The sequence below is a fragment of the Formosa sp. L2A11 genome, from assembly GCF_009796865.1.
Lineage (GTDB): Bacteria > Bacteroidota > Bacteroidia > Flavobacteriales > Flavobacteriaceae > Formosa.
In genome coordinates, this window is record NZ_CP047028.1 from 1,903,159 (window position 1) to 2,364,531 (window position 461,373).

A 461,373-nucleotide genomic window follows, 5' to 3' on the forward strand; every position below is an offset into this window, starting at 1 on the left:
ATCTGTAGTGTAGGAGTGTACGGTAGTGATATAAGCTTGTTCAATACCAAATTGCTCATTTATAACAGACATCATTGGTGCAGCATTGTTGGTGGTGCATGATGCGTTTGAAATGATTTTTTCAGTACCATCAATTAAATGATCATTTACACCTAAAACAATAGTTTTAATATCGTCTTCTGGTGCAGGAACACTTAATATAACGCGATTAGCACCATTGTCTATATGGTGCTGTAAAATATCTTTAGTTTTAAATTTCCCTGTAGATTCTATAACAAAATCTACGTGGTAAGGTTCCCAGTTTATATGCTTTGGGTGTGTTTCATTTAATAAAGGAATATGAACATTGTTTACTACAATATCATTGCCCTTATATGTTACGGTTTTATTTAAAACTCCATGAATACTATCGTATTTTAGTAAATGGCTTAGTGTATAAGCATCTGCTAAATCGTTTATAGCAACAACGTTAATAGTTGGATGATCTTGAAGGAGTCTGAAAACACGACGTCCAATGCGACCAAAACCGTTTATAGCAACATTAATCATTAGTTAATGTGTTTCTGAGCTTTATAAGAAGAACGTACCAAAGAGCTACTTTCTACATGTCTAAACCCTAATTCTAAACCAATTTTTTCATATTCAGCAAATTGATCTGGAGTAACAAATTTTTGTACTGGTAAATGTTTTTTACTAGGTTGTAAATATTGACCAATAGTAACTATATCTACATCGTTAGCTCTTAAATCGTGAAGTGTTTCTATAACTTCTTCGCGTTTTTCGCCAAGACCTAACATAATTCCAGATTTTGTTCTGCGTTGTCCTTGAGATTTTAAATATTTTAAAACTCCTAGACTACGATCGTATTTTGCCTGAATTCGTACATCACGTGTTAAACGTCTAACCGTTTCTATATTATGAGAGACTACTTCTGGAGCAACCTCAATAATGCGATCTATATGTTGTTCTACCCCCTGAAAATCTGGGATAAGTGTTTCTAAAGTTGTGTTAGGATTCATGCGGCGAACAGCTTTTACTGTTTCTGCCCACATAATACTTCCCATATCTTTTAAATCGTCGCGATCTACACTAGTAAGTACAGCGTGATTTATTTTCATTAATTTTATAGAACGTGCTACTTTTTCCGGCTCGTCCCAATCTACAGTTTCTGGTCTTCCGGTTTTTACACCACAAAATCCACAAGAACGTGTACAAACATTTCCTAAAATCATAAATGTTGCAGTACCTTCTCCCCAACATTCACCCATATTTGGGCAACTACCAGAGGTGCAAATGGTATTTAAACTATATTTATCTACAAGACTTCTTAGTTCTGTATACTTTTTTCCTGTTGGTAATTTTACACGTAACCATTTTGGTTTAGGAAGACGTTCTGGTAAAATGTTTGAAGCAGTTTCTGTATTCATGAATTTTCTCTTTTCGATAAGCAAATATACAAAGTAAAATTTTAAAAATATGTTATAAATACGTTGAATGATAAAGTCTGAAATTGACTTTAAAAAGGAAGGTCTTTGAAAATGATTTAGAACTAATTTTTTTAACGTTATTCGTTCTGAATAATTTCTGAAAGCAGTTTTTTTGCACGGAGTAATTTAACTTTTACATTATTTATAGGCTCCTTAAGTTCGTTAGAAATTTCTTTGTAAGTTAACTCTTGAAAATAGCGAAGATTGATGACTTCTTGGTAATGAGGCTTCAGTTTTTTGATATCTCTAAGAAGTTTTGCTAAATTTTGATCGGTGATAATTTTATCTTCAGCGGAAGGTGATTCGTCTAAAACTTGATTAATAGTGTTTGCGTCTTCATTGGAAATCTGCCTGGAAATAGAACTTTTTTCTTTCCGAAGTAAATCGATATGAAGGTTTTTAGAAATAGTTATTAGCCATGTTTTAAAAACAAATTCATCATTATACGTTTGTATTTTGTCAAATGCCTTTGAAAAAGTTTGAATTGTAATGTCTTCGGCATCATTCTCATTTCCAATACGTTTTAGCTGAAACCCATAGACATCGTCCCAATACGTGTGAAGCAAAAAATTGAATGCTTTTTGATCGTTTTCTTTTGCTTTATGTATGGCGTTTTCTATTTCCAAGTACGGGGTTTTGAGATCTTATTAGATATAAATATAGCCAATTGAGTAAGAATAACGAAAATTTCTAAGATTGGGATTAAAAAGACTAAATCCGATTCGTTTAATTTTTTAGCTGTTTTACCAATAATAATCCATTGTACAAGAATACGCAATGCAAATAAGCCTGTTACAATTTCCCAATTAAATAAATAAGAAAGTAAAAAGATACCTGTACTCCAAAATAAAAGTTGTGAGATATAATATAATCCTAATAAAAACTGATGACTCTTTTTATAATAATTAGCGGTAGATATGTGTCTGCGTTTTTGCTTTAACCAAGCCTTTACAGTTGTTTTAGGAACAGATTCTGTAAAGCTTTCAGGAGAAAAACATAGGGCTGTGTTTTCGCTTGTAGCCATTTGGTTTACAAATAAATCGTCGTCTCCAGAACGTACATTTATATGATTAATAAATCCGTTAGCTTCAAAAAACAAGGTTCTTGTATATGCTAAATTACGACCAACACCCATGTATGGAATGCCCATATTGGCATAAGAAAAATATTGAGAAGCCGTTAAAACAGTTTCAAATCTAATTAATTTATTCAGGAAGGAATTCTTAATTTTGGTATAAGCTCCGTAACCTAAAATTATAGATTTTTTATCTCCAAAAGCAGCAGTCATTTCAGAAATCCAAGTATTAGAAACAGGCTTACAATCTGCATCTATAAATAATAAATGGTCGTATTTTGCCGCTTTTATTCCAAGCGTTAGTGCGTATTTTTTATTTGCCCAAAAAGCTTCTGTATTCTTTACATTAACAACCTTAATCGTATTAAAGCGTTCTGCAAAGTCTTCAATAACACTTAGGGTTTCGTCGCTAGAAGCATCGTTAATTAAAACAATTTGAAAGTTCGGATAATCCTGTTCTAAAATTGAAGGTATAAATTGTTTTAAATTTTCTTCTTCATTTTTAGCACATACAATAACAGAAATAGGAACAGCTGTCTTTGTCGTTTGCCTAGGTTTTAGAAACGCAAATGATCTAAGAAAAATTAAATAATAAAATAACTGTATAAAGACAATTGCTACAAATATGTAGAAAATAATGTCAAGTGCAACCATGAATAAACTTAAGAGTGTTGAGGTTCGCTACAATCTTTATATTGTTCTGGAGTTTTTCCGCAAAATCCACAAGCTTCTCCAGATTGGTTTAAAGCAGGGTTTTGGCTAGCACAAGTTCCAGCAAACTTACCGTCTTTTTTTGCCCATAATTTTATGGCAATTCCGGCAACTCCAACTCCTAATAAAACTAATGTTATAAGAAATAATTTCATAACTGTATATTTAATTAAGTAGTTACACCTTAAAAGTAATTTTAGGGTAACATATATTTGCCAAAGGTACTATAATTTGATAAAACAGAGAAAAAAGAAAGCCTCACTTTATCTATAAAAGTAAGGCTTGTTTAGTATGTGTTTCGTTGCGTTTAATCTCTGCTTTTTAAGGCGATTTCTGCAACAGAGTTTTCTAAAGAGGCATTGGCATTACCGCCTTTAGGTTCTATAGTTATATTTAAACCTAATGCGTTTTCTGTGTAGGGTATAGATTGTAACTGTTTATCTGTTTCGTCTAAAATACCTAAATTAACCATCTTACCATTTAATTCTGCCCAAATTTGGTAGCATTGTTCTTTTGGTAATTCTGGTAGAGAGACCACATCTATCATAGATGTTTTTTCTTTTGGGTTTATGTAAGCTACGGTTTTTAAATTCTTAGCTCTGTTATTTCCCTTTATAATGTATCGCTCGGTTTCAGTATTATTTAATTGTTTAAACTGAGACATAATATCGTCTAGCCTTGCATTGTTTTGTTGTATATCGCTTCTTAAATCGAATATTTCATCTACAACAACTTGGTTTTCTCGCTTTAAATCTAAATTTTTAGTAAAGAAAAAAGCAGATGCACATGCAAATAAAGCGGCAACGATACTCGCTGCAACAGAAAATCTGTATGACGGTTTTACAATGTGTTGTTCTGGCTGTAATTTAATTACAGGAGTTTCTTTACCATCAATACTTTGTAAAACGTTATTTAAAATAGACGTTGGTGCTTCTACAGCATGATACTTTGATACAATCTCTAAATTATGTTGTAATTTATTGTAAGCGTATTCTACTTCCGGAAATTTAGAGATGTAATTTTCAACTAATTCTGTTTCTTTAGAAGAGGTTTCTCCTATTAAGTATTTTTCTAAAAGATCAGAATTTAAAAATGTAGTTATTTTATCATTCATGATTGTTATTTATTCGGGGTCGTAAATTTTTTTCAATTCACGAAGTCCTATTTTTAATCTTGATTTTATGGTGCCTAACGGAATATTTAATTCGTCGCTAGCTTCCTGCTGTGTCATGCCTTCAAAGAAAAGGGCATTAAGTACACTGCTGTACTTTGGATCTATAGACTTTAGGTGTTTTTGAATGTCCATGACATCCTGATTTAGTCCTTCAGTCGATATTTTATATACGTTAGAATCTTCAATTTGGACTTCTTTATTTTCTTTATTCGATTGCGATCTTACTTTATCTATTGCTGTATTATATGCAATCCGGTATAGCCAAGTAAATAATTTGGCTTTACTTGGGTCGTACGACTTCGCTTTTTTCCATACTTTAATAAAGCTCTCTTGTAGTACATCTTGAGCTAAATCTGAGTCTGTTATCACTTTAGAAATTACTCCTAGAAGTGTGTCGGCATAATGCTGATATAGTAAAGTAAGAGCTCTTTTATCTCCATGCTTTAGTAGTCCAACAATTTCCTGTTCAATAGGTGTAATCAAGTTAATACGGTTTAGTTAGTTTAATTACAATAGGCTGTAATTAATCAAAGTTAGATAAATTATTGCTAATTATAAGATATTAACCTCTGATTCGATAGTAATATTAAATATTCTTTGAATTGTTTGTTGAATTACAGAGGAAAGCTTTAAGATTTCGCAACCTGTAGCTCCGCCGTAATTAACTAAAACCAAAGCTTGGTTTTGGTGTACACCATAATTTCCTAAACGTTTTCCTTTAAAGCCGGCTTTTTCAATAAGCCAACCCGCAGGGATTTTAACTTCTGTTTCCGAAACAGGATAACTAGGAAGATCTGGGAATTGTTTTAAGACTTGAAGATAAACAGATTTATCTACAACGGGGTTTTTAAAGAAACTACCACTATTTCCAATTTTCTTTGGATCTGGTAATTTACTTTGTCTTATAGCAATAACGGCGTTAGAAACTTCCTGAATTGTAGGATTTGTAATTCCCTTTGCATCTAATTCTGCAGTAATAGCACCGTAATTTGTGTGTAGTATATGATTTTTTGTAGTTAGCTTAAATGTAACAGATGTAATTATATACTTACCTTTTTCATGTTGTTTAAAAATAGAGTTTCTATAGCCAAATTCACATTCTTCTTTATTGAATGTTGTTAAGGTTTTAGTTTCTATGTTTATTGCTTCGCAAGATTCAAAATGGTCTTTTAATTCTATACCGTAAGCTCCAATATTTTGAATAGGAGAGGTGCCTACATTTCCGGGAATTAAAGACATGTTTTCAAGGCCACCAAAATCGTGACTTAACGTCCATAGTACAAACTCATGCCAGTTTTCGCCAGCATTAGCTTTTACCAAGACGGTATCATCTGTTTTAGATGTAATTGAAATTCCTTTTAATCGAGAAAGTATAACCAAAGCATTTACATCTTTAGTTAATAAAATATTACTTCCGCCACCTAAAATTAGTTTTTCAGGATAGTCTTTAAGTTCTAAAACCGCTTTTAAATCTTCTAGAGTAGATATTGTTACAAAATGCTTTGCAACAACATCTATTCCAAAAGTATTGTATGGTTTTAAAGATACATTATGTTGTATATTCACTAGTCTTTATAAACTTTTAAAGCTTCTTTTAATAAATGAACAGCTTTAATTAAACTTTCTTTATTTAAAACGTAAGCAATTCTAATCTGATTTAAACCTACGCCAGGAGTAGAGTAAAAACCAGCAGCAGGAGCTACCATTACGGTTTCTTTATCAATGTCAAAATCTTCTAATAACCATTGCGCAAATTTGTCACTATTCTTAACAGGTAATTCTACGATACAGTAAAATGCACCTTTTGGAACACCTATTTTAACACCATCTATTTTTTCTAATTCAGAAATTAAAGTATTTCTACGTCCTAAATATTCCGTTTTAACTTCGTCAAAATAACTTTGTGGCGTGTCTAAAGCAGCTTCACTAGCAATTTGTGCATAGGTTGGCGGACTTAATCTTGCTTGAGCAAATTTTAATGCTGTTTTAATAACGTTTTTGTTTCTAGAAACAAGACATCCAATTCTTGCGCCACACATGCTGTAACGTTTAGAAACAGAATCAATCATAATAGCATAGTCTTCTAAACCGTCTATAGACATGATTGAGTGATGTTCTACACCATCATACGTGAATTCTCTATACACTTCATCAGCAATTAAGAACAAGTCGTGTTTTTTTACTAATTCAGCCAATTGAAGAATTTCTTCTTTAGAGTATAAATAACCTGTTGGATTTCCTGGGTTACAAATTAAAATAGCCTTTGTTTTAGGTGTAATTAGTTTTTCGAATTCAGAAATTGGAGGTAACGCAAAGTTATCATCAATTTTAGAAATTACAGGCACTACATTTACACCAGAAGCAGTAGAGAATCCGTTATAATTTGCATAGAAAGGTTCTGGGATAATTATTTCATCATCTGTGTCCATTATACTTCCAAAAGCAAAAAGTAAAGCTTCACTTCCTCCTGTGGTAACAATAATATCGTCGTGTTTTACTTCAATATTATTTTTATGGTAGTAATTCGCAATCTTAGATCTGTACTGTTCAGAACCTTCAGAACGAGAATATTCTAATGTTGTTAAGGTGTTATTTTTAACAGCATCTAAAGCGACTTGTGGCGTTTTAATATCGGGTTGTCCAATATTTAAATGATACACTTTTTTTCCGGCTTTGTAAGCTTTCTCAGAGTAAGGAACCAATTTACGAATTGGAGATTCGGGCATGTTTTGGCCTTTGTTAGATATTCTTGGCATAGTATAAAATTTGTTAAGGCAAAGTTGAGGAATTTTCTTTAAAAAGGTCTAAAAATGATGTTATAAAATAAAAGGTGTAAATTGAAATGGATGAATTTTGTGAATACATGAAAAAAACAACCCTTTTTTTGATATTTCTTTGCTGCGGAGTCTGTTTTGGGTTCTCGCAAACCGGATTTATACTTCAAAATAATAAGAAATCCGATAAGATTCGTTTTAAGCTTATTAATAATTTAATAGTTATTCCTGTAGAAGTAAATGGAGTGCCATTATCTTTTATTTTAGATTCTGGAGTTTCTAAGCCTATTGTATTTAGTTTTTTAAACAAAAGAGATACACTTCAAATAAATAATACTGAAGCCTTTTTTTTACGCGGACTTGGCGATGGGAAATCTTTTGAAGCTTTAAAATCGAAGCACAACATGCTTAAAATAGGCGATGCCGTTAGTCTAAATCAGGACATGTATGCCATTCATGATGCAAGTTTAAATTTTACACCTCAGTTAGGCGTTCCAATACACGGTATAATTGGTTTCGATTTGTTTAAAGATTTTATAGTTGAAATTAATTACGCTTCCAGATATATTGTACTACATAATATTGAGTCTTATCGTTATAAAAAATGTAAAAAGTGTGAAACAGTAAATCTTGAATTCTACAATAATAAACCGTATTTAAATGCAGAGGTTAAACTAAATGATACTAAAATTCCTGTAAAATTATTAATTGATTCAGGAGGAAGTGATGCTTTGTGGCTGTTTGAAGATAACGCTTTAAAATTATATGAAGACAAGTCTTATTTCAAGGATTTTTTAGGAAGAGGATTAAGCGGTAGCGTGTATGGCAAACGCGCAAAAATACAGGAACTTAATATAAAATCGTTTTCATTACAGTCTGTAAATGTTGCTTATCCAGATGCTGAAGCCATACAATTAGCTAAACGTGTAGAAGAAAGAAATGGGAGTATTTCTGGTAATGTATTAAAACGATTTAATGTTATTGTAGATTATAGAAAAGCAAAATTAACCTTAAAGAAAAATAAGTTTTATAAAGATGCTTTTACCTATAATAAAAGTGGAATAGAGTTAGAATATCATGGAGATATTGTTGTAAAAGAAGACACTTATACTGTAGATGATTATTCAAGCAATAACTCTAATCCTGATTCTGGAACTTTAAATGTGGGATTAACACCAAATTATCACTATGTTATGAAACCCGCGTTTGTAATTGTAGAGTTAAGAGCAGATTCTCCTGCGGCTAAAGCCGGTTTATTGGTTGGAGATATTATTCTGAATATTAATAATAAAGATACACATAAATATGAATTACAAGAGATTGTGCATTTGTTTTATGGTAGAGAAGGTGAAGTAATAAAACTTATTGTAGATAGAAAAAGTTTTGTTACTGAATTTAAATTTAAACTACATTCACCTTTAAAATAAAAAGTTCCAACTAAGCCTATTTAAGACTCAATTGGAACTGATTTGTACAAATTCATTTTAGAAGTTTTTATAATGACTTCCTAAACAAATGAAATATTATAATTTTACTCGTTTACAGGGAAACCGCGATCACGCATTAAAGCCTCAATCTTAGCATCACGTCCTCTAAACTTTCTATAAGCATCTGCTGGATCCATAGCGTTACGCGGTGCAAATAAATACTTAACCAATTTGTTGGCTACATCTTTATCGTAAAAACCACCTTCAGCTTCTCTAAATGCTTCAGAAGCATCACTTGTTAAAACATCTGCCCACATATAACCGTAATACGCCGTAGCATAACCTTCGCCAGAAAACACATGACCAAATTGTGGTGTTCTGTGTCGCATTGGTAACTCTTTTGGCATACCTAATTCGGTTAAAGTTTCACGTTCAAAAGTATCAACATCTATGTTTTCAGGATCTGCTAAATGAATTTTCATATCTATTAATGCAGAAGCTAAATATTCTGTAGTACTAAAACCTTGATTAAATGTAGCTGCTTTTTTTATTTTTTCGACTAAAGATGCAGGAATAGGTTCTCCAGTTTTATAGTGTACCAAATACGTATTGATTACTTTGTCTGTAGATAACCAACGTTCTAATAATTGCGATTGAAATTCTGTGTAATCTCTAACGCCTCCGTTTAAAGTTGGGTATTTTACATCTGCAGAAAAGAAGTGTAGTGCATGTCCGAATTCATGGAAAAAAGTAGTTGCATCTGCCCAAGATACTAAAACTGCTTCTCCAGGTGCTGGTTTAACAAAATTAGAATTATTAGAGGCTAATACATTGGTTTTGCCTTCAAAAGAAGACGAACTTCTGTATGTTGTAGCCCAAGCTCCAGAACGTTTACCTTGGCGAGCATAAGGATCTAAATACCATAATCCAATGTGTTTGCCTGAATCTTTATCGGTAACTTCCCAAACCTTTACATCTTCATGAAATACAGGAACAGAACCTTCTGGAACAGGTGTGAATTTGTAATTAAACAATTCGCCAGCAACAAAAAACATGGCTTCTCTTAATTTGTCTAATTGTAAGTATTGTTTGACCTCGTCACTATCTAGATCGTATTTCTTTTTACGAACTTTTTCAGCATAATATCTGTAATCCCAAGGAGCTATAGTAATATGGTCTCCAAATTCATCTGCTACAGTTTGCATGTCTGTAACTTCTTCTTTTACTCTTGCTATGGCTGCTGGCCAAACAGCCAACATTAAATTCATTGCATTCTCAGGTGTTTTTGCCATACGATCTTGTAAACGCCATTCTGCATAATTATCGTACCCCATTAAGCCTACACGTTCTTTACGTAGTTTTAAAATTTTTGCAATGATGGCGTTGTTATCGTATTCATCACCATTATCACCTCTAGAGTAATAATTCTCCCAAACTTGTTTACGTAATTCACGATTTGTAGAGTAGGTAAGAAACGGATCCATAGACGATCGCGTATTGGTAATGGCATATTTACCAGTTTCACCTTTATCTGTAGCAATTTTAGCAGCAGATTTAATAAAGCCATCAGCTAATCCTCCTAATTGATCTTCGTTTAAATAAGTAATATAGTTTTCTTCGTCATGTAAAATATGATTCCCAAAGTCGTTGTAAAGTGAAGATAGCTCTTTGTTTATTTCTGCATAACGCTTTTTCTTTTCAGTATCTAGATTTGCACCATTTATTTCAAATCGCTTATATATCAATTCAACAGTACGTTGTTCTTGAGGTTCTAAAGGTGTTTTAATAGAGGCCTCGTATACTGCTTTTATACGTTGAAATAGTTTTTCGTTCTGTGAAATTTCAGATCTAAAATCAGAAAGTTTTGGCGCTAACTCGTTTTGTATCTCTCTAAATTCGGGAGAAGATATATTGCTACTCATAATGCCATAGTATTTAGAAACGCGGTCAAGTGGTTTTCCTGCGCTTTCCATGGCTACAATAGTATTTTTAAAAGTAGGAGCTTCTGTGTTATTTGCGATGTCTTCAATATCTTTAAGGTTTAGAGCCATCGCTTCTTCCATTGCTGGTTTTACAGCGTCTAAAGACATTTTGTCGAATGCAGGGACACCTTGGTAAGGACCATTCCATTCTTGTAAGAGTATGTTGTCGCTCATAGCTTTTTTCGTTATTTTCTCGTTGTGTTCTTTACAGCCAACCAGTAAAACTATACTGAATAACATAATGGCTTTTAATGGGGTATGTGTCATGAATAAATAGTTGATATCGTGTTAAAATTTTATCAAGATTACAAGATACTTAAATTACCGTAAATGCCACTATTTATAGTTTTGAGATGTTATTAAAAATAAAAACCCCTTGAGTGTTAACTCAAGGGGTTTTCTAATATGATTAAATGAGAACGTTGTGCTTAGTCCTTATTTTGTTTTACTTGAATCAATTACTTCTCCTTTTATTTTTAAAGCTACTGTTGGAGTTTCTGCGTTAGACATAACAGTAATTGTTTTTCTAATTGGCATAACACGGTTAGTATCATATTTTACTGAAATTTCTCCAGTTTCACCAGGCATAATTGGTGCATCTGGTTTTTTAGGAACAGTACAGCCACAACTAGATGTTACTTTAGAAACAATAAGTGGGGCATCTCCTGTATTTGTGAATTCAAATACACGAACACCATCTGCGCCTTTTTCAATAGTACCGTAATCAATAGTATCAGATTTAAACTCAATTTTAGCAACCTTATCTTGTGCTTGAATAGAGAAACTTATTAATCCAATAAATAAAATAGTTATAAGTTGTTTCATAATATTGTATTTTAATATTTAGTGTAAACGTAAATACTTTTTAGTCATTATGCAAAAATATTAGATGTATTGACGTGCATTAACATTATATTAAGAATTAGCCAATCTATAAACAGACAATATAATTTCACATGAAAAGAAATATAAGTACTTTTGCATCTTATGTTCAAAAACTATTCCAAAGTGATAAATTAAACATAAAACAGTAGTTTTAATCGACTATAAATTAGGTTACAATTTTTTCATTTTAAGCAATACAAAGATTCAAAATTATGCCGATGGATATTCCTTCAAAATATGATGCAAATTCAGTAGAAAGTAAATGGTACGATTACTGGATGAAAAATAATTATTTTCATTCTACACCAGACGAAAGAGAACCGTATACAATTGTAATTCCGCCGCCTAACGTAACGGGAGTACTGCATATGGGACACATGTTAAACAATACCATTCAAGATGTCTTGGTACGTCGTGCGCGTTTATTGGGTAAAAATGCATGTTGGGTTCCAGGAACAGATCACGCATCTATCGCTACAGAAGCTAAAGTTGTTGCCAAGTTAAAAGAACAAGGCATTGATAAAAACGATTTAACTCGCGATGAATTTCTTGCTCATGCTTGGGAATGGACCGAAGAATATGGTGGTGTAATTTTAGAGCAACTTAAAAAATTAGGATGTTCTTGCGACTGGGATAGAACCAAATTTACAATGGACGACGACATGTCTGCTGCTGTAATTAAAGTGTTTGTAGATTTACATAACAAAGGCTTAATTTACCGTGGTTACCGTATGGTAAACTGGGATCCAGAAGCGCAAACAACCTTGTCTGATGAAGAAGTAATTCACGAAGAACATCAAGGAAATTTATACTACATTAAATATAAAATTGAAGGTAGCGACGATACCTTAACAATAGCAACTACACGTCCTGAAACCATTTTTGGAGATTCAGCGATTTGTATTAATCCGAATGATGAACGTTTTACGCATTTAAGAGGAAAGAAAGCAATTGTGCCAATCTGTAATCGTATAGTGCCAATTATTGAAGATGAATATGTCGATTTAGAATTCGGTACAGGGTGTTTAAAAGTAACACCTGCTCACGATGAAAACGATAAGAATTTAGGAGATAAACACAATTTAGAAGTGATTGATATCTTTAATGCAGATGCTACTTTAAATAGTTTTGGATTGCAGTTTGAAGGTCAAGATCGTTTCGAAGCACGAAAAACTGTAGCTAAAGAACTTGAAGCTTTAGGTGTTTTAGAGAAAACAGAAGTACATCTTAATAAAGTAGGAACGTCTGAGCGTACCAAAGCAGTTATCGAACCACGATTAAGCGACCAATGGTTCTTAAAAATGGAAGATTTAGTAAAGCCTGCTATCGAAGCTGTTTTAGGAGAAAATGCTGAAATTAAATTATTTCCAAAGAAATTTGAAAATACTTATCGTCACTGGTTAGAGAATATTCGCGATTGGAATATCTCGCGTCAGTTATTATGGGGACAACAAATTCCTGCATATTTCTATGGCGATGGAAAAGAAGATTTTGTAGTTGCAGAATCTATTGAAAAAGCAGTAGCATTAGCACAAGAAAAAACAGGAAAAGCAGATTTAAAAGCAGAAGATTTAAAGCAAGATACAGATGCTTTAGATACTTGGTTCTCGTCTTGGTTATGGCCAATGAGTGTATTTGACGGGATTAGTAATCCTGAAAATGAAGAAATTAAGTATTATTATCCAACTAACGATTTAGTAACTGGTCCAGATATTTTGTTTTTCTGGGTAGCTAGAATGATTATTGCTGGATACGAGTACAAAGGAGAAAAACCATTTAATAATGTATACTTAACCGGATTAGTTCGCGATAAGCAACGTCGTAAAATGAGTAAATCTTTAGGGAACTCACCAGACGCTTTAAAATTAATTAAAGATTATAGCGCAGATGGTGTTCGTGTTGGACTATTATTAAGTAGTGCTGCAGGTAACGATTTAATGTTCGACGAAACACTTTGCCAACAAGGAAAAGGTTTTGGTAACAAAGTATGGAACGCGTTTAACTTAACTAATTTATGGGAAGTTAGTGAAAGCATAGAGCAACCACAATCTAGTAAAATAGCCTTAGAATGGTACGAAGCGAAGTTTCAAGATGCACTTGTAGAAATTGAAGATCATTTTAGTAAATACCGTTTAAGTGATGCTTTAATGAGTATTTATAAATTAATTTATGATGATTTCTGCGGATGGTTATTAGAAATTGTAAAACCAGCGTATCAGCAACCAATCGATGCTAAAACGTATAATAATGTGATGGCTTGTTTTGAAGATAATTTAAAAATTCTTCATCCGTTTATGCCGTTCTTAACTGAAGATATTTGGCAATATATTGCTGAACGTACGCCAGAAGAAGCATTAATTGTTGCAAAATGGCCTGAAGCTAAACCTATAAATAAAGATTTAATTTCTCAATTTGAATTTGCTTCTGAAGTGATTTCAGGAATTAGAACGGTTCGAAAAGACAAGAATATTGCTTTTAAAGATGCCATTGGTTTTTCTGTAATTAATCATGAAAATGCCAATACAGCGTTTGATGCAGTAATTGCTAAATTAGGAAATCTTGAGGCGATAGAATATGTGTCTGAACCTATAGAAGGCGCAATGACGTTTAGAGTAAAATCTAACGAGTATTTTATTCCTATGGAAGGTGCAATAGATGTTGAAGCAGAAATTAAAAAACTTTCAGAAGAATTAAAATATACTGAAGGCTTCTTAAAATCGGTTCAAAAGAAATTATCTAACGAGCGTTTCGTGTCTGGAGCTCCAGAACAAGTTATTGCTAACGAACGTAAAAAAGAAGCAGATGCTTTAGCTAAAATTGAAACATTACAATCTAGTTTAGCTAATTTAAAATAATTATATCACTCTGAATTTGTTTCAGAGTTTTATAAATAAAGTCGAAACACCTCAGCAATTTTGTTGAGGTGTTTTTTTATGTTCTGAGTTGTCGTCAATCTGAACTTGTTTCAGATTCTCATTATAGAAAAATTTCTTAGCTTGTTGTGTGATGCTGAAACAAGTTCAGCATGACGTTCTTGTTTGGTTGTCTAGTTTAATTTTTGTTCAAGTTTAGTCACTCTGAATTTATTTCAGAGTCTTGTTCTTTATGGAAATGTTAGCTTTTTGTGTGATACTGAAACGAGTTCAGCTTGACGTTCTTGTTTGGTTCTTTAGTTTAATTCTTGTTCAAGCCTCGTCACTCTGAATTTATTTCAGAGTCTCGTTATTTATGAAGATGTTAGCTTGTTGTGTGATGCTGAAACGAGTTCAGCATGACGTTCTAGTTCTTGATTTTAATTCGTGTTCAAGTTTCGTCACTCTGAATTTATTTCAGAGTCTCGTTATTTATGAAGATGTTAGCTTGTTGTGTGATACTGAAACAAGTTCAGCATGACGTTCGAGTTCTTGATTTTAATTCGTGTTCAAGTTTCGTCACTCTGAATTTATTTCAGAGTCTTGTTATTATGGCGATGTTAGCTTGTTGTGTGATGCTGAAACGAGTTCAGCATGACGTTCTTGTTTGGTTGTTTAGTTTCATTCTTGTTCAAGCCTCGTCACTCTGAATTTATTTCAGAGTCTCGTTATTATGGAGATGTTAGCTTTTTGTGTGATACTGAAACGAGTTCAGCATGACGTTCGAGTTCTTGATTTTAATTCGTGTTCAAGTTTCGTCACTCTGAATTTATTTCAGAGTCTTGTTATTATGGCGATGTTAGCTTGTTGTGTGATGCTGAAACGAGTTCAGCATGACGTTCGAGTTCTTGATTTTAATTCGTGTTCAAGTTTCGTCACTCTGAATTTATTTCAGAGTCTTGTTATTATGGCGATGTTAGCTTGTTGTGTGATGCTGAAACGAGTTCAGCATGACGTTCTTGTTTGGTTGTTTAGTTTCATTCTTGTTCAAGCCTCGTCACTCTGAATTTATTTCAGAGTCTCGTTATTATGGAGATGTTAGCTTTTTGTGTGATACTGAAACGAGTTCAGCATGACGTTCGAGTTCTTGATTTTAATTCGTGTTCAAGTTTCGTCACTCTGAATTTATTTCAGAGTCTTGTTATTATGGCGATTAGTTGTGTTGTGATGCTGAAACGAGTTCAGCATGACGTTCGAGTTCTTGATTTTAATTCGTGTTCAAGTTTCGTCACTCTGAATTTATTTCAGAGTCTTGTTATTATGGCGATGTTAGCTTTTTGTGTGATACTGAAACGATTTCAGCATGACGCTTTAGTGTTCTTGAATTTATTTCAGGTTCTCATAAAGAGGAGTTCTTAGCTTTTTGTGTGATACTGAAATGAATTCAGCATGACGTTTAGAGTCTTATTAGTTTAAGAAACCTTTAATTGTTTGGGTAACTAAAGCCCAAACTTCTTCAGCATACCATTCCAACGTAATTTTCTAATAAATTTACCTTGCTCAGGAGAAACTAAAAGTTCAATGTTTTCGTTTTTAGCTTTAAAATACCCAGACATATAATCGTTGAAAAGAGAGAGGTTCTTTTTCTTCATTGCTAATTTCAATGCAGAAATTGCTGTAATAGAAAAACCATAGCGCATTTTGTACATGGCTTCTCCTTGCATGTATTTTGAAGCTTTATTGTAACTCGCTCCTGTAGGTTTTAGGTGTTTTACACGAAGTGATTCATCGGTAAGGAGTTCCCAATGATTAAAATTTGCCAATAATTCATCAATAGTGTCCCAGCCCATTGCAGGCTTCAGTTTTCCGATATCTAAAAAGCATTGTTTTCTATACGCTTTCAAAGCGCCACGAATATGATCTTTATTTGTCAAATCTTCTAAAATCCATTTTCCATCTTTTTCAATATCGCAAAAACCAGCAGCCATACCTAATTTTGGGTTGGCATTAAAATGTTTAGCAATGGTTTTTAAATAGTTTTCGGGAAAGATTAAATCGGCATCAAATTTACACATGATGTCGTAATTATCGTCTAGTGTTTCTAATCCTTTATAAAAAGCATTTATAATTTTCGACCCCGGTAAATGTTTGTCTGAAGATTGTACGTTTACAATAGAAATCCAAGCGTGTTTTTGTATAAAAGATTCTACAATTTTTTGAGTATCATCTGAAGAATGATCATTAACCACAACAAGTTGTTTTGGTAACAATGTTTGCTTTGTTAAAGATTCTAGAGTACGACCAATAGAATCATCTTCGTTGTGTGCGGGAATAATGATGTAAAAATTCATACTGTAAACTTCAATATTAAAATTTTAAATCCCAACATTAATAAGGGAGTGTTTAATAAAGTAGAGGTTGTTTTACTTTGTAATACGTTCTGCGTAAACAATATAGTAACGCGGTGTGAAACGTCTAAGAATAGGGCGAATTCCAATTTTATTAGTTGGATTAGTCCATTTATGGCGTGCTTTAATTTGCCAACCTGCTTTTTCTAGTAACCAATCAAATTGCCAATCTTCGAACTCGTGGTAATGTCTGTCTCGCATATCGGTTTTACTTCTATATGCTTCAGCAAACCATAATTTAAGAGGAACACTCGCTACTAACTTATCTGCTTTAATATCTTTTAAAACGGTAAAAGGAGATAATAAATGTTCAAAGATTTCAAAAGCTGTAACAACATCTGCAGTAGAATTTGTTAAAGCAGAAGTATCGATATCTAAATCTTCACCAGAAGTATTTTTAACTTTAAAACCGTGTTCTTCCATTACTTTTGTAAATGGATTAACAACACCTAAATCTAAAAGATTAGCATCTTTTTGTATGTGTTGCTCTAAAAACTCGATGGTATTTTTATAACGCTTATGCGGAAAATGACTTTCGTACATGGTATTTTATTTCCGCATAAGCGGTACTTTTAATATTTGTATACTATGGCATTAATGTGCATTCCTGCACCAACGCTTGCAAATATAATAACATCGCCTTTGTTAAGACTATGATTTTCTAATTTATTATGTCTAACTACGTCTAGTAGGGTAGGTACTGTAGCTACAGAACTATTTCCTAGATTTCCAATAGTCATAGGCATAATGTTCTCTGGTGTTTTCATTTTAAAAAGTCGGTAAAAACGTTTTAATATTGCATCGTCCATTTTTTCGTTGGCTTGATGAATAAACACTTTTTTTACATCGTTTATATCTACACCGCTTTCGTCTAAACAGGCTTTCATTGCTGCTGGAACATGAGTTAAAGCGAATTCGTAAATTTTACGACCGTCCATTTTTATATATTTGGTTTCTTCATCCAGATCTTTGTTGAATGATTTTCCATAATATAAATAAAATGCATCATCGTAAGTGTAACTTTCTGTAATGTGAGATAGTATACCGCCCTCTTCTTCTGTCTCTTCTAGAATAGATGCTCCTGCACCATCTGAAAAGATCATGGCATCACGATCGTGTTTATCGACTACTCGAGATAGTGTTTCAGAACCAATGACCAAACAACGTTTAGCGATTCCTGCTTTTATAAAAGCCTGAGCTTGAATAACACCTTCTATCCATCCTGGACATCCAAATAATATATCGTAGGCAACACATCTTGGGTTTTTAATCCTAAGTTTATTTTTTACGCGAACGGCCAATCCCGGCAACATATCGCTTTGTGTGCTTCCAAATTTGATATCCCCAAAATTATGGGCAAAAATAATATAATCTAATGTCTCTGGATCGATATTGGCATTCTCGATTGCTTTTTGGGCAGCTAAGAAACCGATGTCGGATGAGGTGAATTCTTCCTTCACATAACGACGTTCAGAAATACCAGTTATGGATTTAAATTTATCAATTATGACAACATTGTCATTTTCGAAGGGAGTTCCATCATTATTGAGGAAAGAATGATTAAGAAAACTATCGTTTTTTTGAACAACGGAAGGTATGTAACTTCCTGTTCCTGTGATTTTTATGTTCATTAAAAAGAAATTGCCTTTATAGCATGTTTTGTACCATGAAGATACAGACATTTACTATAAAGGCAATGGGTATTTAAAGGTAATTTACGACGTCCAAAAACGTCAATATATTACATGTAGCTTTCTATTGGTGCACACGTACACATTAAATTTCTGTCTCCAAAAGCATCATCTACACGACGTACTGTTGGCCAAAATTTATTGTCACGTACATAGTCTAATGGGAAAGCTGCTGTTTCTCTAGAGTAAGGGAAATCCCAAGTGCTAGAAGTAAGCATTTCCATAGTATGTGGTGCATTTTTTAATACATTATTTGTTTCGTCTTTAGAAGAGGCGTCTATTTCCTTTTTAATTGAAATAAGGGCATCGCAAAAACGATCCATTTCTTGTTTACTTTCACTTTCTGTAGGTTCAATCATTAAGGTTCCTGCAACAGGGAAAGATACTGTTGGCGCATGGAATCCGTAATCCATTAAACGTTTTGCAATATCTGTAACTTCAATACCGTGTTCTTTAAAAGGTCTGCAGTCTACAATCATTTCGTGTGCTGCTCGTCCGCATTCTCCAGAATATAAGGTTTCAAAATTTCCTTGTAAACGACTCTTAATATAATTTGCATTTAATATAGCAACCTTAGTAGAATCTGTTAAACCTTGTGTTCCTAACATTTTAATGTAACCGTAAGAGATTAAACATACTAATGACGATCCGAAAGGTGCAGCAGAAACAGCTTTTATGGCTTTGTCTCCTCCTGTTTTAATTATTGGGTTTCCTGGTAAAAACGGAACTAATTGTTTTGCAACGCAAATTGGTCCAACTCCTGGTCCACCACCTCCATGAGGAATAGCAAATGTTTTATGTAAGTTTAAGTGACAAACGTCTGCGCCAATGTTTCCTGGATTTGTTAATCCAACTTGAGCATTCATGTTTGCACCGTCCATATATACTTGTCCGCCGTTATCGTGAATAATTTCAATAATTTCTTTAATAGCAGACTCGTAAACACCGTGTGTAGATGGGTAGGTTACCATTAAACACGCTAGGTTGTCTTTGTGTAATTCTGCTTTTTCACGTAAATCATCAACATCTATATTTCCTTCTGCTGTAGATTTTGTTACCACGACTTTCATTCCTGCCATAGCTGCACTCGCGGGGTTTGTTCCATGAGCAGAAGACGGGATTAAACAAATGTTTCTATGTTGGTCGTTACGAGATTCGTGATATGCTTTTATAACCATTAAACCTGTATACTCACCTTGAGCACCAGAATTTGGTTGTAAAGACGTTGCAGAAAAACCAGTAATTTCTGTTAATTGATCATCTAAAGATTTTAAAACCGTTTGGTAACCTTGTACTTGATCTATAGGTGCAAATGGGTGAATGCTCCCCCAGTTAGGAGAACTTAAAGGCAACATTTCTGAAGCAGCATTTAATTTCATTGTACAAGAACCTAAGGAAATCATAGAGTGATTTAATGATAAATCTTTACGTTCAAGCATTTTTATATAACGCATTAATTCGGTTTCCGAATGGTGCGTATTAAATACATCTAATGTTAAGAACGGCGATGTACGTTGTAAATTTGTATTAATGTTATTCGATTCAGGGACTGTTTCAATAACAATTGGTTCTGCTTTTATTACTTCAGCAAAAACAGAAATAATGTCATTTAAATCTGAAATAGATGTTGTTTCATTTATAGAAATTGTAACAGTATCTGCATTTGGATAGAAAAAGTTAATCTCTTTTGCTTCTGCAATAGCTTTTATCTTTTCTGCATCTGCTTCAATATTTAATGTATCGAAAAAAGTGTTGTTGTTTTGTTTATATCCAATGGTTTTTAAAGTTTCAGACAATGCAGACGCTTTGTCGTGTACTGCATTTGCTATAAAACTTAAACCTTTTGGTCCGTGATATACAGCATACATTCCGGCCATAACAGCTAATAGTACTTGAGCTGTACAAATGTTAGAGGTTGCTTTGTCACGTTTAATGTGTTGTTCACGTGTTTGTAATGCCATACGTAAAGCACGATTTCCATCTATGTCTTTGGTAACACCAATAATACGACCAGGAAGATCACGCTTGTAAGCTTCTTTAGTTGCAAAATACGCAGCATGAGGTCCGCCATATCCCATAGGAATTCCAAAACGTTGTGTAGTTCCTACAACAACATCTGCCCCAAATTTTCCTGGAGCTTCAAGTTTTACTAAACTTAAAAGATCTGCAGCAACAGCAACTTTTATATTTGCAGCATTTGCTTTTTCAATAAATGTTTTAACATCACTAATTAATCCGTCTTTTCCTGGATATTGTAAAATAGCACCAAAGAAATCTGAAGAAAAATCGAAAGTTGTTTCGTCTCCAATTACCAATTCAATGCCTACAGGATTAGAACGGTTTTGTAATAAAGCTAAGGTTTGAGGAAGCACAGTTTCTGAAACGAAAAATTTATTTACTCCGCTTTTTTTCTGAGCACGATCGCGTACAGAAAATAGAAGACTCATAGCTTCTGCAGCAGCAGTACTTTCGTCTAGTAAAGATGCATTAGCAATTTCCATTCCAGTAAGATCTGTAATCATGGTTTGGAAATTTAATAAGGCTTCTAATCGTCCTTGAGCAATTTCTGCTTGGTAAGGCGTATATGCCGTGTACCAACCTGGATTTTCTAAAATGTTACGTTGAATAACTGCAGGTAAAATAGTTGGGTGATAGCCTAAACCAATGTAAGATTTAAATATTTTATTTTTTGTAGATAACTCATGAATGTGGGTTAAATACTCATACTCTGTCATTGGAGCATCTAAATTAAGAGGTGTTTTTAAACGGATACCGTCAGGTAGTGTCTCGTAAATAAGTTGATCTAAACTGTCTACGCCAATTGTATTTAACATTTGACTTTGGTCCGCTTCTCTAGGACCAATATGACGCAATGAGAAAGCATTTGTATTCATAAATTATAATTGTATTTTGCGAGGTAAAAATACATAATTTACTAAGTTCTGTTGGTACAATTTTTTAAAGTTTTTTGATAAAGCAGGTTGTTAATTCTAGTTTATATATTTTTGCGGAATGACAATGTTGAAAAAACTCTTTAAATTTTATCTCAATGCCAGTATTCATGTCTCGCTATCTGTGTTTTCTTTAGCATGGATTACATTGATGAAATATGGATTACCTTTCGATGAGAATGTTTTGTGTTTCATTCTTTTTGCATCTATTATAGGTTATAACTTTGTGAAATACTTTGGTTTAGCCAAGTTGCACCGTAGGTCTATGGCGAGTTGGTTAAGAGCGATTGCACTCTTTTCTATATTGTGTTTTATGATTATGTGCTATTTTGTATTTAAGTTAGAATTAAATACCATTTTAATTATATCTGGATTTGGCGCAGTAACATTTATGTATGCTATTCCGTTTTTGCCAAAGCGATTTTTTGTAGACAAGCATCATAATTTAAGAAGTATAAGCGGACTAAAAGTATATTTAATAGGATTAGTTTGGGCAGGAGTAACCGTATTATTGCCTTTAATTAACGAGAATTATGCGTTTGATGAAGATGTAATTCTAACGTTTATACAGCGTTTTATTTTTATAATTGCTTTGATGTTGCCTTTTGAGCTCCGCGATTTAAAATACGATAGTTTAAAGTTGGGGACCATTCCGCAGAAAATAGGAGTAAATCGTACTAAGATCTTAGGTGTTTTGTTAGCGTTAGTTTTTTTCTTCTTAGAGTTTCTTAAAACGCATTTAATTGGACACTATGTTTTAATACAGCTTGCCATAACATTTATACTTATACTGTTTACAGTATTTTCTAAACAAGATCAGAGCGATACGTATACGGCATTTTGGGTAGAGGGAATTCCTCTAGTGTGGTTAGCTTTAGAGCTTATTTTTAATGATTAGCATCTTGGCTTTTCATTTCTTTTTCTAAACATTTCTTCATTTCAGATTTAGATTTACTATCTAAACATACAATTTTAGACTTGTTCATAGTCTCTGTAAGTTTACTATTGGTGATAGAGTGTTGTTTACATAAATTACAGAATAGAATATGTACTCTAAATTTTAAACGTTCCCAAAATGTAGACTCGTTGTATTGTGCCTTATCACAAACGTGTGATGCTTCGTCGCAGGACAAAAATAATTTACTCATAATTAATACCAATTTTTTTCTAAACAGCCTGATAGAGATGTACGCGCTCTATGTATAATGACCCATAAATTAGACGCAGTAATATTTAATTCATTACAAATTATTTCGGTATCGAAATTTTCTATGGTTTTCATTTTGAAAACTCGAGCTTGTTTTTCTGGCAATTTTTCTAAACAATCATAAATTGCTACACTAAGTTCTGTGTTTTCTAAAACGTCTTCTGCATTTTTGTAAGATTGGTCTTCTACACGTTCTTCTAGCCATTCTCCTTCGTCGTCACTGTCGCTTGAGTAGGACATACGGACTTCTGCTTTTCCTTTTTTAGAGTTTATTTTTCGGTAATAATCAATTATTTTTCGTTTTAAGATAGAAATTAACCATGTACGTTCACTGGCTTCTCCCTTAAAATTTTTCATTGACTTTAAACCTGCAAAAAATGTGTCTTGAACTAAATCTTTAGCAATTTCAGAATCGCTAACTCTAGAAATGGTATAGTTGTATAGATAGTCGGAATACGAATCTATCCATTTAGTAGCATCGATTTTATGATCAGGCATATAATAAATTGTAGGTTATTTTTCAAAAATAAGAAAACTATTTCAAAAAAGAGTGTATCTTTTTATTTGCTTTAACATTTTAAAAAAGGTTGTAATCATTAAAATTACAACCTTTATATATTTATTTAATTAAACCTGCTCGTCTTAGTAATGCTTCAGGCTGAGGTTCTTGTCCTCTAAATTGTTTGTATAATGTCATAGGATCTACTGTTCCTCCTTGCGATAATACATTGTCTTTAAATTTTGTTGCAACTTCAGAATTGAAAATTCCTGCTGCTTTAAAATATTCAAAAGCATCTGCATCTAAAACTTCAGCCCATTTGTAACTGTAGTATCCTGAAGAATATCCGCCCTGAAAAATATGAGAAAATGATGTACTCATACAATTTTCTGTAACATCTGGATATAATTTGGTGTTTTCCAACGCTTTTAACTCTTGTGCTTTAACATTGATAAAATTTGTAGGGTCTTGTCCGTGCCAACTCATATCTAATAATCCAAAACTAATTTGACGTAGCGTTTGCATACCTTCGTTAAATGTAGAAGACTCTTTTATTTTTGCAACGAGTTCCATAGGTATTACTTCTCCTGTTTCGTAATGTGTAGCGAATAACTCTAAAGCTTCTTTTTCGTAACACCAGTTTTCCATAACCTGACTTGGTAATTCTACAAAATCCCAATACACGCTTGTTCCTGATAAACCAGGGTAAGTTGTGTTGGCTAACATACCGTGTAAAGCATGGCCAAATTCGTGGAATAAGGTTGTAACTTCATTAAAGGTTAATAAAGAGGGTTTGCTTTTTGTTGGTTTTGTAAAGTTGCAAACTATTGAAACATGCGGACGATTGTTTTCTCCGTTTTTAATAGATTGTGATTTATAAGAAGTCATCCAAGCGCCATTTCGTTTTCCTGCTCTAGGAAAGAAATCTGCATAAAATATAGATACTAAGTCTCCAGAATTATTGGTTACTTTATATGTTAATACATCTTGGTGATATTTGTCTATATTGTCAATCTCTTCAAAATGTAAACCGTATAATTTCCCGGCAATTTTAAAAGCACCTTGTGTTACATTTTCTAGTTTAAAATAAGGTTTTAGTTTTTCGTCGTCTAAGTCAAATAACTTTTGTTTTAGTTTTTCTGAGTAATATCCAGAATCCCATTTTTCTAGTCTATCTATACCATCTAACGCTTTAGCAAAGTCTTCTAGTTTTTTAAATTCTTCTTTAGCTGCAGGTTTTGCTTTTTCTAGTAATTCGTTTAGAAAATTTATAACGGTTTCAGGCGTTTTTGCCATACGTTCTTCTAAAACAAAATTTGCATGTGTTTTGTAGCCTAATAAATTTGCACGCTCAAAACGTTTTTTAACAATGTTTAAAATAATGTCTTGGTTATCGAATTCGTTATTATGAAATCCTTTTTTACCAAAGGCAATCGCTAATTTTTTTCTTAATTCACGATTGTCTGCATACGTCATGAACGGAATATAGCTAGGATAATCTAAAGTGATTAACCAACCGGCTTTGTCTTTAGATTCTGCTAATTGTTTAGCAGCTTCTTTAGCGCCTTCTGGTAAACCGCTTAAATCTTCTTCGTTAGTAATATGCATTTCGAAAGCATTGGTTTCTGCCAATACATGTTCTCCAAAACTTAAACTCGATTTACTTAAATCTTTATCTATAGCACGAAGTGTTTCTTTTTTGTCTTCAGCTAAATTTGCTCCATTTCTAGAAAAGCTTTTGTAAGATTTATCTAAAAGCATGATTTGCTCTCCGTTTAAACTTAAGTTACTTTTATTATCGTAAACCGTTTTAACGCGTTTAAATAAGGCTTCGTTTAACGTAATGTCGTTACCAAATTCTGAAAGTAAAGGAGAAACTTCTTGTGCTATTTTCTGAATCTCGTCGTTTGTTTCTGCAGAATTTAAATTGAAGAAAATGTTTGTTACCCGATCTAATTGTTCTCCCGTAAATTCTAAGGCTTCAATAGTATTTTCAAATGTTGGAGTTTCTGGATTAGAGGTTATATTATCAATTTCAGCTTTCGTATCTTCTATTAAAGATGTTATTGCAGGAAGAAAATCTTTATTTTTAATTTGCGAAAAAGGAGCTGTATTGTATGCGTTTTTAAATGATTTGAGTAGAATATTCATTTTTTTATTGATTTTTATCTAAATAAATGTTAAAAAATGTAGTTTAAGCCTATGAAAGATAAGAATTGTTATATCTTCGCGAAGATTTTTTTCATAAAAGAGCTGGTTACTCTGAAAAAATTTATTGATTAATAGCGAAGAAAAGCCTCGATTTATCGAGGCTTTTTTGTGTTTATAATTGTTTAGCAGTTTCTATAACAGCTTGTTTTAATCCGTCTTTGTAAAGTAATATTTTATCGAGTACTTCACTGTCTGAGCTTCCTATAATTTGAGCCGCTAATATTCCTGCATTTTTTGCTCCGTTAAGAGCAACTGTAGCTACGGGAACACCTCCAGGCATTTGTAGGATAGATAATATAGAATCCCATCCATCTATAGAATTACTGCTTTTTACAGGAACTCCAATAATTGGAAGCGGAGATAAGGATGCAATCATTCCAGGAAGATGCGCAGCACCACCAGCACCTGCTATAATAACTTGTATGCCGCGTGTGTGTGCATTTTTACCATAATCGAATAATTTTTCTGGAGTACGGTGTGCAGAAACAATATCTACTTCAACTTCTATGTCAAATCCTTTTAATATGTCTATTGCATCTTGCATAACAGGAAGGTCACTTTTACTTCCCATAATAACGCCTACTTTACTCATAATTTGTGTGTTTTTCTTAATGCTTTATTTATTCTGTAATTACTTGAATACTGTTTTTTACACGTTCAGCAATTTTACGTGCTTCAGTGATATTTTCGTTAACAATAGTTACATGTCCCATTTTTCTAAACGGTCTGGTTTGCTTTTTACCATATATGTGTGGCGTAACACCATCCATAGCCATAATGTTTTCTATGTTTTTATAGATAACGTCTCCTGTGTATCCTTCAGCTCCAACTAAATTTACCATAATACCATTTAATTTATTCGCTGTATTTCCTAATGGTAAATCTAAAACAGCTCTTATGTGTTGCTCGAATTGAGAGGTGAAACTTGCCTCGATGGTTTGGTGACCAGAATTGTGAGGTCTTGGTGCAACTTCATTTATAATAATATTATCGTCTTCTGTCTGAAACATTTCAACAGCCAATAATCCTACATGATTAAATGCTTTAGATGCTTTTAGTGCTATATCTGTCGCTTTTTTAGCAACGGTTTCACTAATACGTGCCGGACAAATAACATACTCTACTTGGTTGGCTTCAGGATGAAACTCCATTTCTACCACAGGATAGGTTTTAACTTCTCCAGATGCATTTCTTGCTATAATTACAGCCAATTCGTTTTTAAACGGAATTAGTTCTTCGGTAATACATTCTACATTTGGCAAGTGTTCTAAATCTTTTAATTCGCGAACAATTTTTACTCCAGTACCATCGTAACCAAATTGCGCACTTTTCCATACAAACGGAAAATCTAAACTGCCGTTAGCAATAGTGTCTTGAATTTCTATAGTATATGCAAAACGAGAAAAAGGTGCTGTAGGTAAATCATGGTCTACATAAAATAATTTCTGGGTTGCCTTATTCTGGATTGTACGTAAGGTTTTAGATGAAGGATAAACTTTTACACCTGCTTTTTCTAAATCTTCAAGAGCATAAATGTTTACATTTTCAATTTCAAAGGTTAAAACATCAACGTGTTTTCCAAAATTAAAAACGGCATCGTAATCCATTAAATCCCCAATAAAAAATTCATTGCTTCCTACTTTACAAGGCGCTTCTTCACTTGGGTCTAAGACACAGGTATAGATATCGAATTTACGGGTTTCGGTTAGTAGCATTTTTCCTAATTGGCCGCCACCTAATATTCCTAATTTAAAATTTGAAGAAAAATAATTCATTATATAACTGTTTTGCTCGTGTTTTAGACGTTGCAAAAATACATTTTAATATGAAATTAATTCTAAATTTAGGGAATCAATGCCATGAAACCTTTTTCTAAATTAGATTATAGGTGGCAATTGATTATCTTTGCCAAGAATTAACAAAAAATAGGTTATTTTATGATTAAACTTCACGACAAATATTTTAAGCCGTTCATCTCAGCTAAACAAATAGATGATGCAATAACTAGAATGGCAGAACAAATAGCAGTGGATTTTGCAGATGAAGTTCCTGTTTTTATTGGTGTTTTAAACGGTTCGTTTATGATTGTAAGCGATTTTGTTAAAAAATATCCGAACCCATGCGAAGTGACGTTTATTAAATTAGCGTCTTATGAAGGTGTGAAATCTACAGACGATATCCAACGTTTAATCGGGTTAACTCAAGATTTATCAGGCCGTTCTGTTATTATTTTAGAAGATATTATTGATACAGGACGTACGTTAGCCGAAATTCATCGTATTTTTAAAAATGAAAACGTTAAATCGTTGACTATTGCAACCTTGTTTTATAAACCAACCGCATATAAGAAAGATTTTAAACTTCATTATGTTGGTATAGAAATTCCAGATAAATTTATTGTGGGTTATGGTTTAGATTACGACGGATTAGGTCGAGATTTACCAGAAGTATATCAAATTAAAACAACTCAACATATGACAAATTTAGTTCTATTCGGACCTCCAGGAGCAGGAAAAGGGACGCAAGCAAATTTTTTAAAAGAAAAATATAATCTAGTACATATCTCTACAGGAGATGTATTTCGTTATAACATTAAAAATGAAACCGCTTTAGGAATGTTAGCCAAATCTTATATGGATAAAGGTGGATTGGTTCCCGATAATGTTACTATTGAAATGTTGAGTGCTGAGGTTGAAAAAAATGCAGGAGCTAACGGGTTTATTTTCGATGGTTTTCCGCGTACAAGTGCACAAGCAGCAGCTTTAGACGAATTAATGAAAAGTAAAGATTCTGAAATTAATGCTATGATTGCATTAGAAGTAGAAGATAGTGTATTAATAAAACGTTTACTAGAACGTGGAAAAACTAGTGGTCGTTCAGACGATGCAGATGAGTCTATTATCGCAAATCGTATTAAAGAATATTATTCTAAAACGGCAATATTAAAAGATTACTATTCTGAACAAAATAAGTATTTTGGTGTAGACGGTGTAGGTTCTGTAGAAGAGATTACAGTACGTTTAAGCAAAGTAATTGATTCATTGTAATAGTACAATTACAATTTTAACATTTTAAAACCTTTCATTAAAAGGTTCAATTAATTATGACTGAAGGAAATTTTGTAGACTACGTAAAAATCCAATTAACATCCGGGAACGGAGGTAAAGGATCTACGCATTTACATCGTGAGAAGTATATCACAAAAGGAGGTCCCGACGGGGGAGATGGTGGTCGAGGAGGTCATGTTATTTTAAGAGGTAACGATAATCTATGGACTCTTTTTCATTTAAAATTTAAGCGTCATTTACGTGCAGGACATGGTGAACACGGAAGTAGTGGCCGTAGTTCTGGTGGTGATGGAGAAGACGTGTATTTAGATGTGCCATTAGGTACTGTTGTACGCGATACAGAGACAGATGAAATTCTTTTCGAGATTACGTATACTGGTGAAGAACGTATTGTTTGTGAAGGTGGAATGGGTGGACGTGGAAACTGGCACTTTAAAAGTTCTACAAATCAAACACCGCGTTACGCACAACCAGGTATGCCTTTGGTAGAGAAGTATGTGACTTTAGAGTTGAAATTACTAGCCGATGTTGGTTTAGTAGGATTCCCAAATGCAGGGAAATCGACCTTATTGTCTGTAATTACTTCTGCAAAACCAAAAATTGCGGATTATGAGTTTACGACTTTAAAACCGAATTTAGGTATTGTAGAATATCGCGATTTCCAAACGTTTGTAATGGCAGATATTCCTGGTATTATTGAAGGTGCGGCAGAAGGAAAAGGATTAGGATATTATTTCTTAAGACACATAGAACGTAACTCGACGTTATTGTTTTTAATTCCTGCTGACGCTGAAGATATCACCAAGCAATATGAAATTTTGCTAGATGAATTGAGACGTTATAATCCTGAAATGTTAGATAAAGATCGTCTTGTGGCTATCTCTAAATGTGATATGTTAGATGATGAGTTGCAAGCAGAATTAAAAACTGAACTTGATGAGAATTTAGGTGTAGAGTATATTTTTATCTCAGCCGTGGCTCAACAAGGGATTACAGAATTGAAAGATAAACTTTGGAAAATGTTGAACGTTTAAGTTATTAAATTAATTTATCACGTTGGTCACCTTGAATGCGTTTCAAGGTCGCATTTGAGTGTTTAGTTTAGCTATATTTGTGATGTTGAAATAAATTCAACATGACTAGCATGATGTTAACAAAGCAGCATAAGAGTATAAAAAAGGAGCCAATTGGCTCCTTTTTTTGTTTGTAAAGTTTTATCTGAGTTAGATGTGAGATACTGAAACGAGTTCAGCATGACGCTAGTTTGTAATTTAAGTTCTAATTTTAATTAATGTTGTTCATCACCCTGAATTTATTTCAGGGTCTCATTCGAGTAATCACATTGGAATTAATTATGAGATATTGAGACCCGTTCAGTATGACGTGAGCATAAACTTGTCGTTACCCTGAATTCATTTCAGAGTCCCATTAGAGTAAGTGTATTTTGAATTTTACCGTAAACCTTGAAAATAATCTTAAAACAAGTCTTTATTCTTGGTTCTTTCAGCGCAGCGGTCCTTGTTCTTTTACCTATTTCTCAATCTATTCTATTGTAATCGAAGCACCTTCACTATGGCTACTAAATTCTGGTGCATACATACTCTGTATGGTTGTGATCCCATTACTCATGTGTCCTGCATTGTTTACTCGTAAATCATATTCAAATACGTAAACCCCTTTTTTAACATTATCGAAAAAGAAATGTGTTGCTGCATCCTTAGTGCTTTGATAGTAGCCTAAACCATCTTGCCATTTGTATTTAGAGATCACATCTACAGGTTCTAAACCAGAAGCTCTCATGTCTTTCATATGTAGAAACTCCATGTCACGGTCTGTTTTTAAAGTGATACGTACGCGTATTAAATCGCCAACTTTTAAAGTAAATTCAGGTTTTACTTCTGTTAAGACTTCACCGGTGTCTGTATTCGATTTTATAAATAACTTTTTGGTTAATTGTAGAGGTGTTTCTGCTGACGTAATTTTGTCTAAATCTTCAAAATATTGCCAATATAAACTTCCCCAAGCCATGCCTTTGTCTTTTTTAGTTAAGGTCACTTCTGCCAGTTCTTGAGTAATTTCATCTGAATTCCAAGTGGTTTTAAAATAACCTGTGCCTGCTTCAACTTTGGTGTCTTTTAATTTGTCTTCAGGAATGGGTTGTCCGCCAACAGTAATGTCTAAAGATTCTGTAACCGATAACCAATCGCTTCCTTTTAATAAAATAGCATAAACAGCATCTGTAGTCGATTTTGTGGTAGACCAACGATTCGTTTGTTTATTCTTCAATAACCATTTTGTTAAATTGTCTATGGTTTTGGTATCGTTTTCAATTTCAGAAAAAGCTTCAATTAATAGTGATTGTGTTTCAATAGGCGATTCGTACCAATACCAAGATGCTGTGTTGGCTTTCCAATACATGCCTAATTGGTCACTTGTAATGCTATTCTCTTTTAAAGATTTTATAATGGCAGTTGCTGTTTTTTCATCTCCAGAACGGTGCGCAATTAAAGCCATCAATCCTTTGTTGTAAAGCGAACCTTTTGTCCAATAGGTTTTAATCTGAGATCCATAATAATTAATAATATTTTGAAGTTCTTTAGATGGTTTCTTGTCAGCATAAAAACTTCTCATATACAAATAATGTAATTGTATATTATTTAAATGATAGGCATCATAATCTGGTTTTGCATTGTATTTAGAAATGTTTCTATAGGTTTCTATAAATTCGGAATCTGTGAATTTAATTGCTCTAGATAACATGTTTTCTGAATCTCTAGTATCTACGCCTAAATGTTGTAAATGTCCGAAACCTGTAACGATATGCTGAGTGATATATCTGTTTTCTCTTCCGCCAGCAAACCAAGGCCAAGCACCAGAATTTAATTGGTTACTTTCTAGCTTTTGTTTAGTGGTTTGTAATTTATCACTCATGGTATTCATATCGAATAACAAGCCTATACGTTTTTTTTGTTCCGTTTCACTTTGTGCATCACGTAACCAAGGCGTTTCTTCAATAAGAATAGATTTTAAGTCTTCGTTTTTTTCTAAGTTACTAATCAGTGCATCTTTAGATTTCCAAAGATTGAAGACCTCTTGAATTCGCGGATTAGAAGTTACAATATGGCTCGCTAAGCTATTTCCGTAAAAGCGAGAAAAGATCTGCTCGTTACAGTCAAACGGATACTCAATAATATACGGCAACGCCTGAATCGCATACCAAGCCGGATTAGACGTAATCTCTAATGTCAGTTTATGATGTTTTAATGTGTTAGAGGTATTGTTTATTAATTTATCAAGTTGGAATGTACGCGATTCGTTTCCGTTTACCCACATTGGTAAACTTTCTGTCACCAACATGCGATTAGATAATACAGGTAACACGTTTTGTTCGCCATCGCTAAAAGTTCCAGATTTAGCTATAATTTTATACAAGACAGCATCTACAGTTTTTGGAATTTTAAGTTGCCACGATACTTGTGTGTTGTTATTTGCATCTACCGAAAATGATTTTACAGCATTAATGTTATCTAAATTAATATCGATTGATGCATTTGTAATGGCATTAAAAATTTGTAAAACGGCATCTCCTTTTAATTGTTTATCAGATAGATTTATAATTTTACTACTAATAGTAATTTCATCGCCATGACGTAAAAAGCGAGGTGTATTTGGCTGAACCATTAATTCTTTTTGCGTTACCGTTGTAAACGTGCTTTGTGCACTTTGCATAGTTTTAGTATGTGCTAAAAGTTGCAATTTCCATTGTGTTAATGCTTCAGGAGAAGTAAAACTAAAATTAACATCTCCATCGCTATTGGTTTGTAATTGCGGAAAGAAGAAAGCGGTCTCTTTTAGGTTAGTTCTTACTTTAACAGTATTAAAACTAGAACCATTTTTGGTTGTAATAATAATAACACCGTTAGCGCCTTTACTTCCATATAATGCGGTTGCTTCATTTGGTTTTAAGACTTCAATTTTTGAAATATCTTCTTTATTAATATTGTTCGTTTTTGAAACTACACCATCTATAATATAAAGCGGTTGATTTTCTGCTGAAACAGAATCTGTGCCACGAATAACCGAAAAAGGTACTTCCGTACTTTCTATTACAGTTTCTTCTACTTCTGCTTCATCTTCAGCTATTTCAATAATTTCTGCTGCTGGAGGCGGAGACATTGCAGATCGTTTTTTCTTTAAATATTGTCTATTTGTCCAGCTATTTCCGTTAAAATTAAAGCCAAACCAATCTAAAGAATCAAAATGTTGAGGTGTTATATTTAAGCGAGCTGTAATGAAATTTAGATTGAAATAATTTGTTCCAAACGCAGTATTTCCTCTCCAATAATTGTATGAAGAATACATAGATTTATAAGTTGCATACATACTCCAACTATGTCCTCTAAATTCGTCTAAAGACGCATCATACATACTAGCGAGTACTTCTGCAGTTACTTTTTCGCCTTGAGGTCCTGAAATATTAAAACTCCAGGTTTCTTGAGCTCCAGGTTGTATCTTGTTTCGGAATGTGTTGGTTTCAATCTGCAAGTCTGTTTTAGGATACGGTACGTTTATAATCATAGACCCAGATTTAAAACTATTAAATGCAGCGTAACTATAATGAATTACAAATCCGCCTAAATCTGCTTGTGATACAGGGATTTTAATGGTTTTCTTATTCTGATTTAAAGAAACAATATGTCTAGCATACACCTTGTGATCTTTCTCTATTTCTAAGGTGACAACCAAATCCTCTGCAGCAGAAGCTAACGTTAATTCCACTACATCTTCAGGGTTATAAGTAGACTTATTTGTGTTGATTTGAAATAAACCATGATCTGAAACGGTTTCATCGTCTACGCTGAATAACTCAAAAGTAGCTTCATCTTGTATGGTTTGATTATGTTCATCTTTACTTTCAAAAACAGCGATGTATTTACCAGATTCCCAACGTTTCGTTTTATTTAAAGCTATAGATTTTGTGTCTGCAGTATTTATTGTTTTTTCTAAAACGCGTGTTCCTTTTTTCCAATTATTAGCGTCGTCTTCATTGGTGTACGCATCGTGAGGAAAAAGTGTTTTAAAAGTTGTTTCATCTATAACTTGATAATCTGGAGCAGACCAAGGACGTTCCCGTAAGGCGTGATTAGGTGCTTGTAATTTATAAATTTTTAGAGTTCCTATAACAGGAGTGAATTGGCCATTTAAATTAGATGTATTTATATTAATTTGATTGGTTTTAGATGTTTTATCTAGTTTACCTTCAATTTGTAACTTAGCAATTGTAGTATGATAACCTACCGAAATACTAGTTGTTGCAGAACGTGTTTCTCCATTAATATCTGTAATATCTGCTGTGACTTCATATTGAAAAACAGGTAAGATTTTTTTGTCGAAACGCAGATCTGGAATGGCTTTAAAATTGATTTTGAAATTTCCAGAATCGTCTGTTTGTGTTTCTCCGTGTGTTATTTCTTGAGATGCGTTGTGAAAATACGGTTGCGTTCTGTAATACGAGTATGGTAAATTTACCATGCGTTTTACGCGGTATACCACATTCGCATTTGTAATTTTACTTCCTGTAAAGGCTAAAGCTTCTCCGTTAACTGTTATAGAATCATTTACAGTACATGTTTCTGTAATAGGAGTGAAATTGGCTTCAAAAGTTGGTCGCTTATAATCTTCAATATTAAAATATGTTCTAGAAAGCATATTTATGTAGCTATCTTCTGCTTTTATTTCTATATTAAACTGACCGTTTAAACCTGTATTTGGTAATATGAATTCCCCGTGAATAGATCCAAATTCATTCGTTTTTAAATTTATTTTTTTTACTTCCTCATAATTAGAATTGTATAGCGTAGCAGTTAATGTTTTATTTATTAAAACAAAACTTTCTCCACTTTTGTTTTTCATTCCAATAGCTTTGAAATATACAGTTTGACCTGGACGATATATACTACGATCTGTGAATACAAAGGATTTATAGGTAGTTTTGTCTGTATTGTTATTTTGTTCATAATACCTGTTCAGATAAAAATTATAAAAATAGGCTGTATCATCACTTGTATTAAAAACTAAGTTAAAACGGGCATATTCGCTTTTTACGGTTTTAGGAATTGTTACGTTTCCATAAGTATCTGTGCGCTTTGTCTCTGTTCTTTTTTTGTTATTATTATTATTATTATTATTATAGGTGTAATGTATAGTGACTTCTGCATTTGCAAAAGGTTTACCTGTGTTTCTATCAATAGCTTGAAAAATCATGTCTTTTTCATCTTCTTTTTGTCCTATAGCAATATTAGAAACTTGTAGTGTTGTATGTTCTGTTGTTTTAGAAATAGGATCTGTTACAGATATTAAATAAATACCGTTATCAAATTCTGGAGTAATAATTTCTGTAGTGTGTTCTTGGTAGTCGTTTTCGTTTTTTAAATTACTAGTCCAAGTTTTATCAGATTTTAATGTGTTAGCAAAGCTGTCTTTGTCTTTTTGATTATAAAAATCTACAAAAATTTTAAATTCATTATGACTCATTTTTGCAACCTTAAAATCTAATTGATTACTGTTTTTATAGGAAATTAAAAACCGAGATTTAGTGCAGGTTGGTAGTATCAATTCGTTTTTAATACTAACACTTGGTTGTAATATTTCAGATTTTAAATATTCAGATTGTTCAGCAATTTTGCTCTCAGGAAATTTAGAAATTATTGTGTTGCATAATGCTATGGCGTCTTTTAATTTCCACCTTTCTGTTGTGTTAGATTTTGCATCAAATTTATCTCCTTGTATCTTCCATATTTTGGCAATTTCAAGATCGTAATATGCACTGGCTAATGTGTTGTTCTGTTTTTTGCTAGCTTCTTGGAAGGCTTGTATTAGTAATGCTTCTTTATTCTTAAAAACAGCTTTGTCTTTTATAAATAATAACCGTTCTATATCTACAGTCACTAATGCTTCTGGATTTTTATCTTTTAAATGAAACGCAATTAAATTTTGATAGATTTTTAAAGCTTGAAATTCTAAAGAGGTTGAGTCTTTGGTTTGTAAATCTAGTTTAGAAAAGTCAGTTGCAGAGTTTAATAAAGTAGCATCATCAATCTCAAACTTATAAGCAGGTTTGGTAATGCTGCGTTCTGTACTTTTGTAGAATTCTAAGGCATTATGATTTAGTAAATCGTAAAGTGTGGGTCTATAAATTTCAGAATCTTTTTGTTTTAATACAATATCTGTATAGGCTTCAATAGGTGTGTTTTTTAAAAGCGTTTCGTTGGTTAAGCTATTTTGAAAATGTAACTGAATGTCTTTAAGAATGGTTTCTAAATCCCAAGTTCTAAAATCGGTTTCATCAACTTTTTCTACGGTTTTTGTACGCTTATAAAACTGATAGCGATGTTGTTTAAAATAGCTCCAATACATATTCGCTAACATACTTTCTAATATGTTTTTAGTTGGTGCTTTGCTTTTGGCTATCTCAGCTTTAAAATTATTTATAATGCTTAATTGCGCATCTTCCTCTAGCACTAAAGCAAATTTGCTTTTGTACAGCATCGCTTTTATATGCTGAGGCTGATTGTTGTTTTTAAGTGCAAGCTTATCAATATGTATGACTTTCTCTAAAGCCGATTTTGGTAAACCTTTAACCTCTAAATCTTCTACTTCAGACCATAAACTCTCAAAATTTGGTTGTTGTGCAAGTGCTGGTTGAGTAAATAGCACACTGAATATTAAACATTTTATAAAATTCATAGTCGTTGGTTGATTAAAGCGTTTGTGTTTTAAAATCAAATTGAAATCAAAAACAGTTCCACGTTTTGCTGTAACTTATAAAGTTGCCTTTTTTTTTGCTTTTAATATGTTTAAACAGATTATTTTTACAGAATGAAATGTTTTGTTATTTGTATTATAAGTGCCGTTTTTGTTTTTCCAAACGTTATGTTTTCGCAACAGACTTTGGTTAATGCACAAGCGTATTTTAACGCAGAAAATTATAATAAAACCATTTCTATCTTAAAACCGTTTGTAACAACTACTAAAACTAATTTTGAAGCCATAGAGTTGTTGGGCGATGCGTATAGCCATTTAAAAGACTGGGATTCTGCAATTATTCAATATAAAAGTTTAGTTGAAAGCCATTCTGAAAATGCAAATTATCATTACAAGTATGGAGGTGCATTAGCTATGAAAGTCTTAAGTGTAGATAAAATGTCTGCTATTCCGTTAGTTTTAGATGCTAAAACAGCGTTTTTAGAAGCATCCGAATTAGATAAAAACCATATAGAAACGCGTTGGGCATTAGTGAAATTATATATGGAATTACCTTGGGTTTTAGGCGGAAGTACTTCTAAAGCCATTCAGTTTGCTAATGAATTAGAATCGCTTTCTAAAGTAGATGGGTATTTGGCTAAAGGCTATTTATATGAGAAGGCAGAAGATTATGATTTGGCAGCACAGTACTTAAAAAAAGCAGTGCAAATTGGTCAATCTAAAGTGTGTTATGCATCGCTTGCTCAGTTTTATATAAACCGGAATCAAACAGATCAAGCACTTGCCGTTTTAAAATCAGGATATAGTCTGTTAAAAGACGAAGAACTTCAACAAAAAATAGCAGAGATTACCGAATAAACGTTCCCGAAAACGTACTAAAACGTGTATCTTTACGATCTTCAAAATAAGTTTATGAATGTACATTTTATAGCCATTGGTGGGAGTGCAATGCACAATTTAGCTATGGCGTTGCATAACAAAGGATATCAGGTAACGGGAAGCGACGATGAGATTTTCGAACCTTCAAAATCAAGACTACAATCTAAAGGATTATTACCAGAAGCATTTGGATGGTTTCCAGAGAAAATCACATCGCAATTAGATGCTGTGGTTTTAGGAATGCATGCCAAAGCCGATAATCCTGAGTTGTTAAAGGCTCAAGAATTAGGACTTAAAATTTTTAGTTATCCCGAGTTTTTATACGAACAGTCTAAAAATAAAACACGTGTAGTTATTGGTGGAAGTCATGGTAAAACCACAATTACATCTATGATTTTACATGTTATGCATTATCATGATCGCGATGTAGATTATATGGTTGGTGCACAATTAGACGGTTTTGATGTGATGGTGAAACTTACCGAAGACAATGATTTTATTGTTTTAGAAGGCGATGAGTATTTAAGTTCGCCAATAGATAGACGTCCAAAATTTCATTTATACAAACCTAATATTGCACTTTTAAGCGGTATTGCTTGGGATCATATTAACGTGTTTCCTACGTATGAAAACTATGAAGAGCAATTTAAAATATTTGTAGATAGTATTGTAAATGGTGGAAGCATCACTTACAATGAAGAAGATGAAGCTGTAAAACGTGTTGTTGAAGCCTCTGTAAATCCGATTAGAAAATTACCTTATCATACGCCAGAATATACAATTGAAGATGGAGAAACCTTATTAGAAACTCCAGAAGGGCCATTACCTATTGAAGTATTTGGTAAACATAATCTTAATAATTTAGCGGGTGCAAAGTGGATTTGTCAACACATGGGAATTGATGAAGACGATTTCTACGAAGCAATTTCTACCTTTAAAGGCGCAAGTAAACGTCTTGAAAAAATAGCTGAAGGACAAAACAGTGTAGCTTATAAAGATTTTGCGCATTCGCCAAGTAAAGTGCAAGCCACTACAAATGCGGTAAAAGCACAATTTGAAGATAGAACATTAGTCGCGTGTTTAGAGTTGCATACGTATAGTAGTTTAAATGCTGAGTTTTTAAAAGAATATAAAGGCGCTTTAGATGCTGCAGATGTTGCTGTAGTATTTTATTCTCCGCATGCTTTAGAAATTAAAAAATTAGAAGCTGTAACAGAAGCGCAAATTGCTTCAGCCTTCGAGCGTGACGATTTAATTATTTATACCAATCCAGACGATTTTAAACACTTTTTATTCTCTCAGAATTTTGAAAATAAATCGTTGTTATTAATGAGTTCTGGAAATTACGGTGGATTAGATTTTGATGATGTTAAGTCATTAGTGAAATAGGATAAAGAAACATGACCGCTTTGCTGTGTTAGAATCAAGAGTCAAGACTTTGTTTAAGTAATGCGTCATTCTGAACTTGTTTCAGAATCACATAAGAACTTAGTAAATTGAGTAGATTTATGAGACTCTAAAGCGAGATAATGGTGACTAGAATAATTAAAGCGAAGACAAAAAAATAAAATAAAAAAGCGAGATTTTGAATATTCAAAATCTCGCTTTTTTTATGCTTGAAAATAATAACTTATTTAGTGTCTTCACTTGTAGAAGCATCATCAAAATCTACATCTGTTTTAACAGGTTCGATTAATGGTTTTTCTAAGTTTTTATCCATTGGGTTATTAGGTGTTGGAATGTTAAAATTTTCTTGAGCAGATGACGTATTCATGTTCTCAGGAATATTTCTAACATTAAGATCGCGTTGCGGGAACGGAATCTCAATACCTTCTTCTTTAAATTTATTGTAAATGCTTATAGAAATATCACTCTTCGCTTGTAAACCAATTTCATAATGTACCCAAAACAGTAATCTGAAATTTAGAGAGCTGTCACCAAAATCATTAAATAGTGCTTTTGGCGGCGGATCATTAAGCGTGTAAGGATTATCAGTAGCAATCTCTGTTAGAATTTCTAACACCCTATTCGGATCGGAATCATAAGAGGTGCCTATTAAAACTTCAATACGTTTAGTGTTATTAGATAGTGTCCAGTTTATTAAATCGTTAGATATTAAATTATTATTAGGTACAACAACTTCGGCGCCATCAAAAGTGCTAATACTAGAAGAGCGTACGCCAATTCTGTTTACGGTTCCTAATAAATTATTAACTTCAACAGTATCTCCTGTTAAGATAGGGCGTTCAAAAACTAATATTAATCCAGAGACAAAGTTAGAAATTACGGTTTGTAGTCCGAAACCAATACCTAAACCTAAAGCACCAGCCATTAAATTAAATTTACTTAAATCTATGCCTAGTGCACCAAGTGCTAAGACAATTCCGAAAGCCATTATAAAGTATCTTATCACTAAAGACACTGCTGCAGGTATTCCTTTAGGAAGGTTTAATAAGCGTAAAACACCATCGCCATCATTTATTAAAAAAGTGATTACTTTAGTTAGGACGTAAGTTATTGTTAGCGTTAAGATAAAACTTAAAACACCTTCCATTGTAAAAGATAAAGTTCCTATTTGGTAAGGTTCAGTAATGGCATCGTTTATAATTTCTTTTATTGGTCTTAAAACATCTAATATATTTAGAAAGTAAAAGGCCCAAATTAGTGCAATTAGATTTCTAGAGACTTTTAAAGTTAGTTTTTCAACCCGCCATCTGTCTGATGCTTTAAAGGTTTGCTTTACTCCATAATGACGGTTTATTATACCTAAAGTAATGCCATTAAATACCATTAATAAGCTATAGAAAAAGGTAGTTATTATTCCGCTTTGCGTGCTTATTTTTAAAGCCATATCTGTTAAATTCGTATATCCAAAAATATTTGAAATAATAGATATAGCACATAAAGCATACACAACAGGTATGAGTCTTATTAATACTTTCCCAAAACTATCTGTAGTTATTTTACGCGTTTCTAAATACGGATTTGTAAACTTATACAACATATAGATAACTAAAAAAGCTTCTAATAAGATGTATATTCTATATAATCCAGAAGAAAACCAGACATAAGATTTAATGGCATTTATTAAAAAGAAGAAGATTACAAAGAATATAATATTCTTAAACTTCGCATGCATATACGGTCTAATAAGTGGTATAGCACACAGTAATATTAATAGGGTAGAAATGTCTATAAATAACCTAGGTGTGTTTGAAAACAGAGGTTTAGATAATAAAAATGATAAGAATAGTATACAAATAATGCTTCTGTGAACTATTATGTTTTTAGCTTTTCTATGTGTTTTAGATTTTTCTTTAAATGAAAATTTAAGAAAGCCTTCTTTTAATCGTTTAATAAATAAAGCTATGATACTAATAAGTATTAAGTATAAAAGAATAACTCCAGTCTTGTCTTTTAGGTAATTGTAGGTGTTTGAAATATTATTTTTAATAGATTCAACATCATTATTATCGCTTGGTTTTTTAGAAACTTCAGAGAAAGACGTTTGCCATAACGGATGATGCCTTTGGTAGAATAGATCATAAATATCAGAATTTTTTAATTCTAATAAATCATCCATAACTTGTTCAGTAATACTAATTTGTTCATTGATTTTTGTTTCAAGAACAAGATAATAGTTACTGTTTTTAAGAATAGTTTCTTTTGTCTCTTTTGTTTTCTCCCAAACACTGTTAATGGCATTTAAAACCTCTTCGGGTGATTTGTTGTCTATAGCTTGCTGATAACTTAATCCCCAGATCTTTTCTTTATTTACAATATCTGTGATAAATCTTGAATTACGGACTTGCTGATTATTTACTGTAGATTGCCATCCGGTTAACATGGTTTTGTAACCGTACCATTTGGTAATAAGATTATTTATTTTTTGAAGATTCGGATTGGCTTTTATAAATGTCTCGACCGTATTAGACTCTTGTACCAAAAACTTGTAATGTATTAGGTGTATCGAGTCAATATTTTTAATCTTAGAAGGAATGCTGATTTTTTTCTGAGTCAGTTTTAGCTGACTATTAGCATTGTCAATTTCTTGTACAATACTTGTTGTCGGAATTGCTTTAGGCTTAGACACGATGGTGTCTGATAAAGTTGTGGTCTCTACTTCAGAAAGCAAGTCGGTTTGTGCCTTTGTAACATAAAATGAAAACAAAAACAGGATGCAAATAAAATATTTAAAGCTGTTAAGACGCATAGGTGTTTGACGTTATGATTCTAAAATAGGGTTTAAAATTTAAAATACCTTGTCTAAAAATGGTTTTATAGATGTTTTATTAAAAGAAATTAATTGCTGTTTTGCCAGGTCTTGTTTTTCAGCAGATTTGTTTTGCGACAATTTAAATTTGCCTTCCCATTGTAAAATGTCAATTTCGAAGCCCATAACATAATTCACAAACTGATCCATTTTCGGATTGTGATAATCTAAAACATAAGCGTGTTCTGGTTCTTCTAAAAAGGCAGTCATATCTACCATAGATTGCTTAACTGCATTTTCGTTTTCAATTTCAGAAGCCGTGCCTTGTATGTGTACTTTTATGTAATTCCAAGTGGGTAATTCTTTAGCTCCCATTATGTTAGGTGAGATGTAACAATCTGGGCCAGAAAAAATAACAGTTACCGCATTGTCTTTACATAGTAATTGCGCATGTGGATTATTTTTATCTATGTGGCCAATTAACTTTCCTGAGTTATAAATTAAAGGTAAATGTGTTATAAAAGGGACGTTGTCTTTTATAGAAATTAGTGTAGCCAACGGGTAATGATTCATCACTTTTATCATGTGATGCTTATCGGAGTCTTGATGTATGTTAGGTGGATAACTCAATGGTTAAATAATTTGGTTAGACATTAAATTGGGTTAAATGATGATCTAGATGTTTGTATTGCATTTTTTCCCATTGTTCGGGTGTAAAGTAACCAAAAAGCGGATGATTTGGCCATGTTTCAATTTCGGTTTTTTTAGAAAATTCTTCAATTAATTCTACGATGTTTTTTTTCTCTGTTGAAAAATCTTGTGGCGATGTAATTATAAATTCTTTTGCTGTAGGTAAATTTTGCATCCAAGGCTTGTCGTTATAGAGTGACGTTTTGAAAAATGAAAGCATTGTTTTTTTTATAAAGCCTATTTTAGAATTTAATTTTCGTGACCTAAAGCAAATATTTAATGGTCTTTGGCAATGTTTTAGCATTTGTCCTACATTCATTTTTCCCCATTTAGCAAGGTTTTCTTCTGTTAGTGTGTTTAATCGCCTTATAATTGATTTTGTAGCGTTATCTTCAAATAAAGTGTTCATTTTCAGTAGTTTTAATTGTTTTGGTAATTTACAATATTTATATTTAGGGATGTCAGATAAAAAGATCCCGTTTTCCATTAAGAATTGGTCGCAAGACGATCGGCCTCGAGAGAAGTTACTCTATAAAGGGCAAGCTACCTTAAGCGATGCAGAGTTGGTTGCTATTTTAATAGGAAGTGGAAACAGAACAGAAAGTGCCGTTGCTTTAACGAAACGTATTTTAGCTAGTGTAGATAATAATTTAACAGCATTGGGCAAACTTTCTATAAAGCAATTAATGACTTTTAATGGTATTGGTGAAGCTAAAGCTGTAACCATTGCAGCTGCTATGGAATTAGGAAGAAGACGGCGAAGCGAAGAGGCTGTAAAGCAAAATAAAATAACATCGTCTGCTTCTGTATTCGAAATTATGCAACCGCTTCTTGGCGAATTGCCCCATGAAGAATTCTGGATTATCTATTTGAATAATTCAAATACCATCATACAAAAACAACAATTAAGTAAAGGCGGAATTACAGGAACATTAGTAGATGTACGATTGACTTTAAAAATGGCTTTAGAGCTTGGTGCAACTGCTCTTATTTTAGTTCATAATCATCCGTCTGGAACTTTAAAACCAAGTGTAGCCGATAAGCAAATCACTCAAAAATTAAAAACTGCTGCCTCTAGTTTAGATATTAAAGTTTTAGATCATGTTATAATAACCGAGCACTCTTATTTTAGTTTTGCAGACGAAAATGAAATGTAGCGCGTATTAACTATACTATTAGGTATTCTTAATTGTAAAATCATTACTTTTATTACTTTAAAATCAATGTGTGCTTTTAGTATATACTCATAAAATAACGCCGCGTATAAAATTTGCGTTTAAACATCTCTGTACCAGAATTCTTGGTATTCCAGTATCGTTTACAACAACTATCGAAACATTTATTGCTCATGATAGTTTAAAAATGTCGTACACGAAACAGCCTTTAGGAAAAGAGATTTTTATTCGTAGTCACGATTTGTTGTTTGAACAAGGTCTTTCAGATCCGGATTTAAATATTATGAATTGGGAGGATACTAAATGTTTCTTTTTTAATGGAGATAAAAGCGCTATTCCGTTCGATATTTTTGCAGCTTCATTTTATTTATTAAGTCGGTATGAGGAATATTTACCACATGTAAAAGATGAGTTTGGTAGATATGAGGCAAAGGAAAGTTTAGCGTATAAATACAAGTTCTTAGATCAGCCAGTGGTCGATATTTGGGCCTATAAATTTAAAGCAGCTTTACAAGCCCATTATCCAGATCATCAATTTAAAGACCGATCTTATTGTATAAAACCTATTATAGATGTGCCTTCTCCTTACGATTTTAGATTAAAAGGGTTAATTCGCAATTTAGGAGGAACTTTTAAAGATTTGTTTGCGCTTAGATTTAAAAAGTTCTATTACCGCTATATGGTGTTGTTTGGACTTAAACGCGATCCGCATGATACCTTTAAATACATTTTAAATAAACAAAAGCAAACAAAATATAAATTCCATTTTTTCTTTTTAATAGGCGATTACTCCACTTACGATAAAGGTATTAGCGTGCACCGAAAAGATTTTGTGTCTTTAATTAAATCGGTAGCAGATTACTGTAAAGTAGGGTTAAAAGTGTCTTATTTTGCTATTGAGGATAAAGCTGTATTAAAGGAAGAACAACAACGTATGGAAAGTATTCTAAATACGTCTTTGGTAGAATCTCGAAATTCTTTTTCTAAATTAAACTTGCCTGATTTATATCGCAATTTAGTCGAATTAGAAGTGCAAGAAGATTATACTATGGGGTATGTAAATGAACTTGGTTTTAGAGCAGGAACGTGCACGCCATTTTTCTTTTACGATTTAGACTACGAAGTGCAAACGCCATTACGTATAAACCCTTATCACGTTATAGATTCTGCTTTATTAAAATACACGTCTTTATTAGATAAGAAGGAATCGCTACAAAATATAATTAATCAAGTGAAACAAGTAAATGGAGAATTTGTTCCTGTATTTCACAATTATACATTTAGTGGTCATGGCCGGTGGAAAGGTTTTAAAGCATTATTCAATTTTATTTTAGACTCTACAGAACATGACAAATAACATAAAAGATGTGTTTTTCGATTTAGATCACACACTTTGGGATTTCGAAAAAAATTCAGCATTAACATTTCAAAAAATATTTGAAGTCAATCAATTACAAGTTGATTTAGACGTGTTTTTAAATGCATATATTCCTATAAATGAAGATTATTGGAAACGTTTTAGAACCGGAGAAGTCGATAAAGAAGCGCTGCGCTTTGGACGATTGAATGATACTTTTGAATATTTAAAAACTCCAGTAAAAGCAGATTTAATTTATAAATTGTCTGATGATTATCTGGCTTATTTATCATCATTTAATCATTTGTTTCCAGATACTACTTTGGTGTTAGGCTATTTGCAAACTAAGTATAATCTGCATATTATTACAAATGGATTCGATGAGGTTCAGTATTCAAAATTAACAGGCTCTAATATAAATCAATATTTTAAAACGGTTACAAATTCAGAAGAAGCAGGAGTAAAAAAACCGCATCCAGATATTTTTAAATATGCTTTGCAAAAAGCAAATGCAGAGGTAAATACAAGTGTAATGATTGGAGATAATTTAGAGGCAGACATTCTTGGTGCTATAAATGTTGGTTTTAAAGCAATTTATTTTAATGAAACGCCGTTAACAACGTATCCAGAAATTACTCAAATTGACAAATTAATTGAATTAAAAAACTTTTTATAAAACTTAATTACCTTTACACAAATTATTATACTCATGAGAAAATTATTTTTATTATTATTTATAAGTGTTTCCTTTAGCTCTATAGCACAAACAAGTTTAAATACTTATAAATATGTGATTGTTCCAGAAACTTTCGATTTTTTAAAGAAACCAGACCTTTACCAAATGAATGCTTTAACTCAGTTTCTTTTAAATAAAGAAGGGTTTGTTGCCATTATGGAGTCTGATACTATGCCAGAAGATTTGAACTCTAATGGATGTTTGGCTTTACGTGCAGATGTTATTAACGAATCTAGTTTGTTTACTACTAAAATAAAGTTATTATTAAAAGATTGTAAAAATGCTGTTGTTTTTGAAACAGCCTTAGGTACAACAAAAGAGAAAGATTACAAAAAAGCATATCAAGCTGCATTAAGAGAAGCTTTCAAATCTTTTGATACTGTAAATTATGAATACCAGCCTAATACTCCTGCATTATTGCCTGTTTCTGCACCTGTAACAGAAACTGTTGCAACAACTACAGCGGTAACATCTAACACTGTTTCAGAAACCGTAGCTCCTGTGTCAGATATGTTATATGCGCAACCAATTACTAACGGTTACCAATTAGTAGATAGTACACCTAAAGTGGTTTATACTTTGAAACAAACAAAAATGGAGGATGTATTTTTTGTTGTAGGTAAACAAGCAACTGTTCGTAAAACAGGCGACAAATGGGTTATCGAATTTTATGAAGGAGATACTTTAAAAGAAGAAACACTTAACGTGAAATTTTAATCGCGCAACTTACTTAATAACCATATTTAGCTTTCCAACGTTGCTTTAAAAAGTTTCTGTCAGATTGCTCTCTAGCATTAGCACCAGGCTCATACAGCTTGGTGTTTTCTATTTCGGCCGGTAAGAATTCTTGTTCGGCAAAATTGTTTGCATAGTTATGCGAATATTTATAATCTTCCCCATAACCTAACTCTTTCATAAGTTTAGTTGGTGCATTTCTTATCCCTAACGGAACAGATAAATCTCCTGTAGCTTTAACTAATTGTTGTGCCTTATTTATCGCTTCGTAAGCAGAATTGCTTTTTGCAGAACATGCCAAATACGTTGTGCATTGGCTTAATGTAATTCTGGATTCCGGATATCCAATTGCAGATACAGCTTGGAATGTATTGTTAGCGATAACTAAAGCGGTTGGGTTTGCGTTACCAATATCTTCACTGGCTAAAATTAAAAGTCGGCGGGCAATAAATTTTACATCTTCACCGCCTTCAATCATTCGTGCTAAATAATACACCGCTGCATTAGGGTCACTTCCTCTAATAGATTTTATAAAAGCAGAAATAATATCGTAATGCTGTTCTCCTGTTTTATCGTAACGCACCGTATTGTTCTGTACTTTTTTAAGCACAATCTCATCTGTAATTACAATGTTTTCTTCTTCAAAGGTATTTACAATAAGTTCAAAAATATTCAGTAATTTTCTTCCATCACCTCCAGAAAGACGCAATAAAGCAGCTGTTTCTTTAAGTTTTATGTTCTTTTCGGCTAAGAAGCTGTCTTTTTTAATTGCACGATGTAAAAGCTGCTCTAAATCATTTTTATCAAAAGCATTTAAAACATAAACTTGACAACGTGAGAGTAGGGCAGGAATGACTTCGAAACTCGGATTCTCTGTAGTTGCACCAATTAACGTAACCCAACCTTTTTCTACAGCTTGTAATAAAGAATCTTGTTGCGATTTACTAAACCGGTGAATCTCGTCTATAAATAAAATAGGATTTTTAGTTGTAAATAAACCTCCGCTTTGTTTAGCCTTATCTATTACTTCTCGAATATCCTTTACGCCAGAATTTATCGCACTTAACGTGTAAAAAGGTCTGCCGGATTGTGTGGCAACAATATTTGCTAAAGTGGTTTTTCCTGTTCCTGGAGGTCCCCAAAATATCATAGATGAAATTAAGCCTTGTTTTAATTGTATGCGTAATGGGCCGTGTGGTCCAACAAGGTGAGTTTGGCTAATATAGTCGTCTAAAGTTTCAGGACGTAAACGTTCTGCTAAAGGTTCGTTCATGTTGTAAAATTACTTATTTTTTAATGTTTTGAAATATTTAGCGACTGACATTTTATCATTAGTAGTGAAAACGGTTTACAATTTGATTATTTTTAATGAAATACAGTTTATGAAACAATACGACCATTTTAAATTCTCTAACGGCGTTCTTGCATATCCGCTTGCATTCGTGTTAATACTTTGGTATGTGTATTGGTTTGAAATTGAAACAAATATTTTTTTTAACACCCATGGTATTTACCCGCGTACATTGTCAGGTTTACAAGGTGTGGTTTTTAGTCCGTTTATTCATTCTGGAATTTCGCATTTATACCATAATTCCATTCCGTTATTTGTTTTAAGTGTAGCTCTCTTTTATTTCTATAGACCTATTGCTTGGAAAGTTTTAGGTTATGGAATACTTGTGTCTGGGTTTTTAACGTGGTGTATTGGCCGGCCGTCTTACCATATAGGAGCAAGTGGTTTAATTTATGTTTTAGTTAGTTTTATTTTTTTTAAAGGCGTTTTTGCAAAACATTATAGACTGATTGCTTTATCGCTTTTAGTTGTGTTTTTATACGGAAGTATGATTTGGTATGTGTTACCAGTACAAGAAGGTGTGTCTTGGGAAGGCCATTTGTCGGGGTTGATTACAGGTTTGCTTTTTGCTTTAGTTTTTAAGAAACAAATAGCAAAACCAAAACAGTTTGCTTGGGAAAAAGAAGATTATAATGAAGACGAAGATCCCTTTTTAAAACAATTTGATTCTGATGGGAATTTTATAGAGTTTAAACCAGAAGAGGAGAACGATACTTTAGATGATCCTTCTACAGTCTATATTTATACCTTTAAAGAAAATAAGGACAGTGATATGTTAGATTAAGTATAATCTGTTATTATTATTATTATAAAAAACAAGACTGCTTAAAATTAAGCAGTCTTGAAAATGACTAATTACAGAAGTAATTAAATAAATAAGTTGTTACAAAATATGGTGGAAATTAATAATTTTAATATCCATCATTTTGTGTCAAATTAGAATTTGTATCTATATCGTTTTGTGGAATTGGATAAGCAAGACGAAAATCTCCATAGCTTATTGTTGATGTAAAGTTTTGTTGTAGAGATGTTTTTTCTATGTCTTGTCCAGTACGCATTAAATCATCAAATCTAAAACCTTCAAACATTAATTCTTTACGACGTTCATCTAAAATAGCATCTTTGGTTATAGTTGTTAAGCCAGCTAAACCTCTGTTAGTTCTAAGTGAGTTTAATTCGCTTAAACCTCCTCCTGTAGATTCGTATAACGCTTCTGCATAATTTAAAATAATCTCTTCGTAACGAATAACTGGGATGTTATCTGAGCCATTGATGTCTGGATATTTGTATAAGTTACGTAACATTGTTCCTTCGTAACCTAAAATATCTGCTCTCACATCATTTGGTTCAAAAATATTTATAACGTCATCTAGTACTTGTACGTCACCATAACTACCACTATCTCCAAGTCTGTAAATAAAACCTATACTATCGCTACTTAAGTTATCTGAACTTGTATATGCAAGTTCAAAAATTGAATTTTGTTGGCTTCCTGCAGACCAAGAACTAACATAATTCTCTGCAGAGACCATGCTATATAAACCAGAATTAATTACGGCTTCAGAAGCAGCGATTGCGTCGTCCCACATTTCGAAATAAATAGCCACTCTAGATTCAATTGCTTTGGCAGTGTATTTAGACATTGTAATTTTAGTCGTATCGTAATAATCATCACTCATCATATCAAAAGCAGTTTGTAGGTCTGCCATGATAGCGGTAACGTTTTCAGAATAAGTCGATCTACTTGGGTATAAATCTTCTCCTTTATATTCTGTTACGTAAGGTATTCCTAAAGTTCCTCCAGTATTCATTTGTCCGTATTGTTTTAATAAATCAAAATGTACTAGAGCTCTCAAAGCATAAGCTTCTCCCTGAATATGGTATCCTTCTTCTAATTCACTAGTGTCTGTAGCTAATGTAGTTACGTCTTGTGCAATAATTACGTTTGCAATTGCAATAGCTTCATAAGCTTCGTCGTAAAAATAACCTGTATTAGAGTTATAGGCAAATGAAGCTTGAGTAGTAAAACGTCCTGAATTACCATTAGAGAAACAGTTGTCTGTTCTAACTTCATTATTTATAATATAATCTCTACCGTAATATCCGCTTTCTGTTAAGTATTCGTAGGCACCTAACATTAATCCCGAAATATTATTTATTGAGTTTATACCATCTTCAACCGATTTGTTTTGTTCTAGAGAAGGGTCTAAATCTTCGGTAGTACATGAGCCTATAGTAAGCACTAAGGTTGCTGCCACTAGAATTCTATATATGTGTTTTATGTTTTTCATAGTCAATTAAAAATTTACGTTAACACCAAAGATTAATGATTTTGTAGGAGGTGTTTCTAAACCTGTAAAACCATCAGCATTTACTTCTGGATCATATTTTAAATAATCACTTTTAACCCAAGTATACGGATTTGTAGCTCTAACAAAAATTCTTGCAGATTGTAAACCTACAATAGAATTTACGCTATCTGGAAGGTTGTATCCAAACGTAATATCTTTAATTCTGAAGTAATCTCCATCATATAAAAATTTACTGTTTTGTTGCCATGGCGTAGTTGAGTACGTCATTTTTCCAAAACGTGTTTCGTCTCCTGGTTGTTGCCATCTGTCTAAGATCGCATCAACACCTTGGTAATATAATGTTGTAAATAAGTCCGTACCATTGGTATATCTAGCCCAATCTTCGTAAACTTTGTGACCTCCAGCATAGTAAGAAGATACATTCAAGAAGAAGTTATATGCTTCTATGTTTAAATTTAGACCTGCTGTAAAAGTTGGTAGAGCACTACCGCCTTGCCAAGATTGGTTAGCTTCAGTATAAATATTTGTAGTTTCACCATCTTTTCCATCAATATAATATAAGTCTTCACCTGTTTGAGTGTCTACGCCAGCCGAAGAAACCATATACCAACCATAGGCAGCATGTCCAGATTCAACTCTTTGAGTCGTACCGCTTATTACAGTTTCTTCTCCCGAGTTGTCTTCATACATTTTAAGAACTTCATTTTTATTTGTAGCAAAATTACCACCTATAGATACAAATACGTTTTCAGAACGTACGATATCAGCATTAAACTCAAACTCAAATCCTTTGTTTTCCATTTCTCCAACATTAGCAATTTGAGAAGAGAATCCAGAAGTAAAAGGTAAGTTTACATTAAGTAACATGTCTTCAGTTCTTCTGTTGTAGTAAGTAAGTGTAGTTGTAAATCTATTATTGAAAAATCCTAGATCTAAACCAACATCTACAGCTTTAGATGTTTCCCATGATAAACCATCTGCTCCGAATGTATCTAAGTAAATAGCAGAAGTTCCGTTATAATCACCATCATATCCAAGTAGTGATTGGTATTGGTTTATAGAAATATCTGCATTACCTGTTAAACCATATGATCCTCTTAATTTTAATGTGCTTAACCAAGAAGAGTCTGCTAGAAAAGCTTCCTTGTGTACGTTCCAAGCTGTACCTACAGACCAGAAAGTTCCCCATCTGTTATCTGCATCAAATCTTGAACTTCCTTCTCTACGAATGGTTGCATCGAAAACATATTTTCCTTGGTAACCACTATAGTGCATTAATCCGGTGTAAGATGCAATTGCCCAATCTGTAAAATATGAATTAGCACTTGTTGGTGTACCTGCAGAGTTGAGGTTTGTTAAACCATCGTCTGCAAAGTTTTCTGCTTCTCCTTCAAGATAATTATATCTGTTTTTTTGATATTCTTGTAATACTTTAAAATTTAAACTATGGTCTTCGTTTATAGCGAGTAGATAATCTAAATTATTTTGGAATACATAATTTGTTCTTGTGCTATTCGCTTGCCAACCGTAACCATTTGTAGACGCACCATCTCCATCAATTCTGTTTCGGTATCTTTTATAGTTATATAATTGCAAATCTATAGCAACCGTAGTGTTAAAAGTTAAGTTTGAAATTGGTAACTCCCACTTAAGTGTATTGTTAGAACTTATTCTAGTAAATTTAGAGTCGTCTATATCTTCTTGTGCAATTAAAAGCGGGTTAGGAAGTGATGTCTCTAAATTTATATTTCCTTCGTCGTCATATGGTTGGTCTGTTGCAGGCATAAAGAATTTAACAGCTCTAGGTGAAGAAAAATAGGCGCTTGTTTCTAGTAAACCATCTTGGTAAGAGTACGATCCTGAGTTTCTTGTAGAAAACGTAATTTTATCTGAAAAATCTTTAGTTAAATTTACTTGTCCAGTAAATCTTTGAAAATCTGACCCGATAACAGTTGCTTCTTGATCGTAATATCCAACCGAAGTAAAGAATGAGTATGTTTCGTCTCCACCACTCGCAGATAAGTTATATTCCATTAATGGTGCATCTTTATTGGTAATAACATCACCCCAATTTCCTTCTGGTCTGCCTGCAGCATTCCATGTAGCATATACACCTCCGTCTAAATTGTTATCCTCACTAAATGCTTGGGCTCCATCAAGATCAAAACCATAATCTGCTCCATATGTGTTGTAAACAGATTCGTAATATAACATTTCTCTTTCTGCACCAGTTAATACTTGTGGTCCATCCACAGCATCGTTAGAAAACCCGTAAGAAGAATTAAAGTTGAATTGTGTTTTTCCAGATTTACCACTTTTAGTTGTGATAACAATTACACCATTAGCTCCTCTAGCTCCGTATGCAGCAGTAGCAGAAGCGTCTTTTAATACGGTAATACTTTCAACATTATTTGAGTTTATAGATGCTAATGGAGAAAAAGAAGAGCCTGAAGTTGTGCTATTTGCAGCCGCACTAGATACAGGAACACCATCTATAACATATAAAGGCTCGTTACCTGCTGTAAGTGAACTTCTACCTCTAATTCTAACATCTGAAGTGGATCCAGGTGTTCCGGAGTCAACATTAAAAGTTAAACCTGCAACTTTACCTTGAAGTACTTGGTCTATTGTAGAAACAGGTACTTGTTCGAATGCTGCACTTTCTAATTGGACTGTAGAACCCGTAAGTTCTGTTCGGCTAGTTTTAGTATATCCCATTAATACGATTTCATCTAATGCAGACGCATCTTCTTCTAAGGTAATATTAATTGTGGTTGATGTTCCAACCGTTTTTTCTTGAGATTTATATCCCACAAAACTAAATGTTATTGTTTCTCCAGATGATGCCGAAATAGAATATTTACCATCAAAATCTGATGAAGTTCCTGCTTTAGACCCTTTTACCATTATAGTTGTTCCGGGTAGAGGTAACCCATCCGGTCCTGTTATAGAACCTGTAATTGTTTTTTGTTGTGCATAAGTAAAATGAACAAACAGTAGTAGGAGTGTTAAAACTCCATAAACTTTTCTTTTCATATGATTTTAGGTTGAATTAGTTTTTGCTAAAATCTTAATTATATGTTAATAAATCTACAAAAGTTAACTAAAATTTATGAACGTGTTAATTTTTTGCGAAATATATAGATATTTGTGAAATATCAATGAAAAATTATCTGATTGATGCCTTTTTTTAAATAGTTTTCAATGATTTCCCTTCCTTTTACAACTCTATTTGCATTTTTTTAACTCTCTAATTGGTTAAAATTGACATAATTGTCAGTTTTAATTCTAATTAGAACTTCTAATGGTGTTTTTTTTGTAATTGTTTAAGGGTGTGTTTAATAGTATTACATATTCATTTTAAAGTTTTATTAATGTTTTGTGATTAATCTAGGCTTGTTTTTTTTGTAAAAGGCATAAAAAAAAGGAGATTGATTTAAAATCAATCTCCTTTTAGGATAAGTTTTATTATTTAATTAATCGAAAACTTGAAATGAAGTTGAGGTTGAATCTCCAAAATCTCCTCCACCTGAAGCATATTCTGTATCATTTAAAGTTAAAGTAAATGCTCCAGGAGAAACTAAGCCATCTCCATAAGCATCGTATACTACTAAACTATAACATCTTCCGTCGCATAGTGTAACTGGAGCACTGAAAGAAGCTGTTCCGTCTGCAAATGCTTCACTTGGACCAGAGGTAACAACGTTTCCTTCAACGTCAAGAATTTCATAAGATATTTCACTAGCGTAACTATCAAAAGTAAAATCAATAGTACCACTTACTTCTAATTCACAAGTGTCACTTGGTTTTTGATAAAATGTTAGAGTAGAAGAGTTTCCTGGATTTACGCCTTCATAAGGCATTAATTTTAATCCTAAATCATTAAAGCAATCTAAATTAACATCTGCTAAATTAACGGTGAAAACACCTGCATTACTGTTTGCTGGTATTGTAACAGTTGTAGGAACTTCATAAGAGTCAGCGTCTGCTGTTGTTAGGTCTAAATCTACCACGATATCAAATACACGATCGGTACTAGATATTGTTGTGCTATAAACTGTAATTTCTTTAGTTGCTGTACTTCCCGGATCTACAGAAGATTGATAAGTAGCATCACTAAAGGTTACATAATCAAGAGACGATTCAAATTGATCATCATCACAATTAAGTAATAGAGTTGATGAGAGTATTATTAAAAATATATTTGCTATTTTTTTCATGAGTTTTTATATTTTTTGAATTTAAGTCTAATGCTTAGTTTTGATCAGCATCAGTCATATAAGGGTTTGCATCAATTTCTTGTTGTGGAATTTTAAAAATCCACTCATCGTTTACAGAAGGTTTCGCTTGTATGAAACCATCTCCATAAAGTGTTAATGAAGCACCAGAATTAGTTTGGTCTAAACCTTCATCCCATCTTAAGTTGTCATGGTAGCTAAATCCTTCTCCCCATAATTCAACTCTTCTTTGCCATTTAATTTCATCCATTAAAGATGCTTGATCTGTAAAAGCTGTTTTGTCAAAAGCACTATCCCTAGCAGAACCTAAAACATCTAATGCAGCTTGAGCACCTGCAACATCGTTTAACATTGCTTTTGCTTCAGCTTCAATAAGTACCATTTCAGAAGCTCTCATGTAGATAACATCATCTGGATCAATAGAACCTGGGTTCTTTTGTTGAAACTTAACATTCATGTAAGGATGCGTATTGTGAGCAGTTGTTGCACCATATTTTTCAATGATTTCATTAAAAGCAGCATCGAAATCTGCTTTATTATCATAATTAGGATCTGTTTCATAACTTCCTCCTTGGTCGTTAGACGCTGCAGAGTTAGTGTTAGGTGCTAAAGGTAACCATGCTTGGTTTCTGTAATCTGTAGCAGGAATCCTGTCGTATAATTCTTTACTGATAAGTTTTGGATTACTTCTGTTTAAACTTCCGTTAAATGCGAATGCGATAAAGTAGAAGTAAGATTGGAAAAAGTTTGTTTCAGTATCGATAACTTTACCACCCCAAATAACTTCAGATAAATCGTAAGAGTTAAAACCTGATAACCATTCAGTTTGACTTAATAAAGGGTAACCATCTCTTGCAAGTGCAGCACTTGTTGCAGCAGTAGCCCAGTCTCCTTTAGATAATGCAATACGCGCTTTAATACCGTAAGCGGCATTTAAAGATATGTTAGATTTATTATCTGCAGCACTACCGTTTTGTAAGTAAGTTATAGCTGCATTAATATCGCTTTCCATTTGTACATATACTGCTTCAACAGTTCCACGAGGACCACCTTCATAAGGTGCACCTGCTTCTGTTAATACAGGAACTCCAGGATCTGATGATGGTGTACCGTAAATATATCCTTTAGAGAAACTAGTTACTAATCTTAAATAAGCCCAAGCACGGTATGCGTGAGATTGTCCCAAAATTTTGTTTAAATCTTCTGTTTCTGTAAAATCACTTTCAGCAATTTTATTGATTATAGTGTTTGCTGTTTCAACAAAGTGGTAACGTTGGAACCAAAGGTTGAAATTTGTAGTAGAACTTGCATTCGTATGACTTGTCCATTTTAAATCTGATGTCATCCAACCATTACCTGGTGAAGAGTGAATTGCATTTCCTCCAATAGCATCAAAAGAAGGAATAAAGTAGCTCTCTCCAGATCTACTAGATTCTCCTCCTGTTAAAACATTTTGACCATACATCATTCTATGAAGACCATTTAAAATTAGGTCCATATTTTCTGTACTTGAAAGTGCTGCCTCTTCTGATATTGAATCTGTAGGTACAGTGTCAAGGTAATCTTCACTACAACCTACGATTACTACCATTGAGATGGCAAGTAGTAATAATATTTTTTTTCGTATCATTTTGTGTATTTTTTAATTTAGAATTATATAATTTAAAAAGCGACGTTTAAACCAATAGAGATAACTCTGTTTGGGTTGTAGTCATTTCCAGAAGGTGTTCCTGAAAGATTATATTGAGGATTTAATCCTTCTCTCTGAGCAAACATAAATAAGTTTTCTCCTGTTACGAATAATCTTAATTTATCTAATCCTATTTTGTCTATAGTGTCGTTATCTAAACTGTATGCAATGTTTACGTTTCTAATAGATAAGTAAGATGCATCTGTTAACCATCTAGATGATAAACTTGGAGATAAATCTGTATTTGAGTTTTCTAAACGAGGTACATTTGTAATGTCTCCTGGATTTTTCCATGCTTTAAGTGCATCTGGGTGTAATGAGGCACCGTAAGTTCCTGAATGCATCATATCTGCATAACCATAATCTAAAATGTCACCTCCAATTTGGTAAGATAATAATACGTTAAGTTCGAAATTTTTGTAGCTAAAGTTGTTAGATATAGAACCAATTAAGTCTGGTATAGCTGTAGCTCCTACATATCCTTTACCAGCATCTGCCCAATCGTTAGTTGTTGCATGAGTTCCGTTTTCATTAAGAACAGCAACACCTACTTCATCACCTACTTCTTCATACATGTAAAATAAGGCATCCCCATTACTAGGGTCTACCCCTGCATAATCGTATAAGAAAAAGTCGTATCTAGATCTTCCTTCTTCCCATCGTTTAGAACCATCCACAAATGAATCTGGAAGGAACGTAATTTCATTTTTTAATGTAGACGCTTGTAAACCTAAATTCCAAGAGAATTTATCTGTTTGTACAATAGCAGCATTTAAGCTAACTTCAAAACCTTCGTTATATAAATCACCAATGTTATCCGGAGCTTCAATTTGTCCTTCTGAACCAGGGATTGGTACGTTGTATAATAAATCTGAAGTTGTTTTCTTATAGTATTCAAATGAACCTGATAAACGGTTGTTAAATAAACCATATTCTAAAGCAACATCCCAGCTATCTAAAGATTCCCATTGTAAATCTTCGTTACCAGTTGTGTTCCAATATATACCTGGATCACCTGCATTTGAATATATAGCATATAATGGTTGAGAAATATAATAATTAAGTGAACCATCTGAAAGTAATTTATCATTACCTACTTCTCCATAAGATGCTCTTAGTTTTAAGCTGTTTATGAAAGATACATTATCCATAAAGTTTTCTTGATCAATTCTCCAAGAACCACCTACAGAATAAAAAGTACCCCATTTATTGTTTGTAAATACAGAAGATCCATCTCTTCTTACAGAAGCACTTAAGTAATATTTATTGTCGAAATTATAATTTAATCGTCCTAAATAACCTTCTAGTTTGTAGTCTGTACTACTTCCTGAAGCATCTAGCACTACAGAGAAGTTGTCTAACTCATAAATTCCTGTTGCAGTTTGTGTACTTTTAAAAGCGCTGTTTTCAGAAAAGTTTCTGCTGAAGCTTTCATGTCCAACCATAACATCAAAATTATGCTCACCAAAAGATTTATTGTATGATATTATTTGATTAAAGTTTTCTGTTGTTCTCTGATATCTAGTATCTTGAAATCTAGCTGTTGGAGCACCATCACCAACTTCAGCATTTTCATAACTTTGGTTTACACCATCTTGGTAATCTTGACCGTATATAAAACTAACTTTTAATCCGTCTAATGGTTTAATATCTGCATTAAATCTATATCCAAAATTGTCTGTAGTATTAAGTTCATTATTTAAGATAGCTTCTTCAAGCGCATTACGCCCTACATTTGTTGGTCTAGATTGAATTCCTAAAGAAGATATACCTTCACCACGATCCCAAATAACATCTCCAGACTCATCTCTTAAGACAGAACCAGTAGTTGGGTCTAATAGATATGGAGAGTAAATAGATCCCATGTTTTTAGCAAATCCAAAAACGTTTGCTACAGACGCATCTCTTGATGGAGGACCATGAGATTTTTCGTTAGAGATGTTTACATTACCACCTAAAGATAACCAGTCTGTAGCATCAAAAGTACCACTTAAACGGCTAGTTACTCTTTTGTAATCACTTTCTATAACATATCCTTTTTCATCTAAATTAGATGCAGATAAGAATATAGAGTGTTTTTCACCACCACCAGAAACGTTAATAGAGTTACTAGATCTAGATCCAGTTCTTTCTAAAGCATCATACCAGTCTAAGTCTTCTGCGATTACTTCTGCGTCTGGATTTATGTTACCATTAACATCTACGATATTATCGTTAGCAACGTTAAAAGGATTACGTCCTAAACGATTAAAAATAGATGCAGAAGCTTCTGTTGCAGCTGCAGCATCACCTCCTAAAGCATTCTTGTAAGATTGCCACATTAGTTCGTAATATTGTCCTGGGTTAACCGCTTGGTATTCATTAATACCTTTAGTGATTACACCATATTGGCTAGTTATATTAACAGTAACACCACTTCCTTTTTTACCTTTTTTAGTAGTTATAATAACTACACCATTTGCAGCACGTGAACCGTAAAGGGAAGTCGATGCAGCATCTTTAAGAACCGTCATAGATTCAATGTCATCTTGGTTTAATGTTCCTAAACCACCTTCAAAAGCAATACCATCAACAATAAATAATGGATTTGTACTACCATTTAAAGTACCAACACCTCTAATAACAATTTCTGGAGAAGATCCTGGTTGTCCTGAAGCAGAAAGGAATTGTACACCTGTAACTTTACCTTCAATTGCTCCAATTGGAGAGCTTAAAGGACGTAAGTCTAAATCGGCAGTGCTTACAACTCCTGCAGACCCCGTAAAGGCCTCTTTTGTAGTTGTACCATATGCAACAACCACAACTTCTTCAAGCGATGTAGCATCTTCTACTAATATTATGTCTATTGTGCTAGACATGCTAATTGTTACTTCTTTAGTGACAAAGCCCATAAAGCTAAATCTTAATTTGTTTCCAGTACTAGCTTTTAAACTGTAGTTACCATCGAAATCTGTAGAAGTTCCCGTTTTTGTACCTACTACCGAAACTGTTGTTCCTGGTAGCGGTAAACCGTCTTCGCCTGTAACAGTACCTGAAACTGTTTTTTGTTGTGCAAAAGTAAATTGCACGACAAACGCTAGAAATAGCGTTAAAACACCATGTAATTTTGTTTTCATATTTAATTTGAATTTGTATTAGTCGGCTACTAAAATCTTAATAATTTGTTAATAAGCCTATTTTTATTAACTAAATTTTAAGATAATGTTATGTTTTTGAATAATATGTAATTATTTACCGCATTCGTGTTAATAATTACCTGATTTCGACCTTCTTTTATGTAGTTAATATCTCTTTTGATTCCTTACTATTCTTGAAATTATGTTGTTTTAAGTTAAAACAGAATAAAATTTGACGTAATTGTCAGTTTTTGTTTGCGTATTCTCTGTTTTTCGACTTTTTTATGATTGCATTATGTTAAAATGAAGGCTGTTTTGATTTTGTTTTCTTACTAAATTTTTATTTTATACTGAATTTAGACTTAGAATTTAATATTAAAAGAATGGTGAGAATAAAATTTTTAGAGTAAAAATTTGAGTTTTAAATTGTATGAAAAAGTGATTTTAAGGTTTACAATTGTGTAGAAATTTTAGTTGTGTAAAACCTTATAATAAGAGATAATTCTAAATTAATATTTTAGAAATAATGAGGGGTTTTGAGTTTTAATGTCTCAAATTTATGGTGTGTTTTTGCTTTTTTTGCAGAAAATATGTCAAGATATTATTCTTGTATTTTAATAAAGTGGGTAGGGGGAGTTTGTAATTCTTACCTCTAATTTTAGGTAAATGATGTTGTGTTTAATAATACTATAAGTTAAAATACTGTAATAGTAAATTAACTTATAGCTAATATTTATTATGTAATTCATTGTTTAGGTTAGTGTAAATTAACAATGAAATTAATTTTAAGATTAACGACGTTGTCTTAATGCTTCATATAAAAAAGCACCACAAGCAACAGATACATTTAGAGATCCTATTTCACCAAGTAAAGGTAATTTTGCTTTTGCATCTACTAATTTTAGTACCGAAGGATTTATTCCTTTTCCTTCAGATCCCATAATAATGGCACATGGTTCTTTAAAAGAAACATCGTACATTAAATCTTCTGTTTTTTCTGTAGCAGCAATGACTTTAATGCCTGAAGCTTGCATAAAAAACATGGCATCTTTAATATGATCTACTTTGCAAATAGGCATTTTAAACACTGCTCCGGCACTTGTTTTAATGGTGTCTCCATTTACAGGAGCTCCTCCTTTTTTCTGAATAATAATTCCATCTACACCTGTACATTCTGCAGTACGGATTATAGCTCCAAAGTTTCTAACATCGCTTAATTGATCTAATAATAGGAATAGGGGAGTCTTACCAGATTCGGTAACTTTAGTTACTAATTCTTCTATGTCCCAAAATGTTATTGGAGCAATTTGTGCAACAACACCCTGATGGTTTTTAGAGGTTAGTTTATTTAGTTTTTCAATAGGAACATAAGAGACGTTAATGCGTTGTTTACGTAAAACACCTTCCAATTCGTGAGATAATTCACCTTTAAGCCCTTTTTGAACAAATACCTTGTCAATATTTTCTCCAGCTTGTAAAGCTTCTATAACAGCACGTATTCCAAAAATTTGAGTCTCTTTTTCCATGAGGCAAAAGTACAATATTTTATGTATTGGTAATTAAAAATTTTACGCATAAAAAAACCACTTGTGTAAAAGTGGCTTTTAGTGCTAAAAAAAGCAGCCGACTAATTCAAGAACTAGTCGACCGCTTTCAAAAAATATAACTTATAGAATGTTTTACTTATTAGTTAACATCCCAGAATAATTTAGTGGTTTGGCTATCTCCTCCTATTGCAGCAGATGCAGCAGACCAATTTGTTTCATTTAAGTTTTGTTCGTTTACAGGGTAAGTGTAACGTGTTGGAACAGGGTTACCTGAGAATTCAGGTAAGTTAAATTCTGGAGCATCGTAAGTTCTCCAAGCTGTCCAGCTTTCAAAACCTCTGTTGTACATTGCTAACCACATTTGAGTACCAATAGATGTTCTCCAGTTTGATGCATCGTATGCTACATCTGGATTAGCTAAATAAGCTTCTACACCATCTACTCCCCAATCATTAAAATTAGCAGTAATTGCAGTATCGTAAAAGTTTTCAGCAGTATCGCCAACAGCAAATCCTCTTTGAGCAGCATCAGCTAAAAAGAAAGATATTTCAGAGTAGTCTAATAATACTCCTCTAAATGTTGGGTCGAACATATCGTCTCCAATATGAGAGTTAGTTGCATAACCATTCGAAGCACCATAGGTTCCTCCTTTGTATACTCCTTCACCTAAGTTGTCATCGAAAAACACAGAACGTCTTGGGTCATCTAAGTCATTCATTATATCGACTATTGTATTAGCAGGAACAAAATCTGAACGGTTTGATTCTACTAAATCTTCCCATAATGGGTTAGTGTTTGGGCTTGTAGCTGTATAAGCAATAGTTGCATTGTCTGCATTAGATGTAAATACACCAGCAGTTACTGCAGATTCTATTGCAGTTTGAGCAGTTGCAGCCATTCCTGGAGCATCAACAATACGAGATCCAATTCTTAATTTTAAAGAGTTACCAAATTTAGACCAAGCAGATACATTTCCGTTGTAAATATTGTCTAAACTAAAACCTGTTCCTGTTAAATTAGGTAAAGCTGAGTTAAGACGAGTTAATAAGTCTCCGTAAATAGTTGAAGCATCATCGTATACAGGTAGTGGGTAACCACTAGCATCTAAAGCTTGAGTATAAGGAATATCTCCAAATGTATCAACTAATTGTTGCCATGTGTAAACTTCTAATATTTCAATTTGAGCAACTTGAGTAGCTCTGTCTGCTTCAGATAAATCTATGTCAGCTTCAGTGTATTCTTTAGCTGTTTTTAAATCTAATAAGACATCTCTAAACAGTTCAGACCAATGATATTGAGGAATTGTTCTTCCTGTTAAATCATAGTTTACTTCATCTATATATGTAGTTTCGGTCCAGTTTTGAGCAAGTAATCTGAAAACATTCACGTTTACACTCGTACTTTGCATTTGATCAAATAAACTAACAGTAGCAGAATTGAAAAGAAAAGACGCTTCTACTTGTGTCGGGTTTTTAGGATCTTCGTTATAACCTTCGTATTTCTCATCAGACATACAAGATGCAAGAAGAACAAAAGATATTGCTGTAATAAATATTTTTTTCATAATTTTTTCTTGTTTTAGAACTGTAATTTAACACTTGCACCAATTTCTCTAATAGAAGGGTATGCTCCAGATTGGTATCCTTGAACATTACCTGAACTTAATCCTGCTTCAGGATCTGAGTAAGGTACACTTTTGTCAATAATCCACAAGTTTCTACCAATAACAGAGAATGTTACACCTGTAAAAGGTAATCTATCTAAGTCTTTTAAGCTATAGCTTAAACTTGCTTCTCTAAGTTTTATATAACCAGCATCGTAAACGTGTTGTGAATTTGATGCTCTAGCGTAACCCCAAGGGTTTGCATAGTTGCTAGCATCTGCTCTTACTGTGTTTACTGAACCGTCTGCTTGAACACCAGGTAAGATAACTCCACCACCATCAGCTATAGAATTTCTTACAGGGTTTCCTAAGTCGTTATCTGCGGCAGTAAAATCGTATAGTCCTGTTGCGTAACCATACCAAGTATCTAAAGAAAATACATCCCCTCCTTTTTGCATGTCAATTAAGAAGCTTAAGTTGAAGTTTTTATAGTTAAAAGAGTTATATAAACCAGCTTTCCAGTCAGCATTAATATCTCCAATTACATTATTACTTGTATCTGTTGTAATATAGTATCCGTTAGTTCCTACAATTGGATCTCCGTTTTCGTTGTATGTTAAGTCTGTACCTCTAATTGTACCGTAAGCTTCACCTGGAGTTGCATTAATACTAACACCACCTTGTAAAGAAGCTAATTCTAAGTTGTCAATACCATCTGTTAATTTTTCTACTAAACTTGTGTTTTTAGACCAGTTAACATTCATATCCCAAGTAAAGTTTTCTGTACGAATAGGAGTAACGTTTAAAGTAACTTCCCATCCTTTGTTAGAAATAGTACCTGCATTTAATAATGCTGATGTATAACCTGTAGAGTTAGATAATGGTACACTTGTAATTTGGTTTTCGTTAAGTGCATCGTAATACGTTACATCGAAACCAAAACGTTTTTGGAAAAATTGCATTTCTAAACCAAGTTCCCAGTTTGTTTGCTCTTCTGGTTTTAAATTTGGATTATTTTTAGCACTAGGGTTTGTTGCAATACCACCATTAAAAGGGGTTCCAATACCGTATGTGTTAAATACATTGTAAGGATCTGTATCGTTACCTACTTTACCGTAGTTACCTCTTACTTTTCCAAAACTTAACCAATCTGCTTGTATTAATTGAGAGAATACTAAAGATCCTGTTGCAGACCAGTAATCGTATCTGTTTTCTGCTAATGGTAAAGATGAAGAACGATCTGTTCTATATGTTCCTTCTACAAAAGCAAAATTGTCATAACCTAAGCTAGCTTGAACATATTCTCCGTCTACTACTTTAGTGGCATCATATTCAGAAGGTGCTTCTATAGAGTTTACACTATTAGATAATGCATAAAGTCCTGCAAGGTTTAAACCTCCATTTGTTACAGCATAAATACTGTTCTGATTATTTTGTCTTAAGTTAAAACCAGCAATACCAGAAAGATTAATTTTTTCTGATAAATCTTTATTGAAAGATAACATTAAATCGTAGTTGTATTCTGATACATTGTTGTTGTAACGAGAGTATTCAGATACGTCTACAGAACCTACAGCGATTCTTTCTTCTTGTAATTCAGAATACGTATCAAACGTAAAACGACCTACAGCACTTAACCAATCTGTAATTTCATAATTTAAAACTACATTACCCCAATATCTGTTACGCGTATCCGTTTCGTAGTTTTCATAACGTGTCCAATAAAAGTTATCCGAGAATATTGGAGAAGTGTCTGAAACACTATTAGAGTTCCAAGTTATGTTTTGACCTGTTTGAAAATACGCGTCTTTTTGTTCTTTTAAATCTACGTTAGTTTGGAACCATTGTCTAAATTGTTGCATTGGGTTTTTAGAATCGTATCCTGTACCATAACGCCCTTTACCATCTGTTTTAGTAAAGTTAAAGCTTGTAGAGGCTGTAAGTTTTTCTGTTAAGTTGTAAGAACCATTAAATGAAATGCTATTTCTTTTTATAGATGAATTTGGTAAGTTACCTTCTTGCATCATATTACTGTAACCTAAACGGAAAGTTCCTTTTTCGTCACCACCAGTTAAATCTACAGAGTTAATTAAAGTTGAAGATGTTTGCCAAACTGAGTTAGGATCATTTTTCGCAGCAACCCATGGAGTCGCTTGTTGGTATGTATCTAATTCTGGGTAGATAGAATTCCATTGGTAAACTAATCTGTCTGGATCGTAAGCAGCTCCATAAGAAGCATCTTCTGTAAACGGTACCGTTTCATCTAAAACTCCATCACCATTTACATCTTCTAAGTTAAAATATGCATCTTCGTTAGGTCCGTAAAAACTACCGTAACCAGCACCATATTTTTTCTGGTAAGTAGGTAATGTTTCTTTATCTGGAGTTCCTACAGTAACACTAGAGTTAATTGTAATACCAATACCTTTTTGTTTTTTACCTTTTTTGGTTGTAATCATGATTACACCATTCGATGCTCTAGAACCGTATAATGCAGATGCTGCTGCACCTTTTAATACGTTAATAGATTCGATATCGTCTGGGTTAATGTCAGATGCTGCGTTACCATAATCGTAACCACCTTGACCTGCTTTTTGAGCTGAAGAGTTAGAGTTTCCATTATCAATTGGAATACCATCTACAACAAATAACGCTTGGTTGTTACCAGCAACAGAACTGTTACCACGTATAACTACGTTTGTAGAACCACCAATTGTTCCTGAAGGTTTAATATTTAAACCTGCTACTTTACCAGATAAAGAGTTTACGAAGTTTTGAGCTTTTACATTCGAAACAGCTTCTCCGTCTACTTCTTGACTGGCATATCCTAAAGATTTTTTCTCTCTAGAAATACCCAATGCAGTTACAACAACTTCATCAAGTTGTGCTAAATCTTCTTCTAGAGTAGCATTTATAGTAGCAGAAGCTCCAACTGTATAGGTTTTTGTTTTATACCCCATAAAAGAAAAGGATAAAATTTCTCCTGTTGAACTTTGAATAGAATAGTTTCCATCAAAATCTGTTTGAGTACCACTTGTTGTACCCTTTACTATAATGTTAACTCCTGGAAGAGGTAAACCGTTTGGATCTGAAACGGTCCCTGAAATTGTCTTCTCTTGTGCAAACGTAATTTGCACGACAAACGCTAGGAATAGCGTAAGAATTCCACTAAACTTTGTTTTCATTTTATTTTATTTGAATTAGTCAATGACCAAATTCATAATTAATAGTTAATAAAACAATAATAATTACTTAAAGTTTGTGTTTCTCTCTGTTTTTTGTAGAATATGGAATATATCGGTTATAAATAATCAATAATTAGGTATTTTGTCTATGATTTTTAAAAATCGACATGATTATATGCAACAAAAATGTCTTAATTATCTGTCTTTTTTGATGAATTATGACGTTTTTGACACATTTGTCACTTTTTTTTGGGAGAATTTACCTTCAAAAAGACTAATTGTTCCCGTTTGCTCTTGTTTTATTAACCATATATTAACATTATAAGGTGCTTTTTTTTACCCTGATTTACCCTAAATAAGTCGATTTACAAAGTGTGTGAAATTGTAGCATTTTTAATGCTACTTTTTTTAATAGTAAATAGATTCTTTATTTATAAATAAAGAGTCCTTCTTTTTTGTTAATAATAGATTAATATAAAGCTTTAGTTTTTATGTTCTTCTCTATGTTAAGTATTGGTTTTTTATATGATTTTCCTTTTTAGTTTATAATAATGCTGTTCTTTTATAATTAATGCTTTTTTTTAAATGACTCAAATCTTTATAAAAAGCCACTTCATGCGAAGTGGCTTTAAGTAATTTGTGATTTTTTATAAATTAAAAACCTTCTACAGAGTAGATGTAACCATCTTGTACTGTTATTGAAGCTATAGCGTATGTTCCAGATGTAGAATCTGTAGTGTATGCGTCTAATGTTACAGAACCTGTTACGTCGTCAAAATAATCTTGACTCCAAGAAAATGTTACGGGAACAGATACTCCTCCTCCATAAATACTTAGCGGGTTGTCGTATAAATCTACTACTACATAATAGAATCCATCTTCTAAACCAGATATTGTACCTGATTCAGGACAAGAACTTGTAGCTGCATCGTAAAAGCCGATGTCATTAAGGTCTGAATCGTATATGTAGAAATCGAAATCCATAGTACAATAGTCTAAAACTAAGTCTGCACCGTCTCCGACTGCTACTGTATAGGTTCCTGCCCAAGATAATTCAAGATTTAATTGATCATTTATGTAATCTTCATTAATAGTAATGTCGATAACATAATTGTTAATGGTAACATTTGCTCTAGAATTAGCCGTTAACTCTAATGTTTCGGTTCCTTCTATATAAGCGTTACTATGTATAGTAATGTAACCTGTTCCAGTTGTGTTTCCTGGTGTTACTGTTATAACAGAAGTTTCGTAATCTTCAGAGTCTGCTTCACCACCTGTTTGAATTAATTCAACAATTGCTGTTGCGGTTACTGCTTCGTTTAATGTTACAGTATAAGGTATGATGTAATCTGCACCCGAAGCCTGAATGTCTGACTCGCTTATAGTAATTGTTTGGTTTGGTGTAGATACTGTTGCACCTATTTTAGTGTAATCTATAAGAGAGTCTCCTGTATTGTCATCACTATCATCACAAGATGTAAAAACAAAACTAGATAAAGCTAGTAGACAAAACGTTTTATATATGTTTTTCATAATTTTATGTTTAAGTTTTAATTCTGTTATGAATTATTGTCTTACGTATTTAGATGTGTATTCACCAACACCAAAGAAAGCATCATTATGTGTCATTTCTAATATTCCTGCTTCTTGATCCCAAAGACCACCAGTAATACAACCAATTCCATAATCTCCTCCTTCGCAGTAATCAGGTCCTCCGGCGGTTCCTGAAGTATCTACTATACCACCACAAGACACGGCGAAGCTACCAAAGTTTTGTAAAGAGGTATTTGTAGTACAGAATTGTAATAATCCACCATCTGCTGTAGATGCAAACCATGTACCGTCTGAGTTTTGAGTAATCTCAACATCTACTTCACTTGCACAAACTGTATTAGTCATTGTGTAAGTTCCTGTTAAATCGTAAGAACAGTTAATTGCTATTGCAAAGTTTCCTATGCTTGGACTGTATGTGTATACTGTGCCATCTTTTTTAACAACTTTTACAGAAAAAGTAAATACATCTCCAATTCTTAAGTCTGAAGATTCTTTTCCTGTTCCTTCCATAAAGGCTTCAATATTACTATAAGATAATGAATATGGTAATTCTGTTGTTTCTCCAATTTTAATTCCATCTTCTCCGTTTAAAGATTTGTAAACTTCAAGGTGGTCTATTGCTCCGCTTTCAAAACCTCCAGAAACTTCAGTAATTACTAAATCTAAATAATCGTCTGAGAATATTATGGATGCTTGATCTAAATCTACTCCGGATTCTGGAGATCCTAAAAGTGCTCCAGAGGAATTGTTAGAAACATTAATAATAAGTCCTGCGGTTCCTTCTACTTCTGTAACTACGTCTACATTTGCATCGCTATTACAGGCTGTAAAGCTTAAAATAGTAAGTAATACTAAAGAGGTATATAATATATTTTTCATTTTTTAGTCTTGTTTTTAAATTAGTTTATATCCCACCATATTTTAGTTGTCATTGCATCTTCACCTTGTTGTGCTACTGCAGTATCTACGTTAGAAGAATTTAAAGAAACCTCGTCGTTTGTATACGTAAATCGTGTAGGGATACTGTTTACTCCGGGTTGCGGATCTATGGCTAATGGTAAATCTGAAGGGATATCAGACCTTCTCCATTCAGACCATGTTTCGTAACCTTGCATAAAAGTAGAAACCCATAATTGTTCTGCAATTGAAGTGTATCCATTATAAGAAGGAGAAAAACTACCTGATGATAAACCGTTCTGAACTAGAGAAGCATTAATTCCTGTTGTGAAGTAATCTTCTGCAGATCCGCTGATGTAAGATTTTGAAGCTGCTTCAGCTAATAATAAATTTATTTGAGAAGCAGATACTAAGAATAATGGTGCGTCTGCAGCCATGTAAGCATCTCCTATTTCTGATATTGCACCAGCACCATATCCTGATGTTCCTGGGTTAATGTATCCTGCGGGTTTACCAACATATTCTCCATTGTCATTCGGGTTTGCATAGACTGTAATTCTAGGGTCACCACTTGCTAGCATAAAATCTACTAATTCTTTACCTACAGACCATTCATCTTGTCTACTATTATTTATAATGTCATAGAAAGGATTGGTGTTAGGTGTTGCAATTGTAGTAAACGCTATAAAAGCATTATCTGAATTTGAAGTAATTAAATCGCCAGTATTAACTAATGCTTGTAATTCTGAAGCACTAAATAGAGATGTGTCTGAAATACGCATCATAGCTCTAAATTTAATTGTAGTTGCAAATTTAATCCATTTAGAAGCGTCTCCACCGTAAATTAAATCTTGACTAGCATCTATAGTTCCTGTTCCTGATTCTAAAAGCGTAATCGCTTGATCTAATAATGTAAATATTTGTGTGTAAACTTGTTCTTGCGTATCGTAAGCAGGATTAAATGTTCCTTCTGTACCATTAATAGCGTCAGACATTGGTATGTTACCAAATGCATCTGTTAAGTATTGGTAAGAAATAGCTTGTAATGTTAATGCAATTCCTTGAATAGTTTTATTATTCTCTTCTACTGCCAAGCTGTTCATTTCGTCTGCATCTGCAATTACAGCAGAGTACATGGTGTTCCAAAATGTATTTATTGATCCTAAACGCGGATAATATCTATCTGCATCATTATATACAGGTTTTGAAAGGTGTTGTGGCCAAGTTGAAGCACATTCTCCTGCAACAGCATAATTATGAACTTGGTTAATTAATGTTCTTTCTATGTATCCCAGCTGTAAATCTGCAGAAATATCTGTGGGGTTGTTAGGGTCTATATTGGTTTCTTCAAAATCACTGTCACAGGCCGTGGTAAAAACCATCATACCAGTTAAAGCTGCAAGAGACCATGATTTAAGTATATTTTTCATTTTCATTTTCGATTAAAATTTTACATTAAGATTTACACCTATTGTACGTGTAGAAGGTGTTTGAGCGTATTCTAAACCTTGTTGACCTATACTAGTACCAAAAGCTGTTTCTGGATCGATATGCGGTGCATTTCTAGATAGTATAGCTAAATTTCTAATATTCACTCCTAAATTAATAGCGTCTAAACCAGTGTTGGCAATTAATTTGTTAGGGATAGAATAACTTATGGAAAGCTCTCTCCATTTAACAAAAGAAGCATCGAATACAGAAGATTCTGCTACGTTTTGGTTATAAGCACTAGAGTAGTAGTTCTGAGCATCTACAACTATATCGTTAGGAATGTAGCCTCCGTTACCGTCAGACATTTCTCCAACTCCTACAACACCAGTTTCTCTACCTTCAAGAGTTTCTTCAAGTACACCAGATAAGTTACCCCATGTATTTGTTTGAGAATATACATCTCCTCCTTGTTTAATATCGAATAATGTTCTGAAAGTAAATCCTTTCCAAGATGCGTTTATTGCTACACCTCCAACCCAGTCAGCTTGAGAGTTTCCTAATACTTTTGAGTCACCAATTACAGGTAAACCATTTTCATATAAAATAGCACCACTATCTGTGCGTTCAAATGCTGGTCCCCATATTGTTCCAATGGCTTCACCATTTCTAGCTTGTGTGTTTACGTTCCATAAACTTCCGTATTCTAAGTTAATAACACCTTCACCTTCAATATTTGAAACTTCGTTTGTGTTTTTTGCAAAATTAAGATCTAAGCCTAAGTTAAATCCGTCTCCTCCATTTCTTATTACGTCTAGTCCAAGAATTACTTCAACACCTTTATTTGTTATTGTTGCTGCATTTTTCCAAACATTTGTAAATCCAGAAGATCCAGAGACTTGTAGTGGCATAATTACATCTTCGTTTTTCTTATCGTAATACGTAAAATCTAGACGTACTCTGTTCGAAAAGAAACGTGCGTCAATACCATATTCTTCAGCTGTTTCTGTCTGAGCTGTAATGTCTGAATTCCATAATGTGTCTGGGTATATTGCGGTAGGAGTACTTCCGTTAAGTGGGTAACTAGATAAAGAATATGTTGGAGTTACACTATAAGGAGCTAAAGGTCCTGCACTTCCTGTTTCTGCCCAAGATGCTCTTAGTTTTAAGAAACTTACAGCATTAGATTGAATGTTTAAGATATCGCTTACAACTGCACTTAAAGATGCAGATGGGTAAAATATACTGTTGTTGTTTATTGGTAATACACTTGCCCAGTCGTTACGTCCTGTAAAATCAAGGAATAAATAATCATTATAACTTATTTGTCCTGTAGCGAATAAACTGTTAATCTTATATTCAGAACTATCGTCTGTTAGTAAAGGAGCTCCTGAAGAGTTAGATAAGTTGAATAAACCATCTAGTACTAAGTTTTCTGCTACACCTTGAAAAGCTGTGTATTTGTTAACCATTGATTGTCCACCAGCACTTAGTGATAATCCAAATTGTTCGTTAGATCCAAATTTCTTGTTGTAACTTAAAATGGCTTGTGTATTAACTTCGTAACGATTTCTTTTTGTTAGTGAATAGTATCCGTTTGTATACCCGTTTGTACCTGCACTTCTCATTGTTTCTCTAGAGTCGTCAAAATAATCAATACCTGTAGACATGTTTAATGATAAAGCATCTGAAATTTGGTATCCAATATTTGCAGTTCCAATTAATCTGTTACGAGACCAAGGGTGTAGGTTTTTGTCTAATGCCCAAAATGGGTTATTGTTATAAGCTAAATTCCAGTTTAAAGGCGTTGTTACTCCATCACCTAAATCTACTAAAGGTAAATTTTTCCAATCTTTTAGTTGAGACCAATCTACTTGTCTTGCACTCCAAACTAATTGTCCTACTTGGTTATCTATATCTCCATAACCAACAGCATTTCTTTGATCTGATGAAGAGTTAATGTATCTGGCAGTAAATCCAACAGTCCATTTATCTCCTAATTCATAATTTGCAGATCCTGAAATATTATATTTTTTAAGATCTGTATTGTACACAATACCTTTAGAGTCTAAATAGCCTAAAGATAAACGATAGCTAGAAGTATCTGTTCCTCCGGAAAATGAAATGGTATTATCTGTTGTAATTCCAGTTTGGTAAAAGTCGTCACGCACACTATTAGGATGAGATATCCAAGGTTGAGCTTGAGGATTGTTAGGGTCGTTTATAAATGAAGAATATTGAATAAATTCATAACCTGCATCTAAAGGTGCTCCCCAACTTTCGTCTACACCACCATCTCCACCAAAGGCTCCTTTGTCGTAACCAGTACCATCAACAAATTCGAAATAGCTTTGGCTATGTCCTTGTCCGTAAGAGTTTTGGTAGTCAGGAAAAATATAAGCATTAGAAAAGCTTACAGAAGAATTAATTTCTATTCCTAAAGTTTTACTTTGTTTTCCTGATTTAGTTGTAATTACAATTACACCGTTAGTACCCCTCATTCCGTAAAGTGCTGTTGCTGCACCACCTTTTAAAACGTTTATAGTTTCAATATCTTGTGGGTTAATATCTGCTAAACCATTTGGAACATCCGTACCAGAACTAGATCCTGTATATGTATTATTGTCAATTACTGCTCCGTCAATGACTATTAATGGTTGTGAATTTCCATAAATAGAAGATACGCCACGAATAGTTATACGGGAAGATGCTCCGATATCTCCAGAAGATTGTGTGATATTTACACCTGCAATTTTACCAGATAAAGAGTTTACAACGTTAGTTGTAGGTACATCTGAAATGGCTTCCGATTTTAGTTGTTGTGAAGCATAACCAATAGCTTTTTCATCTTTTTTAATACCCAATGCTGTTACAACAACTTCGTCAAGTTCTGATAAATCTTGAGATAATACTAAATTGACTGTTTTTGATGCGCCAATAGTAATTGTTTTTGTTTTATACCCCATGAATGAAAATGATAACTCATCTCCGCTTGTCGCAGAAAGTGTGTAATTACCATCGAAATCAGATTGTGTACCCTGAGAAGTTCCTTTAATAATAATGTTAACCCCTGGAAGAGGCAGGCCGGCTTCGTCTGAAACAGTCCCTGAAATTATTTTTTCTTGTGCAAAAGTAACTTGCACAACCAACGCTAGAAACAGCGTTAGAATTCCACTAAACTTTGTCTTCATTTTTATTTGATTTGAATTAGTCTGGAACTAAAATCATAATAAAAAGTTAATAAAACAATAAAAATTCCTTAAAATGTTAATTTTTACATTTTTTTATCATAAAAAGCATTAATAATTATGATATTCTTTATTTATTTTGCAAAACAGATGTATTTTTGTCAAATTTGTAACGTTTTTTTTAGTCTAAAAACTTGGTTTTTAGCTTTATTTGTTAATAAAATATTAAATATGACATTAGTGTCTGTTTTTATAGCGGTTAGACATCGGTTAAATAGGTATTTAATTAGGGTGTTTGATATAGAGTGTGTTAGGTTGTTTTTTGTAATTTTAAGTAATAAAAAAAGCCTTGTGTAACTAGTTACACAAGGCTTTTTTAAGTAATAAAGTAATTATTAAAAATCTAAAATGTTTAGATTAGTTAATATATGGGTTATTTTGAATTTCTGTTTGTGGTATATCTAAAGTTAACCTATCGTCGTCAGATGTTATTGTCTGACTAGGGTAGGTAAGGTGATTACTCCCTAAAGTAATAGTAGAGTTATTACGTTTCATTAATAAGTAACTTTTTCCTTCTCCCCAGAATTCGATACGTGTTTGTAATATGATTTCAGCTAATAAAGCATTTCCACTTAATTGATCTACATAAGATGTGTCGTCTAAACGTTCGTCTAATAATGCTTTTAAAGACGCTTTTGCTGTAGTTTCGTCTCCTGCTTTAGCTGCGGTTTCAGCATTTAATAAATACATTTCACCAATACGCATATATAGGTAATCTGTTTCAATATTACGTTGTCCACCTACAACTCTGTCTGGAGCGTAGAATTTATTAATTGGGTATAATTGACCATCTCCGTAAGCATTAACAAACTGTCCTTTTCTAACATCATTATCAGGAATAGCTTCATATAGCTCTTCATTAATAATTTTAGGATCTCCAGCCCAAGCATAACTATAAGTAAATAAATCTACCTGACCCCACCATGATACTAAGTCTAGGTCTGAGGCTATAGTAATATCTGTTCCCCAAATCCAAGCACTAGTGGTTACATCGTTAAAGCCTCCAACTGCTTCGTCTTCGCTAACTACACTAACTCCAGAGCTTAAAATAGCATCTGTACTTGCTTGTTGCGCCAATGCATTTTCTCCCATTGCTGCATAAGCGTAAGCTAATAGGCCTTGTGCAACAGTTTGGTTAATATAAGATTTAGAATCTCTATCAAAACCATCTAATCCATCTACAGCATAAGTTAAGTCTTCAATAATAAGTGCATAGACGTCTGCAGTTGTACTTAATGGTTGGTTGTCTTGACTTAAAGATGTGTATATAGGTAGGATCTCTTCAGTAGCATTGTAAGATGTAGAGAATAAGTTTGCTAAGTAAAAATAAGCATAAGCGCGCATTGCACGTGCCTGAGAATATGAATACATTTCATCTGATCCAGCTTCTAAATCAGAATCTACGTAACGATCAATAACAGCGTTTGCTCCATTTACTATTTTGTAATAGTATGTCCATGGTTTTTCGTTATCTGTGTCTGTAAAATCTATAGTAGATTGCATTTCTGAAATACCAGAATACCAACCGTAGTTTAGGCCTCCTAATACCATATCTCCAGATAGCATGTCGCTATATATGTCGTAACTTTTCTGACCGAAATCATCGTGATCTAAATCTGTACCACCAGAACCTGTAACGTACATGTTTTCGTAGTTACCTCTTAATATTGCTTCAGATAATTCTGGATAATCTGGTGAAATCTCTGCAATTTCTTCGTCAGACATATATTCTGATGGATCTTTTTCTAGAAAATCATCACTACAGCTTACTGCAGTAGTTAATGTAATTCCTAATATTAAATAAACTATTGTTTTCATTTTTTTATTTTTTAGAATCGAACATTAAGTCCTAATGTAACTGTTGTTAAAGGAGAGTAGCTATATGTATCTGAAACTCCTGTTTCTGAAGCAGAAGGGTTAAATCCATCTCTTTCGCTCCATAATGCTAAATTGTCTCCAGTTATTGCAAGAGTGAAGTTAGACATTCCCATTTTTTTAACAAATGTATCTGGGATAGAGTAAGCTAATCTTATGTTGTTTAAGCTTAAGTAATCTGCTTTAGTAATAAAACGTGTAGATGTTGCGTTAACGTTCTGGTCTAAGTTGCTAGATAGTCTAGGGACATCTGTAATATCACCAGCTTGTTGCCATCTGTTTCTAATGTCTGTATGCCAGTTATTACCACCAACTTGTGTGTTACTCATTAATCCAGCGTAAGCAGAATCGTATGCATAACCTCCTATAGAGTATAAGAATTGTACGTTAAGTTGAAATCCTTTATATCCAGTAGATAAGTTAAAGGCACCTCTTACATCTGGCATTATAGATTTGTTTACAAATTTTTGTGTTGCATCTGAGTATGTTGTGGTGGTTGTTTTAGATATTTCTCTATCAGGATGTAAGTCTTTGTATTCTGTTAAAGAAGAAATACCTTCATCTGTATCTACTACACCATTACTGTTACCATCATAAAAATATTGATTCCATTGTGCTTCACCAGTTTGAGAATCTACACCAGCCCATTCACGTACGTAGAAGTCGTAAATAGAATGTCCTTCAGCTCTACCATATCTTCCACTAATGTCTAATAGTTTTTCTTCTCCTGTAGCAGGATCTATAGGCATACGTGTTAATTCGTTAGTTGCAATTTCTCCGTTAACACCAAGGTCAAGATAGAAATCTTTAGATTTTACAAGGTGAGCAGTAACATCAAATTCTAAACCAGATTCTCTTAAAGCACCATCATTTACTTTTATAACAGAGTAACCAATAGAAGGTCCTACTTTTCTATCGAATATTAAGTTGTCTGTGTTTTTAATATAGTAATCTACACTTGCGTCTAAATATTTTCCTAAAGAAAATTCTGCACCGGCTTGGAATTGATCTGAAACTTCCCATTCTAAATCAGGATTTCCTTTAGTGTCAAAAATTAATGTTGATTCATCATCTAAATTACCAACAGTATATAAATCATTACCAGAGTAATAATCTACACCACCTTGATCACCAACTCTACCGTAACTTGCTTTTAGTTTAAAGAAACTAAAAATGTTTTGTTTAGACATAAAGTCTTCGTTAGACATTACCCAAGATGCACCTACAGAGCCAAATGTTCCCCATCTGTTTCCTTCTTCAAATCTTGAAGATCCATCGCGTCTTAATGTTCCAGAAATAAAGTACGTGTCGTTATAGTTGTAGTTTACTTGTCCGAAGAAACTTTCTAAAGAATAACTTTGTGTGTAAGAAGACATGTTAGATTGTACAACGGCATCATTAAAGTCTGTACTATTAGGGTCTGTTAAGTTAGATTTACTACCAAATAAGTATTCTCTTTCCCAGTCGTTTGCTTCATGTGCAATAAGTGCATCGAAAGCATGACCGTTAAATTTTTTCTTATAGGTTAACATATTTAACAAGTTATAAGAAAAAACATCTGTTCTTAACTTGTATATAGATCCATTTTGAGATGCGCTTGGTCCGTAATATGGTCCGTCTTGGCTGTTGTAATTACTGTTCTTGTAATTCCATCCAATTTTGTTTGTAAGTTTTAAATCGTCACTGAAAGAAATATCTATACTTGCATTACCGTTTAATTCATTTACAACATCATTAGATATTGAGTTTTGAGCATCACTAATAGCATTAGTTAAACCTCCAAATCCACGGCTTTCTCCGTAATCGTAAACATAACCACCATAATATGGGTCGTCTATTTTGTTTCCATTTTCATCTCTTAAGAATAGAGGGTATATAGAAGGTATGTTATCTACAAACCAGAATACAGATCCTGAATCGTCAGATTGTCCTGCATTATTAGTTTCAGATTTTGTGTAACCAATATTAAGGTTTCCTGATAGCCAATCTTTAGCTTGGTGGTCTATATTTGCTCTTACAGAGTAACGTTCGAAATCTGAATTGATAGAGTAACCAACATCATTAAGATAACCAAAAGAAGTAAAGTATCTTGTTTTGTCTGAACCACCACTAATTTTTACGTTAGCTTCTGTTCTGTTAGATTCTTGAAAGGCGTAGTCTTCCCAGTTTTCTGGATTGTATTTACGTGTAACACCATCTCTTACTTTTCCAGTAGTAGGATCTATTAAATCTGCACCACTATCTACATTCCACATATTGTAGTCAGATGAAATTCCTGAACTTCCAAAAATATTAGAATCGGCATAATCTGTACCGTCGTAACCTAAAATGTTACCTCTGTTTTTAAGTGCTTCGTAACTTGTTTCAATATATTCTTCAGGAGAAGATATTGTAGAGTAACGAGGTAATGCACTAAAGTTTTGTCCTGTTTTTATGTCTATTTCTATTTCTGCTTCATTTCTAGATCCTTTTTTAGTGTTAATTACAATTACACCATTAGAACCTCTAGAACCATAGATCGCTGTTGCAGCTGCATCTTTAAGAATAGTTGTAGATTCTATATCGTTAGGATTTATAGAACTTATTGAACCTGTGTAAGGCACACCGTCTAATACATATAAAGGATCTCTGTTTCCGTTAAGAGAACCAAAACCTCTAATACGTACAGTTGCATCTTCACCAGGTTGTCCGCTTGTGTTAATTACGCGTACACCGGCAGCTTCTCCAGCTAAAGCTTGAGAAACGTTAGATACAGATTTACGTCCTAAAGCTTCAGCATCAATTTGCGTTGCTGTACCTGTAAATGAGCGTAATGTAGATGTTCCGTACCCTACAATAAGTACTTCGTCTAGTTCTGATAAGTCTTCAGCTAATATAATATTGATTGTGTTTGCAGTGCTAATTTTTTGCTCTACAGTTTTATAGCCCATAAAAGAAAAGGCTAATGTGCTACCTGATTCTCCAGAAATTGAATAATTTCCATCAAAATCGGTTTGTGTACCATGTGTGGTTCCTTTAATAATAATATTTACTCCAGGGAGTGGTAAGCCACTTTCGTCGGTAACATTTCCCGAAACAATTTTTTCTTGTGCAAAAGTAAACTGCACAACAAACGCTAGAAACAGCGTTAAAATCCCACTTAAATGTGATCTCATTTTTTAATTTATTTTGAATTAGTCGGTGGCAATATTCTTAATAAATAGTTAACTAAACAATAATATTATATTAAATTTTAAAGGTAGATTTAATTGCAAACGTTGTAGTTTTTTTATTTGTTAAAAAGAAGTCGTTATACTTAGGTGTATTTTTGCATTATTCACACTGAAAGGTTGTTTTTCTGTTTTTCCGTTAGCATAAATGAGTTTTAGTAGGCCTCCTTTTGTTAATAATGCAATTCCTACGCCTATGGAAAACAGTTTTTCTTTTTGTAAGGTAATTTGGTTGTTTAAGTAGGAAAAATCTGTAATACTGTTTATGTAAATTGTAGGATTTAGTTGGTATCTATATTCTAAATTTAAAACTCCAAATAGATTTGCTGTTAAACTATTTTCTTCAAACCCTCTAATGGAATTAATCCCACCAAAACGCAGTAATTCATTTTCTAAATAACTGTCCGACTCTAAGGCTGATGCTGTTATCCTTGTATAAATGCTATTACTTTTGTTTAGGTAAAAACTGTGATATATTTCAGCATTAAATAGTATTTGATTTTCTTTTGTGTTAGTGTATGTTCTAGAGCCAAAACCAAGCTCTAAATCTGCATAAGATTTTGTAGGAAATAAGGTGTTGTATTCTGTAGTATTTATGAAATTATATTGTGTTTTGTAAAATGTAGATTTGTAATCATCTATAGTGCTAATTGTAGTGTTTTCTAAAAGATTATTAGACTGTGTTGAAGATACTCCAATATATACCTTGTTAGAGGTGTTAATTTGATAATAGAGTTTTAGTGATTGATCGACGGTAGAATAGGATGAATCTTTCTTAAATATGTTTAATTCTACATTGGTTCCTACAGGTGTTTTAAAGATATAAGGAGCGTCTACATTTATGTTAAATGTTTTTTGTTCGTTTTCATCACTTTTGTATAAAAAAGATATTGTTTCACCATAATTAAAATTATTACGGAGTAACATGTCTAAGTAACCACTAAATTCAAGTTTGTTGGTGTCTTCATTTGTTACAAATCCCAAATACCCATCAAAATTATTGCTTTTTTGTTTTTCAATGTATAGATATATGGTTGTAGAGTCTTTTGTAAAAAGTACTTCTGGGTCTCGAATTAAATTAGCAAAACTAAGTTTATTAATTCTATTGGTTTTTTCTATAATATTATCCATGTTAAAAACATTTCCTTTTTTTAACTGAGCATAATATTTAATATATTTTTTAGGGAATTTCTCGTAGCCCTTAATTATAATTTTATCTATATGTCTAATCTCTTTTTGTGAAGATGTTTTTAACTCTGCTTTTACACTGTTGTTTTCAATTTTAATGTTTTCTAATTTTAAAGTAGAAAAGGGGAGTCCATCTTTTGCAAGTTTAGTGTTTAGCTTATGTAGTGTGTTCTCTATTTTATTAAAACTAATTATTAAAGTGTTGCCTGTTGTTGTAATGTTGTTTGATTGTAGTATTTCTGTGTTTAAACTAGAGTTGTCATATTTTACATAGATAGAATCATATTTTTTATTTAGAGCTATAAATGTCTCAATAGTCGAATCGTTAATTTTTTCAGTCTTTTTAATAGTGTGTTCTATGTATCCTGTTTTATTTAACTTAATACTTAGCGTGTCTAAGCTATTTAATACGGATTTGTAATCTGTATGTCTTTTTTGGTAGGTAATAGAATCTAATAATTCCGTTTCGTGATTAGTTGCTCCATGAATTTTTAATATTAAATTCTGAGACAGGACTTTACTGCTAGCCAATAAAAAGAATGTTATGAATAAAATTTTTAGATGCACTATTTTTTAAACTTTAGAATGGTAAAACTAACGGAAAAAGTAGCAGAATAATATATAACAAAGTATAAAAGTTAAATTCTGTTGAAAATTAATCATTTAGGGTTTGAAAAGTAAAAATAAATTCTTACATTTGCAGCCCTCTAAGAAGAGGATATTTTATAAATTTTATAGAAAATATGCCAACAATTTCACAATTAGTACGAAAAGGAAGAGCCAAAATAACCAAGAAGAGTAAATCGGCTGCTTTAGATTCGTGTCCTCAAAGACGAGGGGTTTGTACGCGTGTTTACACTACTACACCTAAGAAACCTAACTCTGCAATGCGTAAAGTAGCAAGGGTTAGATTAACTAACGGTAATGAAGTAAATGCATACATCCCTGGTGAAGGTCACAATTTACAGGAGCACTCGATAGTATTGGTTAGAGGTGGAAGGGTAAAAGATTTGCCAGGAGTTAGATATCACATCGTTCGTGGTGCCTTAGACACAGCAGGTGTTGCAGGTAGAACACAACGTAGATCTAAGTACGGTGCAAAACGCCCTAAGAAGTAATTAAAATCTTTTAAAGAAAAGACATGAGAAAAAGAGCAGCAAAAAAGAGACCGCTTTTACCAGATCCACGTTTTAACGATCAGTTAGTAACTAGATTCGTTAACATGATGATGTGGGACGGAAAAAAATCGGTAGCTTTTAAGGTATTCTATGATGCAATTGACATCGTAGACTCAAAAAAAACAGACGAAGAAAAAACAGCTTTAGAGTTGTGGAAAGATGCATTATCTAATGTTATGCCTCACGTAGAAGTGCGTAGTCGTAGAGTAGGTGGAGCAACATTCCAAATTCCAATGCAAATTCGTCCAGACAGAAAAGTTTCTACAGCAATGAAGTGGTTAATTAGCTACTCACGTAAAAGAAATGAAAAATCTATGGCACAACGTTTAGCATCAGAAGTTTTAGCAGCAGCTAAAGAAGAAGGAGCCGCTGTTAAGAAAAGAGTTGATACTCATAAAATGGCAGAAGCTAACAAAGCATTCTCACACTTTAGATTCTAGATAAAATGGCAAGAGATTTAAGATTAACAAGAAATATTGGGATTGCTGCGCATATTGATGCTGGTAAAACTACGACAACAGAACGTGTTCTTTATTATACAGGTGTTTCACATAAGATAGGTGAAGTACATGATGGTGCTGCAACAATGGACTGGATGGAGCAAGAGCAAGAAAGAGGTATTACAATTACTTCTGCTGCAACAACTTGCGAGTGGGTTTTTCCAAAAGAAAATGCAAAACCAACTCCTGAAGCACAGAGTTACCATTTTAACATTATTGACACACCGGGCCACGTAGATTTTACTGTTGAAGTAAATCGTTCATTACGTGTACTTGATGGTTTAGTTTTCTTATTTAGTGCAGTTGATGGTGTTGAGCCTCAATCTGAAACTAACTGGAGACTTGCTGATAATTATAAAGTTCCTCGTATTGGTTTCGTTAACAAAATGGACCGTCAAGGATCTGACTTCTTAAGTGTTTGTCAACAAGTAAAAGATATGTTAAAATCTAACGCGGTGCCAATCGTTTTAAACATTGGTGACGAAGAAGATTTTAAAGGTATTATAGATTTAGTAAAGAACAGAGCTATTGTTTGGCATGACGAAACTCAAGGGTCTACCTTTGATGTTATTGATATTCCAGAAGAGCTTAAATCTGAAGCTAGAAAATATAGAGCATTACTTATTGAAGAAGTAGCTGGCTACGATGAGAACTTACTAGAGAAGTTCATGGAAGATGAAGATTCAATTACAGAAGATGAAGTGCATGCTGCACTTAGAGCTGCTGTAATGGATATGGCAATCATTCCTATGATTTGTGGTTCTGCTTTTAAAAATAAAGGTGTTCAATTCTTATTAGACGCTGTATGTCGTTACTTACCTTCTCCAATGGATAAGGAAGGTATTAAAGGAATGAATCCTGATACTGAAAAAGAAGAAATTCGTAAACCTAGTGTAGACGAACCTTTTGCAGCATTAGCATTTAAAATTGCTACAGATCCTTTCGTAGGACGTTTAGCATTCTTTAGAGCATATTCAGGACGTTTAGACGCAGGTTCTTATGTATTGAATAATCGTTCAGGTAAGAAAGAACGTATTTCTCGTATCTACCAAATGCACGCTAATAAGCAAAATGCTATCGATTATATCGAAGCAGGAGATATTGGAGCTGCTGTTGGATTTAAATCTATCAAAACAGGAGATACACTTACAGATGAAAAACATCCTATTGTTTTAGAATCTATGGACTTTCCAGATCCCGTAATTGGTATCGCGATTGAGCCTAAAACTAAAGCAGATGTTGATAAATTAGGTATTGGTTTAGCTAAATTAGCTGAAGAAGATCCTACATTTACTGTACGTTCAGACGAATCTTCAGGACAAACTATCATCTCTGGAATGGGAGAATTACACTTAGATGTAATTGTAGACCGTTTAAAAAGAGAATTTAAGGTAGAGGTTAACCAAGGTCAACCACAAGTTGAGTACAAAGAAGCTATTACAAGAGCTGCAGATCATAGAGAAGTTTACAAAAAGCAATCTGGTGGTCGTGGTAAATTTGCTGATATCGTATTTACGGTTGAACCAGCAGATGAAGGTGTAGTAGGTTTACAATTTATATCTACAATTAAAGGTGGTAACGTTCCTAAAGAATTTATCCCTTCTATTGAAAAAGGATTTAAAATGGCTATGGTTAATGGACCATTAGCAGGTTACGAAGTAGATTCTATGAAAGTGACATTGAAAGATGGATCTTATCATGATGTGGATTCGGATCAATTATCATTCGAATTAGCAGCGAAATTAGGATTTAAAAATTCAGCAAAAGCAGCAAAAGCTGTAATTATGGAACCAATCATGAAACTTGAGGTAATTACTCCTGAAGAAAACATGGGAGACATTGTTGGAGATTTAAACAGAAGAAGAGGTCAAGTTAGTGACATGGGAGATAGAGCAGGTGCAAAAACTGTAAAAGCTACTGTGCCATTATCAGAAATGTTTGGTTATGTTACTACATTAAGAACATTATCTTCAGGTCGTGCAACATCTACTATGGAATTTTCACACTATGCTGAAACTCCTTCAAATATATCTGAAGAAGTGATTAAAGCAGCTAAAGGTACAGACGCTTAAAACTAAGAAAATGAGTCAAAAAATTAGAATCAAATTAAAATCTTACGATCATAGCTTAGTGGACAAGTCTGCTGATAAGATTGTAAAAACTGTAAAAAGTACAGGTGCAGTTGTAACAGGACCAATTCCGTTACCAACTCACAAGAAAATTTTCACTGTATTACGTTCTCCTCACGTTAACAAGAAGTCTAGAGAACAATTTCAATTAAGCTCTTACAAGAGATTACTTGACATTTATAGCTCTTCTTCTAAAACAATTGATGCTTTAATGAAACTTGAATTGCCAAGTGGAGTAGAAGTAGAAATTAAAGTATAAGTAGAACACTTACTAAAAAAAGTAAGATTTACAGAAACGAAAGTTTCAATACACATGTCCTAAGCTGTGAGCGAAGGAAAAACGGTAAAAATACATTCAGGGTTGAACGTGTTTTGACCCTGAATTTTTTTATAAATAATACTAATAAATAAATTAATAATTATGTCTGGGTTAATTGGAAAAAAAATCGGTATGACCAGCATTTTCGATGAAAATGGAAAAAACATTCCATGTACAGTAATCGAAGCTGGACCATGTATCGTTACCCAAGTCAGAACTGAAGAAGTTGATGGTTATAAAGCCCTTCAACTTGGTTTCGATGACGCGACAGAAAAAAGTGCTACTAAAGCTGACTTAGGTCACGCTAAAAAAGCAGGAACTTCTGTAAAACGCAAGATCGTTGAATTTAAAGGTTTTGATGCGGAGTACAAATTAGGTGATGCAATCACTGTTGAGCACTTTATAGAAGGTGAATTCGTAGATATTGCTGGAGTTTCTAAAGGTAAAGGTTTTCAAGGGGTTGTTAAACGTCACGGTTTTGGTGGTGTAGGTCAAGCAACTCACGGTCAACACAACCGATTAAGAGCACCAGGTTCTATTGGAGCAGCTTCTTATCCTGCAAGAGTATTTAAGGGAATGAGAATGGCTGGTAGAATGGGTACCGATAGAGTTAAAGTTGAAAATTTAAGAGTTTTAAAAGTAGTTGCTGAAAAGAATCTACTTGTGGTTAAAGGATGTGTTCCTGGTCATAAAAACGCTTATGTAATCATTGAGAAGTAATGAAAGTAGCAGTTTTAGATATTAATGGAAAAGAAACTGGAAGAAAGGTAGACCTTTCTGATTCAGTTTTTGCTATAGAGCCAAACAATCATGCTGTGTATTTGGATGTTAAACAATATTTAGCAAACCAAAGACAAGGAACTCACAAAGCTAAAGAGCGTGCTGAGATTTCTGGATCTACACGTAAGATTAAAAAGCAAAAGGGAACTGGTACAGCTAGAGCAGGTAGTATTAAGTCTGGTGTCTTTAAAGGTGGTGGACGTATGTTCGGACCAAGACCTAGAAGCTATAGTTTTAAACTTAACAAAAACCTTAAGCGTTTAGCACGTAAATCAGCACTAACAATTAAAGCTTCAGAACAATCAATAGTTGTGATAGAAGATTTAAGTTTTGATTCAGTTAAGACTAAAAATTTCACTAGTGTATTGAAAGCTTTAGACTTACAAGATAAAAAATCGTTATTTGTGTTGGGTGCGTCAAATAATAATGTATATTTGTCATCACGAAATTTAAAGGGCTCTGAGGTCTTATTAAACTCAGAATTAAGCACTTACAAGATTTTAAACGCAAATAAAGTAGTCCTTTTAGAGAGTTCTTTAGAGGGAATTGAATCGAATTTAAGTAAATAAAGAAGCGATGAGTATCTTAATTAAACCTATAATAACAGAAAAAGCAACTGCAAACAGTGAATTAAACAACTGTTTTAGCTTTATGGTTAATACAAAGGCGAACAAGGTAGAAATTAAAAAAGCAGTGGAAGCTGCTTATGGCGTTTCTGTTGAAAAAGTTCGTACAATAAATGTCCGTCCAGATAGAAGTACTAAGTTTACAAAAACAGGTATTCAACATGGTAAAACAAATGCTGTTAAAAAAGCACTTGTACAACTGGCGGAAGGTGAAGTGATTGATTTATACAGTAACATGTAATTAGACGAAAATGTCAGTAAGAAAATTAAAACCGATCACACCAGGTCAGCGATTTAGAGTAGTTAATGGATTTGACGCCATTTCTACTGATAAGCCGGAGAAAAGTTTATTAGCTCCGAACAAAAGATCAGGTGGTAGAAACAGTCAAGGAAAAATGACCATGCGCTATATTGGTGGTGGGCATAAAAAAAGGTATCGTATCATTGATTTTAAAAGAACTAAAGCGGGAATTCCTGCTGAAGTAAAATCAATTCAATACGATCCAAACAGAACAGCTTTTATTGCATTATTAAATTACCAAGATGGTGAGAAAACTTATATAATTGCTCAAAACGGATTACAAGTTGGTCAAACAGTTGTATCTGGGCAAGAAGATATCGCTCCAGAAATTGGTAATGCAATGCCTTTAAGTCAAATTCCATTAGGAACAATTATTTCTTGTGTAGAGTTACGTCCAGGACAAGGAGCTGTTATGGCTCGTAGTGCTGGTGCTTTTGCTCAGTTAATGGCAAGAGATGGTAAATTTGCAACAGTAAAACTTCCATCAGGAGAAACTAGATTAATTCTAGTTAACTGTATGGCTACAATAGGTGTTGTGTCTAACTCAGATCATCAATTACTAGTATCAGGTAAAGCTGGTAGAAGTAGATGGTTAGGAAGAAGACCTCGTACGAGACCAGTAGTGATGAACCCGGTTGATCACCCAATGGGAGGTGGTGAAGGTAAATCTTCTGGAGGTCACCCTCGTTCTAGAAACGGTATACCTGCTAAAGGTTTCAGAACCCGTTCTAAAACAAAAGCGAGTAATAAGTATATTGTAGAACGTAGAAAGAAATAAGACATGGCAAGATCATTAAAAAAAGGACCTTACGTTCATTATAAACTTGATAAGAGAGTCCAAGAAAATGTTGACGGCGGAAAGAAAACAGTAATCAAAACGTGGTCTAGAGCCTCTATGATTACTCCAGATTTCGTTGGACAAACTATCGCAGTGCATAACGGAAGACAATTTGTACCTGTATATGTAACTGAAAACATGGTAGGACATAAATTAGGAGAATTTTCACCAACAAGATCTTTTAGAGGTCATGCAGGTGCTAAAAACAAAGGTAAAAAGTAGTAAGCTATGGGAAGTCGTAAAAAACAAATGGCAGACGCTATTAAGGAAGATAAAAAGCAAGTTGCTTTTGCAAAACTTAATAACTGTCCTACGTCACCGAGAAAAATGCGCTTAGTAGCCGATTTAGTAAGAGGTGAAAAGGTAGAAAAAGCACTTAATATCTTGAGATTCAGTTCTAAAGAAGCTTCTAATCGTTTAGAGAAATTGTTATTGTCTGCAATTGCAAACTGGCAATCTAAAAACGAAGATGCAAGTATCGAAGATGCTGAATTAATAGTTAAAGAGATTAGAGTAGATGGCGGATCTATGTTAAAAAGATTACGTCCAGCTCCTCAAGGTCGTGCGCACAGAATTAGAAAACGTTCAAACCACGTAACAATCGTAGTTGGAGCCAACAATAACATACAAGCTTAAATAGATATGGGACAAAAAACAAATCCAATCGGAAATCGCTTAGGAATTATCAGAGGATGGGAGTCTAACTGGTACGGAGGAAACGATTATGGCGACAAATTAGCCGAAGACGATAAGATAAGAAAGTACGTTCACGCACGTCTATCTAAAGCTAGTATTTCAAGAGTAATTATCGAGAGAACTCTTAAACTTGTAACCGTTACTATCACTACTGCTAGACCTGGTATTATTATTGGGAAAGGTGGTCAAGAGGTAGACAAGTTAAAAGAAGAACTTAAGAAAATTACTGGTAAAGAAGTTCAAATAAATATATTTGAAATCAAAAGACCAGAACTTGATGCATTTTTAGTAGGGTCAAGTATTGCTCGTCAAATTGAGAACAGAATCTCTTACAGACGTGCAATCAAAATGGCAATTGCTGCTACAATGCGTATGAATGCTGAAGGAATTAAGATCCAAATTAGTGGTCGTCTAAACGGTGCAGAAATGGCACGTTCTGAACACTACAAAGATGGACGTATTCCATTATCAACATTCAGAGCCGATATTGATTATGCTTTAGTTGAGGCACATACTACTTATGGTAGATTAGGTGTTAAAGTATGGATCATGAAAGGTGAAGTATATGGAAAAAGAGAGCTTTCTCCGCTTGTTGGATTGTCTAAGAAGCAAGGAAAAGGTGGAACACGAGGAGGTAATAACAAACCACGTCGTAGAAAGTAATTTTTTAAAGTAAAGAAAAAATGTTACAGCCTAAAAGAACAAAATTTCGTAAAGCACAAAAAGGACGTATGAAGGGTAACTCTGGTAGAGGACACCAATTATCAAACGGAACTTTTGGGATAAAATCACTTGATTCGAATTTTTTAACATCGCGTCAAATAGAAGCAGCACGTATCGCCGCTACACGTCACATGAAGAGAGAAGGACAACTTTGGATAAAAATATTTCCAGATAAGCCTATCACAAAAAAGCCTCTTGAAGTACGTATGGGTAAAGGTAAAGGTGCCGTTGAATATTGGGCAGCTGTTGTAAAACCAGGTAGACTACTTTTTGAAGTAGGAGGAGTACCTTTAGACGTTGCTAAAGAAGCATTACGTTTAGCAGCTCAAAAATTACCGGTTAAAACAAAGTTTGTTATCGCTAGAGATTACGAAGCATAATTTATTTGATGTTATGAAACAATCAGAAATTAAAGAATTATCTACTGCTGAGTTACAAGAGAAACTTGGCGAGACAAAAAAGAGTTATTCAGACCTGAAAATGGCACATGCAATATCTCCTTTAGAAAATCCAATTCAATTACGTAACGTAAGACGTGACGTAGCTAAAATTGCGACAGAAATAACTAAAAGAGAATTACAATAATTCTGCTGAAAGATGGAAAAAAGAAATTTAAGAAAAGAACGTGTAGGAGTTGTTACTAGTAACAAGATGCAAAAATCTATTGTTGTTGCTGAAGTTAAAAAAGTAAAACACCCTATGTATGGTAAGTTCGTGTTAAAAACGAAAAAATACGTTGCACACGACGAGACTAACGATTGTAATATTGGAGATACTGTAAAGATCATGGAAACAAGACCTATGAGTAAATCTAAATGTTGGAGATTAGTTGAAATAATTGAAAGAGCGAAGTAATTATGTTACAACAAGAATCAAGATTAAAAGTAGCAGATAACACTGGAGCAAAGGAAGTTTTAACTATCCGTGTTCTAGGTGGTACTAAAAGAAGATACGCTTCTGTAGGAGACAAAATAGTTGTTTCAGTTAAAGATGCAACACCTAATGGAAACATTAAAAAAGGTGCTGTTTCTACTGCAGTTGTTGTACGTACTGTAAAAGAAGTAAGACGTCCTGACGGATCTTATATCAGATTCGACGACAATGCTTGTGTATTATTAAACCCAACGGGTGAGATGAGAGGTACACGTGTATTTGGACCTGTTGCTAGAGAACTTCGTGATAAACATTTCATGAAAATTGTATCATTGGCACCTGAAGTGCTTTAATGAATTATAAGATGACAAAGCTTAAAATAAAATCAGGAGATACTGTAAAAGTAATTACTGGAGACCATAAAGGATCTGAAGGAAAAGTACTTAAAGTATTAACCGATAAGAATAAAGCGATTGTTGAGGGTGTTAACTTGGTGAAGAAACATACTAAGCCAAGTGCACAAAGCCCTCAAGGAGGAATCGTAGAAAAAGAAGCTCCAATTCAAATCTCTAATTTATCATTATTAACTGCATCAGGTGAAACAACTCGAGTAGGTTATAAGGTAGAAGGAGATAAGAAAGTGAGATTTTCTAAAAAATCTAATGAAGTAATATAGTTATGGCATATTCACCGAGACTTAAAGAAGAGTATAAAAGCAAAGTAATTGCTGCTCTTACAGAAGAATTTGGATATAAGAATGTTATGCAAGTTCCAAAATTATCTAAGATAGTAATATCTAAAGGTGTTGGAGCTGCTGTTGCAGATAAGAAGTTAGTTGACTACGCAGTAGAAGAATTAACAACTATTTCTGGACAAAAAGCTATAGCAACTATATCTAAAAAAGATGTTGCATCTTTCAAATTACGTAAAGGAATGCCTATTGGTGCGAAAGTTACGTTAAGAGGAGAAAGAATGTATGAATTTTTAGACCGTTTAGTTACTTCAGCCTTACCTCGTGTAAGAGATTTTGGCGGAATTAAAGCAACAGGATTTGACGGAAGAGGTAATTATAACCTTGGAGTTACAGAACAAATTATCTTTCCAGAAATTGATATTGATAAAGTCAATAAAATTTCAGGTATGGATATTACCTTTGTAACATCTGCCGAAACTGATAAAGAAGCAAAATCATTATTAACTGAACTAGGTTTACCTTTTCAAAAGAACTAAGATATGGCTAAAGAATCAATGAAAGCCCGTGAGGTTAAAAGAGCAAATACAGTAGCAAAATATGCTGAAAAACGTAAAGCTTTAAAAGAAGCTGGCGATTATGAAGCATTACAAAAGTTACCTAAAAATGCTTCTCCTGTACGTATGCACAACAGATGTAAACTAACAGGTAGACCAAAAGGTTATATGCGTACATTTGGTATTTCTCGTGTAACATTCAGAGAAATGGCAAATAACGGTCTTATACCAGGTGTAAGAAAAGCAAGCTGGTAAAAATAATTATAAATTGGTTTCAGGTTTAATTTAAATATTAAAAACCAAAACCGCAAATTAATACATATGTATACAGATCCAATAGCGGATTATCTAACAAGAATTAGAAATGCTGTGCGTGCTAACCACAGAGTGGTAGAGATACCAGCTTCTAACTTGAAAAAAGAAATCACAAAAATATTATTCGACCAAGGATATATTTTAAGTTACAAATTCGATGATTCTTCAGTACAAGGAACTATTAAAATAGCTCTTAAATACAACAAGGAAAATAAAGAGCCTGTAATTAAGAAGATTCAAAGAATCAGTAAACCAGGTTTACGTAAATATGCTAGTTCAACAGAACTTCCTAGAATTTTAAATGGTCTTGGTATTGCCATCGTTTCTACTTCTCACGGAGTAATGACAGGTAAACAAGCTCAAAAAGAAAATGTAGGTGGTGAAGTTTTATGCTACGTTTACTAATTTAAAGACTATAAGAAATGTCAAGAATAGGTAATAACCCAGTCGCAATTCCAGAAGGAATTACAGTTGATATTAACGACAATATTGTAACAGTAAAAGGAAAATTAGGAGAATTGTCTCAAGAATTTTCTGATGTTACTATGAAAGTTGAAGATGCAAAAGTTATAGTTGAGCGTTCTTCTGATAAAAAAGAAGAAAAATCTAAACACGGTCTTTACAGAGCCTTAGTTCATAACATGATCGAAGGTGTAACTAAAGGATGGTCTAAAGAGCTAGAATTAGTTGGTGTTGGATATAGAGCTTCAAATCAAGGTCAAAAACTTGATTTAGCATTAGGTTTTTCTCACAATATTATATTAGATATTGCTCCAGAAGTAAAAGTTGAAACAGTATCTGAGAAAGGTAAGAATCCTATAATTAAACTAACGTCTCATGACAAGCAACTTGTTGGACAAGTAGCAGCTAAAATTAGAGACTTTAGAAGACCTGAACCATATAAAGGAAAAGGTATTAAATTTGTAGGAGAAATATTAAGAAGAAAAGCAGGTAAATCAGCTTAATAATTTATAAGTTATGGCGTTAACAAAAAACGAAAGACGATTAAGAATTAAAAGCAGAGTCCGTAAAATAGTTTCTGGTACAGAAGCTAGACCAAGATTATCTGTTTTTAGAAGTAATAAAGAAATTTATGCTCAAGTAGTAGATGATGTAACTGGTAAAACTATCAGTTCAGCATCTTCTAGAGATAAAGATATTAGTGCTGCAAAAGGATCTAAAGCAGAAATTGCTACTCTAGTAGGAAAATCTGTAGCTGAAAAAGCTTTAAAAGCAGGTGTAGACACTATCTCTTTTGATAGAGGTGGATATTTATACCATGGTAGAGTAAAATCATTAGCTGAAGGAGCTAGAGAAGCAGGACTTAAATTCTAAGAAATTATGTATCAAAAATACAAAAGCGCAGAGCTAGTAAAACCAAGTGGATTAGATCTTAAAGATCGTTTAGTTGGTGTACAGAGAGTTACAAAAGTAACTAAAGGTGGTAGAGCATTTGGTTTTTCAGCAATCGTTGTGGTTGGTGATGAATCAGGTGTAGTAGGTCACGGTTTAGGAAAATCTAAAGATGTTGCAAGTGCTATTGCTAAGGCAGTAGAAGATGCAAAGAAAAATTTAGTTCGTATTCCAATCGTAAAGCGTACATTGCCACATGAACAAAAAGGTAAATTTGGTGGAGCAAGAGTAAACATCATTCCTGCAGCTCCTGGTACAGGGGTAATTGCTGGTGGAGCTGTGAGAACAGTTTTAGAAGCAGTAGGAATACATGATGTATTATCTAAATCTCAAGGATCATCAAACCCTCACAACGTTGTTAAAGCAACTTTCGATGCATTACTTCAATTAAGAAGTGCTAAAAAAATTGCTAAAGATAGAGGCGTTTCATTAGAAAAAGTTTTTAAAGGTTAATAGCGATAGAAATGGGAAAGATTAAAGTAACGAAAGTTAAAAGCGCAATTAAACGTACACAAAGACAAAAGAGAACATTAGAAGCTCTTGGTCTTAAACGTATTGGGCAAGTCGTAGAGCATGAAAACACACCAAATATTCTTGGTATGGTTGCTAAAGTTGAACACTTAGTTTCTGTTGAAGAAGCTTTATAATAAAACTGAGAAATGGATTTAAGTAAATTAAAACCTGCAGAAGGTTCAGTTAAAAATCAAGGAAAAAGAATAGGTCGTGGACAAGGTTCTGGTAAAGGTGGTACCGCTACTCGTGGTCACAAAGGTGCTAAATCTCGTTCTGGTTATTCTAGGAAACTTGGATTTGAAGGAGGGCAAATGCCACTTCAAAGACGTGTACCTAAATTTGGTTTTACTAACATTAACCGTGTAGAATATCAAGGTGTAAACTTAGATGTGTTACAACAATTGGTTGATGATAAGAAAATTAACGATACAGTAAATTTAGACTCATTAATGTCTGTAGGTGTAACTGGAAAGAATGATCTAGTTAAAATCTTAGGTAGAGGTGAACTAAAAGCAAAATTAAAAGTAACTGCTCATAAATTTACTGCTTCAGCAAAAGCTGCTATTGAAGCGGCAGGAGGAGAAGCTGTAACTTTATAATCACGTAATAGAGCATGAAATTTATAGAAACGTTAAAGAATGTTTGGAAAATTGAGGAACTAAGAAATAGAATCATCTTAACAGTTGGTCTATTATTAGTTTATCGTTTTGGTGCACAAGTTGTTTTACCAGGTATTGATGCTGCACAATTAGAAACCTTACAAAGTAATACAGATTCTGGATTATTAGGTTTGTTAAATGCATTTACTGGTGGAGCATTCGCTAATGCATCAATATTTGCCTTAGGTATTATGCCTTACATTTCTGCTTCTATTGTAGTGCAATTAATGGGTATAGCTATTCCTTACTTGCAAAAGTTACAAAAAGAAGGAGCAAGTGGGCAAAAGAAAATTAATCAAATCACTCGTTGGTTAACTATCGCTATCTGTTTGGTGCAAGCACCAGGTTATTTAGCTAGTTTATCAAGTTTAGGTATACCTCAAAGTGCCTTTTTATTAGGGCAAGGTGGTTTATTTTATTTTTCTTCTATAGTGATTTTAGTTACTGGTTGTATTTTTGCAATGTGGTTAGGAGAAAAGATTACAGATAAAGGTATTGGAAATGGTATTTCACTTTTAATTATGGTGGGTATTATTGCACGTTTACCTTTAGCATTTTTCCAAAACGCAGCATCTCGTTTAGAAGGAAATAACGTTATGTTAATCCTTATTGAATTAGTGTTGTGGTTTGTAATTATTTTTGCATCAATTATGCTTATTATGGCAGTTAGAAAAATTGCTGTTCAATATGCTAGACGTACTGCATCCGGAGGTTACGAAAAAAACATTATGGGATCTAGACAATATATTCCATTAAAACTTAACGCTTCAGGTGTAATGCCAATTATTTTTGCTCAAGCAATTATGTTTGTACCTGGTTTAATTGGAGGTACTTCTTTTATGAAGGACTCTGGTGCTGGACAATGGTTACAATCACAATTTTCTGATATATTCGGATTCTGGTATAACTTATTATTCGCATTCTTAATTATTGTATTCACGTATTTTTACACAGCTATCACTGTTCCTACGAACAAAATGGCTGATGATTTAAAACGTAGTGGTGGTTTTATTCCAGGGATTCGTCCAGGAACTGAAACTTCTGAATATTTAGATAAGATTATGTCTCAAATAACATTACCAGGTTCTATTTTCTTAGCACTTATCGCTGTGTTCCCTGCTATAATTGTCAAGTTAATGAATGTTCAATCTGGATGGGCCTTATTTTTTGGTGGTACATCACTATTAATTTTGGTAGGAGTTGCAATTGACACGATGCAACAAGTAAATTCATACTTGTTGAATAGACACTATGATGGCTTGATGAAAACTGGTAAAAATAGAAAAGCAGTAGCTTAATATATTATACAATGGCAAAACAAGCAGCAATAGAACAAGACGGAACAATTATAGAAGCATTATCTAATGCTATGTTTCGTGTGGAGTTAGAGAATGGTCACATTGTGACTGCTCATATATCTGGTAAAATGCGTATGCATTACATTAAATTGTTACCAGGTGATAAAGTAAAATTAGAAATGAGTCCTTACGATTTAACTAAGGCTAGAATAACTTATAGATACTAATACGATGAAAGTAAGAGCATCAGTTAAAAAAAGAAGTGCAGATTGTAAAATCGTGCGTAGAAAAGGTAGACTTTACGTAATTAACAAAAAGAATCCTAGATTCAAACAAAGACAAGGGTAATTATGGCTAGAATTGCAGGTGTAGACATACCAAAACAGAAAAGAGGAATAATCTCTTTAACTTATATCTATGGAATAGGTAGAAGTAGAGCAAAAGAAATTTTAGACGCAGCTAAGGTTGACGAAAACACAAAAGTTCAAGATTGGACAGATGATCAAATAGGTTCTATTCGTGATGCTGTTTCTTCTTTCACTATTGAAGGTGAATTACGTTCTGAAACACAATTAAGCATTAAGCGATTAATGGATATTGGATGTTACAGAGGTATTCGTCATAGAGCAGGTCTTCCTTTAAGAGGACAACGTACTAAAAACAACTCTAGAACTAGAAAAGGTAGAAGAAAAACTGTTGCTAACAAAAAGAAAGCAACTAAATAATTAAAAGTCATTAGTATTTAGAAGTTAGATGAATCTGTTTGAAATTGAAAAGTTTAGGATTCTATCACTAACAACTAACAACTAGAAACTAAAATCATATGGCAAAGTCAAATACAAAAAGCGTTAAAAAACGTAAAGTTGTAGTAGATTCAGTTGGGGAAGCTCACGTTACAGCATCTTTCAACAACATCATTATTTCATTAACCAACAAAAAAGGAGACGTTATTTCTTGGTCTTCAGCTGGTAAAATGGGATTTAGAGGATCTAAGAAAAACACTCCTTATGCTGCTCAATTAGCTGCTGAAGATGCTGCAGGTGTAGCAACAGAAGCAGGTTTAAAGAAAGTTAAGGTTTACGTAAAAGGACCAGGAAACGGTAGAGAATCTGCTATTCGTTCTCTTCATAATGCAGGAATTGAAGTAACAGAAATTATTGATGTTACTCCATTACCACATAATGGATGTCGTCCTCCAAAACGTAGAAGAGTATAATTTACTTCAAAATAAACTATAAAAAATTAATATCAGCTTAATATACAGTTGGTATTAATTTTTTTATGTGTAAATTTGCATTCGTAAAAAAATAATTTAACAAGTATAACCAAGAGATTAACGATTATCGAAGGATAAGATTAAGACCTTAATTCATAATCACTCTTATAACAAATTTAATATGGCAAGATATACTGGTCCTAAAACTAAAATAGCTCGTAAGTTTGGTGAAGCTATTTTTGGAGATGACAAATCTTTCGAAAAAAGAAATTATCCTCCAGGTCAACACGGAGCTAACAAGCGTCGTGGAAAAAAATCTGAATATGCTATCCAATTAATGGAAAAGCAAAAAGCAAAATATACTTATGGTATATTAGAACGTCAATTCAGAGGTTTATTTAAAAAAGCAACTGCTTCTCAGGGTATTACTGGTGAAGTATTATTACAATTATGTGAGTCTAGATTAGACAACGTAGTTTATAGAATGGGACTTTCTCCTTCTAGAAGTGGTGCTAGACAATTAGTTTCTCACAGACACATTACTGTAAATGGTGAGTTGGTAAACATACCTTCTTATAATTTAAAAGCAGGAGATGTTGTAGCTGTAAGAGAAAAATCTAAATCACTTGAATCTATTGATAGATCTTTATCAAATTCAAGTCAAGTTTTCGAATGGATTACTTGGAACTCTGAAACTAAGCAAGGAACTTATGTTTCTGTACCAGCTAGAATTCAAATTCCAGAAAACATCAACGAGCAGTTCATCGTAGAACTTTACTCTAAATAATAAGTATAATTTATTGAGATTTAGCCAAAGGGTTTATTCGTGTTTCTTCAAACTTATAAACCGCGCAACTAAATAACAATTAAAAAGAAGAATAATATGGCAGTATTTAATTTTCAGAAGCCTGATAAAGTAATCATGATTGATTCTACCGATTTTCACGGTAAATTCGAATTTAGACCTTTAGAACCTGGTTATGGATTAACAGTTGGGAATGCTTTAAGAAGAGTTTTATTATCTTCTTTAGAAGGATTTGCAATTACATCAGTTAGAATTGAAGGTGTAGAACATGAATTTTCAACTATCCCTGGTGTTGTTGAAGACATGACAGAAATTATTTTAAATTTAAAACAAGTTCGTTTTAAAAGACAAATAGAAGACGTAGATAACGAGTCTGTTTCTATGACTATTTCTGGTCAAGATCAAATTACCGCAGGAGATTTTCAAAAATTTATTTCTGGTTTTCAAGTTTTAAATTCAGATTTAGTTATCTGTAATTTAGATCCTAAAGTAACTGTTAATATTGAAATTTCTATAGAAAAAGGTAGAGGTTATGTGCCTGCAGAAGAAAATAAGAAAGCTACTGCACCAATAGGTACAATCTTTACAGATTCTATTTATACACCAATTAAAAATGTTAAATATAGCATTGAGAATTACCGTGTAGAACAAAAGACAGATTACGAAAAATTAGTTTTCGAAATCGAATCTGATGGTTCTATTACGCCTCAAGATGCTTTAACAGAAGCAGCAAAAACGTTAATTCACCACTTCATGTTATTCTCTGATGAGCGTATCACTTTAGAAGCTGATGAAATAGCTCAAACTGAAACTTATGATGAAGAATCTCTTCACATGCGTCAGTTGCTTAAAACAAAATTAGTAGACATGGATCTATCTGTTCGTGCTCTTAATTGTTTAAAAGCTGCAGAAGTTGATACTTTAGGAGACTTAGTATCATTTAATAAAAATGATTTAATGAAGTTCCGTAACTTCGGTAAAAAATCTTTAACAGAGCTTGAAGAGCTTGTAAATGTAAAAGGTTTAAATTTCGGAATGGACTTATCAAAATACAAATTAGATAAAGATTAATTAATCATATTTTGCTCCTCGATCGATGTCGAGTTTGGTAGCAAGATGATAACACAAATGTCATGAGACACGGAAAAAAAGTAAATCACTTAGGTAGACAAACAGCACATAGAAAAGCTATGCTTGCTAATATGGCTTGTTCTTTAATAGAACATAAACGTATTAACACTACCGTTGCTAAAGCTAAAGCTTTAAAACAATTTATAGAGCCTTTAGTAACTAAGTCTAAAGCAGATACTACACATAACAGACGTATTGTGTTTAGTAAGTTAAGACAAAAAGAAGCAGTTACTGAATTATTCAGAGATGTTGCTGCTAAAATAGGTGATAGACCAGGAGGTTATACTCGTATCATTAAACTTGGTAATCGTTTAGGAGATAATGCTGATATGGCAATGATAGAATTAGTTGATTACAACGAAATCTATAATGCTGGAAAAGTTGAAAAGAAAACTACACGTAGAAGTAGAAGAGGTGGTTCTAAACCAGCTGCTGCACCTGCTGTAGATACTAAAGCTTCTAATGAAGAAGAATAAATGTTACATAACATTATAAATAAAAAAGGCTACCCTATTTAAGGGTGGCCTTTTTTTTTATATTTGTAGCAATATTATTATATATGAAATATATTTTATCCTTTATTTTTATATTATCTAGTTTTTTTTTGTCTGCTCAGGCAGAGAAAATAAGTAACGTAGATTCGTTTATTGCATTACAAAATAGTGGATCTCCGATTCAGGCAGGTTCGACTATTTCTTCTTATAGTTTAAAAACACCTTCTAAAATTAAAGGATCAATTTATCTGTTTGATAATTGGTTAAACAGTTCTAAAATATATTTTCTAAATAATGAGTCTGCCTATAATTTATCTACGTTAAATTATAATATTCAATCTGAACGTTTTGAATTTAAATATTCAGAAGATTCTTTATTTGTTATTAATTCTTCAAATGTAGATCGCATAATTATCAAGAATAAAAAATTCAAAACCTATATTGATCCTGATTCAAATGTGAGTTCTTTTTTTGAAGAAATTTTTATATCGGATGAATTAAGTTTACTTAAAAAATATAAACTTGGTATAAATGAAGGAGCTGTTAACCAGATGACAGGAAAAAAGCTTAACCCTGATTCTTATAGTAAAATAGAGAAGTATTATGTCTTAAAATCTTCAGATAACGATGTTTTGACAGAAGTAAGGCTCAATAAAAAAATATTAAATACTATTATAGAAAAAGATAATTTAAATAAAGTAAAGGCTTTTTCTAAAGAAAACAGTTTGTCTTATAAAGATGAATCTGATTTAAAAATTATTCTAAATTATTCTAAATCATTATAAAATTATCAGTTTTGTAACGCGTTTTTAAATATGAAATATCAAAAAAGAAATAAAGCAGTTGTATTATTAGCCGATGGCACAATCTTTCATGGTAAAGTTGTTGGTAATAGAGAAGGTACTGCATTTGGAGAAGTTTGTTTTAATACCGGTATGACTGGTTATCAAGAAATTTTTACCGACCCGTCGTATTTTGGTCAATTAATGGTTACCACTAATGCACATATTGGTAATTACGGTGTAGAGAAATCTGAAATTGAATCTGAAAGTATTAAAATATCTGGATTAATTTGTAAAAATTTTAGTTACGATTTTTCTCGACCTTCAGCAGATTCTAGCTTAGAAGATTTTTTAAATAATAACAATTTATTAGCGGTGTCTGATATAGACACAAGAGCTCTTGTAAGTTACATTAGAGATAATGGTGCTATGAATGCCGTAATTTCTACAGATGTAGATAATATAGAAGGTCTTAAAGCAGAATTAAATAAGATTCCGGATATGAAGGGCCTTGAGTTGGCTTCTAAAGTATCTACTACTGAACCTTATTATATTGGAGAGGAATCTTCTAGTATTAAGATAGCTGCCTTAGACTTAGGTATAAAAAAGAATATACTTAGAAACTTAGCTAATTGTGGTGCATATATAAAGGTTTTCCCTTATAATGCTTCTTTTGAAGATTTAAATGCTTGGAACCCGAATGGTTATTTCTTATCTAATGGACCTGGAGATCCAGAACCTTTAGTTTCTGCTCAAAACGTAGCAAAGGAAATTATAAAACGAGATTTACCTCTTTTTGGTATTTGTTTAGGACACCAAGTTATTGCTCTAGCAAATGGAGTGTCTACTTATAAAATGCATAATGGCCATCGTGGTATAAACCATCCTGTAAAAAATATGATTACAGGTAAAGGTGAAATTACATCTCAAAATCATGGTTTTGCTGTAAGTAGGGAAGACGTAGAAGCGCATCCCGATTTAGAAATAACACATTTTCATTTAAACGATGATACGGTTGCTGGTTTAAGAATGAAAAATAAAAATTGTTTTTCTGTTCAATATCATCCAGAAGCAAGTCCTGGACCACATGATGCTGATTATTTATTCGATCAATTCATCGAAAATATTAAGAAATAGATACTAAAAACCTCAAAAAAAGCTTGCTTTATTTGAGGTTTTTTTGTTACGAAAACAATGTAGTAATTTTATATTATAAATATAACAATTTTTGCTAAAATTTAGACTCACAATTTCGTAAATTAGTATTTTAAAACAATAAAATTAACCTTTTAAATAATATTAAGATGAGCATAATTATTAACATTCATGCAAGACAAATTTTAGATTCACGTGGTAATCCAACAGTTGAAGTAGATGTAGTTACAGAAAATGGCGCTTTTGGTAGAGCAGCAGTTCCATCTGGAGCTTCTACAGGAGAGCATGAAGCCGTTGAATTACGTGATGGTGGTACATCATATATGGGTAAAGGAGTTTCTAAGGCTGTAGATAATGTAAATACTGTTATCGCTCAAGAATTATTAGGTATGTCTGTTTTCGAACAAAATCAAATTGATCAAATGATGATTGATTTAGATGGTACACCAAATAAATCTAAATTAGGAGCTAACGCAATCTTAGGTGTGTCTTTAGCTGTTGCTAAAGCTGCTGCTTTTGAATTGGGTGTGCCATTATACCGTTACGTAGGTGGTGTTTCTGCAAATACATTACCTGTACCAATGATGAATATTATTAATGGTGGTTCTCACAGTGATGCGCCTATCGCATTCCAAGAATTCATGATTATGCCTGTTAAAGCCAAAAACTTTACACATGCAATGCAAATGGGAACTGAAATTTTCCATAACCTTAAAAAAGTATTACACGATAGAGGTTTAAGTACTGCTGTAGGTGATGAAGGAGGATTTGCTCCAACTTTAGAAGGCGGAACTGAAGATGCTTTAGATTGTATTAAATTAGCTGTTGAAAAAGCGGGTTATACTTTTGGTGATGAAGTAATGGTTGCTTTAGACTGTGCTTCTGCAGAATTTTTTATAGACGGTAAATACGACTATACTAAATTTGAAGGACCAACAGGAAAAATTAGAACTAGTGCAGAACAAGCAGAATACTTAGCAGAATTATCAGCTAAATATCCAATTATCTCTATTGAAGATGGTATGGATGAAAATGACTGGGAAGGTTTTAAATTACTTACTGAAAAAATTGGACATAGAGTACAATTAGTTGGTGATGATTTATTTGTAACTAACGTAGAACGTTTATCTCGTGGTATCGAAGAAGGTATTGCAAATTCTATTCTTGTTAAAGTTAACCAAATTGGTTCTTTAACAGAAACAATTGCTGCTGTAAACATGGCTAAAAATGCTGGTTATACAACTGTAATGTCTCACCGTTCTGGAGAAACAGAAGATAACACTATTGCAGATTTAGCAGTAGCATTAAATTGTGGTCAAATAAAAACAGGTTCAGCTTCAAGAAGTGATCGTATGGCTAAATACAATCAATTATTACGTATTGAAGAAGAATTAGGAGATGTTGCTTACTATCCTCAAGGAAAAGCTTTTAAATTCTAGTTTTAAACCCTTTAAATATTTAAAAACGATTGTCTTTTTGAGATAATCGTTTTTTTTTGTCTAAAAATTTGAGTAAAAATTAACGAAATGCTTTTTTTTTTATATATAATAATTGTGATAGATTTTGTATTTTAGCCAATAGCAAAAAAAAAAACGGAAAAATACAAGTAAATTATATGTCAAAACAAGCCACAATTGAAATAGAAGGGAAAAAGTACGAATTTCCTTTAGTTACAGGAACTGAAAATGAAGTAGCAATCGATATATCTACTTTAAGGAATGCTACTGGTGGAGTAATTACTTTAGATTCTGGGTTTAAAAACACAGGGTCTTGTGAAAGTGCAATTACTTTTTTAGATGGAGAAAAAGGAATTTTAAGATATCGTGGTTATTCAATAGAAGAACTTGCAGAAAAAGTTGACTTCTTAGAAGTTACTTATCTTTTAATTTTTGGTGAGTTACCAACAAAAGCTCAAAATGATAAATTTCATAATGATATTAAAGCGCAGTCTAATGTCGATGAAGATATCAAGAAAATTTTAGAAGCATTCCCTAAGTCTGCACACCCAATGGGAGTTATTTCTTCTTTAACAAGTGCTCTAACAGCTTTTAACCCTTCGTCTGTAAATGTAAATTCAGAAGAAGACATGTATAAAGCTATCGTTAAAATTTTAGGTAAAATGCCAGTTTTAGTAGCATGGACTATGCGTAAGAAAGAAGGTTTACCTCTTGATTATGGAGATGATTCTTTAGGTTATGTAGAGAATATTCTTAAAATGATGTTTGCTAAGCCTAATTGTAAATATGTTCAAAACAAAATATTAGTAGATGCTTTAGATAAATTATTAATCTTACATGCAGATCATGAACAAAACTGTTCTACATCTACAGTAAGAATAGTAGGTTCTGCTCATGCAGGTTTATTCGCTTCAATTTCTGCTGGTATTTCAGCATTATGGGGACCTCTTCATGGTGGTGCAAATCAAGCTGTACTTGAAATGCTTCAAGCTATCGAAGCAGATGGAGGAGATACTAAGAAATATATGGCTAAAGCCAAGGATAAAAATGATCCTTTTAGATTAATGGGATTCGGACACCGTGTTTATAAAAATTTCGATCCAAGAGCAAAAATCATTAAAAAAGCAGCAGATGATGTTTTAGAAGCTTTAGGTATTGATGATCCAATCTTGGCAATCGCTAAAGGTTTAGAAAAAGAAGCTTTAGAAGATCCTTACTTTGTTGAAAGAAAACTTTACCCTAATGTAGATTTCTACTCTGGTATAATTTATAGAGCAATGAATATTCCTCAAGAAATGTTTACAGTTATGTTTGCTGTAGGTCGTTTACCAGGATGGATTGCACAATGGAGAGAAATGCGTTTAAATAAAGAACCAATAGGTCGTCCACGTCAATTATACGTAGGAGAAACATTAAGACCTTTTGTTGATGTAGATAATCGTTAGAAAATCAAAAATTAATAATCTAATGTCATTTTGAATAATTGTAAAGCATGTTTTATGTTTTATAGATGTTCAAAATGACATTTTTATTTAATAATTTATGTTGTCATTAAAAGTTACAAATGAAACGTCTCGTTTAAGAGTCGTTGTATTAGGTACAGCCGTAAGTAATGGTCCATCACCTTCTATTGAAGAAGCATACGACCCTAAATCTATCGAACATATAAAAGCTGGTACATACCCTTTAGAAGCAGATATGATTGAAGAAATTGAAGCTGTAAACACTATTTTTAGTAAATATGATATTAAAGTTTTTCGTCCGAAAATAATAGAAAACTACAATCAAATTTTTGCTAGAGATATTGCTTTTGTAATCGATAATAAGTTTATTAAAGCTAATATTCTTCCAGATCGCGAACAAGAATTAGACGCACTCCAAGACGTTATTAATAATATTAATCCGAACGATATTATAAAACCACCAGAAGAAGTCCATATAGAAGGTGGAGACGTTATGTTATGGAACGATTATATTTTTGTCGGAACATATAAAGGAGATGATTATCCAGACCATATTACAGCAAGGACTAATATTCATGGTGTTAATTTTATTAAATCTCTTTTTCCTAATAAGATTGTGAAGGAATTTGATTTAAAAAAATCTAAAACAGAAGCCAGAGATAATGCATTACACCTAGATTGTTGTTTTCAGCCAATAGGAAAAGATAAAGCTATTATTTATGAAGGCGGTTTTAGAGTAAAATCTGATTACAAATACTTGCTAGATTTATTCGGAGAAGATAACCTATTTCATATTACAAGGGACGAGATGTATAATATGAATAGTAATGTGTTCTCTATAGATGAAAACGTTGTTATATCTGAACAAAAATTTACCAGACTAAATAATTGGTTGCGTTCTAAAGGTTTTGTTGTAGAAGAAGTGCCTTATGCAGAAATATCTAAGCAAGAAGGATTATTACGTTGTTCTACACTGCCCTTAATACGGGATTAAAAAATAAAAGCTTAAAGTTATAATAATGTTGAAATTTATTCGGTTTCAATTACATTTGCTGTACAATGCAGAATCCCCTTCAAAGCTATATACCTGAACATTCAATTCCTAAAGTAGAGGAGTTATTAGCACATGAAAAATTAGATTTCATTGTTAAAAAAGAACGAAAAACTCGGCATGGCGATTATAGAAAACTACCCAACGGTAGACATTTAATTACGGTTAATGCTAATCTAAATTCGTATAGGTTTTTAATAACATTAATTCATGAAATTGCACATTTCGAGGCTTTTCAAAAATATGGAAGACTGATAAAACCTCATGGAAAAGAGTGGAAGCATACCTTTCAGCATTTAATGTTACCATTTTTAAATCCAGATGTTTTTCCTAAAGAACTTTTACCGTTATTAGCTAAACATTTTATAAATCCTAAAGCAACAAGCGACACAGATCATGTTTTGGCATTTGCTTTAAAACAATTTGATGAAGATTCAGATAAAACCTATATTTTTGAAATACCTATAGGAAGTGTCTTCAAGATTTATAATGGAAGGCAATTCAAAAAAATAAAAAAACGTGTAAAGCGTTTTGAATGTATTGAGATTAAAACCGGAAAAATGTATTTATTTAATCCGAACGTAGAAATAGAAGTTATTTAATATAAATAGAATGAACAAAAATAATTATGCCATAATCATGGCAGGAGGAGTAGGTTCAAGATTTTGGCCCGTAAGCATGAATAGTTTTCCTAAACAATTTCACGATATGTTAGGAACAGGTGAAACGTTAATTCAGAAAACGTTTCAACGTTTATCAAGGTTCATTCCAAAACAAAATATTTACATTTTAACAAATGCTAATTATAACGACTTAGTTTTAGAACAATTACCAGAAGTTACTCAAGATCAAGTTGTTTTAGAGCCTGCAATGCGTAATACAGCACCTTGTATTTTATATGCAGCTTTAAAAATTCAGAAAGAAAATCCAGATGCTTTAATGTTAGTGGCTCCAAGTGATCACTGGATTGAAGATGAAGACGCTTTTTCTAAAAATGTATTAACAGCTTTCGATTTTTGTGAGCAAAATGATGCATTAATGACTTTAGGTATTCAACCAACATTTCCAAATACAGGTTATGGGTATATTGAATACGATATAGCTACCGAAAATGTTGTAAAACCAGTTAAACAATTTAGAGAAAAGCCAGATTATGAAACTGCCAAATCTTTTATTAAACAAGGTAATTTTGTTTGGAATGCAGGAATCTTTATGTGGAGTGTTTCTAGTGTTTTAAAGGCCTTTAAATCTAATCAGCCAGAATTATTTCAATTATTTGAAAAAGGAATTCCTTCATATAATACTGCCGATGAAGCTAAATTTATTGCAGAAAATTATGAAAAATCAGAAGATATTTCTGTCGATTATGCAATTATGGAAAGTTCTAAAAATGTATATGTTTTAGCTGCTGAATTTGATTGGAACGATTTAGGAACTTGGGGAAGTCTTTACGATAAGTTAGATAAAGATGCAGATAATAACGCCGTTGTTAATGCTAGAACTTTGGTTGAAGATGCCTCAGGAAATATGATTAGAACCAAAGCAGATAAAATTGTAGTTGTTGATGGGTTAAATGACTATATTATAATCGATAAGGATGATGTGCTTCTTATTTATCCAAAAGCAAAAGAACAAGATATTAAAAACATAAGAAATAAAGTTAGAGACGTTTTTGGTAAAAAATATTGTTAATATATGAGCGAAAATAAGTTTAATTTCTCGGAAGACGAAGCTGATAAAGTTAAAGATGCTGCTCAAGATGCAGCAGTAAAAGAGTCTAAAAAAGCCATTAAAGAGGATGCTCAAGGCTTACTAGAAAGTATTAGAGGTTTTTTATCTGAGTTATTAGACTTTAGACAAGATACAGATCAGCAAGCAACTATAGATGCCATAAAAGGCGATATTCCTTTTAAAGGCGCTACAGCTTGGATTTTAATCTGTTCTATTTTTGTCGCTTCCATCGGATTAAATGCAAATTCTACTGCAGTTGTTATCGGTGCCATGTTAATTTCACCATTAATGGGACCTATTTTAGGAATAGGTTTATCTGTCGCTATTAATGATATTGATACACTTAGAAAATCTCTAATTAATTTTGGAGTAATGATTTTCTTAAGTGTATTAACAGCTTTTCTTTTTTATAAATTTTTCCCATTACAAGAAGAATCTTTAGAGTTATTAGCACGAACAAAACCAGATATTCGAGATGTGTTAATTGCATTCTTTGGTGGTGCTGCCTTAATTATTGCTAGAACTAAAAAAGGTACAATTGCCTCTGTTATATTTGGTGTTGCAATTGCTACAGCATTAATGCCTCCTTTGTGTACTGTAGGTTATGGTTTAGCGGTTTCTTTCGACGATTTTTCTAAAGGAATTGGTTATGCATCAGGTGCATTTTACTTATTTATCATTAATACCATTTTTATTGCTTTAGCGACGTTCATCGCTTTAAAGATTTTACGTTTTCCAATGATTAAATACGTAAATTCTAAGAAAAGAAAACGTATTTCTCAAATTGCATCTTTATTAGCTATTGTTGCTATGATTCCTGCTATTTGGACATTTGTAGATGTAATAAAAGAGAGTAATTTTAAAAGAGAAGCACAATTATATTTAGATAAAGAACTAAAAGGTTTACCGCAATACGAATATATTAAACGAAATGTAGTTTATGAATATTCTAACGGGAAAGAAGGGTCTAGCTTTATCTTTAATACACATGGTATTGGATCTATTCCAGATGAAACCATTGAACTTTTAAAAGCTAAAATAGCAGATTATCCATCTTTAAAACATGCTCATTTTGAGTTTAACCAAAGTAGACAAAATGTAGATAATGTTAAGTATATGGAGCAATTGCGTGAGCGAGATTCCTTAGATTTACTTTCTCAGACTCAAAAAATAGTTTACTTAGAAAAAAGAGTTGGTCAATTACAATACTTAGAAGAAAAAACGATTCCGTTTGTAGACATTATGAAGGAGGTTCATATTAACTATGAAAACCTTGACTTGTTTACTTATTCAACCGTGATTTCTTCAAATTTTGAAAAGATAGATACAATTCCTGTATTTGGTATTCGTTGGAAAGCAGATAAAAACCTTAAAGAAGAATATATAAATACAGAAGAAGATAAATTAGAACGTTGGTTGAAATTTAAATTAAAATTAGATACTTTAGTTGTAGAACGCGTAAAGCATTAAGCGTTCTCTTCTAGGTACATTTTTCTTACTTTCTTAAATAATTCTGAAGAATATACAAAGTCTGTAACAACTTCGTTATTGGTTTTAAATATTGTTTCATTAGAACCTTCCCAAGCTTTTTAATCCGTCTTTAAGAAATACTATTTTTTTACCAATTTCCATTACAGAATTCATGTCGTGAGTGTTTATAACAGTTGTTATGTTGTATTCTTCAGTAATTTCTTTAATAAGATTATCTATAACTATTGCCGTTTTTAGGGTCTAGTCCAGAGTTGGGTTCGTCACAAAATAAATATTTAGGTTTATTTACAATCGCTCTTGCTATTGCCACACGTTTCTGCATACCTCCAGAGGCTTCAGAAGGCAGTTTGTTGTGTGCGTTTTCTAGATTAACACGTTTTAAAACAAAGTTAACACGTTCGTCCATATCGCTTTCACTTAGTTTTGTAAACATGCGTAATGGAAATTTCACATTTTCTGCAATAGTCATAGAGTCAAACAAGGCACTTCCTTGAAAAACCATTCCTATTTCTGCTCTTAGATTACGTTTATCTTTAGCCGATAGTTTTGAAAATATTTTCCCTTCATAAGAAATACTACCTTCCTCATAATCGAATAAACCGAGTAGACATTTTAAAAACACGGTCTTTCCCGAACCACTTTGTCCAATAATAAGATTAGTCTTTCCTTTTTCAAATGTGGTACTAATTCCTTTTAATATATGTACGTCTCCAAACGACTTTTGTAAATCTTTAACTTCAATCATTAGCTTAATAGGATTTGAGTTAGTATAAAGTTTAAAGTAATTATGGCCACACTAGTCCAAACAAAAGATACGGTACTTGCTTTACCAACATCTAAAGCTCCTCCTTTCATGTAATAACCGTGAAAAGAGGGAATTGTTGCTAAGAAGAAAGCAAAACCTATTGTTTTTATAAACGCATAGATAATATGGTAAGGAATAAAATCGTCTTGTAATCCCACGACATAATCATTAACTGTTGCAAAATGGCCAAAGGCACATGCAGCTAATCCTCCTATAATTCCTAAAAACATAGAAATTGAAATAACAAAAGGATAAAGCATTAATGAAACAAGTTTAGGGAATACTAAATAATTAAGTGAATTTATACCCATAACTTCTAAGGCATCTATTTGTTCTGTAACCCGCATGGTTCCTATACTAGAAGTAATAAAAGATCCTACTTTACCAGCCATAATAATAGAAATAAATGTAGGTGCAAACTCTAAGATAACAGATTGTCTTGTCGCAAAACCAATTAAGGATTTCGGAATCAAAGGGTTATCCATGTTTAGAGCGGTTTGTATAGTAACAACACCTCCAACAAAGAAAGATATAAAAGCAACGATACCTAACGAACCGATAATTAAATCATCGATGTCTTTAATAATGAGTTTTTTCATTACCGACCACTTGGTTGGTTTCTTAAAAAGCTCAATTATCATTAGTACGTAAGCGCCAATACTGTGTAGATAACTCATAGAATATTTTGTAAGTGCTAAAGTAAAAAAATACTATTACTTATTTAATGATTATTTAAATTAAGAAAGATTATAAAAGCCTTATTTTTGTTTTTAAAATTACAATTATCATTTTATGAAAAATTCAATATTACTTTTTCTAGCTTGTTTGCTTTATGCATCAGGCTTCGCTCAACAGGCTCAAGAAAACGAGTCTTCTGAAATATATGTAAAACCCAAATTAGTTGTTGGTATTGTAGTAGACCAAATGCGTTATGATTATTTGACTCGGTTTTATGATAAATACGGTGAAGATGGTTTTAAACGTATGATGAATGAAGGTTTTAACTGTAAAAACAATCATTTTAATTATATACCTACTTATACTGCTCCAGGGCATACATCTATATACACAGGTACTTCTCCAATGAATCATGGTATTATTGGTAACAACTGGTACGATAAAGAACTTAAAACATCTGTTTACTGTGCAGAAGATGCTTCTGTTGCTTCTGTAGGAACAGAGAACAAGGCTGGGCAAATGTCTCCCCACCGAATGCTAACGACTACATTTGCAGATGAGAATAGATTATTTACTCAAATGGAAGGTAAAACAATTGGTATTTCTATTAAAGATAGAGGAGCAATTTTACCTGCAGGTCATACTGCAAATGCAGCGTATTGGTTTTTTGGTGAAGACCAAGGAGACTTTATTACAAGTACATATTACGAAGAGGAATTACCAAAATGGGTAAAGAATTTTAATTCGTCTAAAAAAGCTAAATCATATCTTAAAGAGTGGGATACCTATTATAATATTAAAAAGTATACAGAAAGTGGTGATGATTTAAATGATTTTGAAGGTGGTTTTAAAGGTAAAGAAACAGCGACATTTCCTTATGATTTAAAAAAATTAAGTAAAGAAAATAACGGATTTGATATTATAAAAAGTACACCTTATGGAAATAGTATTGTAGCAGATTTTGCAATTGAAGCTATAAAAGGTGAAGATTTAGGTAAAGATGATGTTACAGATGTTTTAACAGTAAGTTTTTCTTCTACAGATTACGTTGGGCATAATTTTGGTGTAAACTCTAAAGAAATTGAAGATACTTATATCCGTTTGGATAAAGATTTAGGTCGTCTTTTTAAAATGTTAGATAGTTATGTAGGTAAAGGTGAATACACTGTGTTTTTAACAGCAGATCATGGAGGAGTAGATGTTCCTTCTTATTTACACTCTCAGCATGTTCCTGCTGGATACTTTGATAAAAAAGAGTTTAAAGATAAGTTAGATAGCTTTATGACAAAGAAATATGGTGCTTCAGATTTAATAGAAAACATTAGTAACAATCAAATATTTTTAAATCGTAAAAAAATTAGTTTGTTAAACTTAAACCTAGAAAGCATGGAACAAGAGATTGCTAATGAATTAATTTCTTATGAAGGTATTCATTACGTTAATCCTGCTTTTTCTCTTTCTAGTGGAGGAAATGATATTGAAGCTTTATTAAAAAACGGATATAACCAAAAACGTTCTGGAGATGTGCTTTTCCAATTAAAACCAGCTGTTATTTCTTATAGTAAAACAGGATCTACTCACGGTACAGGTTTAAATTACGACACACATGTACCTTTAATGTTTTTTGGAAAAGGAATTAAACACGGTAGTACTTTACAAAAAACAGAAGTTATAGATATTGCACCAACTATTTCTGGATTATTAGGAATTAGTTTCCCTAATGGAGCAACAGGTAAACCTTTAGAGTTTCTTTTAGATTAATTAATCTAAAAGAAAAATATTAAAATTTTAAAGCCCTCTATTTATAAAATAGAGGGCTTTTTTTATTTTTAAATGCATTTAAAATAGTCTTTGTAAACTGGGAACGTAAATTTTATAGCAATAGGATTTTCTAATGAAAAGGAGACCATAAAATTTAATTCATTTTTTGTAACTAATATTTAATGAATATTTTAGTCTGTATTATTTGCTGTTATATCTAAAATAAAACAGATACAAATAATGTATTTGATTATAGAAATAAGGTTTACTTTCTATATAAGGAGTAATTGTTTACAAGATCTATGTAAATGCGTTTAGCTTCATCTTGAGTAATATTCTTTACTTGGAATAAAGCATTTGTTTTAAATGCATTTATAATAGCTTTATTACTGTTTGGTCTATTATAATCGTTTGTAGCTTTTTTGTAATACGCGTATAGGCGTAATAGAAAATCTGCAGGAAAAGGCCCTGGAAGATTATTGATGCGCTTAACGGCATCTTTAAAGTCAATATCTAATTCTTCAGAAGTCATTATAATTCAGCTATAATACTTTCTCCACCTTTAACTTTATCGTTAAGGCTGACATTAATATTAGTTCCCAAAGGTAAAAATAAATCTACTCTTGAACCAAACTTTATAAAACCAGAATCACTTGCTTGAATAGCTTCATCTCCAACCTTAGCATAATTTACAATACGTTTAGCTAAAGCTCCTGCAATTTGGCGATGTAGTACTTTTCCAAATGTTTTATTTTCAACAACTACGGTTGTACGTTCGTTTTCTTCACTAGCTTTAGGATGCCAAGCTACTAAGAATTTTCCAGGATGGTATTTGCTAAATATAACTTTTCCTCCAATAGGATATCTAGTAACATGTACATTAATAGGAGACATAAAGACACTTACTTGTAAGCGTTTTTCTTTAAAATATTCTTTTTCAAATACTTCTTCAATCACTACAACTTTACCATCTACGGGAGATAGCACTTGATTGTCATTAAGAACACCATTACGTTTAGGGTTTCTAAAAAACTGTAAAATGATTATTAAGAATGCGAAAAACACAAAAAATAATAGATTTCGTAACCATGATATAGACACAAAATTGTCTACAGCCAAGAATGCTGCAATCACTAATATAAAAGTGATTATAATAATTTTAAAACCTTCTTTATGAAACATAATCTATAATTCTTAAAAACAAATAAATAAATGGTGAGGCAAAAATAATACTATCTAACCTATCTAATAATCCGCCATGTCCAGGCATGATTACTCCACTATCTTTTACATTAACTTGACGTTTGAATTTAGACTCTACTAAGTCTCCTAACGTTCCAAAAACACTTACTATAATAGATAGAATAAGCCATTGGTTAAAGTTTAATGTGTTGGTAAAGGTAGCAATAAAATAGCTAGCAACACACGAAAAAAAGAGTCCGCCAATAAAGCCTTCAACTGTTTTTTTAGGAGAAATTTTTTCAAATAGCTTTTGCTTACCAAAATTCTTACCCACAAAAAAGGCAAATGTATCGTTTACCCATACAAGAATAAACGATCCTAAAAGGATGCTTGGGTGGTATTCTTTGCCAAATCTGGCAGTTAAAAGAAAAAATATAAATGAACTAGAAAGGTAAAAAGTAGTTAAAAGAAATCGTTTAAACTTAAACAAAGGAATACCTCGCTTTGAAAATAAATCTTTTATTAGAAATAAATTAACAAAAATTGAAAGTACAAGAAGTATTTGTGTTGCTTCGTTAAAGCCTTTTAGTTCTGGTAATACCATATTCCAGTATCCAAAAACAAGATACATGATGGTAAATATTATATATGGTATGTATGTACGAAGCCCTATGAGTTTTTTAAATTCGGCAATAGAAATTATTCCGAAGAGAAAAAATAGGATAGTTAATGTATGCTCATTGTAAAGAGATCCAATTAATAAAGCAACGTATATAAAACCAAAGATAGCTCTGGTAAAAATTTCTTTCATATTAGAGGTCTTCTAAAAGCAGCAAATATAGATTTTTTGAATTACTACCATAGGTCATGAAGTTTTTTTCTTCCTCCAATTTAAAATGTTTTATTGTAGTAATATTTGTTGGTATTTTTTGCGTGTTTTTAGATTTAATAGCTCTTAAGCCTTCACTTATACTACCTACAATTTGACTTGTAGTAGAAAATACAATAAAATTACTAGGCAAATCTGCAAGTTTTTTCTCTGCAATTTGTTTAGAAGAGATTAAAAGCGAACCGTCGTCTGCGATTAGACTTTCGCAACTTGTTAAAAAATAAGTCGCGTCAGTATCATTAGGTAATGCCATATGTAAACTAGAGGAAGCAAATCGTTTTTTTAATTCGTTCTCTAGTATCAGGATTTTTTTGTCCTCCCAACTATTTTCTTCAATTATATAATCTAAGGTTTGAAATATTTCATCTAAATTTTCGCAATACAAAAACTTACCACCATTTTCTTTAAAGTTTATAGTAAACTTTTCATCTATAGGTAGTGTTATTTCAGGCATGTATCTGCCTCTGTCTCCAGATTGAATTTCCTCTTCTGAATTATTTGATTTGGAACCAAAAAGTTTTTTAAATAGACTCATTAAGACATCTGCGATTAATCTGTGTTAAATAGGGTTTATTCAAAGATAAAAAATCTTAAATTAACCAATGGTCAATTTAAGATTTTTCCTGCTATTAAGCTTAAATACTTAATAAATTATTTATCTAAAAGCGGTTTTAATTCAGGATCAAAAGGGCGTTTACCAAATATTTTTTCAAGATTGTCTTTAAAGATCACCTCTTTTTCTAAAAGTACCTCTGCTAACTCAGTAAGTTTTTCTTTGTTATCTTCTAGAAGTTTTATTGCTCTTTCGTATTCTGCTTCAATAATGTCAGATATTTCTTTATCAATAAGTTCTGCAGTTTTTTCACTATATGGTTTAGTAAAACCATATTCGTTTTGTCCTGAAGAATCATAATACGTTAAATTACCAACTTTATCACTTAAACCATAGACAGTAACCATTGCTCTGGCTTGTTTTGTTACTTTTTCAAGATCACTTAAAGCTCCAGTAGATATTTTATTAAAAATAACTTTTTCTGCAGCACGACCTCCTAAAGCAGCACACATTTCGTCTAGCATTTGTTCTGGTCTAACAATTAAGCGTTCTTCTGGTAAATACCAAGCAGCCCCTAAAGATCGTCCACGTGGCACGATAGTTACTTTTACTAATGGTGCAGCATGTTCTAGCATCCAGCTTACTGTTGCGTGTCCAGCTTCGTGAAAAGCAATAGCTTTCTTTTCGCTAGGTGTAATTATTTTATTTTTCTTTTCTAAACCTCCAACAATACGGTCTACAGCATCAAGGAAATCTTGCTTATCTACAGCTTTTTTACCTTGTCTAGCAGCTATTAAAGCAGCTTCGTTACAAACATTTGCAATATCTGCTCCAGAGAAACCTGGTGTTTGTTTTGCTAAGAAATCTGTATCTAGGTTTTCAGATTTTTTGATTGGTTTTAAGTGAACTTCAAAGATTTCTTGACGTTCTCTAATGTCTGGAAGATCTACAAAAATTTGTCTATCAAAACGTCCAGCACGCATTAATGCGCTATCTAAAACATCTGCTCTGTTTGTTGCAGCTAATACAATTACATTTGTATTTGTTCCAAAACCATCCATTTCTGTTAGTAATTGGTTTAACGTGTTTTCTCTTTCATCGTTAGACCCAGACATGTTATTTTTTCCTCTAGCACGTCCAATAGCATCAATCTCATCAATAAAAATAATTGCAGGAGATTTCTCTTTTGCTTGCTTAAATAAATCTCTTACACGAGAAGCACCTACACCAACAAACATTTCAACAAAATCAGATCCAGATAAAGAAAAGAAAGGCACTTTAGCTTCACCTGCAACAGCTTTTGCTAATAATGTTTTTCCTGTTCCTGGAGGGCCTACAAGTAATGCTCCTTTTGGAATTTTACCACCAAGAGATGTGTATTTTTCTGGATTTTTAAGGAAGTCTACAATTTCTTGTATTTCTTCTTTAGCACCTTCTAAACCTGCTACATCTTTAAATGATGTTTTAACATCTGTATTTTGGTCGAATAATTTAGCTTTAGATTTTCCGATATTGAAGATTTGACCTCCAGCACCGCCTCCGCCACCAGAAGACATTCTACGCATTATAAATATCCAAACTCCAATTAATAATACAAAAGGAAGAATACCAATAAGGAAATCTCCCCACAGGTTTTGTTCTGTTTTGTAATTAACAGCTGTTTTTAAATTTTGCTCTTTAATAGTAGAGTTTAAATCATTTTCAAAATTTTGCAAATCTCCAAATTCAAAACTATAATTAGGTAGTTTTGATGCTGTAGGAAGCAATGTAGATGGTTTTGATTCTTTGTGCTCTTCTTTTTGTAATGCTTCGTCTGTTAAAAAGACTTCTGCTTTTCTTTTATTTACAATTTCAACAGTTTTTACATCTCCATTCCTCAGATATGTCATAAACTCTGAAGGAGTTGTAGTCGTAGCGTCTTGTAGACTATTACTATTAAAAAGTTGCATTGCAATAAAAATCGCAATAATTGCTCCGTAAATCCAGTACGGATTTAATTTGGGTTTCTTATTTGGAGTTTTCTTTTCGTTTGCCATTAAATTTAATAATTTGTTTCAATTATAGTTGTTTTTGCATCGCCCCATAGGCTTTCAATGTCGTAGTATTCACGTATTTGTTTCTGAAAAACATGTACTACCACATTAACGTAGTCCATTAATACCCATTCTGCATTATCTTGTCCTTCTATATGCCAAGGTTTGTCCTTAAGTTCTTTACTAACTTTTTTCTGAACAGCATTAACAATAGCATTTACTTGAGTATTTGAGGTTCCTTCACATACTATAAAATAGTCGCAAACAGTATTTTCAATTTCACGTAAGTCTAAAATATTTATATCTTTTCCTTTAACATCTTCAATTCCACTTAATATGGTAGAAATTAACAAGTCTGCATTTATATTTTCTTTCGCCATTAAATTTATTTAATTTGTGCAAAGTTATTATTTTTTAGTTCTTTATACTTTAAAATTTGCAGAAGTTTTCATCCTGCCCATATAAATACTATAAATGCATATTATCAAACTTGATGCCATCGATTCAACTAATACTTTTTTAAAGCAATTAAGTACTTGTGAATTGTTGGCAGATTATACAGTCGTAGTCGCTAAACAGCAGACTATGGGACGCGGCCAAATGGGAACTGTTTGGGAGTCTGAAACAGCTAAAAATCTTATGTTTAGTGTGTTTAAAGATGTTTCTTTTGTGCCTATAGAAAAGCAATTTTATATAAGTATGGCAACTGCTATTGCCATTTATAAAGCTTTAAATAAATTAATGTTACCAAGAGTTAGAATAAAATGGCCTAACGACATATTGTCAGAAGACAAGAAAATTTGCGGTGTACTTATAGAAAACATAGTAACACCAAGTGGTTTAAGAGATAGTGTGCTTGGAATTGGTGTTAATGTAAATCAAACAAATTTTAAAAAATTACCAAAAGCATCTTCTATTGTAAATAAAACTGGAAAAATTTACCATACAGACGAAGTCCTAGATTATATACTAGTAGAGTTAAAAGAATGTTTTGCTTGGCTAGAGAATGGGCAATTAGAAAGAATTAAACAGGAATACGAAAGTGCTTTGTTTAAAAAAAATAAGCCCTCAACATTTTTAAATGCTGAAGGCAATATGTTTGCTGGGTTTATTCTAGGTGTCTCAGAACTTGGTCATTTAAGAGTTTTGTTAGAAGACGAAATTATAAAAGAATATAATTTAAAAGAATTAACCTTATTGTATTAAATAGATTCTGGCATTTTAGTAACTAAAGTTTCTATAAACTTTGTTATTGGTCCTTTTACCATCATAGCCATCATTGGGTTAAAGTCGCCTTCAAATAGAAGTTTTACATCGCTTTTACCTTCACTAATTTCATTAATGTGTCCTACAAGAGAAAAATCTAATTTTCCGCCTGCGGCACATAATACTATTTTATTTGGAGGAATAACTTCCTTCTTTTTTAAAATAATTTCGGGCATACCTTTTAATGCGAATAGAAATTTGTCTTCGTCTAAAATTTCAAACTTACTAATATTGTCAGGCATTAGTTTTTCAAAATTTTTAATATCCGAAAGAAAATCAAATACGTCTTGAGGTGATTTGTCTAATGTTACTTTTGGAGATTCTAAATTCATGATTTTTTATTTCTTTATTTTAATCAAATAGCGTTCCATTCACTCGGATTGGCATTCCAATCTGTCAAAGTTTTTACTTCAGATTGCGACACGTAATTAGTTTCTACAGCTTGCATGATTAAATTTTCGTAGTTACTTAATGTTTGAAGTAGTACATTTTCTTTTTTAAAATTCTCTTCAGCAATATTAAAACCGTAAGTAAAAATGGCAATCATTCCTTTTACATTTAGGTTTGCTTCTCTAAGAGCACGTACAGCATTTAGGCTGCTTTTTCCTGTACTAATTAAATCTTCAACAACAACAACATTTTGTCCTTTCTGGATAAATCCTTCAATTTGGTTTTGTCTTCCATGACTTTTAGCTTCTGGTCTTACATAAATAAAGGGAACACCTAAATATTCTGCAACAAGCATACCTATACCAATGGCGCCTGTAGCTACACCTGCAATAACGTCTGGTTTGCCATATTGTTCTTCAATATGTTTTGCCATAGTTTCACGTATGTAATTTCTAATAAGCGGAAATGATAGTATAATCCTGTTGTCGCAATAAATTGGCGATTTCCATCCAGAGGCCCATGTAAAAGGAGCACTAGGGCTTAGTTTTATCGCATTTACCTGCAATAAAACTTCAGCAGTTTTTCGAGCTGTTTGTTTGTTTAAAATCATAGGTGCAAAATTACACATTAATTAAAATAATACTTCTTGTCTATTAAAATTATTTTTTTTAAAGTTAATATGTTTGCTATAAAAATTGATACTTTTACCATAAATAATACAGTATATTTTTTAACATGTATAAAATATTTGTCAACGACAAGCCAATCATTTTAACCACGAAGGTTGAAAAAGAGACACATTTTAAAAATTACTTATTAGACACCGTTCAAATAGGTAAGGTTATAAAAGAGTTAAATACAACTTCTTTAAAAGAAGTGAGACTGATTCATAAAAAAGAAGATAAGTTACTTAAAAAGTTTCTAAAACTTTTACCAAATGTAGTTGCTGGTGGAGGAAAAGTCTTCAATAAGAACGGAGATATTTTATTTATCTATAGAAATGATAAGTGGGATTTACCTAAAGGAAAGGCAGAACCTGGTGAAACTATAGAGGAAACGTCTTTACGTGAAGTCGAGGAAGAAACAGGAGTAACTGGTTTAAAAATTACTAAACCTTTACATACGACTTATCATATATTTAAACGTAACGGAAAGTTTAAAATTAAGGTTACACATTGGTTTGAAATGTCTACAGATTTTAAAGGTAATTTGTGGCCACAAATTAACGAAGGTATTACTAAGGTAGAATGGTTAAATGAGGTTGAAGCCATACAGGCTTTAGAAAACTCGTATGCTAATATTAGACCTCTTATTTAGAAAAACTAGATTTTATAGCGCTGTAAATTTGATGTTTTAAATGTGAAGGCATCGCGTTTTTTGAAGCGAATTTCTGATTAATTTCTATTTCAATCCCTAAATAGTTTTCAGGAAACTGTTTACGTAAATAGGTTGTAAAACCATCTGCAGTTCCTAAATAAGGATAATTAAAACGCGTTTTTATATTTGGGTTTTCAATAGTTAAATTAGATTTTAACGTTTTACAAAACTCAGATTCTTCGGTTTTAGAGGGATCATATAACAGACCAATATCGCAAGTTCGTTTTACTTTATTTAGAATAGGAGTGAAGCTATGTATAGAAAGATGGAGTATTGTATCTCCTTTTTGTATAGAATTTAAGATGTAATTTTCAACAGCATTTCTATACACTATATAATAAGAATCTATTACATATTGTTTTTCAGAATTTGTAAATAATTTTGAATACTTAGAAAACACATTTTTATGATGTAACGATCTGTTTAATTCAATTAATAATCTACTTGTTTCACTATAATTTGAATATTCTGAAAGCGGTTTTAAATAATTAAAAACATCTAAAGCACCAATGTCAAAGCCACGATGCGATTGCAGCGTGGTTTTTGTATTTATAAAATAAGGTAAAAACTGTTTAGGTATCTGGTTTCCGCCATGTTCGCAGGTTAGAAGCAGTTTCATTCTAAAAATAAGATGTTATTTTCAAGAGCATTAGCAAGCGATTTATAGACTCTTAAAATGTTAGTTTCAGACGTGTTTTTACCTAATGCATGTTCAATTCTAGTTGCTAGAGTGCCTTCTTTTAAAATAGTTTCAATAGTATTGTAATGCGATGTGTCAATATTTGGTTTTGCTAAAGCATACAAATGTTTCCATACGTTTTTTATTGAGGTTGCATTTTCAATATTAAAGACCTTTAAATAGTCTAAATTTTTTATTACAGCAGTTTCACCATGTTTAATAGCATTGTTAAGAATACAAAATAAATCTTCTTCTGTCCAACGTTTTTGTTCTGCTAAGGTTGATAGTTTATTACTGACTAATATTTTTAAAGTTTCTATAATTAATGCACAAATAGCAATATCTGCTTTCGGGCATTCTTGAATATCTACCAAACGAATTTCAATCGCATTTCTATCAAATCTAGCAATAGCTCCGCGAGAATTTAAAAAATGATGATCTAAAATATTATGAGTGTCAAACGGTTTTATAGCCTTTTTAATAGGTTCGAAAATGGTAGTATAATATTCTTGTTTAGTAAAAACGCGTTCTGGAATAACACAACCTGTCATTTCAGGGATTTCTTTTTGGTTGGTTTTGTAATACTCTAAACGTGTGTCTTTAAAACTTGTTTTTTTACCTTCTAAAATAGGAGAACTTGCGCTTAAACCTGGAATTAAAGGTAAAATAATACGAATAGCAGCGTGTAGTACTTCAAACTCTTTGTCGTCAAAAAAAGGCAGATTTATATGTACACTTTGCACATTGCTCCAACCGTGATTTTTACAATTAAAAATACGGTTATACAATTCGTAAACCTCACTATAACTATGTTTCCAGAGTTGAGTCTCTGTTTTTGGATTCATAAAAGGGTGCGCTGCCGATGGCAATAATTCTGCTTGTAAAGGTTTTAAAAGCGCATTAATTTCTATAATATTTTTATGAAATAATGTAGCTAAACCATTTAAGTCTTTTGTTGGACCATTAGTTTTTAACTCTATAACATGAGCAACCAATTCGTTACTCCAAGCAATTTTACCATTAGAAATGTCTGATGTTAATTTGCCATGCTTTTTAGTTAAAAGGGCATCAACAATCGGAACAATTTTTAAATCAGATTGATTTACTAGCATATATTCTAGTTCAATCCCGTAAACATCAAAAAGATGATATTTTTTATTCATTTGAATCTAAACGTTTTTTTAATGCAGATAAAATTTCAGTGTAAACTAAATCGCCATAATAGGCGTCTTCTACACCAAAATCGATGTTTGGGTTATCGTTAATTTCAATAACCATGGGTATTTTATTTATAACTTTTATATCGACACCATAAAGGCCTTTACCTATTAATTTTGCCGATTTTATAGCCATATTCAATACTTTTTTAGGTACAGATTCTATAGGCAAACAATCTGCATCTCCGTCTTGGTCGTCTTTTTTCTTAGCATTCCAATTGTATATTTGCCAATGCCCTTTTGCCATGTAATATTTACAGGCAAAAAGAGGCTTATCGTCTAATATTCCAATACGCCAATCGTAATCTGATGGACAAAATTCTTGTGCAATAATTAAATCAGATTCCTTAAGCATGTCGTTAACCAGAGTGTTGTATTCTGCTTCTGTTTTTGCTTTTTTTACGCCAAAAGAAAATGTAGAATCTGGTGCTTTTAAAACGCAAGGCAGTCCCACTTTTTCTAAAACCATTTGCTTATTGTTTTTGTGTACAATTATGGTTTTTGGTGTGTTTATATTGGCGTTTTCTAGAGCTTCTGCCATATACACCTTATTGCAACATTTTAAAATAGCATCTGGATAATCTATAATGGCAAGGCCTTCTCGTTGTGCCTTTCTAGCAAAAGCATAGGTTTCGTTGTTTACTTCTGTACTCTGGCGAATAAATAAAGCATCAAAAGAAGATAAGCGCGATAAATCTTTAGGATCTATAATTTCAGCATAAATGTTCATTTTTTCAGCTAAATCAATAAACTTTTTTAAAGCTTTGGCGTTACTTGGTGGTGCTGGATCTTTAGGGTTTACTAAAATGGCTAAATCAAAATCGCTTCTATTTAACTTCGGAATATCATACCTTTTTTTAGAGAAATATTGATTTGCAAACTCCTGAACACTGTCTTTATGTTCTCTAGGTATTTCAGATTCTGAAATTGCTTTTATACTTTTAATGTTCCACTTTGTAGTATGGTTAAATTGTACACGTAAAAAAGGTACCTGAAAATGCTTGTAAAACAATAGACTTAATTCCTTGTATTTATGTGCCACATTCTGTCCAAAATAAATACTTAGTGTAAAGTCTTGAGATTTTATATTCTTTAAACTTTGCTGAATAGTATTGTCAAACTCGTCCGATACAATTTTAACAAGCGTTAAAGCCTTTAAGTCTACAATATTTTTAATTGTTGGTAAAGGTAAATGTCCTCTGGCTTCTGCTAAAAGCGATACGTAATATCCTTTAGATTGGTATGAATAATCTTTACATAAATTGAAAATTCTAGCTTTTTTAAGCAATGAAAATTCTGGGTTGGTAAGATAGTCTTGCGAAGAAATTACCTTTATATTTTCAATCGAAAAATTCCATTTTTCAGGTTGATTGACAACAATATACTTATTCATTAATACGCGTCATGGCGATGTAAATTTTAATCAAATGTATATTATTTTTAAATATGTTTTACATTTATAATATGTTTTTAAAAATTATTTTAAAGCCTTAATCTTGATGCTTTTGTGAGGTGATAAAAGGAAGTTTTGGTGCTAGGAAATATCCTGTTAAACTTGCAAATAGAATAGGGATTAAATGTCCAAATCCGGTAAGCGTTGTTAATAGAATAGTGGTACTCATTGGTGTTCTTGTTACGCATGCATTTATGGCTGCCATACAGCTTACAATAGTTAGTGTTAAACTAACCGATGGTATAAATTGATGAATAATTAAACCTAAAGTTGTACCAACAAAAAACAAAGGAATAATAAAACCACCTCGCCAGCCTGATGTTACTGTAATGGCAATCGCAATGATTTTAAAAATTAAGATGATAAATAATAGTTTTAAAGGGAAACGTTCACTAATCATTTGGTTAATTTCATGATGACCAAAATAGCGTGTTATTGGCAAATAGTAGGCGATAACTCCTAAAAGTATCCCGCCAATAAGTGTTTTTATATAAATAGGAATCGGTCGTTTTTCAAACACTAATTTAAAGAATTTTACACAGTAAATAAAAGACCAGCCTACAGCCGTAGCTATAATAGCAAAGAATACAGCGTATCCAAAATCGAAAATTCCAGAAAATTCGTATGCAGATAGATTCCAAGTAGGACCAAAGCCTAAGTGAACGATTAATGCAAAGACAATATAACTAAAACTACTCGCCACAAGTGCAGGAATAATAGCTCTATAATATTCAACAGCATGTTTGTAATGAAGAATTTCTAAAGCAAATAAACTTCCGCCTAAAGGTGCGCCAAAAAGCGCAGTAAAACCTGAAGCTAATCCTGCAATACTTAACGAGCGTAAAGCTTCACCTTTAAGTCTAAAAACTTGACCTAACCAGGTTCCAATAGAACCGGTAACTTGAACTAGTGGTGCTTCTGGTCCTAAACTTCCACCACTAGCAATACATAGAAATGAAGACAAAATCATAGATGGGTTATTCTTAGGATTTAGCTTGCCTTTATTAAAACGGATATTGTTTACTATAAGTTGAATTTCTCCTGGATCGCCAATAAAATGAATAATTAAGCCTGCCAAAAGGCCGGAAATAGACATGACAGGAATAACCTGCCATCCCTCAAAAAATGCAATTTTATGTGTCAAGAATTCTAAAATAATCCAATATAATCCAGCTGTAATACCTCCAATAAGGCCTAAAAGGGCCCAGAGTAAAAATGACCAACTAAAAACAAAAGGATTGAATTTCATGGGTTGATCTAATATATCTAGATATTTAATTATCTTTTTCTTTCGATGAAGTTTCATGCACATGTATATTTAAAATTAAGACTTATTTTTAATTTACTCTAAAAATAGGGTAACGCATATGTGCTTTTTCATAATGATCGCTTTGTTTATGTATCCAATCTAATTGAGCATACCAATTCTTAGAAAACGCTTCGTCTGATTGCTTTTTAGCTTCAAATTTATGTTTTAATTGGGCATCGTTATTTAAAAGTTCTAAAGCCAAATCTTCCCAAACGTAAGGCGAAAATCCTTCTTTTTGCTGAAGTATAGTGTCGAAGAAATTCCAATTAAAAAAAGAATCCACCGCTTGTGGTTCTAAAGTTTCTAGAAGATAACGCATTGCAGGTTGTCGTGTTTCTATATAATAATCTCCTGCTCTAAATTGAATATCTTCAGTATTTGAAACAACAGATGTATTGGTATGTAAATAATGACCTTCGTAAGGTGCTTCTTTGGTGTCAAACTTTGCAATATGGTAAGTTTCTACAGTAAAAGTTTTGTCAGATTCTAATCTAGACATTTTTACTTGGTTTAGTTTTAATAACTCAATAATAGAATGCCAGCCTTGTGGAATAATGTATGCTTTTGGAATAGTAATTTCTATAGTTGGTTTAAAATAATTCTGATATTTTACAGGTTTTGTAAATGGTTTAGATCTATCGTATTTTAGACGCTTTAATCCGGTAACGTCACTTGTTATGTATGCTCCTTCAAAACCTTTAAATTGTAATACCGAAAATTTGGTGGTGTCTACCGTCCAGCCTAAATCGTAAGTTTTAGCTTTTAGAAATGTTTCATTCGCTTTCTCTCTTAACGTTTTTATGGTTTTGTAATCTTTTTCTATAATAGAAATCATACTTATCATAAGTTGGTAAGTCCCTTCAACTCTAGGTTTGTATGGTTTTAACATATGTGTTTCTACCATCATTCCTAATGTGTTAAATAAGGTTGTGTAACCCGTAGAATATCTTGGGTGATCTATAAACTGGCTAAATCCAATTTCAGGAACTTCATTAAACACATTAACATAAGGTGTAATATCCCAGTTTTTAGATGCTAAATTTTGTTCTAATTCAGGCATCATTTTAGTGTGTAAATAGTTGCCTAAATCTCCGCCAAGCTTATCGTGTTGTGTAAATAAATGAGTAAGTGTATATTGGTAATCTGCACCGTTACTTACGTGATTATCGATAAAGACATCCGGTTGCACAGTGTGGAAGATTTCTGCAAAGGTTTTGGCGTTTTTAGTATCACTTTTTATAAAGTCACGATTTAAATCGTAATTCCTAGCATTTCCTCTAAAACCATAAGATTTTGGTCCGTTTTGGTTGGTTCGTGTTGTAGAATTTCTGTTTAAACTACCGCCAACATTATACACCGGAATAGTAACTAAAACTGTATGTTTAGGCATTTCTACTTTGCCTTGAACAATATCTCTATACAACATCATGGTGGCATCTATACCGTCACTTTCTCCAGGATGAATACCGTTATTAATTAATAAAACACGTTTGTTCTGTCTAATTTTAGTAAAATCGAAAGTTTTATCTGGGTTTAATGTAACAATGTGTAATGGTTCTCCTGAATCTGTTTCTCCTATAGTTTGTATGTCTATTTGCGGATATTTTTTTGCTAAATCTTTATAAAACTGAATCACTTCAGTGTAAGTTGCCGTTTCTAAGCCGTTACTTTTTTCAAAATGCGTAATAAAATCATTATGATTTTGGGCTTGTAAGGTGTTCGAAAATAGTAATATAATGAAAGCAGAGATAAATAATTTCATTCTTAGTGTTTTTAGCAAACTTAATGAAATTATTACATTGAGAACTTGTGAGTCGCCATTTTAACTGTATTTTTGCCCCTCTTAAAAAAGAAAATATGACAAATTTTATAAGGAAAATAACACCAAATGCAAAGGATGATGTATTGGCAGGTGTTACCGTATCGTTAGCTATGATTCCAGAGGTTGTTGCCTTTGCCTTCGTTGCGCAAATTAGCCCTATAGTAGCACTTTTCGGAGCCTTTATAATTGGTATTGTTTCTGCTCTTTTTGGAGGAAGACCCGGTTTAATCTCTGGAGCTGCAGGAGCCGTTGCTGTTATTTTTGTACACATGATTCAGGAAGGACATGCTAAAGGTTTGTTATTTGATACGCCTGTAGAAAATATGGGGTATTTTTATTTACTGGCAGCCGTTGTGTTAATGGGCGTTATACAAATACTAGCAGGTATTTTTAAGCTTGGTAAATTTGTGCGTTTAATTCCGCATCCCGTAATGTTAGGGTTTGTTAACGGACTGGCTATTGTTATTTTTTATGGCGCAATTGGGAATGTTTACCGAAAATAAAAAAGATATTTTTGGACAAAACATGCGTAAAACCGAATCTAAAGAATTGGTTTATAATGTAAGTGATAATAATGTAACAGATTTAATTTCGGGTAGTAAGCTGTTTTCAATAAACGGTAAATCTATAACCAATATAAATACAGGAGAAGAGGTTTTTATTTTATCGGACAATCAGGTTTTCGATGTGAATACTAAAAAAGTAGTGTTTAATGTGCAAGACAACGGATTCTATTCTGTAAAAGATAGTGGTGTTGTAAAATCTATGATGGAAGGAAATAAGCTTTATATCATGATAGGTTTAGTATTGTTAACCATGTTTATTATTTGGGGATTACCTAAATTAACTAAAAAAATGCCAGCGGCATTAACAGCTATTTTAATAGTGACTTTAGTTTCAATTTTTGGAGGTCTTAATTCTATTAATGTAGGCGATTTTATTAGAGATGGAGGAGGAGCCGGTCTTAATGGTTTTGATGAACTTTCTAGTAAACTAAATCTTCCTGAACTTTGGAGCCACTTACCATTTAACTTAGATACATTAAAATTTATTGCGCCTTATGCCTTTTTAGCAGCTTCTGTAGGGCTAATAGAAACTTTAATGACTATGAATCTTGTAGATGAATTAACAGATACTCGTGGAGACGGAAACAGAGAATGTGTTGCTCAAGGTGCTGGAAATATGTTAAGCGGAATCTTTGGTGGTACAGGAGGTTGTGGTATGATTGGACAAACAGTAATTAATATTAATGCAGGAGGACGCGGACGTTTATCTGGTGTTATGATGGCTGTTACATTACTTACTTTTATACTATTTGCAGACAAATATATAGAGCAAGTGCCTATCGCAGCTTTAGTAGGTGTAATGTTTATGATGGTTATTGAAACCTTTGCATGGTCTAGTTTAAGAATCATGAAAAAAATACCAGTATCAGACGCTGTTGTACTTGTTATTGTATCTGTTGTAACCGTGTTTTTCGATTTAGCAATTGCTGTATTTGTAGGTGTTATAATCTCTGCATTATCTTTTGCTTGGGAAAATGCTAAAAAGATTAGAGCAAGAAAACGTTATTCTGAAGATAAAAAAATTAAGACTTACGAAATCTGGGGACCATTATTCTTTGGCTCAATTACGGCTTTCAATGAGAAATTTGATATTAAAAGCGATCCGGACGAAATATATATAGATTTTGTTGAATCTCGTGTAAGCGATCATTCGGCTGTAGAAGCCATTACAAATATTGTAAATAAGTATGAAGCAGAAGGGAAATCTATTAAGCTAAAACATTTAAGTGAAGATTGTAAAATACTTATGTATAAAGCCAATCCTAAATTTAAAGACGTTATTATTGAAGATGTTCACGATCCGAGATATCATTTAGCGGCAAATCCGGAAGAGTTTTCTAGACCGCTTTCTGAATATAAATTTTAATAAAGCACAAGTGCTATAGGTTATCCTTTTGGGATTTTTATAAAACCAAAACCATACTTTTATAGTTTAACTTTTAAGATTATTAGTTTTAAAAATGAATAAAAAAAAGCACCTTATTAAGGTGCTTTTTTTACTCTTACAGTATCTGGAACGAGCAGCGTATAATCTCCGTCGTTTCTTATTACGTCTCTAACAATACTAGAACTTATAAAAGACGTTTTAGATGAGGTTAGCAAAAACACAGTTTCAATTTCCGAAAGTTTACGGTTTGTTTGTGCAATGGCTTTTTCAAATTCAAAATCGGCTGGATTTCGCAGTCCACGTAAAATAAAATCGACATCCATTTTTTTACAAAAATCGACCGTTAGTCCTGTGTAGGTTGTTACTTTTACTCTCGGTTCATGTTTAAACGTGTCTATAATAAATTGAAGACGTTCTTCTAAACTAAACATATATTTTTTGTCAGAATTAATTCCGATGGCTATAATAATTTCATCAAATACCTTTACGCCACGTGTAATTATGTCGTAATGCCCTAATGTTAACGGGTCGAAAGACCCTGGAAATATGGCGCGTTTCATTGTTTGGTTGTTAGTGTTAGTTGCGTGAATTTACAATTTAATTCTTAAAGCTTCTTCAATAGCACTTTCAAATAAATCTGATAAAGAAATTCCTGCTACAGCAGCCTGTTGTGGTAAGATACTTTCTTTTGTCATTCCAGGAACTGTATTAATTTCTAATAAGTGTGGTTCTCCATCTTTAAAGATAAATTCACTTCTAGAAAACCCTTTCATTTTTAAAACTTCATAGACCTTTTTAGCAAGTATATTAACATTCTCTTCTTGATCTGGAGTTAAATCTTGCAGGTGTAATTTCTTTAGATTGGCCTAAGTATTTCGCTTTATAATCGAAAAAATCATTTTCACTTACTATTTCTGTAATTGGTAAGACTTTAGTTTCTCCTTTGTATGTAATCACACCAACAGAGACTTCTACGCCGTCTAAAAACGATTCAATAATAATTTCATCATCTTCTTTAAAAGCCACTTCAATAGATGCTTTTAAAATCTTCTTTTTTATAAGCTTTTGTAACACCAAAACTACTTCCGGCTTTGTTTGCTTTTACAAAACAAGGCAAACCAACTTTTTCTATAATGGCATCTTCATTAACAACGTCTCCTAAATTTAAATAATAAGATTCTGCAGTTTTTATACCATAAGGTTTTAAAATACTTAAACAATCGCGCTTATTATAAGTTACTGCAGCTTGGTACATATTGCAACTTGTTTGTGGTAAATTTAAGAGATTAAAATAGCCTTGTAGTTGGCCATCTTCTCCTGGAGAACCATGAATTGCATTAAAAACACAGTCAAAGGTTGTCTTTTTTCCTTCAATAAGCACTGAAAAGTCATTTTTATCGATAGGAAATTCTTCTTCATTTGCATTCACATAAACCCATTTGTTTTTAAAAATATGGATCTTGTAAGTGTTGAATTTTGAAGTGTCAAGTGATTGATAAACAAGGTTTCCGCTGTTTAAGGAGATTTTATATTCGCTAGAATAACCTCCCATGATTATGGCAATATTTTTTTTCATAATAGTAACAAATGATGGAAATAATCGTTTAGCTAAAATATCATTTATTAATCAAAAGTAAAAACAGAACGGTTTTTATATATTTGCCAATCAAATTCTATAACATGAGCTTTATCAAATTCCTTACTAGTAAAACCTTTTTTCTGAATTTACTCTTAGCTGTAGTCGCTATTTTTGTGTTAAGTTATTTAACTTTAAGATGGTTAGATAGCACGACAAACCATGGCCAGTTTGAAACCGTTCCGGATTTAACAGGAGCATCTATATCTGTAGCTAAATCAGAATTAGAAAAGAATACATTAGTGATGGAAATTCAGGATTCTGCAAATTATAATCCAGATTATCCTAAGTTTTCTGTTATAGAACAAAATCCTAAACCAGGATTTAAAGTGAAAGAAAATAGAAAAATATACATTACACTTAATCCGTCAGGATATAGAAAAGTGTTAGTACCCGAATTAACAAATCGTACTTATAGACAAGCAAAACCAACTTTAGAAGCTTTAGGCTTTAAGGTCGGGACCATTAAATATGTAGCAAATATTGCTCGAGATATGGTTTTAGAAGCTTCTCATGATGGGGAAAAAATAAAAGAAGGCGATATGTTACCTAAAACATCTAAAATCGATTTAGTATTAGGAAACGGTAATAGACCAGAGTAAATTATGAGTGATTACACACCACAAAAAGAAGAGACTGAAGACGAGCTTTACGAGCATTATGCTTTTACAGCAGAGAAAGGGCAATCACCACTTCGAATAGATAAATATTTAATGAATTTTGTAGAGAATGCTACCCGAAGTAAAATTCAGGCTGCAGCAAAATCAGGAAACATTTATGTAAACGGTACTCCTGTTAAATCTAATTATAAAGTTAAAGGTAACGATGTTATCAAAGTACTTTTTGCACACCCGCCATACGAGAATTTACTTGTTGGTGAAAATATTCCTATAGATATTGTTTACGAAGACGACGATTTGTTGGTTGTAAATAAACCCGCAGGAATGGTTGTGCATCCAGGTCACGGAAATTATTCTGGGACTTTAATTAATGCCTTGATTTATCATTTCGATAATCTTCCAGAAAATTCTTCTGGACGTCCAGGTTTAGTTCATAGAATAGATAAAGATACTAGCGGATTGTTAGTTGTAGCCAAGACAGAAGAAGCCATGGCACATTTATCGTTTCAGTTTGCCGAAAAAACATCAGAGCGTGAATACGTTGCTATTGTTTGGGGAAATGTAGAAGAAGAAGAAGGTACGGTAGAAGGTAATATAGGGCGTCATCCTAAAAACAGACTTCAAAACACTGTGTTTTATGGAGACGATGCAGATAAAGGAAAAGCAGCCGTTACGCATTACAAAGTTATAGAACGTTTAGGATATGTAACTCTGGTATCATGTAAATTAGAAACCGGACGTACACACCAAATTCGTGTGCACATGAAACATATTGGTCATACCTTGTTTAATGACGAACGTTACGGTGGTGAAAAAATATTAAAAGGAACAACGTTTACAAAATACAAACAGTTTGTAGATAATTGTTTTAAAATATTACCAAGACAAGCGCTACATGCTAAAACTTTAGGCTTTGAACATCCTAGAACTAAGGAATTTATGCGTTTTAATACAGAAATTCCTGAAGATATGCAGCAATGTATAGATAAATGGAAGCAATATGTGAAACATCAGGAGATTGATGAATAATAGGTATTAGTTATTTAAATATAAGAAATAACAGTATTTATCTATATGTTTTCAGTCGTTATGATTGTAAATTTGTATGATTTTAAAATTGAAATCAGTTATAAGTTGAATTGATATAATCCTACGTATATGAAATTAGTAATATCTCCAGCGAAATCTTTAGATTTTGACTGTAAATTGCCAACCGAAGTTTCTACAGAAGCGATCTTTTTAAAAGAAGCATCGCGTTTAAATAAAGTAGTTAAGAAGAAATCTGCAAAGGAATTATCTGAACTTATGAAAATTTCAGATGCACTTGGTCAGTTAAATTACGAGAGAAACCAAGAGTGGACTTTGCCTTTTACAAAAGAAAATGCAAGACAGGCCATTTATGCTTTTAACGGAGATGTATATCGTGGTTTTGATGCCTATTCTATAGCTGAAGAAAAATTAGGAGCGCTTCAAAATACGGTTAGAATATTGTCAGGTTTATACGGTGTTCTAAAACCATTAGATTTAATGCAAGCGTACCGTTTAGAAATGGGAACTAAGTTGCCAGTAGGGACTAATAAAAATTTATACGAGTTTTGGAAAAAAACTATTACTAACGCTTTAAATGAAGAATTAGAAGCCGATGAGGTTTTCTTGAACTTAGCGAGTAACGAGTATTTTAAAGCTGTAGATGTAAAGTCTTTAAAAGTTCCTGTAACAACTGCTGTTTTTAAAAATTTTAAAAACGGAGAATATAAAATGATAGCAACCTACGCTAAGTTAGCAAGAGGTTTAATGGCACGTTACGTTATAGATACCGATGCCAAAACAATAGAAGATCTAAAAGGATTTAATTACGAAAATTATAGATACGATGAGCAATTCTCAACAAAAAACGAGTTGGTCTTTACAAGATAATAAACGCTCTGAGACAGAACGCGAGGCTTTCAAACCAACAGGAAAGTCTCCAAAAAAGTTGTCTAAAATGTACATTAGTATAGCAATATTAATTACATACTTAACTAGTTTAACACTAACTGTAGGTTCTAAGAAAAAGTTAGAAATGTGTCTGACTTCAGATTTTTGTTTTAACTCTAAAGACAATGTATTTCTTTATTCTTTTTATGTGTTTAGTACTATTGTTATTATTGTGCTAGCCATTCTTATTGCTTATAAATTTGGTAAACGCTTTGGAAATGCTGTAAAACAATAATTAATGTTTTACAGTTGGATCTTTATCAATATCAAATTTTAATTCTGGACGTACTTTTTTCTTAATACGCGGACGTCTAATTCCAAAAGATCCTCTACTTATTTTTCCGCGTTTTGTTTTTTTATCTCCTCTTCCCATTGTTTTTCTTTTAAAATACTATTTTTAAGGTAAAACACAAAATAATGTTTAAACATAGGCACCCTTATGCGCCATTTATTCCTGAGTTAACAACCAAATTAATAGTTGGAACCTTGCCACCGCCACGATTTTCTACAGGACATTTAAAGACTGGAGATGTAAATTTTTGTTACGGAAGTATAGATGGACAATTATGGCCTATTTTAAATACAATTTTCGATTTAAGTTTAAAGTTTGAAACTACAGAAAACGCAATACTTCAGCGTAAAAACTTTTTAATATCTAGAGGTATTGGAGTTTGTGATATTGTAAAAAGTGCTGAACGCGAAAAAATAGATGCTTCAGATTTAGGAATGAAAAATGTAGAATTACGAGATGTGTTAATGTATTTAAAAAAGCACCCTAAAGTAACTACGTTATTATTTACTGGAGGAAATAGTAAAAATGGGCCAGAGTATTTTTTTAGAAAACATTTAAAAACGTATGGACTGTCTCTAAAAGTAGCATGTAGCGAAGTGCCTAGAATTCATAGTTTCGAATTTGAAGAACGGGTTATAAAAACGGTCTCTTTAACTGCGCCTTCTGGTGCCGCAAACAGAGCTGTTGGCAGTATGCCATTGTATAAGCAAATGAAACAATCAAATCCAAAATTCAATACTTTCGATTTTCGTGTGATGCAATACCGAGAATTTTTTTAAAATTTATTCTTCGATAATACATGATTTTTGTCTTTTCTTATGAAGAACTGAGGCCTAGCCTATAAAAACCGTGTTATTTTATATTTTTTGGTAACAAATCTGTATTTGTTTTTTTATTAGTCAATTCTTCATTAATACACATCAAATCATTAAATTTGCGTTTCTTAAAATTTGATGAAAGTTTATGTTTAATAATTTAAGTGAGAAATTAGATAAAGCGTTACACGTTCTTAAGGGACATGGAAGTATAACGGAAGTTAATGTTGCAGAAACCTTAAAGGAAGTACGTCGTGCTTTATTAGATGCCGATGTTAACTTTAAAATTGCTAAAGATTTTACTAATAGAGTAAAAGAAAAAGCACTTGGCCAAGATGTATTAACAGCGTTGCAGCCGGGACAATTAATGGTTAAAATCGTTAAAGACGAATTAACCGAGTTAATGGGAGGTGATGCCGCAGGTATTAATTTGTCAGGAACGCCTAGCATTATTTTAATGTCAGGGTTACAAGGTTCTGGTAAAACTACGTTCTCAGGAAAGTTAGCAAACTTTCTTAAAACTAAGAAAACAAAGAAACCTTTATTGGTAGCTTGTGATGTGTATCGTCCAGCAGCAATAGATCAATTACATGTTGTAGGTGGTCAGATAAATGTAGATGTTTTTAGCGATAAAGGGAATGATAATCCTGTTGCTATTGCCCAAGCAGGTATTGCTTATGCAAAAGAAAACGGACACAATGTGGTTATTATTGATACCGCAGGGCGTTTAGCTGTAGATGAGGTGATGATGGCAGAAATTTCTGAAATTCATAAAGCTATTCAACCACAAGAAACTTTATTTGTTGTAGATTCTATGACAGGCCAAGATGCTGTAAATACAGCAAAAGCATTTAACGATGTTTTAAATTTTGATGGTGTTATCCTTACTAAATTAGATGGTGATACACGTGGTGGTGCTGCAATCTCTATTAAATCTGTAGTAGATAAACCAATTAAGTTTATTGGTACAGGTGAGAAGATGGAAGCGATAGATATATTCTATCCATCTCGTATGGCAGATCGTATTCTTGGAATGGGAGATGTTGTGTCTCTTGTAGAACGTGCTCAAGAGCAGTTTGATGAAGAAGAAGCTAGAAAATTACAAAAGAAAATAGCAAAGAATCAATTTGGATTCGACGATTTCTTAAGTCAGATTCAGCAAATCAAGAAAATGGGGAACATGAAAGACCTTATTGGAATGATTCCTGGTGCTGGAAAAATGATGAAAGATATCGATATCGATGATGATGCTTTTAAACATATCGAAGCGATTATTCACTCTATGACGGTTCAAGAGCGTACAAATCCATCTGTAATTAATGCGAGTAGAAAAAAACGTATTGGTAAAGGATCTGGTACATCTGTACAACAAGTGAATCAGTTATTGAAGCAATTCGACCAGATGAGTAAAATGATGAAGATGATGCAAGGTGGCGGCGGAAAACGCATGATGCAAGCCATGAAAAACATGAAATAATATATTTTTAATTAATGGTTTTGTGTGAACAGTTTCAATACTAAAGCAAAAAATCATTTAATTTTAATATAAAGCGTATATCACGAAAGCTAATTGGTTTTTGTAATTGGCAATCATTATAAATTTGGAGTTAAATAATATATGTGTATAACTAAAAAAAGTACACTGAAGACTAGATAAAACATGACAATTTTAGACGGAAAAAAAGTTAGTAACGATATTAAAGACGAAATCACCGAGCAAGTAACAAAAATGAAAGCTAGAGGAGAAAGAGTTCCTCATTTAGCAGCCATTATTGTTGGTAATGACGGGGCTAGTTTAACTTATGTAGGTAGTAAAGTTCGTGCTTGCGAGCGTGTAGGTTTCGAATCTACTTTAGTTAAAATGTCTAGTACTACAAGCGAGGTAGAATTGTTAGATAAAATTAAAGAGCTAAATAATAATTCTCAAATAGATGGTTATATTGTTCAGTTACCTTTACCTGATCAAATAGATACTCAAAAAGTATTATTGGCTGTAAACCCAGATAAAGATGTAGATGGTTTCCATCCTACTAACTTTGGGAAAATGGCTTTAGATATGACTACTTTTATACCAGCAACACCATTTGGTATTTTAGAATTGTTAGATCGTTACGGTGTAGAAACTAGCGGAAAACATACTGTTGTTATTGGGCGTTCTCATATTGTTGGTCGTCCTATGAGTATTTTAATGGGAAGAAAAGGATTTCCAGGAAACTCTACAGTAACACTTACACATAGTCACACAAAAAACATTACACAAATAACATCTCAAGCAGATATTATAATTTCAGCTTTAGGAGTCCCTAATTTCTTAAAAGCAGAAATGGTAAAAGATGATGTTGTAATTATAGATGTTGGAATTACACGTGTTGCAGATGATACTAAAGAAAAAGGATATAGAATTACAGGAGATGTAGATTTTGTAAACGTTAGTAAAAAAGCAAGTTATATTACTCCAGTTCCAGGAGGTGTTGGACCAATGACTATTGCAATGTTGTTAAAAAACACATTGTTGGCTTGCGAAAGACACAGAAAGAAATAAGAATATAAACTTATAAATACATTAAGAAGCATAATTACAACTACGTAGTTATGCTTTTTTGCTTTTAAATAAATAAAAAGTAAAGCCGTAATAGTGTACTTAGTCTTTCTGTTTTAGGTTAATAGGATATATAAAAGAATACTCCTAATAACCCTCAAGATAATAAATATAGAATTTGTTTTTTATTGAGTGTTAGTCTCTTTTTCTTGGAGCAGCAGGATGTACAGGAGAATAAGATTTTGTAGAATCACCAATTAAAGTCTGTAATTCTTTCATTTCTTCTTTTGTAATGTCTCGATATTCACCAACGGGCATATCACATTTTATGTTCATAATACGAACACGTTTTAAGGTCTCCACTTCGTAAGTTAAATACTCACACATTCTACGAATTTGTCTGTTTAAGCCTTGAGTTAATATAATTTTAAACTCGTAAGTCCCTAGTTTTTCAACTTTACATTTCTTAGTCACACGATCTAAAATTGGTACACCATTAGACATGCGCTCAATAAAGGTTTGAGAAATCGGTTTGTCTACAGTAACAATGTATTCTTTTTCGTGATTATTGCTTGCACGTAGAATTTTGTTTACAATATCTCCGTCGTCTGTAAGCAGAATTAAACCTTCACTAGGTTTATCTAGACGACCAATTGGAAAAATACGTTTTGGGTAATTTATATAATCAATAATATTGTCTTTTTCTACACGAGTATCGGTAGTACAAACAATCCCTACAGGTTTGTTAAATGCTAAATAAACAAATTCTTTTTTTGTGTAAATAACAGGTTCACCATCTACAGCAACAACATCGTTACTGCTTACTTTTGTTCCCATTTCAGGAACTTCACCATTTATGGTTACGCGTCCAGCTTCAATAAGTTTATCTGCAGCACGACGTGAGCAATAGCCTACTTCGCTTAAATATTTGTTTATACGTTTTAATTCCATTTCCATGTGGTAAAGATACGATAAGTTTATACTTCTAGGAAGTTGTAAATGTGTTCTCTTACAGAAGTGTTATTTAGAGAATGCCCAAAGCCTTCTGTAGAAATTAGAGTGCTATTTTTATAATGATCATTTAAAAGCAATGCATCGTTATAAGGAATAATAGAGTCTTCCTTATCGTGAATAATTAAGCCTTCTATGTTTACGTTATTTAAAAATTTAGCTGAAGAAAATTGATCTGGAACTACTCCAAATCGTTTAATAATTGTTTTGTCTAATTGATTCGTTATACGATGGTTGTAACCTAACATGTCAATGTATCTGCCAATAATATCTTTAAATTCTGAAGGAGCACCTAGCAGAATTAATTTTTCTAAACTAGGAATTTGATACTTGTTTAAAAATGCAGTTGTAGCCATTCCGCCAACAGAGTGTGCAATAATAGCGGTAGGTTTAAAGCGTTTTGCTACAACGTTTATATATTCGGCATAAAGAATTGCACTAAACTCTTTACTTCCAGAACGGCCATGTGCAGGTGCATCTAGAGCGACAACACTATACCCTTTTTTGTTTAATTCTGTAATGTAAGATCTCCATCTAAAAGAATTACTTTCCCAACCGTGAACGAGTAAAATAGTCTCTTTGCTACCTAGCCAACGATAAGTCATTATAGGCTCGTCTTTGTAAATAAGTTCTTCGTTAAAAGCAGTGTCTAAAAAATCGAGTTGATGATTTAGTACGCGTCCTTTTCTAGGTTTTGTAAATAAATTTAAAGCTTTGTTAGCGGCATAGGGTTTAGAAATATAACTTAATAAGTTAATATAACTCCCCACAGATTTTACTAAGAGATTTTTCATGCCTCTTCTCTGTTTACTTGATCTAGAGAAAATGCAGGTGTGCAAATGGCAATATATTCACAAGAGTCTTCAAATGGATTTGAATATTGAACACGTGTATTTTTTTCTATTTTAATTGATTGACCAGCTTCTAAAATAACAACTTCATCTTCAATAATAAACTGTTTTTTCCCTTTTATAATAAATGTGAATTCATCAAATTCTGGAGTTTGGAACGGTTCTTTCCATCCTGGAGGAGCAATCATATGTGCAATACTAAGTTGAGAATCACCAGTAGTTGCGTTTCCAAAATGTTCTTGTATCACTTTCCCATCTGTTGTGGGAAAGATAAACGGATTTGTAATAAGCGTGTACTTCTTCATGTGTTTCTATTTTAAAGGTTTTCTTTTAATCATGCCGCCTTTTAAATCTTTTACAAGCCCCATGATAATAAAAGCGTTTTTGTCAATTTTGTCAATTTCGGTTTCAAATTTAGCCAATTCTAAACGTGTTACAACCGTATAAATAATGTCTTTTTCTTGTGCGCCACCTTCTTGGTTGTAACCGCCTTTTCCAGTGTAAATAGTGCAAGCACGTCTTAGTTTTTCTGTTACCATAATTCTAATTTCTTCATGTTTTTCAGAAACTATGGTTACACCTATATATTCTTCAACACCGTCTATAACAAAGTCTACTGTTTTTGCTGCAGACATGTAAGTAAGTATGGCATAAAGTGCTGTTTCTATAGAAAGAATGTAGGCGCCAAAAGAGAATATTATAATGTTTATTAAAAGTAAAACATCTCCAATAGTCATAGATAATTTTCGACCAATAAATAAGGCTAAAACTTCTGTGCCGTCTATAACGCTACCACCTCTCATGGCCATTCCAATTCCTAATCCTAAGAAAAAACCACCAAAAACAGAGATTAATAATTTATCGTCTGTAATCGTTGGGTAGTCTACATAATGTACCACAAATGCTAAAAACGTTATGGCAAGAATACTTTTTAATGCAAATTTTAAGTTGAATGTTTTCGCTCCTAAAATTAAAAAAGGCAAGTTCACTATTATTAATAGGTAACTTAAAGGGATATGTGTTAAGTTTTGAAGTAATAAAGAAATCCCGGTTGCACCGCCATCTATAAAGCGATTTGGTAGTAAAAATCCTTTTAATCCAAATCCAGCAGAAATGACACCAATGGCTATAAATAGAAATTCTTTTACGGCATGTTTAAGTTCTACCTGAAGTGTCCTTACAATTGGGACTACTTTTTTTAAACTTGCGGGTGCTATCGTCTCATTTGTCTCGAGTTTTTTTCGAGCAATTAATACAAGGAGTTTAGAGACAAGTGCCTTCATGAATTTTTAACGTTTACCAGTTTAAGAAAAAGTATTTGATTTTTGCTGTATCAGGAATTTGAGACGCTTCAATGTGTAAAGTCATATCGAATCTTAAATTTGAAGGTAGTTCTTTTTTATCTATAGTGAATGATGCACCTAACTCGTCTACAGAAACAACAATAGAATTAATTAAATTATCGATACCTGATATTTTATAATGTCCCTGAATATCTTTGAAAGTACTTAGTGTAGAAAGGCCTTTATCTGTTTTAAAACGCGGATCGAAAACCTGAACCGTTTGTATTATAGATGTAGAATCTGTAATAGTTTCTGGAGTAAGTGTTAATAATTTTATTCCACCTTTTTCAAAGATTTCTATTTCGTTAATACTGGCTGTAAATTCTCCGCCAGGAACAAATTTTACAATAGAATCGTTTTTAAATACAGTTTCTAAATCTTTAACTTGGGTTGTAGAAGTTAAGTCTCCAATACTGTTTTTTGCAATTGAAAAGTTATCGTTTTTTGTAGAACAACTAAAGCATATAATGGCAACTATAGCTAAGCTAAATATGGATTTTTTCATTTTAAGATAATCTTATTTTATTAGTTTTTTTGAATCCGTGAAAGTAGTTATTTTTTCATCACTTTGTTTAAAATTCCGAAGACACTTCTAATAAAAGTAGCACTTGTTAATACTTTTATTATAGGATTCATTGCGGTACTTTTTCTACGTGTTGTGGTTTTTTTAGAGACCTGTCTTTTTTCTTCAACTTCTGCTTCAGCCTCAGCGTGTTTTATTTTCTCGTTTAATATTTCGTAAGCACTTTCTCTATCTATGGTTTTATTATACTTTTTAACCATTTTAGATCCTGAAATTAATTCAGACAATTCGGTATCTGTTAACACGTCCATTCTACTCATAGGTGCACGCATCATGGTTGCTGCCAATGGTGTTGGTCTTCCTTTCTCATCTAGTGCAGAAACTAATGCTTCTCCTGTTCCTAAATTAGTAAGTACGGTTTCTGTGTCGTAATATTCTGAATCTGGATAATTTTGGGCTGTAAGTTTTATTGCTTTTCTGTCTTTTGCAGTAAAGGCACGTAACGCATGCTGTATTTTTAATCCTAATTGTCCTAAAACAGCTTCTGGTACATCTGTTGGGTTTTGTGTTACAAAATATAAACCAACACCTTTACTACGAATAAGTTTTACAATACTTTCTATCTGATTTAATAATGCTTTAGAAGCTTCATTAAAAATAAGGTGAGCTTCATCTATAAAAATTATTAATTCTGGTCTTCCGCTATCACCTTGTTCCGGAAACGTGGTGTAAATTTCTGCGAGTAAACTCAGCATAAAAGTTGAAAATAATTTTGGACGATCTTGTATGTCTGTAAGGCGAAGAATATTAATAAAACCGCGACCTTCATCGTCCATACGTAATAAATCCTGAACATCGAAAGAGGTTTCCCCGAAGAATAAATCTGCACCTTGTTGTTCAAGTTCTACGACCTTTCTTAAAATAGCTCCTGTAGAAGCTGTCGAAATTCTTCCGTAAGCTTCCTGAAACTCTGCTTTTCCTTCTTGAGTTGCGTATTGTAATATTTTTTTGAAATCTTTTAAATCTAGAAGAGGTAATTTATTATCGTCGCAATATTTAAAAATAACAGAAACAATACCTGATTGTGTATCTGTTAAATCTAAAATACGTGATAATAATATAGGTCCAAATTCACTAACGGTTGCACGAAGTCTTACACCGTCTTGATTAGATAATGTAAGCACATCTACAGGAAAGCCTTTGGGATTATAAGGAAGGCCAATTTTTTCGTGGCGTTTTTCAATAAAACTATTGTTAACTCCAGGTTGGGCTAATCCGCTTAAATCTCCTTTTATATCCATAAGTAATACTGGAATTCCTTTTTCAGAAAGGTTTTCTGCCATTACTTGTAGTGTTTTTGTTTTCCCAGTTCCTGTTGCTCCAGCAATTAAACCATGCCTGTTTAATGTTTTTAGAGGAATATTTACATAGGCGTTTTTTATAGGTTGCTCGTTTAATATAGCAGAACCCATAGTAATGTATTCGCCTTTAAAGGTATTTCCTTCTGTTATTTCTTTAAAAAAAGCATCGTTATTAGTCATGAATCTTAAATTTTTATAAAAATAGTAATATTGAAGGAATACACTTTAAAACTTTTCAAGATTTTATATGCAAACATAAATCAGTAAACTATCTTTGCATGTTATGAAGAAAGATATTCAAGAGTTGGTTAATAAAGGCGAGATGTTGCCTTTAATGGAGGAGTTTTACACAATACAGGGTGAGGGGTTCTACAAAGGAACAGCTGCTTATTTTATTAGAGTGGGAGGTTGCGATGTAGGTTGCCATTGGTGTGATGTAAAAGAAAGTTGGGATGCAGAATTACATCCGCCAACCGAAACTTCTAAAATTGTTGAAAAAGCGGCACTTCATAGTAAAACAATTGTTGTTACCGGAGGAGAGCCATTAACTTGGGATATGACTGCTTTAACAACACAGTTAAAAGCTAAAGGTTTACATGTGCATATAGAGACTTCAGGTGCATATCCGTTAACTGGAATTTGGGATTGGATTTGTTTGTCTCCAAAAAAACTAAAATTACCAACGGCAGAAGTGTCTGAAAAAGCGAACGAGTTAAAAGTTATTATTTTTAATAGAGACGATTTTAAGTTTGCTGAAGAACAAGCTGCTTTAGTAAGCGAGGATTGTATTTTATATATGCAGCCAGAGTGGAGTAAGCGAGATAAAATGATTCCTGAAATAGTAGAGTATGTTATGGCTAATCCAAGATGGAAAGTGTCGTTGCAAACACATAAATACTTAAATATTCCTTAGTAAAAAGATATTTATATTACAGCATAGCACATAAAAAAGCCGCTTTCAATTAAGAAAGCGGCTTTTTTGATTTTGTGGTTGAAAAATTATTCAACTCTAAAAGGCATAGAAACACGAGTTGTGTCCCAAGCTAAAACCATAGTTCCTTGTGCATCAAAACCAATAGAAAAAGCTTCAATAGATTCAGCATCAATAGAAACTAAAGCGGTATAACGCGCAACATCATTGTCTGCATTATAAGAATAAGCTCCCCATGCGTTTAAATCTTTGTTTAAGATTAAAGTCCATGTTTTTTCTCCAGGAATAGCAAATAAAGAATATGTTCCAGCTTTTACAGGCGTATCTCCAAAATGAAAGTCTTTGTAAAATGTAATTTCTGTAGATTCATTTGCTCCAGTTCTCCATACTTTTCCTAGTGGTGCTAAGTCAGATAAAGCACGACCGTTTAATTGAGGTCTGCTGTAAATAACTTTCATAGTTTTATTAGTGTCTTTACTGCTAGTTGGGAAAGCAACAGCATCCATAGGGCTCTTGTCTAATTTACTAAATTTTTGTGCATACATTTCTGTGTTAGCGCTAAATGCTACTAATAAACAAAATACAGTTGCTTTAAGTAATTTCATAATGTTTTTTAATTTATTGAATATTAAGTCTTAGGTAAAGGTCGATAATTTTTACTAAAGTTTACAAAATTAAATTTTTGAAAGGAAGATTTTAATGTTTGGTTTCATATTTAATAAAAAAATAATTTTTTTGTTTCAAATTGTAATCAATAATAGGTTTGTTGTTTTATAATGCGAATGATATTTTAATATTTGCTTAAGAATTAAAATAAAAAGAATTTAAAATATATAGATTATGTGTGGAATTGTATGTGCATTTGACTTGAAACAAAAGGCGGATGATTTAAGACCTCAAATTTTAGAAATGTCAAAAACAATCCGTCACCGTGGACCAGACTGGAGTGGGATTTTTAGTAACGACAAAGCTATTATGTCACACGAACGTTTGGCTATTGTAGATCCAGCTTCTGGAAAACAACCCTTATTTAGTGACGATGGTAAATTGGTGTTAGCAGCAAATGGAGAAATATATAATCACCGTGAACTACGTAAGCAATTTGAAGGAACTTACGATTTTCAAACAGAATCTGATTGCGAAGTTATTCTTGCTTTATATAAAGAAAAGGGAGTTGATTTTGTAGATGAAATGAACGGAATCTTTGGTTTTGCAATTTATGATGTAGAAAAAGACGAGTATTTTGTTGCTCGTGATCATATGGGAATTATTCCTTTATATATAGGATGGGATCAAAACGGAACATTTTATGTGGCTTCAGAATTAAAAGCTTTAGAAGGTCACTGTACTAAAATTGAATTATTTCCTCCAGGACATTATATGTCAAGTAAAGATGGGAAATTTGTAAAATGGTACAAAAGAGACTGGAGAGCATACGATGCTGTAAAAGATAACGAAACAAGTATTGCTGAAGTAAAGGAAGCATTAGAATCTGCAGTGCATAGACAATTAATGAGTGATGTGCCTTATGGTGTATTATTATCTGGAGGTTTAGATTCTTCAGTAGTATCTGCAATTGCAAAAAAATATTCTCAGAAACGTATTGAAAGCGATGATGAGTCTGATGCTTGGTATCCGCAATTACATTCTTTTGCTGTAGGGTTAGAAGGTTCGCCAGATTTAGCTGCAGCTAAGAAAGTAGCCGATCATATTGGAACGGTTCATCATGAAATTAAATTCACTATTCAAGAAGGATTAGATGCTATTAAAGATGTAATTTATAACATAGAAACTTACGATATTACGACGATTCGTTCGTCTACACCAATGTATTTAATGGCAAGAGTTATTAAATCTATGGGAATAAAAATGGTGTTATCTGGAGAAGGAGCAGATGAGTTATTTGGTGGGTATTTATACTTTCATAAAGCACCGGATGCAAAAGAGTTCCATGAAGAAACAGTGCGTAAACTAGATAAATTACACATGTACGATTGTTTAAGAGCTAACAAAAGTTTAGCAGCTTGGGGAATTGAAGGTCGTGTGCCATTTTTAGATAAAGAATTTATGGATGTTGCCATGAGAATCAATCCTCAAGATAAAATGATTAACGGAGAACGCATGGAAAAATGGGTAGTACGTAAAGCATTTGAAGATATGATTCCAGAAAGTGTAGCTTGGAGACAAAAAGAGCAATTTAGTGATGGTGTTGGATACAGCTGGATTGATACTTTAAAGGAACTAGTTGATAAGGAAATTACAGCCGAGCAAATAGAAAATGCTAAATTCCGTTTTCCAATTAATACTCCTTTAAACAAAGAAGAATATTATTACAGAACTATTTTTGAAGGACATTTTCCTAGTGATGCCGCTGCGTTAAGTGTGCCACAAGAAGCAAGTGTTGCTTGTAGTACAGCAACAGCTTTAGAATGGGATGAAGCCTTTAAAAACATGAATGATCCTTCTGGTAGAGCAGTAGCTAAAGTACATGATAAAGCATATAGTAAAGCTTAAAATAGACGTTTTTTTATTCTAATTTAGTGTTTTAAAAACCTCAAAATCTTCAATATTAGAGATTTTGAGGTTTTTGTTATTTTAACATGGTGTTAAAAAACATTGAAATTTAATTTAAGGGCTATTTAAGCTGTTTTTAGCGCGTTTCTCGTAATTAATAAATGTTGATAAAATTAAGACTAATGCCGTTAAATACTTTTTATAGCGCTTATATATTAGTATATTTGTTAGTATTCAAAAAAATGATACATGTGTGTCATTTTTTTTATGCCATAAATAGAATTAAAACGTATTCAAAATAATGAGCGAGAAAAGAGAAGAATTTAATAAGGATAATTATTCCGCAGATAGTATTCAGGCCCTTGAGGGGATGGAGCATGTGCGTATGCGTCCTTCTATGTACATTGGAGATGTTGGTACACGTGGTTTACACCATTTAGTTTATGAGGTTGTAGATAACTCTATAGATGAAGCTTTAGCTGGTCACTGTAACAATATTAGTGTTACTATAAATGAAGATAACTCGATTACTACTGAAGATGACGGTCGTGGTATTCCTGTAGACTTACATAAAAAAGAAGGTGTCTCTGCATTAGAAGTTGTAATGACTAAAATTGGTGCAGGTGGTAAATTCGATAAAGATTCTTACAAAGTTTCTGGAGGACTTCACGGTGTTGGTGTAAGTTGTGTTAACGCACTGTCTGAGCACTTAAAAGCAACCGTTTTTAGAAAAGGCGAAATCTGGGAACAAGAATACGAAAGAGGTAAAGCTATTTATCCTGTAAAGAAAGTTGGTGATACAGATAAAAGAGGTACAGTTGTAACTTTTAAACCAGATCCAACAATTTTTAAACAAACGTTAGAGTATAGTTACGATACTTTAGCAAGTAGATTACGTGAATTAGCCTATTTAAATAAAGGTATTACAATTCATTTAATCGATAAGCGTTTCAAAAAAGAAGATGGTGAATTTGAGGGTGAAACATTTCATTCTGAAGAAGGTTTAAAAGAATTTGTTAAGTTTCTAGATGGAACGCGTGAGTCTATTATTACCGAAGTTATTGCTTTTGAAGGTGAAAAGAATGATATTCCTGTTGAGGTTGCGATGATTTATAATACATCGTATACAGAAAATTTACATTCGTATGTAAACAACATTAATACGCATGAAGGTGGTACGCACCTTTCTGGGTTTAGACGTGGTTTAACGCATACCTTAAAAAAATATGCAGATAGTTCTGGGTTAACAGATAAATTGAAGTTCGAAATTTCTGGAGATGATTTCCGTGAAGGTTTAACAGCAATTATTTCTGTAAAAGTTCAAGAACCTCAATTCGAAGGACAAACAAAAACAAAATTAGGTAACAGAGAAGTTTCAGCATCAGTAAGTCAAGCGGTTTCAGAAATGTTAACCGATTATTTAGAAGAGCATCCAGACGATGCTAAGGTCATTGTTCAAAAAGTGATTTTAGCAGCGCAAGCACGTCACGCAGCACAAAAAGCACGTGAAATGGTTCAGCGTAAAACCGTAATGAGTATTGGTGGTTTACCTGGGAAATTAAGTGACTGTTCTGAGCAAGATCCTACAAAATGTGAAGTATTCCTTGTCGAGGGAGATTCGGCGGGTGGAACGGCTAAACAAGGTCGTGACCGTGCATTTCAAGCGATTTTGCCATTACGTGGTAAAATACTTAACGTAGAGAAAGCTATGAAACATAAGGTTTTCGAAAACGAAGAGATTAAAAATATATTTACCGCTTTAGGAGTTACTATAGGTACAGAAGAAGATAGTCAGGCGCTTAACTTATCTAAATTACGCTACCATAAAGTTGTAATTATGTGTGATGCCGATATTGATGGTAGCCACATTGCAACCTTAATTTTAACGTTCTTTTTTAGATATATGAAAGAGCTAATTGAAAACGGACATATTTATATTGCAACGCCTCCTTTATATTTAGTTAAAAAAGGAGCGAAAAAAGAATATGCTTGGAGTGATGAAGAACGAGATGGTTTAACAGAAAAATTTGGAGGTGCAGCTATTCAGCGTTATAAAGGTCTTGGAGAGATGAATGCTGAGCAACTTTGGGATACTACAATGAATCCTGATTTTAGAACATTAAGACAAGTGAAAATAGATAACGGAGGAGAAGCCGATCGTATTTTCTCTATGTTAATGGGAGATGAAGTGCCACCTCGTCGTGAGTTTATTGAGAAAAATGCAGTGTATGCAAATATTGATGCCTAATAATGCATCTTAATTGTGCTATTCGTCAATAATATAATGAAAGTTCTCTCATATAATATGAGTTTCATTTTGCATTAAAATGAAAATGAGGTCTTTAAATTATAATATTATTATAATTTCAAACGTCATAGAAGTTGAATTGTATTAAAAGTGGTAAATTAGCAATAAGAAAATAATTTTGAATCTTAAAATAAAATAAAATGAAAGTAACAGTAGTTGGAGCAGGAGCAGTAGGTGCAAGTTGTGCAGAATATATTGCTATTAAAAACTTTGCTTCAGAAGTTGTGTTGTTAGACATTAAAGAAGGTTTTGCAGAAGGTAAAGCTATGGATTTAATGCAAACAGCATCTTTAAACGGATTCGACACAAAAATTACAGGTGTAACTGGCGATTATAGCCAAACTGCAGGTAGTGATGTTTGTGTTATTACAAGTGGTATTCCTAGAAAACCAGGAATGACAAGAGAAGAACTTATCGGTATTAATGCTGGTATTGTTAAAAATGTGTCTACAAGTTTACTTGAGCATTCTCCAAATATGATTCTTATCGTAGTGAGTAATCCTATGGATACGATGACATATTTAGCGCACAAAGCTACAGGTTTACCAAAAAGCAAAATTATTGGAATGGGTGGAGCTTTAGATTCTGCACGTTTTAAATATAGATTAGCTGAAGCTTTAGGAGCTCCTATTAGTGATGTAGACGGTATGGTTATCGGTGGACATAGTGACACAGGTATGTTCCCATTAACTCGTTTAGCAACTAGAAATAGTGTGCCAGTTTCAGAATTTTTATCTGAAGAACGTTTAAATCAAGTTAAAGAAGATACTAAAGTTGGTGGAGCAACATTAACTAAATTATTAGGAACTTCTGCTTGGTATGCTCCAGGTGCAGCAGTATCAGGAATGGTACAAGCTATTGCTTGTGATTCTAAAAAAATATTCCCTTGTTCAACATTATTAGATGGTGAATATGGTTTAACAGATATTTGTTTAGGTGTGCCAGTTGTTTTAGGTAAAGATGGTATTGAAAAAATAGTAGAGATTACTCTTAACGACGAAGAAAAAGCACATTTAACTGCAAGTGCAGAAGGTGTTAAAAAAACAAATGGATTATTAGAATTCTAATTCATTTAAATGTTTTATAAAAAAAGACTGTCTGCAAAGATGGTCTTTTTTATGCCTATATTTTAGTTTACTTTGTGTAGTTACTTGAATTGCAAGTCGCTATGTTTAATAAAAATTAGAACTCTTTATTGTTGCGCAAAAATGATAAATTCAATAACTTAGTAGTAGGATAATCTACTTCATTATGGGACCAATAATAGTTGCAACAAATTTTTCTAAATTATCAGATAATGCTGAATTATATGCTGCAGCATTAGCTAAACACTTCAATGTTAAGCTTGTACTTTTTAATGCTTTTCAGATACCTCTTCATGCTTCAAATACTTTATTATCTGCAGATTCAATAAATAATTTAATGCAGAATAATAAAGATCGGTTAGTAGAAAACGCTAAATTTTTAAAAGCAGAATTTGATATTGAAGTTGACTATCAATGTGTGTACGCGCAATTAGAATTTAAAATAGATTACCTCATGGATCAGAACGATTCATCGCTTTTAGTTATTGGGATGTCTCCTAAATCTTTAGAACAAAATTTAATAGGAAACCCTACAACAACTTTAATTAGTATGAAAAAGTTTCCTGTGTTAGCAATTCCTATACATGCAAAATTTAATGGTATGAAAAAGATTCTTTTCGCTTGCGATTTAATGCAAGATGTGCCTTTAAAAACATTAGCAAAATTACGTCAGATATCTACAAAGCTAAAATCTGAAGTGACCGTGTTTTATGTAGATAAAATGATTGATGAATTAAAATTCAATAAATCTGCACTTGGTAACATAGACAAGCAACTTGAAAAAGTAGACTATTTATATAAAAACGTAAAATCGGATACTGTAATTGATGAGATTGAAAAAGAAATAAAAACATTCCATTCAGACTTATTGGTTATGATACCTAGAGAATATGGTTTCTGGGAATCTTTAGTACATAAAAGTAAAACTAGAGTTATGGCTTCCGGTTTAAATATTCCGCTTTTGTCTATTCCTGTAAAGTAATTTTATATATTCTTATTATTGTTTTAGTCTATTTTAAGTGTTTAAAACACTGTTAATAATAAACCAATAACGATATAAAGTAATCTTAAAATTTTCATATATTTGGCGCATGAATTTGAAATGGTACATTAGTACTTTAACAGTAATTGTTGCCTTGTTTTTTGGTGTTGCTAGTCAACAACAAAATACTATGCCTAATCAGGAAATTGTACTGCAGTTTTCTGGCGATGTTGTTGTGCAGGATAAAGCTGAATATGCCATTTCTATTGTTAAGCAACAATTACAGCGTATTGGTGCAGAGAACATTCAGGTTAATGAAAATGAAGCTGGTGTTTTAAAAATTACTTACTATTCCGATTCAGATGTAGAGCAAATTAAAAAAATACTATCTAACGATGATATTTTAGAATTTGATGATTCTCCTCAAGAAAACAACCAATTTCCTTCTCCAGAACACGCTCTAACTTATAATTTTGATGTTTTCGAAATTCATAACGGATCTGATTTTGCTTTTAATCATGCAGGAAAGGTTGCTTTAGAGTTAAAGGCAAGTAGTAATCATTTTAATAATGCAAATACATATCCTGTTTTAGGGTATACTGCAGTTTTAGTTGTGGTGCCTTCAATTAAAACAGCATACAAGTTTTATAAAGATATTGCGCTAGCAATAGATAATAATTCCAAGAAAATACCCGAAGTTAGGGCAGGACCTTTAGTTTAAGAAGGTCTTAATTGTATCCCTATTTCAGAATAATTACATATTATTCTACGTCCTTCTAAAACATAATATAGTAGTGATTGTTTTACATTCATTACTCTAGACAACAAGGCAAATACGGTCTTTAAGTTGTTCTTCAAGAAAAAACTACACATAAAATTTATATGTGAGTAATCTATGTATTGCTCGCATTTCAAAAAATTGATTAATAAATAATTAAATAATGCAGAATAAAGGATTAGTAAAGTTGTTTGCAATCTTGTTCGGTTTGGTAAGTATTTACCAATTATCGTTCACGTTTAAGGCAAATAGCATCGAAGACGGTGCAAAAGAGTATGCAAAAGGAGACTCTGTAAAAGAGGCTCAGTATTTGGATTCATTATCAACAGAAAAAGTATTTAACTTAGGTGTTACAGATTATACGTACAACGAGGTGAAAGACAAGGCAATGAATCTTGGACTTGACCTTAAAGGAGGTATAAATGTTATTCTTCAAGTATCTGTAAAAGATATCTTAAAAGGTTTAGCTAATCATACTAGCGAACCAGCTTTTAATAAAGCTTTAGATGATGCTTCAGAACTTCAGAAAAATAGTCAAAACACATATTTAGAAGATTTCTATATCGCGTTCGATAAAATTAAAGGAGATACAAAATTAGCTTCTCCAGATATTTTTGCAAACAGATCATTAAGTGATGAAATTACTTTTGATATGACAGACGACCAAGTGAAGCCAATTATCAGTAAGAAAATTGACGAATCTATTACATCTGCATTCGAAGTATTACGTAAGCGTATTGATGAATTTGGGGTAACATCTCCAAATATTCAACGTTTAGGAGAGTCTGGACGTATCTTAGTTGAATTGCCAGGTGTAAAAGATGTAGAACGTGCTAAGAAATTATTACAAAGTACGGCTCAATTAGAATTTTGGGATGCTTATAAAGGAGAAACATTAGTCCCTTTTATTATTCAAGCTAACAATGTACTTAAAGAAGAAGTAGCTGCTAAAACAGAAACTACTAAAAATGCAGTTGCAGATGCTGATGAAGCTTCAGAAAGTGATTCTCAAATTGATGATTTATTAGGTGAAGCGGTTACAGATTCTACTAAGGTGGCTGTAAACCCTTTATTAGATTTAATTATTGGACAAGGTTACCAAGGTGGACCAATTGTTGCACAATTTGATGTTAAAGACAAACAAACTGTTTTAGATTATTTAAACAGACCAGATATTAGAGCATTATTACCTGTAGAGCAACGTTACGTTAAGTTTGCTTTTGGTATGCCAGAAAAAGACAGCGATGCTGTAGGTTTATATGCATTAGTAGGGAACAGAGAAAATGTACCACCTATGAGTGGAGCAGTTGTAACTAACGCAACACAACAATACGACCAATTAGGTAAGCCTGCTGTATCTATGCAAATGAATGCAAAAGGAGCTAAGGTTTGGGAAGAAATGACAGGGAAAGCATATTCTCAACAAAGTCAAATTGCTATTGTTTTAGATAATGTAGTATACTCTGCGCCAGGTGTAACAACTGGACCAATTGCAGGAGGTAATTCAGAAATTTCTGGACAATTTACATTAAACGAAGCTGTCGATTTAGCAAACGTTTTACGTGCTGGTAAATTACCTGCTTCTGCAGATATTATTCAAAGTGAAGTTGTAGGACCATCTTTAGGTCAAGAAGCTATTGATAGTGGTGAAATTTCTTTCGTAATTGCATTAGTATTAGTGTTATTATGGATGTTATTCTATTACGGTAAAGCTGGTGGTTTTGCAGATATTGCAATGGCATTAAACATTTTATTAATGTTCGGTGTATTATCTGGATTAGGTGCGGTATTAACATTACCTGGTATTGCTGGTATTGTATTAACTATAGGTATGTCTGTAGATGCGAACGTGTTAATTTATGAGCGTATTCGAGAAGAAATAGCAAATGGTAAAAGTCAAAGAGAAGCTATTCAAGACGGATTTAGTAATGCCTTATCTTCAATTTTAGATGCAAACATTACAACAGGTTTAACAGCTTTAATTTTATTTATATTTGGTACAGGTCCAATTAAAGGATTTGCAACTACTTTATTAATTGGTATTGTAACATCTTTATTTACTGCAATTTTTATTACTAGATTATTAATAGACTGGTATGTTAATCGTGGTGGAAATTTAGATTTCTCTACAGCAATTACTAAAAAATTATTCAGAAACATTAATATCGAATTCCTTCAAAAACGTAAAATTGCTTATATCGTTTCAGGAACTTTAATCGTAGTTAGTTTAGGATCTTTATTTACTAACGGATTAGATCAAGGTGTAGATTTCGTAGGAGGTAGAAATTACCAAGTACGTTTTAACGAAGCAATTACGCCTTCAGAATTAATGCCAGCTTTAGAAGGTGCTTTTGGTAGTGCAGATGCTAAAACTTTTGGTAGTGCAGAGCAAGTTAAAATTTCTACAAAATATAAAGTAAACGAAACAAGTGCTGAGGTTGATGAAGAAATTAGAAAAGAATTATTTTCTGCTTTAAAACCACATTTAGAAGGTCTTTCTTACGAAGACTTTATTAGTGATAATCAACACAAAACTGTTGGTTTAATGAAATCTTACAAAGTAAGTCCAACTATTGCAGATGATATTAAGAAAGAATCATTCTGGGCTGTATTAGGATCTTTAATTGTAGTATTCTTATATATCTTATTGCGTTTCAAAAAATGGCAATATTCATTAGGAGCAGTAACTGCTGTATTCCACGATGTTATTATTGTATTAGGTGTATTCTCGTTAACTTACAAATTTATGCCTTTTAACTTGGAGATTGACCAAGCGTTTATTGCGGCTATCTTAACCGTAATTGGTTACTCGCTGAATGATACCGTGGTTGTATTTGATAGAATTCGTGAGTATTTCCATGAACATACTGGATGGAGCTTAAATAAAGTAGTAAATGTATCTTTAAGTAGTACGCTTAGTAGAACCTTAAATACATCGTTAACTACATTAGTAGTATTATTAGCAATCTTTGCTTTTGGTGGAGATTCAATACGTGGATTCATGTTTGCATTAATAGTTGGGGTTGTCGTTGGTACATACTCTTCATTATTTATCGCAACACCAATCATGTACGATACTTTAGCTGCTTCTGAAAAGAAGAGAAAATTAAAAGAAGCAAATGAAGTTGCTGCATAAGTAACTTGTTTTAATATATTTAAAAGCCTTCTAAGCGTAAGTTTAGAAGGCTTTTTTGTGTTTATATGGTAGCTCTTATACTTGAGTTTAATGTTTAAATATTGTAGTGTAGCTAAAATAAATTGCCAGATGTTTTTATGTGTATTATTTCTTTTATGATTATAAATAGTCTGAAATTGTGACGATTATAGATGTACTGTTCTGAAAAAAGCGTAACGTAATTTCATTTTTGACAATTTTATAGCCCTTTGTTCTGTTTTTTGATAATTATACGTATTAAATCAATGTTTTGCAGCTTTTCATTCATAAAATTAAGTATTAATACTTACTTTTGAAATAAGTAATCGAATAATAACTACGTATATGAAAAAAGTAATAGTTGTAGGAAACGGAATGGTTGGATATAAATTTTGTGAAAAATTTGTAGCTAAGGAAGGAAGTGAAACATATAAAATAACTGTTTTTGGAGAAGAGCCAAGACCTGCATACGATCGTGTTCATTTAAGCGAGTTTTTTGAGAGTCAAGATGCAAAAGCCTTAGAAATGGCACCGAGATCTTGGTACGAAGAAAATAACATAGATTTAGTTACAGATGTTCGTATTACAGATATTCATAGAAGCAAAAAAACAGTAACCAGCGCTAATGAAAAAGAATATGAATATGATTACTTAGTTTTAGCAACTGGGTCTTCTGCTTTTGTACCGCCAATTAAAGGCGTAGAAAAGGAAGGTGTTTTTGTGTACAGAACTATTGAAGATTTAGAAGGTATGCTTGCATACGCAGTTAAAGTAAAAGCAGAAAATCCTAATGCAAGAGCTGCCGTACTTGGTGGTGGTTTATTAGGTTTAGAAGCAGGTAAAGCTGCAATGGATATGGGGTTGGAACCACATATTGTAGAGTTCGCTCCTAAATTAATGCCAAGACAATTAGATTCTAGAAGTAGCCAAGTTCTGCAATTAAAGTTAGAATCTATTGGATTAAATATTCATTTAAGTAAAGCAACCAATCAAATTTTAGGAGACGATGGTTTTATTACAGGAATGGAATTTGGAGAAGACGATAAGTTAGATGTAGAGATGTTAATTATTTCTGCCGGGATTCGCCCTCGAGATGAGCTAGGGAAAACGTGTGATTTGGAAATGGGAGTTCGTGGCGGAATTGTAGTTAATAATAAAATGCAAACGTCAGATTCAAACATTTTTGCTATTGGTGAAGTTGCTTTATATAATCAGATGATTTATGGGTTAGTCGCTCCTGGTTACGATATGGCAGAAATTGCAGCAAGTCAAATTATGGGGAATGAAGAGGCTTTAATGCCTGCAGAAATAGACATGTCTACTAAATTAAAGTTAATAGGTGTAGATGTGGCTAGTTTTGGAGAACCTTTTATGCCTGCTTCAAAAGGGCATTCTGTTATTTTTGAAAATAAGACACAACATTTATATAAACGAATTAATGTAAGTTTAGATGGTAAATCTCTATTAGGAGGTATACTTGTTGGAGATGCATCAGATTATAATATGTTGCATCAAGTCTTTTTAAACGGTATGGCAATCCCGGAAGATCCTGCGCAGTTAATTTTACCGGCAACAGAAGGTGGTGCTTTTGGTAGTGCGTTAGACTTGCCAGACGAAGCTCAAATTTGTTCATGTGAAAATGTAAGTAAAGGTCAGATTTGTGGTGCAATTAAAGATGGTTCTTGCGAAGATTTAGCAGGTGTTGTGGCTGCTACAAAAGCAAGTACAAGCTGTGGAGGTTGTAAACCTATGGTTACAGATTTAGTTACCGAAACTTTAAAATCTTTAGGTAAGACTGTTAAAAATGTGATTTGTGAGCATTTTGAATATAGCCGACAAGAACTTTATGGTATTGTAAAAGCTAAAAAACTAACATCTTTTAATGAAGTTTTAGATGCTTGTGGTACAGGACAAGGTTGCGAAACGTGTAAACCAGTAGTGTCTTCAATATTTGCAAGTTTGTATAACGATACGCCTAATAAGGAAGATGTTACTCAAGATACCAATGATAAGTTTTTAGCAAACATACAACGTAACGGAACATATTCTGTGGTACCAAGAATAGCTGGAGGAGAAATTACTCCGGAAAACTTAATTGTTTTAGGACGAATAGGAAAGAAATATAATTTATATACAAAAATTACTGGTGGTGCACGTATCGATTTCTTCGGTGCAGAGTTAAACGATTTACCTGCCATTTGGAAAGAATTAATAGATGCAGGTTTTGAAAGCGGACATGCCTACGGGAAATCTTTGCGTACTGTAAAAAGTTGTGTGGGTTCTACATGGTGTCGTTACGGATTAGCAGAAAGTATTTCTTTCGCCATAGAATTAGAAAATAGATATAAAGGATTGCGTTCTCCTCATAAAATAAAAGGAGGTGTATCTGGTTGTATTCGCGAGTGTGCAGAAGCAAGAGGTAAAGATTTTGGTATCATTGCTGTAGAAGGTGGATGGAATTTATATGTTGGTGGAAATGGAGGTGCAACGCCAAGACACGCTCAGTTATTAGCCGAAAAAATAGATAATGAAACTGTTATAAAATACTTAGATCGTTACTTGGTGTATTACATTCAAACTGCTGCGCCGTTAATGCGTACTGCTGCTTGGTTAGATAAATTAGAAGGCGGTATTGAGCAACTTAAAAAAGTAGTGATTGAAGACAGTTTAAATATTGTTGAAGACTTAGAAAAAGAAATGCAATTTTTAGTTGATGCTTACGAGTGTGAATGGAAACAAGCGATTGAGAATGAAGATGCCAAAAAACGTTTTAATCATTTTGTGAATTCAGAAGATCGTGATGATAATTTAGTATTTGTGCCTTTAAGAGATCAGAAAATGCCAAAGCTTTGGGAGAAAGATGTTAAAGGAGCAACCCTATAAGTATATACAATTATTGTTTTAAAATAGACAGTTATGGAAGAATTACTATCAAAATACAAAACGGTTAAAACAGACGACGTTAAGGTGTGGTTTAAGGCTGCTTCAGTAGAAGCTTTCCCAATAGACGGAGGTGCATGTGTAAAATACAAAGATTTGCAGATCGCAGTGTTTAACTTCTCACGATTAAATATGTGGTATGCGTGCCAGAATTTATCGCCAGAAAAACAAGAAATGGTCTTGTCTCGTGGTATGTTAGGCGATCAAAAAGGAACGCCCAAAATTGCTTGTCCGTTACATAAAAAGACATTTTCATTAGAAACTGGCGAAAATTTAAATGGAGATTTAGATCCTATTGCAATTTATCCTGTAAAAATAGAAAACAACTTTGTGTATATCGGATTTTCTGAATAGATTTGATAGATATCCAAAATTATAACATTGTGAGTACAAAATTTGAACAGGCCGTAGCATTAATCGACGAAAAGAATGCTCAAGACTTAAATCGTGAAATTGATAACGGAAAATCTATGCCTAAAGAATTGTTGTATTCTCAACGTATGTCTGGATGTCTTATAGATTATATGCCAACAGCCTCAGAAGCGCTACAAATTGCAGTTCGTGCACAACATATTTGCCGTTGGGAAATTCCTAGAAAGGATTATCCTATGACAAAACCTGGATATATGAATTGGCGTAACGATCTTAAAAAAATGCACGCAAATTTAACTGCAGAGATTTTAGAGTCTGTAGGTTATGATGCCGAGTTTATAGACCGTGTTAAATTTATAATCAGTAAAAAATCATTTAAAAAAGATCCAGATTCGCAGACTCTAGAAGATGTGGTGTGTTTGGTCTTTCTTCAGTTTTATTTTGAGGATTTCGCTAAAAAACACGAAACCGATAGATTAATAGATATTGTTCAAAAAACATGGCATAAAATGTCTGATGCAGCTCATGAAAAAGCCATGACATTACCTTTCTCTGAATCTAGTTTTAATCTTATAAAACAAGCTTTGGCTTAAACCTGTTTTTTATATGACCGACTTGAGTAGTACGTTAGATAATAGTACGTTTGATAGACTCCGTCGTTTATATATTATTGCATTAGGAGCTATTGCGTGTTCTGTTTTTATTAGTCAAATTATTGTACGCAATTTTTTGAAAGATCAGCAGGACGATTCTACTGTTATAAACGTTGCGGGAAGGCAGCGTATGCTTAGCCAGAAACTTAGTAAAGAAGTCCTTTTAATTGCAAATACAACCAATGTGTCTAAGCGTTTGGTGTATAAAGACACGTTAAAAGCGACCATTAATAGATGGCAAACCTCTCACATTGCATTACAGGAAGGAAGTGATAGTTTAAAAATTTCAGGAACAAACAGTACTAAAGTTGTAGAGATGTTCTCGCGTCTTCAAGTGCCATTTTCTGAAATGTACGATGCGTCTCAGAACATTATTTCAAAAATAGAACAAGACCCCAAAATAAATTATACCCAATTACAATCTTACGAAGCACAAGTTACAGCAAACGAGTATCTCTTTTTAACTATTATGGATACTATTGTAAATCAGTACGATGTAGAAGCGAATGAAAAAGTAAACTTGCTGCGTAATTGGGAACTGTTTTTAATGGTTTTTACACTCTTATTATTATTTCTAGAATTCCTATTTATATTTAAACCTACAGCAAAAATGGTAAAAGATACCATTAATAAACTGTTGCGTTCAGAACATAAAGCTATAAAAACAGCTTATGAGGCAGATGTGTTGCGCGAAGAAAACGAAAAATCTGTAAAGGAACTCCGTGTGTTAAATCAGGCTATGAATAAAACCTTGTTATTTGCCAGAGTAACATCAGAAGGTTCTATTTTATATATTGGAGAAAAGTTTTCAAAACTCTTTCAAGAAACAAAGGTTACTATTAATTTAAATTTTTCTGAATTAATTTCTGTAGAAAAAAATGATCAAGAATATCTAGAGCATATATTAAAAACGTATCATAAATCTGGATGGCAAGGGGAAATAAAAGCCTCAAAAAGTACAGGCGAGTTATTGTGGCTAGAAATGTATTTAATACCCATTCATGCTTCAGTAGAAAAATCTGAAATTCTTATTATTGCTTCAGACATTACAGAAAAAAAAGAAGCACAACTAGAAGTCGAGTCGTTAACGAGATTGAGTTACGAGGAGAAAATGAATCAGCAGAAAATAATTTCTAGTAAAATTATAGAAAACCAAGAGCAAGAACAAAACCGTATTGCAAAAGATATTCACGATGGTATAGGGCAAATGTTAACCGGTTTAAAATATAATTTAGAAAGTGTAAATTTAAACGATTTAGAAAAAGCAGCATCTAAAATAGAAAACCTAAAAAGTTTAACTGCCGATATTATTAAAGGGGTGCGTGCAGCAACTTTCAATTTAACACCTCCAGAATTAAGCGATTATGGTATTGTGCCTGCTCTCTCCAAACTTACACAAGAGTTGTCTAAACTTACCGGTAAAACCATAGAACTCTACAATCGTAAAAACTTCAATCAGCGATTAGATTCTTTAGTCGAAATTAATATTTATCGTATCACTCAAGAAGCCATTAATAATGCCATTAAATATGCCGATTCTACGTATATTTTAGTCTCTATCTCTCATAGTGAACACATGCTAAGTATTAATATTGATGATGACGGGAAAGGCTTTGATGTAAATCTTCCTAGAAACATTAAGACAGGCGATGGTGGTATGGGAATGACGTTTATGAACGAGCGTATTAATTATATTAATGGTCGTTTGTTTTTAAATTCTTCTGAAGAAACAGGAACGAGAATCACTCTAAATATCCCGATTTAATTAGGTGTTATTACTTAATTTTTGATTATTTTGCTACGTATTAAATAGAATATATAAGTATATGATAAATGTAGTGTTAGCAGACGATCATATTTTAGTTCGCGACGGCATAAAATCTTTATTAGAAGATCAAGAAGGTGTACACGTTATAGCAGAAGCCTCTAATGGAAAAGAAGCTTTAGAAGTTGTAGAACGTGCTCTTCCAGATGTTCTTATTGTAGATATTCGTATGCCCGAAATGAATGGTATTGAGGTTGTTGCTGAATTAAAAAAAACGAATAAAACCATAAAAACCCTAGTGCTTTCTATGCACGACTCCGAAGAATATGTGTTAAACGCTATAAGTGCAGGTGCAGACGGGTACCTTTTAAAGGGATCGAGTAAAGAAGAATTTATGAAAGCTTTACATATGATTGCTGAAGGAGGTAAGTATTTTACTGGAGATATTTCGTCTATTATTATTAACAGTATGATTAATAATGGTGGAAAACAATTAGAAGAAAAGGAAGCTCCTGAAGCAACTTTTAAACTAACTAAGCGTGAAAAACAAATTTTAGGTTTAGTGTTAGACGGAAAAAGTAATAAAGAAATCGCCGAAGATTTAGATGTTAGTAAGCGTACAGCCGAAGTACATAGATTCAATTTAATGAAAAAATTAGACGTAAAGAACTTAATAGAGCTTACAAAAGTTGCTTCTAAGTATCGTTTAGTTTAATGTACTTAGATGTATATCATTATATTATAGCTTTTTAGATGTTATTATTAAGAGATTAATAATTAAAGCTTGAAATTTTACTATCTACGTAATAATTTAAAAATTACGTAGATAATTACGTATAAATTAAGTATTATTACTTAGTTTTATCATGTAAACGTAAAATTCCAATGTTATGAATTCAACTAAAGCCACAAAATTAGACCTTTTAAATATAAAGAGTCTTCCTATCCGAACGTTTTGGATCACTTCAATTGCCTTTTTTTTATGCTTCTTTGCTTGGTTTGGTATTGTACCTTTTATGCCAGATGTTGTTAAGGATTTAGGGTTAACACCTTCGCAAAAATGGAACTCTATTATATTAGCGGTTTCTGGAACTGTATTTGCCCGTTTGTTAATTGGTAAATTGTGTGATAAATACGGACCACGTTTATGTTATTCTTGGTTATTAGTTTTAGGATCTATTCCTGTAATTTTATTAGGTTTTGTACAAACACCTCTTCAGTTTTTAGTTTGCCGATTCTTTATTGGGTTTATTGGAGCCTCGTTTGTAATTACTCAATTTCATACGTCTATCATGTTTGCTCCAAATATTGTAGGAACTGCTAATGCAACTTCTGCGGGTTGGGGAAATTTAGGAGGTGGAGCTAACCGTTTAGGGATGCCTATTATAGCTGCTGCTGTGATTGCTTTTGGAGCAGCAGAGTCTGAAGCTTGGCGTTATTCTATGATTGTTGCTGGTGTGGTTTGTTTCTTAATGGGACTTGTGTATTACAACTTTACTCAAGATACGTTACAAGGGAATTATAAAGATTTAAAAGCGACAGGAGATATGCCTGTAGCTAAAAAAGACGATGTTAGCTTTCTTGAAGCAATAAATGATTATCGTGTATGGATTTTGTTTTTAGTTTATGCAGCATGTTTCGGAATTGAATTAACAGTGTACGGAACGATGGATGATTATCTTCAAAATACCTTTCAGCTAGAGCGTGTTACAGCCGGTAATATTGTATTGTCATTTGCTTTAATGAATATTTTTGCAAGAACATTAGGAGGTTTCTTCGGTGATAAATTTGGAAAATTAAAAGGATTACGCGGACGTGTATTATTCTTAGCAGTTATTTTAGCTACTGAGGGAATCATGTTGGCTCTCTTCTCTACTGCAACAGGAATTGTTGTTGGAATAGCTTTATTAATATTGTTTAGTTTAACAGTGCAAATGGCAGAAGGCGCAACGTTTTCAGTCGTGCCCTTTGTAAATCCAAAAGCGATTGGTTCTATATCTGGAATTGTTGGGGCAGGAGGAAATGTAGGTGCATTTTTAGCAGCCATCTTATTAAAATCTAAATCTGCAGTAGCAGAGAAAGCAGCAATTACAGCAACCGAAGGTTTGGGGTCAGATGTTATTGAAGCAGCACAATCTGCAGCATCATCGGATGCCGTATCAAGTGGATTTTTATTAATAGGGATTACAGTGATTTTTGTAGCCTTGGGTGTGTTAGCTATTAAGTTTTCAGCAGTTGCAGATAATGTTATTGAGAAAGAAATAGAAGATGATATTGAAGCAGAAATGGCAGCTCAATCTGTTTAAAATTAAAACATTAGAAATACAGTTCAATAATATATAGTTTCATTACTTTTAAAAGAATAGACAACATATAACTCTTTAATATGCTTCAAAAAGAAATTAAAACAACGTGTTCATACTGTGGCGTAGGCTGTGGTATAATTGTAAAGAAGGATGAACATAATAAAGTTTATGTAGAAGGAGATAAAGATCATCCTGTAAACAGAGGTATGTTGTGTTCTAAAGGAATGAATTTGCATTATGTTGCTAACGATGTTTCAGATAGACTTTTGTATCCTGAAATGCGATGGAGTAAATCTCATCCGTTAGAGCGTGTAAGTTGGGATACGGCTTTAGATCGCGCTGCTAAAGTGTTTAAATCTATTATACAAAAATATGGTCCAGATAGCGTAGGGTTTTATGTGTCTGGACAGTGCTTAACCGAAGAATACTACATTGCAAACAAACTAACTAAAGGATTTTTAGGAACAAATAACATAGATACAAATTCTAGGTTATGTATGAGTTCCGCAGTTGTCGGTTATAAAAAAACATTTGGTGAAGATTCTGTGCCTATCTCTTATGAAGACATAGAGTTAGCTGATTGTTTTTTAATAACCGGTGCAAATCCGGCATGGTGTCACCCAATATTGTTTAGACGTATTGAGCAACACAAGGAGAAGAATCCGGATGTGAAAATTTTGGTAGTAGATCCTAGAAAAACCGACTCTGCAAATTTCGCAGATGTACATCTTCAAATATTACCAGGAACAGATGTTGTTTTATATAATGCAATAGGAAGACGTTTAATAGAACGTCGTATGATTGATCGTAGTTTTATAAAAGAACATACAGAGAATTTCGAAAAATATAAAAAACAAGTCCTTGCTACGTCATTAAAAGAAGCTGCAAAAATATGTGGAATTACTGTAGATGAAATTAAAAAGGCAGCTCAAATCATTGGAAATTCTAAAGCCTTCATAAGTATGTGGGCTATGGGATTAAACCAAAGTGCAATTGGAACATATAAAAATTATGCCCTTTTAAATTTATCTTTAATAACCGGACAAGTGGGGAAACCTGGTTCTGGTCCGTTTTCATTAACAGGGCAACCTAACGCAATGGGTGGTCGTGAAGTAGGAGGAATGGCTAATTTATTGGCCGTTCATAAAGATTTATTTAATGATAAACACCGTCAAGAAGTTGCTGATTTTTGGAAGGTTGATAAAATTTCTGATAAAGCAGGATATACTGCTACAGAAATGTTTGATGCTTTAGAGTCTGGTAAGATGAAAGCCGTTTGGGTAGTCTGTACAAACCCAATGGTAAGTATGCCAAATGCTCACAAGGTTGAAAAAGCCTTGAAGCATGCTAAATTTGTTGTGGTTCAAGATATTTCGAACCGAGCAGATACTTTAGAACATGCCGATTTGGTTTTACCTGCAGCAGCTTGGTTAGAGAAAGAAGGAACGATGACAAATTCTGAGCGTCGTATTTCGTATTTACCAAAAGGCATTGATGCTCCAGGAGAAGCAAAAGCTGATGTAGAAATCTTATGTGAGTTTGCTAAGAAGATGGGATTTGAAGGTTTTGATTATGCGTCTACAGCCGAAATTTATCAAGAATATTGCGAGATGACAAAAGGCTCGAATATCGATGTTTCAGCATTAAGTTACGACCGATTAAAGGGTGAAGGTACATTTCAATGGCCGGTTTCAGAAAGCCAAAAAGGAGGAACACCAAGACTATTCGAAGATAAAAAATTCTATACACCGTCGCAAAAAGCGATGTTTAATGTCCCAGATTTTATAAATAACACATCAGATTTACCAAACGAAACCTTTCCTTTAATTTTAACTACAGGGCGTGTTCGAGACCAATGGCACACCATGACCAAGACCGGGAAAGTGTCGCGTTTAAAAACACATTATTCTACGCCAGTTTTAGAAATTAGTCAGGTAGATGCTTTTATAAATAAAATTAAAGATGGCGATGTTGTAGAGGTTACAAGTGCAAGAGGCGTGGTTAGGGTGCGTGCTAAAGTCACAGATACGGTTAAAAATGGTGTTGTGTTTTTGCCTATGCATTGGGGAAAACAGTTACAGAGCGACTTGAATCGTACTAACAATTTAACGCATACAATTGTAGATCCCATTTCTAAAGAACCGGATTTTAAGTACACGCGTGTTTCAGTGTCGAAATATAAAAAAGAAACAGAAAAAATAATTGTAGTTGGTGCAGGTGCTGCTGCTTTTAGGTTTATTCAGAATTATAGAGAGCATAGCGAAACAGATAAAATTGTGGTGTTTTCAAAAGAAAGTAATCCGTTTTATAATCGGGTTTTACTTCCTGAATATGTGACTGAAGAATTAACTTGGGAACAGCTTCAAAAAATAAAAGAAAAAGAACTGAAGAAACTTCAAATCGAGTTGTATTCAGGAACCTATATTGTAGACATAGATCGTGAGAATAAATTGGCAACAGATAATCATGGAAATCATTACGCCTATGATAAATTAATTTTAGCAACGGGAAGCCGTTCTTTTGTGCCAAACGATGTACAGTTAAATTTACCTGGTCGTTTTACGTTACGTTCTAAAGATGATGCAGATCGTTTTAAAACGTATTTAGATGGTACAAATCTAAAAGCCGAAGATCAGCATGTTACTATTGTTGGTGGTGGACTTTTAGGTTTAGAGCTCGCAGCGGCTTTAAAACACCGGAATGTAAACACAACAATTATTCAGCGTGCATCTAATTTAATGGAGCGCCAATTAGATTCTATTTCTTGTAAATTGTTAGCCAAACATGTTCAGGAATTGGGTATTCAGATTTACTTTTCTAATGAAGTGAGTACTGTTTTTGATGACGATGACACTAAAAACGCATTAAATATCACCTTAAAAAGTGGAAAAACATTTAAATCTAATGCCATTGTGTACGCTATTGGTACGCGTCCAAATATAGAAATTGCAAAGTCTAGCGGTGTAGCTTGTGGTCGTGGTATAAAAGTGAATCAGCATTTACAATCGTCAGATCCAAATATTTTTGCGATTGGTGAAATTGCCGAATTCAATAATAATATTTTAGGTATTACTTCTGCAGCAGAAGAACAAGCAGCCATTCTTGCTAATTATTTAGCAGGAGATATTAGTAGTGTCTATAAAGGATCTGTTTCAATGAATATTTTAAAATTCAGCGATTTAGATTTATGTAGTTTAGGAAATTTATCTGTTCCGGAAAATGATAACAGTTACGAAGAAATCATTTTTATGGACATGTCTAAACGCTACTATAAAAAATGTATTGTAAAAGACGATTTGTTAGTTGGCGCAGTACTTATGGGAGATAAGAACGAATTTGCAGAATTTAAAACACTTATTGAAAGTAAAGTAGAACTGTCTGATAAACGAGATAAATTGTTGCGAGGCGCATCTAACGATAAACCCATGGTTGGTAAATTAGTGTGTTCTTGCAGTCAGGTTGGAGAAGGAAATATTACAGAAGCTATTAATAATGGCTGTACAAATTTCACCGAATTATGTAACCAAACGGGAGCAGGATTAGGATGTGGAAGTTGTAAAACTGAAGTGAAAGAGATATTAAATAATCATAAAGTTTTAGCATGATGAAAGAGTTATCTAGGTTAATTGTAAAAGGAGGCGTATTATCTCCAGGGGAGTTAAAATCGATTTGTTTAACGGCAGAACGTTTAGGGTTAGATACCATTTCTTTTGGGTCTAGACAGGATATTTTAATTTCAGAAAATATAACATCTAAAGCATTAGAATCTATAGATAATCTTCAGGTTGTACCAGCCCATGGCGAAGGTTCTGTAAACATTGTATCGTCTTATGTTAGTGCAGGAATTTTTTCAAACACCTCTTGGTTAACAGGAGAAAAATATTTGTATGTCTTAGAACAATTCAGAACAAATCCTCAGTTAAAAGTTAACATAACCGATCCAAGACAGCGTTTAGTTCCTCTATTTACGGGACATTTAAATTTTATTGCCTCAGAGCATGAAGATTATTGGTATCTGTATGTGCGTCTGCCAGAATGGGAAGCAGCAGAAGTGTATCCAGCTTTAATATACAGTTGGGATATGGCTAAAATTCAAACGACTATTGAAGGACTTTTACAAGAAGAACCAGAAACGGTCGAGATGATTTTCGATTTGGTTAATGATGCTATAGATACTAATAACAGAACCATTGATAAGCCCTTAAAAGTGCCGTTTTATCCGTTTCCGTATTACGAAGGGATGAATAGAATTGGAAACGATAAATATTGGTTGGGATTATATTGGAGAAATAATAATTACGATTTAGATTTTCTAAAAGCGATGTGCGATTTATGTTCAGATTGTAAAATTGGAAAAATTTCCATTACACCTTGGAAGTCGTTTATAGTGAAAGATATTCCGAATGAATCTAAACTAATCTGGGAAAAATTCTTAGGAAAACACGGAATTAATGTCCGTCATTCTATGTTAGAATTAAATTGGCATTTACCAGTTGCTAATGAAGACGCTTTAAAGCTGAAGAAATATTTAGTAACTAATTTCGACCAAAACGATATTAGTACTTACGGTTTAACGTTCGCAATTACAGAATATACTAAGAAAGCGTATTATTTTACATCTATAGTTATAGAGAAGAACGAGCAGCCAGAAGGTTTATCTGATTTTAAAATTAGAGATACTTATAATTTATTATATGCTAAGAATTTCGATCCGAACTCGAGAGAATATATTACGCATGTACAGGATATAGATCAGGTAGAATTGCCAGGTTTACTTATGGAATTAAGTCAGTTGTATTTTGAGCAATTGGGAACGGAACGCGACGAAGAAAAACAAATTAAAGCGGAAGCAGAACGTAAAGAAGCAGAGGTGTACCAATGTCAGGACTGTTTAACAATTTACAATGAAGCGTACGGAGACGAAACGCAATACATTGTGCCGAATACACCGTTTTCTGCATTGCCAGACACTTATGAATGTTCACTTTGCGAGGCTCCAAAATCAAGATTTAAGAAGACTACACATAAGCAACATGTGAGTCAGGCTTAACCGCCAATAGTAATCATACTTCTATTATTGGTGTGGTTTTCGGGATTATTTAGTGTTTCAAAATCTGTCATTCCAGCACGAACTGCATATTTCTTTTGGATTAGATTAGAGATAAGCGGTTCAATATTTTGGCCTTGTCTGTAGGCTTCTAAAAGATTCGTTTCTTGGTTAGAGAATAAACAGTTTTTAATATTTCCATTTGCTGTTAATCGAATACGGTTACAACTATCGCAAAACGGATTACTTACCGAACTTATAATACCAAAAGTCCCTTTATACCCTTTTATTTGATAATTTCTTGAGGTGAAATTGGCTTCGTTTTTAAGTGAAATAACATCTTGTGTTCCAAAATGCGCATGCGTGTGTTCTAAAATTTCAGCTTGGGTTACAAGCTTGTCTTTATTCCAATTATTTCCATCAAAAGGCATAAATTCTATGAAACGGATTGAAATAGGAAGATGTTTTGTGAATTGAATAAAATCAATGATTTCATCTTCATTAAATCCTTTTATTAAGACCACATTCATTTTTACATTGAAACCTTGTTCTAGTAACAGAATAATATTATCGTAAGCCGCTTTAAACTGATTTCTTCTGGTAATAAACGTGAATTTATCAGCTTTTAAACTGTCTAAACTCACATTGATGTCTTGTAATCCTGAGGCCTTAAAATCGTCTATAAACCGATCTACAATAACTGCATTTGTGGTAATAGAAAGTGTAGTATTTAAGGTTGCAAGGCGTTCCAGAATTTCAGAAAAGTCTTTTCTTACTAGAGGTTCACCTCCTGTTAACCTAATTTTAGTAACACCATGTTTCACGAATATAGATGTGATTTTAAAAATCTCATCTGCTGTCATAATATTGGATTTAGGTGTTAACGGTACGCCATTTTCGGGCATACAATAGGTGCAACGTAAATTACATTTTTCTGTTAATGAAATACGTAAATACGAATGCTTCCGATTAAATTTATCTGTTAATATGTTGGTTTCATTTATCATTCTAATGCTGCTGTCCTCTTAATATTTTAAAAATATGAAGTACGTGAGGAAACACGGCATCCATAGATTCTTTGGCGCCATTTGTAGAGCCTGGTAAAGCTAGAATAAGGCAATTTCCTAGTGTTCCTGCTACACTTCTAGATAACATGGCGTAAGGCATACGGTCTTGACCATAACTTCTAATTGCTTCTTCAATACCCGGAATTCTACGTTCTAAAATAGGCTCTAAAGCTTCTGGTGTAACATCGCGATACGATAAACCGGTGCCTCCTGTAAAAATGATGAGGTTGTTGGTTTCAGACAATGCAATTGCTTTAGATCTAATCAATTCAATTTCATCAGGAATAATGTCGTAATTCTGAATAGCAACATCATTGGCTTCTAATTTTTCAATAATAGCTTTTCCTGCAAAATCTTCTTTTTTACCACCAGAAATCGAATCTGAACACACAATAACACTTGCGTTTAATGTTGAAATTTGCTTGTTCTTGAAACTGCTTTTTCCGCCTTTCTTTTCAACTAATTTAATAGTATTTATTTCAATATGCTTATCAATAGGTTTTAACATATCGTACATTGTCAGTGCAACTACAGATGCGCCGTGCATCGCTTCAACTTCAACACCTGTTTTGTAAATGGTCTTTACATTGAAAATAATATGAATGTCTAAACCTTCAATAGTATATGCAACCGATGTGAATTCGATAGGTAAGGGGTGACAATCTGGAATTACGGTATGCGTGTTTTTTACAGCAAATAATCCGGCTGTTTTTGCCATTTCGAATACATTTCCTTTTGGAACTAAATTCTTCTGAAGCGCTTCAATCGTTTCGGGTTTACTCACTTTTACAATAGCAGTTGCTGTTGCGGTGCGTAATGTTTTTATTTTGTGGGTAATGTCTACCATGTTATTTGATATTGGTTTTCCATTGGTGGGTGTCGTCTTCAAAGATTTCTTTTCCAAAAATGGGTACGTTCTTTTTTATAGTATTTACAAGGTATTCTGTAGCAGCATACACTTCTTTACTGTGTTTAGACGATACAAATACGAAGAAACAAATCTCTCCAGCCTTAATTTTTCCAAGACTGTGGTAAATGTGCATGCAGGTTAAATCGTAGGTTTCAAATGCTTTTTCACGAATCTCTGCAATTTGTTCTAGAGCCATATCTTCGTAAGCGGTAAAATCTATAGCGGCAACTGTTTTAGCATCAATAACGTCTGCACGAACTTGACCTAAAAAAATATTATGTCCGCCAATAGTGTGTTTGCTTTGGTGCTTTGCAATCGATTCTGAAATGAAATTGGGTGAAATCGCTCCTTCAATAAATACAGTTTTCTTTTTCATGTGTTTTGCTTTTTCTGATTAGTCAGTATTAAAAAAGTTAATCAAACGTCGTACTGAAGGTGTTTCAGTATCTCATTATTAGTGAGTAATAAAGGGTTTTATATGAGACCCTGAAACGTGTTCAGGGTGACGAATGCTACCCCATCTAATATGGGTAATCTAATTTTATCCGCCAGCAAATGGTGGTAAAAGCGCAATTTCGTCTTGTAGCTGAAGCGTAATATCTTCACAATCTTGAACCAATTTATGATTTAAAGCCACATGAAATGATGCTGGATTTAATTGATATTTTACTTTTAAATCTTGAACCAATTCAGAAAGCGTTAACGGTTTAAATTCGAGCTGTTCTTCGCTACATTGAGTGTGTTCGGCAAGCATGCCAAAATATTTTATAGTTATCATCAGCTTATTTTTTTTTAGAGACTAATCCTTCTGTGACTTTATTCATTTCATCTACTTTAGCTTGAAAATCGCCAGTCAATGTTTTTCTGTAAACGTTTAAGTTAGAAACCAATTCTGTAATATTTTCTGGAATGACATCTTCTAATAACTGACGTAAACGTTTTGCCGTTGTTGGCGATTTTCCATTCGTTGAAATGGCTATTTTTACATGACCTTTAGTCACAATGCCTCCTAAATAGAAATCGCATTGATCTGGTGTGTCTGCAATATTTACAAGTAAATGTTTTGCTTTTGCTTCTTGATTAATTTGGAGATTAACATCTAAATTATCTGTGCAGCCAATTACAAAATGACGTTTTTCTAAATCTGAAATATCATAAGCTTTCTGAATTAAATTCACATTTGGATGCTTATCGGCTAATGCTTTAAGTTCTTCAAGAAAGTCTAAAGAAATCACGTCTACATTTGCATTTGGACTCGATTTTAATAAAAAGCTTAATTTTTCTAAACCAACATTTCCACCACCAACAATTAGGACGTCTAGCTGATTTACTTTTAAAAACATTGGGTATAATTCGTTACGTTCCATGTTATTGTGTTATAGGTTCTATGTCTAAATTTTGATATATAAAATCGTCTTCCATAAATTGTTCATTAAAATAAGTCAGTAAACTTTTATGTCCGTTTACCACTTCTCCGATAATAATAATTGCGGGAGACGAGAGTTGTTTTTCTTTTACTAAATGGACTATAGTTGCAATGGTTCCAACCGCTTGTTTTGCTTCTTCTTTCGTTCCATTTTGTATGATAGCAATAGGCATATCTGCGCGATTATTTGCTTTATAAATCTCTGCAATTTCAGAGAGTTTAGACATGCCCATTAAAATAATAACCGTTGCTGTAGATTGTGCTGCTAATTTAACATCGTTAGATAACGCACGACTAGAAGTTGTGCCTGTAATTACCCAAAAACTTTCAGAAACTCGGCGTTGTGTTACAGGAATTCCAACCGAAGCAGGAACAGCAATGGCTGAGGTAATACCCGGAATAATTGCTGTTTTAATGCCAAAATGTTCTAGGTAATCTGTTTCTTCTTTTCCGCGACCAAATACAAACGGGTCTCCACCTTTCAATCTTACAATTTTGCCGTATTTTTTCGCATAACTTACAAGTAAATCATTAATTTCATCTTGTGTGTAGCTGTGGTTCCCTTTACGTTTTCCGATGTATAATTTTACCGCATCTGGAGCGTGTTCTAAAATGTCTTCATTCACTAACGCATCATACAATACAGCTTTTGCTTTTTTTAATGCTTTTACAGCTTTTAAAGTCAGTAAATCCGGGTCTCCTGGACCTGCGCCAACAAGAGTCACTTTTGGTTGAACATCTGCTTCTTTCATAATTTACGCTGTATTAAAGTTTGTAATTCGTCTTGGGTATTTATGTTGTAAAGCGCACCAAAATCTCTAGATGCTACTTGTATGCGATGATAGGTTGATGATTGAATTAAATGCATCAATTTTAAATGATTTTGCTGAATAGCAGCTTCAAATTTTTCAAGATTGTTAGTGCTATACATGCCAATTAAAGGATAATCTCTTGTGCTGTCTGAAACAAAAGCAATGTTTGAATTAATTACTTTTGAATTGATTAAATACCGATTTATAATATGAGTCGATATCATTGGGATATCGCAACTTAATATTAAATTTTGGGGCGTATTTGTATGTGTTAATGCCGTATGAATACCTCCAACTGGACCTTTGTCTTTATGTATATCTGGAATTAACGGATAATTATAAATACTATAATCTGTGTTTTCTGTAATGAGATAAATCTGATTAGAAATGGGTTTCACAGCGTCTAAAATCCATTCTATAAAGGGTTTATTATTAAACATAACCAAGCCTTTCTCTGTCTGCATGCGGGAACTTTTTCCGCCACAAAGAATATAAACTGATATGTGTTTTTGTGTTTGCATTAAAACAGAAATAATTTAATTGATGCTAATAGTAATACGAATGAGAGCATATAAGTAAGCTTCACGTTAGAAAACCGCTGGCTCCCATATATTGCGCCTAATGTTCCGCCAATTAACGCAAACGGAATTAAGTAAAACGACTCTGTAGGGAAACTGTCGTTTTTTAAAAGAAAACCTACAATTCCTGAAACCGAATTCACAAAAATGAATAGTGCAGATACTGCTGCAGATTCTTTTGTAGTTCCCCAAGCTAAAAGTAAAATTATCGGACTTAAAATAATACCGCCACCAATACCAATCATGCCAGAAAAGAGTCCGATGCCACATCCTACTAATAAAGCCAATGATAGGTTTACCGGTTTTTGTGCTGTTTGTTCTTTTCCGAAAACACCTAAAATCCGTAAGACTGCTATAATTAAAAATACGCCTAAAATTTGCTTGTATAATGTGGTGTTTATAGTCAGGTAACCACCAATAAAAGCAGCAGGGATTGATGTTATGGCAAACGGATAAAAAAGGTTCCATTTAAAATGTTTATTCTTTTTGAAATACCAAAATGAAATCCCACTCACAAAAATATTTAATAGTAAAGCTGTTGGTTTTATAATTAAAATGGGAAATGAAAATAAAGCCATTAACGCCAAATAACCGCTCGCTCCACCATGCCCGACCGATGCATACAAAAATGAAATGCATACCAGAATAACAGCAAATACTATAAATAAGTTGGTGCTAAGAAATTCCATTTGTAACAGGCTTAAATTCGTTGTTTAAAAAGGTTTCACATTTTTCGTTTAGGTGTTCAAATTCAGTAATTAATTGTTTTCCGTAATCTGTTAATGTCGAGCTACCTCCAGATTTCCCTCCAATAGATTTTACTAACAAGGGTTGGTCTGCCAACTGTTCCATGTCGTTTAATAAATTCCATGCTTTTTTATAAGACATCTTTAAAGCTTTAGCGGCTGCCGTAATAGAGTTTTCACTGTCTACTTTTTTTAGTAGTTCAATTTTTCCGTAACCTAAAAAGGGCTTGCCATCTTTTTCTATCCAAATCCTACTTTTAATTTCCATAGCCGTCTAAACTTATACAGGTTACTTTATCTTGAGATTCTAAATTTTCTATAGCTTCAGGAATGGTGACTAAAACATTACTTGTGGCAAAAGTGTTTAACATAGACGATTGCTGACTTGGTAAAATACTAACGTCGCCATCTTTACAATAGGCTTTAAGGAATAATGTTTTTCCGGAAGTATTTTTAAATGCTGAATTTATATTCGCTTCAATTCGTGGTAAATGATAATCGCTAAATCCAGAATATTTTTTTAATATTGGTAATACATAGACGTAGAAACAGGTTAGGGCAGAAGCCGGATTTCCTGGAAGTGCAAACACAAACTGCTGATCTTTCTTTCCAAACCAAAGTGGTTTTCCTGGTTTCTGATTGATTTTATAAAACAATTCATCTACATTATTAATGTCTAACGCTTCTTTTACAAAATCGTAATCACCTACAGAAATACCTCCAGATATTAATAAGATGTCTCCATAATCTAGCGCTTTTTTAATGGTTTTTTTAGTTGCTTTTAAAGTGTCTTTGGCTTTAAATGTTTTAATTTTTTTTATACCAAATCGGTGTAGTGCCATTTCTAACATTACAGAATTGCTTTCGTAAATCGCACCTTCTTTTAATGGTTTTCCGTGTTGTTGTAATTCATTTCCTGTAACCAAAACAGACACTTTTGGTGTTTTATACACTGCAATTTTTGTAATTCCTAATCCTGCTAAGAATCCAATTGCAGCTTCATTTAGGCGTGTGCCTTTTTTTAATACAACCTCTCCAGCGTTTACTTGTTCGCCTATTGGTCTAACATTAGCGCCTTGTTTTGGCATTTTTGTGATGCTAATTGTATTCTCTTTTTTTGTGACGTGTTCCTGCATAATTACAGTATCTGCATCATCGGGGACTTTTGCTCCTGTAAAAATACGTACAGCTTCTAAAGGGTGTAACGTAATTTGTTTTGCATCTCCAGCCTTAGATTCTTCAGTAACTTTGTAATCTGTTTTATCGCTCCAAATAATAGCATAACCATCCATTGCAGATTGCCTAAACGACGGCATGTTAATAGGTGCCGAAATGTCTTCTGCCAATATAAAACCTAGACTTTTCGAGATTTTTACTTTTTTGATATGCTGCGATATCATGGTCGAATCTATAATATGTAATGCTTGCTGAACTGAAATCATATATTTAAGCGTTATGTCCTGCCGAATATAACGAATAAAAGCATTCGAAAAACATAAACTAAGTATTTTTACGTAGTTTTTATGTTTCGGTCTGTTTTTTGATAATAATCTAAAGAACTTCAGGTATTTATAATAAAACGTGTTTTCGAATTACGATGAGATTCAAATGAGTTAACTTATCAGAACATTACATTGTAATTTTAATCTTTTAAATATTGGATTTATGAAATCGTATCCGTTACCTATAATTATATTGCTTTGTTTGGCTATTTTATTGGTAGATGCAGTAACTTTTTATTGGTTACAATCTGTTTTAAAATGGATAGAAGGCGATGTTTACAAATATGTTATCAATGGGTTATTTGTGTTTTTTTCAATCGGATTGATAACTGCAATTTTGGTTTTAAAAATACGCCTAGATTATATCGATGTTAAACGTAAACAGCTTCTTATTTCGTCGTTATACGGTTTAACGGTTTCGTCTTTTGTACCCAAAATTATTTTTGTGGTATTTGTTAGTGTTTTAAGTGTTGCAAATCATATGGTTGCCGCTATAGAACCTTTGTGGTTAATTCCTGTTTTGGGAGTTGTTGCTGGTTTTTTGCCTTTCGTGGCAATTGTATATGCAATCTTTAAAGCGGTATATCATTTTAAAACCTATCACATAACGGTTCAGCACACCGATTTACCTAAAGCATTTGAAGGATTACGAATTGTACATATTTCAGATTTGCATTTAGGAAGTCTTAATTATCGTTATAAAGTGTTGGATAGAGCAGTGAAGATTATAAATGATTTGAAACCCGATATACTTTGTTTTACTGGCGATTTGGTTAATAATTATGCTTGGGAGCTTAACGGATGGGAAGATTGTTTCCAGAAATTATCTCCAGATATTAAAAAGTATGCCATTTTAGGAAATCATGATTATGGTGATTATAGTTCATGGAAATCAGACGTAGAAAAACAAGCTAATTTAGATGCTTTGAAAGCGTTTTACCGTAAAATTCAGTTTAAATTATTACTAAATGTTTCTGACATTATTTCTAGAGATCAGGAAAAAATTTATATGGTTGGTGTCGAAAATTGGGGCATGCCACCTTTTAAGCAATATGGAGATTTAAATAAAAGTATGACAGGTTTAAAGCCTACAGATTTTAAAATTTTAATGTCTCACGATCCCACACATTGGAGTCAGGAAGTTTTAAAAAACACCAATGTAGCATTAACATTAGCCGGACACACACATGGTATGCAAGCTGGACTTCAGCTTAAAAATAAAGCTTGGAGCCCGATAAAATATAAGTATAAACATTGGGCAGGTTTGTATAAAGAACAGAATCAATATTTATATGTAACAAGAGGATTAGGTTGGTTAGGATTTCCTGGTCGTTTAGGTATGCGTCCTGAAATTACAGTTTTGACATTAAAATCTTAAGAATAGAATTAATCATTTAAAAAAAACAAATTATGGATATTATGGGAATTATAGCAGAAGATAAAAATCAGATGACTTTAATTTATAATTCGGAAACGTCTGTAGGTAAACAGACTTTAGCATACGCAAATGCAGCAGATAAGACGTTAGCTGCTATAGATATTTCGAAAACTAAAGTTACAGGAACACAATGGGCAGATTTAGCCACTAAATTAGATCTTAAAATAGCCGATTTAGTAGATCAAGAACATACAGATTTTGTTAAGAATTTTGGAGATCAAGCAGCACTTTTAAGCTCTGAGGATTGGATTAAAGTCTTGCAAAATCAGCCAGAAGTTTTAAAAGGTTGTATTATAATTAACAGAAAAGAAAGTATAGTTATTACAAATCCTTCAGATCTTGTTAAGTATTTAGAAACAAATAGAGAAGCGATTAAATAATTGTTTTTTTAAGTCTTTACTTGTGCCGTGTCTAAAAATGAATTCAACTTTGCAAGATCGTCTTCATTAATCATTTCGGTATTTATAGATAGCGTTTTACTGTCTGTAATTATTTTGTAGCCCGATTTAAACGTTTTAATTTCTGTAATATCACTAATTATAATGTGTTTTGGAAGCGGTATTTGTTTAGAAATAACATCGTCTTTAATTATTAAATAGGCTGTAAAACGCTGTACAGCATAAAGGCCTAAATATAAAACAGCTAAAAGAATCCAGCCGTAAGTCAGAAAATTAAATTTAGATTCTTCTGCCAAAACTATTTTTGAAATAGCAAGTACACTCCACAAGATTCCTGCTATAAGATTCATGTTTAATTTCTTTTTCTTATAGCGTATTTTAATCATCTGGTATGGCGTTTTAGAATGTTAATTCAGGTAAATTACATCTGATTTGTAAATAACCAATTTACATAATTTTTAAATGTATTAGCTATTCTTTTAACGAAAAAAGTTAGAAATGATAACACACAAAAACTGCTGAAAAATAAATAGAAGACTAATTGATGTACTCCGTTTATATTTTTAGTAGTTTTTTTGTTTGCATAAATTTTTATTTTTCATTATCCACCGTATTTCAAACATTAGATAATTTTTCAAAATATTTTCTGCCGAGTTATCAAATTCCGTTAGCTCTATTTTTAATGATGGTATCATTCATTTAGATACAATCAGAAACTTTTCCGAAATAAATTTCATTTTCAGATTAAGTACTCAGTCCAAATTTTTCTTTTGTTCGTGACTAGACCAGTTTCCAGAACCTAAAGGGTTCTCTGTTGCAACCCAATTTTTTTCATCTTTTATATAAAGTAGACGACCATCTTGTTCGTAAATAAGGTTTGGAGATAAATAGTCTCTTGTAGAACAAGGGAAATTGAACATGTTATTGTTGTCGCTATCCGATTTTGGTTTAATAGGAAAGTTCTCATATCCTATTTTATAGATGCCTTCTTTTATTAAAAAATCTCTTAAGCCTATTAAGCTTTCTTTTCGAGATTTTTCAGATATCCATTCCAAAATAGGCTTACTTGTTTCGTTGTGGTAATATAGATCAATATAAACTTCTGCTTTTAAATTTTCATCCGGAGATGTATTGGTGTTATTAGGATATATTTTTTTTATGTAAGAAGTGGAGTGATTATATCCGCGTAGCCCTTGAGACATAAATAAAGCGCTGTTTTTAGTATTAAGAGTGTCTGTGAGTTTGAATGAAAGATAAAAGGTCTCGTAATGGCAGCGAGAAGTATAAATACTGTCAATTATGGCTAATGTTGTTATTCTTTTTGGGTAGTTGTTTTCTTGTTCAACTATTTTTACAATAGAGAAAAAAATAATGAATGAAAGCAGAAGGTTTTTATAAGTCATTTTTATGTTTGTATTTGTTTTTTAAGCAAGATTTTTCCTTCAAATACAAATTCTGATGACTCAAATTCAACAATTGGTTTTGGCGTTTCGGAATCGAAAGTTATCGTTTATAAAAACGAAAATAAAAAAAAATTATTAAAGCTATTGTCTTTTTCATATTACTTATAACAACTAGACATTTATATCTTTAAAGAAATTAACGCACATAACATGGGGTTATATAACGTTTGTGAATTAAAATTGAATTATTTAAAAATATTTAAGATGTAGTATGTTTTGTGTAACTTTTGTTTGTTAATTTCGTTTGGTTAATATAATCAATAAAGAATATTTTGAACAATTCAAATCAAAGCATTTCAGATTTAGAGTTTACTCTTCTTTTAGAAATAGAAGGAAACATAGTCGATGAAAGACATGATCTTACCATTGGTAGTCTAACCATGATAAAAGAAGAAAAAACTTTTGTTATTGAATTTAATCAATCTTATACAACTTACTTTGAAGACAAGGATGTAACTGTAATTGAGTGTCATTTTCCACAGCAACATTTTGAAACATTAAAAAATGGCACAAAGTATAATGAGAATTTTCCTGATTGCAAATTTGACCTACCTGTTACAGAAATCTCTGAGGCTCATAACGTATTGTGGTTAGAAGGAGAACTGGAAGCGGAAATTAAGAGTATGACTCTTAAAGTTAAACTTAATGAAACGTCTTCATTTCTATCTAACGTTATTGAATGGAGTGAATTCGAATCTTGAAAAAACACCATATACTTCGATTATATGGGGAAAGAAAGTTGAAAATAGAAAATGGGAATTTTTAGTTAATGTATTCAATCTACACGAATGATTTTTATGCTTTAGCAATAAAGACTAGTTTCTTTGTGCTGTAATTGTTTATACATTACTGGTAAACATTTTTTCTTTTATTTGCCCGTTTATAATGCTTGGACTTGCAACAAAAAACTGGACAATTAGTTGAATGACTATGCTGCTAGTTCATTATTATACATATCTAATTCAAATTCTCTAATGCTTCTGTTTCCTAAAAAGGAATGTCTTCGTCTATTATTATACCATGTTTCTATCCATTCGAAAATAGATAACTCGGCTTCAGACCTTAGTTTATAATTGTGTCTATATACCCATTCTACTTTTAATGATTTAAAAAAGGATTCTGCCACAGCGTTATCCCAACAGTTTCCTTTGCGACTCATAGATTGCATGACTAACCCTTCATAGCTTTTAATAATAAAGGTAAACCTTTGGCTTGCATATTGTACACCTCTATCAGAATGAAAAATTAGAGGTTCTTGCAAGGTTGTTTTTTTTATAGCCATGTTCCAAGCTCTTACAATAGTGTTATCTGTAGTAAGATCTTTGCTTAAAGACCATCCAACCACTTTTCTATTAAATAAATCGATAATAACCGTAAGATATAGCCAACCTTGTTTGGTTTGAATATAAGTGATGTCACTTACCCAAACTTGTTTTTCTCGATTAACATCAAAACATTGGTTAAGTAAATTAGGAGCTATTGGATAATTATGGTTACTATCTGTGGTTGTTTTAAATTTACGTTTTCGTTTAGCAAACAAATAATTAGCGCTCATGATACGGGCTACTCTGGGTTTAGACACCTTATAACCTAATGCTTCCAATTCTGATTTTATCCTTGGAGAGCCATAGCTTTGAAAACTCTTCTCAAAGATGCTTCTAACAAGCGAGCTTATCTTTTGGTTTTCTACCCACAACTTACTTGGTCCTGATCCTAACCAGTAATAATAACCACTTTTGCTTACCTTTAATACTTTGCACATCGCCTCAACAGGAAATTTTAATAGATGTTGTTTTATAAACCTGTATTTTTCTTGTCGCTCACGGAGAAGATGCCAATCGCCTTTTTTAAGATATCACGTTCTAATTCGGCTTCTTTTAAAGCCTTTTTTAAACGATCTATCTCTTTCTCTTCATCAGTCATTTTAGGCTTACCCCGACCAGGAAAACTGTTTTTACCGTAATCTTTTAACTCTTTTCGCCAACGATAAAGCACAGATGGAAATATGTCCAAGTCTTCGCAGACTTGCTTTACATTGTCTTTGGCATAACTTAATTCTACTGCTTTTTGCTTAAACTCTAATGTGTAATGTTTCGGTTTACTTCTCATAATTGCTAAATTAATAACTAGAAAACAAATTCTCTCAACTTAGTGTCTAGTCTAATGTAGTAATTCCAGTCCAGGGTAAGTATGTAGATACGGCAGGAATTGAGGGAAAGAAGATGTCATTACCTGGGGAGGTCTCCAAAACTACGAGTTGGTTATTTGGAGAAGTCAGCAGAGGTCATAGTACTTACAGGAAACGAGCAGAGGCAATACCTCCGATGGACTCACAAGTAGGGAAGGACTGAACGTAATTCTCTTCAAAATTCGCATAGGAGCCCTAGTGGTAGCCTATGCTTAAACTAGAAGATAGTGCCAAGGGTGAAAAGAGCTTTGGTGTGATGATTTACGAACCGCCGTATACGAGACCCGTACGTACGGTGGTGTGAGGGGTGCACTCCGTCATTTGATGGCGGAGCCATCCACTCGATTGGCAAGCGTTATTTGTATTTAATGTAATCATATGCACATAAAATTTTTCTGTAATCCGTATCGTTTTTCTTCTCAGTATTTCTCAAGTATTCTTCAACCTCGGAAAGAGTTAGATTGTTTTCCATAACATTGTAGAAAATAGAATTTGCTTTATAAGAATTTGGAATATTCTCATCTTGAAGAATTTTTTCAATAGTATTATGTTCTATTTTTTTTGTAATAGAGCTTAAAAAAGATAATAACTTATCTTTTTGTTGACGTTGTAATTTTTCTGAAGACTTTAATTCGGTATTTACTTTGCTAAAACCATAAATTGGAAAATATTGTTGTTTTTGAATTTGATGTTTATCTATTAAAGTTAAAATTTGTGTATTGGACTCATCAATGATTTTGAAATAATTTGTCATTAATTCTGATTTCGATTGATATTGATAACTAATAGTTTTTTCAGAACCAATTGCTAATATTTTCGCTCCATTTCTTAAAGTATCTAAATCTTCTGTTATAGTTACTTTTATTTCTCCACCAGAATAAATTTCTTTAACTACACTTTGTACTTTTCTAACATCCATTGCTGATATTGGTAAATGAATATCTGATAAACACTTGTATATATTTGTGAAGTTATCAGTTTTAATTTTATTAATACGAATTGTAGAAAAACCATCCATATCTATATCATGTTCCGTAATTTCATCATTATCTAAACCTTCTTCATATTCTACAAGTAAAAAGTTATTCCTAATTCGAGTTGCTAATTCAGAATTTGGTTCAACGTATGTGAAAAGTGTTTTGAGTATCTTTTTTATATTTTCATCTCCAACTCCATAACCTAAAAAAATGATTGGGTTGTGAACAAATAGTGATAAAAGCTGAGCTCTAATTAAATCATATTTTTCATCAAAGAATTTGTAATCATTATCGGTTATAATAATTTTGTCTGGGTTTGAAATACAACCATGAATTTTATATACAGATCCATATGGATTGCTTAATAAAATATCATTTCCGATAAGTTTATTAAATTCAAATAAATGTTCAATAAGTGAGTCGTAATTTGTTGTAATGATAGAACCAATATTTTTACGAACTTTTTTAAATTCAGCTAATTCATTTTCTTTGTCTTCTCTGAAATCTAGTTCTTTTAAAAGAATCGTTATGTAAATTTTAAAACGACTGATATTAATTCCATTTTTCATGTTCTCATAAAAAACGTTGTTAATTTCTTTAAATTTCCCATTCCTATTATCCTGTAAATTTTTATTAAATTCTATTTCTAAAAGGTTAGCTAATTTTTCGAAGTTATAAACTCTTCCTTCTGTACAACTTGCTTTTAAGTCTAGATAAAATTCTTCATTGCTACTTAAATCTATTGCAATTTGTTTTAATAAACTGTCCCAAGTATAAGAATTTTTTAAGTAACGCAGACTAATTCCTGTTCCGATAAATAATACAGGATGATTATTGTATTGTGAAATAAATTCAGATATTTTCATTTTTTTGTTATGATTGCCAACTCCTAATATCCCAAATAAACATAAGTTTGTCCCGTTAAGAAGCTTATTAAAAAGTGTTCCTAAAAATAAAACAATTCATTGAATTTAGTTTGAGGAGAAACCGTAATTATGCAAATTAGATTAATAAATAGGACGTAGAAAAGAAAGGACTAAGTTTACTGTATAGGCAGTGACTATACAGTAAAATCTAGTTCTGTATAAATTGGTAATCTGTATTTTATTGTATTAGAAAATGTTAGAAATTCTAATTTTCTTAATTGATTTGTGTTTAGCAAATTAGCAACAATCGGCTCTGTCCATTTTTTTCTTTAGGTGCACGGTGAACACATGGCAGAACTTGGCTTTCGGGATGGTCTATGGCTAATTTCCATAAGCTGCCTAGACCTAAGGTTATAGGTTGTGCCTGAGGTTGCTCTTGATAGTGTAGGTCAAAGAAATTTTCACTTAAAAAGGACTCAAAACCTGCATCTGCGCCATCATATAGTTTTTTGAGTTCGTTACGTATTTCCGGAACAAGCACTTTTTGCGTAGCTTGTGAATTTGGTAATATTTCACTGGACTCGCCGTAGTAAGTGCATAAAAAGGTTTCTGTAGGCACTGGAGAGCGATCCACATGATAAGAATACACATCTGTAGGGAAAAATGGTAAGATATCATCTCTCTCATAATACTTGATTATATTAAGTGTTGGAGATGCGCCATGAGCTTTCAATAACTTCAAGTCATTTAAAAGAATTTCACGAGCAAGTTGTCCTTGTTCGCTTAATTTAAGTTCACGAAGTTGCTCTGGATTTAGTTCTGCTATATTATCGTTTAGTTCTACCTTTTTAACAATCTCAGAAAAATCACCTATTAATTTACGATTCCAACAACTGGCATTAATATCTCCATGAAAAGGTATGGAAACAAGGTCTTGGAAATTCGAGACATAGTGAATTTGATTCTCAGTATGAGATAAATCTATCATAATGGTTTAGAGCTAACTTTGATTAAGTACTAAATTAAGCATTATTTTATGGGGTAATAGCACGTTTTTATTTATTTTATTTTTCTCTGATTAGCATAAAGCTAAGCATCATAATAATACGTATTCTGATTGCCTCTAATCCATATTTGAATAATCGCGTAAGTAAAAATGTGCTTGACTTTTCAACCCATTCAGGTACGATGTTTTAGTGCTTCAATAAAAAGGCAATGCAAATAAAACTAATAATGTAAAGTTCCCCGATTTTTAAAATTCTTTTATTTCTATTTAAATGATTACTAACGTATTTATTTGTGGCGTAGTTTACTGCTTAAGATTAGCATGTATACACTAAGTTGGGAATTCTGTAGAATTTTATTAAGTGCTCTATAATAGATGGCTACTTGTAGTTGTTGTGTGTAGTTATTTTATTCGTTCAGCGGTAAACTCTTCGGCAATTATAACATGTTGATTCAAAAAAAAGTCACTGGGACTTACGTCCTCATTTCCAAATATTAGAATTTTTACTTTTGGTTTGTTAGCGTAACCTTTCTTATCTTTAATAATTTCATTTTTTGTACTAAAATTTAATTTATGCTTTTCGCAAACACTTTTTATAGATTTTTCTAAAGACTTTGGAATGCAGATTGTTCTTTTTGAATGTTTTTTATAATACGCTTCATTATTCCAGAAATATTCATTTACCGTAATCCAATTTCCAGTTTGTTGCTCCAAAATATTACTGATTTCTCCTATAAATTCATTAACATTTTCAGGTTTTCCTTTTATTTCACACTCAAGTTTGTTTTCGTTATATTTTAATAGCAAAGGATGATTTTTTAGAACTTTTAATTTTACATGTGGTAACATAATGTTACTAAAAAAGCCATTAAAATATTCGGTATTTTTGCAAATTAATTTCCATTCTTCATACTCAACGGGAATGTCATAACTACTTTGGTTAATTGATAAAACCATTTCTAAAATACTCTTAGAAGGATTATAATTATACGATTCAAGTTTTAAATCAGAATCTTGGTAGAATTCGGTTGTATTTGTTCTTTCTATTAATTGTTTAATCATTGGTTTTTTTAATGTTTGGTAACGTGTTTCAAGCACTACAGTTTGTCAATAAAACACTAATAGAAGGTCTGGGCCTAGCAATTATTTTTATAAGGTGTTGTGTAACGTTTTTATTTTGCTATTTTAAATGCGTTTAATGCTATTTGTTGAATCATATAAGGCCACATTTCTGTTGCTTTTGAACCAGCATAGATGCCAATATTTGAGGTTGTATTGAATTCTCCATTTTCCTCTGTTTGTATGTCGGAATTGTATTCGAATGAGTTTTCTGTTCTATTTTTCATTAGTAATAGAATTTTCATGTTTTTTTCCTTTTCCTCATCAGTTTTTCCACTTGTCCCTAAACAAAAATAGAATTCAATTGTGTCGTTTTTTTCGTTAGAATCTTTAAACAGAGAATCATTTTTGTAAGTGTCTACAATTTCTTGAAATGGCTCGAATTTAATTATCGAATAGTCAAAATTAATTGAATCTGTTGGGTGCATTTTTATGGTAAACTTTGACCCTAAAGGGAATGCAAATCCGTTTGCTGGTTCAGTTGGTAAATCTTGGGAATAAATTACTGAGCTAATTATTAAAGTTAAAATCAGGATAATTTTTTTCATTCTCATATTTTTTTCAAAAAGGTTGCAAACACGCAACGATTTCTGATTAAGCACTTAACCGCAATTTTTTATATACATTGTACCTGTTGCACAAGTTAAGAAAAAAGTAGTAATGCAATTGCTTAAAAAACGAACGTTTCTTATCTTTATGTATGCAGGGAAAAAAGACATATCAAGAGAAGCTATTTAATCAATTTAGACTTAGCGAACGTGTGCCAGAAGCCAATTTCTACCGTCGGCTTCATACCGCTATAGATCTTAATTTTCTTTATAAAACCACCAAAAAATTCTATGGATCAAGCGGACAAAAAAGCAGCGATTCCATTGTGTTTTTTAAACTTTGTTTAGTGGGCTATTTAGAAAATATAACTAGCCATCGCAAGCTTATTGCACATTGTAGCATGCGTTTGGATATATTGTATTTTTTAGGGTATGATATAGACGAAGAATTACCGTGGCATTCTACCATTAGCCGTACACGACAATTATTTCCAGAAGACGTTTTTTGAATCTGTTTTTATAAAGGTTTTTGAACTATGTGTATCCGCAGGTATGGTCGCTGGACACTCGCAAACAATAGATTCTGCTCCTGTAAAAGCCAATGCTTCCATGGATACTTTAGAACTTAAAATTCCTGAAGAAGATTTAGAAGATCACCTACGTCAAATTCGTAACATTAGCAATCGAGACAAAAACAAACCTTTAAGGCAATCTAAAGAAAATAAAGCAGATAAAGCCCAACAAACATTATCTGCATCTAACAAAGAATTACAAGCTATAAAAAGCCGTAATACAAAATGGGCAAAAGATCAAGATGCTCGCCCAGGAGCCGGTGCTAAAGGCAGTCGTTATACGAGTAACAAAACACATTATAGTCCCACAGATCCTGACGCACGTATTAGTGTAAAACCCGGCAAAGCAAGAAAACTTAATTACCTTAGTCAGCTTACTGTAGATACAGCAAACCATGTTATAAGCGATATAAAAGCGTACCATGCAGACGGTAAAGACAGTCAGCAATTACCAGATATTGTTAAGCGTGTAAAACAACGACTGTGGAAATCACAGCTTGTTTGAGAAAATTGTGTATCCGACACAGACTATAGTAGCGGTGAGAATTATGCGTTTCTAGAAGCTATAGGTTTAAAACGTTTTATACCCGCTCATGGCACTTATAAAGGTGGGCCAGATGGATTTACTTATGATAAGGACAAGGATCATTACACCTGTCCAGAAGGTAAAACCATACCGTTTAAAAAGGTGTTTGTTGAAAAAAAGAACAATACCAAAAAGAAGGAATATCGCGGATCAAAACAGCTGTGCATAGACTGTCCAATCCGCACAGCATGTTTAGGAAAATCAGCTCAAGAAAAGAAATTTACCGTTACGTATTATCGAGAGGAATACGAGCGGAATATAGCCCGAGTAGAAAGTAATCAAGGAGGCTATATGAAAGAAAAACGGCAAAGTACCGTAGAACCCGTATTTGGCACCCTGACTCAGTTTATGGGGTTAAACAAGGTTAATACTATTGGTATCAAGCAAGCTAATAAATGTATGCAACTCTCCGCTATTGCTTACAATCTCAAAAAATATATGAAATTTATTGAAAAACGTACTAAAAGCGATGCAAGAGTACTTGCGCTTTATTTTAGCCTCAAAAACACCCTCTATAAAGCTATTGATACGCTTTTAAGACCTTGTAAATCAACTATAATAAGAAACCATCTCTAAAGACGGTTTCTTATTATAGTTGAACTATGTATTATAGACTTGTGCAACGATTACCATTGTTGTGTGCTGTCTTACTAACGACTGATTTCTTTAGCCCAATCACCTCTGTAAATTATTTTTTGGTCGTGAATTTGAAAAGTGAATTTACCATACCTAACAGATATTCCAGCCGATGCATTTACAACCCAGCTATTATCTGGGATAAAAAAGGAATTTTCTGATGTAATTATTTTTTTATCTAATTGATTTTTTATTGGAACCGAAACTTGTTGACCTACATCCCATCCTAGGTGTGTATTATAGCTTACAATTAAATCACTAGTCAATTTAAAATTTTCATTGGTTACAATTTCGGTTTTTATACTTGCATTTTTGCTTTCGTTTAAATCTTTTTCAGGTGTGACTTCTATCGTTAATTTGGGCAATTCAATAGCAGTTTTAGAAGCCAGAATTATAATAGATTCGTTTTTTACACTATTATCTTCACTATCAAAAAACTCAAAAGCAAGCTCCATTGCTTCCGTACCAACTGGATTAATTGTTAATTGATCTGCAAAATAACCTGCGTTTGTTATTTTTTTAGAATAGATAACTTCATCGCGGTTTTTCACAACTACTTTTTTAATAGTCGCATCATTATAAAACTCTAAAGGTATCGTCGTTGTGTTGGTGTGTATTGTTTTGTTTTTAGGACTTATAATAAGCCCTTTCATATAATCTCGCATGGCAAACCAAACAGGACGAGGTGAACCATATTTGTCGTTAACATCTTTATAACCCCAAAATCCAAACCATTCTTCTGGTTGGTCTTTATTGTGTATGCTTTTTTCTCCACCTTTCCACCAACCATCAGCATAATAAAATGGGCACATTCCTACAGCTCCAGCATCCATCAGATCTCGGTAATTAGAGACCAATCCTTCACTTTGTTCTTTTAAAGTTCGTGAGCCAAAACTACCAAAGCCTCCTTTTGGTGATACTGAATGTCCAAATTCAGTAATTATAAATGGTTTATCTAATCCGTTTAATTCATTTAAACCTTTAATATAATCTCTAAATCCCATTGTTGCTGTTTGGCCTTCATTGTAGCCATAACAATTGTAAGCGTATACATCAAACATACTTTCATCCATCCAATCGCTAATCATAGCATTTGCAGAAAGTGTAACTGGTACATTTGGATGATCTTTATGAATCATATCTACCATCATTTTCATAAGGTCTTTAAACGCCTTGGCTGAAACTTTATGAATGTGATCTGTTTGAGGTTCGTTAATAACCAGATACGTAATTATACAATCATATTTTGGCGCATATTTCAAGATATTTACCAGTTGTGTCTTGCAATGATTTATAAATTTAGGATCACTATAATCTTCTTCGGGATTAACTTCTAAGCCCATAATTAGTTTTAAACCCGATTCTTGCACCAATTTTAATTGTGCTTCAGAAAATTGACTCCAAGTTCTTATTGTATTGTAACCTCCTTTTTTAATGTTATCGAGATCATATTTCATTAACTCCAAATGATCGTTCTTTTCATCTTCATAAGGATGTTGTCCTGGTCGTGCACCTATTTCGTAACCGATGGCTTTTATAAAGAATTTCTCTCCATTAAGGTAGTACCAATTGTCTTTTAGTTCAATATTAGTTTCTGCTTCCTTTTGTTCAGTTTTAGACTTTTCCAGTTGAGAACAACCCAAAATCAGTTGAGTAATACATAGAATGAGTATTAATGTTAAATTTTGTTTCATTTATTCTGTTTTTTGATTGCACACAACGGCTCGAATATGCGTAGTGCGGAATTTCAAGACACTTCACTATTAAACCACTACTTTGTTTGTTAAATGCTGTAATGTTCAAATTCACCATATCCCCCGCATTACGTATATTTATTGTGTGTGCCCAGCATGGGCATCTTTTGATTTACCGAAAGGTAAATAATTAATCTATAGGGTGCAAGTCCCTTATGCGCAGGAGTAACGTTCTGAAGCATTAGTAAGTCGCAAGGGTGAAAACCGTGAGGTTTTATCAGAAGGAAGCGGAACTACAAAACTCGGTACTGACGAACAGAAATCGTATACAGAGGCATATTTACTCGGGTAAGTAACCACATCATTGTAACGCCCCAAGATTAACAAAAGGGTAAGTATGTAGATACGGCAGGAATTGAGGGAAAGAAGATGCCATTACCTGGGGAGGTCTCCAAAACTACGAGTTGGTTATTTGGAGAAGTCAGCAGAGGTCATAGTACTTACAGGAAACGAGCAGAGGCAATACCTCCGATGGACTCACAAGTAGAGAAGGACTGAACGTAATTCTCTTCAAAATTCGCATAGGAGCCCTAGTGGTAGCCTATGCTTAAACTAGAAGATAGTGCCAAGGGTGAAAAGAGCTTTGGTGTGATGATTTACGAACCGCCGTATACGAGACCCGTACGTACGGTGGTGTGAGGGGTGCACTCCGTCATTTGATGGCGGAGCCATCCACTCGATTATGTGCTGTGCTTGTTCCACTCTTCAATTGCATTATTATACTTGTCGATTTTTAATTCAATCAGATTGCCTAAATGAGCAATAATCTCTTTTTGATTTTTTGCTCCGACTGTCATTAGTTTAGCCCCCAATAAGATCGGAGTGATATTTTAAATTTCAAAATTAATATATTTGAGATATGAAATATAAGAAATGGACCTTAGATCAGAAGTTAGAAATTCTCTCCAGTTCAGAAGCGATAGGTATCGTAGAAACCTGTCGTAAATACGGAGTTAGTACGGGTACTTTTTATAGTTGGAAGAAGAAACATGAGAGCCAAGGAGAAGCCGGCTTAAAAGTCACTTATGATACTAAAAGTAAAGAACATAAACAGGCAGAAGAAGAAAATAGAATACTACGTAAGCTTCTAAGCAACAAGGAAATTGAATTGGAAGTACAACGGGAACTTTTAAAAAAAAAGTTTGGGACGTCCGATCCAAGAAAGATTTAGTAAATGCTATTTATAGTAAACATAAAATTAGTAAAACCAACATAATTAATATGGTAGGGATGGTTCATAGTAGCTATTACCGTACTCCAAGTTTCGGAAAAAAAGGTAATACTCCTAGTAAGCTCACCTATCATAAATCTAGAGGCTGGGTTAATCAAGACGCTGTTATTGCTTCTATAAAAGAGATTTTAAGTCATGAATTTATAGATTGTGGTTACCGATTAATGACTTCTTACTTGAAAAAAGAAGCATACGTGATTAATCATAAAAAGCTCTATAGAATTATGAAAGAACAGGGCATGCTAAAACTAGAGAATCGGATAAACAGAAGTGGTTCTGGGCGTAAATTTGTAAAATTCAGAAAAGTAAACACCTCTAGACCAATGGAATGTTTAGAGATGGATATAAAGACGGTATGGGTTCCTAGTGTGGGTAAAAACGCTTATTTATTATCCATCATAGACGTACATACTCGTAGAATATTAAAAGACTATTTTTCTTTTTCTATTAAACAGGATAAGGTGATAGCGTTTTTATCAGAGTTGTTTGCAGAATACCAATACCCTAATAATGTTGTTATTAGAAGTGACAACGGTAGCCAGTTTATTGCAAATAATGTACGTGAATATCTTGGGCTAATTGGGGTTCAGCAAGAATTTACACATATAGCCACACCAGAAGAAAATGCGCATATAGAAGCCTATCATGGAATACTAAAAAAAGAAATTTTTCAAAAAGTTGATTATCGATATTTTGGGCAAATTGAACAAATCTTAAAAAGGTATGTGACTTTTTATAATAATACTAGGCTACATGGGCTCTTAGGACGAATTACACCAATGGAAAAATGGGACGCTGATAAACACCTCATTTTAATGAAAAAATTAACAGCTTAAGCAATAATCGAAATTTAAAAGATTACTCTTGTTTTATAGGGGTCAAAACAAATTCAGCTTAACATTCGATATTTTAAATTCCGATTTTAGGTTAAATATTAATTCGGAATTATACTTTAGTTTTATTTTTTTTAAAATAATCATAACTAATTCCAATTAAGACTAAAACCCAAACTAATCGATAAATCCAAATGTTCATTTCAATTCCAAATATTTGTTCAGTTTCTGAATATTTCCAAAAGCTATAAATAATATTTGTTAAGGATAAAAGTCCTACGAGTATTAATGTTAGTTTGTTCATTTTATTTGTTTTTTTAGGTTGTTCTTTTCAGTTTTGAATGCGTTCCGCTAATGAATGGCAACTCCTAATATTCCAAATAAACATAAGTTTATCCCGTTAAGAAGCTTATTAAATTAAGAAGCTTAAAAATAAAATAATTCAGTGAAATTAATTTACGGGTAAACCGTAATTGTGCAAATTAGTTTAGGGAAAAGAGAAGTGTGTAGAGAAGAAAGCGTGGTAAGAGAAGTGTAAGCGCAGCGATTATTTCACTGCGCTTTTTATGTGTGTTATGCCAAGTCTAAGGCAATTTCAATCATGTCTTTAAAAGTGGTTTCACGTTCTTTAGCTGTAGTGCGTTCGCCTGTAACTAAAGAGTCTGAAATGGTAAGTATAGACAGGGCATTTACATTATGTTTTGCTGCGATGGTGTATAATCCGGCAGCTTCCATTTCTACACAAAGCACACCAAAGTCTGCCCATTGTTTATAAGAGTCGAAACTATCTGCGTAAAACTCGTCGCTAGATAAAACATTTCCTGCTTTTATTGGTACTTGCTTGTCGTTGGCACTTTTTGTAGCTTTCTGGAACAGTTCAAAACTTGCTGTTGGTGCAAAGTCTGCGCCGTTAAATCTGGTTTTATTAATTCCTGAAGACGATGCTGCCATGGCAATTACAATATCGCGAATTTTTACATGTTCTTGGTAAGAACCAGCGGTACCAACACGTATTAAATTTTTAACGCCATAATCTTTAATTAATTCGCGACTATAAATAGATATACTCGGAATTCCCATACCTGTTCCCATTACAGAAATGCGTTTACCATTATATGTTCCTGTGTATCCAAACATATTTCTAACGGTGTTAAAACACACGGGGCTTTCTAAATATGTTTCGGCAATCCATTTGGCACGTAATGGGTCTCCAGGTAATAAAATGGTTTCTGCAATTTCTCCTTTTTTGGCTTCAATATGTAAACTCATGTATTAAAAAATTTTATTAAGAATAATGTAACGAAATAATAAATTATAGTTGTGCGTTGTAAGCTTCTACAATTTCAACTCCTGCCGATGCTCCTATACGGTCTGCTCCGGCTTCAATAAATTTTAAAGCAGTTTCTAAATTTCTAATTCCGCCAGAGGCTTTTACTTTTGCTTGTCCGTTGGCTGTTTTTTTCATAAGTTTTACAGCATCAATTGTTGCGCCGCTAGAAGAAAATCCGGTAGATGTTTTTATAAAATCAGCTTTTGCTTTAAGGCAAAGTTCGCTAGCTTTAATAATTTCGGCATCTGTTAGTTCGCTAATTTCAAGAATAACTTTTAAGGTTACATCTCCCATACAGGATTTTACAGCTTTAACATCGTTATAAACAAAGTCAAAATTTTCACCACGTAACATGCCAACATTTAAAACCATGTCTATTTCTTGTGCGCCTTGTTCTATCGCTTTTTTTGTTTCAAAAACTTTGGTGTCTGTAGTTACAGCACCTAAAGGAAATCCTATTGTTGTACACACTTTTACATCTGTTCCTTTTAAAAATGGAGTTACAAAAGGCACGTAAAAACTGTTTACACAAACAGAATAGAATTGATATTTTATGGCTTCTTCGCACAGCGTTTTAATGTCGTTTTCTGTCGCCGAAGATTTTAGAAGTGTATGGTCTATATATTTTGCGATATTCATAATTACAATGATTTGAAAATTTAATCAAGTAAAAATACAACGAACCATAGGCAATAAAAATTATTTTGATGATTAAATCGCTGGATATTTAACTTTCTTTTGCTGAATATAAAAATATAGTAGAAATAAATAATAATAATAGAATGTGTAGTTAAAACACACTTTTATAAGGGGTTTTATGTGTCTTGTTTTTTAGTACCGTTTCTCTTTGTTTTAAACGGGTATGCTGTAATAAGTTAATTGTATGTGGTTTGCTAGTGCGTAGATTTACTTGGCGTTCCGTACAGATGAACAATTTCTAGAAAAGGAGAACGCGACATGCCTCCGGGATTTAAACCGGGCTTTCCTTCGGGGATGGGGTAGTGTAAGTTGCTAAAATAAGTCTCCCAAATGGCATAGGTTTGCTTCGTGTTTGGTGCTATAAATGTCATGGGATACTCTTTAAAAATAGCTTGATTATTATTAGCATTTTTAAAAGCGAGGTGAATTAATTCTGAACAATAATAACTGTCATTATTTATATCAAAATACGAATCGTATTGCGCATTTTTTTTAGAATTAATAAAAGCAATGGCTTTAGGAATGAGGTGTGTAAATTCGGGTTTTAACCGCTCTACAATTACTTTAGGTTTATTTAGAGAATCCTGACTTCTGCTTAAAAAGTCTTCTAATGGTGTTAGAATTACGCCTTCAGAAACGGCTTCCATTATTTTTAATTTTCCATCTTTATCTTTTATTACCAATCCAACATGCGAAAAATTATAATCGTTTACACCTTGGGTTACGGCTTCTATCGCTTCGCAAAATGGGCCGCAATCTACATCTTGAAATAATAAATCGCCTTCTTGTAATTTAAAATCAGATCCAGAATGGCAACTATAAAGTAGTAAAGATAATGTGATGTAGGTTAGTGTTTTGAGTACGTTTTTCATGAGCATTGGTTTGGTTGTTTTCAAATATATGTAGAAAATATATTTATACGAAACAGATGTTTGTTCTGAGGGAAAGTGTAAAGGCTTTTTTTATCTTTGCTAAATGAAATCAATAGCACCATTTATTCGCGACATTAACGATTTTCCTAAGCCCGGAATTGTTTTTAAAGATTTAACACCTTTGTTAAATAACCATGAAGCTACAAATTTATGTTTACAAGAATTATTAAAATTAGTAGGCAACCAATCTATAGATAAAGTTGTAGGTATGGAAGCTAGAGGGTTTTTCTTTGGGACTTTAATTGCTCAATCTTTAAAAGCAGGGTTTGTGCCGGTAAGAAAGCCTGGTAAATTACCTTACAATACACTGTCTGAAACCTATGCATTAGAATATGGTAGTGATGTTTTAGAGATTCATGAAGATGCCATAAAACCTGGAGATCGTGTTTTAATTCACGACGATGTGTTAGCAACAGGTGGTACTGCGGCAGCTGTTTGTAAGTTAGTAGAACGTTTAGGAGGAGAAATTGTACAGTGTAATTTTATAATGGAATTGGAATTCTTAAATGGTCGCGAGCGCTTAAAAAGTAATACTGTAACTTCTATTTTAAAATATTAAAGACCATATTGTTTTTTGTTTTCTTCTGAGTGTAACTTCTGTTTTACATGTTATGAGATAAAAGATGTATAAGTCATAATAAATATGGGTTACCTACATATAGCAATTAATAATCTTTTTGATTACGTTTTAAATTCTGTGTTTTCTTATTTGTCAATAAATAACATTTAATATATCGTAGCTGTAATACGAGATAAAATTAGCATAATAAAAAAGTCTCCTTATTTAAGGAGACTTTTTTATTTATATAGAAGTATTTTTTATCTAAGGATGTAAAAGTTCGTGTGTATGTTTTTTCATGTTTTCGGCCATTTTCTCAATTGGTAAATCGTCATAATCGGTACCAAACGGATCTTCATTTGCTTCTGCAATTAATTCTAAAGACGCTAAAACATATAAAATAAAAGGGACAGCAAGAACCACAAAATAACCTAAAGAGAACACATAGCCAATAGGAAGTGTACCTACAAATAGTGCTATAAACTTTTTTATAAACGTGCTATAAGAATGAGGAATAGGCGTGTTTTTTATGCGTTCGCAAGCTCCACAAATATTTGTTAAGCCTTCTAATTCATGATTAAGCATAAGTAACTGTTCTCCCGATATTTTATTTTCTTTATAGAGTAAGTTGGTCTTTCTAAATATTAATGCAGCCACTTGATTAGGACCATGTTTCTTTGTGCTAAATGCATCTCCTAATTCTGGATGTTCATGATCGTCTAACATAAATGTTGTATAATCAGATCTTAAAAAAGCAAACAAACTTTGCGAATACATAGGAATTGCTTTTCTGTAAAAGTGTCGGATTGCAGTGTCATCTTCATCTAAAAGAGCATTAAGTTTTAATGCTAAATTCCGGCTCACATTGGTTAGTGCTCCCCATTGTTTTCGTGCTTCCCACCATCTGTCGTAAGCCGTATTGGTTCTAAAAACTAATAAAAGAGATAGCGCAAAACCTAATAAACTGTGTACTATGGTAATATTGTTTACCCAACTTTTTGCAGATAAATTTAAATACTCGAGTTCGTAAAAAGCAACAGCACCTGAATATACAGCAGTTAATAATAAGTAAGGATATAGATTTCTTATGGTGTCAGACTTATGAATATAAAATACAGCCTTAAACCATTCTTTTGGGTTATATATTTCCATTGTCCAAATATAATAGGATATCTTAAACTAGAGAAACTGTTTTTGCTTTCGTTTTAAAATAAATGTAACAGAATAAAAAATTCGCTTTACGATGGTGCAAAACGGATTTTAAAATTTTGTAATAGATAGTTTATATTTGTTTTTTAGTCTTTAAGTAGTTTTTTAATTTCTTTTGCAATAGTATCTACACTGTTTTCATAATTTCCGGTCGATATAAATCTGATGACACCATCTTTATCTATAATAAAGTTTTTAGGAATGTATTTTGTAGCATATTGATTCCATATGTTTTTATCTTGATCAATGCCAACATTAAAGTCAATCCCTTTGTCTTGAAGCTGAAGCATTTTTTTAGACACTTTTTCTTTTGTTTCACCACGAGAAATAGATAGAAAAACAAAATCATCATTTTTAAAAGGCTCTAAAATCTTCTCCGGTATTTCATGAAATTCTATTAAGCAAGGCGCACACCACGTTGCCCAGAAATTTAAGAACACAACTTTGCCTTTTAAGTCCGATAGTTTTACAGACTCTCCATTAATCATTTGTACTGTAAAATCTTTAGCAACATCATTAACGTTCAATAATAATCCTTCGTCAAAGTCCACTTTAGTTTGCTTCGGTATTGTATTCGCTTTGTTTTGATTTTCTATGCGCTGTTCTTCTGTAAACAAATCAATGCTAATAATAAACGCTCTGTCTCCAATTTTATCTCCAAATTGTGTTGCGAGTTCGTCTCTGTATTCCTGAGAAACGCCTTTATTCATGGCTTTTATATAGCCGTTTTGGGCATATTCTCCCAGTTTTGCTTCTGTAATGATTTGGTTATTTGCAATAATAACGTATTCAGGTTTTTCAATTTTCTGCTGTTGCCCGAAACAGATAACGCCATAAAGTAAACCGATGAGTGTGAAAATATTTTTCATATTGTTTTAAATCTAAGTTTTATCTTATTTAAGACTCACCTCTATAGCGCTGTCTTTAGCATCTTCGCCATATTTTTCTATTGCTTTCTCATCTTTTTAAGATATTCATCTTTGCAATAGTATTGGGTTCTATTATGTCTAGTTTAGATCTTAATTCGATTTTTGATTGATGAGTAAACACATAAGTTGTTATTTCGTTTAGAGAAAATTGGTTATTTTAAAATAATTTCTATTACGCCATATTTTCCTTCTTCGCCATATTTTTCTGTTGCTTTTACGTCTTTTAAAACATTTATTTGTTCAATAGAATTTGGGTCTATGTTTTCCACTTCTTCTTTTGTAGATTGCTTTCCGTTTACAAGGACTAGAGGTTCTTCGTTTTCATTACTTCTAAAATGAACAGTGCTACTTTCTGAATTATCATTAGTGTTTTCTTCTATTTCATCTAATGTTTCTGTAGATTCAACTTCAGTCATTTCAATATTCCATTTAGATTCTTCAGTAGTTTTTTGAGCTGTTTTCACATCATCACTAATAAACATAATATCATTGTCTTCCTTATTAGAATTGTCTCCAGAAGATTTAATAACAATACTCGACCCGTCACTAGTTGGGATTATAAATGAATTTTTATTATTAGTGGTAACTTTAGATGCGTTTTTAGACGAGGTAAACATCACTTCTGGGGTTTCCTTAACAACCTGTATGCTCAGTGATTTTTCTTCATTTTTATATGAAATTAGTATAGGAGAGATAGGCGTATTAGAATCTGTTTTATAGTTTATTTCTTCTACTTCTGATTTTCCATTTATTGAAATAGCAATAATTTCGTTAGATGCATTACGTTTTACATCTGTAATTTCTAAATCTACATTCATTCTTAGAAACATCTTTTTAAAAGTTTCTAAGTCTGCATCAGTTTTGTTTTTAGTGATTAGGGTTTTTAATTCCGATTTAATTGTAACAGTTTCAGATTCTGTATTTTGGTCCTGTGCATATACTGTTTTTGTGTTAAAACTCATAATAAAAGCCAGAAGTAATGGTGCAATAACGGCATATTTAAAAGCGTGGACAGATTTAGATTTAGATGTATTTAACATAAGAATGCGTTTTTTGATTAATGAATTATAAAAATTAGTTGTAAGTGCCATTTGATGACTAGGTACTAATGTTTTTAATAATACCTTTTGATATGTTTTAGATGAAGATTGTTGTGCTATAGATTTAGAATCTGCAATAAATTCTAAATTCTGAATGAGTGCTTTTTTATAGAGCCAAATTATTGGGTTACACCAAAAGATAATTGTTGCTATTTTGGAAAGTAATATATCTATAGAATGATATTGAGATGCGTGTATTTTTTCGTGGTTTAAAATATGAGTCAGTTCTGTTTCATTAAACTGACTAGGATTGTAAACGATATGTTTAAAAAATGAAAAGGGAGAGATTTCTTTCTGGGTTTCACTAATTTTGAATCCGTTGTCTTGTGTTGTGGCTTCTGATTTAAAAAAGGATCTCAAAGATAAGATCTCAATACAAAAACGTACTAGAAAAAATATAACACCTAATCCATATAAAACAGATGCTAATCTCATCCAATTAAATATTATCGTTTCTTCTGTGCTTTCTACAGTTGCAAAATCGTTTATATTGAATTGTATTGGTGTTTCGTTTACATATATTGGAATAATAATAAAGGGGAGTAGTCCTGATATTAGTAATCCAGAAAGTAAAAACCAACGATTAGCATTAAAGAAGGTTTCTTTTTGTAGTAACAGGATATAACAAAAGTAGAAGATGCACAAAACAGCCGATGCTTTTATAAAATATTCCATACTTATTTGTTTTGTTCTATCACGTTAATAATCTCTTTCAATTCTTCAACACTTATTTTTTCTTCCTTGGCAAAGAATGAGACCACATTTTTATAAGAGCTATTAAAATAGTTTTCTATGGCAGAACTCATAAAGCGTTTTCTGTAGGCTTCTTTAGTTATAATAGGGAAGTATTGGTGTGTTTTTCCGTAAGCAGTATATCCAACATATCCTTTTTCTTCTAAATGTCTTATTATGGTAGATAAAGTATTGTAGTGAGGTTTGTCTTCTTGGATTTCTTCTAGTACATCTTTTACAAAAGCTTTTTCTAACTTCCATAAAATGTGCATGATTTCTTCTTCCTTGTTTGTTAGTTTTTGCATAGATCTAATGATTTGAATTTAAACTGAATCAAATATATAACTATTTTTATAGTTTCAAAACTATATTTTTAGTTTTATAACGTTTTTTGTAGTTTTTAGCTTTTAAAATATTTCAGTTGAAATATTAAAAGCCTTAAATTATTTATTTTTTCTGTAGTATATTCGCGTAAAATAAATTGCATTATGAGTATTGTTTGGGTTGTTTTAGGGTTATTGTTACTTGTAGTAGGTGGGGAGTTTTTAGTTCGCGCTTCTGTAGCATTATCTTTTAAATTGAAAATCTCAAAATTAGTAATCGGAATGACGGTGGTGTCTTTTGCTACTTCTGCTCCAGAGCTTTTAGTGAGTTTACAGGCGGCCTTAGATGGTGCTCCAGATATTGCTTTAGGTAACGTAATTGGATCTAATATTGCAAACATTGGTTTGGTTCTAGGAATTACAGCAATTATATCTCCGTTAACTGTAGATAGAGGTTTCTATAAGCTAAATTGGCCAGTTATGATGCTTATGTCTGTCGTGCTTTATTTCTTTTTAAGAAGTGGGTTGGTATTAGATTTTTGGGAAGGTGCAGCACTTTTTACATCATTAGTAATTTTCTTAGTGGTTTTAATACGAAACTCTGCTAAAGACGATTTAGCTGTAGATGAATTGGATGATGATTTAGAAAAAACATCAAATTTTAAAATGATTTTGTGGTTACTTATAGGTGCCGCAGCATTATACTTTGGTAGTGAATGGTTAGTAAATGGCGCGATAGATTTAGCGACATCTTTAGGTGTAAGCGAACGTGTTATTTCTGTAACTATGGTTGCTATTGGTACAAGTGTTCCGGAATTGGCAGCATCTGTTATTGCTGCTCTTAAAAAAGAAAAAGCAATTTCGTTAGGGAATTTAATTGGATCTAATATTTTTAATATTGCATGTGTACTTGGTTTAACGTCAATGATTGAGCCTATAAAAGTGATGAGTTCTGAAATACTAACTTCAGATATTTTCTGGATGCTAGGTTTTTCTGCAGTACTTATTCCGTTGGTATTCTTACCAAAACAATTTGTGTTGGGGCGTTATAAAGGGGCTATAATATTTATCGCTTATGCTATATTTTTAGTAACCACATTTACTAAGTAGTAAAACTTGTAACTTAAATACTTATAGGTGAAGTAACAGCCTTAGTAAAGTTGTTTTTTATGAAGAGAAGATGTGAGTACTTGCAGTAATATTAAACTGAAAGCATTCTAAAGTTTAAATCTAATTATAGAATCCTAGTTGTAATTTAGTTGTTTCTATTCTATAGGGATAATTTGGAACAGCGTGGATGTAGTTGTTCTAATTTGAGAAAGTTTATTAAAGTCAAAAACATAAAAAAACCGTTTAGAATTAAATCTAAACGGTTTTTTATTAATATAAATTAACTTAAAAATTAAATTTTTGCAGATTTAACTGTTTTCACAATTCTTGCAGCAATCTTGTATGGATCTGCGTTTGAAGCAGGACGTCTATCTTCTAACCATCCTTTCCAGCCTTTTTCGACTGCAATTAATGGAATACGAATAGAAGCTCCTCTGTCTGAGATTCCCCAAGAGAAATCTGTAATAGAAGCAGTTTCATGTAATCCTGTTAAACGTTGGTCGTTAAACTCTCCGTAAACAGCAATATGTTCTTTTACAACAGGTCTGAAAGCTTCGCATATTGCAGCGTAAGTTTCTTTATCTCCACAAGTTCTTAAAATATTGTTAGAGAAGTTAGCATGCATACCAGAACCATTCCAATCCATATCTTTTCCTAATGGTTTTGGGTGATACTCTATGTAGTAACCGTATTTTTCAGTTAAACGATCTAATAAATATCTTGAAATCCATAATTCGTCTCCTGCTAATTTAGCACCTTTTGCGAATAATTGGTATTCCCATTGTCCAGAAGCAACCTCTTGGTTAATTCCTTCAAAGTTTAATCCAGCATCGATACATAAATCTGCATGTTCTTCTACGAAATCTCTTCCGTGTGTGTTTTTACCACCTACAGAACAGTAATACATACCTTGTGGAGCAGGATAACCACCAATAGGGAAACCTAAAGGTAATTGTGTTTTGGTATCCATTATAAAATATTCTTGTTCAAAACCGAACCAGAAATCATTATCATCGTCATCAATTGTGGCTCTACCATTAGATTCGTGTGGAGTTCCATCTGCATTCATTACTTCAGTCATTACTAACCATCCGTTAATACGATCTGGATCTGGATAAATTGCAACAGGAACTAATAAACAGTCTGAAGATCCTCCTTCTGCTTGTCTTGTTGAAGAACCATCGAAAGACCAGTTTCCTACTTCTTCTAGGGTTCCTTTAAAATCTTCGTGTTCTTCTACTTTTGTTTTACTTCTTAGGTTTTGAGTTGGAAAGTACCCATCTAACCAAAGGTACTCTAATTTAATCTTGGCCATAATTTATCAAATAATAGTTGTTAATGTCACTAACAAATATAAATTATTTTTCGACTTACCGGACAAAATTCAGGGGTCTATTCAATATTTTTGCGATATTATTAGTTAACCCCTGTCTTTTTAAGGGGTATTTGCTTTATGTGTTAAGAATGAGAGGTGAAATTTTTATATTTGTAAAAAAAAACAAAGGAAATGGCAATATTAAGATTTCATGCTTTAAAACAAACTCTTGAAAGAGTGCCTATTTATATAGAAGAAAAAGAAAGACGATCTAGCATTTTTGGATCTAATGTTTTTAATGAATCGACTATGCGTCAGTACTTAACGAAGTCTGCTTTTACAGAAGTCATGGATGCTGTTTTAAAAGGAACTAAAATAGATCGTTTAGTCGCAGACCATATTTCTACAGGAATGAAGGAGTGGGCCATTTCTAAAGGTGCAACTCATTATACGCATTGGTTTCAGCCTTTAACAGGAGCAACCGCAGAGAAACATGATGCCTTTTTTGATACCATAGGTGAAGGTGCTGCAATTGAGAAATTTGGAGGCGGAGAATTGGTGCAACAAGAACCTGATGCGTCTAGTTTTCCGAACGGTGGAATTAGAAATATGTTTGAAGCACGAGGCTATACGGCTTGGGATCCTACTTCGCCTGCATTTATATACGGAACAACACTTTGTATTCCAACTGTATTTGTGTCTTACACAGGTGAGGCCTTAGATTATAAAACACCACTTTTAAGAGCATTACAAGCTGTAGATAGTGCGGCCGTTGCGGTGTGTAAATATTTTGATAAGAATGTGAAAAAGGTAAATGCGTCCTTAGGTTGGGAGCAAGAGTACTTTTTAATAGATAAAGCTTTGGTTGCATCTCGTCCAGATATTGTTGCTACTGGGAGAACGTTGTTAGGGCATTCTTCTGCTAAAGGGCAACAGTTAGACGATCATTATTTTGGGACTATACCAAACCGAGCGATGTCTTTTATGCGAGATTTAGAACATGAATGTATGTTGTTAGGGATTCCTGCAAAAACCCGTCATAACGAAGTGGCTCCCAATCAATTCGAGTTAGCTCCAATTTTTGAAGAAGCTAATTTAGCTGTAGACCATAATTCATTATTAATGGATTTAATGCATAAGATTGCAGAGCGTCATCATTTTAAAGTATTATTTCACGAAAAACCTTTTGCTGGTGTAAATGGTTCTGGTAAACATAATAATTGGAGCTTAAGCACAGATACTGGAGTAAATTTATTAGCGCCAGGAAAAACGCCAATGAGTAATCTTCAGTTTCTTACATTTTTTATAAATACAATAAAAGCTGTTAACGATAATGAAGAATTATTAAGAGCAGCTATAGCGTCTGCAAGTAACGATCACAGGTTAGGAGCTAATGAGGCGCCTCCAGCAATAATATCTGTTTTTATAGGAGATCAATTAACTAAAGTGTTAAGTGAGCTTAAAAATGTAACTAGCGGAAAATTATCGCCAGAAGAAAAAACAGAGCTCAAACTAAACGTTGTTGGTAAGATTCCTGAAATCATGTTAGATAATACAGATAGAAACAGAACGTCTCCGTTTGCATTTACAGGTAATAAGTTTGAATTTAGAGCGGTAGGTTCTAAAGCAAATTGCGCAAACCCAATGACGGTTTTAAATTCTATTGTAGCCAGACAGCTTATAGATTTTAAGAGCGAAGTAGACGTCCTTATTGAGAAAAAGGAAATGAAAAAGGACGATGCCGTTTTTAATGTATTGAGGGAATATATTAAAAAATCGAAAAATATTCTTTTTGAAGGTAATGGTTATGGAGACGCTTGGGAAAAAGAAGCAAAAAAACGCGGATTAAGTAATAATAAGTCTACTCCTGAAGCTTTAAAAGTACGAGTGTCTAAAAAAGTAATAGACTTGTTCGATGGCTTAGGTGTAATGAATAGGGTAGAGTCTGAGGCGCGTTACGAAATAGAAATGGATGAGTATGTACATCGTATAGAGTTAGAAGGGCGTGTACTTAGTGATATTGCTAAAAGTAGAATAGTGCCTACTGCTGTGCGTTATCAAAATGTTTTAATTGAAAACGTAAAAGGTTTAAAAGATATTTATGGAGCGTCTTTTAAAAAAATGGCTAAAGAACAACTTTTATTAATAGAAGATATATCTAAACATATAGAGGCAATAAACTCCAATGTAACTAAGATGACGGAAGAACGTAGATCTGCAAATCAGGAAGAAGATGTTGAGAAGAAAGCATTAGCCTATTTCTATAAGGTAATCCCTATGTTTTCTGAGATACGTTGCCATTGCGATAAGTTAGAGTTATTGGTAGACGATGAGCTTTGGCCGTTAACTAAGTATAGAGAACTGCTTTTTACGAATTAAACGGACTAATTATACTTAGTTTTATAAAATTATACTTAGTATTATAATAAGGACTTCTGTTAATTAATTGGATAGCCTTTTTATAGACTAAGTATTTTTAGCTTTTTTACCTCTTGTTTTTATACTTTAAATGTGTTTTTGTTGTTTTTTTTTGAGTTTTTGTAATCCTTTACTTTTAGTAAAGAAAGTTAAAACTTACAGTTTACTTGTGCTTTTACATCAGAATTGTGCTTTTTATCTGACATAAATGTGAGTTGTCGAAAACACGGGTAAATGATGTTAATTAGATGCCTATGGTTAAGTTTATTGTAGATATATATCATATATTTGTACCGCTATTAATCTATACAATTTAATTATGAAACAACTCATTGTAAGTGTGTTGTTGCTATTAGTTGCTACTTTAGTGTTTTCTCAAGCAAAAAATGATTCGCAAGAGCAAAGTACTACTCAGGAAGCCGTTAATGAGCAACCTATACAAATAAAAAATTCACTCGTAGCTAATTTAAATTAGGCTATTTGGACGTGAGAAAATTTAATTTTAAAGTTATATATCTTCAATCATTTACTCGTTAATTGGTGTTTGAAGATATTTTTTTTGCCTTCTATTTTCCTTAAAATTATTCCAAAAAACTAAATTACAATGCTTACTTTTGTAACTCATTTTTTAACTTAAAATTCATATGAGTCAAGAAGTCAGTAAGCGATATGCACAACGAGGAGTCTCAGCTTCAAAGTCCGATGTACATAATGCTATTAAAAATATTGATAAAGGATTGTTTCCTAAAGCATTCTGTAAAATTGTGCCAGATTATTTGTCTCAAGACGATGCATACTGTTTAATTATGCATGCAGATGGCGCAGGAACAAAAAGTGCCTTAGCTTATATGTATTGGAAAGAAACAGGAGATGTTTCTGTTTGGAAAGGTATCGCTCAGGATGCTTTAATAATGAATATAGACGATTTATTATGTGTAGGTGCTACAGATAATATTATGTTGTCTTCTACAATTGGTAGAAATAAAAACCTGATTACTGGTGAAGTGCTTTCTGCAATTATTAATGGTACAGAAGAATTGATTGAAGATTTAAAATCTTTTGGAGTTACTATTCATTCTACAGGAGGAGAAACTGCCGATGTTGGAGATCTTGTAAGAACTATTATAGTAGACTCTACGGTAACGGCAAGAATGAAGCGTGAAGATGTTATTGATAATGCAAACATTAAAGCAGGTGATGTTATTGTTGGGCTAGAATCTTTTGGTCAGGCTACTTACGAAAAAGAATATAATGGAGGTATGGGGAGTAATGGATTAACGTCTGCAAGACACGATGTTTTTCATAATTACTTAGCAGATAAATTTCCTGAGAGTTTTGATGCTGCTGTGCCTAGCGACTTAGTGTATTCTGGTAATATGAAGCTAACAGATAAAGTAGAAAATTCTCCTTTAGATGCTGGTAAGTTGGTATTATCTCCTACGCGAACTTATGCGCCAATTATAAAAGCAATATTATCTAAATATAATAAAGAACAAATTCATGGTATGGTGCATTGCTCTGGTGGTGCGCAAACAAAAATTTTACATTTTGTAAACGAATTTCATATTATTAAGGATAATTTATTTCCAATTCCACCGTTATTTAAATTGATTCAAGAACAGTCTAAAACGGAGTGGAAGGAAATGTATCAAGTTTTTAACTGTGGTCACCGTATGGAACTTTATGTGTCTCCAGAAACAGCAGAAGATATTATTGCAATATCTAAGTCTTTTAATGTAGATGCTAAAATTATTGGTAGAGTTGAGCCTTCAGAGAAAAAACAGCTATCAATAACAAGTGAATTTGGTAAATTTGAATATGAATAAATCGTCACGCTTTGTGAAACAGATGTAATACTAATATGAAATATAATATTTTTTTTCTTTTTTGTTTTATTGTTCAATTTTCAATTGCTCAACCAGACTCATTGTATATTAAGAAAAAACTTATTGTAAATACACCCACACCCACTTGGTTAAATACAAATAAGGCATCGATAGATTTAAACGAAGTAGCTTTTGTAAACTGGAATGCTGGGGGTAGTAATTCTATTTCTGCTATTGTTAGTCAGGTGTCTGCTTTAGAGTATTCTTTTAAAAACTTTAAATGGACAAGTGGGCTAACTGCACGTTATGGTATAAACCAGCAAGAAAGTGAGGTTTTAAAAAAGACAGACGATTTATTAGAGATAAGTTCGTCTGTAGGTTATAAAAGATCACAAGAGTCTAAATGGTATTATTCTGCACGTTTAACTTTTTCAACTCAATTTGCAAACGGGTATACTTATCCAGATACCTCTAATCCTATATCTAAATTTATGGCTCCAGGCTATTTGTTTTTTGGTGGAGGAATGGAATACGGTAAGGATATAAAGAAATTATCGTTTTATGCTTCTCCTTTAACTTTTAAATCTACTTATGTGTTAGATCAAGATTTGGCAAACGCTGGTTCTTTTGGTGTTGAGCCTGCTGTTTATGACGATGATGGTAATGTGTTAATCCCTGGAGAGAAGGTTAGAGAAGAACTGGGAATTTTAATAACCAACTACTATGAAGTAGATGTTGCTCAGAATGTCTCATTAAAAAGCACAGCAAATTTTTATACAGATTATCTTAATAGTTTTGGAAATATTGATGTCGATTGGCAGTTACTTGTAGGGTTTAAAGTAAATAATTTTATAAATGCATCTTTAGGTTCTCAGCTTAAATATGATAACGATGTTAAGAATTTAATAGTTATTGATGAAGATGCTGATGAATATGGTCAGTCTGGAGCAAAAGTTCAATGGAAACAGCTTTTAGGTATTGGTTTTGTTGTCGATTTTTAAATTTAGAAATAAAATAAATAACATTTATTTGTTAACTATTTTATGTTGATAAAATGCTAAAACACTGTATTTTAGGTTTTTATTGAAATTTATTGAAAACTTTGAAATAATTTTATTGTAAATTATTTCAAATTCTTGTCTATATTTGCAGTCTGAAAAATATTAAAGTAACCACTTAATTAATTAAGACAATGAATGTAGATTCTTTACCTATCCCTCAAAAAAACTATACTCAAGACGAAGCTTTCGAGGCTTCATTAAAATATTTTAAAGGAGACGATTTAGCCGCTAGAGTTTGGTTAAATAAATATGCTCTTAAAGATTCTGACGGAAATATTTACGAGTTAACTCCGAATGACATGCACCATAGAATAGCAAAAGAAATTGCTAGAATAGAAGTGCGTTATCCTAATCCGTTGTCTGAAGATGAAATCTTCGATTTAATAAAAGATTTTAAATATATCGTTCCTCAAGGAAGCCCAATGGCTGGAATTGGTAATCCATTTCAAATTGCATCACTTTCAAATTGTTTTGTAATTGGTAATAGTGGGGATTCTGACTCTTACGGAGGAATCATGAAAATAGATCAAGAACAGGTTCAATTAATGAAACGTCGTGGAGGTGTAGGCCACGATTTATCTCATATTCGTCCTAAAGGTTCGCCTGTAAAAAATTCGGCATTAACCTCTACAGGTATTGTCCCTTTTATGGAGCGTTATTCAAATTCTACTAGAGAAGTTGCTCAAGATGGTAGGCGTGGTGCTTTAATGTTGTCGGTTTCTGTAAATCATCCAGATTCAGAAGATTTTATCGATGCTAAATTAGAGCAAGGTAAAGTTACAGGAGCAAATGTTTCTGTACGTATTGACGATGAGTTCATGAAAGCAGTTAAATCTAATTCAGATTACACTCAGAAATATCCAATTTTTAGTAAAGAGCCTAAATTTACCAGAACAATTCAAGCAAATGGTATTTGGAAAAAAATTGTGCATAATGCATGGAAATCTGCAGAACCCGGAATTTTATTTTGGGATACTATAATAAATGAATCTGTACCAGATTGTTATTCAGAATTTGGTTACAAAACAGTATCTACAAACCCTTGTGGTGAAATTCCATTATGTCCTTACGATTCTTGTCGTTTATTAGCAATAAATTTATTTTCTTATGTAGATCAGCCTTTTACAAAAGAAGCTGCTTTTAATTTTGAAAAATTCAGCAAACATATTGCGGTAGCACAACGCATTATGGATGATATTATTGATTTAGAGTTGGAAAAAATTGATGGTATTTTAGCTAAAATTGCAGCAGATCCAGAATTAGATGTTGTAAAGGCTACAGAGAGAAACCTTTGGGAAAATATTAAAAATAAAGCAGAAGAAGGAAGAAGAACCGGTATTGGTATAACTGCAGAAGGCGATATGCTTGCTGCTTTAGGGATTCAATATGGTAGTGAAGAAGGAAATGCTTTTTCTGTTGAAGTTCATAAAAAATTAGCTATTGAAGCCTATAGAGCTTCTGTATATACCGCAAAAGATCGTGGTGCATTTGGAGTTTATAATTCTGAATTAGAAAAAAATAATCCATTTATTCTTCGTCTAAAAGAAGCAGATAGTAAATTGTATTACGATATGTTAGAATACGGACGTCGTAATATCGCTTTATTAACTATTGCACCTACGGGAACTACTAGTTTAATGACGCAAACAAGTTCTGGAATAGAGCCGGTATTTATGCCTGTTTATAAACGTAGACGTAAAGTTAATCCAAACGATAAAAATGTACGCATAGATTTTGTAGATGAGGTTGGAGATTCTTGGGAAGAATATGTTGTATTTCACCATCGTTTTAAACAATGGATGGAAGTGAATGGTTTCGATTTATCTACTAATTATTCTCAAGAAGAGATAGACCAATTAATTGCAAAATCACCTTATTATAAAGCAACCTCTAACGATGTAGATTGGTTAAGTAAAGTGTCCATGCAAGGCGCTGTACAGAAATGGGTAGATCATTCAATTAGTGTAACAATTAATTTACCTAACGATGTGTCTGAAGATTTAGTAGGGCAATTGTATTTAAAAGCATGGGAAGTTGGATGTAAAGGTGTTACCGTTTATCGTGACGGTTCGCGTTCTGGAGTCTTAATTTCTAACGACGAAAAGAAAGAAGAAGACACAACTACAGATGTGTTAACGATGTTCCCTAAAAAACGACCTCAAATTCTAGAAGCAGATGTTGTGCGTTTTCAGAATAATAGAGAAAAATGGATTGCTTTTATTGGTAAAATAGATGGTAAGCCTTATGAAATATTTACAGGTTTAACAGATGATGAAGACGGAATTTTAATTCCGCGTTGGGTTAACGAAGGTTTAATTATAAAAAACAGAGAAGAAGACGGAAGCAGACGTTACGATTTTCAATACCATAATAAAAGAGGAAATAAAACAACTATAGAAGGATTGTCTTATAAGTTTAATCCTGAATTTTGGAATTACGCTAAGCTAATTTCTGGAACACTTCGTCACGGTATGCCAATTGATAAGATTGTAGATTTAATTAATAGTTTACAATTAGATAGTGAATCTATAAATACTTGGAAAAACGGAGTGGTTAGAGCTTTAAAACGTTTTGTTACAGATGGTACACATGCTAAAGGTCAAACGTGTAGTAATTGTAATTCAGAAAATTTAATTTATCAAGAAGGCTGTTTAACATGTAAAGATTGCGGATCTTCTAAATGCGGATAATATATATACTATAACATTAAGTTTAAAAAAAAGAGGCGAAGATTTATCTTCGCCTCTTTTTTGTCTTTTCTAAAATAAAACAACACTAAAGCGCTGAAATAAAAACAGTTTTGTTAAATTAGTTGGCCCAAATAAAAAAAATGTTTTCGAGGAAAATCAGTATTATAGCCTTGGCTGGTATTATGATCTTAATAAATATATTTTTTATTAAGTATTTTTCGGTAGATTACATTAGGGCATTAAGACCCTTTACAACGTTGTCCTTTTGTTTGTTATTTGTACTATTTAAAGGCTATAAGCATGTAAAACTGGCAATAGCATTTATGCTGTTCTTTATTTCAGATCTATTTATAATTAAATACGATATACTTTTATTTAATAACCTAACTTCAGTAGTTCGATCTCTAGGTTATTTTTTTATAGGCTTACATTTACTGCCTAAGTTTAAGGTTGAAATAGAAAGTAAGAAAACCTTAATCGCTTACCTTATAGTTATCTTCTTTTGTGCAATAATGTTTTACGAGCTTATCGATATTATGTCTTTAACTTCTAAGGATCTGATACATAGGTATTTATATTTCTTTTATACTTTAATATTATTGGTTTTACTTATTCTAGTAGGGAACTATAATTTTAGGTATAATTCTATACAATCTACATCCTGTATGTATTTTACGTTTTCCTTTGTTGTCTCAGATTTGTTTGGATTTATTACCTATTACCTTGGTATGAATGCTTTCTGTTATCCTACACGGATTTTTTATATTTTAGGTTTGGCTGTTTTAACAGCCTATTCAGTACTTCCTTTTCATCGAGAAGTTTTATATGAAGAAGATGCTCTAGAAAATTATTAATTCAATTCCCCTCTTTACAAATTTTATAGCATTAAATTATGTATATAATATTTGATATGGAGTATTCATAATTTATCGTATTTTTGCACCACAATTTAATAAGGTAGATGTTAGACAAGTTACAAATAGTAAAACAGCGTTTCGATGAGGTGAGTGATTTAATCATTCAACCAGATATTATTACAGATCAAAAACGTTATGTGCAATTAAACAAAGAATACAAAGATCTTAAAGCACTTGTAGATAAGCGTGAAGAGTATATAGAACTTACTGAAAATATTAAAGAAGCTGATGAAATTATTGCAGATGGAAGTGATGCCGAAATGGTAGATATGGCCAAAATGCAATTAGATGAAGCTAAAACACGTATCCCTGAATTAGAAGAGGAAATTAAAGTAATGCTTATTCCTAAAGATCCAGAAGATGCTAAGAATGCTGTAGTTGAATTACGAGCAGGAACAGGAGGAGATGAAGCAAGTATTTTTGCTGGAGATTTGTTTAGAATGTATTCTAAATATTGTGAAGGTAGAGGATGGAAAGTAGATACTGTAGATTATAGTGAGGGAACAAACGGAGGATTTAAAGAGATTCAGTTTGAAGTTTCAGGAGAAGATGTTTACGGAACCTTAAAGTTTGAAGCAGGAGTACACCGTGTACAACGTGTGCCACAAACAGAAACTCAAGGCCGTGTACATACTAGTGCAGCAACAGTAATGGTGTTTCCGGAAGCTGAAGAATTTGATGTGCAAATTAATCCAAAAGAAGTGAGAATAGATTTTTTCTGTTCATCAGGACCAGGAGGGCAATCTGTAAATACAACGTATTCTGCAGTGCGTTTAACACACATACCTACAGGATTAGTTGCTCAATGTCAAGATCAGAAATCGCAACATAAGAATAAGGAAAAAGCATTTAAAGTATTACGTTCTCGTTTATACGAAATGGAATTGGCGAAAAAGAATGCTGCCGACGCTGAAAAACGTGGTTCTATGGTAACTTCTGGAGATAGAAGTGCTAAAATTAGAACATACAATTATTCTCAAGGTCGTGTAACCGATCATAGAATAGGATTAACACTTTACGATTTGTCTAATATTGTAAATGGTGATATTCAGAAAATAATAGATGAGTTACAATTAGCAGAAAATACTGAAAAGTTAAAAGCTAATGACGATGTCATTTAAAAAATAATTAGCCTCGTAAAGAGGCTTTTTTTTTATTGAAAAATTTTAGAGTTAAGTATTAAATCTACAAAATTAAATTACAGTGACTAGCGAGCAACTAATAGATCAGATTAAAATAAAAAAATCATTTTTAGCCATAGGTTTAGATGTCGATTTAAATAAAATTCCAAAACATTTATTAGAAACGGAAGATCCTATTTTCGAATTTAATAAAGCAATTATAGATGCCACCCATCATTTATGTGTAGCATATAAACCAAACACTGCTTTTTACGAAGCTTACGGTTTAAAAGGTTGGAAGGCTTTAGAAAAGACGATTAATTATTTAAACGAAAAACATCCTGAAATTTTTACAATAGCAGATGCTAAACGTGGAGATATAGGAAATACAAGTGCCATGTATGCCAAAGCGTTTTTTGAAGATTTAGCATTCGATAGTGTAACTGTTGCTCCTTATATGGGAAAAGATTCTGTAGAACCTTTTTTAGCTTTTAAAGACAAACACACAATACTTTTAGCACTAACGTCTAATCAAGGTGCTTTCGATTTTCAAACAAAGCTAATCGATGGAAAGGAAGTGTATAAACAGGTATTAGAAACATCTAAAGGTTGGACCAATTCAGAAAACTTAATGTATGTTGTTGGTGCAACTAAAGCTGAATACTTAACAGATATTAGAAAGATTATTCCAAATAGTTTTTTATTAGTCCCTGGTGTTGGAGCTCAAGGCGGAAGTTTGCAAGAGGTTTGTAAATATGGTATGACAGATAATATTGGTTTATTAATTAATTCTTCGCGTGGTATTATTTATGCTTCTAATGGTTTAGATTTTGCAGAAGCTGCTGCTAAAAATGCAAAAGCACTTCAACAAGAAATGGAAGTTATTCTAAACGCTTAATAATTTAATTGTGTTAGTTTTTAAAGATCAACTTCATAGAATAATTCAATTACCTGCTGTGCCAAAACGTATTGTATCGTTGGTGCCTAGCCAAACAGAATTGTTATGCGATTTAGGTTTAGAAGATGCTATTGTAGGTATTACTAAATTTTGTGTGCATCCTAATCATTTATTAACTTCCAAAATTAGTGTTGGAGGTACAAAACAAGTCAACTACGATAAAATTAAAGCATTACAACCCGATATTATTTTATGTAATAAGGAGGAGAATGCAAAAGATATGATGCAAGAGCTGGAAGGTATTGCTCCTGTTCATATTTCAGATATTTCTACTTTAGATGATAGTCTAGAGTTAATTAAAATGTATGGAGATATATTTGTTACTATAGATACATCTGAAAGCATAATTAAAAGCATAAAAAAAAGTAAGACTGAATTTGAAGATTTTATAGCTTTAAAATCTTTAAAAACTGTGGCTTACTTTATATGGAAATCACCATGGATGGTTGCTGCTAACCATACATTCATTAATCACATGTTAACACTAAATAAATTAGAAAACGTGTTTTCTGCTTCAGAGCGTTATCCTGAAATTAATGTAAATACAATTGAAGTTATTCCAGAACTGGTTTTCTTGTCTAGCGAACCTTATCCATTTAAAGAAGATCATATAAAGGAAGTACAAACATATTTCCCTAACTCAAAAATAATTTTGGTCGATGGTGAAATGTTCTCTTGGTATGGATCTAGATTAATAAAGGCTTTCGACTATTTTAAAGACCTGAATGGATTACTTTATTGTTAGCTTCTACACGAATCATTTCTTTTCTTAATTTAAAAGCTTCAAAATATAAATAATCACTTAAACTAGAATCTGTTTGCATAACATTATATGCTTCTTCTATAAATGACTTATAAAGATTTTGTAATTCTTCTATTTTTAAAAATTTCTTGATGTTTGGTTTTACATTTCCTACTTTACTAAATTGATTTTTCATGATATTCGATGTTTTTCTTAGTATAAAGGAAATATCATGCCAAGTATCATTTAGGAATAGTTAATAAAATGATAATATTTTATTGTATTGGTAAATTAGATTCACCTCTTTGAAGATACTGTAAACGATTTAATTTGTTTAGTAGCTTTATCGCTTGGAATTCGGATATATCACTCATTTCAGAGTCTGTTTGTCTAAAATTATACGCTTGTTCAACAAGTTGTTTATAGCGTTTAACGAGCTTTTGTTGGTTTTTTTTTATGGTTTCATATCTGTTCATCTTATTGAGTATTAGTATCTTAAATATACATTAAAAAATATGAAACTAGAAATTGCACGATCATAAATTTTTCAAAAAAAAAAGCAACTCTAAAAAGAGTTGCTTTCTGTTGTTAACAAATTAACTAAACTTAAGGGATATGAATATATCTAACAGATACATTCAAATGTCTAAAAAATAGAGAGACACCTAGTTATTTCAACGTTAATTGTAAATTATATTAATAGTATTTAATCTTGTAATTCAAAAACAGATTGTAAAAGATCTGTAGATCTTGCTGCTGTTGAATTTCTAATTTCTTTTTCTTCTACTGCAATCATAGTATAGACTCCTTCTAAAGCTTCATTAGTTACATAATCTGTTAAATCTGGATTTACCTGAGTTACAAATGGCATGCTATTGTATTTAGAGATTAATGTACTCCAAATTTTATCTGCACCAACTTTACTAAATGATTCATTAATTACAGGATTAAATTTATCGTAAAGTGCTGTTTCTGTTTTAGAAGTTAAATAAGATGTTGCAGCATTATCTTCTCCTAAAAGAATAGTTTTAGCATCATCAAAAGTGATATCTTTTACAGCATCTACAAAAATTGGAGTTGCTTCCTTCACAGCATCTTCTGCTGCACGATTTAAGGCTATAATTCCTTCATCGGCTAAATCTCCTAATCCCACACTTCTTAATGCAGTATCTACTTTTTGTAATTCGCTTGGCATTACAATTTTCACTAAGTCGTTTTTATAAAAACCATCTGTTTGAGTCAGTTTTTCAACTTGTTCTTCTATTCCTAAATTTAAAGCTTCTCTTAATCCAGAAGCAATATCTGTGTCTGAAATAAGACTTGATAGTACAGAAGAATTAGATGAGGTTGAAGAAGCATCTGAATCCGTAGTGCTACTACTATTGGTTACTTTGCTTTTTAAAGAATTTGCAAGTTCTCCAAATGTTTGGGCCGATGTATTTAAAGTTAATAATAGACATCCGGCAATAATAATATTTTTCAAATTTTTATGTTTTAATAATTTAGTTACAAAATTATATCTATAATTCCAAAAAAAGGCATAAATTTTAATCTATTTCTTGAAATTTAACATCATTCTCTTTTTAATAAAAGATAAGTGTCTTATTATTAAAGACCATTACTTTTCTGTTTATATGGTGTTTAATAGCTGTTGCCAATACAATTTTTTCTAAATCGCGGCCTTTAGCAATTAAATCTTCTATGGCTTGTGTATGAGAAACGCGAGCAACATCTTGTTCTATAATTGGACCAGCATCTAAGTCTTCTGTAACATAATGACTTGTTGCTCCTATAATTTTAACACCACGCTTATATGCAGAATGGTATGGTTTTGCCCCAGCAAATGCAGGTAAGAACGAATGATGAATATTAATTATTTTATTGGTGTAAACGCTTATTAATTTCGGAGAAATAATTTGCATGTATCGTGCAAGTACTATAAAATCTATATTGTGTTTCTTTAATAACTCTAACTGTTTTGCTTCTGCCTCAGGTTTTGTGTCTTTAGTAACAGGAACATGATAAAACGGAATATCAAAACTATCTGCAATAGGTTTTAAATCTAAGTGATTACTTAAAATAAAAGGAATCTCAGCATTTAATTCTCCAGATTTATAACGTCCTAAAATATCGTATAAACAATGATCGTATTTAGATACAAAAATGGCCATTTTTGGTTTGACTTCAGAAGTGTAAATTCTCCATTTCATTCCAAATTGTTTTACCAAAGTATCTTTAAAGGTATCTTTTAAATGATCCAAATCTAGAGTGTCTGAATCGAATTGACTTTCCAAACGCATAAAAAAGATATCCTGGACATGATCTACGTGTTGATCAATATATATAATGTTTCCGCCATGTTGGGCGATAAAGTTCGATACAGCTGCTATAATCCCAGATTGGTCGTGGCAGTGCATTAAAAGCGTAATTTTGTTCATTTAAGTAAGTTTCTAAAAGTGGGTAAAAATACTGAGAAATATGTAGGTAGACACAATTTGAAATCATTTTAGATAAATTAACTTAAATCTTAGTTTTTTTTGAATATTCCGTAAATTGCGTTTCAATTAAATAGTTTTTATTGATAATGAAGCAAATAGATCCATACAAACCAACATATAAAGTCCGTATAGTAACAGCAGCATCCCTTTTCGATGGACACGATGCTTCTATAAATATTATGCGTCGAATTATTCAATCTACTGGTGTAGAGGTAATTCACCTCGGGCACGATCGTAGTGTAGAAGAGGTTGTAAATACTGCCATTCAAGAAGATGCAAATGCCATTTGTTTAACATCTTATCAGGGAGGGCATAACGAGTATTTTAAATACATGTTCGATTTACTGAAAGAAAAAGGTGCAGACCATATTAAGATCTTTGGTGGCGGAGGTGGTGTAATTTTACCTTCAGAAATTAAAGAACTGATGGATTACGGTATTACCCGAATTTATTCTCCAGACGATGGTCGTGAACTTGGTTTACAAGGGATGATTAACGATTTGGTTAAACAATCTGATTTTGCGGTTGGTGATGTATTAGATGTTGATGTTGAAAAATTAGTAGATAAAAATCCTAAAGACTTAGCGCGTATTATTTCTTCGGCAGAAAACTTTCCTGAAGTTGCAGAAGCTACACTTGCAACCATTCATATAAAAAATAAGACGTCTAAAACTCATGTTCTTGGAATTACTGGAACTGGTGGAGCAGGAAAATCGTCTTTAGTAGATGAGTTGGTACGTCGTTTTTTAGTCGATTTTCCAGAGAAAACAATCGGATTAATTTCTGTAGATCCTTCTAAACGTAAAACTGGTGGCGCACTTTTAGGAGATCGTATTCGTATGAATGCTATTAATAATTCTCGTGTATATATGCGTAGTTTGGCTACACGTCAATCTAATTTGGCTTTATCTAAACATGTTAATGAAGCGGTTCAAGTTTTAAAAGCAGCCGAATACGATTTAATTATTCTAGAAACCTCTGGAATTGGACAATCAGATACCGAAATTATAGAACATAGCGATTTGTCTTTATATGTAATGACACCAGAATTTGGAGCAGCAACTCAGTTAGAAAAAATTGATATGTTAGATTTTGCTGATTTGGTAGCGATCAATAAATTCGATAAACGTGGTGCTTTAGATGCGATTCGCGATGTAAAAAAACAATACATGCGTAACCATAATATGTGGCACGCAGATCCAGAAACCATGCCTGTTTTTGGAACAATTGCTTCTCAGTTTAACGATCCAGGAATGAATACGCTTTATAAAGCGATTATGGATGGTTTGGTAGAAAAGAAAGATTCTCTTTTAAAATCTAATTTTGCTATTTCTAAAGAAATGAGTGAAAAGATTTATGTTATTCCACCAGCAAGAACGCGTTACTTATCAGAAATTGCAGAAAATAATCGTCATTACGATAAAACGGCAGATGATCAAGTATTAGTGGCTCAGAAATTATATGGTATTTTTAAAACGATAGAATCTATTACTAATGTAGAAGTTGAAATTTCTAAAATAGGATTAGATCTAGATGAAATTCTAAAATTAGTTCAACAAGACGATATTTCATTTATTAAATTACTTGTCGCTCAATTTGAAAAAGTAAAACTAAATCTTGATCCTTATAATTGGGAAGTTATTTTAAATTGGAAAGAAAAAGTTAGTAAATACAAAAATCCTATCTATTCATTTAAAGTAAGAGATAAGGAAATAAAAATTGAAACACATACAGAGTCGCTTTCGCATTTACAAATTCCAAAAGTTGCTTTACCAAAATATCAAGCTTGGGGAGATATTTTACGTTGGTGTTTACAAGAAAATGTACCAGGAGAATTTCCGTATACTTCAGGATTATATCCGTTTAAACGTACTGGCGAAGATCCGGCAAGAATGTTTGCAGGAGAAGGCGGACCAGAACGTACAAATAGACGTTTTCATTATGTAAGTGCCGGTTTACCAGCAAAACGTTTATCTACAGCTTTCGATAGTGTAACATTATATGGTAACGATCCCGATTTACGTCCAGATATTTATGGTAAAATAGGTAATGCAGGCGTTAGTATTTGTTGTTTAGACGATGCTAAAAAATTGTATTCTGGTTTTAATTTAGCCGATGTAATGACGTCTGTAAGTATGACAATTAATGGTCCTGCTCCAATGTTGCTTGGTTTTTTTATGAATGCAGCTATAGATCAGCAATGTGAGCTATATATTAAGGACAACGAATTAGAGGATGAAGTTGAAGCAAAAATGGACTCTATTTATAAAGAAAAAGGAGTAGAACGTCCGATATATAATGGTGCACTTCCTGAAGGGAATAATGGTTTAGGATTATTTTTATTGGGAGTAACGGGAGATCAAGTTCTTCCAGAAGATGTTTATTTAGATATAAAAACGAAAACCATTGCTCAAGTAAGAGGAACGGTTCAAGCAGATATTTTAAAAGAAGATCAGGCACAAAATACGTGTATTTTTTCTACAGAATTTGCATTGCGCTTAATGGGAGATGTACAGGAGTATTTTATAGATAATAATGTACGTAATTTTTATTCGGTATCTATTTCTGGATATCATATTGCAGAAGCAGGCGCAAATCCAATTACACAATTGGCATTAACCCTGTCTAACGGATTTACTTATGTAGAGTATTATTTAAGTCGTGGGATGGATATTAATAAATTTGGTCCTAATTTATCGTTCTTCTTCTCGAATGGTGTCGATCCAGAATATTCTGTAATTGGTCGTGTTGCTCGTAAAATTTGGGCAAAAGCGTTGAAATTAAAATACGGTGCAAATTCTAGAGCACAAATGCTAAAATATCACATTCAAACGTCTGGACGTAGTTTGCATGCTCAGGAAATAGATTTTAACGATATTCGTACCAGTCTTCAAGCACTTTATGCGATTTACGATAATTGCAATTCGTTACACACCAATGCTTACGACGAGGCAATTACGACTCCGACTGAAGAATCTGTACGTCGTGCAATGGCAATTCAGTTAATTATAAATAAAGAATTAGGATTAGCTAAGAATGAAAATCCAATACAAGGTTCTTTTATTATTGAAGAATTAACCGATTTAGTTGAAGAAGCTGTGTTACTAGAATTTGATAGAATTACAGAACGTGGCGGTGTGTTAGGCGCTATGGAAACCATGTATCAGCGTAGTAAAATACAAGAAGAAAGTTTGTATTATGAAACTTTGAAACATAACGGTGCTTTCCCAATTATTGGAGTAAATACGTTTTTAAGTTCTAAAGGTTCTCCAACGGTTATTCCTAAAGAAGTCATTCGTGCGACTGAAGAGGAAAAACAATTCCAAATTAAAACGCTAGAGAATCTTCATAAAGGAAACGATACTGCAGATTTATTAAAAGACCTTCAGCATAAAGCCATTCATAACCAGAATATTTTTGAAGCTTTAATGAATGTTTGTAAAGTGTGTTCTTTAGGAGAAATTACAGAAGCACTATTTGAAGTTGGCGGACAATATCGCAGAAACATGTAAAACAATATTAATTATAAATTAAAAAATCCCGAGCAATACGCTTGGGATTTTTTGTTTATCATTTTGTGCGGGTACGTTTTTTTAGTTTTTCAATCTTGTCCTTATAATATAGTATAAGTTCGTCTACAAAATGTAACGGGTTTTTGTAAGTCGATATAATATTATAAAGTTCAGATGCTTTTAATGAAGCTAGCTCTTTTTCTAATTGTTTTAATGTGATTTTTAAAGCTTCCGTTTTATTAATTGAAGGTTGTGTTGTGGTTTTTGTATTCAACTTTAAATCTAAACTGTTAGAAAATATTTGAGCATGAAAGATTTGCAATGCTTCTAAATCTTCGTTTTTGTAGATATTAATAAGCTGAGTTGTAATTTCTGTGGCAGATTCTTGTTCGTCTGGTGTTAAACTAAATTTATCTGGATGAACATGTAACATGGCTTCTCTATAAAGTTTTTTCTTTAGTAGTTTTGTTTCAGAATCTAAATTAGAATATTCAGATGTTTCCTGCTTTGTAGGTTGTAAGCCTGTAGGTGTTTTATAGTTTTTCCCGCGTTGTTTTTGGGCTAAACGTTTATCTTTTTTTACCCGTTTTTGTTGTTTGTAAAGTGTGTTTAATTCTTGTACTTCAATAATATAATCGGTAAGGTGTAATCTTAAAACATCTTCAAAAGCATCTATTTGATTCGTGATGCTTTCTAGTTCTTGTTTTATAGCTTCAATAGAAATTTGAAGTTGTAATTGTCCATCGTCTGGAGGTAAAATATTAGGAAATGTCTCATCATTCATAAGGCAAAAATAGAAGGTTACTTCAGAATAAAAAAGTAAAATGATTTTGTTTCGTATTGAAAATGGTCTTCAAATTAGGAACGAGACACTATAAGCACGTTCTTTGCAACTTCAAAATAATCTGAAATTTATGTCTTTTAAAAAAATACTTCCTGTTCTTAAAGAAACTATAGATCATTTAGGATTTGAAACTACAACACCTTTACAGAAAAAAGTGCTTTCTACAATAAAAAGTGGCGCAAATGTATTTGGTACAGGTCCTGATGGTAGCGGAAAAAGTACAGCGATAATATTAAGCGTTATTCAGAAATTAAAAGGTGAAGCTTTTGGCGATGGGCCACGAGCAATTGTTTTGGTAAAAGATAAAGCAGAAGTTTTAGCGTTAAAAGAACAGTTTGATGTGTTTACAAAACGAACAGATTTACGTGTATATTGTATTTACGATGAGTATAAAATAGATGCACAACGCGAAGATATATATATAGGTACAGATATTTTAATATCGACGGTTAAGCGTTTAAATAAATTATATTTTCTAAATAGTATTCATTTAGCCGATGTGCAATTAATTTGTATTGATGATGCCGAGTTTTTAATTCGTCAAAACACATATAACGATGTGTTGCGTTTGTCTGAAAGTGTAGATAAATGTCAATATGCTGTATTTGCAGATAAATTTGATTCACGATTAGAGCGCTTCGAAAATTCTTTCATGTTTAATGCGTATAGATTTAAGGTTTAAACGTTCATTAATTCTTCAAATTATATTCTAATTACCAATGTTTTTGGCGGTGCTTTTCAGCATGTTTTTAATTGGATAAAGCTATCGATTCTCAATTTTTTTTATAACCTTGTCTTGTAATTTAAAGTTGTCATGAAAAAAAACAAATTAGGAAATCGTTCTCTAGCTATTGCTGTTATTTGCATGGCTGGATGTCTGACTCTAAAATACTTTAAGGTATACGAAGGCGATTGGTTAGAAATTTTACTAGCAGGTTTTGAAGCCGCCGTTGTTGGTGGTGTAGCAGATTGGTTTGCTGTTCGTGCTTTATTTCAAGAAATTCCTATTCCCGTAGTTAAGAAACACACAAATATTATTGTTAAAAGCCGTGAAAAATTATCTGCAGGAATAGTAGATTTGGTGAACAACGAATGGTTGTCTAAAGACATGATTCGTGATAAAATTATGGCTGTTTCTTTAGCAAAACCTATAGTAGATTATTTGTTAGAAGGCGATAATCAGGAATCTATTCGTAAAACCTTAAAACCAGAATTAGAGGCTTTAGTTTTAAAATTAGATCATGACAGCGTGGTTCTTACTTTAGAAGGCATTATTCGTCCGGCAGTAAAAAATAACAATTTAGCAGTTCCGTTAGGTAATTTATTAAAGCAAACGGTGAGTCAGAAAGATCATTACGGTATGCTTCATGTGTTTTTAGAGGTGCTGAAAGATAAAATTTCAGCAGATTCTACTTTAGAATTTTTAGTTGCTGAAGTAAAAACACTTGTAAATAAACAAAAAGAAGGTTCGCAATTAAAAGGATGGTTAGTTGGTGCAGGTCAAGTTTTAGGTGCTATAAAACCACAACGCATTGCTGAAGGCATTCAGGAACAACTTATTCAGCTTATAGAAGATATTAAAAAAGATCCCGAACAACATAAAATTATTATCGCTTTAGATAAGCAGTTATATGAATACGGAGAACGTTTAGCTTCTGGAGATGAAAAAGCGCAAGCCGATGTGAACCAGTTTGGAGAACATTTCTTAGAACGTTTATTAGATTCTGGAATCGTGAAACAAAGTTTAACGCGATTAAAAGTAATGATTAAAGAATCTTTGTTTGAAAACGAAAATGAGTATACCTTATTAATACGAGATAAAGTGAATACCATGTTGCAATCTTTTCATGATGATGCTTCAAAAATAAACCAAACAGATGCATGGTTAAAATCTACATTACTTCAGCTTATAGAAACACATCATCATAAAATAGGTGAATTGGTTGGCGAGAGTTTACAAAAACTATCGAATGTAGAATTGGTAAAACAAATTGAAAGTAAAGTAGGGGAGGATCTTCAATATATTAGATTAAACGGCGCTATTGTTGGTGGTATTGTCGGGATGATTATCATGACACTTAAAATATTTGTATTAAACATACATTAGTATTTGTCTTAATTACTAAAATTTAAAAATCTATGTCTACCTCATTTCAATTTCATATTAATAATTCGTGGTCTTTAGAAGAGGCTACTTCAACAAAAAAAGAAGGCGGTTCTTTAAAAACACATCAAGTATTTTTAGAAGACGGAAAACGGTTAGACGTTTCTGCAGCAAAACCTTTTAAAGGAGATGCTTCAAAATATAATCCAGAAGAATTATTAATGGCAGCATTATCGTCTTGTCATTTTATGTCTTATTTATATGTATGCGAGCAAGCGGGAATTTCAATTTTAGAATATTCAGATTCCGTAGAAGGATTTTTAATGCTAAATAACGATGGAAGTGGTGCTTTTACTAAAGTCACGCTTAATCCAAAAGTAAAAATAGAAAGCGAATCGCAAAAACAACTTGCAGAAGATCTTCATAAAAAAGCAGGTGCTTTATGTTTTATAGCTAATTCTTGTGCGTTTACTATTGAGTATAAACCGAAGATTGAAGTTTAAAACACAGAATTTCAATTATAATTAAACTCTTCAATATTTCATAAATAAGTATTGAAAGATATTGCTTAATTTGGCTGTATATTTCTTTTTAGATGAATAAACTTACCAATACCGTTTTATATTTAATGAGCCTTGCTGCCGGATTGGTAGTGGCTAACTTATATTACAACCAGCCATTATTAGGGCAAATTGCATTAGATTTCGGAGTCTCAGAATCTGAAGTCAGTTACGTCGCATTAAGTACACAGTTAGGTTATGCCTTTGGGTTACTTTTTATTATTCCTCTGGGAGATAAGGTGTCTAATCATAGAATATTACAGATCGATTTTGTTTTAATGATTATATCATTATTAGCAGCGGCTACAGCAAATTCTATAATTTTACTTATAGTTAGTAGTTTCTTTATTGGGTTTACATCTGCCTTGCCACAGCTTTTTGTTCCTATGGCTGCTCAGTTAAGTGACGACAACCAACGCGGACGATCCATAGGAATAGTTATGAGTGGTTTACTAATTGGTATTTTAGGAAGTCGTGTTATAAGTGGTTTTATAGGCGAACAGTATGGTTGGAGAACGATGTATTATATCGCGACTGTGCTAATGGCTATCCTTTTTGTAGTTTTAAAATTTAAGCTACCTAAATTATATCCTCATTTTTCAGGAACCTATGGCAGTTTATTAAAATCGGTGTATTATTATTTTAAAACAGAACCAACATTGCGTTTGGCTGCTCTAAGAGGAGCATTATCCTTTGGGTGTTTAAGTGCTTTTTGGACAACCTTAGTCTTTTTAATGGAAGATAATTTTGGTTACGGAAGTACGGTGACCGGATTATTTGGTTTATTAGGAATAGGAGGGGCTTTGGGAGCAACAGTTGTTGGAAAGCTAAATGATAAATTACCTAAAAGTAAAATTATTATATTTTCTACTTTATTATTAATAGTATCATGGCTGGTTTTCTTAGTCTCGGCAAATTCACTTTTCGGAATAATAGTAGGTGTTGTTTTAGTCGATTTAGGAATGCAGTCTCTACACATAACAAATCAGAATATTATCTTTTCTAAAAATCCAGAAGCACGTAATAGGGTAAATACAGTTTATATGGTGTCTTTCTTTATGGGAGGTGCTTTCGGTACTACTTTAGGTGCGCTTGCTTGGGAACATTATAAATGGATAGGTGTTTCTGTATTAGGATTAGTATTGTCGTCTGCTATTTTGGTGGTACATTTTATGTTTAAAAATAGAGAGTAAGATTTAATCAATATTAATCTTATTAAATTTTATAAAAAAAGCGTGAACTCTAAGAATCCACGCTTTTTTGTTTTATTTAGATACCTTATTATATGTTCTCGGTAAGATGCTTAATTATTTTCTTTGCATGAATTCTTGAGTTTTCTATAAACCATTTATGAGTATCTAGTCCGCCACAAATAACACCTGCAAGATATAAACCTTCAATATTGGTTTCCATTGTGTCTTCATTATAATTAGGAATGTATTTACCATCATCAGAAAACGAAATTCCAGCATGTTCTAATAATGTAATATTTGGTTGGTATCCGGTTAATGCAATAACAAAATCATTTGTTATCTCAATAGTTCCGTTAGGGGTTGTCACAATAACAGATTTTTCTTTTATTTCTTGTATTTCAGAATTAAAGTGTGCAATAATAGAACCTTCAGCAATTCTATTTATAATATCAGGTTTTACCCAATACTTAACGCGTTCTCCAATTGCATCACCTCTAATTATCATGGTAACATGACCTCCTTTTCTGTAAATTTCTAAAGCAGCATCTACAGAAGAATTACTAGCGCCTACTACAACAACATTTTGTAAACTATAAGGATGTGCTTCCTTATAATAATGTGCTACTTTAGGTAAGTCTTCTCCAGGTACATTAAGAGTTACAGGTACGTCATAAAATCCAGTAGAGATTATTACTTTTTTTGCATGATAGTTTGTCTTACTCGTTTTAATTATAAATCCCTGGTCTTCCTTTATAATATCATTAACCGCTTCGTATAAATTAATATGTAAATTGTTAGATGTTGTTACACGTCTGTAATATTCTAAAGCCTCGTTTCTATTTGGTTTAGGATTAATACTTATAAAAGGAATATTGTCTATCTCTAATTTTTCTGAAGAAGAGAAGAATGTCATATTCAAAGGATAATTAAAGATAGAATTGGTAAGCGATCCTTTCTCAATGACTAGGTAGTTTAAGTGTTTGTCTTTACAAGCCATAGCGCAAGCAATTCCAATAGGGCCTGCTCCAATAATGATGATGTCTTTTTCGATATTCAAAACAATATAGTGTTTAATATATTTAGACTTATATAGTAGTAAAAGCCTTTTCTGTTTTTAAAAATACTAATAGTAACCTATATAGCCATGTCATTCTTTTAATAATGTCATATAGATTGTAATAATATAAGAGGAGATAGTTTCTACATCCTTACAATCTAGTAAAGATTTCTTTAGATGAAGTCATGAATAGTCACTTAAGAAGCATATCTATAAAATAGAATCATAATCATAATACTGCATTAGTAAATACCAAAAACAGGAGTATTGCTGATGTTGTTTTGTGTTATATAAAGAGGGAATGTGTTTTAAAATGAAGAAATAAAAATATACGTACACCTAACAAACTCTTAACGTATGGTTTACAAAATAAATCAAAAAAAGCTATAAATTAATTAGTTTGGTAAAGAAAAAAGGTGGTATATTTGCACCCGCTTAGCGACGCAACTACGGTAGTAAGTTAAGCAAAAAAGTTCTTTAATTAGTGTTTGTTTGGAGTTGGAAAGGTTGCGAAACTGGACTAAAAAAAAAACTTCAAAAAAACATTGTGAGGAATAAAAAAGGGTTTTATATTTGCACCCGCTTAACGAGGCAACGAGTTAAGACACACAGAGAAATAAGTTCATTAACATATTGAATTGACAGCGTAGATATTAACTGGAAACGGTTAATGTCAACAAAAAAGAATAGACCATTTTGAGTACCAAATTAATTCCATTAGTTGTTAAAAGTAATAGTGGAAACACTTAAAAATTTAACGATGAAGAGTTTGATCCTGGCTCAGGATGAACGCTAGCGGCAGGCCTAACACATGCAAGTCGAGGGGTAACATTGTGCTTGCACAGATGACGACCGGCGCACGGGTGCGTAACGCGTATGCAATCTACCTTTTACAGAGGAATAGCCCAGAGAAATTTGGATTAATGCCTTATAGTATATTTGAATGGCATCATTTAAATATTAAAGATTTATCGGTAAAAGATGAGCATGCGTTCTATTAGTTAGTTGGTGAGGTAACGGCTTACCAAGACAGCGATAGATAGGGGCCCTGAGAGGGGGATCCCCCACACTGGTACTGAGACACGGACCAGACTCCTACGGGAGGCAGCAGTGAGGAATATTGGACAATGGGCGAGAGCCTGATCCAGCCATGCCGCGTGCAGGAAGACTGCCCTATGGGTTGTAAACTGCTTTTATACAGGAAGAAACACTGCTACGTGTAGCAGCTTGACGGTACTGTAAGAATAAGGATCGGCTAACTCCGTGCCAGCAGCCGCGGTAATACGGAGGATCCAAGCGTTATCCGGAATCATTGGGTTTAAAGGGTCCGTAGGTGGATAATTAAGTCAGGGGTGAAATCTTGCAGCTCAACTGTAAAATTGCCTTTGATACTGGTTATCTTGAGTTATTATGAAGTAGTTAGAATATGTAGTGTAGCGGTGAAATGCATAGATATTACATAGAATACCAATTGCGAAGGCAGATTACTAATAATCAACTGACACTGATGGACGAAAGCGTGGGTAGCGAACAGGATTAGATACCCTGGTAGTCCACGCCGTAAACGATGGTTACTAGCTGTTCGGACTTCGGTCTGAGTGGCTAAGCGAAAGTGATAAGTAACCCACCTGGGGAGTACGTTCGCAAGAATGAAACTCAAAGGAATTGACGGGGGCCCGCACAAGCGGTGGAGCATGTGGTTTAATTCGATGATACGCGAGGAACCTTACCAGGGCTTAAATGTAGATTGACAGGACTAGAGATAGTTTTTTCTTCGGACAATTTACAAGGTGCTGCATGGTTGTCGTCAGCTCGTGCCGTGAGGTGTCAGGTTAAGTCCTATAACGAGCGCAACCCCTGTTGTTAGTTGCCAGCGAGTCATGTCGGGAACTCTAACAAGACTGCCAGTGCAAACTGTGAGGAAGGTGGGGATGACGTCAAATCATCACGGCCCTTACGTCCTGGGCTACACACGTGCTACAATGGTAGGGACAGAGAGCAGCCACTGGGCGACCAGGAGCGAATCTATAAACCCTATCACAGTTCGGATCGGAGTCTGCAACTCGACTCCGTGAAGCTGGAATCGCTAGTAATCGCATATCAGCCATGATGCGGTGAATACGTTCCCGGGCCTTGTACACACCGCCCGTCAAGCCATGGAAGCTGGAAGTGCCTGAAGTCCGTCACCGCAAGGAGCGGCCTAGGGTAAAGTCGGTAACTAGGGCTAAGTCGTAACAAGGTAGCCGTACCGGAAGGTGCGGCTGGAACACCTCCTTTCTAGAGAAAGACGACTATTGGAAAAAAAAGGAAAAGAGATTGTTTATTCTTAGCTGTTAATTTAAAATATAATTTATTATAGTTAGAGTCTCATAGCTCAGCTGGTTAGAGCGCTACACTGATAATGTAGAGGTCGGCAGTTCGAGTCTGCCTGAGACTACTAAATATAATAAAGAGGAAATTCTAGAAGCTAGATAATTACAGATTAGGAGTTAGTAATTGCTAATAACTAAAAACTAATTACTAGACACTAGTAATGGGGGATTAGCTCAGCTGGCTAGAGCGCCTGCCTTGCACGCAGGAGGTCATCGGTTCGACTCCGATATTCTCCACAAGGGCTAAAGATTGTAACTAATTTAATTAGGAGCAACACGCCACACGTTCATTGACATATTGAAAAAGATACATAAAAATACATTTAAATAACGAATGTTTAGTATGCACGTATTAAACAGGAATTATTTAAAATAATAATAATTCGTTGTTAGTTAAAGTTTACGAGCTTTTAACTAATAACAAACTCATTAAAAAAGCAAAAAGTACAATAAGCTAAATAAGGGCGTATGGGGAATGCCTAGGCTCTCAGAGGCGATGAAGGACGTGATAAGCTGCGAAAAGCTACGGGGATTGGCACATACAAATTGATCCGTAGATATCCGAATGGGGCAACCCACTATATTGAAGATATAGTATCCTTAGGGAAGCAAACCCGGAGAACTGAAACATCTAAGTACCCGGAGGAGAAGAAAACAAAAGTGATTCCGTAAGTAGCGGCGAGCGAACGCGGATTAGTCCAAACCAATGATGTTACGGCATTATTGGGGTTGTAGGACCACGACATTTGAACCATGATGAATTAGAACTGTTTGGAAAGACAGACCAAAGAGGGTGATAGTCCCGTATAGGTAAAGATTGGCAAGATAGTGGTATCCTGAGTAGTGCGGGGCACGTGAAACCCTGTGTGAATTTGGCGGGACCATCCGTTAAGACTAAATACTCCTGAGAGACCGATAGTGAACTAGTACCGTGAGGGAAAGGTGAAAAGAACCCTGAATAAGGGAGTGAAATAGATCCTGAAACCATACGCTTACAAGCGGTCGGAGCAACTTCGTGTTGTGACGGCGTGCCTTTTGCATAATGAGCCTACGAGTTACCGTTGCTAGCAAGGTTAAGTGATTAAGTCACGGATCCGTAGCGAAAGCGAGTCTGAATAGGGCGCTTTAGTTAGTAGTGGTAGACGCGAAACCGTGTGATCTACCCATGGGCAGGTTGAAGCTGTAGTAACATACAGTGGAGGACCGAACCGGTTGACGTTGAAAAGTCTTCGGATGACCTGTGGGTAGGGGTGAAAGGCCAATCAAACTCGGAAATAGCTCGTACTCCCCGAAATGCATTTAGGTGCAGCGTTGATTTATAGTTTTATAGAGGTAGAGCTACTGATTGGATGCGGGGGCTTCACCGCCTACCAATTCCTGACAAACTCCGAATGCTATAAAATGTTGATCAGCAGTGAGGGCATGGGTGCTAAGGTCCATGTCCGAGAGGGAAAGAACCCAGACCATCAGCTAAGGTCCCCAAATATATGTTAAGTTGAAAAAACGCGGTTGAATTGCTTTGACAGCTAGGATGTTGGCTTGGAAGCAGCCATTCATTTAAAGAGTGCGTAACAGCTCACTAGTCGAGCGATTCGGCATGGATAATAATCGGGCATAAACATATTACCGAAGCTATGGATTTATAATTTATTATAACTGGTAGGGGAGCATTCTATTTGTGTAGAAGGTGTACTGTGAGGTATGCTGGAACGGATAGAAAAGAAAATGTAGGCATAAGTAACGATAATGCGGGCGAGAAACCCGCACTCCGAAAGACTAAGGTTTCCTCAGCTATGCTAATCAGCTGAGGGTTAGTCGGGACCTAACGCGAACCCGAAAGGGGTAGTGGATGGACAACAGGTTAATATTCCTGTACCTGCTCTTACTAAAAGTGACGGAGGCGTAAATTTGGTGCGAACTGACGGAATAGTTCGTTGAAGGATGTGGTAACACTCCGATAGTACACTGAGACTACGGTCAAGGTGATAATCCAGAAAAGCGACTTCCAAGAAAAGCGAAAGAAGCAGCCCGTACCCTAAACCGACACAGGTAGTTGGGATGAGAATTCTAAGGAGCTCGAGAGATTCATGGTTAAGGAACTAGGCAAAATAGACCCGTAACTTCGGGAGAAGGGTCGCCCCACTTCGGTGGGGCCGCAGTGAAAAGGTCCAGGCGACTGTTTATCAAAAACACAGGGCTATGCTAAATTGAAAGATGACGTATATGGCCTGACACCTGCCCGGTGCTGGAAGGTTAAATGGTGGGCTTAGAGGTTTACCTCGACGGTCTAAAATGAAGCCCCAGTAAACGGCGGCCGTAACTATAACGGTCCTAAGGTAGCGAAATTCCTTGTCGGGTAAGTTCCGACCTGCACGAATGGTGCAACGATCTGGACACTGTCTCAACCATGAGCTCGGTGAAATTGTAGTATCGGTGAAGATGCCGATTACCCGCAGTGGGACGAAAAGACCCCGTGCACCTTTACTATAGCTTAGTATTGGTTTTGGATAAGTAATGTGTAGGATAGGTGGGAGACTTTGAAGCGGCATCGCTAGGTGTTGTGGAGTCATTGTTGAAATACCACCCTTTGCTTATCTAGAGCCTAACCTTCAACGAAGGGACAGTGCTTGGTGGGTAGTTTGACTGGGGTGGTCGCCTCCAAAAGAGTAACGGAGGCTTCTAAAGGTTCCCTCAGCACGGTTGGTAATCGTGCGTAGAGTGCAATGGCATAAGGGAGCTTGACTGAGAGACCTACAAGTCGATCAGGTACGAAAGTAGAGCATAGTGATCCGGTGGTTCCGTATGGAAGGGCCATCGCTCAAAGGATAAAAGGTACGCCGGGGATAACAGGCTGATCTCCCCCAAGAGCTCATATCGACGGGGGGGTTTGGCACCTCGATGTCGGCTCGTCACATCCTGGGGCTGGAGAAGGTCCCAAGGGTTGGGCTGTTCGCCCATTAAAGTGGCACGCGAGCTGGGTTCAGAACGTCGTGAGACAGTTCGGTCTCTATCTACTGTGGGCGTTAGAAATTTGAGTGGATCTGTTCCTAGTACGAGAGGACCGGAATGGACAAACCTCTGGTGTATCTGTTGTTCCGCCAGGAGCATTGCAGAGTAGCTACGTTTGGAAGGGATAAGCGCTGAAAGCATATAAGCGCGAAACCCACCACAAGATGAGATTTCTTTAAAGGGTCGTGGGAGATGACCACGTTGATAGGCTATAGGTGTAAAGACAGTAATGTCATAGCCGAGTAGTACTAATAACCCATAGGCTTATTGTATAAAAGCCCCCTCTGACTTTATAGTAATATAGAGGACAGGTATTTGAAAAGATACTGAGGGGCGCATTGTTTTTTTACAGAGTATAACAGAATTATTATAAGTAGTATTTTTAAAATAAAGACGATTATCGTCCTTTTCAATATGTTAAGATATTTGCGCAAGAGCGCGGTTGATTAGATTGTATATGATACAACTAACGATCAACAATTTAAGGTGATTATTGCGATGGGGCTCACCTCTTACCATTCCGAACAGAGAAGTTAAGCCCATTAGCGCCGATGGTACTGCATTGTGGGAGAGTAGGACGTTGCCTTTTTTAATTAAATCCTGAACATGAATTTGTTCAGGATTTTTTTTGTTTATACCCCAAATAATTTAACTCCTGGATTATTACCTTTAATACTCCTGATTACTCCTTATTACCTAAAGATCAATTACTCTTTCTGAAAGGTCTTTATGCTTACTCAAACATGAAGGTCATACATAGAGTAATTACTCTATCTTATTAGAATTAATTACTAATACTTCAAATGACATCATTTTTTAGTGCTCGCATGTACTTCTGGTTTAATTCAATATGATTATTAGTATATAATCCTTAAATTATCTTCAACTTACCTTTAAACGTATTAAATATGATAATCTGTTAAACGTTTTTAGTTTCATAAGTCTTTTGTCTTTTTATAAGACGTATTCACTAATGTTATTTATATTATTTCTTGCATTACGATGTAAATTAAAAAAGCAACTCTTTTTTTTATTTTCTAAATTAATAAAAGAGTTATGGATGAACGATGGCCGTTTTCTTTATTCAATTGTTTTTAATTTTAATTAGACGTAGTTTTTTTTAGATAAAATAACATGTTTTATTTAAAACGCATACCAGGAATAATTATAAAAGAGTACTGTTAGATTATATTATAGATCTGGTTATATTTATTTGTATACTATATAACACTACAAACGAAGTTTCCTTAAAATAAAAAGCAGGCGTAACAAACTCTTAACGTATGGTTTACAAAATAAATCAAAAAAAGCTATAAATTAATTAGTTTGGTTAGAATAAAAGAGTGTATATTTGCACCCGCTTAGCGAGGCAACTATGGTTGTTTAGTGAAGCAAAACGTTCATTAACAAAGCAATACTTTATCGAATTTAATTAATTTTAAAAAAGAAAAATAAAAGCTTGTTATTAAACTAAAAGGTTGTATGTTTGCAGCCGCTAAAAACGGCAACGTTTTTAGAAAAAAAGTTCTTTAATTAGTGTTTGTGTTGGAGTTGGAAAGGTTGTAAAACTGGACTAAAAAAAAACTTCAAAAAAACATTGTGAGGAATAAAAAAGGGTTTTATATTTGCACCCGCTTAACGAGGCAACGAGTTAAGACACACAGAGAAATAAGTTCATTAACATATTGAATTGACAGCGTAGATATTAACTGGAAGCGGTTAATATCACAAAAAAAGAATAGACCATTTTGAGTACCAAATTAATTCCATTAGTTGTTAAAAGTAATAGTGGAAACACTTAAAAATTTAACGATGAAGAGTTTGATCCTGGCTCAGGATGAACGCTAGCGGCAGGCCTAACACATGCAAGTCGAGGGGTAACATTGTGCTTGCACAGATGACGACCGGCGCACGGGTGCGTAACGCGTATGCAATCTACCTTTTACAGAGGAATAGCCCAGAGAAATTTGGATTAATGCCTATAGTATATTTGAATGGCATCATTTAAATATTAAAGATTTATCGGTAAAAGATGAGCATGCGTTCTATTAGTTAGTTGGTGAGGTAACGGCTTACCAAGACAGCGATAGATAGGGGCCCTGAGAGGGGGATCCCCCACACTGGTACTGAGACACGGACCAGACTCCTACGGGAGGCAGCAGTGAGGAATATTGGACAATGGGCGAGAGCCTGATCCAGCCATGCCGCGTGCAGGAAGACTGCCCTATGGGTTGTAAACTGCTTTTATACAGGAAGAAACACTGCTACGTGTAGCAGCTTGACGGTACTGTAAGAATAAGGATCGGCTAACTCCGTGCCAGCAGCCGCGGTAATACGGAGGATCCAAGCGTTATCCGGAATCATTGGGTTTAAAGGGTCCGTAGGTGGATAATTAAGTCAGGGGTGAAATCTTGCAGCTCAACTGTAAAATTGCCTTTGATACTGGTTATCTTGAGTTATTATGAAGTAGTTAGAATATGTAGTGTAGCGGTGAAATGCATAGATATTACATAGAATACCAATTGCGAAGGCAGATTACTAATAATCAACTGACACTGATGGACGAAAGCGTGGGTAGCGAACAGGATTAGATACCCTGGTAGTCCACGCCGTAAACGATGGTTACTAGCTGTTCGGACTTCGGTCTGAGTGGCTAAGCGAAAGTGATAAGTAACCCACCTGGGGAGTACGTTCGCAAGAATGAAACTCAAAGGAATTGACGGGGGCCCGCACAAGCGGTGGAGCATGTGGTTTAATTCGATGATACGCGAGGAACCTTACCAGGGCTTAAATGTAGATTGACAGGACTAGAGATAGTTTTTTCTTCGGACAATTTACAAGGTGCTGCATGGTTGTCGTCAGCTCGTGCCGTGAGGTGTCAGGTTAAGTCCTATAACGAGCGCAACCCCTGTTGTTAGTTGCCAGCGAGTCATGTCGGGAACTCTAACAAGACTGCCAGTGCAAACTGTGAGGAAGGTGGGGATGACGTCAAATCATCACGGCCCTTACGTCCTGGGCTACACACGTGCTACAATGGTAGGGACAGAGAGCAGCCACTGGGCGACCAGGAGCGAATCTATAAACCCTATCACAGTTCGGATCGGAGTCTGCAACTCGACTCCGTGAAGCTGGAATCGCTAGTAATCGCATATCAGCCATGATGCGGTGAATACGTTCCCGGGCCTTGTACACACCGCCCGTCAAGCCATGGAAGCTGGAAGTGCCTGAAGTCCGTCACCGCAAGGAGCGGCCTAGGGTAAAGTCGGTAACTAGGGCTAAGTCGTAACAAGGTAGCCGTACCGGAAGGTGCGGCTGGAACACCTCCTTTCTAGAGAAAGACGACTATTGGATTTAAAAAAAAGGAAAAGAGATTGTTTATTCTTAGCTGTTAATTTAAAATATAATTTATTATAGTTAGAGTCTCATAGCTCAGCTGGTTAGAGCGCTACACTGATAATGTAGAGGTCGGCAGTTCGAGTCTGCCTGAGACTACTAAATATAATAAAAGGAAATTCTAGAACTGAGAATTCTAAATTCACATGAAGAATACTAATTGATAGGATTTACATGGGGGATTAGCTCAGCTGGCTAGAGCGCCTGCCTTGCACGCAGGAGGTCATCGGTTCGACTCCGATATTCTCCACGATTCTATATTCTAAATATAGAAAAAAGTTCATTGACATATTGAAAAAGATACATAAAAATACATTTAAATAACGAATGTTTAGTATGCACGTATTAAACAGGAATTATTTAAAATAATAATAATTCGTTGTTAGTTAAAGTTTACGAGCTTTTAACTAATAACAAACTCATTAAAAAAGCAAAAAGTACAATAAGCTAAATAAGGGCGTATGGGGAATGCCTAGGCTCTCAGAGGCGATGAAGGACGTGATAAGCTGCGAAAAGCTGCGGGGATTGGCACATACAATTTGATCCGCAGATATCCGAATGGGGCAACCCACTATATTGAAGATATAGTATCCTTAGGGAAGCAAACCCGGAGAACTGAAACATCTAAGTACCCGGAGGAGAAGAAAACAAAAGTGATTCCGTAAGTAGCGGCGAGCGAACGCGGATTAGTCCAAACCAATGATGTTACGGCATTATTGGGGTTGTAGGACCACGACATTTGAACCATGATGAATTAGAACTGTTTGGAAAGACAGACCAAAGAGGGTGATAGTCCCGTATAGGTAAAGATTGGCAAGATAGTGGTATCCTGAGTAGTGCGGGGCACGTGAAACCCTGTGTGAATTTGGCGGGACCATCCGTTAAGACTAAATACTCCTGAGAGACCGATAGTGAACTAGTACCGTGAGGGAAAGGTGAAAAGAACCCTGAATAAGGGAGTGAAATAGATCCTGAAACCATACGCTTACAAGCGGTCGGAGCAACTTCGTGTTGTGACGGCGTGCCTTTTGCATAATGAGCCTACGAGTTACCGTTGCTAGCAAGGTTAAGTGATTAAGTCACGGATCCGTAGCGAAAGCGAGTCTGAATAGGGCGCTTTAGTTAGTAGTGGTAGACGCGAAACCGTGTGATCTACCCATGGGCAGGTTGAAGCTGTAGTAACATACAGTGGAGGACCGAACCGGTTGACGTTGAAAAGTCTTCGGATGACCTGTGGGTAGGGGTGAAAGGCCAATCAAACTCGGAAATAGCTCGTACTCCCCGAAATGCATTTAGGTGCAGCGTTGATTTATAGTTTTATAGAGGTAGAGCTACTGATTGGATGCGGGGCTTCACCGCCTACCAATTCCTGACAAACTCCGAATGCTATAAAATGTTGATCAGCAGTGAGGGCATGGGTGCTAAGGTCCATGTCCGAGAGGGAAAGAACCCAGACCATCAGCTAAGGTCCCCAAATATATGTTAAGTTGAAAAAACGCGGTTGAATTGCTTTGACAGCTAGGATGTTGGCTTGGAAGCAGCCATTCATTTAAAGAGTGCGTAACAGCTCACTAGTCGAGCGATTCGGCATGGATAATAATCGGGCATAAACATATTACCGAAGCTATGGATTTATAATTTATTATAACTGGTAGGGGAGCATTCTATTTGTGTAGAAGGTGTACTGTGAGGTATGCTGGAACGGATAGAAAAGAAAATGTAGGCATAAGTAACGATAATGCGGGCGAGAAACCCGCACTCCGAAAGACTAAGGTTTCCTCAGCTATGCTAATCAGCTGAGGGTTAGTCGGGACCTAACGCGAACCCGAAAGGGGTAGTGGATGGACAACAGGTTAATATTCCTGTACCTGCTCACACTAAAAGTGACGGAGGCGAAAAGTTAGTGCGTACTGACGGAATAGTACGTTGAAGGATGTGGTAACACTCCGATAGTACACTGAGACTACGGTCAAGGTGATAATCTAGCAAATCGACTTCCAAGAAAAGCGAGTGAAGCAGCCCGTACCCTAAACCGACACAGGTAGTTGGGATGAGAATTCTAAGGAGCTCGAGAGATTCATGGTTAAGGAACTAGGCAAAATAGACCCGTAACTTCGGGAGAAGGGTCGCCCCACTTCGGTGGGGCCGCAGTGAAAAGGTCCAGGCGACTGTTTATCAAAAACACAGGGCTATGCTAAATTGAAAGATGACGTATATGGCCTGACACCTGCCCGGTGCTGGAAGGTTAAATGGTGGGCTTAGAGGTTTACCTCGACGGTCTAAAATGAAGCCCCAGTAAACGGCGGCCGTAACTATAACGGTCCTAAGGTAGCGAAATTCCTTGTCGGGTAAGTTCCGACCTGCACGAATGGTGCAACGATCTGGACACTGTCTCAACCATGAGCTCGGTGAAATTGTAGTATCGGTGAAGATGCCGATTACCCGCAGTGGGACGAAAAGACCCCGTGCACCTTTACTATAGCTTAGTATTGGTTTTGGATAAGTAATGTGTAGGATAGGTGGGAGACTTTGAAGCGGCATCGCTAGGTGTTGTGGAGTCATTGTTGAAATACCACCCTTTGCTTATCTAGAGCCTAACCTTCAACGAAGGGACAGTGCTTGGTGGGTAGTTTGACTGGGGTGGTCGCCTCCAAAAGAGTAACGGAGGCTTCTAAAGGTTCCCTCAGCACGGTTGGTAATCGTGCGTAGAGTGCAATGGCATAAGGGAGCTTGACTGAGAGACCTACAAGTCGATCAGGTACGAAAGTAGAGCATAGTGATCCGGTGGTTCCGTATGGAAGGGCCATCGCTCAAAGGATAAAAGGTACGCCGGGGATAACAGGCTGATCTCCCCCAAGAGCTCATATCGACGGGGGGGTTTTGGCACCTCGATGTCGGCTCGTCACATCCTGGGGCTGGAGAAGGTCCCAAGGGTTGGGCTGTTCGCCCATTAAAGTGGCACGCGAGCTGGGTTCAGAACGTCGTGAGACAGTTCGGTCTCTATCTACTGTGGGCGTTAGAAATTTGAGTGGATCTGTTCCTAGTACGAGAGGACCGGAATGGACAAACCTCTGGTGTATCTGTTGTTCCGCCAGGAGCATTGCAGAGTAGCTACGTTTGGAAGGGATAAGCGCTGAAAGCATATAAGCGCGAAACCCACCACAAGATGAGATTTCTTTAAAGGGTCGTGGGAGATGACCACGTTGATAGGCTATAGGTGTAAAGACAGTAATGTCATAGCCGAGTAGTACTAATAACCCATAGGCTTATTGTATAAAAGCCCCCTCTGACTTTATAGTAATATAGAGGACAGGTATTTGAAAAGATACTGAGGGGCGCATTGTTTTTTTACAGAGTATAACAGAATTATTATAAGTAGTATTTTTAAAATAAAGACGATTATCGTCCTTTTTCAATATGTTAAGATATTTGCGCAAGAGCGCGGTTGATTAGATTGTATATGATACAACTAACGATCAACAATTTAAGGTGATTATTGCGATGGGGCTCACCTCTTACCATTCCGAACAGAGAAGTTAAGCCCATTAGCGCCGATGGTACTGCATTGTGGGAGAGTAGGACGTTGCCTTTTTTAATTAAATCCTGAACATGAATTTGTTCAGGATTTTTTTTGTTTATACCCCAAATAATTTAACTCCTGGATTATTACCTTTAATACTTCTGATTACTCCTTATTATCTTTTTTATAGCACTCCCTCTAGAACCTCTTTGATTCTTCATTTATTATCTAAAGATCAATTAATCTTTCTGAATGTTCTTTATGCTTAGTCAAACATGAAGGTCATACATAGAGTAATTACTCTATCTTATTAGAATTAATTACTAATACTTCAAATGAGATCATTTTTTAGTGCTCGTATGTACTTCTGGTTTATTTAATGTCATTATTAGCTATACTGTATCATTTTGAAAGTCTTTTTATCAGATGTATTATACTGATCTATTTTACAGCTTTTAATCATACAGTATCAATCATTATATATTCTAATCATGATTCTCTCTTTATTCTAAGGCGTTTTATTTAGATTAGGTATCTCATATTTGTTGTATTATCTTAAATTTATATTTTTGTTTGTTTAATTTTTGTAATTATTCTTAATAATTACTTTAAATTCATATTGACTAAGGCTGTTTAGTCGTTTTATTATATCATTTTAAAATTGATAGTAATTCTGTATTTGTTTAGCTAAATCATTATTTATTTTTATTGAGATACTTAAAAAATATCTATACAATAACATACTTTTTAAACTCAGTTACTTTTCTTCAAAACAAGTTTTACTTCATTAATACCTATAAACGTTTTTGTATTAGTACTCTTAAATCTAATAACTTGATGAGATTTCATAATACATATATTTATTATTTATGTCTCTCACTCATTGGATTTAATGCTCATGGATTTGAATTATCATTATCTCTTTTTTTGATATATATTCTTATAAGAAAATAAAGTAGTACCTTGAAAGCCTATTTTTAAGAAGTAATGTTATGGCTGTGAATAAGGAATTAGATTTAGCATGGGAATTTGTAAACAATACAAATCGATCTATATTCTTAACAGGAAAAGCAGGGACAGGTAAAACAACATTTTTACATCGTTTAAAAACCAATAGTTTAAAACGTCTTGTTGTTATTGCTCCAACTGGAGTTGCTGCAATTAATGCTAAAGGCGTTACAATTCACTCTTTTTTTCAAATTCCATTTGGACCTATATTGCCAGATACAGATTTAGATAATTCTAAAAGTTTCAATAGAAAATTTAATAAAACGAAAATCAATATTATTAAATCTATGGACTTATTGGTTATTGATGAAATAAGTATGGTTCGTGCAGATTTACTTGATGGAATAGATAAAACATTACGTCGTTTTAGAAATAAAAATAAAGTTTTTGGAGGAGTACAATTACTTATGATTGGAGATTTACAACAATTATCTCCAGTTATTAGGGAAAACGAATGGGACTTATTAAAGCGTTATTATACTAATGGTTTCTTTTTTAGTAGTCACGCTTATCAGCAATGTGATGCGCTATCTATTGAGTTAAAACATATTTACAGACAAGAAAATCCTAAATTTATTCAGATTCTTAATGAAATTCGAAATAATGCGCTTAGTGAGTCTGCTGCAGCTGAATTGAATAAAAGGTATATTGCAGATTTTTCTCCAAAACCTAATGCGGGTTATATTTCGTTAACAACCCATAATAATAGGGCAGATGCAACCAATAAATTAGAATTAGATAAGCTTAAATCTAAGGTATATACTTATAATGCAATTGTTGAAGGAAAATTTCCAGAATTTTCCTTTCCTAATAGTGAATCTTTAGAACTTAAGGTTGGTGCTCAAGTTATGTTTATTAAAAATGATACTAGTCAAGATAAACGTTATTTCAATGGTAAAATAGGATCTATTACTAAGCTTACTAAAGATGAAGTTACTGTACGTTGTCCTGATGATGATTTTGATATTGTAACGAAACCAGAAATTTGGGAAAATATTAATTATACTGTAGATAAAGAAACCAAAGATATTACTGAAGATAAAATTGGTGTATTTACCCAGATTCCTTTACGTTTAGCTTGGTCTATTACCATTCATAAAAGTCAGGGACTAACTTTTGAAAAAGCAATTATAGATGCCGGTGGTGCTTTTGCTCACGGACAAACTTATGTTGCACTAAGTAGATGTAAATCTTTAGAAGGACTTGTTTTAAAAAGTAAAATTAGTTCTAATCAGATTATTACAGATCGAAATGTGATTACGTTTAATAAAAATGCAGAAGAGAATGAACCGGATCAATATGTATTAGAGACTTCTCAAAAAATGTTTCAGCTAGATTTAATTGCTGAAGTTTTTGGCTTTTATGATTTTATGTATCCTGTTAATAGAATTCTAGATATTTTTTATAAAAATAGAACGAGTATTGAAGGTAAAGTAGAAGATTCTATGGTTACTATTAAAAATTCTGTTACAAATTTATTAAAAGTAGGTAACGGTTTTAATGCTCAATTAAGAAATCTTGCTTTGGGTGATCAATCTCCTGAATCTAATAAAATAATGCAAGAACGTTTTATAAAAGCAGTTACTTACTTTAAGGATCAGGTTGAGATAAACATAGGAGAACCTTTAAAAACATTTAGTTTTAGTACCGATAATCAGGCTGTGGGTGGCGACATTACTAAAAATTTAGATGTTATTGAAGAATTGTACGATTCTAAACTTTTTTATTTTAATGGTTTATCAGATGATTTTTCAACCAAAACGCTTTTAAAGTTACGAGCTAAGTCTATTTTCTTAGCTAAAGAAAAACCAAAAAAATCACGAAAATCTGTAGTTGATGGGACTGTAAATGTAGAATTATTTGAATTGTTACGGGTGCTTCGTAACGATATTGCTTCAGAAAACGAATTGGTTCATTTCCAGGTATTCACTCAGAAATCTTTATACGAAATGTGTGAAGTTTTACCCTTAACCAAATCAGAACTTTTAAAAATTAATGGTATGGGAGCAACAAGAGTTGAAAAATATGGTACTTCCATTTTAAAAATTATTAGAGATTATTGTGATGAGAATGATATTCAGACAGAATCTGAAGACACCATTTTTGAAGAAGAAAACAAGAAAGAGGCAAAAATTAATACCAAAGATTTATCTTTAAAATTATTTAAATCAGGTAAGTCTATAAAAGATATTGCAATCGAACGAGATTTAAATGAAAATACAATTTTTGGTCACTTAGCAGGTTTTATACCTTCTGGAGAAGTAAAAACTACAGATTTAATGTCTACCGAAAATTATGATGCTCTCCTTATACTTATTCCGAAGCAAACTTTTGAAAATTTATCAGAATTAAAGAATCAATTAGACGATAAATATAGTTATGACGAATTACGAATTGTTTTAGATGTTTTAAATGCTTAGAAGAACATTGTTTTCTCATAAGATGATGTTTTACCTTATTTTATACTAACTGTTCCGAATATTTTCTCTGTTTGTATTGTTTCACTTTAAATTTTACTTCACATATAATACTTTCTATTTTTTTATTCTAACCGGTTATATATTCACTTATTACTTATCTGTTTTTATTTCGTTTAGCATCAATAATAAGTTAAATTTGTTTTTATACCATAAGCTATAAATTAATGAATCTAACTATTGAAAACATATTACTTGTTGGCTCTTTATTGCTGTTTATCAGTATTATTGTTGGTAAGACGTCTTATAAATTTGGAGTTCCTACTTTAATTTTATTTCTATCTATTGGTATGTTGGCGGGATCTGATGGTATTGGAGGCATTCTTTTTAACGATCCAAAACTTGCTCAATTTATAGGTATTGTTTCTCTTAATTTTATATTATTTGCGGGAGGTTTAGATACGCACTGGCCTACCGTAAAACCCATTATTAAAGAAGGTCTTGTTTTATCTACTTTAGGTGTTTTGCTTACCGCTGTTACTTTAGGTACATTTGTTTGGTATGTAACAGATTTTACTATTTTTGAAAGTATGCTGTTAGGATCTATTGTGTCTTCTACAGATGCTGCAGCGGTTTTTTCAATTTTACGATCTAAAAATTTAGCCTTAAAAACAAATTTAAGACCAACTTTAGAATTAGAAAGCGGAAGTAACGACCCCATGGCTTATGTATTAACATTAGCTTTTTTGAGTTTGGTTATAAACCAAGATCAAGATGTAATGGGTATAATACTTATGTTTTTTCAGCAAATGATTCTTGGCGGATTGTTAGGATTTGGTTTTGGAAAGTTGAGTAAATTAATTATCAATAAAATTACATTAGATTTTGAAGGTTTATATCCTGTTTTAGTCATTGCTTTAATGTTTATAACGTTCTCTGCAACAGATTCTGTTGGAGGAAATGGATTTCTTGCCATTTATATTTGTTCAGTTTATTTAGGAAATCAAGACCTAATACATAAATCTACCATTTTAAAAATGTTTGATGGTATGGCTTGGCTTATGCAAATCGTACTGTTTTTAACTTTAGGGTTACTTGTATTTCCTTCAGAAATTATTCCTTATATGGGCATTGGATTACTTATTTCAGTATTTCTAATTCTCGTAGCACGACCTTTAAGTGTGTTTATTAGTACTATGTTTTTTAAAATGAAAAACAGAAGACGTTTATATATTTCTTGGGTAGGTTTAAGAGGTGCTGTTCCTATTGTATTTGCAACTTATCCGCTTTTAGCAGGCATAGAAAAAGCTAATATTATTTTTAATATTGTATTTTTTATTTCTGTAACTTCTATACTAATACAAGGCACAACATTATCTCTTTTTGCAAAATGGTTACATGTTGCTATGCCAGAGGAAGCTAAAATAGAACGCGAGCACGAACGTTATATTCTAGATTTACCTAAGTCTGCTATGGAGGAAGCTACCATACCAGAAAATAGTTTTGCTGTAGATAGTCGTATTGTAGATTTACATTTACCTAAATCTGCATTTATTGTTATGATTAAAAGAAAAGGACATTTTGTTCGTCCGGGAGGTTCTACCATAATTGAGGCAAATGATACTTTAGTTTTATTATTAGATAACGACGAAAGCTTAGAAGAAATTAATGCGTTACTAGCTCAGTCTTCAATTTCTTAAATTGATTAACATAAAACAGAGTTCTTATTTTCATTTATCATAACAATAAATTAGAATAAGAACTCTTAAATAAAAAGGGAGGTACTATTAGTGTTTTATTTATTTTAGTGCAATTAATTTCTCAGTAATTAGTTTTAAGTTCGCTTCGTTTATTTCTGGATTATCTGCTAAAGGGTATAATTGTGCTCCTGGTCTGCTAATAAAAGCAGCTCTCCAATTTGCCCACAAAGCTCCTGCAATATCCCATCCGTGTGCTGCAACTAATAGGCATTCATTTTTAGAAATTCCCATTTTACGTGCTGCCCAATCGTAAGCATCTGTATGAGGTTTAAATTTTCCAATATCTTCTACGCTTAATCTCTCATCAAAATAATCAATTAAGCCTGCATTTTTAAATTGTGTTTCTACGCCAATGTTAGAAGAATTTGTAAAAGACACTAATTTATAACCAGCTTCTTTTAAGTCTGCCAGTGCTTCTTTTACTTCTGGATGTGCGGGAATAGAACGTAAAGGCGTTAATATGGCCGTTTTTGCTTCTGTTTCTGTAATTGTAATTCCGTTATTTGCAGCTACCATTTGTAATGCAGCTGCACCAATAACTCCAAAATCATTGTATTGTCTTCCAACTGTAGTTACTAAAGAGTATTGTAACATGGTTGTAAACCATAGAGGTAATAAATCTGGTCTGCCACCAAGTGCATCTCCAACACTTTTTTTCATTGTAGTTAGGTCAAGCAAGGTTTCATTGACATCAAAAAATAAAACTTTCGGTCTTTTTCCTTCTTCAATTATATCAGGTTTTTGACTATTATTTGCAGCAAATCCTAAAGAAGATACAGCTGTACCTCCTAAACTTAATAAAGCTGTTTTTTTCATAAAGTCTCTTCTCTTGTTTGTCATGTTTTATTCTTTTATAAACATACTAAATGGTATGTTTTGGTGTTTGAAAAAGTTATATTTTGAATTGTTTAATGTATAATGAAAGGCCATTTATATAATCATCTAGAATAGTATCGTCTGTATATAGTTTTCTAATACCTCGAATACCTTCAAAAGCACTTATTAAATAAATAGCGGTTGCAGCACTAGATATATTCTTATTAATTGTATTTTCTTTTTTTCCTCTATCTAGTAAATCGATTAATGCCATTTTCCATGTTTCAATAATATTTTTAAGTGCTAATTGATAAGCTATTTCATGATCTCCAACTTCATTAATTAAATTATTCATGGGACAACCATGCTTTTTTTCATAAACATTAAAAGATTTTAGACGATCTAGAAAAACATGTTCTAAGATTTGTAATGGATTTCCTGTATTACTTAGCGGTGTAACCATACTTTTTATTACCCTTTTCTGCACCTTTAGACTAATTACTTCAAGTCCTAACTCTTTTTTGTTTTTATAATGATGATAAAAAGCACCTTTGCTTAAAGCTGTTTCTTTCATTATTTTATCTATACTAGTTGTTTTAAAACCATTTTCATGAAATAATTTAAACGCTTTATCTATTATAAGTTGTTTTGTTAGTTCAGATTTTAAATCTTGTTGCATGATCCAAATATATAAAAAATACCATACAGTATGTTTTATTTTTGTTTCTGTTAACTTTTAAAATTAGGTGAGTTATTAAATACTGATTAAATAATTTTTCTTAAACATTTTCTCGTATACATCTTTACTAAACATATAGAGCTGTGCTGGTTTTTTAGAGATACCAACTTGTTTTTCGTCTAAAGGAATAATGTATTTTTTATTAATTAATTTTCGTCTAAAATTACGGTTATCGATCTCTATACCTAATATAGACTGATATAAATCTTGAACTTCGTTTATGGTAAATTTATGAGGTAGCAGTTCAAAAATAATAGGTTCTGAAAGGCACTTTTCTTTTAAATCTTCATAAGCTTCTAAAATAATTGCTTTGTGATCGAAGCCTAATTCAGGCAAATCATTTACAGGAAACCATTTTGCTTGATATTTGTTTTCTTCAAGATTAACATCTTCTGTTTTAATTAAAAAATAATAAGCAATGGTGATTGTTCTGGTACTAAAATCTTCATTTTTAATCCAAAGCAAATCTTTTTTATTTAATAATCTATCAGGATTTCCAAAGGCTTTAAACTGTTTTTTGTATAAACCACTTAACCCTGTTAATTCGTTTAATGCCCTTGTTGCAGTATCATCTAAGGTTTCATTTTCATTAACGTGATATCCTGTTAAGACATAATCATCTACAATAACTTCAGAACCAACTTCAGATTCTAAATATCGTTTTATTAATAAAACATTTAGGTTTTTCTCTATTGTATTGTATCCAAAGACAACACAGTCTACAGATACATTGCTGATTTTTTGTGATTCCATAAGCTTAATTATTATACAAATTTAACAAAATGTTTTTCAATTATATAATTTTTAAACGTATAAAGTACATTAAATAATTAGAGAGGATATTTATTATTTATATTCTAAATAAGATAATTTTATAATATAAATAGGTTAATATAGAATATATTACTTTAATCTTTTGTTATTTAATTATTTTGAATACCTTTGATATATGTTATAAAACGTTAAAAACACGTTTGTAAAAAATGTCAACCTAATTGGAATTCTACATTAAAGAATTTTAAAAAAAGACATAGTATTTTAAACAAACAATAATACTAACTGGATATGGAAACGAGCAATAATTTTAAAGAGTTCGAAAAATTAGATGAGGAACAATTACCGGTGTCTAAATATAAATTACACGATTGGACTCATTTTGCAGGCTTATATGCTGCAGAGCATGTCGCAGCAACAGAATTTGTTATTGGAGCAACGTTTGTTGCTTTAGGAGCGACAACAAAAGATATCCTTTTAGGGTTATTAATAGGTAATATACTTGCTGTTTTAAGTTGGACATTTATTACGTCTCCTATAGCGGTAGATACACGTTTAAGTTTATACACATATTTAAACAAAATTGCAGGAGATTCTATGACAAAGCTCTATAATTGGGCTAACGTTATTATTTTTACTGTAATTTCTGCAGCTATGATTACCGTTTCGGCAACAGCTGTTCGTTTCGCCTTTAATATTCCTGCACAACTTAATTGGTATCCCACAAATTTATGGTTTGTATTTATTGTTTTATGTGTTGGTTTAGTTGTGGTTTCAATAGCAATTTACGGTTTTAAAGCTGTTACCGAATTTTCTGGTATTTGTGCACCTTGGTTATTTGTTATGTTTATTAGTGGTGCATTTGTATTACTTCCTGCTTTGTCTCTTTCAGACTTAGGGCAAACCATTCCTTCAAGTTGGTCCGATTTTGTAACTTTAGGAAACCATTCTATCTGGACCGGATTAAATAGTGAAGGGAAACCTGGTATTGGTTTGGTAGAAGTGATTGGATTTGCATGGGCAGCGAATACCATTACCCATTTTGGCTTAATAGATATGGCAATGTTGCGTTTTGCTAAAAAGAAATCTTACGGATTAACAACCAGTACAGGAATGATGTTTGGACATTATGTAGCTTGGATATCTGCCGGAATTATGGGAGCAGGAGCTGCTGTTATAATAGGAAAACCAATTGTAGCATTAGATCCTGGAGACGTTGCATATTACGCTTTAGGGTGGTCTGGATTTGTAATTGTAATTGTTGCAGGTTGGACAACTGCTATTGCTAATTTATATAGAGCAGGATTAGCTGCTCAGGCCGTTTTTAATTCGCACTCACGTAAAAAAACAACTTTAGTTGTTGGAGGTGTTACCATGATCGTAGCATGTTTCCCATTTGTATTTAGTCAGATATTACCTTTATTAACGTACGCCGGATTAATAGTTGTACCAGTAGGAGGGATTGTGTTTGCAGAACATCAAATATTTCCTAGAATTGGATATACACGTTATTGGTCGCATTACAAACATTTAACATTTAGTACTCCAGCTATTGTGTCTTGGGGCTTAGGTCTTGTTTTTGGGTTTGGATTAAATGTGTTGGAGGTTATGCCTTTCTACTATCTTTTTCTACCAACATGGGCCTTTACAATTATAATTTATACTGTTTTGGCAGGAAAATATGGTGCTAAAGCATCGTATCCAGAAGAAGAATTAAAAGAAAAAGTAAGAAACGAAAATATAATTAAATTTCAAGACGAAAAAGCGAAGCTAACCACGAAAACGATTGAAGATCATTCTATCTTTTCTAAAGTCTTATTAGTTATTTCTACAGTTACTTTAATCATCACTTTAGTCTTAGCATGTATTGTATTATTTGGAAGTGCTAACGAAAGTATTTATATAGAACACAGAGAGTTATTTTACCGTTACGCATTTGTGTGTACTGTAATTTATTTTGTAACTGCATATTGGAAATTAAAAAGAGGAAAAAATAAAAACATATAATATCGTGGAAAATTTAATTAAACTTAATCAGATGAATTTGGCCGAAGTTGCCAAAAAAGTATCTTGTCCAACTTACGATCGTTCTAAAGTAAAGGCAGGTATTGTACATGTGGGTATTGGTGGTTTTCACAGAGCACATGAAGCGTTTTATACAGATCAATTACTACACGATGCCAATGTTACAGATTGGGGTATTTGTGGTATTGCATTATTAGAATATGACACAAAAATATATAATACTTTAAAAGCGCAAGATGGTTTATATACACTTGTTATTAAAGAATTAGATGGTACGCTAACTAAACGTGTAATTGGTTCTATAGTCGAGTGTTTGTACGCTCCGGAAAATCCAATGCAGGTTATAGAAAAAATGGCAAATCCAGATATTAAAATTATAACCCTAACGATTACCGAAGGCGGATATAATTATAATGAAGCGACCGAAGCATTCGATTTCGATAATCCGCAAATTCAATACGATTTAGAACATCCAGATGCTCCAAAAACGATTTTCGGATATTTAACTCAAGCCTTAAAACGTCGTAAAGAAAACGGATTAGCAGTTACTATTCAATCTTGCGATAATATTAAAGGTAACGGTGATTTAGCAAAACGTATGTTATTGAGTTATGTTGAAAAAGCAGAACCTCAATTAATGGATTGGATAGAAGCAAATGTTTCTTTTCCAAATAGTATGGTAGACCGTATTACTCCAGCAACGTCTCCTGTAGATATTTCCAATTTAAATACCTCTTCAGGAATCGATGATGCTTGGCCAGTAGTTTGTGAGCCATTTCACCAATGGGTTATTGAAGATAAATATAAAGTAGGACGTCCTGCTTGGGAAACTGTAGGAGCACAATTTGTAGAAGATGTAGATCCTTACGAAAAAATGAAATTAACGCTCCTTAATGCCGGACATTCTGTGTTAGGAATTTTAGGCGCATTAAGAGGCTATGCTACCATTGATGAAGCTGTTTACAACCCTGAAATTAGTACCTTCTTAAAATTGTACATGGATCAGGAAGTAACGCCAACATTATCCGATTTAGAAGGTGTAGATCTAGATGCTTATAAAAGCATGTTGCTTAAACGTTTCGGAAATATTTATATGAAAGACCAGATAGATCGTATCTGTTCAGAGAGTTCTGCTAAATTTCCAATATTTGTTTTACCAACCGTAAACTCGGAATTAGCAAGAGAAGGATCTGTAGATTTTGCTGCTTTAGTTGTTGCTGCTTGGGCTATTTACAGTTTAGGAAAAGACGAACAAGGACAAGATCTTATTATAAAAGATGCTATGGAAACAGCTCTAGCAAAACAAGCTGTATTAGCTAAAGAGAATCCAGCAGTATTTTTAGAATTAGAATCTATATTCGGAAAACTTAAAACATCAAAAACCTTTGTTAATGCGTTTACAAAAGCATACAAAGCGATTTCTGAAAATGGTATAGAACACAGTGTGATTGCTTGGAATAACTCGACTTTAAAATAAAATTAAATGAAAAATATAGTTTGTTTTGGCGAGGTATTATGGGATGTGTTTCCAACGCATAAAAAAATTGGAGGTGCACCATTAAACGTTGCTTTAAGATTACAGTCTTTTGGTAATAAAGTGTCTATTATTACCCGAATAGGTAAAGATACTAAAGGTACCGAAATTGCAGATTTTATTAAAGAACATGGTGTAAATACAGAAAATGTTCAGGTAGATGACGCTTTAGAAACAGGAGCTGTAGATGTGGTTTTAGATGAAACAGGTTCTGCGTCGTATACCATTAATTTACATCGTGCTTGGGATAATATTCAGCTTACCGAAACTGCTATTGAAAAAGCTAAACAAGCAGATGCTTTTATTTTTGGAAGTTTAGCTGCTAGAGATACAACTTCTAGATCTACTTTATACAACCTGTTAAAAGTTGCAAAATACAAGATTCTAGATATTAATTTAAGAGCTCCGCATTATACTAAACCGGTCTTAAATTATTTAATGGAAGCAGCAGATTTTATAAAATTTAATGATGATGAGATTTTTGAGATTTCTAAATCTCTAGGTTTTGAATCTGAGTCTTTAGAAGATAATATTTTGTTTATCGCAAAACAAACAAACACAAAATCTATATGTGTAACCATAGGATCTCGTGGTGCTATTTATTATCATGATAATACGTTTTACCATAACGAAGGCTACAAAGTGAAAGTGGTAGATACAGTTGGAGCAGGAGATTCTTTTTTAGGTTCTTTTATTAATAAATTACTAAAAGGAACACCACCGCAAGATGCTATAGATTATGCTTGTGCTGTTGGTGCTTTAGTTGCTAGTCACGAAGGTGCCAATCCAAAAATTAAGGAATCCGACATACTTGCTTTTATAGCGTCTTAGTTGGAAATAATTTATAACATTAAAAAGCCTCAAGTGTGTACTTGAGGCTTTTTAGATTATAAAAAGTATTGTTATAGAATAATTTAGTTCTGTTTTTTTAGTGTTTAGGCTCTAACATATCGTATTTAATTTTAAATCGAGATTTAGATCCTGTATGCTCTGGTTCTTTAGGATCTGCAGCCAATACTTTAATTCTAGTAAACGTATTTTTTTCTTTTAAATACGCGTTTGTGTTTTTTATAAGCTTACTATTATATTGTGTTGCTAAAGAATCTAAATTAATAGTGGCACTTAATTTTGAAATAGCAGCTTTAACTGAGATAGAATCAGAACCTGCTTTTTTACGTAAATAGATTTCAAAAGCTTTATCCTTTTTAGTATAATCTTGTTTTGTTTCAGCATTAAATGCATTACCTAATTCTGATAATGCGATGGCTTCTTTTTGTAACTTTAAATCGACATAATGCTGTATTTCAATTTTTAATCCCTTTTTCTTGTTTTCTAAATCTATTAGCTTATCTAGTTGTCTTAAAGGTTTTCCTTCTGGAATTGTATCTAGATAAATAAACTCAATTTCTTCTAAATCTTTAGGGTCACCATCAACTAATCCTCCTAAAAATTTAATTGGGCTAGCCACCGTTTTTATAATTAGGTTTTTTAAGGTTGTAACTACTATTTTACGCATATTTACAGATGGATCGTTCATGTTTCCACGAACAGGAACATCTAGATTAACATCTCCATTTTTATCTTTTAATAAAAATAATGCAAATTTTAAAGGGAGTGCATTTAAACCTTTTGCGGCGCTAGAGACTTCTGCATCTTTAAGCATAAGTTTGTTTTCGCTTGTAATCTCTCCGTCTACGATTTTTGTTGTGGTCTTGTAAAAAAAATCGCCTTCTAAAATATCGTGATTTAAATAGTAACGAGAATAAATATTAATGTCGGATAACAAGAACCTCTCTATGGTAATATCTATTTCTGCATTATCTGTACTTAAGGGATTAGCACTTAATTTGGCTTTAAGAGTTCCGCGATTGTTTAAAAGCATCTCTGAATAGATGGTTATCCAATCTGCCTTGCTCGAAATACTATCTGAGTTTATTTTTATATCGCTTAAATGATAGTCGAATTCTTCTCCTGTTAAATTATCTGTATAATCTAATACGCCATGATTTACATTTAAATGGTTAATGGCATAGTATAGTTCTGGTGAGTTGTTTGTAGACTGAATAGTATCTTTAGGTTGTTGTACTAATGAATTTTCTGTTTTAGAAGATGTGTCGTCTAACTTGAAAATTTTGAAGAGATTATTAGTCACAGAATCTAACTGAAAATAGGAGTAAGGTTCTGTCAGATTTAAGGAATCTATTACATACGAACTGTTGGTGTAATCTATCTTTTGTAACTTGGTATTAACTTTTTTTAATGCAATAACTTTTTTGTTGTTGCTGTCTGTCATTTCAAAATCGTTAACAGTTGCCTTTCCCGATATTATAGCTTTTACAGCATTGTTTATATTACCAGTAACTTTAATTTGAGAATTAAGCCGTCCATTAAAACTATTTATTTCAGCATATTCGGATACATATTTATAAAATGAATTTAAATTTAAATCGTTAATAGATAAGGTGGCATTAAATTCACCATCAATAGGATTCATATTTATATTTGAAGAAAAATAACCTCCATTTTCAAAATTAAATTTTAAATCGGCATTACTTTTTTCTTCTTGATTCCAACCTATATAAGGAATAAGAAAAGAAATATCTTCAATATTTGTAACCTGATTTACGTCTTTATCATTAAAAATAAAGTTGGCATTTTTCAATTCAAGATTGTTTAAACTGTATTTAAAAGGATCTTCGTCTTCAGGTTCTTCTACTTGTGTACTGTCTTCTGTATAAAAAGCTATTAAATCATCAAAATTAAAAACAGAATTTTTTTGAGTTGTATTAATGGTTAATCCTTTTATATAAAGTTGCTCTACAACCAATTCATTTGTAATGTAGCGGTAAGGTTCTGTATCTAAAATTAGGGTGTCTAGGCTTATAAAATCGGTAACATCATCTGCTTCAAACATTTTAAAGTCAATTACCTTTATTGTTCCTGTAAAATAATTAATTTTTAATTTATTAATATCAATTTGTCTTCCAAGCAGTGTTTTACTATTATTTATGGCATAGTTTTTTGCTACAATTGGTAATAATATAAGTGTTAGTATAATAAGTAGTAGTAGGACTAATCCGCCTATCTTCCATTTTTTTTTAATGTTCATATGTGTTTATAATAAGGGGAAGAATTCCAAAGTACATTTAATTAAGTAGGTTTTATCTTGCAAAGATATTAAATAGAGATCATATTAGTTATATTAAAAATGTAATGATTTTGAATGAAATTCTCTGTTTTTAACCTGAAATGCAATATTTCTTATCTAAAATAAACTGTAACTAAAATTTTATTGAATTAGGCTTAATTATGTCTTATTAAAAGTAGTGGAGTAGGACTTTTTTTAGGAGAATATTAATCCTAGTTTTATTTTACAACTTTTTTTTGAAACAGTTACTGTTTTCTACACCTTGGTATTGTGCATAATTTGGAATAATGTAATACCCACTTTTATTATACAAGGCTATAGATTCAGGTTGTTTGGTTCCGGTTTCTAGTACAGCAAATGTATAACCAAGTTCTATGGCCCAACCTTCTAACTCTGTAAGAATAATGGCTGCTAAACCCTGTCTGCGATTCTGTTCTCTTGTATAAATCCGTTTTATTTCAACAGTTGTAGTGTTAAAAGGTTTTATAGCGCCACAAGCTACAGGAATATTATTTTTATAAGCAATAATAACATGTTTTATGCTGTCAATGGTACTGAACTGAGCAAAAAAGGCATGATCTTCTCCGTCTCTTATTGTTAAATCTGCATCTAATAATTTTACAAGTGCTATAAAATCTGTATCCTTAGAGTTTGTCCTAATAAGTTTCATATTCTTGTTTGTCTTAGATTTTTTTAATGCCAAAAATCAGTTTAAATATAATATGTAACATATAAACTAAGCATTGAAAAAATTACAAACTTTATTAAAAACCAGTTCAAAATCTTTAGCAACTTGTGCGTTATTCGTTAAATTACTAGGAAAGGGATTTTCGTGAGTATACTCTCTATCAAAATCTAATTCGTCTACTTTTATGTTTATGTCTCGGTACGCACCTTTTAAAGTATTAATAATTTCAAAAGAAGGAATTACATAATCTTTTTTTAAGGTTATGGCATAAATATCATCTTCGTGTTGCTTTAATAAAGTTTCTCTAAAATCTCTCTTTTTTTGATAATCGAGCATGCAATGTAAAACTTCACCTTCTAAATGATCTTCTAAAATATAATGTTTAAGGAGGTTATCTTTTTTTAAGAATTTATCGAAATGTTCAATTAAAAACGAATACAAAGCGACATTGGCTTCGCTATCTAAAATAAATTTAGACACAGAAGAGAATCTATTAAAGGTTGTTCCGCTACAAAATAAACACATTTTGGTATTAGAAAAATAGTTCTTATAGTTTGTGAGTTTTAGAATTTGTGCAAGAAACCCTCCTATGGAATAGGCAAAAATATCGAATTGAAAATCTTTACTTATATCAGGGTTTTTACCTAATTTAAACTCTTCTATAAGCTGAATAATGTCATGATAGGTTTGTAATCCTGAATAAATAAAACGTTGTGGCATGGCATGTAATCGCATGCTTATAGCAACGTTAGATAATGTTGAATTTATAATGTTTGGATATTTTTTTTTGCGTTCCTCACTTAGTTTATACATATCTCTTTTACTACTCCAATATTTAGGAGCACGTTGCATGTGGAAAGCTAGAGGAAATAAAATAACAGGATTACCTGTGCCTTCGCAAATGGCCTCTGCCCAAGGTAAGTATTTGGTCCAATCGCGTTCGTTAAAACCATGAAAAAGGAATATTATTTTTTTTGCAGCTGTTTTACCTTTTGGTTTTATTATTTGGTATTTAAAAAACCGATTTTCTTCTACAGAAATATCTTTTATATGTACATGATCGTTAATGGTACCAACCTCTGTTCTAAATTGTGAGGTGTTTTTTAACTTTAAATGATGTTTAATACATTCGTATTCGTCAGCTCCAGGAAGTAAATTGTACGATAACGATTCAAAAGGGTACTCTAATAATTCTGTTTGTGTATCCATGTTTATAGTTTAAAACTACTAACCATTCAGTGATTTATAAGCGGAAGTCTTTAAAAAAAAGAATTATTTTTAATAATGAAAACTTCGCACTTAGACGATACGTAAATTTAACAAAAATACATCTGATATTTATATGTACTGCGCTGTTTTTAATATTGAAATGCAATAGAAATTATATAGAACATAACTTAAAAATACCTGGTTTTTTTATCTCAATTTAATACATGAAAAACCGGGAACTAAAATTAATTATGGCTTTTAAGTTATGTTCTTAATAAAAAAAAAGATCCTTATTTAATGCCTAATTTCTTTAAAATGGTTTCTAATAAACACCATTTTGTAAAGGCAGACTGTATTAAGTTTACGCCAATAAATACCGTAAACCACATCCAATTTGGGCTAACGTACACCGTAAGAACAACGCTTAATAAAACCATTATGCCTACAATAATTCTGAAATATGTATTTAACATGTTATTTGTTTTTTTGTTTATATATAGCGTTCTACAGGAACAACAATCGCTCTAATAGGACTGTTCATTTTTAATTTTGAGTTATATGCTTTTATCAATTCAAATAATGTATCAATATTTTTATCTTCAGTAAACGAAAAAAATAAATGCGATTCATTACTTAATTTCTCTCCAGAAAACCATTGCGGTTCCATTAATACAGAATTTTTATTTTTGAAACCTTCAATATCCGAACTGCTTAAATTTTCAATATTTGCTTCTTTAAAGAGCCTCAAAATATCCTTTTGAAACACGCCTACAGATGTTACTATAACTAATTTCATGATGTGTAATGTTAATGCCTTTTCGTGTGCAATCGAGAACTAATATTAATGGTTATACATGTTAGTTTGTTTGCAGTTCCGATTGCATCCGATTGGGCTAATTATTTATAATTTTTCTTTTCAATCATGTAATACACTAACGGCACTACTAATAAAGTTAATACCTTAGAAACAATAGTTTCTCCCATTAACGAAATCGCTAATCCCTGAAATATAGGATCAAATAAAATCACGAAGGCTCCAATTACTACAGTTCCTGCTGTTAATTTGTTTATGTTTTTGTTACCCACAGATTGTTTTCTATGATAATTTTTACAATCTGCGGGAAAAATATTTTACTTATAATTTTTCTTTTCAATCATATAATACACTAATGGTACTACCAATAAAGTAAGCACAGTAGAAACAATAGTTCCTCCCATTAACGAAATCGCTAATCCCTGAAAAATAGGATCAAATAAAATCACGAAGGCTCCAATTACTACAGTCCCTGCTGTTAATAAAATAGGTGTAGTTCTAACTGCTCCAGCTTCAATAGCGGCTTGTTTTAAAGGAATGCCTTCTTCTAATCTTAAATTTATAAAGTCGATTAGTAACACGGAGTTCCTAACCATAATTCCTGCTAATGCAATCATTCCAATAAAAGAGGTTGCGGTAAAGAATGCTCCCATAATCCAGTGACCGAGTATAATTCCGATTAACGATAAAGGTATTGCAACCATCATAACGATTGGTGCCTTAAAGTTCTGGAACCAACCAACAATTAGTAAGTAAATAATAATAATCGCTCCTAAAAAGGCAATTCCTAAATCTCTAAATACCTCTAGAGTAATTTGCCATTCACCATCCCATTTTACGGTGTAATTATCCTCAAACTCTGGCTGACCTAAATACATTTCATCAAGCTTGTAACCTTCAGGAAGTGTAACATCTTTTAGTTTGTCTTCCATGCCTAAAATGGCATACACAGGACTTTCTAATTTCCCGGCCATATCTCCCATAACATAAACCACACGTTTTTGGTTTTTACGGTAAATGCTTTTTGCTTTTGTAGATGGTGTAATATCTACCAAATCGCCAATCGTAATCATTTGGCCTTGATTAGATTTTACTTTTAATTGTGAAATATCACTTAAAGTCGATTTCTCTTTTTCATCTAAGGCTAAAACAATTCCTACTTGTTTAGATGCATTTTCATCGTAAAGTGTTGTAATTGCTCTGTTAGACAATGCCATGTTTAGTGTATATACAATTTGTTGCGGTGCAACACCGTACAACATTGCTTTTTCCTTATTTACATTAAATTCGTATTCTACTTGGTCAGCTTCAACCATCCAATCTACATCTACAACATCATCGGTGTTTTTAAGGATATTCTGAATTTGATTGGCTACTTTAATTTGTTCGTCGTAATCCGGTCCATAAATTTCTGCAACAATGGTAGACATTACAGGAGGTCCTGGCGGAACTTCAACAATTTTTACATTAGCATTATATTTAGAACCTATTTTCTGTATTTTTGGACGTAACAAACGTGCAATATCATGACTCTGTGCAGTACGTTCTTCTTTGTCTACTAGATTCACTTGAATATCTGCCATATTACTTCCACCACGTAAATCGTAATGACGTACCAAACCATTAAAGGTAATAGGCGCAGAGGTTCCTACATAACTTTGGTAGTTTACCACTTCTGGTCTAGTAGATAAGTATTGTGCGACTTCTTGAGTTACCACAGCAGTACGTTCTAATGTCGTTCCTTCAGGCATGTCGACCACGATTTGGAATTCATTTTTATTATCGAAAGGCAACATTTTTACAGCTACAGATTTTGTAAAAAACAATACCATAGATGCCATTAATATTAAGAATGTAATTCCTAAAAACAACCAACGTTTCTTTTTGTTTTCAAGTAAAGGGCGTTCAAATTTATTGTATAATTTATAAATACGAGTTTCTTCCATTGGTTTCTCTACCTTTTCTGGAGCTCCTTTTTTATCTTTTTCACGTAGAAAAACATATCCCAAATACGGTGTAATGGTTAAGGCTACAAATAAAGATAAAATCATGGCAATAGAGGCTCCAATTGGCATTGGCGACATATAAGGTCCCATTAATCCAGATACAAATGCCATTGGTAATACAGATGCTATTACTGTAAATGTGGCTAAAATAGTGGGGTTTCCAACTTCGTTAATTGCATATAAAGCAGCTTGTTTAAACGGCAAGCGTTTCATTTTAAAATGCCTGTGCATGTTTTCTGCAATAATAATAGAATCATCTACCACAATACCGGTTACAAATACCAAAGCAAATAAGGTAATTCTGTTAAGCGTATAATCCAACATGTAGTAGCTCAGCAACGTTAATGCAAACGTAATTGGTACCGATAAAAACACGACTAAACCACCACGCCAGCCCATAGCTAACATCACGACAAATGTTACTGCAATGATAGAACCAATAAGGTGTAATAATAATTCCGATACTTTTTTAGATGCTGTTTCTCCGTAGTTTCTTGTAATTTCTACATGAACATCGTCTGGAATTAAGTGTTTACGTAAATGGTCTACTTTTTCTAAAATCACATCTGCAATTTTCATCGCATCTGCACCTTTCCGTTTTGCAATAGAAATGGTTACTGCAGGATATTCAGAATTGTAAGTTGTGCCTTTTTCACTTGCTTGTCCGAAACCTAAACTCACATAGTTTTGTGGCACTTCTGGACCATCAATTATGGTAGCGACTTGCTTTAAATAAATGGGCTGATTTTGTTGTACACCAACCACTAAATTTTCTACATCTTCAACAGTTTCTAAGAATTTACCAGTATTTACAATAAATTCCGTATCACTTTTGTCAAAACTTCCAGCGCTTAATTGTTTGTTATTCGCCTTAATCATTTCAGAAACGGTTAAGAAATCTAAACCACTAGCAGCTAGTTTGTCTTTATCTAAAACTACACGCATTTGGCGGTTTCGTCCCCCAATTTTATGTGTTACAGCGACATCATTTACCTTTTCAATTTCGTCAGTTAATTCTTGCGCCATTTGCTTCAATTGGTAATCGTCGTAGTTTTCACTCCACAACGTTAACCCTAACATGGGCACATCGTCTATCGCACGTGTTTTTACTAGAGGGAACGTAACACCTTCAGGCATTTCGTCCATATGTTTATTAATTTCGTTGTATAATTTTACAAACGAACGCTCTATATCTTCACCTACATAAAATTGAACAATCACCATTCCTTGTTCCTTCATAGACGTTGAATACACATACTCGACACCTTTAATATTCGAAATTAATTTCTCTAAAGGTTTTATCACTCGCGACTCAACTTCGGTAGGACTTGCGCCAGGATAGCCCACAAAAATATCGGCCATTGGCACATCAATTTGCGGTTCTTCTTCACGCGGAATTAAAAATGAACTATACACTCCAACAACCATAAACACGATCATTAAAAGTACAGTTAGCTTAGAGCCTATAAAGACTTTGGCTATTTTTCCTGCTAAACCTTCTTTCATAATTTATCTTTTTTTGGGCGTTTTAACAGGCTATTTGCTATATCTTTTTAATGTGTTTTAAGGCACATTAAAAAGGATGTCGCTGTTATCCTTAACGCGGTGTGTTAGTTATTGAATTGAAATTTTTGCACCATTAAATAATTTTGCTTCGGCAGATACGATGTACGATTCATTCGCAGATAAACCCGATAATACTTCTACAGTATCTCCATACGTACGTCCTAAACGTAACCAACGTAAAACAGCAGTTCCGCTTTGGCTTGTAGTATATATTCCAGTAAGTTGTCCGCGAGTAACTAAGACAGACTTAGGAATTAATATCATACTAGTTGCAGATGCTTTTTTAGCAACAGGAAATTGTACCGTTGTAAACATTCCCGATAAAATAGGAACGTCTGTGCTGTTTAATGCAACCTTTACTAAATATTGTCCGCCAGTATTTTTTGCAGATGTGCTTACTTCTGTAACGGTTCCTGGAATTATTTTGTTAATAGACTTTACATTAACCTGTACTTCTGTATTTGTTTTAATTTCAGATATTTCATTCTCAGGTACGCTTGCAATCACTTCAAAAAGACCTGGAGTTTCTACAGAAATTAAAGGCATACCTGGATTAGCCATATCGCCAACTTCAATAGTTTTACTGGTTACAATTCCAGAAAAAGGCGCTTTTATATTAGAATATGCAAACTGAGAATTGACTTCGTTTTTCATTTGTTTAGCCGATTCTAATCGTGCTTTAGCCATTTCATAATTTGCAGTCATATCGTCTAACTCTTTTTGAGAGGCACTATTTTCTGCAAATAAATTTTGAAATCTGTTGTAATCTTTCTGTGCATTATTAAAAGCAACTGTAGCTTCTGTAATACCAGCATCTACCTGAGCACTTTTGGCTTGTAAATCTGCATTATTAATAGACACTAAAAGTTGTCCTTTACGTACTTTATCGCCCACATTTACAGGAATACTATTTACATAGCCCATAATACGTGTGCTTAAATCTGCACTGTTTTTTGCTTGAATTTTTCCGCTAGCCGTTACAAAAGGATTGTTTGTGTTTTCCTGTATTGCACTTACTTTTACAGCTATTGGTGGCGTAGTGTCTGCACTTACTTTTTTCTCATCGCTACCACAACTTGTTGTAAATATTGATAATGCAATTGCTGCGATTATATAGGTGTATGTTTTCATCTTGATTAATTAGTCTTTAGTTAAAAATTGTAAATATGCTTGTGCGTAATTGTATTCAAAAATCGTTTGGTAGTATTCTAATTGCTTTTTTGCGTATTGCGTGTCTGCCAATAATAAATCTGATGTTTTTTCTAAACCTTCACCAAATCTGTTGGTTCTAATTCTTAAAGATTCTTTAGATTGTTCTAAGGCTAAGGTTGTAAGTTTTAGTTTGCTTTCTGCATCTAAAAGCATACGTTGTGCTTTGTTAAATTCTAAATTACTTTGGGACACATATTGCTCGTACTGGTATTTAGATTTTTCAAAGGCTGCTTTACTTTTCTGTGTTTTACCAAAACGTTTAGATCCCTGAAACACATCCCAACTTAATTGTGCTCCAAACATATAACCGCTAGCATCTGCATGAAAAATCTGGTCGTCGTATAATTCATAACTTCCAAAAGCATTTAAACGTGGTAAAAAAGTCATTTTATCTGCTTTATACATATTTTGGTATGCATCTGTAGATAATTGCATGGCTTTAATATCTGCTCTGTTTTCAGATACTGTTCTGTCTGTTAAAGGCGTGATGTTTACCGTTAAACTATCTGTAGGCTGAAACACAACATCTGAATTATCGTTTATTAAAAAGGAAATATAATTAGAGGCATTTTGCACGTTACTTTTAGCCGACTGTAATTGGTTTTGTACTTCGGTTACACGCACTTCTACAGATAACACATCTGCACGTTGTAAGTAACCTTGTTTAAAACTATTGTCTGCTAATTTTTTATTTGCCATGGCAGCTTCTAAAGCAGTTTCTAAGACATCTACAGCTTTATACGCCAACTGTAATTGCATATAGGCGTTATCGACTTCAAAGGTTAAATAGTCTGTTTTACGTTCGGTTTGTAAGGCCATTGCCGTCATTTTAAATTTTGCCGCTTTACGCTGAAAAACACCATCCATGTTTACTAAAGGTTGAAGTATTTCAAATTTTGTAGCGTAATTTTCAATTTGAGAAGGATCATTTAAAGATGCAGGATCGAAATCACTAGACGTTAAAATTTCTTGATTTAATTTAGACCCAAAAGCCATCAATGGGTTTGTAGTTGCCATTGCGGTATGAGAAGCTTTAATGTTTGGTAAAAACACAGCATTTGTTTGTCTATAATCTGCTTGCGCTTCTTTATATTCTTGCTGAGAGATTTTTATCGATCTGTTTTCTTCAATCACTTTAGTTAATACTTCTGCCTTTTCAATTGGAGTAATTTGTTGCGCTCGAAGTAATATGCTAAACAGAAAAAAACTAAGTACTAAAAGGTATCCTTTTTTCATTGTCATGTAATTTATTGCATCAAAAATATGGCAATAAAATACTGTAGTCAGTTACTTAGGTTACTTAAGGGAATTAAAAATGGTATTATCTTTTTAAAGATTTATCTGTTTGATTAATAGTTTGTTTTGTAGATATTTTGTTTTCTGTTATTTATAAATTAGTATAAAATAATAGAAAATCTATCTCAATAGAAAGAGTTGTGAAATTGGTGAATTATTTGGTGAGAAATTATGAATAGAATCGCTTGAAGACTATGTGTGAAATTTTCTGGATTTAGTTCTGTTTTAAGGTCGAAAAAGACAACGTTAGTTTCTTGTTAATTTTGAATTACTGTTTCTGAATTTTAAAAAATAATTCTCTTCCAATTCTAGATTCGTGAGAATTATAAGCCGCTTCCATGGATTGAATATTAAAATGGTCTTTAAAATAAGAATGATATTCAGCTTCATTTCCACCAAAAGGCGGATGATCTTCATACAACGGAACATTAAATAATAGACCGACAACTTTTCCTTTTTGGGCCAATAAATCTTTTGTTTTTCTGGCATATTCAGGTCTTAAATTAGGCGTAATAGCACAGAAAAAGGTTTGCTCAATAATTAAATCGAAAACTGAATCTAACTCAAAAAAGTTCTTGTGAATTAAATGGGCTTCAGGAAAAGAAGGAACACGGTGTTTTATGTTTTTTAGAGCAATTTCAGAAACATCTACAACATATACATTTTTAAACCCGTTGCGGTGTAAATATTCGGCTTCGTGAGAATTTCCGCCACCAGGAATTAATATTCGTAAATCTGTATTTGTTAACTGATCGATATAGGATTTTAGAGGCGGCGATACAGCCCCTAAATCCCAACGCGTATCATGATTTTTGTATTTGTTATTCCAGAATGCTTCTGTTAAATTCATATAAGAATTAATTGTAGCCTAAAATACCATTTTTTAAATCATAAATTTCAGTGAATCCTGCAGCCGATAGTTTTTTAGCACTTTGTTTACTTCGAGCTCCGCTTCGGCAATACACATAAACAGGGTTGTTCTTGTCTAATTTTTCAATTTCAGTTTTAAAATTTAATGAAAATGAGTCAATGTTTTTTGCGCCTTTAATATGGCCAGATTTAAATTCGCCTGGTGTTCTTACGTCTATTAATTGTACTTTTTTAGACGAGATTGCAGTTTTAAAATCGTCTGCGCTTAAGACCGTAATTGCTTTGTTTTGTTGAGAATTTCCGAATAATGAACTTAAAAATGACATAGTTTTATAGTGTTTGTTGTAAGAGTGGTTTATAATTTTAATGCTTTAATATAATTTCTACCTAATTCTATTTTGTTCAATCTTTCTAACTTCTTTAAAAGCCTAGAAACAACAACTCTAGAGGTATGTAAATCGTAAGCAATTTCTTTGTGTGTTTTGTGTATTATTTCTGTATGGTTTACTCGAGATTGGTCTTTTAAGTACTGTATCAATCGCTCGTCCATTTGTTTAAAAGCAATATTATCTAACGTAGTAAGTAGTTCTAGAATTCTGTTGTGGTAACTTTCAATAACAAAGTTTCTCCAAGATTCATATTTTGCCATCCATTCATCCATCTTATTTACAGGTACCAAAATCAATTTAACTTCAGTCTCCGTAAATGCTCTAATACTACTTTTTTGCCTATCTATACAGCAAGCCATAGTCATGGAGCAGGTATTTCCTTTTTCAAGATAATAGAGTAGTAATTCGTTACCATTATTATCTTCTCTTAAAATTTTAATAACTCCCGAAATAAGTAACGGCATAGATTTTACATAATCGCCAATTTCAATCATTTTAACATGCTCAGGTATTATTTTAATCATTCCAACTTGTGCAATCTCTTCAAGTAATGCGTCTTCTAATACATGTCCATAGCAATTTTGTAAGTCCTTTATCATAGTCTGTATTATTAAAGTGAAATTGTACGCGTCTTGAAAATTTAAAATCCCTAGTATTTTAATGTTTTTCAAAATTACAGTTTAAAGATGTCTTGTAAAGTGACTTATGTTACTTACGAATTGATTTGTTTCTAGTAACTTATATGTGATTGTGTTTCTGAAAGATTTATTTTTATAAAATGTATTTAGTTTATTAAAACACTCACGATTTCCAATTTTGCACTATCTATTAGAAAAGATGTCAAACATATTCACTAAGATGTTTGCAGTTTTGCAACATGAAAAATATATCTAATTTCGGAATTTTTACCGTCTTACTCATAAGCAGTTTAACCATAATGGTTGGAACTGTAATTGCACCATCTTTAGGAAGCATTGTTTTTAATTTAAATTTTAAATATTCTCCAGGATTATTAATCACTTTACCTGCTTTGGGTGTTGTGGTTTTTGCACCTTTTATAGGAAAGGTTTTAGATAAATTAGGAGCTATAAAAATGTTGTATTTGGGACTGATTCCGTATGCGCTTTTTGGAGTTGCCGGTGGTTTTATTACAAACGATTATATTTTAATAGCAGACCGTTTTTTACTTGGTGGTGCAACAGTGATGTTGCAAGTATCGATTACATCTTTTATTGCTGAGGTATTTAAAGGTTCAGACCGGATGAAATTAATTGCTTGGCAAGGCATGTCTATAGAACTCGGTGGCGTTATATTTTTGTCTATTGGTGGTGTTTTAGGACAACGGTACTGGCAATATCCGTTTTACATTTATTTAATAGCATTAGTGTGTTTGGTTTTGGTATTTAAAACATTAACCGGAGTTAAACGGTTAGATCATTTAAATCCTGAAGAAGGCATATTAAAACAAGAGAATAAACCCAAAGTAAGATTGGTGTTTTATGCGTCTATGGCGGCAATGGTGTTGTTCTTCGTCAGTTTTGTGTCATTGCCTTTATACCTGCCAGAAGCATTTGGTTTTAGTGATTCTTCTACCGGATATTATATGGCATTTATATCTTTAATTGCTATTATTACAGCTAGCCAAATGCCTAAAGTTGTAGGTAAACTAGGCGACGGAAATACAGTTGCACTTGGCTTTGCGTGTTTTATGGTTGGATATATTTTACTGTCTTTATTTACTAGTGTGCCACTTTTAATACTTGTTGCTATTTTTATAGGTATCGGTTTTGGATTTACCATTCCGCTATTAAACCACATGATGATTGAAGCGAGCTCTAATAAAAACTTGGGAAAAAACTTAGGTTTGTATTCTATGGGCGTTTTTGGTGGACAATTTTTATCGACTTTTATAGAATACCTGTCTCGCGATTATGCTGTTATTTATACCTGTGCAGCTGGTATAGCTTTAGTTTTAGGAGCTGTTTTAGGATTGGCATTTAAAAAAGTAGAAGGCGATTAAATTCTGTTTTTTTATAATTACATTTAAATTCTAGTTTTAAATGTAAATGCGTAAAAATATCTGGAAGCATAAAATTAAAATATCAGAAGGCAAGTGTGCCAAAACGGATATGCTTTCTGAAAATGCATTTGGTATGTATTTTGAGTTTTTAGATGAAGCCCAGATAGCTATTAGTTTTAAGCCTTTAAACGATGAGTTTCCAACAGATACGCAGACGAGTAATTCTGGAGTACTGTTTAATTTTGAACGTGAATTCATTGAAGAAGATGATATTGAATATGCTTTAGATATCATGTTTATGTTTAATAATTCTAAACGTCTCACTATTGAAGGCAGAGATAAAACAATTAAAATTCGGAATGTAATAGATATGATTACAGACGAATTTAAGAATGAAAATGCGTCATTTATTATTGTTAAAACACTGCTGAAGGTTTTGATGTTACATTTAATTCGTTTTCAGAATAACAGGTTTATCGATCAAGATTTAAACCAGAAACGGGTATTTCAGTTTTTAAAACTCATGGAAACTTCCTTTTTAAAGGAGACGAAAGCAGATTATTATGCAAAAGAGATGAGTATTAGCGAAAAACGATTAAATCAGATTTTAAAAGACAAACTAAATGTTACTGCGAAACAAATAATTCAGCAACGACAAATTACAGAAGCCAAACGCCGACTTGTAAAAAGTGAAATTACCATTAAAGAACTAGCTTATGTTTTAGGCTTCGATTCTATGAGTAGCTTTTCTAGATTTTTTAAGAAGTTTGTGCACGTTAATCCTTCAACATACAGATTAGATCATAAATTATAAAAAAAGCGCCTTAAATACGAATTGTATTTAAGGCGCTTTTTTAAGATATATTCAGTTATAACTAAATGTGTTTCAAAATGCAATTAGTTTTCAATTTTAACAATAGTTCTTCCTTTTAATTGACCTTTAAGCATCAGTTGTATGTTCTTGTTTAAATCTTCAAGCGTAACTTCGTTGCTTGTGTTTACTAAGTGTTCTGGTTTCCATTCGCTAGTTAATTTCTCCCAAACTAGAGTACGATCTTTCATTTTAGAATTCTGAGAATCAATTCCAACTAAAGTAATTCCACGTAAAATAAAAGGAAATACGGTTAATTCCAATTTAGGAGATGCTACGTTTCCGCAACAGGTAATCGCTCCCATTGGGCTTGTTGTTTTTATTATGTTTTCTAAAATAACACCACCAACGGTATCAATTCCACCAGCAAAAAGCGGTTTTAATAAGGGCTTACTAGCCATACTTTCAATTTCTTGTCTTAATAAGATCTCTTTAGCACCTAAACTGAATAAAAAATCACGTTCAGATTCTTTTCCTGTTATGGCTACAACATCGTATCCTAATTTACTTAAAATAGAAACACTTAGGCTTCCAACACCTCCGGTTGCACCAGAAACGACGATTTTTCCGTCTTCGGGTTTTACAAGTTGGGTAAGTCTTAATACAGACATTCCTGCGGTTAAGCCAGCTGTTCCGTAAACCATAGCATCTTTCATACTAAGTTGCTCGGGTAGTTTTACAGCCCAAGACGAAGGTACTTTTATATATTCGGCAAATCCGCCATCGGTATTCATTCCTAAATCGTAACTAGTTACAATTACTTGTTCGCCAACAGTCCAATTTGTATCTGTAGATTCTTCAATAATACCCACGGCATCAATACCTGGTGTGTGCGGAAAATGACGAGTTACGCCTTTGTTTCCAGAAGCCGATAAAGCATCTTTATAATTTAAGGAACTGTATTTTACTTTTACTAAGATTTCATGGTCTTCTAAAGGACTAAAAGACATGTCTTTAATCGAACAATTATAATCTCCATCCGATTCTTCTACTCTAAATGCTTTAAATGTTGAATTGACTTGTTTCATCTTTAATCTATTAGTTTTTACTTATTTTTGTATAAATATCAGTATAATTATAGTAATTATCAAGAGCTTACAAAAAGTGCACTAACGAACATTTTGTACAGATTTGTATGTTTACAGTACTTTACGACAGAAAAAAAATGAAAAAAAGTTATTGTCCGATAGACACATTTATAAATACAGTAAAAGGGAAACGCAAAGGGACAATAATCTTGCATTTATACCAAGGCGATAAACGCTACAGCGAATTGGTGCGATTGCTTACAGATATTAGCGAACGCATGCTTACCAAACAGTTAAAAGAGTTAGAAGCAGACGGATTAGTAAAACGTACCGTATTTCCTGAAGTGCCACCCAGAGTAGAATATAGTTTAACCGATCTTGGTAGACAAATTCGTCCCGTTTTAAAAGAAATGTATAAAGGCGGAATTCTTTTTGAAGAGACTATTGTGGATGCTGAAGTTTAAAAGGTTTCCATTTATATAAGTACTATTGAAGGTATTCTTTTTTTAATCAAGTTGATTTTGTTTTTTCACTACTTTTGCAAAAATAATTTTTTGGATGTCCATCACTCTTTTATCATCGCCTTTACAAGGATTTACAGACTTTCGTTTTCGTAATGCATTTCATCAGTATTTTGGCGGGATAGATACGTTTTATGCGCCATATATTAGGCTGAATGGAAAGCTGGTAATTAAGAATAACTATCAGCGCGATTTAGATCCTGAAAATAATACGGTTCCGCATTTAATTCCTCAGGTGATGACTAATGATCCTGATGAGTTTTTATTCGTAATTAAATACATTGAATCTTTAGGTTACACAGAACTCAATTGGAATTTAGGTTGCCCATACCCAATGGTTACCAAACAAGGTATGGGATCGGGAATGATTTGTAATCCTTCAAAAATAGACGACGTTTTACATAAAGCCCATAACGAAAGCGACATTACCATTTCTATGAAAATGCGCATGGGATACGACGATCCTACCGAAATTCTTGGCGTATTTCCTATACTAGAAAAATATCCAATTAAGAATATTGCTATTCATGCACGCATAGGTAAACAACTGTATAAAGGCGGAACAGATTTAGATGCTTTTCAAAACTGTGTAGATCAGAGTCCGCATAAACTCTATTATAACGGAGATGTTACAAGTGTGCAAGCGTATAGAGACTTGCAAGAGCGCTTCCCGAGTATAGACCATTGGATGATTGGTAGAGGCTTAATTGCCGATCCGTTTTTACCACAAATGATAAGAGATAACACGACGGAATATCCTAAAGATAGATGGCAAATTTTTAAAGCATTTCACGATACTATTTATCAGCAATACGATGAAGCTTTATCTGGACCAATGCCTATAAAAATGAAAATGTTAGGGTTTTGGGAATACTTTTCTCAATCTTTCAACGATCCAAGGAAAGTGTATAAAGCCATCAAGAAAAACGGAAGCCCGAGAAACTATAGAGCGACCGTAAACGAGATTTTTGCAAAACAGCGATAATACTAATTTTAAGTTTATTATCTTTTGGTGTTGAGTTTTGTGAAATTTTACGACTACTACTTATAGTTTGATTATTATAGGAAACTTCTGGAAGGAAGTGTTCCCTGTTAAAATTCATTACCTTTAAAATATGGAAGATACACGCTTAAAACAGTCTGAAGATTATGTTACTAATTTATTTGAAACTCAGCTTTCTCCTAAAAATTATTATCATAATATAGCGCATACACGTAATGTTTTAGAGACGGTTACAAAACTTGCTAAGAAGGAAAAATGTACAGAGCACGATACTTTATTGTTACAGTTAGCCGCTTGGTTTCACGATACGGGTTATGTTAACGTTGAAGCCGGACATGAAGAAGCAAGTGTTGTAATTGCACAACAATTTATGAAAGATGCTGGTTTCTCTCAATCAGATTTATCTATAGTTGAACAACTTATTCTTGTAACAAAAATAGGAGTAGAGCCTAAAACGTTGCTTGAAAAGATAATTAAAGATGCCGATTGTGCGCATGTGGCCTCAGACGATTTTTTCGAGATTTCAGAACGTTTAAGACAGGAAATAAAATATAAAAACGAGCAAGACATTTCTAAATTAGAATGGTTGAAAAAAAATAAAGATTTCATTGCAAATCATAAATTTTACACACCCTTTGCTATAGCTAAGTTGCAGCCTAAAAAAGAAATGAATGCTTTTAAACTTCAAAAAGAAATACATAAAATTGAAGCTAAGAAGGCAAAGCAGTCTAGTACAAAAGTTGGACGAGGCGTAGAAACCATGTACAGAGTGACACTTAGAAACCACATGACATTAAGTAATATAGCCGATTCTAAAGCCAATATTTTGTTGTCTGTAAATGCTATTATTTTGTCTGTAGCGCTTTCTAATCTGGTTCCTAAATTAGATAATGCCTCGAATGCATTTTTAGTCTATCCAACATTAATTCTTTTACTTTTTAGTGTGTCGGCCATTGTATTGTCTGTTATTTCTACACGTCCAAATGTTTCGTCTAATGTTAATGTTACACGAGAGATGATTAAATCTAACAAGACAAATATTCTATTCTTTGGAAATTTTTATAAAATGACTTTAGAAGATTTTGAATGGGGAATCGATTATTTAGTAGAGAATGAAGACACTTTGTATAACTCACTTACTAAAGATTTATATTATTTAGGCTTGGTTTTAGAGCGTAAATATAGGTTGCTAAGACTTACATATACTGTGTTTATGGTAGGTATAGTGCTATCTGCTCTAGCATTTATTTTAAGTTATTATTTTTTAGTAAGCGTTAAATTATAAACGGATATGGAACAATTAATTACAGGACCATTTACACCAATCATTTCATTTCGATATTTAAAGTCAACTTTTGAAAAATTATTGACTTCAGAACATCCTATGGAACAGTTTTTAGCACAACAAGTTCTTGCTATTCTAGAAGAAAATCCAGAATTAGTTACAGGTATTCGCTCTTTAGATGTTTTTAATACTTATAAAGAGGACGTAGATAAGATTATGGCGTTTTTGTTTCCGCCGGCATTAGGAAATAACGAAATTAAAGCCGCTTTATTTCCATATTCTAATGCACATTTTTATGTATCTAACCGTTTTGAAAAGATAATAAACGAAACAACCTCAGATGTAAATGATGTATTAAGAAAGTTATATAAAGACAACGAAAACTCAATAGATTTAAACCCGTATGCTATTATTTTAAATACGTATTACGGATTTAATGTAGATTTTGAACGACCTAAACAAATACAATTAGAGGATCGTTCAGGAAAAGTAAAAACATATAGAATTACATTTAATGCCGATTTTTTAAATATTTATCCCAATGCGAATGCGGTAGAAATTACGCCTGAGATTTTAAACGAACTTTTAGAAAATGCGCAAGACAAATCGGTTTGGCATCGTTATTTTCCAGACAATTCTTGGACGGTTGAAGGTTTTGGTCTGATAAGTATGATAGATACAACTTTAGATGAAAAAATAGACGAGTTTAAAACGCATCTTATTCAAGGAAATGTTAATAGTTCTAACAGAATTTTAGAAGATCTTCGAAAAATATTTAATATTGATGATCTTGAAATTGGAAATTACATTGTAGATGGAGATAATTTAATTCGCCCATTTGGTGAAGGAGTAAACGCATTAACCTTACACAAAGGACATTCTATTTCTTGCCAGTCTTATGCCTGTAAATATGTTTATAAAACGTTATTTGTAGATTATGAGCCTGTAGTATTATCTAATGTACCTAGCTATGCTAAACAATCTCATGGCAATGTGTTAAGTAATACATTATTAGAAAAAGGATTTAAAAGTGCTATTTTATTACCTATTGTAATAGATGATGAATTGCAATTTATTGTAGAATTGGCGGCGTATAAAGTCAATCAATTAAACGCAATAAATAAGGTAAAATTAGATACTATAATGCCATTTATTTTAAGTCATTCTAAGCGATCTATCACAGAATATGACAATGAAATAAGTGCTATTATTCAAAATCAATGTACATCTATTCATCCTGCAGTAGAATGGCGTTTTAAAGAAGAAGCAAATCAATTTATACAAGATAGAGATTCTGGGAATTCTCCTAATTTTAATGAAATTACTTTTGAAAACGTTTTGCCTTTATATGGCCAAATAGATATTGTAGGGTCTTCTGTGGCTAGAAATAAAGCCATTCAAACAGATTTAAATATGGCGCTTACACAGATCAAACGGATCTTACAAGGTGTGTTATCTGTTAAAAGTATGCCTTTTTACGAACAGCTTATTTATAAAATTGATAAACAGATTTACGAACTTGATGCCGATTTTAGTAATAATACGGAACAAGAAATTCATTTGTTTTTCGAAAAAGATGTACACCCTTTATTTAAGTATTTAAAAGCATCAGGGACAAATAATGAAGAGATTAATCGTTTTTTAGAAGCTTTAGGCGAAGATAAACAATCGTTTTATGTTGCTAGAAAACAGTACGATCAAACCATTAATATCATCAATAAAAACTTGTCTACCTTTTTAGATAAAAAGCAAGTTAAGGCACAAGCGATATTTCCGCATTATTTCGAAAAATTTAAAACAGATGGAATTGAGCATAACATGTATGTTGGCCAATCTATTTCAGAACATAAAGAATATCACGAATCTGTACTTTTTAATCTAAGAATATGGCAACTTCAGGTTATGTGCGAAATGGAAGCTTTGTATTATGAAAACCAAAAAGACCTTCCTGTTAAATTAGATGTTACTTCACTTGTTTTTGTTTACGATGTACCGTTAACCATTCGTTACCGTATAGACGAGAAACAATTTGATGTAGATGGTGCTTATAATGTACGTTACGAAATGATTAAAAAACGTATAGACAAGGCCCTAATAAAAGGCACTACAGAACGCATAACACAACCTCATAAATTATGTGTAGTGTATTCAACTAACACTATAGAACGTGAATATTTAAGCTATTTTGAATTCCTTCAGTCTAAAAATTACATAGGCGAACATATAGAAATTGTTGAGGTAGAAGAGCTTCAAGGTGCTAATGGAATAAAAGCCATTCGCGCAGATATTAATACCAATTTAGAACACGCCGGAACCGTATTTTCAATGGAAGATGTAGAAGCATCATTTTAAAATAAATTTTTAGTTTATGAATAAATTTTTACTCTTTTCATTTTTTATTTTCCTTACTAGTTGTGCGACTTTAGAGTCTAATCAAATAGCTCCAAAACAAGATGCATTACAAGATATAAATAATGAAACACTTAATGTGTTTTTGGTTGGAGATGCCGGAAAACCAGAAAATGGTAAGGCGCCTAAAGCTCTTTTAGAAATGCAAAAGCAGTTTTCTTCAGCAAATAAGGAAGATCTTTTGTTTTTTTTAGGCGACAATATTTATCCAAAAGGATTTCCTGCTAAAGGTGAAGATGGTCATGATGCTGCAAAAAAAGCAATGGAATTGCAATTAGATGTTGCGAAAACCTTTCCAGGATCTGTATATGTTATTCCTGGAAATCATGATTGGTACAGTGGTATAAAAGGACTTAAACGTCAAGAGAAATTAGTTGAAGATGTATTAGGGAAAAATACTTTTAAACCTGAAAATGGTTGTGGTATAGAGCGTATTAATATTAATGAGAATGTGGTTTTAATTGTTGTAGACTCGCAATGGTATATTACAAATTGGAATAAACAACCCACAATAAACGACGATTGTGGCATTAAAACACGCGATCAGTTTTTAGACGAATTTAAAAGTGAAATTAAAAAGGCGAGAGGTAAAACAACTTTGGTAGCCATACACCATCCAATGTTTAGTAATGGTCCGCATAACGGTCAATATACTTTTGCAGACAACATGAAACCGTTACCTATTCTAGGGACTGTAAAAAATATATTAAGAAGTACTACTGGTATTTCTAATGCAGATATGTCCAACTGGTTTTATAACGACATGCGTAAGCAGTTAATTGCAGCGTCGCAACAAAACGATCACGTTATTTTTATTTCTGGGCACGAACATAGTATGCAATTTATTCAGTTAGATAATTTAACGCAAATTATTAGTGGTTCAGGTTCTAAAACAACAGGAGTAAGACCAAAAACAGACGACCAGTTTGGGCTGGCAAAAAATGGTTATGCGGTATTAAATATTCATAAAAACTTAGCAACAGATGTTCAGTTTTTAGAAGCAGAAACCAATAGTGTAGTGTTTAGAAAAAACATTCATGAGGCTGTACACCCTAACAGAAGAACTTATCCAAGTACGTTTCAAGATTCTATAAGTGCTTCGGTATTAACAAAAGCAGAAACAGATAAATCTTCATTCTATAAATTTTTATGGGGAGATCGTTTTAGAAATTATTACAGTACTCCTGTTTTAGCAAAAACATTAAATTTAGATACGCTTTATGGCGGCCTTATTCCAATTAGAAAAGGAGGCGGAACACAATCTAAATCTTTACGTTTACAAGATCGTAACGGGACACAATACGTAATGCGTGCATTAAAGAAAAGTGCAACGCAGTATATACAAGCGGCATTGTTTCGGGATCAATATGTAGAAGGTCAGTTTAACGATACAGCGGCAGAAGCTTTGGTGTCTGATGTGTTTACAGGAGCACATCCTTATGCGCCATTAACTATAGATGTGTTGTCTGATGCTATTGGTGTCTATCATTTAAATCCTAAATTGTATTATGTTCCTAAACAAAATGCTTTAAAGGAATTTAATGCCGAATTTGGAGGTGAATTATATTTTTTAGAAGAACACGCATCCGAAGGACATAAAAATCTTGCAGGAAAACATTTTACAGGAGATATAATAAGTACGATGGATGTTTTTGAAAAAATACATTCAGATGAAGATGTTGTTATCGATCAAGAAAATTATATAAAATCTAGATTGTTCGATATGTTAATAGGAGATTGGGACAGACACCAAGACCAATGGCGTTGGTTAGAGTTCAAGGAAAACGGTAAAAAAGTATATAGAGCATTGCCTAGAGATCGTGATCAGGCCTTTTCAAAAATGTCTGAAGGTTTTATGTTAAGTGCCGGTGTGGCTTTAATTCCAGGCGCGCGTGTTCTGAGAAGTTTCGATAAAGATTTAAGAGATGTAAAAGGTGTAAATGCAGAGCCATATCCTTTAGATGTGGCATTTATTACCGATATAGATAAATCGGTTTGGGATGCTCAAGTAGCCTATATTCAAGAGCATATTACAGATGAAGTTATTGATCAAGCATTCTTAGAGTTACCGAAAGAGGTGCAAGACGAATCTGTTTTAGAAATAAAAAAGCTTGTTAAGGCACGACGTAAAAATCTTAAAGATATATCTGATCGTTATTTTAAATTGATAAGTAAATTTGCTGTGGTTACAGGAACGAATAAAGACGATTATATCTCTGTAAAAGGATTGGAAAATGGTAACGTTGAGGTTTCTGTTTTGAGAAAAAAAGATGGAACAATTAAAGACCGTTTTCATCATAAAGTTTATAATCCGAAGGACACAAAAGAGATTTGGGTTTATGGTTTAGATGATGATGATACGTTTGAAGTCTCAGGAAAAAGTAATCAGATTAGAATTAGATTGATTGGCGGACAAAATAACGATGATTACACTGTTGAACATGGTAAGAATATTGTGATTTACGATTATAAGTCGAAGAAAAATAACTTGATTAAAGCACAATCTGCTAAAATAAAATTAACAGACGATTATGAAACTCAGGTTTATAATTACAAGAAATTTAAAAGTAATACCAATCAGTTATTACCTGTTATAGGAGCTAATCCAGACGATGGATTAAAACTGGGAATTTCTGATACATATACAAGATATGGTTTTGAACGCAATCCGTTTACAAGTCAGCATATATTTAAAGGAGCGTATTATTTTGCAACGAATGGTTTTGAATTGTTGTATAGTGGAGAATTTGCTCATGTAGTTGGACATTTAAATCTTAAAGTAGAAGCAGATTTTCAGAGTCCGAATTATACGTTTAACTTCTTTGGTTATGGTAATGAAACAAGTAATAGCGATGACGATTTAGGAGTAGATTTTAATCGTGTAAAAGTCAGAACTTTTGGTATTGCTCCAAGTTTAGTATGGAATTCATTACGAGGAAGTATGATTGACTTTGGGATTCATTACGAAACTACTGAAGTACATAATACATCGAATAGATTTGTAGAAGATGATGGTGATGAATTACCTCATTATATTTTTGAAGAAGTTCAATTTGCAGGAATTCACGGTGCGTATCATTTTACTAATTTTGATAATCAAGCATATCCAACAATAGGATTGAAGTTTGATTTAGAAACCGGATACAGCCAGAATATAGATATTAATGGGCGTGGTTATGGCTATGTTATTCCTAAGTTAGCAATTGCTTATAAACTGGACCATTCTGGACGATTGGTTTTAGCTACAACATTTAAATCTCAGCTTAATATAGGAAATGAATTTGAATTTTATCAGGCTGCAGCAATAGGAGGAGAGGATGGTTTACGCGGATTTAGAAATCAGCGTTTTACCGGAAAACGTTCCTTTTATCAAAACTCAGATATCCGTTACAGTTTAACCAATTTAAAAACACCAATTTTACCAATTAAGATTGGTATGTATGGTAGTTTCGATTATGGTCGTGTTTGGTTATCCAAAAGCAATTCAGATAAATGGCATAATTCTTATGGAGGTGGTGTTTTTGTAAATGGAGCAGAATTACTAAGTGCAAAATTAGGAGTGTTTAATTCTGTAGATGGTGTGCGTGTTGCCTTCGGATTAGGATTTGGATTTTAATATAAAGTGTTTTTTGCTTCAAAATCAAAATCAAAATCAAAATCAAAATCAAAATCAGATTATATCATATACATAGTGTTTGCTCGTATCAAGTCATAAAAAAACCACCTAAAATAGGTGGTTTTATATTTATAATGAACATGTAGTTTTTAGTAATTTACGTGATCAATAATTTCTAATCCGTAACCAATCATTCCTACACGTTTAGTGTGTTCGCTATTCGAGATTAATCGAAGTTTATGAACGCCAAGATCGTGTAAAATTTGTGCACCAATACCAAAGTCTTTATTGTCCATAGTAATACTAGGTGCTTTAGCTACATTGTTTTCTTTTTGTTCTTGTTTTAAAATAGACAAACGTTTAATGGTGTTCATTGAAGTTGGCTCTTGGTTTATAAAGAGTATTGCTCCACTTTCAGCATTATTAATCACCTTAAACATGTTATCTAATTTAGGCTCAGGATTGTTTGTTAACGTTCCTAAAATATCATTATTAACAAGTGTCGAGTTTATACGTGTTAAGACAGGCTCGTCAGATTTCCATTGTCCTTTTGTTAACGCAATATGTACTTGATTATTTGTAGTTTGTTTATAGGCTCTTAAACGGAATTTTCCGAAACGTGTTTCTATATCAAAATCTTCTTGTTTTTCAATCAAAGAGTCGTGTTGCATTCTGTAAGCAACTAAATCTTCAATAGAAACGATTTTTAAGTCAAATTTTTCAGCGACTAATTTAAGCTGAGGTAATCTGGCCATAGTTCCGTCTTCGTTCATGATTTCAACAATCATTCCCGCAGGTTCTAAGCCCGCTAATCTAGCCAAATCTATAGCTGCTTCTGTATGTCCTGTTCGCCTTAATACACCGCCATCTTTGGCTACAAGAGGAAAAATATGTCCTGGTCTAGCTAATTCAAAAGGTTTTGTTTCTGGGTCTACTAAAGCTTGAACTGTACGTGCTCTATCTGCAGCAGAAATACCTGTAGTAACTCCTTTTCCAAGTAAATCTACAGACACTGTAAAAGCAGTTTCCATATGGTCTGTATTATTACTAACCATCATAGGTAAACCTAATTCTTTACAACGACTTTCTGTAAGCGGAGCGCAAATTAATCCACGACCATGGGTGGCCATAAAATTCACCATTTCTGGTGTTGCTTTAGATGCCGAGGCAATAAAGTCGCCTTCGTTTTCTCGGTCTTCATCATCTACAACTATAATTACTTTACCATTTCTAATGTCGTTAATGGCTTCTTTAATTGTATGTAGTTTAAAAGATGAAGCTGTTTTGTCTTTGGTTTCTGTCATCATAATGCAAAGATATTGCTTTTAGTTTAAATGTTGTATCGCATTTCTACTTAAGTCTTCCTTTGTTTTGTATTTAAAAAAGGCATGAGCTATCGGGTAGATTATAAATCCTAAAATTATAAAGAGTGTGTTGTACTTTTTACTTTTCTGATTTAAATGTTTTTTTAAAGCGATTAAATTGAATTGCTGAGTGATGTAGTAAATAATAAACACAACCAACGAAATAATACTTAATTGTATACAAGTAGTGGCTGCTGCTGCCATTTTATTATTTCTTAAGATGAAAAATAAAACAAGAAGGACAATACCAATACTATTGAAAATTAAAGCGATTTTTGAGTAAATATTTAAACGTGTAACCAAGTTTCTTGAAATCTCGAAGTTCTCGTCGATATGGATTCCTTTTTTTCTTAGGTCTTCTAAATTTAAATTACGTTCTTCTAAAGTGTATAATGCTTCAATTTTACCTGATTCATGATAATTATAAGTTGTAGGATCTTTTATAATGTTTAAAAGTTTGTCTTCCTTATAACGTTTAAAATCACTAAAATCTCTATTTAGTCCGTCAGCAAATACTTCGTCTGAATTATTATTTATATGAAGTAATTTTTTTAGTGGAATTAAAATATGATCAAACTCTAATAATCCTTTATCTGCTGTTGCTCGACGTGTTAAAAACACACCTAACGGAAGCATAATTAAAGTTGAAAACCAAGTTGCTAAAACAGGATTGAAAGTTCCATCTTTAGCACTGTTTTTGGCAAAAATTCCAATAAAGTGATATGTTAAGAATAGTAAAATTGCTATAATCATGGGTAACCCTAAACCACCTTTTCTAATTAATGCACCTAAAGGAGCGCCTACAAAAAAGAGTATGATACAGGCAAATCCTAAAGATAATTTTTCATGTAAAGCAATAACGTGTTTGTTTAACCAAGCCGATTTTGTTTTAAAAGATCTTTCGTTATTATGAAGAATTTGCTTTGTACTTGCAGAACTGTTTATAGATAACTCTACAATTTGTAGTTGTTTGTCATTATCGTATAAATCTAAAATATTCCCAGTGTAAATTGTGTCTTTTAAAGGTTTTAAACTAATCTCTAAATTCTTAATGCTATACCGGTTATAGACGTTATGAGAGAGTTTATCATAATCCTTTTCTCGTTCAAAAGCCAAAGAGTCTATCGTGTAATTTAAACCAGAAATATTTAACATAGAATACTTACTATCTACATTTTTATCGTCTAAATCTACATTGTCTAATTGCGATAAATCTGTATTAATAGTATACACATCGAAGGCACTTTTTGTAAATGGTCTGCGGCGTCTTTCTTTAGATTTTTTAGGCGGAGTATCGTCATAATAATATCCATCCTTTAAAATTAATTTTAAAATATCAGAATTTTCCTGACCTACTAATTCACCTTCTTTAGCAACAATAGTCGTATAGTTTCCTAAACCCGTATTTGGTTTTTTATGAATAATAATATCATGCAAATACTGGCCTTTATCTCCTGTCTTTTTTTCTACTTTTATATTTAATGTAGCAACATCGTTAAATTGTCCTTCTACAATAACCATTGCAGGTTTTAATTTAGCTATATTTTTCCGGAGGTTATAGGAGTGATATTCTCCCCAGGGAATTACATTATTTGAAAAGAAAAAGGTTACAATTCCTAAAATAACAATAAAAACACTTAGTCCTGCCATGGCGCGTTGTAATGAAATCCCTGTAGATTTCATAGCGGCAAATTCATAGTTTTCGGCAAAATTTCCGAACACCATTATGGAAGATAATAAGATGGTTAGTGGTAATACTAAAGGAATTAATTTAGGCGAATAGTATAATAAAAACTTTAAAATAATAACAACATCTAGATCTTTACCAGCCAACTCTTTTATAAAAAGCCAAATAGTTTGCAATACAAAAATCATCATTAGTATTATAAATACACTAAGAAATGATTTTAGGTATGTGGTTATAATGTATCGGTCTAGAATTTTCAAGTATAGCCTAGTTTAATTTGTTAATGTAGTAGTTTTTATACTTGTTTTTATCGAAAGAAAATAACGCTTTAGATAAGGTTTGGTTAGTCTCAAAAGATGTTACAGTAAGCGTTGTTTGCGTACCATTATTGCCAACTTCTATTAAATTGTATATGTGTTTAGTTTGTGGGTCTATACCTAATAACACATGGTCTGTTTCAGAATTAGAATCTTTTGGAGTTAATTTAATAAACTGAATTTTACGTCCTTTTATATTTTTTTCTTCACCCATTTTGTATGTGTAACCGTCTGTGTAAAAAGAGAGCATTTTACTAGGAGTAATGCTACTATCATCGTCCGGATCTTCTTTAGAAATGGTTACTTCCTCATCTTCTGGATTAATACTGTATAATGTAGTACCATTGTATATTCTGGTAATGCCTAAGATATTTAATACATATTTATCACCTTGCATAACCACATCTCCGCGTGTTTCTTGATTGATATTTTCTGCAGAATTATGAAGTACATATTTAAAATCTAATGAAATATTATCATAAGATTTTACTTTTGTAGATACTTGATCTAATAATGCTTTCGCTTTTGCGTCGTTCTGGCTAAACCCTAAAAGGGTGAAACATAATGTAAGTGAAAGTAAAAATGTTTTCATTCTAATTGTTCTTTTCATTTTCTAATAATTGTTCTAACGCAATAAAATCTTGAACTAATACTTGTCGGGCTTTACTACCTTCAAAAGGACCAACAATACCTGCTGCTTCTAATTGATCTATTAATCGCCCAGCACGATTGTAACCTAATTTTAATTTACGTTGTAATAATGATGCAGACCCTTGTTGTGCCGTAACAATAACCTCGGCTGCGTCTTTAAATAATTTATCTCTGTCGGAGATATCAATATCAAGATTTGTGCCACCTTCTTCACCAACGTATTCTGGTAATAGGTAAGCGTCTGGATATGCTTTTTGTCCGCCAATAAATTCAGTAATTTTTTCTACTTCGGGTGTGTCTACAAACGCACATTGTATACGCACTAAATCATTACCTTGTGTGTATAGCATGTCTCCGCGACCAATAAGCTGATCTGCTCCTGAACCATCTAAAATGGTACGTGAATCTATTTTAGAGGTTACTCTAAAGGCTATTCTGGCAGGGAAATTGGCTTTAATAATACCTGTAATTACGTTAACTGAAGGACGTTGTGTTGCAATAATTAAGTGAATACCAATGGCACGTGCTAATTGTGCTAAACGTGCAATAGGTGTTTCTACTTCCTTACCAGCAGTCATAATTAAATCGGCAAACTCATCTACAACCAAAACTATATATGGTAAAAAATGATGACCGTCGTTCGGATTTAATTTACGTGCTTTAAATTTTGTATTATATTCTTTAAGGTTACGGCACATGGCATTTTTAAGCATGTCGTAACGGTTATCCATTTCAATACAAAGTGAATTAAGTGTATTAATTACTTTGGTGTTATCAGTAATAATAGCTTCTTCGCTATCAGGTAGTTTAGCTAAATAATGACGCTCAATTTTATTGAACAACGTTAATTCTACCTTTTTAGGATCAACGAGTACGAACTTAACTTCTGCAGGATGTTTCTTATATAATAAGGACGTTAATACGGCATTAAGTCCAACAGATTTACCTTGACCAGTTGCACCCGCCATAAGCATGTGGGGCATTTTAGCTAAATCTACCACAAAGGTTTCGTTACTAATAGTTTTACCTAAAGCAATAGGTAACTCCATTTCAGATTTTTGGAATTTTTGTGAAGCAATAACAGAACGCATCGATACAATTGTCGAGTTTTCATTTGGTACTTCAATACCAATGGTTCCTTTTCCAGGAATTGGCGCAATAATACGTATTCCTAAAGCAGAAAGAGATAATGCAATATCGTCTTCTAAATTTTTAATTTTTGAAATACGAACACCTGCTTCCGGTACAATCTCGTAAAGTGTTACGGTTGGTCCTATGGTTGCTTTAATGCTTGCAATTCCTATTTTATAATTGCTAAGCGTATCAACAATTTTATTTTTATTATTTTCTAATTCTTCTTGATTAATGGTAATTCCTTCAGAATCGTATTTTTTAAGTAAATCTAGCGGAGGAAACTTGTAGCTCCCTAATTCTAGAGTAGGATCGAACGGTCCAAAATCTGCAACTAATTTGTTAGATAAATTATCTGTTTCAGAAATTTCTTCTTCAATTTTTTCTACTTCAATACCTATATCTACAGTGTCTTCTATGGTTTCTTCTTGTGGTGCTTCAACTTCAAAAGTACTTTTAGGAACTTCTTTTACTGGTTTTGGTTTAGAAATAGGTTCAAACTCTACAACTGGAGTTGGTTCTGGTTCTGGAGTTATTGGTTCTGCTTTTGGTTTTTCTTTTTCTCTTTTAGGAGTAATATGAGCAGATTTTATAGCTTCTGCTTCTTCTGTTAAGTTATTATCGAAAGCAAAACTGTCTTCGTCTGTATTCGACTTTAATTCGTCCGAGATATTCTTTCTAGCCGATTTAAATAGAGCTATAAAACTGTGAATTGTAACCTTAAAGCGTATTGCTAGGTAGACTATTAGCCCGAAGAATAAAAGTAAAGACACACCTAGAACACCAATGTAATCTTGTAAAAAGGTATTGGTTTCAAAACCTACAGTTCCGCCTAATATAGAATGGTTTTCTCCGAAAAATCCGAAAAACATAGAAATCCAGATGGTAAGATATAATCCCCAAAACCAATGACGTCTTAATTTTGCACGATTAATATCTAAAAGCACATGTAATCCAGAGCGTATAAGTAGTCCTGCAAAAATAAAAGCAGCAATACCAAAACCGCGATATATAAAAATATCGCTAAGATATGCACCTAATTTTTTTACCCAGTTTTCTGCTTCTACAGTTCGTGTAGAAAATTCATTTAAAATGCTTTGATCGGCTTTCCCTGTAAAGAAATAAGATAAAAATGCGGTACCCAAAATTACGCCAAGAATGATAAGAAAACTTCCAAAAATTAGCTTTTGTTGGTTCGTTAATTTCAGACTTGGTTTTTTAAATTTAGAAGTACTCGGTTGTTTTGTTTTTGGGTTTTTTTTAGCCATCAACGCGCTATTGTTTATTTGAGCAAAAATACAAATAACTAACGTTTATCCTAAGGGTATAGTATTTAAAATACTTTTGGAATATAAATAATAAAACCAACGATAGTTGCAGCAATAGCAGCAATGAAAACGGCTCCTGCAGAGATGTCTTTTATAAATCCTATTTTAGGATGATGTTCTGGATGTATAAAATCTGCAATAGCTTCTACTGCTGTGTTTAACCCTTCTGCTGTCATTATAATACCAATGGCTAATGTTTGTGCCATCCATTCTGTTGCAGATATATTATAATAAAATCCAGCAACAGTTACGCAAAGTGCAATAACAAACTGGATTTTAATACTCGATTCTGTTTTTAAGAGTAGGATAGCGCCTTTATACGCATATCCTACACTTTTAATTCTATTTACTAGAAACGATTCTTTTTTAGCCATTTTTTATAACGTCTAAAGCCGCTTTGTAATTTGGTTCGTCTACTATTTCAGAAACTTGTTCTGTATATTTTACTTCTCCTTTTTCATCTATAACAACTACACAACGAGAATGTAAAGCTTCTAAAGGACCCGTTGTAAAATCTAAACCGTAAGCTTTTCCAAAACTACCATCTTTAAAATCTGATAAAGAAATTACATTTTCTAAACCTTCTGCACCACAAAAACGGGCTTGAGCGAAAGGTAAATCGCGAGAAATACAAAGTACTTTTGTGTTTTCTAATTCGCTAACTTCTTTATTAAATTCTCTAACAGACTGTGCACAAGTACCAGTATCTACACTAGGGAAAATGTTTAAGATAACTTTGCTTCCTTCAAAATCTTTTAAAGACTTTGAGCCTAGCTCTATAGTTGTTAATGTGAAATCTGGAGCTTTTGTTCCAACTTTTGGTAATTCTCCTGAAGTATTTATTGCGTTTCCTTTTAAGGTTACTGTTGCCATATTTATGATTTTTTGATTACTGGTTAAAATTAATAATAATTAGGTGCTTTTACTATTAGTTTCTTTTTTTTTTGATTTTTAGTAGTTTGTTTAATTGGCTTATAGTTAAGTATTTAATCTCTTTGTCTCGTTAATATATTGTTAAGACGAATAAAAAGTAAAAACCGACATCCTTTAAAATTCGTTAATAGTACAGAAACAATAAAAATAACAATTTCAAAAAAATTAAAATTATGAACACATTAAAATTATTAAAATCAGCATTATTTACTGTTGCAATTTTTACTTCTATTAGTGGATTTTCTCAAGATAAAATGATGAAAGATAAAATCGTTATGGTTGGTGGTGCAAAAATGTATGCTTCTAAAAACATTATTGAAAATGCCGTTAACTCTAAAGATCATACTACGTTAGTTGCTGCGGTAAAAGCTGCAGATTTAGTAGAGGTATTATCTGGAGAAGGCCCTTTTACTGTATTTGCTCCAACAAACGAAGCCTTTGATAAATTACCAGAAGGAACGGTACAGACTTTATTAATGCCAGAAAATAAAATGAAATTACAAGCAGTATTAACGTACCATGTTGTTGCAGGAAAATGGAATGCTAAAGATCTTTTAAAGTTGATTAAAAAAGGAAAAGGTAAAGCTGAAATTAAAACAGTAAGTGGCGGTACAATTACGGCTTGGTTAAAAGGTGAAGCTGTTTATATTACAGATGAAAACGGAAACTCTGCTAAAGTAACAATTGCAGATGTAAACCAATCTAATGGTGTTATTCATGTTATTGATACTGTATTATTACCAAAAGCTTAATATTCTATATTTTTTAAGCGCATACCTTTTGTAATTATTCAAAGGGAGTTGATTAGGGATTGATTAAAGTTGGTTAGTAAGAGTCACTTCATTTAGAAGTGGCTCTTTTTTTTTATACTAATTTTGCAGAGTTTGTTTAAGTTTTACTATGTTTTATTAAAAGTATTTTAAATAATTCTTGCAATACAAAGAAGAGTTGTAGTAAAAAAAAAGAGGCTTCAATTTAAATTGAAGCCTCTTATATATAATATATTATGAGTTGTCGATTTTATTTTAAATCGAATCTATCTGCATTCATTACTTTAGTCCATGCTTTTACAAAGTCGGTTACAAATCTTTCTTTGCTATCGTCTTGTGCATATACTTCAGAATAAGAACGTAAAATAGAGTTAGATCCAAATACTAAATCCATACGTGTTGCAGTCCATTTTACAGTTCCTGTTTTGCGGTCGCGAATTTCGTACAAACCATTTTCTGTAGGTTTCCAAGTATTACCCATATCTGTTAGGTTTACAAAGAAATCGTTAGTTAATGCTCCAACTTTATCTGTAAATACACCATGTTTAGTATTGTCGTAATTAGTACCTAACATTCTCATTCCTCCAACAAGTACTGTCATTTCTGGTGCTGTTAAGCCCATTAATTGTGTACGGTCTAACATTAATTCTTCTGGACTTACTACGTAATCTTTTTTACTGTAGTTACGGTATCCATCAGCTAAAGGCTCTAAAGGTTCAAAAGATTCTGCATCTGTCATTTCGTCTGTAGCATCACCTCGTCCTGGAGAAAAAGGAACAACAGTATCGAAACCAGCTGCTTTTGCTGCTTGTTCAATTCCTACATTACCGGCTAAAACAATAGTATCTGCAATGCTAATACCAAATTCTGCGGCAATAGGTTCTAAAATAGATAACACATAAGATAAACGTTTTGGTTCGTTTCCTTCCCAGTCTTTTTGTGGTGCTAAGCGAATACGCGCTCCGTTTGCTCCACCACGCATGTCAGATCCACGGTATGTACGAGCACTATCCCAAGCTGTATTTACCATTTCAGAAATTGATAATCCTGATGCGGCAATTTTTGCTTTAACAGCTTCTACATCATAACCTGTAGTTCCTGCTGGAATTGGGTCTTGCCAAATTAAATCTTCTTGAGGGACGTCTGTTCCAAAGTAATTAGCCTTTGGCCCCATATCTCTATGTGTTAATTTAAACCATGCACGAGCGAAAGTTTCTGAGAAATACTCTTGATCGTTCATGAATTTTAAAGAGATTTCTCTGTAAATAGGGTCTACTTTCATAGCCATATCTGCATCGGTCATCATTGGGTTAAGACGTGTCGTATTATCTTCTACATCTACAGGTTTGTCTTCATCTTTAATGCTAACAGGCTCCCATTGTAAAGCACCGGCAGGACTTTTAACAGATTCCCATTCGTGATTAAATAACATTTCAAAGAAACCACCATCCCATTTTGTTGGGTTTGTTGTCCATGCACCTTCCAAACCGCTTGTTACTGTATAGCGTCCTTTTCCAGATTTATTAGGATTACTCCATCCCATACCTTGCTCTTCTACGCCAGCAGCTTCTGGTTCTGGACCTAAAACACTTGCATCTCCATTACCATGTGTTTTTCCTACAGTATGTCCTCCAGCAGTTAAAGCTACAGTTTCTTCATCGTTCATGGCCATACGAGCAAAAGTTTCACGTATATGTGCAGCCGTTTTTAACGGATCTTGTTTTCCGTTAACACCTTCTGGATTTACATAAATTAACCCCATTTGTACAGCGGCTAAAGGATTTTCCATAGTAGAAGGTTTATCTACATTATCGTAACGCTCGTCACTTGGTGCTAACCATTCTTTTTCTGATCCCCAATAAGTATCTGTTTCAGGGTTCCAAATATCTTCACGTCCAAAGGCAAAACCATAAGTATTTAAGCCCATATCTGCATAAGCAATAGTACCAGCAAGCACAATTAAATCTGCCCAACTTACTTTATTTCCATATTTTTTCTTGATAGGCCAAAGTAATCTTCTGGCTTTATCTAAACTCACGTTATCTGGCCAAGAGTTTAAAGGTGCAAAACGTTGGTTTCCTGTTCCTCCGCCACCACGTCCGTCAGATGTACGGTAAGATCCTGCCGAGTGCCATGATAAACGAATCATTAATCCGCCATAGTGTCCCCAATCTGCAGGCCACCAATCTTGACTATCAGTCATTAAGGCGTGCATATCCTTTTTTAGAGCGTCAATATCTAATTTTTTAAGTTCTTCATGATAATCGAAATCTTGACCTAATGGGTTTGTCTTCGTGTCATGCTGATGTAAAATATCAAGGTTAAGTGCATTTGGCCACCAATCCATAACAGAATCTTTGCTTGATGTATTTCCACCGTGCATTACAGGACATTTACCTCCAGATGCTCCATGACTGCTTGAGTGTTCATGGTTTTCTTCTGAAATAGGTTCTGTTTTATCTTGGTGCTGTTGTTGTTGCTGCTGTTGTTGCTGTTGGTGATGTGGGCATTGACTAATGTCGCCAGATGAGTTTGTGTTTTTATCGTTTTCCATATCTAAAAAAGTTTAAGGATTTTTTGTATTTGCTATGATTCAAATATACCCTAGTTGTTGTTTATAAAATGAAAGTTTTAATTTTCATATTCTATTTAACTATAAGGATAATTGATAGATTTGTTTTTAGGTATAATTAATATTTATTTTATTGTGTTTATAAAAATAAATCAAATAATTGATAAATTCTAAGTATTTGAGTTAAAAATGCACTAATTTCTTACTTAAATGTTTGTTTTGTTTAGTGGATTAACTTTTAAAGTTGTTTTAGTAAAAATATATGTGATTTGTTGTTTACTATTTTACAAAATATTAATGACTTCAAAAAAAGGAAAGCTAAAACTTATCAATTACATAACCTTAGAGATTTAATGTCTTTGATTGAAATTATTTTTAGCTGTCTAAATTTTTATAGAATTATGCTAGATTAAAAAAACAAGTAGAGTATAGATGAATTATTTTAAGTTAGAATACTCAGGTTGTTAAAATAGAGAAGTACTATTTTGTCTTAAATAATTATCTTTTTTCTGAAAACAGAATTAAAACTGTGTTAGGTTTATTATTAGTACTTAAAATGATGCTTTATACTTATAATTAATTGAATTACAGTCTGTTTTGTTAAAATAGGTTAAGAATGTTAAAGCTGTTTTAAAATGTGTTTTTGGAGCTGTAAAAGTTTTTGATTTGTTAATGTAAATGCTCAAGTGACTAAATTTGGTGTGAAAACGGGATTGAATTTTGCAGATGTTAGCGGAGATCAGGTTGATGGTTTCGAAACTGTTACAGTATTCCATTTTGGAGTTATGGCAGAATTTATAATTTCTGATAAATTTTCTTTTCAACCTGAATTACTTTATTCTGGTCAGGGCTATAGTGAAGATTATTAAGATTCTGATAGTGTTGAATTGAATTATTTAAACCTGCCCTTAATGGGAAAATATTATTTAATTAAAGGTTTAAGTTTAGAGGCAGGACCTCAAGTAGGGGTGTTGCTTTCGGGAGATTATGAAGGCGTAGATGTTAAAGACAGTTTTATGGATATGGATTTAAGTTTAAATGCAGGGATTGGTTATAAATTAAATAACGGTCTTAATTTTACGGCAAGATATAATTTTGGATTAACAAATATTGGTGTTTCAGAAGACTCTAAAGTTAAAAATGGGGTTGCTCAAATTTCTGTAGGTTACTTCTTCTAGAATACTGCTATTAAGTAATGTGTTAACTATAGAATAAAAAAAATCCACATCAGAATGAAGTGGATTTTTTAATAATATAATTTTTCTTTTTCTATTTATCTATAGCGCCTAAAACACGTTTCATAAAACCGTTTAAAGCTTCTTTTTTAGGAGTACCATTTTTAATCATAGTATTCACTTCTATGGCACCGTACATGTTAGAGATTAATTCACCAATAACATCTAATTCTTCATCTTTTAGAGAAGGCACTTCTGTTAATGCTTCTAGCGTCTCGATGGTTTCATTTACAAAATCTTCATCGTTTTCCTCAATAAATTGAGTAAGGTGTTTAATTACTGGTAACTTCATCGACTAATTCTTTTAAAACGTCAAACTTATTAGTTTGTACTTGGTTAACAAAAGCTCCTTTTTTAAAGGTTGCAAAAGTAGGTAAGTTGTCTACGTTTGCTAATTTTCTTGATTCAGCAAATTTTTCAGCATCAGCAATAATGAATGTTACATTTTCATTTTCTTTAGCTAATTTTTTAAATTTTGGTTTCATAATTTTACAATTACCACACCAACTTGCTGCATATTGTACAACTACTGTATCATTTGAAGATACAATGTCTTGTAAATTGTCTTGTTCTAATTCTTGTACCATAATAGATAATTTTTAGTTTACCACCCTTTAACGAAAAAGGATGGTAGATTGTGTTTTGTTAATTAGTGAGAAGCTAAGTAGCTAGAAACACCATCTCTGTTAGCGTTCATTGCATCTTTTCCTTCTTCCCAGTTTGCAGGACAAACTTCACCAAATTTTTGTACGTGAGTTAAAGCATCTACGATACGTAAGTATTCATCAACATTTCTTCCTAAAGGCATGTTGTTAATGCTTTCGTGTTGTACAACACCATCTTCATCTATAATGTAAGTTGCTCTATAAGTTACGTTATCACCATCTACAGTTACAACTCCAGTTTCTTCGTTGTAAGTTTCGTTAGTAACATCTAAAATACCTAATGTAGAGGCTAAGTTTCTATTTGTATCTGCTAAAATTGGGTAAGTAACACCTTCAATTCCACCGTTATCTTTTTCTACGTTTAACCATGCAAAGTGTACTTCAGGAGTATCACAAGATGCACCAATTACAATTGTATTTCTTTTTTCAAATTCTGCTGCTGCAGCTTGAAATGCGTGTAATTCTGTTGGACATACAAAAGTGAAATCTTTTGGGTACCAAAATAAAACTACTTTTTTCTTGTTTTTTACCGCTTCTTCAAGAACGTTTACTTTAAAAGTATCGCCCATTTCGTTCATTGCGTCAACGTTTAAATCTGGAAATTTTTTACCTACAAATGCCATGTTATATATATTTAATATTGTTAATTTTTACACTACAAATATACGGTACAATATGTATTTATAGTGTGAACAAAATTTTAAATATTTATACCAATATAGCTTTTGTTTATAATGAAATGAAATAGGCTATAACGATGTGTTATTTGTCTTTTAATTGTTTGATTTTTATTTTAAAGGCAGCAAAAACTAAAGTGGTAAACGGACTTAAATAATTGAAGAATGCGTAACCGGCGTAATGCCAGGTGTCTACTCCTAAAACGCTACTTTGGTAGGCTCCACAAGTGTTCCAAGGTACTAAAACAGAGGTTACAGTACCTGCATCTTCTAAGGTTCTACTCAGGTTTTCTGGAGCTAATCCTTTGTCTTCAAAGGCTTTTTTATACATTCTACCAGGAATAACAATTGCTAAGTATTGGTCACTTGCAATAGCGTTTAATCCGATACAGCTAATTACAGTACTAGCGAATAATCCGAATACAGAATCGAATAATTGTAATACAGCTTTACTTATTCTAGCAAGTGCTCCAATGGCATCCATAATACCACCAAAAACCATAGCACAAATAATTAACCAAATGGTACCTAACATACCATACATTCCGCCTGAAGAGAATAAATCATTTAAATCTTTACTATTTGTAGCTACAGAGGTATCTACTGTAATAGCAGTCATTATTCCTTTATATGCTGTAAGAAAGTTAAGTTCTGTTGCGCCTGTAATTTGTTTAACAATTTCAGGTTGAAATATAAGTGCAAATACACCACCTAATAATGTACCTACTAATAAAGCAGGTAATGGGGGTGTTTTTTTTATAATTAAGAAAATAACTAATGCAGGAACTAAAAATAGCCAAGGAGAAATATTAAAAGCACTATCTATAGAGGCTAACATTGCAGAGGTATCTGTTGTTCCATGTACATCTAAAGACAAGCTAATAATTATAAAAAGGACTAGTGTTACAACTAATGTTGGTATGGTTGTATATGTCATGTATTTTATATGAGAGAACAATTCTCCTCCAGCCATAGCAGGAGCTAGGTTTGTGGTGTCGCTTAAAGGTGACATTTTATCTCCAAAATATGCTCCAGAGATAACGGCTCCAGCAGTCATACCATGGTCAATACCTAAAGCATTTCCAATACCAACTAAAGCAATACCAACTGTAGCAGAAGTTGTCCAGCTACTTCCTGTAGCAACAGAAATAATAGAACAAATAACAACACATGCAGGAAGGAAAATAGACGGACTTAATATTTGTAAGCCATAATAAATCATAGATGGAATAATACCACTTATAAGCCAAGTTCCGGCTAAAGAGCCTACAAATAAAAGTATAAGTAGTGCACCAGCAGTAGATTTAATATTTTCGGCAACTTCTTCAAGCATTTGATCGTAAGATACCTTGTTAAAAAATCCAACTATGGCAGCAACTGCAGCGCCAAGTAGTAAAACAAATTGATTACTTCCGCTTAAGGCATCGTCACCAAAAGCATATTTTACGTTAAAAAATAACATAATAACTAAAGCCAAAACTGGGATTAGTGCTTCCCAAATGCTTAATTCTCTGTTCTCTACAATGGGGTCTTCTTTAGGTGTTTTAGGCTTTATATCTTGGCTTTCCATGCGCAATTATTAGGTTAAAAATAAAAATTGTATAGTTCTGTAATGTTACGATTTTACACGCTTATGTGCAAATACAGATTCAGATAAACATATTTTACAAAAAAAAGGGTGTAAAAAAACACTTCTTTTAAAAAGAAGTGTTTTTGGAAGTGTAAAAGTTGTTTTTTTATTATAAAAACTTACAATTATACTATGTATTCTTCTCTTGGTTTTTAGATATGTTCTGTATATCCTAATGAAGGGACATTATAGTCGTATTAAACTTATATTTATTTTTGTTTTACGTTTTAATTTATGAGGATTTCAATACAGAAAAATATCTGTTTTATAAGAAGTTTGGTGTTTTTATTATAAGATACCGTAGTGTTTAAAAACAGCTATACATTTTAATAATTTATTAAGAGTTATAGTTTCTAAACCATTCTAAAATTCGATATTTTCGTTTTTTTAATAAGATAGATAATGTTAATTTAAAGAATATAGAATGAAAAAAAAGTTATTTTTTGCAGGGATGCTGCTGTTGGGGTTGAGTGTGAATGCATTAACTGTTAATCCTATTGTAGTAAACGTAGGAGACGTTGCAACCATAGGCGCACCAAGTACTTTTGCTTATGCATCGATAAAATTCCCAAAGAGTAATTTTATTATTAAACGTGGTGGAATTGTAAATTATAGCAACTTATCTGGTGTTAGAGTAGAGGTTGTAAGTATAGAAAACATAAACGGAACAAGAATTGTTGTAATTAAGCGGGCAGATGGACGTAAATTTTTTAATGTTTTGCCTACGGCTAAGGTAGAACTAGAAGCATCTGTTTATAAGAAGGAATTGGTTTTAAATTAATTTCCTTTTATAGATAAAATCAGAAAGCATTAAGAGTTTAAAAAAAAAAAATCCCCACTTTTAAATAAAGTGGGGATTTTTATATGTTGTAATTAGATGATTATTTAATCATACTATAACTACGTTTTATGAAGTTAGTAAGTTCTTCTCCTTTTAATAAACCTTGAGATAAACGAGCTAAATCTAAACTTTGTGTAATTAAACGTTTTTGGTCTTCTTCTGCTTCAGTATTTAAAATTTCTGAAACTAAAGGTGCATTTGTATTTACAACCAAATTGTACATTTCTGGCATACTACCAAACATGTTCATTCCGCCACCACCAGTTTGTTGCATTTCTTTCATACGACGCATAAATTCTGGTTGCGTAATAATAAATGGCGTTGCATCGCTATCAGAAGTTTCTAATTGTACTGTAAACTTATCTGCAGGGATAGCTGCTTTCAATACTTCTTCTAATTTTTTCTTTTCGTCTTCACTTAATTTAGAAATTTCGGTTTCGTCTTTCTTAATTAAATTGTTTACGTGATCTGCATCAACTCTAGAGAAAGTAATGTTTTCTTTAGAACCTTCTAATTTTTGCATTAAATGCGAAATAATAGGAGAGTCTAGTAAAAGCACTTGGTAACCTTTTCCTTTTGCATCTTGAATGTAACTGTGTTGTGCATCTTTATCTGATGTGTATAAAATAACAAGCTTACCATCTTTATCGGTTTGTGTGTCTTTTATTTTTTCAGTCAATTCTTCATATGTAAAATACTCACCATCTACAGTTGGATATAAAGCAAATGCTTCAGCTTTTTCGAAGAATTTATCTTCAGAAAGCATTCCGTATTCAATAACAATTTTTATATCGTTCCATTTTGCTTCAAAATCTTCACGGTTAGTATTGAATAACGATTTTAATTTATCTGCTACTTTTCTAGTAATGTAAGATGAAATTTTCTTAACAGCACCATCTGCTTGTAAATAACTACGAGACACGTTTAATGGAATGTCTGGAGAATCTATAACACCACGAAGCATAGTTAAGAATTCAGGAACAATACCTTCTACGTTATCTGTAACGAATACTTGGTTTTGGTATAACTGAATTTTATCTTTTTGAACGCCCATATCATTCGTCATCTTAGGGAAATATAAAATTCCAGTAAGATTAAACGGATAATCTACATTTAAATGAATGTGGAATAAAGGTTCTTCAAATTGCATTGGGTACAACTCACGGTAGAAATTCTGGTAATCTTCAGTTTCTAAATCTGCTGGTTGTTTTGTCCAAGCCGGATTAGGGTTGTTTATAATATTATCTACAGTAATTTTACGTTGAGGCTCTTTTGTTTCCTTTCCGTCTTTATCTGTAATTGTTGCAGGTTCATGCTCAGGATCGTTAATTTCCTTAGTTCCAAATTTAATTGGCACTGGCATAAACTTGTTATACTTAGAAAGTAAAGCACCTATACGCGCTTCTTCTAGAAACTCTGTAGAATCTTCTGAAATGTGAAGAATAATTTCTGTTCCACGTTCTGTTTTGTCAGAAGGCTCTAAAGTAAACTCTGGAGATCCGTCGCAAGTCCAATGTGCAGCAGGTTCGTCTTTAAACGATTTTGTAATAATTTCAACTTTATCTGCTACCATAAAAGCAGAATAGAAACCTAAACCAAAATGACCAATAATTCCAGAATCTTTAGCAGAGTCTTTGTATTTGTCTAAAAACTCTTCAGCTCCAGAAAATGCAACTTGGTTAATGTATTTTTCTACTTCTTCTGCAGTCATTCCTAAACCTTGATCGATAATATGAAGTTTTTTACCTTCTTTATCAATTTTAATTTCAAGTTTTGGATTACCATATTCTACAGTTACTTCACCTATACTAGTAAGATGTTTCAACTTTAGGGTTGCATCAGTTCCGTTACTAATTAATTCACGTAAAAATATTTCGTGATCGCTATATAGGAACTTTTTAATTAATGGAAAGATATTCTCTACCGAAACATTAATACTTCCTTTTGTCATAATATGTATGTTTTTAAATTGATTTAATTCTGATACATGTTAGTCAAAAAAAATACCAAGGATAGAAAAGTGACAATTTGACATTCATAAATAAAAAAAATGCCATTCGTATTGAATGGCATTTTTGTAGTAATAAAGTGTATTTAGGTTTAAAAACTTAATCTACTGTTTCGGTTTCAATCTTATTTTTTACATATTTTTCTAACCATTGGTCTTCTTCCCAAAGCATATGTAAAACCGATTCTTTTGCATAATAACTGTGGCTTTCACGTGGTAACATCACTAATCTTACAGGTGCACCTAATCCTTTTAAGGCATTAAAATAACGTTCACTTTGTAAAGGATACGTTCCAGAATTATTATCTGCTTCACCATGAATAAGTAATAAAGGTGTTTTCATTTTATCTGCATGCATAAAAGGTGACATGTTGTTGTAAACTTCTGGGGCTTCCCAGTAATTACGTTCTTCACTTTGGAATCCAAATGGGGTTAAGGTTCTGTTGTAAGCTCCAGAACGTGCAATACCAGCGGCAAATAAATTTGAGTGTGATAATAGGTTAGCTGTCATAAATGCGCCATAACTATGGCCTCCAACTGCAACACGGTTTCTGTCTATATATCCTAAACTATCTACAGCATCAATAGCGGCTTTTGCATTAGCAACTAATTGTTCTCTAAAAGTATCGTTAGGTTGGTTGTCGCCTTCACCAATAATTGGGAACGCTGCTTTATCTAAAACAACATAGCCTCTAGTTACCCAATATATAGGAGATCCATAGTTTAGATATGTAAAATCGTTAGCGTTTAAAGTGCTTTGTGCAGCACTATTTTTGTCTTTATATTCACGAGGATAAGCCCACATAAGCATGGGGTATTTTTTACCAGCTTCATAATCTGTTGGTAAATATAATGTCCCTGATAAATCTAATCCATCTGCACGTTTATAAGAAATAACCTCTTTTTTAACATTTTGAAGGCTTTTATAAGGATTTTCGAATTGCGTTAGTGGTTTTAAACTATTTCGCTTTTTAATGTTTCTAACGTAATAATTGGGATATTCGTTTTTAGATTCTATACTAACAATATATTCTCCTGTTTTAGCATTTAAAGCTGAAGAAATGCTTTCTACCTTATTTGTTAACTTGGATTGGTATAAACGTTTTGTTTTTTGAGTACTTAAATTTAATTCATCTACAAACGGGGATTTACCTGCGTCGCTATATCCTTCTCCAATTAAATACGCTGATTTTTTATTTAAATCTAAAACATATTCACTGAATTCGTTTTTAGTTGAAACAAAAGAACCTGGATCGCTATAAAGATCTTGGTAGTTACGATCGAATAATATTTTTGGCTCTTGACTAGCATCAGAAGGATTGAATACATAAGTTCTCGTGTTACGTGTATTCCACCAGGTATCGTAAGCGATAGCTGTTTGGTCGTTACCCCAAATAATATAGCTAAAACGATCTTTTGTTTTTAATAAAGAGGTTACTTTACCATCAAAAGGAGCGTCTTGTTCAAAAACTTCGTCACGGAAAGGAACTTCGTTTGCAGGATCTCCACCGTCTAAAACTTCTGCCCAATATAAAGTTGCAGGTTTATCACTTCTCCAGTCAAAATCTCTTTTTCCTGTACGTTCTGCCATAAATCCTTGTGGAAGGTCTTCTATTAATGGTACTTCTAAAACAGATTTTACTAAGTCGCCTTTAGCATCGTAAACAATAGATTTAGAAGGGAATCTATTATAAGGTACTAAATACGAAAAGGGCTTATTTATAGTTGTTATCATGATGTAATTACCATCTGGAGAAAACGAAATACCACGATACATGTCTGTTTCTTTCCATAAGGTTGCTTTACCATCTAAAGTTACTTTGTATAATTCTGATTGTGATAATTGTTCAAAATTATGTTCGTCGTTTTTATTCTTTAGTAAATCTTGATATGTTCTGTTTTGTGCTTTTACACCAGCTTCACTTACAGAAATAGTTGGTCCTGTAGGAATTGCTTCGCTTGTATTAATTAACGCTTTTCTGTTTTTTGGAAGCACCTTTACTAATAAAGCTTCACTGTTTTTAAACCAAGTTACAGGGTTTCCCATATTGGCATTTAAGTTTGCTTCGCTTATTTTTTTAGCAGAATTATCTTTAATATCTAAAAGCCATAATTCGACTCCGGTATTTACTGTTTTTGTAAATGTCATGTATTCTTGGTTGGGTGACCAAGAGAAATTAGCATAACGCCCTTCTTTAGGTAAACCTGTAATGGTTTTTGGTGTACCATTCTTTTTAGTGCTTAATTTAATATCTGTATAATATTTGGTACGACTACCAATATTAGTTACCGGATTAATTCTTAGACCACCTAAACGAAGTTCTGTTTCAGAGAGTTCTGCAATGGTTTTATAGCGGCTTCTGTATAGTAATACAATATGTTCGCCTTTGCCATCTATTCGAATTCTTGGAGCTAAAGGTGCTTCTGCTAATTCTAAAATGTTTTGATGTGGTTTTTGATACGTAAGGTTTTCTTGAGAATAACCTGTAAGTACGAAAAAGAGTAGAAAAAAAGAGAAAAAATGTTTCATGGGCAAGTGTAATTTGTGTTTAGAATTATTTTAAGCAGTTCAAGATAATAAAAAATAACGATGTGTACTCCATGTATTACTACGGTTATTGGTGTTAGGCATGCATAGTAATTGGAAAGCGGTTTAGAAACATTTTACATTTTAAATGATTAAATTGCGAGCTATAAAAGTTGATATATGTATAATTCAAAAATAATAGGTCTTGGATACTATGTTCCAGACAATGTAGTGACCAATGACGATTTGTCTAAACTAATGGATACTAACGATGCTTGGATTCAAGAACGTACAGGAATAAAAGAACGTAGATGGGTAAAACCCGGATCTGAAGATACTACATCTGTTATGGGTGTAAAAGCAGCAAAAATTGCTATCGAACGTGCTGGTATAGATAAAGATGATATTGATCTTATTGTATTTGCTACACTAAGTCCAGATTACTATTTTCCTGGACCTGGAGTACAAGTTCAAAAAGCATTAGATATAAAAACTGTAGGAGCAATAGATATTCGTAACCAGTGTTCTGGGTTTATTTATGGGCTTTCTGTGGCAGACCAGTTTATTAAAACAGGTATGTATAAAAATGTTTTAGTTATTGGTAGTGAAATACATTCTAAAGGATTAGATATCTCTACCAGAGGGCGAGGTGTATCTGTTATCTTTGGAGATGGTGCCGGTGCTGTAATATTAAGTCAAACAGAAGATAATACTAAAGGTATTTTATCTACACATTTACACTCTCAAGGAGAACATGCAGAAGAATTAGCTTTAATAGCTCCTGCAATGGGTACGCGTTGGGTAAGTGATATTTTAAGAGATAACGATCCTGAAGATGATAGTTACTTCCCGCATATGAATGGACAATTTGTATTTAAAAATGCAGTAGTTCGTTTTAGTGAAGTAATTATGGAAGGTTTAGTGGCTAATAATTTAGATAAAGATGCCATTGATATGTTAATTCCGCATCAAGCGAATTTGAGAATATCTCAATTTATTCAGAAGAAATTTGGATTGGCAGACGATAAAGTGTTTAATAACATTATGAAATATGGTAACACTACGGCAGCTTCAATTCCAATAGCTTTAACTGAAGCTTGGGAACAAGGAAAAATAAAAGAAGGAGACACCGTTGTTTTAGCTGCTTTTGGTAGTGGTTTTACTTGGGGAAGCGCGATTATTAAATGGTAAACGCTTAAAATAGATGTAAAATAAAAGCCGAAATGTACATTTCGGCTTTTTTGATTTTCAGCTAATAATTAATCTATGAGTTAAACACAATTTGCGAATAATAATTTTGACAAGAAGACTAATTCAAAAGTAAAATAATGATTCGTTTAATGTAGTTATGTAAATGTAACGAAAAAAGAGAGCGTCTATTGTTTTGATTATCAGTAATTTTGAAAAATTTAACACACTTAACACAATATTTGGAAAACTAAATGTGAATTTCTTGTGTTTCTTCCGTTTTTACTGATTTTTTCATCTTAAGCTTTTTTAATTTTTAAGACTATTTTTTAATAGTTTTTCAATTTTAGAGTGCATTTTTTTATTGATTGCTGTAAAATAAAGACCGTATTTTTTTTATATTGTTACATAAAATTTCAAATATTATCTTCAATAAAAAAATATGAATAAAAAAACATTGGTAATAGGAGCATCTTTAAAGCCAGAACGCTATTCTAATATGGCAATCAAAAAATTAATACATTATAGGCATGAGACTGTTGCTTTTGGTTTAAAAGTAGGCGAAGTTTCTGGTGTAACTATTAATACCGAATTGGTAAAATACAATGGTGTAGATACGGTAACGTTGTATCTAAATCCAAAACGTCAGGTTGCGTATTACGATTATATTATTAGCTTAAATCCCAAACGTGTTATCTTTAATCCTGGGACAGAAAATCCTGAATTTTATAAGCTTCTAAAAGAACATGGAATTACTTCAGAAGTAGCTTGTACCTTAGTCTTGTTGTCTACGAATCAATACTAGGCCTAAAAAGGTTAAAAATCCATTAAGAATTAGAATAAAAAAGCCAAATTCAAATCCAAACCATTTTAAGCTATTTACACTAATAATGTAAGATAAAATAGGAGATAGGATTGCTATTACAGGAACAAGTTTGTCTTTTACATTCCAGCGTGTAAATAAACCAAAACTATAAAGTCCTAATAATGGGCCATAAGTGTATCCTGCAAATACAAAGAGTTTAGCAATAACACTTTCGTCTTTAATAACGTATTTAAATACAATAATTACAAGTATTAAAAGGATGGAAATAAGTACGTGAATGCGTCTTCTAACTGTTATTTGTTTGGCTTGGTCGTATTTCTTTTCAATATCTAAAATATCTATACTAAACGATGTTGTTAAAGAGGTTAGTGCACTATCTGCACTACTATAAGCAGCAGCAATTAAACCGAGTAAGAAAAATATAAAGGCAACTGTTCCTAAATTGTGTTTTGCTAAAATGGGAAATAAGTCGTCTTTATGTGCATCAATACCATTTTGTTGAGCATAAACGGTAAGCAATAGACCTAAGCTTAAAATTACAAAATTGGTAACGGTTAATACAATGGTAAACCAGAACATGTTTTTCTGTGCGTCCTTAAGCGATTTACAAGTCAGGTTTTTCTGCATCATATCTTGGTCTAAACCAGTCATAACTATGGCAATAAAAGCACCAGATATAAATTGTTTCCAAAAATAATTAGCTGTTTTTACATCGTCAAAAAAGAACATTTTAGATAAATCGCTGTCAAGTACAAAGTTTAAAGTTGTTTTTCCTCCAAGATCCAGGTCTTGACTTACAGAATAAATTGCGACTCCAATGGCAACCAGCATAAATAAGGTTTGTAAAGTGTCTGTCCAAACAATGGTTTTTATTCCAGATTTAAAGGTGTATAACCATATTAAAAGCACAGTAATTGTTACAGTTTGCCAGAATTGAATGCCTAAATCGTCGAATAAAATAATTTGCAAGACATTAGCGACTAAAAATAATCTAAAACTAGAGCCTACAATTCTTGAAATTAAAAAGAAAGAGGCACCTGTTTTGTAGGCATAGTTTCCAAAGCGTTCTTCTAAATAGGTGTATATCGATGTTAGATTAAGTTTATAGTAAAGCGGAAGTAAAACGGTACCTATAACAATATATCCTACAACATAGCCAAAAACGACTTGCATATAACTAAATTGAGAAGCTTCAATCCAGCCTGGCACAGAAATAAAAGTAACACCAGAAAGCGAAGCGCCAATCATACCAAACGCAACAACGTACCATGGAGATTGTTTGTTTCCTTTAAAAAAGGCATTGTTATCGGTTTTTTTTCCGGTTAGGTATGAAATTAAAATAAGTACCCCAAAATAGGCGGCAATAAGTAGAATGATCTGAGTCGCGTTCATAAAATAGTTTTCGCAGACCAAAATACAAATTACAATGCGATAATAAATAAATCTTAAAACTAAAATTGTAAATTGGTCGCATGGAATTTTCTTCAAAATTATTAGAAAAGGCAGTTAACGAAATGTCGCAGTTACCAGGAATTGGTAAACGTACGTCTTTACGTCTGGTTTTGCATTTGTTACGCCAGCCAGAAACGCAAACAGTAAATTTGGCTCAGGCCTTATTGAATATGCGTACCGAAATTAAATTTTGTAAGTCATGTAATAATATTAGTGATAACGAACTGTGTGAAATATGTTCTAACCCAAGAAGGCAAGAAGACCTTATTTGTGTTGTAGAAGATATTCGCGATGTTATGGCTATAGAAAGCACGAGTTCTTATAAAGGATTGTATCATGTTTTAGGAGGGAAAATTTCGCCTATGGATGGTATTGGACCTCACGATTTAAACATTACACCTTTAGTAAATAAAGTAAAAGAGGGAGGTGTTAAAGAACTTATTTTTGCGTTAAGTCCAACTATGGAAGGTGATACGACTAATTTTTATATTTTTAAACAAATTCAAGATCTCGATGTTGTTATGTCTACAATTGCACGAGGAATTTCTGTTGGAGATGAATTAGAATATGCAGATGAGGTTACGTTAGGACGAAGTATTTTGAATCGAATTCCGTTCGAAGGATCACTAAAATCTTAAGTCGATTTGAAGCTATCTGTTATTGTATTAAATTATAATGTGCGTTATTTTTTAGAGCTCTGCCTTAAAAGTGTGGTAGAGGCTACCTCTAAAATAGATTCCGAAATTATTGTGGTAGATAATCATTCTGCAGATGCTAGTTGCGAGATGGTTAAAACAAAATTTCCGCAAGTTAAACTCATAGAAAATAAAACTAATTTCGGATTTTCTAAAGGAAATAATATAGGTGTTGAGCAAGCTAAAGGCGAATACCTGTGTATTTTAAATCCAGATACAGTTATTGCAGAAGACACCTTTGTAAAGATTTTAGAATTTGCAGAATCAAAATCTAATTTAGGTATTATTGGCTGTAAGTTAATAGATGGTTCAGGTAAATTTTTACCAGAAAGTAAACGCAATGTGCCAACACCAGAAGTCGCATTAAAAAAGATTTTAGGAGATACAACACCATATTATGCTAATCACTTACAAGAAGAGAGTGTAAGTATTGTAGACGTTTTAGTAGGTGCTTTTATGGTTCTGAAACGTGACGTTTATCTTAGTGTAAACGGCTTTGATGAAGACTATTTTATGTATGGAGAAGATGTAGACTTGTCTTATAAAATATTAAAAAACGGCTTTGATAACTATTATTACGGAGCTACAACTATTATTCATTTTAAAGGCGAATGTACCTTTAGAGATCGTAAATATGCCAAGCGATTTAATGGCTCGATGCAAATGTTTTATAAGAAACATTTTAAGAAAAGTATTGTCTTCGAAGCGTTAATTTGGGGAGGAATTAAATGTCTTACATTTTTAAATTTACAGCCTTCAGTTAAAAAACAAAAGGTTGAAAGTGTTGTTTTTCTCTCAGATTCAGAGGTTAAATCTTTAGAATCTGCTTTAAACTTCAAGCTAGAATTAAAACATAAAATTGATGTAGTAAGCAATTTTCAGCAAATCATTTTAGATAATAACATGCTGACATTTAAGGAGATTATCTCTATAATGCAATCATATCAATATAATAATACAATAACCTATCGTATTCTTCCTCAAGAGAGTAAATTTGTGCTTGGTAGCGATAATAAGGTGTCAAGAGGAATTGTTATTCATTTTTAGTACCTTTGCAAAACATTTCCGTTGTGAAAATGCAATAATAAGTTATTGCATGTTTTTAGGCTAAAAACGTCTTTATGTATTAATTTCGCAATTTTAACATTTAAAAAAGCTTTATATTATTAATATGACAAAATTTGAACTGAAATTACCTAAAATGGGAGAAAGTGTTGCAGAGGCAACAATAACTTCATGGTTAAAAGAGGTTGGAGAAACTATAGAAGCTGATGAGGCTGTATTAGAGATCGCGACAGATAAAGTAGATAGCGAGGTCCCGAGTGAAGTTGAAGGTGTTTTATTAGAAAAATTATTTAATGTTGATGATGTAGTACAGGTTGGGCAGACTATTGCAATAATTGAAGTTTCTGGAAAAGGAGCTGTTGCACCCGAACCATCCAATGAAGTTGAAGAAGTAACTCCAGAACCAGAAGCTGTTGAAGCTTTAGAAAAATCTTTTGAAGAAGCGAAAGAAACGGTAACACCCCAAACTGTAGTTTCTAGTAGTGATCGTTTTTATTCTCCACTGGTAAAAAATATAGCAAAAGCAGAAGGTATCAATCAATCAGAATTAGATACTATTTCGGGGACAGGGCTTGAAGGTCGTGTTACAAAAAACGATATTCTTGCTTATCTAGATAATAGAGGTGTGGCTAAACCGGTTTTAGAATCTGTAAACAATATACAGCCGCAAATTTCAACTCCTAAAGTTCAGATAGCAAAAGCGGTGACTCCAATAGTTGCTTCAGGCGAAGACGAAATTATCGAGATGTCTAGAATGGGTAAATTAGTAGCGAACCACATGGTAGATTCTGTTAATACCTCAGTACATGTGCAAAGTTTTATTGAAGCAGACGTTACTAATATCTGGAATTGGAGAAAGAAAGTAAAAGATGATTTTTATAAAAGAGAAGGAGAAAACTTAACGTTTACTCCAATTTTTATGGAAGCAATAGCGAAGTGTCTACGAGATTTTCCAATGATGAATATTTCATTCCAAGACGGAAAAGTAATTAAAAAGAAAAATATTAATTTAGGTATGGCTGCGGCCTTGCCTGATGGTAATTTAATTGTGCCTGTTATAAAAAATGCCGATCAGTTAAATTTAGTTGGTATGACTAAACAAGTAAATGATTTAGCAAAACGCGCAAGAGAAAATAAATTAAAACCAGACGATATTCAAGGCGGAACATATACGGTAACAAACATTGGTAGTTTTGGTACAATTATGGGAACACCAATTATTAATCAGCCACAAGTTGGTATTCTTGCTTTAGGAGCTATTAGAAAAGTGCCTGCAGTTATAGAAACTCCCGAAGGCGATTTTATAGGAATTCGTTACAGAATGTTTTTATCTCACTCTTACGATCACCGTGTGGTTAATGGAGCGCTTGGAGGCATGTTTGTAAAAGCGGTTAAAGATTATTTAGAAGCTTGGGATATGAACCAAGATATTTAAAAATATAAAGACCTGAAAATTAAGCCCATCTGAAATCAGTTGGGTTTTTTTGTTCTACAAAAATAACATTTACTAAATTTACACTTTAATAAACTCTATTTTAATGAATCTCAATCTTAAAAAACCAATCTGTTTTTTCGATCTAGAAACAACAGGAATAAATATATCAAAAGACAGAATCGTAGAAATTGCGATTTTAAAAGTATTTCCTGATGGTAAGGAAGAATCTAAAACATGGTTGGTAAATCCAGAAATGCCTATTCCGGCAGAAGTTACAGAAATTCATGGTATTTCTGATGCAGATGTTGCAGATGCACCAACTTTTAATGTGCTGGCAAAAGACGTGTATGGTATGATTAAAGATTCCGATCTAGGAGGCTTTAACTCTAATCGTTTCGATATTCCGCTTCTTGCAGAAGAAATGCTTCGTGCAGATATCGATTTTGATATGAAAAGTACTTTAGCTGTAGATGTGCAAACTATTTTTCATAAAATGGAACAACGTACATTAGTTGCTGCATATAAGTTTTACTGCGGAAAAGATTTAGAAAACGCACATAGTGCAGCTGCAGATACATTAGCGACTTACGAGGTGTTAAAAGCTCAGGTAGAAAAATATGAAGAATTAGAGAATGACACGAAGTTTCTTTCTGAATTTAGTAGCAGAAAACAATTTGCCGATTTTGCAGGATTCATAGCTTTTAATAAAGAAGGTGAAGAGTGTTTTGCTTTTGGAAAACATAAAAATAAACGTGTTTTAGATGTCTTAAAAGACGAACCTGGTTATTTTGGATGGATCTTAAATGCAGATTTTCCATTGTATACCAAAAAGGTGTTAACGGCAATTAAACTAAGAGGGTTTAATAATAAATTGAGTTAATTTTTAAGTTTATCACGTATGAAACTTATTTGTATAGGTAGAAATTATACCGAGCATATTGAAGAATTAGAGAACGAAAGGCCTACAGATCCTGTTGTGTTTTTGAAACCGGATACGGCAATTCTCTTAAAAAAGCAACCTTTTTTTATTCCAGATTTCTCTAATGATGTGCATTATGAAGTTGAGGTTTTAGTTAAAATCAATAAAGTAGGGAAGTACATCGATAAGAAATTTGCACATAAATATTACGATGAAATTGGTTTAGGAATCGATTTTACCGCGAGAGATTTACAGGCAAAATTAAAAGCAAAAGGATTGCCTTGGGAAAAAGCAAAAGCTTTTGATGGCGCAGCGGTTATAGGAAAGTGGTTACCTAAGAATGAAATTTCAGATGTAAATCAATTAAATTTCTCATTAAAAAAGAACGAAAACACTGTCCAAAACGGGAATACGAGTCACATGCTCTGGAAAATCGATGAGTTGATAGAATGTGTTTCAAAATATTTTACTTTAAAGATAGGAGATGTTATCTTTACCGGAACACCAGCTGGTGTAGGTCCTGTATCTACAAACGACGTATTAAAAGGATTCATAGAAGATAAAGAAGTATTTTCAATAACAGTAAAATAATATGGAACAACATTATAAATTAGATAGAGTTAGAGAATTAGCAGATAACGATCAAGACTTTATTAATGCCTTAGCTTTAACTTTTTTAGAAGAAGTTCCAGAAGACCTTATCGTTCTAAAAAAAGCTGTAGCAGAAAAAGACTATTATAACACCTACCAAATGGCTCATAAATTAAAGCCAACAGTAGATTTGTTTGAACTTGGAGTTTTAGAAGATGTAATTGTAGTGCAAGACTGGGGGAAGTTAGAGCAAAAAGATATAGATATTACACCTATTTTTGATAAAGTAATTGTTGCCATCGAATCAGCAGTTTCAGAAATTAAATCAGATTTCGATATTTCATAATGCAAGCAGAAATAATTACTATTGGCGATGAGATTCTTATCGGCCAAATTATAGATACAAACTCCGCTTATATCGCGAAAGCGCTTAATAAGATAGGGGTTTCGGTGTATCAAATCACCTCAATACAAGATGATAAAACGCATATTTTAAAAGCTTTAAAAGAGGCTGAAGGCAATGCAGATATTATTATCATTACAGGTGGTTTAGGACCCACAAAAGACGATATTACAAAGCATACACTTGCCGAATATTTTAATGATTCGTTAGTGTTAAATCAAGATGTTTTAAAACATGTCGAGCATATTTTTGCTAGATATTCGTCTAATCCCATTTCGCAATTAAACGTAAATCAGGCTTTAGTGCCTTCTATGGCTACTGTTTTACATAACGAATATGGAACAGCTCCAGGAATGTGGATAGAGCATAATTCTAGGGTTTTTGTCTCGCTTCCGGGCGTGCCTTTCGAAATGAAAGAATTAATCGATATTAGTGTTTTGCCACGTATTCAAAGTAAATATAAATGTCCGTTTATCATGCATAAAACGTACTTAACTTATGGTTTGGGAGAAAGTGCATTGGCAGAACGTATTGAAGCTTGGGAAGATGCGCTTCCTAAACATATTAAACTAGCTTACCTTCCTAATTTAGGAAAAGTAAGATTAAGATTGTCTGCTAAAGGATTTGATAAAAATGCTATTGTGTCTGAAATGGATAGGCAAGAGCAATTGTTAATGCCTCAAATTAAAGATATCTTTATGGGTATTGAAGGTTTTGAGGATACTTTAGAAGAACAAATAGGAAAAACATTAACTATTTTAGGGCAATCTGTAGCTACTGCAGAAAGTTGTACGGGCGGTAGAATAGCAGAACAGTTTACTTCGCATCCGGGCGCATCGGAATACTTTAAGGGGAGTGTAGTAAGTTATGCTACACAAGCTAAAATTGATGTTTTAAATATCCCTGAAGCGCTTATTTTAGAACATTCAGTAGTTAGTGCAGCTGTAGCAGAAGCAATGGCTATGCAAGCTTTAAAAATGTTTAAAAGTGATTATGCCATTGCAACAACAGGTAATGCAGGTCCCAGTAAAGCGACAGATAAAGAAGAATTAGGAACTGTTTTTATAGCAATTGCTTCAAAAACAGGTGTGTATTCCGAGAAATTTAATCTTGGAGACTTAAGAATAAAAGTAGTTAATAAGGCGGTAGACAAGGCTTTAGAGATGCTTCAAAAAGAAATTTTAAAAAATAGATAATAATTAAATTGTTATAATGTAAATAATTAGTATATTTGCACCTCGTTTTGAAATAACAATATTAAAGTTTAGAAAGAATGTCAAGAGTTTGTGAACTTACAGGTAAGAAGGCAATGGTAGGGAATAATGTATCTCACGCTATGAATAAAACTAAACGCAGATTTGATGCGAATTTAGTTAAAAAGCGTTTTTACATTCCTGAAGAAGATAAGTGGGTAACTTTAAAAGTATCTACATCAGCATTGAAAACCATCAACAAAATAGGAATTTCAGCTGCTATAAAAGAAGCTAAATCTAAAGGGTTTTTAAAATAAGCCTCTTATAAAATAATAGAACAATGGCAAGAAAAGGAAACAGAGTCCAAGTAATATTAGAGTGCACAGAGCACAAAGAATCTGGGGTAGCAGGAACTTCTAGATATATTACTACAAAAAACAAGAAAAATACTCCGGATAGAATGGAAATTAAAAAATTCAATCCTATCTTGAAGAAAATGACTGTTCATAAAGAAATAAAATAATTGAGTCATGGCAAAGAAATCAGTAGCAACATTACAAACAGGATCTAAAAGATTATCAAAAGCTATAAAAATGGTAAAGTCTGATAAAACAGGCGCTTACACTTTTGTAGAAGCGATCATGTCTCCTGAACAAGTAACAGACTTCTTGAATAAAAAATAATTATATTTTTTATCAGAAAAGATAATTAAAGCTGCTTTCTATTAAGAAAGCAGCTTTTGTTTTATATTTACATTTAAAATAGTGACAAAATTTCAGCTTTTTTTAATTAGGCAGGCATTTTGTATTAAGAGTTTTAAGAGTTGCTATCCTTTTAGGTTAGTATAACCATACTTAATTGCATAAATTCTAAATAATATCCGATGAGCTTTTTTAAAAAAATATTTTCTTCAGAGAAAAAAGAAACTTTAGACAAAGGGTTAGAAAAATCTAAGTCTAGTTTTTTTGATAAATTAGGTAAGGCTGTCGCTGGAAAATCTAAAGTAGATGACGACGTTTTAGATAATCTTGAAGAAATTTTAGTCTCTAGTGATGTTGGTGTAAATACAACTTTAAAAATTATCGATCGTATTGAAGCTCGTGTAGAAAAGGATAAATACCTTGGAACAGCAGAGCTTAATAAAATTCTTCGTGAAGAAATTGCAGGTTTGTTATCTGAAACAAATTCTGGAGAAGAGACAGAATACACAATTCCAGCCAATAAAAAACCGTATGTCATTATGGTAGTTGGTGTAAATGGAGCTGGTAAAACGACTACTATTGGTAAATTAGCATATCAGTTTAAAAAGAAAGGACTTAAAGTCGTTCTTGGAGCAGCAGATACATTTAGAGCAGCAGCGATAGATCAATTACAAGTATGGGCAGATCGTGTTGATGTTCCTATTGTAAAACAAGAAATGGGAAGTGATCCTGCTTCTGTGGCATTTGATGCTTTAGAATCTGGAGTGTCTCAAAATGCAGATGTTATTATAATTGATACCGCTGGACGTTTACATAATAAAGTTAATTTAATGAATGAATTAACTAAAGTAAAACGTGTTATGCAAAAAGTGGTTGGAGATGCACCTCACGATGTATTGTTAGTCTTAGATGGTTCTACCGGACAAAACGCTTTCGAGCAAGCTAAACAATTTACTGCAGCAACAGAAGTTACTTCGTTAGCCGTTACTAAATTAGACGGAACAGCAAAAGGTGGAGTTGTAATTGGTATTAGCGATCAGTTTAAAATTCCTGTAAAGTATATTGGAGTAGGTGAAGGTTTAAACGATTTACAAGTATTTAATAAATATGAATTTGTAGATTCTTTCTTTAAGTAAGAATCTTTATATATAACTTATTAAAAAGTCTCGATAAATTTAATTTATCGAGGCTTTTTTGTTTTTATTAATATGTATTCAATTCTTTAATCCTAAATCATTATGTATCTTTGCACACTGAAATTTTGATATGAGAACGAAATCACTTAAAAAGAATAAAATCAACGTAGTAACTCTTGGTTGTAGTAAAAATGTTTACGACAGTGAAGTGTTAATGGGACAGCTTAAAGCTAGTGGCAAAGATGTTGTGCATGAAGAAGAAGGTAATATTGTAGTGATTAATACCTGCGGATTTATTAATAATGCTAAGGAAGAAAGTGTGAATACTATTTTAGAATTCATGCAAAAAAAAGAAGATGGAGATGTAGATAAAGTATTCGTTACAGGATGTTTGTCTGAGCGTTATAAACCAGATTTACAAAAAGAAATCCCTAATGTTGATGAGTATTTCGGTACCACAGAATTACCAGCTTTATTAAAAGCATTAGGAGCAGATTATAAGCACGAATTAATTGGAGAACGTTTAACAACAACACCAAAAAATTATGCCTATTTAAAAATTGCTGAAGGTTGCGATCGTCCATGTTCTTTCTGTGCAATTCCTTTAATGCGTGGAAAACATAAATCTACGCCTATTGAAGATCTTGTTACTGAAGCAGAAAAACTTGCAGCAAAAGGAGTTAAAGAATTAATTCTTATCGCTCAAGATTTAACATACTACGGATTAGATATTTATAAAAAACGTAATCTTGCAGAATTACTTGAAGCTTTAGTAAAAGTAGATGGTATTGATTGGATACGTTTGCATTATGCATTCCCTACAGGTTTCCCTATGGATGTGTTAGATGTTATGAATCGCGAACCTAAAGTTTGTAATTATTTAGATATTCCGTTACAACATATTTCAGACCGTATTCTTAAAAGTATGCGCCGTGGTACGACTCAAGAAAAAACCACGAAGTTATTAAAGGAATTTAGAAAAGCAGTTCCAGAAATGACTATCCGTACTACGCTTATTGTAGGATATCCTGGAGAAACAGAAGAAGATTACCAAACGCTTAAACAATGGGTTCAAGACATGCGTTTTGAACGTTTAGGATGTTTTACATATTCTCACGAAGAAAACACACACGCTTATAATTTAGAAGACGATGTTCCGGAAGATGTTAAGCAAGAACGTGCTAATGAGATTATGGAAATTCAATCGCAAATTTCTTGGGAATTAAATCAAGCTAAAATCGGACAAGAATTTAAAGTGGTTATAGACAGAAAAGAAGGTAATTACTTTGTTGGACGTACCGAATTTGATTCTCCAGATGTAGATAACGAGGTTTTAATTGATGCAACAGAAACTTATTTAAAAACAGGTGAATTTGCTCAAGTTATTATTACAGAAGCAGCAGATTTTGATTTGTATGCAGAAGTTGTAAAATAGAAAAAAATAAAAGAATAAAAAGGTGTTTCAATGTAAGTTGAAGCACCTTTTTTCGTTTAAAAGGATATTGTTGTATAAACAACAATCTTAACTAATTTTTTAGAATTGAAAATTCTAATATCTGTATATTTACAATAAATTTAAACATTTATGCCAACCGACTGTATTCCGTTTAGAGACACCCATTATTTTTCATCATTAATTTGCGACTACTTAGATCAAAAGCCGGAATTAGAACAATTTTATAATCGTTTTCCAAAACTTGAAAATTTTAAAGCGCAAATAGAAGAAAAATCAAATTTTAAAGGGATTTCTCAAGCACACAGGCGCGTTTTAGCATCTGTTCTAGAGCAGCAATATGCAGATATTAAGATATCAGAGGCTACGCGTTTAAATATATCGCTTTTAAAAGAACCGAATACGTTTACAATAACTACGGGGCATCAATTAAACCTGTTTACAGGACCTCTTTATTTCTTGTATAAAATTGTATCAACAATAAATTTAACTAAAGAATTAAAGGTTAAATATCCTAATCAGCATTTTGTACCTATCTATTGGATGGCGACAGAAGATCATGATTTTGATGAAATTAATTACTTCAATTTTAAAGGAAAAAAAATACAATGGAATAGAGAAGATGGCGGAGCTGTTGGAGAATTTTCTACAGAAGGCTTAGACCATGTTTTCGAATTATATTCTAAAGATTTAGGTATTGGTAAAGCCGCAGACGAATTACGCGCATTGTTTTCTGATGCGTATTTAAAACACGATAACCTTGCAGATGCCACTAGATATTTAGCAAATACACTGTTTTCAGATTTAGGATTGGTTATTATAGATGCAAATCAAACCGATTTAAAGCGTGCTTTTATTCCGTATATAGAACAGGATATTTTATCGCAAACATCTTCTCAGGAAGTTTCTAAAACAAATACATTACTTTCTCAAATTCCCGATACAGATTATAATATTCAGGTTAATCCTCGAGAAATTAACTTGTTTTATTTGTCTAAAAATAGTCGCGAACGTATCGTTTTTGAAGACGATATTTATAAAGTAATCAATACAAAAACGACGTTTACTAAAGACGAAATTTTAAAAGAAATACATGAGTTTCCGGAACGTTTTTCTCCCAATGTAATTATGCGTCCGTTATATCAAGAGGTTATTTTACCTAACTTATGTTATATTGGAGGAGGAGGAGAATTGGCATATTGGCTTCAGTTAAAAGCATATTTTAAAGCTGTACATGTGCCTTTTCCTATGTTACTTTTAAGAAATTCAGTATTACTTAAAACACAACAGCAAACAAATAAATTAGAAAAGTTAAACATCTCAAATCGAGATTTGTTTTATAAACGAGAGACTTTTATCAACAAAAGGGTGAGACGTATATCTAATATAGACATCGATTTTTCATTTCAAAAAGCATTACTTCAACAACAATTTGAAAATATGTATGCTTTAGCAGAACAAACAGATGCTTCTTTTTTAGGCGCTGTAAAGGCTCAAGAACGTAAGCAAATCAAAGGTTTAGAGCATTTAGAGAAAAGATTATTAAAAGCTCAGAAAAAGAAATTAGCAGATCAAGTTGCACGAATAACAGATTTACAAAATCAATTATTTCCTAACCAAAGTTTACAAGAACGGGCTGTTAACTTCTCTGAATTATATCTGGAGTTTGGAGACCAATTAATCCCGAAGTTAGTGTTAAATTTGCAACCATTGAAACAAGAATTTTTAATACTTAATTTGTGAAAAAGAGCATGCATAAAGTAGATTTTGATTTGGTTGAAATGACCTTGGATGTCATGAAATATGCCATAGAAAGAATTTCTACCACAGAAAGAAAAATAGGTAAGCCTAAAAAAGCCGAAGAGTTAAAAGCTTTAGTTGGAGAAACGATTACTAATAAAGGAATTGGAGGAGAAGTTGCTTTTAATTTATGGAAAGAACATTTAGAAAAAGTTAATGTTCCTATAGATCATCCTAGAAATCTTGCTTTTGTTCCTGCAGCACCAACACGAGCTGCAATTATGTTCGATTTGGTAACTTCTGCATCGAGTATTCATGGTGCATATTGGATGGAAGGCGCTGGTGGAATTTTTTGTGAAAACGAAGCCATGAAATGGATTGTATCTTTAACAGGTTTACCTGAAGGTGCTTTTGGAGTATTTACCAGTGGTGGTACCGCAGCAAACCTTTCTGCAATTGTTACAGCCAGAGAATATTGGAGAAGTTTAGATCAAGCACACCAAAACGAAAAAGGATTAATTATAACCTCAATAGGTGCGCATTCTTCTATTAAAGCGATGGCTAAAGTCGCAGATATAGATGTGTTTTTAGTAGATTCTGAAGACCGATTAGAAGGCGCTGCATTACAAGAAACTATTGCTAATTTATCTCCAGAACAACGCAAACGTTTATTTGCTGTTGTTGCAACGGGAGGAACAACTAATGCTGGAATTATAGACGATTTAGCCGGTATTTCTGCAATTTGTAAAACCGAAAACTTATGGTTGCATGTAGATGCTGCTTATGGAGGAGGTGCTTTAGTGGCCGATTCTGTTAGACATTTATTTAATGGTATAGAAAATGCAGATAGTATTACAATAGATCCTCATAAATGGATGTTTTCTCCATACGATTGTGGTGCTGTATTATATAGAGATCCGCAATTAGCAAAAAATGCACATTCACAACAAGGCTCTTATTTAGATATTTTTAAAGATGAAGGTGCTCACGGATTTAATCCAACAGATTACCAAATACAATTAACACGTCGCGTGCGCGGTTTACCTTTATGGTTTTCTTTAGCAACCCACGGTACAGATCGTTATAAAGAAGCTGTAGAACGTGGTATAGAATTGGCACAAATTGCTGGCCGATTAATTACAGCACATCCAAATGTAGAGTTAGTTCGCGAACCAAGTTTATCTTGTGTTTTATATAGAAGAATAGGGTGGAAACCTGAAGATTATACACACTGGACTTACGAAAATCATGAAAAAGGATTTGCGCTTGTTACGCCATCTAAATGGAAATCTGGAGATACTTACGAAACGATTTCTCGTTTTTGTTTTATAAATCCAGACACTACAGAACAAGATATTGTAGAAATTTTGAAAACAATGGAATAAAGTTTGCTTCAAACTTTTTAGATAAAATATAAATATTAATTTTGCGCATGCAACACGACAAGGTATTAATTTTAGACTTCGGATCGCAATACACACAGCTTATTGCCCGTAGAGTTCGAGAACTCAACATTTACTCCGAAATACATCCATTCAATAAAATTCCAAAAGACATAGATAGCTACAAAGCCGTTATACTTTCTGGAAGTCCAAACTCCGTAAGAGGAGAAGACGCTTTACATCCAGAATTAGATAATATTCGTGCTAAAAAGCCATTATTAGCAGTATGTTATGGGGCACAATATTTAGCACATTTTTCAGGTGGTGAAGTTGCTCCGTCTAGTACACGCGAGTATGGACGTGCAAACTTGTCTTATATAAAAGACAATGAAGTATTTTTTGAAAATATTTCTGAAGGAAGCCAAGTATGGATGAGTCATAGTGATACCATTAAAACACTTCCTACAAACGGTGTTTTAATTGCTAGTACAAGTGATGTTGCAAATGCTGCATATAAAATTGAAGGAGAAGACACGTATGCCATTCAGTTTCATCCAGAAGTGTATCATTCTACAGATGGAAAACAATTACTAGAAAATTTTTTAGTAAAAATATCAGGTCTTAAACAAGACTGGACACCAGATTCTTTTGTAGAAGAAACAGTAGACGCGATAAAAGCTAAAGTAGGAACAGATAAAGTTGTTTTAGGATTATCTGGAGGTGTAGATTCTACTGTTGCAGCTGTACTTTTACATAAAGCAATAGGAGAAAATTTATATTGTATTTTCGTAAATAACGGTTTGCTTCGTAAAGACGAATTCCACAGTGTTTTAAAACAATACGAAGGCATGGGCCTTAATGTAAAAGGTGTAGATGCTTCTAAACGTTTTCTTGATGCTTTAGCAGGAGTAGAAGATCCTGAGAAAAAACGTAAAGCTATCGGGAATGCATTTATTGAAGTTTTCGATGATGAATCTCATAAATTAACAGATGTTAAATGGTTAGCACAAGGAACTATTTATCCAGATGTAATTGAAAGTGTATCTGCTACAGGCGGACCTTCTGCAACAATAAAGAGTCATCATAATGTAGGTGGATTACCAGACTTTATGAAACTTAAAATTGTAGAACCTCTTCGTGCAATCTTTAAAGATGAAGTAAGACGTGTTGGTGCAACTTTAGGAATAGATCCAGAGTTATTAGGACGTCATCCTTTTCCAGGACCAGGACTTGGAATTCGTATTTTAGGAGATGTTACTGCAGAGAAAGTACGCATTTTACAAGAAGTAGATGCTATTTTTATAGATGGATTAAAATCATGGGGCTTATACGATAAAGTATGGCAAGCCGGAGCGATGTTATTACCTGTTAATAGCGTTGGTGTTATGGGAGATGAGCGTACTTACGAAAAATGTGTTGCTTTAAGAGCTGTAGAAAGTACAGATGGTATGACTGCAGATTGGGTAAATTTACCTTACGAGTTTTTGCAAAAAACATCTAACGATATAATAAATAAAGTAAAAGGTGTTAATAGAGTCGTGTACGATATTAGCTCGAAACCACCAGCAACTATTGAGTGGGAATAGAATTTTAATAAATCAGTTTTTTTCGAAATTAAACCATATTGAATGAAAAAGTTTTTAGTCGTTTTTGTATTACTTTTAATGGTGACTAGCCATGTCTTTGCTCAAAATTATAAGACACATAAAGTAAAACAAGATGAGAAAATAGAAGATATTGCTAAAGTATATAATATTACTGTTAGCGATATATATACCTTAAATCCTGATGCTAAAAATGGATTAAGAACCAATATGGTTTTAATTCTCCCTAAAGAAGCACAAGCAGAATCATCTACGGTTAGAGAAATTACAGGATATAAACAACACCGTGTAAAACGTAAACAAACGCTTTACGGTATTGCTAAAGATTATAAAGTTAGTGAAGACGAAATTAAAAAGGCAAATGCTTTCTTATATTCAGAACCTTTAAAAAAAGGAACTAAAATTAGAATTCCAATCTTTGAAACGAAACAGGTTTTAAAAGAAACAGAAACTCCTGTAGATTTATCTAAGACATACGTCGTATTGCCAAAAGAAGGAAAATGGCGTGTGGCGTATAAATTTGGTATTAGTGTTGAAGAATTAGAGGCTTTAAATCCAGATATGGCTGAAGTTTTAAAAGTAGGAGATACTATAAACGTACCTAATATTCCTGATACTAAAGAAAAAGCAATTGAAGATAAATACGGTTACTACGAAGTACAACCTAAAGAAGGATTTTACCGTTTAAAAGTAAAATTAGGTTTAGAGAAAGAAGAACTTGAAGCTTTAAATCCAGAGTTAGTAGGTTCAGACTTAAAAGTAGGAATGGTACTTCGAGTTCCAAAAAAGGGACATAGTGGTGTGCCAGGAATGATTTCTGAAAATCATTTAGCAATTTCAAATTTATCTAAAGGCAACTTTAGTTCAGACATAAAGCATATTGCTATTTTAATGCCGTTTAAATTAAATAATGTGCATCCTGAATCTACAGAAAGTACAATGAATAAGATTCGTACAGATAGTTATTTAAATTTTGCTTTAGAATTTCAATCGGGTGCTTTAATGGCTTTAGATTCTTTAAAGAAATTAGGCCTATCTGTAAAGGTTGATGTTTACGATTCTGAAAATAAAATAAGTACAATTAGCGACTTAATAACTAAGCACAATTTTAAAGATTTAGATGCTGTTATTGGTCCGTTGTCACAAACTAGTGTAGAGTATGCTGCAGAGAAATTAAGTACATATAACGTACCTGTAGTTTCTCCAATTACTAAAAATGTAGTACTAACAAATAATACGTTTCAGTCGCGTCCGTCAGAAGACTTATTAAAAGATAAAGTTTTAAATTATTTTAAAGAACGTGATAGTTTAATTAATACAATTTTAATTTTCGATTCTAAAAGTGAGCCGCAAAATGCAGCATTAAAAGCTGCTTTTTCTGACGCGCCTGTGGTTAGATCTCGTAAAGATAAAAAAGGTAAAGAAGCTTACTTTATACGTATAGAAGATATTTCAAGACACCTTAAACCTGGTAAAAATGTAGTCTTCTTAGAAACAGCATCTTCAGGTTTTGCTTCTAATGTTGTAAGTAATTTAAATACTTTAAATTCTGATAAGATTGAAATTGTTTTGGCAACTACAAACTTAAATAGTGCTTTCGAGAATAGTGAAGTTTCTAATCATCACTTATCTAATTTACATTTTCACTTTGCTTCTGTATCTAAATCTTTCGACGATAATTTAGGAAATGGTTTTGTAAAACGATATACATCTAAGTATGGTGCAACACCAACTAAAATTGCAGTAAGAGGATTTGATGTTACTATGGATGTGGTATTAAGATTAGCAACATCAGAAAATTTATACACATCTACTTTAGATGCACCTTTAACAGAGTATATTGAAAATAAATTCGAATACAAAAAGACGCCATTTGGAGGTTATTATAATGATACTGTGTATTTATTAGAATATAATGATTTAAAAATTGTTGAAGTAAAAAACTAAAAGTATGACTTCTAAAGTAACTTATCTTGGTGGTTTAAGAACCGAAAATGTGCATTTAAAATCAGAAAACTCATTTGTAACAGATGCTCCTGTAGATAATAATGGTAAAGGAGAAGGATTTTCTCCTACAGATACTGTGGCTACAGGCTTTGCAAATTGTATGATGACTGTTATGGGAATTAAAGCAAATGGGTTAGACTATAATATGGAAGGAGCTACTGCAGAAGTGACTAAACACATGTCTACAGATCCTAGACGTATTTCTAAAATAGAAGTTGTGTTTCATTTTCCTGTTGAAGCAGATGATAAAACACGTAAAATTTTAGAACACACAGCGCACACATGTCCTGTACATTATAGTTTACATCCAGATATAGAAAAAGCAGTGACTTTTAATTGGAAGTAATTTATATTTAAAATAGTCAACTTACATTAATAACTAAGATATGATGGATCAGCTTAATCGGGATCTCTTAATTGAGTTGGCGCATACCAAAATGCCTTTCGGAAAATATAAAGACCGATATTTAATAGATTTGCCCGAGTTTTATATTGTATGGTATAATAACAAAGGTTTTCCTAAAGGAAAAATTGGAGACCAACTACGAATGGTTTACGAATTAAAACTGAATGGTCTAGAAGACCTAATTCGGAATATAAAACAGAAATACCCAAATCCTAAAAAGCATTAAGTGATTACAACAGACTTAATGCTTTTTTGTTTTTATGCTTAATAACAACTTAAACACGAAACAAATGTTTATTATAAACCTAACCTATAAAGGAAAATTGGAAAAAGTTGACCAATTTTTAAATGCACATATTGAATATTTAAACACGCAATATAAATTAGGTAATTTTCTAGCTTCGGGAAGAAAAGTCCCTCGAACAGGAGGAATTATATTATCTAAGGTTGAGAGTAAATTAGAATTAGAGAAAATTATAGAAAAAGATCCTTTTAAGAAAAATGATTTGGCGAATTATGAATTGATAGAATTTGTGCCGAGTAAAACTTGTGATGAATTAAAATTTTTAATTTAATAATATGTAATAAATCTTGTTAGAATAATACTGTAATTGATGATTTATCAAGATTATTTCTTTGATATAATTTACGAAGACATAAGTAAGTAAAAGAAGCTGCTAGTTATTTATAAATAGATAAATTTTAAAGCTATTATTAAATAGGACAAATAAGTGTTAGTTATACTTATTGTTGAAAACTTTTAGATTTTATAATACTGTTTTTTGAAAATAAATTTTAAAGTATTTTAATCCAGTTAGTTGTGGCTGTGTGTTTTTGTATAAAAGCCTTTTATAGATGTTCATGTTTTAATCAGAATTAAAATACGTAACCATACTTAATTGTCAATTGTTCTTTGTAAATTTGCCTGCGTTTAAAAGCGCAACATGACAACTACAACAAAGTATATTTTCGTAACCGGCGGTGTTACATCTTCATTAGGAAAAGGAATTATTGCTGCATCATTAGCAAAATTACTGCAATCTCAAGGTTACAGAACCACTATTCAAAAATTAGATCCTTACATTAATGTAGATCCAGGAACATTAAACCCTTACGAACATGGTGAATGTTATGTTACAGACGATGGTGCTGAAACAGATTTAGATCTTGGCCATTACGAACGTTTTTTAAACACACCTACAAGTCAGGCAAATAACGTAACTACAGGAAAGATTTACCAAAGTGTTATTCAAAAAGAGCGCCGTGGCGAGTTTTTAGGAAAAACAGTACAAGTTATCCCTCATATTACAGACGAAATTAAAGAACGTATTCAGATTTTAGGAAACTCTGGCGATTATGATATTGTAATTACCGAAATAGGAGGAACTGTAGGAGATATAGAGTCTTTACCATATATAGAAGCTGTTAGACAATTACGTTGGGATTTAGGAGAAGATAATGGTCTTGTTATTCATTTAACATTAGTACCTTATTTATCTGCTGCTGGAGAATTAAAAACAAAACCAACACAACATAGTGTAAAAACACTAATGGAAAGTGGTGTGCAAGCAGACATTTTAGTGTGTAGAACAGAACATCATTTACCAAAAGATTTACGTAAAAAATTAGCATTGTTTTGTAATGTACGTGAAGAAGCCGTTATTCAATCTATAGATGCTTCTACAATTTACGATGTTCCGAATTTAATGTTAGAAGAAGGTTTAGATAAAGTTGTTCTTAAAAAACTAAACTTAAACAGTAGTGTTCCAGATTTATCTATATGGAATGAGTTTTTACAACGTCATAAAAATCCAACTTCAGAAATAACTATTGGTTTAATTGGTAAATATGTAGAATTACAAGATTCTTACAAATCAATTTTAGAAGCTTTTATTCATGCGGGAGCAGAAAACGAAGTAAAAGTAAATGTAGAGCCCATACATTCAGAATATATAAATGCAGATAATGCTAAACTAAAACTATCACATTTAAATGGTGTTTTAGTAGCTCCTGGTTTTGGAGAGCGTGGTATTGAAGGAAAAATAGATGCAGTACGTTATGTAAGAGAAAATAATATTCCGTTTTTAGGAATTTGTTTAGGAATGCAAATGGCAGTTATCGAATATTCTAGAAATATTTTAGGTTTAACTGGTGCAAATTCTACAGAAATGGATGCTAAAAGTCCAAATCCTGTAATTAGCATAATGGAAGAACAAAAAGATATTACAGACATGGGCGGAACCATGCGTTTAGGATCTTGGCAATGTGCTTTAAAAGATAATAGTATTGCTAAATCAGTTTATGGGTCTGAAATTATAGAAGAAAGACACAGACACCGTTACGAATTTAATAGTGTTTATAGAGATCAAATCGAAGCAGCAGGTATGATTGCTACCGGTGTAAATCCTAAAACAAATTTAGTAGAGATTGTAGAAATTCCTTCTCACCCTTGGTTTGTTGGTGTACAATATCATCCAGAATATAAAAGTACTGTAGCAAATCCGCATCCTTTATTTGTGGCTTTTGTAAAAGCAGCTTTAATACATAAGAGAAAATAGTGCCATATTGTCAACAATTAAAATGTGGTCACCTTTTTGAGTAGCTTACTCATATTAAGAAATTATTTGGGACAAATCAAATGGTTTCTATTTATACCTAGAATATAATTAGATGGAAGAAAAGAAATTAGACCTTAATTCGGTCATAGGATTTATCCTAATCTTTGGAATTTTAATGTTTATGCTTTGGCAGAATCAGCCAACTCCAGAAGAGTTAAAGGCTAAAGAAGAAGCAAAACAAGAACAAGTTGAAGTAGAGAAGAAAGATGATGTAAAGCATGTGGAGATAGAAACATCTTCTGAAGATTTTTCAATTGCATCTGCAACAGATTCTTTACACTTAGCTGGTCTTAAAAATAAGTTAGGTGCTTTTGCTTATTCATCAACATTACCATCAGCAACAAATAATGAAACCGAAGTTGAAACCGAATTATTCGATTTAAAGTTTAGTAATAAAGGAGGATTTCTTTCTGAAATTAGACTTAAAGAATTCGATAATTACGATTCGCTTCCTGTATACCTTATTAAAGATAAGAATGCCGCTTTTAATATTAGTTTTAGTACTACTGATAGCCGCGTTTTAAATACACAAGATTTATACTTCCAACCTACAATATCTAAAAATGGAAAAAATACTGTAGTTTCTATGAAACTTAAAGTATCTGAATCTAAATTTTTAGAATATCGTTACGAATTAAAGCCTGACAATTACATGTTAGATTTTACAATTCGTTCGCAAGGTTTAAGCGATGTTATTAATAGCTCTCAAGCTGTTAATTTAGATTGGAAACAAAAAATGTATCGTGGTGATAAAAGTGTAGATTACGAAAATCGTTATACACGTTTAACATACCAACACGATGGTGGGAAAATTAATAAATTAAGTCCTACAAGTGATGATGACGACGTAGAAGAGGACGTAACTTGGTTATCTTACAGACAACATTTCTTTAGTTCAATTTTAGTTACTGAAAAGCCTTTTAAAACTGCCGATTTAGTTTCTGAAAACTTATTAGAAAAAGGTGATGATGATGCCGTTTTTACTAAATTCTATTCTTCTAAAGTCCCTTTAGAATTACAGAATGGTGAAATTAATGCGCCTTTAAAATTCTATTTCGGACCAACAGATAACACAATACTTAAACAATATGAGTATAGTTTAGACGATAGTATTCCTTTTGGATGGGGTATTTTTGGATGGATTAACCGTTATGTATTTGTACCAGTATTTGCATTCTTAAGTGGTATGTTGCCTTATGGTGTTGCTATTATTGTAATGACTATTTTAGTAAGAATAGTAATGTCTCCAGTAACATACAAATCGTATTTGTCTCAGGCTAAGATGAAAATTCTTAAACCAGAAATTAACGAGATTGGTGAAAAGTATAAAGATAATGCCATGAAAAAGCAACAAGCTACAATGGCCTTATATAGTAAAGCGGGAGCCAGTCCCATGGCAGGATGTTTGCCCGGATTAATGCAAGTCCCGGTGTTTTATGCCTTATTTCAATTTTTCCCTTCTGCTTTCGATTTAAGACATAAAAGTTTTCTTTGGGCAGAAGATTTATCTTCGTACGATACCATAGCAGAGTTACCTTTTAAAATTCCATTATATGGAGATCATATTAGTTTGTTCCCAATATTAGCATCTATAGCTATTTTCTTTTACATGAAAATGACAACAGGGCAACAAGCAGCAGCACAACCAACGCAAGAAGGTATGCCTGATATGGGAAAAATGATGAAATACATGATTTATTTCTCTCCGCTTATGATGTTAGTATTCTTCAATAATTATGCGTCAGGATTAAGTTTATACTACTTTGTCTCTAACTTAATTACTATTGGAATTATGCTTGTGATTAAAAATTTCATTATCGATGAAAAGAAAATTCACGCTAAAATTCAAGAGAATAAGAAGAAGCCCAAAAAAGAGAATCGTTTTCAGAAGAAAATGAAAGATATGATGGAGCAGGCAGAGCAGCAGAAACAGTCAAAAAAATAATCAAAAATAATTCAAAGCTGCCTTAATTGGCAGCTTTTTTGTTACTTGTAATTTCTAAAACGTTATACGTTATATTTATATGAAAAAAATATTGTCTTTTTTAATGATGTGCTTTGTAGGAGTCGCTATGGCACAAAACATAAATCAGTTAGACACCAACGGAAAACGTGATGGTGTTTGGAAAAAGAATTTTGAGGATACTAAAATCTTACGTTACGAGGGGAAGTTCTCTCATGGCAAAGAAGTAGGCACATTTAAGTTTTATAAAAATATAGGAGGTAAAGCCGTTTTAACAGCTACAAAAGCCTTTAATAGCAGTAATAATATTGCAGAAGTTCAGTTCCTATCATCTACAAAAAAAGTGATTAGTAAAGGGAAAATGAATGGTAAATTATATGTTGGAGAATGGACGTATTTTCATAAAAATTCTGATAAAATAATGACCACAGAAACGTACGATACTAATGGTAAATTACAAGGTGAACGTTTAGTGTTTTATAAGAATGGAAAAATTGCTGAACGCGCATTTTATAAAGATGGTTTATTAGAAGGAAAATCTACTTGGTATTCGGAAAAAGAGATTCCGCTTAAAGAGTTTTCTTATGTAAACGATAAGTTGCAAGGAATGTCTAAATATTACGACTTAGATGGGAATTTAGTTGCAGAAGGTGCTTTTAAGAAAGATAAGAAAGATGGTATTTGGAATTTCTATAAAGATGGAAAATTAGATAATACTAAGGATTTTACGCATTATAGTAAGAATCCGGCGAAACAATAAAATATAAAATAACCTGATTTAGATACTTTTAAATCAGGATTTTCTTTCCGGTGCATATCTGCATCTTATAAAATATAAAAAATGAAACGAGTAATTGTTGGTCTTTCAGGTGGTGTAGATTCTAGTGTTGCAGCGTATGTATTGCAACAACAAGGCTATGAAGTTATTGGTCTTTTTATGAAAAATTGGCACGATGATTCTGTTACAATTTCAGACGAATGTCCGTGGTTAGACGATAGTAATGATGCAATGTTGGTTGCAGAAAAATTAGGTATTCCTTTTCAAACTGTAGATTTAAGCGAGCAGTATAAAGAACGTATTGTAGACTATATGTTTAAGGAATACGAAAACGGACGTACACCAAATCCGGATGTACTTTGTAATCGTGAAATTAAGTTTGATGTGTTTATGAAGATTGCATTAGACTTAGGTGCAGATTACGTAGCAACCGGGCACTATTGTAGAAAAGGGATTATTAATGAAGGTGGAGAAGAAACGTACCAGCTTTTAGCAGGAGCAGATGGAAATAAAGATCAGTCTTATTTTTTATGCCAATTATCTCAAGAGCAATTAGCTAAAGCATTATTCCCAATTGGCGAATTAATAAAACCAGAAGTACGTAAAATTGCTGCAGAATTAGATTTAGTAACCGCAGATAAAAAAGATTCTCAGGGCTTATGTTTTATAGGTAAAGTACGTTTACCAGAATTTCTTCAACAACAATTAAAACCAAAAGAAGGTGTTATTGTAGAGGTCGATAGGGATTGCGATTTATATAAAAATACACAGACCGAGTTTGCTACAAAATTAGATGAACTTGAATATTTAACAACCAAAAAGATCTATGCCATTTCACACGGAAAAGTTGTAGGTAAACACCAAGGCGCTCATTATTTTACAAAAGGGCAGCGTAAAGGTTTAGGCGTTGGCGGTACAGTAGAGCCTTTATTTGTTATAGACACAGACGTTAACGAAAATGTAATTTATACAGGACAAGGACACTCGCATCCTGGATTGTTTAAATCTGCACTCTTTGTAACAAACGAAGAAGAACATTGGATTCGTGAAGATTTAAAATTAGAAAGCGGACAAACAATGGAAGTTATGGCACGTATTCGCTACAGACAACCATTACAAAAAGCAATTTTATATAAAGTAGAAAACGGATTGTATGTAGAGTTCGAAGAACCACAATCTGCCATTACAGAAGGACAATTTGTTGCTTGGTATTTAGAAGATGAATTAGTAGGTTCAGGAGTTATTTCTTAACTTACGGAGTAAAAGAATAATATATGACTTCAAAATTACTGCTTTTATTTTTTATTTGTTTTCAGTTACAGGCTTTTGGGCAACAAGATGCCTGGGTTTATTTTTCTGATAAAGAGAATGTTGAAACATCAATTGCTAATCCCACAACAATTTTAAGTGAGAAAGCAGTAGATAGAAAACAACGTTTTGGTATCGCAATAGATCAGAGAGATGTTCCTGTTAACGAATCTTATATTTCAGAATTAAAAGCACAAGATAATATTCTAGTCTTGGCAAAATCTAAATGGTTTAATGCTGTGCATGTTCGCGGAAGTGAAATAGATATTAAAGCATTACTAGATTTTTCATTTGTGTCTGATATTATTTTTGCAGATAAAACAATATCAATTACAAGTAAAAAAGAAAAGCTGGATTTATTTTCTGAGGTCGCTTCAAAATCAGAATTTGTATACGGTAGCACATTGAATCAAGTAGAAATGATTCAAGTAAACACCTTACATTATAGTGATTATACAGGAACAGGAATAACAATTGCTGTTTTAGATGGCGGATTTCCGAATGTAAATACCATTGGTGCTTTTCAAAATTTAAGAGCTAATAATAATATTCTAGGAAGCTACGATTTTGTCGCACGCAATAGTGATGTCTATGCAAATACTCAAGACGAACATGGTACTTGGGTGTTAAGTACAATGGCTGGATATATAGAAGATGAATTTGTAGGAACTGCTCCAGATGCGTCTTATTATTTATTTATAACTGAAGATGGTGATGCTGAAAACCCTGTAGAAGAAAGTCTATGGGTAGAGGCTGCAGAACGTGCAGATAGTTTAGGTGTAGATATTATTAATACCTCTTTAGGATATAAAGAGTTCGATAATTCAAATTACGATTATACGGATGAAGATTTAAATGGGGTAACAGCATATATAACCAGAGGCGCAACTATAGCTTCTGAAAAAGGAATTTTAGTAGTAAGTTCTGCTGGAAATTTTGGCGATTCAGGAGTTGGAGCACCCGCAGATGCTGCAGCCGTATTTTCTATAGGAGCAGTAGATGCTTCTGGAGTTTATGCTTATTTTAGTTCTCAAGGTTCAGATATTCAACCTTCAATAAAACCAGATGTTTCAGCTCAAGGATTAGGAAGTGTTGTCGTTGGTAAAACAAATTCTATTGAAACTTTAAACGGAACTTCTTTTAGTGCGCCCATTTTAGCAGGAGGATTAGCCTGTTTATGGCAAGCATTACCAGAATTAACAAATACAGAACTTAAACAATTGGTACGCGTCTCTTCGTCTCAATATACCACACCAGATTATTTTTTAGGTTATGGAATTCCTAATTTAGCTTCTGTATTAGAAGATGCTACATTAAGTGTCTTAGATAAAACAGAAGAATTAGACCTTATCATGTATCCTAATCCTGCTACAAATACAGTGTCTTTTAAAACAGATGCTTCACTTACAAAAATTAATGTTACTGTATTTGATGTTTTTGGAAAGCAGATTTTAGAACGTACTTTAAAAACTGAAGAAGCATTAGATGTTTCTGCTCTTTCTGAAGGAATTTATATATTACGTATTTCAGCATTTGATAAGATAACTACAAAAAAACTTATAAAAATTAATGCAAAATAGTATCACCCAATTATTCAATATTAAATATCCAATTATTCAAGCCGGAATGATCTGGAATTCAGGATGGCGTTTGGCTTCGGCAGCCAGTAACTCTGGAATTTTAGGATTAATTGGAGCGGGTTCTATGCACCCGGAAGTATTGCGTGAGCATATTCAGAAATGTAAAAAAGCGACAGACAAACCATTTGGTATAAATGTCCCGATGTTATATCCAAACATTGAAACACTCATGGATATTATTATTGATGAAGAAGTTAAAATTGTATTTACTGCTGCCGGTAATCCAAAAATATGGACATCTTGGTTAAAAGAACGCGGTATTACAGTCGTTCACGTGGTGAGTAGTGTGAAATTTGCTCTAAAAGCGCAAGCAGCAGGTGTAGATGCGGTTGTCGCTGAAGGATTTGAAGCTGGCGGACATAACGGACGTGACGAAACAACAACCTTTACTTTAATACCAATGGTTAAGGAACAAATAGAAATTCCGTTAATTGCAGCCGGAGGAATTGCTTCAGGAAAAGGAATGTTAGCAGCTATGGTTTTAGGTGCAGACGGCGTACAAATAGGAAGCCGTTTTGTAGCAAGTAAAGAATCGTCTGCGCACATTAGTTTCAAAGAAACTGTAGTAAATACTAATGAAGGCGATACTAAACTTACTTTAAAAGAATTAGCACCAGTACGTTTAATAAAAAATAAATTTTATAACGAGGTTCAAGATTTATATCAGAAGGGAACATCTGCAGAAGAACTTAAAGCCTTTTTAGGTAAAGGGCGTTCTAAACGTGGTATGTTCGAGGGCGATTTAGAAGATGGCGAATTAGAAATTGGTCAGGTTGCAGGATTAATTCATAAAATTCAACCTGTTTCAGAAATTGTTTCAGAAATTATTCAAGATTTCGAACAAGCAAAGACAAATATTTCGTCTTTATAAAATATTATTAAAAGGTAGTTATTAGGCTGTTTTAAATTCTACCTTTGCGCAACTAAAAATTAAGGCGTGTTTTTATCTCAATATACAAAAGAATTTAAATATAATTGGCAGCTGGCAGCTCCTGTAATGCTTGGTATGCTTGGTCATACATTTGTTAGTTTTGTCGACAATATTATGGTTGGCCAATTAGGTACTGCAGAACTTGCTGCGGTATCTTTGGGTAATAGTTTTATGTTTATAGCAATGTCTGTTGGAATTGGTTTTTCTACAGCCATTACACCTTTGGTAGCAGAAGCGGATACAGCTCACGATTTTGAGTCTGGTAAATCTGCGTTTAAACACGGACTATTTTTATGTACCGTTTTAGGCGTCTTACTTTTTTTACTACTCTATTTTGCTAAACCATTAATGTACTTAATGAAACAACCTGTAGAGGTTGTAGAGTTAGCGATTCCTTATTTAGATCTTGTTGGTTTCTCGTTAATACCATTAATTATTTTTCAGGGATTTAAACAGTTTAGCGATGGGATGTCTATGACAAAGTATCCTATGTATGCTACAATTATAGCAAATGTTGTAAATGTAGTTTTAAACTATATGTTTATTTTTGGAAAATTAGGAGCACCTGCTTACGGTATCGTAGGCGCAGCTTATGGTACTTTAGCCTCTCGTTTTATTATGGTTGCCTTTATTTGGTGGGTATTAAAAGGGAATAAGAAGTCTAGAGAGTACGTCATTAACATAAAATTCTTCGTTTTAGAAAAAATGATGCTGAAACGTATTTTTAATCTTGGCGCACCAAGTGCAATGCAAATGCTTTTTGAGGTTGCTATTTTTACGTCGGCAGTGTGGTTAAGTGGTTTACTTGGTAAAAACCCACAGGCAGCGAATCAAATAGCTTTAAACTTGTCTTCAATGACATTTATGGTGGCAACAGGATTAAGTGTGGCAAGTATGGTGCGTGTAGGAAACCAAAAAGGGTTAAGAAATTTTCAGGAGTTAAGACGCATTGCCTTTTCATTATTTTTAATGGGAACACTATTCGCAGTATGTTTTGCTTTGATGTTTTTTGCTTTACGTACACAATTACCTAAGATTTATGTAGATTTAAAAGATGTTGCAAACTTTGCAGATAATTCTGAAGTGGTGCATATTGCATCTAATTTATTACTTGCAGCAGCCGTTTTTCAAATAAGCGATAGTATACAAGTTGTTGTTTTAGGAGCTTTACGTGGGCTTCAAGATGTAAAAGTACCAACAATTATAACCTTTATTGCGTATTGGATTATTGGTTTCCCTATAAGTTATTATTTCGGAAAAGCAGACCAAATGGGAAGTTTTGGAATTTGGTTAGGACTTTTAGCAGGATTAACCTCTGCAGCAATTTTATTATATATTAGATTTAATTATCTAACAAAACAATTAATTTTAGACAAATAATTTTAAAGATATGGAACTTCCAAAATTTATATTAGGTGATAATACAGATTATCCCAACGCCATTTTTGTTATTCATACAGAATTTCCTCGTTTTATTATCAATTTAGAAGATGATAACGTAGAGTGGTTTGAAGATTTCGATCAAGAAGATCAGCGTGAAATAGAAATGGAAACTGAAGGTTTAATCAAAAAAGCTACAGATTTTTACGATAGAGAAGTAGCTCGTTACGAAGAGTAAAATTTATGTTCGATCAACTTGTAAATGCAGATAAAGCCTTATTCCTATTTTTAAACAACTTGGGTTCCGAAACATGGGATCCGCTTTGGTTAGCCATTACTCACGAGTTTACGTTTGCACCGCTATATGGATTATTATTATATTTAATTTATAAAAAAAGAGGTTTGCAATCGTTAGTGGTTTCTGTAATTGTAATTGTTTTAATGATAACCTTTACAGACCAAGTCACTAATTTAGTAAAACATACTGTACAACGTTTTAGACCATGCAGAACAGAAGGTGTTATGGAACATATGCGTTATATCGCTGCACGTTGCGGACGCTATGGTTTCTTTTCAGGACATTCGTCTAACTCTATGGCTGCAGCAATATTTGGAGGTTTATTACTAAAGCCTTTCTACAAAAAAGCAATTTACCTTTTAATTGTTTGGAGTCTAATTGTAGCTTATAGTCGTATTTATGTTGGTGTACATTATCCGTTAGATTTATTATGCGGACTTACTTTTGGTGTCATTTCAGGTTTCGGATTTTATAAATTATATTTATATATCGCAAAACGCAGAGAACTCCCTACTTTTTAGTCAGAATATAGTAATCGTTTACAAGTCTAGAATTGTGTTTTTTTGAAGTATCATCGGCCATATTAATGTCGTATGTTCTCACAAATGTCATAGTATAAATTTTACTTATAGACTGCTTTTCAGCTTCAGTTAATACATTAGACAATAAACCAAAACTGTTTTCTTTAGGAAACGCTAGTTGGTTGTCTTCTGTATTTACACTTGGAAGAATTTTACCATATAACCAAAGCATTTCTGGAGATACCGCATTTAGTCCGTATACATTTAAACCTTGTTTCTTGGCTTCAGATTTTAAACTAGATATATCATAATAATGCGCAGGAACCATTGCTTTGTATAACGGTAATGCAACAATAAATATAGATGCGAAGAATATAACAGTTAGATAAAATACTGATTTTATTGCTTTCTTTTTTAAGTTGATAAAAATTAAAGTTCCTATACTAAACAGTACAACTGAAGCGATAACGTATTGCAACCAAAACCCGTCTAGTTTATCTTTTAATCCGAAATAAGCAAGTACAGGAAATAAAATTCCAATAGTTGCTATTAAACCGAAATTAAAATATACTGGAATCGTTTCTTTTTTATCTTTTAATGTTTTAAAATGCTGAATTAAATAATCGATATAAAAACCAGTATTTATTGCCAACGGAATTAAAACGGGCATAAGATATCTAGATTTTTTCTCAGGAATTATAGATAATAATATCACTGCAAAAATCGTCCAATATAAACTGAATTTGTATGCTTTTAGATTACGAACTCTTGTTTTTAAATACGGATAAAGTAACCCAATAAATGCTGGAATTGTCCAAATTCCACTTTGTGTAAAGAAGCTCCAATAGTAATAAAACGGACGAATATTATAACTTCCCCAATTACTAGTTTCCTTTTGTGTAATATGTGTAAACGTTTCAGGATCTACTAAACGTACATAAATAAACCACCAGCCTCCAATAGCAAGCATTAATATTAAAACACTAAATATAGAGAAGGTTTTAGGTCTTATTTTTTTAAACTTATATGTAAAGGCATAAGCAAGTACAAACGGTAAGAAAAGGGCGTATAAAGAGACAGGACCTTTACTTAAAAACGAAAAACCTAAACATATTCCAGCAATTAAGGTGTGTTTCCAATAATCGCTCTCTTTTTGAAAGAGTTGAAACAGATTATATATGGCAACCATCATAAATCCATGTGCATAAATATCCCAAGGTGCCTCAATAGTAATTCCTACGGTATAAAAAGCAGTAACTACAATACAAGCATTAACTAAACTATGTAATGTATTCTGTAAAATAGATAATGATAAACGGTATACAAAAACACCTATTATCATAATCATAAATACAGTTGGTAGTCTTAATGCATAGACTTTTAACCCGAATATTAATGAAGATATGGCAGATAACCAGGTTGGTAAAGGTGGCTTTTCGTAGCGTGCTTCTCCATTCATGGTTGTTAATAACCAATGATTATTTGTTATCATTTCTCGAGCTGTAATAAAATTTCGCGCTTCCATAATGGTTACTTGCATAACGTGTAAATTAGGAAGAAGCATCACTGCAACCAATAGACAAATGGTAATAACCGGATGTTTTTCGATGACTTTAATCATGATATTTTTTTATTAAAACAAGGTTTCTACTATAAATTACAGCTCCTAATATATGTCCAGTAAATAAAACAGGGTCTCTGCGTAATACGGCATAAATTAAAATAAGTATAGATCCTGTTAAGCTTAGTGCCCAAAAACCAAAAGGTAAAGTAGATTCTTTTTTCTTCTCAGAATATAACCATTGGTAAACAAAACGTAAGGTGAAAACAATTTGAGATACAATTCCTAAAACTAATAACCATACAGGAATCTCTTCGTTTTTGAATAATAACGTCATATCAATTTTGTTATTATTGTAGTAGTATATCACTATAAGTATCGGAACAAAAAGTAAAAACCAACGCATGGGTTTAGGGAATTTTTGCCATTGATTTTGCAATTGAAGATTCCTGATATATATAAAGTACGTTAAACTCTGACCTAACATAATTGCAAAGTCTTGGCGTAAGTAACCATATAGAAAAAGGAGGAAAGATGCAATTAAGCTCAACGTCCAAAATAGGGTAGGCGTAATGACTTTACGTTTTTTTTCAGACGTAATCCATTGTACGACTAAGCGCGACGAGAATAAGATTTGTGCAATAAATCCTATTGTATATATAATCCAATCACTCATTAACTACGGGTCTCAATTTCGTAGTTAATATACTTCTTTTTCATCCACATATAAGCAAAACAATCTACTAAAGGGCCTAATAATCTATTCCATAATCCAAATTTAGCAACACCTGCAATTCTTGGAAAATGCTGAACAGGGACTTGAATAATTTTTCCTTGTTGAAGTAAAATCATGGCAGGTAAAAAACGATGTAAGCCTTTAAACATAGGAATGCGTTTGGCGTAATCTGTTTTTATAACCTTTAAAGGGCAACCGGTATCATCCATACCGTCGTGCGTAAAACTTCTGCGAATGCCATTAGCAATTTTAGACGACATGTTTTTTACAAACGAATCTTTTCTGTTAGAGCGTACACCTGTTACCAAGTCGTATTCTCCAATATGTTGAAGTAATATATTAAAATCTGAAGGTGCTGTTTGTAAATCTGAATCTATATAACCAACCAAAGGCGTATTTGTATAATCAAAACCTGCTTTTATAGCTGCACTTAAGCCTCTATTTTGTTTAAAACTAATAAATTCGAAAGCTTCAGAACGTTTACAAATGGTTTCTATAAGTTCTTGACTTTTGTCTTTGGAGCCGTCGTTTACAAGAAGAATTTTAGTGGTTTTAGATGCTGTTTTAGCGTAAGCTAAAAGCTCTTTTTCGACACGTAATAAATTGTCTTCTTCATTATAAACAGGAACTATAATGGTGAATTGGTAATTCATAGATAAAAACTTGAAAGTACAAATGTATTCTTTTTTATAGAAAAGAAATTTTTAGCATTTAAAAATGTTAATGAAACAGTGAAATATGTCTGTTTACTTTAAAGGAACAACAATTTTAACATCGTCCCAAGCCATGGTTAATGCTAAGTTATCTGTAGAGTTATCGAAAGAAATGGTGAATTCTTCAACAGAATTGTTTAATTTTTCAACAGGGACTTGTAAATCTACAACATCGAAAGACGGATCGCGCATGGCTTTCATAGTTTCATCTACACCCCATTTATATTGTTTTTTATTAAACATAACATGCCAAATAGAATCGTTAGGAATTGTCCAAAGTGTATATTTTCCAGCAGGTAAAGAATCTGTTCCTATTTTTAAAGCTTTGTTTGTTTTAAATGTAGTGGCTTCATTGGCGCCTGTTCTCCAAACTTCATTATACGGTACTAATCCTCCAAAGATTAAACGATCGCGTTTTGATGGTCTGTTATAAAACACCTCTAATCTTAAGTCGTTTAGTTTATATTCGACAGTATCTTTCGGACTTAAAACTTTATTAAAAGCGTTTTTTTCAAAATATGCATATAGAAAAACTCCTATGGCTACAAACAATAAGAGTATCATTACCCATTTTAAAAATCTATTCATAAAACAATTGTTATTTAAGAAGGTAAAGATACTTTAAAAGATAGTTAACTTAAAAATGTGAGGTTTAATTAATTCACAAATTTAATACGTTTAAAAAAAAATGATCTAGACTATTAAAATAGCTTAGATCATTTTTATATTTAACTAAAGCCTAAAGGCTTTTTATTATTCAGTAATTACCCAATCACCTTTTGCTAAAAGTGGCTCGGCTTGTTTGTATTTTACGGTTTTACTTTCTCCGTTCATTACATTTTTAATAGTTACTTTATCGTTTCTACCAATTTTTGGTCTATCACGAACTATTGTTTCTACAACTTCTGGCTGATGTTGTGTTTGTCCTGCAGCTCTACTTTGTGAAGCACGCTCATCTAAATTAGGAATCTCTTCTTTAGATGTTTCTATATTTTGTCTTTTAGGAGCGATATGTTTTGCATCGCTAATTGCGTTTGTATCTTCACTAGGTAATTCTCCTTTAAATAAGAATGAAATTACATCTTTATTTACTTGAGTAATCATGTCCTTAAACAATTCGAAAGCTTCAAACTTGTAAATTAATAACGGATCTTTTTGTTCGTGAACCGCTAATTGTACAGATTGTTTTAACTCGTCCATTTTACGTAAATGCGATTTCCATGCATCGTCAATAATGGCTAAAGTAATGTTCTTTTCAAAATCTGTAATTAATTGTTTTCCTCCACTTTCATAAGCTTGTTGTAAGTCTGTTACAACTTGTAATGTTTTTTTACCATCTGTAAATGGTACAACAATACGTTTGAATTTATCGCTTTGCGTTTCGTAAACATTTTTAATAATAGGAAATGCTAATTCTGCATTTCTTTGCATTTTAGCTTTATAATAATCGAAAGCAGCTTTGTAAACTTTAGCAGCAATATCTTGAACAGTTAATTTATTAAATTCTTGTTCTGTTACTGGATTGCTCATTGAGAAGTAACGAATTAATTCAAATTCGAAATTCTTATAATCGTTAGCTTCTTTGTTTATTTCTGCAATGTTTTCTGCAGTATCGAAAATCATATTTGCTAAATCTACACTAAGACGTTCTCCAAATAAAGCATGGTGACGACGTTTGTAAACAACTTCACGTTGCGCGTTCATAACATCATCATACTCTAATAAACGTTTACGAACACCGAAATTGTTTTCTTCAACTTTTTTCTGAGCACGTTCAATAGATTTTGAAATCATAGAATGCTGAATCACTTCACCTTCTTCTAATCCCATTTTATCCATCATCTTAGCAATACGCTCAGATCCGAATAATCGCATTAAGTTATCTTCTAATGATACATAGAATTGAGAACTTCCTGGATCTCCTTGACGACCAGCACGACCACGTAACTGACGGTCTACACGACGTGAATCGTGACGTTCTGTACCTATAATTGCTAAACCACCAACTTTTTTAACTTCGTCGATTAATTTAATATCGGTACCACGACCAGCCATGTTAGTTGCTATTGTTACTTGTCCTGGCTGACCAGCTTCTGCAACAATATCTGCTTCTTTTTTATGTAATTTCGCGTTCAATACATTATGTGGTACTTTACGAATGCTAAGCATTTTTCCTAAAAGTTCACTAATTTCAACGTTAGTTGTACCAATTAATATTGGACGACCAGCTTGAGATAATTTGGTAACTTCTTCAATTACCGCATTGTATTTTTCACGCTTAGTTTTGTAAACTAAATCTTCTTTATCATCTCTTGCAATAGGACGGTTTGTTGGAATTTCTACAACATCTAATTTATAGATTTCCCATAATTCTCCAGCTTCTGTAGTTGCAGTACCTGTCATACCAGATAGTTTGCGGTACATTCTAAAGAAGTTTTGAAGTGTTACTGTTGCAAATGTTTGTGTTGCAGCTTCAATTTTTACATTTTCTTTAGCTTCAATCGCTTGGTGTAATCCATCGCTATAACGACGACCATCCATAATACGACCTGTTTGCTCGTCTACAATCATTACTTTGTTTTCCATAACCACGTATTGATTGTCTTTTTCAAACAGGGCGTAGGCTTTAAGTAATTGATTTAATGTGTGAATACGTTCAGATTTTATTCCGAAGTCTCTAAATAAATCTTCTTTTTCATTCGCTTCTTCTTCTGCAGGTAACCCTTTTGCTTCTATTTTAGCCATTTCAATACCAATTTCTGGCATTACGAAAAAGTCTGGATTGTCTTTACCAGAAAGGTATTCGACACCTTTATCTGATAATTCAATCTGATTATTTTTTTCATCAATAACATAATACAACTCTTCGTCTACCTTAGGCATCTCGCGGTTGTTATCTTGCATGTAATGATTTTCTGTTTTTTGAAGTAATTGTCTAACACCGTCTTCACTTAAAAACTTAATTAAAGCTTTGTTTTTAGGCATTCCACGGAATACACGTAACAATTTAAATCCACCTTCTTTAGTGTCTCCTTCTGTAATTAATTTTTTAGCTTCTGCGAAAACACCTGTTAAGTATTTACGTTGTACAGAAACAATATCTTCTACTTTAGGTTTTAATTCTGTGAATTCGTGACGGTCTCCTTGAGGTATTGGACCAGAAATAATTAATGGCGTACGTGCATCATCAACTAATACAGAATCGACTTCATCGACAATGGCGTAGTGATGCGGACGTTGTACCAAATCGTTTGGAGAATGCGCCATATTATCACGTAAATAATCGAAACCGAATTCGTTATTTGTTCCGTAAGTAATATCTGCGTTATATGCTTTTTTACGTTCTTCAGAATTTGGTTGGTGATAATCTATACAATCTATGCTTAAACCATGAAATTGAAAAATTGGTGCCATCCATGCACTATCACGTTTTGCTAAATAGTCGTTTACAGTTACAAGGTGAACCCCTTTTCCTGCCAACGCATTTAAATACATAGGTAAGGTCGCAACTAATGTTTTCCCTTCCCCAGTATGCATTTCGGCAATTTTACCTTGGTGCATTGCAATACCACCAATAAGTTGCACATCGTAATGTACCATATCCCATGTAATGGCTTTTCCCGCAGCATCCCAAGAGTTTGCCCAAATCGCTTTATCGTCTTCTAGTACTACATAATCTTTAGTTCCAGATATTTCTCTATCAAAAGCACTAGCTGTAACAGTAATGTTTGTGTTGTCTTTAAAACGTTTAGCTGTTTCTTTAACCACCGCAAAAGCTTCTGGAAGAATTTCGTTTAACACGTCTTCTGTAGCAGTATAAGAATCGTCTTTTAATTTATCAATTTCTTGATAAATATCTTCACGTCTGTCTATGTCTTCAGTGTTGTTTACTTCTTCTAAAAGTGTTGCAATCTGATCTTCGAAAGGCTTTCTTCCTTCAGCAATTTTAGCTTTAAAATAAGCTGTTTTTGCCCTCAATTCATCGTGCGATAAAGCTTCAAGCGCCTGTTCAAAGGTTTTAATTTTATTTACTAAAGGCATGATGGCTTTTACATCTTGCTTGGATTTATCTCCAACAAATACCTTAAGTACAGAATTCAAAAAATTCATCCGTGTGTGTGTTAATGGTTTTATTAAGTTTATAACTTAATAGATACAGTTATGTACTTTAAATGCTATTAAATATAGGATCCAAATATACGTTTTGTTGTTATGTTTAATAAAGAATAGCACAAAAAAAAGCCTCGATATGAGACTTTTTAACTTTTCTTTATGTAATACTAATATTCATCCTCGTTCCAGAGATAGTCTTCATCCGTAGGATAGTCAGACCATATCTCTTCAATGGAGTCGTACGAATCGCCTTCATCTTCAATGGATTGTAAATTTTCTACAACTTCTAAAGGAGCTCCTGTTCTAATTGCGTAGTCAATCAGCTCATCTTTAGTAGCTGGCCAAGGCGCATCGCTTAAATATGATGCTAATTCTAATGTCCAATACATCTGTAATTCGTTTTTATTTTTTGCAAAAATAATTTTTTAGTTTAAAAAGTCAAGTAAAAAATGAATTATTTCATCATTAAATTAAAGAACGCTTTATTTTTCTAAACATTTTGACTTAAAGCGCGTTATAATTTCCTTTGAATTTGTTTTTATTGTTTCTCAGGAATCCACTTTACTTCATCTGCTTGTAAGTCATGAGACAACTTTCGTGCCAATACAAAAAGGTAGTCAGAAAGACGGTTTAGGTATGTTAATGTTTGTGGGTTTAGAGGTTCGATGTCATTTAATTCTGAAGCTAAACGTTCTGATCTACGGCAAACACAGCGCGCAATGTGACAGAATGACACGGTTTGGTGTCCGCCTGGTAATACAAAATGTGTCATTGACGGAAGCTCTGAATTCATGGCATCCATTTCTGTTTCTAACAGCGTAATGTTAGCATCTTCAATCTTAGGAATGTTTAAACGTTCTTTTCCGTTTTTTAAAATGGCCTTTTCTGGAGGTGTGGCTAACATTGCTCCAAGAGTAAATAAACGGTCTTGTATTATAATTAAAATCTCTTTGTATGCCGGGTTAATGTCTTGATCGCGAATAAGTCCGATGTAAGAGTTTAATTCATCTACGGTACCATAACTTTCAATACGTATATGATGTTTAGGTACACGTGTACCTCCAAAAAGTGCAGTTGTACCTTTGTCTCCTGTTTTAGTATATATTTTCATGTAACAAGTGCTTAAGTTTAAAATTGAGCCAATAGTTGGCACATTTCAAAGTTACATGGAAAAATTAGGCTTTAAAAATGAATTAAGATTTTGATTATACTGTTTGGTGAGGTAAAATGATTTTTTCGTTTCTAGTGTCACTTTCAATAAGCCCATCTCTTAAACGAATAATTCTATGTGCATGCTCTGCAATATCTTCTTCGTGAGTTACTAAAATAACAGTATTTCCTTGCTCGTGTATAGAGTTAAAAAGGGCCATAATTTCTACAGACGTTTTAGAATCTAAGTTTCCTGTAGGTTCATCTGCTAAAATAATAGATGGTTTATTTACCAAAGCACGACCAACAGCAACACGTTGGCGTTGTCCTCCAGAGAGCTGGTTTGGTTTGTGGTCCATTCTATCAGATAAACCAACCTGTGTTAACACTTCTTCTGCACGTTTTGTACGGTCTGCCTTAGAATAACCGGCATAAACCATTGGTAAAGCAACATTGTCTAATGCTGTAGTTCTTGGTAATAAATTGAAGGTTTGAAAAACAAAACCAATTTCAGTATTTCTAATATCTGCTAATTCGTCGTCTGTCATTTTACTCGCATCTTTTCCGTTTAAGATGTATGTTCCTGCGGTAGGCGTGTCTAGACAACCCAGCAAATTCATAAGTGTAGATTTTCCAGAACCAGAAGGTCCCATAATAGCAATATAATCGCCTCGTTTAATAGTTAAATCTATGCCTTTTAAAACATGAACAGTTTCTTGTCCGAGTTTAAAATCGCGAATAATGTTGGTGATTTCTATGACGTTATCCATAAAACTAAAGCTGATATTGGTTACTGCAAGATACAGGAATTTATATAAGAAATAAGACGCACAACATTATGATTTGTTACAATTTAAATGAAGAAAACAATAAATTTAAACCGAAAAGATTATAATCTGATTGTGAAATGTTCTTTGACTTGCTCTTTCCTGAAAAACACAAAGCCGTATTGAAACGTGTCTACAGTTACTTTTACTTTAGGATGTTGTTTAATAATTTCCCAAGCTTCAGTCATACCCTTAGACCAATAAATATCATCAAAAATAAAAACGGTGTTGTTATGAATTTTAGGTAACAATATGTCAAAATACGTTAAAGTTGCCGTTTTGTTATGATTACCATCAAACAAAATAAAATCGAAAGTAGGTTGTGCTAATTTAGGAATCACTTTGCTGAAATCTCCAACTAAAATTTCAGCATTTGTAATGTTATGATTCATTAAATTCTTACTACTAAAGGCAGCAATTTTTGGGCAACCTTCAATAGAAATTACGTTCCCTTTTTTATGTCCCAGAGCAATGGCATGTGTAGATATTCCTAAAGAAGTGCCGAGTTCTAAACTGGTTTTAAATTGAAAATAATTTGCTAAACGGTATAATAATTTGGCACGCTTTAAAGATGCTCCAGAATTCTTAGCAATACTATGTATAGCACGAATATTGTTTTTAGTATACATAGAACCTGTACCTAAATCTGTGATTTCAATAGCCATTTTATTTTTTAAAAGCGCTTTTTTATAGTTGTTAATTAACGTATAATCAGCATGTTTTTTTTTGTTATAAAAACATTGTGTAACCAAGTTATAAACAAAAGGGGAGTGTACCCCATGCTGATTAGTAGAGCGTTTTAAAAATTTTAGATATTCTTTAATTTGGTGAAGCACTATCTTTATAATTGTAATTAAATCTATTCTTCCATTTTAGCAGCAAGTTCAAACCAACGCTCTTCCTTTTCGTCCATTTCCTGAATTATTTTTTCTAATTTAGTAGAAAGTTCGTTAATTTTATCTTGAGAAAGTTCTGGATTTGTAAACTTAGCTTCTAATTCTGTTTTATCGAAAGCTAAAGATTTTAGTTTGCTTTCAATATTATTGTATTCCTTTTGTTCGTTGTAAGATAATTTTGTGCTAGAATCTTGTTTCCAATTTTTCTTCTCTTTTTTATCTTCTGAAGTCGCTATTTCTGGGCTGTCTTCGTAAGATCTAAAATCGCTATAATTTCCAGGGAAATCTTCAATAACACCTTCGCCTCTAAATACAAATAAATGGTCTACAATTTTATCCATAAAGTAACGGTCGTGAGTTACAACTAATAAACAACCAGGGAAATCTAAAAGGAAATCTTCAAGGACGTTTAAGGTTACAATATCAAGATCGTTTGTAGGTTCATCTAGAATTAAAAAATTAGGATTCTGAATAAGTACAGTACATAAATATAAACGCTTACGTTCACCACCACTTAGTTTTTCAACAAAATCGTATTGTTTTTTTCTGTCGAATAAAAAGCGTTCTAAAAGTTGTTGTGCACTAATCTGTTTCCCTTTTTTAAGTGGAATATAATCCCCAAATTCACGAACTACATCAATAACCTTCTGGTTAGGTTTAACATCTATACCAGCTTGTGTATAGTACCCGAATTTTACAGTTTCACCAAGAGTAATTGTACCACTATCAGGTTGAGAAGTTTCAGTAAGAATATTTAGAAATGTAGATTTACCTGTTCCGTTTTTACCAATAATACCAACACGTTCGCCACGTTGGAAATTATAAGTAAATCCTTCTAAAATGATTTTATCTCCAAAAGATTTTTTAACATTATGTATTTCTACAATCTTATTTCCTAAACGCTCCATATTAAGTTCTAACTCAATACTATGATCTTTTCGGCGTTTACTAGCACGTTGTTTTATATCGTGAAAATCGTCTATTCTAGATTTAGATTTTGTTGTACGTGCCTTTGGTTGGCGACGCATCCAAGTTAATTCCTTTTTAAAAAGTTGTTTTGCTTTTCCAGTTTCTACTGTTTCTTGAGTAATTCTAGCTTCTTTCTTTTCTAGGTAATACGAGTAGTTTCCTTTATAACTAAACATTTCACCTTGATCTAACTCTATAATTTCATTACACACACGTTCTAAGAAAAAACGGTCGTGAGTTACCATAAATAACGTCATGTTTTCTTTAGCAAAGAATAATTCTAACCACTCAATCATTTCTAAATCTAAATGGTTGGTAGGCTCATCTAGAATTAATAAATCGGGTTTGTTAATTAAAGCATTGGCTAAAGCTAAACGTTTTTTTTGTCCTCCAGATAAAGTGCTTACTTTCTGAGAGAAGTTATCTAATTTTAATTTAGAGAGGATTTGTTTGTATTGCGTTTCAAAATCCCAAGCATTATAACGATCCATTTGCTCAAAGGCTTTTTGGTACGCATCTGCATCTTCTGTATTATGTATAGCCGTTTCGTAATCTCTAATTACTTTTAAAATGTCGTGATCACCTTCAAAAATAGTAGCTTCTACGGTTAAATTAGGATCTAAAATGGGTTCCTGAGGTAAAAAAGAAACGGTAATATCTTTTCTAAAAATTATTTGCCCAGTATCTGGCTGATCAAGTCCTGAGAGAATGTTTAGTATCGATGTTTTTCCTGTTCCGTTTTTAGCCACAAAAGCAACCTTTTGGTCTTTATGTATACTAAATGACAGGTTTTCGAACAACGTAAGTTCTCCGTAAGATTTAGCTATATTTTCTACTGTTAAATAATTCAAGTGTTTCCTTTATTTTATAATTGATTTGCAAATATCCAAAAAGTAAACGATTAGTTTTTATATTCCTACCGAAAACTTATATTTGTCGCTAAATATCTGACTTCTTTTCATGACCAAATTTTTTATATTTACTTGTATTTTATTCTGTCTTTTAATTATGGGATGCGTTCCTTTAAAAGAATTGGTGTATTTACAGCCATCTGAAACCGCCGCAGACTCAATTTCGAAAGTCGTTGCTTCTCAGTCTCCTTACCGCATTCAGCTTTACGATATTTTAAATATTCGAGTTAAAGCACTTGACCAAGATGCTGTTCAAATTTTTAATCCGGTTGGAAACGATTTATTAGAATCTAACAGTGAAGAGCGTGCTTATTTTGATGGGTTTACTGTAGATTTACATGGTGAAATTAGAGTTCCTGCTCTAGGAAGAATCAATGTTTTAGGGTATACAACAGAAGAAATTGAAAAGATTTTGCAAAAAAAGTTACTTGAAGAGCAGTTTAAAGAGACAGCAAATATTTTTGTAACGGTAAAACTTACAGGTTTACGATACACCGTTAGTGGAGAAGTTGGCTCTCCTGGAACAAATACTTTATTTCAAGATCGTGTAAATATTTTTGAAGCGATTGCCAATGCAGGCGAAATTCCTGTAACGGGAAACAGAAAAGATATTATGATTATTAGGCAATATCCGCAAGGACAAAAAATTCATCATTTAGATATTACGAGTGAAGATGTTATGAACTCTCCTTATTATTATATACAACCTAACGATATTATTTATGTTAAACCACTTCCGCAAAAATCTTGGGGAACAGGAGAAACTGGTGTACAAACAATAGCGACTATTGCAAGTATTTTAACTTTAGGAACAACAACTTTATTATTATTAGATCGATTATAACGGATGACACAATACGAATATAATGATCAGGATGAAATGGAATCTGGAGGAATGACCTTCGATTTTAGAGGGTATTTATTTAAAGTTCTTAATCTTTGGAAATTGGTTTTACTATGTATAGGAACAGCTTTAATTATAGCTTATCTTATAAATGTAAGAAAACCAAACATTTACAGATTAGATTCTTTAATTACAATAGAAAATGACCAAAATCCATTTTTTACAGCAAATACGAGTATTTCCTTTAATTGGGGTGGTGTTTCTGGAAAAGTAGGAAAGGTTATTACGTCTTTACAAACGCGAACTCATAACGAGAAAGTTGTAGACTCACTTTTATTTTATATAGATTATTTAAAAGAAGGTAAATATAGAAAAGAAGACATTTATAAAGATGCTCCTTTTTATGTGAATATAGATCAGGGGCAAGGTCAACTTTTAAATAAACCACTCGGGATACGTTTTATAAATGATACTCAGTTTGAAATTTTTAACGAATTTGAAATTGAGCAAGGAACAATGCAGTTTTACGGAGATAAGCATACAGAATCTGTAGGTTTACCTTTAGGTGCTTTTAATAAAACGTTTACAATTGGTAAACCCGTTGTGTTGCCATTTGCTCATTTTACATTATTTACCAAACCAGAGCAAACCATTGCAAATAACGCTGAGTATTTTGTAGAGTTCTTGAATTTTGATCAGGTTGTAAATAGTTATAAGAATGCTGTTAAAACAGAACCGTTTTCTAAAGAATCTTCTTCTGTTTTAAAATTGTCATTATCAGGTCATAATAAAGCGAAAATTGTAGATTACTTAAATTCTACATCTGCAATTTTAAGTCGAACAGAATTAGAACGTAAAAACCTTTATGCTACAAATACTATCCGATTTATAGATAGTAGTTTGGCTACTGTTAACACGAGTTTGAAAGATGTTTCTGAAGAGATGAATACCTTTAGAAAGCAAAACAAAGTGTTTGATGTTGATGCAGAAATGACTGAAGTATCGTCTCGTTTACGTGAATACGAAATGGCAAAAGAATTGGAGCAAACTAAGCTTAGTTACTTAAATGCCTTAGAGGAATATCTTCAGACCAAAACAAATTATATTAATATAGCTGCACCGTCTTCAGTAGGTATTGACGAACCAAATATTCAGCAAAGTGTTGGTAAAATTACCGCTTTGGCAATAGAACGCCAGAGTTTAGAATACACGATGAAAGAAGGTTCAAATTTATTTAAAGATTTAGATCGAAGAATAAATGCTGAAAAACGTGTCTTGTTAGAAACTATTGATGCTACTAAGAGAACCATACGTCTTCAGTTAAAAAGCATTCAGCGCCAAGCTGCTAATTTAGAATCTAAACTGAGTAATTTACCTGAAGATCAGCAACAGTATTTAAAAATTCAGCGTAAGCTAGACATCAGTCAAGAAGCTTATAATATATATATGGCTAAACGAAGTGAAGCAGCCATTGTTAAAGCGGCAAACATTTCAGACATTACATCTATAGATGATGCTAAAGATATTGGTGGCGGATTAATTGGACCAAACAAATCGCTTAATTATATGATGGCGCTTATGGTTGGTTTCTTTTTACCAATGTTAATGATCTTTATTATTTATTTATTAGATAATACTATACATGGTTCTGACGAGGTAGAACGTTTGTCTCGTATTCCTATATTAGGACTTATTGGAAAATATAAATACCATAACAATCTTGTTGTATTTGAAAAACCAAAATCTGCTGTAGCAGAATCTTTTAGATCTATTAGATCGAGTATGCAGTTTATCTTGAAAAAGCAAAATGCAGATCAGAAATTAGGAAAAACCATCATGGTAACTTCCTCTGTAAGTGGTGAAGGTAAGACGTTTACGTCTATTAACATGGCTACAGTTTATGCTTTATCTGGTAAGAAAACCATATTGTTAGGATTAGATTTACGTAAGCCTAAAATCTTTGGAGATTTTGAAATTACAAACGAACGTGGAATGGTAAATTACTTGATAGGAGAGCATTCTCTTAAAGAAGTAACAAGTCATACTAACGTGGCTAATTTAGACGTTATCCCTTCTGGTCCAGTACCTCCAAATCCATCAGAATTACTAATGAGTGATATGATGACAGATTTAATCGCTCAGCTTCGTACAGAATACGATATGATTATTCTGGATACTCCACCTTTAGGATTGGTAACAGATGCTTTGCAGTTAACTCAGTTTGCAGATGCTACAATTTTTATGGTACGATTAGATTATACTAAGAAAGGGATGTTATCTTTAATAAATGCTAAATACCGTATGGGTGAGGTTAAAAACATAAGTTTTGTACTAAACTTCTATAAACATAAAACCAATCATAACTACGGTTATGGCTATGGTTACGGTTATGGATACGGCTATGGTTACGGTGTTTACGGAAACGCATATCACGAAAAAGACAAAAAGGTTGGTGTTGTCGGAAAAATAAAAGAATTTATAGAAAAGATTTAATTTAAACTGCTACGCTAACATTGGTCTTTAAAATTACACTTTGTAATATTTTTTGAGTGTGCATCGTGTCTTGTTGCGGTATTAAAAAACGCTCTAAGTCTTCTGTATGCATAATTTGTTCAGTAGCTTCTATAAATCCATATCCTTTATAAAATCCATCTTTAATTAAAATAAAGGCAGACTCTTCTTGATGTCTGCCTGCTTGTTTTAAGACGATTTCTTGATTGCTATTTTTAATAGATTGAATAGCTTCGTTAACTCTTAAATTATACATTTCTGCAGATTCTATGTGTTTACAAATACCTTTACAGTTGTTAATAGAATAGTGAGAACATTCTGAAGCACCTTCTTGTAAATGACAATATTTTGGGCATAAATTAAATGCTTTACAATAGCGTTCTAATTGCAGTCTACAATCTGTTATAGAATAATAAATTTGAAGTGGGTTAGGAGCAGACTTTAGTGTGTTATACGCTAAGTGTTTAATCCCGTCGCGATCTTCGTAACTAAATATTGCAAAAGCTTTTGGATTGCGTTTCGCAACTTGGTTATACTCCGGATAATGTTCTTTTATAGCAGCATCTTCCATAAGTGAAGCAATTAATTCGCTTCCGGATAATTCGAAAGTGATGTCTGCCGTTTCTCTGCAAAGATTCATCTCTTTATCAGATTTATTATAAAAATGACTTAAAACACGTTTCTTTAAATCTTTTGCCTTTCCAACATAAAGTATTGTTCCTTTTTTATTTTTAAAGAAATAGATTCCTGGCGAATCTGGAATCGCATTAAAAACAGCACTCGGTAAATTAGGAGGTAAAGTCGCTTCTTTGGAAGATGGTTTTAAGAAATCTTTTATTACAGTTTCAGCTTGTTCTTTAGCTAGTAACATTTCAAATAGAATAACGGTAGCTTCTGCATCTCCTTTAGCTCTGTGTCTATCAAAAACATCAATATTAAGTGCTGTACATAATTTTCCTAAACTATAAGATTGATGTCCAGGAATTAATTTTCTAGACAATCTAATGGTACATAATTTTTTGCGTTTAAAATCAATATCTAGTGCTTTAAACGAATTTCTAATAATGTTATAATCGAAATTTACATTATGTGCTACAAAAATTGAATCTTCAGTAATATCTAATACATGTTGTGAGATTTCAGAAAATGTTGGTGCATCGGCAACCATTCTATTGTCTATTCCAGTTAGCGTTGTAATATAAGGTGGAATTTGAGCCTCAGGATTAACTAAGGATGTAAATTCTTCTATAATTTGTTTTCCATCATGCTTTAAAATAGCAATTTCAGTAATCTTATTACCGCTACCATTGGTTTCAATATCTATAATTGTATACATTATTGCATCATTTTTTCTAAAGCTTTTAACTCAACTCCAAGCTCGTTAAACATTCTAATAATACTACTCATTTGTAATTCATGCTCGTCGTACTCCTGCGTGTTTATACAGCAAGTAAATTCCCATAATTCTAATACATCTTGTGCAGGAACTAGATAAGGATTATAAGTTTTATTATCGGATACTAAAAGTAAACTATTATTCTCTTTTATTTGGTTGTAAACACGTTTGTAAACCATGCCTTGCGAATTTGTTAAAACCACATATGTGCGTCCGTTTTGTATATCTCTAACATCTTCTATAAACTGGCCAACAACAAAAGAACCATCTTTTAGAGGTAGCATAGAATCTCCTTTTATAGGAAATGCTCTGTGTTTTCCTGTTGGTAAAAAAGGGAGTTTTATTTTTTGTAACTGATCTATATATTCAGGATCGTCGTAACCATTTAAATATCCTGCTGAAGCCTTTATAGGTACAACTTCAATTAAATCATCATCTTCTAAATCGACTACCATAGGAAAAAGAATACGGTTCTCCGCGACATTTAAAAAGGAACCATCTTTAGTTTTACTTAAATCGGTACGAATTAAAATATCTACAGGTAATTTGAAGTAGTTTGAAAAGGCTATTAACATCTCTATTGAAGGTTCTGATCTGCCTTCTTCGTAAGATCCAATTCTAGATCGGGTAATACTTAAATCTTTTGCAAGTGCTTCTTGAGAAAGTTTTTTTAGCGTTCTTAAATGTCGAATATTTGAAGCAATCATATACAAATAAAATTATACGTGAGAAATGGTTGATTTATATAGTAGTAATTAATGATTGTAAATGTAGCAAAATTATTATTCTGAAAAAATAAAAATTTAAAACTCTGAAAAATTGAATTGGTATGAATAATTAGGAATAAAGAATTAAACTGCTTTTTGTGTTAAGTGTTTGTTTATTAGTGTCTAATTTTGTTTAGAGGTGAGTTTTATTGATATGAAGACATAAAAAAAGAGCCAAATGGCTCTTTTAAAAATTGTTATTTATTACTATTTTTGTGTCTTTTTTTATATTCTTCAAACAGTTTTCGTCTAAAATCGTCTTCAGATTTTTTAAGAATGATTATTTTTTTAGCAGAAATAATTTGTTTTAAATCCTTTACATACTGTGTATATAAAAGCAATCTTTTTTCGTTAGACTGCATCATGCTGTTTAAAAGTGCTTTTGCATCAGCTTCAGATAGCTTTTCTATTTCTATATCTTTTCGTTGTGCTCTCATTTCATCACGAAGTGCATCGGTTTCTGCTTCGTAAGTATTATAAATAGGCCAAAATTTTTGAGCTTCAGTTTTAGATAAATCTAATTTCTCTGTAATAAAAGCAATTTTTAGTGTTTTAACTTTTTCGTCTTTAGTTTGTGCAAATACATTTACGCTAGATAAGACTATAAATAAAATGATATATCCTTTTTTCATAAGTTAATTTTAATTGTCTAAAAGATCTTCTAAATCTACTTCACTTTCAATATAGTAGTCTATAGAGGCATCGCTTAATGTGCTGTTTAGAATGTCATTTTCAAAAACATCAGAATCAGTTATTAATGTTGCCATTTCCGAAGTATTAAATTCTTCGTTTAATATAAAAGACTCTAAACTGTCGTTGTTTATTGAGCTTATAGAATGGGTTTGTTCTTTAGAAAATGTAAGTGTAAACATAAGTGCTAAACATGCTGCAATACTAGCTGCGTATGCCCAAGGTTTAATATTTAAAGTTCTGACTTTTGGTTTAGCATCTAATTTAGTTAAAATTTGATCTTCTAAGCCATCAAAATAATTATCAGGAATTTTAAAACCGTGGTTTGGGATTTTCTCCTGAAGTTTAGCCTCGCTTAAAATAGTATCCTCAAGATTAGTAAAGTAATCTTTTGGGATTTTAAAACCAGTATTCTTGTCGTTATGTAAGTCTTTCAGTGTCATCTTAATGTTTAGACTGTGTTTTTTTACAAAGGTTTAATCGTGAGTTAAATAGTCTTCAATTTTTTTTACAGCTAGGTGGTAAGATGCTTTTAATGCACCTTCACTAGTTTCTAAAATTTCAGACATATCTTTATATTTAATATCTTCAAAATACCTCATATTAAAAACTAATTGTTGTTTTTGAGGGAGCTTAGCAATGGCTTGTTGTAATTTATATTGAATTTCATCACCATCAAAATACACATCAGACTGTAAATGGTCTAATGCTAATTGCTGAGTTTCTTCGTTAGTAATTTGTAATAATTTTGCTCTTTTATTAATGAATGAAATGGCTTCGTTAGTTGCTATTCTATACATCCAAGAGTATAATTTACTATCTCCTTTAAACGAATTTATATTTCTAAAAATCTTGATGAATGTATTTTGTAATACATCATCCGTATCATCATGAGATTTTACAATATTACGAATGTGCCAATACAGCCGTTCTTTATAAAGACGAATGAGGTCTTTAAAAGCTGAATCTCTGCTAGCATCAGATTTTAGTTGCTCTAAAAGTTGAGACTCGTTAATCATTCATACGTTTTATTTTTAGACTTCTTAAGTTTTTAAAAGTTTAATTTGTGTTGTAAATTTCGTAATAAAGTTTGATAAAAGGATATAAAAAAAGGATAAACACGTTTTATTATGTTTATCCTTTTACTATAAGTTTGATTATATGCGTTATTCAAAACTTTGCATATGTACAAGTTTGTTGTAAACATTATCTTTTTTTATCAACTCGTCATGCGTGCCTTGTTCTACAATTTCTCCTTTTTGCATCACTACAATAAGATCTGCACTTTGGATGGTTGATAAACGGTGCGCAATAACAATAGAGGTTCTGTTTTTCATCATTTTCTCTAAAGCATCTTGCACTAGGCGTTCACTTTCTGTATCTAATGCAGAAGTGGCTTCATCTAGAATCATAATAGGTGGATTCTTTAATACCGCACGAGCAATACTTAAACGTTGTTTTTGTCCGCCAGAAAGTTTGTTACCAGAATCACCAATATTGGTTTCAATACCAAGAGGTAAATCTTTTACAAATTCCCAAGCATTGGCAATTTTTAAAGCATCGATTACTTGTTCGTCGGTAGCATCTTCTTTTCCTAATAAGATATTACTTTTTATGGTGTCGTTAAATAGAATAGAATCTTGAGTCACTAAGCCCATTAAACCGCGTAGTGAATTCTTCGTTAAATCTTTAATGTCGTCTCCATCTATGGTGATGGTGCCTTCGTTAACGTCGTAAAAGCGGGTGACAAGATTTGCGATTGTACTTTTTCCACTACCAGATTGTCCAACAAGCGCCACACTTTTTCCTTTAGGTACTTTTAATGAGAAATGCTTTAAAACTAAATCGTCTTCATATTTAAATGAGATATTATTTAGTGAAATTTCAGAATTAAAATCAGTTTTTACTTTAGCACTTGGTTTGTCTTCTAAAACAGATTCTGTATTTAAAATTTCTAAAACACGATCTGCAGCAGCATTACCAGCTTTAACTTTATAACTCGCTTTACTAATATCTTTAGCAGGTGTTAGTATTTGATAAGCTAATGCCATATAAGTTATAAAAGCTCCACCAGATAGGGTTCGCTCTATTAAAACCATACTACCACCATACCATAATAAGGCAGAAATAGTAGCAATACCTAAAAACTCACTAGTTGGCGATGCTAAATTTTGTCTGTTTAAAAGCGTATTTGAAAAATGATAAAAACGATTTGTTGAATCTTGAAATTTGTCGTTAAATCTTTTTTCAGCATTAAATCCTTTAATCACCTTTAATCCGCTTAATGTTTCTTCTAAAGTTGAAATAAAAACACCTTGTTCCGTCTGTACTTTATTCGATTTACGTTTTAAACTTTTTCCTATTCTAGAGATAATTAATCCTGCTACAGGAATAAATAAAAATACAAATATGGTAAGCTTAGCCGAAATGACGAACATACTAATAATTGCGAAAACAATTGTTAATGGTTCTTTTACGATAAGCTCTAGAATAGCAAGTAAGGAGTTTTTAACTTCGTTTACGTCACCAGAAATACGGGCAATAATATCTCCTTTCTTCTTTTCAGAATAATAAGAAATAGGTAAGGTGATTACCTTGTCGTAAATGGCATCTCTTAAATCTTTTAAAACACCATTTCTTAAGAATGTTATTGAAAATAAAGCTAAATAATTGAAAATATTTTTAAGCAAGAATAAGCTAATTATTAACACAATCATGTAAAATAAGGTGCTTTGTGGCCCTTCGTTTGCATTGGTTGTTGTAACAAAATAGTTTAGAAAATCCTCACCATACGCTTTTAAGTGTGTAATGCCTTGATAAACCGGCTTTACGGTTACTTTTTCAGTTTCTCCAAATAGTACATTAATCATAGGCATTAAAGACACCATGGCTAGGGTGCTAAAGAATGCATATAGTATGTTGAAGAAAATATTAAAGTAACCGTACTTTTTATACGGAATTATAAAGCGTGATAGTTTTTTTAAATATTCCATTAACTAAGCTTCATGTCTTTTATAATTGCATCAATTTTAGCTTCAAGTTTTGCTTCTGTTGCTTTAAAATTTGCTGTGTTATCTAAAGGTGTATTAGCGCTAATATAGAACTTAATTTTAGGCTCTGTTCCGCTAGGTCTTAAGGCTACTTTACTACCATCTTCTGTGTAATAAATAATTACATTAGATTTAGGTATATCTATAGTTTCTTCTTTTCCTGTTGCTAAATATTTGATTTTAGACGTTTGGTAATCTTCTACGCTTACTACTTTAGAACCGTTGATTTCTGATACTGGATTTTCACGAGCATCAACCATCATTTGTTTGATTTCTTGTGCGCCTTCAATTCCTTTTTTAGTAATAGAAATTAAACGTTCTTTATATAAATCGTGTTCTACATAAAGATTTAATAAATCTTGATACATAGAGCTTCCGTTTGCTTTTGCTTGAGCAGCAATTTCGCAAGCCAATAGGGTAGAGGTTACCGCATCTTTATCACGAACAAAATCTCCTACTAAATATCCGAAACTTTCTTCACCACCACCAATATAAGTTTGTTTTGGAAAATCGTATATCATTTTGGCAATCCACTTAAATCCTGTAAGACCAACTTTGTAATCTACGTTGTAAGCTTTTGCTAATTGATGCATCATTGGTGTAGAAACTATTGTTGAAGCAATAAATTCGTCTCCTTTAAGTTTACCTTCAGCTTTCCATTGTTTTAGTAAGAAATCTGTCATTAATAACATGGTTTGATTTCCGTTTAATAAAATCATTTTACCATCTAAATCACGAACAGCAACACCTAAACGGTCACAATCAGGATCTGTACCAATAACAATATCAGACTGTGTTTTTTCTGCTAAATCTAAAGCCATTTTTAACGCTTCAGGTTCTTCTGGATTTGGAGATTTTACCGTTGGGAAATCGCCATTAGGGACTTCTTGTTCTTTTACAATATGTACATGATTATATCCTGCACGTTTTAATGTTTTAGGTACGGTTGTAACAGATGTACCATGAAGCGGTGTAAATACAACATTTAATTGCTCTCTTGCTTCAGCAGTGGTATGACTTCCGTTTTTAATAGATGCTTCAATAAAAGCATTATCTACATCTTCACCTATATAATGAATAAGCTCAGCCTTTTCTTCAAACTTAATTTCAGAATAATCTAAAGCATCAATAACCTTTACAATTAAATCGTCGTGTGGAGGTACTAATTGTCCGCCATCTTGCCAATATACTTTGTATCCGTTGTATTCTGGTGGGTTATGCGATGCAGTTAACACAATACCACAGTGGCAATTTAAGTGTCTTACCGCGAAAGATAATTCTGGTGTAGGACGTAAATCTTCGAAAAGATAAACTTCTATATTATTTGCAGAAAATACATCTGCAACTACTTTTGCTAATGTTTTACTATTATGTCTACAGTCGTATGCAATGGCTACTTTTACAGTTTCGTTAGGGAAACTTTTATGTAAATAATTGCTTAAACCTTGAGTGTTTTTTCCTAAAGTATATTTGTTAATTCGGTTTGTTCCAATTCCCATTATACCTCGCATACCTCCAGTTCCAAACTCTAAGTCTTTATAAAAACTCTCTTTTAAATCTGTTGGGTTATTTGCTATTAAGTCTTTAATATAGGTTTGTGTTTCCTCATCAAAGGCCGGTTTTAGCCATGTATTTACGCGTTCTAATAATTCTGGTTCAATATAAATCATAATATTTTTATTATATAGTCAGTAAAAATAATTAATTCGTTAAATTTTAATGATTAACGTGGTGTTAATTCTTTTGCTTTTCGTTTAAATTTAATTCCGTTTTAATGTTATATCTAATTCGGTTTGGTTTAGATCTTAAAACAAGTTCTCCTAAAAATCCAGCAACAAAAAATTGGGTTCCAAGAATCATTGTCGTTAAAGCAATGTAAAATTGAGGACGATCTGTAATAAGTCTGCCATGCGGATTTAGAAAAATTTTATCAATTCCTAAATATACAGAAAATCCGAAACCTATGGTTAACATTATAGCACCTAAAGCACCAAAAAGATGCATAGGGCGTTTTGCGAAATGCGATATAAACCAAATAGTTATCAGGTCTAGAAAGCCATGAATAAAGCGATCTATACCAAATTTGGTTTCTCCATATTTTCTAGCTTGATGTTTAACTACTTTTTCTCCGATATTATAAAATCCAGCATTTTTAGCTAAAAGCGGAATGTAACGATGCATTTCGCCATTAACATCTATGTTTTTTACAACCTCGTTTTTATAAGATTTTATACCACAGTTAAAATCATGTAGTTTAACTCCCGATGTTTTTCTTGCGGCCCAATTAAATAATTTTGAGGGTAAGTTTTTAGATATAATAGAATCGTATCGTTTCTTTTTCCAACCAGAAACCAAATCAAAACCATCTTTAATAATCATGTTATAAAGGTCTGGAATTTCTTCAGGACTGTCTTGCAAGTCGGCATCCATGGTAATAACTACGTTTCCTTTAACTTTTGCAAAACCCGCATGTAAGGCTTGCGATTTTCCGTAATTACGTAAAAAACGAATCCCTTTAACTTCAGGATGTATATTAGATAATTCTGAAATTATAGACCAAGACGAATCTGTACTGCCATCGTCTATAAAAATGACTTCGTAAGAAAAACGATTGGACTGCATAACTTTAGCAATCCAATCGTATAATTCTTTTATAGATTCGTTTTCGTTAAGTAGTGGTATGACTACTGATATATCCATGTATTGTTTTTAGCTTTTAAAAGCTCAAAAATACTATAATTAAATGGCTTCTGGGTCAGTTTTTTTAATTGCAAGTGCAATTAATAGTCCAATGATGCAATAAAATATAATTTGAAAGGCTAAAGATTTTATTTGGTTCCCTAATTCAAACTGATTTTGGTCTTGCATTTCTACAATTGCTTTATCAATATCTGCTTGTGGTGCACCAAAACTTTGCATCATGTCTGTTGCTTTTTCAATAACTTGTTGCTTAATAGCTTCTGCTGCATCTGGATCTATATAATTAAATAGAACAATACTTACTACAGCACTAATTAAAACACCTATAACTACAGTTGTGAAATAAGCAGTAAAAGTTTCTTTAAAACTAATAAATCCATTTTGCATGCTTTTAGCTTTCAGAGAAGATAGAATTCCAAAAACAATAATAACTACAAATAGTGCTATACCAACCCATGTGTTTGTTAGTATTGAAAGGTCTACAACATAAGATATTATTGTTACTGAAGATAATAATATAGCTAGATAAATACCATAGGTGGCAGCCATAGATTTTAATGAGTTTTCCATAATTTTGTAATTGATTAATTTAGGTTTAAAAAGGTTAGTAAACAAATATACTAAAACGTTACAAAAAAGAAACTTAAATAAATAAATGAAAAAAAGATTGTGAGAGAATAAAAAATGCTTAAATTTGCATTCTCAAAATTGATAAGATTAAAACGTTTAGTGATGAAAAAAGATATACATCCAGCAAATTATAGAGTAGTAGCATTTAAAGATATGTCGAATGAAGATGTATTTTTAACTAAATCTACCGCTAACACAAGTGAAACATTAGAAGTAGAAGGTGTTGAGTATCCTTTAATTAAAATGGAGATTTCAAGAACATCACACCCGTTCTACACTGGTAAATCTAAATTAATTGATACGGCTGGTCGTATTGATAAATTCAAAAACAAATACGCTAAATTCAAAAAATAATTTAGTACAAACATATTCTACTAAAGCCTTTCAAATTTTGAAAGGCTTTTTTATTTTTACCCAAAATATATTGAATTATGAATTATATTCTTTTCGATGGTCCTTCTCGTAACAGTTTATTGCCTTTTACTTACACAAGGCCTGTAGCAGATATTAGAATAGGTATTTTAACTATTCGTGAAAAATGGGAATATTACTTAGGAGGTACGACAACAACCATAACAGAAGATTATCTAGCAGATAAATATCCTATGGTTGAAATGGACGAGAATGTAATGATTAATGCATCGTACTTGCCAAATTCAGAATTAGTAGAACTTATTAGGGGGTTAAAAGAAAATCAAGCTATTTTTAAAGATGAAGATGTGATTGCTTTTTACGCAACAGATTCTCAAGAAGCTATAGATTTTGATGCTTACGAAGCTATAGAGTATAATGACACTTGTCTTCAAGTAGAACATACTTGGGATATTTTTTCTAAAAACGGAGAGGCTATTCAAGACGATTTTAATTTGCTAACAGAAGGGCGTATTTCTCAGCCTATTCCTACTACAGTAAATACTATTGCTCCAGAAAATATTTTTATAGAAGAAGGCGCAGAACTTAATTTTGTAACTTTAAATGCATCTACAGGACCCATTTATATAGGTAAAGATGCTGTGATTTTAGAAGGAAGTTTAATTCGTGGCCCTTTTGCTTTGTGTGAAAAAGCTGCCGTTAAAATGGGAGCAAAAATTTATGGACCAACTACTATAGGTCCACATTGTAAAGTTGGAGGAGAAATAAATAATGCGGTCTTATTTGCTAATTCTAATAAGGGACACGATGGTTATTTAGGAAACTCTGTTTTAGGTGAATGGTGTAATTTAGGTGCAGATACAAATAACTCTAATCTTAAAAATAATTATGCCGAAGTGAGATTATGGAGTTATGAAACCGAAAATTTTGCAAAAACAGGACTTCAGTTTTGTGGCTTAATGATGGGAGATCACAGTAAATGTGGTATTAATACAATGTTTAATACCGGAACAGTCGTTGGTGTAAATGCTAATATATTTGGTACTGGTTTTCCTCGTAATTTTGTACCTAGCTTTAGTTGGGGCGGACATAGCGGATTTACAACTTATACAGCTAAGAAAGCCTTCGAAGTTGCTGAAATTGTAATGAATAGAAGAGATATTGAATTCACTGATGTTGATAAAGCTATTTTAGAACACGTTTTCGAAGAAACTAAACAGTATAGAAGAGACTAGTTATATTTTTTTACACGTTTTAATTCTAATAAATTGGTAGGATTAATTCCTAAATCATGTACGTTTTTTCTAGTAAAACGAACCACTTCATCGTAAAATAATGGTACAATAGGAGCCTGTGCAATTACTAAAGAATCCATTTTAGTGTAGAGCATTTCTCGTTTTTTAGTATCTGTTTCTGTAAAAGATGTTTCGTACCATTTGTCAAACAATTCATTTTTAAAGTGAGAATAATTTGGCCCGTTTGGGGCGAAATTTTTACTATAAAACAAGGATAAATAATTTTCTGCATCTGGATAATCTGCAACCCAACTTGCTCTAAATAAATCTAATTTTCCGTTTGCTTTAGCATCCTTTAAGGCAGAAGGAGGCACAACGTTAATATGTACAATTAATCCTGTTTTCTGAATTTCTCGTTGTATGTATTCACAAAAACTTAAATAATTACTCGTTGTGGTAATTGTAATTTCTGGGTTTTGTATGCCTGTTTCTTTTTTAAATTTTTCTAGATATGTTTTTGCTTTTTTTGGCTGATAATTAAATCCGATACTCTTATTGTATCCAGGTAATCCTTTAGGTATAAACCCTCCATAAGCAGGAATACCAATACCATTTCGTAAATACGTCATCATTTTTTTACGATCGAAACCATAATTTATACTTTTTCTAAGCCATTCCGATTGAATTTCGGTTAATTTAGAATCCATAAAAAACGATAAGTATTCAGTATTTAAATAAGGACCACGAATCATATTTACTTCAGCAGTATAGCGATCTCTTAGGTGTCCGTTAGCAGTTAAAATTTCATCTTTATAAGAGGCGTCTAATCCAGAAATGAAGTCGATATTTCCTTGAGCAAATTGCAAAAATTCACTTTGTTTGTCTGGTAAAAAAGTTATGGCTACAGCTTCTAGGTATGGTAAATGTGTGCCATCTGGATTTTTTTCAAAATATAAAGTATTTTTTCTAAACACTAATTTCACATTTTCTTCCCAGCGTTTAAAATAAAACGGACCGGTACCAATAGGGTGCGATCTAAATTCTGAACCATAATAAGATACAATTTCTTTAGGAACAACAGAGCAATACTTCATGGTTAACAATCCTAGAAAAGCAGGAAAAGGCTGTTTTAACTGAATTTGAAATGTGTTTTTATCTAAGGCTTTAAAGTGGTCTACTTTATTTAGAACCCATCTTCCTGGCGATCCTACTTGCGGATCTAGTAAACGCTTTAAACTGTAATTAAAATCTTCTGCAGTTACAACGCGTGTAGAATCTTTTCCAAGTAAGGCATCTTTATGGAAATAGACATCGTTTCGTAAATTAAAAGTATAGGTTAATCCATCTTCAGAAATAGTCCAAGAATTAGCGATTGCAGGCTCTACTTGCATGCTGTCATTCATTTGTACTAAGCCGTTAAATAACTGATTTGTTGCCCAAATATCGGCAATGTCTTTAGAAAAAGCAGGATCTAGCGAACTAACATTTTTGTGTTCATTATACCTAAAAACAAGATTTGTATTAATTTTTTTAGTTTCAGAAGAACAGTTTATCAGCAGTAAACTTCCGAAACATATTAGGATAATTTTATTTAAATACACTTTAGGCGTTTTTAATACTGAAGTCATAAACTATAAACGGGAATTATACTCAAATTGTTATACTTTCAAAAGTAAGTGTATTATCACACAAATAGAACTCACTTTTTATTTTTATTTTTTTGAACTGATAAAAAAGATGAATCTATCTTAATAGATGTCATGATTAGGTATTAAGAGGTATTTAACTTAAACACCATAGTTTTTTTGTAAATTTGTGGCCTTTTAGAATAATAAATTATGACTCGACAAAAAGTTGCTTTTTATACTTTAGGCTGTAAACTAAACTTTTCAGAAACCTCTACCATTGCAAGAGATTTTGAAAATGAAGGATTTGACCGTGTAGACTTTTCTGAACCAGCAGATATATATGTAATTAATACCTGTTCGGTAACAGATAATGCAGATAAGCGTTTTAAATCTATAGTGAAGCAAACGCAGAAAGTAAATCCTAAAGCATTTGTAGCAGCAGTTGGGTGTTACGCACAGTTAAAACCACAGGAATTAGCAGATGTAAATGGTGTAGATTTGGTTTTAGGTGCTACCGAAAAATTTAAAATTACAGATTATTTAAACGATTTGTCTAAAAATGATTTTGGAGAAGTGCATTCTTGCGAAATAGAAGAAGCCGATTTTTATGTTGGAAGTTATTCTATTGGAGACCGAACGCGTGCCTTTTTAAAAGTGCAAGATGGTTGCGATTATAAGTGTACGTATTGTACAATTCCGCTAGCAAGAGGGATTTCTAGAAGCGATGCGTTAGAAAACGTACTTAAGAATGCTAAAGAAATATCAGAAAAAAACATAAAAGAAATAGTATTAACCGGTGTAAACATTGGGGATTACGGAAAAGGGGAGTTCGGAAATAAAAAACACGAACATACGTTTTACGAATTGGTGCAAGGTTTAGATGCTGTAGAAGGTATAGAGCGTCTTAGAATATCTTCTATAGAGCCTAATTTGCTTAAAAATGAAACGATAGATTTTGTGTCTAAAAGCCGAACGTTTGTGCCACACTTCCATATCCCATTACAAAGTGGAAGTAACGAAATTCTTAAATTAATGCGTCGTCGTTATATGAAAGAATTATATGTAGATCGTGTACATCGAATTAAAACAGTAATGCCAGATGCTTGTATTGGAGTAGATGTTATTGTTGGTTTTCCAGGAGAAACAGAAGCATTATTTTTAGAAACATATCATTTTTTAAATGAATTAAATATTTCGTACTTACATGTTTTTACTTACTCAGAGCGTGATAATACAGAAGCTGCTGTTATGGATGGCGTTGTGCCTAAGAATGTACGTAGTAAGCGTAGTAAAATGCTTAGAGGATTATCGGTTAAAAAGCGTAGAGCCTTTTACGAAAGTCAGTTAGGAAGTAAGAGAACAGTTTTATTTGAAGGCGAAAACAAAGAAGGTTATATTCAGGGTTTTACAGAGAATTATGTAAAAGTAAAAGCACCATGGAATCCAGAATTGGTAAATACTTTACAAGAAGTGACTTTAACTAAAATTGACGAAGATGGGTTGGTTAGATTTAACTTTGTAGAAGATTCTGTTACAGTATAAAACTAAAAAGAGCCACTTAATAAGTGGCTCTTTTTTAAACATTATATTCTAACACCAATAGGAAGCATGCTTTTGTACTCTCTATGTTTTCTCATGAATTTAGCAATAGTAGGGCAAGTAGGAACAACCCTTAAATTGCGTTCTTGCAAGTTTTTTAAAACTAGAGTTATAAATTCATTTTGAAATTCTTCAGTATTTTTTTCTTCAGGAACAATTAGTTTTGTTAAAAAAATCTTTCGTTCTTGTAATGAGTATTCAATGATGGCTAATTCGTCGTTAATTTTGCATTCAAACTGGCGTAAAAAATCGTTGTCTGATACTTCTGCTGTTTCTATCATGGTCATGTTTTTAACAAATGAAGTAAAGAGAAAAAAAGAAATTCCTCTTTATAAGGTTTTAAGTTTTCAGTAGAAAACTGATACAAATTTACGAAAAAATATTATGAAATTAAAGAGTTTAACAGTTTAATGCCTTATGAATCAAGATATAATACATGTGTATTTTATGCCTGGAATGGCTGCTAACCCTACAATCTTTGAGTATATAGAATTGCCTAAAGATCGCTTTAAAATGCATTTATTAGAATGGGTTATTCCGCACCATAAAGAAAGCTTATCTGACTATGCTAGACGTATTTGTAAAAATGTAAAAGAAAAAATGCCTGTGCTTGTGGGGGTGTCTTTTGGTGGTATTTTAGTGCAAGAAATGAGCAAGCACATGAAAACACGAAAAGTTATTGTAATTTCCAGCGTATTAACAAAGTACGAGTTGCCTAAACGAATGAAATTAGCCAAGGTTACTAAAATGTATAAGTTTTTACCAACGCATTTGGTTCGTGATTTTGAATCGTATGCTAAATATACTTTTGGGAGTTCGACAATAAAAAGAGTGAATTTATATAAAAAATATTTGTCTGTACGTGATAAAAATTATTTAGATTGGGCTATCGAACAAGTTGTATGCTGGGATCAAGAAAAACCGCTTCCAAATACCATACATATTCATGGAGATAAAGATGCTGTTTTTCCGTATCAATATATTAAAGATTGTATCACTGTAAAGGATGGTACGCATATTATGATTATAAATAAATATAAATGGTTTAATGAAAATCTGCCACAATTAATTTTAAACGATAATGTGGCTTAGATTTTGATGCTATTTCAATTATAAAAACAAACCAAAATTATGAAGCATATCTATAAAGGTCTAATGTTTGTAGGGTTATTAGGCGTAGTTGCATTATCTATTAATGCTGTTGGAGATCCTGAAACAGATGAAAGTTTTGAAAAAAAACAGTTTAACGACTATAATGTCTATGCGCTGCAAATGCCAGAACAATTAGATTTTGCAGGTGAAAATTTACCGTTAAACGATCCTGATATTCATGAGCGTATGGATCGTGAATTATTAGTAAACACATATTGGCAATCTAATGCGTTGCTGTTATTTAAACGTGCTCATAAATATTTTCCTATTATAGAACCTATTTTGAAAAAGCACGGAATACCAGACGATTTTAAATATTTAGCTGTTATAGAAAGCGGATTAACAAATGCAGTCTCTCCTGCAGGTGCTCGTGGTGTTTGGCAAATAATGAAAGCAACTGCTAAAGATTTTGGTTTAGAAGTAAATGATAATGTAGATGAACGTTACAATCTTGAAAAATCTACAGAAGTGGCTTGCGAATATTTAAAAAAATCTAAAGCACAATTAGGAACTTGGACTTTAGCTGCAGCGGCTTATAATGCAGGTAATGGAGGTGTGCGTTCTAGGTTAAAAGCTCAGAAAGTAGACGATTATTATGATTTGTTACTAGGAGAAGAAACCGGACGTTATGTGTTTAGAATTATAGCTTTAAAAGAGATTTTAAATAACCCGTTAAAGTATGGTTTTAACTTCAGAGAGAAAGATTTGTATACTTATGTACCAACGTACAGTGTAAAAGTAGACTCAGCTGTTACCGATTTTGCTGTTTTTGCACAGAAATACGATATTAATTACAAGATTTTAAAAATTCATAATCCATGGTTACGTGAATCATTCTTAAATAATAGTTCACGAAAACTATATGAGATACAGATTCCCGAAGCAGGTTATTATAAAAAATAAGATTTATCTATATAAAAAAAGGGCGTTGAATCATTTCAACGCCCTTTTTTTATGCTTTAAAGAAAAAACTATCGTCTTCCTCCTCTTGGTTGTTTATGTCCTCCAAAATGTTGGTTAGGTGCTTGTGCACGCTTCATGTTTTCTTTCATCATTTTTATTTGATCTGTAAGCATGCCTTGTTTATCTAGTTTTTGAGCTTCAGATAATAATTTAGTAGCTTCTTGTTTTCTGCGTTTAGATAAAGAGATACCAGCTAAGCTTAATTTTGCCATCGCTAAATCATGATCCATGTTTAAACCTAAAGCCACAGCCTTTTTTAAATATTTTTCAGATTCATTCATATTTGTTTGCGATACCATAATACCGTGTAAGTAGTTGTAATACCCTTGCTGTTTTGCTACTAAAGCAGATTCTGGGGTTTTAATTTTGTTTAACCACTTGGTTGCGCCTTCAAAATCTTGTTTACGTAACTTTAAAAAGGCAAGTAAAATAAACTCGTTTTTAAAGTATAGAAAGATAAAAATAGCAGATAATAAGATTAACATGATACCATTTCCAATATTTCCTTCAATAAATTGGTAAACAGCATATGCTATAATTAAACCGGCTATTACTAATTTTATGTTCTTGTTGTACATATTTTTTATTTAATTTTATAAGTTGTTATAGATGTTACTTTTGTTGGGTTGCTGTTTGGATGATTTAAATCTACAGCATTACTAGCTTCAGCATTTACAGTCATTTCATTGATAAATCCTGTTTTCTTGTCGGCAATTACGACTATATTTTGTTTTCCTTTTAAAAGCAAGTTTGTAAACTCGTCTTCAATAATCATACTTAAAGTAGATTCTGCATTTAAAACAATGTTGTCAGATAGCTTTTCTAGCTTCCAAGTGTTTTTAGAATTAACATCGCCAGAATACTCATTTTTCCAAGTATCTCCAATATTTACTTTCTGTTTCGGATAAATATGTGTGAGTTGCTCAAAACTTTTAGATAAAGATTCGTTACCAAATTCAGCTTTCATCGATTCAATCATAAGCTGTTTTGTAAATTCATCATCTATTCCAGATAAGCTAATCATATTATTAATCATCTCTTCTGCGCCAAGTACATGAATAATTTCTCCACTAAAAGACATCTCTATTTGTAGTTCAGAATGTGTTAAGCCTCCAAATATTTTACCTTCTGTATCGTCCTCTGCCGCAGGCTTGTTTGTGTCTACATCTACTAATATACCAAACTTGTTAGAGGTTGTTTTAAGCTTAAATTGATTAAAGTGAAATTTTAATTTATAGGTACTATCTGTTTTAGCGGCGACCTTAAAGGTGTAATTCTCATCAAGGTTATTTAGTATTTTATGTTCTACACCTTGTTCACATTGTACAATATTTTGTGTAGCATGTTGTCGTACCGTTATGCTGTCTCCAATATTTAACCGATATTGCAGTAAAGACTGGGCAGATAGGGAACATGTACCTATAAAGGTAAACACTAATATTTTAAGAAAAAATCGAATCATTTGTACTATATTATTTGGGACTACAAAGAAACTAAAAATTTTACTAAAAAATATTTTTTAAATAAGGTTTGTTAAACTAAAAACTCTTTGTATATTTGCGCGCAGTTTTGACAAACAATCAAAGCCAAGTGTAGTTAATATATTGAAGATTTTAAAGATACAAGACAATGAGTAAAAGAACGTTTCAACCATCAAAAAGAAAGAGAAGAAACAAGCACGGTTTTAGAGAGAGAATGGCTTCTGCCAATGGTAGAAAAGTCTTAGCACGTAGACGTGCTAAAGGAAGAAAGAAACTGTCTGTATCTTCTGAGTCAAGACATAAAAAATAATGATATCAATGTTTTGATATATAAAGGTGTTACTTTTCGTAGCGCCTTTTTTTATATCTAGTTTATAATTACTTTAGCAATATCTTAATTTTATACAATGCCAAAAAATCCAAAGCTAAAATCTATTCTTATCATCGGGTCTGGACCAATTGTAATTGGACAAGCCTGCGAATTCGACTATTCAGGGACTCAAGCCTTAAGATCACTTCGCGAAGATGGGATAGAAACCGTATTGATCAACTCGAATCCAGCAACTATTATGACCGACCCTTCAATGGCCGATCACGTATATTTGTTGCCTTTAACGACAAAATCTATTGTTGAAATCCTTAAAGAGCATCCACATATTGATGCTGTTTTACCTACCATGGGTGGGCAAACAGCACTAAATTTATGTATTGAAGCCGACGAAAAAGGGATTTGGAAAGATTTTGGTGTAGATATTATAGGTGTTAATATTGATGCTATCAATATAACAGAAGATAGAGAGCAGTTTAGAGAGTTGATGCTTAAAATTGGTATTCCAATGGCTCCACAAGCAACTGCTACATCTTACCTAAAAGGTAAAGAAATTGCACAAGAATTTGGTTTCCCTTTAATTATTAGAGCGTCTTACACCTTAGGTGGTGCTGGTGCATCTTTCGTATACAAAGAAGAAGATTTTGATGAATTATTAACCCGAGGATTAGAGATTTCTCCTATCCATGAGGTTATGATTGATAAGGCTCTTATTGGTTGGAAAGAATACGAATTAGAGTTACTTCGAGATGCGAACGATAATGTTGTAATTATTTGTTCTATTGAAAATATGGATCCTATCGGAATTCATACAGGAGATTCTATTACTGTAGCTCCGGCTATGACGCTTAGTGATAAAACATACCAAAGAATGCGTGATATGGCTATACATATGATGCGTAATATTGGTGACTTTGCTGGTGGTTGTAACGTGCAATTTGCTATTTCTCCAGACGAGAATGAAGATATTATTGCAATCGAGATTAATCCTCGTGTATCGCGTTCTTCTGCATTAGCAAGTAAAGCAACAGGTTATCCTATTGCGAAAATAGCTGCTAAATTAGCTATTGGTTATCATTTAGATGAATTACAAAATCAAATTACAAAATCTACTTCAGCTTTATTCGAGCCGACTTTAGATTATGTAATCGTAAAAATTCCACGTTGGAATTTTGATAAATTTGAAGGTTCAGATAGAACATTAGGACTTCAAATGAAATCTGTTGGTGAAGTCATGGGTATTGGGCGTTCGTTCCAAGAAGCATTACATAAAGCCACTCAATCTTTAGAGATTAAACGTAATGGTTTAGGTGCAGATGGTAAAGAAAATAAAAATTACGAGCAAATCATCGAGAAGTTAACTCATGCGTCTTGGGATCGTGTATTTATTATTTACGATGCTATTGAGATGGGAATTCCGTTAAGCAGAATTCACGAAATCACTAAAATCGATATGTGGTTCTTAAAGCAATATGAAGATTTACATTTCCTTAAAAATGAAATTTCTACATTTACTATAGACACTATTCAGAAAGATTTATTACTTGAAGCTAAACAAAAAGGATATGGTGACCGTCAAATCGCTCACATGCTTAAATGTTTAGAGAGTCAAGTTTATAAGAAGCGTGAAGAACTTGGTGTAAATCGTGTTTACAAATTAGTAGATACGTGTGCTGCAGAATTTCAAGCGAAAACGCCATACTATTATTCTACTTTCGAAAGTGATGTAGAAACAGCCGATGGTAAACGTTTTACAGATAACGAAAGTGTTGTTACAGATAAAAAGAAAGTCATAGTATTAGGTTCTGGTCCAAACCGTATTGGTCAAGGTATAGAATTTGATTACTGTTGTGTTCACGGTGTACTTGCAGCTGCAGAATGTGGTTACGAAACCATCATGATTAACTGTAACCCAGAAACGGTATCTACAGATTTTGATACTGCAGATAAATTATACTTCGAGCCTGTTTTCTGGGAACATATTTACGATATTATTAAGCACGAAAAACCAGAAGGTGTAATCGTTCAGTTAGGTGGCCAAACAGCCTTAAAACTTGCTGAAAAATTAACCAAGTACGGTGTTAAAATATTAGGAACAAGCTTTGAAGCTTTAGATTTAGCCGAAGATCGCGGATTGTTCTCTAACATGCTTAAAGAAAATAAAATTCCTTACCCAGAGTTTGATATTGCAACAACTGCAGACGAAGCTTCTGCAATTGCAGACAAACTAGATTTCCCAATCTTAGTACGTCCATCTTACGTACTTGGAGGACAAGGAATGAAAATTGTGATTAATAAAGAAGATCTAGAAAAACACGTTGTAGACTTATTAAGCAGAATGCCAGGTAACCAATTACTGTTAGATCACTATTTAGATGGTGCAATCGAGGCAGAAGCAGATGCTATTTGCGATGGTGAAAATGTATACATTATTGGTATCATGGAGCATATCGAGCCTTGCGGAATTCACTCCGGAGATAGTAATGCATTACTACCACCTTTTACTTTAGGAGATTTAGTTATGGAACAAATTAAAGACCATACTAAAAAAATCGCTCTAGCATTAAATACTGTTGGTTTAATAAACATACAGTTTGCTGTAAAAGATGATTTAGTGTATATTATAGAAGCCAATCCAAGAGCGTCTCGTACGGTTCCTTTTATAGCGAAAGCTTACGGAGAACCTTACGTAAACTATGCAACTAAAGTGATGTTAGGAGAGAAAAAGGTAACAGATTTCGATTTTAAACCAGAATTAAAAGGGTACGCCATTAAGCAACCCGTATTCTCTTTCAATAAATTCCATAACGTAAATAAGAAACTAGGTCCAGAAATGAAAAGTACTGGAGAAAGTATCTTATTTATAGATAACTTAAGAGACGATGAGTTTTATAACATCTATTCTCGTCGCCGTATGTATTTAAATAAATAAACATACTATTATTATATACTAAAAAAGGCTTCCAAATTTGGAAGCCTTTTTTTATGCTTTATTATGTCCCGTCCTGAAATAGCGATACACTAAAATTTAGTGTAATGAAAACATCAGACCATTTAGGGCATACCAAGCGTACCCAAAAAGACTACTCTCTTTCTTTTAAACTTAAATTAGTTGAAGAATTAGAGCTTGGACTTCTTACAAAATCACAAGCTAAGCTTAAATATGGCATCCAAGGAGATTCTACAGTAACCAAATGGTTGCAAAAATATGGTAACTTTGATTGGGAACACCAATCTCCAAAAACGATGTCAAAAACTCCAGAACAAAAAATACTCGAATTAGAAGCTAAGGTTAAACTTCTAGAAAAGCAAAAGGCAAGAGCAGAACACCCTGCTGAACGTGCAGATAAGAAGGTTATAATTTTTGATATGCTCGTAGATATGGCTGAAAAGGAATATGATATCGAAATCAGAAAAAATTACAAACCCGAGTTATCAAAAACTTCAAAGAAGACCAAAAAGAGACCATAATCTCTTCCTGTGAATTACTCGGGGTAAATAGACAGGTTTATTACAGAGCTATAAAATCCAAAAAGCATAAGCAAAGCTTAGCAAAACAAGTTATAGCTATGGTACGTTCTGTTAGGAATTTAATGCCAAGGCTAGGCACAAGAAAATTATATTATATACTTAAAAATGAATTAAGCAAAGTACATGTAGGTAGAGATAAGTTGTTTAGAATACTCAAAGCAAACCACATGGTTATAAAACCTAAAAAGAGTTATCATATAACAACTGACTCTCATCATAGATTTAGAAAGCATAAGAATAAAATTAATGAGATAGAATTTAATCGTCCAGAACAGGTTTGGGTAAGCGATATCACCTACACTGGGAATAGAAAAAATCCGTCTTACCTTGCTTTAGTTACAGATGCATATTCAAAAAAAATAATGGGCTATGACATATCAAATAGTCTTGAAGTTGGAGGTTCTCTTAGAGCTCTTGAAATGGCTCTAAGAAAAAGAAGTTATAAAGACCAATCTTTAATACATCACTCAGACAGAGGTTTGCAGTATTGTTCTAATGATTATCAGAACTTGCTAAAAGACAAAAATATTATTACAAGTATGACAGAGAAATATGATCCTTATGAAAATGCTATCGCAGAGCGTGTAAATGGTATTTTGAAACAAGAATTTGCAATAGCAACTTACGATACCGATATAGAAACAAAGAAATTAATAATCAAAGATGCAGTCAATATTTACAATAGTTTAAGACCACATTTTTCTAATCATATGCGAACACCTGATATGATGCATAAACAACAAAAATTAAAAAGAAAACAGTATAAATCAAAAAAGCTGAACAATCTTAAGATTGTTCAGCTTTAATTAATATTTTTAATCCTTTAATAATCTGTATCGTTTATTCAGGACTAGACATTATTTTTTAAAATAAATATATAATTAAATAGCACCCGAACTTTTAAGAACAAAATACGTAAGCGGTATTGTAATCGCCAATATAATAAGTACAGGTTTTGCCCAACTACGTTTTTTATATTCTATAGATTTACCTAAATATGTATTCCAGAAATATTCGGTTAAAATAAAAGCTCCAATGGCATTTATTATTAATGCTAAATTAGAGTTTAATTGCAGTAACGAAATTAATACAACAATAAAAATGTAGCTTATTGTAAATATAATGACCTGATTTTTCGCCTTTTTTAATCCTGTGTTTTTAAAATTAAACATTAATAATACACTTCCAAAAAGCGGCGAAAATAAAATAGAAATAGCTAAAATTAAAGTTTTAGAGTATAACTCTGGTAAAGCCTTTAGTTTAGCTTTTGTGTTAGAAGAAGCATTAGAAGTTATAGATGCCGCTGCAACACGTTTTTCTTTAGTAATACGTTCTGCATCTGCCGTTAAATTGCTATGAATAGAGTTAATAGCATCTGTGTTTACATCTCTACTTTTTAAAATATTTAAAGCCGTTAAACGCGCTTCGTTGGTGTAAACGTCTTCGTTAAAACTAATGGCTTCAAGTTCATCATTAGTCTTTTTTTTAAATCTGTTTACAAAAATATTATCCGTCATTTTTTAGTTTAAAGTGTTGTTTGTGCAATTTTTTTGCAAGTATAATTTTATAAAGATACCACTATTTATTTCAAGAGATAAATCCTTTAAAAGTAAGATTATTTTAATGCGTTGATTATTAGTTATTTAATTTAATGTAAATGTCTGATGATTTTTTGGGGATCATCAGACATTTAGTTTGGGCGTTACCATAAAGGTCGCGCTTTTCGTTATATCTTTTTTAGCCATTTATAGAAGCTAAAAAAGGATGCCACTACTATCGCTAACGCAATTAGCGTTTGGCAGTAAGCTCTGCAATTTTACAGATTACTTCAGTTGCTTTTATCATACTTTCTACAGGAACATATTCGTAACGACCATGAAAATTATGACCTCCAGCAAAAATATTTGGACAAGGTAATCCCATATAACTTAATTGAGATCCATCTGTACCACCACGAATGGCTTTAATATTTGGAGTAATATTTACTTGTTTCATCGCTTCTTCAGCAATATCTACAATATGCATTACAGGTTCAACTTTTTCTTTCATATTGAAATACTGATCTTTTATTTCAACACTAACAGCATCATGATCATATTGTGAGTTTAAATCATTCGCTAATTTTTGCATCACTTCCTTACGCGCTTCAAAATGTGTTTTACTATGGTCGCGTATAATATATTTTAAAGTTGTTCCATCTACTTCTCCATTAATATCTGTTAAATGGAAGAATCCTTGGTAACCTTCAGTATGTTCTGGAGTTTCTATACGTGGCAGTGAGTTTATAAATTCTGTAGCGATGTACATAGAATTTATCATTTTTCCCTTAGCATAACCAGGATGTACAATTTTACCTTTTATAGTAACTACAGCGCCGGCAGCATTAAAATTTTCGTATTCTAACTCTCCAATTTCACTACCGTCCATAGTGTAAGCCCATTCTGCTCCAAATTTTTCAACATCAAATTTATGAGCACCACGACCAATTTCTTCATCAGGAGTAAAACCAACACGAATCTTTCCGTGTTTAATTTCTGGATGTTGTACTAAATATTCCATAGCAGTAACAATCTCTGTAATTCCAGCCTTGTCGTCTGCTCCTAAAAGCGTTGTTCCGTCTGTTGTAATTAACGTCTGACCTTTATATAGTAATAAGTCTTCAAAATAATCTGGCGATAAAATGATGTTTTGTTCCTTGTTTAAAACAATATCTTTTCCGTTGTAATTTTCAATAAATTGAGGTTTTACATTGGCACCAGAAAAATCTGGAGAGGTATCGAAATGAGAAATAAAACCAATAGTTGGTACATCGTGGTCTACATTACTTGGTAACGTTGCCATAATATATGCGTTTTGGTCTATAGATACATCTTCTAAGCCAATCGCTTTTAATTCGTCTGCAAGAGCATTAGCAAGATCCCATTGTTTTGCTGTACTTGGTGTTTTGTCACTTTCTGGATCCGATTCTGTATCTACAGTAACGTAGCTTACAAAACGGTTTATAAGGTGCTGTTTATTTATCATGAGGGGTGAAATTTTATACAAAAATACTATTATTAATTATTTATGCTTTTTGAATTGTAGGATTTTTTATTTAAAAGTATTTTTGCACAAATAAATCTGCAATGTATAAGTTATTAATTCGTCCTTTATTTTTTAGTTTCGATCCTGAGAAGGTCCATCACTTTACCTTTTCTATGGTTCGTGTACTGTCTAAAATTCCTTTCATTCCTAGTCTATTTAGAGCTCTATTTGTTATTGAAGACAAAAAATTAGTACGTGAAGTCTTCGGATTAAAATTTAAAAATCCAGTAGGTTTAGCCGCCGGTTTCGATAAAAATGCAGTGTTATATAATGAATTGGCAAATTTTGGGTTTGGTTTCGTAGAAATAGGAACAGTAACTCCAATTGCTCAAGTAGGAAATCCTAAAAAGCGTATTTTTAGACTTATCGAAGATCAGGGTTTAATAAACCGTATGGGCTTTAATAATGAAGGAGTAGAGACCGCAATTATTCAGCTTAAAAAGAATAAAGGAAAAATTCTTATTGGGAGGGAATATTGGAAAAAACACACAAACAACTCCAGATAATTATACTTCAGATTATGTAACATGTTTTAATGCATTACATCCTTATGTAGATTATTTTGTACTTAATGTAAGTTGTCCAAATGTGGGGAGTCATGCTAAATTAAACGATAAAGATTATTTGCTAGAATTAATAAGTACAGTAAAAAAAGCAAATAAAACGTTTGGAAAAGAGAAGCCCATTTTACTTAAAATTGCACCAGATTTAAACGATGTGCAGTTAGACGAAATTATAGAATTAGTTAATGAAACGAAGCTTGATGGTGTTATTGCATCTAATACATCTGTAGATCGAAGCGGATTAAAAGCATCAGAAGTTCAGCTTGAAACTATAGGAAACGGAGGTCTAAGTGGGCAACCTGTTAAAGAAAAAAGCACACAAGTAATTAAGTATTTGAGTGAAAAAAGTAATAAGGCATTCCCTATTATTGGAGTAGGAGGGATTCATTCTGCCAAAGATGCATTAGAAAAATTAGATGCAGGAGCAACTTTAGTTCAAATTTATACTGGATTTATTTACGAAGGCCCTGGTTTAATTAAAAAGATTAATAAAGCAATTTTAAAACAAGCATAACCTTTGGATGTAGATGTTCTAATATCTTTTATAATCGCGACTTCTGCTTTAGCAATAGCACCAGGACCAGATGTTATTTATGTATTAATGCAGAGTATAACCAACGGTAAGTCTTTTGGTATTGCTACTGCATGCGGCTTGGTCACAGGCTGCTTAGTACATACTACTTTAGTTGCTTTTGGTGTGTCTGCAATTATAAAATCTTCTGAGTCTATTTTCTTTTTTATAAAACTATTAGGCGCATTATATTTATTTTACTTGGCGTATAAAGTCTATAAAAGTGATGCAAATGTATTGCTAACCAAAGCTAATGTTCCTGAGAAAACGTGGAGTCAATTATATAAACAAGGGTTTATCATGAATGTTTTAAACCCGAAAGTGTCTATCTTTTTTCTGGCCTTTTTTCCTGGATTTTTATTTAGTAATACATTAGGAACCGTGCAACAATTCTACATTTTAGGTTTTATATTTATAGGTGTATCGTTCCTGGTCTTTGCTACGATTGCAATTTTAGGAGGTTCCATTTCAGAATATTTAAAACAACATAAAGGGATTGGTCATATTTTAAAATGGATGCAAATTGTCGTGTTTACAGGTATTGCAATTTTTATCTTATTTTCAGAAAAATAAAGGTATTTTTAAATGATAAACGTTAACAAGTAATGGCTCAAGATGTAAAAATTATAGAATGTCCGCGCGATGCCATGCAAGGAATAAAAGCCTTTATTCCAACCGATCGTAAAGTGCAATACATACAATCCTTGTTGCGTGTTGGTTATGATACTATTGATTTTGGTAGTTTTGTGTCGCCTAAAGCGATTCCGCAAATGGTAGACACTGCCGAGGTGCTTTCTCGATTAGATTTGTCTAAAACAGTAAGTAAACTTTTAGCAATTATAGCAAATACCAGAGGTGCCGAAGATGCTTCTAAACACAAAGAAATAGATTATTTAGGCTATCCGTTTTCTATATCAGAGAATTTCCAAATGCGTAATACACATAAAACCATTGCCGAATCTGTAGAGACATTACAAAAGGTTTTAAATATTGCAGATCAGCGTAATAAAGAAGTGGTCGTTTATATTTCTATGGGGTTCGGGAATCCTTACGGAGACCCTTGGAATGTAGATATTGTGGCAGATTGGACGGAACGTTTAAGTAAAATGGGCGTGAAAATTTTGTCTTTAAGTGATACTGTTGGGAGTTCAGACCCTGAAACCATAAAGTATTTGTTTTCTAATTTAATTCCGTTGTATAAAAATATAGAGTTTGGGGCGCATTTACATACTACACCAAATTTGTGGTTCGAGAAAGTAGATGCCGCATATAATTCCGGTTGTAAACGTTTTGATGGTGCCATCCAAGGATTTGGAGGTTGCCCAATGGCTAAAGATGAACTAACAGGCAATATGCCTACCGAAAAGCTATTATCTTATTTTACAACAAAAAAGGTAAACGGATTAAATGCTTTAAGTTTTGAAAGCGCGTATAATGAAGCGACCAAAATTTTTAAAGTCTACCATTAATTTCATCTTAATTTTTTAACATATCTCGGTTAAACTATTCAAAGTTCGTTAGGTCTATATATATAACTAACTTAGACTAACTACATTGAAAAATTTACTGCTAATATTGTTATTATGCTTCTCTGGAGCTCTGTTTGCCCAGAAATTCACCCTAGAGGGCATTGTTAAAGATAAAACATCAACCGTTTTAGAAGGTGCCACGGTATATCTTCAAAGTATAAAAGATAGCATTCCCATAGCATATGGTATTACTAATAAAAATGGTGCATTTTCTATTCAGGTAAATACCGAAGACGATAGTAAAGCTATTTTTAACATTGCTTATATGGGGTATGTACCATATCAGCAAGATATTAATGTCCCTGATGGAAAGGAATTAAATATGGGAGTTGTTACCATAGAAGAACAAGTGGAACAATTAAACGTGGTTTCTATTATCGCTAAAGCACCTCCAGTATTAATTAAAAAAGATACTATTGAATATAATGCAGATAGTTTTAAAACCTTACCAAATGATAAAGCTGAAGACCTTTTAAAAAAATTACCTGGTATTGAAATTGATACCGATGGCAATATTACCATGAATGGTATTGAAGTGGAAGCTGTTAATGTAGATGGTATGGCTTTTTTTGGTGAAAAAAGTGGAGATATTGCATTAAAAAACTTACCGAGTAATGTAATAAGCAAAGTTCAAGTGACAGACTATAAAACCAATACGCAGAAATTTACTGGCGAAGAATCGGATTCTGGAACTAAAGAAATAAACCTGACTATTAAAAAAGGAAAAAACAGAGCCACTTTTGGAGATGTTAAAGTAGGATACGGAACCGATGAAAAATATCAAGTAAATGCTAATATTTTTAAGCTGATTGAAGGTAAACAGTTAGGGCTTATTGGAGGATCTAACAATATTAATATGACTAAAGGTTTCAACTCACTGCCAGATACGGATACGAGTAGTGGATATATAGAATCGGATTTTATTGGAGCCAATTATACTAAAGGTAAATGGAATGAAACCCGTATTAATGGAAACTACAGATACAGCGCTCAAAATAATGAAAAAGAACAAATAAGCCATACTGAGAACTTTCTGCCCGACTTTAATTACATTACCGATTCAGAAAGTAAAAGTTTTAATGATTCAGATAGTCATATTGGAGGTGGAGATTTAAAAATTATTATTCCGCCTAAAAATAAAAAGTCTAATAATAAAGTTTTAATTTCTAATGAAATAGGTGTTAACGTCAGTCATTCAGAGTCAGGTTCGGTAACCGATAAAAAATCTGAATATACAAATGGCGATTTAGTGAGTGATTATTATTCAGAAAATGAATCCTTGTCAGATAATTACAGTATCAATAATGAATTTAGTGTTACTACAATTACGGGAAAAAGAGATTATTTAACCATGTCTCTTAATACCGATTTTAGTAAAGGAAATGCTGATAATATGAATTATTCTGAAAATTATATTGAAAGATTAAGCAGTACAGAAATTCAAGATCAAATAAATAATACAGATACTTATGGTAGTGATATTTCATTGAATGCCTTATGGAGTAAAGAATTGTTTACAAATTTCAGAATTATGCCTCGATATTCTGCAAGTATAAATTCTCAAGAGAATGAAAAATATATTTACGATTTTGATGAGAATACAGACGATTATGATGATTTTAATGAGATTCAAAGTTCAGATAGTAGATATGCTGCAACTTCAATAAGACCCGCTTTAAGATTGCGTTATGAGTATAAAGATTTCCGTTTTGAGGTTGAAGGAGGTTACACAAATACCTATACAAAGTATACCGATAAATTGATTGAAGCTCGAGATTTTAAAACAGATTTTGAGTATGCAACCTATTCAGGAAGAATACGCTATCGCGATCAGAATGGGTATAAGAATATCAATTTAACCTATAATCAGAAAGTCAATTTACCTTCAGTAAATCAATTACAACCTGTTATAGATGAAAGCGATATTACACATGTTGTTATCGGAAATCCATTCTTAGAGCAAGAGATAAATCATAATATTAAATTTTCATACCAAAACAATTTAGCATTTAATAACATTAATGTTACTGGAACTATTAAAGCAGAATTTGTAGATGATAAAATTATCAGTTCAACAATAACAGATGAAGATTTAAATAAATACACGACTTACGATAATATTGATGGCGATTATTCATATTCAGGGAGCGTCGCTATTACAAAATCATTTTTCAGTAAAAAAACAAATATTAATATCAATGCCCGTTTAAATGGATCTTTTAGTAATGCGTTGTCTATACAAAATGGCGTAGAATTTACTGGAGAAACAACAATGTTAAGACCTTCATTATCGTTTAAATATTCTTATGATAATAAATTAGATCTTAGTGCGAGTTACAGTTATTCGGCAACCAGTGTTGTTTATGATACAAATGATTTTAATGATAATACATACTTTTCTCAGAATGTAGATTTTGATGCATCAATATTCTTTTTAAAAAATGTATTCTTATCTAATAAAGTGTCTTACAGTTACAATAGTCGTGTAGGAGATGAATTTGATGGTGATGCTATTTTTTGGAATGCAGGTTTAGGTATCGAATTATGGAATAATAAAGCGACGCTAACACTTGTGGGTTACGATATGCTTGGAAAGAATAATGGGTATAGACGTTCTGTTACAGAAACATATATTAAGGATACAGAAAGTAATATTTTAGAACAGTATTTTATGTTGAATTTTACCTACAAGTTCGGAAACTTTGCGGGCCAACAAATGAATATTAAAGGTAGTCGTGGTAGAGCAGGAGGTTCTTCTCGAGGCGGCGGAGGCGGAAAGCGATAGATCTTCTAATTTTGAAAAAATAAACATTGGTTTTCTGAGTTTTTTGAAGGTTTTATGCTTTAATTAAGTTTTTTTTATCTTATATATTGTTTAAAAATGAGCAGAATGAGAGAATACTCTTGTTTTATTTTATAATAAAAAGTAAATCGATTACATCTGAATACACTTATAATGAGTAGACTAAAATAAAATGAGTAATTATAAAAAGAATAAATATATATTTTTTATAATTAATAGGTATTTTCCTTAACTATCCTAAATAATATTTAGAAATTTGTATTTATATGAGTTTTTAGCAATTTAAATAACCTACTTATTTGTTTTGAAGAAACTAATCTTGTAACGAACCGCATTTTGTTTTATGTTTTTGTGCTTCGTTAATGCCTCATCTAGAAAGAAAAACATTTTAAACCTCATTCTACTATATGAATAACTACTTCATAAAAACAACTAATCCAGCGCCTCTAGTAGTGTTTAGAGTCTGTTTTGGTTTGTTAATGTGTGCTAGTTTATTTAGTTTTTGGCAAAAAGGTTGGATTGAATCACTTTATTTAGAACCTAAATTTCATTTTACATTTTATGCTTTCGAATGGATTAAACCATTTGGTGTTTATACTTATGTCTTATTTGCTTTGTGTGGTTTATCTTCCATTTTCGTAGCTTTTGGTTTTAAATATAGAATTGCAATAGTAACGTTCTTTTTAAGTTTTACTTATATTCAATTTATGGATAAAACGGTGTATCAGTCGTCGTCTTATTTTATAATGGTATTAAGCTTTTTAATGATTTTTCTGCCAGCTAATGCGGCTTTTTCAATAGATTCTTTACGGTCAAGACGCTCATACCGTACCATTCCAAAGTGGTGTTTAGACAGTGTGAAATTAATATTTTTTATAGTGTTCTTGTATTCCGGTTTAGCAAAACTTAATTCCGATTGGTTGTTACGTGCTATGCCTTTAGAATTATGGCTAACGGCGAGTAAAAATATTCCATTAATTGGCGATTCTGTATTGCAATCTAATTGGTTTCATTATGGTGTAAGCTGGAGTTTTATGGTTTTCGATTTAACAATTCCATTTTTATTACTTTATAAACGTACACGATTTTTAGCTTTTGGCTTGCTTGTTTTTAATCAGTTATTTTCGCAAGCGCTGTTTCCTTTAGGTATGTTGCCTTTAATGCTTATTATTTGTGCACCTATTTTTTTCTCTTTAGAATGGCATCAAAAAGCATTATTAATTTTAAGAGCCTTTTTATCTCCAATTCAAAATGGTTTAAAGTTTTCTTCAGCATTAAAAATGACAAAAGATTATCAGTATAGAACACCTTTATCTGTTCTTATTGTATTGCTGTTTTTTGTGTTTCAATTGCTATTTCCATTGCGGTATATGTTGTATCCTGGAGAGTTGTTTTGGACAGGAGAAGGGTATTTGTTCTCTTGGCGTACATCGCTTATCGAAAGATCTGGAACCACTACTTTTACTGTTGTAGATTCTAAAACAGGAGAACGTTTTAATATTAAAAATTCAGATTTTTTAACACCTAGTCAAGAAAAACAAATGAGTGCTCAGCCTGATTTTATTTTAGAATTTGCACATTGTCTAGGGCGTCACTTTAAAGCAGAAGGACATGATCAGGTTCAGGTTTATGCTCAGAGTTATGTGTCTTTAAATGGCAGAGCAGAGGCTCAATATATAGATCCAGACGTAGATTTGTTACAAGAAAAAGAATCCTTTAGACATAAAAAATGGATACTCCCTTTTCAAGATAAAATTCGCGGCTTGTAAGATTTAATTCCTATTTTAAATTTCTTCTAAAATTTTAATAATCTTAATCATGAAAATATTTATCTTCCTTATTTTGTGTTTAAATTTTAATATTGTTTCAGCTAAAGAATGGAAGAATTTAAAAACGTATCAGAAAGAAACACAGTTTGAAGTCCTGTCTAATGGAGATTGGTTTACAGCAGACAGAAAACAAAATTCTAAAGTTTGGCAAAATGCAAATCGCTTCAATTTAATGCAAATGCATCCAGAAAATTATACATCTGTAGTGCAACGTTTGGGGTTTTATATGTGGTTTCAAAAAAAGATAGAGCAAAAAGGAGATGAGGTTTATTGGGTGAAAATGGCCGCTTTTATTTCAGAAAAATTAAGCAGAATATATACTTTTCCTTATAAATACATTGTAAAAAAATCGACTATTCATAGTGCTAATTATGGGAGTGAAATTGTGTTTAATAATGCTTTTCCTTATTTAAGAACTCTGTTTTTAGCCTCAGAACCTCTTAAAAATACAGCAGCAGAAACTTGGGATTTAAAAATGCTACATCTAGAACAGTACGATTGGGTAGCATCTGTATATGAAAAAATAGATGCTAAAAATTTAAAACAAATTTCTCAAATAGCTAGAGGAAAAGGAGTTTACAGATTATTTGTGCCTAAAGAATTAGCATTTACAACCGACTTAAAAAATCCAAACCACAGATATTATTATGCCGTAAATGTACTTTTGCCATATTGTAAATGGTCTAATTAAAATTAGGTGCATTCACTTCTGTTTATACTATTAAAAATAGTATATTTGCACGCAATTACATCTTAATTGCACCATGACAGCACACGAAAACAAAATTCTAGGAGAAGGACTAACCTACGACGACGTTTTATTAGTCCCAGCATTTTCCGAAATTTTACCAAGAGAGGTAAATATTCAAACAAAATTTACACGAAACATTACAATTAACGTACCTATTATTTCTGCGGCTATGGATACGGTTACAGAAAGCGCTATGGCAATTGCTATAGCTAGAGAAGGAGGTATTGGTGTGTTACATAAAAACATGACCATTGCCCAACAAGCTCAAGAAGTACGTAAAGTAAAACGTGCAGAAAGCGGTATGATTATCGATCCTGTAACGTTGCCTTTAACAGCTAAAGTTATTGATGCTAAGAATTGCATGAAAGAACATAGCATTGGAGGAATTCCTATTGTTGATGATGAAGGGAAACTAAAAGGAATTGTTACCAATAGAGATTTACGTTTCGAACATGAGAACGATCGTGCTATTGTTGAAATTATGACTTGCGACAATTTAGTAACTGCAGCAGAAGGAACATCTTTAAAAGATGCTGAAGTTATTTTACAAGAAAAGAAAATTGAAAAACTACCTGTAGTTGATGCCGATTATAATTTAATTGGATTAATTACATTTAGAGATATTACAAAACTTACACAAAAACCAATTGCAAATAAAGATAATTACGGACGTTTACGTGTAGCAGCTGCTATTGGTGTTACTGCTGATGCTGTAGAACGTGCCGAAGCTTTATATAATGCAGGTATTGATGCTATAATTATTGATACCGCTCACGGACATACCAAAGGTGTGGTAAATGTATTAAAAGCGGTTAAAGCTAAATTTCCATATTTAGATGTTGTTGTTGGTAATATTGCTACTGGTGCTGCCGCTAAATATTTAGTAGATGCTGGTGCAGATGCCGTAAAAGTTGGTATTGGTCCAGGATCTATTTGTACAACTCGTGTAGTTGCAGGAGTTGGATTCCCTCAGTTTTCTGCTGTATTAGAGGTTGCCGCAGCCATTAAAGGTTCTGGTGTTCCTGTAATTGCAGATGGAGGAATTCGTTATACAGGAGATATTCCTAAAGCAATTGCTGCTGGAGCAGATACTGTAATGTTAGGATCGTTATTAGCAGGTACTAAAGAATCTCCAGGAGAAACTATTATTTTTGAAGGAAGAAAGTTTAAATCTTACCGAGGAATGGGTTCTGTAGAAGCCATGAAAGAAGGTAGTAAAGACCGTTATTTTCAAGATATAGAAGACGATATTAAAAAATTAGTTCCAGAAGGAATTGTTGGTCGTGTAGATTATAAAGGAGATTTAGAAGAAAGTATTCATCAATTTGTTGGTGGTTTGCGTGCAGGTATGGGATATTGTGGTGCTAAAGACATCCCGACGTTAAAAGAAACAGGACGTTTTGTAAAAATTACAGCTAGTGGAATTAATGAAAGTCACCCACATGATGTAACGATTACTAAAGAGTCTCCAAATTACTCAAGATAGAAGTATATAAAGAGAGGAGATTCCTTTCTTTAATATAAAACTCCAATTAAAACTGAATTTCGTTTTAATTGGAGTTTTTTTATGTCTAATAAAATTGATAAGAATAAATCAATAAGAATGTATTCTCTATGTTATTGATAAGTAAACGGGTTAATTAACCTTTATACATATTTAAAAAAACAATCATGTGCTTGTCTACAAGTCCTTATTAAAGAAAGTGAAGCAATTAGCCTTTAGATAAAATACCGGCAATAAGTTTGGTGCTTGGAAATTGTTCTAATATAATTTTCACAAAAACAGTAATTGGAATAGCCATAATTAAACCAGGGATTCCCCAAATAAAGCCCCATAACATTAACATCACTAAAACGGTAATAATATTTATAGAAAAAGATTTTCCCATAAATACAGGTTCTAAAATAGCTCCAAATAATACCTGAACACCAGTAATACTAAGTATAAAGAAAATTAAAGTACTGGCTATCTCTATTTCAACAAAAGCAAAAACAGATAAAAGGATTACGGTTACAAAAGAGCCAACCATTTGTATAAAATTAATAATGAAAGCGAATAATACCCAGAAAATAGGAAAACTAACCCCAAAGACATAACACGCTAAACCAGTACCAATTCCTGTTAATAGACTAACAAACACCTTTACTTTTATAAATTTAATTAAATCCTTTTCAATTTTCATAAAGGTTTTAACCGATGTATGTTTTTGTCTTAAAATAGTATTGTTTAATAGTTTGTGTACGTTTATAGATTCTGCTAACCATAAAACCACAAAAAAAGCAGTCATTAATACCATTGTTAACGTGGTACGAATAAAGTTTACGGTTGGTCCAAAATTACTTAAAAGCGTATTTTTATCTAACAACTGTGTAGAGATGCTAATGTCATCATTAATTAATTCTGTTCCAAAAAAGCTTTCTAAACTCGCAATTAAGAGTTTTATTTTTTGTTCAGCTTTAAATATAAAAGCATCACTTGTAGATAGAATTTCTTTACTAGATAACTGTATTAAATCGCCAGCCAATTTAAAGAATACTAAAATAATAAGAACAATTATCACAATGCTTACAGCATTAGGTAATTTTCGCTTTGTTAACCATCTCATTATAGGTAAAAAAAGTAATGCGATGAACATTGAAAAAATAAGCGGGACAAAAATAAATGATAGTATTTTTAGTAAATAAAATACTAATGGAATAACTATAATAAGGAGGAGAAAATTAGTTGTTCGTCTATCGTTTAACATAGTTTAAAGGCACTTAAAAATTTCGATTTGCAAATGTAGTTTAAAACCTTAGAGTTTATGTGTGAAAATATCATAATTATAATGATAAAATTTTGTGATATTTACACGTAAACTTCTCCTCTGTGTGGCTTTAATGCATCTCTTAATGGTTTCATATCAGACTCATTAACAACTAAAAAAGCAATAGCATGCATTTCGTTAATTGCAGAATTTCCGGTTATAGTAATATCTAAATGTTCGGTTTCTATATATTCTTTTAAATGAATTTCATGGTGTTGGGCTGTTTTTAAGGCATGTGGACCTCGAAAATCCCAAATTAATTTTAATTGTCGCATGTGTTAAAGTTTTAACAAAAGTACAAATTACTTTATCAGATTATAATCTCTTGCTATATATTGTTGCATGTTTTAAATGTATGCTGTCAAAGGATTGTTATGTAGTCTGTTATGCTAATATTTAGTGTGGTTATTTAAAATAATAAAATATTGAAGTTTGTTAGATGTTTTTTAATACATCAAATCTTAATAAAAATACTAAAGTTGTTAACCCTGCGTTTGTTAATGCAACTTGTATTATAGTTTTATATTACTATTTTTGCTTAAGTTAAATTATAAATAATGAAATTGAAATCCGTTTTGTTGTTGCTCTTACTTATTGTATCTACTGTAAGTATAGCACAAATTGCTTCTGAAGATATTCTTTTTAATGTGGATCAAACTCCAGTATACGCATCAGAATTTGTTAGAGTTTATAACAAGAATTTAGATTTAGTTAAAGATGAATCTCAAAAAGATGTAGATGCTTATTTACAATTATTCATTAATTATAAACTAAAATTAGCAGAAGCTAAATCTTTAAAGTTAGATGAAAAAGGATCTTACAAGAGAGAATTAAAATCATATAGAAATCAATTAGCTCAAAATTATTTAACAGATAATACTGTTACAGACGAGTTGGTTCAGGAAGCTTATAACAGAACTAAAACAGATGTTAAAGCAAGACATATTTTAGTTAGAATAGACGAAACCGCTTCTCCACAAGATACATTAGCGGCTTATATGGAAATCGTTAAACTAAGAAATCGTTTAATAAATGAAGGTTTCGATAAGGTTAAAAAAGATGTTCATGATGGTAAAACTGTTTTTGCTGAAGATTTAGGATATTTCTCTGCTTTTAAAATGGTATATAGTTTTGAAAACGTAGCTTATAATACTAAAGTGGGCGATGTGTCTCAACCATTTAGAACACGATTTGGATATCATGTTGTGCAGGTTCTAGATAAACGTCCCGATCGTGGGACTGTACAGGTCGCACATATTATGGTTGCCAAAAACAAAAAAGGCGATACCATTTCTAATCCAGAGGCTAGAATTAACGATATTTATAAAAAGTTAAATCAAGGCGAGAGTTTTGAGAGTTTGGCTAAACAGTTTTCAGACGATTCAAGCTCTGCAGATAAAGGCGGGGAGTTAGCGCCTTTTTCTTTGGGACAATTATCGTCTAGCGAATTTGAAGAGCAAGCTTTTAATTTAATCTTAGTTGGTCAAATTTCTAAACCATTTAAAACAGATTTTGGTTGGCATATTATTAAACTATTAGACAAGAAACCGGTACCTGCATTTGCAGATATAAAATCGGAATTAGAAGAAAAGGTAAAACTAGACAGTCGGTCTAAACGTATTAAAGAAACTCATATTCAGGACTTAAAAGAGAGATATAACGTATCCGATAATCAGCCTGCGTTAGCCTATTTTGTTAAGATTTTAAATAAAAAGTATTACGAACATACTTGGGAGTTGCCTTCTAGGTTTAAAGCAGATAAAACATTATTAACTATAGGTTCTAAAACGTTTACATATAAAGATTTTGGTGATTATTTAGTAAAACGCCAAGCGCTGTTTTCAGATAAAGTTACTTTTGATAAAATTGTAGACATTAATTATGAATCTTTTTTAGATATAGAACTTAATGCTTATCAAGATGCTCATTTAGAAGAAGAAAATCCAGAATTTGCAGAGATTGTAGGCGAATATAGAGACGGTTTATTGTTGTTCGATTTAATGGAAAACGAAATCTGGAATGCAGGTCAGAAAGATACTGTTGCCGTAGAAGCTTATTATGAGGCACATAAAGACAATTATTTTTGGAACAAAAGAATAGATGCTATTGTAGGTGCTTCTGTAACAAGAAAGGACATTAAAAAGGTCTCTAAACTATTAAAAAAGAATGTGCCTTTAGAAGACATTAAAACTAAACTTAATGTAAAAGGTGAAATTCATGTTATGTTTACAACAGGGATTTTAGAAGAAAACAATCAAAGTTTACCTGCAGATTTTGAATGTAAAACAGGCTTGTCTAATATTTATGAATTTAATGATGGTTATATTGTAGCCAAAGTAAATCAAGTGCTTCCAAAAACACTCAAGTCTTTCGAAGAAGCAAAAGGTAATGTTATTAGCGATTTTCAGAATAATAAAGAAGAGATCTGGTTACAGGATTTGCATGCAAAATATACAGTATCTATTAATGAAAGTGTGTTAACTAAAGTAAGAAATCAAATTAATAATCAATAATTGAAAAACAGAATAATTATAGTATTGGTGTTACTAAGTGTAACCTCGTGCCAGCTTTTTGAAAAAGAAGATGCGCGTACTCCTGTGGCTCGTGTTAACGACTCGTATTTGTATCAAGAAGATATAAAAGATTTGGTTAACGAAGGAACCTCTAAGGAAGATAGCACACTTGTAGTTCAAAATTTTATTACACGTTGGGCTACGCAAGAGTTATTAGTAGAAGGCGCCAAAAGGAATTTAAACGAAGCAAAACTAGACGATTTTCAGCGTTTAGTAAATAACTACAAAAGGGATTTATATTCTAAAGCATATTTAGAAGCTTTGGTAAAACGTAGTATCGATACTACAGTGTCTTTTTCGGAAGCAGCACGTTATTATAAGTCCAATTTAGAAGCTTTTAAGTTAAATGAAGACCTTATTAAATTTAGATATATTAATATCGATGAAAACCGGTTAGATTTTAATGACTTACAAACCAAATTTAAGCGGTTTAACAATGAGGATAAGAGAGAGTTAGATTCTATTTCTATTCAATTTAAATCTTATGCTTTAAACGATTCTATTTGGATAAAAGTGAGTCAAGTTTTAAATAAGATTCCTGTGGTTTCGCTTGAAAATAGGGAACAACTGTTAAAAAAATCTAATTTTATACAGCTCAAAGATTCTTTAGGAGTATATTTGATGCGCGTTAATGACGTTTTATTACGCGGGAGCACGGCACCACTAGAGTACGTTAAGCCCACTATCGATCAAATCGTGATTAATAAAAGAAAATTAGAACTCATTAGAGATTTAGAAAAAGATATTACAAAAGATGCAATTAAGAACAAACAATTTGAAATCTATAATTAACCTCAAACAAGCTTTAATTTTTAGCTTAATCTTAAGTGCAAATGGCATGTTTGCACAAGAAATTATTCCAGACGAAGTTCCTGAAACCAAAGAAGTTGTAAATGAACCAAAAATGGTTAAAGATTCTTTAGTTACTCCTGGAGCAAAAAAGATAGATGGAGTTGCTGCTGTAATTGGGGAATATATTGTTTTAGAATCAGATGTTGTTAAAACAAAATTACAATTACAAGCTCAAGGTGTAAATACAGAAGATTTTTCAGACTGTGAACTGTTTGGAAAACTATTAGAAGATAAATTATATGCACACCAAGCTGTACAGGATAGTATAGTGGTTTCAGATATTGAAATTCAGTCGTTTGTAGACCAACAAATACAAGGGTTTTTACAACAGACTAACGGTTCTATGGATGCTTTATTAAAACTGTATAATAAAGAAGACGAGCAAAGCTTAAGAGATGAAATGTTTGAAGTAAACAAGAGTCAGAAGCTAGCGCAAGAAATGCAGAAAAAAATTGTTGAAGATGTAGAAGTTACTCCAGAAGAAGTTCGAGTATTTTTTAATGACGTACCTAAAGACGAGCGTCCTACATTTGGAACAGAATTAAGAGTTGCTCAAATTGTTGTAGAGCCACAAGTAACAGAAGCAGAGAAAGAAAAAGTTATAGAGCGTTTAAAAGAAATGCGTGCAGATGTTATTGAAAACGGTGCAAGTTTCCGTTCTAAAGTAGTATTGTATACAGACGATAAAGCGTCTATTTCTAATGGTGGTTTATATACCTTAAACCGTAAGCGTCCTAAAATGGTAAAAGAATTTAGACAAGTCGCTTTCTCATTAAAAGAAGGTGAAATTTCTGAACCTTTTGCAACAGAATATGGATACCATATTATCATGTTAGAAAAAATTAGAGGTCAAGAATACGATGTACGCCATGTCTTATTGATGCCTAAAGTATCTGACCAAGAAATCGCTAAAGCTAAAGAGAAAATAGAAAAAGTAAGAGCAGAACTAGAGAGTGGAGAAATTACTTTTGCTGAAGCTGCTAAAAAATATAGCGACGAGAAAGAAACAAAATATGATGGCGGACAATTAATTAACCCATCTACTCAAGATTACAATTTTGAATTAACTAAAATGGATCCAGAATTATACGGACAGATTCAAAATTTAAAAGATAACGAAATCAGTCAGGTTTTAAAAGATCAAGACCGTACTGGAAAAATAAAATTTAAAATTCTTACAGTTTCAGATCGTGTAGACGAGCATGTTGCTAATTATGCTCAAGATTATCTTAAAATTAAAGATTTAGCTTTAGCTGATAAACGTTTAAAAGCAGTTGAAAAATGGCAGAAAGAAACAATTTCTGAGACGTATATTAAAATAAACGGTGATTATAGAGATTGCGAATTTGCAAGTAACTGGTTAAAAAAATAAAGATGTCAGACGTTGCTGCTGTAGAACAATTTGTTAAGAAATTTGAAGCTCTAAAAACAGAGATCTCTAAGATTATAATTGGTCAAGATTTGGTCGTAGAGCAAATTTTAATTTCTGTGTTTTCAGGCGGTCACGCTTTATTAATAGGAGTTCCTGGTTTAGCAAAAACCTTAATGGTAAATGCTATTTCTCAAGCTTTAGGCTTAGATTTTAAACGTATACAGTTTACGCCAGATTTAATGCCTAGTGATATCTTAGGAAGTGAAATTTTAGACGAAAGCAGAAACTTTAAATTTATAAAGGGACCAATTTTTTCTAATATTATTTTAGCAGATGAAATAAACAGAACTCCTCCAAAAACGCAAGCAGCATTATTAGAAGCCATGCAGGAACGTTCTGTAACTGTTGCAGGACAACATTATAAATTAAGTTTACCGTACTTTGTTTTAGCAACGCAAAACCCCATAGAACAAGAAGGAACATATCCTTTGCCAGAAGCGCAATTAGACCGTTTTATGTTCGCTATCCATTTAGATTATCCAACATTTCAGGAAGAAGTTGCGGTTGTTAAAGCTACAACTACAGATCGTATTGTTACTATAAAACCATTATTTAATGCCGATGAAATAGTCGATTTTCAAAAATTGATTCGTCGTGTCCCTGTTGCAGATAATGTTATTGAATATGCGGTAACTATGGTTGGAAAAACAAGACCAAATTCAGAATCTGCTCCAGAGATTGTTAAAAATTATTTAGATTGGGGAGCAGGACCTAGAGCCTCTCAAAATTTAATTTTAGCAGCTAAAACTCACGCTGTTATACGTGGGAAATTCTCTCCAGATATTGAAGATGTCCAAGCTGTTGCTTTTGGGATATTAAGACACCGTATCATAAAAAACTACAAGGCAGAAGCCGAAGGTGTTTCCGAAGAAAAAATTATTAAAAGCTTGTTCTAAATTAGTGCGTACAGCATATTATTAATAAAAATTGTGTTGTGCTTTCTTATCTTAATAAGATATTATTTATTAAGGCTAGTTAAAATAGCTATTGTACTTTTTAAGTTTAAAGGTTTAACATAAAAATCAATAACATTAAAGTAGCTTTTAGCCTTTTCTTTATCAAAATCACATGTACTTGAGGTTAAAATAATAATTTTAGATTTATGTTTTCTAAAATTTAGCTGTTCTAAAAATTGCCAACCATCTATTTTTGGCATATTCAAATCTAAAAGAATAAGGTCTGGTTTATGTTCGCAAATACAGTCTAGTGCCTCTTTCGGGTTCGTGAAATCATATACGTTATTGCATAATCCAGAAACCTCAATAAGTTTTTTTGTAACAATGTTTGTTATGGGCTGATCATCCACTAAAAAAACATTGAAATTAGATGTTTTTAAATCCATTATTCTTCTTGTAAATAGAGTTTCTAATACTGTTTTTCACTTTTCTTAACAACTTTTTTAAGAACGTTATCTAAATCTATCGCCGAAGTTCTTATATGTTTTAGTATATGCTCATTTAGTTGGTCAGGATTGTAATGTTCAGAAATTTCGATTAAGCCTAAAATCCGACTTAAAGGTTCTCTTAAATTATGAGCGTTAATACTTGAGATTTCTAATAATTGCGTGTTTTTCAATTTTACTTCTTTTGTTTTATCTATTATAACATTTTGCTGCTGTCCCAAGATTTTTTCGATTTCTTTCTTTTTTTCTTCAATTAATTTAAGGGCACTTTTAAGGCTTTTGTTTTTTAGTGTTAGCTGTTTGCTTAAATATAATTGTTGATATTTAATACAGAAGCTATCTACTAGTAAGTGCATAATGTCAATATCCATTTTTGTAAAAACTTTAATGTCATCAGAAAGTATTGTTGCACTTATATTTAGAGTGTCTCGCTCAATAAACCAACCCCAAAAAACAGGATTGTTTAATAGCGTTGTGTCTATAAACTCATTAAATTTATCTGGGATAACAGAATGTCTTATTGGTATTTTATGTTCTAATAAATTAGTTTCAAAACTAGATAGTTTGTTCATTTCTAACTTCGAACCATTTTTTGCAAAAAAAGAAAAAGAATGCGCATTATTATCCAATACAATAGACATTCTAAAAACTCGAAAATCTATTAAGTATTTTAAATTTTTACTTATAACTAAAACAAGTTCTTCAATATTTCTAGCTTTATTTATGCGCCCAGATAATTTAGAAAATGCTTCGTAAGTAATTCTATATTTTGTTGATAATATATCCAAATTTCAATTTATTAAGAACACACTTCTATTAACTCACTGTCTATCTTAATTCCAGAAATATCGGCTATTGTATTCAACATATTAGCCAAATCTGCTTGAGCCATTAATTCTTGAATTTCAGCATAATCAAAACCAGCATCTTCTAATTCTTGAAAATCCGAATCTGTAATATCTGCATGGTGTAAGGCAGCCTTAGTGACTACTTTTACGGCTATTCTGTAGCTTTCCGGTATAATAGTAGCGTATATGTTTTCTGTAACTATAAAGTCTTTATTCGGAGAGATTTCTTCACTCAAGCTATCTACAAAAATACCGTGAGCTTTAGAGCAATAGTCGCAACCTCTTTCTTTAGATACATTGTATATAATTAGCTGTTTAAGTACTTTAGGAATATCTCCTTCCATAAGTGTAGACTTTAATTTTGCCCAATTTCCTGCTAATAAGGTTGGATTATCTCCTTGGCATTTAAACCAATTTAATACAAAAGGAAGTTGAAATTTTTTTTTGGTATCGTCGTATATTTTTTTAACACTAGGTATAGCTTCTTCGTAGGATACTATTCTGTATCTCTTGTTTCTTATGGGAGAGGACATAATTTAATATTTTGTTGGTTAAGGTAATTATACAGTAATTTTATGTAATTAACAAGTTTATAGTGTGTTAGTGAATAATATTTATTTATTTTAAGTTGAAAACTATTTCATTTCAATTATCTTATCCTTTTTTTAAGACATTTTGTTATTTAGAGTGGTTTTAAAAAGAGATATTCATAAATAATAGCAATTTTATCTTTATTTGTTAATATTTTATTAGTTTTTGTGTTAATTGCTGAATATAATTGTAGTTATGCTAAATTTTGATGATACTATAATAATTTAATATCATTAGGCATTGTATTACAAGCTTTCTTTTAACAACTTTGCGTTAAATTTTTTATGTTTGCAAAGTTTTCTAAAGACGTTGTCTATCATTTAATATTTATAGCGTTAAGGCATATACAGAATAAGGACAACAATGTATTGTTTTAGAGCTAAAAGTTGCTTTTAAGACTGTTATACAGTTTAATATAGTATATAATGGACTCTTTTAGCTAAAAAGATAAAGTGATAATTATGAATATGAAGAAATTATTATATCGATTTCGTTCTAATTTTACTTAACGGATTAAGAAACAAATGAAGAAATAACTTATTACATTTTATAGAAATAGGGGAATAAAATTTATATACTAATTATTGTTTTATAAACTTACACTAATTTAATATTGACAAAAAAAATATTATTTATGACTACTTATAAGGATTATATTAAGGAGATTGAAGAGCGTAAAGGGCAGGGGCTTCATCCAAAACCAATTGATGGTGCTGAATTGTTAAGCGAAATCATTGCACAAATTAAAGATTTAGATAATGAGTATAGAGAAGACTCTCTTAACTTTTTTATCTATAATGTTTTACCTGGAACAACTGCTGCTGCTGGTGTTAAAGCGAAGTTCTTAAAAGAAATTATCCTTGGTGATTCTGTAGTTAAAGAAATTACACCTGCTTTTGCTTTAGAACAATTATCTCACATGAAGGGAGGACCTTCTGTAGAAGTATTGTTAGATTTAGCTTTAGGTGAAGATGCTGCATTAGCAAAACAAGCTGCAGAGGTTTTAAAAACACAAGTATTCCTTTACGAAGCAGATACGGCTCGTTTAGAAAAAGCTTATACTGATGGAAGTGCTATTGCAAAAGAATTATTAGAAAGCTATGCTAAAGCAGAGTTTTTTACTAAGCTTCCAGAAATTGACGAAAAAATAGATGTAGTAACATTTATTGCAGGAGTTGGTGATATATCTACAGATTTATTATCTCCAGGAGGTGATGCACACTCACGTTCAGATAGAGAATTACACGGTCAGTGTTTATTTGAACACAATAAAGAACAACAAGCAGAATTAAAAGCTGTACAAGCACAACATCCTGATAAACGTGTGATGTTAATTGCTGAAAAAGGAACAATGGGAGTTGGATCTTCTAGAATGTCAGGTGTAAACAACGTGGCGTTATGGACAGGAATTAAATCTAGTCCATACGTACCCTTTATTAATATTGCTCCAGTAATTGCTGGAACTAACGGTATTTCTCCAATTTTCTTAACAACTGTTGGTGTAACTGGAGGTATTGGTTTAGACCTTAAAAACTGGGTACAACAAAAAGATGCTGAAGGAAACACAATTCGTGATAAAGAGGGAGACCCTATTTTAAAAGAAGAGTATTCTGTTGCAACTGGAACTGTACTTACTATTAATACAAAAGAGAAAAAATTATATAACGGAGATACAGAATTAAAAGACATTTCTGCAGCATTTACACCACAAAAAATGGAGTTCATGAAAGCAGGTGGTTCTTATGCTGTTGTTTTCGGTAAAAAATTACAAACATTTGCATCTAAAGTATTAGGTGTAGATGTTGTACCAGTATACGCACCATCAAAAGAAGTTACAATTGAAGGTCAAGGATTAACTGCTGTTGAAAAAATATTTAACAAAAATGCTGTTGGTACAACGCCAGGAGCAATATTACATGCAGGATCAGATGTTCGTGTAACAGTTAACATTGTAGGATCTCAAGATACTACAGGTTTAATGACTTCTCAAGAATTAGAGATGATGGCTGCTACAGTGATTTCTCCAATTGTAGACGGTGCTTACCAATCAGGTTGTCATACAGCTTCTGTTTGGGATAATAAATCTAAAGCAAACATACCAAGATTAATGAGCTTTATGAACGACTTTGGTTTAATTACTGGTCGTGATCCTAAAGGGAAATATTTCCCAATGACGGATGTGATTCATAAAGTACTTAACGATATTACTGTAGGAGATTGGGACATCATTATTGGTGGAGATTCTCACACACGTATGTCTAAAGGTGTGGCTTTCGGTGCAGATTCAGGAACAGTTGCCTTAGCATTGGCTACAGGTGAGGCTTCAATGCCAATTCCGCAGTCTGTAAAAGTAACCTTCAAAGGTGAAATGAAATCATATATGGATTTCCGTGATGTTGTACACGCTACACAACAACAAATGTTAAAGCAATTTGGTGGAGAAAATGTATTCCAAGGACGAATTATTGAAGTTCATATTGGAACATTAACTGCCGATCAAGCCTTTACATTTACTGACTGGACTGCAGAGATGAAAGCGAAAGCATCTATCTGTATTTCTGAAGATGAAACCTTAATCGAATCTTTAGAGATTGCAAAAGGTCGTATCCAAATCATGATTGATAAAGGAATGGACAATGCTGGTCAAGTGCTTAAAGGTTTAGTTGAAAAAGCTGAAACTAGAATTACAGAACTTAAAACTGGAATTAAACCAGCGTTAAGACCAGATACTAATGCGAAGTATGAAGCAGAAGTTGTCGTAGATTTAGATCAAATCGTTGAACCAATGATTGCAGATCCAGATGTAAATAACGACGATGTTTCTAAACGTTATACCCACGATGTAATTAGACCATTATCTTTCTACGGCGGAACGAAGCAAGTAGATTTAGGTTTTGTAGGATCTTGTATGGTACATAAAGGCGATATGAAAATATTAGCTCAAATGTTGAAAAACATTGAGAGACAAAAAGGTAAAGTTGAATTTAAAGCACCTTTAGTTGTTGCACCTCCAACTTACAACATTGTTGATGAGTTAAAAGCAGAAGGAGACTGGGAAGTTTTACAAAAATATTCAGGTTTCGAATTTGATGATAACGATCCAAAAGCAGTAGCTCGTACAGGATACGAAAATATGCTATATTTAGAGCGTCCAGGATGTAACCTTTGTATGGGTAACCAAGAAAAGGCAGAACCAGGAGATACGGTAATGGCAACATCTACACGTTTATTCCAAGGACGTGTTGTTAAGGATTCAGGAGAGAAAAAAGGGGAATCTTTATTATCTTCAACTCCAGTTGTAGTATTATCTACAATCTTAGGTAGAACACCTAATTTAGCAGAATATCAAGAAGCTGTAGAAGGAATTAACTTGACGAAGTTTAAGCCTTCAAGTAAATTATTATCTATCTAATTAGTAGATTTTAATCATAACAAAAAGCCCGAGTCTTAGACTCGGGCTTTTTGTTATGATTAATATATTAATAAAATTTTAACAAATATTTTGACAAATATTTTTTTTATAGATTTGCTCGAAATTTTCAAACATAAAATATGCTAACTAAAAAGAATACGTCTTTATTATTATTTATTTGTTTTATTTTATTTGTAGGATGTAAAGACAAACCTAGTGTGTCTTTAAGCAATATTCAAAAATTTAAAGATCATATTTTTGAAGTTTCATCTGGAGTAATATCAACAAAAGAGCACATTAAGATTGTGCTAATTAACCCGATGAAAGATGTGTCTCCAGAGGTAGAATTAGATAATAGTATTCTTAGTGTTTCCCCTAAAATTTCAGGAAAAGTAATGGCTCTTAATAATAGAACTATTACGTTTATACCTAATGAACGATTCGATTCAGATACGAGGTATACTTTTGAGTTAGATTTAGGAGCATTACAAGATGTTAGTAATGAATTTAAGACTTTTATTTTTGATGTTAAAACCATAAAACAAGACTTTCAAGTCACTACAAATAATCTGCAAAGTTATTCTAGAGATTGGCAGTATTTAAATGGGATTATAAAATCCAGTGATGAAATCTTAACAGCAACCGCAAGAAAACTAGTTACCGTAAAGCAAAAAGGTAAAATTTTACCTTTTAAAATTGAAAACGAGAATATTGATGGTAAATATTTTAAGTTTAAAATAGATAGCATTCAACGTTTTGAAACTGATTCTGAAATAGAAATAGAATGGGATGGTAGTGATTTTGATATTGAAACTCAAGGTGATTATAGTTATGAAATACCAGGAAAAAATAATTTTAAAGTCATTGGTATAAATGTATTTGATGAAGAGAGTAAATACATAGAAATTAACTTCTCAGACCCTGTTAATAGCAATCAAAATTTAGATGGTTTAATAACGATAGAAGACCAATACAATCTTTCTTTTTCTAAGAATAACAATATTGTTAAAGTATATGTTAATGATATTGAGGATACTAAAACTCTTACAATACACAGAAGCGTAAAAAGTAGTTATGGAAATGCATTAAAAAGTAATGTAACACAAGATATTACTTTTGAAGAGATAAAACCACAAGTCAGATTATTACAAAACGGAACCATACTTCCCAATTCAGAAAACTTAAAATTTAACTTTGAAGCTGTTAATCTAAAAGCAGTTGATGTTACTATTATTAAAATTTTTGAAGACAATGTATTACAGTTTTTACAAAATAATGAGTTGGGGGGGAGTGAGGAGCTTTTAAGAGTAGCAAGACCTATAGCTAAAAAAACAATTAATTTAAGCAGTTCTGGTGAGGATCTTTCTAACTGGAAGGCCTATTCTGTAGATTTAAAAGACATTATAAATCCAGACCCTGGAGCCATTTACAGAGTAGAACTTAGCTTTAAAAAAAGCTATTCAAATTATAAATGTGAAAATGAAGATGATGAACTTATAGAAGAAGAAATCACTAATTATGATCAAGAAGAAGCTGAATTTAGTAATTGGGATTCTTCATATTATTATGAAGATTATAGTTGGAGAGATTCAGATAATCCATGTGAAAATTCATACTATTTAAATAAAAAAGTGAGCTCAAATATATTAGCATCTAATATTGGAGTAATTGTAAAAGAAGGTAAAGAAAATACATATTTTGTTGCTGTTAGTGATATTGTAAATACAAATCCAATTGCAGATGCAGATGTGAAGTTTTATAATTACCAACAGCAATTAATTGGTCGCCAAAATACAGATAGTGAAGGGAAACTCACTTTTTCAGCTGGAGCTAAAGCCTATTTTGTAATCGTCACTAAAAATAAAATTAGTACGTATGTGCGGTTGAATGATGGTAAGGCTTTGTCTGTAAGTAAGTTTGATGTTTCTGGAGCCGAATTAAAACGTGGTTTAAAAGGGTTTATCTATGGCGAAAGAGGTGTTTGGAGACCTGGAGATACCATTCATCTATCATTTATGTTAAATGACAAAAACAATAAATTACCAGATAATCATCCTGTTAAATTAGAAGTTTATAATCCATATGGAAACTTGTATTCTTCTGAAATAAGTACTCAAGGCTTAAATAATTTTTATCGCTTTACAGTTCCAACAGATCCAGATGATTATACGGGGTCTTGGATGGCCAAAGTAAGTGTTGGAGGTGCTAATTTTACTAAAGTCTTAAAAATAGAAACTATAAAACCTAATAGGCTAAAAATTAAAACGTCTTTAGATGAAGATTTAATTACTGCTAACAAATTGGTAACAGGAAACCTTGAGGCTTTGTGGTTACATGGAGCCATTGCTAAAGATTTAAAAGCAGACATAACAGTTAGTTTTAACCCTATTAAAACAGAATTTAAAGCATTTCCTGGTTTTGAGTTTGACGATCCTACAAAAACATTTACCTCTCAAGAAAAAATCGTTTTCGATGGTAAGGTAAATCAAAGTGGTAAAGCGCAATTTACATTTAAACCAAATACAAAAAACAGTCCTTCGGGACTTCTAAGAGCCACATTTTTATCTAAGGTATACGAAGAAGGTGGCGATTTTAGTTCAGATGCTTTTGCAGTAAATTATGCATCGTATACATCTTATGTTGGTTTACTTACTCCAAAAGGAGATGCCTCAAGAAACATGTTGCTTACCGATACAAAACATAAATTTGAAGTTGCTACGGTTGATGCTTATGGAAAACCAAAAGCGGTTAAAAATTTAAAAGTAGCGATTTACAAAGTTAATAGTAATTGGTGGTGGAATGAAGATGAAGATAACTTATCATCTTTTGATACAAGTTCTAGCAAAAACGAAGAATTTACAACACACATTTCTACAGATGCTAGCGGAAAAGGAACATTTGAGTTTGAATTGAAATATCCTGAATGGGGAAGTTATTTGGTGTATGTTACAAATGAAGAGTCTGGACATTCAACAGCTGAAATGATATTTGTAGATTGGCCAGGTTGGGCTGGAAAAGCAAGAAAAGGAGATCCGTCTTCTGCAACAATGCTTTCTTTTTCTACCGATAAAGAAAAATATCAAGTAGGAGAAACAGCAACAGTTACATTTCCATCATCTGGTTCTGGAAGAGCATTGGTAACCTTAGAAAACGGAACCGGAGTGCTTAAAGGTTTTTGGGTTAAGGCAAGCAAAGGCGATACTAAATTTGAATTGCCAATAACTAAAGAGATGACCCCTAATGTGTTTATAAACATTAGTTTATTGCAAAATCATAATAATACAAAAAACGATTTACCAATTAGAATGTATGGTATTACGGGTATAGCTATAGAAAATCCAGAAACAAAGCTTCTGCCTGTAATTAGTATGCCTGATGTTTTAGAGCCAGAGGAAGAGGTTACCGCGAAAATTAGTGAAGAAAACGGAAAAGCGATGACGTATTCTATTGCTATTGTAGATGAAGGTTTATTAGATCTTACACGATTTAAAACACCCGATCCTTGGTCTACATTCTATAGAAAAGAAGCCCTGGGAGTAAAAACATGGGATGTGTACGATGAGATTATAGGCGCTTTTGGAGGAAACATTAATCAGGTATTTAGTATTGGTGGGGATGACATGCTTGCTGGTAGTAAAAATCAAAAAGCAAATAGGTTTAAGCCTGTCGTTATTTATAAAGGCCCTTTTCAATTAGATAAAAATGGTAGTAAGACACATCATATTAAAATACCTAAATACATTGGTTCTGTTAAAACAATGGTGGTTGCTCATAATCCAGAGACAGAAGCTTATGGAAGTGCTGGAAAAGCAACACCTGTTAGAAAACCGTTAATGGTTTTAGCATCTATGGCAAGAAAAGTAGTTCCTGGAGAAAAAGTTAGAATTCCAATCACTGTTTTTGCTTTAGAAAACAAAATTAAAACAGTAAAAGTATCTATCACATCCAATGATGTTTTTAAAGTTATTGGTGCATCTTCTAAAACAATTACATATTCTAGTCCAGACGAAAAAATGGCTTATTTTGATGTAGAAGTTCTTAAAGAAGGGGTTGGAAAAATAGATGTTAAAGTTAGTGGCCATGGAGAACAGGCTTCTTATAATTTAGAATTAAATGCTTTTAATCCGAATCCAGAAAGTATTGAAGCAACAGATATTGTATTACAACCTAACGCATCACAAACTTTAAATTTTAATACTTTTGGAGTTATTGATACGAATAAGGCACAGTTAGAATTGTCTAGTTTTCAATCTATAGATTTTACAGGGAGATTACAGTATTTAATTGCATATCCTCATGGTTGTGTAGAACAGACCACATCTGGTGCTTTTCCTCAATTATATTTGAATGATGTTTTTAAAATATCGGAAGGTAAAAAAGAAGAAACTCAAAAAAATATAGAATCTGCTATTGATAGATTATCAAAATTTCAGAAATCTAGCGGTGGTTTTTCATATTGGCAAAATCAGAATACTGTAAACGATTGGTCTACAAGTTACGTCGGACATTTTTTCTTAGAAGCAGAGAAAAAAGGTTTTGTACTTCCTATTGACTTTAAAACGAAGTGGATAAATTATCAAAAGAAAGCTTCAGAAGGTTGGAGTTCTAACGGTAATCAATTAGCACAAGCATATCGTTTGTATACGTTGGCATTGGCTAGAAATCCAGACAAATCATCCATGAATAGACTAAGAGAGCTTGCGCTTCAAGGTAACTTAAATGTTTTAGCGAAATTAAGACTTGCTGCAACTTATGCTATAACAGGTAAAAAAGAGGTTGCTAAAGAATTAATAGCTGATTATAGTTATTATGGTGATTTAGAAATAGCTGCTAAAAACGAAAATAATTATGGTTCTGAATTAAGAAACCTAGCAATGTTTTTAGAAACGTATATTTTGTTAGATGAAGAATTAAAAGCAAAAGAAATTGCAGATATTATTGCTTCATCATTAACAAGTGAAACCTATATGAGTACGCAAACTACTTCATATTGCCTTTTAGCTATGTCTAAATATGCTAAGTTTATTGGTAACGATGGGATTAGTATTAGCTATAAATTTAATGGTAAAAAACAAGAAATTATAAGTTCTGATAAAGCTATAGTTTTAGATAACTTTAATGTGAATTCAGGTAAGAATACAATTCAAATTAAGAACAATAAAGATAATATTGTTTATGTGCGTTTATTAAATAGTGGAATTCTACCAATAGGGAATGAAAAGGTTATTGAAAAAAATATTTCAGTGACTATGAGTTTTACAGATAGATCTGGTAAAATTATTGATGTCAATAAAATTCAGCAAGGGACTAATTTTGTTGCGAATATTACCTTAAAAAATAATAAGCAGTTAGCTGTAGATGATGTTGCTTTAGGTGCTTTATTCCCTTCAGGATGGGAAATTATAAATACAAGATTTAATGTTAATAATTCTAGAAATAGTAAGATTACATATGAAGATGTACGAGACGATAGAGTTAATTATTATTTTGATTTAAAGTCTAATGAAACTAAAAACTTTAAAGTCCTGCTAAATGCATCGTATCTAGGTAGCTATTATTTACCAGGTATGCAGGTTGAAGCCATGTATGATAATGGTTTCTTTGCACGTACAAAAGGACAATGGGTACAAGTAATAGAATAAATAAGCTTAAGATATATTTAAAAAAGCATAGGTTTAAAGCAATTTTTATAGTTGTTTTAAGCCTATGTTATATTTTTTGTCTTCCTGAAAAACTGTTTAATACGCCTAATTCAACTATAATAGAAAGTAAAGATGGTGAGTTATTGGGGGCATTAATAGCTAATGATGGACAATGGCGGTTTCCTGATTTAGATTCTATTCCTAATAAATTTAAGCATTGTATTGTTCAATTTGAAGATGAACATTTCTATCAGCATCCAGGTTTTAATCCGGTATCAATGTTTAATGCTTTAAAAGCAAATTTAAAAGCAAACAAAACAGTAAGAGGAGGAAGTACGATAACCCAACAAGTTATCAGACTTTCTAGACAAGGACAGAAAAGATCATACTTCGAGAAGCTTAAAGAGTTAATTTTGGCAACACGATTAGAATTAAAATTTTCAAAGGATAAAATTTTAAAAATGTATGTTTCACATGCGCCTTATGGTGGTAATGTGGTTGGTTTAGAAGCAGCTTCATGGAGATACTTTAATGTGGCTCCTACAAAATTATCATGGGGACAAAGTGCTATGCTTGCAGTATTACCAAATGCTCCAAGTTTATTATATCCAGGGAAAAATGCAGATTTACTTTTAAAAAAACGAAATCGGTTATTAAAGAAGTTGTTAGAATCTCATATTATCGATCAAACAACTTATAATTTATCTATAGAAGAAGAAATTCCAACAAAACCCAAAAACTTACCTCAAATAGCGCCTCACTTATTACAAAGAGTTGCGAAAAATAATATCGGAGAACGTGTAAAAACATCAATAGATCTTACTGTACAGGAATTAGCACTACAAATAGTAAATAAACATTATACGCTACAATCTCAAAATGGTGTATATAATATGGCTGCTCTTATTTTAGATGTAAAAACTAAAAAGGTGATAAGTTATATAGGAAATACAAATACTACCAAAGAACACCATAAAGATGTTGATATAATTACGGCGCCTAGAAGTACAGGAAGTATTTTAAAGCCGTTCTTGTATATGTCTATGTTAGATGCAGGAGAGCTGTTACCCGAAACAATATTGCCAGATGTTCCTACAACAATTGGTAATTATAAGCCTGAAAATTTTACGCTACAATATTTAGGCGCTGTTTCAGCAAAATCAGCTTTAGCAAAATCCCTTAATATTCCAGCCGTAAGAATGCTATATTCGTATGGTATAACGCGTTTTTACGATGATTTACAATCACTCTCAATATCAAATATTGATAAAGGAGCAGATCATTACGGACTGTCATTAATACTTGGAGGAGCAGAAGGTAATTTATGGGATATTTGTGGTGCATACAGTAATTTAGCATCAACTCTTGTTCATTTTAATTCAAATTCTAGTCAGTATTATGTAAACGAATTTCAACACCCCAATTATAACAAAGCATTTAATGCTGAATTAGGAGCCTTAACTTTTAATAAATCTCATCTCAATGCAGGTAGTATTTATTTTGGTTTCGAAGCCATGAAAGAGCTCAATAGACCTAGTATAGATAATTCTTGGCGTTATTATAATTCTGCACAAGAAATTGCATGGAAAACAGGGACAAGTTATGGAAATAGAGATGCTTGGAGTGTTGGAGTAACTAAAGATTATGTGGTAGGTGTTTGGGTAGGAAATGCAGATGGAGAAGGAAGACCTGGTGTAACGGGGACTAGTGCTGCTGCTCCAGTAATGTTTGATTTGTTTGACATACTACCAAAATCGGAGTGGTTTTCTACACCTTATGACGATTTAATTGATGCTAAAATATGTACTAAAAGCGGACAATTAGCTAGTGATATTTGTCCGAATACAATTCAAAAAATTCCTGCTAAAGGTTTAGAAACTTCATTATGTAAGTATCATAAATTAATTCATTTAGATCAAACAAAAACATATCAGGTAAATACGTCTTGTGAAAAACTTAGTAATATAAATACAGTCTCTCAATTTATTTTGCCGCCTTTAATGGCTTGGTATTATAAGAAAAATAATGTAGATTATAAAACGGTACCTCCTTTAAGAGATGGTTGTAAGGGTGAATCAACACCTATAATGGCTTTTTCAGAACCTGTAAATACCAATACCATTATAGTTCCTAAAGGAATTTCTGGAGAACGAAATAAGGTGATTTTTAAAATAGCCCATAATGATGCGAATGCTACTTTGTATTGGTATTTGGATGATACTTTTTTAAAATCGACTACTAATTTTAATGAAGTCGCTATTGATTTAAATTTAGGAGACCATATTATTACAGTTTTAGACCATTTAGGAAATAGTATTCAGAAAAAAATTGTTGTAAAATAATAATCTTCAATAATTACAATTTTTGACCTTCTACGGATGCAGAATTAATCACATAGAGAATCATATAAGTCATCTGTTTTGTTTTCAACTATTGTTAATGTGATCTAAGATGTATTTGCTTGGTAAATATATTTTAATTTTCATATAGCCCCTCTTTTAACTCAAACGAAGTAAATTTTTCCTTTAATCATTCTATTTAATACAAACTTTTTTATAGTTATATTACATTTCGTATATTGGAGTAATTAAATATCGAATCATAAAAACAAAAGAAATATGGCATTTGACATAGACATGATTAAAGGTGTGTACACCAAAATGGCGGAACGTGTAGAGAAAGCACGCGGCATTGTAGGCAAACCGTTAACGCTTTCTGAAAAGATTTTATATTCTCATTTATGGGACGGGACTCCTGATAAAGCATTTACAAGAGGGAAAGACTATGTAGATTTTGCTCCAGATAGGATTGCTTGTCAGGATGCAACGGCACAAATGGCATTATTGCAATTTATGCAAGCAGGAAAAGATAATGTGGCTGTACCAACAACAGTACATTGCGATCATTTAATTCAAGCTAAAGATGGTGCTTCAACAGATTTAAAACACGCAAACGATGTAAGTAGCGAAGTTTTCGATTTCTTAGAGTCTGTGTCTAATAAATATGGTATAGGTTTTTGGAAACCAGGAGCAGGTATTATTCATCAAGTCGTTTTAGAAAATTATGCATTCCCTGGAGGAATGATGATTGGTACCGATTCTCATACCGTTAATGCTGGTGGATTAGGAATGGTAGCCATTGGAGTTGGTGGTGCAGATGCTGTAGATGTTATGGCAGGTATGGCATGGGAACTAAAATTTCCTAAATTAATAGGAGTGAAGTTAACCGGTAAATTATCGGGTTGGACAGCGCCTAAAGATGTCATTTTAAAAGTAGCAGATATTCTGACTGTAAAAGGAGGAACAGGAGCTATTGTAGAATATTTTGGTGAAGGTGCAACATCTATGTCATGTACAGGAAAAGGTACCATTTGTAATATGGGAGCCGAAATTGGAGCAACAACATCTACGTTTGGTTACGACGAATCTATGGAACGTTATTTACGTGCTACAGAACGTGCCGATGTTGCCGATGCTGCAAACGAAGTAAAATCATACTTAACAGCAGATCCAGAAGTATACGCAGATCCAAAAGCATATTTTGATGAAGTTATTGAAATAGATTTATCTGTATTAACACCATTATTAAACGGACCGTTTACACCAGATTTATCTACACCAGTTGGTGCTTCAATGACAGAAAAAGCACAAGCTAACGACTGGCCTTTAAAAGTAGAATGGGGGTTAATCGGATCGTGTACAAACTCGTCTTACGAAGATTTATCTCGTGCATCATCTATAGCACAACAGGCCTTAGATAAAAACTTAAAAACGAAAGCAGAATTTGGTATTAATCCAGGTTCAGAAAAAGTAAGATATACAACAGAGCGTGACGGTATTCTTGAAATCTTCGAGAAATTAAATGCTAAAATATTTACAAATGCTTGCGGACCATGTATTGGACAGTGGGCAAGATATAGCGATCCTAAAAACGCACCTAAGAATAGTATTATTCATTCATTTAACAGAAACTTTGCGAAGCGTGCCGATGGTAATCCAAATACACACGCCTTTGTTGCATCTCCAGAAATGGTAGCAGCTATTGCCATTGCGGGCCGTTTAGATTTCAACCCAATGAAAGATAAATTAATTAATGAAGATGGGGAAGAAGTAATGTTCGATGAGCCAACAGGATGGGAATTACCACCAAAAGGTTTTGAAGTCAAAGATAATGGATATTTAGCTCCAGATGAAGATGGTAGTGATATAGTTGTTTCTGTGTCTCCAACATCCGAACGTTTACAATTACTTGAGCCTTTTACACCGTTAGGAGATTCTATTACAGATGCTAAATTGTTAATTAAAGCCTTTGGTAAATGTACCACAGATCATATTTCTATGGCTGGACCTTGGTTACGTTTCCGTGGTCATTTAGATAATATTTCTAACAATTGTTTAATTGGAGCTGTAAATGCTTTTAATAAAAAAACAAACTTTGTAAAAAATCAATTAACAGGAGAATTTGAAGGTGTTCCCGATGCTGCAAGAGCATATAAAGCTGCGGGAGTAAAAACAATTGTAGTTGGAGATCATAATTATGGAGAAGGATCTTCTCGTGAACATGCCGCTATGGAACCACGTCACTTAGGTGTTGCTGCAGTATTAGTAAAATCATTCGCGCGTATACACGAAACAAATCTTAAAAAACAAGGTATGTTAGGTATTACATTTGCTAATGAAACCGATTACGATTTAATTCAAGAAGACGATACTATTAATTTCTTAGATTTAAATGAATTTGCTCCAGACAAACCATTAACATTAGAATTTGTTCATGCAGATGGCTCTAAAGATGTTATTGTAACAAACCATACTTATAATGCCGCTCAAATTGCATGGTATAAAGAAGGTTCTGCTTTAAACTTAATTAAAAAAGAAAATGCTTCTGCTTAAGTAATTTTCAACATTTTATAAATATAAAGCTCCCATTATTGGGAGTTTTTTTTGTTAAAGACATAAGTAAGGATGGTAATAGAAGGTCGACTATAGAGTTATATTAATTTATATCTTAAGTATATGAGTGCAGTCTGGTTTTTCGAAGATGTCAATTTATTTCAAATGTTATGTCCACATAAGGTTAAAACCTATAAAAAGGAGCATGCATTTTTAGGATATAAAAAGAAAGACTACATCTATTTTGAAGAAGATTCTTCTAATAAAATCTTTTTAATAGAAAAGGGGAAAGTTAAAATAGGATATTACAATGAAGATGGAGAGGAAGTGGTTAAAGCAATCTTGTCTAAAGGAGAACTTTTTGGAGAAAAAGCCATTTTAGGAGAAGGTAAGCGTGATGAATTTGCTCAATCTTTAGATAATACAACCTCTATTTGCCCAATAGGCGTAGATACTATGTATAATTTAATGAAAGATAATCAGTCTTTTAGTTTTAAAGTATATAAGTTTATTGGTTTCAAATTTAAAAAATTAGAAAGACGCTTACAATTACTATTGTTTAAAGATGCAAAAACGAGATTAAAAGAATTCATAGATGAGTTGTGTGTAGATTCTGGACATAGTTGTAAAGAAACTGGAGATACCATTATTACACATCATTATACACAAAGTGATATTGCTTCATTAATAGGTATTTCTAGACCTACTTTAAATATTCTTCTAAATGAATTAAAGGAAGAAAATTACTTAGATTTTTATCGTAAAGAGATTCGACTTCATAAAAAAGCAGCATAATTTTTATTTTTTTTTCGTTTGTGTTAGATAGCTAACAAAACAAGTCCTTGTTATCCTATAGATTTGCGTCAGTAAATATTAATAACCAAATTTTAAAAAATAAATTATGAAAAAATTAGTCTTAGGAGCAGCCTTTTTAGGTCTTGTTGGAATATCATGTTCAAGCGATGATGATAACTCAAATGCAAACATAACAACAGATGGATCTTTTACAGTAACTATTGAAAATATAGCACCTGTAAATGCCTTCTTAAAATCAGGAGTTTTTAATACACCAACTGGAGATTCTAGTCCTGGACCAGCAACACCAGGAAAAAAATACGAATTTGTAGTAGATGCAGGTAGAAGTCAAAGTTTATCATTTGCAACGATGTTAGCAGCAACTAACGATGCTTTTTTTGGACCAGGAAGTGAAGGTATTGCTTTATATGATGAGAATGGAGATCCAATTTCTGGAGACGTTACAGATCAAGTTTATCTTTGGGATGCCGGAACAGAAGTAAATGAAGAACCAGCTGTAGGACCAAACACAGTAACGAATCAATCTGGACCAAACACAGGTGTAGATGAAAACGGAAATGTATTATTAATGAGTAATGTAACTAATGGTGTCGCTTTTGATTTTCCTGAAGTTAACGAAATCATTAATGTAACTGTAACGTACATGGAAGGGACTCAGTTTTTAATTAGTATTGAAGACTTAGCAGATGCAACATTATCTACAAGTTTAGGAGATAGAGTAGCACCACTTTCTCCAGGTGTATATGTAGTTCATGGAGGAACTAACCCTTTATTTACAGAAGGGGAACCTGATTTTGGACAAGGTATTGAAAACATTTCTGAAGATGGTGATGTAACAAATTTAGGAGCTTATACAGCAGAAAATACAGGCGTAACTTATCCTGCATCTCCAGGAGTTTGGGCTGTACACGAAGGAGGAACTAATCCTTTATTTACAGAAGGTATTGTTGATTATGGTAATGGTGTTGAAGCTATTGCAGAAGATGGAAATACAGCGACTTTAGGGGCAAATGTATTAAACTTATCTGGTGTTACAGATGGAGCAATTATGAATACACCTGTAGGAAGCAGTAGTCCAGGTCCGATTTTACCAGGAAGTTCTTATTCATTTACTTTTAATGCTCAAGTAGGAGATAATTTATCTTTTGTAAATATGTTAGCAGCAACTAACGATGTGTTTATTGGAACATCTGACGAAGGTATTGCACTTTTTAACGCAAACGGAGTAGCAGTAAGCGGAGATGTAACAAGTAGTATTTATTTATGGGATGCAGGAACAGAGGTTAATGAAGAGCCTGCAATAGGACCAAATACAGTAACAAATCAATTAGAAGGTAATACTGGAGTTGACGAAAATAATGATGTTATGCTTATAACTAATGTTAATGACGGATTTACATATCCAGCTGTAAATACAATTCTTAAAGTAACAATTACAGCTAATTAGTTAGTAGAATAGTAACTAAAATTCTTAACATATATAGAATTTGTTATTAAATTTGAAACGCATTATCTAATATAGATGATGCGTTTCTTTTTTTTTAATCAATTTATAAGATCGGATGTCGAAATCTAAAAAAAATAAAATTTCAAATATCATTTTTGCTGTATTCATCTTATTGATGATAATACCACAAACAAGACAGCCCATACAGGTCTTTCTTCAAAAAGGATTAGCAATGATTAGTCCTTCGGTAGAAGATAAATCAGATCAGAAACATATAGATTCGTATCAATGGAAATTAACCGATTTAAACGGTGTTCCTTTTAATTTTAAGTCGGCAGAAGGAAAAGTGGTACTTGTTAACTTTTGGGCAACTTGGTGCCCGCCATGTATTGCCGAAATGCCAAGTTTGGTAAAACTGCATGACGATTATAAAGATAAAGTTCAGTTTTTATTTGTTTCGAATGAAGATAAAGCAGTTATAGAAGCCTTTCTAAAAAAGCGAGAGTTTAATCTTTCAATACATCAGCCTATTTCTGCAATTCCTAAAGCTTTAACCACATCTACAATACCAAGAACACTATTAATAAGTAAAGATGGTCGCATTGTTATAGATAAAACAGGAGCTTCAGATTGGAATAGCAATACAGTAAGAGAAACTATAGATGCTCTTCTTTTAGAGTAATTAATAGAAGCAACACATCTAAAACCATATCGCATAAAAAAAGGTTAAACATAATGTTTAACCTTCTTGTTGTGACCGGGCTGGGGCTCGAACCCAGGACCCTCTCCTTAAAAGGGAGATGCTCTACCAACTGAGCTACCAGGTCATTGTTTTTGTTTCTCTTTAATGAGGGTGCAAATATACAACCTTTATTTAATAAAACAACCTTTTTTTAATAAAAAATTAATTTCTTCTCTAATTTTTTAATTTGAGCTCTTAAAACAGTTTTTCAAGAGCTTGAAAACTTGTGTTTTATCTTGTTCTATTACGTGGAATTACACAGACAGAAAAAATAAATAAAAAATAAATAAGGTTTTTATAATGTGCGCACGAGAAGATTCGAACTTCCACGTCCTTAACGGACACTGGCCCCTCAAGCCAACGCGTCTACCAATTCCGCCACGTGCGCATTATAAATAGGGGGTAAAATAAAAAAAGGTTAAACAAAATTGTTTAACCTTTTTATTGTGACCGGGCTGGGGCTCGAACCCAGGACCCTCTCCTTAAAAGGGAGATGCTCTACCAACTGAGCTACCAGGTCATTGTTATTGTTTGCGTATTGCGGGTGCAAATATATCATCTTTATTTAGAATTCCAAGCCTGTTTCTAATTTTTTTTTTGTTTTTTTGTTGTTCAAATACGTATGTTTTTAAGTATCAATAAAAAGCACTTTAAATGAATTTAATTTTAATAGGATATATGGGCTCTGGGAAGTCTACTTTGGGAAGGAAATTAGCAAAAAAGCTTAATCATCCCTTTATAGATTTAGACGATTATATAGAAGACCAAGAACAGTTAAGTATTCCTGAACTTTTTAAAACACGCGGAGAGATCTATTTTAGAAAAAAAGAGAATGAGTATTTAAAAGCACTTTTAGAAGATCAAGATAATGTTGTTTTAGCCCTTGGAGGAGGAACACCTTGCTATGCTAATAATATGGCATTAATCACAGCGCACAAGAATGCAACGTCTTTCTATTTTAAAGCCGGAATTAAGGAGCTTACAAGCCGTTTAAAGCATGAAAAAGAAAATCGCCCATTATTGAACCGATTTAGTACAGATGATGAGTTAATGGAGTTTATAGGAAAACACATGTTTGAGCGTTCTGCGTATTACAATCAGGCAGATGTTGTTATTCCTGTAGATAATACTACAGAATTAGATGTGTTAGATAAGGTAATGTCGCATTTAGTCTAAATAGGCTTCGTAATGTTTTCCATCAAAATCTACTGTAACATGTTCTTTTAAAGACGTAGATAAAGAAATGCCTTTAAAATCGGCTTTAACAGGATATTTTTTATGATTTCTATTCACTAATACTGCCGTTTTAAATTGCTTTAAAGGCACGTCTAAAAAGAAGCGAACTCCATATATTAATGCTGTCCCAGAATTTAAAACATCGTCTATTAATACAATAGATTTGTTTGTGTATTCTTCAACAGTTAAAGACGTTTTAATTTCGTTTCTTGGATTTTTCTTATCAATATTTACTTTACAAAGCACAGGCTTTATAGGTGAAATTTTACTTAAAATCGATTTTAGTTTTTTTGCTAGAATATAACCATTACTATCAATTCCTGCTAAAATCACTTCTTCCTCATAGACATTACTCTCATAAATCTGATACGCAATACGTTTAATTTTATGATTGATTTCATCGTGAGTTAAAATAATATTTTTAGTAGCTTCCATTTGTGTATTGAAATTTAATCAAAGATAAAAAGAGTTTTTTTATCCCGTTATCATTTTAAGAATTAATATATAAAGTTAATATCGTGTGGTCATTAAGGAGTTTCGTTAACCGTATCTTCTTCCTGGTCGTCTTGATAACCATCTATATCTCTACGATCTTTTTTAGTAGGACGTCCTGTTCCTTTTTTACGGTAATAATCTTTAGCATATTTTAAAAGCTCTTGAGCCTCGAAAGCTTCCTTAGGTGTGGTATCTACACGGTAAATATCTACCAATTTGGCGCCAACTCGGTTAGGAGGTAAGTCGTTTATTTTTAAGCTATAGTTTACTTGATCTTTTCTGACTTCAATTTTATCTTGAGGATAGACGTCTCGACTGGGTTTTACTACAGCTCCGTTTACTTTTATATGTCCTTTTTTACATGCTGCAGTTGCGATACTTCTTGTTTTGTAGTAACGCACACACCATAAATATTTATCTATTCGCATTCTTTATTTGTAAAAATCGTCATGTAAATTATACTGTAATATCTAATAGTATAATCGGTCTTAAGTTTCAAAAATAAGCAATATTGAAATGAAGAACACGCTCTTTAACTAATTTATTACAGCTTTAATATTATTTAAACTTGTTGTTAAAGGTGTAGATTTTAAATATAAAATACTGTGAAAATTTGATAAAGCAGATGTAAGTTGACTTTTTTGTTTGAAATTAAAGCTTAAAAGAAACACTAAGGATAAGTTGTTCTGGTCTAGAATCTATAGTCACAAGATCTAATCCATTGTTTGTGATGTATTGTAATTCATAATCTTTAAATCCGCGTTCGTATCTTAAATCAATTCCAATATTTTTAAAGTTGAAGGCAATCCCGAAATTAAGGCCTCCAGTAATATCTTCACTACGATCCTCAGCTTTTATATCCTCCAGTTTTGTATCTATAATATATTGAAGCGTTGGCCCTGCAAATATACTTAATGGGCCAATTATTTGCACTCCAATTAAAGCAGGGACATCTACCTTTTTAACCTTAAAATCTTCTTCATTGTAAGAACTAGTGGTTTGTGTATAAGTAGGTTCAAATTTAAGGTAAACTAAACTTCCAAACTTACCAAAAACACCCAGATGAAAACCAACGTTTCTATCTGGGTGCTCTATATATTTGCCTAAAGAAGAACTGTAACTTCCGTTAGAACTATAATTTAAACCGCCTTTAATACCAAAACCAGTACCTGATTGTGCAGAAATAAGCTGAATAGCTCCAAGAACAACACAAAGCATTACTATTAATTTTTTCATAGTTTTAGTATCTAATTTTTTTATCAAATACGAAACTACTAAAAATATTTTCCTTTTATCGTGGATTTGTAGGGGGTAACAGTTAATTGATATTTAATTATAAATTTGATAGTATTACCATTAAAACAATATGGTATTCGTACTAGCTTTTATAGAAAATAATCTGTTTTAAATTTTAAGAGATAAACTTAGAATAAGTTGATCGGGTCTGGAATCTATTTTTACAATATTTAAACCGTTGTTAGAAATAAAATCTGTTTCGTTAGTATTAAAACCACGCTCGTATCTTAAGTCTATACCAATACTACGTATGTTTAATGCAAAACCAAAATTTAATCCCATACTAATGTCTTCTTCGATATTATCATAATCTATATCGTCAAATTTAGAATCGATTATATATTGAAAAGAAGGACCAGCAAAGACACTTAATGGTCCAATTAATCGAAAACCTACTAATGCAGGTAAATCAATTTTTTGAATATCAAGATTTGCATTATTATATTCGCTACTGGTTTTGGTGTACATTAATTCGGGTTTAAAGTATAGTTTGCTACCAAATTTAGCAAAAACACCCAGATGGAAACCAATGTTTCTGTCTGAGTGTTTTATTTGTTCGGCAGAAGAAATGTAACTTCCGTTAGAGCTATAGTTTAAACCGCCTTTAATACCGTAACCGGAACCAGATTGTGCAGATGTAAGTTGCAGGGCTCCTACAACAATACAAAGCATTATGATTATTTTTTTCATAGATTTCGTTTTAATGAGTATTTACATTAAACGCTAATCTAGTAAAATTATTTTCTTTTAATCACAGTTTCGCAAGCGTTTATAATTGCTTGGGCGTTTAATTGGTATTTTTCCATAAGTTGTGCAGGTGTTCCAGATTCTCCAAAAGTATCTTTAGTTCCTACAAATTCTTGAGGCGTTGGATTGTTTGTAGCTAATACACGAGCAACACTTTCTCCTAATCCACCAAGTATATTATGTTCTTCTGCAGTTACAATACATCTTGTTTTTGCAACAGAGTCTAAAATGGCTTTAGCATCTAAAGGCTTAATAGTATGAATATCTATAACTTCTGCAGAAATTCCTTTTTCGTATAATGCTTTAGAAGCTTCTAAAGCTTCCCAAACTAAGTGACCAGTTGCTACAATAGTAACATCTGCTCCTTCTGTTAATTGAAGTGCTTTTCCGATTTCAAATTTCTGATCTGCTGGAGTAAATATTGGCACAGACGGACGTCCAAAACGTAAGTAAACAGGACCATCGAATTCTGCAATAGCGATAGTTGCTGCTTTAGTTTGGTTGTAATCACAAGGATTAATAACCGTCATGCCAGGTAACATTTTCATTAACCCAATATCTTCAAGAATTTGGTGTGTTGCTCCATCTTCTCCTAAAGTTAAACCTGCGTGAGATGCACAAATTTTTACGTTCTTGTTAGAGTATGCAATAGATTGACGAATTTGATCGTAAACACGACCAGTAGAAAAGTTAGCAAAAGTTCCTGTAAAAGGAATTTTACCACCAATAGTTAAACCAGCAGCAATTCCCATCATGTTTGCTTCTGCAATACCAATTTGGAAAAAACGTTCTGGATTTTCTTTAATAAATTCGTCCATTTTTAACGAACCAATTAAATCTGCACATAAAGCGACAACATTAGGGTTTGTACGTCCTAATTCTGCTAAACCTGCTCCAAATCCGCTTCGGGTATCTTTTTTTTCTGTATATGTGTATGTTTTCATTGTCTTTTTAGATTGTGAAGATTAGTAGTCTCCTAATGTTTCAGGATTTTGAGATAAGGCATTTTCTAATTGTTCGTCGCTAGGTGCTTTACCGTGCCAAGCGTGCGTGTACATCATAAAATCTACACCATTACCCATAACAGTTTTTAACAACACACAAACCGGTTTTCCTTTTCCTGTTAATGCTTTTGCATCAGACATACCTTTTAATATAGCGTCTATATCATTTCCTTTTTCAACAGTTAAAACATCCCAACCAAAAGCTAAAAATTTAGCTTCAATGCTACCCATTGGTAAAACAGTATCTGTAGAACCATCAATTTGTTGTCCGTTTAAATCTATAGTAGAAATTAAATTATCTACCTTTTTAGCAGACGCATACATAATAGCTTCCCAATTTTGACCTTCTTGTAATTCACCATCACCATGTAATGTGTAAACTAATTTATTGTCTCCATTTAATTTTTTTGCTTGTGCAGCACCAATTGCTACAGACATACCTTGGCCTAAAGAACCAGATGCAATACGTACTCCAGGTAAACCTTCGTGAGTTGTTGGGTGTCCTTGTAATCTAGAATTAATTAATCTAAAAGTGTTTAATTCTTCAACCGGAAAATATCCAGCATGTGCAAGTACACTGTAAAATACAGGAGAGATGTGTCCGTTAGATAAGAAGAATAAATCTTCGTTTAAACCATTCATATCAAAACCGTCTTTACGGTCCATAATTTCATTGTATAGCGCAACTAAAAATTCTGCGCAGCCTAAAGAACCTCCTGGATGTCCAGAGTTTACTTTGTGTACCATGCGTAGAATATCTCTACGAACCTGAGTCGTTAAATCTTGTAATTCTGTTGTGTTAGCCATGTTTTATAACTTGATTTTTAAAGTCTCAAAAATAACCCTTTATGTCTGTTTAACAAATTAATGTTTGGTAATTTGCGTAAAGGTTTACGTAAATGCCTATATTATTAATTATGTGTTAATTTTTTTTAGTATTTTAAGAGGTAAAACACCTCTATTTGAACACTTAAAGAGAATAAGTACACTAATGATTCTTAATTTTTTTTAAATACCAATACATATCACAGCGAGTTAATTATCTTTGCCGACTGATGATTTTTTGAACATGATATTCGACTTAAAAGCCAAAGACCCACAAAGTAAAGCCAGAGCTGGAGTAATAACGACAGACCACGGTAAAATAGAAACGCCAATTTTTATGCCTGTAGGAACCGTAGGTTCTGTAAAAGGTGTGCACCAGCGCGAACTTAAAGATGATATTAATCCCGACATTATTCTTGGGAATACATATCATTTATACTTACGCCCAAAGACCAAAATCCTTGAAAAAGCGGGTGGTTTGCATAAATTTATGAATTGGGATCGCAATATCTTAACAGATTCTGGAGGATACCAAGTGTACTCTTTATCTTCAAATAGAAAGATTAAAGAGGAAGGCGTAAAGTTTAAATCGCATATAGATGGAAGTTATCACGTATTTACGCCTGAAAATGTTATGGAAATTCAGCGTAGTATTGGTGCCGATATTATTATGGCATTCGATGAATGTACACCTTACCCTTGCGATTATAATTATGCCAGACGTTCTATGCACATGACGCATCGTTGGTTAGAACGTTGTTTAACGCATTTAGATAAAACACCGTTAAAGTACGATTATGGTCAAACTTTTTTTCCAATCGTTCAAGGAAGTACATATAAAGACTTACGTAAACAATCTGCAGAATATATTGCTGGAGTAGGAGCCGAAGGAAATGCCATTGGAGGCTTATCTGTAGGAGAACCTGCTGAAGAAATGTACGAAATGACAGAAATTGTAACAGATATTCTTCCAGAAGATAAACCACGTTATTTAATGGGAGTTGGTACACCTATAAATATTCTTGAAAACATCGCTTTAGGTGTAGATATGTTCGATTGTGTTATGCCAACTCGTAATGCAAGAAACGGAATGTTATTTACAGCCTACGGTTCTATTAATATTAAAAATAAAAAGTGGGAAGACGATTTCTCTCCTATTGATGAGATGGCCATCACTTTTGTAGATACAGAATATTCTAAAGCCTATTTAAAACATTTATTTTCTGTAAATGAATTATTAGGAAAACAGATTGCGACCATACATAATTTAGGATTCTATTTGTGGTTGGTTCGTGAAGCAAGAAAACATATCTTAGCCGGAGACTTTAGAGTTTGGAAAGATATGATGGTTAAACAAATGGATAATAGATTATAGTATTGAAAATATTAGATTGGTACATATTAAAGCGGTATTTGCTCACATTTTTAATGATGTTGTTGCTGTTTATTCCTATTGGAATTACCGTGAATTTAGCAGAAAAAATTGGTAAAATTTTAGAAAATGAAGTGCCTTTTGGTGAGGTTGCTTTTTTCTATTTAGATTTTACCGTTTATTTTGCACACCTTTTATTTCCGCTATTTTTATTCCTTTCGGTTATTTTCTTTACCTCTAAATTAGCAAATAACACAGAAGTTATTGCTATTTTAAGTTCTGGAATTTCTTTTTCTAGATTTCTACGCCCGTATATGATTGGCGCTACAGTAGTCGCTATTATTGCATTGTTTTTGGGAATGTATTTAGCGCCTGAAGCGAGTAAGGGATTTAATGATTTTGATTATAAGTACTTTAAAAAAAATAAAAACGCATCGAAGACGGGGAGTGTATACCGACAAATTAATGATCATGATTTTATTTACGTAAGTAGTTTTGATGCCAAGAATAGAATGGGACAAAACTTTACTCTAGAGCATGTTGTAGATAATAAATTAGTCTATAAAATGAGTGCTAGAAACATTCGTTATATAGAAAAAGACTCGGTGTATCGTATGGTAGATTATGTGAGACGTACGGTAGGAGAAAATGACGATATTTTTGAAACAAAACGTAGAAAAGATACTGTTTTTAGTTTCGATTTAGAAGATTTAACACCAGTAGAATATATTGCCGAGACGTTAAATTACCAAGATTTAAATCAGTTTATAGATAAAGAAAAGAAAAGAGGTTCGTCTAGTATTGGGCGTTATGAACTTGTAAAATATAGAAAATGGAGTTTACCTGTTTCTGTATATATATTAACCATTATAGCCGTTGCCGTATCGTCTAAAAAACGTCGTGGTGGAATGGGAGTTAATCTGGCTTTTGGTGTAAGTATTGCCATGGTATTTGTCTTTTTTGATAAAATATTTGGTGTTATGGCAGAGCAGTCCGATTTTTCACCTTTGGTTGCTGTATGGTTTCCTAATATTGTTTTTGGGGTACTAGCTGCCTACTTGTTATATCATGCGAGACGTTAAATTACTCAATTATCTGCATATGCACCTGTTGGTGTTTATCGCAGGATTCACCGCAATTTTAGGAGAATTAATCACGATAGATGCTATTCCTTTGGTGTGGTTTCGTATGCTTATGGCAACCGTATTAATGTATGCTTATATTCGTTTTAAGCGCATTCCTATTAAAGTCCCTCCAAAAACAATTGCAAGATTTGCGTTTGCAGGAGTTATTATTGCTTTACATTGGATTACCTTTTTTGGTGCTATAAAAGTATCAAACATTTCCATTACGTTGTCCATGGTATCGTCGGGTGCTTTTTTTGCATCTATTTTAGAACCTATTATTCATAAACGCAAGATCATTAAATACGAAATGGTATTTGGTTTGGTAGTCGTTTTAGGTGTTTTTCTTATCACTCAGAGCGAACTTCAGTATATAGAAGGAATAATATTAGGAATAATTTCAGCTTTTTTATCCGCTTTATTTGCTGTGCTTAATGGTAAGTTTGTCAAGCACCATAGACCGTCTGTTATTTCAATTTACGAGTTTATTAGCGGGGTTGTATTTATTACTTTATTTATAGCCATATTTGGTTCAGGGTTTAATCAAGAATTTTTAAATGTAAGCGAGTCAGATTTGTTGTATTTGTTTATTTTGGCCTCAGTATGTACTGCTTATGCGTTTATTGCTTCTGTAAAAGTTATGGAACATATTAGTCCATATACAGTAATGCTTACCTTTAATTTAGAACCTATTTATGGTATTATTTTAGCGATAATATTATTCCCAGAGAAAGAAAAAATGTCGACTAATTTTTATTTTGGAGCAGCTTTTATTTTAGTCGCTGTGGTGCTTAATGGCATCTTAAAAAATTGGAAAACTTTAAAAAGAAAAGAGTCTTAACAATATATCAACACTAAATTTTTATATTTGTTGGCTAACTAAAAAACAAAACCTTCATTGGTATGGAATATTTAGAATTTGAACTTCCTATAAAAGAGCTTGAAGAGCAATTGGATAAATGCGAGATTATAGGTAAGGAAAGTGACGTAGACGTATCAGAGACTTGTAAGCAAATCGAGAAGAAGCTTATCGAGACTAAGAAAGAAATATATAAAAATTTAACGCCTTGGCAACGTGTAATGATGTCTAGACATCCAGGCAGACCTTACACTTTAGATTATATTAAGGCCCTTTGCGGAGAGTCTTTTCTTGAAATGCATGGAGATAGAAATGTAAAAGACGATAAAGCAATGATTGGTGGTCTAGGTAAGATTGGAGACCAGAGTTATATGTTTATCGGACAACAAAAAGGTTTTAACACCAAAACCAGACAGTTTAGAAATTTTGGAATGCCAAATCCAGAAGGCTATCGTAAAGCATTACGTTTAATGAAATCTGCTGAAAAATTTGGAATTCCTGTTGTTACTTTAATAGATACTCCAGGTGCATATCCAGGATTAGAAGCAGAAGAACGCGGACAAGGAGAAGCTATCGCTAGAAATATTTTAGAGATGACACGTTTAAAAGTGCCAATTATTACCGTTATTATAGGTGAAGGTGCTTCTGGAGGAGCTTTAGGTATTGGTGTTGGAGATCGCGTATTAATGTTAGAAAACACATGGTATTCTGTAATCTCACCAGAATCTTGTTCTTCTATCTTATGGCGTAGTTGGGAATATAAAGAACAAGCTGCAGAATCGTTAAAATTAACGGCTTCTGATATGAAAAAACAAAAGTTAGTCGATCAGATTGTGAAAGAACCAATTGGTGGAGCACATACAGATCGTGAGCAAACTTTTGAGATTGTTAAAAATGCAATCATTAAATCTTTCGATGAACTTAAAAACTTATCACCAAAAGATTTAGTTAAAAAGAGAATGGAAAAATACGAAAATATGGGTGTCTATAAAGACTAAACCTTTCTGTACCCTTATGTTATAAATCTGAAGCCATTTCGCTTCAGATTTTTTTATGGTTATTAACAAAATATGTAAGTTATTAACAGTTAGAATGTTGACTAATCGTTAACATGAACCGTTAAAAATCATGTTTTAATAGCATCATTTTAGTTACTTTCGCACTTATGAAACAACCAAATCAATTACAAGGATATAAAGTGGATAAAAGCACTTTAATCAATTTAGAACGTGGTAAAATACCGCCACAAGCTCTTGATTTAGAAGAAGTTGTGCTTGGAGCGATGATGATTGATAAAAAAGGTGTCGATGAGGTTATAGATATTCTTAGTGCAGATGCCTTTTATAAAGAGTCGCATCAATATATTTTTGAAGCTATATTTCAGTTGTTCGAGAACAGTGAGCCTATTGACTTATTAACCGTTTCTAGTCAATTAAAGAAGAGTGCAAAGCTTGAGTTAGCAGGTGGAGATTTTTACCTGATTTCGTTAACGCAAAAAGTATCTTCTTCTGCGCATATCGAGTTTCATGCGCGTATTATTTTACAGAAATTTATTCAGCGTAGTTTAATTAAAATTTCATCTGAAATTATTGAGGAAGCTTACGATGAAACGAAAGATGTTTTCGATTTACTAGATGCTGCCGAAACTAAATTATACGAAGTTACCCAAGGTAACATTAAGAAGTCGAGTGAAACGGCTCAGGATTTGGTAATTCAGGCTAAGAAAAAAATTGAAGAAATTTCTAATAAAGAAGGATTAAGTGGTATTCCTACTGGGTTCGATAAGCTTGATAAATTAACTTCGGGATGGCAACCTTCCGATTTAATTATTGTAGCAGCTCGTCCAGGTATGGGAAAAACGGCTTTAACCTTATCTATGGCACGAAATATTGCTGTAGACCAAAATATACCTGTCGCCTTTTTCTCTCTGGAGATGGCATCTGTACAGTTAATTATGCGTTTAATTTCTTCTGAAACAGGATTGTCTTCAGAAAAATTAAGAACAGGAAAATTAGAAAAACACGAGTGGGAACAACTGAATGTAAAAGTAAAAGGACTTGAAAAAGCACCACTTTTTATTGATGATACACCATCGCTTTCTATATTCGATTTACGTGCAAAAGCCAGACGTTTATCGTCGCAACACGGCATTAAATTAATTATGATTGACTACCTGCAGTTAATGACAGGAGGACCAAGTCATGGTGGAAACCGTGAACAAGAAATCTCGATGATTTCTCGAAACTTAAAGGCTTTAGCAAAAGAATTAATGGTGCCTGTAATAGCATTATCTCAGTTATCGCGTGCGGTTGAAACACGTGGAGGATCTAAACGTCCCTTACTGTCTGACCTTCGTGAATCTGGAGCAATCGAGCAAGATGCCGATATTGTATCGTTTATTTATCGTCCGGAATACTATAAAATTGAAGAATGGGATGATGATGAGCGTTCTCCAACAGAGGGACAAGCGGAATTTATTATCGCAAAACACAGGAATGGTGGTTTAGAAAACATCCGTCTGAAGTTTATCGGTAACTTAGGTAAGTTCGATAATTTAGACGATTTCGATTCACCTTACGAGTTTCATAGTAAAATGAATACAAATCCGGGTGAAGATTCTGGTTTTGCTTCAGGAAATAGTTTTCCAACACCAACAGATGCATTTGGAAGCGCTATGAACGAAGACGATGATAACGACGTACCGTTTTAAATTATAAATAACAACAATTTTAAAACCATAAAAATTACTTTAGAGTGATTTTTATGGTTTTTTATTTTTAGTATGTAAGCAGAAAAAAAGAGAATAGAATATAGAAGAATGAAGAGAGAAGAGTGCTTTAATCAGAACTGGTTTTAGAATTGAATCCGAATGCCAAGCTGAAACGAGTCCAGGTAACGTCCGAGGTTCATATATTAATTATCGAGAACATAAATATGTCTATTGTATAGGTTTTAATCTTCTCTGCCTTGCTGAACTCGTTTCAGTATCACCAAAGAGAAAACATTAACACTCAATCTTTTTATAAAGTGTTTCCTCTCAAATTAAAAATTAAGTATCTTTCAACTTCAATTATATCTACACTTATTTTGAAACGCATTCTATTCGTCTTATTCTGTCTATTAATTTCAGCAAAAACATTCGCATCATACGTCTTGATTCCTATGGATGCCGATGGACAAAAAAATCATTTAAAAGCCTATGGTATCACGTATTGGGCACTCGATAAACAACTAAAAGTAAAATGGTTGTTAAATTATCGAGGTGGTTCTTTTTTATTCCCAGATACCGATCAAATTCAAAGAGAATGCCAGATTCGTGGCGTCTCTTTTGAAGTGATATCTAATGATAAAACCGAACAAATTCTAGAGTTAATAGAGAGTCCGAGTCAGAATATGGAGGCTGTAGTTCTAGAAAAAGCACCTAAAATAGCTGTGTATACACCAAAAGGAAAATTACCTTGGGACGATGCTGTAACTATGGTTTTAACTTATGCAGAGATTCCGTACACAACAATTTACGATGAAGATGTATTAAACGATAACTTGTTACTGTATGATTGGTTGCATTTACACCACGAAGATTTTACAGGACAATTTGGAAAATTCTATAATACTTTTAAAACTGCAGCTTGGTATATTGAAGATAAAAAAGAAGCAGAAGCTTTAGCTACACGTTTGGGGTATAATAAGGTGTCTGAAGAGAAGTTAGCCGTGGCACTAAAAATTAGAGACTATGTTGTTGGTGGTGGCTTTATGTTTGCCATGTGTAGTGCCACAGATTCTTTTGATATTGCATTGTCTGCCGAAGGCGTAGATATTTGTGAGGCGATGTTTGATGGCGATGGGAGTGATCCAGATTATCAGAAACAAATAGATTATTCTAAAACTCTCGCGTTTACAAATTACACATTAGAACGTAATCCAAAAGTCTATGAGTTTTCTTCTATAGACATGACGTCTAAGCGTCGTGTTTTAAAAGATGCCGATTATTTTTCGTTAATGGATTTTTCTGCAAAATGGGATCCTGTACCAACAATGCTATGTCAGAATCATACGGCCTTGGTTAAGGGGTTTATGGGGCAAACAACATCGTTTACACGCGACGAAATTAAACCTAATGTGTTAGTATTAGGAGAAAATAAAGCAAATGGGGAAGCAAAATATATTCATGGAATTAAAGGAAAAGGATTCTTTACCTTTTATGGCGGTCACGATCCAGAAGATTATACGCATAAAGTGGGAGATCCTAAAACAGAACTCGAGTTGCATCCTACATCTCCAGGTTATCGCTTAATTTTAAACAATGTGTTGTTTCCTGCGGCTAAAAAGAAAAAACAGAAAACGTAATTCGGAATGTTTTTTTGTTGAGTATTTATTAAACAGGTGGTCATGCTGAACTCGTTTCAGTATCACATACGAGTGAGGTTCTTAAACGAGTTCGGAATGATACGCTTTTCTAAAACTATTCCTTAGAAGCAATCAGTTGTTCTAAAACGGTCTCAACACCAAATTCATCATTACTTTTAGTTTCAAAACGCGCCACTTTCTTAACATTCGGGTGTGCATTGGCCATAGCATAACTAAAATAAGCACGCTCAAGCATCTCTAAATCGTTGTTATAGTCGCCAAACACCATGGTTTCATCTTCAGAGATTCCAAGTTCTTCTTGCACGAGTTTTAAAGCAAATCCTTTATTGGCATCGTGATGAGAAATATCTAACCAATGTTCTCCAGAAACTTTAATTTGAAGTTCATTCTCTAAATGTTTAACATGCGGATAAATGAACTTTTCAGAATTTTCTGTATGATAAATGGCAATCTTTAAAAACTCATCATCGTTAACTTCTGTCAAGTCTTTAACTGTATTAAATTCGGTATAATATTCACTTAAAAGTTTAGGAAAGTGTAAGTCTTGTGTTTCAATATATGCTTTGTTTTTTCCGCATAACACAATAAAAACATTATCGAGTGTTCTTAGTAAAGGTAAGATGGAGTTGATTTTGTCTTTAGAAAGTAGCATTTTAGCTAATTCTTGGTCACCACGTCTTGTAATTCCTCCATTCTCTGCTATAATGGTAATCTCATCTTTAATGGTTTCTAGCTTTTCAACAATACTAAAATATTGTCGGCCACTAGCTGCTATAAAATGAATATTATGAGCTTGAAGTTTCTGAAATAGATTGAAAAAAAGTGGACTTACTTGACTTTTAGAGTTTAGTAAGGTGCCATCCATATCGGTAACAACTAGTTTCACTTGAGATAATTTCATAGTATAATTTTAAGGTATAAAAATACAGATTTATATGATTTTAGCATGTTAAGGAGCTGTTATTTTCAGTGGATAATTTTTAATCTTAAGATTCCTCATGCTTCGGAATGACATTCAATCTCCAATCACGAAACTAATTGTCATGCAGAGCAAGGCACGCAGCGAAGCATCTCACCAATAGAAACTAAATTAAAACACATCTGGAAATAGATTCCTCCTATCGTCGGAAATCGTAGATTCGACACAGTCAATGACATTGAAACCAAAAATCATGAAACTGACTGTCATGCAGAACGGAGTGAAGCATCTTTTGAATAGGACTTAAATTAAATTAATAACTTATTGGTATAGATTCCTCATGCTTCGGAAATCGTAGATTCGACGCAGTCAATGACATTCAATTTCTAAATATGAAATAAACTGTCATGCAGAACGGAGTGAAGTATCTTTTGAATAAATTCTAAATAAAGTTAACTAGATATAGATTTCTTCTGCGTTCGGAATGACATTCTACTTTTCTAGCAAACATGTTATAAAAAGTTTAGTTGAATGAGCAGCCTGAATAACATTCAATTTGATGTGAATATGATAAAAGCAAACTCTTGATGTAAGGTGCTATTTAATTTCAATAATATAAGGCATATTTAATGTGATTTTTCAGCATTTAAACTCAGTAATCACAATACCTTATAACTAAAAACAACTAATCTAAAATCATAATTTATAATTCCGATGCATTTATTATATTAGCGCTTCTAAAACCAGACCATTGCAAACATTAAATCAACAAGAACTTCCTTGGCTATATACCATTTCCCCGAAGCGTAAATTAGTAGATCTTAATTTTAAGGAGATATGGAGGTACAAGGATTTATTATTCTTATTTGTAAAACGTGATATTGTTACGGTATATAAACAGACCATACTTGGACCACTATGGTATTTTATTCAGCCGTTGTTTACATCTATAATTTTTACAGTGATCTTTAATAATTTGGCAGCCATTCCTGTAAAGCCAGGCGTACCTGCTTTTTTGTTTAACTTGGCAGGGATTACTGCATGGAATTATTTTAAAGAATGTCTAACAGGAACTAGCGATACGTTTACAAAAAACCAAGCTATATTCGGGAAAGTTTATTTCCCGCGTGTGATTATTCCGATGTCTATTGTCGTTTCAAATTTGGTAAAATTTGCCATTCAATTATTGGTATTTATAGGTTTCTACGTGTATTATGTGAGTTTTACCGATGCTGCATATGCTGCAAGTCCGCAAATTAGTTTACTACTATTACCCGTTTTGGTGCTTATTATGGGGCTTTTGGGGTTAGGTTTTGGAATGCTTATTTCGTCTATGACTACTAAATATCGTGATTTAACCTTTTTGGTAACATTCGGAGTGCAGTTGCTTATGTATGGCTCTGCGGTGATGTATCCCTTATCCTTTTTTGAAGAAAAATTGCCAAGTGTATCTTGGTTAGTCGCTTATAATCCCATGACCATTGTTATTGAAGCATTTCGCCATATTACTTTGGGGGTCGGAGCGATTTCAACGGTTCAATTAATCTATATTAGTGTTGTAAGTGTCGTTGTCTTTTTGTTAGGCCTTATCGTGTTTAATAGTACGGAGAAGAAGTTTATAGATACCGTTTAGTAAATTATTATTTTACGTAAAGGTCTTGTAAAATAGGAGCTAATAAGTTTTTAACCAATAACGAATAACCATTAATGAATACGATACTAGTCACAGGAGGAGCCGGAAATATAGGAAGCAGTTTAGTTGCTTTACTTGCAAAAGAGCCAGATACCCATGTTGTGATTGTCGATAATTTACAAACAGGATTTGAATCGCATATCCCTCAATTATCTAATGTATCGTTTGTTCAAGCGAATGTAAATGATTATGATGCTATTGAAGCTGTATTCGATAAGTTTGATATTAATTATGTATTTCATTTAGCTGCAGTAGTAGGTGTCGAACGGACTTTGGCTCATCCTATCCAGGTGTTACAAGATATAGAAGGGATTAAAAATATTTTATCATTATCTAAAGACTCAAGTGTAAAACGTGTGTTTTATTCTAGTTCTTCTGAAGTTTATGGCGAACCTTTCGAGGTGCCTCAGCATGAAAGCACAACACCTTTAAATTCTAGGTTACCTTATGCTATAGTTAAAAATGTAGGAGAATCTTTCTTTAAATCTTATCAGCAAGAGTTTGGTTTAAATTATACTATTTTTAGATTCTTTAATACGTATGGACCACACCAGAGTGATGATTTTGTAGTGCCACGTTTTCTGCATGCAGCTAAAGAAAATCTGCCTATAAAAATAAATGGAGATGGACAGCAAACGCGTTCGTTTTGCTATATTAACGATACGGTTTCTACTTGTGTAAATGCCTATAAAAATAATTTGTATGTCAATGATGTGCTGAATGTTGGAAATGCAGATGAAATGACCATATTAGATCTTGCAAAACGTATTATTTCTTTTGCCAATTCAAAATCAGAAATTATACATTTGCCCGCTTTACCGGAAGGCGATATGAAACGTCGTTGTCCTGATAACACAAAAATGAAAGTGGTTTTAGGTCGTGAACTCATTCGTTTAGAAGAAGGACTGAAATTGATGAGTTAGTGTCTCTTTATATCATTTCTAGGTTTAATGTCATTGACTGCGTCGAATCTACGATTTCCGACAATAGGAGTAATCTCTACTAATAATTTGATTAAGCTTCAATACAAAAGATGCTTCACTGCGTTGCTCTGCGTTCTGCATGACAGTTCGTTTTATGATTATATATTAAATGTCATTGACTGCGTCGAATCTACGATTTCCGACAAAAGGAGGAATCTCTACTAGTAATTTGATTTAGCTTCAATACAAAAGATGCTTCGCTACGTTGCTCTTCGCTCTGTATGACAGTTCGTTTTATGATTATATATTAAATGTCATTGCGACAAAAGGAGGAATCTCTACTAGTAATTTGATTTAGCTTCAATACAAAAGAAGCTTCACTGCGTTGCTCTCCATTCTGCATGACAGTTCGTTTTATGATTATATATTAAATGTCATTGACTGCGTCGAATCTACGATTTCCGACAATAGGAGGAATCTCATTTACTATATGTTTTGATTTGAGGTTTTATTGGTGAGATGCTTCTCTTCGCTCTGTATGACAGTTGGTTTTTTGATTTTGGTTTCAATGTCATTGACTGCGTCGAATCTACGATTTCCGACGATAGGAGGAATCTCTACTAATAATTTGATTTAGCTTCAATACAAAAGATGCTTCACTTCGTTGCTCTTCGTTCTGCATGACAGTTGGTTTTATGATTATGGGTTTTATTGTTGAGATGCTTCACTGCGTTCTGCATGACAGTTGGTTTTATGATTATGGGTTTTATTGTTGAGATACTTCGCTGCGTTGCTCTTCGCTCTGCATGACAGTTGGTTTTATGATTATGGGTTTTATTGTTGAGATGCTTCACTGCGTTCTGCATGACAGATGATTTCATGATTGAGGTTTTGTTCGTGAGATACTTCGCTTCGTTGCTCTTCGTTCTGCATGACAGTTGGTTTTATGATTATGGGTTTTATTGTTGAGATGCTTCACTGCGTTCTGCATGACAGATGATTTCATGATTGAGGTTTTGTTCGTGAGATACTTCGCTGCGTTGCTCTTCGCTCTGTATGACAGTTGGTTTTGTGATTTGTGGTTTTATTGGTGAGATGCTTTACTTTGTTTTGCATGACAACTGGTTTGATTTAAAAAAAAATCCTCGGGGGACGAGGATTTTAAAAAGGGATATACCTTGTTTACAATACTTCAATAAGTTGTAAGACATTAAAGGCTCCATTTTTTAAGGGGTATTGGGTGTTGTTTACATCTTGATAGAATGTAATCTTAAAAAAATAAAATGGGGTTCCAGTGCCTGTGGGCGTGGTTGCGGGCGTTAACGTTAAGGGCGCTGCTGTGTTGTTAATTACTAAATTTACAGTAGGGCTGACTTGTAAATTTGAAGTGTTATCACTGAAATTCAGGTTTAAGAAGCCTGCGTTAAAACTCACATGTGTTGCTCCGCTTGGACTGTTTAATTGCTGCGAGGGTATAAAATTAGGTATACTAATTTCGCCAGTCGTAGTATCTAATGTAAACGCTTCAAGTAAAACACTGTTTAAAAGCGCATTGTTGTTAAAGTCGAATCCCTTAATGGCATCTTTACCATCGGTAGTTGTGATTCCGATACTTACTTTTCGTTGCCCCCTTGCTGAAGTTAAGTCGGCATTCTTCACGCGACTCATCACTTGTGTTAATCTGGATGTCATCCGGTTATCTTTAGCATCTGTTAACAAGGCTGTAATGGCGTGCCGCAGTTGCTTTCCGGACGTTGCCGATTGGGCGAATTCGGTATTGTTTTCTCGTGTTCGCACAAATGCAGGGTCGTTTAATATGCGGTCTTTGCTAACGCCGCCTTTAGACCGGATGTAGTATCCGTCTTCTCCTTTATAGAAGGTTACCTCTCCGATAGAGCCTTCTACATTAAATAATGATTTGTATTTTGCCATGATCTTATAGAATTTATGCAGGTTATAACTGTTGAATTTTAGCCACAAACCCAAGCGTGATTTTAGCTGTTTTGTGCATTTCGGTGTGCTACAACCTGCGGTTAAAACTTATGATCTATAAAGCTATGTAGGTTCCCGGGATGCGTAAGGCTAATGCTTACATGTTATTCAACACTACATGGATTTATGGGATCTCTTAGTTCTAAATTACAACGAGAGCTTTATTGTTTTTTACAAGGTTCCTGAAAGTTCCTAAAATTTCTTATTTCGTATTAGAATTTCCTCTATCTTCCAATTTATTCCTGTTTTTTCCACATTTTGACAGGCTGTGGCCTATAGATTTTCATATACTCCCCATAAGGTATCCATGGCTTTGGTATGGCTTTGATATGGCGTACCTGTAGTAAAGCCTTGATGTATTATTTTAGCCTTTTTTTTAAAACGGTGTCTCTCAGATGCTTTATTATAGCGTTTAGGTCAGTGATATAGCTGATTTAGTGGCGATGGAGCTACCGACTTTTTTAAGTGTATTGTAGGATTAAAATGCATTTTATTGCAAGTATTTACTTCGTTTTTTTATTTATGGCACTTTTATTGTGTTGAAAAAAATAATAATCGTCTTATTATGAGCGTGTTGTGGGTTTAGGTCTTCATAGCCTACAGACGTTTTTCCTCACTTGAATTTGCATTAGTTCATTTTCTCTTTTTATTGGGTTGTGATGTTTTACTTTCAGTGGAGTTGGTGGTTCATATTAGAGGTTATTTCGTTAAAATATAATAATACATGGCAATGGTATAAAGTGTTATACAGAATGGGATATCGTATGTTTTTAAATAGTAATGATGTTGCAATCCTTATGGGGGTTTGTAACAAAACGGCTAAGCGATACATACAAGATATTCGTCAGGAATATAATATTGTTAATCGAAAACAGGTTACTATTCGGGAGTATAGTGAGTATTTTAAAGTGCCTTATGATGATGTGTTACGGGCTTTGCTTAGTCGGGTGGTTAATGGTAAGTTGGTGAAATGGTGAGAGGGTGAGTGGTGAATTGTGAATGGTTCTAAGTGATTTGGGTTCTATTTGTGAGATGCTTCGCTGCGTGCCTTGCTCTGCATGACAGTACATTTTATGATTTGGTTTCTGTTGGTGAGATGCTTCGCTGCGTGCCTTGCTCTGTATGACAGTTGTGATTGTGATTTGGTTTCTGTTGGTGAGATGCTTCGCTGCGTGCCTTGCTCTGTATGACAGTTGTGATTGTGATTTTGGTTTCAATGTCATTGACTGCGTCGAATCTACGATTTCCGACGGTAGGAGGAATCTATTTCTAGATGTGTTTAAATTGTGGTTCTATAGGAGAGATGCTTCACTGCGTTCTGCATGACAGTTGTGATTGTGATTTTGGGGGCAATGTCATTCCGACGGTAGGAGGAATCTTATTTACTAGATATGTTTTAATTGTGGTTTTATTCGAGAGATGCTTCGCTGCGCTCTGCATGACAGTCGGTTTCATGATTTAGGTTCTATAGGAGAGATACTTCGCTGCGTTGCTCTTCGTTCTGTATGACAGTTGGTTTCATGATTTGAGGTTTTATTGGTGAGATGCTTCGCTGCGTGCCTTGCTCTGCATGACAGTTGGTTTTGTGATTTAGTTTCTATTGTTGAGATGCTTCACTGCGTTCTGCATGACAGATGATTTCATGATTGAGGTTTTGTTCGTGAGATACTTCGCTGCGTTGCTCTTCGCTCTGTATGACAGTTGGTTTTGTGATTTGTGGTTTTGTTGGTGAGATGCTTCGATGCGTGCCTTGCTCTGCATGACAGTACATTTCATGATTTAGTTTCTATTGGTGAGATGCTTCACTGCGTTGCTCTCCATTCTGCATGACAGTTCGTTTCGTGATTTAGAGTCTTAATGTTATTGACTGCGTCGAATCTACGATTTCCGGCAATAGGAGGAATCCATAAAACGGAGATATTTAACTCTTCTATTTCTGTAGCTCCCAATTAATAATAATTCAAAACTTTTAAGTCGTATGCTTTTATTATATTAGCCCATTATTTTGGTATACGGACTGCTATGGTCTGTGAAGGCTAGTAACCGACCAAAATCATGCAACCAACCATAAGTCATTCATGATTATCCTTAAAGCAGAAAATATTAGTAAGCAATACCGCCTAGGATTGATAGGTACAGGTACTATTAGTCACGATTTAAACCGTTGGTGGCATCGTATTCGTGGTAAGGAAGATCCATATTTAAAGATCGGAGAAGTTAACGATCGTAGTAGTAAAGGTAAGAGTGCATATGCTTGGGCACTTAAAGATATTAATTTTGAAGTGCAACAAGGCGAAGTCTTAGGAATCATTGGTAAAAACGGTGCAGGAAAATCGACTTTACTTAAAATATTATCACGTGTAACCAGTCCTACCACAGGAGAAATCAAAACCCGTGGCCGTATTGCTAGTTTATTAGAAGTGGGGACGGGGTTTCATCCGGAATTAACGGGGCGTGAAAATATGTACCTTAATGGGGCGATTTTAGGGATGACCAAAGCCGAAATAAAAGCTAAAGAGCAAGAGATTATTGAGTTTTCAGGTTGTGAGCGCTATGTAGATACACCAACAAAACGTTACTCTTCGGGTATGCGTGTGCGTTTGGCTTTCGCTGTGGCTGCATTTTTAGAACCTGATATTTTAGTCATTGATGAGGTGTTGGCTGTTGGTGATGCGGAATTTCAGAAAAAGGCTATTGGGAAAATGCAAGACATCTCTAAAGGGGATGGTAGAACGGTATTGTTTGTAAGCCATAATATGGCGGCTGTAAAGAGTTTATGTGCACGTGCTATTGTTTTAGAAAACGGAACGTCTGTTTTTGAAGGCGGAACGGATGAGGCTGTCAGTTTTTATTTAAATTTAGGAAATACAAAGGGCAGTGAAACTCTTCGTTATTTTAATGAAGAAGACTTTGAAAAACAATCTTTTTTAATAGAATCTGTGGGATTGAAAGGGGAACATAAAAATTATAATGATCCTCTTACTAGAGAAGATGATTTAATTATAAATTTGACGTTGATTAAACATACATTAGAGGAGTTAGTTGTAGTCTTTAGATTTAAAGATGATGAAGGTAATATTATGTTTGTAACAAATTCTGATGATGCACAAATGAATTTAAAAAAAGAAGGAAAGCAATTGGTAACAATGCATTTGCCTAATTTCTTTTTTAATGAAGGAAACTTTAGTGTAGATATTATGATTACGAACGGAAAAAAGCAATTGTTTTTTGAACCTGATAGTGTACAATTTACGATGCTTCAGGAAACAAAGGAATTAGGAGGATGGATGGGAAGATCACCAGGTTTTTTAAAACCTATATTTAAATGGGATGTTAAATAATATAAAAAACTTAGGAAAAAAAAAGCAAAATAAAATCTTTTGCATAGGCTTCAATAAAACAGGAACAACAACAATTAAAAAAGTTCTTAAAGATTTTAATATTAAATTAGGGAATCAGAAAGAGGCTGAAGTTCTTCTGCCTAATTGGTATGATAGAGACTTTAAAGCAATTTTTAATTATGTAAAAAGTGCAACCGCTTTTCAAGATATTCCTTTTTCATTACCTTATACTTTTATAGCATTAGAACAGGAATTTCCTAATGCCAAATTCATACTTACTGTTAGAGATAATGAAGAGCAATGGTATAATTCAATAAGTAAATTTCATTCAAAATTATGGTCTGATGGTATAAGCATACCTCAAATTGAAGAACTTAAGAATGCAACATATCGTTATAAAGGTTTAGCTTATGAATATATAAAGCAAGTGTATAATACACCAGATGAAGATTTATATAATAAGTCTATTTTAATGAAGACTTATAATAATCATAATAGTCTTGTTAAGGATTATTTTAGAGCGCATCAAGAAAAGCTTATCGTTATTAATACGTCAAATAAAGCGGATTATTTTAGACTATGTGATTTTTTAAAAGAGAAACCATTGCATGATAATTTTCCATGGGAAAATAAAACTAGTGATATAAAATGATAAACGTCACCAAAACATTTTTACCGCCTCAAGACGAGTATCAAGCGATTTTAAAACGTGCTTGGGATACGGGTTGGATGACTAACCGTGGGGTTTTGGTACAAGAATTAGAATCGACATTAAAAACGTATTTAGGGGTTTCTAACATTATAGCAACAACTAATGGTACATTGCCTTTACAAATCGCTATAAAAGCATTAGGGTTACAAGGTGAGATTATAACCACACCTTTTAGTTATGTAGCTACGACTTCTAGCATCGTTTGGGAAGGTTGTACACCTGTATTTGTAGATATTGATCCGGATTATTTAACTATTGATGAAACTAAAATAGAAGCTGCTATTACACCAAATACTTCTGCTATCTTAGCTACTCATGTTTTTGGAAATCCCTGTGCTGTAGAAACGATTGAAGCTATTGCAAAAAAGCATAAGCTGAAAGTGATCTATGATGCTGCCCATTGTTTTGGTGTCACTTATAAAGGGCAATCTATTTTTAATTTAGGGGATGTAAGTACGTGTAGTTTTCATGCTACTAAATTATTTCACACAGGTGAAGGAGGTGCTATGTTTACTAAAAATAACGAATTACATAAGCAGTTGTTTTCTCATCATAATTTTGGACATGATGGGCCTGAACATTTTCATAGTTTAGGGATTAATGCCAAAATGAGTGAACCACAAGCGGCTATGGGCTTAGCTGTGTTTCCTTATATGGATTTGATATTAGAAGAACGAAAGAAGATTGTAGATATTTATAATAAAGCTTTTGAAACAACAGAATTAAAGTTATTAAAAGTTAGAAAAGATACCGCATGGAATTACAGTTATTACCCAGTTGTTTTTAAAGACGAAAAACAATTAATAAAGGTTAAACAAGCTTTAGAAAAACATTCTATTTTTCCTAGACGTTATTTTTATCCTTCTTTAAATAGATTACCATATATTCAGCAACAAAGCATGGTTGTTTCTGAATCTATATCAATAAGAGTTTTATGTTTACCGCTTTATGCAGGTTTAGCAATTGAGGATTTAAACCAAATTATTAATATTGTAAAAGAGGAACTAACATGATAATTGTTGGAGCTAAAGGTTTTGCTAAAGAAGTACTGCAAATTGTATCTGTAGATATGGGTTTGCTAGATAAAAATATTGTTTTTTTTGATAATGTTAGTAAAGACCTACCTCTTAAAATATACGATAGATTTACAATTTTAAGGTCTTTTGAAGCAGTTAAAACGTATTTGTCAAATTCTGAAGATAAATCTTTTGTGTTAGGACTAGGGCAGCCTAAGCTTAGACAAAATTTGTATCAAGAGTTTTTGCTATTAGGTGCTGAGCCCGTTTCATTGTATTCTAAAAATAGCGAGATTGGTAATTTCGATGTAAAAATAGGGAAAGCAACATCTATTTTATCAGGAGTAAAAATATCTAATTCTGTAGAACTAGGTAAAGGGTGTTTAGTGTATTATAACTCAATTATTACTCATGATTGTATTATTGGTGATTTTGTTGAGTTATCACCCAATGCAACAATACTTGGAAGAAGTCGTATTGGAGATTATACAACATTGGGAGCATCTTCTGTAATTCTTCCAGATGTTAGTATAGGGAAAAATGTAATTGTAGGTGCAGGTACTATTGTACTCAAAGATATACCTGATAATTGTACCGTTGTAGGTGTTCCTGGTAAAATTATTTCAAAAAGAGATTAAGATATGATGGTTTCGGTATGCATGATTACTTATGGTCATGAAAGATATATAAAACAAGCTATTGAAGGTGTTTTGATGCAAGAATGCAATTTCGACGTAGAATTAATCATAGCTGATGATTGTTCGCCTGATAGCACAGCTGCGATTATAACTAGTATTCAGAAAAATCATAGTAATAGCTCTTGGATAAACTACTCTAAGCATACTAAAAACAAAGGAATGATGCCTAATTTTGTGTGGGCTTTAGAACAATGCCAAGGTAGATATATAGCCCCATGCGAAGGCGATGACTATTGGACAGATCCTTTAAAGTTACAAAAGCAGGTTGATTTTTTGGAAGCTAATGCAGAGTATGGAATTTGCTGGACACAATACAAAATATTAAACAATGGTAAATTAGAGAAACCTCATTGGGTTGATTTAATTGATACAAAAAGAAACTTTAATATTGATTTTAATAATTTTGCTTCACCATATTGTACTTATACTTTAACTAGTATGTTTAGAAGCAATCTTCTAAATTTTGATAGCATTAAAAAATTTAAGTTTTTTAAAGATAATTCCCTGTATGCTTTGTGTTTAAGTGAAACTAAAGGTGTTTTGCTTAATTTTGTAGGTGGTGTATATCGTATTCATCCAACGGGTATATATTCTACATCATCAAATATAAATCAGGCTTATTCTAATTATTTTAATTATAAAGAAATACTAAAAAAAATACCTAAAAGTAGAGTGCCAAATATTTACAATAAATATAATTATTGGAAAAAAACATATTACAAAGCACTAAATGGTAATAAAAAACCTTCTTTGTTAAAAAGAATAAAAAGAAGGCTGTTTTATTTATTAAAAAAAATGAATAATTAATGAATAAAGTTTATACTAAAGGAGTATCTATAGTATTGTGTACATATAATGGAAGGCAAAGGTTAGAAGCGACTTTTAAACATTTAGCAGCACAACAGTTAAATGTGCCATGTGAGATTATTTTTGTAGATAATGCTTCTACTGACGGAACGAAAGAGTTTGCTGATGCTTGGTGGCAAAATAACGGAATTTCAGAAATTAGTTATCTGTCTTTTGACCAACCCATTCCAGGGAAATCATATGCTCAAAATTTAGGTTATGAAAAAGCGAATTATAATTATTTATTGGTTTGTGATGATGATAATTGGTTGTGTAATACCTATGTGCAAACAGCTTTTGAAGTGATGGAAGCCAACCCTGAAATTGGTGCTTTGGGAGGTTGGTGTGATGCTGAATTTGAAGGTGTAAAGCCAAGTTGGTTTGATGAACAGGCCAAGTATTTTGCTGTGGCTAAACAAGGGAGTGTAAGTGGAGATATTACGCTTAAAAAAGGCTGTTTATACGGAGCAGGTATGGTTTTGAATAAAAACCATTGGCTAGAATTAAAAGCCTTAGGTTTTGAACATTTATTATCGTGTAGAAAAGGGAATAACTTAAGTTCTGGTGGAGACACCGAATATAGTTATGCTTTGCGATTATTAGGCTATAAAATTTGGTATGACGACCGCTTATATTTTAAACATTATATGACAGAAGGCCGTATGCATTTAGAGTATTTAAGTCGTTTACGCAAAGCAATGGCGTATTCTAATTTTATGGTGTTGTGCTATTCAGAACTTTTAACAGGGAAGAAACAGAGTTGGTCTAAAGTCTTAAATAAAGGAAGAAAAGCATTTTTAATAGAGTTGTTTAATAATACAGTGTGTTTATTTAGTCGTAATTTTGAAGAAAAAGAAGCAGCTAAATCCTATTTTAGATATTTATATTATTTAACTTTTTATAAAAAAGAGCATTTAAAAAATATAGAGTTTGTTACTGGTTGGCTAAAAGGAAAGAGAGTATGAAAACAATTTGTTTTGTAGTCAGTACTTTTCCAAATACTTCAGAAACATTTATAGTAAATCAAATAATAGAAGCTAAACGAAAAGGATTAAAAGTAAAAGTACTTACATATTCATTAAATCCGTTTAAAGAAAGCTCACAAGAAGCATTACTTAATACGTATGGAATAAAAGAAGATGTATTAAAATATTCTAATGGCATACCTAATAATAAGATTAAAAGATTTGGTCTTACTCTTTTTTACATCATTAAATTTTTTAAATATCTATTTAAATTAGATGGGGTTTCTTTTTATGATACGTTTTTTATATGGCCATTTAAATTTGAATTCTATTCTAAGTTAAAAGATATCGATATTTACCATGTACAATTTGCCATTTCTGGTAGTGATTTGGCTTTGTTTATATCTTCAGGAGGCTCTTCTTCAAAATTAATTACTACTTTTCATGGGTTTGATGCTCATTTTAATGATTATGAAGAATTAAAAAGTCGCCAAAATAGATATAATATTTTATTAAAGTACTCAACTTTTTTAACAGCAAACACTAAATATTTAGCGGATAAGATTGAATTATTAGGAGGAGAAAAAACTAAATTAAAAATTATTCCTATGGGAATTGATGTTAATTATTTTAAGAATGAAATTTTAAAAATCTTACCAGAAGATAAACATATTAACTTAATTTCTGTAGGGAGATTAATAGAACTAAAAGGTTTCTCTTACGCAATAAAAAGTGTGAAATTATTAGTTGATAAAGGTTTTGATGTAATATATACAATCGTTGGAGATGGTGTAGAGTTTAATAATTTACGAGCTTTAATTTTAGAATTGAAATTAGGAAATAATGTTTATTTAATAGGAAAAAAAAATCAATCAGAATTAAAAGAGCTATACAATAAGAATCATGTGTTTTTAATGAGTTCAATAACAGACTCAAATAATAGAGCGGAAGCTCAGGGGGTTGTTACTGCAGAAGCTCAAGCTATGGGGCTTCCTATAGTAGCATTTAACTCAGGAGGGGTGTCTTATACCATACAAGATAAAGAGACTGGTTTTTTAGTTGAAGAAAAAAATATTAAATCTTATGCGTATGCAATTGAAAAGATAATTACTGATGAAATATTATATAAAGAAATGAGTAAGTCTGCTATAAATTTTGTGAAAAAAAATTTTTCAAATGAACATAGTTCTCAAGAATTTATAAAATTATATAATGATTAAGATAATTTCTAAAAATAAAAATGCCTAATTTACCTTTAATATCAATTATTGTCCCCACTTATAATAGAGCCAATTTAATAGGAGAAACTTTAGATTCTATTTTGGCACAAACCTACACTAATTGGGAATGTATTGTCGTAGACGATTGCAGTACTGATAATACAGCTGAAGTAATGAGTAAGTATTGCTCTAAAGATTCTAGATTTCAGTACCATCATAGGCCTAAAGATCGTTTACCAGGAGGGAATGCTGCGCGTAATTATGGTTTTGAGATAAGTAAGGGAGAGTATATAAATTGGTTTGATAGTGATGATATTTTAAAAAATAATCATTTGTATGAACATGTGTCTTGTCATTTGAATAAAAATACTGATGCTGTAATTTCTAATGCACAAGTTTTTGAAGATATACCTGAAAATATTTTAAGATTTTGGGCTAAAATATCACCACAGAAAGATGTAATATTAGAGATGATTGCATTAAAAATAATGTGGCAAACAGGAGCCGTTTCTTGGAAGCGATCTGCTTTGAAAGATACGTTGTTTGAAGAAGATTTATTTAGTTCTCAAGAATGGACGTTTCATTTAAAGCAATTAATAAATAAGAAAACATACTCTATAAATAAAATAACAACTGTTCTTATACGAAGTCATGAACATAGAATAGGTAAAATTAAATCTGTAAAAAAGATTATATCTACTTTCTTATCTCGATATAAGATATTTAAATTATTATCTGTTGATAACAATTTAAATAAACAAAAAGAATTATTGCTTTTAAATGTAATGTATATGGCTTTGTATGATGCGATTTCTATAAAATCTTATGCCTTAATTAAATATATATATAAGGTTTTAATTAAAGAATTTTTTAAGTTACAATATAAATTTAGTTTAATTAAAGTCCTGTTCTTTTCTGCACCTCTTTATTTTATAACAGGTAAAGGTTATCAGTTTTTTAAAATAAAATAATGAATGGAGAAATGATACTAATTGTTTCTATATGTAAAAACCTATATTAAAAAGGGGAGTATTTAAAATAAATTCAAATTTGATTATGACTAAAGTTATATTACTATCACAGTTCCCTTTACCTTATCATAAAATAGGGAGTTGGACAACTATGTATAAAAATTATTTAGAATCTAATCATAATATTGATTACATAGTTTGTGAAAAACCAGAATTTTTATTTAAAACGGTTAATTATGGTTTTGTAAATAATTCTTTACCAATTAAAATTAAAAAGAAGCTTCAGCGAAATTATTATTTAGATTATATTTATGGTTTAAATGAAATAATAAAACAAGGCGAAAAGTATATTATTCAGGTTATAGATAATTTTGGAATAGTAGAACATTTAAATACATATTTAGAACAGAAAGGAGTTCGGGAAAACTGTTATATTCAGTTCTTTTTTCATGGATATTCTTGTTTTTATAAAGATTTTGAAAGTCGTAGTTTTTTTAAAACTATAGATGAAATGGTATTGTTAACACAAGATAGTTATAGGCTTCATAAAAATTATTATACCATTTTACCAACACGTTTTTCTGTATTACATAATGGAATTGATACTACTAAATTTTATAAAGTAACTTCTACTGAAAAATTAGAGTTAAAAGAAACATTTAAATCTAATGATAAAACCATTTTTGTCTGGTGTTCACAAGATCGTCCTAAAAAAGGCTTACATCTTATATTAGATGTTTGGAAACGTCTCTTTAAAGAGAGAAAAAATATTGAATTATGGGTAATAGGAGTCACCTCTGATAAACAGATAGTTGGAGTACGTTTTATAGGACGTGTGCCTAATGATGACTTACCAAAATATTACCAAGCAGCAGATTGTTATTTATTTCCTACATTATGGCAAGAGGGGTTTGGTTTAAGTTTAATTGAAGCCTTGCATTGTGGTTGTTATTGTATTGCTTCAAAAATTGGAGGTGTTACAGAAGTACTAGATTATGGACGTTATGGAAAATTAATAGATAATCCGCATTTTATTAATTCATGGGTTGCTGCTATACACGAGTTTTTAAACGAACCTTTAGTATTTGAAAATATCTCAAAAGAAAAATATAGTATGAATCAATGGAATCTAGATATGAATACCATTATTTCTGAAGCTAAAATAAATATATAAATAATTTGATATATATATATATGAAATAACAAATATTATTTTCTATCAAAACTAAGCTTAATTCAGTTATCAGTTAGTTATGATTGAAATAGGTTTTAATAAATAACTCTGTAAATAATTCACTCCCATTTATGTTTAAATGAGTATTGTCTTGGTATAGTTTAAAGTCGGAAACAGAATTTGAGAAATCTGTGTAATTGGTGAGGTTTTTAGTTAACACAGTATTGTTTCCTTGAAAATTGTATATGGGAGCAGTAAAAAAGAAAACATTAATATTGTTTTTTTTGCAAAGAGCAATAATCTCAGCAACGTGAGGGTTAATATTTTGGTTTAAAGTATATTTGAATGTGCTTTTAGAATTTTTTAATTTTCCAAATAGAGGGGCGTAACCACTATTTTCAATCTCACTTGTGTGTCTATTGAATAAAGACATTAGTAATTCTCTAAAGCCTAATTTCGAATCAAATTTGATATATCTATAAAATGGTATTTTATTATAAAGTATATATTCGTTTTTTGAATCAATTTCTTTAAAATCATTATAGATTTCCCTATCATTAATATAAGTTAACCAACCTATAGTAGGCACTTCACTGTTGTAAACTTCATTCCATATATAATCAACCTGAATATATATGTTTTTAGTAATATTTTTTTTTAGTAATTGCTTAACAGTTAGTTTTATCTCGAAAAAACTAGACCCTGGTACTCCAAAATTAAATCCTTTTTTCTGTGTTTGTTTTTTTATTAACAGAGGGTCTAAACCGTGTAGAGCTCTTGAAGATCCCAATATCACATAATCGAGGCTATCCTTGGGGGTTAGTTGCATTATATAATCAGGAATATTTCTAGGAGCGGTGTTTTTATGGATGTAAGTGTATACTTGGTCTAGTCCTAAACATAAAATAGCTATTGTAATTACAAGATAAATAAGATTCTTAAAGAATTTTTTCATTTAATAAATTTCTTAGAATTGAAAATAAATAAAATCATTTAAGTCAGAAAAACTACCAAACATTAGTATACATAAAATAATTAATATGGTTTTATGCATGAATTTGCTGTCCTTAAATAGTGGAAATTCATGATTTCTATGAATCCATTCTATGCTGATTAATAAGAGTAATAAAGGGAAAATTTCAAACGGGTAGCGCTCTATCTGTAACCTTTCAATGTCAAAATTAAAAGCCAGTATTCTTTTTATATATAAGAATGCGGCTTCAAGATTTTCTGATCTAAAGAAAATCCAAGAAAAAGTGGTTAAAACAAAAGTGTTAAAAATAAAGATTAACTCTTTGACTGAAGGAATGTTACTGTCTTTTGAAATGGTATCTATGTGTTTTCTGTTTTTGTTAAAAAGTAATAGAGGTAAAAAATAAACAGCATTTAAAGCTCCCCAAACGACAAAAGTCCAATTCGCTCCATGCCAAAAGCCACTCACTATAAATATAATGGAAACGTTTCTTACTTGATTCCATTTAGATCCTTTAGAACCTCCTAGCGGAATGTATAAATAATCTCTAAACCAGGTTGATAGAGAAATGTGCCAACGTCTCCAAAATTCAGCAATATCTCTAGAAAAATAGGGATATTTGAAGTTTTTCATAAGATTAGGCCCAAAAAGTCTCGATGTTCCTATTGCAATATCTGAATATCCGCTAAAATCACAATATATTTGAAAAGAAAAACATATGGCTCCAATTATTAATGTCAAGCTAGAATGAGTTTCATAATTTTTGAATATTTCGTTTACATATTGAGAGCAGGTATCGGCAATGACTATTTTTTTGAATAAACCCCAAATTATTTGGCGAACACCAATCATAGCATTTTGATAATTGAAAGTTCTTTTTTTGTAAAACTGTGGTAATAAATTGGATGCCCGTTCTATGGGGCCTGCTACCAATTGAGGAAAGAAACTTACAAAAGCTGTAAATGCTATAAAGTCTTTTGTTGGTTTAAGTTTTTGTCGGTAAACATCTATGGTGTAGCTAAGGGTTTGGAAGGTGTAGAAACTAATTCCAACAGGTAATATGATATTTAAGGTGTTAGCCTGTATTTTAGTTCCGAATAAAGAAAATGCTTCAATAAAATTGTCTAGAAAGAAATTGTAGTATTTAAAGACCCCTAAAAAACCGAGATTAATTAAAATACTCGTCCAAAGTAATAATTTACGTTTGGTCTGGTGTTTTTGTTTAGATAACGCAACACCTATTGAATAATCTACAATGGTACTAAACGCTATCAAAGATAGAAATCGCCAGTCCCACCATCCATAAAAAACATAACTGGCAATTACAATTAATACATTTTGAAGTTTTAAACTTTTATTAAAAATAAACCAGTATAATATAAATACGATAGGTAAGAATACAGCAAAGTCTATAGAATTAAAAAGCATCGAAATCGGATTAAGAGGGTATTTTAAGCGAATATATTATAAGAATTAGAAAAAGGGGAGATTAAGATAATTTTTATTATGCTCTTTTCAGAAACTTCTTTAAGTTTACCAATATAAAGTAGATTTTTTTTAAACACTTTTAACTCGGAGGGTTAATTTTTATTCTGTTCTAATAGAAGTACTAAAGATTTGATTTTATGTAAATTTGGTGATCAAATTTACCTTTTAAATACATGTAAAGTCACATAATGTATTCTCTTAATTATAAAATATAGATTTCTAGAACAGGAGTATTAAGACAAATGCTAGATATTAAGATAAGAATGGTTTAAATATATAAAATAATGAGTTTTATTACACCTTTTATAATTGCAGAAATCGCACAAGCCCATGATGGTAGCTTAGGGATGGCGCATGCCTATATAGACGCTGTGGCAAAAGCTGGGTGTGATGCTATTAAATTTCAGACCCATATTGCTGAAGCAGAAAGTAGTATTTATGAACCCTTTCGTGTAAAATTTTCTAAGCAAGATGCTACACGACTAGATTATTGGAAACGTATGGAGTTTACCTTAGAGCAATGGCTAGATTTAAAGCAACATTGTGATGAGGTTGGGATTGAGTTTATGAGTTCGCCATTTAGTAATGTCGCTGTAGATCTTTTAGAACAAATTGGAGTTAAACGTTATAAAGTAGGGTCTGGTGAGGTTAATAATTTAGTGTTATTAGAAAAAATTGCTCAAACAGGAAAGCCTGTTATTGTATCTTCAGGAATGAGTTCTTTAGAGGAGTTAGATAACACAATTGCCTTTTTAAAGGATAGAAATGTAGATGTTTCGGTAATGCAATGTACTACTGCATACCCGACTAAACCAGAAGAATATGGCTTAAATGTTATTTCAGTATTAAAAAAACGCTATCAAATTCCTGTAGGATTTTCAGATCATTCTTCTTCAATAGAAGCTTGCATTGCAGCGGTAGCTTTAGGTGCAGAATTTTTAGAATTTCATGTGGTTTTTGATAAAGAGATGTTTGGCCCAGATGCTAAAGCATCATTAACTTTAAATGAGACGTCTCAATTAGTAAAAGCGACTAATAATGTGTCTATAGCACTTCAAAACCCTATAGATAAGAGTGATAATTCTAAGTTTTCAGAACTAAAAGGCATTTTTGAAAAATCTTTAGCAATTAATAAAAATGTTGAACACGGGCATATTATAAGGTTTGAAGATTTAGAAACAAAAAAACCAAAAGGTTACGGTATTGATGCCTCTTTATTTCAGGGGGTTATTGGGAAACGTTTAAATAAAGATTTAAATCAATGGTCTTTTTTAAATTGGGACGATTTAGATTAGAGATGTGTTAATTGTTTTTTACGGAAATGATTAAACAGATGAATCATTGTATTGTCTAAATGAAGTTCAGCTTATAAGTTCAGGAGTAATGTTTAATGTTTTTTAATTACGTATTTTGAAAGACAATTTAGTTTTTCATTTTATAAAACCGTATATATTTGTAATATTACAAGGTAAAAGTTACAAAACATTTATGTCTCATAGAAAAATAGCTGTAGTTATTACAGCACGTCCTTCTTATAGCCGTGTTAAAACCGTGTTACAAGCTATAAAAGATCATCCAAATTTAGAACTACAACTTATAGTGGCAGCTTCTGCATTATTAGAGCGTTATGGCTCTGCTGTACATTATATTGAAAACGATGGTTTTACAATTGCAGCTAAAGTCTTTAATGTTTTAGAGGGAGAAAATTTAACTGCAGCAGCAAAGACTACAGGTATTGGGATTTTAGAATTATCAACGGTTTTTGAAAATTTAAAGCCTGATATCGTGGTAACAGTAGCAGATCGGTTTGAAACTATGGCGACAGCCATAGCGGCATCTTATATGAATATCCCTCTTGCACATATTCAAGGAGGAGAGGTTACAGGGAATATTGATGAAAAGGTAAGACATGCCATTACAAAGTTAGCCGATTATCATTTTGTAGCTTCAGAAGATGCCAAAACCCGTGTATTAAAATTAGGAGAAGAAGCCGATTCTGTATTTAACACAGGTTGTCCGTCTATAGATATCGCTAAAGAAATAGATACTTCAGGTAAATTACAATTTAACCCTTACTCTCGTTATGGAGGCGTAGGTGCAGAACCAGATTTGTCTAACGGTTATGTGGTTGTTATGCAACACCCTGTGACTACTGAATATAAAGATTCTAGACGTCATGTAGAAGAAACTTTAACTGTCGTTAGTCAATTAACATTACCAGTATTATGGTTTTGGCCAAATGTTGATGCTGGAGCGGATGGTACATCTTCGGGTATACGCTCTTATCGAGAAAAAAATGAATTAAATCATGTTCATTTTTTTAAAAATATGAAAGGCGATGATTTTTTAAATCTTTTAAATCATGCGTCATGTCTAATAGGGAATTCTAGTGTAGGTATTAGAGAGTGTGCGTACCTTGGCGTGCCTGTTGTAAATATAGGAACAAGACAAAATCGAAGAGAACGCGGTGAAAATGTGATTGATGTACCCTACAATAGCGAAGCTATTTATAAAGCCATTCAAAATCAGATTAAAATAAAAAAAACGCCGAAATCATTAGTGTATGGAGATGGTAACGCAGGTGTGTCTATTGCAAATCATTTAAACGATGTGCCTCTTAAGTTTCATAAAACAATTGTGTATTAAATATGAAAGTTATTGCTATTATACCCGCTCGTGGAGGTTCTAAAGGAGTACCTCATAAAAATTTAATTACATTGGGGAACAAACCTTTAATTCAACACGCAGTATCGTGTGCATTAAATTCTTTATTAGTAGATAAAGTTGTTTTAACTTCAGATAGTGATATTATTTTAGAAAAAGTAGAAGAGGCTAAAAAGTTAGTAAAGATTAAACGACCAGAGGCTTTAGCTACAGATAAAAGCTCGGTTACAGGAGCAGTACAACATGTGTTAGATACTTTTCCTGGATACGATTTAGTTGTATTATTACAACCCACTTCGCCTTTACGAACTTCAAAAGATTTAGATCTTATTATTGATGAGTTTAAAAAAGACGCTAATTTAGATGGTGTTATTAGTACTGTTCCTTTAATTGATATGCACCCTGCTAGGATGTATAACTTAAGTGAAGATGCAATGATGGAACCTTACCAAGAAGGAGGAGAAACATTACGAAGACAAGATTTAAAACCTGTTTATTATAGAAATGGGTGTTTTTATGCAGTAAGAGTTTCTGCCTTTATTAAGGAAAATACTTTTATGGTAGCGCATAAAAAAGCTTATATCATGGATTCAAAATGGTTAGCTAATATTGATGATGAAAGAGATGTGCTATTAACAAGATACTTATATGATTTATGGATAAAAGAAAACTCTTAATAACAGAATCTTTAGATTTTAGTGTCAAGACAATTAATCTTTTAAAGACGTATTATGAGGTTATAATTAAAGATATAAAAGATGAAGAAGAACTGATACATTATATAAAAGATGTAGAAGTTATTTTTATTCGATTAAAATTTAAAATATCTAAAGAGGTTATAAATAAAGCTACTAATTTAAAATATATTTTAACAGCTACTACTGGCTTAGACCATATAGATTTAAATTATTTTAATAATAAAGGAGGTCATGTTATTTCGTTGAAGGGAGCCTATGATTTCTTATCTTCAATACCTTCTACAGCTGAACATTCTTGGGGATTAATTTTATCTTTAGTTAGATCGATTCCTCAATCATATACTTCTGTAATGGAGGGAGAATGGCATCGTGACCGTTTTAAAGGACATAATTTAAAATCTTTAAAATTAGGTATACTAGGTTTAGGTAGAGTTGGTAAACAAGTTGAAACATATGCTAAAGCTTTTGGCATGGAAACAGGTTTTTACGATACAGACCAAACAAAAAGTAGTAATAATTCTTTAGAATTTAAGACAGCCAAAGCTCTATTTGAATGGGCTAATATAATCAGTATACATATTCCTTTAAATGAAGAAAATATATGTTTCGTTAATGAAGAAAGGCTAAAGTGTCTTAAACCTAGTTCTTATTTAATTAATACATCTAGAGGTGCTATTATAGATGAATTAGCTGTCGAATCTTTATTGAAACATAATAAAATAAAAGGGTATGCAACAGATGTATTGTCTGAAGAAATACAAGCTAATATAGCTGATAACCCAATAGTAAAGTTAGCAAAACAGGGCTACAATGTTATTATAACTCCACATTTAGCAGGTTGTACTTATGAATCTATGCAGATGACAGAGGATTTTGTTTCTGAACTATTTATAGAAAAATATTTATCTTTTGAAGAATAAACAAAAAAAAATACTATTTATAATTCCAGATGGTGTAAGCCTAAGAAACTTTGTTTACACGTCGTTTTATAAACAAGCACAAGCCATGGATTTAGATATTGTATTTCTAAATTTAACGCCTTTACCGCTATCAGATTTAGGATTACAAGAAGTCGTTCCAAAACAAATTAAACAACACCCGTTAACGGATAGTTTTAAAAATGCTAAAAAACGTGTAGAACTTAATCAAAATATTAAAAGGTTTAACGATAAAGTATATCTTAAATATTTATTTCCATTAAAAAATTCTGGATATAAAAGTGTTATAAAAAATAGTATTACTAAGCTATTAATTTTAATGTTTAATAGTGAAAAAGGACTATTAAGCTTACGCAGATATATTAAAAAATTAGAAAGTAAAACAACATATTACAGCTCTTGTTACAAAATTATAAAAGAAGAACAACCCGATTTGGTATATTGTGCAAGTCAGCGTTCTTTTTTAGCAATAGCACCTGTACAGGCAGCAAAAAATATAGGTATACCAACAATTGGTTTTGTGTTTTCATGGGATAATTTACCAAAATCTATGCTAGATGTAGAGACCGATTATTATCATGTTTGGAGTAAACATATGAAACAAGAATTGTTAACGTATTATCCATTTGTAAAAGAGAATCAAATAACAGTTACAGGAACACCTCAATTTGAACCTCATTTTTATAAAGAGATTATTACGAGTAAGACTGAGTTTTACAAAGATTATAACTTAAACCCTACAACAACTTATTTCTGTTTTAGTGGAGACGATATTACAACATCACCTCAAGATCCTTTGTATTTAAGGGATGTCTGCATTGCTATTGAAGCACTTAATGCTGAAGGACATCAATTAGGATTAATATTTAGACGATGTCCTGTCGATTTTTCGAAACGTTTTGATGCTGTTTTAAATGAATTTAAACATTTTATTATTCCTATAGCACCGTTATGGAATGCTGTAGGCGATGGATGGAATGCGAAACTACCAACTCCAGAAGATACGACCTTATTAGTAAATATGGCAGAACATACTGCAGGTGTTATCAATTTAGGATCGTCAATGGTCTTCGATTATGTGTCACATAACAAACCTTGCGGGTACATGAATTATCATTATGATACAGATAATGCTATAGTAAAAGGCGTACATGTTTACGATTATGTGCATTTTAGATCTATGCCAAATGTAAATGCAGTACATTGGTTAGACCACCCAGATGGTATACAAGATAGTTTGCTATCTATGCTAGATTCAACAAACGAAACAGTTAAAAATGGAACACAGTGGTTTCATAAAATAAATGAACAACCAGCAACAGAGGCTTCAAATCGTATTTTAAATGCAATTTGTAAATTGGTTAATAAACATGAGGTATGAAAATAGGTTTTATAGCTCCAGAATATCCTCATTTTAAAATTAAACAAGCAGCTGGTTTAGGGACTAGTATTGGGAATTTAGTAGAAGCTTTAAGTCAGCAAGGTCATGCAATTTACCTGTTTATATATGGGCAAGATCAAGACGATTATTTTGTAGAAAATAGTATTCATTTTTATTTAATTGCAGATGTGTCTTATAGGGTTGGAAAATGGTTTAGATATAGAAAACATATTCAAAATACTACAGAAGCGGTTATAAAAAAAGAAAAAATACAACTTATAGAAGTTCCTGATTGGACAGGTATTTCTGCATTTATGAAATTTACAGTGCCTATTGTTATGCGTTTTCATGGTAGTGATCGTTATTTTTGTCATTTAGAAGGACGCAAGCAGAAATTAAAAAATAAACTATTCGAGCAGTTTGCCATAAGAGGAGCAAGTGCATATATTGCACCTACTACATTTGCAGGCCAATTAACAAAAAGGTTATTTAAAATATCTGATCATAAATCTATTGAAACTATTTATCATGGTTTACAACTAGACGATTTTAATAACTTAAGCCCATCATTATTTGAATCAAAAACACTCCTTTATATTGGCACCATAATTAGGAAAAAAGGCATGTTAGAATTGCCACATATTTTTAAGTTGGTAAAACAGCAAGTTCCTAATGCAAAATTGATATTAATAGGTAGCGATGCTCCAGATATTTTAACAGGAAGTCCTTCAACTTGGGGATTGATGAAGCAACGTTTTAATGATAGTGAATTGGAAGCTATTCAATACCTTGGAAGAGTGCCCTATAGCGAAGTGCAAACTTTTATTAAAACGGCACAAGTATGTGTTTTTCCTACTTTTGCAGAAACTTTTGGTATGGTAACTGTTGAGGCTATGGCATTACAAAAGCCCGTTGTAAATAGTAATATAGGTTGGGCTCAAGAATTAATGGAAGATACCGTTAGCGGCTATTTAGTAGCTCCTAAAGCTCATAAATTATATGCAGACAAGATTAGTAAATTGTTGCAAGATGAAAATTTGTGTTTAAGTATGGGGAAAGCAGCAAGAAGCTTTGTCGAGGAACATTTTGATATAAAGAAACAAGCTATTAAAAATATTGAGTTTTATAAAAAGCTACTTGAATTATGATTGTATTATTACATAATAAAAACAAAATAGTTAGTGCTTATAATGCGAACGATTCAAGTGTAATAGATGTACTACATAGCAAATCTATTATTAAAGCACTATACTATTTAGCAGACACATTTCCAGACGACATTATTGTGTGGAGCCATATAATGCATGAAAATGCTATTAATTTTAAGTGTATTGAAGAGACTATTGTTTTAAATAATGAAATGTGTTCGTTTTCTAATACCCAATATTTACCAGATGCTATTGGTTATGTAGATCAATCTCCTTTTATTAAGGTTAATAAAAAAGTAAAATATCCCACTTGGTTAATGAGTTCTGAAATAGGAGCGATACATGCCACTCAATTAATAAAATTTAAAGCTATTGTTAAAGATAATGATTTTGATTATGCTTTAAATTCAATTGCCAAATTAGGAATGCCTAAAGGGTTGTTTTGTTATTCTGTACCAGAATTATTAGAAAATGGATTAGGTAAAGTGAATATAAAAGCATCTGTTAGTATTGTATTTAAGTTTGTTAAACAACATTATAAAATACAATGGGTTTTCTTTTTGTTGTTTTCTTTTTTATGGTATGAAAAGCATTTAAATCTAGTTGCATTCATAAAATCGTTTTTTTATAAACGTCGTTTTTTTACAGCAATTATTTTACCTGAAACTATTAAAAACACCTCTAAAAGTAATAGACCTACAATAGATGTTATTATACCAACCATTGGTAGAAAAAAATATTTATATGATGTATTACACGATTTAAAAAATCAAACTATTTTACCTGAACGTGTTATTATTGTAGAACAAAACCCTTTAAAAGACAGTAATTCTGAGTTAGATTATTTGACAACAGAATCTTGGCCTTTTATAATAGATCATACGTTTACACATCAAACAGGAGCTTGCAATGCCAGAAATATAGCATTAAGTAAAGTTAAAAGTGAATGGGTGTTTTTAAATGATGATGACAACAGGTTTGATTCAGAGTTATTACAAAACGTATTAAATATAGCAGGTAAATATAATTTTAAAGCAGTTTTAACATCTTATTTATTACCAAATCAAATTAAAACTTTTAATGATACACACCAGACTTCAATTTTTGGATCAGGTAATAGTTTTCTTAAAACAGATATTTTAGATAAAGTGTCTTTTAATAAGCGTTTAGAATTTGGTTATGGAGAAGATACAGATTTCGGACTTCAATTAAGACATCAAAGTGTGGATGTTATTTATTTGCCAGCATTAAATATTATTCATTTAAAAGCTCCAATGGGTGGGTTTAGAACTAAATTTATACATCCATGGAATAATGAGAAAGTGCAACCCAAACCATCACCAACCATTATGTATGTTAATCTTAAATATAAAACGACAACACAATTATTAGGAGCCAAAATGTTATTGTTTGTACGAATGTTTGTTGGTGTTAAGTTTTCTAAAAAAGCAACTTTTTATAACGAATTTAATAAGAGGTGGGACGCTTCTAAATATTGGGCGAAAAAACTTTAATGTATGTTATATATTTATACAGAAACTTCATTTTTAACACCAGAGCATAGGGGCAAGGTATTCCCTTTGTTATTAGATTTGCATTATAAAGAATGTAAAATAATAAGCCAATCTTATAGCATTATAGCGTCTGTTGAAGAAGCTGATATCATTATTCTTCCTTTAGAGTATAATTACATCTGTGGTTTAGAACCAAAAATTAAGTCTAAATATTTAGAATTATCAAAACGAAATAATATACCACTTTGGATTTATACCGGTGGTGATTTTGGATATTCGTTTAAAGATAAAGAAATTTATAATTTTAGACTTGGTGGGTTTCATTCAAAATTAAATGCAAATACCTTTATAATGCCATCTTTTATAGTAGATCCTTATGAATATGTGCTGAAAACTGAGTTTAGTGTATTAAAAAAAGAACCTTTGCCTTCTCTTGGTTTTGTGGGACATTCAGATGATAGTTTTTTAAAGCTTTTAAAAGAATCTATGGTCTATTTAAAAATTAATATTTTAAAAAGAGGTTTAAAAAAACAACATTTAGATTACCAATCGTTTTATCCTTCGAGTATTAAAAGGGCTCGTATTTTAAAAAAATTGAATACAAGTCAATTACTAAAACCTAATTTTATATTTAGAGATCAATATAGAGGAGGTGTTAAAACAGAAGCAGAAAAAACAAAAACAACTTTAGAGTTTTTTAAAAATATAGAAGATTCTGGATATGTATTTTGTTTACGCGGTGTAGGTAATTTTTCTGTACGCTTATACGAGACATTAGCGATGGGAAGAATACCTGTATTTATAGATACAGACTGTAGATTGCCTTTAGAAGGAAGTATTAATTGGTCTAAACACTTAGTACACGTTAAAAGTAGTAATCCAGAAGACATAGAACGTAGTATTATTAATTTTCATGAGCAGTTAAGTGATTTAGATTTTATAAATACACAGACTGAAAATAGAGTTTTATGGGAAAAATATATGAATAGGAATGCCTTTTTTAAGGTAATACATGATGGTTTAAAACAAAATAAATAATGACATTTTCTTTAGTTGTATGTACTTACATGCGCCCCATAGCGTTACAAAAATTACTAAATACAGTAACTTTACAAGTTTTATATCCTGATGAAATTCTAATTATAGATGGGTCTACTAACGATGATACAGCACGTATGCTTAAGACCAATGCTTTTAAAAATCTTAAGTATTATAAAGTCAATGATAATCAACGCGGATTAACCAAGCAACGAAATTTCGGAATATCTAAAGTTTCAGAACGTATTAATGTGGTTTGTTTTTTAGATGATGATATTACTTTAGATACGTCTTATTTTGAAAATCTAATAGGAACTTATAACACTTATCCAAAGGCATTAGGTGTTGGTGGCTATATTACTAATGAAGTGATTTGGGAACGCTCTAATGCAACATCGAATTCAAATTATTATGATTTTGATGGTTGGAGAAGACCTGAACCATTACGATTTAAAATTCGTGAAATATTTGGTTTAAACCCTGATGCGTTACCTGGTGTTTTACCAACGTTTTCTCATATGAGAGCAATAGGTTTTTTACCACCTTCGGGTAAAGTGTATCCTGTAGAATTATTTATGGGTGGTGTAGCTTCTTATAAGATGTCTGTTTTTAAAACCTTATCATTTTCAACCTATTTTGAAGGCTATGGTTTGTATGAGGATGCCGATTTTTGTTTGCGATTATCTAAATTAGGACAATTATATGTAAACACAGCTGCTGTTTGCGAACATCATCATGAAATTCACGGCAGACCTAATACGTATAAATATGGAAAAATGATTATACGAAATGGATGGTATATTTGGCGAGTAAAATATAATAACCCTAATTTTAAATCAAGATTAAAATGGCATCTAACAGCTTTTTTATTGTTGGTACTAGGTGCTTTGGGAGGGCTGAAATCTAAGAATAAGAATTTAGAACTTCAAGAGGCCTTAGGGCGTTTTGTAGGGTGGTGTAGTTTAATAGGTAATAAACCAAAAATAGAAAAATGAAAAGAAAAATAATTTTTATTTCTTTTAGTATTTATGAAAGTTCTGTTTCCGATTATTTTTTATCTCTTTCTGTGAAATTAGCAGAAAAACATAGAGTTATTATAATAACAGATCGTTTAGAGAGAAATGATTTACCTAAAAACATTGAGGCTATTAAATGGCCTGGAAAAAGAGGAACAACTTTGAGAGATTTTCTGTTTTTAAAAAGTCAAGTATCTAAATTTAAACCGGATATGATGATTGCCAATTTTGGATCAGTCAACATGTTTTTAATTGTAGGATATTTATTGAGAATACCTCATAGAATTGCATGGGTACACACAATTTCTTCGCAATTTAAATCTAATAATTTTAAACAATTAAGGAAGCAATTAATCTATAAATTAGGAACAAAAATATACACGAATTCAAATGCTACTAAATTAGATATTATCTCTACATTTAATGTTCCTGAAAAAAAAATAAATGTTATTTTCAATTCAGTAAAAGAATATAATGTTAAATCAAAACAGATAGATTTTGATAAAATAACCTATGTAGGTAGAATGCATCCTTCTAAAGGGATTGATACTTTAATTAAGGCTTTTTCTATTGTTAATAATAAATTCCCTAAAGTCTATTTGGAATTAATTGGAGGTAATCTTAAAGATGAATTATTAAATGATTATATCACATTAGCAAAAACATTAAAAGTTAAAGATAATATTAAGTTTTTAGGAAGTAAACCCAAACATGAGGTTTTAGAAGCTTTTAGTTCTGCTTATTTTTCTGTAGTACCTTCTGTTGTAGAGGCTTTTGGTTATGTGGTTATAGAAAGTTTTTCTGTAAAGACACCTGTTATAGGTTCTAGAACTTCAGGGATTTCTGAAATAATAAGAGATAAAAAAGATGGACTACTTTTTGAACCTAAAAATGAAAATGATTTAGCAGAAAAAATGATTAAATTATTAAATGATAGAAGTCTTAGAAATCAATTTAGTGCAAATTGTTATACACGGTTTATAACTGATTTTGAGGTTAATGGAGTTACTAATAAATTAGCTGAAGACTTTTGTTCATTAGTAGAAGAAATAAAAAAATAATGAAACTTGCAATATTTACTTTAGTACAACACAGCTTGAAAGCTAACCGCTATTATGGTTATGCACCTTATGTGCGTGAAATGAATTTATGGACCAAGTATGTTGATGATGTTACTGTGGTGGGGATACATAAACCTAATAATACTGTAGATGCTATAGATTGTGCTTATACTGCACCAAGCTTAGATTTTGTAGCAGTCCCCAATTTTAGTTTGTTAGGAGTTAAACAGATTTTAAGAACATTAGTGGTGTTGCCTATAGTGTTTTTTAAATGCATTCAAGCCATGCGAAAAGCGGATCATATTCATTTGCGGTGTCCATCTAACGTCGGGTTAGTAGCTTGTTTTGCACAAATGTTTTTTCCATTTAAACAAAAGTCTACTAAATATGCAGGTAATTGGGATCCGAATAGTAATCAGCCATGGACCTACCGTCTACAACAAGCTATAGTTCGAAATACCTTTTTAACCCGAAATATGAAGGTGTTGGTGTATGGAGATTGGTCTGGTGAAACCTCTAATATATATCCGTTTATTTCAGCCACCTATCGGGATGCCGAGCGTGTGCCTTTTCAACCTAAAGATTATACACAAGAGTTGGTGTTTGTGTTTGCAGGGATGTTAGTACCTGGAAAGCGGCCTGTATTAACGGTTCAGTTTATAGAACAATTGAATACACGGGGTATTCCTGCGCGATTAGAATTGTTTGGAGATGGTCCATTACGTCCAGAATTAGAAGATTATATTGCAAAACATGATTTAGGTTCGTGTATCACTATGCACGGGAATCAAGATAAAACGGTGGTGAAGGCTGCTTTGTTAAGCTCGCATTTTAATATTCTACTCTCAAAGAGTGAAGGCTGGCCTAAGGCCGTTGCGGAAGGTATGTTTTATGGTTGCATACCCGTAACCACAGCAGTGTCCTGTGTAGCATGGATGGTGGGGGAAGGCCAACGTGGCATTATTGTATTACCAGATTTAGAGCAGGCTGTGAATCATTTTACCCAAGTGTTTAAGACCGGAAACCTGAATACCATGGCGGAACATGCCTTAGACTGGTCGCAACAATATACTTACGACCGTATGGAAGCAGATATTAAGCGTGTGCTGGCTGGGACATTTGTTAGTAAGGTGTAGCATGACGGGGTGTAAAATGCTATTTTTATTATTAAACTTTACTATTGTTATGATTATCTTTAAATGTTTACAAAACACGAGTTTGTGTTACTCTTTTTACTTGTTAAGTTGCAAGTTTTGATATAATGTGTACCTTTAAAGCGCTATTAAAAGAAGTACAACATTAAAATTCAAGTCCCCTCCTATGGCTATGATCTTAATTACTGGTGGTGCCGGTAATATTGGCAGTCGTTTAGCTATGCTTTTGGATAAAAACCCGAATAATCACATTGTTATTTTAGATAACCTATTAACAGGTATACGTGCACATATTCCTAATCAGAAAACGTCACGTTTATTGAGGCAGATGTTAATCAATGTCAGCATGTAGAGCCTGTTTTTAAACGGTTTCATTTTGATTATGTGTTTCACTTTGCTGCAGTCGTTGGCGTAAAACGCACCTTAGATCAACCAATTCAAGTGTTAGACGATATAGAGGGGATTAAAAACATCTTGTCTTTATCTAAACACTCAGGCGTAAAACGGGTGTTTTATTCCAGTTCGTCTGAAGTGTATGGCGAACCATTTGAACTACCACAACATGAGAGTACCCCACCCCCTTTAAATTCGAGATTGCCATATGCTATAATTAAAAATGTAGAGGAAGCCTTTTGTAAGTCTTATTTTGAAGCCTTTGGATTGCCTTATACTATTTTTAGATTTTTTAATACCTATGGGCCACACCAAAGTGAAGATTTTGTAGTGCCACGCTTTTTACATGCTGCTTTAAAAGATAAACCCATTACCATTCATGAGGATGGTTTACAAACCCGTTCGTTTTGTTATATAGACGATACGGTAGAAACCTATAGTAAAACCATGGAATACGGGCAATATATTAATGATGTGTTAAACGTGGGGAATGATAAAGAAATGACTATTTTAGAATTGTTAGAAACCATTATCGCTTTAACTCAGTCTAAATCGGAAATTATACACTTACCGGCTTTAAAAGAGGGCGATATGCGCAGACGCTGTCCTGATAATACCAAGATGAAACAGGTATTACAGCGTGATTTAACGCCTTTAGAAATCGGATTAAAGCATTTGATAGACCATCGTTTTTAACGGGTACACCATTGTTGCATGTAGCTTTGTATACAGCCTCGAACAGGCTTCTTTTATGTGCTAAAGAATAACTCTAAAATGACTGTAAGTTCTTGACAAATTTAGTATTTTCGACCCCAAAATAAGACGCACGATTTGAGGGTATTACAACTTATAGATAGTTTAGAGGCAGGAGGTGCAGAGCGTATGGCAGTGAATCTTGCTAATGCTTTGGTTTCGAGAGTAGAACGATCTTATTTGTGTGCCACCAGAGTTGAAGGTTTGTTAAAGCAAGGCTTAGATACAGAGGTGGGGTATTTGTTTTTAAAACGTCGCCGAACTTTAGATGTCGCTGCATTACAGCGTTTAGTTCGCTTTGTAAAAGAAGAGCAGATTACGGTTATACATGCGCATGCTTCATCCTTTTTTATGGCTAGCCTTTTAAAATTATGTTTACCTAAACGACGTGTTATTTGGCACGATCACTATGGGAATAGTGAGTTTTTAGACCAACGCCCTAAACGGATCTTACAGTGGTGTTCTAGAGGCTTTACTGCTATTATTGCAGTTAATGCACATTTGGCGGACTGGAATCGTGAGGTGCTTTACTGCAAAACTGTAACCTTTTTACCTAATTTTGTGGTGCCATACGCTTCTACAGGCGTAACCCAATTATATGGGGTACCGGGCAAACGGCTTTTGTGTTTGGCAAATTTACGACCACAAAAAGATCATATCACCTTATTACAAGCTTGTGCAAAGGTCTTTAAAGCCCATCCGGAATGGAGTTTACACTGCGTAGGACAAGAAGGCGATGCGATTTATACGACACAGCTACAAGACACCGTGCAGACTTTAGGTTTAGAGCAACAGGTATGGTTTTATGGCAGTTGTTCGGACACCGAACATATTATTGCGCAGGCGAATATTGGGGTGTTGGCATCAGCTTCTGAAGGCTTGCCTTTGGCACTTTTAGAATATGGCCAAGGCGGTTTAGCGGTGGTCGCGACTGCAGTGGGGGATTGTGAGCGTGTTATTCCATCGGTAGCGTATGGCTTATTAGTACCGCCAAGCGATGCTGACGCTTTAGCAACCGCGCTTTCAACCTATATCTCTGACGGGACTGCACGTACTAAAGCAGCAACGGCTTTAAAAGGTTATGTCTCGGTACACTATGCCCAAAGGGCAATTGTAAGACAACTGCTATCTATTTATAATACATAAACATGCAAGGGAATAAAACACATAAAAAGAAATACCATTTTACCAACGATCTTTATGTATTGTTGGTGGTGGTGCATCTGTTTGTCGGGGTAGGGATTTTTTATATCCCGTTATTTTCTAAATTGTATTTTACAGTGGTGTGTTTATATTTTATAGGTAAAGTGTTATTGTCTCCTACCCGAGAAAAAGTGATGTGGGTGTTGTTTGGTTGTGCTTATATAGCCGCAGCAGAATCTTTATTCCGGATGACGGGAGGCGGACTGTTTTATGAATTTTCTAAGTATTATGTTATTTTGTTAGTGCTGATCGGGATGTTTTTTACGGGGGTATCTAACCACAGTTATCCTTACTTTATTTATTTTATTTTATTGGTGCCTGCGGTATTAGTAGCCTCGACCACTTTAGGGTATGATTTGAATTTTAGAACATCTATTGCTTTTGTATTGAGTGGACCTGTGTGTTTGGGAGCTTCTGCCTTGTATTGCTATGATAAAAAAATGACACAAGAACAGTTGCTGCAAATTCTAGCTTGTATGAGTTTTCCTGTACTGGCTATGATGGTGTATTTGTTTTTGTACAACCCGAGTGTAAAAGAAGTTTTAGATGGTACAGGGTCTAATTTTGAAGCATCAGGGGGGTTTGGGCCTAATCAAGTGGCAACCTTATTAGGTCTTGGGATGGTAGCTTTAACGGTGCGCTTCTTTTTAAAATCTCCAACTTTATTTTTAAAAGTATTTAATTTAATATTATTAACATTCGTATCGTTTAGAGGGTTGGTCACTTTTAGTCGTGGTGGTATTTTTACTGCGGTATTGATGATTATCGGTTTTTTTGTTGTCCTGTATGGTAGGTCTACTTTCAAAAAACGGCAGCAAATTATAGGATCTTTATTTTTATTAGGTATAGGTGTGTCTATTACTTGGATGATTACAGCGAATCAGACTAATGGACTTATTGAAAACCGGTATACCAATAAGAATGCGGCTGGAGAAGAAAAATCAGATATATCAACAGGGCGTGTTGGCTTGTTTGAGCGCGAGTTTGAAGGGTTCTTAAGACATCCGTTTCTAGGGGTAGGTGCCAGTGGGATGAAACAGGTGCGTTTGGAAGAAGAAGGACAAATTATTGCCTCGCATAACGAGGTAAGTCGTTTGTTTTCTGAGCATGGTATTTTTGGGATTATTATTTTATTACTGCTTATTTTTACGCCTTTAGCCTATAGGTTAAAACAAAAAGGGAATATATTATTTTATTCTTTTTTAATCTTTTGGTTTGCAACTATTAACCACTCGGCCATGCGTATTGCTGCACCAGGATTTATTTATGGGCTCTCATTATTACATATTACACATGAAAAAAAACGTCCTATATCTAGGAAACAACTTATCGAACACTAAAACCAACGTTTCCTACATGAAAGGCCTTAGTGCGGCTTTGGAACGTGAAGGGTATACCGTAATTTGTAAATCGGCTATACAATCTAAACTGGGGCGGGTGTTCTCTATGGTTAAAGCAGTGTTCAAGTATGGTTCAAGTATGGATAATGCCTTAATAGACACCTACAGTACCCAGAATTTTTACTATGCCGTTATTGTGAGTCAGTGTTGTCGGCTGATAAGATTACCTTATATTCCCATTTTACATGGGGGAAATTTGCCGGATCGGTTAGCACACTATCCTAAAATGAGTCGTATGCTCTTTAAGCATGCTAAAGTGTTAGTGTCTCCTTCGTTATATTTAAAAGAAGCGTTTGTAAAACAAGGGTTTGATCATGTGGTGTATATACCAAATAGTTTACAGTTGCAAAACTACCCGTTTACAGTTCGGGATTTAGATTCTATTCGCTTGTTATGGGTGCGTTCGTTTTCAGAAATTTATAATCCTTGCTTAGCGGTCGATCTTTTGAAAGGGTTACAAGACTTAGGCTATGAAGCAAGTTTGTGTATGGCTGGTCCAGATACCGATGGATCGCTTGCTAATGTGCAGACCCATGCAAAAGCTTTAGGTGTGGATGTTAAAACCCCCGGGAAGTTAACTAAAGCCGAATGGATTACTTTGGCTGCAGATTACAATGTGTTTATTAATACCACCAACTTTGATAATATGCCCGTGAGTGTGATAGAAGCTATGGCGTTAGGGTTGCCAATAGTATCTACAAACGTTGGTGGGATGCCGTTTTTAATCGAAAAAGGTGAAGATGGTATACTTGTACCACCAAATGATTCAAAGGCTTTTATAGAGGCTATTTTGGACTTAAAGTCTACGCCTGATCGTACTCATGCTATGGTCATGAAGGCTCGTGAAAAAGTGGAGGGGTTTGATTGGGACGTGGTGAAGGCGCAGTGGATGTCTGTATTGGGGTAGTTTATTTTTAATATTGAACTATATTTTTTTAGGACTTGTTACTTTTTGTTTCGTCATGCCGAACTTGATTTGGTATCTCATTGAGTGAGGCATCGGTTTTGTGTATGTTGATGGTCTTATCTTTCTGTTCATTTTGTCTTGATACAGATCCTTCGACTTCGCTCTGGATAAACCAAGCCAAAAAATCAAATGAATTTATAGGTCATTGCTAAAGCACCACGCACTTTCGATACTTCATGCTTATTGCTGCGCAATGCAGTTCCGTATCTTCGTTTGTTATGACTGAAAATTTATGGCTTGCTTTCATGATTTGTTTTTTATAATTAATTTTTCTTGTTTTCGTCATACCAAACTTGTTTTGGTATCCCATTGAGTGAGAGGTTTTCTATATATTGAAGGTATTATCTTCATGTTCATTTTTTTCATTGCTAAAAAAACGAACCAAAAAAATCTAGGCTTACGAAAGTATTTCTAAATGTTATGTTCCATCTCTAAATTTTAAGAACTCGCATTTGATATTTTTGTACTAACTACGATTTAGTTTTATATAAAAATTCGTATTCTTAATTTAATTCGTTTCGCTCATACAGCTTAAAATTTCACGAGCTGTTCACTGCACATTTTAAGATATACTTTCGGTAGGCCAGGACTTAACTTTTAACGTTATAGTTTATTCTTTCATGAGTTATTGCTCTTGGTTTCGTCATGCCGAACTTGATTTGGTATCCTATTGAGTGAAGCAGAGGTTTTATATATGTTGAAGGTCTTATCTTTCTGTTCATTTTGTCTTGATACAGATCCTTCGACTTTGCTCTGGATAAACCAAGCCAAAAAATCAAATGAATTTATAGGTCATTGCTAAAGCACCACGCACTTTCGATACTTCATGCTTATTGCTGCGCAATGCAGTTCCGTATCTTCGTTTGTTATGACTGAAAATTTATGGCTTGCTTTCATGATTTGTTTTTTATAATTAATTTTTCTTGTTTTCGTCATACCAAACTTGTTTTGGTATCCCATTGAGTGAGAGGTTTTCTATATATTGAAGGTATTATCTTCATGTTCATTTTTTTCATTGCTAAAAAAACGAACCAAAAAAATCTAGGCTTACGAAAGGATCTCTAAATGTTATGTTCCAACTCTAAATTTTAAGAACTCGCATTTGATATTTTTGTACTAACTACGATTTAGTTTTATATAAAAATTAGTATTCTTAATTTAATTCGTTTAACTCATACAGCTTAAAATTTCACGAGTTGTTCACTGCACATTTTACGATATACTTTCGGTAGGCCAGATCTTAACTTTTAACGTTATAGTTTATTCTTTCACGACTTATTGCACTTGGTTTCGTCATGCCGAACTTGATTTGGTATCTCATTGAATGAAAGAGAGGTTTTCCATATATTGAAGGTGTTATCTTAATGTTCATTTTTTTCATTGCTAAAAAAACGAACCAAAAAAATATAGGCTTACGAAAGGATCTCTAAATGTTATGTTCCATCTCTAAATTTTAAGAACTCGCATTTGATATTTTTGTACTAACTACGATTTAGTTTTATATGAAAATTAGTATTCTTAATTTAATTCGTTTGGCTCATACAGCTTAAAATTTCACGAGCTGTTCACTGTACATTTTACGATATACTTTCGGTAGGCCAGGTCTTAACTTTCAACGTTATAGTTTATTCTTTCACGACTTATTACTCTTGGTTTCTGTCATGCCGAACTTGATTCGGTATCTCATTGAGTAAGAAATAGATTTTCTGTGTATTGAAGGTGTTATCTTAATGTTCATTTTTTTCATTGCTAAAAAAACGAACCAAAAAAATCTAGGCTTACGAAAGTATTTCTAAATGTTATGTTCCATCTCTAAATTTTAAGAACTCGCATTTGATATTTTTGTACTAACTACGATTTAGTTTTATATAAAAATTAGTATTCTTAATTTAATTCGTTTGGCTCATACAGCTTAAAATTTCACGAGCTGTTCACTGTACATTTTACGATATACTTTCGGTAGGCCAGGTCTTAACTTTCAACGTTATAGTTTATTCTTTCACGACTTATTGCTCTTGGTTTCGTCATGCCGAACTTGATTCGGTATCTCATTGAGTGAGAAAAATATTTTATGTATGTAAAAGAGTCTTATCAGTATAATAAGATTATGAAACCAGTTTAGAATAACGTGGAGTAATCAACATATAATTTAGTGTGTCAATTTAAATTTCCTACACTATTGTTACTACATGTATTGCTTCTTTTTAAGTTTGTTTATGCCTTATTTTAATTATTGATTTTTAGTGTTTTAATGTGTTTTTTGGCATGTGATATTTATCTGAAACATGATGAATGTCATAGTTTTTTAGGCTCTTTTTTTCTACCTTAATACTAGTTAAAAAGGAATATTCACCATTAAAATATATCATCATGAAAGCTAAAAAAAATCCAAAATTAGAGATAGGGAGAAATAGCAGTATATATTTTGCTATTGGGTTAAACATCATGTTATTGTTTACTTGGAAGGCCCTAGAATTTAGAACTTTTGAAACTGAAACAGCTCCTGTCGAAATTCTCGATATGGCACCTCAATATGAAGAAGACATTCCAATTACAAAAATTAGTACACCATTGCCACCACCTCCAGTTGCAGTTAATCAATCTATTGAAGTTGTAGAATCTACAGCCGATATTGAAGAAACAGCTATTGAAAGTACAGAATCTTCTCAAGAAGATGCTATTGCAGCACCAGAACCTGTTGTTGCTGTAGATGATGTAAAGGTCGATGAAGTTGAAGAAGATGTTGAAGTTCCTTTTGCTGTGATAGAAAATATACCCGTATTTCCTGGTTGTGAAGGATTAGATAAACAGGCTTCTAAAGCATGTTTTCAAACTAAAATGAATGAACATATTAAAACACATTTTCATTACCCACAAGATGCTTTAGATTTAGGAGTACAAGGTCGTGTGTCTGTCATGTTTATTATAGATGAAAAAGGTTACATAACCGGTATAAAATCTAGAGGTCCAGATAAAACCTTAGAAAAAGAAGCAGAGCGTATTGTAAGTTTATTACCAAGAATGAAACCAGGAACACAAAGAGGTAGTCCTGTAAAAGTATCTTATGCAGTTCCTATCTTCTTTAAATATAAAGCAGCGTTGTAGTTTTTTACATGTGGTGATATTACGTTGCTCTTAATACGCTGTATTCATTGGAATACAGCGTATTTTTTTTTATTAAAATTATATATTGTTTTCTATATAAATGATTAATAAATTATATTACAATTTCAGTCCTTAGATGTGATTCGTGTAAAATTTATCAAGATATGTTAGAATGTTAATTTAAACCTAAAATTAAAATAGGAATTCATATATTTACCGTGTAATAGTACTTGTCTCATGTTTAAAAATTCAATTTCTTTCGATATTTCAGAACGGAAGATTTTATTACGTCTTATGGATATCTGCATCGTTTTAGGTGTATTGTATGCTTTAAGTTCCTATTTCTATTTTGATTATTTCACGATTTCAAATGAAAATTGGTCTTGGATTATCGTCTTGATTGTCTACATTTCTATTTTTGGAACTGTTTTTGAAATTTACGATCTCCAAAAGTCTAGTACCTTTCAATCTACGTTACCCAATGTTTTTATGACTGCTTTGGTAGTTGTCACTTTTTATTTGATGACACCTTATTTTACGCCTTTCCTTCCTGAAAAGCGTGTGCAAATCGTATTTTTCTTTCTTGGTATTTTAGGAGGTATTTTATTTTGGCGTGCCTTATATATAACATTTATTTCTACACCACGCTTTTATAAGCATGCATTATTAGTAGGAGAACCACAAAATATAGATGAAATAGTAACGTCCTTAAAAGCTGTAGATCCTAATTATAATATTGTTGGATTTATTAATTGTGAACCTGAAAATAAGTTAAAACCAAAGACTGTAGAGTCTTATGTTGCAGCAGATCTTAGTCGTGTGATATCAGAACATAAGGTGTCTGAAATATTAGTAGCGACCTATGATTCTGAATTAATTACAACAGAACTCTATCAGGAGTTAATGAATTTACTTGAACAAGGGTTTGCCATTAAAGAATATACACAGGCTTTTGAGGAAATGACTTCTAGAGTACCTGTACATTATTTAGGTAAAGATTTTTATAAATATTTTCCGTTTAATAGAAATAATCAGAACAAATTATATTTACTACAACGTTGGTTGTTTGATATTGGTTTTGGCTTAATTTGCTGCGTTGTTTGTTTGTTATTTTTACCTTTTGTTTTACTGGGTAACCTTATTGGTAATCGCGGGCCGTTGTTTTATAAGCAAGAACGTGTAGGTTTACACGGAAAACTATTTTCTATTATTAAATTCAGAACTATGGTAGTAGATGCTGAAAAAAATGGAGCCGTTTGGGCGTCTAAAAATGATGCTAGAATTACAGCATTTGGGAAATTTTTACGACTGACTCGAATAGATGAGATTCCGCAATGTTTAAATGTTTTAAAAGGTGAAATGAGTCTTATAGGGCCAAGACCAGAACGTCCTAAGTTTGTTAAAGAATTGGCTGAGGTTATTCCGTTTTATGAAGCGAGACATATGGTTAAGCCTGGTATTACAGGTTGGGCACAGGTAAAAGTCCGTTATGGAGATTCTGTGTCTGATAGTCTTATGAAATTACAATACGATTTGTTTTATATTAAACGACGTAGTTTCTTTTTGGATTTAAATATACTTGTTAAAACAGTTACTGCTGTGGTGTTCTTTAGAGGACAGTAGTGAATTGTATGCTAATTATTCTTTTAATTTTAGTGTTTCTTCTTCTTCTTCTTAGTTTCGTCATACCAAACTTGTTTTGGTATCCCATTGAGTGAGGCATCGGTTTTGTGTATGTTGATGGTCTTATCTCTCTGTTCATTTTGTCTTGATACAAAACGAACCAAAAAATCAAATGAATTTATAGGTCATTGCTAAAGCACCACGCACTTTCGATACTTCATGCTTATTGCTGAGCAATGCAGTTCCGTATCTTCGTTTGTTATGACTGAAAATTCATGGCTTGCTATCGTGATTTGTTTTATATATGTTATTTATAGTTTTATTCTCTTAAATATAATTTAGCTCATACAGTTTAAAATTTTACGAGTTGTTCACTGCACATTTTACGATATACTTTCGGTAGGCCGGAGTCGTAAACTTTAATTTTATTTTTTCATGACTTATTGCTCTTAGTTTCGTCATGCCAAACTTGTTTTGGTATCCCATTGAGTGAGGCATCGGTTTTGTGTATGTTGATGGTCTTATCTTTCTGTTCATTTTGTCTTGATACAGATCCTTCGACTTCGCTCAGGATAAACCAAGCCAAAAAATCAAATGAATTTATAGGTCATTGCTAAAGCACCACGCACTTTCGATACTTCATGCTTATTGCTGTGCAATGCAGTTCCGTATCTTCGTTTGTTATGACTGAAAATTCATGGCTTGCTTTCAATGTTTGTTTTTTATAACTAATTATTCTTGGTTTCGTCATACCAAACTTGTTTTGGTATCCCATTGAGTGAGAGGTTTTATATATGTTGAAGGTATTGTCTTTCTGTTCATTGCTAAAAAAACGAACCAAAAAAATCTAGGCTTACGAAAGTATTTCTAAATGTTATGTTCCAACTCTAAATTTAAAGAACTCGCTTATGTGTTTTTTGTTCTAATTATGATATGTGTTTATATAAAAATTAGTATTCTTAATTTAATTCGTTTCGCTCATACAGCTTAAAATTTCACGAGTTGTTCACTGCACATTTTATGATGTACTTTCGGTAGGCCGGAATATTAAACTTTATTGTTCTCTGTTCATTTTGTCTTGATACAAAACGAACCAAAAAATCAAATGAATTTATAGGTCATTGCTAAAGCACCACGCACTATCGAATCTACATGCTTATTACTGCGTAATGCATTTCCGCTTCTTCGTTTGTTATGACTGAAAATTCATGGCTTGCTATCGTGATTTATTTTTTATAACTAATTATTCTTGGTTTCGTCATACCAAACTTGTTTTGGTATCACATTGAGTGAGACAGATATTTTGTGTGTATTGAAGTGCTAGCTTTCTATAATGAGATTTTGAAACCAGTTTATAATGACGTCGAGTAATCAACATATAATTTAGTTTATCAATTTAAACTTGTTTTAGATTCTTCGTTTGTTAAGAGAGAAGATTTAATACTTTTCTATCGTGATTTGTTTTTAACTTTTACAACATAATAAAGGCTACCAATTGGCAGCCTTCATTTTTATATTGAAAATATCTTATTTAAGATTATTCACGAATGTGACCATCCCCAAAAATATAATATTTATTAGTTACTAATTCATTCAGTCCTAGTGGGCCTCTGTGGTGTAATTTATCTGTACTAATAGCTAGTTCTGCACCAACTCCCATAGATCCTCCGTCGGTGAAACGGGTAGAGGCATTTTGATATACTGCTGCACAGTCTACATCTTCCATAAACTGAATGGCATGCTCGCGACTAGTCGTCATAATTGTTGCTGAATGTCCGCCAGAATACGTGTTTATTTTATCTATAGCGTCTTCTAAAGTACCTACAGTACCAATACAACATTTTAAAGCAAGAAATTCTTCACGCCAAACCTCATCATTCGGAATTAAAGGTTCGTCTTTAAGTATATTCTGTGTTTCAGCATCTACTAAAATCGAAACACTTTTCTCTTTTAATACAGCTTCTAAGTCTTTTAATTTGGCTTCGTAATCTGGGACGTCTTTCTGAATTAGAATTTTATCCAAAGCATTACAAGCCGAAATTTTTGCAGTTTTAGCGTTTAAAATCACTTTTTTTGTTTTCTCCCAATCTGCAGTTTTATCTACAAAAAGAAAGTTGTTTCCTCGTCCGCTAACCAAAACAGCACAACGTGCATGTTCTTTTACAAACTGAATTAAACGTTCTCCTCCACGAGGAACGATTAAGTCTAATTGTTCTGTAGGATTTTTAAGGAAATCCTGAGTTTCTTGTCGGTTTAACGTTAATAACTGAATATAGCTACTGTCTAAACCATTTTCATTTAGGGCTTTATGCCAAAAATGGACTAATACTTTGTTACTATAAATGGCTTCTTTACCACCTTTTAATAATATTTTGTTATTGGCTTTAAAGGCTAATACAGCAGCTTCTATGGTTACATCTGGTCGTGATTCGTAAATAATCATGATGGTTCCAAAAGGGGCTGTTTTATTGGTTATTTCTAAACCGTCTTCTAATACACGGTGCGAAATTGTTTTTCCAATCGGGTCGTCTTGAGACATGACTTCTTTAACAGAGGTAATCATGCCATCTATCTTTTTGTCATCTACGATTAATCGATCGTACATGGCTTGGTCGTCTTTACTAAATGCTTCTAAATCTTTCTTATTCGCGCTTAAAAGCTCTGCTCTATTCTCATCCAATAATTGAATCATGGATTGTAAAACATTGTTTTTTAAGTCGGTCTTTAATAATTTCATCTGTGTTTTTTAAATTTCTACTTTTGTTCCTACAGCTTTACCGTCAATAATATCTAAGATGGTATTTTCGCTTTTTCCGTTGGCTATAATCGTAGGAATGTTTTTTCTAGCTGATTGTTTGGCGTAGTTTAGTTTAGATAACATACCACCTCGGCCTTCAGCTTCACCTTTTTTAGTGTCGCTAATAAAGTGATTTATATTTTCGTTAATTCCAACTTCTTCAACTAAAGAAGAATCTTCTGAATTTGGGTTTCCGTCGTATAAACCATCAATATCTGTTAAGATAATTAATTTGTCGGCATCAATCATTTCAGCAATTAAACAAGCTAACTCATCATTGTCCGAAAACATGGCGTGCGATAAGGAAACGGTATCATCTTCATTCGCAATCGGAATAACGCCTTCTGATAATAAGTTTTCGTAACAGTTTTTCATATTACGACGGTGTTCACCAGGGTCAAAATCATTTTTAGTTGGTAAAACCTGAGCACATTTCATACCATAATCATGAAAAATATTATAGTATAAACGCATCATTCTTGGTTGTCCGATAGCAGAATACACTTGTCTTCTGGAGGCTTTATCCTTAATGTCTGTGTGTCCTAAAACTTCCATTCCTGCAATTACAGAACCAGAAGATACAAGTACAGTAATAATATCTCGCTCGTAAAGTTCTGCGATTTGCGCGACTAAACGATCCAGTACAGGTCTTACAATTCTGTTGTCTCTATTTGTCATTACGTTGGTTCCAACTTTAATGACAATACGTTGTTTGTATTTCTTATTTGTCTTTTCCAAGTTCTATAGCTCTATTAAAGGCAGCAAAAGCAGCCTCTTTTATTAATTCATTTACATTATTATTATCCATGCTATCTATAGCAGCACGTGTTGTTCCGCCTTTAGAGGCTACACGTTCAATCCAATCGTTTGGAGAAATGTTATCTTGATTAAATAAGTCTATTGCTCCAGTGAAGGTTTGAGTGACTAATGTTTTTGAGTTTTCTTCCGAAAATCCCATTTGTAATGCTGCTTCCATCATGCTTTGCATGAAGTAGAATACGTAAGCAGGACCGCTTCCTGATATTCCTGTAGATGCATCTATAAAGTTTTCGTTACTTACTTGTATAGATTTTCCTGTAGTATTTAATAAGTTTTCAATGGTTAAAAGTTCTTCTTTAGAGACCCCTTCTGAAGCTGTGTAAGATGTTAAACCTTTTCCTACTTTAGCAGGTAAGTTTGGCATAGTACGAACCACTTTATCTAATTTTAAAGCTGTTTTTATATGGTTTATAGTAACTCCAGCCATTAAAGAGACTACAATTTGTTCTTTAGTGACTAAAGGCAATATTTTGCTAAATAAATCGTCTGCATGGTATGGTTTTACCGCTAAAAAAATTAAATCTGCTTGAGGGATACAATCTTTAGGATCTTTGAAGGCTTCGAAATGTGGGATTTTATTTAAACTCTCGATTTTCTCATCGGTGTTTTCTAAAATCATGATTTTTTTATCCTTAAGAAGCTTAGATTTAGACATCGCTTCGGCATAGGTTAAACCCATATTTCCCGCTCCAATTACTAATAGTTTCATTATGTTATTTTTATGATTAAAATTAATGATAGGGGTAAACTAGTAAAATATATGAATTATCAAAATCTGAGTAATTTAATGCCTTTTTTGAGGCGTTTTTTATGTTATTAAAAGTGTTTTGCTAGTTTTTTTGTGAATTTTGTAATAGGTCGTCTTTATAGTTGGTATAGATAAACTCTATGTTAAAGTGTTGAAATAGAGCCTTTTTTAAACCTTTTTTTAATGCTTAAATAAGGCTTTCTAATAACTTGTTTTTGATTGAAATAAAGATGTAAAAAAATGTTTGTCTTTTATTTATAAAAGGAAGCATATTCTGTTTTTATAAATAAATTGATTTAAGACTGAAGTATGAATATGCAGTGCTTTTTTATACTATAAATTGTTTTTAGTCGCATTATATAAATTTTCAGTAAATACTTTAGCACCTTTGTTGTTTAAATGACCACAATTATAAAATAACTCATCATTATAATTTTTAGATAAATCAATTAGCTCAGGAATTTTTTCTTTTAATTTAGTTATGTAATCTAAGTTTTGTGTTTTACTAGAATACGGAGAAATAAATAGAGTTAATTTTATTTTATTGTTTTTACAAAGATCAATTATTTCATTGAGTATGATGTTATTTTTACTGATACTTGTTGGTAAGCTTAGGTTAGAATGTAGAAGTTTATTTCCATACTTTGGAGTAAATCCTATTTTGGGGTCTACACGTGGTTTTTTATTCATAAGAGAAAAGAAAAGTTCTCTAAACCCAATTTTAGGATCGTTTATTGCGTATCTATAAAAAGGAATATATTTTAATTTTTGATAATTACTAAAATATTTTTGAAGATGTTTATTTATAATTTTATTTTTAAAAAAAGGCATTGCTTCAGATGTTGAAATGTTTGAAGGTTTTTCATTTTCAAAATTAGAATCAATTTGTAAAAACAGATTAGAAATTTTATTTTTTTGCGATAAAAGTAATTTAAGTTGCAATAAATTATCATTTAAGCCTGCACCTTCTGCACCTAAATTGATTGTCTTTTTATTAGACAGACTATTGAATAATTTAGTATCTACATGATTGGCAACCCTTGATGATCCAATAAATACAATATCAAAATTTTGATTTGTTGTATTAAGAATATATTGTAGCTTATTTCTAGGGTTAGAATTTAAATATATCTGAGTATAAACATAATCAGAAATGTATAATAGCCCTATAAATAGGATAGAAAGAAATATTATATATTTAATAAATTTTTTCATTCGAATTTAAAATTGAAAGTATATAAAATCAGCGACTTTAGAATATACACCAAATGTTACCAAGCCTAACAGAGTTAGAACTATTTTAATATTAATCCATTTGCCAAAAAAAGGATGTTCTTTTTCTCTTGAATTCCATTCAATAATTATAAATAAAGATATTAAGACCATTAATTCTGGAGTATAGCGCTCTGTAGCTAAATATTGTATACCTCCTTTAAAATTGAATGAGAATAAATTTTTGATGTATTCTAAACCATTAGAAACAGTATTTATTCTGAAAAAAATCCATCCAATGAGAATTAATAAAAAAGTAAAGGACATTGATAATAACTCTTTAAAACTAGGGAAAATTTTACCAGAAGAAACAGTATCAAGGTTTTTTCGATTTTTCTTAGTTAAGAATAATGGGATAAAGTAAATAGCATTTAAAATTCCCCAAATGATAAATGTCCAATTAGCCCCATGCCAAAAACCACTAACTAAAAATATTATAAAAATATTTCTAAAACTTAAAATTTTAGATACTTTACTTCCTCCTAATGGAATGTATAAATAGTCTCTAAACCAGGTAGACAAAGAAATGTGCCATCTTCTCCAAAATTCAGCAATATCTCTAGAAAAATATGGATATCTAAAATTTGTCATCAAATTAAAACCAAATAATTTAGATGTCCCAATTGCAATATCAGAATAACCACTAAAATCTCCATAGATTTGAAAAGCAAAATAGATGGCTCCTAAAAGTAAACTGATAGAATTCATGTTTTGATAATTTGAGAAAATTTCATCAACATATATAGCACAAGAATCTGCTATTACTACTTTTTTAAATAATCCCCATAATATTAAATGAACACCATTTATTGCTTTATCACTGTTAAAAGTTCTTTTATTGTAAAATTGGGGCAATAAATTAGTAGCTCTTTCTATAGGTCCAGCAACTAATTGAGGAAAGAAACTTACAAATGCAGTAAACGCTATTAAATCATTTGTAGGTGTTAGCCTTTTTTTATAAACATCAATTGTATAGCTTAGAGTTTGAAAAGTGTAGAAACTAATTCCTACAGGTAAAATAATGTTTAAAGAGTTAAGTTTCAATTCCGATCCAAAAAATGTAAAGGCAGTAATAAAGTTATCAATAAAGAAATTGTAATATTTAAAGAATCCTAGAAAACCAATATTTATTAGAATGCTTGTCCATAGTAAAAGTTTTCTTTTTTTTAGATTATTCTCTGTTCCTAATTTTTTACCGATAGAAAAATCTATAAGTGTACTAAATAATATTAATGATAAAAATTTCCAATCCCACCAACCATAAAATATATAACTAGCAATAACTATTAATAAATTTTGTTGTTTTAAATTTTTATTAACAATAAACCAATAAAGTATAAAAATTAAAGGTAAGAATATAGCAAAATCTATAGAGTTAAAAAGCATGAAAAAAGATAAACTTAATTATTATTAATATGTTTGCTAAAGTATATAAAAACAGATAATAATTTATCTTGATTGTAATATATATAACTTTATTTTTTCATGCATATCGATATGATAATTGGTTAAATATTAAATATTAATATCAATCTGTTTTTTTTAAAAGGTTTAGCTTGAACAGCTAAACCTTTTATTTTTTTAATGAATCTATTTAATTTTCGCCCATTAAATTTCCATATCTGTGGTAATTATAAGAAATACTTTGCTCTGTTAAGTAGTTAAGTAATTCAAAACGACCATTAATATTAGGGGTTCTGTCATATAAATGAACATGATTTTTATGTAGCATAACTTTAAAAGTATCTGTTACTGTATTTGTAATGGATCTGAAACATGTATTGAAGTTTATAGCTGATTCTAATGCTGTCCAATCATCAATTTTAACCAAAACATCATCAAATGTCCAATCTATATTTTCAGTTGTAATAAATTCTACTTTAGTTTTCAAAACAGAACAGGCAGTTGAAACCATTTCTATGTGCTCTTTTAATGTATCTTTTCCTACCAATACCATAACTTTTTCAGATTTTAGATATCTGCACGTATTATGTTGTCCTCTAATTTTAGAGTAATCTATTTCTTTATTAAAATGCCCTAGATAACTACGCATATAATTATCTTCAATTTTACTAATATCAATATCTTGAGATTCTAAGTTCAAGAACTGACGTACGTAATTAACGCCTCCTGCTTTCATTCCAAAACCATAACAAGATGCCTTCATACCTCCAAAGGGTTGGCGTTGTACAATAGCTCCGGTAGTACCACGGTTTATATATAAGTTACCTGCTTTAATGTGGTTTTTCCAATAATTAATTTCTTCTGGAGCCAGTGATTCTATACCGCTAGTTAAACCGTATTTTACATTATTAACTTTTTCTATCGCATCATATAATCCTTCAGATTGCATAACAAAAAGAATGGGACCAAATAATTCATTTTTATAACCATAATCATCAGTAGTAATACCCCATTTAACGCCTGGTTTTAATAAATAATCGCCAGTAAGCTCTGGTTTAACTAACCAATCTTCATCTTTTGTGTTATCTATTACGTGTTTAATGCGTTCGTTAATAGGAACAGCTAAAGGCCCTATTTGAGTGTGAAAATCCCAAGGTTTTCCATAAATACGACTTTCTACAGCATCTTTTAAAAGGGTTTTAAAATGAATATCATCAAATACTTCTTTTTCTAAAATTAGTAGCGATGTTGCCGAACATTTTTGCCCCGTATTTCCAAAGGCAGATTGCACTACGTTTTTTATAGCCTGATCTCTATCTGATAAAGCACTAACAATTATAGCATTTTTTCCTCCAGTTTCTGCAAACAGATTTAAATCTGGATTTCTGTTTAGTAAAAATTGAGCAGTATCTGTACCTCCCGTAAGTATAACAGCATCGAACACGTTATCTTTCGTTAAATAAGCGTCAAGGTTAGATTCTTGTGTTGGTAAAAAAGAAAACGCATCTTTAGGAACTCCAGCTTCCCATAAACATTGACTAATTAAATACGCACAAGCAGCAGCATTTTGAGAAGGTTTTAAAATAACTCTTTTACCCGCAGCAAGAGATGCTAGAACACCACCAATTGGAATAGCGATAGGGAAATTCCATGGCGATAATACAAGGTTTATTCCTGAACACACATAAGCGGTTCGTTCTTCTTCAATATCAAGAATATTCTGTGCATAGAAATTAGCAAAATCTATGGCTTCGGAAACTTCAACATCAACTTCTGGTACTGTTTTTCCTAATTCTTCAACGGCAACACCAATTAAATCACCTCGACGTTGTTCCATTAAAACACCAGCAGTTCTTAAAATAGCAGCTTTATCGGCAGTAGGCATTTCGTACCAAGCAGAAGAAGCTTCTATGGTTTGTTTATAATCATCTGCATCTGCAAGTTCGTATTTCCAAGGTAATTCACCATTCCAGTTATTTTGGCTTACAATTTCGCGCGTTTTTATAGGTAAATTTCCAACGACCTGAATGAGATCTCCAACAATTTCAGTGGGTTTTGCCCAACGTGCCTTTACATTTTTAATCCATTTTCGGTTTGCTTCAACTGTCCAATCTGTATCTGGTACATTTTCAAATTGTCTCTGTAATTTAATTTCTTGATTAGCTCTATTTTGAATTCGATTAGGCGTTGTTTTTACAAAATCCATTTTAGCTACAGATTCTAAGAAAAGCTGTTTTAACTCGTGCCATTTATCAGAATTAATATCTAAATTGTAACCTTCTCTTAAAAAATTTCCAGCTTGTGTACCTTCATCAAGTCTTCTAACTAAATAAGCAATGGCATTGTTATAATCTTTTCTTTTAACTATTGGAGTGTATAATACAACGCTATGGCCTCGACTAACAATTTCCATAACCGTACCATGCGCAACACCTTCAAGCATTTCAAAATCTACAGTGCCTTTAATATCTTCACTATCCACTAAATTAATAGCAAACGCTAGATCAAAAATATTATGAGACGCAATACCCACGTTTAAAGCGTGCGATTTATCCTTTCTTAAAAGTTGGCTAACTATTCTTTTATAATTGGCATCTGTTTCAAGTTTAGAAGAATATGTTGCTAATGGCCATTCGCGCATAGACGCTTCTGTAAGTTCCATTTCTAAATTTGCACCTTTTACAATTCTTACTTTAACAGGAGAACCTCCATTTGCAACACGTTGCACGGCCCAATCTTGGAGTTTACAAATTTCATTAAATGCATCTGGTAAATATGCTTGTATAACAATACCAGTTCTTAATGTTTTAAATTCTGGTAATTCTAATGTTTTCTTGAATGTATCGAGTGTAATTGTTAAATCTCGATACTCTTCCATATCTAAATTTATAAATTTTTGTTTCCCTGTTTCTTTTTCAATTTTTAAAACCTCTCTATAAAGAATAGATAGTTTTTCTACTAAAATATCGACAACAGCTTCGTAAGCTATAGATTCTATTTGAGAATATATTGTAGAGGCTTTAACAGAAATATAATCTACATTTTTTTCGTTTAGAAGATTACAATAAGATTCTATTCTTTTTTCGGCTTCATCTTCACCAATTAAAGCTTCTCCAATAAGGTTTACATTCAGTTGTATATGTTGTTCTTTTCTTTTTTGGTAATGGTCTTTGTATTTTTTATCCCCTAAGAAAAACACAATAGGGCTTGTTACGTCTTGTACTTGGCGTAACATTAATGGCACACTAATAGATGGTAATTTATACCCAATAATATTAAATAAACGCACTAAACCGCGTTCTTGAGTGCTAAATAAATCTTCGTAAGCATCTGAGCTTTTAAAAAGACTATGTACAAACGTCCCTATCCTGGCATAATTTTTACTTCTAAAAGCAATATCTAATAGTTTGATTAAGAAAATTTTACCTTCTGCAGATTTAATAATAGCACCTAAGCGTTTTGCAAAAGGATTGGTTGGTGCTTTTCGTCTAGGCTTCTGTAACTCTTTTGCTGTTTGAAGGACCTGATCGATTTGTTTACTTGAAAGTTTAAAACCCATGTATATTATTGTTTTGGAAAAATGAAATTAGGAAAAAAACGAGACTTAATAACAAAAAATTGTAGTCTTAATTTTTGCAATTGAAAAATGATACTAAAAACTTGATAATTGAAGTTGAAAAGAAGATTTTGGTTCTTTGTTTAAGTTTCAGATTTTCAGATAGGAAGTTCGATTTTATTAACTTTCATGCAGAGACACTCTAATTACTTTGCTATTTTTAAAATAAATATCTAACACATCTGGATCGATATTAAAGAACCCAGGCGTAAAACCAAGGTTATACCCAATGTGATTGTCGTTATATACATAAAAATCTGTACCTAATAAGTCCGAAACTTCTGCTTTAGATTTTCCTATAAGTATGTTACTTTCAATAATATCTTTAGACATTTTGTAACGTTCTTCAGTATTCGTTTCCCAATGCAATTTGCTAAATTCATGTGTAGGATAATAAGAAGCTAATGCCATCCATAGAAATATTACACCAATATATAATAGCGGACTTAAAATAAAAGTAGGAAATAAAGCCATGTATTTCTGGTTTTTACGCGTACCTATATTTAGTTTATTTAATCCCCATTTAGAGATGAAAAAACAAGGAATGACTAGAATAAGTACGAATATGAGACTCATTTGTTATTGATTTTTTACTGCTTTAAAATATGTAAAATTCTATTGCTCTTTTTGTTTTATT

General features: G+C 32.6%; 383 protein-coding genes, 7 tRNA genes, 6 rRNA genes and 4 pseudogenes (1 of these 400 only partly in view). 222 read left to right on the top strand and 178 right to left on the bottom strand.

Annotated features, from left to right (window positions below; all coding sequences use genetic code 11):
• The 9 genes from gap to GQR95_RS08305 form a co-directional block, all read right to left on the bottom strand.
• On the bottom strand, positions 1 to 549 hold the 5' portion of the coding sequence (gene gap / locus GQR95_RS08265; RefSeq protein WP_159022725.1) for a type I glyceraldehyde-3-phosphate dehydrogenase. It extends 447 nt beyond the left edge of the window; 549 of the gene's 996 nt are visible here — the first part of the coding sequence; the start codon lies at positions 547 to 549; the stop codon falls past the left edge of the window.
• Complete coding sequence (gene lipA, locus GQR95_RS08270) at positions 549 to 1,427, bottom strand: lipoyl synthase (protein ID WP_159022726.1); 879 nt, start codon at positions 1,425 to 1,427, stop codon at positions 549 to 551. Before lipA ends, gap begins: the two co-directional genes overlap by 1 nt.
• 137 nt (positions 1,428 to 1,564) lie before the next feature.
• On the bottom strand, positions 1,565 to 2,113 hold the full coding sequence (locus GQR95_RS08275; protein WP_159022727.1) for an RNA polymerase sigma factor: 549 nt from the start codon (positions 2,111 to 2,113) through the stop codon (positions 1,565 to 1,567).
• The gene (locus tag GQR95_RS08280) at positions 2,104 to 3,216 is read right to left on the bottom strand and encodes a glycosyltransferase (protein ID WP_159022728.1); all 1,113 of its coding nucleotides are present in this window, start codon (positions 3,214 to 3,216) and stop codon (positions 2,104 to 2,106) included. The genes GQR95_RS08275 and GQR95_RS08280 overlap by 10 nt, the downstream gene beginning before the upstream one ends.
• Positions 3,217 to 3,224: 8 nt before the next feature.
• Positions 3,225 to 3,428: a membrane or secreted protein gene (locus GQR95_RS08285; RefSeq protein ID WP_159022729.1), complete on the bottom strand. Its 204-nt coding sequence runs from the start codon at positions 3,426 to 3,428 to the stop codon at positions 3,225 to 3,227.
• Between the two features lie 152 nt (positions 3,429 to 3,580).
• A complete protein-coding gene (locus tag GQR95_RS08290) occupies positions 3,581 to 4,387 on the bottom strand; it encodes an anti-sigma factor (RefSeq protein WP_159022730.1) in 807 nt (268 codons plus the stop codon).
• A 9-nt stretch (positions 4,388 to 4,396) separates the two neighbouring features.
• Positions 4,397 to 4,930 (bottom strand): RNA polymerase sigma factor, encoded by a 534-nt coding sequence (locus tag GQR95_RS08295; protein ID WP_159022731.1) that lies wholly within the window; start codon positions 4,928 to 4,930, stop codon positions 4,397 to 4,399.
• 69 nt (positions 4,931 to 4,999) lie between these two features.
• On the bottom strand, positions 5,000 to 6,013 hold the full coding sequence (gene murB / locus GQR95_RS08300; RefSeq protein WP_159022732.1) for a UDP-N-acetylmuramate dehydrogenase: 1,014 nt from the start codon (positions 6,011 to 6,013) through the stop codon (positions 5,000 to 5,002).
• Complete coding sequence (locus GQR95_RS08305; RefSeq protein WP_159022733.1) at positions 6,013 to 7,203, bottom strand: pyridoxal phosphate-dependent aminotransferase; 1,191 nt, start codon at positions 7,201 to 7,203, stop codon at positions 6,013 to 6,015. The genes murB and GQR95_RS08305 overlap by 1 nt, the downstream gene beginning before the upstream one ends.
• Positions 7,204 to 7,331: 128 nt before the next feature.
• Between GQR95_RS08305 and GQR95_RS08310 the strand changes: the two genes are divergently transcribed.
• On the top strand, positions 7,332 to 8,648 hold the full coding sequence (locus tag GQR95_RS08310; RefSeq protein WP_233265896.1) for an aspartyl protease family protein: 1,317 nt from the start codon (positions 7,332 to 7,334) through the stop codon (positions 8,646 to 8,648).
• 104 nt (positions 8,649 to 8,752) lie between these two features.
• On the opposite strand, the gene GQR95_RS08315 is transcribed toward GQR95_RS08310, so the two are convergent.
• Both GQR95_RS08315 and GQR95_RS08320 read right to left on the bottom strand, forming a co-directional pair.
• Entirely contained in the window at positions 8,753 to 10,897 is a 2,145-nt protein-coding gene (locus GQR95_RS08315) for a M3 family metallopeptidase (RefSeq protein WP_159022735.1), read from the bottom strand.
• Positions 10,898 to 11,065: 168 nt separating this feature from the next.
• On the bottom strand, positions 11,066 to 11,455 hold the full coding sequence (locus GQR95_RS08320; protein ID WP_159022736.1) for a DUF1573 domain-containing protein: 390 nt from the start codon (positions 11,453 to 11,455) through the stop codon (positions 11,066 to 11,068).
• A gap of 278 nt (positions 11,456 to 11,733) precedes the next feature.
• Here GQR95_RS08320 and GQR95_RS08325 point away from each other — a divergent pair, with 278 nt between their 5' ends.
• Positions 11,734 to 14,370, top strand: coding sequence for a valine--tRNA ligase (locus GQR95_RS08325; RefSeq protein ID WP_159022737.1), 2,637 nt, complete (start codon positions 11,734 to 11,736; stop codon positions 14,368 to 14,370).
• A 1,496-nt stretch (positions 14,371 to 15,866) separates the two neighbouring features.
• Here the strand turns inward: GQR95_RS08325 and GQR95_RS08330 are convergent.
• The 4 genes from GQR95_RS08330 to gcvP form a co-directional block, all read right to left on the bottom strand.
• Positions 15,867 to 16,718 (bottom strand): glycosyltransferase family 2 protein, encoded by an 852-nt coding sequence (locus GQR95_RS08330; RefSeq protein WP_159022738.1) that lies wholly within the window; start codon positions 16,716 to 16,718, stop codon positions 15,867 to 15,869.
• Positions 16,719 to 16,790: 72 nt separating this feature from the next.
• Positions 16,791 to 17,318, bottom strand: coding sequence for a methyltransferase (locus GQR95_RS08335; RefSeq protein ID WP_159022739.1), 528 nt, complete (start codon positions 17,316 to 17,318; stop codon positions 16,791 to 16,793).
• 29 nt (positions 17,319 to 17,347) lie between these two features.
• Entirely contained in the window at positions 17,348 to 18,406 is a 1,059-nt protein-coding gene (locus GQR95_RS08340) for a 3-oxoacyl-ACP synthase III family protein (protein ID WP_159022740.1), read from the bottom strand.
• Positions 18,407 to 18,516: 110 nt separating this feature from the next.
• On the bottom strand, positions 18,517 to 21,360 hold the full coding sequence (gcvP, locus tag GQR95_RS08345; RefSeq protein ID WP_159022741.1) for an aminomethyl-transferring glycine dehydrogenase: 2,844 nt from the start codon (positions 21,358 to 21,360) through the stop codon (positions 18,517 to 18,519).
• Positions 21,361 to 21,568: 208 nt separating this feature from the next.
• Here gcvP and GQR95_RS08350 point away from each other — a divergent pair, with 208 nt between their 5' ends.
• Positions 21,569 to 22,315 carry a hypothetical protein gene (locus GQR95_RS08350; RefSeq protein WP_233265897.1) on the top strand — a complete coding sequence of 249 codons (747 nt, stop codon included), beginning with the start codon at positions 21,569 to 21,571 and terminating at the stop codon, positions 22,313 to 22,315.
• Here GQR95_RS08350 and GQR95_RS08355 read toward each other — a convergent pair.
• The 5 genes from GQR95_RS08355 to GQR95_RS08375 form a co-directional block, all read right to left on the bottom strand.
• Positions 22,305 to 22,565, bottom strand: coding sequence for a hypothetical protein (locus GQR95_RS08355; protein ID WP_159022743.1), 261 nt, complete (start codon positions 22,563 to 22,565; stop codon positions 22,305 to 22,307). The genes GQR95_RS08350 and GQR95_RS08355 overlap by 11 nt on opposite strands.
• Before the next feature lie 2 nt (positions 22,566 to 22,567).
• Entirely contained in the window at positions 22,568 to 23,122 is a 555-nt protein-coding gene (locus tag GQR95_RS08360) for a sigma-70 family RNA polymerase sigma factor (protein ID WP_159022744.1), read from the bottom strand.
• A gap of 121 nt (positions 23,123 to 23,243) precedes the next feature.
• A complete protein-coding gene (locus GQR95_RS08365) occupies positions 23,244 to 25,274 on the bottom strand; it encodes a M3 family metallopeptidase (RefSeq protein ID WP_159022745.1) in 2,031 nt (676 codons plus the stop codon).
• A 172-nt stretch (positions 25,275 to 25,446) separates the two neighbouring features.
• The gene (purE, locus tag GQR95_RS08370) at positions 25,447 to 25,926 is read right to left on the bottom strand and encodes a 5-(carboxyamino)imidazole ribonucleotide mutase (RefSeq protein WP_159022746.1); all 480 of its coding nucleotides are present in this window, start codon (positions 25,924 to 25,926) and stop codon (positions 25,447 to 25,449) included.
• Positions 25,927 to 25,954: 28 nt separating this feature from the next.
• Entirely contained in the window at positions 25,955 to 27,109 is a 1,155-nt protein-coding gene (locus GQR95_RS08375) for a 5-(carboxyamino)imidazole ribonucleotide synthase (protein WP_159022747.1), read from the bottom strand.
• Between the two features lie 162 nt (positions 27,110 to 27,271).
• Between GQR95_RS08375 and GQR95_RS08380 the strand changes: the two genes are divergently transcribed.
• Both GQR95_RS08380 and obgE read left to right on the top strand, forming a co-directional pair.
• Positions 27,272 to 28,381, top strand: a complete 1,110-nt coding sequence (locus GQR95_RS08380) for an adenylate kinase (RefSeq protein WP_159022748.1) — start codon at positions 27,272 to 27,274, stop codon at positions 28,379 to 28,381.
• A 56-nt stretch (positions 28,382 to 28,437) separates the two neighbouring features.
• Positions 28,438 to 29,436 (top strand): GTPase ObgE, encoded by a 999-nt coding sequence (obgE, locus tag GQR95_RS08385; RefSeq protein WP_159022749.1) that lies wholly within the window; start codon positions 28,438 to 28,440, stop codon positions 29,434 to 29,436.
• A gap of 508 nt (positions 29,437 to 29,944) precedes the next feature.
• Here the strand turns inward: obgE and GQR95_RS08390 are convergent.
• Complete coding sequence (locus GQR95_RS08390) at positions 29,945 to 36,118, bottom strand: alpha-2-macroglobulin family protein (protein ID WP_233265898.1); 6,174 nt, start codon at positions 36,116 to 36,118, stop codon at positions 29,945 to 29,947.
• Positions 36,119 to 36,280: 162 nt separating this feature from the next.
• On the opposite strand from GQR95_RS08390, the gene GQR95_RS08395 reads away from it, so the two are divergent.
• Both GQR95_RS08395 and murC read left to right on the top strand, forming a co-directional pair.
• Positions 36,281 to 37,024, top strand: a complete 744-nt coding sequence (locus GQR95_RS08395) for a lipopolysaccharide assembly protein LapB (RefSeq protein WP_159022751.1) — start codon at positions 36,281 to 36,283, stop codon at positions 37,022 to 37,024.
• 54 nt (positions 37,025 to 37,078) lie between these two features.
• Entirely contained in the window at positions 37,079 to 38,434 is a 1,356-nt protein-coding gene (gene murC, locus GQR95_RS08400) for a UDP-N-acetylmuramate--L-alanine ligase (RefSeq protein ID WP_159022752.1), read from the top strand.
• A gap of 241 nt (positions 38,435 to 38,675) precedes the next feature.
• Here the strand turns inward: murC and GQR95_RS08405 are convergent, their stop codons facing one another.
• The 3 genes from GQR95_RS08405 to GQR95_RS08415 form a co-directional block, all read right to left on the bottom strand.
• A complete protein-coding gene (locus tag GQR95_RS08405; RefSeq protein WP_159022753.1) occupies positions 38,676 to 41,216 on the bottom strand; it encodes a mechanosensitive ion channel family protein in 2,541 nt (846 codons plus the stop codon).
• 81 nt (positions 41,217 to 41,297) lie between these two features.
• The gene (locus GQR95_RS08410) at positions 41,298 to 41,888 is read right to left on the bottom strand and encodes an FMN-binding negative transcriptional regulator (protein WP_159022754.1); all 591 of its coding nucleotides are present in this window, start codon (positions 41,886 to 41,888) and stop codon (positions 41,298 to 41,300) included.
• A 16-nt stretch (positions 41,889 to 41,904) separates the two neighbouring features.
• Positions 41,905 to 42,357: a DUF1569 domain-containing protein gene (locus GQR95_RS08415; protein ID WP_159022755.1), complete on the bottom strand. Its 453-nt coding sequence runs from the start codon at positions 42,355 to 42,357 to the stop codon at positions 41,905 to 41,907.
• 49 nt (positions 42,358 to 42,406) lie between these two features.
• On the opposite strand from GQR95_RS08415, the gene radC reads away from it, so the two are divergent.
• The 4 genes from radC to GQR95_RS08435 all read left to right on the top strand — a co-directional run bounded on the left by radC (position 42,407) and on the right by GQR95_RS08435 (position 45,933).
• Entirely contained in the window at positions 42,407 to 43,105 is a 699-nt protein-coding gene (radC, locus tag GQR95_RS08420) for a DNA repair protein RadC (protein ID WP_159022756.1), read from the top strand.
• Positions 43,106 to 43,175: 70 nt separating this feature from the next.
• Positions 43,176 to 44,480 (top strand): polysaccharide deacetylase family protein, encoded by a 1,305-nt coding sequence (locus GQR95_RS08425; RefSeq protein WP_159022757.1) that lies wholly within the window; start codon positions 43,176 to 43,178, stop codon positions 44,478 to 44,480.
• Entirely contained in the window at positions 44,470 to 45,156 is a 687-nt protein-coding gene (locus GQR95_RS08430) for a YjjG family noncanonical pyrimidine nucleotidase (protein WP_159022758.1), read from the top strand. The genes GQR95_RS08425 and GQR95_RS08430 overlap by 11 nt, the downstream gene beginning before the upstream one ends.
• Before the next feature lie 33 nt (positions 45,157 to 45,189).
• On the top strand, positions 45,190 to 45,933 hold the full coding sequence (locus GQR95_RS08435; RefSeq protein WP_159022759.1) for a hypothetical protein: 744 nt from the start codon (positions 45,190 to 45,192) through the stop codon (positions 45,931 to 45,933).
• A 13-nt stretch (positions 45,934 to 45,946) separates the two neighbouring features.
• On the opposite strand, the gene GQR95_RS08440 is transcribed toward GQR95_RS08435, so the two are convergent.
• Positions 45,947 to 47,224 (bottom strand): replication-associated recombination protein A, encoded by a 1,278-nt coding sequence (locus tag GQR95_RS08440; protein WP_159022760.1) that lies wholly within the window; start codon positions 47,222 to 47,224, stop codon positions 45,947 to 45,949.
• A 109-nt stretch (positions 47,225 to 47,333) separates the two neighbouring features.
• Between GQR95_RS08440 and GQR95_RS08445 the strand changes: the two genes are divergently transcribed.
• The gene (locus GQR95_RS08445; protein WP_159022761.1) at positions 47,334 to 48,086 is read left to right on the top strand and encodes a rhomboid family intramembrane serine protease; all 753 of its coding nucleotides are present in this window, start codon (positions 47,334 to 47,336) and stop codon (positions 48,084 to 48,086) included.
• A 127-nt stretch (positions 48,087 to 48,213) separates the two neighbouring features.
• On the opposite strand, the gene GQR95_RS08450 is transcribed toward GQR95_RS08445, so the two are convergent.
• The 15 genes from GQR95_RS08450 to GQR95_RS08520 all read right to left on the bottom strand — a co-directional run bounded on the left by GQR95_RS08450 (position 48,214) and on the right by GQR95_RS08520 (position 78,923).
• On the bottom strand, positions 48,214 to 49,593 hold the full coding sequence (locus GQR95_RS08450) for a RagB/SusD family nutrient uptake outer membrane protein (protein ID WP_159022762.1): 1,380 nt from the start codon (positions 49,591 to 49,593) through the stop codon (positions 48,214 to 48,216).
• A gap of 6 nt (positions 49,594 to 49,599) precedes the next feature.
• Entirely contained in the window at positions 49,600 to 52,650 is a 3,051-nt protein-coding gene (locus GQR95_RS08455; protein ID WP_159022763.1) for a TonB-dependent receptor, read from the bottom strand.
• A 440-nt stretch (positions 52,651 to 53,090) separates the two neighbouring features.
• The gene (locus GQR95_RS08460; protein ID WP_159022764.1) at positions 53,091 to 53,834 is read right to left on the bottom strand and encodes a hypothetical protein; all 744 of its coding nucleotides are present in this window, start codon (positions 53,832 to 53,834) and stop codon (positions 53,091 to 53,093) included.
• A 34-nt stretch (positions 53,835 to 53,868) separates the two neighbouring features.
• Entirely contained in the window at positions 53,869 to 55,482 is a 1,614-nt protein-coding gene (locus tag GQR95_RS08465) for a RagB/SusD family nutrient uptake outer membrane protein (RefSeq protein ID WP_159022765.1), read from the bottom strand.
• A gap of 32 nt (positions 55,483 to 55,514) precedes the next feature.
• Positions 55,515 to 58,658, bottom strand: coding sequence for a TonB-dependent receptor (locus GQR95_RS08470; protein ID WP_159022766.1), 3,144 nt, complete (start codon positions 58,656 to 58,658; stop codon positions 55,515 to 55,517).
• Positions 58,659 to 59,449: 791 nt separating this feature from the next.
• Positions 59,450 to 60,184: a 23S rRNA (guanosine(2251)-2'-O)-methyltransferase RlmB gene (rlmB, locus tag GQR95_RS08475; RefSeq protein WP_159022767.1), complete on the bottom strand. Its 735-nt coding sequence runs from the start codon at positions 60,182 to 60,184 to the stop codon at positions 59,450 to 59,452.
• Between the two features lie 160 nt (positions 60,185 to 60,344).
• Complete coding sequence (locus tag GQR95_RS08480) at positions 60,345 to 61,769, bottom strand: SusD/RagB family nutrient-binding outer membrane lipoprotein (protein ID WP_159022768.1); 1,425 nt, start codon at positions 61,767 to 61,769, stop codon at positions 60,345 to 60,347.
• 14 nt (positions 61,770 to 61,783) lie between these two features.
• Entirely contained in the window at positions 61,784 to 64,993 is a 3,210-nt protein-coding gene (locus GQR95_RS08485; RefSeq protein ID WP_159022769.1) for a SusC/RagA family TonB-linked outer membrane protein, read from the bottom strand.
• Positions 64,994 to 65,647: 654 nt separating this feature from the next.
• The gene (locus GQR95_RS08490) at positions 65,648 to 66,526 is read right to left on the bottom strand and encodes a hypothetical protein (protein ID WP_159022770.1); all 879 of its coding nucleotides are present in this window, start codon (positions 66,524 to 66,526) and stop codon (positions 65,648 to 65,650) included.
• Between the two features lie 33 nt (positions 66,527 to 66,559).
• On the bottom strand, positions 66,560 to 67,426 hold the full coding sequence (locus GQR95_RS08495; protein ID WP_159022771.1) for a hypothetical protein: 867 nt from the start codon (positions 67,424 to 67,426) through the stop codon (positions 66,560 to 66,562).
• A gap of 20 nt (positions 67,427 to 67,446) precedes the next feature.
• Positions 67,447 to 68,874 (bottom strand): SusD/RagB family nutrient-binding outer membrane lipoprotein, encoded by a 1,428-nt coding sequence (locus tag GQR95_RS08500; protein ID WP_159022772.1) that lies wholly within the window; start codon positions 68,872 to 68,874, stop codon positions 67,447 to 67,449.
• Positions 68,875 to 68,886: 12 nt separating this feature from the next.
• Positions 68,887 to 72,063 carry a SusC/RagA family TonB-linked outer membrane protein gene (locus GQR95_RS08505; RefSeq protein ID WP_159022773.1) on the bottom strand — a complete coding sequence of 1,059 codons (3,177 nt, stop codon included), beginning with the start codon at positions 72,061 to 72,063 and terminating at the stop codon, positions 68,887 to 68,889.
• Between the two features lie 414 nt (positions 72,064 to 72,477).
• Positions 72,478 to 73,938: a RagB/SusD family nutrient uptake outer membrane protein gene (locus GQR95_RS08510; RefSeq protein ID WP_159022774.1), complete on the bottom strand. Its 1,461-nt coding sequence runs from the start codon at positions 73,936 to 73,938 to the stop codon at positions 72,478 to 72,480.
• 11 nt (positions 73,939 to 73,949) lie between these two features.
• Positions 73,950 to 77,150 carry a TonB-dependent receptor gene (locus tag GQR95_RS08515; RefSeq protein WP_159022775.1) on the bottom strand — a complete coding sequence of 1,067 codons (3,201 nt, stop codon included), beginning with the start codon at positions 77,148 to 77,150 and terminating at the stop codon, positions 73,950 to 73,952.
• 120 nt (positions 77,151 to 77,270) lie between these two features.
• A complete protein-coding gene (locus GQR95_RS08520; protein ID WP_159022776.1) occupies positions 77,271 to 78,923 on the bottom strand; it encodes a hypothetical protein in 1,653 nt (550 codons plus the stop codon).
• A 212-nt stretch (positions 78,924 to 79,135) separates the two neighbouring features.
• On the opposite strand from GQR95_RS08520, the gene rpsL reads away from it, so the two are divergent.
• The 40 genes from rpsL (at position 79,136) to GQR95_RS08720 (ending at position 105,556) form a co-directional block, all read left to right on the top strand.
• Positions 79,136 to 79,510, top strand: coding sequence for a 30S ribosomal protein S12 (rpsL, locus tag GQR95_RS08525; protein WP_057783973.1), 375 nt, complete (start codon positions 79,136 to 79,138; stop codon positions 79,508 to 79,510).
• Positions 79,511 to 79,533: 23 nt separating this feature from the next.
• Positions 79,534 to 80,010 carry a 30S ribosomal protein S7 gene (gene rpsG / locus GQR95_RS08530; protein WP_159022777.1) on the top strand — a complete coding sequence of 159 codons (477 nt, stop codon included), beginning with the start codon at positions 79,534 to 79,536 and terminating at the stop codon, positions 80,008 to 80,010.
• A 5-nt stretch (positions 80,011 to 80,015) separates the two neighbouring features.
• Complete coding sequence (fusA, locus tag GQR95_RS08535; protein WP_159022778.1) at positions 80,016 to 82,142, top strand: elongation factor G; 2,127 nt, start codon at positions 80,016 to 80,018, stop codon at positions 82,140 to 82,142.
• A 10-nt stretch (positions 82,143 to 82,152) separates the two neighbouring features.
• The gene (gene rpsJ, locus GQR95_RS08540) at positions 82,153 to 82,458 is read left to right on the top strand and encodes a 30S ribosomal protein S10 (RefSeq protein ID WP_106461997.1); all 306 of its coding nucleotides are present in this window, start codon (positions 82,153 to 82,155) and stop codon (positions 82,456 to 82,458) included.
• 162 nt (positions 82,459 to 82,620) lie between these two features.
• A complete protein-coding gene (gene rplC, locus GQR95_RS08545; protein WP_159022779.1) occupies positions 82,621 to 83,238 on the top strand; it encodes a 50S ribosomal protein L3 in 618 nt (205 codons plus the stop codon).
• The gene (gene rplD / locus GQR95_RS08550) at positions 83,238 to 83,867 is read left to right on the top strand and encodes a 50S ribosomal protein L4 (RefSeq protein WP_159022780.1); all 630 of its coding nucleotides are present in this window, start codon (positions 83,238 to 83,240) and stop codon (positions 83,865 to 83,867) included. The genes rplC and rplD overlap by 1 nt, the downstream gene beginning before the upstream one ends.
• A gap of 7 nt (positions 83,868 to 83,874) precedes the next feature.
• Positions 83,875 to 84,165, top strand: a complete 291-nt coding sequence (rplW, locus tag GQR95_RS08555) for a 50S ribosomal protein L23 (protein ID WP_038527285.1) — start codon at positions 83,875 to 83,877, stop codon at positions 84,163 to 84,165.
• A 10-nt stretch (positions 84,166 to 84,175) separates the two neighbouring features.
• Entirely contained in the window at positions 84,176 to 85,003 is an 828-nt protein-coding gene (gene rplB, locus GQR95_RS08560; protein WP_159022781.1) for a 50S ribosomal protein L2, read from the top strand.
• Positions 85,004 to 85,006: 3 nt separating this feature from the next.
• A complete protein-coding gene (rpsS, locus tag GQR95_RS08565) occupies positions 85,007 to 85,285 on the top strand; it encodes a 30S ribosomal protein S19 (protein WP_159022782.1) in 279 nt (92 codons plus the stop codon).
• 6 nt (positions 85,286 to 85,291) lie between these two features.
• The gene (rplV, locus tag GQR95_RS08570) at positions 85,292 to 85,699 is read left to right on the top strand and encodes a 50S ribosomal protein L22 (RefSeq protein WP_159022783.1); all 408 of its coding nucleotides are present in this window, start codon (positions 85,292 to 85,294) and stop codon (positions 85,697 to 85,699) included.
• 6 nt (positions 85,700 to 85,705) lie between these two features.
• Complete coding sequence (rpsC, locus tag GQR95_RS08575) at positions 85,706 to 86,422, top strand: 30S ribosomal protein S3 (RefSeq protein WP_159022784.1); 717 nt, start codon at positions 85,706 to 85,708, stop codon at positions 86,420 to 86,422.
• 20 nt (positions 86,423 to 86,442) lie between these two features.
• On the top strand, positions 86,443 to 86,862 hold the full coding sequence (gene rplP / locus GQR95_RS08580) for a 50S ribosomal protein L16 (protein ID WP_159022785.1): 420 nt from the start codon (positions 86,443 to 86,445) through the stop codon (positions 86,860 to 86,862).
• A gap of 13 nt (positions 86,863 to 86,875) precedes the next feature.
• Positions 86,876 to 87,067: a 50S ribosomal protein L29 gene (gene rpmC / locus GQR95_RS08585; protein ID WP_159022786.1), complete on the top strand. Its 192-nt coding sequence runs from the start codon at positions 86,876 to 86,878 to the stop codon at positions 87,065 to 87,067.
• A 12-nt stretch (positions 87,068 to 87,079) separates the two neighbouring features.
• Positions 87,080 to 87,337 (top strand): 30S ribosomal protein S17, encoded by a 258-nt coding sequence (gene rpsQ / locus GQR95_RS08590; RefSeq protein WP_038527305.1) that lies wholly within the window; start codon positions 87,080 to 87,082, stop codon positions 87,335 to 87,337.
• Positions 87,338 to 87,339: 2 nt separating this feature from the next.
• Positions 87,340 to 87,708: a 50S ribosomal protein L14 gene (rplN, locus tag GQR95_RS08595; RefSeq protein ID WP_159022787.1), complete on the top strand. Its 369-nt coding sequence runs from the start codon at positions 87,340 to 87,342 to the stop codon at positions 87,706 to 87,708.
• A gap of 11 nt (positions 87,709 to 87,719) precedes the next feature.
• Complete coding sequence (rplX, locus tag GQR95_RS08600) at positions 87,720 to 88,031, top strand: 50S ribosomal protein L24 (RefSeq protein ID WP_159022788.1); 312 nt, start codon at positions 87,720 to 87,722, stop codon at positions 88,029 to 88,031.
• 2 nt (positions 88,032 to 88,033) lie between these two features.
• Entirely contained in the window at positions 88,034 to 88,585 is a 552-nt protein-coding gene (rplE, locus tag GQR95_RS08605; protein WP_159022789.1) for a 50S ribosomal protein L5, read from the top strand.
• A gap of 3 nt (positions 88,586 to 88,588) precedes the next feature.
• Positions 88,589 to 88,858 (top strand): 30S ribosomal protein S14, encoded by a 270-nt coding sequence (gene rpsN, locus GQR95_RS08610; RefSeq protein WP_159022790.1) that lies wholly within the window; start codon positions 88,589 to 88,591, stop codon positions 88,856 to 88,858.
• Between the two features lie 66 nt (positions 88,859 to 88,924).
• Positions 88,925 to 89,323, top strand: coding sequence for a 30S ribosomal protein S8 (rpsH, locus tag GQR95_RS08615; RefSeq protein ID WP_159022791.1), 399 nt, complete (start codon positions 88,925 to 88,927; stop codon positions 89,321 to 89,323).
• Between the two features lie 17 nt (positions 89,324 to 89,340).
• Positions 89,341 to 89,883 (top strand): 50S ribosomal protein L6, encoded by a 543-nt coding sequence (gene rplF, locus GQR95_RS08620; protein ID WP_159022792.1) that lies wholly within the window; start codon positions 89,341 to 89,343, stop codon positions 89,881 to 89,883.
• Positions 89,884 to 89,896: 13 nt separating this feature from the next.
• Complete coding sequence (rplR, locus tag GQR95_RS08625) at positions 89,897 to 90,253, top strand: 50S ribosomal protein L18 (RefSeq protein WP_159022793.1); 357 nt, start codon at positions 89,897 to 89,899, stop codon at positions 90,251 to 90,253.
• 6 nt (positions 90,254 to 90,259) lie between these two features.
• Positions 90,260 to 90,784, top strand: a complete 525-nt coding sequence (gene rpsE / locus GQR95_RS08630; protein ID WP_159022794.1) for a 30S ribosomal protein S5 — start codon at positions 90,260 to 90,262, stop codon at positions 90,782 to 90,784.
• 11 nt (positions 90,785 to 90,795) lie between these two features.
• Positions 90,796 to 90,978 carry a 50S ribosomal protein L30 gene (rpmD, locus tag GQR95_RS08635; RefSeq protein ID WP_159022795.1) on the top strand — a complete coding sequence of 61 codons (183 nt, stop codon included), beginning with the start codon at positions 90,796 to 90,798 and terminating at the stop codon, positions 90,976 to 90,978.
• A 12-nt stretch (positions 90,979 to 90,990) separates the two neighbouring features.
• Complete coding sequence (rplO, locus tag GQR95_RS08640; protein ID WP_159022796.1) at positions 90,991 to 91,443, top strand: 50S ribosomal protein L15; 453 nt, start codon at positions 90,991 to 90,993, stop codon at positions 91,441 to 91,443.
• A 14-nt stretch (positions 91,444 to 91,457) separates the two neighbouring features.
• Positions 91,458 to 92,801: a preprotein translocase subunit SecY gene (secY, locus tag GQR95_RS08645; RefSeq protein WP_159022797.1), complete on the top strand. Its 1,344-nt coding sequence runs from the start codon at positions 91,458 to 91,460 to the stop codon at positions 92,799 to 92,801.
• An 11-nt stretch (positions 92,802 to 92,812) separates the two neighbouring features.
• The gene (infA, locus tag GQR95_RS08650) at positions 92,813 to 93,028 is read left to right on the top strand and encodes a translation initiation factor IF-1 (RefSeq protein ID WP_007094967.1); all 216 of its coding nucleotides are present in this window, start codon (positions 92,813 to 92,815) and stop codon (positions 93,026 to 93,028) included.
• 4 nt (positions 93,029 to 93,032) lie between these two features.
• Complete coding sequence (gene ykgO, locus GQR95_RS08655; RefSeq protein ID WP_013305171.1) at positions 93,033 to 93,149, top strand: type B 50S ribosomal protein L36; 117 nt, start codon at positions 93,033 to 93,035, stop codon at positions 93,147 to 93,149.
• Positions 93,150 to 93,151: 2 nt separating this feature from the next.
• Positions 93,152 to 93,526 carry a 30S ribosomal protein S13 gene (gene rpsM, locus GQR95_RS08660; protein ID WP_159022798.1) on the top strand — a complete coding sequence of 125 codons (375 nt, stop codon included), beginning with the start codon at positions 93,152 to 93,154 and terminating at the stop codon, positions 93,524 to 93,526.
• Positions 93,527 to 93,624: 98 nt separating this feature from the next.
• Positions 93,625 to 94,017, top strand: coding sequence for a 30S ribosomal protein S11 (gene rpsK, locus GQR95_RS08665; RefSeq protein ID WP_159022799.1), 393 nt, complete (start codon positions 93,625 to 93,627; stop codon positions 94,015 to 94,017).
• 181 nt (positions 94,018 to 94,198) lie between these two features.
• Positions 94,199 to 94,804 carry a 30S ribosomal protein S4 gene (rpsD, locus tag GQR95_RS08670; protein WP_159022800.1) on the top strand — a complete coding sequence of 202 codons (606 nt, stop codon included), beginning with the start codon at positions 94,199 to 94,201 and terminating at the stop codon, positions 94,802 to 94,804.
• A gap of 96 nt (positions 94,805 to 94,900) precedes the next feature.
• Positions 94,901 to 95,893: a DNA-directed RNA polymerase subunit alpha gene (locus tag GQR95_RS08675; RefSeq protein WP_159022801.1), complete on the top strand. Its 993-nt coding sequence runs from the start codon at positions 94,901 to 94,903 to the stop codon at positions 95,891 to 95,893.
• Positions 95,894 to 95,955: 62 nt separating this feature from the next.
• Positions 95,956 to 96,429 carry a 50S ribosomal protein L17 gene (rplQ, locus tag GQR95_RS08680; protein WP_159022802.1) on the top strand — a complete coding sequence of 158 codons (474 nt, stop codon included), beginning with the start codon at positions 95,956 to 95,958 and terminating at the stop codon, positions 96,427 to 96,429.
• Between the two features lie 83 nt (positions 96,430 to 96,512).
• Positions 96,513 to 97,232 carry a hypothetical protein gene (locus GQR95_RS08685; RefSeq protein WP_159022803.1) on the top strand — a complete coding sequence of 240 codons (720 nt, stop codon included), beginning with the start codon at positions 96,513 to 96,515 and terminating at the stop codon, positions 97,230 to 97,232.
• 30 nt (positions 97,233 to 97,262) lie between these two features.
• On the top strand, positions 97,263 to 98,366 hold the full coding sequence (gene carA, locus GQR95_RS08690; protein ID WP_159022804.1) for a glutamine-hydrolyzing carbamoyl-phosphate synthase small subunit: 1,104 nt from the start codon (positions 97,263 to 97,265) through the stop codon (positions 98,364 to 98,366).
• 167 nt (positions 98,367 to 98,533) lie between these two features.
• Positions 98,534 to 99,823 (top strand): phosphopyruvate hydratase, encoded by a 1,290-nt coding sequence (gene eno, locus GQR95_RS08695; protein WP_159022805.1) that lies wholly within the window; start codon positions 98,534 to 98,536, stop codon positions 99,821 to 99,823.
• 176 nt (positions 99,824 to 99,999) lie between these two features.
• Entirely contained in the window at positions 100,000 to 101,286 is a 1,287-nt protein-coding gene (locus tag GQR95_RS08700; RefSeq protein WP_159022806.1) for a citrate synthase, read from the top strand.
• A gap of 97 nt (positions 101,287 to 101,383) precedes the next feature.
• Positions 101,384 to 102,298 carry a dimethylarginine dimethylaminohydrolase family protein gene (locus GQR95_RS08705; RefSeq protein ID WP_159022807.1) on the top strand — a complete coding sequence of 305 codons (915 nt, stop codon included), beginning with the start codon at positions 101,384 to 101,386 and terminating at the stop codon, positions 102,296 to 102,298.
• 65 nt (positions 102,299 to 102,363) lie between these two features.
• Positions 102,364 to 102,957, top strand: coding sequence for a SprT-like domain-containing protein (locus GQR95_RS08710; protein ID WP_159022808.1), 594 nt, complete (start codon positions 102,364 to 102,366; stop codon positions 102,955 to 102,957).
• Between the two features lie 10 nt (positions 102,958 to 102,967).
• The gene (locus GQR95_RS08715) at positions 102,968 to 104,047 is read left to right on the top strand and encodes a mannose-1-phosphate guanylyltransferase (RefSeq protein ID WP_159022809.1); all 1,080 of its coding nucleotides are present in this window, start codon (positions 102,968 to 102,970) and stop codon (positions 104,045 to 104,047) included.
• 3 nt (positions 104,048 to 104,050) lie between these two features.
• A complete protein-coding gene (locus GQR95_RS08720; RefSeq protein ID WP_159022810.1) occupies positions 104,051 to 105,556 on the top strand; it encodes a DUF389 domain-containing protein in 1,506 nt (501 codons plus the stop codon).
• Here the strand turns inward: GQR95_RS08720 and GQR95_RS08725 are convergent.
• Together GQR95_RS08725 and GQR95_RS08730 are read right to left on the bottom strand one after the other, a co-directional pair.
• Positions 105,553 to 106,322: pseudogene (locus GQR95_RS08725) on the bottom strand (ABC transporter ATP-binding protein). The gene GQR95_RS08720 and the pseudogene GQR95_RS08725 overlap by 4 nt on opposite strands.
• A complete protein-coding gene (locus GQR95_RS08730; protein WP_159022811.1) occupies positions 106,322 to 107,059 on the bottom strand; it encodes an ABC transporter permease in 738 nt (245 codons plus the stop codon). The pseudogene GQR95_RS08725 and the gene GQR95_RS08730 overlap by 1 nt, the downstream one beginning before the upstream one ends.
• A 115-nt stretch (positions 107,060 to 107,174) precedes the next feature.
• On the opposite strand from GQR95_RS08730, the gene pafA reads away from it, so the two are divergent.
• Entirely contained in the window at positions 107,175 to 108,821 is a 1,647-nt protein-coding gene (gene pafA, locus GQR95_RS08735) for an alkaline phosphatase PafA (RefSeq protein WP_159022812.1), read from the top strand.
• A gap of 265 nt (positions 108,822 to 109,086) precedes the next feature.
• Here the strand turns inward: pafA and GQR95_RS08740 are convergent, their stop codons facing one another.
• From GQR95_RS08740 to rsfS, 6 genes are all read right to left on the bottom strand, one after another.
• Positions 109,087 to 109,353, bottom strand: a complete 267-nt coding sequence (locus tag GQR95_RS08740) for an acyl-CoA-binding protein (RefSeq protein ID WP_159022813.1) — start codon at positions 109,351 to 109,353, stop codon at positions 109,087 to 109,089.
• Positions 109,353 to 110,003 (bottom strand): phosphatidylserine decarboxylase family protein, encoded by a 651-nt coding sequence (locus GQR95_RS08745; protein ID WP_159022814.1) that lies wholly within the window; start codon positions 110,001 to 110,003, stop codon positions 109,353 to 109,355. Before GQR95_RS08745 ends, GQR95_RS08740 begins: the two co-directional genes overlap by 1 nt.
• Positions 109,993 to 110,814: a phosphatidate cytidylyltransferase gene (locus tag GQR95_RS08750; RefSeq protein WP_159022815.1), complete on the bottom strand. Its 822-nt coding sequence runs from the start codon at positions 110,812 to 110,814 to the stop codon at positions 109,993 to 109,995. The genes GQR95_RS08745 and GQR95_RS08750 overlap by 11 nt, the downstream gene beginning before the upstream one ends.
• Position 110,815: 1 nt before the next feature.
• Positions 110,816 to 111,427 carry an LUD domain-containing protein gene (locus tag GQR95_RS08755; protein WP_159022816.1) on the bottom strand — a complete coding sequence of 204 codons (612 nt, stop codon included), beginning with the start codon at positions 111,425 to 111,427 and terminating at the stop codon, positions 110,816 to 110,818.
• A gap of 116 nt (positions 111,428 to 111,543) precedes the next feature.
• Positions 111,544 to 113,481, bottom strand: a complete 1,938-nt coding sequence (gene ftsH / locus GQR95_RS08760) for an ATP-dependent zinc metalloprotease FtsH (RefSeq protein ID WP_159022817.1) — start codon at positions 113,479 to 113,481, stop codon at positions 111,544 to 111,546.
• Positions 113,482 to 113,486: 5 nt separating this feature from the next.
• Entirely contained in the window at positions 113,487 to 113,858 is a 372-nt protein-coding gene (gene rsfS / locus GQR95_RS08765) for a ribosome silencing factor (protein ID WP_159022818.1), read from the bottom strand.
• A gap of 94 nt (positions 113,859 to 113,952) precedes the next feature.
• On the opposite strand from rsfS, the gene GQR95_RS08770 reads away from it, so the two are divergent.
• Positions 113,953 to 114,684, top strand: coding sequence for a biotin--[acetyl-CoA-carboxylase] ligase (locus tag GQR95_RS08770; RefSeq protein ID WP_159022819.1), 732 nt, complete (start codon positions 113,953 to 113,955; stop codon positions 114,682 to 114,684).
• Here GQR95_RS08770 and GQR95_RS08775 read toward each other — a convergent pair.
• Together GQR95_RS08775 and pyrE are read right to left on the bottom strand one after the other, a co-directional pair.
• Positions 114,681 to 115,076 carry an SRPBCC family protein gene (locus tag GQR95_RS08775; protein WP_159022820.1) on the bottom strand — a complete coding sequence of 132 codons (396 nt, stop codon included), beginning with the start codon at positions 115,074 to 115,076 and terminating at the stop codon, positions 114,681 to 114,683. The genes GQR95_RS08770 and GQR95_RS08775 overlap by 4 nt on opposite strands.
• A gap of 23 nt (positions 115,077 to 115,099) precedes the next feature.
• Positions 115,100 to 115,744, bottom strand: coding sequence for an orotate phosphoribosyltransferase (gene pyrE, locus GQR95_RS08780; protein ID WP_159024265.1), 645 nt, complete (start codon positions 115,742 to 115,744; stop codon positions 115,100 to 115,102).
• 125 nt (positions 115,745 to 115,869) lie between these two features.
• On the opposite strand from pyrE, the gene GQR95_RS08785 reads away from it, so the two are divergent.
• Positions 115,870 to 116,451 carry an NUDIX hydrolase gene (locus GQR95_RS08785; protein ID WP_159022821.1) on the top strand — a complete coding sequence of 194 codons (582 nt, stop codon included), beginning with the start codon at positions 115,870 to 115,872 and terminating at the stop codon, positions 116,449 to 116,451.
• Here GQR95_RS08785 and GQR95_RS08790 read toward each other — a convergent pair.
• The 5 genes from GQR95_RS08790 to GQR95_RS08810 form a co-directional block, all read right to left on the bottom strand.
• Positions 116,444 to 117,130: an N-formylglutamate amidohydrolase gene (locus tag GQR95_RS08790; protein WP_159022822.1), complete on the bottom strand. Its 687-nt coding sequence runs from the start codon at positions 117,128 to 117,130 to the stop codon at positions 116,444 to 116,446. The two genes, GQR95_RS08785 and GQR95_RS08790, sit on opposite strands and share 8 nt — an antisense overlap.
• The gene (locus tag GQR95_RS08795) at positions 117,127 to 118,353 is read right to left on the bottom strand and encodes a glutamate-cysteine ligase family protein (RefSeq protein WP_159022823.1); all 1,227 of its coding nucleotides are present in this window, start codon (positions 118,351 to 118,353) and stop codon (positions 117,127 to 117,129) included. The genes GQR95_RS08790 and GQR95_RS08795 overlap by 4 nt, the downstream gene beginning before the upstream one ends.
• Positions 118,346 to 119,800, bottom strand: a complete 1,455-nt coding sequence (locus GQR95_RS08800; protein ID WP_159022824.1) for a RimK family protein — start codon at positions 119,798 to 119,800, stop codon at positions 118,346 to 118,348. The genes GQR95_RS08795 and GQR95_RS08800 overlap by 8 nt, the downstream gene beginning before the upstream one ends.
• 97 nt (positions 119,801 to 119,897) lie before the next feature.
• On the bottom strand, positions 119,898 to 121,166 hold the full coding sequence (locus GQR95_RS08805) for a chloride channel protein (RefSeq protein ID WP_159022825.1): 1,269 nt from the start codon (positions 121,164 to 121,166) through the stop codon (positions 119,898 to 119,900).
• A 31-nt stretch (positions 121,167 to 121,197) separates the two neighbouring features.
• Entirely contained in the window at positions 121,198 to 122,931 is a 1,734-nt protein-coding gene (locus GQR95_RS08810; RefSeq protein WP_159022826.1) for a M14 family metallopeptidase, read from the bottom strand.
• Between the two features lie 95 nt (positions 122,932 to 123,026).
• Between GQR95_RS08810 and GQR95_RS16740 the strand changes: the two genes are divergently transcribed.
• Together GQR95_RS16740 and GQR95_RS08815 are read left to right on the top strand one after the other, a co-directional pair.
• A complete protein-coding gene (locus tag GQR95_RS16740; protein WP_233266061.1) occupies positions 123,027 to 123,494 on the top strand; it encodes a SulP family inorganic anion transporter in 468 nt (155 codons plus the stop codon).
• Positions 123,463 to 124,923, top strand: a complete 1,461-nt coding sequence (locus tag GQR95_RS08815) for a SulP family inorganic anion transporter (protein ID WP_233266039.1) — start codon at positions 123,463 to 123,465, stop codon at positions 124,921 to 124,923. Before GQR95_RS16740 ends, GQR95_RS08815 begins: the two co-directional genes overlap by 32 nt.
• 116 nt (positions 124,924 to 125,039) lie before the next feature.
• Here the strand turns inward: GQR95_RS08815 and coaD are convergent, their stop codons facing one another.
• Both coaD and GQR95_RS08825 read right to left on the bottom strand, forming a co-directional pair.
• Complete coding sequence (coaD, locus tag GQR95_RS08820; protein ID WP_159022827.1) at positions 125,040 to 125,504, bottom strand: pantetheine-phosphate adenylyltransferase; 465 nt, start codon at positions 125,502 to 125,504, stop codon at positions 125,040 to 125,042.
• 30 nt (positions 125,505 to 125,534) lie between these two features.
• Positions 125,535 to 126,520, bottom strand: a pseudogene (locus GQR95_RS08825) (D-alanine--D-alanine ligase).
• A 104-nt stretch (positions 126,521 to 126,624) separates the two neighbouring features.
• Between GQR95_RS08825 and GQR95_RS08830 the strand changes: the two are divergent.
• The 4 genes from GQR95_RS08830 to GQR95_RS08845 all read left to right on the top strand — a co-directional run bounded on the left by GQR95_RS08830 (position 126,625) and on the right by GQR95_RS08845 (position 129,412).
• A complete protein-coding gene (locus GQR95_RS08830; protein ID WP_159022828.1) occupies positions 126,625 to 127,182 on the top strand; it encodes a PASTA domain-containing protein in 558 nt (185 codons plus the stop codon).
• Between the two features lie 3 nt (positions 127,183 to 127,185).
• Complete coding sequence (locus GQR95_RS08835) at positions 127,186 to 128,229, top strand: RluA family pseudouridine synthase (protein ID WP_159022829.1); 1,044 nt, start codon at positions 127,186 to 127,188, stop codon at positions 128,227 to 128,229.
• A gap of 129 nt (positions 128,230 to 128,358) precedes the next feature.
• Positions 128,359 to 129,117 carry a peroxide stress protein YaaA gene (gene yaaA, locus GQR95_RS08840; protein ID WP_159022830.1) on the top strand — a complete coding sequence of 253 codons (759 nt, stop codon included), beginning with the start codon at positions 128,359 to 128,361 and terminating at the stop codon, positions 129,115 to 129,117.
• Positions 129,074 to 129,412 carry a hypothetical protein gene (locus GQR95_RS08845; RefSeq protein WP_159022831.1) on the top strand — a complete coding sequence of 113 codons (339 nt, stop codon included), beginning with the start codon at positions 129,074 to 129,076 and terminating at the stop codon, positions 129,410 to 129,412. The genes yaaA and GQR95_RS08845 overlap by 44 nt, the downstream gene beginning before the upstream one ends.
• Here the strand turns inward: GQR95_RS08845 and GQR95_RS08850 are convergent, their stop codons facing one another.
• Complete coding sequence (locus GQR95_RS08850) at positions 129,413 to 129,550, bottom strand: 30S ribosomal protein THX (protein ID WP_159022832.1); 138 nt, start codon at positions 129,548 to 129,550, stop codon at positions 129,413 to 129,415.
• A gap of 44 nt (positions 129,551 to 129,594) precedes the next feature.
• On the opposite strand from GQR95_RS08850, the gene GQR95_RS08855 reads away from it, so the two are divergent.
• The 3 genes from GQR95_RS08855 (at position 129,595) to GQR95_RS08865 (ending at position 132,826) form a co-directional block, all read left to right on the top strand.
• A complete protein-coding gene (locus tag GQR95_RS08855) occupies positions 129,595 to 130,248 on the top strand; it encodes a uracil-DNA glycosylase family protein (RefSeq protein ID WP_159022833.1) in 654 nt (217 codons plus the stop codon).
• A gap of 184 nt (positions 130,249 to 130,432) precedes the next feature.
• Positions 130,433 to 131,761: a signal recognition particle protein gene (gene ffh / locus GQR95_RS08860; RefSeq protein WP_159022834.1), complete on the top strand. Its 1,329-nt coding sequence runs from the start codon at positions 130,433 to 130,435 to the stop codon at positions 131,759 to 131,761.
• 183 nt (positions 131,762 to 131,944) lie between these two features.
• The gene (locus tag GQR95_RS08865; protein WP_159022835.1) at positions 131,945 to 132,826 is read left to right on the top strand and encodes a bifunctional 5,10-methylenetetrahydrofolate dehydrogenase/5,10-methenyltetrahydrofolate cyclohydrolase; all 882 of its coding nucleotides are present in this window, start codon (positions 131,945 to 131,947) and stop codon (positions 132,824 to 132,826) included.
• Between the two features lie 192 nt (positions 132,827 to 133,018).
• Here GQR95_RS08865 and rluF read toward each other — a convergent pair whose 3' ends face one another.
• From rluF to GQR95_RS08895, 6 genes are read right to left on the bottom strand one after another with little or no spacing between them, the layout of a single operon-like run.
• Complete coding sequence (gene rluF / locus GQR95_RS08870) at positions 133,019 to 133,780, bottom strand: 23S rRNA pseudouridine(2604) synthase RluF (protein WP_199269573.1); 762 nt, start codon at positions 133,778 to 133,780, stop codon at positions 133,019 to 133,021.
• A gap of 20 nt (positions 133,781 to 133,800) precedes the next feature.
• Complete coding sequence (locus GQR95_RS08875) at positions 133,801 to 134,628, bottom strand: alpha/beta hydrolase (protein ID WP_159022836.1); 828 nt, start codon at positions 134,626 to 134,628, stop codon at positions 133,801 to 133,803.
• Positions 134,625 to 134,990 (bottom strand): cupin domain-containing protein, encoded by a 366-nt coding sequence (locus GQR95_RS08880; protein ID WP_159022837.1) that lies wholly within the window; start codon positions 134,988 to 134,990, stop codon positions 134,625 to 134,627. The genes GQR95_RS08875 and GQR95_RS08880 overlap by 4 nt, the downstream gene beginning before the upstream one ends.
• Positions 134,991 to 134,996: 6 nt before the next feature.
• On the bottom strand, positions 134,997 to 135,968 hold the full coding sequence (locus GQR95_RS08885) for a YitT family protein (RefSeq protein ID WP_159022838.1): 972 nt from the start codon (positions 135,966 to 135,968) through the stop codon (positions 134,997 to 134,999).
• Positions 135,969 to 135,981: 13 nt separating this feature from the next.
• Positions 135,982 to 136,533 carry a hypothetical protein gene (locus GQR95_RS08890; RefSeq protein WP_159022839.1) on the bottom strand — a complete coding sequence of 184 codons (552 nt, stop codon included), beginning with the start codon at positions 136,531 to 136,533 and terminating at the stop codon, positions 135,982 to 135,984.
• Between the two features lie 47 nt (positions 136,534 to 136,580).
• Positions 136,581 to 138,092: a helicase HerA-like domain-containing protein gene (locus GQR95_RS08895; protein ID WP_159022840.1), complete on the bottom strand. Its 1,512-nt coding sequence runs from the start codon at positions 138,090 to 138,092 to the stop codon at positions 136,581 to 136,583.
• 103 nt (positions 138,093 to 138,195) lie between these two features.
• On the opposite strand from GQR95_RS08895, the gene GQR95_RS08900 reads away from it, so the two are divergent.
• A complete protein-coding gene (locus tag GQR95_RS08900; RefSeq protein WP_159022841.1) occupies positions 138,196 to 138,825 on the top strand; it encodes a 7-carboxy-7-deazaguanine synthase QueE in 630 nt (209 codons plus the stop codon).
• An 86-nt stretch (positions 138,826 to 138,911) separates the two neighbouring features.
• Here the strand turns inward: GQR95_RS08900 and GQR95_RS08905 are convergent, their stop codons facing one another.
• The gene (locus tag GQR95_RS08905; protein ID WP_159022842.1) at positions 138,912 to 139,448 is read right to left on the bottom strand and encodes a DUF2911 domain-containing protein; all 537 of its coding nucleotides are present in this window, start codon (positions 139,446 to 139,448) and stop codon (positions 138,912 to 138,914) included.
• A gap of 235 nt (positions 139,449 to 139,683) precedes the next feature.
• On the opposite strand from GQR95_RS08905, the gene asnB reads away from it, so the two are divergent.
• The 14 genes from asnB to GQR95_RS08975 all read left to right on the top strand — a co-directional run bounded on the left by asnB (position 139,684) and on the right by GQR95_RS08975 (position 162,750).
• Entirely contained in the window at positions 139,684 to 141,357 is a 1,674-nt protein-coding gene (gene asnB / locus GQR95_RS08910; protein WP_159022843.1) for an asparagine synthase B, read from the top strand.
• 301 nt (positions 141,358 to 141,658) lie between these two features.
• Positions 141,659 to 143,605 (top strand): DNA topoisomerase (ATP-hydrolyzing) subunit B, encoded by a 1,947-nt coding sequence (gene gyrB, locus GQR95_RS08915; RefSeq protein WP_159022844.1) that lies wholly within the window; start codon positions 141,659 to 141,661, stop codon positions 143,603 to 143,605.
• 200 nt (positions 143,606 to 143,805) lie between these two features.
• Positions 143,806 to 144,732, top strand: a complete 927-nt coding sequence (gene mdh, locus GQR95_RS08920; protein WP_159022845.1) for a malate dehydrogenase — start codon at positions 143,806 to 143,808, stop codon at positions 144,730 to 144,732.
• Between the two features lie 184 nt (positions 144,733 to 144,916).
• A complete protein-coding gene (locus tag GQR95_RS08925; protein ID WP_159022846.1) occupies positions 144,917 to 145,732 on the top strand; it encodes a universal stress protein in 816 nt (271 codons plus the stop codon).
• A gap of 109 nt (positions 145,733 to 145,841) precedes the next feature.
• Positions 145,842 to 146,453 (top strand): hypothetical protein, encoded by a 612-nt coding sequence (locus GQR95_RS08930; protein ID WP_159022847.1) that lies wholly within the window; start codon positions 145,842 to 145,844, stop codon positions 146,451 to 146,453.
• A 220-nt stretch (positions 146,454 to 146,673) separates the two neighbouring features.
• Complete coding sequence (gene secDF / locus GQR95_RS08935; protein ID WP_159022848.1) at positions 146,674 to 149,646, top strand: protein translocase subunit SecDF; 2,973 nt, start codon at positions 146,674 to 146,676, stop codon at positions 149,644 to 149,646.
• A gap of 363 nt (positions 149,647 to 150,009) precedes the next feature.
• Positions 150,010 to 152,547, top strand: coding sequence for a nitrite reductase large subunit NirB (gene nirB / locus GQR95_RS08940; protein WP_159022849.1), 2,538 nt, complete (start codon positions 150,010 to 150,012; stop codon positions 152,545 to 152,547).
• Between the two features lie 33 nt (positions 152,548 to 152,580).
• A complete protein-coding gene (gene nirD / locus GQR95_RS08945) occupies positions 152,581 to 152,958 on the top strand; it encodes a nitrite reductase small subunit NirD (protein ID WP_159022850.1) in 378 nt (125 codons plus the stop codon).
• Between the two features lie 29 nt (positions 152,959 to 152,987).
• Complete coding sequence (locus tag GQR95_RS08950; RefSeq protein WP_159022851.1) at positions 152,988 to 153,569, top strand: DUF4202 domain-containing protein; 582 nt, start codon at positions 152,988 to 152,990, stop codon at positions 153,567 to 153,569.
• Between the two features lie 13 nt (positions 153,570 to 153,582).
• Positions 153,583 to 155,394 (top strand): ATP-binding protein, encoded by a 1,812-nt coding sequence (locus tag GQR95_RS08955; RefSeq protein WP_159022852.1) that lies wholly within the window; start codon positions 153,583 to 153,585, stop codon positions 155,392 to 155,394.
• A 61-nt stretch (positions 155,395 to 155,455) separates the two neighbouring features.
• Positions 155,456 to 156,109, top strand: a complete 654-nt coding sequence (locus GQR95_RS08960; RefSeq protein ID WP_159022853.1) for a response regulator transcription factor — start codon at positions 155,456 to 155,458, stop codon at positions 156,107 to 156,109.
• A 175-nt stretch (positions 156,110 to 156,284) separates the two neighbouring features.
• Entirely contained in the window at positions 156,285 to 157,700 is a 1,416-nt protein-coding gene (locus GQR95_RS08965) for an MFS transporter (protein WP_159022854.1), read from the top strand.
• An 80-nt stretch (positions 157,701 to 157,780) separates the two neighbouring features.
• Complete coding sequence (locus GQR95_RS08970; protein ID WP_159022855.1) at positions 157,781 to 161,305, top strand: nitrate reductase; 3,525 nt, start codon at positions 157,781 to 157,783, stop codon at positions 161,303 to 161,305.
• Positions 161,302 to 162,750 (top strand): rubredoxin, encoded by a 1,449-nt coding sequence (locus GQR95_RS08975; RefSeq protein WP_159022856.1) that lies wholly within the window; start codon positions 161,302 to 161,304, stop codon positions 162,748 to 162,750. Before GQR95_RS08970 ends, GQR95_RS08975 begins: the two co-directional genes overlap by 4 nt.
• On the opposite strand, the gene moaA is transcribed toward GQR95_RS08975, so the two are convergent.
• The 10 genes from moaA to glp form a co-directional block, all read right to left on the bottom strand.
• Complete coding sequence (gene moaA, locus GQR95_RS08980; RefSeq protein WP_159022857.1) at positions 162,747 to 163,754, bottom strand: GTP 3',8-cyclase MoaA; 1,008 nt, start codon at positions 163,752 to 163,754, stop codon at positions 162,747 to 162,749. The two genes, GQR95_RS08975 and moaA, sit on opposite strands and share 4 nt — an antisense overlap.
• A gap of 1 nt (position 163,755) precedes the next feature.
• A complete protein-coding gene (gene moaCB / locus GQR95_RS08985; RefSeq protein ID WP_159022858.1) occupies positions 163,756 to 164,661 on the bottom strand; it encodes a bifunctional molybdenum cofactor biosynthesis protein MoaC/MoaB in 906 nt (301 codons plus the stop codon).
• A 1-nt stretch (position 164,662) separates the two neighbouring features.
• The gene (locus GQR95_RS08990; RefSeq protein WP_159022859.1) at positions 164,663 to 165,100 is read right to left on the bottom strand and encodes a molybdenum cofactor biosynthesis protein MoaE; all 438 of its coding nucleotides are present in this window, start codon (positions 165,098 to 165,100) and stop codon (positions 164,663 to 164,665) included.
• Between the two features lie 165 nt (positions 165,101 to 165,265).
• Positions 165,266 to 165,502, bottom strand: coding sequence for a MoaD/ThiS family protein (locus GQR95_RS08995; RefSeq protein WP_159022860.1), 237 nt, complete (start codon positions 165,500 to 165,502; stop codon positions 165,266 to 165,268).
• A 4-nt stretch (positions 165,503 to 165,506) separates the two neighbouring features.
• Positions 165,507 to 166,091: a bifunctional precorrin-2 dehydrogenase/sirohydrochlorin ferrochelatase gene (locus GQR95_RS09000; RefSeq protein WP_159022861.1), complete on the bottom strand. Its 585-nt coding sequence runs from the start codon at positions 166,089 to 166,091 to the stop codon at positions 165,507 to 165,509.
• A gap of 1 nt (position 166,092) precedes the next feature.
• Positions 166,093 to 166,902, bottom strand: coding sequence for a uroporphyrinogen-III C-methyltransferase (gene cobA / locus GQR95_RS09005; protein ID WP_159022862.1), 810 nt, complete (start codon positions 166,900 to 166,902; stop codon positions 166,093 to 166,095).
• A complete protein-coding gene (locus tag GQR95_RS09010; protein WP_255473198.1) occupies positions 166,899 to 167,483 on the bottom strand; it encodes a molybdenum cofactor guanylyltransferase in 585 nt (194 codons plus the stop codon). The genes cobA and GQR95_RS09010 overlap by 4 nt, the downstream gene beginning before the upstream one ends.
• On the bottom strand, positions 167,483 to 168,229 hold the full coding sequence (locus tag GQR95_RS09015) for a sulfite exporter TauE/SafE family protein (RefSeq protein ID WP_159022864.1): 747 nt from the start codon (positions 168,227 to 168,229) through the stop codon (positions 167,483 to 167,485). Before GQR95_RS09015 ends, GQR95_RS09010 begins: the two co-directional genes overlap by 1 nt.
• On the bottom strand, positions 168,216 to 168,554 hold the full coding sequence (locus tag GQR95_RS09020; protein ID WP_159022865.1) for a winged helix-turn-helix domain-containing protein: 339 nt from the start codon (positions 168,552 to 168,554) through the stop codon (positions 168,216 to 168,218). The genes GQR95_RS09015 and GQR95_RS09020 overlap by 14 nt, the downstream gene beginning before the upstream one ends.
• Positions 168,544 to 169,728, bottom strand: coding sequence for a gephyrin-like molybdotransferase Glp (gene glp, locus GQR95_RS09025; protein ID WP_159022866.1), 1,185 nt, complete (start codon positions 169,726 to 169,728; stop codon positions 168,544 to 168,546). The genes GQR95_RS09020 and glp overlap by 11 nt, the downstream gene beginning before the upstream one ends.
• Positions 169,729 to 169,951: 223 nt before the next feature.
• On the opposite strand from glp, the gene GQR95_RS09030 reads away from it, so the two are divergent.
• A complete protein-coding gene (locus tag GQR95_RS09030; RefSeq protein WP_159022867.1) occupies positions 169,952 to 171,166 on the top strand; it encodes a metallophosphoesterase in 1,215 nt (404 codons plus the stop codon).
• Positions 171,167 to 171,198: 32 nt separating this feature from the next.
• Positions 171,199 to 171,606 carry an arsenate reductase family protein gene (locus GQR95_RS09035; RefSeq protein ID WP_233265900.1) on the top strand — a complete coding sequence of 136 codons (408 nt, stop codon included), beginning with the start codon at positions 171,199 to 171,201 and terminating at the stop codon, positions 171,604 to 171,606.
• A gap of 8 nt (positions 171,607 to 171,614) precedes the next feature.
• Here the strand turns inward: GQR95_RS09035 and GQR95_RS09040 are convergent, their stop codons facing one another.
• Positions 171,615 to 172,010, bottom strand: a complete 396-nt coding sequence (locus GQR95_RS09040; RefSeq protein WP_159022868.1) for a hypothetical protein — start codon at positions 172,008 to 172,010, stop codon at positions 171,615 to 171,617.
• Between the two features lie 366 nt (positions 172,011 to 172,376).
• On the bottom strand, positions 172,377 to 172,826 hold the full coding sequence (locus GQR95_RS09045; RefSeq protein ID WP_159022869.1) for a hypothetical protein: 450 nt from the start codon (positions 172,824 to 172,826) through the stop codon (positions 172,377 to 172,379).
• Between the two features lie 533 nt (positions 172,827 to 173,359).
• Between GQR95_RS09045 and GQR95_RS09050 the strand changes: the two genes are divergently transcribed.
• Entirely contained in the window at positions 173,360 to 173,788 is a 429-nt protein-coding gene (locus GQR95_RS09050; protein ID WP_159022870.1) for a hypothetical protein, read from the top strand.
• A 227-nt stretch (positions 173,789 to 174,015) separates the two neighbouring features.
• Here the strand turns inward: GQR95_RS09050 and GQR95_RS09055 are convergent.
• From GQR95_RS09055 to GQR95_RS09075, 5 genes are all read right to left on the bottom strand, one after another.
• A protein-coding gene (locus GQR95_RS09055) for an IS3 family transposase (protein ID WP_159022871.1) occupies positions 174,016 to 175,196 on the bottom strand; the annotation gives its coding sequence in 2 pieces (ribosomal slippage) (positions 174,016 to 174,941 and positions 174,941 to 175,196; 1,182 coding nt in all).
• A 434-nt stretch (positions 175,197 to 175,630) separates the two neighbouring features.
• Entirely contained in the window at positions 175,631 to 177,118 is a 1,488-nt protein-coding gene (locus GQR95_RS09060; RefSeq protein ID WP_159022872.1) for an SIR2 family protein, read from the bottom strand.
• Positions 177,119 to 177,407: 289 nt separating this feature from the next.
• A complete protein-coding gene (locus GQR95_RS09065) occupies positions 177,408 to 178,106 on the bottom strand; it encodes a hypothetical protein (protein WP_159022873.1) in 699 nt (232 codons plus the stop codon).
• 420 nt (positions 178,107 to 178,526) lie between these two features.
• The gene (locus tag GQR95_RS09070; RefSeq protein WP_159022874.1) at positions 178,527 to 179,186 is read right to left on the bottom strand and encodes a hypothetical protein; all 660 of its coding nucleotides are present in this window, start codon (positions 179,184 to 179,186) and stop codon (positions 178,527 to 178,529) included.
• Positions 179,187 to 179,296: 110 nt separating this feature from the next.
• On the bottom strand, positions 179,297 to 179,791 hold the full coding sequence (locus GQR95_RS09075) for a hypothetical protein (protein ID WP_159022875.1): 495 nt from the start codon (positions 179,789 to 179,791) through the stop codon (positions 179,297 to 179,299).
• Positions 179,792 to 179,943: 152 nt separating this feature from the next.
• Between GQR95_RS09075 and GQR95_RS16595 the strand changes: the two genes are divergently transcribed.
• The 3 genes from GQR95_RS16595 to GQR95_RS16605 all read left to right on the top strand — a co-directional run bounded on the left by GQR95_RS16595 (position 179,944) and on the right by GQR95_RS16605 (position 181,525).
• Positions 179,944 to 180,300, top strand: coding sequence for a transposase (locus GQR95_RS16595; protein ID WP_199269574.1), 357 nt, complete (start codon positions 179,944 to 179,946; stop codon positions 180,298 to 180,300).
• A gap of 43 nt (positions 180,301 to 180,343) precedes the next feature.
• Positions 180,344 to 180,868: a hypothetical protein gene (locus GQR95_RS16600; protein ID WP_199269575.1), complete on the top strand. Its 525-nt coding sequence runs from the start codon at positions 180,344 to 180,346 to the stop codon at positions 180,866 to 180,868.
• A 183-nt stretch (positions 180,869 to 181,051) separates the two neighbouring features.
• Positions 181,052 to 181,525: a transposase gene (locus GQR95_RS16605; protein WP_199269576.1), complete on the top strand. Its 474-nt coding sequence runs from the start codon at positions 181,052 to 181,054 to the stop codon at positions 181,523 to 181,525.
• Positions 181,526 to 181,599: 74 nt separating this feature from the next.
• On the opposite strand, the gene GQR95_RS09085 is transcribed toward GQR95_RS16605, so the two are convergent.
• Positions 181,600 to 183,279, bottom strand: a complete 1,680-nt coding sequence (locus GQR95_RS09085; RefSeq protein ID WP_159022876.1) for a glycoside hydrolase family 2 TIM barrel-domain containing protein — start codon at positions 183,277 to 183,279, stop codon at positions 181,600 to 181,602.
• Positions 183,280 to 184,198: 919 nt separating this feature from the next.
• On the opposite strand from GQR95_RS09085, the gene GQR95_RS09090 reads away from it, so the two are divergent.
• Together GQR95_RS09090 and GQR95_RS09095 are read left to right on the top strand one after the other, a co-directional pair.
• Positions 184,199 to 184,510 (top strand): transposase, encoded by a 312-nt coding sequence (locus tag GQR95_RS09090; protein WP_159022877.1) that lies wholly within the window; start codon positions 184,199 to 184,201, stop codon positions 184,508 to 184,510.
• Between the two features lie 44 nt (positions 184,511 to 184,554).
• Complete coding sequence (locus tag GQR95_RS09095) at positions 184,555 to 185,406, top strand: IS3 family transposase (protein WP_233266040.1); 852 nt, start codon at positions 184,555 to 184,557, stop codon at positions 185,404 to 185,406.
• A 109-nt stretch (positions 185,407 to 185,515) separates the two neighbouring features.
• On the opposite strand, the gene GQR95_RS09100 is transcribed toward GQR95_RS09095, so the two are convergent.
• The 4 genes from GQR95_RS09100 to GQR95_RS09115 form a co-directional block, all read right to left on the bottom strand.
• Positions 185,516 to 185,707, bottom strand: coding sequence for a hypothetical protein (locus GQR95_RS09100; RefSeq protein WP_159022878.1), 192 nt, complete (start codon positions 185,705 to 185,707; stop codon positions 185,516 to 185,518).
• A 269-nt stretch (positions 185,708 to 185,976) separates the two neighbouring features.
• Entirely contained in the window at positions 185,977 to 186,672 is a 696-nt protein-coding gene (deoD, locus tag GQR95_RS09105; protein WP_159022879.1) for a purine-nucleoside phosphorylase, read from the bottom strand.
• Between the two features lie 43 nt (positions 186,673 to 186,715).
• Positions 186,716 to 187,372: a deoxyribose-phosphate aldolase gene (gene deoC / locus GQR95_RS09110; RefSeq protein ID WP_159022880.1), complete on the bottom strand. Its 657-nt coding sequence runs from the start codon at positions 187,370 to 187,372 to the stop codon at positions 186,716 to 186,718.
• 254 nt (positions 187,373 to 187,626) lie between these two features.
• Positions 187,627 to 188,304, bottom strand: a complete 678-nt coding sequence (locus GQR95_RS09115; RefSeq protein WP_159022881.1) for a YiiX/YebB-like N1pC/P60 family cysteine hydrolase — start codon at positions 188,302 to 188,304, stop codon at positions 187,627 to 187,629.
• A 103-nt stretch (positions 188,305 to 188,407) separates the two neighbouring features.
• On the opposite strand from GQR95_RS09115, the gene GQR95_RS09120 reads away from it, so the two are divergent.
• Positions 188,408 to 188,923: an adenine phosphoribosyltransferase gene (locus GQR95_RS09120; protein WP_159022882.1), complete on the top strand. Its 516-nt coding sequence runs from the start codon at positions 188,408 to 188,410 to the stop codon at positions 188,921 to 188,923.
• A 264-nt stretch (positions 188,924 to 189,187) separates the two neighbouring features.
• Here GQR95_RS09120 and GQR95_RS09125 read toward each other — a convergent pair whose 3' ends face one another.
• From GQR95_RS09125 to GQR95_RS09140, 4 genes are all read right to left on the bottom strand, one after another.
• Entirely contained in the window at positions 189,188 to 190,075 is an 888-nt protein-coding gene (locus GQR95_RS09125) for a bestrophin family protein (RefSeq protein ID WP_159022883.1), read from the bottom strand.
• 143 nt (positions 190,076 to 190,218) lie between these two features.
• The gene (locus GQR95_RS09130) at positions 190,219 to 191,001 is read right to left on the bottom strand and encodes a TlpA disulfide reductase family protein (protein ID WP_159022884.1); all 783 of its coding nucleotides are present in this window, start codon (positions 190,999 to 191,001) and stop codon (positions 190,219 to 190,221) included.
• 212 nt (positions 191,002 to 191,213) lie between these two features.
• On the bottom strand, positions 191,214 to 192,836 hold the full coding sequence (locus GQR95_RS09135) for a M56 family metallopeptidase (RefSeq protein WP_159022885.1): 1,623 nt from the start codon (positions 192,834 to 192,836) through the stop codon (positions 191,214 to 191,216).
• 2 nt (positions 192,837 to 192,838) lie between these two features.
• Complete coding sequence (locus tag GQR95_RS09140; RefSeq protein WP_159022886.1) at positions 192,839 to 193,198, bottom strand: BlaI/MecI/CopY family transcriptional regulator; 360 nt, start codon at positions 193,196 to 193,198, stop codon at positions 192,839 to 192,841.
• 183 nt (positions 193,199 to 193,381) lie between these two features.
• On the opposite strand from GQR95_RS09140, the gene GQR95_RS09145 reads away from it, so the two are divergent.
• The gene (locus tag GQR95_RS09145) at positions 193,382 to 194,326 is read left to right on the top strand and encodes a calcium/sodium antiporter (protein WP_159022887.1); all 945 of its coding nucleotides are present in this window, start codon (positions 193,382 to 193,384) and stop codon (positions 194,324 to 194,326) included.
• A 292-nt stretch (positions 194,327 to 194,618) separates the two neighbouring features.
• Here the strand turns inward: GQR95_RS09145 and GQR95_RS09150 are convergent, their stop codons facing one another.
• A complete protein-coding gene (locus GQR95_RS09150; protein ID WP_159022888.1) occupies positions 194,619 to 195,641 on the bottom strand; it encodes a glutamine synthetase beta-grasp domain-containing protein in 1,023 nt (340 codons plus the stop codon).
• A 192-nt stretch (positions 195,642 to 195,833) separates the two neighbouring features.
• On the opposite strand from GQR95_RS09150, the gene GQR95_RS09155 reads away from it, so the two are divergent.
• The 8 genes from GQR95_RS09155 (at position 195,834) to GQR95_RS09190 (ending at position 207,377) form a co-directional block, all read left to right on the top strand.
• Positions 195,834 to 198,020 (top strand): glutamine synthetase III, encoded by a 2,187-nt coding sequence (locus GQR95_RS09155; protein WP_159022889.1) that lies wholly within the window; start codon positions 195,834 to 195,836, stop codon positions 198,018 to 198,020.
• Positions 198,021 to 198,378: 358 nt separating this feature from the next.
• Positions 198,379 to 198,534, top strand: a complete 156-nt coding sequence (locus tag GQR95_RS09160; RefSeq protein ID WP_159022890.1) for a hypothetical protein — start codon at positions 198,379 to 198,381, stop codon at positions 198,532 to 198,534.
• 169 nt (positions 198,535 to 198,703) lie between these two features.
• Positions 198,704 to 199,885, top strand: coding sequence for an AIR synthase related protein (locus GQR95_RS09165; protein ID WP_159022891.1), 1,182 nt, complete (start codon positions 198,704 to 198,706; stop codon positions 199,883 to 199,885).
• 101 nt (positions 199,886 to 199,986) lie between these two features.
• Entirely contained in the window at positions 199,987 to 200,886 is a 900-nt protein-coding gene (locus tag GQR95_RS09170) for a DUF3078 domain-containing protein (RefSeq protein ID WP_233265901.1), read from the top strand.
• 191 nt (positions 200,887 to 201,077) lie between these two features.
• Positions 201,078 to 203,636 (top strand): adenosylcobalamin-dependent ribonucleoside-diphosphate reductase, encoded by a 2,559-nt coding sequence (locus GQR95_RS09175; RefSeq protein WP_159022893.1) that lies wholly within the window; start codon positions 201,078 to 201,080, stop codon positions 203,634 to 203,636.
• Positions 203,637 to 204,597: 961 nt separating this feature from the next.
• Complete coding sequence (gene prfA / locus GQR95_RS09180) at positions 204,598 to 205,674, top strand: peptide chain release factor 1 (RefSeq protein ID WP_159022894.1); 1,077 nt, start codon at positions 204,598 to 204,600, stop codon at positions 205,672 to 205,674.
• An 82-nt stretch (positions 205,675 to 205,756) separates the two neighbouring features.
• Positions 205,757 to 206,572, top strand: a complete 816-nt coding sequence (gene pyrF / locus GQR95_RS09185; protein ID WP_159022895.1) for an orotidine-5'-phosphate decarboxylase — start codon at positions 205,757 to 205,759, stop codon at positions 206,570 to 206,572.
• Positions 206,573 to 206,582: 10 nt separating this feature from the next.
• Positions 206,583 to 207,377, top strand: coding sequence for an ABC transporter substrate-binding protein (locus tag GQR95_RS09190; RefSeq protein ID WP_159022896.1), 795 nt, complete (start codon positions 206,583 to 206,585; stop codon positions 207,375 to 207,377).
• Here the strand turns inward: GQR95_RS09190 and GQR95_RS09195 are convergent.
• The 4 genes from GQR95_RS09195 to purU all read right to left on the bottom strand — a co-directional run bounded on the left by GQR95_RS09195 (position 207,346) and on the right by purU (position 209,812).
• A complete protein-coding gene (locus tag GQR95_RS09195) occupies positions 207,346 to 207,570 on the bottom strand; it encodes a Lacal_2735 family protein (RefSeq protein WP_159022897.1) in 225 nt (74 codons plus the stop codon). The two genes, GQR95_RS09190 and GQR95_RS09195, sit on opposite strands and share 32 nt — an antisense overlap.
• 79 nt (positions 207,571 to 207,649) lie before the next feature.
• Positions 207,650 to 207,850: a Lacal_2735 family protein gene (locus tag GQR95_RS09200; RefSeq protein ID WP_159022898.1), complete on the bottom strand. Its 201-nt coding sequence runs from the start codon at positions 207,848 to 207,850 to the stop codon at positions 207,650 to 207,652.
• A 230-nt stretch (positions 207,851 to 208,080) separates the two neighbouring features.
• Positions 208,081 to 208,857: a DUF4197 domain-containing protein gene (locus GQR95_RS09205; RefSeq protein ID WP_370514459.1), complete on the bottom strand. Its 777-nt coding sequence runs from the start codon at positions 208,855 to 208,857 to the stop codon at positions 208,081 to 208,083.
• Positions 208,858 to 208,957: 100 nt separating this feature from the next.
• Positions 208,958 to 209,812 carry a formyltetrahydrofolate deformylase gene (purU, locus tag GQR95_RS09210; RefSeq protein ID WP_159022899.1) on the bottom strand — a complete coding sequence of 285 codons (855 nt, stop codon included), beginning with the start codon at positions 209,810 to 209,812 and terminating at the stop codon, positions 208,958 to 208,960.
• Positions 209,813 to 209,958: 146 nt separating this feature from the next.
• On the opposite strand from purU, the gene GQR95_RS09215 reads away from it, so the two are divergent.
• On the top strand, positions 209,959 to 213,384 hold the full coding sequence (locus GQR95_RS09215) for a methylmalonyl-CoA mutase family protein (RefSeq protein WP_159022900.1): 3,426 nt from the start codon (positions 209,959 to 209,961) through the stop codon (positions 213,382 to 213,384).
• A 58-nt stretch (positions 213,385 to 213,442) separates the two neighbouring features.
• Here the strand turns inward: GQR95_RS09215 and GQR95_RS09220 are convergent, their stop codons facing one another.
• Positions 213,443 to 214,168 (bottom strand): hypothetical protein, encoded by a 726-nt coding sequence (locus tag GQR95_RS09220; RefSeq protein WP_159022901.1) that lies wholly within the window; start codon positions 214,166 to 214,168, stop codon positions 213,443 to 213,445.
• A 130-nt stretch (positions 214,169 to 214,298) separates the two neighbouring features.
• Between GQR95_RS09220 and GQR95_RS09225 the strand changes: the two genes are divergently transcribed.
• The 4 genes from GQR95_RS09225 (at position 214,299) to GQR95_RS09240 (ending at position 218,085) form a co-directional block, all read left to right on the top strand.
• A complete protein-coding gene (locus GQR95_RS09225; protein ID WP_159022902.1) occupies positions 214,299 to 214,910 on the top strand; it encodes a DEAD/DEAH box helicase in 612 nt (203 codons plus the stop codon).
• Between the two features lie 132 nt (positions 214,911 to 215,042).
• Positions 215,043 to 216,335 carry a DUF445 domain-containing protein gene (locus tag GQR95_RS09230; protein ID WP_159022903.1) on the top strand — a complete coding sequence of 431 codons (1,293 nt, stop codon included), beginning with the start codon at positions 215,043 to 215,045 and terminating at the stop codon, positions 216,333 to 216,335.
• Positions 216,336 to 216,367: 32 nt separating this feature from the next.
• Positions 216,368 to 216,835 carry an OsmC family protein gene (locus GQR95_RS09235; RefSeq protein ID WP_159022904.1) on the top strand — a complete coding sequence of 156 codons (468 nt, stop codon included), beginning with the start codon at positions 216,368 to 216,370 and terminating at the stop codon, positions 216,833 to 216,835.
• A gap of 92 nt (positions 216,836 to 216,927) precedes the next feature.
• On the top strand, positions 216,928 to 218,085 hold the full coding sequence (locus tag GQR95_RS09240; protein WP_159022905.1) for an MFS transporter: 1,158 nt from the start codon (positions 216,928 to 216,930) through the stop codon (positions 218,083 to 218,085).
• Between the two features lie 88 nt (positions 218,086 to 218,173).
• On the opposite strand, the gene GQR95_RS09245 is transcribed toward GQR95_RS09240, so the two are convergent.
• Positions 218,174 to 219,142 (bottom strand): YpdA family putative bacillithiol disulfide reductase, encoded by a 969-nt coding sequence (locus GQR95_RS09245; RefSeq protein WP_159022906.1) that lies wholly within the window; start codon positions 219,140 to 219,142, stop codon positions 218,174 to 218,176.
• 757 nt (positions 219,143 to 219,899) lie between these two features.
• On the opposite strand from GQR95_RS09245, the gene GQR95_RS09250 reads away from it, so the two are divergent.
• From GQR95_RS09250 to GQR95_RS09305, 12 genes are all read left to right on the top strand, one after another.
• Positions 219,900 to 221,419, top strand: a 16S ribosomal RNA gene (locus tag GQR95_RS09250).
• A gap of 86 nt (positions 221,420 to 221,505) precedes the next feature.
• A tRNA-Ile gene (locus GQR95_RS09255) sits at positions 221,506 to 221,579 on the top strand.
• A 98-nt stretch (positions 221,580 to 221,677) separates the two neighbouring features.
• Positions 221,678 to 221,751, top strand: a tRNA-Ala gene (locus tag GQR95_RS09260).
• A 210-nt stretch (positions 221,752 to 221,961) separates the two neighbouring features.
• Positions 221,962 to 224,795, top strand: a 23S ribosomal RNA gene (locus GQR95_RS09265).
• Between the two features lie 210 nt (positions 224,796 to 225,005).
• A 5S ribosomal RNA gene (rrf, locus tag GQR95_RS09270) occupies positions 225,006 to 225,112 on the top strand.
• Between the two features lie 1,220 nt (positions 225,113 to 226,332).
• Positions 226,333 to 227,851 (top strand): 16S ribosomal RNA (locus GQR95_RS09275).
• Between the two features lie 90 nt (positions 227,852 to 227,941).
• Positions 227,942 to 228,015 (top strand) — tRNA-Ile (locus tag GQR95_RS09280).
• A gap of 77 nt (positions 228,016 to 228,092) precedes the next feature.
• Positions 228,093 to 228,166: transfer RNA gene (locus GQR95_RS09285), tRNA-Ala, on the top strand.
• A gap of 190 nt (positions 228,167 to 228,356) precedes the next feature.
• Positions 228,357 to 231,190, top strand: a 23S ribosomal RNA gene (locus tag GQR95_RS09290).
• A gap of 211 nt (positions 231,191 to 231,401) precedes the next feature.
• Positions 231,402 to 231,508: ribosomal RNA gene (gene rrf, locus GQR95_RS09295) — 5S ribosomal RNA — on the top strand.
• The 16S, 23S and 5S rRNA genes sit together here with 4 tRNA genes alongside, the layout of an rRNA operon.
• Before the next feature lie 920 nt (positions 231,509 to 232,428).
• A complete protein-coding gene (locus GQR95_RS09300) occupies positions 232,429 to 234,864 on the top strand; it encodes a helix-turn-helix domain-containing protein (protein ID WP_159022907.1) in 2,436 nt (811 codons plus the stop codon).
• Between the two features lie 224 nt (positions 234,865 to 235,088).
• Positions 235,089 to 236,561 (top strand): potassium/proton antiporter, encoded by a 1,473-nt coding sequence (locus tag GQR95_RS09305; protein ID WP_159022908.1) that lies wholly within the window; start codon positions 235,089 to 235,091, stop codon positions 236,559 to 236,561.
• A gap of 99 nt (positions 236,562 to 236,660) precedes the next feature.
• On the opposite strand, the gene GQR95_RS09310 is transcribed toward GQR95_RS09305, so the two are convergent.
• The 3 genes from GQR95_RS09310 to GQR95_RS09320 form a co-directional block, all read right to left on the bottom strand.
• On the bottom strand, positions 236,661 to 237,461 hold the full coding sequence (locus tag GQR95_RS09310; protein WP_159022909.1) for a haloacid dehalogenase type II: 801 nt from the start codon (positions 237,459 to 237,461) through the stop codon (positions 236,661 to 236,663).
• A 52-nt stretch (positions 237,462 to 237,513) separates the two neighbouring features.
• The gene (locus GQR95_RS09315; protein ID WP_159022910.1) at positions 237,514 to 238,116 is read right to left on the bottom strand and encodes a TetR/AcrR family transcriptional regulator; all 603 of its coding nucleotides are present in this window, start codon (positions 238,114 to 238,116) and stop codon (positions 237,514 to 237,516) included.
• A gap of 75 nt (positions 238,117 to 238,191) precedes the next feature.
• Positions 238,192 to 238,929, bottom strand: coding sequence for an NUDIX domain-containing protein (locus tag GQR95_RS09320; RefSeq protein WP_159022911.1), 738 nt, complete (start codon positions 238,927 to 238,929; stop codon positions 238,192 to 238,194).
• Positions 238,930 to 239,241: 312 nt separating this feature from the next.
• On the opposite strand from GQR95_RS09320, the gene GQR95_RS09325 reads away from it, so the two are divergent.
• Genes GQR95_RS09325 through GQR95_RS09335 form a run of 3 tightly spaced genes read left to right on the top strand, consistent with a single transcriptional unit; the run spans position 239,242 to position 243,340 of the window.
• Positions 239,242 to 240,957 carry a cytosine permease gene (locus GQR95_RS09325; RefSeq protein ID WP_159022912.1) on the top strand — a complete coding sequence of 572 codons (1,716 nt, stop codon included), beginning with the start codon at positions 239,242 to 239,244 and terminating at the stop codon, positions 240,955 to 240,957.
• 4 nt (positions 240,958 to 240,961) lie between these two features.
• Complete coding sequence (locus GQR95_RS09330) at positions 240,962 to 242,452, top strand: mannitol dehydrogenase family protein (protein ID WP_159022913.1); 1,491 nt, start codon at positions 240,962 to 240,964, stop codon at positions 242,450 to 242,452.
• Between the two features lie 6 nt (positions 242,453 to 242,458).
• On the top strand, positions 242,459 to 243,340 hold the full coding sequence (locus GQR95_RS09335; RefSeq protein ID WP_159022914.1) for a carbohydrate kinase: 882 nt from the start codon (positions 242,459 to 242,461) through the stop codon (positions 243,338 to 243,340).
• A 97-nt stretch (positions 243,341 to 243,437) separates the two neighbouring features.
• Here the strand turns inward: GQR95_RS09335 and GQR95_RS09340 are convergent, their stop codons facing one another.
• The 12 genes from GQR95_RS09340 to GQR95_RS09395 form a co-directional block, all read right to left on the bottom strand.
• Positions 243,438 to 245,618 (bottom strand): DUF748 domain-containing protein, encoded by a 2,181-nt coding sequence (locus GQR95_RS09340; protein WP_159022915.1) that lies wholly within the window; start codon positions 245,616 to 245,618, stop codon positions 243,438 to 243,440.
• 262 nt (positions 245,619 to 245,880) lie between these two features.
• The gene (locus GQR95_RS09345) at positions 245,881 to 246,327 is read right to left on the bottom strand and encodes a GNAT family N-acetyltransferase (RefSeq protein ID WP_159022916.1); all 447 of its coding nucleotides are present in this window, start codon (positions 246,325 to 246,327) and stop codon (positions 245,881 to 245,883) included.
• A gap of 66 nt (positions 246,328 to 246,393) precedes the next feature.
• Positions 246,394 to 247,554, bottom strand: a complete 1,161-nt coding sequence (locus GQR95_RS09350; RefSeq protein WP_159022917.1) for a DUF6051 family protein — start codon at positions 247,552 to 247,554, stop codon at positions 246,394 to 246,396.
• Positions 247,555 to 247,844: 290 nt separating this feature from the next.
• Positions 247,845 to 248,027, bottom strand: coding sequence for a DUF2892 domain-containing protein (locus tag GQR95_RS09355; RefSeq protein ID WP_159022918.1), 183 nt, complete (start codon positions 248,025 to 248,027; stop codon positions 247,845 to 247,847).
• 17 nt (positions 248,028 to 248,044) lie between these two features.
• Positions 248,045 to 248,350 (bottom strand): hypothetical protein, encoded by a 306-nt coding sequence (locus tag GQR95_RS09360; protein ID WP_159022919.1) that lies wholly within the window; start codon positions 248,348 to 248,350, stop codon positions 248,045 to 248,047.
• Between the two features lie 101 nt (positions 248,351 to 248,451).
• On the bottom strand, positions 248,452 to 248,640 hold the full coding sequence (locus GQR95_RS09365) for a hypothetical protein (protein WP_159022920.1): 189 nt from the start codon (positions 248,638 to 248,640) through the stop codon (positions 248,452 to 248,454).
• A gap of 45 nt (positions 248,641 to 248,685) precedes the next feature.
• Complete coding sequence (locus GQR95_RS09370) at positions 248,686 to 251,880, bottom strand: efflux RND transporter permease subunit (RefSeq protein ID WP_159022921.1); 3,195 nt, start codon at positions 251,878 to 251,880, stop codon at positions 248,686 to 248,688.
• Between the two features lie 108 nt (positions 251,881 to 251,988).
• Complete coding sequence (locus GQR95_RS09375; protein WP_159022922.1) at positions 251,989 to 253,071, bottom strand: efflux RND transporter periplasmic adaptor subunit; 1,083 nt, start codon at positions 253,069 to 253,071, stop codon at positions 251,989 to 251,991.
• Between the two features lie 9 nt (positions 253,072 to 253,080).
• A complete protein-coding gene (locus GQR95_RS09380; protein ID WP_159022923.1) occupies positions 253,081 to 254,388 on the bottom strand; it encodes a TolC family protein in 1,308 nt (435 codons plus the stop codon).
• A 328-nt stretch (positions 254,389 to 254,716) separates the two neighbouring features.
• Positions 254,717 to 255,298, bottom strand: a complete 582-nt coding sequence (locus GQR95_RS09385; protein WP_159022924.1) for a methyltransferase domain-containing protein — start codon at positions 255,296 to 255,298, stop codon at positions 254,717 to 254,719.
• A gap of 7 nt (positions 255,299 to 255,305) precedes the next feature.
• Positions 255,306 to 255,644 carry a rhodanese-like domain-containing protein gene (locus tag GQR95_RS09390; RefSeq protein WP_159022925.1) on the bottom strand — a complete coding sequence of 113 codons (339 nt, stop codon included), beginning with the start codon at positions 255,642 to 255,644 and terminating at the stop codon, positions 255,306 to 255,308.
• Positions 255,645 to 255,673: 29 nt separating this feature from the next.
• Entirely contained in the window at positions 255,674 to 256,306 is a 633-nt protein-coding gene (locus GQR95_RS09395; RefSeq protein ID WP_159022926.1) for a Crp/Fnr family transcriptional regulator, read from the bottom strand.
• 278 nt (positions 256,307 to 256,584) lie between these two features.
• Between GQR95_RS09395 and GQR95_RS09400 the strand changes: the two genes are divergently transcribed.
• Positions 256,585 to 257,727 (top strand): MFS transporter, encoded by a 1,143-nt coding sequence (locus GQR95_RS09400; RefSeq protein WP_159022927.1) that lies wholly within the window; start codon positions 256,585 to 256,587, stop codon positions 257,725 to 257,727.
• A 46-nt stretch (positions 257,728 to 257,773) separates the two neighbouring features.
• On the top strand, positions 257,774 to 258,541 hold the full coding sequence (locus GQR95_RS09405) for a helix-turn-helix domain-containing protein (RefSeq protein WP_159022928.1): 768 nt from the start codon (positions 257,774 to 257,776) through the stop codon (positions 258,539 to 258,541).
• Between the two features lie 83 nt (positions 258,542 to 258,624).
• On the opposite strand, the gene GQR95_RS09410 is transcribed toward GQR95_RS09405, so the two are convergent.
• On the bottom strand, positions 258,625 to 259,626 hold the full coding sequence (locus GQR95_RS09410) for a YhdH/YhfP family quinone oxidoreductase (protein ID WP_159022929.1): 1,002 nt from the start codon (positions 259,624 to 259,626) through the stop codon (positions 258,625 to 258,627).
• 137 nt (positions 259,627 to 259,763) lie between these two features.
• On the opposite strand from GQR95_RS09410, the gene GQR95_RS09415 reads away from it, so the two are divergent.
• The 5 genes from GQR95_RS09415 to GQR95_RS09435 all read left to right on the top strand — a co-directional run bounded on the left by GQR95_RS09415 (position 259,764) and on the right by GQR95_RS09435 (position 268,460).
• The gene (locus tag GQR95_RS09415) at positions 259,764 to 260,090 is read left to right on the top strand and encodes a helix-turn-helix domain-containing protein (RefSeq protein WP_159022930.1); all 327 of its coding nucleotides are present in this window, start codon (positions 259,764 to 259,766) and stop codon (positions 260,088 to 260,090) included.
• Positions 260,091 to 260,184: 94 nt separating this feature from the next.
• Complete coding sequence (locus GQR95_RS09420) at positions 260,185 to 261,132, top strand: tRNA-dihydrouridine synthase (RefSeq protein WP_159022931.1); 948 nt, start codon at positions 260,185 to 260,187, stop codon at positions 261,130 to 261,132.
• A 130-nt stretch (positions 261,133 to 261,262) separates the two neighbouring features.
• Positions 261,263 to 262,435: a Pycsar system effector family protein gene (locus GQR95_RS09425; protein ID WP_159022932.1), complete on the top strand. Its 1,173-nt coding sequence runs from the start codon at positions 261,263 to 261,265 to the stop codon at positions 262,433 to 262,435.
• 6 nt (positions 262,436 to 262,441) lie between these two features.
• A complete protein-coding gene (locus GQR95_RS09430) occupies positions 262,442 to 264,787 on the top strand; it encodes a hypothetical protein (RefSeq protein WP_159022933.1) in 2,346 nt (781 codons plus the stop codon).
• 16 nt (positions 264,788 to 264,803) lie between these two features.
• Entirely contained in the window at positions 264,804 to 268,460 is a 3,657-nt protein-coding gene (locus GQR95_RS09435) for a metallophosphoesterase (protein WP_159022934.1), read from the top strand.
• A 149-nt stretch (positions 268,461 to 268,609) separates the two neighbouring features.
• Here the strand turns inward: GQR95_RS09435 and ribB are convergent, their stop codons facing one another.
• The 6 genes from ribB to tpx form a co-directional block, all read right to left on the bottom strand.
• The gene (gene ribB / locus GQR95_RS09440; protein ID WP_159022935.1) at positions 268,610 to 269,767 is read right to left on the bottom strand and encodes a 3,4-dihydroxy-2-butanone-4-phosphate synthase; all 1,158 of its coding nucleotides are present in this window, start codon (positions 269,765 to 269,767) and stop codon (positions 268,610 to 268,612) included.
• 18 nt (positions 269,768 to 269,785) lie between these two features.
• A complete protein-coding gene (locus GQR95_RS09445) occupies positions 269,786 to 271,771 on the bottom strand; it encodes an LptF/LptG family permease (protein WP_159022936.1) in 1,986 nt (661 codons plus the stop codon).
• 7 nt (positions 271,772 to 271,778) lie between these two features.
• Positions 271,779 to 272,420 carry an outer membrane lipoprotein carrier protein LolA gene (locus GQR95_RS09450; RefSeq protein ID WP_233265902.1) on the bottom strand — a complete coding sequence of 214 codons (642 nt, stop codon included), beginning with the start codon at positions 272,418 to 272,420 and terminating at the stop codon, positions 271,779 to 271,781.
• Position 272,421: 1 nt separating this feature from the next.
• On the bottom strand, positions 272,422 to 274,878 hold the full coding sequence (locus GQR95_RS09455) for a DNA translocase FtsK (protein ID WP_159022938.1): 2,457 nt from the start codon (positions 274,876 to 274,878) through the stop codon (positions 272,422 to 272,424).
• Positions 274,879 to 274,943: 65 nt separating this feature from the next.
• Positions 274,944 to 275,312, bottom strand: coding sequence for a diacylglycerol kinase (locus GQR95_RS09460; RefSeq protein ID WP_159022939.1), 369 nt, complete (start codon positions 275,310 to 275,312; stop codon positions 274,944 to 274,946).
• Positions 275,305 to 275,811 carry a thiol peroxidase gene (gene tpx / locus GQR95_RS09465; RefSeq protein WP_159022940.1) on the bottom strand — a complete coding sequence of 169 codons (507 nt, stop codon included), beginning with the start codon at positions 275,809 to 275,811 and terminating at the stop codon, positions 275,305 to 275,307. The genes GQR95_RS09460 and tpx overlap by 8 nt, the downstream gene beginning before the upstream one ends.
• 233 nt (positions 275,812 to 276,044) lie before the next feature.
• Here tpx and GQR95_RS09470 point away from each other — a divergent pair, with 233 nt between their 5' ends.
• Complete coding sequence (locus GQR95_RS09470) at positions 276,045 to 276,623, top strand: fasciclin domain-containing protein (RefSeq protein ID WP_159022941.1); 579 nt, start codon at positions 276,045 to 276,047, stop codon at positions 276,621 to 276,623.
• Between the two features lie 268 nt (positions 276,624 to 276,891).
• Here GQR95_RS09470 and katG read toward each other — a convergent pair whose 3' ends face one another.
• On the bottom strand, positions 276,892 to 279,195 hold the full coding sequence (gene katG, locus GQR95_RS09475; protein WP_159022942.1) for a catalase/peroxidase HPI: 2,304 nt from the start codon (positions 279,193 to 279,195) through the stop codon (positions 276,892 to 276,894).
• A gap of 719 nt (positions 279,196 to 279,914) precedes the next feature.
• Here katG and GQR95_RS16745 point away from each other — a divergent pair.
• Positions 279,915 to 280,391 (top strand): annotated as a pseudogene (locus GQR95_RS16745) (porin family protein).
• A 91-nt stretch (positions 280,392 to 280,482) separates the two neighbouring features.
• Here GQR95_RS16745 and GQR95_RS09490 read toward each other — a convergent pair.
• The 4 genes from GQR95_RS09490 to nhaC all read right to left on the bottom strand — a co-directional run bounded on the left by GQR95_RS09490 (position 280,483) and on the right by nhaC (position 283,360).
• Positions 280,483 to 280,740 (bottom strand): hypothetical protein, encoded by a 258-nt coding sequence (locus GQR95_RS09490; RefSeq protein ID WP_159022945.1) that lies wholly within the window; start codon positions 280,738 to 280,740, stop codon positions 280,483 to 280,485.
• Entirely contained in the window at positions 280,721 to 281,035 is a 315-nt protein-coding gene (locus tag GQR95_RS09495) for a co-chaperone YbbN (RefSeq protein WP_159022946.1), read from the bottom strand. The genes GQR95_RS09490 and GQR95_RS09495 overlap by 20 nt, the downstream gene beginning before the upstream one ends.
• A gap of 62 nt (positions 281,036 to 281,097) precedes the next feature.
• Complete coding sequence (locus GQR95_RS09500) at positions 281,098 to 281,736, bottom strand: peroxiredoxin (RefSeq protein WP_159022947.1); 639 nt, start codon at positions 281,734 to 281,736, stop codon at positions 281,098 to 281,100.
• Between the two features lie 139 nt (positions 281,737 to 281,875).
• Complete coding sequence (gene nhaC, locus GQR95_RS09505) at positions 281,876 to 283,360, bottom strand: Na+/H+ antiporter NhaC (protein WP_159022948.1); 1,485 nt, start codon at positions 283,358 to 283,360, stop codon at positions 281,876 to 281,878.
• 484 nt (positions 283,361 to 283,844) lie between these two features.
• Here nhaC and GQR95_RS09510 point away from each other — a divergent pair, with 484 nt between their 5' ends.
• A complete protein-coding gene (locus GQR95_RS09510) occupies positions 283,845 to 284,201 on the top strand; it encodes a hypothetical protein (protein ID WP_159022949.1) in 357 nt (118 codons plus the stop codon).
• 100 nt (positions 284,202 to 284,301) lie between these two features.
• Here GQR95_RS09510 and htpG read toward each other — a convergent pair whose 3' ends face one another.
• Together htpG and GQR95_RS09520 are read right to left on the bottom strand one after the other, a co-directional pair.
• On the bottom strand, positions 284,302 to 286,212 hold the full coding sequence (gene htpG, locus GQR95_RS09515; protein WP_159022950.1) for a molecular chaperone HtpG: 1,911 nt from the start codon (positions 286,210 to 286,212) through the stop codon (positions 284,302 to 284,304).
• 157 nt (positions 286,213 to 286,369) lie between these two features.
• Positions 286,370 to 288,799 carry a S9 family peptidase gene (locus GQR95_RS09520; protein ID WP_159022951.1) on the bottom strand — a complete coding sequence of 810 codons (2,430 nt, stop codon included), beginning with the start codon at positions 288,797 to 288,799 and terminating at the stop codon, positions 286,370 to 286,372.
• A 177-nt stretch (positions 288,800 to 288,976) separates the two neighbouring features.
• On the opposite strand from GQR95_RS09520, the gene GQR95_RS09525 reads away from it, so the two are divergent.
• Complete coding sequence (locus GQR95_RS09525) at positions 288,977 to 289,987, top strand: 3-oxoacyl-ACP synthase III family protein (RefSeq protein WP_159022952.1); 1,011 nt, start codon at positions 288,977 to 288,979, stop codon at positions 289,985 to 289,987.
• Positions 289,988 to 290,426: 439 nt separating this feature from the next.
• Positions 290,427 to 290,789: a CoA-binding protein gene (locus GQR95_RS09530; RefSeq protein WP_159022953.1), complete on the top strand. Its 363-nt coding sequence runs from the start codon at positions 290,427 to 290,429 to the stop codon at positions 290,787 to 290,789.
• Here the strand turns inward: GQR95_RS09530 and GQR95_RS09535 are convergent.
• On the bottom strand, positions 290,760 to 292,202 hold the full coding sequence (locus GQR95_RS09535) for a sodium:solute symporter (protein WP_159022954.1): 1,443 nt from the start codon (positions 292,200 to 292,202) through the stop codon (positions 290,760 to 290,762). The two genes, GQR95_RS09530 and GQR95_RS09535, sit on opposite strands and share 30 nt — an antisense overlap.
• An 80-nt stretch (positions 292,203 to 292,282) precedes the next feature.
• On the opposite strand from GQR95_RS09535, the gene recR reads away from it, so the two are divergent.
• The 28 genes from recR to GQR95_RS09675 all read left to right on the top strand — a co-directional run bounded on the left by recR (position 292,283) and on the right by GQR95_RS09675 (position 320,429).
• Positions 292,283 to 292,900: a recombination mediator RecR gene (recR, locus tag GQR95_RS09540; protein WP_159022955.1), complete on the top strand. Its 618-nt coding sequence runs from the start codon at positions 292,283 to 292,285 to the stop codon at positions 292,898 to 292,900.
• Positions 292,901 to 292,906: 6 nt separating this feature from the next.
• Positions 292,907 to 294,004, top strand: a complete 1,098-nt coding sequence (locus tag GQR95_RS09545; protein ID WP_159022956.1) for a glycosyltransferase family 2 protein — start codon at positions 292,907 to 292,909, stop codon at positions 294,002 to 294,004.
• Positions 294,005 to 294,128: 124 nt separating this feature from the next.
• Positions 294,129 to 295,457: a dihydrolipoamide acetyltransferase family protein gene (locus tag GQR95_RS09550; RefSeq protein WP_159022957.1), complete on the top strand. Its 1,329-nt coding sequence runs from the start codon at positions 294,129 to 294,131 to the stop codon at positions 295,455 to 295,457.
• A 103-nt stretch (positions 295,458 to 295,560) separates the two neighbouring features.
• Complete coding sequence (locus GQR95_RS09555) at positions 295,561 to 296,337, top strand: 3'-5' exonuclease (RefSeq protein ID WP_159022958.1); 777 nt, start codon at positions 295,561 to 295,563, stop codon at positions 296,335 to 296,337.
• A gap of 18 nt (positions 296,338 to 296,355) precedes the next feature.
• Entirely contained in the window at positions 296,356 to 296,967 is a 612-nt protein-coding gene (locus GQR95_RS09560; protein ID WP_159022959.1) for a fumarylacetoacetate hydrolase family protein, read from the top strand.
• 1 nt (position 296,968) lies between these two features.
• Entirely contained in the window at positions 296,969 to 297,313 is a 345-nt protein-coding gene (locus tag GQR95_RS09565; RefSeq protein ID WP_159022960.1) for an Hpt domain-containing protein, read from the top strand.
• Positions 297,313 to 298,566, top strand: coding sequence for a CinA family nicotinamide mononucleotide deamidase-related protein (locus GQR95_RS09570; RefSeq protein WP_159022961.1), 1,254 nt, complete (start codon positions 297,313 to 297,315; stop codon positions 298,564 to 298,566). The genes GQR95_RS09565 and GQR95_RS09570 overlap by 1 nt, the downstream gene beginning before the upstream one ends.
• A gap of 77 nt (positions 298,567 to 298,643) precedes the next feature.
• Positions 298,644 to 298,880 carry a 50S ribosomal protein L28 gene (rpmB, locus tag GQR95_RS09575; protein ID WP_038527816.1) on the top strand — a complete coding sequence of 79 codons (237 nt, stop codon included), beginning with the start codon at positions 298,644 to 298,646 and terminating at the stop codon, positions 298,878 to 298,880.
• A gap of 23 nt (positions 298,881 to 298,903) precedes the next feature.
• Positions 298,904 to 299,086 carry a 50S ribosomal protein L33 gene (rpmG, locus tag GQR95_RS09580; RefSeq protein WP_159022962.1) on the top strand — a complete coding sequence of 61 codons (183 nt, stop codon included), beginning with the start codon at positions 298,904 to 298,906 and terminating at the stop codon, positions 299,084 to 299,086.
• 7 nt (positions 299,087 to 299,093) lie between these two features.
• Positions 299,094 to 299,246 (top strand): DUF4295 domain-containing protein, encoded by a 153-nt coding sequence (locus GQR95_RS09585; protein ID WP_159022963.1) that lies wholly within the window; start codon positions 299,094 to 299,096, stop codon positions 299,244 to 299,246.
• 200 nt (positions 299,247 to 299,446) lie between these two features.
• Positions 299,447 to 300,400 carry a signal recognition particle-docking protein FtsY gene (ftsY, locus tag GQR95_RS09590; RefSeq protein WP_159022964.1) on the top strand — a complete coding sequence of 318 codons (954 nt, stop codon included), beginning with the start codon at positions 299,447 to 299,449 and terminating at the stop codon, positions 300,398 to 300,400.
• Between the two features lie 130 nt (positions 300,401 to 300,530).
• The gene (rimO, locus tag GQR95_RS09595; protein WP_159022965.1) at positions 300,531 to 301,835 is read left to right on the top strand and encodes a 30S ribosomal protein S12 methylthiotransferase RimO; all 1,305 of its coding nucleotides are present in this window, start codon (positions 300,531 to 300,533) and stop codon (positions 301,833 to 301,835) included.
• 150 nt (positions 301,836 to 301,985) lie between these two features.
• Positions 301,986 to 303,596, top strand: a complete 1,611-nt coding sequence (bshC, locus tag GQR95_RS09600) for a bacillithiol biosynthesis cysteine-adding enzyme BshC (RefSeq protein ID WP_159022966.1) — start codon at positions 301,986 to 301,988, stop codon at positions 303,594 to 303,596.
• An 8-nt stretch (positions 303,597 to 303,604) separates the two neighbouring features.
• Positions 303,605 to 304,978: an aminotransferase class V-fold PLP-dependent enzyme gene (locus GQR95_RS09605; protein ID WP_159024270.1), complete on the top strand. Its 1,374-nt coding sequence runs from the start codon at positions 303,605 to 303,607 to the stop codon at positions 304,976 to 304,978.
• A 47-nt stretch (positions 304,979 to 305,025) separates the two neighbouring features.
• On the top strand, positions 305,026 to 306,561 hold the full coding sequence (gene guaA / locus GQR95_RS09610) for a glutamine-hydrolyzing GMP synthase (RefSeq protein ID WP_159022967.1): 1,536 nt from the start codon (positions 305,026 to 305,028) through the stop codon (positions 306,559 to 306,561).
• Positions 306,562 to 306,603: 42 nt separating this feature from the next.
• Complete coding sequence (locus GQR95_RS09615; RefSeq protein ID WP_159022968.1) at positions 306,604 to 308,526, top strand: LysM peptidoglycan-binding domain-containing protein; 1,923 nt, start codon at positions 306,604 to 306,606, stop codon at positions 308,524 to 308,526.
• A gap of 4 nt (positions 308,527 to 308,530) precedes the next feature.
• Positions 308,531 to 308,932 carry an OsmC family protein gene (locus GQR95_RS09620; RefSeq protein ID WP_159022969.1) on the top strand — a complete coding sequence of 134 codons (402 nt, stop codon included), beginning with the start codon at positions 308,531 to 308,533 and terminating at the stop codon, positions 308,930 to 308,932.
• Positions 308,933 to 308,975: 43 nt separating this feature from the next.
• Complete coding sequence (locus tag GQR95_RS09625) at positions 308,976 to 309,218, top strand: DUF3820 family protein (protein WP_159024271.1); 243 nt, start codon at positions 308,976 to 308,978, stop codon at positions 309,216 to 309,218.
• Between the two features lie 64 nt (positions 309,219 to 309,282).
• Positions 309,283 to 309,567: a YciI family protein gene (locus GQR95_RS09630; RefSeq protein ID WP_159022970.1), complete on the top strand. Its 285-nt coding sequence runs from the start codon at positions 309,283 to 309,285 to the stop codon at positions 309,565 to 309,567.
• Positions 309,568 to 309,936: 369 nt separating this feature from the next.
• Positions 309,937 to 311,550, top strand: coding sequence for a CTP synthase (locus tag GQR95_RS09635; protein ID WP_159022971.1), 1,614 nt, complete (start codon positions 309,937 to 309,939; stop codon positions 311,548 to 311,550).
• A gap of 112 nt (positions 311,551 to 311,662) precedes the next feature.
• A complete protein-coding gene (gene yidC / locus GQR95_RS09640; protein WP_159022972.1) occupies positions 311,663 to 313,555 on the top strand; it encodes a membrane protein insertase YidC in 1,893 nt (630 codons plus the stop codon).
• Between the two features lie 79 nt (positions 313,556 to 313,634).
• Positions 313,635 to 314,333, top strand: coding sequence for a toxin-antitoxin system YwqK family antitoxin (locus tag GQR95_RS09645; RefSeq protein WP_159022973.1), 699 nt, complete (start codon positions 313,635 to 313,637; stop codon positions 314,331 to 314,333).
• Between the two features lie 81 nt (positions 314,334 to 314,414).
• Complete coding sequence (gene mnmA, locus GQR95_RS09650; RefSeq protein WP_159022974.1) at positions 314,415 to 315,602, top strand: tRNA 2-thiouridine(34) synthase MnmA; 1,188 nt, start codon at positions 314,415 to 314,417, stop codon at positions 315,600 to 315,602.
• Between the two features lie 23 nt (positions 315,603 to 315,625).
• A complete protein-coding gene (locus GQR95_RS09655) occupies positions 315,626 to 317,239 on the top strand; it encodes a S8 family serine peptidase (RefSeq protein ID WP_159022975.1) in 1,614 nt (537 codons plus the stop codon).
• Positions 317,229 to 318,170, top strand: a complete 942-nt coding sequence (locus tag GQR95_RS09660) for a nitronate monooxygenase family protein (RefSeq protein ID WP_159022976.1) — start codon at positions 317,229 to 317,231, stop codon at positions 318,168 to 318,170. The genes GQR95_RS09655 and GQR95_RS09660 overlap by 11 nt, the downstream gene beginning before the upstream one ends.
• Before the next feature lie 66 nt (positions 318,171 to 318,236).
• A complete protein-coding gene (locus tag GQR95_RS09665) occupies positions 318,237 to 319,610 on the top strand; it encodes an MATE family efflux transporter (protein WP_199269578.1) in 1,374 nt (457 codons plus the stop codon).
• A 10-nt stretch (positions 319,611 to 319,620) separates the two neighbouring features.
• Positions 319,621 to 319,848, top strand: coding sequence for a hypothetical protein (locus GQR95_RS09670; RefSeq protein ID WP_159022977.1), 228 nt, complete (start codon positions 319,621 to 319,623; stop codon positions 319,846 to 319,848).
• 5 nt (positions 319,849 to 319,853) lie between these two features.
• Entirely contained in the window at positions 319,854 to 320,429 is a 576-nt protein-coding gene (locus tag GQR95_RS09675) for a phosphatase PAP2 family protein (RefSeq protein WP_159022978.1), read from the top strand.
• On the opposite strand, the gene GQR95_RS09680 is transcribed toward GQR95_RS09675, so the two are convergent.
• From GQR95_RS09680 to GQR95_RS09725, 10 genes are all read right to left on the bottom strand, one after another.
• A complete protein-coding gene (locus GQR95_RS09680) occupies positions 320,419 to 322,050 on the bottom strand; it encodes a glycosyltransferase family 39 protein (protein ID WP_159022979.1) in 1,632 nt (543 codons plus the stop codon). The genes GQR95_RS09675 and GQR95_RS09680 overlap by 11 nt on opposite strands.
• Positions 322,043 to 322,666, bottom strand: a complete 624-nt coding sequence (locus GQR95_RS09685; protein ID WP_159022980.1) for a lipid-A-disaccharide synthase N-terminal domain-containing protein — start codon at positions 322,664 to 322,666, stop codon at positions 322,043 to 322,045. The genes GQR95_RS09680 and GQR95_RS09685 overlap by 8 nt, the downstream gene beginning before the upstream one ends.
• Positions 322,666 to 323,379, bottom strand: coding sequence for a glycosyltransferase family 2 protein (locus GQR95_RS09690; RefSeq protein ID WP_159022981.1), 714 nt, complete (start codon positions 323,377 to 323,379; stop codon positions 322,666 to 322,668). The genes GQR95_RS09685 and GQR95_RS09690 overlap by 1 nt, the downstream gene beginning before the upstream one ends.
• A 93-nt stretch (positions 323,380 to 323,472) precedes the next feature.
• Positions 323,473 to 324,027: a DUF2911 domain-containing protein gene (locus tag GQR95_RS09695; protein ID WP_159022982.1), complete on the bottom strand. Its 555-nt coding sequence runs from the start codon at positions 324,025 to 324,027 to the stop codon at positions 323,473 to 323,475.
• A gap of 165 nt (positions 324,028 to 324,192) precedes the next feature.
• Positions 324,193 to 327,549: a preprotein translocase subunit SecA gene (gene secA / locus GQR95_RS09700; RefSeq protein WP_159022983.1), complete on the bottom strand. Its 3,357-nt coding sequence runs from the start codon at positions 327,547 to 327,549 to the stop codon at positions 324,193 to 324,195.
• A 170-nt stretch (positions 327,550 to 327,719) separates the two neighbouring features.
• Positions 327,720 to 327,941 carry a DUF2795 domain-containing protein gene (locus GQR95_RS09705; RefSeq protein WP_019387375.1) on the bottom strand — a complete coding sequence of 74 codons (222 nt, stop codon included), beginning with the start codon at positions 327,939 to 327,941 and terminating at the stop codon, positions 327,720 to 327,722.
• 149 nt (positions 327,942 to 328,090) lie between these two features.
• A complete protein-coding gene (locus GQR95_RS09710; RefSeq protein ID WP_159022984.1) occupies positions 328,091 to 328,663 on the bottom strand; it encodes a cob(I)yrinic acid a,c-diamide adenosyltransferase in 573 nt (190 codons plus the stop codon).
• A 94-nt stretch (positions 328,664 to 328,757) separates the two neighbouring features.
• Entirely contained in the window at positions 328,758 to 329,471 is a 714-nt protein-coding gene (locus GQR95_RS09715; RefSeq protein WP_159022985.1) for an ABC transporter ATP-binding protein, read from the bottom strand.
• A 119-nt stretch (positions 329,472 to 329,590) separates the two neighbouring features.
• The gene (locus tag GQR95_RS09720; protein WP_370514463.1) at positions 329,591 to 330,193 is read right to left on the bottom strand and encodes an O-methyltransferase; all 603 of its coding nucleotides are present in this window, start codon (positions 330,191 to 330,193) and stop codon (positions 329,591 to 329,593) included.
• A 194-nt stretch (positions 330,194 to 330,387) separates the two neighbouring features.
• A complete protein-coding gene (locus tag GQR95_RS09725) occupies positions 330,388 to 332,244 on the bottom strand; it encodes an ABC-F family ATP-binding cassette domain-containing protein (protein WP_159022987.1) in 1,857 nt (618 codons plus the stop codon).
• Positions 332,245 to 332,401: 157 nt separating this feature from the next.
• Between GQR95_RS09725 and GQR95_RS09730 the strand changes: the two genes are divergently transcribed.
• The gene (locus tag GQR95_RS09730) at positions 332,402 to 333,148 is read left to right on the top strand and encodes a polysaccharide biosynthesis/export family protein (protein ID WP_159022988.1); all 747 of its coding nucleotides are present in this window, start codon (positions 332,402 to 332,404) and stop codon (positions 333,146 to 333,148) included.
• 3 nt (positions 333,149 to 333,151) lie between these two features.
• Entirely contained in the window at positions 333,152 to 335,641 is a 2,490-nt protein-coding gene (locus GQR95_RS09735; RefSeq protein ID WP_159022989.1) for a polysaccharide biosynthesis tyrosine autokinase, read from the top strand.
• A gap of 1 nt (position 335,642) precedes the next feature.
• Here GQR95_RS09735 and GQR95_RS09740 read toward each other — a convergent pair whose 3' ends face one another.
• From GQR95_RS09740 to GQR95_RS09780, 9 genes are all read right to left on the bottom strand, one after another.
• Complete coding sequence (locus GQR95_RS09740) at positions 335,643 to 336,998, bottom strand: exonuclease domain-containing protein (RefSeq protein WP_159024273.1); 1,356 nt, start codon at positions 336,996 to 336,998, stop codon at positions 335,643 to 335,645.
• The gene (locus GQR95_RS09745) at positions 336,995 to 337,768 is read right to left on the bottom strand and encodes an XRE family transcriptional regulator (protein ID WP_159022990.1); all 774 of its coding nucleotides are present in this window, start codon (positions 337,766 to 337,768) and stop codon (positions 336,995 to 336,997) included. Before GQR95_RS09745 ends, GQR95_RS09740 begins: the two co-directional genes overlap by 4 nt.
• A gap of 251 nt (positions 337,769 to 338,019) precedes the next feature.
• A complete protein-coding gene (locus GQR95_RS09750; protein WP_159022991.1) occupies positions 338,020 to 338,454 on the bottom strand; it encodes a Spy/CpxP family protein refolding chaperone in 435 nt (144 codons plus the stop codon).
• Positions 338,455 to 338,463: 9 nt separating this feature from the next.
• Positions 338,464 to 338,955 (bottom strand): hypothetical protein, encoded by a 492-nt coding sequence (locus GQR95_RS09755; RefSeq protein ID WP_159022992.1) that lies wholly within the window; start codon positions 338,953 to 338,955, stop codon positions 338,464 to 338,466.
• Positions 338,956 to 338,988: 33 nt separating this feature from the next.
• On the bottom strand, positions 338,989 to 339,531 hold the full coding sequence (locus tag GQR95_RS09760) for an RNA polymerase sigma factor (RefSeq protein WP_159022993.1): 543 nt from the start codon (positions 339,529 to 339,531) through the stop codon (positions 338,989 to 338,991).
• A gap of 147 nt (positions 339,532 to 339,678) precedes the next feature.
• Positions 339,679 to 341,505: an ABC transporter ATP-binding protein gene (locus GQR95_RS09765; RefSeq protein WP_159022994.1), complete on the bottom strand. Its 1,827-nt coding sequence runs from the start codon at positions 341,503 to 341,505 to the stop codon at positions 339,679 to 339,681.
• A complete protein-coding gene (locus tag GQR95_RS09770) occupies positions 341,505 to 343,232 on the bottom strand; it encodes a phospho-sugar mutase (RefSeq protein ID WP_199269579.1) in 1,728 nt (575 codons plus the stop codon). The genes GQR95_RS09765 and GQR95_RS09770 overlap by 1 nt, the downstream gene beginning before the upstream one ends.
• A 64-nt stretch (positions 343,233 to 343,296) precedes the next feature.
• Positions 343,297 to 344,262, bottom strand: a complete 966-nt coding sequence (locus GQR95_RS09775; protein ID WP_159022995.1) for a glycosyltransferase family 2 protein — start codon at positions 344,260 to 344,262, stop codon at positions 343,297 to 343,299.
• A gap of 39 nt (positions 344,263 to 344,301) precedes the next feature.
• Positions 344,302 to 344,832 (bottom strand): DUF4199 domain-containing protein, encoded by a 531-nt coding sequence (locus GQR95_RS09780; RefSeq protein WP_159022996.1) that lies wholly within the window; start codon positions 344,830 to 344,832, stop codon positions 344,302 to 344,304.
• A gap of 162 nt (positions 344,833 to 344,994) precedes the next feature.
• On the opposite strand from GQR95_RS09780, the gene GQR95_RS09785 reads away from it, so the two are divergent.
• A complete protein-coding gene (locus GQR95_RS09785) occupies positions 344,995 to 345,246 on the top strand; it encodes a type B 50S ribosomal protein L31 (protein ID WP_159022997.1) in 252 nt (83 codons plus the stop codon).
• Between the two features lie 77 nt (positions 345,247 to 345,323).
• Positions 345,324 to 346,499, top strand: coding sequence for a GlmU family protein (locus GQR95_RS09790; protein ID WP_159022998.1), 1,176 nt, complete (start codon positions 345,324 to 345,326; stop codon positions 346,497 to 346,499).
• On the opposite strand, the gene GQR95_RS09795 is transcribed toward GQR95_RS09790, so the two are convergent.
• On the bottom strand, positions 346,496 to 348,127 hold the full coding sequence (locus GQR95_RS09795) for an ABC transporter substrate-binding protein (protein ID WP_159022999.1): 1,632 nt from the start codon (positions 348,125 to 348,127) through the stop codon (positions 346,496 to 346,498). The genes GQR95_RS09790 and GQR95_RS09795 overlap by 4 nt on opposite strands.
• A 210-nt stretch (positions 348,128 to 348,337) precedes the next feature.
• On the opposite strand from GQR95_RS09795, the gene mtaB reads away from it, so the two are divergent.
• On the top strand, positions 348,338 to 349,669 hold the full coding sequence (mtaB, locus tag GQR95_RS09800) for a tRNA (N(6)-L-threonylcarbamoyladenosine(37)-C(2))-methylthiotransferase MtaB (protein ID WP_199269580.1): 1,332 nt from the start codon (positions 348,338 to 348,340) through the stop codon (positions 349,667 to 349,669).
• Positions 349,670 to 349,710: 41 nt separating this feature from the next.
• Here mtaB and GQR95_RS09805 read toward each other — a convergent pair whose 3' ends face one another.
• Positions 349,711 to 350,007, bottom strand: coding sequence for a GNAT family N-acetyltransferase (locus GQR95_RS09805; protein WP_159023000.1), 297 nt, complete (start codon positions 350,005 to 350,007; stop codon positions 349,711 to 349,713).
• Positions 350,008 to 350,143: 136 nt separating this feature from the next.
• On the opposite strand from GQR95_RS09805, the gene GQR95_RS09810 reads away from it, so the two are divergent.
• The gene (locus GQR95_RS09810) at positions 350,144 to 350,818 is read left to right on the top strand and encodes an alpha/beta hydrolase (protein ID WP_159023001.1); all 675 of its coding nucleotides are present in this window, start codon (positions 350,144 to 350,146) and stop codon (positions 350,816 to 350,818) included.
• 39 nt (positions 350,819 to 350,857) lie between these two features.
• Positions 350,858 to 351,781 carry a lytic transglycosylase domain-containing protein gene (locus GQR95_RS09815; protein ID WP_159023002.1) on the top strand — a complete coding sequence of 308 codons (924 nt, stop codon included), beginning with the start codon at positions 350,858 to 350,860 and terminating at the stop codon, positions 351,779 to 351,781.
• 68 nt (positions 351,782 to 351,849) lie between these two features.
• Here the strand turns inward: GQR95_RS09815 and GQR95_RS09820 are convergent, their stop codons facing one another.
• On the bottom strand, positions 351,850 to 352,419 hold the full coding sequence (locus GQR95_RS09820; protein ID WP_159023003.1) for a DUF2892 domain-containing protein: 570 nt from the start codon (positions 352,417 to 352,419) through the stop codon (positions 351,850 to 351,852).
• 5 nt (positions 352,420 to 352,424) lie between these two features.
• The gene (locus tag GQR95_RS09825; RefSeq protein WP_159023004.1) at positions 352,425 to 353,303 is read right to left on the bottom strand and encodes a DUF6263 family protein; all 879 of its coding nucleotides are present in this window, start codon (positions 353,301 to 353,303) and stop codon (positions 352,425 to 352,427) included.
• Between the two features lie 167 nt (positions 353,304 to 353,470).
• On the opposite strand from GQR95_RS09825, the gene rpmH reads away from it, so the two are divergent.
• From rpmH to GQR95_RS09840, 4 genes are all read left to right on the top strand, one after another.
• Positions 353,471 to 353,632, top strand: coding sequence for a 50S ribosomal protein L34 (gene rpmH / locus GQR95_RS09830; RefSeq protein ID WP_038527912.1), 162 nt, complete (start codon positions 353,471 to 353,473; stop codon positions 353,630 to 353,632).
• Between the two features lie 97 nt (positions 353,633 to 353,729).
• Entirely contained in the window at positions 353,730 to 356,582 is a 2,853-nt protein-coding gene (gene carB, locus GQR95_RS09835) for a carbamoyl-phosphate synthase large subunit (RefSeq protein ID WP_159023005.1), read from the top strand.
• Between the two features lie 104 nt (positions 356,583 to 356,686).
• A complete protein-coding gene (locus GQR95_RS16610) occupies positions 356,687 to 357,121 on the top strand; it encodes a hypothetical protein (RefSeq protein ID WP_199269581.1) in 435 nt (144 codons plus the stop codon).
• 50 nt (positions 357,122 to 357,171) lie between these two features.
• Positions 357,172 to 357,987, top strand: coding sequence for an IS3 family transposase (locus GQR95_RS09840; RefSeq protein ID WP_233266025.1), 816 nt, complete (start codon positions 357,172 to 357,174; stop codon positions 357,985 to 357,987).
• Positions 357,988 to 358,062: 75 nt separating this feature from the next.
• Here the strand turns inward: GQR95_RS09840 and GQR95_RS09845 are convergent, their stop codons facing one another.
• Both GQR95_RS09845 and pepT read right to left on the bottom strand, forming a co-directional pair.
• A complete protein-coding gene (locus GQR95_RS09845) occupies positions 358,063 to 358,698 on the bottom strand; it encodes a hypothetical protein (RefSeq protein ID WP_159023006.1) in 636 nt (211 codons plus the stop codon).
• A 271-nt stretch (positions 358,699 to 358,969) separates the two neighbouring features.
• Positions 358,970 to 360,205, bottom strand: a complete 1,236-nt coding sequence (pepT, locus tag GQR95_RS09850) for a peptidase T (protein WP_159023007.1) — start codon at positions 360,203 to 360,205, stop codon at positions 358,970 to 358,972.
• 101 nt (positions 360,206 to 360,306) lie between these two features.
• Here pepT and GQR95_RS09855 point away from each other — a divergent pair.
• The 7 genes and pseudogenes from GQR95_RS09855 to guaB all read left to right on the top strand — a co-directional run bounded on the left by GQR95_RS09855 (position 360,307) and on the right by guaB (position 369,797).
• Positions 360,307 to 361,342: pseudogene (locus tag GQR95_RS09855) on the top strand (quinone-dependent dihydroorotate dehydrogenase).
• 3 nt (positions 361,343 to 361,345) lie between these two features.
• Entirely contained in the window at positions 361,346 to 361,972 is a 627-nt protein-coding gene (locus GQR95_RS09860) for a LysE family translocator (protein ID WP_159023008.1), read from the top strand.
• Between the two features lie 32 nt (positions 361,973 to 362,004).
• Positions 362,005 to 362,868 carry a hydroxymethylglutaryl-CoA lyase gene (locus GQR95_RS09865; protein ID WP_159023009.1) on the top strand — a complete coding sequence of 288 codons (864 nt, stop codon included), beginning with the start codon at positions 362,005 to 362,007 and terminating at the stop codon, positions 362,866 to 362,868.
• A gap of 85 nt (positions 362,869 to 362,953) precedes the next feature.
• Entirely contained in the window at positions 362,954 to 365,713 is a 2,760-nt protein-coding gene (locus GQR95_RS09870; RefSeq protein ID WP_159023010.1) for an outer membrane beta-barrel protein, read from the top strand.
• Between the two features lie 425 nt (positions 365,714 to 366,138).
• Positions 366,139 to 367,500, top strand: a complete 1,362-nt coding sequence (locus tag GQR95_RS09875) for an HTTM domain-containing protein (RefSeq protein ID WP_159023011.1) — start codon at positions 366,139 to 366,141, stop codon at positions 367,498 to 367,500.
• A 49-nt stretch (positions 367,501 to 367,549) separates the two neighbouring features.
• Positions 367,550 to 368,251 carry an Insecticidal toxin complex protein gene (locus tag GQR95_RS09880; RefSeq protein WP_159023012.1) on the top strand — a complete coding sequence of 234 codons (702 nt, stop codon included), beginning with the start codon at positions 367,550 to 367,552 and terminating at the stop codon, positions 368,249 to 368,251.
• Between the two features lie 73 nt (positions 368,252 to 368,324).
• Positions 368,325 to 369,797, top strand: coding sequence for an IMP dehydrogenase (gene guaB / locus GQR95_RS09885; protein WP_159023013.1), 1,473 nt, complete (start codon positions 368,325 to 368,327; stop codon positions 369,795 to 369,797).
• A 226-nt stretch (positions 369,798 to 370,023) separates the two neighbouring features.
• Here guaB and GQR95_RS09890 read toward each other — a convergent pair whose 3' ends face one another.
• Positions 370,024 to 371,058, bottom strand: a complete 1,035-nt coding sequence (locus GQR95_RS09890) for an AI-2E family transporter (RefSeq protein WP_159023014.1) — start codon at positions 371,056 to 371,058, stop codon at positions 370,024 to 370,026.
• Positions 371,059 to 371,159: 101 nt separating this feature from the next.
• A complete protein-coding gene (locus tag GQR95_RS09895; protein WP_159023015.1) occupies positions 371,160 to 371,393 on the bottom strand; it encodes a hypothetical protein in 234 nt (77 codons plus the stop codon).
• Positions 371,394 to 371,675: 282 nt separating this feature from the next.
• On the opposite strand from GQR95_RS09895, the gene GQR95_RS09900 reads away from it, so the two are divergent.
• From GQR95_RS09900 to GQR95_RS09915, 4 genes are read left to right on the top strand one after another with little or no spacing between them, the layout of a single operon-like run.
• Positions 371,676 to 373,631 carry a peptidylprolyl isomerase gene (locus GQR95_RS09900; RefSeq protein WP_159023016.1) on the top strand — a complete coding sequence of 652 codons (1,956 nt, stop codon included), beginning with the start codon at positions 371,676 to 371,678 and terminating at the stop codon, positions 373,629 to 373,631.
• Complete coding sequence (locus GQR95_RS09905; protein WP_233265903.1) at positions 373,632 to 374,483, top strand: peptidyl-prolyl cis-trans isomerase; 852 nt, start codon at positions 373,632 to 373,634, stop codon at positions 374,481 to 374,483.
• Positions 374,446 to 375,915, top strand: coding sequence for a peptidylprolyl isomerase (locus tag GQR95_RS09910; RefSeq protein ID WP_159023017.1), 1,470 nt, complete (start codon positions 374,446 to 374,448; stop codon positions 375,913 to 375,915). The genes GQR95_RS09905 and GQR95_RS09910 overlap by 38 nt, the downstream gene beginning before the upstream one ends.
• Before the next feature lie 2 nt (positions 375,916 to 375,917).
• Complete coding sequence (locus tag GQR95_RS09915; protein ID WP_159023018.1) at positions 375,918 to 376,871, top strand: MoxR family ATPase; 954 nt, start codon at positions 375,918 to 375,920, stop codon at positions 376,869 to 376,871.
• Between the two features lie 62 nt (positions 376,872 to 376,933).
• Here the strand turns inward: GQR95_RS09915 and GQR95_RS09920 are convergent, their stop codons facing one another.
• The 3 genes from GQR95_RS09920 to GQR95_RS09930 are packed head-to-tail and all read right to left on the bottom strand — an operon-like array spanning position 376,934 to position 378,758.
• Positions 376,934 to 377,317 carry a response regulator gene (locus tag GQR95_RS09920; protein WP_159023019.1) on the bottom strand — a complete coding sequence of 128 codons (384 nt, stop codon included), beginning with the start codon at positions 377,315 to 377,317 and terminating at the stop codon, positions 376,934 to 376,936.
• 23 nt (positions 377,318 to 377,340) lie between these two features.
• The gene (locus tag GQR95_RS09925) at positions 377,341 to 378,165 is read right to left on the bottom strand and encodes a hypothetical protein (RefSeq protein ID WP_159023020.1); all 825 of its coding nucleotides are present in this window, start codon (positions 378,163 to 378,165) and stop codon (positions 377,341 to 377,343) included.
• Positions 378,166 to 378,176: 11 nt separating this feature from the next.
• A complete protein-coding gene (locus GQR95_RS09930) occupies positions 378,177 to 378,758 on the bottom strand; it encodes a carboxymuconolactone decarboxylase family protein (protein ID WP_159023021.1) in 582 nt (193 codons plus the stop codon).
• 692 nt (positions 378,759 to 379,450) lie between these two features.
• Here GQR95_RS09930 and GQR95_RS09935 point away from each other — a divergent pair.
• From GQR95_RS09935 to GQR95_RS09965, 7 genes are all read left to right on the top strand, one after another.
• Positions 379,451 to 382,228 carry a bifunctional aconitate hydratase 2/2-methylisocitrate dehydratase gene (locus GQR95_RS09935; RefSeq protein ID WP_159023022.1) on the top strand — a complete coding sequence of 926 codons (2,778 nt, stop codon included), beginning with the start codon at positions 379,451 to 379,453 and terminating at the stop codon, positions 382,226 to 382,228.
• Between the two features lie 140 nt (positions 382,229 to 382,368).
• Positions 382,369 to 387,870: an alpha-2-macroglobulin gene (locus tag GQR95_RS09940; protein WP_159023023.1), complete on the top strand. Its 5,502-nt coding sequence runs from the start codon at positions 382,369 to 382,371 to the stop codon at positions 387,868 to 387,870.
• The gene (pbpC, locus tag GQR95_RS09945; RefSeq protein WP_159023024.1) at positions 387,849 to 390,212 is read left to right on the top strand and encodes a penicillin-binding protein 1C; all 2,364 of its coding nucleotides are present in this window, start codon (positions 387,849 to 387,851) and stop codon (positions 390,210 to 390,212) included. Before GQR95_RS09940 ends, pbpC begins: the two co-directional genes overlap by 22 nt.
• A 276-nt stretch (positions 390,213 to 390,488) precedes the next feature.
• Positions 390,489 to 392,762, top strand: coding sequence for an aconitate hydratase (locus tag GQR95_RS09950; protein ID WP_159023025.1), 2,274 nt, complete (start codon positions 390,489 to 390,491; stop codon positions 392,760 to 392,762).
• Between the two features lie 123 nt (positions 392,763 to 392,885).
• Entirely contained in the window at positions 392,886 to 393,557 is a 672-nt protein-coding gene (locus GQR95_RS09955; RefSeq protein WP_159023026.1) for a Crp/Fnr family transcriptional regulator, read from the top strand.
• 106 nt (positions 393,558 to 393,663) lie between these two features.
• The gene (locus GQR95_RS09960) at positions 393,664 to 395,025 is read left to right on the top strand and encodes a spondin domain-containing protein (protein WP_159023027.1); all 1,362 of its coding nucleotides are present in this window, start codon (positions 393,664 to 393,666) and stop codon (positions 395,023 to 395,025) included.
• A gap of 115 nt (positions 395,026 to 395,140) precedes the next feature.
• Positions 395,141 to 395,707 (top strand): TlpA disulfide reductase family protein, encoded by a 567-nt coding sequence (locus GQR95_RS09965; RefSeq protein WP_233265904.1) that lies wholly within the window; start codon positions 395,141 to 395,143, stop codon positions 395,705 to 395,707.
• A 72-nt stretch (positions 395,708 to 395,779) separates the two neighbouring features.
• Here the strand turns inward: GQR95_RS09965 and GQR95_RS09970 are convergent.
• The 3 genes from GQR95_RS09970 to GQR95_RS09980 form a co-directional block, all read right to left on the bottom strand.
• A tRNA-Lys gene (locus GQR95_RS09970) sits at positions 395,780 to 395,852 on the bottom strand.
• A 218-nt stretch (positions 395,853 to 396,070) separates the two neighbouring features.
• Positions 396,071 to 396,155, bottom strand: a tRNA-Leu gene (locus tag GQR95_RS09975).
• Between the two features lie 59 nt (positions 396,156 to 396,214).
• A tRNA-Lys gene (locus GQR95_RS09980) sits at positions 396,215 to 396,287 on the bottom strand.
• Between the two features lie 134 nt (positions 396,288 to 396,421).
• On the opposite strand from GQR95_RS09980, the gene GQR95_RS09985 reads away from it, so the two are divergent.
• Positions 396,422 to 396,943: a shikimate kinase gene (locus GQR95_RS09985; protein WP_159023028.1), complete on the top strand. Its 522-nt coding sequence runs from the start codon at positions 396,422 to 396,424 to the stop codon at positions 396,941 to 396,943.
• Here GQR95_RS09985 and GQR95_RS09990 read toward each other — a convergent pair.
• From GQR95_RS09990 to GQR95_RS10015, 6 genes are all read right to left on the bottom strand, one after another.
• The gene (locus GQR95_RS09990; RefSeq protein WP_159023029.1) at positions 396,935 to 397,438 is read right to left on the bottom strand and encodes a phosphoribosyltransferase family protein; all 504 of its coding nucleotides are present in this window, start codon (positions 397,436 to 397,438) and stop codon (positions 396,935 to 396,937) included. The two genes, GQR95_RS09985 and GQR95_RS09990, sit on opposite strands and share 9 nt — an antisense overlap.
• Positions 397,439 to 397,530: 92 nt before the next feature.
• The gene (locus GQR95_RS09995) at positions 397,531 to 397,926 is read right to left on the bottom strand and encodes an RNA-binding S4 domain-containing protein (RefSeq protein WP_159023030.1); all 396 of its coding nucleotides are present in this window, start codon (positions 397,924 to 397,926) and stop codon (positions 397,531 to 397,533) included.
• A 223-nt stretch (positions 397,927 to 398,149) separates the two neighbouring features.
• Positions 398,150 to 398,734: an outer membrane beta-barrel protein gene (locus tag GQR95_RS10000; protein ID WP_159023031.1), complete on the bottom strand. Its 585-nt coding sequence runs from the start codon at positions 398,732 to 398,734 to the stop codon at positions 398,150 to 398,152.
• Positions 398,735 to 398,902: 168 nt separating this feature from the next.
• Entirely contained in the window at positions 398,903 to 399,484 is a 582-nt protein-coding gene (locus GQR95_RS10005) for an outer membrane beta-barrel protein (protein ID WP_159023032.1), read from the bottom strand.
• Positions 399,485 to 399,531: 47 nt separating this feature from the next.
• Positions 399,532 to 400,485, bottom strand: a complete 954-nt coding sequence (locus tag GQR95_RS10010) for a transketolase family protein (RefSeq protein ID WP_159023033.1) — start codon at positions 400,483 to 400,485, stop codon at positions 399,532 to 399,534.
• A 21-nt stretch (positions 400,486 to 400,506) separates the two neighbouring features.
• Positions 400,507 to 401,352, bottom strand: coding sequence for a transketolase (locus tag GQR95_RS10015; protein ID WP_159023034.1), 846 nt, complete (start codon positions 401,350 to 401,352; stop codon positions 400,507 to 400,509).
• Between the two features lie 262 nt (positions 401,353 to 401,614).
• Between GQR95_RS10015 and tgt the strand changes: the two genes are divergently transcribed.
• The 6 genes from tgt to GQR95_RS10045 all read left to right on the top strand — a co-directional run bounded on the left by tgt (position 401,615) and on the right by GQR95_RS10045 (position 409,072).
• Entirely contained in the window at positions 401,615 to 402,745 is a 1,131-nt protein-coding gene (gene tgt, locus GQR95_RS10020) for a tRNA guanosine(34) transglycosylase Tgt (protein ID WP_159023035.1), read from the top strand.
• 2 nt (positions 402,746 to 402,747) lie between these two features.
• Entirely contained in the window at positions 402,748 to 403,824 is a 1,077-nt protein-coding gene (locus GQR95_RS10025) for an LptF/LptG family permease (protein WP_159023036.1), read from the top strand.
• On the top strand, positions 403,811 to 404,707 hold the full coding sequence (locus GQR95_RS10030; RefSeq protein ID WP_159023037.1) for a DMT family transporter: 897 nt from the start codon (positions 403,811 to 403,813) through the stop codon (positions 404,705 to 404,707). The genes GQR95_RS10025 and GQR95_RS10030 overlap by 14 nt, the downstream gene beginning before the upstream one ends.
• Before the next feature lie 62 nt (positions 404,708 to 404,769).
• Complete coding sequence (locus GQR95_RS10035; RefSeq protein ID WP_159023038.1) at positions 404,770 to 405,723, top strand: acetyl-CoA carboxylase carboxyltransferase subunit alpha; 954 nt, start codon at positions 404,770 to 404,772, stop codon at positions 405,721 to 405,723.
• A 167-nt stretch (positions 405,724 to 405,890) separates the two neighbouring features.
• Positions 405,891 to 407,435, top strand: a complete 1,545-nt coding sequence (gene dnaB / locus GQR95_RS10040; RefSeq protein WP_159023039.1) for a replicative DNA helicase — start codon at positions 405,891 to 405,893, stop codon at positions 407,433 to 407,435.
• Between the two features lie 452 nt (positions 407,436 to 407,887).
• Positions 407,888 to 409,072, top strand: coding sequence for an asparagine synthetase B (locus tag GQR95_RS10045; protein WP_159024278.1), 1,185 nt, complete (start codon positions 407,888 to 407,890; stop codon positions 409,070 to 409,072).
• A gap of 115 nt (positions 409,073 to 409,187) precedes the next feature.
• On the opposite strand, the gene GQR95_RS10050 is transcribed toward GQR95_RS10045, so the two are convergent.
• Positions 409,188 to 409,994 (bottom strand): HAD family hydrolase, encoded by an 807-nt coding sequence (locus tag GQR95_RS10050; protein ID WP_159023040.1) that lies wholly within the window; start codon positions 409,992 to 409,994, stop codon positions 409,188 to 409,190.
• A 769-nt stretch (positions 409,995 to 410,763) separates the two neighbouring features.
• Here GQR95_RS10050 and GQR95_RS10055 point away from each other — a divergent pair.
• Complete coding sequence (locus GQR95_RS10055) at positions 410,764 to 411,645, top strand: ABC transporter permease (RefSeq protein WP_159023041.1); 882 nt, start codon at positions 410,764 to 410,766, stop codon at positions 411,643 to 411,645.
• A gap of 74 nt (positions 411,646 to 411,719) precedes the next feature.
• Positions 411,720 to 412,628, top strand: coding sequence for an NAD(P)-dependent oxidoreductase (locus GQR95_RS10060; protein WP_159023042.1), 909 nt, complete (start codon positions 411,720 to 411,722; stop codon positions 412,626 to 412,628).
• Between the two features lie 1,182 nt (positions 412,629 to 413,810).
• On the opposite strand, the gene GQR95_RS10065 is transcribed toward GQR95_RS10060, so the two are convergent.
• Positions 413,811 to 414,560 (bottom strand): hypothetical protein, encoded by a 750-nt coding sequence (locus tag GQR95_RS10065; RefSeq protein ID WP_159023043.1) that lies wholly within the window; start codon positions 414,558 to 414,560, stop codon positions 413,811 to 413,813.
• A gap of 719 nt (positions 414,561 to 415,279) precedes the next feature.
• Here GQR95_RS10065 and GQR95_RS10070 point away from each other — a divergent pair.
• From GQR95_RS10070 to GQR95_RS10115, 10 genes are all read left to right on the top strand, one after another.
• On the top strand, positions 415,280 to 415,597 hold the full coding sequence (locus GQR95_RS10070; RefSeq protein ID WP_159023044.1) for a hypothetical protein: 318 nt from the start codon (positions 415,280 to 415,282) through the stop codon (positions 415,595 to 415,597).
• A gap of 1,101 nt (positions 415,598 to 416,698) precedes the next feature.
• Positions 416,699 to 417,961 carry an ABC transporter ATP-binding protein gene (locus GQR95_RS10075; protein ID WP_159023045.1) on the top strand — a complete coding sequence of 421 codons (1,263 nt, stop codon included), beginning with the start codon at positions 416,699 to 416,701 and terminating at the stop codon, positions 417,959 to 417,961.
• Positions 417,951 to 418,613, top strand: a complete 663-nt coding sequence (locus tag GQR95_RS10080; protein WP_159023046.1) for a sulfotransferase — start codon at positions 417,951 to 417,953, stop codon at positions 418,611 to 418,613. The genes GQR95_RS10075 and GQR95_RS10080 overlap by 11 nt, the downstream gene beginning before the upstream one ends.
• Positions 418,610 to 419,686, top strand: coding sequence for a DegT/DnrJ/EryC1/StrS aminotransferase family protein (locus GQR95_RS10085; protein WP_159023047.1), 1,077 nt, complete (start codon positions 418,610 to 418,612; stop codon positions 419,684 to 419,686). Before GQR95_RS10080 ends, GQR95_RS10085 begins: the two co-directional genes overlap by 4 nt.
• Positions 419,683 to 420,327: an acetyltransferase gene (locus GQR95_RS10090; protein ID WP_159023048.1), complete on the top strand. Its 645-nt coding sequence runs from the start codon at positions 419,683 to 419,685 to the stop codon at positions 420,325 to 420,327. Before GQR95_RS10085 ends, GQR95_RS10090 begins: the two co-directional genes overlap by 4 nt.
• A gap of 3 nt (positions 420,328 to 420,330) precedes the next feature.
• Positions 420,331 to 421,194: a glycosyltransferase gene (locus GQR95_RS10095; RefSeq protein ID WP_159023049.1), complete on the top strand. Its 864-nt coding sequence runs from the start codon at positions 420,331 to 420,333 to the stop codon at positions 421,192 to 421,194.
• Positions 421,194 to 422,198: a glycosyltransferase family A protein gene (locus GQR95_RS10100; protein WP_159023050.1), complete on the top strand. Its 1,005-nt coding sequence runs from the start codon at positions 421,194 to 421,196 to the stop codon at positions 422,196 to 422,198. The genes GQR95_RS10095 and GQR95_RS10100 overlap by 1 nt, the downstream gene beginning before the upstream one ends.
• Positions 422,195 to 423,418: a glycosyltransferase gene (locus tag GQR95_RS10105; RefSeq protein ID WP_159023051.1), complete on the top strand. Its 1,224-nt coding sequence runs from the start codon at positions 422,195 to 422,197 to the stop codon at positions 423,416 to 423,418. Before GQR95_RS10100 ends, GQR95_RS10105 begins: the two co-directional genes overlap by 4 nt.
• A 20-nt stretch (positions 423,419 to 423,438) precedes the next feature.
• The gene (locus GQR95_RS10110; protein WP_159023052.1) at positions 423,439 to 424,389 is read left to right on the top strand and encodes a glycosyltransferase family 2 protein; all 951 of its coding nucleotides are present in this window, start codon (positions 423,439 to 423,441) and stop codon (positions 424,387 to 424,389) included.
• Positions 424,390 to 424,474: 85 nt separating this feature from the next.
• The gene (locus GQR95_RS10115) at positions 424,475 to 425,563 is read left to right on the top strand and encodes a glycosyltransferase family 4 protein (RefSeq protein ID WP_159023053.1); all 1,089 of its coding nucleotides are present in this window, start codon (positions 424,475 to 424,477) and stop codon (positions 425,561 to 425,563) included.
• Between the two features lie 73 nt (positions 425,564 to 425,636).
• Here GQR95_RS10115 and GQR95_RS10120 read toward each other — a convergent pair whose 3' ends face one another.
• Together GQR95_RS10120 and GQR95_RS10125 are read right to left on the bottom strand one after the other, a co-directional pair.
• Complete coding sequence (locus GQR95_RS10120) at positions 425,637 to 426,518, bottom strand: hypothetical protein (protein WP_159023054.1); 882 nt, start codon at positions 426,516 to 426,518, stop codon at positions 425,637 to 425,639.
• Between the two features lie 12 nt (positions 426,519 to 426,530).
• Positions 426,531 to 427,964 carry an MBOAT family protein gene (locus GQR95_RS10125; protein ID WP_159023055.1) on the bottom strand — a complete coding sequence of 478 codons (1,434 nt, stop codon included), beginning with the start codon at positions 427,962 to 427,964 and terminating at the stop codon, positions 426,531 to 426,533.
• 344 nt (positions 427,965 to 428,308) lie between these two features.
• Between GQR95_RS10125 and GQR95_RS10130 the strand changes: the two genes are divergently transcribed.
• From GQR95_RS10130 to GQR95_RS10210, 17 genes are all read left to right on the top strand, one after another.
• A complete protein-coding gene (locus GQR95_RS10130) occupies positions 428,309 to 429,319 on the top strand; it encodes an N-acetylneuraminate synthase family protein (RefSeq protein WP_159023056.1) in 1,011 nt (336 codons plus the stop codon).
• A 193-nt stretch (positions 429,320 to 429,512) separates the two neighbouring features.
• On the top strand, positions 429,513 to 430,670 hold the full coding sequence (gene neuC / locus GQR95_RS10135) for a UDP-N-acetylglucosamine 2-epimerase (protein WP_159024279.1): 1,158 nt from the start codon (positions 429,513 to 429,515) through the stop codon (positions 430,668 to 430,670).
• A 2-nt stretch (positions 430,671 to 430,672) separates the two neighbouring features.
• On the top strand, positions 430,673 to 431,365 hold the full coding sequence (locus GQR95_RS10140; RefSeq protein ID WP_159023057.1) for a cytidylyltransferase domain-containing protein: 693 nt from the start codon (positions 430,673 to 430,675) through the stop codon (positions 431,363 to 431,365).
• Positions 431,344 to 432,306 carry a D-isomer specific 2-hydroxyacid dehydrogenase family protein gene (locus tag GQR95_RS10145; protein ID WP_159023058.1) on the top strand — a complete coding sequence of 321 codons (963 nt, stop codon included), beginning with the start codon at positions 431,344 to 431,346 and terminating at the stop codon, positions 432,304 to 432,306. The genes GQR95_RS10140 and GQR95_RS10145 overlap by 22 nt, the downstream gene beginning before the upstream one ends.
• Positions 432,296 to 433,705 (top strand): UDP-glycosyltransferase, encoded by a 1,410-nt coding sequence (locus GQR95_RS10150; protein WP_159023059.1) that lies wholly within the window; start codon positions 432,296 to 432,298, stop codon positions 433,703 to 433,705. Before GQR95_RS10145 ends, GQR95_RS10150 begins: the two co-directional genes overlap by 11 nt.
• The gene (locus GQR95_RS10155) at positions 433,702 to 434,853 is read left to right on the top strand and encodes a glycosyltransferase family 4 protein (RefSeq protein WP_159023060.1); all 1,152 of its coding nucleotides are present in this window, start codon (positions 433,702 to 433,704) and stop codon (positions 434,851 to 434,853) included. Before GQR95_RS10150 ends, GQR95_RS10155 begins: the two co-directional genes overlap by 4 nt.
• Entirely contained in the window at positions 434,850 to 436,367 is a 1,518-nt protein-coding gene (locus tag GQR95_RS10160; protein ID WP_159023061.1) for a glycosyltransferase family 2 protein, read from the top strand. Before GQR95_RS10155 ends, GQR95_RS10160 begins: the two co-directional genes overlap by 4 nt.
• 3 nt (positions 436,368 to 436,370) lie before the next feature.
• Positions 436,371 to 437,405: an exostosin family protein gene (locus GQR95_RS10165; protein ID WP_159023062.1), complete on the top strand. Its 1,035-nt coding sequence runs from the start codon at positions 436,371 to 436,373 to the stop codon at positions 437,403 to 437,405.
• Positions 437,405 to 438,400, top strand: coding sequence for a glycosyltransferase family 2 protein (locus GQR95_RS10170; RefSeq protein WP_159023063.1), 996 nt, complete (start codon positions 437,405 to 437,407; stop codon positions 438,398 to 438,400). The genes GQR95_RS10165 and GQR95_RS10170 overlap by 1 nt, the downstream gene beginning before the upstream one ends.
• Positions 438,397 to 439,482: a glycosyltransferase family 4 protein gene (locus tag GQR95_RS10175; protein WP_159023064.1), complete on the top strand. Its 1,086-nt coding sequence runs from the start codon at positions 438,397 to 438,399 to the stop codon at positions 439,480 to 439,482. The genes GQR95_RS10170 and GQR95_RS10175 overlap by 4 nt, the downstream gene beginning before the upstream one ends.
• On the top strand, positions 439,482 to 440,618 hold the full coding sequence (locus GQR95_RS10180) for a glycosyltransferase (protein ID WP_159023065.1): 1,137 nt from the start codon (positions 439,482 to 439,484) through the stop codon (positions 440,616 to 440,618). The genes GQR95_RS10175 and GQR95_RS10180 overlap by 1 nt, the downstream gene beginning before the upstream one ends.
• A 336-nt stretch (positions 440,619 to 440,954) precedes the next feature.
• Complete coding sequence (locus tag GQR95_RS10185; RefSeq protein WP_233266044.1) at positions 440,955 to 441,725, top strand: NAD(P)-dependent oxidoreductase; 771 nt, start codon at positions 440,955 to 440,957, stop codon at positions 441,723 to 441,725.
• A 135-nt stretch (positions 441,726 to 441,860) separates the two neighbouring features.
• Positions 441,861 to 442,928, top strand: coding sequence for a glycosyltransferase (locus GQR95_RS10190; RefSeq protein ID WP_159023066.1), 1,068 nt, complete (start codon positions 441,861 to 441,863; stop codon positions 442,926 to 442,928).
• A gap of 2 nt (positions 442,929 to 442,930) precedes the next feature.
• Positions 442,931 to 444,325 carry an O-antigen ligase family protein gene (locus GQR95_RS10195; protein ID WP_159023067.1) on the top strand — a complete coding sequence of 465 codons (1,395 nt, stop codon included), beginning with the start codon at positions 442,931 to 442,933 and terminating at the stop codon, positions 444,323 to 444,325.
• A 16-nt stretch (positions 444,326 to 444,341) separates the two neighbouring features.
• Complete coding sequence (locus GQR95_RS10200; protein WP_233265905.1) at positions 444,342 to 445,292, top strand: glycosyltransferase family 4 protein; 951 nt, start codon at positions 444,342 to 444,344, stop codon at positions 445,290 to 445,292.
• Positions 445,293 to 447,722: 2,430 nt separating this feature from the next.
• Complete coding sequence (locus GQR95_RS10205) at positions 447,723 to 448,457, top strand: energy transducer TonB (protein ID WP_159023068.1); 735 nt, start codon at positions 447,723 to 447,725, stop codon at positions 448,455 to 448,457.
• A 237-nt stretch (positions 448,458 to 448,694) separates the two neighbouring features.
• On the top strand, positions 448,695 to 450,080 hold the full coding sequence (locus GQR95_RS10210; protein ID WP_159023069.1) for a sugar transferase: 1,386 nt from the start codon (positions 448,695 to 448,697) through the stop codon (positions 450,078 to 450,080).
• 1,537 nt (positions 450,081 to 451,617) lie between these two features.
• On the opposite strand, the gene GQR95_RS10215 is transcribed toward GQR95_RS10210, so the two are convergent.
• The 7 genes from GQR95_RS10215 to GQR95_RS10245 all read right to left on the bottom strand — a co-directional run bounded on the left by GQR95_RS10215 (position 451,618) and on the right by GQR95_RS10245 (position 461,312).
• Positions 451,618 to 452,817, bottom strand: coding sequence for a glutamate-5-semialdehyde dehydrogenase (locus tag GQR95_RS10215; protein ID WP_159023070.1), 1,200 nt, complete (start codon positions 452,815 to 452,817; stop codon positions 451,618 to 451,620).
• 9 nt (positions 452,818 to 452,826) lie between these two features.
• Positions 452,827 to 453,555 (bottom strand): glutamate 5-kinase, encoded by a 729-nt coding sequence (proB, locus tag GQR95_RS10220; RefSeq protein WP_159024281.1) that lies wholly within the window; start codon positions 453,553 to 453,555, stop codon positions 452,827 to 452,829.
• 43 nt (positions 453,556 to 453,598) lie between these two features.
• Complete coding sequence (gene proC / locus GQR95_RS10225; RefSeq protein ID WP_159023071.1) at positions 453,599 to 454,405, bottom strand: pyrroline-5-carboxylate reductase; 807 nt, start codon at positions 454,403 to 454,405, stop codon at positions 453,599 to 453,601.
• Positions 454,406 to 454,777: 372 nt separating this feature from the next.
• On the bottom strand, positions 454,778 to 455,659 hold the full coding sequence (locus GQR95_RS10230) for a hypothetical protein (protein WP_159023072.1): 882 nt from the start codon (positions 455,657 to 455,659) through the stop codon (positions 454,778 to 454,780).
• Positions 455,660 to 455,665: 6 nt separating this feature from the next.
• The gene (locus GQR95_RS10235; RefSeq protein WP_159023073.1) at positions 455,666 to 457,102 is read right to left on the bottom strand and encodes an MBOAT family protein; all 1,437 of its coding nucleotides are present in this window, start codon (positions 457,100 to 457,102) and stop codon (positions 455,666 to 455,668) included.
• Between the two features lie 208 nt (positions 457,103 to 457,310).
• Positions 457,311 to 460,679 carry a bifunctional proline dehydrogenase/L-glutamate gamma-semialdehyde dehydrogenase gene (locus GQR95_RS10240; RefSeq protein WP_159023074.1) on the bottom strand — a complete coding sequence of 1,123 codons (3,369 nt, stop codon included), beginning with the start codon at positions 460,677 to 460,679 and terminating at the stop codon, positions 457,311 to 457,313.
• Between the two features lie 177 nt (positions 460,680 to 460,856).
• Positions 460,857 to 461,312: a hypothetical protein gene (locus GQR95_RS10245; protein ID WP_159023075.1), complete on the bottom strand. Its 456-nt coding sequence runs from the start codon at positions 461,310 to 461,312 to the stop codon at positions 460,857 to 460,859.
• Positions 461,313 to 461,373: the final 61 nt, after the last annotated feature.

Bases quoted from the DNA above. Each gene is read 5' to 3' on its own strand.
- GQR95_RS09350 (WP_159022917.1), bottom strand. From the start codon at position 247,554: ATGGATACACAAACAGAATTATTAGAGTACCCTTTTGAATCGTTATCG.
- rpsK (WP_159022799.1), top strand. From the start codon at position 93,625: ATGGCAAAGTCAAATACAAAAAGCGTTAAAAAACGTAAAGTTGTAGTA.
- rplE (WP_159022789.1), top strand. From the start codon at position 88,034: ATGGCATATTCACCGAGACTTAAAGAAGAGTATAAAAGCAAAGTAATT.
- GQR95_RS08740 (WP_159022813.1), bottom strand. From the start codon at position 109,353: ATGACTTCTGAAGAATTAGATATTGACTTTAAAGATGCCGTTAAGCGC.
- obgE (WP_159022749.1), top strand. From the start codon at position 28,438: ATGACTGAAGGAAATTTTGTAGACTACGTAAAAATCCAATTAACATCC.
- GQR95_RS10235 (WP_159023073.1), bottom strand. From the start codon at position 457,102: ATGCTTTTTAACTCTATAGATTTTGCTATATTCTTACCTTTAATTTTT.
- GQR95_RS08815 (WP_233266039.1), top strand. From the start codon at position 123,463: ATGGCGCAATTGGGAATGTTTACCGAAAATAAAAAAGATATTTTTGGA.
- carA (WP_159022804.1), top strand. From the start codon at position 97,263: ATGAAATATCAAAAAAGAAATAAAGCAGTTGTATTATTAGCCGATGGC.
- rplO (WP_159022796.1), top strand. From the start codon at position 90,991: ATGGATTTAAGTAAATTAAAACCTGCAGAAGGTTCAGTTAAAAATCAA.
- secY (WP_159022797.1), top strand. From the start codon at position 91,458: ATGAAATTTATAGAAACGTTAAAGAATGTTTGGAAAATTGAGGAACTA.
- GQR95_RS09825 (WP_159023004.1), bottom strand. From the start codon at position 353,303: ATGATTCGATTTTTTCTTAAAATATTAGTGTTTACCTTTATAGGTACA.
- GQR95_RS10000 (WP_159023031.1), bottom strand. From the start codon at position 398,734: ATGAAAAAATTAATAGTAATGCTTTGTGTTGTTCTTGGAGCTATTCAG.
- GQR95_RS09645 (WP_159022973.1), top strand. From the start codon at position 313,635: ATGAAAAAAATATTGTCTTTTTTAATGATGTGCTTTGTAGGAGTCGCT.
- GQR95_RS09655 (WP_159022975.1), top strand. From the start codon at position 315,626: ATGACTTCAAAATTACTGCTTTTATTTTTTATTTGTTTTCAGTTACAG.
- GQR95_RS09770 (WP_199269579.1), bottom strand. From the start codon at position 343,232: ATGATTTATATTGAACCAGAATTATTAGAACGCGTAAATACATGGCTA.
- GQR95_RS08435 (WP_159022759.1), top strand. From the start codon at position 45,190: ATGAGAAAATTATTTTTATTATTATTTATAAGTGTTTCCTTTAGCTCT.
- GQR95_RS08320 (WP_159022736.1), bottom strand. From the start codon at position 11,455: ATGAAACAACTTATAACTATTTTATTTATTGGATTAATAAGTTTCTCT.
- GQR95_RS09520 (WP_159022951.1), bottom strand. From the start codon at position 288,799: ATGAAACATTTTTTCTCTTTTTTTCTACTCTTTTTCGTACTTACAGGT.
- GQR95_RS09340 (WP_159022915.1), bottom strand. From the start codon at position 245,618: ATGAACATTAAAAAAAAATGGAAGATAGGCGGATTAGTCCTACTACTA.
- GQR95_RS08800 (WP_159022824.1), bottom strand. From the start codon at position 119,800: ATGAATAAGTATATTGTTGTCAATCAACCTGAAAAATGGAATTTTTCG.
- GQR95_RS08465 (WP_159022765.1), bottom strand. From the start codon at position 55,482: ATGATACGAAAAAAAATATTATTACTACTTGCCATCTCAATGGTAGTA.
- GQR95_RS09000 (WP_159022861.1), bottom strand. From the start codon at position 166,091: ATGGAACGTAACGAATTATACCCAATGTTTTTAAAAGTAAATCAGCTA.
- GQR95_RS10105 (WP_159023051.1), top strand. From the start codon at position 422,195: ATGAAAACAATTTGTTTTGTAGTCAGTACTTTTCCAAATACTTCAGAA.
- GQR95_RS09565 (WP_159022960.1), top strand. From the start codon at position 296,969: ATGGAACAACATTATAAATTAGATAGAGTTAGAGAATTAGCAGATAAC.
- GQR95_RS09225 (WP_159022902.1), top strand. From the start codon at position 214,299: ATGTCTTTTAAAAAAATACTTCCTGTTCTTAAAGAAACTATAGATCAT.
- rplF (WP_159022792.1), top strand. From the start codon at position 89,341: ATGTCAAGAATAGGTAATAACCCAGTCGCAATTCCAGAAGGAATTACA.
- GQR95_RS09420 (WP_159022931.1), top strand. From the start codon at position 260,185: ATGTCCATCACTCTTTTATCATCGCCTTTACAAGGATTTACAGACTTT.
- GQR95_RS09405 (WP_159022928.1), top strand. From the start codon at position 257,774: ATGCGTAAAAATATCTGGAAGCATAAAATTAAAATATCAGAAGGCAAG.
- GQR95_RS16600 (WP_199269575.1), top strand. From the start codon at position 180,344: ATGGTCGCTGGACACTCGCAAACAATAGATTCTGCTCCTGTAAAAGCC.
- secDF (WP_159022848.1), top strand. From the start codon at position 146,674: ATGCAGAATAAAGGATTAGTAAAGTTGTTTGCAATCTTGTTCGGTTTG.
- GQR95_RS08925 (WP_159022846.1), top strand. From the start codon at position 144,917: ATGGGACCAATAATAGTTGCAACAAATTTTTCTAAATTATCAGATAAT.
- GQR95_RS08905 (WP_159022842.1), bottom strand. From the start codon at position 139,448: ATGAAATTACTTAAAGCAACTGTATTTTGTTTATTAGTAGCATTTAGC.
- rpmH (WP_038527912.1), top strand. From the start codon at position 353,471: ATGAGTAAAAGAACGTTTCAACCATCAAAAAGAAAGAGAAGAAACAAG.
- GQR95_RS09455 (WP_159022938.1), bottom strand. From the start codon at position 274,878: ATGGCTAAAAAAAACCCAAAAACAAAACAACCGAGTACTTCTAAATTT.
- nirD (WP_159022850.1), top strand. From the start codon at position 152,581: ATGGAAGAATTACTATCAAAATACAAAACGGTTAAAACAGACGACGTT.
- katG (WP_159022942.1), bottom strand. From the start codon at position 279,195: ATGGAAAACGATAAAAACACAAACTCATCTGGCGACATTAGTCAATGC.
- GQR95_RS08395 (WP_159022751.1), top strand. From the start codon at position 36,281: ATGAAATGTTTTGTTATTTGTATTATAAGTGCCGTTTTTGTTTTTCCA.
- GQR95_RS09960 (WP_159023027.1), top strand. From the start codon at position 393,664: ATGAAAAAATTAGTCTTAGGAGCAGCCTTTTTAGGTCTTGTTGGAATA.
- eno (WP_159022805.1), top strand. From the start codon at position 98,534: ATGAGCATAATTATTAACATTCATGCAAGACAAATTTTAGATTCACGT.
- GQR95_RS08970 (WP_159022855.1), top strand. From the start codon at position 157,781: ATGCTTCAAAAAGAAATTAAAACAACGTGTTCATACTGTGGCGTAGGC.
- radC (WP_159022756.1), top strand. From the start codon at position 42,407: ATGTCAGATAAAAAGATCCCGTTTTCCATTAAGAATTGGTCGCAAGAC.
- GQR95_RS08775 (WP_159022820.1), bottom strand. From the start codon at position 115,076: ATGAATTTAGAATCTCCAAAAGTAACATTAGACAAATCACCTCAAGAC.
- deoC (WP_159022880.1), bottom strand. From the start codon at position 187,372: ATGAATATCGCAAAATATATAGACCATACACTTCTAAAATCTTCGGCG.
- GQR95_RS08280 (WP_159022728.1), bottom strand. From the start codon at position 3,216: ATGGTTGCACTTGACATTATTTTCTACATATTTGTAGCAATTGTCTTT.
- GQR95_RS08360 (WP_159022744.1), bottom strand. From the start codon at position 23,122: ATGCCTGATCATAAAATCGATGCTACTAAATGGATAGATTCGTATTCC.
- GQR95_RS08845 (WP_159022831.1), top strand. From the start codon at position 129,074: ATGAGCAATTCTCAACAAAAAACGAGTTGGTCTTTACAAGATAATAAA.
- GQR95_RS09950 (WP_159023025.1), top strand. From the start codon at position 390,489: ATGGCATTTGACATAGACATGATTAAAGGTGTGTACACCAAAATGGCG.
- GQR95_RS10170 (WP_159023063.1), top strand. From the start codon at position 437,405: ATGACATTTTCTTTAGTTGTATGTACTTACATGCGCCCCATAGCGTTA.
- GQR95_RS09755 (WP_159022992.1), bottom strand. From the start codon at position 338,955: ATGACACTGAAAGACTTACATAACGACAAGAATACTGGTTTTAAAATC.
- GQR95_RS08440 (WP_159022760.1), bottom strand. From the start codon at position 47,224: ATGAACGAACCTTTAGCAGAACGTTTACGTCCTGAAACTTTAGACGAC.
- GQR95_RS09815 (WP_159023002.1), top strand. From the start codon at position 350,858: ATGAAGCATATCTATAAAGGTCTAATGTTTGTAGGGTTATTAGGCGTA.
- GQR95_RS08355 (WP_159022743.1), bottom strand. From the start codon at position 22,565: ATGAGTAAATTATTTTTGTCCTGCGACGAAGCATCACACGTTTGTGAT.
- rpsL (WP_057783973.1), top strand. From the start codon at position 79,136: ATGCCAACAATTTCACAATTAGTACGAAAAGGAAGAGCCAAAATAACC.
- rpsQ (WP_038527305.1), top strand. From the start codon at position 87,080: ATGGAAAAAAGAAATTTAAGAAAAGAACGTGTAGGAGTTGTTACTAGT.
- pepT (WP_159023007.1), bottom strand. From the start codon at position 360,205: ATGATAAATAAACAGCACCTTATAAACCGTTTTGTAAGCTACGTTACT.
- GQR95_RS10015 (WP_159023034.1), bottom strand. From the start codon at position 401,352: ATGGCTAACACAACAGAATTACAAGATTTAACGACTCAGGTTCGTAGA.
- GQR95_RS09305 (WP_159022908.1), top strand. From the start codon at position 235,089: ATGAATCTAACTATTGAAAACATATTACTTGTTGGCTCTTTATTGCTG.
- GQR95_RS09430 (WP_159022933.1), top strand. From the start codon at position 262,442: ATGGAACAATTAATTACAGGACCATTTACACCAATCATTTCATTTCGA.
- rplQ (WP_159022802.1), top strand. From the start codon at position 95,956: ATGAGACACGGAAAAAAAGTAAATCACTTAGGTAGACAAACAGCACAT.
- pafA (WP_159022812.1), top strand. From the start codon at position 107,175: ATGAAAAATTCAATATTACTTTTTCTAGCTTGTTTGCTTTATGCATCA.
- GQR95_RS08995 (WP_159022860.1), bottom strand. From the start codon at position 165,502: ATGATAACTATAAAATATTTTGGCATGCTTGCCGAACACACTCAATGT.
- GQR95_RS08450 (WP_159022762.1), bottom strand. From the start codon at position 49,593: ATGAAAAACATAAAACACATATATAGAATTCTAGTGGCAGCAACCTTA.
- GQR95_RS09065 (WP_159022873.1), bottom strand. From the start codon at position 178,106: ATGATAGATTTATCTCATACTGAGAATCAAATTCACTATGTCTCGAAT.
- rpmC (WP_159022786.1), top strand. From the start codon at position 86,876: ATGAAACAATCAGAAATTAAAGAATTATCTACTGCTGAGTTACAAGAG.
- GQR95_RS09685 (WP_159022980.1), bottom strand. From the start codon at position 322,666: ATGAGTGATTGGATTATATATACAATAGGATTTATTGCACAAATCTTA.
- glp (WP_159022866.1), bottom strand. From the start codon at position 169,728: ATGATTTCAGTTCAGCAAGCATTACATATTATAGATTCGACCATGATA.
- GQR95_RS10010 (WP_159023033.1), bottom strand. From the start codon at position 400,485: ATGAAAACATACACATATACAGAAAAAAAAGATACCCGAAGCGGATTT.
- GQR95_RS10160 (WP_159023061.1), top strand. From the start codon at position 434,850: ATGATTGTATTATTACATAATAAAAACAAAATAGTTAGTGCTTATAAT.
- GQR95_RS10075 (WP_159023045.1), top strand. From the start codon at position 416,699: ATGATTATCCTTAAAGCAGAAAATATTAGTAAGCAATACCGCCTAGGA.
- GQR95_RS09535 (WP_159022954.1), bottom strand. From the start codon at position 292,202: ATGAACGCGACTCAGATCATTCTACTTATTGCCGCCTATTTTGGGGTA.
- GQR95_RS08965 (WP_159022854.1), top strand. From the start codon at position 156,285: ATGAATTCAACTAAAGCCACAAAATTAGACCTTTTAAATATAAAGAGT.
- GQR95_RS09880 (WP_159023012.1), top strand. From the start codon at position 367,550: ATGAAAATATTTATCTTCCTTATTTTGTGTTTAAATTTTAATATTGTT.
- GQR95_RS09705 (WP_019387375.1), bottom strand. From the start codon at position 327,941: ATGTATTGGACATTAGAATTAGCATCATATTTAAGCGATGCGCCTTGG.
- GQR95_RS09910 (WP_159023017.1), top strand. From the start codon at position 374,446: ATGCAATTAAGAACAAACAATTTGAAATCTATAATTAACCTCAAACAA.
- GQR95_RS08955 (WP_159022852.1), top strand. From the start codon at position 153,583: ATGACCGACTTGAGTAGTACGTTAGATAATAGTACGTTTGATAGACTC.
- GQR95_RS09865 (WP_159023009.1), top strand. From the start codon at position 362,005: ATGGCTCAAGATGTAAAAATTATAGAATGTCCGCGCGATGCCATGCAA.
- GQR95_RS09075 (WP_159022875.1), bottom strand. From the start codon at position 179,791: ATGAAAAAAATTATCCTGATTTTAACTTTAATAATTAGCTCAGTAATT.
- rpsG (WP_159022777.1), top strand. From the start codon at position 79,534: ATGAGAAAAAGAGCAGCAAAAAAGAGACCGCTTTTACCAGATCCACGT.
- deoD (WP_159022879.1), bottom strand. From the start codon at position 186,672: ATGAGTTTACATATTGAAGCCAAAAAAGGAGAAATTGCAGAAACCATT.
- nhaC (WP_159022948.1), bottom strand. From the start codon at position 283,360: ATGGAAAGCCAAGATATAAAGCCTAAAACACCTAAAGAAGACCCCATT.
- GQR95_RS08470 (WP_159022766.1), bottom strand. From the start codon at position 58,658: ATGAAAACAAAATTACATGGTGTTTTAACGCTATTTCTAGCGTTTGTC.
- prfA (WP_159022894.1), top strand. From the start codon at position 204,598: ATGTTAGACAAGTTACAAATAGTAAAACAGCGTTTCGATGAGGTGAGT.
- GQR95_RS09790 (WP_159022998.1), top strand. From the start codon at position 345,324: ATGAATTATATTCTTTTCGATGGTCCTTCTCGTAACAGTTTATTGCCT.
- GQR95_RS10210 (WP_159023069.1), top strand. From the start codon at position 448,695: ATGTTTAAAAATTCAATTTCTTTCGATATTTCAGAACGGAAGATTTTA.
- GQR95_RS09345 (WP_159022916.1), bottom strand. From the start codon at position 246,327: ATGAAACTTATTAGGACAAACTCTAAGGATACAGATTTTATAGCACTT.
- GQR95_RS09115 (WP_159022881.1), bottom strand. From the start codon at position 188,304: ATGAAAAACGTACTCAAAACACTAACCTACATCACATTATCTTTACTA.
- GQR95_RS09585 (WP_159022963.1), top strand. From the start codon at position 299,094: ATGGCAAAGAAATCAGTAGCAACATTACAAACAGGATCTAAAAGATTA.
- gcvP (WP_159022741.1), bottom strand. From the start codon at position 21,360: ATGAATACAAATGCTTTCTCATTGCGTCATATTGGTCCTAGAGAAGCG.
- coaD (WP_159022827.1), bottom strand. From the start codon at position 125,504: ATGAAACGCGCCATATTTCCAGGGTCTTTCGACCCGTTAACATTAGGG.
- GQR95_RS09675 (WP_159022978.1), top strand. From the start codon at position 319,854: ATGTTCGATCAACTTGTAAATGCAGATAAAGCCTTATTCCTATTTTTA.
- GQR95_RS09470 (WP_159022941.1), top strand. From the start codon at position 276,045: ATGAACACATTAAAATTATTAAAATCAGCATTATTTACTGTTGCAATT.
- GQR95_RS10165 (WP_159023062.1), top strand. From the start codon at position 436,371: ATGTTATATATTTATACAGAAACTTCATTTTTAACACCAGAGCATAGG.
- GQR95_RS09335 (WP_159022914.1), top strand. From the start codon at position 242,459: ATGAAAAATATAGTTTGTTTTGGCGAGGTATTATGGGATGTGTTTCCA.
- GQR95_RS10205 (WP_159023068.1), top strand. From the start codon at position 447,723: ATGAAAGCTAAAAAAAATCCAAAATTAGAGATAGGGAGAAATAGCAGT.
- GQR95_RS08730 (WP_159022811.1), bottom strand. From the start codon at position 107,059: ATGAGTTATCTACACAGTATTGGCGCTTACGTACTAATGATAATTGAG.
- GQR95_RS09165 (WP_159022891.1), top strand. From the start codon at position 198,704: ATGAGTCAAGAAGTCAGTAAGCGATATGCACAACGAGGAGTCTCAGCT.
- GQR95_RS09240 (WP_159022905.1), top strand. From the start codon at position 216,928: ATGAATAAACTTACCAATACCGTTTTATATTTAATGAGCCTTGCTGCC.
- ykgO (WP_013305171.1), top strand. From the start codon at position 93,033: ATGAAAGTAAGAGCATCAGTTAAAAAAAGAAGTGCAGATTGTAAAATC.
- proC (WP_159023071.1), bottom strand. From the start codon at position 454,405: ATGAAACTATTAGTAATTGGAGCGGGAAATATGGGTTTAACCTATGCC.
- GQR95_RS08510 (WP_159022774.1), bottom strand. From the start codon at position 73,938: ATGAAAACAATAGTTTATTTAATATTAGGAATTACATTAACTACTGCA.
- GQR95_RS10090 (WP_159023048.1), top strand. From the start codon at position 419,683: ATGATAATTGTTGGAGCTAAAGGTTTTGCTAAAGAAGTACTGCAAATT.
- GQR95_RS08445 (WP_159022761.1), top strand. From the start codon at position 47,334: ATGAAACAATACGACCATTTTAAATTCTCTAACGGCGTTCTTGCATAT.
- GQR95_RS09890 (WP_159023014.1), bottom strand. From the start codon at position 371,058: ATGTTAAACGATAGACGAACAACTAATTTTCTCCTCCTTATTATAGTT.
- GQR95_RS08755 (WP_159022816.1), bottom strand. From the start codon at position 111,427: ATGAGTCTATTTAAAAAACTTTTTGGTTCCAAATCAAATAATTCAGAA.
- recR (WP_159022955.1), top strand. From the start codon at position 292,283: ATGGAATTTTCTTCAAAATTATTAGAAAAGGCAGTTAACGAAATGTCG.
- GQR95_RS08285 (WP_159022729.1), bottom strand. From the start codon at position 3,428: ATGAAATTATTTCTTATAACATTAGTTTTATTAGGAGTTGGAGTTGCC.
- lipA (WP_159022726.1), bottom strand. From the start codon at position 1,427: ATGAATACAGAAACTGCTTCAAACATTTTACCAGAACGTCTTCCTAAA.
- GQR95_RS08795 (WP_159022823.1), bottom strand. From the start codon at position 118,353: ATGAATAAAAAATATCATCTTTTTGATGTTTACGGGATTGAACTAGAA.
- GQR95_RS08700 (WP_159022806.1), top strand. From the start codon at position 100,000: ATGTCAAAACAAGCCACAATTGAAATAGAAGGGAAAAAGTACGAATTT.
- guaB (WP_159023013.1), top strand. From the start codon at position 368,325: ATGACAGCACACGAAAACAAAATTCTAGGAGAAGGACTAACCTACGAC.
- rplD (WP_159022780.1), top strand. From the start codon at position 83,238: ATGAAAGTAGCAGTTTTAGATATTAATGGAAAAGAAACTGGAAGAAAG.
- GQR95_RS09435 (WP_159022934.1), top strand. From the start codon at position 264,804: ATGAATAAATTTTTACTCTTTTCATTTTTTATTTTCCTTACTAGTTGT.
- GQR95_RS08880 (WP_159022837.1), bottom strand. From the start codon at position 134,990: ATGAAGAAGTACACGCTTATTACAAATCCGTTTATCTTTCCCACAACA.
- GQR95_RS08990 (WP_159022859.1), bottom strand. From the start codon at position 165,100: ATGAAAAAGAAAACTGTATTTATTGAAGGAGCGATTTCACCCAATTTC.
- GQR95_RS09690 (WP_159022981.1), bottom strand. From the start codon at position 323,379: ATGAATTACCAATTCACCATTATAGTTCCTGTTTATAATGAAGAAGAC.
- GQR95_RS08975 (WP_159022856.1), top strand. From the start codon at position 161,302: ATGATGAAAGAGTTATCTAGGTTAATTGTAAAAGGAGGCGTATTATCT.
- GQR95_RS09120 (WP_159022882.1), top strand. From the start codon at position 188,408: ATGAAATCAATAGCACCATTTATTCGCGACATTAACGATTTTCCTAAG.
- GQR95_RS08380 (WP_159022748.1), top strand. From the start codon at position 27,272: ATGATTAAACTTCACGACAAATATTTTAAGCCGTTCATCTCAGCTAAA.
- GQR95_RS10200 (WP_233265905.1), top strand. From the start codon at position 444,342: ATGAAAGGCCTTAGTGCGGCTTTGGAACGTGAAGGGTATACCGTAATT.
- GQR95_RS08375 (WP_159022747.1), bottom strand. From the start codon at position 27,109: ATGAATTATTTTTCTTCAAATTTTAAATTAGGAATATTAGGTGGCGGC.
- htpG (WP_159022950.1), bottom strand. From the start codon at position 286,212: ATGACAAAAGGAAGTATTAATGTTTCGGTAGAGAATATCTTTCCATTA.
- GQR95_RS09500 (WP_159022947.1), bottom strand. From the start codon at position 281,736: ATGGCATTTGTAGGTAAAAAATTTCCAGATTTAAACGTTGACGCAATG.
- GQR95_RS09680 (WP_159022979.1), bottom strand. From the start codon at position 322,050: ATGATTAAAGTCATCGAAAAACATCCGGTTATTACCATTTGTCTATTG.
- GQR95_RS09150 (WP_159022888.1), bottom strand. From the start codon at position 195,641: ATGGCCAAGATTAAATTAGAGTACCTTTGGTTAGATGGGTACTTTCCA.
- GQR95_RS09785 (WP_159022997.1), top strand. From the start codon at position 344,995: ATGAAAAAAGATATACATCCAGCAAATTATAGAGTAGTAGCATTTAAA.
- neuC (WP_159024279.1), top strand. From the start codon at position 429,513: ATGTCTCATAGAAAAATAGCTGTAGTTATTACAGCACGTCCTTCTTAT.
- GQR95_RS10095 (WP_159023049.1), top strand. From the start codon at position 420,331: ATGATGGTTTCGGTATGCATGATTACTTATGGTCATGAAAGATATATA.
- GQR95_RS16610 (WP_199269581.1), top strand. From the start codon at position 356,687: ATGAAAACATCAGACCATTTAGGGCATACCAAGCGTACCCAAAAAGAC.
- GQR95_RS09325 (WP_159022912.1), top strand. From the start codon at position 239,242: ATGGAAACGAGCAATAATTTTAAAGAGTTCGAAAAATTAGATGAGGAA.
- GQR95_RS10125 (WP_159023055.1), bottom strand. From the start codon at position 427,964: ATGCTTTTTAATTCTATAGACTTTGCTGTATTCTTACCTATCGTATTT.
- GQR95_RS08710 (WP_159022808.1), top strand. From the start codon at position 102,364: ATGCAGAATCCCCTTCAAAGCTATATACCTGAACATTCAATTCCTAAA.
- rpsJ (WP_106461997.1), top strand. From the start codon at position 82,153: ATGAGTCAAAAAATTAGAATCAAATTAAAATCTTACGATCATAGCTTA.
- GQR95_RS08290 (WP_159022730.1), bottom strand. From the start codon at position 4,387: ATGAATGATAAAATAACTACATTTTTAAATTCTGATCTTTTAGAAAAA.
- GQR95_RS10130 (WP_159023056.1), top strand. From the start codon at position 428,309: ATGAGTTTTATTACACCTTTTATAATTGCAGAAATCGCACAAGCCCAT.
- GQR95_RS08430 (WP_159022758.1), top strand. From the start codon at position 44,470: ATGACAAATAACATAAAAGATGTGTTTTTCGATTTAGATCACACACTT.
- GQR95_RS09935 (WP_159023022.1), top strand. From the start codon at position 379,451: ATGACTACTTATAAGGATTATATTAAGGAGATTGAAGAGCGTAAAGGG.
- pbpC (WP_159023024.1), top strand. From the start codon at position 387,849: ATGGGTACAAGTAATAGAATAAATAAGCTTAAGATATATTTAAAAAAG.
- GQR95_RS09990 (WP_159023029.1), bottom strand. From the start codon at position 397,438: ATGGAAGCTACTAAAAATATTATTTTAACTCACGATGAAATCAATCAT.
- GQR95_RS08365 (WP_159022745.1), bottom strand. From the start codon at position 25,274: ATGAATATTCTACTCAAATCATTTAAAAACGCATACAATACAGCTCCT.
- GQR95_RS10110 (WP_159023052.1), top strand. From the start codon at position 423,439: ATGCCTAATTTACCTTTAATATCAATTATTGTCCCCACTTATAATAGA.
- pyrE (WP_159024265.1), bottom strand. From the start codon at position 115,744: ATGATTTTAAACAAACAAACAGCTCGAAAAACTGCTGAAGTTTTATTG.
- GQR95_RS09730 (WP_159022988.1), top strand. From the start codon at position 332,402: ATGGGATGCGTTCCTTTAAAAGAATTGGTGTATTTACAGCCATCTGAA.
- GQR95_RS09720 (WP_370514463.1), bottom strand. From the start codon at position 330,193: ATGGCTATTGAAATCACAGATTTAGGTACAGGTTCTATGTATACTAAA.
- GQR95_RS16740 (WP_233266061.1), top strand. From the start codon at position 123,027: ATGACAAATTTTATAAGGAAAATAACACCAAATGCAAAGGATGATGTA.
- GQR95_RS09635 (WP_159022971.1), top strand. From the start codon at position 309,937: ATGACAACTACAACAAAGTATATTTTCGTAACCGGCGGTGTTACATCT.
- GQR95_RS08415 (WP_159022755.1), bottom strand. From the start codon at position 42,357: ATGAACACTTTATTTGAAGATAACGCTACAAAATCAATTATAAGGCGA.
- yaaA (WP_159022830.1), top strand. From the start codon at position 128,359: ATGAAATTAGTAATATCTCCAGCGAAATCTTTAGATTTTGACTGTAAA.
- GQR95_RS08850 (WP_159022832.1), bottom strand. From the start codon at position 129,550: ATGGGAAGAGGAGATAAAAAAACAAAACGCGGAAAAATAAGTAGAGGA.
- GQR95_RS09735 (WP_159022989.1), top strand. From the start codon at position 333,152: ATGACACAATACGAATATAATGATCAGGATGAAATGGAATCTGGAGGA.
- GQR95_RS09985 (WP_159023028.1), top strand. From the start codon at position 396,422: ATGAATTTAATTTTAATAGGATATATGGGCTCTGGGAAGTCTACTTTG.
- GQR95_RS09620 (WP_159022969.1), top strand. From the start codon at position 308,531: ATGACTTCTAAAGTAACTTATCTTGGTGGTTTAAGAACCGAAAATGTG.
- GQR95_RS10175 (WP_159023064.1), top strand. From the start codon at position 438,397: ATGAAAAGAAAAATAATTTTTATTTCTTTTAGTATTTATGAAAGTTCT.
- GQR95_RS08675 (WP_159022801.1), top strand. From the start codon at position 94,901: ATGGCAGTATTTAATTTTCAGAAGCCTGATAAAGTAATCATGATTGAT.
- rpsM (WP_159022798.1), top strand. From the start codon at position 93,152: ATGGCTAGAATTGCAGGTGTAGACATACCAAAACAGAAAAGAGGAATA.
- carB (WP_159023005.1), top strand. From the start codon at position 353,730: ATGCCAAAAAATCCAAAGCTAAAATCTATTCTTATCATCGGGTCTGGA.
- GQR95_RS10070 (WP_159023044.1), top strand. From the start codon at position 415,280: ATGTTTTACTTTCAGTGGAGTTGGTGGTTCATATTAGAGGTTATTTCG.
- GQR95_RS08335 (WP_159022739.1), bottom strand. From the start codon at position 17,318: ATGTACGAAAGTCATTTTCCGCATAAGCGTTATAAAAATACCATCGAG.
- bshC (WP_159022966.1), top strand. From the start codon at position 301,986: ATGCCAACCGACTGTATTCCGTTTAGAGACACCCATTATTTTTCATCA.
- GQR95_RS10045 (WP_159024278.1), top strand. From the start codon at position 407,888: ATGGATGCCGATGGACAAAAAAATCATTTAAAAGCCTATGGTATCACG.
- GQR95_RS10215 (WP_159023070.1), bottom strand. From the start codon at position 452,817: ATGAAATTATTAAAGACCGACTTAAAAAACAATGTTTTACAATCCATG.
- GQR95_RS10080 (WP_159023046.1), top strand. From the start codon at position 417,951: ATGTTAAATAATATAAAAAACTTAGGAAAAAAAAAGCAAAATAAAATC.
- GQR95_RS09315 (WP_159022910.1), bottom strand. From the start codon at position 238,116: ATGCAACAAGATTTAAAATCTGAACTAACAAAACAACTTATAATAGAT.
- GQR95_RS09015 (WP_159022864.1), bottom strand. From the start codon at position 168,229: ATGGAATTTCTTAGCACCAACTTATTTATAGTATTTGCTGTTATTCTG.
- rplC (WP_159022779.1), top strand. From the start codon at position 82,621: ATGTCTGGGTTAATTGGAAAAAAAATCGGTATGACCAGCATTTTCGAT.
- rpsH (WP_159022791.1), top strand. From the start codon at position 88,925: ATGTATACAGATCCAATAGCGGATTATCTAACAAGAATTAGAAATGCT.
- GQR95_RS08515 (WP_159022775.1), bottom strand. From the start codon at position 77,150: ATGAGATCACATTTAAGTGGGATTTTAACGCTGTTTCTAGCGTTTGTT.
- GQR95_RS09555 (WP_159022958.1), top strand. From the start codon at position 295,561: ATGAATCTCAATCTTAAAAAACCAATCTGTTTTTTCGATCTAGAAACA.
- GQR95_RS09360 (WP_159022919.1), bottom strand. From the start codon at position 248,350: ATGAAATTAGTTATAGTAACATCTGTAGGCGTGTTTCAAAAGGATATT.
- GQR95_RS09695 (WP_159022982.1), bottom strand. From the start codon at position 324,027: ATGAATAGATTTTTAAAATGGGTAATGATACTCTTATTGTTTGTAGCC.
- GQR95_RS09215 (WP_159022900.1), top strand. From the start codon at position 209,959: ATGAAGCAAATAGATCCATACAAACCAACATATAAAGTCCGTATAGTA.
- GQR95_RS09660 (WP_159022976.1), top strand. From the start codon at position 317,229: ATGCAAAATAGTATCACCCAATTATTCAATATTAAATATCCAATTATT.
- GQR95_RS09615 (WP_159022968.1), top strand. From the start codon at position 306,604: ATGAAAAAGTTTTTAGTCGTTTTTGTATTACTTTTAATGGTGACTAGC.
- GQR95_RS08455 (WP_159022763.1), bottom strand. From the start codon at position 52,650: ATGAAAAGAAAAGTTTATGGAGTTTTAACACTCCTACTACTGTTTGTT.
- nirB (WP_159022849.1), top strand. From the start codon at position 150,010: ATGAAAAAAGTAATAGTTGTAGGAAACGGAATGGTTGGATATAAATTT.
- GQR95_RS09230 (WP_159022903.1), top strand. From the start codon at position 215,043: ATGAAAAAAAACAAATTAGGAAATCGTTCTCTAGCTATTGCTGTTATT.
- GQR95_RS08505 (WP_159022773.1), bottom strand. From the start codon at position 72,063: ATGAAGACAAAGTTTAGTGGAATTCTAACGCTGTTTCTAGCGTTGGTT.
- purU (WP_159022899.1), bottom strand. From the start codon at position 209,812: ATGAACAAAATTACGCTTTTAATGCACTGCCACGACCAATCTGGGATT.
- GQR95_RS08835 (WP_159022829.1), top strand. From the start codon at position 127,186: ATGAGTGATTACACACCACAAAAAGAAGAGACTGAAGACGAGCTTTAC.
- GQR95_RS08715 (WP_159022809.1), top strand. From the start codon at position 102,968: ATGAACAAAAATAATTATGCCATAATCATGGCAGGAGGAGTAGGTTCA.
- GQR95_RS09425 (WP_159022932.1), top strand. From the start codon at position 261,263: ATGGAAGATACACGCTTAAAACAGTCTGAAGATTATGTTACTAATTTA.
- GQR95_RS09490 (WP_159022945.1), bottom strand. From the start codon at position 280,740: ATGAAGTTACCAGTAATTAAACACCTTACTCAATTTATTGAGGAAAAC.
- GQR95_RS09550 (WP_159022957.1), top strand. From the start codon at position 294,129: ATGACAAAATTTGAACTGAAATTACCTAAAATGGGAGAAAGTGTTGCA.
- GQR95_RS09930 (WP_159023021.1), bottom strand. From the start codon at position 378,758: ATGTCCTCTCCCATAAGAAACAAGAGATACAGAATAGTATCCTACGAA.
- GQR95_RS09775 (WP_159022995.1), bottom strand. From the start codon at position 344,262: ATGGATATATCAGTAGTCATACCACTACTTAACGAAAACGAATCTATA.
- GQR95_RS08460 (WP_159022764.1), bottom strand. From the start codon at position 53,834: ATGAAAAAAATAGCAAATATATTTTTAATAATACTCTCATCAACTCTA.
- GQR95_RS09380 (WP_159022923.1), bottom strand. From the start codon at position 254,388: ATGAAAAAAGGATACCTTTTAGTACTTAGTTTTTTTCTGTTTAGCATA.
- GQR95_RS09410 (WP_159022929.1), bottom strand. From the start codon at position 259,626: ATGAAACAAGTCAATTCAACATTTAAAGCATTTAGAGTAGAAGAATCG.
- GQR95_RS09630 (WP_159022970.1), top strand. From the start codon at position 309,283: ATGTTTATTATAAACCTAACCTATAAAGGAAAATTGGAAAAAGTTGAC.
- GQR95_RS08350 (WP_233265897.1), top strand. From the start codon at position 21,569: ATGAAATATGGATTACCTTTCGATGAGAATGTTTTGTGTTTCATTCTT.
- rplP (WP_159022785.1), top strand. From the start codon at position 86,443: ATGTTACAGCCTAAAAGAACAAAATTTCGTAAAGCACAAAAAGGACGT.
- GQR95_RS09395 (WP_159022926.1), bottom strand. From the start codon at position 256,306: ATGATAAAGGACTTACAAAATTGCTATGGACATGTATTAGAAGACGCA.
- GQR95_RS09135 (WP_159022885.1), bottom strand. From the start codon at position 192,836: ATGGAATATTTTATAAAAGCATCGGCTGTTTTGTGCATCTTCTACTTT.
- GQR95_RS08785 (WP_159022821.1), top strand. From the start codon at position 115,870: ATGTATAAAATATTTGTCAACGACAAGCCAATCATTTTAACCACGAAG.
- rpsD (WP_159022800.1), top strand. From the start codon at position 94,199: ATGGCAAGATATACTGGTCCTAAAACTAAAATAGCTCGTAAGTTTGGT.
- mtaB (WP_199269580.1), top strand. From the start codon at position 348,338: ATGACTCGACAAAAAGTTGCTTTTTATACTTTAGGCTGTAAACTAAAC.
- rpsN (WP_159022790.1), top strand. From the start codon at position 88,589: ATGGCTAAAGAATCAATGAAAGCCCGTGAGGTTAAAAGAGCAAATACA.
- GQR95_RS08480 (WP_159022768.1), bottom strand. From the start codon at position 61,769: ATGAAAAAAATATTTATTACAGCAATATCTTTTGTTCTTCTTGCATCT.
- GQR95_RS10085 (WP_159023047.1), top strand. From the start codon at position 418,610: ATGATAAACGTCACCAAAACATTTTTACCGCCTCAAGACGAGTATCAA.
- GQR95_RS09605 (WP_159024270.1), top strand. From the start codon at position 303,605: ATGCATAAAGTAGATTTTGATTTGGTTGAAATGACCTTGGATGTCATG.
- GQR95_RS09450 (WP_233265902.1), bottom strand. From the start codon at position 272,420: ATGAAAACATTTTTACTTTCACTTACATTATGTTTCACCCTTTTAGGG.
- GQR95_RS08485 (WP_159022769.1), bottom strand. From the start codon at position 64,993: ATGAAAACAAAGTTTAGTGGAATTCTTACGCTATTCCTAGCGTTTGTC.
- GQR95_RS08930 (WP_159022847.1), top strand. From the start codon at position 145,842: ATGAATTTGAAATGGTACATTAGTACTTTAACAGTAATTGTTGCCTTG.
- GQR95_RS08500 (WP_159022772.1), bottom strand. From the start codon at position 68,874: ATGAAAAATATACTTAAATCATGGTCTCTTGCAGCTTTAACTGGTATG.
- rpmB (WP_038527816.1), top strand. From the start codon at position 298,644: ATGTCAAGAGTTTGTGAACTTACAGGTAAGAAGGCAATGGTAGGGAAT.
- GQR95_RS09390 (WP_159022925.1), bottom strand. From the start codon at position 255,644: ATGTCATTTTTAAGTTCATTATTCGGAAATTCTCAACAAAACAAAGCA.
- GQR95_RS10120 (WP_159023054.1), bottom strand. From the start codon at position 426,518: ATGAAAAAATTCTTTAAGAATCTTATTTATCTTGTAATTACAATAGCT.
- GQR95_RS09060 (WP_159022872.1), bottom strand. From the start codon at position 177,118: ATGAAAATATCTGAATTTATTTCACAATACAATAATCATCCTGTATTA.
- rpmG (WP_159022962.1), top strand. From the start codon at position 298,904: ATGGCAAGAAAAGGAAACAGAGTCCAAGTAATATTAGAGTGCACAGAG.
- GQR95_RS09895 (WP_159023015.1), bottom strand. From the start codon at position 371,393: ATGCGACAATTAAAATTAATTTGGGATTTTCGAGGTCCACATGCCTTA.
- GQR95_RS08900 (WP_159022841.1), top strand. From the start codon at position 138,196: ATGAAGAAAGATATTCAAGAGTTGGTTAATAAAGGCGAGATGTTGCCT.
- rsfS (WP_159022818.1), bottom strand. From the start codon at position 113,858: ATGGCGAAAGAAAATATAAATGCAGACTTGTTAATTTCTACCATATTA.
- fusA (WP_159022778.1), top strand. From the start codon at position 80,016: ATGGCAAGAGATTTAAGATTAACAAGAAATATTGGGATTGCTGCGCAT.
- GQR95_RS10115 (WP_159023053.1), top strand. From the start codon at position 424,475: ATGACTAAAGTTATATTACTATCACAGTTCCCTTTACCTTATCATAAA.
- GQR95_RS09300 (WP_159022907.1), top strand. From the start codon at position 232,429: ATGGCTGTGAATAAGGAATTAGATTTAGCATGGGAATTTGTAAACAAT.
- GQR95_RS09715 (WP_159022985.1), bottom strand. From the start codon at position 329,471: ATGGATAACGTCATAGAAATCACCAACATTATTCGCGATTTTAAACTC.
- GQR95_RS08705 (WP_159022807.1), top strand. From the start codon at position 101,384: ATGTTGTCATTAAAAGTTACAAATGAAACGTCTCGTTTAAGAGTCGTT.
- GQR95_RS10005 (WP_159023032.1), bottom strand. From the start codon at position 399,484: ATGAAAAAAATAATCATAATGCTTTGTATTGTTGTAGGAGCCCTGCAA.
- GQR95_RS09955 (WP_159023026.1), top strand. From the start codon at position 392,886: ATGAGTGCAGTCTGGTTTTTCGAAGATGTCAATTTATTTCAAATGTTA.
- rplW (WP_038527285.1), top strand. From the start codon at position 83,875: ATGAGTATCTTAATTAAACCTATAATAACAGAAAAAGCAACTGCAAAC.
- GQR95_RS09570 (WP_159022961.1), top strand. From the start codon at position 297,313: ATGCAAGCAGAAATAATTACTATTGGCGATGAGATTCTTATCGGCCAA.
- GQR95_RS08885 (WP_159022838.1), bottom strand. From the start codon at position 135,968: ATGAAGGCACTTGTCTCTAAACTCCTTGTATTAATTGCTCGAAAAAAA.
- GQR95_RS09760 (WP_159022993.1), bottom strand. From the start codon at position 339,531: ATGATTAACGAGTCTCAACTTTTAGAGCAACTAAAATCTGATGCTAGC.
- GQR95_RS09155 (WP_159022889.1), top strand. From the start codon at position 195,834: ATGGCAATATTAAGATTTCATGCTTTAAAACAAACTCTTGAAAGAGTG.
- GQR95_RS09195 (WP_159022897.1), bottom strand. From the start codon at position 207,570: ATGAAAAATCAATTTAGTAAAGTAGGAAATGTAAAACCAAACATCAAG.
- GQR95_RS08685 (WP_159022803.1), top strand. From the start codon at position 96,513: ATGAAATATATTTTATCCTTTATTTTTATATTATCTAGTTTTTTTTTG.
- GQR95_RS08805 (WP_159022825.1), bottom strand. From the start codon at position 121,166: ATGAAACTTCATCGAAAGAAAAAGATAATTAAATATCTAGATATATTA.
- rplN (WP_159022787.1), top strand. From the start codon at position 87,340: ATGTTACAACAAGAATCAAGATTAAAAGTAGCAGATAACACTGGAGCA.
- moaA (WP_159022857.1), bottom strand. From the start codon at position 163,754: ATGATAAATGAAACCAACATATTAACAGATAAATTTAATCGGAAGCAT.
- GQR95_RS09820 (WP_159023003.1), bottom strand. From the start codon at position 352,419: ATGTACAACAAGAACATAAAATTAGTAATAGCCGGTTTAATTATAGCA.
- GQR95_RS09920 (WP_159023019.1), bottom strand. From the start codon at position 377,317: ATGGATTTAAAAACATCTAATTTCAATGTTTTTTTAGTGGATGATCAG.
- GQR95_RS10155 (WP_159023060.1), top strand. From the start codon at position 433,702: ATGAAAATAGGTTTTATAGCTCCAGAATATCCTCATTTTAAAATTAAA.
- GQR95_RS10245 (WP_159023075.1), bottom strand. From the start codon at position 461,312: ATGAGTCTCATATTCGTACTTATTCTAGTCATTCCTTGTTTTTTCATC.
- GQR95_RS08770 (WP_159022819.1), top strand. From the start codon at position 113,953: ATGCATATTATCAAACTTGATGCCATCGATTCAACTAATACTTTTTTA.
- GQR95_RS09780 (WP_159022996.1), bottom strand. From the start codon at position 344,832: ATGGAAAACTCATTAAAATCTATGGCTGCCACCTATGGTATTTATCTA.
- GQR95_RS09035 (WP_233265900.1), top strand. From the start codon at position 171,199: ATGGATATTATGGGAATTATAGCAGAAGATAAAAATCAGATGACTTTA.
- GQR95_RS10050 (WP_159023040.1), bottom strand. From the start codon at position 409,994: ATGAAATTATCTCAAGTGAAACTAGTTGTTACCGATATGGATGGCACC.
- dnaB (WP_159023039.1), top strand. From the start codon at position 405,891: ATGAAACAACCAAATCAATTACAAGGATATAAAGTGGATAAAAGCACT.
- GQR95_RS10100 (WP_159023050.1), top strand. From the start codon at position 421,194: ATGAATAAAGTTTATACTAAAGGAGTATCTATAGTATTGTGTACATAT.
- rluF (WP_199269573.1), bottom strand. From the start codon at position 133,780: ATGGAAATGGAATTAAAACGTATAAACAAATATTTAAGCGAAGTAGGC.
- GQR95_RS08810 (WP_159022826.1), bottom strand. From the start codon at position 122,931: ATGAAATTATTTATCTCTGCTTTCATTATATTACTATTTTCGAACACC.
- GQR95_RS09915 (WP_159023018.1), top strand. From the start codon at position 375,918: ATGTCAGACGTTGCTGCTGTAGAACAATTTGTTAAGAAATTTGAAGCT.
- GQR95_RS09385 (WP_159022924.1), bottom strand. From the start codon at position 255,298: ATGAATTTAACAGAAGCATTCTGGAATAACAAATACAAAAATCATGAT.
- secA (WP_159022983.1), bottom strand. From the start codon at position 327,549: ATGAATTTTTTGAATTCTGTACTTAAGGTATTTGTTGGAGATAAATCC.
- GQR95_RS08340 (WP_159022740.1), bottom strand. From the start codon at position 18,406: ATGAACATAAAAATCACAGGAACAGGAAGTTACATACCTTCCGTTGTT.
- GQR95_RS08750 (WP_159022815.1), bottom strand. From the start codon at position 110,814: ATGAAAGAAATTTTTACCAGAGCTATCTTTGGTTTTATATACGTTGCT.
- proB (WP_159024281.1), bottom strand. From the start codon at position 453,555: ATGACAAATAGAGACAACAGAATTGTAAGACCTGTACTGGATCGTTTA.
- GQR95_RS10060 (WP_159023042.1), top strand. From the start codon at position 411,720: ATGAATACGATACTAGTCACAGGAGGAGCCGGAAATATAGGAAGCAGT.
- moaCB (WP_159022858.1), bottom strand. From the start codon at position 164,661: ATGGTAGACATTACCCACAAAATAAAAACATTACGCACCGCAACAGCA.
- GQR95_RS09415 (WP_159022930.1), top strand. From the start codon at position 259,764: ATGAAAAAAAGTTATTGTCCGATAGACACATTTATAAATACAGTAAAA.
- rpmD (WP_159022795.1), top strand. From the start codon at position 90,796: ATGGGAAAGATTAAAGTAACGAAAGTTAAAAGCGCAATTAAACGTACA.
- rplV (WP_159022783.1), top strand. From the start codon at position 85,292: ATGGGAAGTCGTAAAAAACAAATGGCAGACGCTATTAAGGAAGATAAA.
- mnmA (WP_159022974.1), top strand. From the start codon at position 314,415: ATGAAACGAGTAATTGTTGGTCTTTCAGGTGGTGTAGATTCTAGTGTT.
- tpx (WP_159022940.1), bottom strand. From the start codon at position 275,811: ATGGCAACAGTAACCTTAAAAGGAAACGCAATAAATACTTCAGGAGAA.
- GQR95_RS09460 (WP_159022939.1), bottom strand. From the start codon at position 275,312: ATGGCTAAAAAAGAATCGTTTCTAGTAAATAGAATTAAAAGTGTAGGA.
- rpsE (WP_159022794.1), top strand. From the start codon at position 90,260: ATGTATCAAAAATACAAAAGCGCAGAGCTAGTAAAACCAAGTGGATTA.
- GQR95_RS09765 (WP_159022994.1), bottom strand. From the start codon at position 341,505: ATGGAATATTTAAAAAAACTATCACGCTTTATAATTCCGTATAAAAAG.
- GQR95_RS09175 (WP_159022893.1), top strand. From the start codon at position 201,078: ATGAATGTAGATTCTTTACCTATCCCTCAAAAAAACTATACTCAAGAC.
- GQR95_RS09875 (WP_159023011.1), top strand. From the start codon at position 366,139: ATGAATAACTACTTCATAAAAACAACTAATCCAGCGCCTCTAGTAGTG.
- GQR95_RS10230 (WP_159023072.1), bottom strand. From the start codon at position 455,659: ATGAAAAAATTTATTAAATATATAATATTTCTTTCTATCCTATTTATA.
- rimO (WP_159022965.1), top strand. From the start codon at position 300,531: ATGAGAACGAAATCACTTAAAAAGAATAAAATCAACGTAGTAACTCTT.
- GQR95_RS09370 (WP_159022921.1), bottom strand. From the start codon at position 251,880: ATGAAAGAAGGTTTAGCAGGAAAAATAGCCAAAGTCTTTATAGGCTCT.
- GQR95_RS09670 (WP_159022977.1), top strand. From the start codon at position 319,621: ATGGAACTTCCAAAATTTATATTAGGTGATAATACAGATTATCCCAAC.
- rplB (WP_159022781.1), top strand. From the start codon at position 84,176: ATGTCAGTAAGAAAATTAAAACCGATCACACCAGGTCAGCGATTTAGA.
- GQR95_RS08325 (WP_159022737.1), top strand. From the start codon at position 11,734: ATGGATATTCCTTCAAAATATGATGCAAATTCAGTAGAAAGTAAATGG.
- GQR95_RS08855 (WP_159022833.1), top strand. From the start codon at position 129,595: ATGTTTAAACATAGGCACCCTTATGCGCCATTTATTCCTGAGTTAACA.
- GQR95_RS08890 (WP_159022839.1), bottom strand. From the start codon at position 136,533: ATGAAAAAATCCATATTTAGCTTAGCTATAGTTGCCATTATATGCTTT.
- yidC (WP_159022972.1), top strand. From the start codon at position 311,663: ATGGAAGAAAAGAAATTAGACCTTAATTCGGTCATAGGATTTATCCTA.
- GQR95_RS09125 (WP_159022883.1), bottom strand. From the start codon at position 190,075: ATGGAAATATATAACCCAAAAGAATGGTTTAAGGCTGTATTTTATATT.
- GQR95_RS09530 (WP_159022953.1), top strand. From the start codon at position 290,427: ATGAATAAAAAAACATTGGTAATAGGAGCATCTTTAAAGCCAGAACGC.
- GQR95_RS09795 (WP_159022999.1), bottom strand. From the start codon at position 348,127: ATGACTTCAGTATTAAAAACGCCTAAAGTGTATTTAAATAAAATTATC.
- ftsH (WP_159022817.1), bottom strand. From the start codon at position 113,481: ATGGCAAACGAAAAGAAAACTCCAAATAAGAAACCCAAATTAAATCCG.
- guaA (WP_159022967.1), top strand. From the start codon at position 305,026: ATGCAACACGACAAGGTATTAATTTTAGACTTCGGATCGCAATACACA.
- GQR95_RS08490 (WP_159022770.1), bottom strand. From the start codon at position 66,526: ATGAAAAACATATATAAAACGTTTTGTCTACTAGCTTTATCTAGTTTT.
- GQR95_RS08305 (WP_159022733.1), bottom strand. From the start codon at position 7,203: ATGCCAAGAATATCTAACAAAGGCCAAAACATGCCCGAATCTCCAATT.
- GQR95_RS09160 (WP_159022890.1), top strand. From the start codon at position 198,379: ATGAAACAACTCATTGTAAGTGTGTTGTTGCTATTAGTTGCTACTTTA.
- GQR95_RS09030 (WP_159022867.1), top strand. From the start codon at position 169,952: ATGAAATCGTATCCGTTACCTATAATTATATTGCTTTGTTTGGCTATT.
- murC (WP_159022752.1), top strand. From the start codon at position 37,079: ATGAATGTACATTTTATAGCCATTGGTGGGAGTGCAATGCACAATTTA.
- GQR95_RS08720 (WP_159022810.1), top strand. From the start codon at position 104,051: ATGAGCGAAAATAAGTTTAATTTCTCGGAAGACGAAGCTGATAAAGTT.
- GQR95_RS09100 (WP_159022878.1), bottom strand. From the start codon at position 185,707: ATGAACAAACTAACATTAATACTCGTAGGACTTTTATCCTTAACAAAT.
- GQR95_RS09525 (WP_159022952.1), top strand. From the start codon at position 288,977: ATGTATAATTCAAAAATAATAGGTCTTGGATACTATGTTCCAGACAAT.
- GQR95_RS09965 (WP_233265904.1), top strand. From the start codon at position 395,141: ATGTCGAAATCTAAAAAAAATAAAATTTCAAATATCATTTTTGCTGTA.
- purE (WP_159022746.1), bottom strand. From the start codon at position 25,926: ATGAGTAAAGTAGGCGTTATTATGGGAAGTAAAAGTGACCTTCCTGTT.
- GQR95_RS09355 (WP_159022918.1), bottom strand. From the start codon at position 248,027: ATGTTAAATACATATTTCAGAATTATTGTAGGCATAATGGTTTTATTA.
- GQR95_RS09495 (WP_159022946.1), bottom strand. From the start codon at position 281,035: ATGGTACAAGAATTAGAACAAGACAATTTACAAGACATTGTATCTTCA.
- GQR95_RS08495 (WP_159022771.1), bottom strand. From the start codon at position 67,426: ATGAAAAATATATTATATACCTCTTTAGTATTACTTACTATTTTAAGC.
- ftsY (WP_159022964.1), top strand. From the start codon at position 299,447: ATGAGCTTTTTTAAAAAAATATTTTCTTCAGAGAAAAAAGAAACTTTA.
- GQR95_RS09070 (WP_159022874.1), bottom strand. From the start codon at position 179,186: ATGATTAAACAATTAATAGAAAGAACAAATACAACCGAATTCTACCAA.
- asnB (WP_159022843.1), top strand. From the start codon at position 139,684: ATGTGTGGAATTGTATGTGCATTTGACTTGAAACAAAAGGCGGATGAT.
- GQR95_RS10065 (WP_159023043.1), bottom strand. From the start codon at position 414,560: ATGGCAAAATACAAATCATTATTTAATGTAGAAGGCTCTATCGGAGAG.
- rpsS (WP_159022782.1), top strand. From the start codon at position 85,007: ATGGCAAGATCATTAAAAAAAGGACCTTACGTTCATTATAAACTTGAT.
- GQR95_RS09750 (WP_159022991.1), bottom strand. From the start codon at position 338,454: ATGAAAAAAGGATATATCATTTTATTTATAGTCTTATCTAGCGTAAAT.
- GQR95_RS09400 (WP_159022927.1), top strand. From the start codon at position 256,585: ATGAAAAATATATCTAATTTCGGAATTTTTACCGTCTTACTCATAAGC.
- GQR95_RS09145 (WP_159022887.1), top strand. From the start codon at position 193,382: ATGAGTATTGTTTGGGTTGTTTTAGGGTTATTGTTACTTGTAGTAGGT.
- GQR95_RS09045 (WP_159022869.1), bottom strand. From the start codon at position 172,826: ATGTCTCAAGGGCTACGCGGATATAATCACTCCACTTCTTACATAAAA.
- GQR95_RS09090 (WP_159022877.1), top strand. From the start codon at position 184,199: ATGAAATATAAGAAATGGACCTTAGATCAGAAGTTAGAAATTCTCTCC.
- GQR95_RS10240 (WP_159023074.1), bottom strand. From the start codon at position 460,679: ATGGGTTTTAAACTTTCAAGTAAACAAATCGATCAGGTCCTTCAAACA.
- GQR95_RS08960 (WP_159022853.1), top strand. From the start codon at position 155,456: ATGATAAATGTAGTGTTAGCAGACGATCATATTTTAGTTCGCGACGGC.
- GQR95_RS09510 (WP_159022949.1), top strand. From the start codon at position 283,845: ATGAAAAAAAAGTTATTTTTTGCAGGGATGCTGCTGTTGGGGTTGAGT.
- ribB (WP_159022935.1), bottom strand. From the start codon at position 269,767: ATGATGACAGAAACCAAAGACAAAACAGCTTCATCTTTTAAACTACAT.
- GQR95_RS09900 (WP_159023016.1), top strand. From the start codon at position 371,676: ATGAAATTGAAATCCGTTTTGTTGTTGCTCTTACTTATTGTATCTACT.
- GQR95_RS09375 (WP_159022922.1), bottom strand. From the start codon at position 253,071: ATGAAAACATACACCTATATAATCGCAGCAATTGCATTATCAATATTT.
- GQR95_RS08875 (WP_159022836.1), bottom strand. From the start codon at position 134,628: ATGAAAAATCTCTTAGTAAAATCTGTGGGGAGTTATATTAACTTATTA.
- GQR95_RS10140 (WP_159023057.1), top strand. From the start codon at position 430,673: ATGAAAGTTATTGCTATTATACCCGCTCGTGGAGGTTCTAAAGGAGTA.
- GQR95_RS08830 (WP_159022828.1), top strand. From the start codon at position 126,625: ATGAGCTTTATCAAATTCCTTACTAGTAAAACCTTTTTTCTGAATTTA.
- GQR95_RS09020 (WP_159022865.1), bottom strand. From the start codon at position 168,554: ATGGAAATTAAAAGTAGGATTTGGATAGAAAAAGATGGCAAGCCCTTT.
- GQR95_RS09010 (WP_255473198.1), bottom strand. From the start codon at position 167,483: ATGCAAACACAAAAACACATATCAGTTTATATTCTTTGTGGCGGAAAA.
- GQR95_RS09200 (WP_159022898.1), bottom strand. From the start codon at position 207,850: ATGAACAGATATGAAACCATAAAAAAAAACCAACAAAAGCTCGTTAAA.
- mdh (WP_159022845.1), top strand. From the start codon at position 143,806: ATGAAAGTAACAGTAGTTGGAGCAGGAGCAGTAGGTGCAAGTTGTGCA.
- GQR95_RS09310 (WP_159022909.1), bottom strand. From the start codon at position 237,461: ATGACAAACAAGAGAAGAGACTTTATGAAAAAAACAGCTTTATTAAGT.
- GQR95_RS08745 (WP_159022814.1), bottom strand. From the start codon at position 110,003: ATGTTTCATAAAGAAGGTTTTAAAATTATTATAATCACTTTTATATTA.
- GQR95_RS09710 (WP_159022984.1), bottom strand. From the start codon at position 328,663: ATGAAAATATATACTAAAACAGGAGACAAAGGTACAACTGCACTTTTT.
- GQR95_RS08790 (WP_159022822.1), bottom strand. From the start codon at position 117,130: ATGAAACTGCTTCTAACCTGCGAACATGGCGGAAACCAGATACCTAAA.
- GQR95_RS09085 (WP_159022876.1), bottom strand. From the start codon at position 183,279: ATGAAACAAAATTTAACATTAATACTCATTCTATGTATTACTCAACTG.
- rplX (WP_159022788.1), top strand. From the start codon at position 87,720: ATGACAAAGCTTAAAATAAAATCAGGAGATACTGTAAAAGTAATTACT.
- GQR95_RS09140 (WP_159022886.1), bottom strand. From the start codon at position 193,198: ATGCAAAAACTAACAAACAAGGAAGAAGAAATCATGCACATTTTATGG.
- GQR95_RS09995 (WP_159023030.1), bottom strand. From the start codon at position 397,926: ATGCGAATAGATAAATATTTATGGTGTGTGCGTTACTACAAAACAAGA.
- GQR95_RS08330 (WP_159022738.1), bottom strand. From the start codon at position 16,718: ATGAATTTTTACATCATTATTCCCGCACACAACGAAGATGATTCTATT.
- GQR95_RS09235 (WP_159022904.1), top strand. From the start codon at position 216,368: ATGTCTACCTCATTTCAATTTCATATTAATAATTCGTGGTCTTTAGAA.
- GQR95_RS09940 (WP_159023023.1), top strand. From the start codon at position 382,369: ATGCTAACTAAAAAGAATACGTCTTTATTATTATTTATTTGTTTTATT.
- rplR (WP_159022793.1), top strand. From the start codon at position 89,897: ATGGCGTTAACAAAAAACGAAAGACGATTAAGAATTAAAAGCAGAGTC.
- GQR95_RS08895 (WP_159022840.1), bottom strand. From the start codon at position 138,092: ATGACTAATAACGATGCTTTTTTTAAAGAAATAACAGAAGGAAATACC.
- GQR95_RS16595 (WP_199269574.1), top strand. From the start codon at position 179,944: ATGCAGGGAAAAAAGACATATCAAGAGAAGCTATTTAATCAATTTAGA.
- GQR95_RS09810 (WP_159023001.1), top strand. From the start codon at position 350,144: ATGAATCAAGATATAATACATGTGTATTTTATGCCTGGAATGGCTGCT.
- cobA (WP_159022862.1), bottom strand. From the start codon at position 166,902: ATGAAAGAAGCAGATGTTCAACCAAAAGTGACTCTTGTTGGCGCAGGT.
- GQR95_RS09625 (WP_159024271.1), top strand. From the start codon at position 308,976: ATGGATCAGCTTAATCGGGATCTCTTAATTGAGTTGGCGCATACCAAA.
- GQR95_RS10145 (WP_159023058.1), top strand. From the start codon at position 431,344: ATGGATAAAAGAAAACTCTTAATAACAGAATCTTTAGATTTTAGTGTC.
- GQR95_RS09560 (WP_159022959.1), top strand. From the start codon at position 296,356: ATGAAACTTATTTGTATAGGTAGAAATTATACCGAGCATATTGAAGAA.
- ffh (WP_159022834.1), top strand. From the start codon at position 130,433: ATGTTTAATAATTTAAGTGAGAAATTAGATAAAGCGTTACACGTTCTT.
- rlmB (WP_159022767.1), bottom strand. From the start codon at position 60,184: ATGGAAAAAGAGACTCAAATTTTTGGAATACGTGCTGTTATAGAAGCT.
- GQR95_RS08865 (WP_159022835.1), top strand. From the start codon at position 131,945: ATGACAATTTTAGACGGAAAAAAAGTTAGTAACGATATTAAAGACGAA.
- gyrB (WP_159022844.1), top strand. From the start codon at position 141,659: ATGAGCGAGAAAAGAGAAGAATTTAATAAGGATAATTATTCCGCAGAT.
- GQR95_RS10030 (WP_159023037.1), top strand. From the start codon at position 403,811: ATGCGAGACGTTAAATTACTCAATTATCTGCATATGCACCTGTTGGTG.
- GQR95_RS08315 (WP_159022735.1), bottom strand. From the start codon at position 10,897: ATGACACATACCCCATTAAAAGCCATTATGTTATTCAGTATAGTTTTA.
- GQR95_RS09130 (WP_159022884.1), bottom strand. From the start codon at position 191,001: ATGAAAAATATTTTCACACTCATCGGTTTACTTTATGGCGTTATCTGT.
- rpsC (WP_159022784.1), top strand. From the start codon at position 85,706: ATGGGACAAAAAACAAATCCAATCGGAAATCGCTTAGGAATTATCAGA.
- GQR95_RS10180 (WP_159023065.1), top strand. From the start codon at position 439,482: ATGAAACTTGCAATATTTACTTTAGTACAACACAGCTTGAAAGCTAAC.
- GQR95_RS10035 (WP_159023038.1), top strand. From the start codon at position 404,770: ATGGAATATTTAGAATTTGAACTTCCTATAAAAGAGCTTGAAGAGCAA.
- GQR95_RS09040 (WP_159022868.1), bottom strand. From the start codon at position 172,010: ATGATTAAAATACGCTATAAGAAAAAGAAATTAAACATGAATCTTATA.
- GQR95_RS09805 (WP_159023000.1), bottom strand. From the start codon at position 350,007: ATGATAGAAACAGCAGAAGTATCAGACAACGATTTTTTACGCCAGTTT.
- GQR95_RS10195 (WP_159023067.1), top strand. From the start codon at position 442,931: ATGCAAGGGAATAAAACACATAAAAAGAAATACCATTTTACCAACGAT.
- GQR95_RS09220 (WP_159022901.1), bottom strand. From the start codon at position 214,168: ATGAATGATGAGACATTTCCTAATATTTTACCTCCAGACGATGGACAA.
- infA (WP_007094967.1), top strand. From the start codon at position 92,813: ATGGCAAAACAAGCAGCAATAGAACAAGACGGAACAATTATAGAAGCA.
- tgt (WP_159023035.1), top strand. From the start codon at position 401,615: ATGATATTCGACTTAAAAGCCAAAGACCCACAAAGTAAAGCCAGAGCT.
- GQR95_RS09320 (WP_159022911.1), bottom strand. From the start codon at position 238,929: ATGGAATCACAAAAAATCAGCAATGTATCTGTAGACTGTGTTGTCTTT.
- GQR95_RS09845 (WP_159023006.1), bottom strand. From the start codon at position 358,698: ATGACGGATAATATTTTTGTAAACAGATTTAAAAAAAAGACTAATGAT.